Source organism: Colwellia demingiae (genome assembly GCF_007954275.1).
Taxonomy (GTDB): Bacteria; Pseudomonadota; Gammaproteobacteria; order Enterobacterales; family Alteromonadaceae; genus Colwellia; species Colwellia demingiae.
Map to the genome: position 1 here is coordinate 1 of NZ_VOLT01000001.1, position 461,373 is coordinate 461,373.

The 461,373-nt window shown below is 37.0% G+C and carries 390 protein-coding genes, 6 tRNA genes, 4 pseudogenes and 1 riboswitch (1 of these 401 only partly in view); of the genes and pseudogenes, 169 read left to right on the forward strand and 231 right to left on the reverse strand.

Annotated features, from left to right (window positions below; all coding sequences use genetic code 11):
- Positions 1 to 493 precede the first annotated feature (493 nt).
- Genes ESZ36_RS00005 through ESZ36_RS00020 form a run of 4 tightly spaced genes read right to left on the reverse strand, consistent with a single transcriptional unit; the run spans position 494 to position 4,904 of the window.
- Complete coding sequence (locus ESZ36_RS00005; RefSeq protein WP_146781781.1) at positions 494 to 1,765, reverse strand: sensor histidine kinase; 1,272 nt, start codon at positions 1,763 to 1,765, stop codon at positions 494 to 496.
- A complete protein-coding gene (locus ESZ36_RS00010) occupies positions 1,762 to 2,436 on the reverse strand; it encodes a response regulator transcription factor (protein WP_146781784.1) in 675 nt (224 codons plus the stop codon). The genes ESZ36_RS00005 and ESZ36_RS00010 overlap by 4 nt, the downstream gene beginning before the upstream one ends.
- A gap of 37 nt (positions 2,437 to 2,473) precedes the next feature.
- Positions 2,474 to 3,913 carry an ArnT family glycosyltransferase gene (locus ESZ36_RS00015; RefSeq protein ID WP_146781787.1) on the reverse strand — a complete coding sequence of 480 codons (1,440 nt, stop codon included), beginning with the start codon at positions 3,911 to 3,913 and terminating at the stop codon, positions 2,474 to 2,476.
- On the reverse strand, positions 3,906 to 4,904 hold the full coding sequence (locus ESZ36_RS00020; RefSeq protein ID WP_146781790.1) for a glycosyltransferase family 2 protein: 999 nt from the start codon (positions 4,902 to 4,904) through the stop codon (positions 3,906 to 3,908). The genes ESZ36_RS00015 and ESZ36_RS00020 overlap by 8 nt, the downstream gene beginning before the upstream one ends.
- Positions 4,905 to 5,050: 146 nt before the next feature.
- Here ESZ36_RS00020 and ESZ36_RS00025 point away from each other — a divergent pair, with 146 nt between their 5' ends.
- The gene (locus ESZ36_RS00025; protein WP_146781793.1) at positions 5,051 to 5,425 is read left to right on the forward strand and encodes a GtrA family protein; all 375 of its coding nucleotides are present in this window, start codon (positions 5,051 to 5,053) and stop codon (positions 5,423 to 5,425) included.
- 127 nt (positions 5,426 to 5,552) lie between these two features.
- Complete coding sequence (locus ESZ36_RS00030) at positions 5,553 to 6,629, forward strand: cytochrome-c peroxidase (RefSeq protein WP_170235741.1); 1,077 nt, start codon at positions 5,553 to 5,555, stop codon at positions 6,627 to 6,629.
- 86 nt (positions 6,630 to 6,715) lie between these two features.
- On the opposite strand, the gene ESZ36_RS22635 is transcribed toward ESZ36_RS00030, so the two are convergent.
- From ESZ36_RS22635 to ESZ36_RS00045, 4 genes are all read right to left on the reverse strand, one after another.
- Positions 6,716 to 7,114 (reverse strand): c-type cytochrome, encoded by a 399-nt coding sequence (locus ESZ36_RS22635; RefSeq protein WP_211357737.1) that lies wholly within the window; start codon positions 7,112 to 7,114, stop codon positions 6,716 to 6,718.
- Entirely contained in the window at positions 7,111 to 7,698 is a 588-nt protein-coding gene (locus ESZ36_RS22640; protein ID WP_211357738.1) for a c-type cytochrome, read from the reverse strand. The genes ESZ36_RS22635 and ESZ36_RS22640 overlap by 4 nt, the downstream gene beginning before the upstream one ends.
- 110 nt (positions 7,699 to 7,808) lie before the next feature.
- Positions 7,809 to 8,204 (reverse strand): hypothetical protein, encoded by a 396-nt coding sequence (locus ESZ36_RS00040; protein WP_146781799.1) that lies wholly within the window; start codon positions 8,202 to 8,204, stop codon positions 7,809 to 7,811.
- A gap of 79 nt (positions 8,205 to 8,283) precedes the next feature.
- Positions 8,284 to 8,766, reverse strand: coding sequence for a GlcG/HbpS family heme-binding protein (locus ESZ36_RS00045; RefSeq protein WP_146781802.1), 483 nt, complete (start codon positions 8,764 to 8,766; stop codon positions 8,284 to 8,286).
- 76 nt (positions 8,767 to 8,842) lie between these two features.
- On the opposite strand from ESZ36_RS00045, the gene ESZ36_RS00050 reads away from it, so the two are divergent.
- Positions 8,843 to 9,484, forward strand: coding sequence for a Crp/Fnr family transcriptional regulator (locus tag ESZ36_RS00050; protein ID WP_211357739.1), 642 nt, complete (start codon positions 8,843 to 8,845; stop codon positions 9,482 to 9,484).
- A 121-nt stretch (positions 9,485 to 9,605) separates the two neighbouring features.
- On the opposite strand, the gene ESZ36_RS00055 is transcribed toward ESZ36_RS00050, so the two are convergent.
- Both ESZ36_RS00055 and ESZ36_RS00060 read right to left on the reverse strand, forming a co-directional pair.
- Positions 9,606 to 11,660 carry a TonB-dependent receptor domain-containing protein gene (locus ESZ36_RS00055; RefSeq protein ID WP_146781808.1) on the reverse strand — a complete coding sequence of 685 codons (2,055 nt, stop codon included), beginning with the start codon at positions 11,658 to 11,660 and terminating at the stop codon, positions 9,606 to 9,608.
- 190 nt (positions 11,661 to 11,850) lie between these two features.
- Complete coding sequence (locus tag ESZ36_RS00060; protein WP_146781811.1) at positions 11,851 to 12,654, reverse strand: DUF4198 domain-containing protein; 804 nt, start codon at positions 12,652 to 12,654, stop codon at positions 11,851 to 11,853.
- A gap of 189 nt (positions 12,655 to 12,843) precedes the next feature.
- On the opposite strand from ESZ36_RS00060, the gene ESZ36_RS00065 reads away from it, so the two are divergent.
- A complete protein-coding gene (locus ESZ36_RS00065; RefSeq protein ID WP_146781814.1) occupies positions 12,844 to 13,020 on the forward strand; it encodes a DUF2798 domain-containing protein in 177 nt (58 codons plus the stop codon).
- A 4-nt stretch (positions 13,021 to 13,024) separates the two neighbouring features.
- Here the strand turns inward: ESZ36_RS00065 and ESZ36_RS00070 are convergent, their stop codons facing one another.
- Together ESZ36_RS00070 and ESZ36_RS00075 are read right to left on the reverse strand one after the other, a co-directional pair.
- Positions 13,025 to 13,510 (reverse strand): DUF2271 domain-containing protein, encoded by a 486-nt coding sequence (locus ESZ36_RS00070; RefSeq protein WP_146781817.1) that lies wholly within the window; start codon positions 13,508 to 13,510, stop codon positions 13,025 to 13,027.
- A gap of 4 nt (positions 13,511 to 13,514) precedes the next feature.
- Positions 13,515 to 14,099 (reverse strand): PepSY-associated TM helix domain-containing protein, encoded by a 585-nt coding sequence (locus ESZ36_RS00075; protein ID WP_146781820.1) that lies wholly within the window; start codon positions 14,097 to 14,099, stop codon positions 13,515 to 13,517.
- 124 nt (positions 14,100 to 14,223) lie between these two features.
- Here ESZ36_RS00075 and ESZ36_RS00080 point away from each other — a divergent pair, with 124 nt between their 5' ends.
- From ESZ36_RS00080 to ESZ36_RS00110, 7 genes are all read left to right on the forward strand, one after another.
- Positions 14,224 to 14,895: a response regulator transcription factor gene (locus ESZ36_RS00080; protein WP_146781823.1), complete on the forward strand. Its 672-nt coding sequence runs from the start codon at positions 14,224 to 14,226 to the stop codon at positions 14,893 to 14,895.
- A 133-nt stretch (positions 14,896 to 15,028) separates the two neighbouring features.
- Entirely contained in the window at positions 15,029 to 15,643 is a 615-nt protein-coding gene (locus tag ESZ36_RS00085) for a MotA/TolQ/ExbB proton channel family protein (protein ID WP_146781826.1), read from the forward strand.
- Positions 15,644 to 15,649: 6 nt separating this feature from the next.
- The gene (locus tag ESZ36_RS00090) at positions 15,650 to 16,060 is read left to right on the forward strand and encodes an ExbD/TolR family protein (RefSeq protein ID WP_146781829.1); all 411 of its coding nucleotides are present in this window, start codon (positions 15,650 to 15,652) and stop codon (positions 16,058 to 16,060) included.
- The gene (locus ESZ36_RS00095; RefSeq protein ID WP_146781832.1) at positions 16,047 to 16,463 is read left to right on the forward strand and encodes a biopolymer transporter ExbD; all 417 of its coding nucleotides are present in this window, start codon (positions 16,047 to 16,049) and stop codon (positions 16,461 to 16,463) included. The genes ESZ36_RS00090 and ESZ36_RS00095 overlap by 14 nt, the downstream gene beginning before the upstream one ends.
- Positions 16,460 to 17,242 carry an energy transducer TonB gene (locus ESZ36_RS00100; RefSeq protein WP_146781835.1) on the forward strand — a complete coding sequence of 261 codons (783 nt, stop codon included), beginning with the start codon at positions 16,460 to 16,462 and terminating at the stop codon, positions 17,240 to 17,242. The genes ESZ36_RS00095 and ESZ36_RS00100 overlap by 4 nt, the downstream gene beginning before the upstream one ends.
- Before the next feature lie 159 nt (positions 17,243 to 17,401).
- The gene (locus ESZ36_RS00105) at positions 17,402 to 18,520 is read left to right on the forward strand and encodes an efflux RND transporter periplasmic adaptor subunit (RefSeq protein ID WP_146781838.1); all 1,119 of its coding nucleotides are present in this window, start codon (positions 17,402 to 17,404) and stop codon (positions 18,518 to 18,520) included.
- Positions 18,520 to 21,666: an efflux RND transporter permease subunit gene (locus ESZ36_RS00110; protein WP_146781841.1), complete on the forward strand. Its 3,147-nt coding sequence runs from the start codon at positions 18,520 to 18,522 to the stop codon at positions 21,664 to 21,666. Before ESZ36_RS00105 ends, ESZ36_RS00110 begins: the two co-directional genes overlap by 1 nt.
- Positions 21,667 to 22,062: 396 nt before the next feature.
- Here ESZ36_RS00110 and ESZ36_RS00115 read toward each other — a convergent pair whose 3' ends face one another.
- A complete protein-coding gene (locus ESZ36_RS00115; protein WP_146781844.1) occupies positions 22,063 to 22,581 on the reverse strand; it encodes a hypothetical protein in 519 nt (172 codons plus the stop codon).
- A 137-nt stretch (positions 22,582 to 22,718) separates the two neighbouring features.
- Here ESZ36_RS00115 and ESZ36_RS00120 point away from each other — a divergent pair, with 137 nt between their 5' ends.
- Positions 22,719 to 24,161 carry a multicopper oxidase family protein gene (locus ESZ36_RS00120; RefSeq protein ID WP_146781847.1) on the forward strand — a complete coding sequence of 481 codons (1,443 nt, stop codon included), beginning with the start codon at positions 22,719 to 22,721 and terminating at the stop codon, positions 24,159 to 24,161.
- 138 nt (positions 24,162 to 24,299) lie between these two features.
- Here ESZ36_RS00120 and ESZ36_RS00125 read toward each other — a convergent pair whose 3' ends face one another.
- The gene (locus ESZ36_RS00125; protein WP_146781850.1) at positions 24,300 to 25,592 is read right to left on the reverse strand and encodes a sensor histidine kinase; all 1,293 of its coding nucleotides are present in this window, start codon (positions 25,590 to 25,592) and stop codon (positions 24,300 to 24,302) included.
- A gap of 2 nt (positions 25,593 to 25,594) precedes the next feature.
- The gene (locus ESZ36_RS00130) at positions 25,595 to 26,266 is read right to left on the reverse strand and encodes a response regulator transcription factor (protein WP_146781853.1); all 672 of its coding nucleotides are present in this window, start codon (positions 26,264 to 26,266) and stop codon (positions 25,595 to 25,597) included.
- 175 nt (positions 26,267 to 26,441) lie between these two features.
- On the opposite strand from ESZ36_RS00130, the gene ESZ36_RS00135 reads away from it, so the two are divergent.
- The 5 genes from ESZ36_RS00135 (at position 26,442) to ESZ36_RS00155 (ending at position 32,876) form a co-directional block, all read left to right on the forward strand.
- Positions 26,442 to 28,085 (forward strand): phosphoethanolamine transferase, encoded by a 1,644-nt coding sequence (locus tag ESZ36_RS00135; protein WP_146781855.1) that lies wholly within the window; start codon positions 26,442 to 26,444, stop codon positions 28,083 to 28,085.
- 2 nt (positions 28,086 to 28,087) lie between these two features.
- Positions 28,088 to 28,807 carry a phosphatase PAP2 family protein gene (locus ESZ36_RS00140; protein WP_146781858.1) on the forward strand — a complete coding sequence of 240 codons (720 nt, stop codon included), beginning with the start codon at positions 28,088 to 28,090 and terminating at the stop codon, positions 28,805 to 28,807.
- A gap of 16 nt (positions 28,808 to 28,823) precedes the next feature.
- The gene (locus tag ESZ36_RS00145; RefSeq protein ID WP_146781861.1) at positions 28,824 to 29,189 is read left to right on the forward strand and encodes a diacylglycerol kinase; all 366 of its coding nucleotides are present in this window, start codon (positions 28,824 to 28,826) and stop codon (positions 29,187 to 29,189) included.
- A gap of 39 nt (positions 29,190 to 29,228) precedes the next feature.
- The gene (locus ESZ36_RS00150; protein WP_146781864.1) at positions 29,229 to 31,184 is read left to right on the forward strand and encodes an LTA synthase family protein; all 1,956 of its coding nucleotides are present in this window, start codon (positions 29,229 to 29,231) and stop codon (positions 31,182 to 31,184) included.
- Between the two features lie 774 nt (positions 31,185 to 31,958).
- On the forward strand, positions 31,959 to 32,876 hold the full coding sequence (locus tag ESZ36_RS00155) for a TolB family protein (protein WP_146781867.1): 918 nt from the start codon (positions 31,959 to 31,961) through the stop codon (positions 32,874 to 32,876).
- A 377-nt stretch (positions 32,877 to 33,253) separates the two neighbouring features.
- On the opposite strand, the gene ESZ36_RS00160 is transcribed toward ESZ36_RS00155, so the two are convergent.
- Complete coding sequence (locus tag ESZ36_RS00160) at positions 33,254 to 34,036, reverse strand: type 1 glutamine amidotransferase domain-containing protein (RefSeq protein WP_146781870.1); 783 nt, start codon at positions 34,034 to 34,036, stop codon at positions 33,254 to 33,256.
- Between the two features lie 290 nt (positions 34,037 to 34,326).
- Here ESZ36_RS00160 and ESZ36_RS00165 point away from each other — a divergent pair, with 290 nt between their 5' ends.
- The 4 genes from ESZ36_RS00165 (at position 34,327) to ESZ36_RS00180 (ending at position 41,144) form a co-directional block, all read left to right on the forward strand.
- Entirely contained in the window at positions 34,327 to 36,465 is a 2,139-nt protein-coding gene (locus ESZ36_RS00165) for a winged helix-turn-helix domain-containing protein (RefSeq protein WP_146781873.1), read from the forward strand.
- A 187-nt stretch (positions 36,466 to 36,652) separates the two neighbouring features.
- Positions 36,653 to 37,918 carry an efflux RND transporter periplasmic adaptor subunit gene (locus ESZ36_RS00170; RefSeq protein WP_146781876.1) on the forward strand — a complete coding sequence of 422 codons (1,266 nt, stop codon included), beginning with the start codon at positions 36,653 to 36,655 and terminating at the stop codon, positions 37,916 to 37,918.
- A gap of 102 nt (positions 37,919 to 38,020) precedes the next feature.
- On the forward strand, positions 38,021 to 38,737 hold the full coding sequence (locus tag ESZ36_RS00175) for an ABC transporter ATP-binding protein (RefSeq protein WP_146781879.1): 717 nt from the start codon (positions 38,021 to 38,023) through the stop codon (positions 38,735 to 38,737).
- Positions 38,730 to 41,144: an ABC transporter permease gene (locus ESZ36_RS00180; RefSeq protein WP_146781882.1), complete on the forward strand. Its 2,415-nt coding sequence runs from the start codon at positions 38,730 to 38,732 to the stop codon at positions 41,142 to 41,144. Before ESZ36_RS00175 ends, ESZ36_RS00180 begins: the two co-directional genes overlap by 8 nt.
- A gap of 343 nt (positions 41,145 to 41,487) precedes the next feature.
- Here the strand turns inward: ESZ36_RS00180 and ESZ36_RS00185 are convergent.
- Positions 41,488 to 41,578 (reverse strand) — tRNA-Ser (locus tag ESZ36_RS00185).
- Positions 41,579 to 41,680: 102 nt separating this feature from the next.
- A tRNA-Ser gene (locus ESZ36_RS00190) sits at positions 41,681 to 41,771 on the reverse strand.
- 185 nt (positions 41,772 to 41,956) lie between these two features.
- On the opposite strand from ESZ36_RS00190, the gene ESZ36_RS00195 reads away from it, so the two are divergent.
- The 6 genes from ESZ36_RS00195 to ESZ36_RS00220 all read left to right on the forward strand — a co-directional run bounded on the left by ESZ36_RS00195 (position 41,957) and on the right by ESZ36_RS00220 (position 45,133).
- Complete coding sequence (locus ESZ36_RS00195) at positions 41,957 to 42,571, forward strand: DNA-3-methyladenine glycosylase I (RefSeq protein WP_146781885.1); 615 nt, start codon at positions 41,957 to 41,959, stop codon at positions 42,569 to 42,571.
- A 357-nt stretch (positions 42,572 to 42,928) separates the two neighbouring features.
- A complete protein-coding gene (locus ESZ36_RS00200) occupies positions 42,929 to 43,597 on the forward strand; it encodes a Bax inhibitor-1/YccA family protein (RefSeq protein ID WP_211357740.1) in 669 nt (222 codons plus the stop codon).
- Between the two features lie 132 nt (positions 43,598 to 43,729).
- Positions 43,730 to 44,098, forward strand: coding sequence for a sulfurtransferase complex subunit TusD (tusD, locus tag ESZ36_RS00205; RefSeq protein WP_146781888.1), 369 nt, complete (start codon positions 43,730 to 43,732; stop codon positions 44,096 to 44,098).
- Entirely contained in the window at positions 44,098 to 44,496 is a 399-nt protein-coding gene (tusC, locus tag ESZ36_RS00210; RefSeq protein WP_146781891.1) for a sulfurtransferase complex subunit TusC, read from the forward strand. The genes tusD and tusC overlap by 1 nt, the downstream gene beginning before the upstream one ends.
- Positions 44,497 to 44,507: 11 nt before the next feature.
- Complete coding sequence (gene tusB, locus ESZ36_RS00215) at positions 44,508 to 44,804, forward strand: sulfurtransferase complex subunit TusB (protein WP_146781894.1); 297 nt, start codon at positions 44,508 to 44,510, stop codon at positions 44,802 to 44,804.
- Positions 44,795 to 45,133, forward strand: coding sequence for a TusE/DsrC/DsvC family sulfur relay protein (locus ESZ36_RS00220; RefSeq protein ID WP_146781897.1), 339 nt, complete (start codon positions 44,795 to 44,797; stop codon positions 45,131 to 45,133). Before tusB ends, ESZ36_RS00220 begins: the two co-directional genes overlap by 10 nt.
- Before the next feature lie 49 nt (positions 45,134 to 45,182).
- Here ESZ36_RS00220 and ESZ36_RS00225 read toward each other — a convergent pair whose 3' ends face one another.
- On the reverse strand, positions 45,183 to 45,380 hold the full coding sequence (locus ESZ36_RS00225; protein WP_146781900.1) for a hypothetical protein: 198 nt from the start codon (positions 45,378 to 45,380) through the stop codon (positions 45,183 to 45,185).
- A 162-nt stretch (positions 45,381 to 45,542) separates the two neighbouring features.
- Complete coding sequence (locus ESZ36_RS00230; RefSeq protein WP_011043158.1) at positions 45,543 to 46,994, reverse strand: glyceraldehyde-3-phosphate dehydrogenase; 1,452 nt, start codon at positions 46,992 to 46,994, stop codon at positions 45,543 to 45,545.
- 153 nt (positions 46,995 to 47,147) lie between these two features.
- Between ESZ36_RS00230 and ESZ36_RS00235 the strand changes: the two genes are divergently transcribed.
- Positions 47,148 to 47,987 carry a DUF2989 domain-containing protein gene (locus ESZ36_RS00235; protein ID WP_246128933.1) on the forward strand — a complete coding sequence of 280 codons (840 nt, stop codon included), beginning with the start codon at positions 47,148 to 47,150 and terminating at the stop codon, positions 47,985 to 47,987.
- Between the two features lie 69 nt (positions 47,988 to 48,056).
- On the opposite strand, the gene msrB is transcribed toward ESZ36_RS00235, so the two are convergent.
- Both msrB and gndA read right to left on the reverse strand, forming a co-directional pair.
- Entirely contained in the window at positions 48,057 to 48,434 is a 378-nt protein-coding gene (gene msrB / locus ESZ36_RS00240; protein ID WP_146781903.1) for a peptide-methionine (R)-S-oxide reductase MsrB, read from the reverse strand.
- A gap of 11 nt (positions 48,435 to 48,445) precedes the next feature.
- On the reverse strand, positions 48,446 to 49,978 hold the full coding sequence (gndA, locus tag ESZ36_RS00245) for an NADP-dependent phosphogluconate dehydrogenase (RefSeq protein ID WP_146781906.1): 1,533 nt from the start codon (positions 49,976 to 49,978) through the stop codon (positions 48,446 to 48,448).
- 255 nt (positions 49,979 to 50,233) lie between these two features.
- On the opposite strand from gndA, the gene gap reads away from it, so the two are divergent.
- Complete coding sequence (gene gap / locus ESZ36_RS00250; RefSeq protein WP_146781909.1) at positions 50,234 to 51,238, forward strand: type I glyceraldehyde-3-phosphate dehydrogenase; 1,005 nt, start codon at positions 50,234 to 50,236, stop codon at positions 51,236 to 51,238.
- An 88-nt stretch (positions 51,239 to 51,326) separates the two neighbouring features.
- Here gap and pyrF read toward each other — a convergent pair whose 3' ends face one another.
- From pyrF to gyrA, 9 genes are all read right to left on the reverse strand, one after another.
- Positions 51,327 to 52,022 (reverse strand): orotidine-5'-phosphate decarboxylase, encoded by a 696-nt coding sequence (gene pyrF, locus ESZ36_RS00255; RefSeq protein ID WP_146781912.1) that lies wholly within the window; start codon positions 52,020 to 52,022, stop codon positions 51,327 to 51,329.
- Positions 52,023 to 52,271: 249 nt separating this feature from the next.
- Complete coding sequence (lapB, locus tag ESZ36_RS00260; protein ID WP_146781914.1) at positions 52,272 to 53,441, reverse strand: lipopolysaccharide assembly protein LapB; 1,170 nt, start codon at positions 53,439 to 53,441, stop codon at positions 52,272 to 52,274.
- 49 nt (positions 53,442 to 53,490) lie between these two features.
- Positions 53,491 to 53,742 carry a lipopolysaccharide assembly protein LapA domain-containing protein gene (locus ESZ36_RS00265; RefSeq protein WP_146781917.1) on the reverse strand — a complete coding sequence of 84 codons (252 nt, stop codon included), beginning with the start codon at positions 53,740 to 53,742 and terminating at the stop codon, positions 53,491 to 53,493.
- Between the two features lie 81 nt (positions 53,743 to 53,823).
- Positions 53,824 to 54,111: an integration host factor subunit beta gene (gene ihfB, locus ESZ36_RS00270; RefSeq protein ID WP_011043150.1), complete on the reverse strand. Its 288-nt coding sequence runs from the start codon at positions 54,109 to 54,111 to the stop codon at positions 53,824 to 53,826.
- Between the two features lie 192 nt (positions 54,112 to 54,303).
- Complete coding sequence (gene rpsA / locus ESZ36_RS00275) at positions 54,304 to 55,965, reverse strand: 30S ribosomal protein S1 (RefSeq protein ID WP_146781920.1); 1,662 nt, start codon at positions 55,963 to 55,965, stop codon at positions 54,304 to 54,306.
- 151 nt (positions 55,966 to 56,116) lie between these two features.
- Positions 56,117 to 56,797: a (d)CMP kinase gene (gene cmk, locus ESZ36_RS00280; protein WP_146781923.1), complete on the reverse strand. Its 681-nt coding sequence runs from the start codon at positions 56,795 to 56,797 to the stop codon at positions 56,117 to 56,119.
- Between the two features lie 115 nt (positions 56,798 to 56,912).
- Positions 56,913 to 58,193 (reverse strand): 3-phosphoshikimate 1-carboxyvinyltransferase, encoded by a 1,281-nt coding sequence (aroA, locus tag ESZ36_RS00285; RefSeq protein WP_146781926.1) that lies wholly within the window; start codon positions 58,191 to 58,193, stop codon positions 56,913 to 56,915.
- 1 nt (position 58,194) lies between these two features.
- Entirely contained in the window at positions 58,195 to 59,280 is a 1,086-nt protein-coding gene (serC, locus tag ESZ36_RS00290; protein WP_146781929.1) for a 3-phosphoserine/phosphohydroxythreonine transaminase, read from the reverse strand.
- A 98-nt stretch (positions 59,281 to 59,378) separates the two neighbouring features.
- Complete coding sequence (gene gyrA, locus ESZ36_RS00295) at positions 59,379 to 62,093, reverse strand: DNA topoisomerase (ATP-hydrolyzing) subunit A (protein ID WP_146781932.1); 2,715 nt, start codon at positions 62,091 to 62,093, stop codon at positions 59,379 to 59,381.
- A 312-nt stretch (positions 62,094 to 62,405) separates the two neighbouring features.
- Between gyrA and ubiG the strand changes: the two genes are divergently transcribed.
- The 8 genes from ubiG (at position 62,406) to ESZ36_RS00335 (ending at position 74,198) form a co-directional block, all read left to right on the forward strand.
- Positions 62,406 to 63,146 carry a bifunctional 2-polyprenyl-6-hydroxyphenol methylase/3-demethylubiquinol 3-O-methyltransferase UbiG gene (ubiG, locus tag ESZ36_RS00300; protein ID WP_146781934.1) on the forward strand — a complete coding sequence of 247 codons (741 nt, stop codon included), beginning with the start codon at positions 62,406 to 62,408 and terminating at the stop codon, positions 63,144 to 63,146.
- A gap of 555 nt (positions 63,147 to 63,701) precedes the next feature.
- Positions 63,702 to 65,972, forward strand: coding sequence for a class 1a ribonucleoside-diphosphate reductase subunit alpha (gene nrdA / locus ESZ36_RS00305; protein WP_146781937.1), 2,271 nt, complete (start codon positions 63,702 to 63,704; stop codon positions 65,970 to 65,972).
- Positions 65,973 to 66,113: 141 nt separating this feature from the next.
- Positions 66,114 to 67,337: a site-specific integrase gene (locus ESZ36_RS00310; protein ID WP_146781939.1), complete on the forward strand. Its 1,224-nt coding sequence runs from the start codon at positions 66,114 to 66,116 to the stop codon at positions 67,335 to 67,337.
- Between the two features lies 1 nt (position 67,338).
- Positions 67,339 to 68,970, forward strand: a complete 1,632-nt coding sequence (locus ESZ36_RS00315) for a tyrosine-type recombinase/integrase (protein WP_146781942.1) — start codon at positions 67,339 to 67,341, stop codon at positions 68,968 to 68,970.
- The gene (locus ESZ36_RS00320) at positions 68,963 to 71,167 is read left to right on the forward strand and encodes a hypothetical protein (RefSeq protein WP_146781945.1); all 2,205 of its coding nucleotides are present in this window, start codon (positions 68,963 to 68,965) and stop codon (positions 71,165 to 71,167) included. The genes ESZ36_RS00315 and ESZ36_RS00320 overlap by 8 nt, the downstream gene beginning before the upstream one ends.
- On the forward strand, positions 71,168 to 71,563 hold the full coding sequence (locus tag ESZ36_RS00325) for a hypothetical protein (protein WP_101343888.1): 396 nt from the start codon (positions 71,168 to 71,170) through the stop codon (positions 71,561 to 71,563).
- 2 nt (positions 71,564 to 71,565) lie between these two features.
- On the forward strand, positions 71,566 to 72,009 hold the full coding sequence (locus tag ESZ36_RS00330) for a hypothetical protein (RefSeq protein WP_146781948.1): 444 nt from the start codon (positions 71,566 to 71,568) through the stop codon (positions 72,007 to 72,009).
- Positions 72,009 to 74,198 carry an AAA family ATPase gene (locus ESZ36_RS00335; protein WP_146781950.1) on the forward strand — a complete coding sequence of 730 codons (2,190 nt, stop codon included), beginning with the start codon at positions 72,009 to 72,011 and terminating at the stop codon, positions 74,196 to 74,198. The genes ESZ36_RS00330 and ESZ36_RS00335 overlap by 1 nt, the downstream gene beginning before the upstream one ends.
- 32 nt (positions 74,199 to 74,230) lie before the next feature.
- Here the strand turns inward: ESZ36_RS00335 and ESZ36_RS00340 are convergent, their stop codons facing one another.
- From ESZ36_RS00340 to ESZ36_RS00385, 10 genes are all read right to left on the reverse strand, one after another.
- Positions 74,231 to 75,013: a hypothetical protein gene (locus ESZ36_RS00340; RefSeq protein WP_146781953.1), complete on the reverse strand. Its 783-nt coding sequence runs from the start codon at positions 75,011 to 75,013 to the stop codon at positions 74,231 to 74,233.
- 391 nt (positions 75,014 to 75,404) lie between these two features.
- Entirely contained in the window at positions 75,405 to 75,716 is a 312-nt protein-coding gene (locus ESZ36_RS00345) for a hypothetical protein (protein WP_146781956.1), read from the reverse strand.
- Between the two features lie 36 nt (positions 75,717 to 75,752).
- Entirely contained in the window at positions 75,753 to 76,880 is a 1,128-nt protein-coding gene (locus ESZ36_RS00350) for a hypothetical protein (RefSeq protein WP_146781959.1), read from the reverse strand.
- Positions 76,880 to 81,730, reverse strand: coding sequence for an AAA domain-containing protein (locus tag ESZ36_RS00355; RefSeq protein WP_146781962.1), 4,851 nt, complete (start codon positions 81,728 to 81,730; stop codon positions 76,880 to 76,882). The genes ESZ36_RS00350 and ESZ36_RS00355 overlap by 1 nt, the downstream gene beginning before the upstream one ends.
- A gap of 78 nt (positions 81,731 to 81,808) precedes the next feature.
- Positions 81,809 to 85,021 (reverse strand): type I restriction endonuclease subunit R, encoded by a 3,213-nt coding sequence (locus tag ESZ36_RS00360; protein WP_146781964.1) that lies wholly within the window; start codon positions 85,019 to 85,021, stop codon positions 81,809 to 81,811.
- Between the two features lie 16 nt (positions 85,022 to 85,037).
- Positions 85,038 to 86,351: a restriction endonuclease subunit S gene (locus ESZ36_RS00365; protein WP_146781967.1), complete on the reverse strand. Its 1,314-nt coding sequence runs from the start codon at positions 86,349 to 86,351 to the stop codon at positions 85,038 to 85,040.
- Complete coding sequence (locus ESZ36_RS00370; protein WP_146781969.1) at positions 86,348 to 88,354, reverse strand: type I restriction-modification system subunit M; 2,007 nt, start codon at positions 88,352 to 88,354, stop codon at positions 86,348 to 86,350. The genes ESZ36_RS00365 and ESZ36_RS00370 overlap by 4 nt, the downstream gene beginning before the upstream one ends.
- Before the next feature lie 46 nt (positions 88,355 to 88,400).
- On the reverse strand, positions 88,401 to 90,128 hold the full coding sequence (locus tag ESZ36_RS00375; RefSeq protein ID WP_146781972.1) for an ATP-binding protein: 1,728 nt from the start codon (positions 90,126 to 90,128) through the stop codon (positions 88,401 to 88,403).
- 13 nt (positions 90,129 to 90,141) lie between these two features.
- Positions 90,142 to 91,398, reverse strand: coding sequence for an SIR2 family protein (locus ESZ36_RS00380; RefSeq protein ID WP_146781974.1), 1,257 nt, complete (start codon positions 91,396 to 91,398; stop codon positions 90,142 to 90,144).
- Positions 91,399 to 91,427: 29 nt separating this feature from the next.
- A complete protein-coding gene (locus ESZ36_RS00385; RefSeq protein WP_146781977.1) occupies positions 91,428 to 91,664 on the reverse strand; it encodes a helix-turn-helix domain-containing protein in 237 nt (78 codons plus the stop codon).
- Positions 91,665 to 91,791: 127 nt separating this feature from the next.
- Between ESZ36_RS00385 and ESZ36_RS00390 the strand changes: the two genes are divergently transcribed.
- The 4 genes from ESZ36_RS00390 to yfaE all read left to right on the forward strand — a co-directional run bounded on the left by ESZ36_RS00390 (position 91,792) and on the right by yfaE (position 95,831).
- Positions 91,792 to 92,316, forward strand: a complete 525-nt coding sequence (locus tag ESZ36_RS00390; protein ID WP_146781980.1) for a hypothetical protein — start codon at positions 91,792 to 91,794, stop codon at positions 92,314 to 92,316.
- A gap of 3 nt (positions 92,317 to 92,319) precedes the next feature.
- Entirely contained in the window at positions 92,320 to 93,810 is a 1,491-nt protein-coding gene (locus tag ESZ36_RS00395) for a DEAD/DEAH box helicase (RefSeq protein ID WP_146781983.1), read from the forward strand.
- Positions 93,811 to 94,350: 540 nt separating this feature from the next.
- Positions 94,351 to 95,481 (forward strand): class Ia ribonucleoside-diphosphate reductase subunit beta, encoded by a 1,131-nt coding sequence (nrdB, locus tag ESZ36_RS00400; RefSeq protein WP_146781985.1) that lies wholly within the window; start codon positions 94,351 to 94,353, stop codon positions 95,479 to 95,481.
- 92 nt (positions 95,482 to 95,573) lie between these two features.
- On the forward strand, positions 95,574 to 95,831 hold the full coding sequence (gene yfaE / locus ESZ36_RS00405) for a class I ribonucleotide reductase maintenance protein YfaE (protein ID WP_146781988.1): 258 nt from the start codon (positions 95,574 to 95,576) through the stop codon (positions 95,829 to 95,831).
- Between the two features lie 549 nt (positions 95,832 to 96,380).
- Here yfaE and ESZ36_RS00410 read toward each other — a convergent pair.
- From ESZ36_RS00410 to ESZ36_RS00435, 6 genes are all read right to left on the reverse strand, one after another.
- On the reverse strand, positions 96,381 to 96,581 hold the full coding sequence (locus ESZ36_RS00410) for a DnrP protein (protein ID WP_146781991.1): 201 nt from the start codon (positions 96,579 to 96,581) through the stop codon (positions 96,381 to 96,383).
- Between the two features lie 195 nt (positions 96,582 to 96,776).
- Complete coding sequence (locus tag ESZ36_RS00415) at positions 96,777 to 98,471, reverse strand: nitric oxide reductase activation protein NorD (RefSeq protein ID WP_211357741.1); 1,695 nt, start codon at positions 98,469 to 98,471, stop codon at positions 96,777 to 96,779.
- Between the two features lie 351 nt (positions 98,472 to 98,822).
- Entirely contained in the window at positions 98,823 to 99,236 is a 414-nt protein-coding gene (locus ESZ36_RS00420) for a hypothetical protein (protein ID WP_146781994.1), read from the reverse strand.
- Positions 99,237 to 99,370: 134 nt separating this feature from the next.
- On the reverse strand, positions 99,371 to 99,640 hold the full coding sequence (locus tag ESZ36_RS00425) for a cytochrome C oxidase subunit IV family protein (protein ID WP_170235745.1): 270 nt from the start codon (positions 99,638 to 99,640) through the stop codon (positions 99,371 to 99,373).
- Positions 99,641 to 99,693: 53 nt separating this feature from the next.
- A complete protein-coding gene (locus tag ESZ36_RS00430; RefSeq protein WP_246128934.1) occupies positions 99,694 to 100,278 on the reverse strand; it encodes a cytochrome c oxidase subunit 3 family protein in 585 nt (194 codons plus the stop codon).
- Positions 100,279 to 100,293: 15 nt separating this feature from the next.
- Entirely contained in the window at positions 100,294 to 101,076 is a 783-nt protein-coding gene (locus tag ESZ36_RS00435; protein ID WP_146782000.1) for a CbbQ/NirQ/NorQ/GpvN family protein, read from the reverse strand.
- A 240-nt stretch (positions 101,077 to 101,316) separates the two neighbouring features.
- Here ESZ36_RS00435 and ESZ36_RS00440 point away from each other — a divergent pair, with 240 nt between their 5' ends.
- From ESZ36_RS00440 to ESZ36_RS00450, 3 genes are all read left to right on the forward strand, one after another.
- Complete coding sequence (locus ESZ36_RS00440; RefSeq protein WP_146782003.1) at positions 101,317 to 101,904, forward strand: septation protein A; 588 nt, start codon at positions 101,317 to 101,319, stop codon at positions 101,902 to 101,904.
- 53 nt (positions 101,905 to 101,957) lie between these two features.
- Complete coding sequence (locus tag ESZ36_RS00445; RefSeq protein WP_146782006.1) at positions 101,958 to 102,260, forward strand: YciI family protein; 303 nt, start codon at positions 101,958 to 101,960, stop codon at positions 102,258 to 102,260.
- Positions 102,261 to 102,370: 110 nt separating this feature from the next.
- Positions 102,371 to 102,802: a lysozyme inhibitor LprI family protein gene (locus ESZ36_RS00450; RefSeq protein ID WP_146782009.1), complete on the forward strand. Its 432-nt coding sequence runs from the start codon at positions 102,371 to 102,373 to the stop codon at positions 102,800 to 102,802.
- Between the two features lie 43 nt (positions 102,803 to 102,845).
- Here ESZ36_RS00450 and ESZ36_RS00455 read toward each other — a convergent pair whose 3' ends face one another.
- The 3 genes from ESZ36_RS00455 to ESZ36_RS00465 form a co-directional block, all read right to left on the reverse strand.
- Entirely contained in the window at positions 102,846 to 103,910 is a 1,065-nt protein-coding gene (locus tag ESZ36_RS00455) for an AI-2E family transporter (RefSeq protein WP_146782013.1), read from the reverse strand.
- Between the two features lie 176 nt (positions 103,911 to 104,086).
- Positions 104,087 to 106,600, reverse strand: coding sequence for an ABC transporter permease (locus tag ESZ36_RS00460; RefSeq protein WP_146782016.1), 2,514 nt, complete (start codon positions 106,598 to 106,600; stop codon positions 104,087 to 104,089).
- Positions 106,590 to 107,303 carry an ABC transporter ATP-binding protein gene (locus ESZ36_RS00465; protein WP_146782019.1) on the reverse strand — a complete coding sequence of 238 codons (714 nt, stop codon included), beginning with the start codon at positions 107,301 to 107,303 and terminating at the stop codon, positions 106,590 to 106,592. The genes ESZ36_RS00460 and ESZ36_RS00465 overlap by 11 nt, the downstream gene beginning before the upstream one ends.
- Between ESZ36_RS00465 and ESZ36_RS00470 the strand changes: the two genes are divergently transcribed.
- Both ESZ36_RS00470 and ESZ36_RS00475 read left to right on the forward strand, forming a co-directional pair.
- Positions 107,302 to 107,922, forward strand: a complete 621-nt coding sequence (locus tag ESZ36_RS00470; RefSeq protein WP_146782022.1) for an arylesterase — start codon at positions 107,302 to 107,304, stop codon at positions 107,920 to 107,922. The genes ESZ36_RS00465 and ESZ36_RS00470 overlap by 2 nt on opposite strands.
- Positions 107,923 to 108,399: 477 nt before the next feature.
- The gene (locus ESZ36_RS00475) at positions 108,400 to 109,974 is read left to right on the forward strand and encodes a cation:proton antiporter family protein (RefSeq protein WP_146782024.1); all 1,575 of its coding nucleotides are present in this window, start codon (positions 108,400 to 108,402) and stop codon (positions 109,972 to 109,974) included.
- Between the two features lie 436 nt (positions 109,975 to 110,410).
- On the opposite strand, the gene ESZ36_RS00480 is transcribed toward ESZ36_RS00475, so the two are convergent.
- The 13 genes from ESZ36_RS00480 to yceD form a co-directional block, all read right to left on the reverse strand.
- Positions 110,411 to 111,178 carry a TatD family hydrolase gene (locus ESZ36_RS00480; RefSeq protein WP_146782027.1) on the reverse strand — a complete coding sequence of 256 codons (768 nt, stop codon included), beginning with the start codon at positions 111,176 to 111,178 and terminating at the stop codon, positions 110,411 to 110,413.
- A gap of 78 nt (positions 111,179 to 111,256) precedes the next feature.
- Positions 111,257 to 111,583 (reverse strand): PilZ domain-containing protein, encoded by a 327-nt coding sequence (locus ESZ36_RS00485; RefSeq protein WP_011043118.1) that lies wholly within the window; start codon positions 111,581 to 111,583, stop codon positions 111,257 to 111,259.
- 9 nt (positions 111,584 to 111,592) lie between these two features.
- The gene (locus ESZ36_RS00490) at positions 111,593 to 112,594 is read right to left on the reverse strand and encodes a DNA polymerase III subunit delta' (protein WP_146782030.1); all 1,002 of its coding nucleotides are present in this window, start codon (positions 112,592 to 112,594) and stop codon (positions 111,593 to 111,595) included.
- Positions 112,595 to 112,603: 9 nt separating this feature from the next.
- Positions 112,604 to 113,242 carry a dTMP kinase gene (gene tmk, locus ESZ36_RS00495; protein WP_146782032.1) on the reverse strand — a complete coding sequence of 213 codons (639 nt, stop codon included), beginning with the start codon at positions 113,240 to 113,242 and terminating at the stop codon, positions 112,604 to 112,606.
- Positions 113,243 to 113,318: 76 nt separating this feature from the next.
- Positions 113,319 to 114,332 carry an endolytic transglycosylase MltG gene (gene mltG, locus ESZ36_RS00500; protein ID WP_146782035.1) on the reverse strand — a complete coding sequence of 338 codons (1,014 nt, stop codon included), beginning with the start codon at positions 114,330 to 114,332 and terminating at the stop codon, positions 113,319 to 113,321.
- A gap of 45 nt (positions 114,333 to 114,377) precedes the next feature.
- A complete protein-coding gene (gene pabC, locus ESZ36_RS00505) occupies positions 114,378 to 115,184 on the reverse strand; it encodes an aminodeoxychorismate lyase (RefSeq protein WP_146782038.1) in 807 nt (268 codons plus the stop codon).
- Positions 115,185 to 115,338: 154 nt separating this feature from the next.
- Positions 115,339 to 116,577, reverse strand: coding sequence for a beta-ketoacyl-ACP synthase II (gene fabF / locus ESZ36_RS00510; RefSeq protein WP_146782041.1), 1,239 nt, complete (start codon positions 116,575 to 116,577; stop codon positions 115,339 to 115,341).
- A 157-nt stretch (positions 116,578 to 116,734) separates the two neighbouring features.
- Entirely contained in the window at positions 116,735 to 116,968 is a 234-nt protein-coding gene (gene acpP, locus ESZ36_RS00515; RefSeq protein WP_011043112.1) for an acyl carrier protein, read from the reverse strand.
- A 160-nt stretch (positions 116,969 to 117,128) separates the two neighbouring features.
- Complete coding sequence (gene fabG, locus ESZ36_RS00520) at positions 117,129 to 117,875, reverse strand: 3-oxoacyl-ACP reductase FabG (RefSeq protein WP_146782046.1); 747 nt, start codon at positions 117,873 to 117,875, stop codon at positions 117,129 to 117,131.
- Between the two features lie 304 nt (positions 117,876 to 118,179).
- Positions 118,180 to 119,124, reverse strand: a complete 945-nt coding sequence (fabD, locus tag ESZ36_RS00525) for an ACP S-malonyltransferase (protein ID WP_146782049.1) — start codon at positions 119,122 to 119,124, stop codon at positions 118,180 to 118,182.
- 303 nt (positions 119,125 to 119,427) lie between these two features.
- Complete coding sequence (gene plsX / locus ESZ36_RS00530) at positions 119,428 to 120,477, reverse strand: phosphate acyltransferase PlsX (protein ID WP_146782053.1); 1,050 nt, start codon at positions 120,475 to 120,477, stop codon at positions 119,428 to 119,430.
- Between the two features lie 26 nt (positions 120,478 to 120,503).
- Complete coding sequence (rpmF, locus tag ESZ36_RS00535; protein ID WP_011043108.1) at positions 120,504 to 120,674, reverse strand: 50S ribosomal protein L32; 171 nt, start codon at positions 120,672 to 120,674, stop codon at positions 120,504 to 120,506.
- A gap of 48 nt (positions 120,675 to 120,722) precedes the next feature.
- Positions 120,723 to 121,235: a 23S rRNA accumulation protein YceD gene (yceD, locus tag ESZ36_RS00540; protein WP_146782056.1), complete on the reverse strand. Its 513-nt coding sequence runs from the start codon at positions 121,233 to 121,235 to the stop codon at positions 120,723 to 120,725.
- Positions 121,236 to 121,703: 468 nt separating this feature from the next.
- On the opposite strand from yceD, the gene ESZ36_RS00545 reads away from it, so the two are divergent.
- A complete protein-coding gene (locus tag ESZ36_RS00545; RefSeq protein ID WP_146782059.1) occupies positions 121,704 to 122,306 on the forward strand; it encodes a Maf family protein in 603 nt (200 codons plus the stop codon).
- 60 nt (positions 122,307 to 122,366) lie between these two features.
- On the opposite strand, the gene ESZ36_RS00550 is transcribed toward ESZ36_RS00545, so the two are convergent.
- The gene (locus tag ESZ36_RS00550; RefSeq protein WP_146782062.1) at positions 122,367 to 123,032 is read right to left on the reverse strand and encodes an HAD-IA family hydrolase; all 666 of its coding nucleotides are present in this window, start codon (positions 123,030 to 123,032) and stop codon (positions 122,367 to 122,369) included.
- A 5-nt stretch (positions 123,033 to 123,037) separates the two neighbouring features.
- Positions 123,038 to 124,120, reverse strand: a complete 1,083-nt coding sequence (gene rluC, locus ESZ36_RS00555) for a 23S rRNA pseudouridine(955/2504/2580) synthase RluC (protein WP_246128936.1) — start codon at positions 124,118 to 124,120, stop codon at positions 123,038 to 123,040.
- A 694-nt stretch (positions 124,121 to 124,814) separates the two neighbouring features.
- Here rluC and rne point away from each other — a divergent pair.
- The 3 genes from rne (at position 124,815) to ESZ36_RS00570 (ending at position 129,721) form a co-directional block, all read left to right on the forward strand.
- Entirely contained in the window at positions 124,815 to 127,877 is a 3,063-nt protein-coding gene (rne, locus tag ESZ36_RS00560; protein WP_146782065.1) for a ribonuclease E, read from the forward strand.
- 369 nt (positions 127,878 to 128,246) lie between these two features.
- Positions 128,247 to 128,678, forward strand: a complete 432-nt coding sequence (locus ESZ36_RS00565) for a DUF4339 domain-containing protein (RefSeq protein WP_146782068.1) — start codon at positions 128,247 to 128,249, stop codon at positions 128,676 to 128,678.
- Between the two features lie 83 nt (positions 128,679 to 128,761).
- Positions 128,762 to 129,721, forward strand: a complete 960-nt coding sequence (locus ESZ36_RS00570; protein WP_146782071.1) for a DUF4339 domain-containing protein — start codon at positions 128,762 to 128,764, stop codon at positions 129,719 to 129,721.
- 122 nt (positions 129,722 to 129,843) lie between these two features.
- Here the strand turns inward: ESZ36_RS00570 and ESZ36_RS00575 are convergent, their stop codons facing one another.
- The 4 genes from ESZ36_RS00575 to zwf form a co-directional block, all read right to left on the reverse strand.
- Complete coding sequence (locus ESZ36_RS00575) at positions 129,844 to 130,491, reverse strand: bifunctional 4-hydroxy-2-oxoglutarate aldolase/2-dehydro-3-deoxy-phosphogluconate aldolase (RefSeq protein WP_146782074.1); 648 nt, start codon at positions 130,489 to 130,491, stop codon at positions 129,844 to 129,846.
- Between the two features lie 123 nt (positions 130,492 to 130,614).
- Positions 130,615 to 132,429 (reverse strand): phosphogluconate dehydratase, encoded by a 1,815-nt coding sequence (gene edd, locus ESZ36_RS00580; protein WP_146782077.1) that lies wholly within the window; start codon positions 132,427 to 132,429, stop codon positions 130,615 to 130,617.
- A 62-nt stretch (positions 132,430 to 132,491) separates the two neighbouring features.
- Positions 132,492 to 133,187, reverse strand: coding sequence for a 6-phosphogluconolactonase (gene pgl / locus ESZ36_RS00585; protein ID WP_146782080.1), 696 nt, complete (start codon positions 133,185 to 133,187; stop codon positions 132,492 to 132,494).
- Between the two features lie 2 nt (positions 133,188 to 133,189).
- On the reverse strand, positions 133,190 to 134,659 hold the full coding sequence (gene zwf / locus ESZ36_RS00590; protein ID WP_146782083.1) for a glucose-6-phosphate dehydrogenase: 1,470 nt from the start codon (positions 134,657 to 134,659) through the stop codon (positions 133,190 to 133,192).
- A 609-nt stretch (positions 134,660 to 135,268) separates the two neighbouring features.
- On the opposite strand from zwf, the gene ESZ36_RS00595 reads away from it, so the two are divergent.
- Together ESZ36_RS00595 and pyk are read left to right on the forward strand one after the other, a co-directional pair.
- On the forward strand, positions 135,269 to 136,117 hold the full coding sequence (locus ESZ36_RS00595; RefSeq protein WP_011043094.1) for a MurR/RpiR family transcriptional regulator: 849 nt from the start codon (positions 135,269 to 135,271) through the stop codon (positions 136,115 to 136,117).
- 95 nt (positions 136,118 to 136,212) lie between these two features.
- Complete coding sequence (gene pyk / locus ESZ36_RS00600; protein WP_146782086.1) at positions 136,213 to 137,664, forward strand: pyruvate kinase; 1,452 nt, start codon at positions 136,213 to 136,215, stop codon at positions 137,662 to 137,664.
- A 104-nt stretch (positions 137,665 to 137,768) separates the two neighbouring features.
- On the opposite strand, the gene ESZ36_RS00605 is transcribed toward pyk, so the two are convergent.
- The 3 genes from ESZ36_RS00605 to ESZ36_RS00615 form a co-directional block, all read right to left on the reverse strand.
- The gene (locus ESZ36_RS00605) at positions 137,769 to 138,611 is read right to left on the reverse strand and encodes a LytR/AlgR family response regulator transcription factor (protein ID WP_146782089.1); all 843 of its coding nucleotides are present in this window, start codon (positions 138,609 to 138,611) and stop codon (positions 137,769 to 137,771) included.
- Between the two features lie 65 nt (positions 138,612 to 138,676).
- Positions 138,677 to 139,753, reverse strand: a complete 1,077-nt coding sequence (locus ESZ36_RS00610) for a sensor histidine kinase (protein WP_146782092.1) — start codon at positions 139,751 to 139,753, stop codon at positions 138,677 to 138,679.
- Positions 139,754 to 139,867: 114 nt separating this feature from the next.
- A complete protein-coding gene (locus tag ESZ36_RS00615) occupies positions 139,868 to 140,218 on the reverse strand; it encodes an HIT domain-containing protein (protein ID WP_146782095.1) in 351 nt (116 codons plus the stop codon).
- A 442-nt stretch (positions 140,219 to 140,660) separates the two neighbouring features.
- Here ESZ36_RS00615 and ESZ36_RS00620 point away from each other — a divergent pair, with 442 nt between their 5' ends.
- Positions 140,661 to 141,728 carry a M14 family metallopeptidase gene (locus ESZ36_RS00620; protein ID WP_146782098.1) on the forward strand — a complete coding sequence of 356 codons (1,068 nt, stop codon included), beginning with the start codon at positions 140,661 to 140,663 and terminating at the stop codon, positions 141,726 to 141,728.
- Positions 141,729 to 141,854: 126 nt separating this feature from the next.
- Here ESZ36_RS00620 and ESZ36_RS00625 read toward each other — a convergent pair whose 3' ends face one another.
- Positions 141,855 to 143,036, reverse strand: a complete 1,182-nt coding sequence (locus ESZ36_RS00625) for a cystathionine beta-lyase (protein ID WP_146782101.1) — start codon at positions 143,034 to 143,036, stop codon at positions 141,855 to 141,857.
- A gap of 190 nt (positions 143,037 to 143,226) precedes the next feature.
- Positions 143,227 to 145,683 (reverse strand): DNA polymerase II, encoded by a 2,457-nt coding sequence (locus tag ESZ36_RS00630; RefSeq protein ID WP_146783232.1) that lies wholly within the window; start codon positions 145,681 to 145,683, stop codon positions 143,227 to 143,229.
- Between the two features lie 90 nt (positions 145,684 to 145,773).
- Here ESZ36_RS00630 and dinG point away from each other — a divergent pair, with 90 nt between their 5' ends.
- Positions 145,774 to 147,912 carry an ATP-dependent DNA helicase DinG gene (gene dinG / locus ESZ36_RS00635; protein WP_146782104.1) on the forward strand — a complete coding sequence of 713 codons (2,139 nt, stop codon included), beginning with the start codon at positions 145,774 to 145,776 and terminating at the stop codon, positions 147,910 to 147,912.
- Positions 147,913 to 148,008: 96 nt separating this feature from the next.
- On the opposite strand, the gene ESZ36_RS00640 is transcribed toward dinG, so the two are convergent.
- Positions 148,009 to 149,067 carry a tetratricopeptide repeat protein gene (locus ESZ36_RS00640; RefSeq protein WP_146782107.1) on the reverse strand — a complete coding sequence of 353 codons (1,059 nt, stop codon included), beginning with the start codon at positions 149,065 to 149,067 and terminating at the stop codon, positions 148,009 to 148,011.
- A 405-nt stretch (positions 149,068 to 149,472) separates the two neighbouring features.
- On the opposite strand from ESZ36_RS00640, the gene ESZ36_RS00645 reads away from it, so the two are divergent.
- The 4 genes from ESZ36_RS00645 (at position 149,473) to ESZ36_RS22700 (ending at position 151,694) form a co-directional block, all read left to right on the forward strand.
- The gene (locus ESZ36_RS00645) at positions 149,473 to 149,832 is read left to right on the forward strand and encodes a hypothetical protein (protein WP_146782110.1); all 360 of its coding nucleotides are present in this window, start codon (positions 149,473 to 149,475) and stop codon (positions 149,830 to 149,832) included.
- 135 nt (positions 149,833 to 149,967) lie between these two features.
- Positions 149,968 to 150,450 carry a DUF2947 domain-containing protein gene (locus tag ESZ36_RS00650; protein WP_146782113.1) on the forward strand — a complete coding sequence of 161 codons (483 nt, stop codon included), beginning with the start codon at positions 149,968 to 149,970 and terminating at the stop codon, positions 150,448 to 150,450.
- A gap of 44 nt (positions 150,451 to 150,494) precedes the next feature.
- The gene (gene rlmF, locus ESZ36_RS00655; RefSeq protein WP_146782116.1) at positions 150,495 to 151,400 is read left to right on the forward strand and encodes a 23S rRNA (adenine(1618)-N(6))-methyltransferase RlmF; all 906 of its coding nucleotides are present in this window, start codon (positions 150,495 to 150,497) and stop codon (positions 151,398 to 151,400) included.
- Between the two features lie 81 nt (positions 151,401 to 151,481).
- Entirely contained in the window at positions 151,482 to 151,694 is a 213-nt protein-coding gene (locus tag ESZ36_RS22700; protein ID WP_146782119.1) for a hypothetical protein, read from the forward strand.
- 15 nt (positions 151,695 to 151,709) lie between these two features.
- Here ESZ36_RS22700 and ESZ36_RS00665 read toward each other — a convergent pair whose 3' ends face one another.
- Complete coding sequence (locus ESZ36_RS00665; RefSeq protein WP_146782122.1) at positions 151,710 to 152,507, reverse strand: class II glutamine amidotransferase; 798 nt, start codon at positions 152,505 to 152,507, stop codon at positions 151,710 to 151,712.
- Between the two features lie 168 nt (positions 152,508 to 152,675).
- Here ESZ36_RS00665 and fadE point away from each other — a divergent pair, with 168 nt between their 5' ends.
- Both fadE and ESZ36_RS00675 read left to right on the forward strand, forming a co-directional pair.
- Entirely contained in the window at positions 152,676 to 155,105 is a 2,430-nt protein-coding gene (fadE, locus tag ESZ36_RS00670; RefSeq protein ID WP_146782125.1) for an acyl-CoA dehydrogenase FadE, read from the forward strand.
- Between the two features lie 171 nt (positions 155,106 to 155,276).
- Positions 155,277 to 155,963 (forward strand): TetR/AcrR family transcriptional regulator, encoded by a 687-nt coding sequence (locus tag ESZ36_RS00675; RefSeq protein ID WP_146782128.1) that lies wholly within the window; start codon positions 155,277 to 155,279, stop codon positions 155,961 to 155,963.
- Between the two features lie 64 nt (positions 155,964 to 156,027).
- Here ESZ36_RS00675 and ESZ36_RS00680 read toward each other — a convergent pair whose 3' ends face one another.
- The 9 genes from ESZ36_RS00680 to ESZ36_RS00720 all read right to left on the reverse strand — a co-directional run bounded on the left by ESZ36_RS00680 (position 156,028) and on the right by ESZ36_RS00720 (position 162,534).
- Positions 156,028 to 157,848 (reverse strand): acyl-CoA dehydrogenase C-terminal domain-containing protein, encoded by a 1,821-nt coding sequence (locus tag ESZ36_RS00680; protein ID WP_146782130.1) that lies wholly within the window; start codon positions 157,846 to 157,848, stop codon positions 156,028 to 156,030.
- Positions 157,849 to 158,391: 543 nt separating this feature from the next.
- Positions 158,392 to 158,468: transfer RNA gene (locus ESZ36_RS00685), tRNA-Asp, on the reverse strand.
- A gap of 116 nt (positions 158,469 to 158,584) precedes the next feature.
- A tRNA-Asp gene (locus ESZ36_RS00690) sits at positions 158,585 to 158,661 on the reverse strand.
- A 66-nt stretch (positions 158,662 to 158,727) separates the two neighbouring features.
- A tRNA-Asp gene (locus tag ESZ36_RS00695) sits at positions 158,728 to 158,804 on the reverse strand.
- A 66-nt stretch (positions 158,805 to 158,870) separates the two neighbouring features.
- Positions 158,871 to 158,947 (reverse strand) — tRNA-Asp (locus ESZ36_RS00700).
- 181 nt (positions 158,948 to 159,128) lie between these two features.
- On the reverse strand, positions 159,129 to 160,496 hold the full coding sequence (locus ESZ36_RS00705) for a TIGR03503 family protein (protein ID WP_146782133.1): 1,368 nt from the start codon (positions 160,494 to 160,496) through the stop codon (positions 159,129 to 159,131).
- A complete protein-coding gene (gene dnaQ, locus ESZ36_RS00710) occupies positions 160,487 to 161,257 on the reverse strand; it encodes a DNA polymerase III subunit epsilon (protein ID WP_146782136.1) in 771 nt (256 codons plus the stop codon). The genes ESZ36_RS00705 and dnaQ overlap by 10 nt, the downstream gene beginning before the upstream one ends.
- 61 nt (positions 161,258 to 161,318) lie before the next feature.
- Positions 161,319 to 161,822: a DUF2919 family protein gene (locus ESZ36_RS00715; RefSeq protein ID WP_146782139.1), complete on the reverse strand. Its 504-nt coding sequence runs from the start codon at positions 161,820 to 161,822 to the stop codon at positions 161,319 to 161,321.
- Positions 161,800 to 162,534, reverse strand: coding sequence for a DUF599 domain-containing protein (locus ESZ36_RS00720; protein ID WP_146782142.1), 735 nt, complete (start codon positions 162,532 to 162,534; stop codon positions 161,800 to 161,802). The genes ESZ36_RS00715 and ESZ36_RS00720 overlap by 23 nt, the downstream gene beginning before the upstream one ends.
- 320 nt (positions 162,535 to 162,854) lie before the next feature.
- Between ESZ36_RS00720 and ESZ36_RS00725 the strand changes: the two genes are divergently transcribed.
- From ESZ36_RS00725 to ESZ36_RS00740, 4 genes are all read left to right on the forward strand, one after another.
- Positions 162,855 to 163,271, forward strand: a complete 417-nt coding sequence (locus ESZ36_RS00725) for an META domain-containing protein (protein ID WP_146782145.1) — start codon at positions 162,855 to 162,857, stop codon at positions 163,269 to 163,271.
- A gap of 150 nt (positions 163,272 to 163,421) precedes the next feature.
- Positions 163,422 to 164,402, forward strand: coding sequence for a cysteine synthase A (gene cysK, locus ESZ36_RS00730; RefSeq protein ID WP_146782148.1), 981 nt, complete (start codon positions 163,422 to 163,424; stop codon positions 164,400 to 164,402).
- Positions 164,403 to 164,811: 409 nt separating this feature from the next.
- Positions 164,812 to 165,258 carry a hypothetical protein gene (locus ESZ36_RS00735; RefSeq protein WP_146782151.1) on the forward strand — a complete coding sequence of 149 codons (447 nt, stop codon included), beginning with the start codon at positions 164,812 to 164,814 and terminating at the stop codon, positions 165,256 to 165,258.
- Between the two features lie 195 nt (positions 165,259 to 165,453).
- Complete coding sequence (locus ESZ36_RS00740; RefSeq protein WP_146782153.1) at positions 165,454 to 165,663, forward strand: DUF1653 domain-containing protein; 210 nt, start codon at positions 165,454 to 165,456, stop codon at positions 165,661 to 165,663.
- A gap of 47 nt (positions 165,664 to 165,710) precedes the next feature.
- Here ESZ36_RS00740 and ESZ36_RS00745 read toward each other — a convergent pair whose 3' ends face one another.
- Positions 165,711 to 165,980, reverse strand: a complete 270-nt coding sequence (locus ESZ36_RS00745) for an acylphosphatase (RefSeq protein WP_146782156.1) — start codon at positions 165,978 to 165,980, stop codon at positions 165,711 to 165,713.
- A gap of 150 nt (positions 165,981 to 166,130) precedes the next feature.
- On the opposite strand from ESZ36_RS00745, the gene ESZ36_RS00750 reads away from it, so the two are divergent.
- Positions 166,131 to 167,321, forward strand: coding sequence for a class I SAM-dependent methyltransferase (locus tag ESZ36_RS00750; protein WP_146782159.1), 1,191 nt, complete (start codon positions 166,131 to 166,133; stop codon positions 167,319 to 167,321).
- A 125-nt stretch (positions 167,322 to 167,446) separates the two neighbouring features.
- Here the strand turns inward: ESZ36_RS00750 and ESZ36_RS00755 are convergent, their stop codons facing one another.
- The 3 genes from ESZ36_RS00755 to ESZ36_RS00765 all read right to left on the reverse strand — a co-directional run bounded on the left by ESZ36_RS00755 (position 167,447) and on the right by ESZ36_RS00765 (position 172,647).
- The gene (locus ESZ36_RS00755) at positions 167,447 to 167,746 is read right to left on the reverse strand and encodes a PilZ domain-containing protein (protein WP_146782162.1); all 300 of its coding nucleotides are present in this window, start codon (positions 167,744 to 167,746) and stop codon (positions 167,447 to 167,449) included.
- Positions 167,747 to 167,923: 177 nt separating this feature from the next.
- Complete coding sequence (gene hrpA / locus ESZ36_RS00760; RefSeq protein WP_146782165.1) at positions 167,924 to 172,051, reverse strand: ATP-dependent RNA helicase HrpA; 4,128 nt, start codon at positions 172,049 to 172,051, stop codon at positions 167,924 to 167,926.
- Between the two features lie 161 nt (positions 172,052 to 172,212).
- Positions 172,213 to 172,647: a CBS domain-containing protein gene (locus tag ESZ36_RS00765; protein WP_146782168.1), complete on the reverse strand. Its 435-nt coding sequence runs from the start codon at positions 172,645 to 172,647 to the stop codon at positions 172,213 to 172,215.
- Positions 172,648 to 172,861: 214 nt separating this feature from the next.
- Here ESZ36_RS00765 and ESZ36_RS00770 point away from each other — a divergent pair, with 214 nt between their 5' ends.
- The gene (locus tag ESZ36_RS00770; protein WP_146782171.1) at positions 172,862 to 173,170 is read left to right on the forward strand and encodes a hypothetical protein; all 309 of its coding nucleotides are present in this window, start codon (positions 172,862 to 172,864) and stop codon (positions 173,168 to 173,170) included.
- A 149-nt stretch (positions 173,171 to 173,319) separates the two neighbouring features.
- Here the strand turns inward: ESZ36_RS00770 and ESZ36_RS00775 are convergent, their stop codons facing one another.
- The 4 genes from ESZ36_RS00775 to ESZ36_RS00790 form a co-directional block, all read right to left on the reverse strand.
- Positions 173,320 to 174,036 carry a DUF2189 domain-containing protein gene (locus ESZ36_RS00775; protein ID WP_146782173.1) on the reverse strand — a complete coding sequence of 239 codons (717 nt, stop codon included), beginning with the start codon at positions 174,034 to 174,036 and terminating at the stop codon, positions 173,320 to 173,322.
- Between the two features lie 156 nt (positions 174,037 to 174,192).
- Positions 174,193 to 175,086: a DMT family transporter gene (locus ESZ36_RS00780; protein WP_211357742.1), complete on the reverse strand. Its 894-nt coding sequence runs from the start codon at positions 175,084 to 175,086 to the stop codon at positions 174,193 to 174,195.
- 218 nt (positions 175,087 to 175,304) lie between these two features.
- Entirely contained in the window at positions 175,305 to 175,490 is a 186-nt protein-coding gene (locus tag ESZ36_RS00785) for a hypothetical protein (protein ID WP_146782176.1), read from the reverse strand.
- 374 nt (positions 175,491 to 175,864) lie between these two features.
- A complete protein-coding gene (locus ESZ36_RS00790; RefSeq protein ID WP_146782178.1) occupies positions 175,865 to 177,868 on the reverse strand; it encodes a collagenase in 2,004 nt (667 codons plus the stop codon).
- Between the two features lie 309 nt (positions 177,869 to 178,177).
- On the opposite strand from ESZ36_RS00790, the gene trxC reads away from it, so the two are divergent.
- The 3 genes from trxC to ESZ36_RS00805 all read left to right on the forward strand — a co-directional run bounded on the left by trxC (position 178,178) and on the right by ESZ36_RS00805 (position 180,801).
- The gene (gene trxC, locus ESZ36_RS00795) at positions 178,178 to 178,615 is read left to right on the forward strand and encodes a thioredoxin TrxC (protein WP_146782181.1); all 438 of its coding nucleotides are present in this window, start codon (positions 178,178 to 178,180) and stop codon (positions 178,613 to 178,615) included.
- Positions 178,616 to 178,751: 136 nt separating this feature from the next.
- A complete protein-coding gene (locus tag ESZ36_RS00800; RefSeq protein ID WP_146782182.1) occupies positions 178,752 to 180,029 on the forward strand; it encodes a hypothetical protein in 1,278 nt (425 codons plus the stop codon).
- A 271-nt stretch (positions 180,030 to 180,300) separates the two neighbouring features.
- On the forward strand, positions 180,301 to 180,801 hold the full coding sequence (locus tag ESZ36_RS00805; RefSeq protein WP_146782185.1) for a M13 family metallopeptidase: 501 nt from the start codon (positions 180,301 to 180,303) through the stop codon (positions 180,799 to 180,801).
- Between the two features lie 171 nt (positions 180,802 to 180,972).
- On the opposite strand, the gene ESZ36_RS22705 is transcribed toward ESZ36_RS00805, so the two are convergent.
- Positions 180,973 to 181,338, reverse strand: a complete 366-nt coding sequence (locus tag ESZ36_RS22705; RefSeq protein ID WP_246128938.1) for a type 2 periplasmic-binding domain-containing protein — start codon at positions 181,336 to 181,338, stop codon at positions 180,973 to 180,975.
- 33 nt (positions 181,339 to 181,371) lie between these two features.
- On the reverse strand, positions 181,372 to 181,797 hold the full coding sequence (locus ESZ36_RS22710) for a hypothetical protein (protein ID WP_246128939.1): 426 nt from the start codon (positions 181,795 to 181,797) through the stop codon (positions 181,372 to 181,374).
- A 159-nt stretch (positions 181,798 to 181,956) separates the two neighbouring features.
- Between ESZ36_RS22710 and ESZ36_RS22460 the strand changes: the two genes are divergently transcribed.
- Positions 181,957 to 182,127, forward strand: coding sequence for a hypothetical protein (locus ESZ36_RS22460; protein WP_170235747.1), 171 nt, complete (start codon positions 181,957 to 181,959; stop codon positions 182,125 to 182,127).
- A 13-nt stretch (positions 182,128 to 182,140) separates the two neighbouring features.
- Here the strand turns inward: ESZ36_RS22460 and ESZ36_RS00815 are convergent, their stop codons facing one another.
- Positions 182,141 to 183,040, reverse strand: a complete 900-nt coding sequence (locus ESZ36_RS00815; protein ID WP_146782188.1) for a CPBP family intramembrane glutamic endopeptidase — start codon at positions 183,038 to 183,040, stop codon at positions 182,141 to 182,143.
- Positions 183,041 to 183,166: 126 nt separating this feature from the next.
- On the opposite strand from ESZ36_RS00815, the gene ESZ36_RS00820 reads away from it, so the two are divergent.
- Together ESZ36_RS00820 and ESZ36_RS00825 are read left to right on the forward strand one after the other, a co-directional pair.
- Positions 183,167 to 183,397, forward strand: a complete 231-nt coding sequence (locus ESZ36_RS00820) for a hypothetical protein (protein ID WP_146782190.1) — start codon at positions 183,167 to 183,169, stop codon at positions 183,395 to 183,397.
- A gap of 1,131 nt (positions 183,398 to 184,528) precedes the next feature.
- Positions 184,529 to 185,167 (forward strand): DUF2971 domain-containing protein, encoded by a 639-nt coding sequence (locus ESZ36_RS00825; protein WP_170235748.1) that lies wholly within the window; start codon positions 184,529 to 184,531, stop codon positions 185,165 to 185,167.
- A gap of 56 nt (positions 185,168 to 185,223) precedes the next feature.
- Here the strand turns inward: ESZ36_RS00825 and sucD are convergent, their stop codons facing one another.
- The 8 genes from sucD to sdhC form a co-directional block, all read right to left on the reverse strand.
- Entirely contained in the window at positions 185,224 to 186,096 is an 873-nt protein-coding gene (gene sucD, locus ESZ36_RS00830) for a succinate--CoA ligase subunit alpha (RefSeq protein WP_146782196.1), read from the reverse strand.
- Positions 186,096 to 187,262: an ADP-forming succinate--CoA ligase subunit beta gene (sucC, locus tag ESZ36_RS00835; RefSeq protein ID WP_146782199.1), complete on the reverse strand. Its 1,167-nt coding sequence runs from the start codon at positions 187,260 to 187,262 to the stop codon at positions 186,096 to 186,098. Before sucC ends, sucD begins: the two co-directional genes overlap by 1 nt.
- A 188-nt stretch (positions 187,263 to 187,450) precedes the next feature.
- Positions 187,451 to 188,923, reverse strand: coding sequence for a 2-oxoglutarate dehydrogenase complex dihydrolipoyllysine-residue succinyltransferase (odhB, locus tag ESZ36_RS00840; protein ID WP_146782201.1), 1,473 nt, complete (start codon positions 188,921 to 188,923; stop codon positions 187,451 to 187,453).
- Between the two features lie 58 nt (positions 188,924 to 188,981).
- Positions 188,982 to 191,786 carry a 2-oxoglutarate dehydrogenase E1 component gene (locus ESZ36_RS00845; protein WP_146782205.1) on the reverse strand — a complete coding sequence of 935 codons (2,805 nt, stop codon included), beginning with the start codon at positions 191,784 to 191,786 and terminating at the stop codon, positions 188,982 to 188,984.
- Positions 191,787 to 192,107: 321 nt separating this feature from the next.
- Positions 192,108 to 192,815, reverse strand: a complete 708-nt coding sequence (locus ESZ36_RS00850) for a succinate dehydrogenase iron-sulfur subunit (RefSeq protein ID WP_146782208.1) — start codon at positions 192,813 to 192,815, stop codon at positions 192,108 to 192,110.
- An 11-nt stretch (positions 192,816 to 192,826) separates the two neighbouring features.
- Positions 192,827 to 194,593 (reverse strand): succinate dehydrogenase flavoprotein subunit, encoded by a 1,767-nt coding sequence (gene sdhA / locus ESZ36_RS00855; protein ID WP_146782211.1) that lies wholly within the window; start codon positions 194,591 to 194,593, stop codon positions 192,827 to 192,829.
- The gene (sdhD, locus tag ESZ36_RS00860; RefSeq protein ID WP_146782214.1) at positions 194,594 to 194,941 is read right to left on the reverse strand and encodes a succinate dehydrogenase, hydrophobic membrane anchor protein; all 348 of its coding nucleotides are present in this window, start codon (positions 194,939 to 194,941) and stop codon (positions 194,594 to 194,596) included.
- A complete protein-coding gene (gene sdhC, locus ESZ36_RS00865; RefSeq protein WP_146782217.1) occupies positions 194,935 to 195,309 on the reverse strand; it encodes a succinate dehydrogenase, cytochrome b556 subunit in 375 nt (124 codons plus the stop codon). The genes sdhD and sdhC overlap by 7 nt, the downstream gene beginning before the upstream one ends.
- Positions 195,310 to 195,881: 572 nt before the next feature.
- Here sdhC and ESZ36_RS00870 point away from each other — a divergent pair.
- A complete protein-coding gene (locus ESZ36_RS00870) occupies positions 195,882 to 197,168 on the forward strand; it encodes a citrate synthase (RefSeq protein WP_146782220.1) in 1,287 nt (428 codons plus the stop codon).
- 275 nt (positions 197,169 to 197,443) lie between these two features.
- Complete coding sequence (gene tcdA, locus ESZ36_RS00875; RefSeq protein ID WP_146782223.1) at positions 197,444 to 198,262, forward strand: tRNA cyclic N6-threonylcarbamoyladenosine(37) synthase TcdA; 819 nt, start codon at positions 197,444 to 197,446, stop codon at positions 198,260 to 198,262.
- 91 nt (positions 198,263 to 198,353) lie between these two features.
- Here tcdA and ESZ36_RS00880 read toward each other — a convergent pair whose 3' ends face one another.
- Positions 198,354 to 200,060 carry a SufS family cysteine desulfurase gene (locus ESZ36_RS00880; RefSeq protein WP_146782226.1) on the reverse strand — a complete coding sequence of 569 codons (1,707 nt, stop codon included), beginning with the start codon at positions 200,058 to 200,060 and terminating at the stop codon, positions 198,354 to 198,356.
- Between the two features lie 210 nt (positions 200,061 to 200,270).
- Between ESZ36_RS00880 and ESZ36_RS00885 the strand changes: the two genes are divergently transcribed.
- A complete protein-coding gene (locus ESZ36_RS00885) occupies positions 200,271 to 200,645 on the forward strand; it encodes a hypothetical protein (protein WP_146782229.1) in 375 nt (124 codons plus the stop codon).
- Positions 200,646 to 200,670: 25 nt separating this feature from the next.
- Here the strand turns inward: ESZ36_RS00885 and ESZ36_RS00890 are convergent, their stop codons facing one another.
- From ESZ36_RS00890 to rimP, 9 genes are all read right to left on the reverse strand, one after another.
- A complete protein-coding gene (locus ESZ36_RS00890) occupies positions 200,671 to 202,245 on the reverse strand; it encodes an SEL1-like repeat protein (protein ID WP_146782232.1) in 1,575 nt (524 codons plus the stop codon).
- A gap of 92 nt (positions 202,246 to 202,337) precedes the next feature.
- Positions 202,338 to 203,255 (reverse strand): lipoprotein NlpI, encoded by a 918-nt coding sequence (nlpI, locus tag ESZ36_RS00895; RefSeq protein ID WP_146782235.1) that lies wholly within the window; start codon positions 203,253 to 203,255, stop codon positions 202,338 to 202,340.
- 126 nt (positions 203,256 to 203,381) lie between these two features.
- Positions 203,382 to 205,499 carry a polyribonucleotide nucleotidyltransferase gene (gene pnp / locus ESZ36_RS00900; protein WP_011043026.1) on the reverse strand — a complete coding sequence of 706 codons (2,118 nt, stop codon included), beginning with the start codon at positions 205,497 to 205,499 and terminating at the stop codon, positions 203,382 to 203,384.
- 381 nt (positions 205,500 to 205,880) lie between these two features.
- Complete coding sequence (gene rpsO, locus ESZ36_RS00905) at positions 205,881 to 206,150, reverse strand: 30S ribosomal protein S15 (protein WP_011043025.1); 270 nt, start codon at positions 206,148 to 206,150, stop codon at positions 205,881 to 205,883.
- A gap of 243 nt (positions 206,151 to 206,393) precedes the next feature.
- Positions 206,394 to 207,350 carry a tRNA pseudouridine(55) synthase TruB gene (truB, locus tag ESZ36_RS00910; RefSeq protein WP_146782239.1) on the reverse strand — a complete coding sequence of 319 codons (957 nt, stop codon included), beginning with the start codon at positions 207,348 to 207,350 and terminating at the stop codon, positions 206,394 to 206,396.
- A gap of 3 nt (positions 207,351 to 207,353) precedes the next feature.
- Positions 207,354 to 207,782 carry a 30S ribosome-binding factor RbfA gene (rbfA, locus tag ESZ36_RS00915; protein WP_146782242.1) on the reverse strand — a complete coding sequence of 143 codons (429 nt, stop codon included), beginning with the start codon at positions 207,780 to 207,782 and terminating at the stop codon, positions 207,354 to 207,356.
- A gap of 208 nt (positions 207,783 to 207,990) precedes the next feature.
- Entirely contained in the window at positions 207,991 to 210,660 is a 2,670-nt protein-coding gene (gene infB / locus ESZ36_RS00920; protein WP_146782245.1) for a translation initiation factor IF-2, read from the reverse strand.
- Between the two features lie 21 nt (positions 210,661 to 210,681).
- A complete protein-coding gene (gene nusA, locus ESZ36_RS00925) occupies positions 210,682 to 212,175 on the reverse strand; it encodes a transcription termination factor NusA (protein ID WP_146782249.1) in 1,494 nt (497 codons plus the stop codon).
- A 48-nt stretch (positions 212,176 to 212,223) separates the two neighbouring features.
- Positions 212,224 to 212,679 (reverse strand): ribosome maturation factor RimP, encoded by a 456-nt coding sequence (gene rimP, locus ESZ36_RS00930; protein WP_146782252.1) that lies wholly within the window; start codon positions 212,677 to 212,679, stop codon positions 212,224 to 212,226.
- Positions 212,680 to 213,246: 567 nt separating this feature from the next.
- On the opposite strand from rimP, the gene ESZ36_RS00935 reads away from it, so the two are divergent.
- The 8 genes from ESZ36_RS00935 to nth all read left to right on the forward strand — a co-directional run bounded on the left by ESZ36_RS00935 (position 213,247) and on the right by nth (position 222,361).
- Positions 213,247 to 215,151: an EAL domain-containing protein gene (locus ESZ36_RS00935; RefSeq protein ID WP_146782255.1), complete on the forward strand. Its 1,905-nt coding sequence runs from the start codon at positions 213,247 to 213,249 to the stop codon at positions 215,149 to 215,151.
- A gap of 201 nt (positions 215,152 to 215,352) precedes the next feature.
- On the forward strand, positions 215,353 to 215,934 hold the full coding sequence (gene rsxA, locus ESZ36_RS00940) for an electron transport complex subunit RsxA (protein ID WP_011043018.1): 582 nt from the start codon (positions 215,353 to 215,355) through the stop codon (positions 215,932 to 215,934).
- Between the two features lies 1 nt (position 215,935).
- Positions 215,936 to 216,505, forward strand: a complete 570-nt coding sequence (gene rsxB / locus ESZ36_RS00945; RefSeq protein ID WP_146782258.1) for an electron transport complex subunit RsxB — start codon at positions 215,936 to 215,938, stop codon at positions 216,503 to 216,505.
- A gap of 6 nt (positions 216,506 to 216,511) precedes the next feature.
- Positions 216,512 to 218,863 (forward strand): electron transport complex subunit RsxC, encoded by a 2,352-nt coding sequence (gene rsxC / locus ESZ36_RS00950; RefSeq protein ID WP_146782261.1) that lies wholly within the window; start codon positions 216,512 to 216,514, stop codon positions 218,861 to 218,863.
- Between the two features lie 71 nt (positions 218,864 to 218,934).
- A complete protein-coding gene (gene rsxD / locus ESZ36_RS00955) occupies positions 218,935 to 219,996 on the forward strand; it encodes an electron transport complex subunit RsxD (protein WP_146782263.1) in 1,062 nt (353 codons plus the stop codon).
- Positions 219,996 to 220,820, forward strand: a complete 825-nt coding sequence (gene rsxG, locus ESZ36_RS00960; RefSeq protein ID WP_211357743.1) for an electron transport complex subunit RsxG — start codon at positions 219,996 to 219,998, stop codon at positions 220,818 to 220,820. The genes rsxD and rsxG overlap by 1 nt, the downstream gene beginning before the upstream one ends.
- The gene (locus tag ESZ36_RS00965) at positions 220,810 to 221,601 is read left to right on the forward strand and encodes an electron transport complex subunit E (protein WP_246128940.1); all 792 of its coding nucleotides are present in this window, start codon (positions 220,810 to 220,812) and stop codon (positions 221,599 to 221,601) included. Before rsxG ends, ESZ36_RS00965 begins: the two co-directional genes overlap by 11 nt.
- Before the next feature lie 97 nt (positions 221,602 to 221,698).
- Entirely contained in the window at positions 221,699 to 222,361 is a 663-nt protein-coding gene (gene nth, locus ESZ36_RS00970) for an endonuclease III (protein ID WP_011043012.1), read from the forward strand.
- A gap of 127 nt (positions 222,362 to 222,488) precedes the next feature.
- On the opposite strand, the gene ESZ36_RS00975 is transcribed toward nth, so the two are convergent.
- Positions 222,489 to 222,920 (reverse strand): hypothetical protein, encoded by a 432-nt coding sequence (locus ESZ36_RS00975; protein ID WP_146782266.1) that lies wholly within the window; start codon positions 222,918 to 222,920, stop codon positions 222,489 to 222,491.
- Between the two features lie 352 nt (positions 222,921 to 223,272).
- Between ESZ36_RS00975 and ESZ36_RS00980 the strand changes: the two genes are divergently transcribed.
- Entirely contained in the window at positions 223,273 to 223,692 is a 420-nt protein-coding gene (locus ESZ36_RS00980; protein ID WP_146782269.1) for a VOC family protein, read from the forward strand.
- Between the two features lie 120 nt (positions 223,693 to 223,812).
- Here ESZ36_RS00980 and ESZ36_RS00985 read toward each other — a convergent pair whose 3' ends face one another.
- Positions 223,813 to 224,934, reverse strand: a complete 1,122-nt coding sequence (locus ESZ36_RS00985) for a pyridoxal-phosphate-dependent aminotransferase family protein (RefSeq protein ID WP_146782271.1) — start codon at positions 224,932 to 224,934, stop codon at positions 223,813 to 223,815.
- Positions 224,935 to 225,167: 233 nt separating this feature from the next.
- On the opposite strand from ESZ36_RS00985, the gene ESZ36_RS00990 reads away from it, so the two are divergent.
- Together ESZ36_RS00990 and ESZ36_RS00995 are read left to right on the forward strand one after the other, a co-directional pair.
- Positions 225,168 to 225,701 (forward strand): YaeQ family protein, encoded by a 534-nt coding sequence (locus ESZ36_RS00990; RefSeq protein WP_146782274.1) that lies wholly within the window; start codon positions 225,168 to 225,170, stop codon positions 225,699 to 225,701.
- A gap of 13 nt (positions 225,702 to 225,714) precedes the next feature.
- Complete coding sequence (locus tag ESZ36_RS00995; protein ID WP_146782277.1) at positions 225,715 to 227,232, forward strand: M28 family peptidase; 1,518 nt, start codon at positions 225,715 to 225,717, stop codon at positions 227,230 to 227,232.
- A 54-nt stretch (positions 227,233 to 227,286) separates the two neighbouring features.
- Here the strand turns inward: ESZ36_RS00995 and ESZ36_RS01000 are convergent, their stop codons facing one another.
- A complete protein-coding gene (locus ESZ36_RS01000) occupies positions 227,287 to 227,754 on the reverse strand; it encodes a GNAT family N-acetyltransferase (RefSeq protein WP_146782280.1) in 468 nt (155 codons plus the stop codon).
- Between the two features lie 171 nt (positions 227,755 to 227,925).
- Here ESZ36_RS01000 and ESZ36_RS01005 point away from each other — a divergent pair, with 171 nt between their 5' ends.
- From ESZ36_RS01005 to ESZ36_RS01075, 16 genes are all read left to right on the forward strand, one after another.
- The gene (locus ESZ36_RS01005; protein WP_146782284.1) at positions 227,926 to 229,779 is read left to right on the forward strand and encodes a DUF885 domain-containing protein; all 1,854 of its coding nucleotides are present in this window, start codon (positions 227,926 to 227,928) and stop codon (positions 229,777 to 229,779) included.
- Between the two features lie 247 nt (positions 229,780 to 230,026).
- Positions 230,027 to 230,452, forward strand: coding sequence for a GNAT family N-acetyltransferase (locus ESZ36_RS01010; protein WP_146782286.1), 426 nt, complete (start codon positions 230,027 to 230,029; stop codon positions 230,450 to 230,452).
- A gap of 184 nt (positions 230,453 to 230,636) precedes the next feature.
- Complete coding sequence (locus ESZ36_RS01015; protein WP_146782289.1) at positions 230,637 to 230,843, forward strand: hypothetical protein; 207 nt, start codon at positions 230,637 to 230,639, stop codon at positions 230,841 to 230,843.
- A gap of 93 nt (positions 230,844 to 230,936) precedes the next feature.
- Positions 230,937 to 231,392, forward strand: coding sequence for a GNAT family N-acetyltransferase (locus ESZ36_RS01020; protein ID WP_146782292.1), 456 nt, complete (start codon positions 230,937 to 230,939; stop codon positions 231,390 to 231,392).
- 1,219 nt (positions 231,393 to 232,611) lie between these two features.
- Positions 232,612 to 232,758: a hypothetical protein gene (locus ESZ36_RS22465; RefSeq protein ID WP_170235749.1), complete on the forward strand. Its 147-nt coding sequence runs from the start codon at positions 232,612 to 232,614 to the stop codon at positions 232,756 to 232,758.
- Between the two features lie 97 nt (positions 232,759 to 232,855).
- Positions 232,856 to 233,386 (forward strand): lipocalin family protein, encoded by a 531-nt coding sequence (locus ESZ36_RS01030; RefSeq protein WP_281285017.1) that lies wholly within the window; start codon positions 232,856 to 232,858, stop codon positions 233,384 to 233,386.
- Between the two features lie 125 nt (positions 233,387 to 233,511).
- Complete coding sequence (locus ESZ36_RS01035) at positions 233,512 to 233,745, forward strand: CDGSH iron-sulfur domain-containing protein (protein WP_146782300.1); 234 nt, start codon at positions 233,512 to 233,514, stop codon at positions 233,743 to 233,745.
- Between the two features lie 115 nt (positions 233,746 to 233,860).
- Positions 233,861 to 234,175: a DUF4144 domain-containing protein gene (locus ESZ36_RS01040; protein WP_146782303.1), complete on the forward strand. Its 315-nt coding sequence runs from the start codon at positions 233,861 to 233,863 to the stop codon at positions 234,173 to 234,175.
- A 145-nt stretch (positions 234,176 to 234,320) separates the two neighbouring features.
- Positions 234,321 to 234,896: a class I SAM-dependent methyltransferase gene (locus tag ESZ36_RS01045; RefSeq protein WP_146782306.1), complete on the forward strand. Its 576-nt coding sequence runs from the start codon at positions 234,321 to 234,323 to the stop codon at positions 234,894 to 234,896.
- Positions 234,897 to 234,998: 102 nt separating this feature from the next.
- Positions 234,999 to 235,352 carry a YkgJ family cysteine cluster protein gene (locus ESZ36_RS01050; RefSeq protein ID WP_146782309.1) on the forward strand — a complete coding sequence of 118 codons (354 nt, stop codon included), beginning with the start codon at positions 234,999 to 235,001 and terminating at the stop codon, positions 235,350 to 235,352.
- Positions 235,353 to 235,445: 93 nt separating this feature from the next.
- Positions 235,446 to 235,769: a DUF4287 domain-containing protein gene (locus ESZ36_RS22715; protein ID WP_246128941.1), complete on the forward strand. Its 324-nt coding sequence runs from the start codon at positions 235,446 to 235,448 to the stop codon at positions 235,767 to 235,769.
- Positions 235,766 to 235,987 carry a DUF5655 domain-containing protein gene (locus ESZ36_RS22720; RefSeq protein ID WP_246128942.1) on the forward strand — a complete coding sequence of 74 codons (222 nt, stop codon included), beginning with the start codon at positions 235,766 to 235,768 and terminating at the stop codon, positions 235,985 to 235,987. Before ESZ36_RS22715 ends, ESZ36_RS22720 begins: the two co-directional genes overlap by 4 nt.
- 257 nt (positions 235,988 to 236,244) lie before the next feature.
- Complete coding sequence (locus tag ESZ36_RS01060) at positions 236,245 to 236,772, forward strand: hypothetical protein (RefSeq protein ID WP_146782312.1); 528 nt, start codon at positions 236,245 to 236,247, stop codon at positions 236,770 to 236,772.
- 228 nt (positions 236,773 to 237,000) lie between these two features.
- Positions 237,001 to 237,276 (forward strand): hypothetical protein, encoded by a 276-nt coding sequence (locus ESZ36_RS01065; RefSeq protein WP_146782315.1) that lies wholly within the window; start codon positions 237,001 to 237,003, stop codon positions 237,274 to 237,276.
- Positions 237,277 to 237,431: 155 nt separating this feature from the next.
- Positions 237,432 to 238,034 carry a flavin reductase family protein gene (locus ESZ36_RS01070; protein ID WP_146782318.1) on the forward strand — a complete coding sequence of 201 codons (603 nt, stop codon included), beginning with the start codon at positions 237,432 to 237,434 and terminating at the stop codon, positions 238,032 to 238,034.
- Between the two features lie 210 nt (positions 238,035 to 238,244).
- The gene (locus ESZ36_RS01075) at positions 238,245 to 239,114 is read left to right on the forward strand and encodes an MYG1 family protein (RefSeq protein WP_146782321.1); all 870 of its coding nucleotides are present in this window, start codon (positions 238,245 to 238,247) and stop codon (positions 239,112 to 239,114) included.
- Between the two features lie 238 nt (positions 239,115 to 239,352).
- On the opposite strand, the pseudogene ESZ36_RS01080 reads toward ESZ36_RS01075, so the two are convergent.
- A pseudogene (locus ESZ36_RS01080) lies at positions 239,353 to 239,760 on the reverse strand (tetratricopeptide repeat protein); the annotation flags it as partial.
- A 158-nt stretch (positions 239,761 to 239,918) separates the two neighbouring features.
- Between ESZ36_RS01080 and ESZ36_RS22725 the strand changes: the two are divergent.
- From ESZ36_RS22725 to ESZ36_RS01095, 3 genes are all read left to right on the forward strand, one after another.
- On the forward strand, positions 239,919 to 240,131 hold the full coding sequence (locus tag ESZ36_RS22725) for a GDCCVxC domain-containing (seleno)protein (RefSeq protein ID WP_146782327.1): 213 nt from the start codon (positions 239,919 to 239,921) through the stop codon (positions 240,129 to 240,131).
- A 117-nt stretch (positions 240,132 to 240,248) separates the two neighbouring features.
- The gene (locus tag ESZ36_RS01090; RefSeq protein ID WP_146782329.1) at positions 240,249 to 240,533 is read left to right on the forward strand and encodes a hypothetical protein; all 285 of its coding nucleotides are present in this window, start codon (positions 240,249 to 240,251) and stop codon (positions 240,531 to 240,533) included.
- A gap of 53 nt (positions 240,534 to 240,586) precedes the next feature.
- The gene (locus ESZ36_RS01095) at positions 240,587 to 240,925 is read left to right on the forward strand and encodes a hypothetical protein (RefSeq protein WP_146782332.1); all 339 of its coding nucleotides are present in this window, start codon (positions 240,587 to 240,589) and stop codon (positions 240,923 to 240,925) included.
- A gap of 38 nt (positions 240,926 to 240,963) precedes the next feature.
- Here ESZ36_RS01095 and ESZ36_RS01100 read toward each other — a convergent pair whose 3' ends face one another.
- A complete protein-coding gene (locus tag ESZ36_RS01100; RefSeq protein WP_146782335.1) occupies positions 240,964 to 241,644 on the reverse strand; it encodes a hypothetical protein in 681 nt (226 codons plus the stop codon).
- Between the two features lie 282 nt (positions 241,645 to 241,926).
- On the opposite strand from ESZ36_RS01100, the gene ESZ36_RS01105 reads away from it, so the two are divergent.
- Positions 241,927 to 242,679 (forward strand): SDR family oxidoreductase, encoded by a 753-nt coding sequence (locus ESZ36_RS01105; RefSeq protein WP_146782338.1) that lies wholly within the window; start codon positions 241,927 to 241,929, stop codon positions 242,677 to 242,679.
- 75 nt (positions 242,680 to 242,754) lie between these two features.
- Here the strand turns inward: ESZ36_RS01105 and ESZ36_RS01110 are convergent, their stop codons facing one another.
- The 9 genes from ESZ36_RS01110 to ESZ36_RS01150 form a co-directional block, all read right to left on the reverse strand.
- Positions 242,755 to 243,156 (reverse strand): thioesterase family protein, encoded by a 402-nt coding sequence (locus ESZ36_RS01110; protein ID WP_146782341.1) that lies wholly within the window; start codon positions 243,154 to 243,156, stop codon positions 242,755 to 242,757.
- A 66-nt stretch (positions 243,157 to 243,222) separates the two neighbouring features.
- Positions 243,223 to 244,365, reverse strand: a complete 1,143-nt coding sequence (gene oleD, locus ESZ36_RS01115) for a 2-alkyl-3-oxoalkanoate reductase (RefSeq protein ID WP_146782343.1) — start codon at positions 244,363 to 244,365, stop codon at positions 243,223 to 243,225.
- 25 nt (positions 244,366 to 244,390) lie between these two features.
- Positions 244,391 to 246,163, reverse strand: a complete 1,773-nt coding sequence (oleC, locus tag ESZ36_RS01120) for an olefin beta-lactone synthetase (protein ID WP_146782346.1) — start codon at positions 246,161 to 246,163, stop codon at positions 244,391 to 244,393.
- Between the two features lie 57 nt (positions 246,164 to 246,220).
- On the reverse strand, positions 246,221 to 247,135 hold the full coding sequence (locus tag ESZ36_RS01125; RefSeq protein WP_211357744.1) for an alpha/beta fold hydrolase: 915 nt from the start codon (positions 247,133 to 247,135) through the stop codon (positions 246,221 to 246,223).
- A gap of 2 nt (positions 247,136 to 247,137) precedes the next feature.
- Complete coding sequence (locus ESZ36_RS01130) at positions 247,138 to 248,187, reverse strand: 3-oxoacyl-ACP synthase III (RefSeq protein WP_146782348.1); 1,050 nt, start codon at positions 248,185 to 248,187, stop codon at positions 247,138 to 247,140.
- A gap of 388 nt (positions 248,188 to 248,575) precedes the next feature.
- Positions 248,576 to 252,562 (reverse strand): choice-of-anchor U domain-containing protein, encoded by a 3,987-nt coding sequence (locus ESZ36_RS01135; protein ID WP_146782351.1) that lies wholly within the window; start codon positions 252,560 to 252,562, stop codon positions 248,576 to 248,578.
- A 184-nt stretch (positions 252,563 to 252,746) separates the two neighbouring features.
- Positions 252,747 to 253,352 carry a hypothetical protein gene (locus tag ESZ36_RS01140; RefSeq protein ID WP_146782354.1) on the reverse strand — a complete coding sequence of 202 codons (606 nt, stop codon included), beginning with the start codon at positions 253,350 to 253,352 and terminating at the stop codon, positions 252,747 to 252,749.
- Between the two features lie 305 nt (positions 253,353 to 253,657).
- Positions 253,658 to 255,418: a gamma-glutamyltransferase gene (gene ggt / locus ESZ36_RS01145; protein WP_146782357.1), complete on the reverse strand. Its 1,761-nt coding sequence runs from the start codon at positions 255,416 to 255,418 to the stop codon at positions 253,658 to 253,660.
- On the reverse strand, positions 255,418 to 256,149 hold the full coding sequence (locus ESZ36_RS01150) for a tRNA-uridine aminocarboxypropyltransferase (RefSeq protein WP_146782360.1): 732 nt from the start codon (positions 256,147 to 256,149) through the stop codon (positions 255,418 to 255,420). Before ESZ36_RS01150 ends, ggt begins: the two co-directional genes overlap by 1 nt.
- A 379-nt stretch (positions 256,150 to 256,528) precedes the next feature.
- Between ESZ36_RS01150 and rrtA the strand changes: the two genes are divergently transcribed.
- A complete protein-coding gene (gene rrtA, locus ESZ36_RS01155) occupies positions 256,529 to 257,149 on the forward strand; it encodes a rhombosortase (RefSeq protein ID WP_146782363.1) in 621 nt (206 codons plus the stop codon).
- An 83-nt stretch (positions 257,150 to 257,232) separates the two neighbouring features.
- Here rrtA and galE read toward each other — a convergent pair whose 3' ends face one another.
- From galE to ESZ36_RS01195, 8 genes are all read right to left on the reverse strand, one after another.
- Positions 257,233 to 258,255 (reverse strand): UDP-glucose 4-epimerase GalE, encoded by a 1,023-nt coding sequence (galE, locus tag ESZ36_RS01160; RefSeq protein ID WP_146782366.1) that lies wholly within the window; start codon positions 258,253 to 258,255, stop codon positions 257,233 to 257,235.
- Positions 258,256 to 258,419: 164 nt separating this feature from the next.
- The gene (locus ESZ36_RS01165; protein ID WP_146782369.1) at positions 258,420 to 259,418 is read right to left on the reverse strand and encodes a DHH family phosphoesterase; all 999 of its coding nucleotides are present in this window, start codon (positions 259,416 to 259,418) and stop codon (positions 258,420 to 258,422) included.
- A 68-nt stretch (positions 259,419 to 259,486) separates the two neighbouring features.
- Positions 259,487 to 260,131 (reverse strand): adenylyl-sulfate kinase, encoded by a 645-nt coding sequence (gene cysC / locus ESZ36_RS01170; RefSeq protein ID WP_146782372.1) that lies wholly within the window; start codon positions 260,129 to 260,131, stop codon positions 259,487 to 259,489.
- Between the two features lie 93 nt (positions 260,132 to 260,224).
- On the reverse strand, positions 260,225 to 261,952 hold the full coding sequence (locus ESZ36_RS01175) for an SLC13 family permease (RefSeq protein WP_146782374.1): 1,728 nt from the start codon (positions 261,950 to 261,952) through the stop codon (positions 260,225 to 260,227).
- A gap of 158 nt (positions 261,953 to 262,110) precedes the next feature.
- Positions 262,111 to 263,511 (reverse strand): sulfate adenylyltransferase subunit CysN, encoded by a 1,401-nt coding sequence (gene cysN, locus ESZ36_RS01180; protein ID WP_146782377.1) that lies wholly within the window; start codon positions 263,509 to 263,511, stop codon positions 262,111 to 262,113.
- 56 nt (positions 263,512 to 263,567) lie between these two features.
- Entirely contained in the window at positions 263,568 to 264,467 is a 900-nt protein-coding gene (cysD, locus tag ESZ36_RS01185; RefSeq protein WP_146782380.1) for a sulfate adenylyltransferase subunit CysD, read from the reverse strand.
- A gap of 233 nt (positions 264,468 to 264,700) precedes the next feature.
- Positions 264,701 to 265,039: a ComEA family DNA-binding protein gene (locus tag ESZ36_RS01190; protein ID WP_146782383.1), complete on the reverse strand. Its 339-nt coding sequence runs from the start codon at positions 265,037 to 265,039 to the stop codon at positions 264,701 to 264,703.
- A gap of 203 nt (positions 265,040 to 265,242) precedes the next feature.
- A complete protein-coding gene (locus ESZ36_RS01195) occupies positions 265,243 to 265,767 on the reverse strand; it encodes a TlpA family protein disulfide reductase (protein WP_146782386.1) in 525 nt (174 codons plus the stop codon).
- 492 nt (positions 265,768 to 266,259) lie between these two features.
- Here ESZ36_RS01195 and mfd point away from each other — a divergent pair, with 492 nt between their 5' ends.
- The 3 genes from mfd (at position 266,260) to ESZ36_RS01210 (ending at position 272,116) form a co-directional block, all read left to right on the forward strand.
- Entirely contained in the window at positions 266,260 to 269,880 is a 3,621-nt protein-coding gene (mfd, locus tag ESZ36_RS01200; RefSeq protein WP_146782389.1) for a transcription-repair coupling factor, read from the forward strand.
- 193 nt (positions 269,881 to 270,073) lie between these two features.
- Positions 270,074 to 271,753 (forward strand): CsiV family protein, encoded by a 1,680-nt coding sequence (locus tag ESZ36_RS01205; RefSeq protein WP_146782392.1) that lies wholly within the window; start codon positions 270,074 to 270,076, stop codon positions 271,751 to 271,753.
- A 75-nt stretch (positions 271,754 to 271,828) separates the two neighbouring features.
- Positions 271,829 to 272,116, forward strand: a complete 288-nt coding sequence (locus ESZ36_RS01210; RefSeq protein WP_146782395.1) for a DUF1244 domain-containing protein — start codon at positions 271,829 to 271,831, stop codon at positions 272,114 to 272,116.
- A gap of 409 nt (positions 272,117 to 272,525) precedes the next feature.
- On the opposite strand, the gene ESZ36_RS01215 is transcribed toward ESZ36_RS01210, so the two are convergent.
- Positions 272,526 to 273,245, reverse strand: coding sequence for a Crp/Fnr family transcriptional regulator (locus ESZ36_RS01215; RefSeq protein WP_146782399.1), 720 nt, complete (start codon positions 273,243 to 273,245; stop codon positions 272,526 to 272,528).
- A 390-nt stretch (positions 273,246 to 273,635) separates the two neighbouring features.
- Between ESZ36_RS01215 and ESZ36_RS01220 the strand changes: the two genes are divergently transcribed.
- The 5 genes from ESZ36_RS01220 (at position 273,636) to ESZ36_RS22470 (ending at position 276,987) form a co-directional block, all read left to right on the forward strand.
- Positions 273,636 to 274,397 carry a hypothetical protein gene (locus ESZ36_RS01220; RefSeq protein ID WP_146782402.1) on the forward strand — a complete coding sequence of 254 codons (762 nt, stop codon included), beginning with the start codon at positions 273,636 to 273,638 and terminating at the stop codon, positions 274,395 to 274,397.
- Between the two features lie 193 nt (positions 274,398 to 274,590).
- Positions 274,591 to 275,214 carry a hypothetical protein gene (locus tag ESZ36_RS01225; RefSeq protein WP_146782404.1) on the forward strand — a complete coding sequence of 208 codons (624 nt, stop codon included), beginning with the start codon at positions 274,591 to 274,593 and terminating at the stop codon, positions 275,212 to 275,214.
- Between the two features lie 243 nt (positions 275,215 to 275,457).
- Positions 275,458 to 276,087, forward strand: a complete 630-nt coding sequence (locus ESZ36_RS01230; protein ID WP_146782407.1) for a hypothetical protein — start codon at positions 275,458 to 275,460, stop codon at positions 276,085 to 276,087.
- A 138-nt stretch (positions 276,088 to 276,225) separates the two neighbouring features.
- On the forward strand, positions 276,226 to 276,591 hold the full coding sequence (locus ESZ36_RS01235) for a hypothetical protein (protein ID WP_146782410.1): 366 nt from the start codon (positions 276,226 to 276,228) through the stop codon (positions 276,589 to 276,591).
- A 252-nt stretch (positions 276,592 to 276,843) separates the two neighbouring features.
- Positions 276,844 to 276,987, forward strand: a complete 144-nt coding sequence (locus tag ESZ36_RS22470; protein WP_170235750.1) for a hypothetical protein — start codon at positions 276,844 to 276,846, stop codon at positions 276,985 to 276,987.
- A gap of 272 nt (positions 276,988 to 277,259) precedes the next feature.
- Here the strand turns inward: ESZ36_RS22470 and ESZ36_RS01240 are convergent, their stop codons facing one another.
- Complete coding sequence (locus ESZ36_RS01240; RefSeq protein WP_146782413.1) at positions 277,260 to 278,198, reverse strand: sensor domain-containing diguanylate cyclase; 939 nt, start codon at positions 278,196 to 278,198, stop codon at positions 277,260 to 277,262.
- Positions 278,199 to 278,752: 554 nt separating this feature from the next.
- On the reverse strand, positions 278,753 to 279,484 hold the full coding sequence (locus ESZ36_RS01245; RefSeq protein ID WP_146782415.1) for a pseudouridine synthase: 732 nt from the start codon (positions 279,482 to 279,484) through the stop codon (positions 278,753 to 278,755).
- Between the two features lie 192 nt (positions 279,485 to 279,676).
- On the opposite strand from ESZ36_RS01245, the gene ESZ36_RS01250 reads away from it, so the two are divergent.
- Entirely contained in the window at positions 279,677 to 282,868 is a 3,192-nt protein-coding gene (locus tag ESZ36_RS01250; RefSeq protein WP_342779705.1) for an HD domain-containing phosphohydrolase, read from the forward strand.
- A 299-nt stretch (positions 282,869 to 283,167) separates the two neighbouring features.
- Here the strand turns inward: ESZ36_RS01250 and ESZ36_RS22730 are convergent, their stop codons facing one another.
- The 5 genes and pseudogenes from ESZ36_RS22730 to ubiU form a co-directional block, all read right to left on the reverse strand.
- Entirely contained in the window at positions 283,168 to 284,061 is an 894-nt protein-coding gene (locus ESZ36_RS22730) for an insulinase family protein (RefSeq protein WP_342779709.1), read from the reverse strand.
- A pseudogene (locus ESZ36_RS22735) lies at positions 284,035 to 286,074 on the reverse strand (insulinase family protein); the annotation flags it as partial. The pseudogene ESZ36_RS22735 and the gene ESZ36_RS22730, both read right to left, overlap by 27 nt.
- A gap of 686 nt (positions 286,075 to 286,760) precedes the next feature.
- Entirely contained in the window at positions 286,761 to 287,912 is a 1,152-nt protein-coding gene (locus tag ESZ36_RS01260) for a ribosomal protein uL16 3-hydroxylase (RefSeq protein WP_146782421.1), read from the reverse strand.
- Positions 287,913 to 287,952: 40 nt separating this feature from the next.
- Positions 287,953 to 288,834: a U32 family peptidase gene (locus tag ESZ36_RS01265; RefSeq protein ID WP_146782424.1), complete on the reverse strand. Its 882-nt coding sequence runs from the start codon at positions 288,832 to 288,834 to the stop codon at positions 287,953 to 287,955.
- 224 nt (positions 288,835 to 289,058) lie between these two features.
- Entirely contained in the window at positions 289,059 to 290,054 is a 996-nt protein-coding gene (gene ubiU / locus ESZ36_RS01270; RefSeq protein WP_146782427.1) for a ubiquinone anaerobic biosynthesis protein UbiU, read from the reverse strand.
- A 172-nt stretch (positions 290,055 to 290,226) separates the two neighbouring features.
- Between ubiU and ubiT the strand changes: the two genes are divergently transcribed.
- The 3 genes from ubiT (at position 290,227) to ESZ36_RS23240 (ending at position 296,339) form a co-directional block, all read left to right on the forward strand.
- Entirely contained in the window at positions 290,227 to 290,823 is a 597-nt protein-coding gene (gene ubiT, locus ESZ36_RS01275) for a ubiquinone anaerobic biosynthesis accessory factor UbiT (RefSeq protein WP_246128943.1), read from the forward strand.
- 404 nt (positions 290,824 to 291,227) lie between these two features.
- Complete coding sequence (locus ESZ36_RS01280) at positions 291,228 to 292,394, forward strand: serine/threonine-protein kinase (RefSeq protein ID WP_146782430.1); 1,167 nt, start codon at positions 291,228 to 291,230, stop codon at positions 292,392 to 292,394.
- Between the two features lie 33 nt (positions 292,395 to 292,427).
- On the forward strand, positions 292,428 to 296,339 hold the full coding sequence (locus ESZ36_RS23240) for a diguanylate cyclase domain-containing protein (protein ID WP_146782433.1): 3,912 nt from the start codon (positions 292,428 to 292,430) through the stop codon (positions 296,337 to 296,339).
- Positions 296,340 to 296,519: 180 nt separating this feature from the next.
- Here the strand turns inward: ESZ36_RS23240 and kdsB are convergent, their stop codons facing one another.
- The 5 genes from kdsB to ESZ36_RS01310 form a co-directional block, all read right to left on the reverse strand.
- On the reverse strand, positions 296,520 to 297,374 hold the full coding sequence (gene kdsB, locus ESZ36_RS01290; protein ID WP_146782435.1) for a 3-deoxy-manno-octulosonate cytidylyltransferase: 855 nt from the start codon (positions 297,372 to 297,374) through the stop codon (positions 296,520 to 296,522).
- Between the two features lie 2 nt (positions 297,375 to 297,376).
- Positions 297,377 to 297,574, reverse strand: a complete 198-nt coding sequence (locus tag ESZ36_RS01295) for a Trm112 family protein (protein ID WP_146782438.1) — start codon at positions 297,572 to 297,574, stop codon at positions 297,377 to 297,379.
- Positions 297,575 to 297,662: 88 nt separating this feature from the next.
- Positions 297,663 to 298,709, reverse strand: a complete 1,047-nt coding sequence (lpxK, locus tag ESZ36_RS01300) for a tetraacyldisaccharide 4'-kinase (protein ID WP_146782441.1) — start codon at positions 298,707 to 298,709, stop codon at positions 297,663 to 297,665.
- Between the two features lie 12 nt (positions 298,710 to 298,721).
- The gene (msbA, locus tag ESZ36_RS01305) at positions 298,722 to 300,530 is read right to left on the reverse strand and encodes a lipid A export permease/ATP-binding protein MsbA (RefSeq protein WP_211357745.1); all 1,809 of its coding nucleotides are present in this window, start codon (positions 300,528 to 300,530) and stop codon (positions 298,722 to 298,724) included.
- 212 nt (positions 300,531 to 300,742) lie between these two features.
- Positions 300,743 to 303,337, reverse strand: coding sequence for a DNA internalization-related competence protein ComEC/Rec2 (locus ESZ36_RS01310; protein ID WP_146782444.1), 2,595 nt, complete (start codon positions 303,335 to 303,337; stop codon positions 300,743 to 300,745).
- 163 nt (positions 303,338 to 303,500) lie between these two features.
- Here ESZ36_RS01310 and ESZ36_RS01315 point away from each other — a divergent pair, with 163 nt between their 5' ends.
- Positions 303,501 to 304,010, forward strand: coding sequence for a DUF2062 domain-containing protein (locus ESZ36_RS01315; RefSeq protein ID WP_146782447.1), 510 nt, complete (start codon positions 303,501 to 303,503; stop codon positions 304,008 to 304,010).
- Positions 304,011 to 304,081: 71 nt separating this feature from the next.
- Here the strand turns inward: ESZ36_RS01315 and ESZ36_RS01320 are convergent, their stop codons facing one another.
- The 10 genes from ESZ36_RS01320 to ESZ36_RS01365 all read right to left on the reverse strand — a co-directional run bounded on the left by ESZ36_RS01320 (position 304,082) and on the right by ESZ36_RS01365 (position 319,337).
- Entirely contained in the window at positions 304,082 to 305,425 is a 1,344-nt protein-coding gene (locus ESZ36_RS01320; protein WP_146782450.1) for a sensor histidine kinase, read from the reverse strand.
- A gap of 68 nt (positions 305,426 to 305,493) precedes the next feature.
- Positions 305,494 to 306,891 carry a sigma-54-dependent transcriptional regulator gene (locus ESZ36_RS01325; protein WP_146782453.1) on the reverse strand — a complete coding sequence of 466 codons (1,398 nt, stop codon included), beginning with the start codon at positions 306,889 to 306,891 and terminating at the stop codon, positions 305,494 to 305,496.
- A gap of 117 nt (positions 306,892 to 307,008) precedes the next feature.
- Positions 307,009 to 309,438 (reverse strand): ABC transporter permease, encoded by a 2,430-nt coding sequence (locus ESZ36_RS01330; RefSeq protein WP_170235751.1) that lies wholly within the window; start codon positions 309,436 to 309,438, stop codon positions 307,009 to 307,011.
- Between the two features lie 11 nt (positions 309,439 to 309,449).
- On the reverse strand, positions 309,450 to 310,175 hold the full coding sequence (locus ESZ36_RS01335; RefSeq protein WP_146782459.1) for an ABC transporter ATP-binding protein: 726 nt from the start codon (positions 310,173 to 310,175) through the stop codon (positions 309,450 to 309,452).
- 159 nt (positions 310,176 to 310,334) lie between these two features.
- Positions 310,335 to 311,591 carry an efflux RND transporter periplasmic adaptor subunit gene (locus ESZ36_RS01340; RefSeq protein ID WP_146782462.1) on the reverse strand — a complete coding sequence of 419 codons (1,257 nt, stop codon included), beginning with the start codon at positions 311,589 to 311,591 and terminating at the stop codon, positions 310,335 to 310,337.
- A 303-nt stretch (positions 311,592 to 311,894) separates the two neighbouring features.
- A complete protein-coding gene (ruvB, locus tag ESZ36_RS01345) occupies positions 311,895 to 312,908 on the reverse strand; it encodes a Holliday junction branch migration DNA helicase RuvB (protein WP_011042937.1) in 1,014 nt (337 codons plus the stop codon).
- Between the two features lie 36 nt (positions 312,909 to 312,944).
- Entirely contained in the window at positions 312,945 to 313,580 is a 636-nt protein-coding gene (ruvA, locus tag ESZ36_RS01350; protein ID WP_146782468.1) for a Holliday junction branch migration protein RuvA, read from the reverse strand.
- 238 nt (positions 313,581 to 313,818) lie between these two features.
- A complete protein-coding gene (ruvC, locus tag ESZ36_RS01355) occupies positions 313,819 to 314,346 on the reverse strand; it encodes a crossover junction endodeoxyribonuclease RuvC (RefSeq protein WP_146782471.1) in 528 nt (175 codons plus the stop codon).
- A gap of 167 nt (positions 314,347 to 314,513) precedes the next feature.
- Positions 314,514 to 316,307: an aspartate--tRNA ligase gene (gene aspS, locus ESZ36_RS01360; protein ID WP_146782473.1), complete on the reverse strand. Its 1,794-nt coding sequence runs from the start codon at positions 316,305 to 316,307 to the stop codon at positions 314,514 to 314,516.
- A gap of 150 nt (positions 316,308 to 316,457) precedes the next feature.
- Positions 316,458 to 319,337: a transporter substrate-binding domain-containing protein gene (locus tag ESZ36_RS01365; protein ID WP_146782475.1), complete on the reverse strand. Its 2,880-nt coding sequence runs from the start codon at positions 319,335 to 319,337 to the stop codon at positions 316,458 to 316,460.
- 112 nt (positions 319,338 to 319,449) lie between these two features.
- Here ESZ36_RS01365 and cmoA point away from each other — a divergent pair, with 112 nt between their 5' ends.
- The 4 genes from cmoA to ESZ36_RS01385 all read left to right on the forward strand — a co-directional run bounded on the left by cmoA (position 319,450) and on the right by ESZ36_RS01385 (position 323,929).
- Entirely contained in the window at positions 319,450 to 320,184 is a 735-nt protein-coding gene (cmoA, locus tag ESZ36_RS01370) for a carboxy-S-adenosyl-L-methionine synthase CmoA (RefSeq protein WP_146782478.1), read from the forward strand.
- A gap of 119 nt (positions 320,185 to 320,303) precedes the next feature.
- A complete protein-coding gene (cmoB, locus tag ESZ36_RS01375; protein ID WP_146782481.1) occupies positions 320,304 to 321,272 on the forward strand; it encodes a tRNA 5-methoxyuridine(34)/uridine 5-oxyacetic acid(34) synthase CmoB in 969 nt (322 codons plus the stop codon).
- 127 nt (positions 321,273 to 321,399) lie between these two features.
- A complete protein-coding gene (locus tag ESZ36_RS01380) occupies positions 321,400 to 322,773 on the forward strand; it encodes an anti-phage deoxyguanosine triphosphatase (protein ID WP_146782484.1) in 1,374 nt (457 codons plus the stop codon).
- Positions 322,774 to 322,816: 43 nt separating this feature from the next.
- Positions 322,817 to 323,929, forward strand: a complete 1,113-nt coding sequence (locus ESZ36_RS01385) for a patatin-like phospholipase family protein (protein ID WP_146782487.1) — start codon at positions 322,817 to 322,819, stop codon at positions 323,927 to 323,929.
- Between the two features lie 99 nt (positions 323,930 to 324,028).
- On the opposite strand, the gene pgi is transcribed toward ESZ36_RS01385, so the two are convergent.
- The 37 genes from pgi to ESZ36_RS01570 all read right to left on the reverse strand — a co-directional run bounded on the left by pgi (position 324,029) and on the right by ESZ36_RS01570 (position 363,366).
- A complete protein-coding gene (gene pgi / locus ESZ36_RS01390) occupies positions 324,029 to 325,684 on the reverse strand; it encodes a glucose-6-phosphate isomerase (RefSeq protein WP_146782490.1) in 1,656 nt (551 codons plus the stop codon).
- A 364-nt stretch (positions 325,685 to 326,048) separates the two neighbouring features.
- Entirely contained in the window at positions 326,049 to 326,954 is a 906-nt protein-coding gene (gene galU, locus ESZ36_RS01395; protein ID WP_211357746.1) for a UTP--glucose-1-phosphate uridylyltransferase GalU, read from the reverse strand.
- Positions 326,955 to 326,976: 22 nt separating this feature from the next.
- Positions 326,977 to 328,872, reverse strand: a complete 1,896-nt coding sequence (locus tag ESZ36_RS01400) for a nucleoside-diphosphate sugar epimerase/dehydratase (RefSeq protein WP_146782495.1) — start codon at positions 328,870 to 328,872, stop codon at positions 326,977 to 326,979.
- A gap of 133 nt (positions 328,873 to 329,005) precedes the next feature.
- A complete protein-coding gene (locus tag ESZ36_RS01405) occupies positions 329,006 to 329,566 on the reverse strand; it encodes a sugar transferase (RefSeq protein WP_170235752.1) in 561 nt (186 codons plus the stop codon).
- Positions 329,567 to 329,578: 12 nt separating this feature from the next.
- Positions 329,579 to 330,490, reverse strand: a complete 912-nt coding sequence (locus tag ESZ36_RS01410; protein WP_146782498.1) for an NAD-dependent epimerase/dehydratase family protein — start codon at positions 330,488 to 330,490, stop codon at positions 329,579 to 329,581.
- Positions 330,487 to 331,254: a glycosyltransferase family 2 protein gene (locus ESZ36_RS01415; protein ID WP_146782501.1), complete on the reverse strand. Its 768-nt coding sequence runs from the start codon at positions 331,252 to 331,254 to the stop codon at positions 330,487 to 330,489. The genes ESZ36_RS01410 and ESZ36_RS01415 overlap by 4 nt, the downstream gene beginning before the upstream one ends.
- Positions 331,255 to 331,288: 34 nt before the next feature.
- Positions 331,289 to 332,152 (reverse strand): dTDP-4-dehydrorhamnose reductase, encoded by an 864-nt coding sequence (rfbD, locus tag ESZ36_RS01420; RefSeq protein WP_146782504.1) that lies wholly within the window; start codon positions 332,150 to 332,152, stop codon positions 331,289 to 331,291.
- Between the two features lie 14 nt (positions 332,153 to 332,166).
- A complete protein-coding gene (gene rfbC / locus ESZ36_RS01425) occupies positions 332,167 to 332,715 on the reverse strand; it encodes a dTDP-4-dehydrorhamnose 3,5-epimerase (RefSeq protein ID WP_146782507.1) in 549 nt (182 codons plus the stop codon).
- Positions 332,715 to 333,596, reverse strand: a complete 882-nt coding sequence (gene rfbA / locus ESZ36_RS01430) for a glucose-1-phosphate thymidylyltransferase RfbA (RefSeq protein ID WP_146782509.1) — start codon at positions 333,594 to 333,596, stop codon at positions 332,715 to 332,717. The genes rfbC and rfbA overlap by 1 nt, the downstream gene beginning before the upstream one ends.
- 2 nt (positions 333,597 to 333,598) lie before the next feature.
- Positions 333,599 to 334,678 carry a dTDP-glucose 4,6-dehydratase gene (gene rfbB / locus ESZ36_RS01435; protein WP_211357752.1) on the reverse strand — a complete coding sequence of 360 codons (1,080 nt, stop codon included), beginning with the start codon at positions 334,676 to 334,678 and terminating at the stop codon, positions 333,599 to 333,601.
- A 276-nt stretch (positions 334,679 to 334,954) separates the two neighbouring features.
- Positions 334,955 to 335,683, reverse strand: a complete 729-nt coding sequence (locus tag ESZ36_RS01440; RefSeq protein ID WP_146782515.1) for a glycosyltransferase family 2 protein — start codon at positions 335,681 to 335,683, stop codon at positions 334,955 to 334,957.
- On the reverse strand, positions 335,673 to 336,935 hold the full coding sequence (locus ESZ36_RS01445) for a hypothetical protein (protein WP_146782518.1): 1,263 nt from the start codon (positions 336,933 to 336,935) through the stop codon (positions 335,673 to 335,675). Before ESZ36_RS01445 ends, ESZ36_RS01440 begins: the two co-directional genes overlap by 11 nt.
- Positions 336,922 to 338,091 (reverse strand): glycosyltransferase, encoded by a 1,170-nt coding sequence (locus ESZ36_RS01450; protein WP_170235753.1) that lies wholly within the window; start codon positions 338,089 to 338,091, stop codon positions 336,922 to 336,924. The genes ESZ36_RS01445 and ESZ36_RS01450 overlap by 14 nt, the downstream gene beginning before the upstream one ends.
- A complete protein-coding gene (locus ESZ36_RS01455) occupies positions 338,084 to 339,010 on the reverse strand; it encodes an NAD-dependent epimerase/dehydratase family protein (protein ID WP_146782523.1) in 927 nt (308 codons plus the stop codon). Before ESZ36_RS01455 ends, ESZ36_RS01450 begins: the two co-directional genes overlap by 8 nt.
- Entirely contained in the window at positions 339,007 to 339,717 is a 711-nt protein-coding gene (locus ESZ36_RS01460) for an acyltransferase (RefSeq protein WP_211357747.1), read from the reverse strand. The genes ESZ36_RS01455 and ESZ36_RS01460 overlap by 4 nt, the downstream gene beginning before the upstream one ends.
- Before the next feature lie 23 nt (positions 339,718 to 339,740).
- Complete coding sequence (locus ESZ36_RS01465) at positions 339,741 to 341,102, reverse strand: hypothetical protein (RefSeq protein WP_146782528.1); 1,362 nt, start codon at positions 341,100 to 341,102, stop codon at positions 339,741 to 339,743.
- Between the two features lie 66 nt (positions 341,103 to 341,168).
- The gene (locus tag ESZ36_RS01470; RefSeq protein WP_146782532.1) at positions 341,169 to 342,497 is read right to left on the reverse strand and encodes a lipopolysaccharide biosynthesis protein; all 1,329 of its coding nucleotides are present in this window, start codon (positions 342,495 to 342,497) and stop codon (positions 341,169 to 341,171) included.
- Positions 342,498 to 342,747: 250 nt separating this feature from the next.
- A complete protein-coding gene (locus tag ESZ36_RS01475; protein ID WP_146782535.1) occupies positions 342,748 to 343,302 on the reverse strand; it encodes an acyltransferase in 555 nt (184 codons plus the stop codon).
- Positions 343,299 to 344,072, reverse strand: coding sequence for an oxidoreductase (locus tag ESZ36_RS01480; protein ID WP_246128944.1), 774 nt, complete (start codon positions 344,070 to 344,072; stop codon positions 343,299 to 343,301). Before ESZ36_RS01480 ends, ESZ36_RS01475 begins: the two co-directional genes overlap by 4 nt.
- The gene (locus tag ESZ36_RS01485; protein WP_146782538.1) at positions 344,069 to 344,758 is read right to left on the reverse strand and encodes an acylneuraminate cytidylyltransferase family protein; all 690 of its coding nucleotides are present in this window, start codon (positions 344,756 to 344,758) and stop codon (positions 344,069 to 344,071) included. The genes ESZ36_RS01480 and ESZ36_RS01485 overlap by 4 nt, the downstream gene beginning before the upstream one ends.
- On the reverse strand, positions 344,755 to 345,738 hold the full coding sequence (locus ESZ36_RS01490) for a Gfo/Idh/MocA family protein (RefSeq protein ID WP_146782541.1): 984 nt from the start codon (positions 345,736 to 345,738) through the stop codon (positions 344,755 to 344,757). The genes ESZ36_RS01485 and ESZ36_RS01490 overlap by 4 nt, the downstream gene beginning before the upstream one ends.
- On the reverse strand, positions 345,735 to 346,790 hold the full coding sequence (locus ESZ36_RS01495; protein ID WP_146782543.1) for a nucleotidyltransferase family protein: 1,056 nt from the start codon (positions 346,788 to 346,790) through the stop codon (positions 345,735 to 345,737). The genes ESZ36_RS01490 and ESZ36_RS01495 overlap by 4 nt, the downstream gene beginning before the upstream one ends.
- A 1-nt stretch (position 346,791) precedes the next feature.
- Positions 346,792 to 347,433 (reverse strand): acetyltransferase, encoded by a 642-nt coding sequence (locus ESZ36_RS01500; protein WP_146782546.1) that lies wholly within the window; start codon positions 347,431 to 347,433, stop codon positions 346,792 to 346,794.
- On the reverse strand, positions 347,426 to 348,502 hold the full coding sequence (gene neuB / locus ESZ36_RS01505; protein ID WP_146782549.1) for an N-acetylneuraminate synthase: 1,077 nt from the start codon (positions 348,500 to 348,502) through the stop codon (positions 347,426 to 347,428). The genes ESZ36_RS01500 and neuB overlap by 8 nt, the downstream gene beginning before the upstream one ends.
- Before the next feature lie 2 nt (positions 348,503 to 348,504).
- The gene (locus ESZ36_RS01510) at positions 348,505 to 349,173 is read right to left on the reverse strand and encodes a PIG-L deacetylase family protein (protein ID WP_146782552.1); all 669 of its coding nucleotides are present in this window, start codon (positions 349,171 to 349,173) and stop codon (positions 348,505 to 348,507) included.
- Positions 349,170 to 350,063: a formyltransferase family protein gene (locus ESZ36_RS01515; protein WP_146782555.1), complete on the reverse strand. Its 894-nt coding sequence runs from the start codon at positions 350,061 to 350,063 to the stop codon at positions 349,170 to 349,172. The genes ESZ36_RS01510 and ESZ36_RS01515 overlap by 4 nt, the downstream gene beginning before the upstream one ends.
- Before the next feature lies 1 nt (position 350,064).
- Positions 350,065 to 351,225, reverse strand: coding sequence for a UDP-N-acetylglucosamine 2-epimerase (neuC, locus tag ESZ36_RS01520; RefSeq protein ID WP_146782558.1), 1,161 nt, complete (start codon positions 351,223 to 351,225; stop codon positions 350,065 to 350,067).
- Positions 351,218 to 352,378, reverse strand: coding sequence for a LegC family aminotransferase (locus tag ESZ36_RS01525; protein WP_146782561.1), 1,161 nt, complete (start codon positions 352,376 to 352,378; stop codon positions 351,218 to 351,220). Before ESZ36_RS01525 ends, neuC begins: the two co-directional genes overlap by 8 nt.
- A gap of 19 nt (positions 352,379 to 352,397) precedes the next feature.
- Positions 352,398 to 353,588, reverse strand: coding sequence for a UDP-N-acetylglucosamine 4,6-dehydratase (locus tag ESZ36_RS01530; protein ID WP_146782564.1), 1,191 nt, complete (start codon positions 353,586 to 353,588; stop codon positions 352,398 to 352,400).
- A 110-nt stretch (positions 353,589 to 353,698) separates the two neighbouring features.
- Positions 353,699 to 354,670, reverse strand: a complete 972-nt coding sequence (gene fcl / locus ESZ36_RS01535) for a GDP-L-fucose synthase (RefSeq protein WP_146782567.1) — start codon at positions 354,668 to 354,670, stop codon at positions 353,699 to 353,701.
- Positions 354,671 to 354,813: 143 nt separating this feature from the next.
- Positions 354,814 to 355,941: a GDP-mannose 4,6-dehydratase gene (gmd, locus tag ESZ36_RS01540; protein WP_146782570.1), complete on the reverse strand. Its 1,128-nt coding sequence runs from the start codon at positions 355,939 to 355,941 to the stop codon at positions 354,814 to 354,816.
- 63 nt (positions 355,942 to 356,004) lie between these two features.
- Entirely contained in the window at positions 356,005 to 356,478 is a 474-nt protein-coding gene (locus tag ESZ36_RS01545; protein ID WP_146782573.1) for a GDP-mannose mannosyl hydrolase, read from the reverse strand.
- Positions 356,479 to 356,502: 24 nt separating this feature from the next.
- On the reverse strand, positions 356,503 to 357,927 hold the full coding sequence (locus ESZ36_RS01550) for a mannose-1-phosphate guanylyltransferase/mannose-6-phosphate isomerase (RefSeq protein ID WP_146782575.1): 1,425 nt from the start codon (positions 357,925 to 357,927) through the stop codon (positions 356,503 to 356,505).
- A 313-nt stretch (positions 357,928 to 358,240) separates the two neighbouring features.
- Positions 358,241 to 359,203, reverse strand: coding sequence for a Wzz/FepE/Etk N-terminal domain-containing protein (locus ESZ36_RS01555; RefSeq protein WP_146783258.1), 963 nt, complete (start codon positions 359,201 to 359,203; stop codon positions 358,241 to 358,243).
- 399 nt (positions 359,204 to 359,602) lie between these two features.
- Entirely contained in the window at positions 359,603 to 360,187 is a 585-nt protein-coding gene (locus ESZ36_RS01560; RefSeq protein ID WP_146782578.1) for a DUF6942 family protein, read from the reverse strand.
- Between the two features lie 9 nt (positions 360,188 to 360,196).
- On the reverse strand, positions 360,197 to 362,425 hold the full coding sequence (locus ESZ36_RS01565; RefSeq protein WP_146782581.1) for a tetratricopeptide repeat protein: 2,229 nt from the start codon (positions 362,423 to 362,425) through the stop codon (positions 360,197 to 360,199).
- A gap of 32 nt (positions 362,426 to 362,457) precedes the next feature.
- Positions 362,458 to 363,366: a DUF4097 family beta strand repeat-containing protein gene (locus ESZ36_RS01570; RefSeq protein ID WP_146782584.1), complete on the reverse strand. Its 909-nt coding sequence runs from the start codon at positions 363,364 to 363,366 to the stop codon at positions 362,458 to 362,460.
- A 253-nt stretch (positions 363,367 to 363,619) separates the two neighbouring features.
- On the opposite strand from ESZ36_RS01570, the gene sbcB reads away from it, so the two are divergent.
- The gene (sbcB, locus tag ESZ36_RS01575) at positions 363,620 to 365,062 is read left to right on the forward strand and encodes an exodeoxyribonuclease I (protein WP_146782587.1); all 1,443 of its coding nucleotides are present in this window, start codon (positions 363,620 to 363,622) and stop codon (positions 365,060 to 365,062) included.
- Positions 365,063 to 365,192: 130 nt separating this feature from the next.
- On the opposite strand, the gene ESZ36_RS01580 is transcribed toward sbcB, so the two are convergent.
- The 3 genes from ESZ36_RS01580 to ESZ36_RS01590 form a co-directional block, all read right to left on the reverse strand.
- Entirely contained in the window at positions 365,193 to 366,554 is a 1,362-nt protein-coding gene (locus ESZ36_RS01580) for a sigma-54-dependent transcriptional regulator (protein WP_146782590.1), read from the reverse strand.
- Between the two features lie 175 nt (positions 366,555 to 366,729).
- Positions 366,730 to 368,565 (reverse strand): ATP-binding protein, encoded by a 1,836-nt coding sequence (locus ESZ36_RS01585; RefSeq protein WP_146782593.1) that lies wholly within the window; start codon positions 368,563 to 368,565, stop codon positions 366,730 to 366,732.
- A 170-nt stretch (positions 368,566 to 368,735) separates the two neighbouring features.
- Positions 368,736 to 369,779 (reverse strand): porin, encoded by a 1,044-nt coding sequence (locus tag ESZ36_RS01590; RefSeq protein WP_146782596.1) that lies wholly within the window; start codon positions 369,777 to 369,779, stop codon positions 368,736 to 368,738.
- Positions 369,780 to 370,300: 521 nt separating this feature from the next.
- Here ESZ36_RS01590 and ESZ36_RS01595 point away from each other — a divergent pair.
- Positions 370,301 to 371,752 (forward strand): SLC13 family permease, encoded by a 1,452-nt coding sequence (locus tag ESZ36_RS01595; protein ID WP_146782597.1) that lies wholly within the window; start codon positions 370,301 to 370,303, stop codon positions 371,750 to 371,752.
- A 283-nt stretch (positions 371,753 to 372,035) separates the two neighbouring features.
- On the opposite strand, the gene ESZ36_RS01600 is transcribed toward ESZ36_RS01595, so the two are convergent.
- A complete protein-coding gene (locus ESZ36_RS01600) occupies positions 372,036 to 372,839 on the reverse strand; it encodes a hypothetical protein (RefSeq protein ID WP_146782600.1) in 804 nt (267 codons plus the stop codon).
- A gap of 100 nt (positions 372,840 to 372,939) precedes the next feature.
- Positions 372,940 to 373,803, reverse strand: coding sequence for an NAD(P)-dependent oxidoreductase (locus ESZ36_RS01605; protein WP_146782603.1), 864 nt, complete (start codon positions 373,801 to 373,803; stop codon positions 372,940 to 372,942).
- A 209-nt stretch (positions 373,804 to 374,012) separates the two neighbouring features.
- Here ESZ36_RS01605 and ESZ36_RS01610 point away from each other — a divergent pair, with 209 nt between their 5' ends.
- Together ESZ36_RS01610 and ESZ36_RS01615 are read left to right on the forward strand one after the other, a co-directional pair.
- Positions 374,013 to 374,495 carry a glutathione peroxidase gene (locus tag ESZ36_RS01610; protein WP_146782606.1) on the forward strand — a complete coding sequence of 161 codons (483 nt, stop codon included), beginning with the start codon at positions 374,013 to 374,015 and terminating at the stop codon, positions 374,493 to 374,495.
- 3 nt (positions 374,496 to 374,498) lie between these two features.
- The gene (locus tag ESZ36_RS01615) at positions 374,499 to 374,930 is read left to right on the forward strand and encodes a MarR family winged helix-turn-helix transcriptional regulator (RefSeq protein ID WP_146782609.1); all 432 of its coding nucleotides are present in this window, start codon (positions 374,499 to 374,501) and stop codon (positions 374,928 to 374,930) included.
- 137 nt (positions 374,931 to 375,067) lie between these two features.
- Here ESZ36_RS01615 and lysC read toward each other — a convergent pair whose 3' ends face one another.
- Positions 375,068 to 376,438, reverse strand: a complete 1,371-nt coding sequence (lysC, locus tag ESZ36_RS01620; RefSeq protein ID WP_146782612.1) for a lysine-sensitive aspartokinase 3 — start codon at positions 376,436 to 376,438, stop codon at positions 375,068 to 375,070.
- Positions 376,439 to 376,587: 149 nt separating this feature from the next.
- Positions 376,588 to 376,808: riboswitch (Lysine riboswitch) on the reverse strand.
- Positions 376,809 to 377,166: 358 nt separating this feature from the next.
- Here lysC and ESZ36_RS01625 point away from each other — a divergent pair.
- Both ESZ36_RS01625 and ESZ36_RS01630 read left to right on the forward strand, forming a co-directional pair.
- Positions 377,167 to 378,774, forward strand: a complete 1,608-nt coding sequence (locus tag ESZ36_RS01625; protein ID WP_146782616.1) for a BCCT family transporter — start codon at positions 377,167 to 377,169, stop codon at positions 378,772 to 378,774.
- A 106-nt stretch (positions 378,775 to 378,880) separates the two neighbouring features.
- The gene (locus ESZ36_RS01630) at positions 378,881 to 379,645 is read left to right on the forward strand and encodes an ElyC/SanA/YdcF family protein (protein WP_146782619.1); all 765 of its coding nucleotides are present in this window, start codon (positions 378,881 to 378,883) and stop codon (positions 379,643 to 379,645) included.
- Positions 379,646 to 379,729: 84 nt separating this feature from the next.
- On the opposite strand, the gene ESZ36_RS01635 is transcribed toward ESZ36_RS01630, so the two are convergent.
- Positions 379,730 to 380,488: a Nif3-like dinuclear metal center hexameric protein gene (locus ESZ36_RS01635; RefSeq protein ID WP_146782622.1), complete on the reverse strand. Its 759-nt coding sequence runs from the start codon at positions 380,486 to 380,488 to the stop codon at positions 379,730 to 379,732.
- Positions 380,489 to 380,571: 83 nt separating this feature from the next.
- Entirely contained in the window at positions 380,572 to 381,345 is a 774-nt protein-coding gene (locus ESZ36_RS01640; protein ID WP_146782625.1) for a class I SAM-dependent methyltransferase, read from the reverse strand.
- Positions 381,346 to 381,423: 78 nt separating this feature from the next.
- On the opposite strand from ESZ36_RS01640, the gene gloB reads away from it, so the two are divergent.
- Positions 381,424 to 382,221, forward strand: a complete 798-nt coding sequence (gloB, locus tag ESZ36_RS01645) for a hydroxyacylglutathione hydrolase (RefSeq protein WP_146782628.1) — start codon at positions 381,424 to 381,426, stop codon at positions 382,219 to 382,221.
- Between the two features lie 248 nt (positions 382,222 to 382,469).
- On the forward strand, positions 382,470 to 384,128 hold the full coding sequence (locus ESZ36_RS01650) for a lytic transglycosylase (protein ID WP_146782631.1): 1,659 nt from the start codon (positions 382,470 to 382,472) through the stop codon (positions 384,126 to 384,128).
- Between the two features lie 112 nt (positions 384,129 to 384,240).
- Here the strand turns inward: ESZ36_RS01650 and ESZ36_RS01655 are convergent, their stop codons facing one another.
- The gene (locus ESZ36_RS01655) at positions 384,241 to 384,738 is read right to left on the reverse strand and encodes a hypothetical protein (protein ID WP_146782634.1); all 498 of its coding nucleotides are present in this window, start codon (positions 384,736 to 384,738) and stop codon (positions 384,241 to 384,243) included.
- Positions 384,739 to 384,990: 252 nt separating this feature from the next.
- Here ESZ36_RS01655 and ESZ36_RS01660 point away from each other — a divergent pair, with 252 nt between their 5' ends.
- The 11 genes from ESZ36_RS01660 to uspE all read left to right on the forward strand — a co-directional run bounded on the left by ESZ36_RS01660 (position 384,991) and on the right by uspE (position 395,671).
- Entirely contained in the window at positions 384,991 to 385,776 is a 786-nt protein-coding gene (locus tag ESZ36_RS01660; RefSeq protein ID WP_146782636.1) for a Crp/Fnr family transcriptional regulator, read from the forward strand.
- A gap of 432 nt (positions 385,777 to 386,208) precedes the next feature.
- Positions 386,209 to 387,633 carry a cytochrome-c oxidase, cbb3-type subunit I gene (gene ccoN / locus ESZ36_RS01665; RefSeq protein WP_146782638.1) on the forward strand — a complete coding sequence of 475 codons (1,425 nt, stop codon included), beginning with the start codon at positions 386,209 to 386,211 and terminating at the stop codon, positions 387,631 to 387,633.
- 10 nt (positions 387,634 to 387,643) lie between these two features.
- Positions 387,644 to 388,288, forward strand: a complete 645-nt coding sequence (gene ccoO, locus ESZ36_RS01670; RefSeq protein WP_146782641.1) for a cytochrome-c oxidase, cbb3-type subunit II — start codon at positions 387,644 to 387,646, stop codon at positions 388,286 to 388,288.
- 10 nt (positions 388,289 to 388,298) lie between these two features.
- Positions 388,299 to 388,505, forward strand: a complete 207-nt coding sequence (locus ESZ36_RS01675; protein ID WP_011042817.1) for a cbb3-type cytochrome oxidase subunit 3 — start codon at positions 388,299 to 388,301, stop codon at positions 388,503 to 388,505.
- Positions 388,498 to 389,469, forward strand: a complete 972-nt coding sequence (ccoP, locus tag ESZ36_RS01680; RefSeq protein ID WP_146782644.1) for a cytochrome-c oxidase, cbb3-type subunit III — start codon at positions 388,498 to 388,500, stop codon at positions 389,467 to 389,469. Before ESZ36_RS01675 ends, ccoP begins: the two co-directional genes overlap by 8 nt.
- A gap of 208 nt (positions 389,470 to 389,677) precedes the next feature.
- Positions 389,678 to 390,172, forward strand: coding sequence for a FixH family protein (locus ESZ36_RS01685; protein ID WP_146782647.1), 495 nt, complete (start codon positions 389,678 to 389,680; stop codon positions 390,170 to 390,172).
- Positions 390,173 to 390,264: 92 nt separating this feature from the next.
- The gene (locus ESZ36_RS01690; RefSeq protein ID WP_146782651.1) at positions 390,265 to 392,769 is read left to right on the forward strand and encodes a heavy metal translocating P-type ATPase; all 2,505 of its coding nucleotides are present in this window, start codon (positions 390,265 to 390,267) and stop codon (positions 392,767 to 392,769) included.
- Positions 392,770 to 392,850: 81 nt separating this feature from the next.
- Positions 392,851 to 393,057: a cbb3-type cytochrome oxidase assembly protein CcoS gene (gene ccoS, locus ESZ36_RS01695; RefSeq protein WP_146782654.1), complete on the forward strand. Its 207-nt coding sequence runs from the start codon at positions 392,851 to 392,853 to the stop codon at positions 393,055 to 393,057.
- Complete coding sequence (locus tag ESZ36_RS01700) at positions 393,054 to 393,803, forward strand: sulfite exporter TauE/SafE family protein (RefSeq protein ID WP_146782657.1); 750 nt, start codon at positions 393,054 to 393,056, stop codon at positions 393,801 to 393,803. Before ccoS ends, ESZ36_RS01700 begins: the two co-directional genes overlap by 4 nt.
- A gap of 54 nt (positions 393,804 to 393,857) precedes the next feature.
- Entirely contained in the window at positions 393,858 to 394,577 is a 720-nt protein-coding gene (gene fnr, locus ESZ36_RS01705) for a fumarate/nitrate reduction transcriptional regulator Fnr (protein ID WP_146782658.1), read from the forward strand.
- 143 nt (positions 394,578 to 394,720) lie between these two features.
- Entirely contained in the window at positions 394,721 to 395,671 is a 951-nt protein-coding gene (gene uspE, locus ESZ36_RS01710; RefSeq protein ID WP_146782661.1) for a universal stress protein UspE, read from the forward strand.
- A 59-nt stretch (positions 395,672 to 395,730) separates the two neighbouring features.
- On the opposite strand, the gene ESZ36_RS01715 is transcribed toward uspE, so the two are convergent.
- From ESZ36_RS01715 to ESZ36_RS01730, 4 genes are all read right to left on the reverse strand, one after another.
- On the reverse strand, positions 395,731 to 396,726 hold the full coding sequence (locus ESZ36_RS01715) for a 5-oxoprolinase subunit C family protein (protein ID WP_146782664.1): 996 nt from the start codon (positions 396,724 to 396,726) through the stop codon (positions 395,731 to 395,733).
- A gap of 11 nt (positions 396,727 to 396,737) precedes the next feature.
- Positions 396,738 to 397,478 (reverse strand): 5-oxoprolinase subunit PxpB, encoded by a 741-nt coding sequence (pxpB, locus tag ESZ36_RS01720; RefSeq protein ID WP_146782667.1) that lies wholly within the window; start codon positions 397,476 to 397,478, stop codon positions 396,738 to 396,740.
- The gene (locus ESZ36_RS01725; protein WP_146782670.1) at positions 397,478 to 398,203 is read right to left on the reverse strand and encodes a 5-oxoprolinase subunit PxpA; all 726 of its coding nucleotides are present in this window, start codon (positions 398,201 to 398,203) and stop codon (positions 397,478 to 397,480) included. Before ESZ36_RS01725 ends, pxpB begins: the two co-directional genes overlap by 1 nt.
- A gap of 195 nt (positions 398,204 to 398,398) precedes the next feature.
- Positions 398,399 to 399,241 carry an isopenicillin N synthase family dioxygenase gene (locus tag ESZ36_RS01730; RefSeq protein WP_146782673.1) on the reverse strand — a complete coding sequence of 281 codons (843 nt, stop codon included), beginning with the start codon at positions 399,239 to 399,241 and terminating at the stop codon, positions 398,399 to 398,401.
- A 185-nt stretch (positions 399,242 to 399,426) separates the two neighbouring features.
- Between ESZ36_RS01730 and ESZ36_RS01735 the strand changes: the two genes are divergently transcribed.
- The 5 genes and pseudogenes from ESZ36_RS01735 to deoD all read left to right on the forward strand — a co-directional run bounded on the left by ESZ36_RS01735 (position 399,427) and on the right by deoD (position 403,886).
- Positions 399,427 to 400,419, forward strand: coding sequence for a hypothetical protein (locus tag ESZ36_RS01735; protein ID WP_246128946.1), 993 nt, complete (start codon positions 399,427 to 399,429; stop codon positions 400,417 to 400,419).
- 171 nt (positions 400,420 to 400,590) lie between these two features.
- Positions 400,591 to 401,496, forward strand: coding sequence for an endonuclease/exonuclease/phosphatase family protein (locus ESZ36_RS01740; protein WP_146782676.1), 906 nt, complete (start codon positions 400,591 to 400,593; stop codon positions 401,494 to 401,496).
- An 80-nt stretch (positions 401,497 to 401,576) separates the two neighbouring features.
- Positions 401,577 to 401,795, forward strand: a pseudogene (locus tag ESZ36_RS22745) (hypothetical protein).
- 83 nt (positions 401,796 to 401,878) lie between these two features.
- Positions 401,879 to 402,883 carry an adenosine deaminase gene (gene add, locus ESZ36_RS01750; protein ID WP_146782679.1) on the forward strand — a complete coding sequence of 335 codons (1,005 nt, stop codon included), beginning with the start codon at positions 401,879 to 401,881 and terminating at the stop codon, positions 402,881 to 402,883.
- 298 nt (positions 402,884 to 403,181) lie between these two features.
- Positions 403,182 to 403,886: a purine-nucleoside phosphorylase gene (gene deoD / locus ESZ36_RS01755; RefSeq protein WP_146782682.1), complete on the forward strand. Its 705-nt coding sequence runs from the start codon at positions 403,182 to 403,184 to the stop codon at positions 403,884 to 403,886.
- Positions 403,887 to 403,997: 111 nt separating this feature from the next.
- On the opposite strand, the gene ESZ36_RS01760 is transcribed toward deoD, so the two are convergent.
- Together ESZ36_RS01760 and ESZ36_RS01765 are read right to left on the reverse strand one after the other, a co-directional pair.
- Entirely contained in the window at positions 403,998 to 406,283 is a 2,286-nt protein-coding gene (locus tag ESZ36_RS01760; RefSeq protein ID WP_146782685.1) for a TonB-dependent receptor, read from the reverse strand.
- A gap of 160 nt (positions 406,284 to 406,443) precedes the next feature.
- Positions 406,444 to 407,658, reverse strand: a complete 1,215-nt coding sequence (locus ESZ36_RS01765) for a phosphopentomutase (protein ID WP_146782688.1) — start codon at positions 407,656 to 407,658, stop codon at positions 406,444 to 406,446.
- A 235-nt stretch (positions 407,659 to 407,893) separates the two neighbouring features.
- Here ESZ36_RS01765 and udk point away from each other — a divergent pair, with 235 nt between their 5' ends.
- The 4 genes and pseudogenes from udk (at position 407,894) to ESZ36_RS01785 (ending at position 411,337) form a co-directional block, all read left to right on the forward strand.
- Positions 407,894 to 408,544: a uridine kinase gene (gene udk, locus ESZ36_RS01770; RefSeq protein ID WP_146782690.1), complete on the forward strand. Its 651-nt coding sequence runs from the start codon at positions 407,894 to 407,896 to the stop codon at positions 408,542 to 408,544.
- Positions 408,545 to 408,570: 26 nt separating this feature from the next.
- A pseudogene (locus ESZ36_RS01775) lies at positions 408,571 to 409,815 on the forward strand (NupC/NupG family nucleoside CNT transporter).
- A gap of 133 nt (positions 409,816 to 409,948) precedes the next feature.
- Complete coding sequence (gene deoC / locus ESZ36_RS01780) at positions 409,949 to 410,722, forward strand: deoxyribose-phosphate aldolase (protein WP_146782693.1); 774 nt, start codon at positions 409,949 to 409,951, stop codon at positions 410,720 to 410,722.
- Positions 410,723 to 410,758: 36 nt separating this feature from the next.
- On the forward strand, positions 410,759 to 411,337 hold the full coding sequence (locus ESZ36_RS01785; RefSeq protein WP_146782696.1) for a thymidine kinase: 579 nt from the start codon (positions 410,759 to 410,761) through the stop codon (positions 411,335 to 411,337).
- 62 nt (positions 411,338 to 411,399) lie between these two features.
- On the opposite strand, the gene deoA is transcribed toward ESZ36_RS01785, so the two are convergent.
- The 3 genes from deoA to ESZ36_RS01800 form a co-directional block, all read right to left on the reverse strand.
- A complete protein-coding gene (gene deoA, locus ESZ36_RS01790) occupies positions 411,400 to 412,716 on the reverse strand; it encodes a thymidine phosphorylase (RefSeq protein ID WP_146782699.1) in 1,317 nt (438 codons plus the stop codon).
- 11 nt (positions 412,717 to 412,727) lie between these two features.
- Positions 412,728 to 413,147 (reverse strand): cytidine deaminase, encoded by a 420-nt coding sequence (locus tag ESZ36_RS01795; RefSeq protein ID WP_146782702.1) that lies wholly within the window; start codon positions 413,145 to 413,147, stop codon positions 412,728 to 412,730.
- A 199-nt stretch (positions 413,148 to 413,346) separates the two neighbouring features.
- Complete coding sequence (locus ESZ36_RS01800) at positions 413,347 to 416,526, reverse strand: TonB-dependent receptor (RefSeq protein WP_146782703.1); 3,180 nt, start codon at positions 416,524 to 416,526, stop codon at positions 413,347 to 413,349.
- Positions 416,527 to 417,235: 709 nt separating this feature from the next.
- Here ESZ36_RS01800 and ESZ36_RS01805 point away from each other — a divergent pair.
- The 3 genes from ESZ36_RS01805 to ESZ36_RS01815 are packed head-to-tail and all read left to right on the forward strand — an operon-like array spanning position 417,236 to position 420,574.
- Positions 417,236 to 417,868 (forward strand): TetR/AcrR family transcriptional regulator, encoded by a 633-nt coding sequence (locus ESZ36_RS01805; RefSeq protein ID WP_146782706.1) that lies wholly within the window; start codon positions 417,236 to 417,238, stop codon positions 417,866 to 417,868.
- Between the two features lie 27 nt (positions 417,869 to 417,895).
- Entirely contained in the window at positions 417,896 to 419,080 is a 1,185-nt protein-coding gene (locus ESZ36_RS01810) for an endonuclease/exonuclease/phosphatase family protein (RefSeq protein ID WP_146782709.1), read from the forward strand.
- A gap of 54 nt (positions 419,081 to 419,134) precedes the next feature.
- Entirely contained in the window at positions 419,135 to 420,574 is a 1,440-nt protein-coding gene (locus ESZ36_RS01815; protein ID WP_146782712.1) for an alkaline phosphatase, read from the forward strand.
- A gap of 145 nt (positions 420,575 to 420,719) precedes the next feature.
- On the opposite strand, the gene ESZ36_RS01820 is transcribed toward ESZ36_RS01815, so the two are convergent.
- Positions 420,720 to 421,892 (reverse strand): efflux RND transporter periplasmic adaptor subunit, encoded by a 1,173-nt coding sequence (locus tag ESZ36_RS01820; RefSeq protein ID WP_146782715.1) that lies wholly within the window; start codon positions 421,890 to 421,892, stop codon positions 420,720 to 420,722.
- A gap of 29 nt (positions 421,893 to 421,921) precedes the next feature.
- A complete protein-coding gene (locus ESZ36_RS01825; protein ID WP_146782718.1) occupies positions 421,922 to 425,038 on the reverse strand; it encodes an efflux RND transporter permease subunit in 3,117 nt (1,038 codons plus the stop codon).
- Between the two features lie 337 nt (positions 425,039 to 425,375).
- On the opposite strand from ESZ36_RS01825, the gene ESZ36_RS01830 reads away from it, so the two are divergent.
- A complete protein-coding gene (locus tag ESZ36_RS01830; RefSeq protein WP_246128947.1) occupies positions 425,376 to 426,401 on the forward strand; it encodes a phospholipase A in 1,026 nt (341 codons plus the stop codon).
- 112 nt (positions 426,402 to 426,513) lie between these two features.
- Here ESZ36_RS01830 and ESZ36_RS01835 read toward each other — a convergent pair whose 3' ends face one another.
- The 4 genes from ESZ36_RS01835 to ESZ36_RS01850 form a co-directional block, all read right to left on the reverse strand.
- A complete protein-coding gene (locus ESZ36_RS01835; RefSeq protein ID WP_146782724.1) occupies positions 426,514 to 429,630 on the reverse strand; it encodes an efflux RND transporter permease subunit in 3,117 nt (1,038 codons plus the stop codon).
- A gap of 10 nt (positions 429,631 to 429,640) precedes the next feature.
- Positions 429,641 to 430,657, reverse strand: a complete 1,017-nt coding sequence (locus ESZ36_RS01840) for an efflux RND transporter periplasmic adaptor subunit (RefSeq protein ID WP_146782727.1) — start codon at positions 430,655 to 430,657, stop codon at positions 429,641 to 429,643.
- 10 nt (positions 430,658 to 430,667) lie between these two features.
- Entirely contained in the window at positions 430,668 to 432,041 is a 1,374-nt protein-coding gene (locus tag ESZ36_RS01845) for a TolC family protein (RefSeq protein WP_246128948.1), read from the reverse strand.
- Positions 432,042 to 432,387: 346 nt separating this feature from the next.
- A complete protein-coding gene (locus ESZ36_RS01850) occupies positions 432,388 to 432,999 on the reverse strand; it encodes a cation efflux transmembrane domain-containing protein (protein ID WP_146782730.1) in 612 nt (203 codons plus the stop codon).
- A gap of 77 nt (positions 433,000 to 433,076) precedes the next feature.
- Between ESZ36_RS01850 and ESZ36_RS01855 the strand changes: the two genes are divergently transcribed.
- Positions 433,077 to 433,463 (forward strand): Cd(II)/Pb(II)-responsive transcriptional regulator, encoded by a 387-nt coding sequence (locus tag ESZ36_RS01855; protein WP_146782733.1) that lies wholly within the window; start codon positions 433,077 to 433,079, stop codon positions 433,461 to 433,463.
- Positions 433,464 to 433,706: 243 nt separating this feature from the next.
- Here ESZ36_RS01855 and trpB read toward each other — a convergent pair whose 3' ends face one another.
- Positions 433,707 to 434,909 carry a tryptophan synthase subunit beta gene (gene trpB / locus ESZ36_RS01860; RefSeq protein WP_146782736.1) on the reverse strand — a complete coding sequence of 401 codons (1,203 nt, stop codon included), beginning with the start codon at positions 434,907 to 434,909 and terminating at the stop codon, positions 433,707 to 433,709.
- A gap of 401 nt (positions 434,910 to 435,310) precedes the next feature.
- Here trpB and ESZ36_RS01865 point away from each other — a divergent pair, with 401 nt between their 5' ends.
- From ESZ36_RS01865 to ESZ36_RS01885, 5 genes are all read left to right on the forward strand, one after another.
- Positions 435,311 to 436,048: a DUF1538 domain-containing protein gene (locus tag ESZ36_RS01865; RefSeq protein WP_011042777.1), complete on the forward strand. Its 738-nt coding sequence runs from the start codon at positions 435,311 to 435,313 to the stop codon at positions 436,046 to 436,048.
- On the forward strand, positions 436,048 to 436,884 hold the full coding sequence (locus ESZ36_RS01870; RefSeq protein ID WP_011042776.1) for a DUF1538 domain-containing protein: 837 nt from the start codon (positions 436,048 to 436,050) through the stop codon (positions 436,882 to 436,884). Before ESZ36_RS01865 ends, ESZ36_RS01870 begins: the two co-directional genes overlap by 1 nt.
- A 35-nt stretch (positions 436,885 to 436,919) precedes the next feature.
- Positions 436,920 to 437,270, forward strand: a complete 351-nt coding sequence (locus ESZ36_RS01875) for a P-II family nitrogen regulator (RefSeq protein WP_011042775.1) — start codon at positions 436,920 to 436,922, stop codon at positions 437,268 to 437,270.
- Positions 437,267 to 437,662: a CBS domain-containing protein gene (locus ESZ36_RS01880; RefSeq protein ID WP_146782739.1), complete on the forward strand. Its 396-nt coding sequence runs from the start codon at positions 437,267 to 437,269 to the stop codon at positions 437,660 to 437,662. Before ESZ36_RS01875 ends, ESZ36_RS01880 begins: the two co-directional genes overlap by 4 nt.
- Before the next feature lie 419 nt (positions 437,663 to 438,081).
- Complete coding sequence (locus ESZ36_RS01885; RefSeq protein WP_246128949.1) at positions 438,082 to 440,124, forward strand: sensor domain-containing protein; 2,043 nt, start codon at positions 438,082 to 438,084, stop codon at positions 440,122 to 440,124.
- Between the two features lie 92 nt (positions 440,125 to 440,216).
- Here the strand turns inward: ESZ36_RS01885 and ESZ36_RS01890 are convergent, their stop codons facing one another.
- Together ESZ36_RS01890 and ESZ36_RS01895 are read right to left on the reverse strand one after the other, a co-directional pair.
- Entirely contained in the window at positions 440,217 to 440,672 is a 456-nt protein-coding gene (locus ESZ36_RS01890) for a CoA-binding protein (protein WP_146782741.1), read from the reverse strand.
- Position 440,673: 1 nt separating this feature from the next.
- Positions 440,674 to 441,486, reverse strand: coding sequence for an enoyl-CoA hydratase (locus tag ESZ36_RS01895; protein WP_146782744.1), 813 nt, complete (start codon positions 441,484 to 441,486; stop codon positions 440,674 to 440,676).
- Between the two features lie 481 nt (positions 441,487 to 441,967).
- Here ESZ36_RS01895 and ESZ36_RS01900 point away from each other — a divergent pair, with 481 nt between their 5' ends.
- Positions 441,968 to 443,218 carry a hypothetical protein gene (locus ESZ36_RS01900; protein WP_146782747.1) on the forward strand — a complete coding sequence of 417 codons (1,251 nt, stop codon included), beginning with the start codon at positions 441,968 to 441,970 and terminating at the stop codon, positions 443,216 to 443,218.
- Between the two features lie 346 nt (positions 443,219 to 443,564).
- On the opposite strand, the gene ESZ36_RS01905 is transcribed toward ESZ36_RS01900, so the two are convergent.
- The 3 genes from ESZ36_RS01905 to ESZ36_RS01915 are packed head-to-tail and all read right to left on the reverse strand — an operon-like array spanning position 443,565 to position 447,555.
- Positions 443,565 to 445,535 (reverse strand): LTA synthase family protein, encoded by a 1,971-nt coding sequence (locus ESZ36_RS01905; protein ID WP_146782749.1) that lies wholly within the window; start codon positions 445,533 to 445,535, stop codon positions 443,565 to 443,567.
- Positions 445,526 to 445,897: a diacylglycerol kinase gene (locus ESZ36_RS01910; protein ID WP_146782751.1), complete on the reverse strand. Its 372-nt coding sequence runs from the start codon at positions 445,895 to 445,897 to the stop codon at positions 445,526 to 445,528. Before ESZ36_RS01910 ends, ESZ36_RS01905 begins: the two co-directional genes overlap by 10 nt.
- Complete coding sequence (locus ESZ36_RS01915) at positions 445,894 to 447,555, reverse strand: phosphoethanolamine transferase (RefSeq protein ID WP_146782754.1); 1,662 nt, start codon at positions 447,553 to 447,555, stop codon at positions 445,894 to 445,896. The genes ESZ36_RS01910 and ESZ36_RS01915 overlap by 4 nt, the downstream gene beginning before the upstream one ends.
- Positions 447,556 to 447,777: 222 nt before the next feature.
- Here ESZ36_RS01915 and ESZ36_RS01920 point away from each other — a divergent pair, with 222 nt between their 5' ends.
- Together ESZ36_RS01920 and ESZ36_RS01925 are read left to right on the forward strand one after the other, a co-directional pair.
- On the forward strand, positions 447,778 to 448,455 hold the full coding sequence (locus tag ESZ36_RS01920; RefSeq protein ID WP_146782757.1) for a response regulator transcription factor: 678 nt from the start codon (positions 447,778 to 447,780) through the stop codon (positions 448,453 to 448,455).
- The gene (locus tag ESZ36_RS01925; RefSeq protein ID WP_146782759.1) at positions 448,448 to 449,809 is read left to right on the forward strand and encodes a sensor histidine kinase; all 1,362 of its coding nucleotides are present in this window, start codon (positions 448,448 to 448,450) and stop codon (positions 449,807 to 449,809) included. The genes ESZ36_RS01920 and ESZ36_RS01925 overlap by 8 nt, the downstream gene beginning before the upstream one ends.
- A gap of 200 nt (positions 449,810 to 450,009) precedes the next feature.
- Here ESZ36_RS01925 and ESZ36_RS01930 read toward each other — a convergent pair whose 3' ends face one another.
- Positions 450,010 to 450,501: a helix-turn-helix transcriptional regulator gene (locus ESZ36_RS01930; RefSeq protein WP_146782762.1), complete on the reverse strand. Its 492-nt coding sequence runs from the start codon at positions 450,499 to 450,501 to the stop codon at positions 450,010 to 450,012.
- A gap of 160 nt (positions 450,502 to 450,661) precedes the next feature.
- On the opposite strand from ESZ36_RS01930, the gene ESZ36_RS01935 reads away from it, so the two are divergent.
- The 4 genes from ESZ36_RS01935 to ESZ36_RS01950 are packed head-to-tail and all read left to right on the forward strand — an operon-like array spanning position 450,662 to position 455,856.
- Positions 450,662 to 451,738, forward strand: a complete 1,077-nt coding sequence (locus ESZ36_RS01935) for a hypothetical protein (protein WP_146782765.1) — start codon at positions 450,662 to 450,664, stop codon at positions 451,736 to 451,738.
- Positions 451,739 to 454,813, forward strand: a complete 3,075-nt coding sequence (locus tag ESZ36_RS01940) for an efflux RND transporter permease subunit (RefSeq protein ID WP_146782768.1) — start codon at positions 451,739 to 451,741, stop codon at positions 454,811 to 454,813. It begins immediately after the preceding gene.
- On the forward strand, positions 454,806 to 455,108 hold the full coding sequence (locus ESZ36_RS01945; RefSeq protein ID WP_146782771.1) for a DUF3240 family protein: 303 nt from the start codon (positions 454,806 to 454,808) through the stop codon (positions 455,106 to 455,108). Before ESZ36_RS01940 ends, ESZ36_RS01945 begins: the two co-directional genes overlap by 8 nt.
- Positions 455,109 to 455,136: 28 nt before the next feature.
- Positions 455,137 to 455,856 carry a cytochrome b/b6 domain-containing protein gene (locus tag ESZ36_RS01950; protein ID WP_146782774.1) on the forward strand — a complete coding sequence of 240 codons (720 nt, stop codon included), beginning with the start codon at positions 455,137 to 455,139 and terminating at the stop codon, positions 455,854 to 455,856.
- An 89-nt stretch (positions 455,857 to 455,945) separates the two neighbouring features.
- Here ESZ36_RS01950 and ESZ36_RS01955 read toward each other — a convergent pair whose 3' ends face one another.
- The 4 genes from ESZ36_RS01955 to ESZ36_RS01970 all read right to left on the reverse strand — a co-directional run.
- Positions 455,946 to 457,139 carry a GGDEF/EAL domain-containing response regulator gene (locus ESZ36_RS01955; RefSeq protein WP_170235754.1) on the reverse strand — a complete coding sequence of 398 codons (1,194 nt, stop codon included), beginning with the start codon at positions 457,137 to 457,139 and terminating at the stop codon, positions 455,946 to 455,948.
- On the reverse strand, positions 457,129 to 459,828 hold the full coding sequence (locus ESZ36_RS01960) for a PAS domain S-box protein (RefSeq protein ID WP_146782780.1): 2,700 nt from the start codon (positions 459,826 to 459,828) through the stop codon (positions 457,129 to 457,131). The genes ESZ36_RS01955 and ESZ36_RS01960 overlap by 11 nt, the downstream gene beginning before the upstream one ends.
- A 21-nt stretch (positions 459,829 to 459,849) precedes the next feature.
- Positions 459,850 to 461,181: a PAS domain-containing protein gene (locus tag ESZ36_RS01965; RefSeq protein WP_146782783.1), complete on the reverse strand. Its 1,332-nt coding sequence runs from the start codon at positions 461,179 to 461,181 to the stop codon at positions 459,850 to 459,852.
- A gap of 85 nt (positions 461,182 to 461,266) precedes the next feature.
- Positions 461,267 to 461,373: the 3' portion of a response regulator gene (locus tag ESZ36_RS01970; RefSeq protein ID WP_146782786.1), read on the reverse strand. Its footprint extends 466 nt past the window's final position; only the last 107 of its 573 coding nucleotides appear in the window; its start codon lies off the right edge, out of view; the stop codon is at positions 461,267 to 461,269.

Consider the following 461,373-nt stretch of genomic DNA (forward strand, 5'->3'; position numbering starts at 1 on the left):
TGCTTTGGCGCTTTTGAGGACAATCTAGCGCGGATCTCATCGTGGAGCTGGGCCTAATATATTGGGTAACCAACAAAGACTCCGAATACATTAGCGCAAACCAACTACGTTATCGATATTATTACTTGCAATATTGAGGCGGACCATACATTCCGCCCCCAATAGAGTTACAAACTACAAATTTATGACCAAAATCATTTAGGCACTTCGCAGTAACAAAATGATAAAAACTTTCAGTGGTGACTACAACCTACTCATACTTTCATATAAGTTTAATGCTTCGAAGTAATCTAAGGCCATGGTATCAGTATACAAATGAGTAAATATTTCCAACAAATTTAGTAACATGTCCATGTACTACTAAATCAAATAAATCACGGTTAATTACTATGACTAGTTCCATATCATTATCCGAATTCACAATATCGTGACCTTCGATACGTAGTTTAGTAAGAATACGTTATTAATATAATAAGTTAGTTCGAATAACCGCTTAGTCGATGTTATGTAAAGCATCATATTTTTTATGAAAAATGACAGATGCTGTGCAACCATCACCTTCATTATTTTTGATACTGAATTCCCAGTGATATTTTTCACAAATATCCCGAACAATATTTAAGCCAATACCAAAACCTTCATAACCACGAGGTTGCGAATCAAGACCAACACCATTGTCAATAACATCTATTCTTTGTGGAGAGATAAATAAATCAACCTGTCCTTCAACACTACAATTAATGGCATTTTTTAATAAATTGTTAATGACTGCCGCAAATAATAAAGGCTGAACGTTAAGACTAAAGTCACTTTGTAGATGTTGATTAAAATTAACTTGGTTAGCTTGTATGGTTGATTCAAGGTCTTTTATTATTTCTTTAATATATACATCTGAAATATCAACATTGGTGGTCGCGGCATCTTCATTTCTCGCAAGTAACAAAAAGGTATGAACTAACTGTTCCATTTCAATGACAGCATTATCAATTCTGTTAGATTGCTTTTGGACTTTTTCATCTTTTAATCGTCTTAAGATACTTATGCCACCACGAATGACCGTCATAGGAGTACGTAGTTCATGGCTGACATAACGAGTAAAAGCTTGTTCTCTCATAAACGTATCTCTGATCCTACTACGATAACTATTGATACTCGTTAACATCTGCACTAACTCTTGTGATAACTCTCCATCAACAGATAATGGCGTATACTCTTCATTATCACTACTTTCTAATTTATCAGCCAAGCTTGAAAATGGCATACTAATACGCTTAGCCATTTTTATAATAAAGAGTGCTGCAATAATATAAATGAATAATCCAAATCCAAATATCGCAGTTTGAAAAATGGCGAATTCTGTATCGCCCCATTCAATCGCATCTATATCTTCCAACGCGTAAACAATAGTTAGACCTTTTTCTGTCATAGCTTGCATTGCAAACACACTATATTCATGATCATCTTCAAAATGAAAGATGATACTTCCCTGCCAGGTTTCATTGATTCTTCGCTTTATCGAAGAGGGTAAAATATCATATTGATCATATATTTTTAACATAGGGTCAATTTGGATTTCGCCCTTTAAACCTTGGCTAAATAACTTAAAGTGGTAGGGTGAAATTAATGCTAAGCGGCGTTCACTACTTTTATTTTCAGTGTATAGAATTGCGTTATTAAAAATTGCACCATAAAAAACTAACAATACCATAGCTCCCAATAAGTAAACTCGGATAATTTTACTACTCATTGGTTTAGCATTGTTCATTGTCCTACCACCAAGCGGTAACCTAATTTAGGTACTGTCTCTATAATATTTTCTTTAAAAGGCTTATCTACCTTATGGCGAAGCTGATAAACATGTTTGCGTAATATATCTTGGTCAGGTAAATCATCAGACCATAACAGCTCCTCTATCTCTTGACGCGAGACAACGTTAGGTGATTTTTTAACTAAGAGGCTTAATATTTTAAAGCAAATTGGTGTTAATTTTATTTCTTGCTTCCCACGCCACACTTGATGAGTGTTTATGTCTAGAGTAATAGGGCCACAAGTCAATTGAGTAATAAAACCTGAACCAGAATGTCGACGAGTAACACTGTGGATACGTGCCTCTAATAACTCCAAATTAAAAGGCTTTACGATATAATCATCTGCTCCGTGTCTGAGCCCTATTAACATATCACTATTAGTATCTCGTGCTGTCAGCATTATAATAGGGGTGTTATTTCCCTCGGCTCTAAGCTGCTTACAAAGGCTAATACCATCAAGCCCTGGCAACATAATATCGAGAATAATACAGTCAAACTTTTGTGACTGTGCTAACGATAATCCTAAATTTCCCGTAGCAGCATAATCTAGCTCAAAGTCTGATTCTTCAAAATAATCAAAAATCACTTCAGCAACACTTTGACAATCTTCTACCAATAAAATTTTCAAAAGATGATCCTTAATTGTACTAATTACATTGATTACGTTATTTGCACTTAAACAACAAACGATTTTTTGTTTGATTAGTTACCACACAAACTGGCGTTAAAGCACTTTGTAAGAGCTCAAAGTCACGTAAACTTATCGCAATAAAAAACGATTCGTCTGAGTTTAATAACATCTTTAGTTTGTCTTTATGTTCAAGCAATTGAGCTTGTCCTTTGGAATAAAATTGTGCGCTAAAAGGTCTTTTATTCCAATAATACAGTGGCGTATATTGCGAGAAAGTTCGATTAATGCCAAGTAATTCAGATTCACTCTTCTTATTAACTATCCCCAAACTTAATATCATAATAACTAACGCTATGATCGCTAATGAAATGAGAGCTAAATAGTTACTGCATTTTGTTAATCTACAGTTTAAAGCAACAAGTACTGCTAGCGCGCTAAAACCGGGCAATACATAAATAGGTAAAACATTGCCAGCTAAGGTAAATAGTAATAATGGCGATATTATCCAACATATTAGGTATTTATTAATTCCCAACGCTTTAAATTTATTTTGAGGTAAAGCAATTCCACGATACTTATTAACAATTAAGCCTATAACGACAAAGGACCATGGGCTAGCGCAAGCAAGCCAATACAGCCAAATAATGCCTCTTGGCTTAACATGGGCTGTGCCGTATAAGTCACCTTGCCATCCTGAAACAAGAAACCGCTGAATATGCTCTCCCAGTATGAAATATTCTAAAAACCCTGGCGTACGTATCTCAGCCCAAATATACCAAGGTAAGGTTAGCACCAAAAATACCAGCATACCGGTAAGCCAAGGTAACCGTTTTATTGCAACTTTAAAGCAACCTTGCCAGACGCTCCAAATAACTAGTGCTATGCCAATCAGTGCAACTGCAACGGGGCCTTTAATGAGCATACCCAATGCCAAAGCGACAAAAAACAAATGCCCAGATACCACTTTATCTTCTTGGCTATAGCATTGCCAATAACAAACCATGGCCAGAGTGTATGACATTAACAGAGCACTATCTGTCATGACCATACCTATAGCAATGATAAAACCAAGGCTTGAAGTAAGTACTAATAGAGAAAAAATTGCACTATTTTTGTTGGTAAGTGATTTAGTAAAACGAAAAACAAAGTAACAGGTTAGTAAACCACAAACGAAATGTGGTAAACGTGCACTGAACTCACTAACACCAAACCAAGAAAAACTTAAAGCACTTATCCATGTTTGAAATGGCGGTTTCCCCCAAAAAGGAACATTATAATCAAATTGAGGAGTCACCCAATTATTGGTTTCATACATTATCCGAGCCATTTCACCATAACGTGCTTCTGTTGTGTCATAAAGCGGAAATAGGCCTAATGAGATAAACCTAATGACTATTAATGATAAAATTATTGTTGCAGCCCAAAATACTAATGACGAAATTATATTACTATCACGGATATTTGAATCAACCATGTTTTTCTACCATCGAATGAGCTATGTCATTCTTTTCTTTATCCATAATTAAATAGATTGGACGAGCCTTAGCTTCAGCATAAATCCTCCCTATATACTCTCCTAAAATACCAATTGCTAATAATTGTACTCCGCCTAAAAATAACTGTATCAACATCATAGAGGGGTAACCAGCGACGACTTCACCATAAGCCAACGTTTTTATCAAAATCCAAAATCCATAACAAAAAGCAGAAGCTGAAATTAACGCACCAGCCCAAGTCGCTATTCTTAATGGCTTAACACTAAATGCGGTTATACCTGACAATCCTAATTTAACCAATTGTAAAAATGACCATTTAGTTTCTCCAGCTACTCGTTCCGGGCGTTCAAAACTTATAGTGGTTTGTTTATATCCTGGCCAAGAAAGAATGCCTTTCATGTATCGGCTTCGTTCAGACAACTGCTTGATATCTTCAATAACTCTTCGGCTGAGTAATCTAAAATCTCCAACATCTTTTTGTAGTGGCACCTCAGATAAATGGTCAAGTAGTCGGTAATAAACGTGTGCTGTCCAACATTTAAATCTAGACTCACCAAGTCGTGCACTACGTTTCATATTCACTACATCAAAGCCTTGGCGCCATGCTACCAACATTTTAGGGATCAGCTCCGGCGGATCTTGTAAATCAGCATCCAATAAAATGATGGCTTGCCCTTTCGCATTATCTATCCCCGCAGTCATCGCAGCTTCTTTGCCAAAATTTCGACTCAAATTTATACACTCAATATTTGCATAATGACTATTTAAGTTAAGCATGACATCCCAGCTATCGTCAGAACTACCATCGTTAACATAAACAATTTCAAAGCTGTGATCAGAGAGTGTACTCAGTGTTTTTTCAAGTTGATGATGAAATATTGGTAACATTTCTTGCTCATTATAAACAGGCACTATGATACTTAGCGTTATTTCATTTTTAATTGGTGATTCATTATTTACAAGCTGCATTTGTAACTCCAAATATTTATTCTGGAGTTACTTTAAACCAAGTAAGGTCTAAAAAAAGTCACCACTTTTCTGTGATCATAGTGACACTTTTTAGACCTTACTCGCGATAAGCTGATCTTTTATTGAAAGTCATTGATGTGGAAGTTATGCAGCAGTTCAAAAGGTTTTGTATTATCGGTGGCCTAGGCTTTATTGTTGATAGTCTATTTTTTGTATTTTTAAGTTATATATCTGACAATATAATGCTAGCCCGATTGTTATCATTTTGGGTGGCCGCTAGTTCCACTTGGCTTGGTAATAGAATTTATACCTATAGTCATCAACAGTTTACTCGTGTTATCCCACAATGGTGCAAGCATATGTTTGTCGCTCATTTATCGGGCAGTATAAATCTACTACTATTTTGGTTCATGAAAGATATAACGGCTATTCCTATTGCTTTTTGTTTGGGTATTTTGGCTGGGTTATTTAGTAATTATTTTTTTTCTAATCGTTTAGTTTTTATAAAGACCTCTAATTAATGCTCTCACGGGCAGATCATGAAACATTTCAGCGACATATTACATGTCAGACTCGCCGGAAATGTCACCTCTTATTGACTTTATTTAAGGGTCAATTCATTTTAAATAAACTATGCGGATGTTATATATGAAACTGTTGAAAATTAGCTTAGTCACATTAAGTTGTGCCTTTTTAATGAGCTGCGAAAACCCTGAGGGTATAGAAAATGATATTCAAATTAGAGACTATTCTAATATTTTTAGCCCTTTACCATCAAAATCAGTTTACCCCAATAATAATCCTTACAATGACACAAAAGAACAGTTAGGCGAGTTTCTCTTTTGGGACCCTATCCTATCCGGCGATCAAAATACCTCATGTGCTTCATGTCATCACCCAGATTTAGGCTGGGCTGACGGAAGATCATTCTCTATAGGCTCTGATGGTATTGGTTTAGGACCCGCAAGATATGGCTTCGAAATAACCGCGATCCATAGTCCCACTATAATGAATGTTGCTTTTACCGGCACCGCTAATAATGAAACGAGTAGTGATTTTGTTTCAGGCGGATATTTTTGGGACTTAAGAGAAAATACCTTGGAAGATCAAGCTTTAGGACCCATTAAAAATCCTGTTGAAATGCTTGGCTATAACATTAGTGCACAAGAAATTATGGCAAAAATTGTCGCTCGACTGCAAGGCATTCCTAAATATGTGGAATTATTCGAACAGGCATTTGCTGTAAGTAACGCTATTAACAGTGCAAACATAGTCAAAGCATTAGCAACATTTGAAAGAAAGATTACTTCGCCAAACACGCGCTTCGATCGATTTCTTTCTGGAGAGCAAACATTATTCTCTCAACAAGAAATAATAGGACTCAATACATTTATTGATGGCGGCTGCACTCGATGTCATATGGGACCTATGCTTTCTGATAATCTTTTACACGTTGGAGAGGCCATTATAGGTGAGGATGTGGTTCGTACTCCGACATTAAGAAATATATCTTACACTGCCCCTTATATGCATGATGGATCTCGCGCTAGATTGATTGACGCAATAGCTGATTATGAAAATAGAGGTGATATTGAAGTTAACATTGGTGATGATGATTTCAGAGAAATAGAAGCCTTTCTGAAAACACTTAATACTGATGATTTTTATCGGGGAATACCTGATACTGTCCCAAGTGGTTTAACCGTTGGCGGCGATATTCACTGAAAGAGTTAAAATAAACGGCAGTGGTTTACATATTTTATAGCCACTCCCGCTTATTGGATTTCACTTTTTATATTTTTTACCAAATATTAATTCACGGGTAAAGACGTTAAATAAGCAGAAATATCAACAATATCTTCATCTGTTAAGTCATTTACAACACCTTGCATCATAATGGTTTGACTACCCTTTCTGCTTTTCCCTTTAAAACCATGTAATTGACGTACTGTATAACTAGCAAAATTACCTATTATCGCTGGGGCAATGGTACTACCGCTTAACTCCGTACCGTGGCAGCTAGCACAAGGAATAGTTTTACCATTACCTGTACTGACTAATTCCTTACCTCGCGCTAAACTACCTATCGGTGCATAACTAATAAAAGTGCTATTTGGATTACGTTTTTTAACTTCAATTAAGTTATTAGGGATCTCAATAATACGATAACCAATAGCTTCTGTTGTAGGAGGCTCTGCAAAAAGTCTCATACGAGTATCATACGAGTATCATCAATATAAGTTTTGAGAACTTGAGACGTTTCAATAACCGTAGTGACATTCCTAGGCGTTAAATTGGAAAACCAATCACTAATTTCTTCTATTTCTGAATTAGTTAGCTCTTTAGCCATTCGGTTCATATGACCTGAATAATCTAATCTAGAGCCATCAGCAAACGCATACATTTGAGCTTGAATATATTGGCTATCAAGACCAGCAAGCGTCGCTGATTCGGGATGTCCTGAGCCTGACGTTAAATGACAAGAAGCACACGCCCAAACTTTGGGTGCTTTACCATATTGTACAATAGCAGGCATTTTTTCATGCTGGTTTGGAAACCAATCTGGCGCACTAAATTTATCGTCTATTTGTTGCTGTGAGTAGCGCTTAGTACTTGCTATGACCTCAAATAACATAGGGTTGCTACTATAGATTTTATCAGTTGAGTCTATTGCAACGCCACGCTCAGGAGTAGACCATAAAGGTGCTCCTGAAATTTGATTATCGGCACTCGAAGAGAAAGTTATAATGCTTGTAAGCACTATCAATAAGAACTGCTTATGTGATTTATTCATTACGATTTACCTATTACTTAAGTTATTCTGAGAGAATAACTTAAGTAATGTAATCAAAATGTCTAATTAATCGTTACAGTTTTAATCTTCTTGTAGTGATATAAAATGTCTCACTTTTTATGAGCTAACAATTTGCTATTTAGCCATTTAAAGGCCTCTACTTCCGTTTCGAAAAAAGCGGTCTGAACATTTGTAAATTTATCATAGGTTTGTTCTAACAATATATTTTGTAAGCTATTCGAACAAATTACTGCTTCAAATTTCTCATTATTTTTATCAGCCCAAGCATTCACCTTATCAATCTCGGGCCAAATATCTGGTGTTCCTAATTCCCAAGACAATAAGTTTACCAAACAGGCCCATGGAGAATCATTAATTGTATTAGCTAATTCCTTATACTCTCGACAACACCTAACAGCTGTCTCAAAATTCCAAGCACCATCAGGGCGCATTATCAAAACCTGCCCAATAACTTCAAATTCAAATGAACCATGCTCTAAAAACATTACAGACTCTCATAATAGACACCCTCATCATGCTAAGTATAACCCATATTGAATATCACGAAGGTATCTATCCAGAGTACTAGTTAAAGACTTTGCTAATCGCTTTTTTACCACAATTTTCTTCTATAATAGGATTTGGAGCGCCAGATAGGCCAATAGCACCCACTAATTCGCCATTGTGCATTAAAGGTAAGCCTCCCGTTAACAACAAGATATCATCTTCCATTTTTCCAAGTTGACTAAAGCCAGGTGATTCTGGTGCTCGACTTAGTTGAGAAGTAGGTATCTTTAATGTTGCAGAAGTATAGGCCTTTCTAAAACTAGTGTGGATAGAGTTAGTACCCGTTTTTTCACCGCGGTAAAAGTAAATGAGTCTACCTTGATCATTAACTACCGACACTGATACCGGTATATTAATTTCGTTGCACTCGGCAATAGCTGCCTTAGCAATAGACTCTGCAATTGCGGTAGGAAGAAAATATTTCTTCGGTAACTCAGCTGCATTTACCGAAGTGATACTTAGAGCCATTAAAGTTAAGGTTAAAAAATTTTTCTTATTCATGTTTATCTCCTAATTATTTAGAGAACCATTTATACTTGTTTTCATGTCTCCAACTCTACAATCAGGATTACTTTTAGTGATAAATATTTCAGCTGAACATTGGTTTTACCAGTTGAGTCAATCATCTCAAGACAAAATCACCGCATTAACACTGACTAAATCGTACAGTCTTGGACAATACATTCACCATGCAAGTGATACCGCTAAGCATCTCTACTTCATAAACAAAGGAGTGGTAAGGATCAGTAAAGTCAGTGAAAAAGGTAAAGAATTAATTCTTAAAGATTTACAAGAAAATGAATGGTTTGGCTTTATTGGTTGCTTTGGTCTCGGTATTAGACCAAACGACGCTGTTGCGCTTGAAGACACTCAGCTCAGCCAGATATCGCTAAGCGAGTTTATAACATTAGCCAATACTGAGCCCGACCTGTGGCCAGCTGTAATCAAACAAATGGCTCATTATGTTGAGCATTATTACTCGACCATTGAAGGAATAGTCTTCGATACCTTGTTCGATAGAACTAAAGCAATGCTTTGCCAGTTATGTTCATGGCAAGATAGTTCAACCTTAGTAATCAGCCATAAAGATCTCGCTTCATTACTGGGTGTAACTAAAGAAGCAGTAGGCTTACAACTCAATAGCCTTCAATCGCAGGGATTGATCTTATTAGGCTATAAAAATATTAAAGTACTTCAACCTCTTCTCGAACCCCTTTAATATCTCAATTTTAAATTATTCTACTTTCAGTAAAAAGAACAAAGCACAAAAAATAATTTTATATACCGCTATTCAATAATATTCGAACAGCGGTATATATCTACTATTTTATGTTACCAATTTAAAATGCATAACTTATGTTTACGTTAACACTACGACCTTCTTCATAAAACTCGATTGGATTTTTAGGATCGCCATTTCTTTCAAAGTCCATCCGTTGTGCGTAACCACGATCAAAAAGGTTGGTAATTGATAAATTAACTTTTAAACCTTGTACATTTTTAGGTTCATAAGTAGAAAATATATCCATAGTAAACCAGCTTCCAACACCTTCAGAGGGAATATCTTCAATCTCACCACCTTCAATAACTTGCTGTGTCGGTGTTTTATCATGAATAAAAGCAAATGTTGCACTCGTACCAAAAACGAGTTCATCATTAACACTATAGTTACTAATAAGATTAATTTTGTCGGATGGCATATCAGTTAAATACCAGCCCGTATTCTTATCGATTCCCCTAGTTTTCCCGTAACTGGCAGACAAATCCCAATCCCCTAAGCGATAATTTGTACTCACTTCAAAGCCTTTTAATTGTGCTTCGCCAATATTTACCCGCTCACCGTCTGGCCACTCCGCACTATAGATATCGGTGATAAAGTCTTTAATATCATTTTGAAATATATTCACTCGACTAACCCAAGAGTCTCCTTGTGAAAAAATACCTTGGTAGTCAAAAACCACACCTAATTCTTTGTTATCGGCTCGCTCAGACTTTAGCTCTGGATTAGGTTTAAAACCTCTGCCAGAAGTAAACAATGAACCATTACTAGGCGCATTCAAGGCTTCAGCATAAGACGCAAAAAATTTGATTTCATCATTGAAGTTATAAATCATATTAAGTGACTTAGAGGTGCGAGTTTCTGTACGACCCTCTCTTAATAAGGGTTCGCCATCTAAGCCGATAGCATTTGATGACTCAACGTAAAATGAATCATAACGAACACCTGGAATAACCTCAAAAGAGTCACCTACAGGTAATTGCATATTAATCCAACCAGCAAGTTTATATGATTTACTCGATGCTTCACTACCGGCACTTTCATCTTCGATGATTTCACCCGTGTCAGCGTCAGTTTTAATAATAGCGCCAGTATGGGTAGTGAAATGGCCTGAAGTACCATAATGTAATAAACCAAAATCCATTAATGAATTATTAGCTATATTATAGCCCCAACTTTCATCTTGAATATCTTGGATACCTTCAGTATTGCCTCGTTCTTCTTCCCATGTGAATGAATCAACAAAGTTAAGATACGCTGACGCTTGCAAATCGACTAAATCATTATCACTGGCTGCATCACTCCATACCAATGAACTACCGACATATTTAGTATCGCGATAACCAACATCATTTCTTACTTGAAAAGTACGGCTATCATCATGATTTAGAGTAAAAACCAAGCGTTGGTCAGCATTGAATTGGTTACCTATTTTAATTAGGCCCGAGGTTTGATCACCTCGAGTTCTTTCATTAATACCACCACCACCAATCTCATAACCATCGCGTTCACTTGTTTGACCTGCGACTAAATAGTCAAGTGTATCTGTCTTTCCATATAACGATAAACCATAATCTTGCTGAGCATTGTTACTGCGGTAACCTAAGTCAACTTTAGCACCAAAGCTTTCATCCACGGCTAATAAGTCAAGGGCGGATAAGGTTTCAATGGTTATCTTACCTGCTGCAGCGCCTGACGTTGGGCCGGCAGTTACTTTAATATTTTTAACAAAGTTGGGATTTAATTGCCAGCTTCCCTTTTTACTCGCATAGTTACTTTGATAAATACCATCGATAGATATATAAGCGTGGGATTGAGGTAAACCTCGAATTGATATGTTTTCACTGCCCGTTGACGGCCCGCCTAAAATATCAACATTCGGTAAAATTTGTATTGCCGCTGGGATATTTTTACTACCAATATTTTTAATTGTTGCCTCACTAACCGTTGAAATTGCTTGAGGGGCTCTAACCGAGTCTTGTTCATCTACGTCGGCATCACTGGCGATAACGGTTATGCTATCGAGTAAATATTTATCTTCATCTGTTACTGCTGCTATAGCTATTTGACTACTCAAGGCCAAGCAAATAGCCACAGAAATTTTGGATGTGTTCATTATGTTTACATTCCTACATTACAAATAAGAATCATTATGATTTAGATCCTGTAACTCAAATGTCACAACGGCGCTTCTCGAGCGTGAATAACTGGGATAACTGGGATAACTGGGATAACTGGGATAATGCTAGAGGGGTCAATGAGGAGTGCAACGGTTGCACTCCTCATTTTATTACACTAAATGTTCTTTATTGAGTAATCTCAAAAGTTAAAAATTTTTCAATCGATCTAAAATCAGCTTTCGTGTTATTTTTTAGAGGTAAACCATATTCAACGCCCAATAAATAACGTCCTGGGTGTTTTGGGTTAAACGTTACCAGGCCTTTGTCTTTTAACGTTATGTCAACTTCAACTTTATCACTGTCCTGATAATAAAATTCATTCAAGCTTTTCAGTGCAACTTCCGCTTCGGGTATAGGCTTACCGTTAAAAGTCAGTTTAAAGCGTAAAGGTTTACCCACTCTTAATTTATTCGGATGCTGCATTAACACTATTTGCAAACCTTGCTGATTCGTTTGCTTCACATCACTAAAACCATTATAGCTAATGTACGTTTCTGTAGTAATTTGCTTTTCCACCGTTTTTTCAGGCTTAGAGCCCTTAGGTAACGTATGATACTCTGTTTTTGGCATGCGAATTTTATGCTTTTTACCTTCCTCATCAAAATAAAAAGAAAGAAAAACTTGCGTCATAGGACTTTCAAAATGATACGTGCCCGCTTCATTAAACTCTACTTCAAATACTTCTTTTACCTTGCCTGAATAATCAGCCGTAATTTTTTTAGATTGTCCATCCGGCGCTGTCATATTAAGCTGTTTTATTTCATGGTTCGCTTCAGCAACATACGCTTGAGCAGAACGAGATACATCTAAAGCAAATATCTTTTGTTCATCATTATTTATTTCATGAGTATCTGCTTTTATCCAAATATCATGTGCTTGTATTGAAAGGCAGGTAGATAACAAAGTACTTGCTAGTATAAATTTTTTCATTCGAGTATTTCCTTTAATTGATAACTACTCTCATTATTACGTAATGATTATCACTGAATTGTCACGTAGAGATGACAACTTTTAGACGCCTTACATTGTAGACTAGCGAAGTTAATTAACTAAAATAAGGATAACAATGCGCTATCAACTGAAATATAAGCTGTTAAGTTCAATCTTAATGTCTTTTTTATGGCGACAGTGATGAGTGGCTGTATCATGGCGACCCAGTACAATATAAGAGACATCATATTTTTATCTGCTTGGCGAGATGCTTTTTTCTTTGCCTGGCCAATTGCATTTCCCACTGCCTTCTTTATACAACCGCTGGTACAACGTTTAGTCAATAAACTATTACCTAAGAAGTAACTTGCTACTCATTAACAATCAATTGAGCGCACAGTTTGACTATTTCAACTTTCCCTTCAACACATTCTTTATTTGTTGAAAGTGGAAAGTATACCAACTCCCTATTACCATTTTCACGCACCACCTCGAGTGATATATCTTGCCAAAGACTTTCGATTTCAAAGCTATAGTTAAATTGCTTCTTTTTACTTGTTGCACTGGTAACAGCGTCACTTTCATTTCTATTTTCTCGCGCAATATTACGCCAGAACTTTTTTAAATCCCTTAACCATTTAACTTTTTCTCTCAAGACAACCAGTGCTTTATATTCTTTATTCTCATTAGTTAACCAAAGAGAAAAATAAGGATTCTGATGTTTTGTTTGAAAAGGTGTTAATTCAATTTGGACAACTAATTTGTGTGTTAGTAAGTTTGCTGCTTTGGCTGAGGGTTGACTTATAAAGAGTATTCCACACAATATGGTTATGTAAAACTTCGATGTTATTTTCAATTTGTTACTCCATTAGTAATATAAAAGTAGCTAAGCTCAGCGATAGAAACAAAAGGTAATTTCGACGTTGTTTGGCATCTCTAAGACCTAACCAAACGCCTGTAAGAGCGATAAAAATGAAGACAATGGCAGTAATGTCTGAAACAAGTTTCCACAGATCACTAGTATACCGTCCTTGGTGCAACTCATTGAGTTGACTCACTAAACCAAAATCTATCCTGTCAATAAATAACTGCTGATCTTCAATGTATAACTCAAGCCTTTTCCCTGGGCTTGGTAAAGATAATTCTTTCTGTGATAGTAATTGCTCAAGTTCTTTAACAGTCAAAGAGATATTAACTTCGCGTAAGAGTAATTTAATACTTGGTGCTTCTACGCCCTGAATTACATACTGGTTAGTACTCTGTTTTGGTGTTGCTTCAAGCGTCATCCTATGATTCAAGCTGATCCCTGTTAATGAAAAAAACAATAACAAAGTACAACAAATTAAGGAGCAATAAATATGCAGCTTCCGAAGGTGTTTGTTCTTTACTTTCATAAAATATGACTTATAAAAAAGACTAATAAATAAAAGAGTGGAATATAACATTAACAACTTCACCCAAAGATCAATGCTATTGAATTATTATGCTTAGACATTTTGTAGACAATAAACCGAGTAAAATAACAAACCACAAATACGATTGATAATAATTCACATTACGGTTAAAGCTATGATCTTACTAATTGAACAAAACGTGCAGTATGCAGAAACTATGGGGGATTTTTTAACTAAACATGACATTGAACTTGATTATGCATTCAATGGCATCTCTGCTTTAGCATTAGCGTCAATAAATAGCTATGAAGTCATTGTCATTAACTATGACATTCATAAGCTAGATTCTCTGACCTTGTGCCATCGACTCAGGAATGAACTTTTTATTAGTACACCCATTATTTTTTTAGGTGAAAAAGATAATACCCAACACAAAATAGCGGCTTTTAATGCCGGTGCCGATGATTTTATAAACAAACCGTTATCATTTGAAGAGCTACATTGTCGTATTAAAGCATTAACACTACGTGGGCCACGAAGAGACATTGGTAAACAAACAGTAGCAAAACTTAAAATTGACTATAACTTGAGAACAGTAACTTGCGATGAAACCACGGTGAAACTTCACTTTCTACAAATGAATATTCTAAAAGTGTTAGTGCAACATTATCCAAATATCGTTTCACGTCAAATGCTTGAACAAGAAATATGGGGTGAAGAATCACCCGCAAGCTCTCCCCTAAGAACACATATTTATCGCTTACGCATGGCAATGGAAAAACCTTTCCAACAACCTATTATCGATACCGTTTATGGTCAAGGATATCACCTAGCTCACCCCTTTTAATCACAATGATTAATTCGCGTAGCTGCAATACAACCTTTTAGTTTACTTTAAGCAACACAATTAAAATTGTCCTACAGCGAATACCTGTCGGGCATCAAACTCACCAACAATAATAAATATTTCAGGAAATAAAATGATTCCTCAGTGGATAGTTCAAGGCGGATGGTGTTTATGGGTTTTAATCGCACTTTCTATTATTTCAGTGTCGATTGCCAGTTATAAATTGGCACAATTTATCTGGTTTGGTGTCGCCAATAGTCGCCATTACGCATTATGGTTAGAAAAGTTTAGTGCTGATTTACTTGTAGAAAGTTATAGCGAAAAAAACAGTGACGGATATTTACTTAACGAGATTACAAATCATGCACTTAAGCAGTCAAAGTATCATAATAACAAAGATGATTTTGAAGGAGTGATGGAGCAATACGCGACCAATAAAATAGAGCATATGCGTAGTGGATTAAAAACCCTTGAAGTGATCAGCATGACTGCGCCATTATTAGGTCTTTTAGGTACCGTTTTAGGCATGATAAATGCCTTTGACCAATTAAAAAATTCAGGCATGCAAGTTGATCCAAGTGTATTGTCTGCGGGAATTTCTCAAGCATTATTAACTACAGCTGCGGGGCTTATTGTCGCCTTACCTGCTCTTTCACTTTGGCACCTTTTTGAACGTATGCTAGCAAAAGCGCAACGTCAAATAGAGACCGTTTTAACTGATATATCGATCAGAACTCAATGGCTGTAATTCAGAATGAAACTGTCCGAAGAGCCTAAAAAATCACCGATAGTAAGTTTAACGCCACTGATTGATGTAGTGTTTATTTTATTGATTTTCTTTATGTTAGTCAGCCAATTCATGCAACTACAAAAGCAAAGTTTACCGTTAGCTGCTACAGAAGAAATTTCCGTCACTGATACTGACAGTATCAGTATTCGTATCAAAAAAAATGACACATCCAATGCTATTAGTTATCGCGTTAATAATATAGAAATGAGCCGGTCACAAGTAGACGCGTATTTGCAAGAAAATAAGGTAACTGAGGTTTTATTAATGCCCGAAGCCAATATAAGCTTACAAACCTTTATCACGGTCAAAGAAAGCTTATCAACATTAGGCATAAACAAAATTAACAGTGAATTTATTGGCTATGAAATTAACTAAAAAAACAACCGCTACACCGGTAATAGAGCCCATGCTGCCATTAATCAATATTATCTTTTTATTATTGATATTTTTTATGGTCTCTGCGCACATTGCAACGCCCATTACCGGTATTTCAATACCTAACCAGTCCAAAGAAAATGCTTTAGAGCAGAACAACAACTCACAAGACAAATGGCTTTTTGTCAGCAAAGACGGTGCGTTAAGTTACCAGAAAAAAACCATAGTTTTTTCCTCCTTAGCAATCAAGTTTCATAATAGGAAAGCGTTATCATTACTCGCTGATAGCGAGATAACGACAGGCATGTTAGAGAAAATTGCAAATGAGCTAAGTAAGGTTGGTGTTCTACACATCAAATTAGTAACGCAACTATCACTTCCAACAAAAGAGGGTAAGTCATGAACTGGCAAGCAAAGCCTATAGCGACATTGATAACTGGATTAATTGCTACGCTTTATTTCAACGTGATTTTCTGCGAAGAAGTCGATAGAGGTGGAAGGAATAACCATAAAACCTTGCAGGTAGTTGATATGAATCTAACGTTTTCCAGCACGCCAGTAAACAAAAGTACAGAAAGAATCCCGCAAAACGTGCCAGCCGAACTGGTGAGTAAACCGCCAGAGCCAATTAAAAAATCCCCTGTGGCCAAAATTAAAAAACCAGTGAAACGCTTAGTGTCTGTACCAGTAAAAAAAACTATTCCTATTCCTATTCCTGTAAAAAAGGTCGAGGTAGCACTGACTAAGAACAACAACACAAAATCTAATGATGATTATATTGAAAAGAATAACAAAGCTACAGCGATTGAAAAGAGTAACGAGTTATCACAGTCTGCTGCTACCGTTAACAATACCCAGAGTGTTGAAAGCTTTCAAAGATCGGGTGTTCAATCAGCTATGCAGGCGTACATGGCGCAAGTGCGTGATTATATTACCAAACAAAAACGATACCCTAAAGAAGCTAAAATCAGAAGGCACCAAGGCAGTGTGGCCATCAGCTTTATAATTGATGCCGAAGGCCGGGTATCAGAATCCAAAATAGTTAAGTCTTGTAAGAGTCGTTATATCAATAAAAGCGTTAAGGTATTACTTTCAAAACTCAGATTTAAGGTAGCACCTGAGACAATTAGACATCAATTCCCTAAAACGGTGTTATTAGAAGTGAACTATCAATTTAGCTAATAGTATTAATACTTATTTAGAATATTAATTCCCCATCCTAATTCATGTCGTTATCGAATTATACTGATCGGTTAGTGACATAAATTAGACCTCAGCAGCATTATAATATTTTATTACTTTAATCCTACTATCCACCACCACAATACACTGGATCACCGCATGAATAATTTCAATTTCAAGCTAAAAACAGCAATAGTCGCCTTAGTCACACTTATTAGCTCTGCCACCATTTTAGCTACGGCTCCTGTCCAAGAGTTATCTGCACAAACAGAAAAAGTATTATCGGTGAGTGTTATAGATGTATCGCCACAAGAATTTACACCCAGCTATCAAGCCTTTGGGATAATTGAATCCCCTCACCTTTTATTATTGACTGCTCAAGTTGAAGGAGAAATAAAGTATGTTAATAAAGCATTTATTGAGGGTGGCCAACTTGTAGAAGGCGATATAATTTATCAAATAGATGACAGTGATTATCAGCACAAGTTAAACCAACGTACAAGTGATTTGAAAATAGCACAAGCGAACTTACAACTTGAACTCGGAGAGCAAAAAGTTGCAGAAAGAGAGTATCAACAAATTATTGATGATTTCAGCAGCGAAAACATTGTTCTACAAAAAGCGCTGATGTTACGTCAACCACAATTAGAGACAGCAAAAGCGAATGTTACTATCGCACAAAGTAATGTCAATCTTGCTAAAAAAAACCTGCAAAGATGTACCGTTGTCAGTAATAGTGACTTCACCGTATTAACGAAAGTAATTTATCAAGGAAGTTATGTTAACAAAGGCGACAGTTTGGGAGAGTTAGCACAACTTTCACAACTACGTGTCTCACTCGCGGTACCTAGTAATGTTGCAACACTACTAACAATTAACCAACAAGTTAATATTTCAAGTGATAGTCATAAAAATTATCCTGCATTAATCACACAATTGTCGTCAAAATTACACGATAGTAGTCAATTACAGCAAGTTTATTTGAGTATTAGCAACCCAAGAAAATCGTTCATATTGGGCGAGTTCATTGCCGCAGAATTAACGTTAATACCACAAAAAAACACCATTAAACTTCCACTGAGCTCGATTGATGATGATATTTTCTGGATTGTAGATCAAAACAAAAAATTATCGGCAAGAGATGCTAAAATTATTTGGCAAAACGAAGGCTATGCCATCGTTAATAATAATATTGTCGAAGGTGAATCTGTCGTTACTAGTGCAATAACAGGTGCAAAGGAAGGCATGATCGCTAATATTGTTTCGGGAGTTTTGTAATGACTCAAAAGAACGTAAGATCAAATAATAGTATGCTATCAGTACCTTCCATTTGGATGATTAATAACCCTATTGCCTCCAGTTTATTAACCTTTGCAATTATTATTCTGGGATTATTGTCGTTTGACAGCATCAACCAAGAAAGTAGCCCTTCTTTTCAAATTGATGAAATATTAATAGCAGCAAGTTACCCCGGAGCTACGCCCAAAGATATTGAGCAAGGTATCATTTTAAGCATTGAACATCAGTTAAGAGACAATCCTAATATTGATCGAATAAATGCCAATGCCTATGAAGGCTCTGCTGAAATCACCTTGGCGTTAATTGAAGGCGTTAACCCTGACACGGTATTGTCTCAAGTAAAAAATAGTATCGACGGTATTAATAGCTTTCCCGTTGAAATGGAAAATCCAACCGTTACTTTTGTCGAAGAACTGGACAGTATTGTTGAAATTGGACTCCATGGAAATTTATCTGAATTACAGCTCTATCGTGAAGCAACTCAGCTAAAACAGAACATGCTAGACGCACTTAATTTAGCAAAGATTGATATCCAAGGGGCACGTTCCCCGGAGGTAGTAATTGAACTGAATCAAGAAAAATTACGCCAATATCAGCTCACATTAGCGCAAGTGTTAGCCAAAGTGAAAGCCTCAGTGACTGATGTACCTGCGGGAAGCATTAATACTCAAGGTGGTGAGATTTTAATTCGAACCTTGGGTCGAAAAGAGTTATTTGAGCAGTTTTCAGAGATAACGATTATTAATGACAACAGTGGCAACAGAGTTACACTCGCTGAAATTGCAACGATTAGTGATAGTTTTCAAGGGCAAAAAAGGCCGTTCAACGTTAACGCTGAAGCAGCATTAGAGTTAAAGGTTTATCAAAACAAAAGTAGTAAACCGATAGATATAAGCAGTGATATTCAGGACTTTATCACTGAATACCAATCAAAAATTCCACAGGGCTTAACCTTAACCATTCTGCAAGATGCGTCGAAACCTTTTAGCCAACGTATTAACTTATTAACCAGTAACGGACTTATTGGTATGCTATTGGTCATCTTCGTCCTATCACTTTTTCTTGATTTAAGATTAGCTTTTTGGGTCAGTATGGGCATCCCTATTTCGATTGTTGGCACTTTAGGCCTTATGCCCATCCTTGGTATTCCTATCAACATGATAACGCTCTTTGCTTTTGTTATTACCTTAGGAATTCTGGTAGATGATGCTGTCATTGTTGCCGAAAACATCTACCTGAAAGTACAGCAAGGTATCACTATGGATGTTGCCCTTAAAGAAGGGGTAAAAGAAATGACATTACCTGTGGTATTTTCTGTGGCAACCAATATTATTGCATTTATTCCATTGCTTTATGTGCCCGGCGAACTGGGTGTTATGTATAAACCTATGACTTTACTAATTTTTGCTATTTTTATTGTCTCTCTTATTGAAGCATTATTGATTCTCCCCCTACATTTAAGACATATTGATAAGCCGATGCGCTTTCATGCTATATCTAACGTTCAAGGGTATTGTTTCAAACGCTTTGATACCTTTAAAAATAAGGTTTATGCTCGTTGGCTACGCGCCAGTTGTAATAACCCTGTTACGGTAATCATCATCTTTATATCGCTCGCTACTTTAGTATTTTCATGGGTTTATAGTGGACGAGTAGACTCAAGTTTTGTACCTAAAATTGAATCTACTCGTATAGATGCCGAAGTTGAATTCCCCACGGGCGCGCCGTTAAAAGATAAAATTGCCATTATTAATTATATAGAACGTGCTGGAATAAAATCTATTGAAAGCCTTAATGGGCAAGACGATTATACTTTTCGTATGCAAGATATCGGCTCTAATAGTGGTTCATCTACCTTTATGATTGTCCCTGATGATCAAAGATCTTTCACCGCAAAGGATTTTGTTGATCGATGGCGAACCAATATTGGTGATGTCCCTGGAGTGAAATCTATTTTCTTTGACTATCAAGTAGGTCCAGGTGGAGGTAAAGAGCTTGTGATCGAGTTAGGTCACAAAAATGCTGAAATATTAGCCTTAGCTGCTAATGAATTAATGAGGGGACTCAATAGAATATCAGGGGTTACTGACATTGATAGCGCGCTTATGGATGGCAAACTCCAATATAACCTTACGCCAACACCTTTGGGGGAAAACCTTGGCTTTACCAGTGATAATTTAGGAGAGTTAATTCGGTTGCGCTTTTTTGGCGGAGAAGCTATTCGTCAAATCGTTGCCGGTGATGAAATAAAAGTAAGGGTGATGATGCAAAGAAGTCAGCAGTATTATGCTAATCAACTCAGTCAATTAATCATCACTGCGCCTAACGGGGATATGGTTGAATTAGGACAAGTTGCTAATATTACCACGACTAAGGCTGCCACAAGTATTAACCGTGTTGATGGTATTCAACTGGTAGAAGTTACCGCCAGTATATTACGCCAAGTAGCCAGTGCTTCCTTAATACTCAATACCGTCGAAGACGACTTATTAACAAAGTTAAGCGCTAAGTATCCTGAACTTGATGTAGAACTTGGTGGTGAGGCGCGAATTGAGTCGAAAGTTAATTCAGGAATAATAGAAGGAATAGGCCTAGCATTTGCTCTTATTTTCGCCATGTTAGCGATAATTTTTAGAAATTATCTTGATGCCTTTCTAGTGCTACTTATTATTCCCTTTTGCTTAGCCGCCGCCATATTAGGGCATATTGTTATGGGTTATTCGTTTAGTGTAATGAGCTTATTTGGCATGATTGCGCTATCGGGTTTAGTCATTAATGGTTCATTTGTTTTGCTACTTAAAGTTAAAACCTTGATAAAGGACGGTATGGATTATAAAAATGCGGTAATAGAAGCATCATTGAATCGGTTCAGACCTGTCGTATTAACGGCAGTAACAACAGCCGCAGGTTTATTTCCTATGCTATTTGAAACGTCAACACAGGCGCTATATTTAGTACCTATGGTAATTAGTTTAAGTTTTGGGTCAGTATTTTCTATTGCCACTATTTTATTATTAAGCCCGGCAATGTTTACTTTGTCAGAGCAATTAAAAGCGCAAGAGGTGAATGATAAATTACTAACAAGTTTAAATATGCCTAAGTCAGTATTATTAGGTGAGAAATAGCTAAGTCTATCTATAGCAATTAATATTAGACTCTAACGCCTCGCATCATATCGATCTGTATAATTATTACCTTTATGGGGCTCCATCGATTTTGAGCATAGATAATTCCAAATTATGATTACACTCCTAACTCGCTTTGTGCCCCACAGTGAGATAGAAACTAACCATCACTTTCCGCATTGAAGACCTATTTTATAGGTCAAAATCACATAGCTTAATGATCACTTTGATACGATAGCGGACGTTCCCCACAGATGAGTATATGGGACTTTTGATGATGGCTTTTTGCCAGTCTGAGTGTGAACAAAGCCACCAAAGCGCTCATTCATTGTTAAACTGGTAAAGATCTCATTGCAGAAGGAAATCAATCAAAATGACGAGTTAGTTTTAATAAAATTATTTTTTGTCGTTAACTCTCAACCTAAACAATGGCTGATTATTCACAAAGCTAACCCCCTCAGCTGCATGACATGACAAACAAGCTACAGTTGCTTTATCAAAGCCCTTCCATGCGATGCTTTTATCCTTACTCATAATATTATCAAATACTTCTTTCCATGTTTGATTAAGTAAAAAAAGGTCTGCACTTTTCCGTCTAGCGGGTCGTTTCATAAGACCATTATCAATAGTTTTTTTAATTTTCTTCCATTGATATGCCGCAAAATCATAATTTTCGTCTTGTAATGCTTGGTAAAGACTTTCATATCTTTGGCCAACTTCCAGCATAGGTTGATCAAACCCTCTAAGGTACGTTTCTAACTTGTTAATCCTTTTTGTTTTATCTCCTTCATCTAAAAGCCAGTGCTTTGAATACTTGACTTTTTCTTGGCTATTAACTTCAGCTTCCTTTGCTATTGAGCTGCCCATAATCAGTGTTGTGCATACTGCTACGAGAACAATTTTATATTCCATCATTATTTCTATTATTTCCATTATCAATTTAAAGACATCTGATTTTACTATGTTATGTGTCTCAAAAATGTGACACACTTTTTTATTACACTTACACATTTATTATCTAGACTCAGTTTATTCCAAACTAGGATTTTTAAGTGATTAGTAGAAGAAATTTTGTTAAAAACGTCTCGTTGGGTTCTCTATCTTTAATTGTTTTAGGGTGTGGTGGAAAAAATAAAGGTAAAACTTCAATAGGTGCCAATCCCCCAATACCAAAAAACTTAACTACAAATAACAAGCTGTTTGTACCTCCTTTAATCGATACAAGAAATACAACCACTGATATCTGGATCAGGAATAGTGAAGCAAATATTCTTGACTCTACACTGACTAATACATATAGCTATAATACGGCAGTAGATTCTCTTGGGTTATTAGGGCCGACTCTATTGATGGAACGAAATATGACATCGTCTTTAAATTTTATTAATGAATTAGGTGTCGAAACTACCGCTCATCAACATGGCTTACATGTTTCGGGTATGAATGATGGTGGCCCTCAATCGAGGATATTGCCTGGAAAATCGAGAACTAATGTATTAGAAATAGATCAGCCCGCAGGGACTCACTGGTATCACCCTCACCCTCATGGAAATACAGGTGAACAAGTCATTAAAGGCTTGGCGGGACTAATCATTATACAAGATCCCGAAGAAATCAATTCATTACCTAATCTACCCCGAAGTTATGGAGTGAACGATTTCCCTATTATTATTCAAGACAAGTCTTTTAATACTGATGGTTCAATTCAGTACGACGCGCAAAAATCTTATGGTAAAAGAGGCTACCTTGGTGACAGCATCTTAGTAAACGGTCAAATTCAACCTGATGTATCTGTTCCTTTAGGGTGGATTCGGCTTCGTATTCTTAACGGCTCTAACGCTAGGTTTTATGAGCGTGGGGATAGTTTGTCTTTTAGCAATCAACAACAATTTTATGTTATAGCTAGTGATGGCGGCTTACTTAGTGAACCTGTTTCAACAACCTCTTTACCTATAGGCCCTGGAGAGCGATATGAAATTATGCTAAATATGAACCAAAATCAACAGCTAGATTTAATGGTAGGAAATAGAAACATTTTATCACTGGTTGCAGATTTAAATACTTATGATAACTCGCAAGCTCTATTACCAACTGTCCTCGCGAATGTTCCAAAAGCACTTAATCAAAAAAATAATGTAACTCGAACGTTTAAATTAAGCGAAAATATGACAATTAACGGCAAAAAAATGAATATGCAAGTTATTGACGAGCAAGTACCTCTGGGTATTACTGAGGTCTGGCGAATTTTCGGAAAAGGAGCTAGACATACATTTCATGTTCATGGATGCTCTTTCTTAGTCATTAACCGTGATAATTCAGAAGTTCCATTATGGGAAAAAGGTTGGAAAGACACCATTATTATTAGTGGTAAGCGTCCAGTAGAAATTCTGGTTAAAATAAATAAAACAGCTGATAGAACAGCTCCATTTATGTACCACTGTCATATGCTTGAACATGAGGATATGGGTATGATGGGACAATTTACTGTCGCGTAATAATGTCAAAAATATTCACAAGAACACTAACAATATTCAACTTATTGTTAGTGTTCTTGTGAAAATACAGTCAATTCAATCAACCGTATTGAAAAGTATATTTGTTCTACTTCTTCCTGCTGATTTTCAATTATTTAATCAGCCAAACTCAACTTTGGCTGTACATCCGTTTTGCAAATTGTTATCTAAAGTAAATGTCCACCCATATCTATGACAGATATCTTTAACCAACAATAAGCCTAAACCATAGCCATCTGCAGATTCTCTTATATTTTCACCATTAATTCCCTTGCCCGTATCTAAAACCTCAATATAAGTAGGCATTACGTTAATAACAATTTCCCCGTATTGGGTATAAGCAAAGGCGTTCTTAATAATATTTCCAAGCAATATATGAAAGGCAAATTCGGGCATAAGAATTGTTATGCTACCTTGAATATTCACTCGCCAACTTACTTCTTTATTACTGATTAAATACTCATGACTTAACACAATATTAGTTATTTCTTCTTTATCAATTAAACGAGCGGTTGACTCAATAGTCGTTTTAGATTTAGTTAAACTAAGCAATGTTTCCACAAACTCGGCCATTTCTTTAATTGCTTTTTTTAATCGCTCTCGTTGTCTAGAAACCACTTTTGTATCGGAAGTGGTTTCAAGTATATTAATTGCTCCTGTCATCACCATTAGCGGAGATCGGAGCTCATGGCTAGCGTAACGATTAAAAGAACGCTCCCTTTCCATCGATGCTTTTATTCGTTCTTGATACTCATTAAATGTGTTAATAAGCTTTGCTAGTTCGATTGTTGAGACTTCTTCAGTAATAGGAATAGGTGACAAATTATCAGAAGAACTAGTAGAAAGCGTCTTAACTAAATGGGAGATAGGATTGGTTAATTTTGTCGATATTTTAAATACAGCAAATAATGTTAGAGTTAACAAGGAGATTGATATTATTATTTGTTTAGTATGTAAGGAAAATAGCTGCTTTTCACTTAATTCGAATAAACTATTACCGACTAAAAAATAAACATCTACTTTTCCGTCCAATGTATCAAGTTTACTTTTACTGACAAAATAAGCTTGATGGTCACTTGCTGATCTTATTTCTATTACTTCATCAAATGGAATCTCTTCAAACTTCGGAAAACCCAGAGGTAACATTTCAGAAGTAAAGTATAAAACAATGTTTTCATCAAGGATTGTGCTACCTCTAGGTTGCAAATCAAGGCTTGTCATCCCTTTAATTGATTTATCTGACAGATAGTCGCTGGTATAGCTTTCAATTTTGTCTAATCGATTAGTAGTGTAAAGATGCTCTAAATCACCGGTAGTAAATTCATAAACTGAAAAGTGAATGGTAACAAGCGCAATCGCGATTAATGAAAAATAAAAGATAGTGATAAATTTTGCAGGGTATAATTTTTTCAATTTTATTCACTCTTAAGTTGATACCCAACTTTAGGCAAGGTTTTGATATAAGTGTTTTTAAATGGCTTATCGATTAATGCTCTTAGCCGATACACATGATTTCTTAATAAATCTTCATCTGGCGAATCATTTCCCCAAATCTCTCTAATCACTTCGTCTCGCGTTACAACATCAGGTGCTTTAAGCATTAATAGCTTTAATAAAATAAATTGCGCATTATTAAGCTGAAAAGTACATTCACCACGAGTTGCCGTATGGGTTTTAATATCTAAGCTTAAGCCTTCAAAAGATAATGTTCTACAACCCAGTGTTCCCATATTACGTTGATAGATAGCTTTAATTCTAGCTTCTAGTATATGTAGATCAAATGGCTTAATTAAATAGTCATCGGCACCACTATCAAAACCATTCAATATGTCCTCTTTTTCATCTCTTGCTGTGAGCATAAGTATTGGAGTATCAATACCTTGGCTTCTTAGCTTTTTACAAACAGTTAAGCCATCTATTCCTGGGAGCATAATATCTAAAATAATGAAGTCATATTGATTATTATTGGCTAAGTCTAACCCCATTTCACCATTGCTTGCGTAATCAAGATCGTATCCTTTAATTTCAAAATATTCGAATATAACTTTCGATATTTCAATATGGTCCTCAATTAATAGTAATTTCATATAACACCTAAATAAATCAATTCGCAATAAACACTTATTTATCATTGACTAGCGTTTATCGTTATTTCAGTCATATTATAGCCAGATAAATGTCACATAAATGTCACATACATTTTAGCGACTTACGGGACTATAAAATCGATACCAGTTTTAGTAATAATGGTATTCGAATTAAATGACAACCCTGCCAACAATCAAACTTAAATTTCACTTTTTGGTGATTTTTATAACATTATTTATTTTCTTTCTAGGGAATTCAAGTTTCCTAGAACAAGTAAGTTTTGTTTATCCTGTAAATGACAATTTAGGCTTTTTAATCGCATTATCTATAGTCGCTATTTTTGTTATTGTTATTTTAGCCACGCTACTTTCTCTGATTATGCCAACCAAAGTAGCGCTTGCTATTTTACTTTTTGTTTCAGCAAGTGCTGGTTATTTTGTTGATAGCTTTGGCGTTATTATTGATGATGTCATGGTCCAAAGCCTATTTGAAACAAACACAGATGAAGCGTTCGATTTATTTTCTGTGACTATGTTTATTAGAATATTTCTATGCTTCTTATTGCCTTCTTTATTTTTATATTTTATCGAGCTGCCACAGCAACCTTTAAAAGCCACTATTATTCAAAAGTCTAAGTTATTGTTCTTTTCAATGGTTTGCATTTCCTTAATGTTGGCAACCTTCAGCAGTCATTTCACTACATTTTTTAGAGAGCATAAACCACTACGGTATTATCTTAACCCTATTTATCCTGTGTACTCATTTGGTTTTTTTATAAACTCTCACTTTAAAAGTGAAGATTTATCCGAACTAACAACTTATGACTTTACCAAAAAGACCACCAATAGAATAAAAGACAAATTAGTGATTGTTGTGGTAGGTGAAACTGTCAGGGCAACCAACTTTCAATTAAACCAATATCAACGCGCAACAACCCCTTTGCTTAGTAAACGTGATGATATTATCAATTATAGTAATTACTCGTCATGCGGAACTTCAACCGCGATTTCAGTACCTTGTATGTTTTCTTTTGATGGTAAAGACAACTTTGATGTCAGTGAAGCCAAAAATAAAGAAAATGCTTTAGATATTTTAGCGAAGGCTAATGTAAATGTTTTGTGGCGTGATAATAACTCTAGTTCAAAAGGTGTAGCTGACAGAGTCAACTATCAAGATTTTAAATCAAATAAAGCTAATACAGTTTGCGATATTGAATGCCGTGACATTGGCATGCTGGCCGGTTTAGATACTTATCTTGCAGAAAATACGGGTGACACCGTAATTGTTTTACACCAAATGGGTAATCATGGGCCCGCCTATTACAAGCGTTACCCAAAACAATTTGAAGTTTTCCAGCCTGCTTGTCAAACCAATGAATTATCACAATGTAGTCAACAAGAAATTATAAATGCCTACGATAATGCTATCGTTTATACCGATTTTTTCCTCAATGAAACAATCAAGTTTTTAGAAAAGAATAATCCTACTTACGATACAACTATGCTGTATGTCAGTGATCATGGTGAATCCTTAGGTGAAAATGGCGTTTATTTACACGGGTTACCTTATTTTATTGCGCCAAAAAATCAAACCCATGTTCCCATGGTTGCTTGGTTTGGCGTTGATTCAAGTCTCAGTAGAGATATGAGTAATGATTTTAGTCAGCAAGCGTTAACTCATGATTCTCTGTCTTACTCATTAATCGATCTTTTTGATATATCTCTAGCAAATAGCAGCTCACCTTACCCTCTTTTATTTCCTAAAAAAGAAACACTACTAGCAAGTGAGTCCACTAGCCATAGCACTGAAGTCGAATAGTGATGAATAATATTAATTTAACTAAGCACATTTTACTGAGTGTTATTTATTTGGTTTTAGTTTTTAGTTTATTTGAACTAACTAACCTAGATATTACGATACAAGATTACTTTTACGATAACGTTAAAGACGTTTGGTTATGGTCAAAAAAAGAGCATGTATTAAAGCTATTTCTCTATGATGCACCAAAAATTGCTCTGGCATTTTTTGCACTAGGTATCATTATTTCACTACTGTTTTTTCGTAAACGGAATCTAGTTACCCGGCATAAAAAGGGTCTTGTTATTGTTTTATTATCTTTAATTATCGTGCCTTCTGTTATTGGATTTTTAAAAGCGACAACAAATTCTGCTTGTCCCGTTGCGCTAGACAATTATGGAGGAGAGATCCCCTATATCAAAGTTTTAGCTTCATACCCCCCAAACAAGACTCCATCAAAGAACCAAAAATGTTTTCCCGCTGGGCATGCCAGTGGAGGCTTTGCTTTGCTGTCTTTGTTTTTTATTTTTACTACAAAAAAAAATCAAAAAGTTGCCATTGTTTTTGCAACTTCTATAGGAGGATTAATGGGGAGCTACAAAATGATAATTGGCGATCACTTTATTAGCCATACGTTAATTACAATGGGGTTGGCATGGCTATTAATCTGCACTGTAGCCGCGTTAGTTCAACAATTCATTACTTTTTCAATTATCAATTCAAACAATCAATTCGAACAATAAATAACAGAGATTTATTATGAACTATCAAGGTAAAGCAACGGGGCTAAAGCGGGTATATTTGGCAACAGGTCACTCACTCAGAGCGTTTAAGTGGTTAATAAAAAACGAAGCCGCATTTAAGCAGGAAACTGTACTGTCAGTTGTGCTTTTTATTTTTACATTTTTTCTTAATATTAGCTTAACCGAGCAAATAACCTTATGGCTAGCCTTAATACTGGTGTTATTTGCCGAAGTTGTTAATACGGCAATTGAAGCCGTTGTGGACAGAGTCGGCCTTGAACATCACCCACTATCAGGCCTTGCAAAAGATTTAGGCTCTCTTGCCGTAATGCTTAGTCTGATTGCTGCAATACTCATTTGGCTAAAAGCCCTCGTTTTATAAACGCGAACACATTCCCTAATTTAATCCAGAGAGATAAATATGAAAGCTATCAAGCTATTCAGGCCTTTTGCTGCCTACACTTTATCAGTATTGTTTTTTTTAGCAGCTTGGCGCTGCCTGTTAATGCTATGGCAACAAGAGATAATAACAAATATTGGCGACTTCTTGGCAGTCTTGATAAACGGTATAAGAATTGATATATCTTCTTTAGCTTATCTACTGGCTATCCCTTTATTATTACATTGCGTAGTGGCGACAAACGTAAAAATTAATAAATACTGGTTCATCTTTTTAAAAGCTTACTTTTTATTAATTTTCGTATTATTTGCTTTTTTTGAATTTGCCACCGTAGAATTTATTGTTCAATACAGTACTAGGCCTAATAGGCTATTTATAGAATACCTTAGTTTTCCAAAAGAAGTATTTGGCATGCTTTTAGAAGGGCACCTTTTTGCCATGATATTTACCTTAGTAGGTGTTCTAGTATCTACAATTATTTACTTAAAAATTCAAAAAGTGATATTTGCTAAAATATTACCTATTGTTGAACTCAAATTACATGCAAAGCTACTTACTTCGATTGCTATAATTATGCTAACTATTCTTGCGGCTAGAGGTACCGTCGGACATAGACCTATTAACCCTTCCTTAGTCTACTTCTCAAATGATCCACTTATTAATTCATTAACTCTTAATTCAATGTACAGTGTTGCCTTTGCTTTAAAGCAGTTTGGAGATGAAAAAAATGCGGCAAAAATGTATGGAAACATGTCGGAAGAAAACATTTTTAGGCTTGTCAAAAAATCAACCTTGATAGCTGATAATAATATTTCAACTATTCAAATACCTACGCTAGTAAAACGCGCTCCTTACTTCAAAGGTAAACCTAAAAATTTAGTTATCGTGTTAGAAGAGAGTCTTGGAGCAAAACATGTAGGTGCTCTTGGGGGGCAGCGTCTAACGCCAAATCTTGATAAATTAATTAACGAAGGTTGGGCATTCAATCAAATGTATGCAACAGGTACTCGATCAGTTAGAGGCATTGAAGCTGTCATTACTGGATTTACGCCTACGCCATCGAGATCTGTAGTCAAGCTCGATAAGTCTCAACGTAATTTCTACACCATTGCACAAACGTTAAAGAATAATGGTTATGCAACGCAATTTATTTACGGTGGTGAAAGTCATTTTGATAACATGAAAAGTTTTTTTCTAGGCAATGGTTTTACCGATATAGTTGATTTTGATGACATTGATAGTCCTGAGTTTGTCGGTTCTTGGGGCGCCAGTGATGGTGATCTCTTTTCCCATTCTATAAAGGAACTTAATACACTTGATAAAAAGGACTCACCATTTTTTAGTTTAATCTTTACTTCGAGTAATCATACCCCTTTTGAAATACCAGCAAATAAAATTCCGATTATTGAAGATGAAAGTGGCCGAGAAAAGGCAATACGCTATGCTGATTTTACCTTAGGTAAATTTATCAATGAAGCTAAGCAGCAGCCATTCTGGGAGGATACGGTATTTCTGATTGTTGCAGATCATGATAGTCGAACCATTGGGCATGATTTAGTGCCATTGAATGCATTTCATATTCCTGCTGTCATATTGAATAGTTCTTTTCCTAACAAAAGAGACAATAGAGTTGTGAGTCAAATCGATTTACCCGTTACCATGTTATCTTTATTGGGGATAAAGGATGCAACACCAATGTTAGGAAGAGATTTGAGTAATGAGTACTCAAATGAGCGTATCATGATGCAATACCACGAGAATTTCGCTTACGTGGAAGATAAAAAAGTAACAATCCTACAACCCAATAAGAAAGCTACGTACTGGTCGTGGGATATTATATCTAAGACGCTATCCCCGACAAAATCACTGCCTGAATTAGGTGAAAAAGCGTTGGCCCATGCACTTTTTGGTTCTATCGCCTACGATAGAAGGCTTTATACTGTTCCACCTAGCAAAATAGAAAGAGAGGAAAATTAAATGTAATATGAAAAACTATTATCAATTAAAGAGTACAAAGAACTATAGCGTTCTATTTTAATATGTTTAACACTTCATGTAGGCTTCTTTGACGGATCAGGTTCCGATAACTAAGCAAAGGCTAAGATCCACTCTCGTATCAAAGTGATCGTTAGAACGGATGAATTTAAACAACAAATAAAGACTATGTTGTGGCAAAGGTTAGCGTTCTTAGATGGAAGATCACTGGCGGCTATGAGCTTACAGTAGCTCCTCAAACATGTATTTATTTTTGGTTGAAACCGCCCCTGATATGTTTATTATTTTACAAAAGCTAATGTCGGCTATTGGCTAGGAGCCGAAGTATTAATTTAGCCTCTCGAAGCTTCCGCTTAAAGGATTAACTTGTCATAAAATCTATCTCACTTTGTGCCCCTTTCCGCCTTAGAAAGCTAACTCGCTTTTGCCACAAATGAGACCTAATTGAGACGTGAACTTATCTTAATTAATAGTCCGCTTTACCACCAAAGCGGTCATTGAAGTTTTTATTATTAATGGCAGTTGCTCCGACATTACTGTCATTCGTTCTAACTCGTTTTTGGACCAAGGTGAATTAGCAATGACCATTTTTTAGTACCAATAACAAGCTCACAAGTTATTCAACTTGAATTCTGCCACTTTGGTCTTGTTTGTACTACGACTATGTTGACCTTAATCATGTGGACGTAATATTAATAGGTATTATTAGAGCGCAGAAGTTAAGCATTCTGCTAAATATGAAATAAGGACAATAATATGAAATATATTGGTGTTTCAATTACTCTGCTGTTTTCTATTCTAGCTTGCAGTAGCAATAGTTATAGTTATAGTCAGGATCAGTTTCCCATCCCAGATGGTCCCTATCTCGGTCAAACGCCACCCGGCTCAACACCTGAGATTTTTGCACCTGGTATTGTTAATAGAGAAAAATCTACCGATCTTGAGGGCATGTTCGGATTAGACATGAATACCTTTTACTTCGTTAGAGAAGGTGAAGAATATGGCGGCGTAGTTAAAGTTGGAGCATTTAAAGGAGATAAAGTTTCCTATGGGCTGGCAGTCATTGAATATAAAAATAATAAATGGCAGCAGTCTGTTGTCGCGAAGGCTGCGAGCGAACCATCTATCTCTCCCGATGGAAATACCATTTTGTTCAAAAATGGATATATAGAACGCACAAACGACGGTTGGTCAGAGATGAAAAGTCTTGGTGAACCTTTCGCAAGTATCGGCATTATGCGGTCTGCTATTTCCTCGAATGGAACCATTTATTTTGATACCTATACCAAAGAGTTGGATACGCCTCTGCGCTTTTCACGTTTGGTTGACGGCAAATATGAGACGCCGAAATCACTGGGCCCTCAGTTTGGCATAGGCAGATATAATGCTCACCCCTACATTGCGCCAGATGAAAGCTATATTGTTTTTGATAGCGTAAGAGACGCCGGACAGGGTTCATCTGATCTCTACATCAGCTTTCGGAAGGCTGATGGCGCATGGGGTCCTGCCATCAATTTGGGAGACAAGATAAATACCGATGCCTCTGAAAAAAATCCAAGTGTATCACCCGATGGCAAGTTTATTTTCTTTGATCGTCGGACAAAACGCGGAAACACAGATGTGACTATCTATTGGGTGGATGCTCAGATTATTGAGACACTCCGACCCAAATAGCAAACCATATAACAAGCTACTTCAGCGGAGCAAGACTCGCTACGCCCCATTGCCCGCTGAATAGAGCGTTATCGATACAAAATATAATATAACCGGTCCAATTAGCAGTAAAAGCAAATGTCTCCTTCGTTAAGGTTCAATAACTGAATGTAAACGGCAGCTTTGATCCTTGAAGCGGACGTTAGGATTACCTTATGACTTCTTCTCGCTATTAGCAGGCATTGATGTGTTATTTAAAGAGCCAACTTTTTATTGCAAAAGCTACCATCAATCTTATGTCAGCTATCGGCAAGGATAGCTGACATAAGAATATGGACTTTTTGGCGCTTTTGCTCCCTTTACGAGAGAGAATTAACCGTCACCTTAGATAATGAGTTTTAAATTTTAAACTCTGGATGTTTTTCTTTGGGAATTAAGTGCAGGATTAATGCCTTGGTCATAAGTACGGCCGAAGCAGGGTTTTGACCTGTGATCAACCTTCCGTCAACAATCACATGTTCCTTACCTTTAGTTGCTGATGTATAAATACCGCCAAGCGAAACAATTTTATCTTCCAATAAAAAAGGATAGTTATTCCTAGCCCAACGTCCTTCTTCAATGTTAGCTTTTGCCGTTAATTTTCGCCCTAAAATGAGCCGAGTACCATTAGATAGTTTGACATTAATCAGTGCGGCGGGGCCATGACAATCTGCTGAAACAATACCGCCATTTTCATATACTTCTCTAGTCACCCTTTGTGCTTCTTGATTTTCAACTAAATCAAACATAGGTCCTGCACCGCCAGCAAAGTATATCGCTCTATACTGCTCTGATATTACCTGCTTTAGCTCAATTGAATGTTCAAGTTTTGCCCGCAGCGAAGATTGCTTAAACCAACTGCGGTCTTTGCCAGATAGACGAGTACTACCACTGGCAATTCCCTGACCTCCTTTAGGACTAGCAATATCAATTTCAAACCCGGTTTGTTCCAATAATTTATACGGCTCAACAACTTCAGGCAACCAAAAGCCATGCTGATCACTGGAAATTATGATTAGCACTTTATCCTTTTTCTCTTTGTCATTTATCTCTATAGCATTTGCAGTCGTGGCAAAAGTAAAAAATAACCAAAGTGAAATGATCATTGTTAATATCGATTTACATTGCGTTAGTGCGTTCATAATTAATCCCTGTGTATAGTCATTGATTGTTTTTCTGATAACAAAGGTACTGGCAATTAGGATATAAAAAATGAACAAGAACGGATTAGTTAGGATTTATTAAGGAAAAACTTGTGACTTAATCGTGACTTTATATAAAAATCAAATAGTTAGGGTGTAAATACATCTTAAAAAAAACTGACTTTTTTTGAAGGTTTTCATTAATTATTTTGATTAAATACTTTATGATAATGTTAGTTAAAATATAACAACTACCAACCAATAAATTTACCGTATTAATAGGATGTACTTTGCGTTATCTCGAATTTGATCACATTACGATAGATACTCAGAATCAATTACTGATCCGTGATGGTGAAAGTATTATCCTTGCACCTAAAGTGTATGACTTATTGATCTTCTTTTGTAAAAATCCAGCAAGAATAATAACTAAAGATGAGTTGATGGATGAAGTTTGGACAGGTACATTGGTGACCGAAAATGCCATTAGTCGTACTCTAGTTAAAGTAAGAAAAGCATTAGGGGACGATCCTAAAAGCCCGCAATTTATCATTACTGTGCCGCGTAAAGGCTATAGAATGGTTACTGAATTTAATGCTAATGATAAATGCCAATACAATGATCAAAATACGACTGAGCAAACAAGTATAAACAAAGAAAACAATAATACGGTAACACCGTCTTTCTCTTCACTTAATAGCACTAAAAACAAACAAAAAAAAACGTTAATCACCTTGTTTTCGCTCTCTTGCGCATTATTAATAGTGACAGTTTCCTTTTATTTTTCAACTCAACAGAATATCGAAATAATTACCACTAAGCAGCTAAAACCACTAACGAGAGAGATAGCTGACGAACAACATCCAAATATATCTCCAGACTTAAGTCAACTTGCCTATACCAAAGTAGTGAGTGGTAAACCAAGTTATATTAATATTGAAAATTTGTCTGATCATTCCAAAATGAGTGTCAGTCACCCTAGAGCAAAGTTATCTCGTCCGGTATGGTCGCCAACGGAGAGTAAAATTGCCTTTTTATATCAGCATAAACAGGTTTGTATTATTTTTTTAGCTGATCAAAAAGAAATTAAAAACAAAGATAACTGGCAACAAATTACAGAGTGTAGCGGTGAAAGTTGGCCTCATTTAGTTTTTTCACCTGATGGGCAATATTTATACTTTAATGACCGACAATCAAAAGCTAATGGTTATCAAATTTTTCGTGTCGATTTGCTCAATAAACAAAAAGACATTATTAATCAGCCAATCACCAGTGGTCAGGGAAATTACGCTTTCGATATTTCTCCTGATGGTAAACGCTTAGTCATGTTAAATAGTGAGTTCACTGCTCAAACTCGTATTTATACGCTAGATATCGCCCAAGCTAAATTGCAACTAACAGCAAAATTACCTTACTTGATGGGCGCTGTCGTTTGGCATCATGATAATATGACACTGGTGCACCCTTCTCCACACCCAGCCTATGAGTTATGGCAAAGTAATTTGGCTGGAGAAAAATTAGCAGTGGTTGTCAGTAATACCTCACGGGTTAAACAACTTTCACGCATTAACAACAAGCAAGATTTTACGTTTGTGTCTTATTTAATAAACCGAGACATTCACTTTAAAGACATAAATAAAGACAACCAGCCGATGAATCTAGATAACTCTTCGGTAATGGATTATCTGCCCGCGCTTGCCAATAATAGTGGTCAATATGCTTTTGTTTCCAAACGTTCAACAACAGCAGAAGTATATTTAGCACAATTACCTACAGAGAATAATAATGTCGCAACGAGTAAACAGCTCACCTTTTTTAATACCCCGGTGAGACTCTATCAGTTGTTATTTTCACCTGATGACAGTCAACTTATGGTTTTAGCTGACAATCAAATTGTTATTGTTGATATAGATAAAGGCGAGGTAAATAATCTGGCTTTAGGCAATAGAGCTATCAGTGGCATCAGTTGGCTGGATCAGCATACATTATTATTCTCGACTATTCGTAACGGCGATTGGCAATTAATGCAATACAATATCGCAACTAAAATACTAACCGCCATGCCAAATGGTTATCAGGGAGGTCTATATGATCAAAAAAATCAACGCTTTTACTTTTTAGCCGATGAAAGCAATGAAGTGATGATATTGGATGACTTAATACAAGCCCCTCAATCAACAGGGTTAATTTGTGAGCCAGGCTTTATAAACCGCCAGCTGAATTTAACATTAACACCTAATGGCTTAGTCTGTTTATCTGATGTTAACAATAATATACAAGAACTTAAGTACTATTCTTTTGCAGATAAATCTATCTCTCCATGGCAAAAGTTACCAACATTGTTTGATTATCAAATAAATAACAAGGGTGTTATTTTCACTCAGTTAAAACAATCTGTGGCTGATATTATGCAAACAAAAAGTCATTAACGAGTAATAACCACCAAATACTCACCTACAATTCATAACATAAATCATTGTTTATATTAACATAAAGTTGTGACCATTTAGATGGTCACAACTTATTCCAAACTAATCACTTCTTTTTCCCGCTTTGTTCCTTTCTTCAATAGCTATTTGCTTAACACTGGCACCACATTGTTAAGCAGGAGTCATTATGGACAAGCCCATCAGCAACAAAATAAAAAAAAACAACTACCGTCACTATTTATTGTTTGCGTTAACTATTTGTATAGCGGCCGTTGTACTTACCATTGCCAAATCAAGTATTGATACGGGAAAAACGTATAACGTTGAGAAACAAAACTTAGTTGTAGATACCGTAAAACAATCAACTTTTACTGAATTTTTACCTTTGCGTGGTTTAGTACAACCTAAAGAAACAATATTTATAGACACTATTGATGGGGGGCGTGTTGAAGAAGTTTTTGTCCAAGAAGGAGCATTGGTTGAACAAGGTCAAGCCATTCTCAAATTAAGTAATACCAATTTACAATTGAATGTTCTAGCACGAGAAGCTGAAGTGTCAGAGCAAATTAATAATATGCGCAATACACGTTTAGCATTAGAACAGAATCAATTGTCACTTAAGAGAGATGTAATTGAGCTCGATTTTTCAGTACTACGTTTACAAAAAGATTTTAATCGCCATAAAACCTTAATTGAACAAAATATAATTTCACAACAAGCTTTTGAACAAGTAGAAGATGAATTAGCTTTTCAAATTAAATATCGAGAAATAGTTAAAGAAAGCCAAGAAAAAGAAGCCATATTACAAAGCCAACAATTAGCCCAACTTGAACAAAGTATTAAAACACTACAAAGCAATCTCGCTATTTCTTGCTCCAGTTTAGATAAGTTAATTATTCGAGCCCCCAGAGCTGGGCAGTTAACATTTTTAGATGCCAGAGTCGGTGAGTCAAAACGTGATGGCGAAAGGTTAGGTCAAGTGGATTTAATTGACCAATTTAAAGTCAGTGCACAAGTAGATGAATTTTATGTCAGCCGCGTTGCCAAAGGACAAATTGCGTCTTTTGAATCAGCCCAACAAAGTTATCAGCTAATTGTTAGTAAAGTATATCCCGGTATCAATAACGGCACCTTTAAAGTTGATTTCAAATTACAAAGCCAACAAGTTGCTCAAACGTTGCGCCTTGGTCAAAGTTTACAAATGAAGTTTAATTTGTCATCAAGTGAGTCAAAACTGCTACTCGCCAATGGGGGATTTATACAGAGTAGTGCCGGAAGTTGGGCATTTGTAGTTGACCCCTCTGGTGCTACCGCCAGTAAGCGCAATATTCGTTTAGGTCGAAAAAACCCACAAAGTATTGAAGTTCTTTCTGGTTTGCTAGCCGGTGATCGCGTGATCACTTCTTCCTACGCCAGCTTTGCTGATGCACAACAACTCAATCTCAGTAACTAAGCACGAATAAAAAAAATAAATAACGAATTTTCAAATCAAATAACGATGGTCGTTCGACAAAAATCGGTCGAAAACAATAAACAGATACCCAAAGGAATTATTATGATCAAATTAAACAATATCAGCCGCTCATTTATCGGCGATGAAGTAGAAACTGTCGCTATTGACGACATGAGCTTGACCATAAAAAAAGGCGAGTTCTTGTCAATATTAGGGCCGTCGGGCTGCGGTAAGTCAACATTACTTAATGTACTTGGTATGTTAGACCATATCGACCAAGGGCAGTTTACGTTTTTGAAAAACAATATAGGCCAATCAACTGAAAGCCAGCGCGCACAATTAAGAAAACAACATATCGGTTTTATTTTCCAGAGTTTTAATTTAATTGATGAATTAACCGTTGAGCAAAACATAGAATTACCACTTTATTATCACAAAGTGGCAAAGGCCGAACGAAAACGTTTAGTTGATGAAATATTACATCGTGTTGATATTGCTCATCGTCGTAACCATTTGCCCGCGAAATTATCAGGCGGACAGCAACAACGTGTTGCTATTGCGCGCGCTATTGTTACTCAACCAGACCTGATTTTGGCCGATGAACCAACAGGGAATTTAGACTCAAAAAACTCGATACAGGTGATGGAGTTACTCCAGCAACTAAACCAAGAAGGTTCAACCATTGTTATGGTGACTCATGCTCCTGAACATGTTGATTATGGTACTCGTGTGATTGAGTTGCTCGATGGAAATATTTGTAAGGACAAACAAATAACGTCTGAAATTAAGCTAACTACTGTGGAGGTGACGTGTGCTTAAATTATTATTAATTGTTGCGTGGCGCAACTTCAGCCGCGATAAAATAACCAGTGCTATTCAATTAATTGGATTGGTTATTGGTATTGCCTGTTTTATCTTAATCCAACAATATGTTAACCAACAAAAAAGTTATAACCAGCAATTTACAGACGCTGAGTCTATTTATCGCATTAACTTACAACGTGATGATAATAGACCACAAGCTTATACCACATTGGCACTAGCTGAAGCGCTTGATAGTAATTTTAAACAAGTGGACTCAGTCACTCGAGTAGCACGTAATAATATTTCTGTTAAGCATCAACAAAATGTTTTTTCGGAGCGTGCCCTCTATGTCGATAGTAATTATTTTAATTTTTTCGACTTTGAATTGATCGAAGGTGATATTAATACAGCACTTGATGCACCAGATAGTCTAGTGTTACACGAAGCGTTAGCCATTAAGTATTTCGCGCGTAGTAGCGGTGTTATTGGTAGACGGTTAACCATTAATGGGAAAGAACATCAAATCACTGCTGTAGTGAAAAAAACCACTACCGCCAGCACTATGCCTACCACGCTATTGATACCAATGAAAAATTACTATGAACTATTACCTGCTGTCGATTGGGCTGAACGTTGGAATTATGCAGCGACAGTAACCTTTGCTAAGATAACAGATGAGACAGATATACAAACAGTCGCTAGCGATGTAAGTCGTTATTACGATAGCCGGACAATAGGTCTATCATCTTATAAAAACCGTCGGATCACTTTCGAGCCTTTACGCGAGCTTTACCTAAATAGCAACGTTAGTTATAGCCTAGTACCACCCGGCAGTGCCGCCATGGTGAATGTGTTCAGTATTATTTCATACATGATTTTAGTACTTGCTTGTGTCAACTTTACTAACTTATCAACAGCCGCCGCCATGCGCCGAGGAAAAGACGTTGGTGTACGTAAAGCATTAGGTGCGAGTAAAGGGCAATTAATAACGCAATACTTAGTTGAGGCAGTGTTATTAACAGCAATAGCTACACTACTTTCCTTAGTCGTTATAACGTTATGTTTACCTGCATTTAATCAACTGATGAACGTCGAATTAAGTCTGACATACTCAATGCTTTTTATCACAAAAATAAGCGGGCTAACACTTTTTGTTGGTGTGGTATCAGGGAGTTACCCAGCATTTTTCTTAAGTAACTTATCTCCTGCCCATGTATTAAAAGGTTTAGTGACAACATCAAAGTCAGGTGTACTCTTACGCCAATCCCTGATCATTATACAATTTGCGATTGCCGCATTTTTAGTAGTCACTAGTCTGGCTGTAAATTGGCAAATGCAGTTTATTAAAGACATGCCACAAGGTTTTGAAAGAGAAAATGTACTAATCGTTAGTTATGGTGAAAAAATCTATCCTGCTTTTAAGAACCAAGTCGAACGTCATCCTGATGTTATTTCAGCTTCGATGTCGCACACAGTGCCAACAAAATCAACGCGTACTTCAAACACAGTAAGACGACTTGACGATATGACGACGGAGATTTGGACAGGTAACAATCCTATTCATTATGATTTCTTTTCAACCTTTGGCATTACGATTTTAGCTGGGCGTGATTTCTCTACTGCTTATGTAAATGATACTTATCAAGAAAATAAAGATGACTGGCAAAGTTCAACAGGGAAATTGATCATTAATCAAACCTTAGCCACGACACTCGGTTGGAGCCCCGAAGAAGCAGTGGGAAAAATGTTGACCTTAGGTGGCGGCAACGAAGGATTACATAATCATCAAATTATCGCGGTGGTAGAAGATACCCATTATGTTAATGCTAAAAATGTTGTACCACCGATGACCTATATATTATCTGCTAAGCCAGAGCAACGCCCTTTGCGTTGGGTCTCTATTCGCTTAAAAGCAGGTGCCAGTTTAGAAACAGTCAAAGACCTTGAACAAATATGGTTGAGCTTAGATGGTAAATTAGCCTTTAAATATAACTGGTTGTCAGACTTATTTTCATCCTCATATCGCAATGAAAACCAGCAAACAAATTTATTAAATATCTTTACGTTAATTGCAATTACTGTAACTGCTATTGGCTTATTTGGCTTGGCTGCTTTTAATACCCAACGACGTATTAAAGAAATTGCAATACGAAAAATACTCGGTGCAAGCACTGCCCAGCTATGCTTTATGTTAGTAAACCAATTTTCAAGTTTAGTATTACTAGCCAACCTCATTGCATTACCTTTGGCTTACTTACTGATACAAGATTGGTTAAATGGTTTTATCTATCGTATTACTATGCCTTACAGCGCCTTTTTACTTAGCGCGTTATTTTGTTTAGTTATTGCCTATATCACTGTAATGGCAGTCGCATTTAAAGCAGCAACAGCCAAACCCGTTGATGCACTTACCTGCGAATAGTCACCATTTTCAGTCTTGAGCTAAAGTTTTTGATATTCTCAAAGGCTTTAGCTGAAACCTATATCCCTAAAAAGCATGGTATTCAAATGATTAATGTAAAAAAATCTAACATAATAAAAAATATAGTACATTGTCTCAGTCAATCCTGCTGGACTGATTTGAAAATTTTTAAATATAAAAAAGCCGTTTAATATCAACGATTTTATTCATTTTTAATGTGGCGGTGAAATAGAGGTGTGAACTCTTTTAGAATATTTGCGTTACAAACCCATCCTATTTCTCAATCATCAAATTACAGACGAAAAAAAACCGCGACTAGTTAAAGTTGCGGTTTTTTAGAATGTGGCGGTGAGATAGAGATTTGAACTCTAGAAGGGCTACAAACCCTTGCCGGTTTTCAAGACCGGTGCTTTCGACCACTCAGCCATCTCACCTGAAGTTGTACAAGTATACAGGAGCTAAAAACACTCCTTTTTGCTTTTAATATTTAAAAAGCAAAAAACCGCTAATCTTTCAATTAGCAGTTTTTCTTAATGTGGCGGTGAGATAGAGATTTGAACTCTAGAAGGGCTACAAACCCTTGCCGGTTTTCAAGACCGGTGCTTTCGACCACTCAGCCATCTCACCTGAAGTTAACAAATAAGCATTAAAAACAATGCTTGCTTGAGAACGAGGCGAATACTAAAGTCTCTCTAATAAGTTGTAAAGCACTATTTTAGCTTTTATGCTTGTTTTTAGTTTGTTTGCTAGAAAAACAGCCAGCTTGCTTTGTTTTTCAGCAATTTATAAAAGTTAGAAGAAGGAATAACACGATGTCAGAAAAAAACGCCTGCCGTTGCCCCTGGTTAGACACAACAAAGTTAGATTATGTTCAATACCACGATGAAGAATGGGGTATTCCAGTATACGATGACAAAAAGATGTTTGAATCACTTGTATTGGAATCAGCGCAGGCTGGTTTAAGCTGGTACACCATCCTAAAGAAGCGTGAGGGTTATCGTAAGTTGTTTGCAGACTTTGAGGTCACCAAAGTAGCAAAGTTCACTGATGATGATGTAGAGCGCTTAATGCAAGATGCTTCAATAGTTCGTTACAGACGTAAGATAGAAGCAGCGATTAATAACGCGAAGAGATTTATTGAAATACAGAATGAATTCGGTAGCTTCACTAAATTTATATGGTCATACGTAGATAATGAAACTATTGTAAATAGCTTTAATACCATTGAAGATTATGTTGCTACCTCACCTATTAGTGATGCGTTAGCTAAAGACTTAAAAAAACGTGGCTTTAAGTTTTTAGGTTCAACGACACTGTATTCACATTTACAAGCGACAGGTTTAATCAACGATCATTCGAACAATTGCTTTAGAAAGAACGCAGTTAATGTACATGTAAAACCCGTAATAGGCAGCATACTTGACTAATAATCAGGCTGATTACTGCACAAAATAGAGTAATAAATTATAAACGTTGCCAAGTAGTAGAGTTAAAGTGGCGTTAATGTTGATAATTTTATTACTCGTGCCGCGCGTTTTTAGTACTCTACATGGTCAAAAGGAAAAACTATATTAAATGCTTGTTACAAAAGATAACAAATAATTGCCCCTTTTAAACCAAGCTAAACGTAGTATTTTAAAAATCTCCATGCCATAATATGTCATAAGGAACTAAGTTAGCGTAAGTCAGTTATGTATGAAAAGTAAGAAAAACTTGAACTTATCTAAAATGACCTTATCTTAGTTTATAACAAGTAAATAGAATTACATTCTTAAGGAAGTTTTATGCAATCTAATATGAGTTTTCAAACGGCGAGTAAAAGTTCGGCGATAGAAATTAATAAAGTATTGAAAAATACTTATATGTTGTTATCAATGACACTTGCGTTTAGTGCCGTAACAGCTGGCGTTTCAATGGCAATGAACCTATCACACGGTGTTGCACTTGTTATGATGTTAGTCGCGTTCGGTTTAATGTTTGTTGTGAACAAAAAAGCTGATTCTGCTAGTGGTGTTTATTGGATTTTTGCTTTTACCGGTTTAATGGGCGCATCATTGGGTCCTATGCTTAGCGCATACGCTGCAATGGATGGTGGCCCTGCGATGATTATGCAAGCGCTTGGCGGTACTGCATTAATATTTTTCGCACTGTCAGGTTATGCGCTTACGAGTAAAAAAGACTTCTCATTTATGGGTGGCTTTTTAATGGTTGGTTTGATTGTTGTTGTTGTTGCAAGTCTTGCTAACATCTTCTTTCAAATCCCTGCTCTTTCATTAGCGGTAAGTGCTGCGGTTATCATGATTATGTCTGGTTTAATCTTGTATGATACAAGCCGTATAATTAATGGTGGCGAACGTAACTACATTCGTGCCACAGTTTCTTTGTACTTAAACATATACAATATTTTTGTACATTTATTATCGTTACTTGGTGTATTCGGCGGCGATGATTAGTAAATATTAAAAATTTACGCTAAAAAACATTATATTCATTTATAATGTTTTATAATAAAAGCCTCGCGATTGCGGGGCTTTTTTTTACCCTTTTATAGCCCTTTATTATCTTTTTTATAGTTTGGATGTGTTGTGAAAACTCTTGCTGTAGTAGTAACTACTCCCCCATATAGCCCTTTAACAGTAACAGCATTATCGTATGTTGAGACAGCCTTAGTCGCTGGCATAAATGTTATTGGTGTATTCTTTTATCAAGATGGTGCAATGCATGCGAATGAAAATATTAGTATTGCCAGTGATGAATATCAGGCAATAGCGCACTGGCAACGATTACAGCAACAGTATCAGTTACCTTTACATATTTGTATTACTGCTGCTGAAAAACGCGGTATAGCCTGTGATTCGATAGATAACGAACAAATAAACCAAGCATTTACCGTATCGGGCTTAGGTGAATTGGTAGAGTTAACAACAAAAGCAACACGCTTGGTGCAGTTTTAATGATCTCATCAGATACACAAATAGAAGATAATTTATCCCAACAGAATGGTCTAGCAATCATAAACAGCAAAGCCCCTTTTAGCAGTGACTACGGAAAAGATGCCCTAGATGTTGCATTAATATTTGGCTCGTTTGAGCAAAAAGTGTCGCTATTTTTTCAAGGTGATGGTGTTTATCAATTAATTGCTGATCAAGATGCCACTTTAGTGTCCATTAAAGACTATTTAAAAACATTTTCAGCGTTTGAGTTCTACGATATTGAAGACATCTATGTTTGCCAACAGTCGTTAGTGAATAGGCAGCTTGACGAGGCATTTCATATTAATGATGTGCAAGTATTAGCGAGTGTTGAGTTTGGTAAAGCACTTAATAGCCACCAACATGTACTTAGGTTTTAAGGATAGTTACTATGAGCACTTTACATTTAGTAAGGAAATCAGCTTTTACCACCAATGACTTCGCACAATGCTTAAGTGTGTTAGACCAACAAGACTCTATCGTGTTGATGGATGATGGTTGTTATAACCTTAAGCACCCTTTGATGGATAGTTTAATCAAGCGAGCGAATAGTACGATTTCAATTAATGTTATTTCTAATCATGCACAGGCTAGAGCTATTGAAACGCTAGCAGTGGTGAAACAAATCAAAATGAATGACGTAGTTGAGCTTACCTTTACCCATCAGAAAGTGATCACATGGCAATAACATTAACTTTTGAAAACACTATAATCCCGACAGATAAACAAGGTTATTTACTTGATCACCTACTGTGGCAGAAAGAATTAGCACTGGTTATGGCTGAAAATGATGAGTTTGAACTAACAGAGGCACATTGGGAGGTCATAAAATTTGTTAGGCAGTTTTACTTAACTTATAATACTTCGCCGGCTATCCGTGCGTTGACTAAGGCGATGAAGGCCGAATTTGGTGAAGCTAAGGCAAGCAGTCGTTATTTATATAAGTTATTTCCAGAAGGCCCCGCGAAACAAGCAACTAAGTACGCCGGTTTACCAAAGCCTGCTCGCTGTATCTAAACGTTAACTAAATACCTCACAAGTAAGGGTATATCTATAACCATTACTTTTACACTTTAATATTAACCTGGAAGCCACTGTTACCTGTTGGTGCTGGTAAATTGGTAGGGTTGGCTGATTGAATAAGCAGTAATGCCATTTGCCCTTCTAATTCTTGCTGACTTTTAGCTACCGCTGCGCTTAGAAATTCTGCACCAGACGTAGCTTTCGATGCTACAGAACTATTTTGACCTAAACTAACTGACATAAACTCTACTCTTCGTGTGATACCAATTTCAATATAGTTCTATCGGCAAAATGATTAATAACTTAAGCCTGTAAACCCTTAATATGGTTGTTAACCAAAAAAAAGCGCATATTACTAAGTAATATGCGCTTTTTAAATTCGCTTAGTTAAATTAAGCGAACTTTATTTTAACGGTAAGCTAGGAACTGTAATTCCAGCCATTTCAAGCATAACTTGAACAACTTGACAGCTATAACCAAACTCATTGTCATACCAAACGTATAATACAGCGCGATCACCATCAACAATTGTTGCTTGTGAATCAACAACACCTGCGTAACGTGAACCTACTAAATCAGTAGAAACAATTTCAGTTGAAGCAGTGTAATCAATTTGATTTTGCAAAGGAGAATTTAATGAGATATTACGTAAATAGTCATTCAATGTTTCTTTATCAGTCGATTTTTTCAAATTCAAGTTCATGATAGCCATTGAAACATTTGGCGTTGGAACACGAATAGCGTTACCCGTTAATAAGCCTTTAAGCTCAGGTAATGCTTTAGCAACTGCTTTTGCAGCACCTGTAGTACTGATAACCATATTCAATGGAGCACTACGTCCGCGACGAGGTGCTGGATGATAGTTATCAATTAAGTTTTGATCATTAGTGTATGAGTGAATAGTTTCAACATGACCATTGCGAATACCGTATTCATCATTAAGCGCTTTTAATACCGGCGTAATCGCATTGGTAGTACAGCTAGCTGCAGAGATAATTTTATCAGTGGCTAAAATCATGTCTTGGTTAACACCATAAACGATATTTTTGATATCGCCTTTAGCAGGAGCAGTTAATAATACTTTAGCAACACCTTTTGATTGTAAATGCTGACCTAAACCATCTTCGTCAGTCCAGATACCTGTGTTATCAACAACTAATGCATCCTTAATACCATGCTCAGTGTAATCTACTTCAGCAGGTGATTTTGCATAGATAACCTTAATAAAAGCACCGTTAGCTTTAATTACGTTATTTTCTTTGTCGATAGAAATGCTGCCGTTAAAAGCACCGTGAACTGAATCACGACGTAATAAACTTGCGCGCTTCTCTAGGTCATCACCGCCTTTGCTTGGGCGTAAAACGATAGCACGAAGATTTAATTTAGCATTTGGTCCAGCACGTTCTATTAATAAACGCGCTAAAAGACGACCGATTCTACCAAAGCCGTAAAGTACTACGTCTTGGCTTTTTTTATCTGAGTTTTCGCGGCTCTCTGCTGATAATTCTTTATCTAAATATTGTTCAATAGAAAGATCATTGGCTTGGCCAAGGTATAAATAGTTATAAGCTAACTTACCTACATCGATGCGTGCAGGGGCTAAATCCATTTTGTTAATTGCTTCTACAAAAGGGTAACTTTCACGTAAACGCAATTTATTTTCTTCATGTAAAGCAACAGACTTATGCGCTTTAATGATATCAATAGAAGATGAATTTAATAATGGGCGACCATAAACTAAAATTTCAATGCCTTTGTTGCGAAAAAGCTGTCCAATAATTGGTTGCATATTTTCAGCGAACGTTTGACGTTCTTGCCAGCTTGCTTGATACTTTTCCTCAAGATGAGAAGTCATTACTTAAACCTTTTATTTCAGTCAATTGAACATTAGGCTATTATCTCAGAGTACTAAAAGTGATAATAACTAGTGGAGAGTAGATTTACAGGCGTATTGTAATTCAGTATGAAATATTTCTCTATAGTCTACAAAAAACTTTTTGGTATTTTTATGATTAATTTTCGAAAAATAAAGCAACTAAAATCCTCTTATGGCATGAAGTGTGGAACAGCTTTCTTAGCGCTATTTCTAACTGGTTGTGGAGATAATGTTAACTTAGCGCAACTTTGCCAAGATAATGAAGAGATATGTAATGAATTTGGTCAAGATAGTTGGTGTAAAAGCCAACGGATAGATGTGGCATTAAATCGAATAAAAGTTAAAGATGACAACCTTGATACCGCTAAATATAAGTTACTTATTGCGTATGAAGGTTACATCAAATGCATGTCACTGGCTTCACAGATCCAACACATAAAATTAAAAGAGAAAACAACTCTTAGAAAAAACAATTTATTAAAAGCTAAAGCCAATTTATCGCTGTTGTCTGAGCAAAGTGCAGACTCTAAACACCCTCACCTACTCTATTATTATTGGTCAAGGGAGTCTAACGAATTGGCTTTAGAAGAGTTTCTACAATTAGAAGGCTCGGCTATTCTTGAAAATTCAACCGCACAGTATCATTTAGCAACATATTATATAAAACGTAATACGAAAAAAACATTGGGGTTATTATACCGAGCGTTAGAGCTTCACCAACCAGGCACTTATATCTCTCCTGAAGTATTACAAACATTGGCAACAATCTTCACGCAGAAAAAACAATATAAGCAGGCGTATATTTGGTTACGCATGTATCAGCTTTTATTAGATAAACCAGATGACATGATCGAGACGAGTTTGAATAGCTATCAACAAGCAAAAATATTAGATGCTGATTTTCTTGATAAAGTAGCGAGCACTACCTTAGCTAAAATTGAAGCAGGAAAATTCACAAGCCCGAGTTACTAACTCTTATAAAAACAGGATAAGAAAGGTAAAGAATAAGCACTGGTACTTATTCTTTACTCATATAAAGGGCTATTCTGAATAGAACTTCAAGCTAAGTGAATTAACACAATAACGTTTACCTGTCGGTTTTGGTCCATCATCAAAGACATGTCCAAGGTGAGACTGACAGTTATCACACTGGATCTCGACACGTTGCATACTGTGTGACTCATCTGACTTATAAGCGACTTTAGTTTCAATTGCAGCAAAAAAACTAGGCCAGCCACATCCAGCATCAAATTTACTATCGCTACTAAACAAGGGCTGTTCACAGCAGGCACAATGATATATGCCCTGTTGCCAGTGATCGTTATAAATGCCACTAAAGGGTTGTTCTGTAGCCGCTAAACGACATACTTTATAAGCGGCATCAGTTAGCTTATCTTTATATTGATCATTATTGTTCATGGTCTTTACCTTTAACCATCAACTAAGATGGTTTCTTTGCCCTTTGTTGACCACTGAACATGATATTTTTTGCCAGCGGTTTTATCTATACGTTCAAAAGTGTGAGCACCAAAAAAATCTCGTTGGCCTTGTAATAGATTAGCAGGTAATGTTTCACTACGCATGGAATCATAATAAGCAAGTGATGAAGACAATGCTCCTATAGGTACGCCTTGCATTGTTGCATGACAAATAGCCTTGCGCCAATTTAGCTGACGATTATTAAGTTCCTTAACAAAATAGTCATCTAACAATAAGTTATCTAAATTTTCATTACGCGCATATGCATTCGTTATCGACTGTAAGAATGCGGCTCTTATGATGCAACCAGCACGCCAAATTTTAGCAATACTAGCAAAATCTAACACCCAACCATGTTCTTTAGCCGCAAGTTTCATTAACTGGAAACCTTGTGCGTAAGCACAAATTTTAGCGCAGTACATTGCATCATGTAATTGTTCAATAACTTGTTGCTGCTCAGCTGCAGATAAAGGTGCTTGCTGAGGACCGTCCAATAACGAAGAGGCTTGAGTTCTCAATTCTTTAAATGAAGAAATAGAACGTGCATATACCGCTTGAGCAATAGTTGGAGCTGGGCAGCCCACTTCTAAACTGCTCATAGCAGTCCAAAGACCGGTACCTTTTTGCCCTGCTTTATCTAAAATCAACTCAACAAGTGGCGTATTGGTATCAGTGGACTTGTGGCGTAATACTTCAACGGATATTTCCATCAAATAACTGTCTAATGGACCTTCATTCCACTCGGCAAAAATATCCGCAATTTCATCACATGTTAAATTCAGCCCTGATTTTAATACATGATAGGCTTCACAGATAATTTGCATGTCAGCATATTCAATACCGTTATGGACCATCTTGACATAATGACCCGCTCCCGCTGGTCCAATATAAGCAGCACAAGGCTCACCTTCAGTGATAACTTGTCCTGGCTTAGTACGGTCTATCGGTTTACCTGTTTTAGTATCAACTTTAGCAGCAATAGCTTCCCAAATAGGTTTAACGCGAGCCCACGCATAAGGAGATCCACTTGGCATTAATGATGGCCCAAAACGAGCGCCAACTTCGCCCCCTGATACTGCAGAAGAAAACAATAAGAAGTTACTCTTGTACTTCTTTTCTCTAGCAACCGTATCGGTCCAAAGGCTGTTACCTGTATCAATGATAATATCATCAGGTTGAATGCCTGCACCAATAAGGTTTTCACATACTTGATCAACCGGTGCTCCTGCAGGAACACTTAACACAATGAGGTGTGGAGCTTTAAGTTGAGACAATAATTCAGTATAAGACGAACATCCATAAACACGTGGAGTACTAGTTACATTTTCAGCTTCATCTTGAGCAATGACCCCTTGAACTTTTTCATCACTTAAATCGAATGCCGCAATATTAAAGCCATTATCAGCTAAATTAAGCACCAGGTTTTTACCCATAACGCCTAGGCCAATAAAGCCAATGTCACACAACACTTTATCTTGTGTCATAAATGTTTATCCTATATCAAATAAGGTCAATAGCTTCATTTAATCAGCTATTCTTCAAAATTTTTCGCATTCTACCATCTATTTTCAAAAGTATTGTACAAAATGAATAAATAATTAAGTTCAATAAGGGTATTTTCGTAATTTAGTCAAAATATTACCATATAAATGAAAATAGCCGTCATAAACACCATCTTTTTCTTGTATTAATCTCAAAATGGTGTAATTTTACTACATAATGAATTTGAGAGGTTATCCATGAAAATTAAAGTTGGTATAAATGGTTTTGGCCGTATTGGTCGTTTTGTATTCAGAGCTGCTGTAGAGCGAAATGATATTGAAGTTGTTGGTATCAACGATTTAATGGACATTGAATACATGGCGTATATGTTGAAGTATGATTCAACACATGGCCGTTTTAAAGGTACTGTTGATGTTGTTGACGGAAAATTAATTGTTAACGGTAATCATGTACGTGTCACTGCAGAACGTAACCCTGAAAATTTGAAATGGAATGATATCGACGTAGATGTTGTTGTTGAAGCTACGGGACTATTCCTAACTGATGAGACTGCACGTAAACACATTACTGCTGGTGCTAAGCAAGTTGTTTTAAGTGCACCCTCAAAAGATGATACCCCTATGTTTGTTTGTGGTGTTAACTTAAATGAATATAAAGGCCAAGAAATAGTTTCTAATGCTTCATGTACTACAAACTGTTTAGCACCTATTGCTAAAGTCTTAAATGATAATTGGGGCATCCAAGATGGCTTAATGACCACTGTACATGCGACAACAGCCACTCAGAAAACAGTTGATAGCCCATCAACTAAAGATTGGCGCGGTGGTCGTGGTGCAGGACAGAACATTATACCTTCAACTACTGGTGCTGCTAAAGCGGTAGGTAAAGTCATTCCAGCGTTAAATGGTAAACTAACTGGCATGGCATTTCGAGTTCCAACGCCTGATGTCTCTGTAGTTGATTTAACCGTTAATTTGATTAAACCTGCAACTTACGCTGAAATTTGTCAAGCGATGAGCGCTGCCGCTGAAGGCGAGTTAAAAGGTATTTTAGGGTACACTGAAGATGCTGTTGTTTCTAATGACTTCATTGGTGAAACCTGCACTTCAGTATTTGATGCTAAGGCAGGCATTGCGTTAACTGATACTTTCGTTAAAGTTGTTTCTTGGTACGATAATGAAATTGGTTATTCAAACAAGGTGTTAGATCTTGTTGCTTTCATCAGCCAATATGAAAAATAAATAATACTTGTCTAATAAGTTAGATAAACAAAAAAGCTAGGTCAGTGACCTAGCTTTTTTTTATGCGTTATAGTAAATAATCTACTATCTAGCGAATTGTGCTATTAATTTGTTGCAATACTAGTTGAGGATCAACAGCTTTTGTAATTGGACGTCCGATCACCAAATAATCTACGCCAACATCAATTGCCTGTTTTGGCGTCATGATTCTTTGTTGATCATCTTGTGCTGAGCCAGCAGGTCTAATGCCTGGAGTAATCAGTTTAAATTCTTTACCCAAGTCAGCCTTTAATTGTTCTGCTTCCCAAGCTGAACAGACAACGCCATCTAAGCCACTTTGCTTAGTTAAGTTAGCTAAAAAATTAACTTGCTCTGCCGGTGTTTTATTAATACCTAAGCCATAAAGATCTTCTTGTCCCATACTTGTTAGCACGGTTACGGCTATTAACAATGGAGCATCATTTCCATAATTATCTAATGCCTGTTTCGCTTTAGTCATCATCTGACTGCCACCACTAGCATGCACGTTTACCATCCAAACACCCAAATCAGCAGCAGCAGTAACCGCTTTTGCAACTGTATTAGGAATGTCATGAAATTTTAGATCAAGAAAAACGTCAAAACCTTTGCCGGTAAGCTGCTTAACAAATTCAGGACCGAAATAGGTAAACATTTCTTTGCCGACTTTTAAGCGAGCATCAGCAGGCTGAATTTTATCAACAAAAGATAAGGCATCTTGTTTTTTATCAAAGTCTAAAGCGACTACTACTTTTGGATCGTTCATGGTTTTTCCTGTATTTAAAACAATAGATTCCCGACAACTCTTTACATGGAAAATTCAGGAATGACAATAAGTTAATTCCCGCTCTCAATGTCGAGAATAATAATAAGTTTGCTATTGGTAGCTATTAAAACTAATAATGATTCGTTTCAACGTTGTAAAGTGCAAGAGCAAAGAGAAAGCACGGAGCTGACGAATGTCAGTGAGTACCTTCGATGAAGCTATTGGGTTTTACAACAAAGAAAGGGATTATTATTCCCCTTCTAGGCCACGAATGGGTTTGAGCTGTTCCCATTCATGACACGATGGACAAGACCAGTAATGAATTTGACTATTAAAACCACAGCTACGGCAATCATACCTGTGCTTAACTTTCAAATATTCGCCAATTAATTCTTTAATTAAGTCTAAACTATCATCATTGACATCGACTTGAACTTGATTGATTTGCATATTAACGAAGTGTTCAAAGCCACGAATAGTCGGTCTACGCTTTAGTGCTGACAAAATAAAATCTAATGCTTTTTTCTTACCGTGTTTATTTTCTACATGGCTAAGATAACAAATTAAGGCACTAGAGCTAGCTGTCTCGTCATAAACCTTTTTAATAAAGGCATAGAATTCATCCAGTGCATCTAATCGAGTATAACAAGCTAACATCTGATCAATGACATCAGGAAAGAACTCATTATCTTGATGATAGATAGCTTGGTAGCACTTAGCAGCTAACTCACATTGTTCGTGGTTTTCATAAATCTTTGCCATCAACCAATTAGCACGGCATGAATTGGGATCAAGTAGCAGCGCTTGCTCTAATAATTCGATCACCTCAATAAATTGATCTTTTTCAAAGGCAGTTGTCGCTAATTCACAATAAAAATTAGCTAGTGTATGTAATGAACGTTTATCGTTATATTTAACAATTAATTTTTGTCTATCTATGCCGTGCTGCCAATCTTTAGTGGATTGAAATATTTTTAATAAATAGGTTAAAGATTTTAGACCGTAGTCCTTTGACTTTAATAATTTAATAAACATAGTTTCAGCACGGTCATATAAACCTGCGCTTAGGAAGTCTTTTCCTAACTCAAAGACCGCTTGCTGCTTATCTTTAGTAGGCAAGTGATTAAGTCTAACAAGATGTTCATGAACTTTTAATGCACGGTCTAATTCGCCACGTTTACGGAATAAATTGGCCATAGCGAAATGGGCTTCAACACTATCGTCTTCAACTTTTAAAGCATCAAGGAGTGAATCGATAGCTTTATCTTGTTGATTAGATAATAAATAATTCAACCCTGTAGAGTATTTTATCGATAAATCTTGTTTTGCAATTTGTTGGTTTTGTTTGATGCTATTACGGCCCATAAACCAGCCATAGGCCATGGCAACAGGTAATAATAAAAAGAGTAATTCAATCATTAGCGCTCTTGAGACAAGTTATAAAGAGGATTAGGAAAAATAGTATTATCTACTTTTCCTGGGATTTATTTTTCGCAAGTGCCTTTTTACTTTTTCGTACTATACGCCAAAGGATAGTAACAAGCAGGCCTAATGCAAAACCTAATCCGGTAAATAAACTTACGGCGGCAGCTACAGTTATTTCTGTACGCGCAACCAAATAGTTTAATGTGAGTAATTGATCGTTTTGGCTACCGAAAATAAACGCTACGGCAAGTAAAACTAAAATAAAAAAGAGTGTTATATATAATCGCACTTTCATCAGCCTTATCAAATTCTGCCCAAAAAAAACGGCATGGTTAACATGCCGTTTATTATCTAATTTTTTAGTTAGCTTTGCAATTTATGCTACAGAAAGATTAACTCTTTCGCGTAACTCCTTGCCTGGTTTAAAGTGAGGAACGTATTTACCGCTTAACTCAACCGATTCACCAGTTTTTGGATTTCTGCCAACTCGTGGAGCGCGATAATGCAATGAAAAACTACCAAAACCTCGAATTTCAATACGCTCTCCTTTTGACAAGGATTGCGCCATCAATTCTAAAATTTCTTTTATAGATTTTTCCACTTCTTTAGCGGATAAATGACTTAATTTATCGGCTAATTTTTCAATAAGTTCTGACTTAGTCATTCTGACCTCTCAGTATTTACCTAGCACCGCGCAATTATTACTAACTAGTATAAAATTATAGTAAAAATTGGCTCCGCCAATGGCGTTAAAAATAAGAAAAGAGTATCACCACGATAGTGATAAATACTCTTTTCACCTGCTGTATTAATTACAGCACCATTGCAAAGTAAAACTATTTCCGGTTAAGGAAAATTAGTTTTTAGCGTTTTTAAACGCTGCAGCCATAGCACTTAAACCAGTTTCTTCTACTTGGTTTAGGTTATCCATTGCTTCACGTTCATCAGCTTGATCTTTTGCTTTGATAGATAGACTAATAGTACGGTTCTTACGATCCACACCCATAAATCTAGCTTCAACGTCGTCACCAACTTTTAATACTGTAGATGCATCTTCGATACGTTCTACAGAGATGTCGCTAACACGAAGGTAACCTTCAACACTTTCAGCTAACAAGATAGTTGCGCCTTTAGCATCAACTTCAGTTACCTTACCGTTAACAATAGCACCTTTTTTCTTATCTGCAAGATACATATTGAACGGGTCGTCTTCAGCTTGTTTAACGCCTAACGAGATACGCTCACGTTCTGGGTCAACTTGAAGAACGATAGCGTCGATTTCATCGCCTTTCTTATAATCACGAACAGCTTCTTCACCGCCAGCCCATGAAATATCAGATAAGTGAACTAAACCATCAATGCCGCCGTCAAGACCGATAAAGATACCAAAGTCAGTGATTGACTTGATTTTACCAGATACTTTGTCGCCTTTGTTGAAGTTTTTAGCAAACTCTTCCCAAGGGTTAGCAATACACTGTTTAAGACCTAAAGAAATACGACGACGTTCTTCGTCAATTTCTAATACTAGAACTTCAACTGTGTCACCTAAGTTAACAACTTTAGATGGGTGGATGTTTTTGTTAGTCCAATCCATTTCAGAAACGTGAACTAAACCTTCAACGCCTTCTTGGATTTCAACGAAACAACCGTAGTCAGTTAAGTTAGTTACGCGACCAGAAAGTTTAGAACCTTCTGGGTAACGGTTAGCAATTGCTACCCATGGATCTTCGCCTAACTGCTTCATACCTAGAGATACACGAGTGCGCTCACGGTCGAATTTCAATACTTTAACTTGTATTTCATCGCCAACATTTACGATTTCACTTGGGTGCTTAACGCGTTTCCAAGCCATATCTGTGATATGTAGTAAACCATCAATGCCGCCTAAGTCAACAAATGCGCCGTAGTCAGTAAGGTTCTTAACGATACCTTTAACTTCTTGGCCTTCTGCTAATGACTCAAGTAATTCATCACGTTCTGCACTGCCTTCAGCTTCGATTACAGCACGACGTGAAACAACTACGTTATTACGCTTTTGATCAAGCTTAATAACTTTAAATTCTAGAGGCTTGCCTTCAAGGTGAGCAGTGTCACGTACTGGACGAACATCTACTAATGAACCTGGTAAGAAAGCACGGATATCGCTAACTTCAACAGTGAAACCACCTTTAACTTTACCGTTAATAACACCGATAACAGTTTCTTTTTCTTCGTATGCTTTTTCAAGCACTTGCCATGCTTCGTGACGTTTTGCTTTTTCACGAGATAGAATAGTTTCACCGAAACCATCATCTGTTGCATCTAAGGCTACGTCGATCTCATCGCCAACAACTACTTCAACTTCACCAGCAGCGTTTTTAAATTGATCAATTGAGATAACACTCTCAGATTTTAAGCCAGCATCAACAATTACATTGTCTTTGTTAACGGCTACGATTGTTCCGCGGATGATTGAACCCGGACGTGTTTCGATTTCTTTTAAACTTTCTTCAAAAAGTTGCGCAAAATTTTCAGTCATAACTTGTTATAAACTCAGCTATTAATCCATTCAACGTCATTGTTTCATGGGGTGGTTAAGTATGCCCAGTGCATCCATACAGTAGGCTTTCTATTAAAAGTTCTTTAATGCTAGCAGATATTAATGATTTAGCTAGCTTAAAACTGGTTGTTTACGTTAACTTGCCATTGGCAAACATAAGGATTTTATTGACTACTTCTGTAATAGAAATATCCGTAGAATCAATAGTTAACGCTCCTTCTGCCGGGATAAGTGGAGCTACCTTGCGGTTTTGATCTCGCTCATCTCGTTGACGTATGTCGTCCAAAAGGCGCACGATGTTAACATCAATCCCTTTTTCTTTCAACTGATTAAATCTTCGTTCAGCCCGTTCTTCCGCGCTAGCAGTTAAAAATATCTTCACTGGTGCTTTCGGAAAAACAACGGTTCCCATGTCGCGACCATCTGCAATTAAGCCAGGGCTAACGCTAAAAGCACGTTGTCTTCGCAATAGTGCTTCTCTAACACGTGGAAATGCTGCTACTTTCGATGCTAATCCGCCAACTTCTTCAGTACGAATAATTTCAGTAACATTTTCACCTTCTAAAATAACTTTAGCTTCACCTTGACTATTAATTTCAAATTGAACATCTAAATGAGCAGCCATAGGGATAAGAGGCTCTTCGTCATCTAATGCAAGTTGGTGATGCTGAATAGCAACTGCTAAGACGCGATAAATAGCCCCACTGTCAAGAAGGTGCCAACCTAATTGATCCGCAACTATCCTTGCAACGGTTCCTTTGCCAGCCCCACTTGGGCCGTCAATGGTTATAACTGGAGTGCTTTCCTGCATACTTTTTTTCTCCTAACATCAAAATCGGCGCAATTATACGGGATTTATAGAGTAATACCAATCGGACTAATTTAATTGATATAATATCGCGTAAAAATGTTTGTCTCTAACTTTATTAACAAGAAACTTGTGCTAGCTTGTCAAAATAGTCAGGAAATGTTTTAGCCGTACACTTAGGATCATTAATAGTAACGGGTGTATCACTCAAAGCAACAAGAGAGAAACACATAGCGACTCTATGATCGTTATAGGTATCAATCTCTGCATGTTTCAGTGATTTTGGTGGAGTAATTGAAATATAGTCTTTGCCTTCAACAACCTCAGCTCCAACCTTTCTTAGTTCCGTAGCCATTGCATTTAATCGGTCTGTTTCTTTTACTCGCCAGTTATATATATTTCTAATGGTCGTTGTACCTGTCGCAAATAGTGCTGTGGTAGCAATAGTCATTGCCGCATCAGGAATATGATTCATATCCATATCTACTGCGGTCAATGGCTTACCTATAACGGTGATTGATTCATCCTTCCAATGAACTTCTGCGCCCATTTTTTCAAGAACATCGGCAAAATGCTTATCTCCCTGAACACTGAGTTTACCGACACCATGAACAGTGACTGTTCCACCTTTAATAGCACCTGCAGCTAAGAAATATGAAGCAGAAGATGCATCACCTTCCACCATATATTTATCTAGCGCTTGATATGCCTGATTACCGTTAACGCTGAAAGACTTATAGTCATTATTTTGAACACTAACACCAAACCGAGACATAATATCAAGCGTAATATCAATATAAGGTTTAGAAACTAATTCACCAACAATTTCTATTCTAGTATTGGTTTCTAATAAAGGTGCAATCATCAAGATTGCAGTTAAAAATTGGCTGGATATAGAACCATCGATGGTCACTGTATTGCCCGTTAATGCTTTACCTTTAATTCTTACCGGTGGATAATCTTTATTTTCCAAATATTCTATATCGGCATCAAGCTGGGTTAAAGCATCAACTAAGTGACCAATCGGCCGCTCTTTCATTCTTTCTTCACCCGTTAAGATAAACTCACCTTCACTTGCCGCTAGTGCAGCACACAATGGGCGCATCGCCGTACCTGCGTTACCTAAGTACAGCTCCAACGGCTCTTTAGTATTGAAAAAACCACTATTTCCAATAACAGTACACTCAGTACCACAATCGCTTAACGTATATTCAATACCAAGGCTTTTTAACGCATTTAGCATATGGTTGATGTCATCACTCACTAATAAATTAGTGATTTTTGTAACACCATTAGCTAACGCCGCAATTAACAAGGCACGGTTAGATAAACTTTTAGAACCAGGTAAAAATATTTCTCCATTAATTTTACCTATTGGCTTTAATGTTAACTGTTCCACTTTATCTATTCCTCTTTTCAAACTTTTGCATAAAGTCTACGAGCGCTTGTACACCTTCAATAGGCATTGCATTATAAATACTTGCGCGCATACCACCAACAATTCGATGGCCCTTAAGCGCTGTTAAACCAGCAGCCTCAGACTCACTCAAAAACTTTTCATTTAAAGTTTCATCTTTTAACCAAAAAGGAATATTCATCTTGCTACGATATTTTGTATCAATAGTATTTTGATAGAAGTCACTATCATCAATAGCTTGATACAATAACGCCGCTTTAGCTTGATTAATTTTAGCAATAGCTTTTACGCCACCTAGCTCTTTAAGCCACTGGAATACTAAACCCGCAAGATACCAAGCATACGTTGGAGGAGTATTATACATTGAGTCATTATCTGCAGCCAATTTGTAATTCATAATACAGGGTGTGGCTATTTGAGCATGACCCAGTAAGTCTTCACGAACAATAACAATGGTTAAGCCTGATGGGCCGATATTTTTTTGAGCACCAGCATAGATTAAGCCAAATTTACTGACGTCGACTTCATGGGATAAAATAGTTGATGACATATCAGCAACTAAAGGCACACCATTAGTTTCTGGTATTTCATTAATTTCGATACCGTTAACGGTTTCATTAGGGCAATAATGAACATAAGCCGCGTTGGGACTTATTGGCCATTCTGTTGGGTTAAGGACACTAATATTGCCATTATCTTCTTTGGTGATGTTAATAACATTAATATCACCAAAGTTTTTTGCTTCGGCTGCTGCTGCTTTAGACCATGAGCCATCAACAATGTAATCAGCAGTTTGTCCTGTGGGTAATAAATTCAATGGAACAGCAGAAAACTGTCCACGTCCTCCACCATGACAAAACAACACTTTATAATTATCAGGAATTGACATTAGCTCACGTAAATCAGCTTCTGCTTTTTCAGCCATTGCAATGTAAATACCACTACGATGGCTTAATTCCATCACAGAGCTACCCGTATCTTGCCAATTAATAAACTCTTGTTGTGCTTTTGCCATTACAGGTGTCGGCAACATCGCTGGACCAGCACAAAAATTAAAAACTTCTGACATTATCATTCCTACTAACTGCTATTTGAAATATTATTTCGTTAAAAAAACACATTAAAAAAGGCGGTTATTAGCCGCCCTTTTAAATGTTACTGCAACAATTACTCTTGATTGTCGTCTTGTGTGCTATCAGCTTCATCCTGTTGAGCACTATGCTCTGGATTGGGCTCCACACTTTTTTCAATGACTTCATCACCTTCAGCAACTTCTTCAAGCTCTGCTGGCTCTTCAATTTCATCAATACGTTGTAGTGCTACCACATGTTCATCATCAGCAGTACGTATCAAACGTACACCTTGAGTATTACGACCAATAACGCTCACTTCATTGACGCGAGTACGGACTAAAGTACCACTGTCAGTAATTAGCATTATCTCATCAAGATCTTCTACTTGAACCGCACCAACAACTTTACCATTACGTTCACTCACTTTAATAGAAACAACACCTTTCGTTGCTCTACTCTTAGCTGGATATTCTGCTAAGTCAGTACGTTTACCAAAACCATTTTCAGTAATGGTTAAGATAGGGCCATCATTTTTAGGGATAATGAGAGAAACAACTTTTTGATCACCTTCAAGCTTGATACCACGAACACCAGTACCGGTACGACCGATTGGTTTTAACGCCCATCGTTGTTCACCCGTTTCTGGATCAAGTTTTATTTCACCTGTTTCACTATCACGCACTTTTTCGTTAAAGCGGACAACTTTACCAGCATCAGAGAACAACATAATATCGTTAGTACCATCAGTAATATCAACACCGATTAAGGTATCATCATCACGAAGGTTTAACGCAATAATACCGTTAGCACGTTGATTAGAGTAGGCATCCAAACGGGTTTTCTTCACCGTTCCAGAAGCCGTTGCCATAACGATATATTTATCATCGGCATAATCACGCACTGGTAAGATAGCGGTAATTCGTTCATCACTCTCTAATGGCAAGATGTTTACAATAGGTCTACCTCTTGCTGTACGACTTGCTAGTGGTAATTGGAAAACTTTCAACCAATATAATTTACCGCGATCTGAGAAACATAAAATAGTGTCATGTGTATTAGCCACGAGTAAACGTTCAATGAAATCTTCTTCTTTCATCTTAGTCGCTGCTTTACCTTTACCACCACGACGCTGAGCTTCGTAATCACTTAAGACTTGATATTTAACATAGCCTTCATGCGATAGTGTCACTACAACATCTTCTTCAGTGATTAAGTCTTCTAAAGACAAATCATGTGAAGCATTAGTAATTTCAGTTCTACGTTCATCACCAAACTCATCACGAATAGCAACAAGTTCTTCACAAATCACTTCCATTAAACGAGCTGGCGTAGCCAAAATATGCATTAATTCTGCAATAAGGTCTAATAACGCTTTGTACTCGCTTAGAATTTTATCGTGTTCCATACCAGAGAGTTTGTATAACTGTAGGTCGACGATTGCTTTTGCTTGCTCGGCGGTTAGGTAATATAAACCGTCACGAATACCATATTCAGGTTCTAACCACTCAGGACGTGCTGCATCATTACCTGCTTCGCTGAGCATGTTTGCAACATTACCAAGTTCCCAACCTTGAGAAATAAGCTTTTCTTCAGATTCTTTTCTGTTGTTAGAATTTTTAATCATTTCGATGATTGGGTCTATATTTGCTAATGCAATTGATAAACCTTCTAAGATATGAGCACGATCACGCGCTTTTCTTAATTCGAAAATAGTACGACGAGTAACAACTTCACGGCGATGTAAAACAAACGCTTCTAACATCTCTTTAATATTAAATATTTTAGGTTGGCCATTGGTTAATGCCACCATATTTAAACCAAAAGAGACCTGCATTTGCGTCAGTTTGTATAAGTTATTTAAAACAACTTCACCCACTTCACCGCGCTTGATTTCAATAACCATACGCATGCCATCTTTATCAGACTCATCACGTAAAGCAGAAATACCTTCAAGACGTTTATCTTTAACAAGCTCAGCCATTTTTTCAATTAAGCGTGCTTTGTTTACTTGATAAGGTAGTTCATGAACAATTATGGTTTCTTTACCCGTGGTTTCATGTACATCAATACTTGCACGTGCACGAATTTTTATTTTACCGCGACCCGTTCGGTACGCTTCTTCGATACCTGCACGACCACTAATAATACCTGCCGTTGGAAAGTCAGGTCCAGGGATGTGTTCTAAAATTTCTTCAAACGTTAATTCACTGTTATCAATAAGCGCTAAACAGGCATTGATTACTTCAGTTAAATTATGCGGAGGAATATTGGTTGCCATACCAACAGCAATACCTGAGGTGCCGTTAACTAATAAGTTAGGTACGCGGGTTGGCATAACCGCTGGTATATGTTCTGTACCATCATAGTTAGGTACAAAATCAACGGTTTCTTTATCTAAATCGGCAAGAATAGAATGTGCAATTTTAGACATTCTAATTTCGGTATAACGCATTGCTGCTGCGCTATCGCCATCAACAGAACCAAAGTTACCTTGTCCATCGACAAGCATGTAACGTAAGGAGAATGGCTGTGCCATACGAACTATTGTATCGTAAACTGCAGTATCACCATGAGGGTGATACTTACCTATTACATCACCAACCACACGGGCTGATTTCTTATAGGCTTTGTTCCAATCATTACCTAATACATCCATGGCGAATAACACCCGGCGATGTACAGGTTTTAAGCCATCACGAACGTCAGGCAATGCACGCCCAACTATTACACTCATGGCATAATCTAAATAGGAGGTTTTTAGTTCATCTTCAATATTAACTGGAACTATTTGTTTGGCCAGATCGGACATAAATCGATGGTATCCCTTAACTAATTCTTTTGCTTAACAATACTAGCAATATAGCGAGGCTAATTTTTAGTAGTAAATAAACGGTATTTTAAAGATTTTATTGTTATCTAATAGACACTAATAATAGTAATCAACGCAGCATACTAGCATAAAAATTGTTGATGCCATACAGCTTTATTTAAAGGTTTTTTTAGGGGTAATAATCAGCTTAAAAAAGCATCTAAAAAGCCTAGATTTGATCTATCCCCTTTGCTTAAAAATGACTTTCGTTTAGAATCGAATTATTGAAAGTCAATTTAAAGTAGTGAATGTATGTCAAGCCAACCCCTTAACGTAAATGAAGATGAAATCGCAAAGTTCGAACAAGTTGCTAGCCAATGGTGGGATTTAACTGGTGACTTTAAACCTTTACATCAAATTAACCCATTAAGAGTACAATTTATAAGTCAGCATATTGCTCTTCAAAGCGAAGGCATTCATCCGAAGAATGGCTTTTATGATATGCAAATTATTGATGTTGGTTGTGGCGGCGGTATCTTATCAGAATCACTCGCAAAACTTGGTGCCAACGTAACGGGCATTGATATGGGCACCGAACCACTAAATGTTGCAAAATTACATGCGTTAGAAACTGGCGTATCCATTAATTATCAAAAGATTACTGCCGAAGAAAAAGCACTGCAAAATCCAGGCACTTTTGATGTAGTTACTTGTATGGAAATGCTAGAACATGTTCCTGATCCAGCATCAGTGATTCAAGCATGCTCTACTTTAGTTAAGCCTGGAGGCTTGATATTCTTTTCAACCCTCAATAAAAGTATTAAATCTTATCTACTAGCAATACTTGCAGCAGAGAAACTTCTCAAAATAGTACCTGATGGTACACATGACCATGATAAGTTTATTAGACCTTCTCAACTTATTGGTTGGGCAGAAGAACACGGATTAAAGTGTATAGATGCCAGTGGTATCCATTACAATCCGATCACAGGAAATCATAAGCTCAATGATTCACTCGATGTTAATTATATATTGTGTTGCCGCAAGCTTTAAAAATAACTAACCCTAGTTGTTTATAAAGTTCAAAACTTGGTAAATTCGATGGTTCAGGTACGTGCAGAATAATTGTTGTATAAACAATCAAGTTGTTTAAACATTAATCTGTGCTTACCTTGATTCTTTAACATACTGTAAAATAACGAATTTAATTTGGTTATACTAATTCACTATAGCGTACTTAAATATTGAACAAAAATAATTTATAAAAATAATTTCCCTTAAAAAAAGTAAAATAATCGTTGCTTTTAGTAAATTCCAAAATCAAATTGTCTTACTAGGTTAGTCATCACTAACCCTGAAATTACGGCAAAAATAATCACAAAGATCAACTCTTTTTATCACTTGCAAAACAGGTCAAACCTCACTATCTTGTGTCTAGAATTATAAAAAACCCTAGATATTGTGCATTTGATGCTCAGTGGTTATTTTTAATACTACGTATTTTAGTTATTTATTTCTAATACGTATGTGGGATTTTTTATTAGGGACGTTTTAGATCCTTTTATTAGGAATAAGAAACAATAACAATAATCGCTTTGCAGGTATTTCATGAATAACAACCTTTCTGTAACTAAACGAAATGGTAAAAAAGAAACCATTGATTTAGAAAAAATTCACCGTGTAATTGCTTGGGCTGCTGAAGGCTTAGAACAAGTATCAGTGTCTCAAGTTGAATTAAAATCTCACATTCAGTTTTATGACGGTATCAAAACTGAAGATATTCATGAAACAATTATTAAGGCCGCTGCTGATTTGATATCTGAGGAAACTCCAGATTATCAATACCTAGCAGCCCGCTTAGCCGTATTTCATTTACGTAAAAAAGCCTATGGTCAATTTGAGCCACCAGCGCTTTATGATCATGTGGTAAAATTAGTTGAAGCAGGTAAATATGATCAACACCTGTTAGCAGATTATACTAAAGATGACTTCGAACACATGGCCAGTTTTATGGATCATAGCCGTGATCTAAACTTCAGTTATGCTGCTATGAAACAGCTTGAAGGCAAGTATTTAGTACAAAACCGCGTGACGGGTGAAATTTACGAAAGTGCTCAGTTTCTCTATATTTTAGTGGCGGCGTGTTTATTTGCTAAATACCCTGCCGATACTCGCTTAACTTATGTAGAAGATTTTTACCACGCTATTTCTCGTTTTAAAATATCGTTACCAACACCTATTATGGCTGGTGTTCGTACACCAACACGTCAATTTTCATCTTGTGTATTGATTGAGTGTGGCGATAGTTTAGATTCAATTAATGCTACTTCAAGCGCTATCGTAAAGTATGTATCTCAACGTGCTGGTATTGGTGTAAATGCAGGTCGTATTCGTGCCTTGGGTAGTACTATAAGAAATGGTGAAGCATTTCACACTGGATGTATTCCATTCTTCAAACATTTCCAAACCGCTGTAAAAAGTTGTTCACAAGGTGGCGTTCGTGGCGGTGCTGCTACATTATTTTATCCACTGTGGCATCTTGAAGTAGAAAGCTTACTGGTACTTAAAAATAACCGTGGTGTTGAAGAAAACCGTGTCCGTCATTTAGATTATGGCGTGCAATTTAATAAGCTGATGTACCAACGCTTAATTAAAGGCGGCTCTATTACTTTGTTTAGTCCTAGTGATGTTCCTGGATTATATGATGCTTTCTTTGAAGACCAAGAAAAATTTGAACGTTTGTATGAGCAGTATGAAAACGACGACTCTATTCGTAAAAAGCGTATAAAAGCCATTGAGTTATTTACCTTGTTTGCTCAAGAACGTGCAAGTACCGGTCGTATATATTTACAAAATGTTGACCACTGTAATACGCATAGTCCATTTGAACCGACTAAAGCTGCTATTCGTCAGAGTAACTTGTGTTTAGAAATAGCGTTACCGACTAAACCAATGAATGACATTAATGATGAAAACGGCGAAATTGCCCTTTGTACCTTATCTGCGTTTAACTTAGGTGCTATTGATTCTTTAGATGAAATAGAAGGACTAGCTGATTTAGCCGTTCGCGCTTTAGATTGCTTATTAGATTATCAAGATTACCCTATTGCGGCAGCACAAAGTGCAAGTATGGCGCGTAGAACTCTAGGTATTGGTGTTATTAACTATGCCTATTATCTTGCTAAAAATGGTCTTTACTACTCAAACGGTAGTGCAAATAACTTAACGCATCGTACCTTTGAAGCTATTCAATTTTACTTATTAAAAGCGACTAACCAATTAGCAAAAGAGCAAGGTGCCTGTCCTAAGTTTGATGAAACTCGCTTATCACAAGGGATTTTACCGATTGATACTTATAAAAAAGCTATCGATGATATCACTGGTGAGCCGCTTCACCTCGATTGGGAAAGCTTACGAGAAAGTATTAAAAAATACGGCGTAAGAAACTCGACAGTATCTGCTTTAATGCCATCAGAAACATCGTCACAAATATCTAACGCAACTAATGGTATTGAGCCACCTCGTGGTTTAATAAGCATTAAAGCCAGTAAAGATGGTGTTTTAAAGCAAGTTGTTCCTGAATATGAAAAGCTTAAAGGCAATTATGAGTTACTCTGGAATATTCCAGACAACCAAGGCTATTTAGAATTGGTTGGCATAATGCAAAAGTTTGTCGACCAAGCAATATCTGCAAATACTAATTATGACCCGAGTAAATTTGAAGGTGGTAAAGTACCCGTTAAACAAATCTTAAAAGATATACTAACGGCCTATAAACTAGGCGTTAAAACACTTTATTACCATAACACCCGTGATGGTGCGAGTGATGATATTGAAGTTGAAGACGATAGTTGTGCTGGCGGAGCTTGTAAAATATAGTTCCTGAGTTATCCATAATGTCTCATTTTTGTGGATAACTTAAAAAAGTTCATATATTTAAGTTAGTTAAAGTATGTGCTTGACACATCCTTTTTTTGTACTATCTTTAAGATATCTTCCTTGTGTTATTTTTGTTTCATTATGAGATATATTGTAAAGAGCATACCTCACCCCCAATATAATAATCAGCTAATACCAATATTAGTAGATAGTGAACAATTTGACTTACCTTTACCATCCGCTGCGTTGTGGGGTTGGCATCTATGGTTATCTTCAAAATACAATACTTGTAAAGCGCGCTTAGAAGACTTAAGTGTTTTCTATGAATACGTAGATAGGCATTATCCATTATTTCTTGATGATGCTGCACAACTTAAATTCTTGGGTCAAAGACAATTAACTGACCTTATATCTACTCTTTTATTAAACTTTAAATACGACTTTGAAGATGCTGTGAAAGTAAAACCCAGCACTTTTAATCGCCGAATAGATTCTATAACCTCCTTTTTACGCTTTAACTATACTCGCTACATAGAGCGATTAAATGACATTGATAAGATTAATGCTTACAACAAACAATTAGTAAGAGTTCTTAAACTAATAAAGAAAAAGAAATTCAGCAAGGCTGAAGTAGAAAATGCAACAAGATATACCCAGCCTATTGATGAGGATCAAATCAACCTTATTAAAGATATAATACGTCCATCTGATGAATCTATTGTTAATGAAATAAATCCGTTTCGACCAGGACTACAAGTCAGAAATGCTTGCATTATCCTGTTACTTTTTGAACTAGGTTGTAGAAAATCTGAGTTAGTATTAATTAGAAATATCGACAAACAATTAAAATTAACAACCAACGCCACCATTGTCATTGAACACAATGATGATGCCCCAAGTCGTAATCGAAAAGACGGCGCATCACATAAAACCCTGAACCGAGAGCTTCCCATCAGTGCAGGTTTAAAAGATCTATTAATTATTTACATTGAAGAATATCGCCCTACTCTGAAAAAGCCTCAAAGTTTTTTAGTTTCTGATTACTTATTTCTCAGTGAGAAGGATGGTGGTGCATTAACCACTTCTGGTGTGGACTATATTTTGGACTCCCTATATAAAAAAGTTCCTGAATTAAAGGATGCTATCGCCTCCCATCAATTAAGGGTTACTCGTGGGATCATCATAAGAGAAGCTGTAGATAGTGAATATGAGAATAGTAACTCCCCAATAATAAAGTCTGGTGATATGCAAGATACACTAACAACTTGGGGGGGGTGGTCTAGCACTAGTCCTATGCCAAAACGATACACTAATAGCCATATACAGAAGAAGATTCGTGATTATTTAGCAGGAAAGGAGAAGTAAAATGGCGCATGCTCATACAGTTTACCTACCTGAAGATAGAGTTGATTATTATCAATACATGTACGATGAGGTATTAAGGTTAAACGGCGACTATGAGAATATTCCTTATGCAATTGAAACATTTCATGGACAAAATATAACTATTAGACAAAGCAACGGTAAATTAATTAAATCTATTCGTATAGTTAATTTGGCAAAGGATATTGTTAGTTATCCTTTTAGCGATAACTATAGTGATTATCCATATCTCAATTTTTTAGCAATAATGTGCATTATCGACAAAGCTATTGAGCAAAGTCCAGCCAGTGTAAATCATTTAACCATTGGCCTGAAAGCCCTATCAGAAATATACCTAAGTAAAAAAGCTTTAGAAAATGAAGTTCTTTTTAAAACTGAGTTTAATAACCAGTTATCATCACTAGTTCTAAAGTATTCAGACACCCAAAGCATATATTTATCTTTGAGGATGTTAGCTAACTATCTGATTGAAAATTATTATTGGGGGTTCAACGAACAACTAATTTTTAAGTTAGATGAAATAAAAATCCCCGCTCTTGGTAATAAGGCTAATGTTTCATTACTTGATCATGAAAATGGCCCATTTACTCGTTCAGAAATTTCTGAAATATGTCATTTAATACAAAATAAAAACATTTCTATTTTTGAGCGTTGCTTAGTAAAACTTGCAAAACAATATGGATTACGCCCATTACAATTAGCTTTAATTAGAGAGTCAGATATATGGTTTGATACAAAAAAGCTAGCTTGGTACATAAATATAGCGAGGGTAAAAGGAAGGGTTTCTCAATTAAGACGTAATGAAAATAACTTTGTACTTCGAGAGCTACCACTTGAAATAGCGCAAGATTTAAATGTTTTAATCGAATCAGACAAATCAAAATACTTTTATCGAAACGATGGAGAAGAACTTCCAAGACCTTTATTTAAAAGTAAAACAATTAATGACGAGCTATTAAAACATAAAAAACTAGCTGATTATGCTTGGCACATTGATTCATCTAGGGTTTATCAATCCTTTAGAAGTTTGGGGATCAAACTAAGAATAAAATCAAAACATATAAATAACGATGATGGTAGTCCTGCTATCCTAAAAATGAATTGTTATCGGTTCAGGTATACTCTTGGTACTAGAATGGTCATGGACGGCAAGACACTTGAAGAAGTTGCCATTGCCCTTGATCACAGTACAACAGCTTCTGTGAAGCATTACTTTAAATACAATCGTGACGTTATAGACTTTATAGATGACACCTTTGACTCTTCTATAACATTGAAAAATTCTGTTCAACGTTGGCAAGGTTTTTTGATTGACGAAGCCGATGATTCGATTGACGGTTCAGTGATAAAACTTACAGATATCATATCACTTGGAAAGTGTCTTAAAAAATCTCTTTGTGATATGCACCCCACTGTTAGTTGTTACGGTTGTTCTAGGTTTCGACCTTATAAAAAAGCAAACCATAAAGGCCAACTTATTTTTATAACTGAGCAAAGAGAGTTTTTAAAAAATAATTCTACAGGCCCTGTAAAGCACCAATTGGATGAAGCATATCAAGGTGCGTTAGAAATAGTCGAAGCTCAACGAATTATCGAGGCTTCAAACAATGACTAAAATAATTGATATTTCAGAAACTAAGACATCTCTAAAACTAATACAGCTTAGCAAACGCATAAAAAGCATCACTGATGATGAAAAAAATTCGTTCAACTCATTAAAAATCAAAGGGGATATTTTGGGTGATTGGAGTCACTACTATTGGGAGTGTAATGGTAGGCGAATATATTTTACTAAACCTTTCGATGTAGATGAAAATGTAGTGACAAGTAAAACACATGAGAATAAAAGAGTTATCATCCCAGATCTATTTTCTGATTTATTAAAAGTATATTGTATTCGTTCATTGAAAAAGGGAACATCTGCTAAAGCAACATCAACAAAAGTAGGAGCAATAGCCTGGTTTTTCCACCATCTAAATTTTAAATTAGAAAATATCCCTAAAGCAAATCAAGATAAACTTGATTCATTTATACCACTGATGCAAGAGTTTTTTGTTAAGCGTGGCCCATATGAACGAGTAAGAATTACCCGTTCATTTATAAAGAAGTTATTAATACCAACCAAACTCGTAAGCTCATTTGATCCTAAAATTAATATGGTAAACCCTGCTGTTTCGCAAACTGATGTCACAACTGATGAATACAAGGACAGAAGTGATAGCAAGTATTTAGAAGATATTGATAAGTATGTTGGGATTGTCAAACGTAAGTTTAACAAAGATATTGAGTTAATTAAGGCTAATAAAAATCCAATATATGGAGAACCAAAACCAGGTTACGACGAGTTGCGATTATTAGCGACTCCTTTCTTTCTCGCGTTTGGGCTAAGAGTTGGGGAATTGTGCCGTTTACCTGAAAATGCCTTAGGGTATGATGAAGTAAATGAAAAATATTTTTTACGGGTATTAACAGAAAAAGGTGAACTAGCTGCTGCTCGTCCATGCCCTAGAATTTGGCAAGACGTCATAAAAGCATCTTTTGAACGAATTTTAGAGTTAACAAAACCGTCAAGAGCAAGATCTGTTGAAATAGAGAAAAATTCAGAATTAGCTCTAGCTAAACTTTTAAGTTTTAATGAACGCTCTCAGGAAATAGCTAAAGCAATTACTTCAGCAGGTTTTTCTCCAAACGATTATTTTCTTAGAAGTGAGATAAATCAAAAGCCCGCACCATCAGATACCACATTACCTTGGTCTACTTTACGCCATAAAGACTTCGATTATGCCGCTAAAGGCAAAATTTCAGTAAAAAATACAAAAGATAGAGCAAAAATATATACCGTAATTTATTCAAAGAAAATGGTAATTCAAGCATTAATTAGTCGATGGAATAAGTCTCATAGCATCGTATTTAAAGAAAACATTACTGAAAACGGCGTATTAAAGACGAAGGTAAAATCCAAAAGCTATCAATATAATTTACCTTTTAGTAAACACCTATTTTGTGCATTTGAAGCTACATTTAGCGGTCAATATGTTGGGCAAGGTCTACTCCCTAGACCTATGACTCCTAGAAACATTTCACGTTGGTTTTGTAGCGACAGTTCAAGAAGTAAAACCGTTTTTGAACGTTACGATGTAAAAGATGAAGATGGTAAGTTTATTTCCATTGCTTCGCATCAATTTAGGCATTGGCTCACAACCGCTTTAAAAAGATCAGGTAAAAATGAAATGATGATCGATCAGTTCATGGCACGACAGCCAGGGCAATCAAGACAATACGATCATAGGACAGCTAAAGAACGGGCTGAAGTATTAAGAAGAAAATATTTAAGTGATCCTCCCCCTGATGATGCATTAGGGGCCAGAATAAAAAGAATGAGAGATAACAACGTTTCACTCGATGAAATTGAAAGTGCAGTGATTCATAGCCTATCAGTATTACATTTCACACCTTGGGGAACATGCAAACGCGATTTGGACATTAATCCTTGTGAGAAAGGTATGATGTGTTTAAGAGGTGAAAATGGTGAAGGATGCCAACATTTCGGTATTGATACTGATGATCACGAAGCTTTGATTAACATACAAAACACAAAAATATTATACGAAAACCAACTGAGTGCTCTTTTACCAAATTATAAAGAGTTAATGAGTACGCTAAATAGACAAGAGCCTTTAGATCAACATATTCAATATTGTATTGATACTATTAATGGTTGTGAAAAAGCCATTTCATCATATAACAAAGCTAAAAAGAACCAGAAAGGTCAAATAGACATAGTTCAAGTATTTGTACCGGAGAAAGATTAAATGGCTAAAGATGATTGGACGAATAAGGCTCTTTTATCCTTACAGTTTTTTAGAGATAATCCCGAATATAAATCTGAATTTGGGCATAAATACTTCATGGATAATCTAGATTTGGGTAGAGCAACATTAAATCGAAATAAAACATATTTAAAAGAGTTCCAAGAAGTTAAGAAATTCTTAAAAAACTACAAATCCACCAACCCAATATATGGCCCAGCGAAGACAACAGGCGAAAAGACTCAATTAGAAACACAAGCTGAAAAAATAAAACGGTTAGAGCTAGAAAAATCTGAACTTCAGTTACGTCTTAATGATTGCTACCAAATGTTAGAAGATCATGGCATTGACCCCCAATTTATATACCCTAACAAATTAATGAAGCATAGACAGGCTTAGTCATGAGTAATCCTCAATCAATAATAAACTTTAACAAGTTCATTGAATGGAAGCAGCAACGGGATGAGCTGTGTGACTGGGAAGACTATGTATTATCAAATAGATTAGGTTTAAATAAGAAAATGGTTGCCAGAGAATGTGAATTTGATCGAAAGAGAATTACCGGAAATGGAAAGATATATGAAGTTTGGAAACAAATCGAAGAAGAACTTCTCCAAAAAGGAATATTAGAAGAAGATAATAAAACCCCATCTCAAAAACTTAATAATGCCAATACTATAACTAAACAAGCTATTGAGAATCGCCGTTCTAAAGCTCAGCAAGAAAAAAACGCAACCCTTGAACAAGAGCTTTATGACATAAAATCAGAGCTAATAGATGCTAATAAAAAGCTTGAAAAGCTGAAGATGTTAGAAGAATATATGATGAGAACAGGTAAGCTATAATGCCAATATTCGAAGGTGAAATACAGGTCAGAAAAATAAGAAAACGGGGGGGGGCAGGAGGAATTATTTTTTCGTCGATTACTCTGGAGCCTACACCTAGACGATTTGTTATAAAGGCGAGTTATAAAGTCACTCGCTCACCAAAGCTTTTCAAAGAATTTCATATTTGGAAAGTGAAAGGAGAAATTTCACAACAAGTCATAGAATGGAAAGATGGCACAAAGCATACTGAGCAAGTGATCATTCCAGAGACGCTTGATTTCGTTAAAGCAGCACACGAAAACCTTAAGAAACTGTTATCAGAGTCCCCGTCATTTAAAGGCATAAGTGAAATTAAGGCAGAAAAGTTAATCTCATTTTTTGGTGATGAACTGATCAGCATAGCTTTGAACGGTAACATTGAACGATTATTACCTATCGTAGGTGAAAATGTTGCAAAACGATTAATCATCGGCCTTCAAGAATATGAAGAATTAGCAACTCTTCAACTACTAGATAAACTCGGTGTACCTCCAAGAATTGGTGATTCCATTCTAAAAATATGGGGAATTGATGCATACCAACAAATTACTAAAAATCCTTATTTTCTAACAGCATTTGAAGCAGACTTAAATCTTATTGATGCTTTTGCTTTGGATCGTCTTAAAAGAAAACCGACAGATCCTGATAGGTTAGCAGCATATGCAAAGTCTATATTATTTAATGCATTCAAAGGCGGAAATACTTGTATTAACACTTCAAAATGGCGATACCAATTAAAGAGGCTTTTAGGTAACGCTGAACAAACAGAAAAAGCAATACAGCACTCAATTGCACAAGGCGAAGTCGTTATATTAAATGATATGGTTCAAGTAAAAAGTATGAATATCATTGAATCCGGTATAGTTGATTTTACAAACCAACTAATAAATCGTACCTACCCGAAACCAACGCAACAAAAATCACAATATTATATTAAAAAATATGAATCGATTGCTGGTTTTCCTCTTACATATGAACAGAAGAATGCAGTAAAACTTTGCCTTGCGCATGGATTAACAATATTAACAGGAGGAGCTGGCTGTGGAAAAACAACAGTATTAGAAGCTATTTGTTTTACACTTGAAAACCTAAAACTAACATCTCAAATTATATTGATGGCCTTAGCAGGAAAAGCAGCTCAGCGCATAACCGAAACTACGGGCAGAGATGCGATGACAATCGCTGGGTTCTTGCATAATGTAAACGTTGATAACTTACCTGATGATGTTGTAATTATTATAGATGAAGCATCTATGGTTGATGTTCTTTCTCTTTATCAAGTTCTAAGAAAGCTCCCTAAGAAAGGACGCTTGATATTAACAGGTGATCAAGAACAACTTCCGCCAGTTGGCATAGGTTTGACCTTACACACACTAGTTAACCTAAGTATTCCACATTCGCATCTAAGTGAAAATAAACGCCAGTCAGAAAGCTCAGGAATTCCCTTAATTTCCACAGAAATGCGACTATGGAGCGAACAATCAAGCTCAATTGCCTTTTCAAATTATAAAGACAAAGGTATTGGTGTAAGCTTTATAGATTCAAACAAAACCGATTTACAAACAAATGTTCTCAAAACTTACCAAGAATTAGGCGGCGACGGCAGCGATAATGAAGTTTTAATCCTATCCCCTGTTCGACATGCTAATGGTGGGACACAAAATTTAAATGCTTTAATTCACGACAACTTTATAAGGGGTAAGAGGTTAACCTTTGAGCATGAAGAATTTGGGTGGGTAAACCACAGTCTATTAGGAAGAGCAGTTCGCACTGGCGAATTAGTTTTGTATAAGCGAAATGATTACCAAAGAGATCTTAGAAATGGCTCCATTGGTAAAGTAATTGATAAGGATGAATTTAGTGACGGAATTATTGTTAATTTTTCTGGCAATATCGTTACTCTTACTTCTTCTGACTTAAATGACCTTGAACATGCTTATGCAATGACAGTCCACAAAGCCCAAGGAAGTCAATTTACAAGGGTCATTGTGGTGGTGAGAGAAGGCCGAAACCTAGACCGACACCTTCTCTATACGGCAGTAACCAGAGCCATAGAACAAGTCGTATTTATAGGCGATAAAGCAGATTTTTATAACGCTCTTTCACGATCTAATTCTTTAAAGCGCTTAACATTATTAAAATATTTATTTAAATCCAAAACTGATTAATTTATTAGTAATTACCTAATCAACACGTTATGTCATGTCTTAACTAAAAAGGCGGCCTTTAGAGCTGCTAATGCGGTAAATATCAATGTAAGAAAAGAAAGCATTGGTATATTAGTATTAATAAAATTATTTACAATGTTGGTAAATGAACCTCGCTGCTCCACATTAATCAATTTATTCAAGTTGAGTTTAACGTCAGGAATTTCTTTACCAGCTTCATCGATATAGTAGCTAGTAAAAATAACATTTATGTTCAGCATTCCTATTCTTTCTGGCCGTATTGTCCAAGTCCAATAGTTTATTGTTTTGTCTTTTAAAAGTTGAGTTTCTTCTTGTTTAGAGATTTTAAAATCTATTCCGTTTAACGTTGCTTTTACTTTTCGAGATAAATTTTTAACCTTTTTGCCTTCTTGACTTGAATTAATAGCTGCTTTTTCAAAAGCGTTAAACTCACTATCACTTAATACGAAATTTACTATCTGCGTCTCGTCAATAAACATACTTTTCTGAAAACCTAAATAAGTCCACTTTTCAGACCATATTAAAGAAATATCAGAATTTGAACTGGCATTAAGTTCTTCCGCTACAATCGGAAAAATTGCGTACTTATATACATTAGTAATAGGCTTAAAAATACTTGAACTGATCTGCCGCATAACTTGTACATTATCGTTCTGTAAATATACTTTTTCTGCATAGTCTTCAAAAGACAACTTATTACTGACAGGATATATAAGGAACACTACCGTTAGCACATGTAAACCTAAGAAAATATATAAAAATTTAAACCTTGCCATTGATGCGACTTTTAGCATTAGATACCTTATTATATTATTTGTTTTTATCAATAGATAAAAATCTATTGCATATGAGTTAAGCAATTATTTAACACTAACTCTTCCCGCATAGTGCTCGATATACTTTTCAAACAATTGTAGATTAACGTCACACCTATCTAGAGTATAAAAGAACTCAAAAATGACTGTGCATATTCATGCATCCCATAAATTTTACTGATAATACCTAAATATTCATAATAAAAATGATGGCTTAAATAACTAGAAATATAAGGTGAAATACCTTCTACTCTAATGACTCCATTATAAACAGGAGCTAATTGTCAAAATTTTGTGCTACCTTGTTCAAAATATATTAGTAAAGTATCATCCGATTACTTGAATATTAAGATGAATGTCAAACTGCCTACTACTTTGTTCTTTTTTTATCCATTCCTGAATCTTGCATCAAAATTGGACTAAGGTACTTATTCAAAATTTTATCTTTATCTTCAGTATGTTGTTTCTCAAAATAATGATTAAATTGTCCGTCTTGTGCTGCCCAACTTAATGCAGAGTCCGTGACATAAGAAACCATTTTTGGATCAAAACTAATATAACCAACAGGTAAAGAAAGGTTTCGGCTATCAGTTAGTTTATCATGATAAAGACAAGCAACCATGACATTGGGAATAAGTAACATCTCTGTGTTGTCACCGCCAAAACTTGCTTTACAATCCACAATTCCAGCATTTACTTGTCCGTAAACTTTATCTAATTAAAATGCTTCCGGCCTACTTTGGCAATTCATAACTAGAACAGTTTTAGAGGTGGATTTACGCTTATCAAATAGGCTTGTAATACTATCAATTAAATTTTCAAAGTTTGAAGTTCTTGCCCATGATTTTGAATTAGAGTTAGTAAACCAAATGAGTCCTGAGCTTGAAGGTTTACTTTCATATGCTTCTTTAAGCCTTTCCATGATGGCATCAGAGTTGAATTTAGTATAGAAATTACCTACTAATACTTGTGTTTCTGGACTTTGATGAATTGAGCTTGTTGCAAAGTGACTAATAAAAGCATTAACACCTAGTTGCTCATCTTGATCATTCCAATATTTCTGCAAAAAAGGATCTTTGGTAATATCTAAATATTCACAAAAGGATTTGGAATTATTGAGAGCTTGAGTATTCTGCTCTATAGAGTTATCCATTGTTGTAAACAGTTTTTTTTCTTCATCCCAGTCATCAATATCTGATGACTCATAACGCATCTTAATTTCTGTAGGCGAGCTTGAATCAATGTAATAGCTTACTTCTATTGGAATTAAACTATCATACTTACTAGAAACGTGATTTATTTTATAAAGTTCTTGCCGCTCAGAGTATATATCTTCGCCCTTAACCACTTCCCTGTAATGTTGAAAATCACTATCAAAGGCACCTTGAGCTTTTTCATTCAATAGTTTATAACTATCATCTGGTAAAGCCATGCTAACACCAAGAACATTTTGCCCTGTTCTTTTTAATGTATTAGGTAACACCTTGAATTCCTGAAGGTCAAAATTTACAGTTTCAGCTTTATCTACTACTTCAAAAAAACGAGGCAACATTCGTCCCTCAACAGCAACAAATTTTTCAGATGCATAATGAGTTAAAGATATATTTTCTTCGTCCCATTCAATAAGGCGTTCTTCTAACAAGTCATCAATCACTGCGCTAATTTCAGCATTACTAAAACCAAAATAATTCTGGATAGTTTCAACTGAACATCCCCCTAAGGAATATACTAGCCTTACAATAAATTCTTTTACCACCGGAAGCTGACGCTTTTGACTGACAGCATAATCTATAAGAAAAGCCCTTGTTGGCAAACTGAAACAAATTTTGTTTATTTGTATTTCCATTACAACTTCTCCACGCTAACAGCATCAATTACACAACAATCATCATTATCTTCCGATGTTATATAACTATATACTCGACCAAAAGCAGACTCTTGATTTTGTCTACTCCACATTCTGTTGTCACCAACAACATATAGTCTTTCTTTCGCTCTGGATAAAGCAACATTAGCCCTATTTTCTGAAGATACATGCCCTTGTGAGAAATGCTTATTACTTCTGACCAACGAAACAATCACGATTGAGTTTTCTTTACCTTGATAACTATCAACTGTATCAACTTTTATAATTCTTTTTTCAAGTAAAGTTCTAGCCCAGGCTAAAGTATTTATTTTCTTAATCAGGAGCCGACTCTGCTCACCATACATACATATAATTCCTATGGTTGGTTCTTCAGACTCCTTAAAGATTTGAGAGTTATTATCTGCTTTCATCAATTGCGACAATAAAGAAATTACTACATCCGCCTCACCCGAATTTATAGCGCTATGTGTGTTTGCCCCCTTCCAATTAGGCCTTGACTCTTCCGCATTTTTTCCCTTACTGCTAGTATCTAACCAGGTTACAGTTTTACCTAATGATGCAGGAAGATCAGCATACTCAGGTTCTGGCTCACCTCTGCCTGTTTCTAACGCGTTATCATAAAAACAGTGAGATACTAAGTCACCAATAGTTGGTGCCATTCGATATTGCATCATCAGGGACTGTCCGACTACTTGACCATAATCAGACAGAAAAGCACGCTCAAAATCACTTCGCTTAAACTCATCACTAGAAATAGAAGGTAAAATCCTCTTAGCAGCTTTAATATGCTCATCATCAAATAACGGTGGTAACTGTTTATGGTCACCTACGAGTAATATTTTTCTGCCAACTTGCATTGCAATAGCTAATTCACTAGCTGGAGATCTGGCTGCTTCATCGATAACAACTAAATCATAAATGTTTTCCTGAATGCCGTATTGATACCTTCCGATTCCAACACATGTACCACAAACTAGCGTTCTAGTTTTAGCTAAAAAGTTCTGAAATTGGGCTTTGCTAGATGCCATAACACTTAGCCATTCATTTGATATGAATATAATATTTTTGAGCTTATCAATAAGTTCGGGGGAGTAAACTTCAAAATTCAGAGAAAGCTTCCCATACAATTTGTCCCTAATATCGCATAAAGCAACACCTTCGAAATCCATTTGGATATCAATAGTTCTATTGATAAAAGAACTTAGTTGATCTTTTATCTTATTTACCCTTTGATTAAACTCCATATTTTCTAATAATTCAGAGTCTTTCGATTGAGAGATAAGACGATCAATTTTCTGTCCAAAAGACAGCTCATAATCAGTCACAATTTCAACAAACTCATGTTCTAAGCCAAGGTTATCAACTAAAGCACAAATTCGTTCTTTATATTCAGCTCTAAATTTATCCCTATAATGCTCTTGTAAAGATTTTTCACCAACATCATCCAAATTCATAGATAAGTTTCTTTGATCACCAAGTCTGACAATATCGATTGATTTATCAACTTTACCAAATAAACTGCGAACTTTTTCGGCAGCATTATTAACAGCCTCATGTGATTGGCTAACTAATAAAACCCTTTTAGCACCTTTTGATATGGTGTAATGGATAAATGAACCTATAAATGCAGTTTTTCCTGTACCTGGTGGGCCTTGTAATAAGGTAACAGGGCCATAGCGATATATATCTTTAAACGCCTTTCTTTGAAGTTCATTTAACTCAAATAAAATTTCCTTGTCTGCACCATATTCCGTGTATTCTTCCAACTCTTCATCTGAAGGTTCCATTTTTGAAACTGTTGGCTCAATAGATAATCCTGGTGAAAAATAATCGGTAATATTCGAAATTACGCCCCTGCCCATGACAAGGTTTGATACAGCCTTTTCCCGCTTAGCTAAAGAAGCAGCTGATAAACTTCCTTCCAAAACAATACTATCGCCAACACGCGGGGTGTTTCTCCCTTTAGGTCTATATAAGATGGTATCAGAGCCAAAATCCTCAATCCTACCAATCTCTCTTAACTCTCCTCTTAACTCAGTTTTCAGAGCAACATTTTCTTTGCTTAGATCAAAATCAAGTTTATTATTTTCACTTGTGTAGTTGAAAGTAAATCGACCTGTTTCAGTTCTTTTAGGCTCAGTTGTTACTTGAATTTTAGGGTTACTTTCATGCTCAGTTTCAACTAGCACTTTCCAAATTTCGCTAGCGGAACCTATCTTAGGTTTATCTGGTTTAGCTAGAGTTAGAATACTACGGGATGTTTCATTTTTAATTAATGGTACATTTTCTGATCTCTTGGTTAACTCATGAAAAACTGGGCTTTCTAGAACTGCATTTAGTAGCTTTATATTATTATCGTATGAAGAGTTAGCTAGCGATATATCCCCTTTAATTTCAATATCAGAATCCCTTTTATTCCACATAAATTGATCATGTCTAATTTCCTTTATATACGCAGTTACAACAAATTTATTTTCTGGATTGACCAACAAATCTACTTGATTTTTAGTTCCTGATAAAATTATTCTTACTAAATCTTTATTCTTCCCTGCATTAAGTTTAATTAGCACATAAAACACACCATCATCAGATACAAAATTTGAGGTAATTGAAGAGAAGTTCTTATGGTTTATTTCAAATTTTTCAATTTCTTTAGGAGGAGGAGGATTCAGGATAGCATCATATTCATCATGAAGTTTCTCAACATCTGCTACTGATATTTCAGGTTGTTCCATTAATAATTTAGTGTGGTTAATAAGGTGAATCAGACCAAATTTATTCGCCAGTTCATTAACAAGTTTAATGGTTGCAAACCTATCAATTGCATTTATAGAGATGTTTTCAAAATTATCCGGAACATATGATGGTGTGTATCTTGACTCGGATGTATGATTATATTCAACAATGTCAATAAAAGTAACTTCTGAATCATTAATGATAATGTTGCCTGGCTGTATATCACCATGAAATAAATGAGCACTGTGAAGCTTTAATAACGACTTTAAAAGGCTTTTACCTATTATTGTACCCATCCCTTTTTCGGCATCAGTTAAAAATGTATCCCACGTTATTCCATTAGCCCACTCGAAGACAAAGTACACATTTTGCATCTGTGCATTAAAGCCAAATTCTGATATTTCTTGAATACAGCTTAAGTTCGCAGTTGAAATAATTTGTACACGATGTAAAAATGCTAATAGTTGATGGTTAATACCACCGCCCTTATTTGTATCCGATACACCGAACCATGCCTTCACTCCCAGCTTTTCGTCTGGCGTTTTTAACAAATGACAAGTTCCATTAACTTGTTCAGGAATAGCACCAAAATCAGCATATATATTTTTCGTTGACAAGAATGGTGAGATACTTTCTAAAGCACCGTTATTTGAAGGCTTGTCACCTTTTAAAAGACGATTAAACTCTGTTAAAGACTCTCTAAGGTCTTGAAATCTCTGACCTGATTCTAACTCTAACCCTTTATCAAACCATGTCTGAAGTAATTCACTTAACTTATTATTTTTAATAGGCGACCAAGAATATATTCCATCCTGTTTATTGGGCCAACAGCCAAATGCAATATAGTGACTCGCAGCCGTTGCAAGATATACATCCCTCGTAAAAGCTGTGCCGTCACTGTCATCAAATAAATCTTCAGGTGTAACAACTCGACCATGTTGCAAAATTGAACGAACATTAGAAACAGTCTTATTCTGAGGATCAGGGTAAGAAGCAGTTAAGAAGTTTGACAAGACGACTTTACTTGGCAAAGACAACCAGATGCTGTGCGAGCCAATATCTCTATGTGCGACATCTATATCATGTAGTCTTGCAAGTTGGCTGATTAATGCCTGAATTAAATCAAGTCTACTGTCATCTGATAACTTGGATTTGTTTTTTCTTATGAATTGTTCAAGCCTTTCTTTTCTACTAGGCCATTCATATAGCTCAACAAAATCTGAACTCAAATCCGTTGGAAGGTGTAAGAGAGATAAATGTAAATCCTTCAAATCGTCTTCTTGCGTATCAATATATCCCAGAACACTAGATTCACGATGCGCTATTAGTGCTCTTTGTTCCGGTGTTCTAGCACTTTCAACAATGCATGGGGCTGTAAAATCCCAACGTCTCATTAAGGCTTTGTAATTATGATTATTAGCTCTTTCACTTTGAAACTCAGCATAAAGATGATCTTTATGCTGAAATAAGGCCGTACTTTTCTGAATATAGTTATTTACTGAGAATGTTTTCGCTTTAAAATCTGCACTATTATTGGAAAAAATTCTATCCCAAATCGTTATATTCTTATTTGGAAAGTCTTCTTTTCGTTTAAATGATTTTTTCTTGCCAAAACATTTAACATAATGATTTACATCACCAATTTTTTTAAACTCATCAAGAGTAAAGACATACTCCCTTTCATCTGAAGGTAAGTTTGAATTGTCGGCACTGCCGCATAAAACAACACAAAAATCGACCCAAGGTCTAAATTTTCCTTTGAGTTTTTGATCTAATTTGCTGGAAAGTATCTGAGCTGCTCTTCTAGCTTGCTTTACACCATCTCTTCTAGTTTCTTGATGTCCATCACTGTACTCCTGAACCCAACCACGATTATCAGAATAAAGTTTACCTGTATAATTCTTTAACTCGACTACGATAATTCTGTCATCTGTAATTAGAATTATGTCAGCTTCAAATTCATTGCTCTGACGTCCAATCATCTCTAAGGAGGAGTAACCTTTCCAATTGTTTGGCAGGTGTTCTTCTAAGACATCATTTGCTTTTCTTTCATATCCATTGATACCCAACGGGTCTAGGCAAACTATTTGCATTCCATTACTCCGAAATTTTTAAAATATTTAACTTACTCTTTGTAAAATAAAATTTGTGTAAAGCTTTGTTATTAAATGCTAAAAACCACCATAGGTGCTCATACCCGCACCTTGATAGTTACTATAAACATGTTGGTAAATAACCAGTTCCATATCAGCTAACTCATCATCAGGATATGGTGCTTGAGGTAAATATTGAAGGCTATCACCGATAATTGTTTTAACTTGTGATTTAACCTGCGTACTTTCACGCCATCGGTCAACTTTTAGCTTTTCTTCTTTTAAAATCTCTAAAGTTTTCTGGGCAACCTTTTTAACTTCGGCTTCTTCTTTCTTAGAGAGCGTTGACTTTTTAAGTAGATCAAAGATGGCTAACGACTCTTCATTTAACCCTTCACGAGCGGCTCTTTCTACTTCAGGGGTAATCACGTTAGCCCAATAGTCTTTAACATCATCAAATGCCTTTTGAACAGCTTGTAAGTCCTTTCCTGCATTATATTCTTCGATGATTTGCTTATATTTATCATAAAACTCTAAACGAATAGGATTCTGCTGAATCATCTTTTGTAATTGCTGTTCTATGGCTTCTTGCAAATTAAAAACTATAGCATTTTTTTGAGTTGATTTAGCAAACGCGGCTTGTAACTTGTCAAAGTCTAATGTACTTAAATCAACATAATCGTCATCAGACTTTGTTGTTGTTTTAGTGCTAACACTCATACTCACTTCTTGTTGAAGTTTACGCATAATGTCTGAAATATCTGCTGACTTGGTATTTTGGTTTAATTGAGTATAAATCGCTTCAATAGCGTTAAATTCTTTTGTGTAAGGCTTGATCCAATCTGAAGGATATTGTGCCAAGTATTTTCTGAAAACATCCCTTGCCGCGACTTCAAATTGAGTACGTGTTGTTTCATTCAAACACACTGCATTTGCTGCTTTATTTAACTGTCCCAATTTTTCCATTGCTGTTGGTGCATTAACCAATTCATCTAAATTAAAATCGACTTCAGATAAAAACTCTTTAACCGCTACAATGGCTAAAACAAGTTCAGCTTCTAACTCTTCTAATTTTCCCGCAGGATTACCACTCCCTCCACCTTTACCACCTGGTTTAGACTTTCCACCTTCACCGTATACTGAGTAGGCTTTTTCTAATTGTTTATAAACATTACCGTAATCAACAATTAATCCATTTTCTTTTTCATCATCATAAACACGGTTGGCACGAGCAATTGTTTGCATAAGCGTGTGGCCTTGAATCGGTTTATCAAGATATACCGTTGATACACACTGTGCATCAAAACCCGTAATCCACATTGCACATACAAAGGCTAAACGAAATGGGTTATCTTCATCTTTGAATTCTTTTTCGAGATCTCGTTCAACAACTTTCTTGCGATGAGTTTCAATATCTAAGCCAAGCTTTTTAAATTTCTTAACTTCATTTTGCTCACTGCTCACTACCACACATACTTCAGTATTTTTTACTCGGTCATAGTGTTTTTGTATAGTAAGTGCTTGTTGTTCATCTTCTGCGTCCATTAAACGCTGTTTTAGCTCTTTTAAATACTCAGGCCAGTATGACATTACCAAATCGTACATACGCACGGCTGTGGGCTTATCAAGCGCCACAAACATTGCTTTACCTTGATAGCCCCTATCATTAAAGTGCCAGACTAAATCTTTAGCTATTTTATCTAACCGATCATCAGAAGTTAGAATGGGGTAATCTCTAGCGAACTCTCGTTTCAGCTTTGCTATTTGGTCTTGATCGAGATCTTCGTTATTGATGATATCGGCCATCCGCTGATCCAAATCAGGGTTTTCTATATCTAGCTTTTCACCCCTATTGAAATATCTAAGCGGTAGCGTCGCACCATCAGCTATTGCCATTTTAAAATCATAAACAGAAACATACTCACCAAATATATTTTTGGTCAGTTCTACCTCTTCAGCAATGAGTGGCGTACCTGTAAACCCTAAGAATGAAGCATTAGGAATTGCTTTGAAACGCATGTTGCGAGCAAATTTACCACCTTGAGTTCTATGCGCTTCATCAGAAATAACAATAATATTTTTTCTATCTGATAATTCTGGATATTCGGTTTCTTTTTTAGGATCAATTGAAAATTTATGGATAAGTGAAAATACATATCGATGATTTTCCGCCATTAATTCCCGTAAATGATCACGGCTTTTAGCTCTTATGCCACGCTTAGGCAGTTGTTCAGGTATGGCTCCACAGCCAGAAAATGTATCGTATAATTGATTTTCCAATTCAGTACGATCAACAACAATTAAAAAAGTATAACTTCCACCAAATTTACGGAGTATTTTTTGAGTCAAAAACACCATTGAATATGACTTACCAGAGCCTTGCGTATGCCAAAAAACACCTAATTTACCTTTTAAATCTTCAATGTTTCTTGTTTGATCAACAACCTTATTTACACCAATAAACTGATGGTTTTTTGCCATAAGTTTAATAACATCATCACCTTCACCATCAAATAACAAAAAATTTTCAAATAAATCCAGTAAACGTGTTTTATCACATGTACCTCGAAGGATAGTATCTAGGCTAACAACACCTTCATCATTTTCTTCGATGCGCTTCCATTCTAGGAAGAACTTATACTTACTCGTTACAGTACCTACACAGGCGTCTGTACCATTACTTAAAATAATAAATGCATTACAATGCAAAACTTCAGATATAGTATCTTTATAATCGCTGAGATTATCGTCATAAGCATGTCGCAGGTCTTGATGATGTGCTTTAAGCTCAAAGAACACGAGAGGTATTCCGTTAACAAAACCAACAATATCAGGACGGCGATTATACAATTTACCAACTACTTCGAGTTGCCTAACTGCTAAAAACTCATTTTTAGTTGGTTCATTAAAATTAAAGACTTTTAAACGTTTTTTTTGCAATATGCCTTTATCATCTTGATAACTAACTTGTACACCTTTAGTCAGTAGCTGATGCTTGATTTTGTTAATAGCCCCTAAACTTTTATCAGCGATAACTTGAATAATTTCTGTTATACCGCTTTGATAGGCAAGCTCAGGTAAGTTGGGATTTAATTTTTTCAATGCTAGTGTGAGATCACGAACTAAAACAACTTCCGATTTATTAGCACGACCAAGTAAACCATCACTTCTATCGCCTTTTACGGAAAATGATTCTTTGTGCCAAGCTGTTACTACTTTCCAACCTAAGTCTTCAAGCACTTCTTGTGCAGCATTTTCTACTAAACCATCTTCAGAATACTCATAACTCATATCAGCAATGTCCTTATTAATTATTTTTCTGTAACCTTTCTAACAAATTTACAGGTAATTCAACTTGTTCGATATCAATCATTCCTGTCATTAGTCGAGGAAGTAAAATATTACGAGACTCATTCAAAAGTTGAATTTGTTTAAGAAGATTATTTATATTTTCAAAAATTGGTCGAGCATATTCATCAAACTTTTGAATCAAACCATTTTCTCTCGACGGTAACTTTGGCTTAAAAGATAAGATCTTTGAAGGTGAAGTATGCTTTACTGTTGCGCCAGAAGAAGAGCCAACAACAAAACCTCTATAAGACTGGTCTTGAAAAAGCATATAATAGAAATACTTAGGAAAAAAATTTTTGTCAACGGGTAACACCTTCCCAAGTCGTTGATTGTGTAGAAACGTTTTACTACTTTCAGGAACCAACAGAGGATAACCAAGCGTGTCTGCTTCTTTACTCAAATCAGTCATGGTTACTAACAAATCATGTAATTTCAAAATATACTCTTTGGGATTTTCTGCGGTCTCATCATAATATTTAACCTTATTAAGCTTTAGACCCCCACCAATTTTGAAATTACCTGGCGTTAATAATACTTTAGATGTTTCCTCTTCTCTAAAAAATTCACCTTTGTACGCATATCCATGTTTTATAGTTACTACGTCATTTAGATTCCAAATATCCCAACCTTTTGGCAATTTTGTTTCAGAATCAATAGGTGTATTTTTGTAATCTGGAAATTTACAGCGAACAAACCATTCTTCGTATGTAATTTTAGCTGTCTCTTCAAGTAGTTTTATACGCTTTTGATTATTTTCTATTAAGTCATCATAAGCTGATAAAATATTGCCAATCTTGAGCTGTACATCAATTGGAGGACACGGGATTTTTAAATTTTCGGCATCATCAACCTTTATATGAGGAACTGTTGCTCCAAAAGCAATACCATGCACATAGCCTTGAATCGCATCGCTTTGTAAAATATAAGCGAGGTACTTCCAATCAAGTAACGCAGGGTCTGGTCTATAATGAAATAGTCTTTGGCCTAGAAATACATTTTTATCATTAGATGTAAAGCGGCCAACATTACCTACTGGTGCTTCTCTTGAAAATATAACATCTCCATATTCTGGCTTTGATCGGCGAGTCCACTTTATAAAGGTTTCTTCTTCAACATACCTAACGGTATTCAAATCTATAAAACCGCCACCTACATTGGTTGTTCTGATCATTTTGTAAGGGGTTACATAATCCACAACAGGTGCTGTTTTATTGACACAATCAATTGCTAAAATACAAAGCTCTGATATTGGTTTTGATTCCCAAATCATAGTTTTACACCCTGTATAAAATTCATTAAATCATTGGCAGAATGATTTAATGAATTTAATTCTTTATTGATTTCAGAAATTCTAAATTTATAATCAAACTCTTCATCAATTTGTATTTTGTAGCCCACATAACGTCCAGGCGTTAAACTAAAGTCATTTTCTTTCACTTCATCTTTGTTAACTATCTTGCAGAATCCCTCAATGTCCTGATATTCATTTTCAGGGAAATTCTCCAACATAAACTGCCAATCTTTTACTTGCTGTTTATAGTTTGATAATGACTCTTTTAACACTTGTCGATGTTCTTTAATAATGATCACTAATGAGCGTAAAAGCTTTCCATGCTCATCAAGTTGTTTTTTCTTAGCTTTATTTTTATCCGTATTTTTATTATCCAGCGCAGATAGCTCTTTTTTATCTTGCTCTAAAGCAGTTTGATATTCTTCAAGATGAAGGGTTAGTTTTTCTACTGGGTTTTCAAATACATGTATCAGGGTTTTACACTCGTCAAACTCAGGCTCACTTGGTACTTTAGAAAAAATAGCAAGCTCATCGACTACGTCAGTAAAATCTAACGATACGGATTTGTGCTCATCTAATATTTCTTGGCATTGTTGACGAAGTAAATTTACTTCCCTAGAAATTTCAGTTGCTAGTTCTATTGCATTTTTCTGGTGTTTTTCGTTACCATCGGCAATAGCCCTACTATCTCCACGGTATGATTCCATAACTGTACTAAAGTTCTGCAATTGACCTAGTGAAAAATCATTAATGGTATTGGTAACTACTCGGAAAGTATTTCGAGCATCAATCATTAATATTTTATCTTTATTTACTCTAGGTTTACCTTTATCTAAAAACCAAACATGACATGGTAATGAGCGGGTATAAAAGAAGTTATTACCAACAGAAACGATGCAATCGACATCGCCTGTTTCAACCAGTTTTTCACGAATATTTTTTTCCGTACTTCCAGCGTCAGTAGCTGAGCTTGTCATAACAAAGCCAGCCCGCCCATTTTTATTTAAATAGCTGTGAAAATATTGAATCCACAAATAGTTACCATTATCTGCATTTGGAATACCTACATCTTTAAACAAACGTACATCATTTTTAACGTAGTCTTTTTTCTTATCAACTTTTTTTACGTTAAATGGCGGGTTAGCCATTACAAAGTCACATTTACCTACCAGGTTGTGCGGATCAGAATAAAAACTATTATCCTCAATAATCTTCCCTTCAATACCATGTATTGCAAGGTTCATTTTAGCTAAACGGGTGTTATTAGATTTAAGCTCGGTTCCGTAACAAGTAATGGCTTCATTAATTGATTTAACCGATTTATTTTCTTCTAGAAAATGACCTGTTTGTACGAACATACCCGCTGATCCACAAGCAGGATCGTGAATAATGCCGTGATCTGGTTTTATCAGGTTAACAATAAGTTGTACTAACGACGGTGGAGTGAAGAATTCGCCGCCTTCTTGAGCACCCGCGCCATCCATAGAGAACTTCATTAAGAAAAACTCATAGATCCTCCCAAAAACATCGCCCGTTAGATTTTTAACCGAGTCCTTGTTAAAAACACGTATAAGTTCGGATAAAAGATCTGTATCCATTTCTTGATAATTCTTAGGTAAAACGCCTTGTAAGTCTGGATACTCATTTTCTATTAAACGCATTGCTTCATTAATAGCTTCATCAATGGCTTCACCCTCAGGTAAATCAGCTAAATAATCATATTGCGACTTCTCAGGTAACATCATTGCACCTTGAGCTAAAAAGTCATCTTTAGTTGCTGATCTTTTACCACGAGGCCCCTCAGGAATACTTGCTTCGACTGCGCCTTTTGCTTGATCATATCTATTTTGTGCATAACGAAGAAGAATTAAACCTAATACAGGATCTTTATATTCAGCAGCGGTAAGTTTTGAATTAGCACGTAAGGTATTTGCGCTATCCCATAAATCGGTTTCTAGTTGTTTGATTTCTTGCTGATTCATTTATTTCAACTTCTTTAGTTTGGTATCCGTAAACGGATTGAATTATTTATTGCCAACTTGAGGAAAAATCTGCACTTTTTGATGTTGGCTCATTCTTTGGTTTTTTCATTTTTACGGTCATTGGAAATGGAAAATCAACACCTAATAATAGTGCTTCTCCTTGACCTAATACAGGTAAAAATGAAGCTGAGCGTTGGTCTATTGCACCAACGGCTTTTTTAACAATTTCTTGGTCAAATTGATTCGTCAACCTATGAACGATAAGCGTACCAATTTGGCTCAGAACATCTTCAGGTATGTCGCGTGGCCTTTGTGTGGCAATTACAGTGTTCAAGCCGTACTTTCGCCCTTCTTTAGCTATATTACCAAAAGCATCAAGTTCAAATCGACTAGTATCTTCACCGACTTTCTTATTAAGAAATTGATGTGCTTCATCAATGAATACTAATAAGGGTTCTTTATGGTTGATTATACCTTTTCTTGCGACTGATAAGAGTTTTCTACCAATAGCATTGACTAATATTTCACGAGAATTTGCTTCAAAGGGCACTTCAGATAAATCTAAGCGAATTATTTTTTGATTATTTTGAGGTGAACAAAAACTATCAATCAAGTCTGGAATGGTTAAAAGCTTAGGATCTGCGTCTATCATCCATTTTAAATTAGGATTATCGGCATAAGCTTTGATTCTAGAAATAAGGTTGAGGCAATGACCTACATCGACTTCCGTTTTTCCACCCCAGATTGTAGGGTCTGGCATTCTATTACTATAACCCGTAGGATAAACACATTCGTGAATAATTTGATCCGCTAATCGTGAAAACCCCCAATTAATTGGTTTGTTCTGAGCATTTATACTTTGTGCAATTAATTCGTATGGGGCTTTGATTTTTTCCGCTTTACATATTAAATAATCACTTGTTATATTAAGTCCTTGTGGTGGTGCTTGCCAACATTGAGTGACAACTTTTTGACTTAAAATTGCAGCTTCTAATTTAGGTGATTGACTTTGTGCTGACGGTCTTAAAAAAGCACGGATATCAGAATCAGTAAATTGCCAATGTGGAAAAGTTACCTTATTTTGAGCTGTTGCGCTTGGATGCTCACCAACGTAATAACTTAAGCAAGGTAGAGAGCTATATTCTCCCGTTGGATCTATGATGATCGCTTTACCACCTGCCTCTTGCACCTGTTCGATAATATTCATCATCGAAAAACTTTTACCACCGCCTGTTGCGCCAAGGATAGCGCAATGTCGGGAAAAAAGTTTTTCCGGTGTAACATGAATCGTTACTGAATCATCATGAGGTAAATTAGCTAAAGGAAGATGAATTTGATTAGCCAAATCTTCTTGTTTACCCTCTGCAAGTAATGACACTAAATATGGATGTGCAGAATAGAGCTGACTACCTAAACGAGGATGTTGTTTTATACCTTTGTAATTTCGACCATTAGAAGGGTTTAAGCTTACTAAGATTTGAACTAATCCAATAGGATGATTTTCAGTTGGCTTATCTGCCAATCCATCAACGCTGAGACGTTCACCCCCTTCAATCCAAACTTTAACTAGACGACCTAAAACAGCTGTTTCACCAACGTCTATAAACACAAACTCATTAACTTCGCCTGCGGCAATTCTGTTACCAAATGACCAACTCGGCTCTCCAGATCCTGCTTTAGATAAGTTAACGATTATTTCAGTCGCTGAAACATTAATAACACTACCTATTCTTCTAGTAGAATCGTAAGGTGAAAACCATTCTTGAAATTCCATTTAAATTAGCACCTTATTTAACATTTGCGGCGAGCTTTTCAAATAATTTAAATAAATCATCTTCAGGGCTTTTTGTTCTTCGATCTGGTAATAAACTTGAAAACTGTTCAAAGGTTGAATCTAAAATCGCTATTCTGCCATCCCCATGATCTATTGCTGACATCAGCAGCTGCCTAATATCACTATTAAAAGAACCACTTTCATTAAAGGGGTCTTTAGTCGCGACCATCAACATAAACTCTGGATTAGTTCTTAATGCCATCGTTAATGCATTATTGATATGTTTATCATTAAAACCAAAACCTAAACAAAGCACACCTGTTCTAGGTTTTTTAACTGCATCTAAAAATGATGCCATCATATCTAGATATGGTGAATCGTAGGAGGTTTGATATTTGCTGCTACTAGGATAAATAAAAACAGGATCACCATTTTTACTATCCGCAGATGTTTTTCGAATCCGACCATTTATTTTACGCCAATCAACAGAACCATGCATTTTATATAATTGAAATACATTAGGAAGGTATGCCCCTTCGCTATTTAATGATTGCCCTCTATTCACTATGTCATAGTTAAACCACATAGGATTGAAATAAGAAGGGCTTGAATATTCAAAACCATCTATTACAACAAACCCTGTATTTGAAGCGGCATGTTCAAATGCTAAATCATAATTTGTAGTGAAAAGTTTTAACCTTTGTTGTTGGGCGCTTCTTCTGCCAACAGCACGAATAAATTTATCGTGACTTACCCACTCTGAATGACCTTGAATAAGATCAGTAAAGTTAGTTTTATCGAGTATTATTTGTTTAGCTTGTTCTAAAAATTTAGTTACTTGAGCCGTTCTTGTATCAGATAAATTTCCTACAGCGAGAGCTGAATCACATAGAGATAATAAAAGCTCAATGTCAGGCTTAGCCTTGCCATCAGCTTCTTTTAATAATTGCAGTGTATGATAATTCGTAGCATTAAGCGTTAATTCAAAGAGTTTTGAGTCAGCTAATCGGCAATATTCCCACAAGTGCCACATACTAGGCGCTATTGGTGGAACTACATTGGGCTTATTAAATGTTAAAGATGTACCTGAACCCGCTAATATCACTAAATTATCGATATCTAGAATTTTATTAATAAATCGAAAGAACGACTTTAGTCCATCGTTTTCCTCTTCATTATCTAAATCAATCTCAAGAGGCTCTCGAATACCAGAAACATTATCCTTTTTTATATCCGAAGAAATAAATTTAATCTTAGACTGGGTGCTCATTTTCATCCTTAAATTCTAAACAATTTCAGTTAATCATTATTACCGTGGCTCAAATCCATTTCTGGCAGTAATTCCTGTACTGTGCAGTTCATCACAACTGTCATTTTATATAATTTGATTATCGTAATATTAACAGTGCCATTTTCGACCCTACTTAGGTAACTTTGATCAATATCTGCCGAGAAAGCCAAATCAGCTTGACTCATATCTTTTTGCACCCTCATTACTTTAATGTTTTTACCTATAATTTTCGCAAAATCATCCATTTACAAGTCTCTGGGATAAAAGAGTTAATATCCCACATTGCTTTGACTTTCACGATTGCATATAATCCACATTTTATGCTTATATGCATAATTATGGGCATTTTACTATATTAGTTGGGATTTATGCATGGAAACTATCAAATTAAATAAGACATTCATCAAAATCATATCTATGCCTAATATTAACCACTTTTCAGCCGTTGAAATTAGAACTGCATATATTGCAGTAACTAAAGATGAAAAGTTAGTTCCTGCTGAAGTACGCCGCTTCATATATGAAGAGCTATTAAAGTTAGAAAGAAGGGGTTGGATAGAAAAAGTGACATCAATAAAAAGAAAAGTAACACGTTATTCTAAAACTGAGAGCTTTAATTTTTTAGAAAGTAATGAGTTAGATTTTGTGAAATCAAAAATAATACAAGTGCCAACTAACTCAATAAAAAAAGAGTTTTGTTTTAAGGTAAATCAATATAAAAAACAGTTAATTGAAGGGCTTGGCTCTGTTGAAGAGTGTCTCAGATTACGAGGTATATACCCTGAACTATACACTGTTTTAAAAAGAAAACATGACATTTTAAAAGAACAAAACCACATGTTAATAGGCAAAATAAAGATTTTAGATGATCTAATCAACCAACATAAAGAGACATAATTAATGAAATTAAGAAATTGGCAGTCTGCCTGCATTGATGCAGCAATTTCAAAATATAAAAATATAAAAAAACACTTTTTGGCTCTTGCGACACCAGGAGCTGGTAAGACAGTTATGGCATCAGTGCTTGCTAAAAAATTATATGACCTGGGTGAGATTGACTTGGTACTTTGCTTTTCACCATCATCAATAGTCTCATGCGACTTTAGTGATACTTTGAGTGAACAATTTGATATGCACTTTGATGGCACGATTGGAGCAATTGGAAACTCTTATACATACCAAATACTTGATAAGTTAGATGAAAAAGTCTGGCGATTATTTGATAAATACCGAGTATTCGTTATTTTTGATGAGATTCACCATTGCGCTGGTTCTAATGCCAAAGACTCTAACGTATGGGGTGAAGCAATAATTAACAAAATTAAAGATTTTGCGACATACACTATAGCGTTAACAGGTACTCCGTGGCGCTCTGATGCATTGCCAATCGTGCTTGCTGAATACTGTGATATATCAGGTGAAATTCAATGTGACTATAGTTATGGTCTTAAGGAAGCTATTAAAGACAATGTTTGTCGCGTACCTCAAGTTATTGCTTTAGACAATGATCAAATAACTGTAATTGAGGGCAACAAAACCAAACACTTCAACAGCTTTTTAGATCTTTTATCAAAATCGATAATCCCTTACTCTCAGATCGTCACCAATAAAATGGTGATTAAACAGCTCTTGAATAATGCTATTGCCAAACTCGATGAGATACGTCAAGTAAACAAAAATGCAGGGGGATTAATTGTAGCCTCCTCTATTTCACATGCTTGGGAGATACAATTGATTTTAAAGAAAATGATAGGCGAGACAGCACTCGTTGTAACAAGTAACGAAGATGACTCCAATAGTATGATTAAAAACTTCCGCTACAATTCAAACAAGTGGATTATTAGTGTGGGTATGATATCTGAAGGGACTAACATTCCACGACTGCAAGTGTGCTGTTATTTATCAAATGTAAAAACGGAAATGTACTACAGACAAGTATTAGGTCGTATTTTAAGAGTCACTAGATCTCAAAATCAAACTGCCACTTTATTCATGCCCGCAGAGCCTAAGCTGGTCGAATACGCCTATCGTTTATCGCAAGACATACCAGAAGGACTAACAGCAGTAAAGTTTGCACAAATTAATGAAGAAGTAACCGTTGATGACATTGACATAGTTGAAACAGAAGAAGTGGATATTCTAAGTGAACCGGAAGAACACCTCATTGATAAACCAATAATTGACGTTAATGATACTGATAATGACACCATTGATACTATAGAGGATATTGAACCTTTAGATATTCACGCCCCTGTTGAATCACATAACAGCATGATGGGGATCTTTGGCCAATTCTCTCATAAAGAGCTTGAAATTGATGGTTTTGAGAATTTACTCATATCAGATCAATCACTAGCCAAACTCAATCAATACAATACAGAAGCGTTTTAACATGACAAATGGCACAGAAGCTCCTTATTCACTAACCTGGGGTTACCCAAAAAAGAGAAAGATTAGGCCCTAGATGTAAAACGGATCAAGTTGATCTATGTTCTGAGAATGTAGGAATTTTTGAACTTATTTTAATTGATAGCCATTCAAATTCCAAAAAAATTATAGATATTCTTGTCCAAATCCACCTCAAATGTGTTAACTTATCGTCTAAATGAATGTTTCATCTAACAGTGCTTAATTAACAGGCAAAACACTACATATAGTGCTTTTTCTTATTTAACAACACTATTTTTGGTGATACAATTCGCCAATGAAACAATATAATCAAACAATGTGGATAGTAAAATGAGAAATAATAATACAGCACTGGCTTCCAACCGACCCACCCACCCAGTGAGACATATTTTCTCAGCACATAATAAAATTTAATAATTTTACTTAACCCTCCTAAATCTCAAACTTAATATATCAATATAAAGCCTAGCAATGTTCTAGGCTTTTGCTACTACAGCAGTGTAGTCCCAAAGGAATAAAAACATGACGTATACCACGTTTAATCAAGTACCTAATAACGCTCTTTTAGAGCCAATGTTTTTAGGTAATAGCGTTAACGTTTCTCGCTATGATCAACAACGTTATATTGCTTTTGAAAAATTAATAGAAAAACAATTATCGTTTTTTTGGCGTCCAGAAGAAGTTGATGTATCTAAAGATAGAGCTGATTGGCAGAGCCTAACTGATTCTGAAAAACATATTTTTATTTCTAACTTAAAATATCAAACACTATTAGACTCAATGGCTGCACGCTCTGTTAATGCCGTATTACTTCCTTTAGTCTCTTTACCCGAAGTAGAAACATGGGTAGAAACATGGGCCTTTAGTGAAACTATTCATTCTCGTTCTTACACGCATATTTTACGTAATTTATTTACGGACCCCGGTGAAATATTCGATGATATCATCGTTAATCCTGCCATTTTAAAACGTGCTACTAGTATCGCTAAGTTTTTTGACGATGTAATTCTTACTACGCAATTATTACAATCTCAGGGCGAAGGTACTTATGAGGTAGAAGGTAAAACAGTAGAAGTTAGTACAAGAAAACTTAAAGAACGTTTATATCTTGCTGTTTGCTCTGTTAATGCACTAGAGGCAATCCGTTTTTACGTGAGTTTTGCTTGTTCATTTGCTTTTGCAGAACGTGAGCTACTTGAAGGCAATGCCAAGATTATAAAGTTAATTGCGCGCGATGAAGCACTTCATTTAACCGGCACTCAACATATTCTTAATAATTGGAGATCAGGTAAAGATGACCCTGAAATGAAGATTATTAGTGAAGAACTTCGTGATGAAGGATTACAAATTTTCTTAGATGTTGTTGAGCAAGAAAAAGAATGGGCTCAATATTTATTTAAAGATGGCTCAATGATCGGGCTTAATGCCGAAATTTTAAATCAATATATTGAGTATATTTCTAATCAACGTTTAACCGCTATCGGTTTTGATGCCCCTTATGACATTAAAAGCAATCCGTTACCTTGGATGAATTCTTACCTTGTTAGCGATAACGTGCAAGTAGCTCCACAAGAAACTGAGATATCAAGCTACCTAGTTGGTCAGGTTGATTCATCCGTAGATGTAGATGATTTTGATGGCTTTGACTTGTAATACAAGCAGATGATATTTGCCTTAGTTAACGCTACTTAATAACTATGAAAGTAATACATGCGCCCCAAAATTTGAAAAATGCTATTAAACTGATGCCAAAAATTAACGTTCAGGGAAAAGTTGTTCATTATGAAAATAATGAACAGACTTTACTCGATTGTTTAGAGTCGGCTAATGTAGAAGTACATTATCATTGTCGTGATGGGTTTTGTGGTGCATGTCGAGTAACTTTGCTAGAAGGAGAAATTAACTACCCTTTAGGTGAGCCTTTAGCTTATGTCGGAGACAATGAAATTTTACCCTGCTGCTGTGTACCTGTAACTGATATTACCCTGTTAATAGACGAATAGTACCAACCCCATACGAATACTTTCATCACTCGCTGCTTAGCCCTGATGATAACTACAAAAAAAGTCGCTAATACCATTCGACTTATTGCCATAAACCTTGATTTCCACTTAATTTCTTTATCTTGAGTAATAATGTAGGTAACAACAGCGAGGATGAATTACATACCAATTGCATCAATCTGCACTAAATCACTCTGGTCGATAGTGATTACATCTTCATCATCTATAAGTGAAATAATTTGAGCTGGGTACTCGTCAATTTGAGCAATAGTTAAGTCACTGAGGAATTGATCATTTTACAAAATATTCCTATTTATTATTTTACCTTGTGAGCTATAACATATGACGAATTTAAATGAATGCAAGAAACACAATATTAAGTTTATCTAAATTTACTGCATTGAAAAACATAGTTAGATTAATTAAATATAGCAGTGAAAAGGTTGTTTTTTTTGCAAAAAAAAAAAGCGTAAGAAAATAATTTCACTTACACTTTTTAAGAAGTCATCGAGTGGACTTTTTTAACACTACAGCCGGAAGATAAAGATTTTAGCGTGGTAGATAAAAGACCATCACTAAGCAAAATAACGCTATAAGCCAGAAAGCTTTAAAAAAAAATCTTACCCCTATATTTCTATCATTTGGGTGTTTATCGGGCAATTCCATACCACAATGCTGACATTGATTGTTTTCGCCTTCACAGGTATTTTCAGTTTGACAAAACAAACACGTTTTAGTTGTTTGGCTCATACTAGTTCCCTTTTATTATTCATTTGTGAGCAGCTACTGTGAAGTCAACTGATGATACAATTGCGGTAAACGTAATGGTAATTGAGCTGGTCTTAATATTTGAGTAAAACCATCATTGCCAAATAAATAGGGTAGGTATTCTTGTGCATCAACATCAATTGTTATGCAAAAAGGTTTGATACCTAGTCGTTTTGCTTAATTAATTGCCTGATGAGTATCTTCAATGCCAAAGCGTCCTTCATAGTGGTCGATATCATTGGGTTTACCATCGGTTAAAATTAGCAAAAGTTTGTCTGCCGTTTTTTGTTCACTAATAACCTTGGTCGCTTGACGAATTGCTGCGCCCATTCTTGTGTAAAACCCAGGCGTAATCGCTTGTATGCGTCCTCTTACATGGTCACTATATTTTTCGTTAAAGTTTTTCAACATAGTAAAACGAATATTGCTTCGTTTTACCGAAGAAAAGCCGTACATAGCAAAATTATCACCAACCGACTGTAATGCTTCACCAAACAGTAATAGGCTGTCTTGCACTACGTCAATAACACGATTGTCATTATCTAAATGAGAATCCGTCGACATTGATAAATCAGCTAATAATAAACAAGACAAATCACGATTATTACCTCTATATGATTTAAACAACCCTTTTTCCGCTGTTGCTGCCGTTTTACTCTCAACATGAAAATCGAGCCAAGCATTTAAATCAAGCTCTTCACCTTGAGGTTGAGCTTTTAGCCAATATTTAACACTGCGTAACTGTTCAAATTGTGCTTGAATCATTCTTGCGGTTTTTTGCAATTTCACCGGTAGTTTTGTTGGCGTGGCATCACGAGGTAACATAGGTTGTAATAAACAACGATCTTCTTGCAATGTTTGCGTTTTATAATTCCATTCCGGTAATTTTATCCCCTCACCTAGCGGAATATCATCTTGCGACGCCGAAGGTAAGTCTAAATCTATTTTTATTTGACCACTTTTTTGATGTTCTTGTTTCTTGGTTAAGGTGATTTTGTCTAAATCATCAATGGTGCTTTGATAATCTTCTTCATCTTCATCACTGTCATCTTTACCACGATCCATTTTTGAAAACTCGCTCCAAGAGAACAAACTTTCAAGACGAAAGATCATCATACCACCGCGACTATCATCAGAATCTACACGTTCAGCTTTTTTCCTTGAACTCTGTGCTTTTTTAACTGATTTTTTCTCGTCATCTTGATCTTCGTTATCATCTGATAGCTCATCTTCATCAATATCTGCCATCAGTACATCATCACTGCTAGCAGAAGGATAAAGCCATAAATATACCGCTTGTGGAGCAAAATTTACCACAGGGAATTCGTTAACGGAACCAGGGGTTAGGATGGCATCCCTGATTGACTGCTCCATCGTTCTTTCTATTGCAGGCATTTGATCCAGCGGTAGACGCATATCAACAAATGCTTTGGCTAAACGTCGGTATCGGTTATGTAGCGCAGGGAATTTTTCTAATACGGTGACCACTAAAGCTTGATTGTCTTTAGCCCAGTGACGAAAACTACCGCTATGATGGGCCGCTAGAACAGCTAACCAAATATAAAGATCATAATTAAGTGCTTTGTCATTAAATACAGCCAATGATTCAGGTAAGCGTAAGCTTTCTTCATCTTGCCAGGCAAGACTTACGAGTTGGTTATCACCCGATATTTTTTGCAGAAAACTTTTACGAGTTAAATACTCTCGCCCTGTTGCCGCTTCAACACGTTTAACAACATCACCACCTAGCGCTCGAAAAACCATCGCGACTGATTTACTTACTTGATCAAAATTTACTCGTGCATCGTCAAATTCAGGATTTGCTTTACGAGTAATATATTTATGCCAAAGTCCACCAACCCACTCTTCCATAACCGTAATACATTCATTTAAATAAATAGTAGTTATATTGTATCAATAAAATGACCCTTTGCCGTGATGTGGGTCAACAGAAGTTACTTTGCTTTATCAAAATTTAAAATGGGGTCAGTAAAAAGTAGCAGATCTTTCCCGCTATAAGGTGTTTTTACTTGCGTAGAGCCAAGCAATGTATGGCTAAACTCTATTTGTGTATTTCAATATGCTCTTGTACGTAACAAAAAAATACGATTTAAATCTTATGATTTTGTCATTTCCTGCTTCGACTCTATGATAAATAATAAGATTAAATAGTTAAATAGTTAAATAGTTAAATAACCTTTAGGGGTAAACGAAGAAAGGGAATTAAAAAAGAGGTGTTTTTCTCGCCATTGCTCGAGAAAGATTTAACATGCCGATCAAAATAAACCCAGCATGCAAAGTCACAAAATAAATTAATCCAACCATGATCGACATTTGTAGTTGCGAGGTACAATAAATAACCACTAACGGCACTACAGCAAGTAAAATACCCGCTAAAATAGAAAGTTGTATAGTTCTTATGAGGTGAATTTTTCCGATACCTAGATTTCGTATTCTTATTTTATCATCAACTTGGCCTTCTACACTTTCGTGGTAGACTTTTTTTTGCTGATATTGACGATAATAGTAAAGTAAGACTAAAAAACATATGCCGGGTAATAACAGTAAATTTGCTAGGTATAAAGATTGACAGATTACCGCGAAGTTTCCACTTGGGTTAGGACTTCGATTAATCATACTCCCATCCTTGATATAATGATCGAGTGAAAGTAAATACGCTAACAACCTTACACTACTCATCGCCGCGATTGAAATGCTTTACTTTCTTTTAAATAGGCGAACAAAATTTAACCTAGAAAGTTCAATGGACCCTAAGTTAAATAGATGACAGAAATAATTAAAGGTAACAGCGTAATATAGCTTAAAAATAGTAAACGCCAAAACTTAGGAGCGTTTTTAAGTTCCATAAATATATCAACAATTTGTTGACCTTTTATGACGACAATAACTAACGCTGCAATTGTATAAAAGCTTTTATGATCAACAAATTCAGGTAAATAAATGGCAATAACACTCAAAGCAATAAGTAAAAGCCAACTCTTTGTTGCCGCCGCCATATTAACGGTTTTATTATTTTTCACTACATTACCCTTACGCATAATTTAAGTTGTGTAAAATTAATAATCAGATTCGACTAAATAACATATATCAACGGAAATAAAATAATCCACAATAAATCTACCATATGCCAATAACTAGTACCGGCTTCAAAGCCAGAAATCTCGTTATTCTGATACTTACCATGCCAAGCGCTGTATGCAATGAAAGCTAGGATTACCATTCCCAATAAAACATGCATTAAATGAAAAGCAGTTATTAAAAAGTATAAGGTGAAGAAAGTATTCGTTTCAATTGTTATACCTTGTTCAAATAATGAAAGGTATTCCCAAATTTTGACCGAAATATAAATGATAGCAAAAGCTTTAGCTGTTAATAATAAAAGCACAGCTTGTTTAGCTTGCGCTTTATGTATTTTAGTCAATGCGATAGCAACAAAAAAACTACTTGTGATTAACGCTATGGTATTAATTAAACCTGCCGTTTGATGTAACTGAGCTTTACCTTGGCTAAACATTTCTGCGTTTAGCTGTTCACTTACCGAAAAACCAATAAAAAAAATGGCAAACACAGTTAGCTCTGCCAAAATGAAAAACCACATGGCTAAATCACCAGGCAGTTTTTTATCTGGGAGTTCAATCGCTATTGATGGATTGGTCATATAATTTCTAGATAACTAATCGAAGTAAATTCTAGCAACATCCATCAAAGCTTGCACCGTTTGAGGGTCATCCGTTAATGGCTCAGCCAAACAGCAGCGACAAACATCTAACGGGTTCATACCTGAGCTCATCATTCTGGCAGCATAAATTAGCAAGCGTGTTGAAGCGACTTCATCTAAATCATTTTGTTCTAATCGGCGTAATGCACCAGCTAGCTCAACTAATTTAAAAGCTAGGTGAGGTTCAGCGCCAGCTTCTTTTATCAGTATTTGCTGTTCAAGCTCTGCACTAGGGTATTCAAAACGTAGCGCAACAAAACGCTGTCTAGTACTGGCTTTCATGCCTTTTAATAAATTTTGATAGCCTGGGTTATAAGAAACCACCAACATAAAGCCTGGAGCAGCTTCAAGCAGCTCTCCTGTGCGTTCTAAAGGTAATATCCGGCGGTCATCAGCTAAAGGATGTAAAACGACAGTAGTATCTTTACGTGCTTCAACGACTTCATCTAAATAACAAATGCCGCCTTCACGTACGGCACGTGTTAATGGACCATCTTGCCAATACGTACCATTTGGACCAATTAAATGTCGACCGACTAAATCTGCTGCGGTGAGATCGTCATGACAAGCCACTGTGTATAATGGTTTATTAAGTTTTTCGGCCATATGGGCAACAAAACGTGTTTTACCACAGCCTGTTGGGCCCTTGATTAATACAGGAAGTTGGTGTTCAAAAGCATAGTTAAACAATGACACTTCATTGCTTTGTTCTTGATAAAATAATTTGTCAGTTGCCATGGGAGACGATTATCTGTGGTTATTAAACTTGATGCTAAAGTACCCTGCTATTGACCAAAGTACAATTACCCAAAGCCGCTTCGTTGATAAAGATCAATGACAATGGCAAAAAATAATCATTATCGTTATGCAATAAGCAAATATAAGCTTGGCTATTAAACTCGCATTCGTTAAAATCACGTTATTCGTAGGCGATTATTTTTAATATCGCTCTAAGTTCATCCTTAATTTCGGTACTATATGAAGCTGTTTATTGAATATTTTCCCCTTCTGCTTTTTTTTATTATTAATTCAATCGCAGGGATTTACTGGGCTACTGGAAGTTTGATTGTTGCCGCTTTCGTGCAAATTTTTTACTATAAAATCAAAAAAGAAAAAATCCCCGCTAAACAGTGGATAATTTTTGGTTTGATTGTTGTTTTTGGCGGCCTAACAATATATTTGCAAAACGATGCTTTTCTTAAGTGGAAGGTGACCATTATTAATGCTTTTTTCGCTGGTGCATTATTAGTGAGTAATACCTTTTTCAACAAAAATATTATTAAAGAATTTTTAGCTGAGTCGTTATCACTACCAGAAAACATTTGGTCTAGACTAAACCTCGCTTGGGCTTTGTTCTTCCTATTTTGCTCGGGATTAAATTATTATATAGCCTTTAATTACGATCTTGATACCTGGGTAAACTTTAAAGTGTTTGGCTTAACCAGCTTAATGTTTCTTTTCTCTATCACTTCTATTTTGTTTCTATACAAGTATTTAGAAGTAGAAGAGGAAGAGGTAAATGATACAGATATCGTTAATAATGAGAACCCTAATAAATCTACTTAACAGCTCTGTTTAAAATGAGCTAACTCAACCTATTGTTTAAAGGAATACATTCCATGTTTTATGTTATATACAGTGAAGATGTTGAAAACTCACTCAGCTTACGCCTATCTGTTCGCGATAAGCATATTGCGCGTTTAAAAGACTTACAAGCTCAAGGGAAGTTGTTAATAGCCGGCCCATGCCCTGCTATTGATAGTGAAGATCCTGGTGAAGCTGGATTTACTGGTTCATTAATTGTTGCAGAATTTGATAGCTTAACTGCCGCACAAACATGGGCAGATGAAGATCCTTATATCAGTGCCGGTGTTTATAAAAAAGTAACGGTTAAACCTTATAAAAAAGTATTACCTGCTTAACAAATAGAATAAACAGTTAAACTTAGCCCTACTGTTTGCTAGTTCACTTACAAGAGAATTAGCACTTTAGCGTAATTAAACTCATATCAACTAGAGCTTATAACCGAAAAATGATCCGTAATAAAATACTTTTAGCATCAGCACTTTTATGTCCTTTATTGATGATTTTCCCTGTTCACGCGGCAAAAAACATTAAAGAGTGTCAGCAACAAAATGCTGAAAAAATATCCTCGGCTCCAATGTCTAGGTGTTTAGATGGTGTGATATCCCTTGTAGATCGAGAGTTACAAACTTGGGTGAATTTACATACCTTTAATTTAGAAGAAAAAGCCTTAGTAAATGGACGTTACTCTGCCTTAAAAATGTTTAAGCGTTCGCAAAGTAACTTTATTACTTATAGGGAAAATGATTGTCGTTGGCAATATCTAGCTGTGTCCCCCGAAAGAGGTGCGGACTTGGTCTATAAAACGTGTTATGTGCAATCAAGTCAGGGCAGAATCACCGAACTCAGTAAAATTATAACGACTAACCCCATTCCTTAGTAGGTTAGCCGAGTAACGCCTTATTCAAGCTATTAATCAGCTATCAATCAAGTAAAGCTTGCTCGGTTTTATCAACCAGTTCAACTTCATCACTTAGCATTACAGCCATCCAGCGACCTTCTGGTGAGCTTTCTAACCCTATCTTTAATATCATGGTCAGTGGCACACTTAACAGCATACCTACAGTACCAAGCAACCATCCCCAAAAGATTAGAGATAAAAAAACAACTAAAGTAGATAGCCCTAAACCTTTACCTAGATATCTAGGCTCAATAATATTACCCATCACCATATTTATTAAAACAAAGCCTAAACCGATAGCACCAGCCTCACCTATGCTTAATTGTAATATAGCGAGCGTCATTGGCGGAACTGCAGCAATAATAGAGCCGATATTTGGAATGTAATTAAGTAGAAAAGCTAACACTCCCCAAAGTAAGAAGAAGTCTAAACCAAAGATCCATAACATCAGTGACACAATACAACCCGTGGCAATACTAACTAGTTTTTTAATGGCAATATATTGATTTACCGAAGATAAAAACCGTTCAATTTGCTTTAAACGCATTTGAGGATCATCTAATGCTAAATGTAATTTATGTGGAATCGTCGATGATTCAAACAACATAAAAACAACAGTTAAAATAATCAAAAACAAGTTTGTCATCACAGAGCCAAAACTTGATAACATATCAGCCGCTAACCCCATCGCTGCAGCAGGATCAAAATATTCAGTCACTATCGATGAAGAAAGTTGGATGTCATGACTATTAAGGAAACTTGTTAACCAAGTAAATTGTTCTTTGAGCTGTACTCGGTACTGAGGTATCTGCTGTGAAAGTTCATTTAAAGAGCTGCCTACTAATCCCGTTAAAAACACAGCCATAGTAACAAAGACAACGATAACAAAGATGATAGAAACAGCCTTTGGTATTTTATACTCACTGGCTTTATTGATTAATGGGTTACAGATGATTGCGATAAATACTGATAGTAAAAACGGTACTAAAATATTAGCCGCGGTTTTAATACCCGCAAAAATGATAAAAATAGCGGCAACTGTTACAAATGCTTTTGCAATAGAGCTATGATTTGAACTTGAAACCATGAAAATTATTCCTTAACTTTTTATCGTTTCAATATACCTTATATAAGTAAATTACACTAATTTACTTATGCTTAAGTCCAAGTAATCAATTAGTTATGTACTCACTTTAAATCGAATATATTATTAGATTGCCGTTAGTGCCCTCAGCAATCAGTTGAGAGCACTTATCACTTAGGTTAAGCAATTTTTCTTAATAGGCCTTGGGTGTTTTGTCTCATAGTGCTGGCCACCATAAAATAACCAATAGCAGATACAAAAATAGCTCCACTTAATGGTCCTAACAGCCAAATATAAGGGTGCATTCGACCTTCAACACTAAACAGTTGTTGTTGAATTACCAGTAAAGCCACATCACTTACTATTGCTGCAACTAGGCCAGAAATTGCCCCCAATAGCATAAATTCATAAAGCGTTGCTAGTTTAATCAGTCGACCTTTAGCCCCTAGCGTTCGTAATATCACCACTTCTTCCATACGCTCAGCCAAACTTGCTTGCACCTGTGAAATAAGCACTAAAGCTCCGCTTATCAACACAATTGATAAAACAAAGCCAATAGCTAAGGAGACTTGTGCAATAATCGATTGGGCTTGCTCTATTTGAGACTTGATATCAATCATACTTATCGTTGGGTAACGTTGTAATAAATGACTAATATCCTTGGTGTGTTTATCTTGTAATTTCGCGGCACTGAAATAGGTTACCGGTATCTTACCAGCCATATTGGGGCTTAAAATCATAACAAAATTAGGTTTTAATGTTCCCCAGTCAACACTCCTAAAACTAGTAACCTTAGCTTCTATTGGTTGTTCATTAACTAAAAGTGTTATGGTATCGCCCAGCTTTAAACCAAGTGTTTCTCGCCAACCGTCAAAAACGGACACTTCAATTTCATCGCCACCCGTACCTCCATCAGTGAACCATCGTCCTTCCGTTATTTCATTACCTTCAGGTAAAGACTCTAACCAGGTTAAGTTAGGCTCTCTGTTGACCCCTTCTTTGGCATCTTCATCTTTTTCTTCACCTTCCTGTTTTGAGACGCTTCGAGCAAACTCTTCACCATTAACCGCATCAACTCGTCCGCTAAAAACAGGATAAAACGCTTCATGAGCAATATTATTATCTGTAAAAAATTGCGTAATCGGATCGACTTCTTGCTCGCTAATATTAATAATAAACATATTAGGTGCATTAGGTGGAACTTGCATTTGCCAGTCTGTAATAATGTCATTTTTTAAAACAACTAAAAATAGCATTAACTTAATTGCTAACGCGAAACTGATCAGTTGAATCGCATTAGCATTAGCTCTTTTTTGTAATGTAGCTATCGCTAACGACCAACTAGAACCAGGTCTAAGCCCTAAACTGCGGCCAGCAGCAAATAATAATCGAGATATACCATATAAAACAGCAATCACTAATAAAGTCGATGCGAATAAAATTAAGGTAGTAACGATCTCACCACTAAATAACCACATTAAAACAAAAATGGTCAAAAAGGAGAGGACAAGATGAAGTCGGCTCAGTGCAATCGTATCACCCAAATTGCGACGTAAGACACGCAGAGGAGGAATATCAAATAAATCTAATAAGGGTTTAAGGGAAAACATTAACGCACAAATTAGCCCAATAAAGCCAGATAATAACCAAGGACGCATGCCTGCTTGTGGTAACTCAGTGCCCATAAAATTTGCTAAATAATCAGCACCAATAGTTTGCAGAATAAAGCCTATCAGTAAACCTGCGATAATAGAAAAGCCGGTCACTAAACTAAGGTGCAAAAGAAAGATATTACGAATAACTCTACGACTACCGCCAAGCGTTTTCATCATTGCGACGGGATCATATTGTCGTTCACAATAACGTTTCGCTGAAACTGCCATAGCAACTGCCGCTAACATAATGCCAAATAAACCAGCGAGTAATAAAAATCGCTCTGCTCGGTCTAAATTATTACCCAAGGGGGATTGTCTATCTTTAATCCCTTCCCAGTTTTGATTACTTTTAAGTTGTGGCTTAAGCCAAGCGTAATAACCGCTAAGCTGTTGTTCATTTCCCGAGAAAAGTAGACGATGAAATACCCTGCTGCCCGCTTGAACAGCTTTAGTGACAGGGATATCTTCATAGCTTAAAAGTACGCGTTTATTACCAGATAAAGAGAAAAAGGGCGCGTCAGGTTCTTTCACTAATACTTTACTAACGTTAAAAACTCCAGCACCTAATTCAACGTTATCGCCGACCTTGACATTAAGCGTATAAAATAAACCTTCGCTAAGCCAAATTGAGCCTGCCTTGGGACCAGTAGCAACTTCATATGCTTGGCTGGTTAAGCTATCCTTAATAGTAAGCTTACCTTTGAGAGGGTAAGTGTTAGTTCCTGCTTTCACTGAGCCTAGTACCAATTCATCATTAGCAAACAGCATAGAATCAAAATAGAGCACCTTAGCTGTTTTAAGCCCAAGTTCGTTTGCTTTTGTTAATAGTTGTGGATCAAAAGCGTGATTGCTAGACAAACGACGATCCGCGGCAATAAAGTCACTACTTTTTTGGGCGATATTTAAACCAATTCGTTCTGTAATTGCAGACAGACTAAAGACAGTAAGTACTGCCAGCGCTATCGCTGCAAAGATGATAGTTAATTCACCACGCCTAAACTCTCGCGAAAATAACTTAAAAGCCAATTTAACCCACATTGACAGCTGCTCCTTCACTAATTTTTTCCAGTTGTCCGCCTTCAATATGTATAATGCGCTGGCATTGCTTCGCTAACTGTTCGTCATGAGTAACGAGTACTAGCGTAGTACCGTTTTGCTTATTTAAATCAAATAATAATTTTTCAATCAGATGACCATTTTTACTATCGAGGTTCGCAGAGGGCTCATCTGCAAAAAGTATTTTAGGTGAACCAATGAAAGCTCTCGCAATTGCAACTCTCTGCTGCTCTCCTCCTGATAATTGTGAAGGGTAATGCTCAAGCCGATGTGAAAGCCCTACTTTTTCCAGTAACTCAATTGCTTGGGCCTTAGCATCATGATCGCCAGCGAGCTCTGCTGGCAACATCACATTTTCAAGTGCGGTTAAACTTTGAACCAACATAAATGATTGGAAAACAAAACCAATTTTTTCTGCCCTTACCTGAGCACGCGCTTCTTCATCAAGTGTACTTAAGGCTTCGCCATCGAGATGCACATCACCTTGGCTGGCAACATCTAATCCAGCTAATAAACTTAATAACGTAGATTTACCTGAGCCTGAAGCACCAACAATAGCAACTGACTCTCCCGACTTGACAGAAAAGTTTATATCGCTAAGGATAGTAAGGCTTCCTTCAAGTGTACTAACACGCTTAGTAAGCCCTGACACTTGTATAACATTTAACTGAGAAAGTACTGACATGACTCGTTGTTTCCTAAAATCTATTATTATTTTAATTTTGACAAACCTATCATTTACCAGCTTGGCAAATGATAAAATTTTACTTATTGGTGACAGCTTAAGCGCTGGCTATGGACTTGAGCAAGCACAAGCATGGGTTCATTTGTTACAAAATAAATATAGAGAAGATAATAAACCTGTCACCATCATAAATACAGCTATCAGTGGTCAAACTACGGATAATGCCTTATTGAAAATTGATGCTTGGCTTAACGCACACCAGCCTAGCCATGTGTTAATTGAATTGGGTGGCAATGATGGTATCAGAGGTTTTCCAGTGAAGTTACTGCAGAAACATTTAACTGAGCTAGTGACCAAAAGCCAACAATATGGCGCGAAAGTCGCTTTAATGGAAATTCAAATTCCCCCTAATTTAGGCCCAAGATACCGTAAAATGTTTACTGATAGCTATACCAAAGTGACCGAACAAACGGGAGCCCATCTTATGGCTTACTTTATGACAGATGTTGCCGTTGATTCTTCGCTAATGCTCAATGATAACTTACACCCCAATGCAAAAGCACAACCTATCATCCGTGATTTTATGTATAGCGAAATTGATAAGTGGTTACAAAAGTAATATATACCCGTTACCATTCAAAGTGCATGATTTCAGAGCGAGTTAAAAGTGCTTTAGGCAAGGCATTTATTTTAAACAATGGTTACTCCCTTGTTCAAATGAATAACGCCGCATAAATCACTTTTAGCCCTATCGAAGAAGCGCTTGAGCAACATCACTGCATCGTTGCACCTTTTTGTAAGGGAATAACCATTACTACAAAGGTGCGCCTTGTATTGAAATTGCTCATGCCCTCTGAAACATGCATCTTGATTGGTAACGGGTATCGGTTAAATCGCCAAGAATAGTTAAATCAAGCTAGTCTAACAGGTTGTTTTTAGGGTAAACTTATCTTCAACACGGAGAGTCCTTTCTAAGGTATTCACCGGTAAAAATAACAGCTGCTTGATTTATAGTTATCAAAATATATACCTGCATAATTTTCAAAATACCCAAAACATTTCTGTTTAGTAAATCAACGTAAACTAGAGCAATACTATGGACTTTATCTGGATACTTTTCGCTTTCATTTGCGGCTTGGCGGCAAAAACAATCTCACTGCCCCCCTCTATCGGTTTCCTTGCCGCGGGATTTATCCTAAACATTGCTGGTTATCAAGCTGATGAAAGCTTAAGTGTATTAAGTGACTTAGGTATTACCATCATGTTGTTTACCATAGGTTTAAAACTTAACGTAAAAAACCTATTCAAAACAGAAGTGTGGTTGGGTTGCTCCTTACATACTCTACTTTGGATTGTTGTCACCATAACCTTTGTTAAATTACTCGCTTTAATATCGGTGAGTTACTTCAGTGATTTAGACATAATGACTGCTGCATTGATCGCTTTTGCCTTGAGTTTTAGTAGTACTGTTTGTGTAATAAAATTGTTAGAAGAAAATGGAGAAATGCGTACTCGCCATGGCAAGTTAGCTATCAGTATTCTGGTTATTCAAGACATCATTGCTGTTGCTTTTTTAGTTTTTGCGACAGGTAAAATACCGTCAGTTTGGGCATTTTCGTTACTCGGTTTATTTTTAATTAAACCCTTAATTAATAGGGTTATTAATCATGTTGGCCATGGTGAACTAATTACATTAATGGGTTTCTTTCTCGCTCTAGGTAGTTATGAATTATTTGAATTGGTCAATATTAAAGGTGACTTAGGAGCATTGCTTGTTGGTATGTTCTTAGCTTCTCATCTTAAAGCGACTGAAATTAATAAAGCATTAATGAATTTTAAAGATATATTTTTAATTGGCTTCTTTCTTTCTATTGGTTTTACTGCGATTCCTACATTGGAAATGTTAGGTTTAGCGACACTATTAATGTTATTGGTCCCTATTAAATTTGTGATGTTCTACGGTATTTTTACCCTATTAAAAGTACGCTGTCGAACTGCGTTCTTAAGCGCGCTATCTTTGAGTAACTTTAGTGAATTTGGTTTAATTGTGGGGGCGTTAAGCGTGTCTTCTGGATGGCTAAGTAATGATTGGCTGGTGATCCTTGCATTAAGCATGGCTATATCCTTTATTTTAACAAATATCATTTATCGGTTCGCCCATACGCTTTTTACCAAACATAGAGGATTTTTATCGCGTTTTGAACGACAAACCAAACTCGAAGAAGACAATTTTTGTCAACCTTGCCAGCGCCCTATCGTGATAATCGGTATGGGCCGTGTTGGAATGGGGGCTTATCAAGCAATAAATAGTCATGGTACTAGCCCTGCATGGGGCTTAGATGCTGATAAAGAAAAAATAACGTGGTTAAATAGTAAAGGGATGGAAGCCTATTACGGTGATGCAGAAGATATCTACTTTTGGGAAAGTATCGATCTATCACAGCTTGAACTTGTGTTACTCGCGTTACCTTCAGTACAAGATATTATCAACATTACTAAGCAGTTAAGGGCAGCAAATTATAAAGGAAAAATTGCCGCTGTAGCACGCTACGATGATGAACGTAAACAACTAGAAGCATTTGGTATTGATAAAGTCTTTAACTTTTATACTGAGGCCGGGGTAGGTTTTGCTGAGGAAAGCCTAGCTTTATTACCTAAAAACATGCCATAAACAGGAAAATATCATAGCCATTTACGTGATTAAATCAGCTAGTTCAAAATAAGTACACAGCCAATGCAATATTGGTAATTCTCATTGTCATCACCATGAGAATTACCAGCATAAAAGAAATATAAACCACGCAACAAACAAGCTAAGCAATTGTATTAAAAGCTGAATATAAATAAACAAAAAAACATTAGCAATTTAAAAAACTTACACTAAACTTAATTACACAAGCTTGGCATGACGTAATGTTTTTGTTGCTAAGATGTAAGTTAATTGTGTTACAACCTAGTTTATTTTTGTTTTTATCTTAATGACCAGATAATGGTTCATTAGCGCACGGCTCAAACCCCTGAGCCAATCTTTGAGCCCAAACGATTGTTTGGGCTTTTTTTTATTCAATTTATTAATATTTATTTAGATTTACTTAAAAAAGAGCGATTTATAACTTAAAAAGACGGTTAAAATTATCACTTGAGAGCTTAGCTATCTCTTCAACCGATTGACCTCGGATACTTGCTAAGTGCTTGGCAACTTCTACGACATAAGCGGGTTGATTTTCTTTACCACGATGAGGAATAGGTGCAAGATATGGTGCATCAGTTTCAATTAAAAATTTATCATCAGGTACTAAAGCTGCTACTTCTCTTAATGCAGTGGCATTTTTAAAGGTAACGATACCTGAGAAGGAGATATAAAAGCCTAATGCAATCGCCTGTTCAGCCATCTCCCAGCTTTCTGTAAAACAATGCAGTATACCGCCTACCTGATCTGCCCCTTCACTACGAAGTAATGCTAAAGTATCTTGCTGTGCCTCACGAGTATGAATGATCATTGGTTTATTTAATTGTTTGGCTACGTGAATATGCTTTTTAAATGAATCAAGCTGTAGAGCTTTTGTCTCAGGAGCATAGTGATAATCTAATCCCGTTTCACCAATCGCTATAACACGCTCATCTTGGCTTAATGCTAATAGTTGCTCAGGTATAATTTCATCTTTTTGATTTAAAGGATGAGCACCACAAGTAAGAAAAACATTGTCATAATGAGCTGTTTTGGCTGCCATTTCAGGAAAGTCAGCTAATGTAACGCTCACGCATAGTAGTTTAGTTACCTTAGCCGCTTTCGCCGCCTCAATAACATTATCCAAATTATTATCATGTAGAGATAAGTTAAGTCGATCTAAATGACAATGAGAATCTATAAACAACGAGGAGCTCCTGTGCTTTTAAAATAGTTTTTTAATAATGAACGTTTGTCACTTACTAAGTTGTGACAAGAAGCCAAACTACATAGTTAGTGTTGGCTCTGAAGAATTTAAATGTCGAGCAATTATTTGCTCAATTTGATGACGAACTTTTTCCGGATCTTTAACAAAAGTAATACCAACACCAGGAGGTGTACCATTTTGTGCGCCAACGGGAGTCAGCCAACAAACTTCACCTTGAACGATAGACTCTTCTAACGCATCTGGCAGTAATATATGCAATTCAACTTCATCGCCTAAATCATATTGACGGGGTGTACGTACAAAAATGCCACCTTCATTAAGGAAAGGCATAAAACCAAGATATAAATCACGGTCTGAATAAAACTCTACGTTTAATGGAACCAAGTTGGTCTCCTATATCGATGGTCTAACGATATCATTTATCGTCATAAGTAACTGTTCACCGACGAATTGTCGATTAGCTTGTAGATAAGACTTTATCAGTTTATTACTAGTGATGATAGCTTGATATATTTGATTAAGCACTTGCACTGAAATTTTCTGTTTAACAAGCAATAAGGTCTGATCCGTTGCATTAGCAAGGTAATATTCTCTCATTAGATTACAGGTTATTTTTTCTAACCAACGTAAACTGTGCTTATTATCAACAATCTGACTCAGTAACTTATCTTCACTTTGGCCATGTAATAAATAATCTAATAAATATTGATTAAAAACCTGAAACTCTTGATAAACAATTTTATCGGTTAATTCAGGTAAATGAGATAAATTAATGTAAGCTGTATCATTAGCTTTTTTAGACAAAGTAGAACTACTTGATAGTTGAGTATCATCAAAGTTCGAGACATTGAGTTGCGCCAACAAGGCCTCACCTATCATAGGCCTAATAGCATATACAGCACACCGACTTACAATTGTCGGTAATAAGCTATCAAGATCGTCTGCGATTAAAACAATATAACTATTTGCACTTGGCTCCTCTAATGTTTTCAATAATGCATTAGCGGCAGCAATCGTCATTACCTGAGCTTGTGGAATTAATATTGTTTTCACCTTGCCTAGGTGAGCTGTTTTTTCTAGAAATGCATTACCACGACGAATGTCGTCAACTCCTAAGGTTTTATTCTCGGTATTCAACAATAAGTGGTCCGGGTAGGTATCACTTTTCCTAAGCAGGCAAGCTTTACATTGACCACAGGCTTCGCTAATGGTCTCAGACTCAAGAGCTTTAGTTGTTGATAACGGATTTTGACATATCAACAACTCAATTAACCACTTTGCCAATGCCCCCTGACCAGCACCTTCTATACCCTGAATGATAATGGCATGTGCTAAGGTATTTTGTTGATATTGTCGGCTTAATTGCACTTGCTTTTCGCGGGAAATTTGTAGCATATTCGTTTTCTAACCCTTATCCGTTTTAGCAATAAACCCAATAACAGCTTTCTCTACGTCTTGATGCACTTGTAACATTGTTTGTGCTGCATCAACGGTAATAATGGAATCATCTTGTTCGGCGAGCTCTCGATACTTATTATGAACACGAATAAAAAATTCCATCTTTTCTAATTCAATTCGATCAAGGTCACCCCGAGCTTTAGCACGAGATAAACCAATATGCGGGTCTATGTCTAAATAAAGGGTAATATCAGGACGAAAGCCTTTTAAAGTGATATCACTGATGGTATTCATTATAGTTTCGTCAAATCCTCGACCTCCCCCTTGATAAGCGCGCGAGCTCAAATCATGACGATCGCCTATTACCCACTTTCCTGCGGCTAAAGCAGGTAGTATTTTGTTGGCAAGTAATTGACTTCGACTGGCATACATAAGTAGTAACTCTGTTTCCACAGTAAGTTTTTCTTGATGATCTACCGATTTAACCATATCACGTAAGGATTCAGCTAAAGGTGTGCCACCGGGCTCTCTGGTATTAATATACTCAATACCATGTTTATTTAGCGTACTTTCAATGACAGTTATAGCCGATGATTTACCAGCACCTTCCATGCCTTCAATGACAATAAATTTTCCTGTAGACATAGCTGAGCTTTTACCTTTTGACAGTTGTATCGTTAAATGTAATCAATTATATAGTTTATATTATTCAGTCATATATTTACTTTGATTTATTTTTCCTTTGCGCTTTTAAGTAACGCTTAACAGCAAAGTTATGTTCAGCTAGCGTTTTACTAAAAACATGTTTGCCATCACCGCCGCTAACAAAGTAATAATAATCACTCTTTACTGGGTTTAGTGTAGCTTGTAGAGCTGACAAACCAGCCATTGCGATAGGCGTTGGCGGTAAACCATTAATTTTATAGGTATTGTAAGCCGTTTTTTCTCGTAGATGTGCACGGGTTATATCTCCAGCATAACGCTCACCTAAACCATAAATAACCGTTGGATCGGTTTGTAAACGCATTTTTTTTCGTAAGCGATTAACGAAAACCGATGATATTGTTGGCTGTTCGGCAATATAACTTGTTTCCTTTTCTATGATCGAGGCCATAATCAATGCTTGGTAAGGTGTTTTGTAAGGTAAGTTTTCTGCTCTGCTCTGCCATAACTCATTCAATTGTGCCTGCATATTTACGTAAGCACGTTTCAATAGTGTTATATCTTTAGTATCTGCTGTAAATGCATAAGTATCAGGAAATAACCACCCTTCAGGGTTTACTGAGTCAATACCCAGTTTTATCGCTATTTCATTAATCGATTTATCTTCAATCGTTTGTTTAATATAAGGATGACCTGCGAGTATAATTAATGCGTCTTTAAAAAGCGTACCTTCGATAAAGGTGACAGAGAATTGGTGCTCTTTACCATCAACAAGCTGAACTAATAGTTGCGCTAAGGTTGAACCTTTGGTTATCAGGTAGGTACCCGCTTTAATATTTGCTTTTTGTGGAAATAGGCGACCATAATTTCTCAGCCAAAAACGGGTTGGTATCCATTTTTTATCCGCTAATTTTTTGGCAAAGGAGCTAACAGAGCTGCCAGGCATTACTTTTAGATAAGTATTTTTTTCGATTGCTATAGGGGTATGTAAGGCCTGTTCAAATTGATAACTTAAGGTAGCTATCGTACCAAGTAATGCCAAAATAATAATAATAATAAGTTTTTTGAGCACGCTTTGTCCTTAATTAGTTTACTAGAAAAACGACAAAAAAATCGTTTAAATAAATCCTTTCATTTGTCTTTGAAGCTTCAATACAAGATCAACAGCAAGTAGACGATTATTGTACGTTTTTACCGGCATTATGCCCATCAAAGAATTTGAGATAAACATAGCTTGTGCGTATTTAAGATCTTCAAATGAGGTTTGGCGTACTTTTATTTGACTGTTATTGGCTATAATCACTTGTCTAATAATACCATCCACTCCTGATGTTGATATTTCAGGGGTGCATAACTGTTCATTGCGCCAATAAAATAAATTTGAACTAGTAGCCTCAATAACATCACCTTGGCAATTAGTAACAATAAGATCGTCCTCACTACGCTCATCAAGCTCAGTTCTTAATAATACTTGCTCAAGTCTATTGAGATGTTTAATCCCGCCAAGCATTGAGCTAGTTCCAATCTGAGACTTACTATCTCCTACATTAATTCCTTGTCGAGCTAGCGTTTCATAGTGACTTGGAAAATCAGATATCATGATGATTATGTTTGCAGCATGATCACTTAGTCCAACTCTAGAGTAACCTCTGCCACCACTGCCTGCAGTTATCATTACTTTTAGTACCGCTAGCGAATAACCTTTGACCACCGATACTAATTGTTCTTTCAAACTTATGTTTGATGGTAGCAGCAGTTTTAATTGCTGACAGCCATGAGTTAATCGCTCAATATGCTTTTCTAATAATACCACTTCGCCATTAACGACTTTAGCCGTGGTAAATATCCCATCACCGTAAGCTAGTCCCCTATCGGTTACCGCTATATCTGTTTGTTGTTGACCATTTACCGAGCAATATTTCATTGAGTGTCGCTACATTAGTAATAATATAAAATTTATTGACATAAAAAAGCCTGAAGACTTCCTCTGCATAGAGGTTAGTATTCAGGCTTACTCATTACTTTTCAAGTGGTTTACATTAATTGCGGATAACTAATCAAAAGTAAACTAGAACAAACTAAATCTTCTTAAAGATTAATGAGCCGTTTGTACCACCAAAACCAAATGAATTACAAAGTACATATTCAAGGTCAACATCACGTGCTGCACCAGCAATATAATCTAGATCACAACCTTCATCAGGGTTATCTAAATTTATCGTCGGAGGAACTTGGCTATTTACTAATGCTTGAATACTAAAAATAGCTTCAATAGCTCCTGCAGCACCTAACAAATGTCCCGTCATAGACTTGGTAGAGCCCATCATTACATTCTTTGCACCAGCACCAAATACAGTCTTAACCGCATTAGTTTCTGCCATATCACCCGCTTGTGTAGAAGTACCATGGGCATTGATGTAACCAATTCTGCTAATATCAACTTTCGCGTCATTAATAGCATTTTGCATAGCACGCGCTGCGCCATCGCCATTTTCAGGTGGTGAAGTCATATGATAAGCATCACCGCTCATACCAAAGCCAACAAGCTCAGCATAAATTTTTGCACCACGGGCTTTTGCATGTTCATATTCTTCAACAACGATAACACCAGCACCATCACCAAGAACAAAACCATCGCGATCTTTGTCCCAAGGACGAGATGCCGCTTCAGGGTCATCATTTCGACGAGATAAAGCGCGAGCAGCACCAAATCCGCCCATACCCAGTGTTGTGGAAGCTTTTTCAGCACCACCGGCAACAACAGCGTCGGCATCACCGTAAGCAATCATACGGGCAGCATGGCCAATGTTATGCACGCCACTAGTACACGCAGTAGTAATCGCAATATTAGGACCTTGCAGACCAAACATAATTGATAAGTGACCCGCAATCATATTGATAATTGTTGAAGGCACAAAAAATGGCGATAACTTACGTGGATTACCTTCAGCTTTGATTAGCTTGTTATGATTTTGTTCAATTAAACCTAAACCGCCAATGCCAGAGCCAATAGCAACACCAATACGGGGTGCATTTTGCTCAGTAACTTCAAGACCTGAGTCTTTAAAAGCTTGTACGCCCGCAGCAATACCATATTGAATAAAAAGATCCATTTTTTTGGCTTCTTTTCGTTCCATATAATTTTGGGCATCAAAGTTTTTTACTAAGCCAGCAAATTTAGTGGGATAATCTGTGGTATCAAAATGATCAATATTACCTATACCACTTTTACCAAGTAGCAGGTTTTGCCATGTTTCTTCTGCGGTGTTGGCTAATGGGCTAAGCATGCCAATGCCAGTAACTACTACACGTCTCATAACAGAGCGGCCTCCGAAAAATTAAATGTATTACTCAATGATAGTCTTTTATTGAATAATATCGTCATCTTATAGATAAAAAAAAAGCGGTCACTTACAATTAAGTATACCGCTTTTATTATTTGACTAAGCTCGATAACATCGAACTTATTAACAATTACTGGTTAGCAGTAACGTAATCGATTGCTGCTTGAACTGTTGTAATTTTTTCAGCTTCTTCGTCAGGAATTTCAGTATCAAATTCTTCTTCTAACGCCATAACTAATTCAACAGTGTCTAATGAGTCAGCACCTAAGTCATCAACAAATGATGAATCAATTTTTACTTCTGCTTCACTAACACCTAACTGTTCAACTGTGATTTTTTTTACGCGTTCTTCGATATTACTCATTTTATTTCCTTTACTGAAAGTGCATTTTTTCAAATTGCGTGTAGTGTATTCGTCAACAGCTTGCCATGCAAGCAACTAATTCACTTTTTTAAGCTGGTCTAACCTGTTGAAGTATTGAAAAATATGATTAAAAAACAATGTAAGCCTTAAAAATCAAGGCTTACACCATATACATACCACCATTAACGTGGATTGTTTCACCCGTAACATAAGCTGCAGCATCTGATGCTAGAAACGCGACAGTACTAGCAATTTCTTCTGGCTTACCTAAACGATTAGCAGGAACTTGTGAAAAAATCCCTTCTTTTTGTTCATCGGTTAGCGTTTGTGTCATATCTGTATCTATAAAGCCTGGTGAAACTGTATTTACCGTAATACCACGAGAAGCGACTTCACGTGCTAAGGCTTTAGTGAAACCTAATAAACCCGCTTTAGCTGTTGCATAGTTAACTTGACCAGCATTACCCATTGTACCTACAACAGAGCCAATATTGATGATACGGCCTGTACGCTTCTTCATCATAGGACGAATGGCAGCTTTACTTACTTTGAAAACAGACGTTAAGTTAGTTTCAATAATGTCTGACCACTCATCATCTTTCATACGCATAAATAAATTATCACGGGTGATACCAGCGTTATTTACTAGAATATCAATGGAACCATGTGCTTCTTTAATAGCTACAAACATTTCAGCGATAGATTCATCACTTGTTACGTTTAGTACCAAACCCATACCACTACCGTTATCAGCAGTTAAATACTCAGTTATGTTATTGGCACCATTTTCTGATGTCGCGGTACCAATTACCGTTGCACCAAGTGACTGTAATTGTGTAGCTATTGCTTTACCAATACCACGACTTGCGCCAGTAACTAAAGCGACTTTACCTTCTAAAGAAAACATATTTTTACCTGCTCTTTTTATTTTATAACGTTACCTTGTTCAATAAGGTAACGAATCATTTATATTAAATTATTTTATACCCGTTCCGCTTGAAGTTGCATGATTCAGCTGGAATTAGAAACGCCTTTAGGCAAGGTATTGATTGAAGAGAATAGTTATTCTATTGTCGAAATCAATAACGCAGCATAAAGCATTTCTAAACCAGCCCCTTGGGGAAGTCTGAGCGACTCAGACTTCCTGAAACGAGCATATTCAAGTGGTTCGGGTATATCTTGCTAGAATATAATCGTTTACTTAACAACGGTTATATTTCACCAGTAACTAAATCTTTTGCTTGCTGTAACGAATCCGTTGTATTAAAACTAACACTGCGTAGTGATTTATTTATACGCTTATTCAAGCCTTGTAATACTTTACCAGGGCCTACTTCAACCACTTTCTCTATACCGTCATTTGCTAGCAGAGTAATAGTTTCACTCCAACGTACAGGCGAATATAATTGCTTAACTAGTGCAGCTTTTATTGCTTCTCCTGAGACCTCTTCAGCGACATCCACATTATTTACTACGGCAATCTTCGGCTGGTTAAAAGTGATACACTCTAGCTCTATAGCCAATTTAGTTGCTGCATCGCTCATTAAAGCACAATGCGATGGCACGCTAACAGGTAACGGTAAAACACGTTTTGCCCCTGCAGCTTTACAAAGCACTCCAGCACGCTCAACAGCTTCTTTATGGCCAGCAATAACAACCTGACCGGGAGAATTAAAATTAACTGCTGAAACAACTTGTGTATCCTTTGCTTCATTACAGGCATTAATAATATCTTCATCAGCTAAGCCAATAACAGCTGCCATGGCTCCAACGCCTTCAGGAACACAGGCTTGCATGAACTGACCACGTTTTTCAACTAATACTACCGCGTCACTTAGGGAGAACACTCCTGCACACACTAGCGCTGAATATTCACCTAAACTGTGGCCAGCCATAATATCGGGGGTTACTGTCGACTCTGCTTGCCAAACACGCCATAAGGCAACACTCGCCGTTAACAATGCTGGTTGAGTAAAATTAGTTTGATTAAGTTTTTCTGCTGGACCTTGGCTAACTAATTGCCATAAATCATAACCTAAAGCTTTAGAAGCTTCTTCAAAGGTTGCTTGTACGATACTGTTTTCTGCAAAGTCACTGAGCATGGCAACAGTTTGTGAGCCCTGTCCTGGAAAAATGAATGCTAATTTATTTTGCATATTGATACTCTATTTAAATTTTTTGTTAATAAATAACCTGAACGCTACTTAATAAAGATTTCTTTAGCAGCTACTTTACTGACTTCTTCGTTAAATTTACTTGCAATAAGCGAGCTATTGACACGTAAATTTGCCTTGAATTAAGAAAAATATCAAGCTAACGATATTAAAGCAACTTAAGCATTATAATTCAATACATTAACTATCTATTAAAGTGAGTTCAGGTTAAACACGTTGATTTTAGTATTATTAATTGAGGAAAAGTTATTATAGTAAAAATATTTTTCACTAGATAAAGCATGGTTAACGACAAGTAAAACCGTGTTCTAATGAGGTTTTAATTTTCTCAGGAACTTGCCTTTCAACTTCTTTTACGGCTTCTTCAATTGCAGATAAAAAAGCGCTTGAATTAGCATTACCATGACTTTTAACCACTATACCGCGTAATCCTATCAAACTTGCGCCATTGTACTGGTCGGGGTTCATGGTTTTAAACAGTTTTTTGAAGCTTGGTTTAAGTAATGAGCCAAATAATTTAGCCACTAAACTCGCGCTAAAAGCGGTTTTAGATTTTTGATAAACTAACCGTGCAACACCTTCACAGGTTTTTAATGCGACATTACCAACAAAACCATCACAGACAATAACATCGGCTTTATTGGAAAAAATATCGCTACCTTCAATAAAACCAACATAATTAATATCTTTATTTTCCGTCAATTCAAGTGCTGCGAGTTTTATATGATCGCTGCCTTTAATTGCTTCCTCACCCATATTAAGTAAAGCAACTCGTGGTTTATTAATACCATCCACTTGTTCGGCCATTACTGAACCCATCACACCAAATTGGTATAATACATGGGAATCACAAAATACATTGGCGCCCAAATCAAGCATAAAAACATGTTTATCTTTATCATGGGTAGGTAATGATGAAATAAGTGCTGGGCGCTCTACTCCCGGTATGTTTTTTAACACAAAATGTGCCATAGAAAATAATGCCCCGGTGTTGCCGGCACTTACACAAGCTTGTGCACGACCTTCATGAACCAGATCAAGTGCTTTACGCATTGATGAGTCTTTTTTGGTCCTGAGTGCGACAATTGGCTTATCCGACATTAAAACAACTTGAGAGGTCGGAAAAATACTTAACTGTTTATGAGTAGTTAAATTTTCTTGGGTGATTTTAAAACGAGCAAGGATTTCTGTAATGATGATTTCATCACCACAAAGAATGAGGTGCAAATTTGGCTGATGATTTATAGCCTTGATTGCTGAAGAAATTGTTATAAGGGGGCCTTGGTCGCCCCCCATAACATCTAACGCGATGGTTAGATCAGTATTTAAGCTCAAACGAGGTAAGCCTAAAATATAATCGCTTAAACAGCGATTACTTTAACGCCTTTGTAAAAACCATCAGCAGTTATATGGTGACGACGATGCGTTTCACCTGACACTGGATCTACTGATAAGTTTTCCGGTGTTACTGCATCATGTGAACGGCGCATGCCACGTCTTGAACGAGACTTTTTGCTTTTTTGTACTGCCATGAGTTACTCCTAAATCGGTTATTAGTTAAATAGCTGTATGCTTATTAACTACTTGAATTGTTTTAATACATCAAATGGATTTGGCTTCTCAAGCTCTTCTGGCAACTCACCCCAAACTGAATCAGCATCAGCTGAACAATCTTGAATGTTGTGCCGTGGAATTAATGGGATCATGAGCATTAACTCTTCTTCCACTAATTCGCGTAAGTTTACTTCACCATTTTCATCTAATTCTACTACGTCATAATATGACGGGATTTTTTCAGCTGCTTCCTCATTTTTGGCAGGACTAAAAGTAAACTCTACTTCAAGTGACTGATCAAAAGTTTCGTTACACCGCTGACAAGTTAATGCAACTAATGCCGATCCCGTACCTGACATTACTGTCAAACCACGTTCATCCACATCAAACTTAACACTTACTTGAACATGCTCGCTTCTGCTTTCGCATTCTGCAAGCAGTCTCGTCATATCCGCTAATTTAAATACACCTTTGCACACGAGTCTACGTTGCGCGCTACGGGATGGACTAATTGTTATTGGAAGTTTAAGATTCTGCATAAGGCGCGCATATTATAGTCCCTACAGGCAAGTGTCAAAAGAAAATTGCACTATTTTGTTTAAAAGCTCAAGATAGACTCAATATTAACAATAATTGTATAATAATTGTTTGTTTCGACAACAATTGCTATTTAAATGAACAATGCCGCAATTTATACTAAACAGATTAATTTATTGTTCGACTTAGCACTTGGGTAACGAGCTTAGAATAAGCAACAAACGTAAGCATAGTTATTACTTCATTCATTTTGTGATGCTATCAGTTTACTACTGAGCTTTAATAAGGAGATATTACTTAAGTAAACATAAAAGGCTTATATGCTGCGCTATTAATATTGAATAGAATACTATAACTTTTCTCTTCAACCAATACCTTCCTCTAAGTCTTTTAAGTCTCACTAAGTATTCAATAAATTAGTTCGATTAGTCTTAAACTATTTAGTAAAAGAATTTATTTAAAGGATAAATATGAAAACCTTAGTACTTGGCTCTACTTCTCCATTTCGGAAAACTATTTTAGAAAAACTCCAACTACCTTTTTACTGTGCAAAACCTAATATTGATGAAACTGAAAAAAAAGATGAATCTCCCCAAGCTTTAGTTGAACGCCTCGCCATAGAAAAGGCAAAAGCGGTTAGTTCAGAATACCCAAACGCTTTAATTATAGGATCAGATCAAGTAGCAGTATGCGAAGAAGAGATTTTAGGTAAGCCTCATAATTTTGACAATGCTGTTGTTCAGTTAAGTAAGTTTAGTGGCAAAAGTATTACTTTCTATACAGGTCTATGTGTTTATGACAGTGAAAAGGATAAAACCATTGCTTTAGTTGAACCTTTTACCGTGCATTTCAATCAACTGAGCCAAAAAGATATAGCGAATTATCTTAATGCTGAACAGCCTTATAATTGTGCTGGAAGTTTTAAAAGTGAAGGCTTAGGTATTTGCTTATTTAGCAAACTTGAAGGTGATGATCCAAATACCTTAATAGGGTTACCTTTGATCAAGCTCGTGGAGCTATTAAAGCAACATGGTATTGATGTACTAGCTGAGCAAGGAAAACTGGCTTTTTGATAGAGTCAAAGAGGTAAGTAACATAAAGTGCTACTTACCTCTTTTATAAATGCTAAAGCACTATCCGTGTTCTACTACTGGTAATAATAATTGTTGTAACTCGATAAGGGAGTCAACAATGGCTACTGGCTGATAACCGTTTAATATCTCACGGTCATGCACGCCTAAGGTAATACCTATTCTATCAATACCCGCCGCTTGAGCCATTTGCATATCATGATTAGTGTCTCCAATCATAACCGCTTGCCCTGGTTCAACGCTCAGCTCTGCTAATAAGCTCAATAGCATCTGTGGGTCTGGTTTAGAAAGAGCCTCATCTGCACAGCGTGACGCATGAAAAAAATGTTCCGTTTGGGTAGCCGAAAAGACACGTTGTAAACCTTCACGACCTTTACCTGTTGCTACCGCTAATAACCTATTATTATCGTTAAGTGCTTTTAATAACGAAAGAGCATCTTCAAATAATGGTGCGGGAGTATCATCACCTTCAACATATTGAAATTTATATTGCTCAATCAATGCTGTCGTTTGGCTTTGAGAGGCCCCAGGGAATAAGATATCAAGTGCTTTAGGTAAACTTAGACCAATGATATCTTTTACACACTTAGCTGTAGGTATACTTAACTGACAATGATCGGCCGCTGCTTGCATTGAAGAGACGATACGAGCAATTGAATCCATCAAAGTACCGTCCCAATCAAAGATAACTAATTTGTACATCGTCATATGGATTACTCTTTAACTAACTTAGATAATAATTTCTCTAAGCTAGCTTCAAGTGGGGCTTCAATCTTTAATCGCTGCTCCGTATTTGGATGAGTAAATTCAATACTAGCTGCATGCAAGAAAAGGCGTTTCAAACCTTTACTTTTCATTTGCTCATCAAACTCCTCATGTCCATATTTTGCATCCATAGCAATGGAGTGACCACTCGTTTGACAGTGAACACGTATTTGATGTGTCCTTCCTGTTACAGGAAACGCTCTCACTAACGTTGCACCACGATAGCGTTCCAACACTCTAAAACGTGTTTCAGACTCTTTACCTAGTTGATTATCAACAACAACAACTCGTTCGCCTGATTTCAAATCATTCTTCTTTAGTGCATCAGTAACTCGAGTTAACTTGGTCGGCCAATGACCTTTCACTAACGCATGATAAAATTTTTGTACATTTTTATCACGAAACTGTTCATGCAAATGGCGCAAGGTTGAACGTTTTTTAGCAACCATTAAGCAACCAGAGGTATCTCTGTCTAATCTATGGACGAGTTCTAACATTCTCGCTTCTGGTCTTAACGCACGCAGTGCTTCAATCAATCCAAAACTTAAACCGCTACCACCATGCACAGCCATACCTGATGGTTTATTGATAACAATTAATCGCTCATCTTCAAAAAGAATTTGTTTTTCTAGATTAGCAACGATGTGTAATCCCGTTGATACTGCATCCTTTTCTTCTGAAACTCTAATGGGAGCAATACGTACTTCATCATCAATTGTTAATTTATAGACAGGTTTTATCCGCTTTTTATTAACTCTTATCTCGCCTTTACGCATTAAACGATAAAGGTGACTTTTAGGAACTCCTTTAAGTGTTCTTAATAAAAAATTATCAATACGCTGCCCTGCATCCTCACTATCTATGGTTATAAAACGCACTTTTGGCTTTTCAGGCTCAGGAGCGACTTTCTCTTGAATGGGCTTTTCAGGCGTAATTTTTTTTTGCTGGATCTTTTTTACAGCTGAGTGATGTTTTGTGTTTAATTTAATTTTAGGCACGTGATTGGCTTTTTGAGTCTTAGTTTCTTTCATGGCTGCAGTTTAACACACTTTATTTAGCTAATAATGCAATTAACTCCCTTTTTTGTTGGCTAAACACCAAGGATAGTGGGATAATAAAAGGGTTATTAGTTGATATTTAACGCTAACAGCGTATTAAGCAGCCATATGAAAGAATCATACAAGGCTAATCAACGTAACAATTTTAACCTTAGAAGCTTTAAAGAGAGACGTAAGAGGCAAACTGCGGCCACATCCATATGCGAAACTTCCTTTTGATAACTGCACCTATGACGCGTTAACAAAATAGAAAAAAGACATATTGATAGTACGGCCTATTGCATTAATTGACACAGTAAATTATCACCTTTTTGATAATTTACCCGTTGTAGATTGTCAACGAAGCATAAACAGTTTTAACACTTTGATTTTAATTTGTTATTAGCCCAGCACCATAAAGCAATTATTATAAAATAATACCGGAGCAAATGCGCTGGTATTTTGCACAGCACACAAGCTGAGCACATAAAGAAATATATTAGCACTGCCTATCTAAATAAAAGGCGGTGATATAAAAAACAATCAGAATTTATAACAGCTTAACCTGGTTTTATGACAGGTTAACCCTGACAACCGTGAGGTTGACAAATTGCTGTTACCAGAAAAACAGATTGCTTTGTGTCCTAAGCAAATGGTGTGTTGTGACTAAAAATGAGTCCGACAAACTATGAAACGTATGTTAATTAACGCTACCCAATCAGAAGAATTGCGCGTAGCACTAGTAGATGGCCAAAAACTTTACGATTTAGATATTGAAAGTCCAGGTCACGAACAAAAAAAATCTAATATCTATAAAGCTAAAATCACACGTATTGAGCCTTCTCTAGAAGCTGCTTTTGTTGATTATGGTGCCGATCGCCATGGTTTCTTACCAATGAAAGAAATCGCACGTGAATATTTCCCTAAAGGCTATACATTCCAAGGCCGTCCTAATATTAAGGAAGTATTACACGAAGGCCAAGAGGTTATCGTTCAGATAGATAAAGAAGAACGTGGCCAAAAAGGCGCAGCCTTAACGACCTTTATTAGTCTTGCTGGAAGTTATTTAGTATTAATGCCAAACAACCCTCGTGCTGGTGGTATTTCACGTCGTATTGAAGGTGATGAACGCACTGAGTTGAAAACTTCGTTGAGTAAACTAGATTTACCTAAAGGCATGGGCTTAATTGTCAGAACTGCTGGTGTAGGTAAAGATTACGAAGAATTAAAATGGGATCTAAGTGTCCTTTTACATCACTGGCAAGCAATTAGTGATGCTGGAAAAAGTCGCCCTGCTCCTTTCTTGATACATCAAGAGACAAATCTAATATTACGTGCTATTCGTGACTATTTACGTCGTGATATTGGTGAAGTATTAATTGATCGTCCTAAAACGTTTGAAAGTGTTAAAAAGCACATTGAAGTCGTTCGTCCTGACTTCTTAAATAAGATTAAGCTTTATACTAGTGATGTTCCTTTATTTACGCATTACCAAATTGAAACTCAAATAGAAACAGCATTTCAACGTGAAGTACGTTTGCCTTCTGGCGGCTCAATAGTTATTGACCCTACTGAAGCCATGACTTCTATTGATATTAACTCAGCGCGTGCAACTAAAGGTAGTGATATTGAAGAAACTGCTTTTAATACCAATTTAGAAGCTGCTGAAGAAATTGCTCGTCAACTACGTTTACGTGATTTAGGTGGCTTAGTTGTCATTGATTTTATCGATATGACACCTGTTCGTCATCAACGTGAAGTAGAAAACAGAATGCGTGATTCAGTTCACCAAGATAGAGCCCGTATTCAACTTGGTAAAATATCTCGTTTTGGTTTACTAGAGATGTCTCGCCAACGTTTACGCCCTTCAATTGGTGAAACAAGCCAAGGTGTATGTCCTCGTTGTAGTGGTACTGGCCATGTTCGTGGTGTTGAATCTTTAGCGCTATCTATATTACGTTTAATGGAAGAAGAAGCCATAAAGGACAATACGTTGCATGTACAAGCGCAAGTTCCTGTACCGGTTGCAACTTACTTATTAAATGAAAAACGCCGTTCAGTTATGCATGTTGAAAAACATCATAATGTGAGAGTTTTAATCATTCCTAATCCACATATGGATACTCCGCAGTACGAAGTACTACGTGTTAAGAATGATGAAACTGTCGTAGAAGCAAGTTATGAATTACCGGTAAAACAAGCTGAAATTGAAGAAGCTAAAATGCCTAAGTTTGATAAAGTTGCTGCTAAACGTGATGAACCTTTGATTCAAGGAATGACTTCACCAACACGTGCTCCTAAACCTGATGAAATACCAGTAATAACTGAAAAGACTACTGTATCAAAACAAACGAAACCTAATGGATTCTTTGCTTGGTTAAAGAGCCTTTTTGTTGCTGAAGAAGTGGTAGAGGAAGTTAAAGAAACAAGTACTAGCCAACAGCCTAAAAAGCCACAAGAAAGACGCGGAAACCAGCAAGCTAAACGTCGCAACAATCGTGGTAATAACCGTAACCGCAACGATCGTAATGGCGAAGAAGCTACTAACCGTCCGATTCAAAAAGAAAATGAATCAATAGATACCCGTCCAAGTCGCGATGAAGAAGTAAATAAACCTAAGAGACAGCCTCGTAAAAACAACAATGTTGATAAAGAAAAAGTTGTTAAAGAAGAGAAAAATACTGAGCGTCGTCAACGTAGAAACAATCGCAAAAAAATACGTATAACACCGGTAGAGACAGTAATAAAGACTACTGAAACATTGGCAGCCGTTGATACTACTGATGTTAATGTTACTAGTAATGAGCAGGTCAACACTCCTGTTGTAGAAGTTGTTGCGGCTAACGATGATAAACCACGTAACAGACGTTCTCCAAGACACTTAAGAGCAAATGGCCAACGTCGTCGTCGTAATAATGCTGAAAATGATTCTGAAGCGACACAACAAGACCAAGCATTGACTGCTGAAAATAAAACTACCGATGAATCAGTAGAGGCACGTTATCCTGCAACTGCTGTTACTGAAGAGTCTGTCAATGAACAACAAGAAGTAGCGGTTACTTCAACTGAAGAATTTGCTAAAGATGTAGTGGTTGAAAAAGTTGCAACTGCACCTGTTGAAGCTAAACCAGTTGAGACAGTTGTTGATGTGCCATTAAGTGACACAAAAGAGCTTGATATAGCTAAAACTGAAGAAGAAACTTCCACAGTAAATATTGCTGAGCAAGTGACTGAAGTTCAGCAAGAGTTGCCGTTAGAGCAAAAGGAAGACGTTGTTGTAACGACAGAAGAATCTCTTGAAGTAAAAGTGGATGTCGCCGCTTCAGTTGAAACTGTAGTAACAAGTCCAACAATTGAAACTGTTGAAACTGTTGAAACTGTTGAAACTGTTGAGCAAGTAACAGTGAATGATACTGCGCCGGTTGCTAAAAATATTGAAGCTGCTGACACTGTCATTGCAACGGAAGAAGATAAAATTGTTGCTCCTGTTAAGTCTGCTAAGAAAGCTGCTCCTGCAGCCAAGAAAGCTGCTCCTAAAGATAAAAAGTTAGCAAGACAAGTTAAAAAAGCTAACCGTCTATCTGGTCATGCAAAAGCACCAATGACCAAAACAGAAACAATCACCACTATTAAAGATATACCAACAAACTTTATGGCTGACAATGAACGACATGTTCATCAGTCATCAGGTAGAACGGCTATTATTGCTGATGTGGTAAACCGTAGTAGTGCGCAGGCAACTAAGCCATAGAAAAAAACGTACGTCAAACTTAGAAGCCAGTTATAAATATTATAACTGGCTTTTTTTTGTCTAAATTTTACGTTACTTGATAACGATTGTTGTTTGAGGTCAGGTTATTCAATTCATGTGAAAATCATATTAATTATCTTTGAAATCATAGCTTTATAACAGCGCATCTCCATTAAAAATTATTTACCTAATGATCAGGAAACGCGATACAAGGCTATAACTTATCATTAACAAAATAGCTTGACTGTTGCCTTAGGCTGGCGTTAAATGGTGGGTAGTTGAAAACTCGCTGTTAATAAATAAGATAGGTCGTTATCGTTACTTAATTTAATAGTGGCGTAATAGATTTCAAAGAGAGTAATAATTATTATGAAAAAATGGTTTTTTTCAGACAATGGTAAAGTAACAGGTCCTTTAGAGTTAAAAGAATCAAATGAATTAGTTTCAAAGAATCCTGACTTATATGCTTGGCATCCTTCATATACCCATTGGGTTCCAGTCAGTTGCATTGATGAGTTTGAAGTATCAATTACTCCCCCACCTCCTCCAATAGAGATCCCAAAACATCTAATTGATGGTTTAATTGGTGAAGAAAAAGAATTAATAACTACATTAGATCGTATTGATAAAACGATTAAAATCACTTCAGACTCTTTATATGAAATTGATGCCGAGTTAGATAATTATGGCAAAATTGCTCATAATTTAACGGAAGAAGTTAGAGCCGTGGTTAAAACAATTGAAGAGCAATATGCGGCATTACAGAAAAATCTAGCTAACGTAATTAAAACTGAATATTAATCACTACTCGTTGGTTACTTACCCGCTAAGTGGTTCATCATGTTAATTATATAAACTAAAGTTCACAGATAAGAGTATTTACGATGAAAAAATGGTTTTTTTCAAATAATGGCGAAGTAACTGCCCCATTAGACTTAGACGCGGCAAAAGATTATTTAGCGAGTAACCCAAATGTTTATGGCTGGCACCCTTCATTTACTCAATGGAAACCCGTCAATTGTATTAGTGAATTTGCCGATGTACTACCAGCTACAGTCCAGGCTCCCTTAATTCCAAAAGAAATTTCTGATAAATTTATAGCTAAAAAGCAACGCTTATTATCAAAATTGGCTTCAATTGACGATAGCATCAATCATAGTCAGTCATCTCTAGGTAAATTTGAAAAACAAATTGAAAGCTATAAAACCTTAACACAAAACTTAAATGATAATGTTAAGGATGCTATTGATAACATTGAGAAAAAACATAAAAGCTTAAATCGTAAGTTATCGCAAGTTAAAGATGCTGTTCATATTGCCGGTAAAGAAATGACTGAAGTTGTCGATGACTTTGATCAAAGAATGAGCTCTAATGACATCTTTATGCCTTCTTGTAAGCCTAGTGTACTAGTCATGCAAGACATCATCAGCACTAGTGAAAGTGAAGAAGCACAAATTAGTAAAGCTAAACTGGCTCAAGAAAAACTGGCAACACCGCATAAGCGTGTAGAAACAGAAGAAGCCAAAGATGAAAAATCAATTGAAAGTGAAAAGGCTATTCCTAAAGCAGATAAAAAAATAGCACCACCTGACGTTGATATACAATATGGCAATCGAATGACAGTCGACGTTGAACTTGGTAATAGAATGGCAAATGACAGTATTAACAGCATGAAAAACATGATGAAATCTGTCTTCAAAGGTGACCATAAAGTAGAGAAAGCCAAGAAACCTGAAAAAGTAGAAGTCAAAACAGTGGAAGTCAAAACAGTGGAAGTCAATAAAAGCAACGATCAACCATTATCAATGGCTGATCGTTTAAAAATGGCGCAAAACAACCACTAAAAACATAACTCTCATCTTTATAGGTAGTTCTTTAGTTACCAAAACAAAAAGGCCAGTCATTATTTTAATGACTGGCCTTTTTTATGCTTATTAACGAGCAATAAGTTACATTTTCAAATGATCTATTTTACATGCGCTAATGCTTGGTTAGCTAATTTGGTGATTTCAGACCAATTTTTGTTTTCAACAATGCTATTTGAAACTAACCATGAACCACCACAACAAACAACATTAGGTAGGGCTAAATAATCACGAACGTTATTTAAGTTTATGCCTCCTGTCGGACAAAAACGAATGTCAGGGAAAGGTCCACCAATTGATTTAATAGCATTAACGCCACCCGAAGCTTCGGCAGGGAAAAACTTCAAATGGTCATAACCATAATCTGCTCCGTCCATAAGCTCAGAAATAGAAGATATACCTGGAATTAACGCGATATTACCTTCATTACCCGCTTGTAATAAATCTTTTGTTAAACCTGGGCTGATAGCAAATTTAGCTCCCGCATCATAAGACTGTTGTAACTGCTGACGATTGGTAACTGTACCTGAGCCAACAATGGCTTCTGGTAACTCTTTTGCAATGGCACTGATCACATCGAGTGCTGCCGATGTACGTAAAGTAACTTCTAATACTTTAATACCCGCGGTCAATAGTGCTTCTGCAATCGGTAACGCTTCTTCAACGTTATTGATTACTAATACAGGAACAATAGGCCCCATGTTGAAAAGGTCCTTTGGCATAATTTGCCAATTTTTTGATACTGTCATAATTCCTCTTTATCTTCTTGGTGATACTTAACCTAAAGGGTAAATAGCCGCTGAATTCTTTATCTTATTAATTATAATAAGGAGTCAAGATGCGACTCCTTATTCGTTATCTGTTCTTATTGATTATGAGTCGAATAACGAACACGCACCTGTTTCAGCTGAACTCAAGTTACGACGCATAAAGCCAAATAGTTCACGGCCCATGCCTTCATGATGGCCATTTACTTGAAACTGAGCGACTTCACGAGCAGCTAATTCATTTTCATCAACTACTAGAGTAAGTTCACCCGTTTCGCCATCTAAGTTGATCATATCGCCACTTTTAACTTTAGCAATTAACCCACCATCAAGAGCTTCCGGGCATAAATGAATGGCTGCAGGCACCTTGCCTGAAGCGCCAGACATGCGTCCGTCAGTAACTAATGCGACTTTAAAGCCTTTATCTTGAAGTACGCCTAACAATGGCGTTAATTTGTGTAATTCAGGCATACCACGAGCTTTAGGGCCTTGGAATCTTACTACGGCAACAAAGTCTTTTTCTAGTTCCCCTGCATCAAATGCAGTTTGTAATTCATGTTGGTCCTCAAAAACAACAGCAGGTGCTTTAATTACAAAACTACCTTCTCGAAGTGACGACGTTTTAATAACAGAAACACCCAAATTCCCCTTCATCACACGTAAACCGCCATGAATACTGAATGGCTTAGCAACGGTAGCGATAATTTCATCATCAAGTGATTTCTCAACACAGTCGACCCACTTAAGTTCACCGTTCTCTAATACTGGGTTTTTAGTGTATCGAGTTAAACCACGGCCACAAATAGTTTCCACATCTTCGTAAACTAGTCCACCTTCAATAAGCTCACGGAACAATAACGCCATACCGCCTGCTTCTTGGAATTGGTTAATGTCTGCATGCCCATTAGGGTATATGCGTGTTAATAGTGGAACCTCTTCAGAAAGGTCATTAAAATCTTGGAAGTTAATAATAATGCCGGCCGCTTTGGCAAAAGCAATAATATGCATTGTTAGGTTAGTTGAACCGCCTGTCGCAAGTAACGCAACAATAGCATTAACAACCGAGCGTTCATCGACCATTTTGCCAATTGGCATATAGTTACCAGACTGCTGTGTTAAACGAGTAGCTTGACTGGCAGCTGCCTTTGTTAGTTCTTCGCGAAGTTGTGTATTTGGTGCAATAAATGAGGCACCAGGTAAATGTAAACCCATCACTTCAACCACTAACTGGTTGGAGTTTGCTGTGCCAAAGAAAGTACAAGTACCCGCAGAGTGATATGACGCTGACTCTGCTTCAAGCAATGCATCTTCATCTACTTCTCCCTCAGCATATTGTTGACGAACGCGTGCTTTTTCTTTATTTGGAAGGCCTGAAGGCATTGGGCCTGCAGGAATAAATACTGTTGGTAAGTGACCAAAAGTCATACTTGCAATTAATAAACCTGGGACAATTTTATCACAGATACCAAGCATTAATGCGCCATCAAACATGTTATGGGATAGGCCAATCGATGTTGACATCGCAATGACATCACGGCTCATCAGGCTTAAATCCATGCCTGGTTGACCTTGAGTTACACCATCACACATGGCAGGTACACCTGCAGCAACTTGTGCAACGCCACCGGCATCTTTAACTGCCGCTTTAATGATATCAGGATATGCTTGATAAGGTTGATGTGCACTGAGCATATCGTTGTAAGAGGTGACAATAGCGATATCTGAATGTTGTATGCCACGTAAAGACGTTTTATCTTCTTTACCACAAGCAGCAAAACCGTGGGCTAAGTTGCCACATGATAAGCCTGCACGATGAACAGTGTCTGATTTCGCGGCATCAATTTTTGCTAAATATTCAGCACGCGTTTTTGCACTACGTTTTATGATTCTGTCGGTAATATCTACTATTTGCTGTTTCATTTACTCTCTCAACTTATATACTTTTAATTTTATCTAATACTTAAACTTATTTGACAAGTGAGTTATGGTGCCCAAAAAATTTGAGTGTTTAAGTTAGGGTGTTGTAAAAATGCTCGAATAGGCATTTCAAACGGATCATCACCATTTAATGCTTGTGTTAATACCGTCTTCTTTCCTTCTCCACATGAGTGAAGAAAAATGTTCTTGCTAGTAATTAAACTGGCAAAAGTAAAACTGATACGCTGGTTTGGTGCTGTTTTAGGTTGAACCTTCATAAGCACAGCATCATTTTTCTTATCAAGACCAGAAGCAATTTCATCACTACATGGGAATAGCGAAGCCGTATGTCCGTCTTCTCCCATTCCTAGGATTAATACATCAAGCGGTAATAATGTTTTCCTTGCTGCCATGTTTAAGTCCGCAAGGGTTTCATCTGTTAACTCATCACCTTGCTTAAGGTGAAAAAACTTAGCCTTTTGTGCTTTGTTTTGAAGTAAATTTTCATGTACTAAACGGGTGTTGCTTGCCTCACTACCGATTGGAACCCAGCGTTCATCTGCCAAGGTAATAGTAACCTTTGACCAATCAATATCACTTTGCGATAGCACACTAAAGAAACCTTTAGGCGTTGAACCACCTGATACGGCAATACTTGCTTTACCATTTTCTATAATCGCTTTAGCTAAAATATCACTGACCACTTTTGCTAGTTCATTATCTAAATCGTTACGTGCGGTAAATTCCGTTAATTTATGCATAGTTACTCTACCCACTGGCGATCATCACGCGCAATTAAAGATATAGAGGAAACTGGTCCCCACGAACCTGCAGCATAAGGTTTAGGTGCTTCATTTGTTGTCTTCCAAGCTTCAATAATACTATCAGCCCATATCCAAGCAGCTTCAACTTCATCTCGACTCACAAATAATGATTGATTGCCATTTAACACTTCTAACATTAAGCGTTCATAAGCATCAACAACACGCTCATCGTTATAGGTATCAGAAAAACTTAAATCTAATTTATTTTCTTGAATACGCATCTGTGAAGCAATACCTGGTATTTTATTCATCATTTGTAACTCAACCCCTTCATCAGGTTGCAAACGGATAGTTAGTTTATTAGCGGGTAAATCGCTGTGGCTATCTTTAAAAATATTATGTGGCTGCTGCTTAAAGTGCACGACTATTTCACTATGCTTCTTCGGCATACGTTTGCCAGTACGAAGATAAAATGGTACGCCTTTCCAGCGCCAGTTATCTATCTCTGCTTTTATCGCAACAAATGTTTCGGTATTACTATTAGCGTTAGCACCTTCTTCATTTAAATATCCGGGTACTGAAACACCATTTAAGAAACCATCGCTATATTGTCCACGAATAACTTTATCTTTAATATTTTCTCTGTTGATTGCTTTTAATGCTTTAACGACTTTCAGCTTTTCTGCACGAACACTCTCAGCGCTTAAATCCGCGGGTGGCTCCATCGCCAAAAGAGATAATATTTGCAATAGGTGATTTTGTACCATATCGCGCAATTGTCCTGCTTCGTCATAAAAGCCCCAACGTCCTTCAATACCAACACTCTCTGCTACCGTTATTTGCACATGGTCAATGCTGTTACGATCCCAGTTATTAGTAAATAGCGAGTTGGCAAAGCGTAATACTAATAGGTTTAATACCGTTTCCTTACCTAAGTAATGATCTATGCGATAAGTTTGGTTTTCTATGAAGTATTCAGACACTTGATTATTGATTTCAATAGAAGATTCAAGTGAGTGACCAATAGGTTTCTCCATCACAACACGATCAGCATCGGTAATTAAGTTAGCGTGATCTAAACCTTTACAGATATCGCCATATAGAGCAGGAGGCGTTGAAAAATAGTAAACACGTGTATCGTTCCCATCTGCTAGTGCATCACTTAAGTTATTAAATGAATTGATCTCTTTAAAATCTAGTTCTTGATAAACCAATCGATTGATAAAACGTGCAAGCACCTCTTCATCTATTGTCTCTTTAACAAAAGTAGTTAAATTTTCTAAAACAATATTTTTAAATTCTTCAATATTATGCTTTGGTCTTGCCGCACCAACAATACGACTATCTTTATTGATTAAGCCACACACTTCTAATTGATATAATGCGGGTAGTAGCTTGCGGCGAGATAAGTCACCTAAAGCGCCAAAAATGACGATTTCACTTGCTGATTGACAATCTAAATTACTCATAGAGTTTCTCTTATATAAAATTTATTGCTTTAATTTTGCTCATACTCGTTACCAATCAATATAAATGTTTCAGAGTACTTGAACTATTTCGCGCCACGGTGCTGTAATGAAATAATGGTTACTTCATTATAAGTCATAGCAGCAGTGAAGTGATTTTAATTCCTACTGAAATTCAGCACTTTGAATGATAACGGGTAAATGTCTTTACTCATCCGTCAAACACATGAGCTATCAGTTAAAAATAGTTGTAACTAAACTACATATAACCCTAATTTAGCGCTTGTTTAGACGACAGTAAAGAACTTTTTGTAATTTTACTACATAAATTAATCTTGTATTCAGTTTTAACCATCAAAGAGTTTTCTATGGATTATATACTGCAAAGTACCTATGACTGTACTGAACATAGTATTGTTGAGTGCTAAATGTTTACATAATCTGCCAATTTTTTATTATTCCAACTCTACATTATGAAATAAAATTTCATTTTTTCTGTTCCTTAAGCAGAAAATAAATTACAGTATAGTCAAAATAGCCTATTATTTGACGCAAGCTATCATTGAAATATCGTTATAACTTTAGATAAAGAAGATCTAGGATCAGGCCATAATGAATATATTAGAAAAGATCACTAACGAACTAGACATGCTCAGTAAATCTGAGCGCAAAGTAGCAGAAGTTATTTTAGCGTCACCAAATACCGTTATTCACTCAAGTATTGCGGCACTTGCCAAGCAAGCCAATATTAGTGAGCCAACCGTTAACCGTTTTTGCCGTCGATTAGACACCAAGGGTTACCCGGACTTTAAATTACATTTAGCACAAAGCTTAGCCAATGGTACGCCTTATGTTAATCGCCATGTAGATGAAAATGATACTGCCGATGAATATACCTCCAAGATATTTGAATCGACTATGGCCAGTCTTGAATTAGCACGTAAAAGTTTAGATGCTAATGATATAAATCGCTCTGTCGATGTATTAACCCAAGCCAATAAAATCTCATTTTTTGGTTTAGGGGCTTCTGCCATTGTGGCCCATGATGCTCAAAATAAGTTTTTTCGCTTCAATGTCCCTGTTGTTTATTTTGATGACATATTAATGCAACGTATGAGTGCTATAAATAGTCGCCAAGGGGATGTAGTTGTCGTTATCTCACATACTGGACGTACAAAGTCACTTGTTGAAGTTGCTAGTTTAGCGAAAGAAAACGATGCCACTGTAATAGGGATTACCACCACTGATACTCCACTAGCTAAAGAATGTAGCATAGTGCTTTCGGTTGATGTGAGTGAAGATACTGATTTATATATGCCAATGTCGTCACGCATTGCACAATTAGCTTTAATTGATGTTTTAGCGACAGGCTTCACTCTACGTCGCGGTAGCAAATTTAGAGACAACCTGAAAAAAGTAAAAGATAGTTTAAGGAGTTCACGCTTCGAGAGAAAAGATTAATGATTAGTCGCTAATGTTTGAAACTGTATTTCAATCATTATTAACACTAGCGATAAACCTATTTAGAACGTAATTTAAAATATAAGAGGATTAAAATGCCTAGAAGAACAAAAATTGTTGCTACCTTAGGTCCTGCAACTGACGATCGTGAAATTTTAAAAAGTGTATTAGCTGCAGGTGTAAACGTAGTTAGACTCAATTTCTCTCATGGTATTCCACAAGATCATATAGATAGAGCCGACAATGTCAGAGCAATAGCAAAAGAGCTTGGTATTTATGTTGGTATATTAGGTGACTTGCAAGGCCCTAAGATTCGTGTTTCTACTTTTAAAAATGGTCCAATTAAATTAGCCATTGGTGATAAGTTTGAATTAGATGCAACCTTAGAAAAAGGTGAAGGCTGTCAAGAAAAAGTAGGCATTGATTATAAAAAATTAGTACAAGATGTTAACACTGGAGACATCTTATTACTTGACGATGGCCGTGTACAATTAAAAGTATTATCTACGTCTGATAATTCAGTATTCACTGAAGTTACTGTTGGTGGCCCGTTATCAAATAACAAAGGTATTAACCGTCAAGGTGGTGGTTTAACTGCACCAGCTTTAACAGCGAAAGATAAAGAAGACATTAAATTAGCAGCGAAAATCAATGTTGATTTTTTAGCGGTTTCATTTCCTCGTGATGCAGCAGACATGCGTGAAGCACGTTTACTCGCGCAAGAAGCTGGCTGTGATGCTCGATTAGTTTCTAAAATTGAACGCGCTGAAGCGGTTAATGATGACAAAATTCTTGATGGTATTATCCTGGCTTCAGATGTTGTTATGGTAGCCCGTGGTGATTTAGGCGTTGAAATTGGTGATGCTGCATTGGTTGGTAAGCAAAAGCATATTATCACTCGCTCTCGTCAATTAAATCGTGTTGTTATCACTGCAACACAGATGATGGAAACCATGATTGAACAACCTATGCCAACACGTGCAGAAGTTATGGATGTTGCAAACGCTGTATTAGATGGCACGGATGCAGTAATGTTATCAGCGGAAACTGCCGCGGGTAAGTATCCTGTTGAAACAGTGACAGCAATGGCTAATGTTTGTGTCGGTGCAGAGCAGCATCGTTCCGTTAATATTTCAAACCATAGAATGGAACTTACTTTTAGTGAAGTGTCAGAAACAATTGCACTATCCGCTATGTACGCTGCAAACCATTTAGAGGGTGTTAAAGCGATTATATCTTTAACCGAATCAGGTCAAACAAGTAAGTTAATGTCACGTATCACTTCCGGTTTACCTATCTTCTCATTATCTCGCCATCCAAAAACATTAAATAAAACCGCAATATACCGTGGTGTTTACCCAATTGAATTTGATTCAACTCACGTAAACAATGACAACTTATCTGATGAGATGTTAAAAGTGGTAAGTGGTAAAATTGATTTAGCTGTAGGTGATAAACTGATTTTAACCCATGGTGATATGATGGAAACCGTTGGCGCTTCAAATACTTTGAAAATTTTAACTATTGCTAAAAGACACCTTAAGTAATCTCAATTTTATTTAAGAAATGCCCTGAGAGTTAACGTTAAAAAGGCCATATGTTATTCACATATGGCCTTTTTTATTAGCTTAGACTCTTTATGAGTGAAACTTTAGCTATTGACTGCTTGTTTAACTTTATCCTTATAACTACGACTCACTTTTAACTCTTTACCATTTTTCAATACTAAAAAGTACTCGCCATTTACTTGGCTACAAAATTTATCAATGATATTTTTGTTAACTATGGTCGATCTATGATTACGAATAAATTGCTTAGGGTCTAAACAGGCTTCCAATTCTTTCATAGTTTTTCTAAGAATATAGGTGTTTTCTTGTCTGGTATTTTGCTTAGTTTCTAAGGCATGCACACACATATAATCGCCTGCAGCATCAATCCAAAGAATATCTTTTACAGAGACACGATTCACTTCGCCAGCATCTTTAATCGCTAAGACATCTGAATAGCTAGATAGCGTTAATTCTTGATCATTGTCTAATTCGGTTAAAATTTTCTGATAATCATTACCGGTAACGTCACTAACTAATCGAACCAGTTTCGATTTATGTGCCGTATCTGCACTGCTTTTAAAGTAGTGTTGTATTTTACCAATAGTTTGCTCAAGCCTTTCTTCATCTGCTGGTTTTAATAAGTAATCCAGCGCGTGTACTTCAAAAGCTTTTAAAGCGTATTGATCAAAGGCTGTAACAAAAACAACGACAGGCATAGCTAAACCTTGCTCGATAATACTTTCTATTACCTGAAAGCCATTAAGTCCTGGCATTTGAATATCAAGAAACATTAGGTCAACTTGGTAAGCTCGTATCGCCTCTAATGCTTCTCTACCGTTACAGCACTGTTCAATAACATTAATATCATCATGCGCTCGTAAACGTATCGCTAAACCTTTACGAGCCAGCGGTTCATCATCAACGATAATGGTTGATAGTGACATAAAAAATCCCTAATTAATTGGTTCTCATAAATGGTAACGGTACGCTCAGATCAGGAAACAGAATTTTAGCTTAGCTGAAATGGCATACGTAGATTTACTTTAACACCAGTCGGCTGGTTATTGGAAACAACTAAGGAAAATTTTTCATTATACAACGCTTGTAAACGTTCGCGCGTATTAACTAAACCGACACCACTTTCACGATGTAAGTTTCCATTAATAATATCTGCACCGGGGCCATTATCGGCAACTTCTATCAACAAATCATCGGCAAAACGATTAACGGAAATAGTAATTCTACCGCCCTGCTCTTGTACTGCAATCGCATGTTTAATCGCATTTTCAGCTAAGGGTTGCAAAATCATGCTGGGGACTAGGGCTTGCTGACAATTATCATTTATTTGAAAATCAAGTTGTAACCTATCTTCAAAACGGACTTGTTCGATAGCAAGGTACAACTGTAACGCTTGTATTTCAGATTCCAAAGTTACTTTCTTCATCGGGTCTTTATCAAGAGAATACCGTAAAAACTCACTAAGCTTAGTTACCATGGTATTTGCCGTTTTATTTTCTTCTATCAAAATAAGCGTTGAAATAGCATTGAGGGTATTAAATAAAAAGTGCGGGTTAAGTTGATAGCGCAACATTTTTAGTTGCGCTTGATGAGCAACCGCATTTGCTTTTAAAACATTTTGTTTTTCTATCTGTAACATTTGATAGTATTTACTACCAAAATATAGACCACTCCAACTTAAAATAATATAAAAAGACCCTAAGCTATTTTGAGTGTACATAAACCAAGATTCTGGCTCATAACCATGCTTATATATTTCCCAGTAATTGATGTTTTTAACTATTTGCCACAATACACCAGTAAAATAAGAGGAAAGAATGACGACTAAAGCAATCTTAATCGGGGGAAAGTTCCACGCTTTTCGATAAATATAACGCAGCGGTACAGTAAACAACCAACCGGCATAAGCATTCAGAAAGATAATTACCACGAAGATATCGCGCGAGTCATGTTGCAATGAGCCAAGATAATGCACAAAAGCAAACCCAAACCAGCCCGCGGTGTGGGCTAGCCAAAACAAACGACTTCTATTTTCTAGCAATTCTTTCCAATTCACAAAAATAACCATTTAATTAATGCTATAACTAAGTATGCGCTAATAATTAAATGATTTCATTGTCTTTGACCTTAGTAATCTAGCGGCTTATCGCATACTTACTGTATAAAACTACCAAAATTTTCTTTACAAAGACAACATAGCACCTAAAGGCTGGCCCCCTAATAAATGCATATGGATATGGTAAACTTCTTGCCCACCATCATTGTTACAATTGATAATTAAGCGATAGCCCTTTTCATCAATCCCCTCTTCTTTGGCAAGCTTTTTGGCGACAGTAATCATACGGCCTAAGGTTAATTCATCTTCACTAGTGACATCATTAATAGTAGCAATGTGTTTATTGGGAACTATTAATATATGACTATCAACACGGGGGGCAACATCTCGAAAGGCAGTTACAAGTTCATCTTGGTATAACAATGGTGTTGGTATTTCTTGACGAATAATTTTAGAAAAAATAGTTTCTTCACTCATAGTAGTATCTCTATATAGGTTTTTTTTAATATATACCCAAGCCACTTGAAGATGCGAGTTTCAGGACGCTTGAGCAATTCATGATCAAGGCGCCTCATTTTATTAAGGGTTATTCCCTTAAAAAAGGAGATAACGAAGAACATGGTTTGCTCAGACGTCCCCGCAGGGCTGGTTTAGAAACGCTTTATGCTGCGTTATTGATTTCTACAATAGAATAACTATTCTCTTCAATCAATGCCTTGCCTAAAGGCGTTTCTAATTACAGCTGAAATCTGCATCTTCAGGTAGCTTGGGTATACAAGTAGTTTACCTCCAAATAAATATAAATCACCTCTTTACTACAATTTATTGACCTCAATCAACATGGTAGTTGCTGCAAGTGTGACATCCTTACCACTCATAAAGGATATGCACATCAAACAAAAATTACTTAGGCAGCATCATGGATATAGATTTTAGCGAAATCAACTACTTAAAAGATCCGACATGGCAAGATTTACATGCTGATTATGAACAATTTCTGCTATCAATGACAGGTCCAACGGTTATTGATGTATCAGGGAAGGATCAAACAAAATGTCGAGTATTTACTACGTTACTACACGGTAATGAGCCTTCTGGCATAATTGCTATGCATCGCTACTTAACGGAAATATTACCGGAAGATAAACCTACAACGAATTTACGTTTTATTATCTGTTCGGTTGAAGCCGCCGCGAGTAAACCATTATTTAGCCAACGCTTTATCAATGGGGGCATCGACATTAATCGCTGTTTTGGTAAAGATTGTTCATTTGAATGTCAAGATGTTGGGCAAACAGGCTATTGTCAGCGAGCAGCATTGATTGAACAAGCGATCAGAGAGGTTACCCCTGAAATGGTGATCGATCTTCACAATTCTTCAAGCTCAGGTCCTACTTTTGCAGTTAGCTCAGTCGTAACTACTGAAACATTGTCATTAGCATCACTTTTTTGTCAAACCTTAATTTTATCTGATTTGAACATTGGCTCAATAATGGAGCAAAATTTTGATTGCCCTTTTATCACTATTGAATGCGGCGGTTGCCAAGATGAGCAAGCTCATGAAATTGCCTTTTCAGGAATTAGCCAAGTTGCCCAATGTGATAATATTGGTTATATCCATCAAGAAAAACCGGTAGAAGTCATTTATCGACCACTTAGATTGCAATTAAAGCAAGAAATTAAACTCTCTTATGCTCAACATGATGAAGGTTATAGTGGGGTTACACTGAAAGACAATATCGAATGTTTCAACTTTGGCAGTGCTCATCAAGATGACATGATAGGCTGGATTGACGGTAATGGTCTTGATAACCTACAGCTTATTGATAAAAGTGGAAAAGACGTCCTTGACCAATACTTTTATGCTAGAGAAAATCAATTAGTTTGCCTTCATAATCTGCGTTTGTTTAAGGCGACAACCAATAAAAATACTGCGATAAATGACTGCTTATTTTATGTTGTGAAGCTATCTTCTGCTGATATATAACATATTCACCGATGCAGCTATAGCTATGATTGAAATGGGTGACTTAGTTAAATTATTGCACATTACTTCGAAATGTAATGTGCAATTTAACTAGCTAAGCAGTTTGCCAAAACTGCGAGTTATACGTTATGAATTGGCAAGTACTTTATTAAAACGCTCCAATCCTTTCATTAAATCTTCAATTAAATCATCTACATCTTCCAAACCGATATGAAGTCTAATTAACGGAAACTCACAATCAAACGTTGTAGCACTTCGAATAGCGTTTACATTAGTGATACCTAAAATTAAACTTTCGAAGCCTCCCCATGAGTAACCCATTTTAAAATGATGTAAACCATCTAAAAATGCAGTTAATGCTTCTTTATTACCGCAGTTAAGTACAAAAGAAAATAATCCATTAGAGCCTTCAAAATCACGTTTGAAAAATTCATGACCTGGACAAGACTCAAACGCAGGGTGTAATATTTTGGCGACTTCTGGACGTTCTTGTAACCATTGAGCGACCTTAGTTGCACTTTGTTGATGCTGCTTTAATCTTATTCCAAGAGTACGAATGCCTCGAAGCGCTAGGTATAAATCATCAGGAGACGTACATTGTCCCATCAAATAACTGTAATCTCTCAGTTGAGGCCAATATTTTTCTACTGCTGTTGCTGTGCCTAACATCACATCAGAATGACCGACAATATATTTAGTTGCTGCTTGTATACTTACATCAACACCATAATCAAACGGTTTGAAGTTAATGCCTGCGCCCCAAGTATTATCAAGCATAACGATACAATCATGCTTATGTGCCACGGCGCTAATAGCAGGAACATCTTGTACTTCCATGGTAATAGAACCTGGTGACTCTAAGAAAATTAGACAGGTATTATCTTGAATCAATGCTTCAATATCAGCACCAACCATAGGATCATAATAGGTAGTACTAACACCCATTTTAGCTAATATCTTATCGCAATAGTCACGCGTAGGCTCATAAGCACTATCCACCATTAAAATATGGTCGCCTTGCTTAACGAAAGCTAAAATAGCATTAGTAATAGCTGCAGTACCTGAAGGATATAATGCACAACCCGCTCCGCCTTCTAATTCAGTCATGGCATCGCTAAAAGCGAAAGAAGTCGTAGTGCCTCGACGACCATAAACCATGGTTTGATTATGTCGGTTGGCCACAGCATTATTCATTTCTGCAACCGTATTAAATACCACGGTAGATGCGCGAGTTACCGAAGGATTAACTACACCATTAGTCCATTTAGCACTACGCCCAGCATTTACTATTTTAGTATCTTGTTTCATATTCACTTCCATTAAAGGGTTTTAGCTTTAGCGGCATGAATGTTACTTTCAGCTATCTAGCCATCTAAAACTTTATAATGTATTTATAACCTGAATCAACGCAACTGGCTAGGTATTGTTAGATAAATTTTGAAAATAAACACTACCTTCGTAATTAATATGAATTACAAAGTTATCGTTTAGTGACTATTTAAAAGAGTCCCATCTGATCGCCAGCAATCGATTCAAAATCTTTACCAATAAAAGGTAATATATCATCCGCTATCGGTTTGAGTTGCTTCTCTACATAAAAATCATAATCAAGCACGCTGGTATTAAATTCTAATGGTTGAACCCCATCAAGGGTAATAACATATCGAATTAAACTGCGGTGTTTATATGTTGGCTTATCGCCAAGCTCTTTAAGCTTTTGATTGGCCAATAATGCTGCTTTGATGTGAGGCGGGGTATTTACATAATCACTTAGTTTTCGTCTGATTTTTTTCTTATATATTAGCTTATCATCATGAAGCCCTTGCTTTAATTCATCAACTATCTTTTTAATGTAACCCTCAATAGGTTTATCATTAAATATCAGCCGGTATAACTCTTGCTGAAAATCTTTACTTAAGTCAGTCCAGTCACTGCGTACAGTTTCCAAGCCCTTAAATACAAGTTCACCATCAGAAACACCTGCATAGCGTTTTTTAGTCCCAATACTATTTTGATCTTTTACCGTATGAAGTCCACGTATGGTTGGCATCAAAAATTTAGTGAAATGCGTTTCAAATTCGATATCTAATTGACTTTCAATGTTAAAATCGCGCTTTAGTCGATTTTGCCACTTATCATTTATATATGACCGTAACTCTGCACCTAATTGCTTTGCCTGGGTTTTAGTTTTATCGGCACCTATTGAAACAAAAATAGAATCGGTATCGCCATAAATGACTTGATACCCTAGCTTTTCAATCCAAACACTGGTTTTCTTTAATATTTCATGACTTCTTTTTGTTATTGACCCTGATAACCTAGGATCTAAAAAACGGCAGCCTGTTGAACCTAAAACACCATAAAAGCTACTCATAATTATTTTGATAGCTTGGGATAAGGCGGCATTCTTTTGCAGTTTTGCTTTATCTCTTTCTAACCAAAGAGATTCGATAATATCAGGTAAAAAATGCGCAGTTCGGGAGAAGTAAGCACCATCAAAGCCACTAATGACATGATCAAAACAATCTTCGCTTAATTTTTTGGATTTATCATGAACTAACTTTTGCTCACTTACCGCTTTAAGCCCTTCAATGAGTCCCATAGGATCTATTTTAAAAGTACGAATAATACTCGGATACAGTGATTTAAAATCAAGTACCAGTACATTTTTATATAAGCCCGGTTTAGAGTCCATGACATATCCACCGGGAGACACTAAGCCAGATTCACCATCGCCCATATTGGGCGCTATATAACCGCTTCGGTGTAATTTAGGTAAATAAAGGTTAGTAAAGGCTGCAACAGAGCCACCTACTCTATCAATGGATAAGCCAGTAAGTTGCGCTCTTAATTTAGCAAAATCAAGTAACTGAGTTTTTTCAAAAATAAGCCACACTAGACGACAGTCTTCAAGGTTATATGCAGCTAATGCAGATTTGTTATGATTAAAATTATCTGTAATTTCCTGTACACGATTTTCTACATCCGCCACCTTCTTTCCTAAACCAAGTAAAGTATGGGCGACATTATCTAATGAGAAGCGAGAAAAGTTGTAAGTAGCGGTTTTTAATAAATCGATACCATCAAGAACCACACGCCCCGCTATTTCGATAAAGTTCTGATCGGTATTGTTGGCATTTTTTCGCCAGAAAGGGCATGTACTATCGCGGCCTATTGAAAAGGGAATACCATGAAGGTCACATCGTTTTTGTAAAAGCATGAAATCAAAATTAATGACATTCCAACCAATAAGTATATCGGCATCGAATAGGTTAATTTCTCGAATAAATTGCTGTAATAGCTGCTTTTCATCCGTTTGCCAATGAATATAATTTTCAGTATTTAGCTGGGGTTCGCCAATCATTAACACTCGTTTAAATGTTTTCTGGTTATTATTTGCATACAAACCAATAGAGTACAATTCACCTTGCATAGAGCACTCTATATCGATAGAAAGCATAGTTAAATTATGTTGTTGCTTTACTGCTGCTCCCTTACATTTAGCTTGTTTGGTGATCTGGTAGCTTCCGCACAACTGATGATTACCCAGATAATCAATGTCTGCAGTAATATGGCGCTCCATTAAAAAACGATCATCAGGACGAATATCATCTTCATAACATTTGATATTTCGAGACTTTAAAGCATCTCTAGCACGATAGAAGCTTCGCATACTGGTAAAATACAAGGCAGCAACATCTCGTTGAGTGAAGGTTTTTAACGATAACACTTGATGCTTTTCAAGCGATATCCTTTGGTTTACTAAGATTGATTTAGCCGTATCTAGTTGCTCTAACTCTACAAAGAATACCGCTAATTCATTAGTTACTTCTAACTTAACGGGTCCTGCATCAGTCTTCAGCCATAAGGTTATTGCTAACCCAGTGCGTTTATCTTGCACTTGTCGGGTCAATAAAAAACCATTCTGTATGCCTGCTGTTTTAAAATTTGTCATTTTATGGTTAAATTTTTCGTGCGACACGACCAAACCTGTTAATATATACAGCAGTGTAACCGATCTCCTGTTTTTTGGAAACTAACAACAATGTTATCTGATAAGTTAAAACAAGCAATTCGTCAGGCATATAAAGCCATAGGCGAGAATTTAACGCATTTCAATCCCCGTAGGCAGCAAACGTTACTTATCGCTGAAATTGCGAAGACCTTAGCAGGTGAATACAGCAAAGACAGAAAAATAATAACCATTGAAGCCGGCACCGGAACAGGTAAATCACTGGCTTATTGTCTTGGAGCCATTCCTCTTGCGCTTTCTCGTGATAAAAAGGTCTGTATTTCAACGGCTACTGTCGCACTGCAAGAGCAATTAGTTGATAAAGATTTACCGTTTCTCAAAAAATATGCCGGACTTAATTTTGACTTTACCTTAGCAAAAGGTAGACAGCGTTATGTCTGTCGTCAAAAATTAACGCAAGCTGTTACAACAGGCTCTGGTAATGAACCTGCACAAGCTGGATTTACCTTTGCCGAAAAGCCAGATGCTAAAGATATTAGAACCCTCAATAAAATGCATAAAGCATTACTCGATGGAAGCTGGCTGGGCGATATAGATTCTTGGGAAACACACTTACCTCAGCATATTTGGCATCAAGTTCAAAGTGATAAGCATAGCTGTTTAAAAAACTTATCTGAACATACCCACTGCCCATTTCACAAAGCACGTGAAACCATGGACCAAGCTCATGTATTAGTAGTAAATCATAGTTTGTTGTTAGCCGATTTAGAGCTCGGTGGCGGTAAAATACTCTCAGCACCTGAGGATACTTTTTATATTATTGACGAAGCACACCATCTACCTAAAGTAACTCGTGATTTTTCAAGTGCTAGTATCACCTTAAAGGGTTCAATTGAATGGTTAACTAAGCTCAGAGATACCGGCGACAAAATGGCTAAGTTGATTAAATCAAAAAACGCTATTTCTCCCGCATTAAAGTTGGGTGATGATTGCCAAGATTTATTAGTGGAAATGAAAAAAGTGCTTAATTTCATTGAAGCTAATGCGAATGTATATTTTTTGGAAAATGAATCATCTTCACAAAGTAGTAACTTTGCTAAAAATTCAAAAAATGATGAGCAAGTCTACCGTTTTGAAAATGGCATCATTCCTCAAACGTTAAAAAACTGGGCTGAAGATTTACAAAGCCTGAGTAAAAAATCGTTATCACATTTAAATAAACTTTATAACGGACTTATTGAAGCGGTAAAGGATGGCGATACACAAATGTATGTCGCTGAGCCATTGCTTGCAGAAGCTGGATTCATGCTTCAGCGTTTAGAAAATCTTCAAGCACTTTGGTTTATGTATGCCAAATCAGATAGTGATAAAGGTGCGCCCATGGCGCGTTGGTTGGAAAAAACCACCCTCAAACGTCAAGATTATTTATTAAGTGCATCGCCCATTGAAGTTGGTTTTACGCTAGAGAATATGTTGTGGAGTCAGTGTGAAGGCGCTGTACTTTGCTCTGCTACATTACGTGCATTAAACTCCTTTGATCACTTCCGTTTTCAAGTAGGTTTAAAAAATAATGATGGTAGTCAATATCAACAAGTCGACTCCCCTTTTGATTATCAAAATAATTCACAACTCGTGATAGCAAAGATGGATAATGAAGCAAGTGCTCCTGACTTTACGGATGAAGTGATTACAAAGTTGCCAAAGTATCTCAAGCAAGGTAGTGCAAGTTTAGTACTCTTTTCTTCTTATTGGCAAATGAATAAGGTTGCAGAGGCATTAAGAGAAGAACATAAACTTGAAATCATGGTTCAAGGCGAATTATCGCGCCAACAAATAATATCGTTACATAAAAAACGATGTGATGACAACAAAGAAAGTATTATTTTTGGCACTCAAAGTTTCTCTGAGGGACTCGATTTACCTGGAGATTACCTTAATAATTTAATCATTACCAAATTACCTTTTTCGGTGCCTACGTCCCCTGTTGAGCAAGCACAAGCAGAATATGTCACTGCCAAGGGAGGTAATCCATTTATGACATTATCGGTACCAGACACATCAAAAAAATTGGTACAAGCATGTGGAAGGTTATTACGAAATGAAAAGGATGAAGGGGTTATTACCTTGTTGGATAAACGCGTAGTGACTAAGCGTTATGGAAAACAGTTACTCGATTCACTTCCCCCCTTTAGCAGAGTATTTGAAAAGTAGCTGAGTTGAAGTTAAGTTGAAGCTAAGTTTTTATACTTCGGACATAAAAAAGGCTTAAAATAAATGTTAAGCCTTTAATCAATACTAAAAGTATTGTTACGTTTTAACTTCAGCTTCTTCTAATGCTTTTTCAAATGCTTTTGTCGTGGCTCGTACGTCGACTTGCTTGGTAAATTCAATATTTACCCCTGTTTGTACAAGTTCTTGGTAAAAGTCTTTAACTACACAACTTCTAACTTGCTGACAAACAATCGCATACTTCAATATTGCTGGTTCATAAGCTTGTAGAGCACCTTTCTTAAACCATTCCAGTGACTTCTGTAGATTTTTTTCTACGGCAATACCGTTAAGGTACATTTGAGCAAGGCTCACTTGTCCTTGAGCAAAGCCTAATTCAGCAGATTTTTGAAATTTTTCTAAGGCCAGTGTCGCTTTATTGCCATCTTTAGCAAACTTTAAATACTCCAAACCAGCAAAGTTTTCTTTTTTACCCGGAATAAAGACAGAGCTAGATTTAAAGTGAGAGTCAGGAACAACAACATTACCATCAAGCATATTGCCTACAGGTCTACGGGCTAAAACAATTGCACCTGATCCAACTAACGCTTGTAATTCAGCCTTAGTATAATTATGACGTTTCTCTTGGAAAAATTTTTCAAACCTTAGCTGCGCATATCGAATAGCTTCATTTAGTTCATGTTCTTGAAGATAAAAATAACTACTAAAGTTAATTGTTACCACATTCCCAGTAATATCTGTAACTTTCGCCATACGGAATTTTTCGGTTGGCCGAAGATTATCTTTAATGACACGGAAATCAACATAATAAAGATCATTTAGCTGTGGTTCAGCGACCATTGCATTCGTTTGTTCACTTAATTTGAGGTCTTTATAAAAAATGCTACCTGCTACTGCTGCAGCAGCCAAAATAACAAAAATAATGATTTTGACTCTGTGCACAATCAACCAAGGATCGGGGTCCTTGGTATCGACTGTGTAATGGTAATAGGGTTCTTCTTGTTTATCTGCGACGATAGGAGAATTCACACTCGCTAATGCTTCTTCAGATCCCGCGAGTGATATAGTTTTTTGACCAACTTTTTCTTCGGGCAGATGTTCATCTTCATCATCCTGGCGAATGGCAGCTTGTGGCATTACTGATCCTTTTTATTCTTATTTTTATTATTATTTTTAAAAATTACCATTTGAACAAAAATTAAACAAGCGTTAATTTTATGTTACTAGGATTTAACATATCTCTTTTTTACGTAGATTTTATGCACCAATGAGCTAAGAACCCCAATAGTAATAACTTTCATTCAAATCGTAACTAACTAATTTTGTTTTAAATAATCATTAGACAAAATATTATTTATTTTAACAATTCGAGTATACATGTTTTCATTAAAATTAAAACGACCGTTTGATTATTGGCCGTGAATTCATATTTAACAGCTAAAACTCTGTGTCATTATTTTATAAAATTATGGTTAGTATGTATTAGCTTAACTTATCAGGATAAGATACGACTTACTTCGATAGTCTTATTTGCGATTAAACATGAAACAAACCACCAAAGTTATCTTATTATCATTATTAGTTTTCCCTGGAATTGGCCATTTAGTTTTAAAGAAATATGCTATAGCGATTGGTTTTATTGCTAGTTTTGCATACTTGTTGTTGGGCTTAGTTAAAGATATACATGATAAAACTCAGCAAGTGATAGAAAGTATGATTCGAGGAGAAATACCCATGCAAGTTTCAGCCATTCGCCAAGCCTTAATTGATCATGGCGCTTTAGATAATCCTAATTTGACGACGATTGGTTATATACTATTAATCATCTGGGTACTCGCAGCGTTCGATGCCTATAGAATTTCAAATAACAGCAGTAATAATATTACTGAACAGTCATCATAAATAAGAAATAAACTGATTAATTAACTCCCTTTTATCCCTCATAACGCTTTATCCTTTGCTGTCACGTTATGTATCGCTTTTTTATTTGGCTATTGCTGGGTATAATTAAGCTGTTTCCTTTTTAGAGCAATATTAATGAATTACCTACCGCTAGATAGTTTAAAAAATGCCTGGATTTTCAAGCATAAAAGTTTACCCATTGCAGAAAATGATTTAGCTAAAATAAAACCTATGAGTATTGAACGAGCAAATATTTTATGGGACACCTTTATTTCTCGTCAGGTAGATCATCCTGATTTTTTCAAAAAAGGTGATTGGCCTTCAGATAAAAATAATTGGTTAGAACAAGGAAAGTGGGAAGGTATTTGGGACAGTAATGATCAGGCACTTCCACAGCTAATAGAAAGCCATTTAGACTGGGATCAAAATACAGTTGTTTACTACTGTAGCTCTCGAGATAACGTTATTGAAACAAGCTGGCTTACATTCCAACGATGCTGGAAAAACTTTTTGTTTATGGATGATGGCCCTATATTATTAGGTAAGAAACGCCAACAAGCAGTGCAATTTACCAGTAATGGTTTTTTTAAAGTTGGCCAAAAGCCAAATAGTAATTAAACAAGCTGCTATTTAAATAATCCTTTCACTACAACGGTTCTACTTTGCATAAAAATAATCGCCACAAACAGGGGTATAATTTTACGGCTTTAGTTAAAGCTCACCCTGATTTATTACAATTTATTATAAAAAATCAATATAATAATCAAGATACAATCGACTTTGCTAATCCCCTGGCAGTAAAATCGCTTAACTTGTCTTTATTAAAAAGCGAGTACCATGTGAAATTTTGGGACATACCGGATGGTTATCTATGCCCCGCTATTCCCGGAAGAGTCGATTATATACACCATCTTCACGATTTGTTAGTTGTAACACCCAAGGCGTTACTACCTGATAAAACACGTATCAACGTGTTAGATATAGGTACTGGGGCAAGTTGTATTTACCCTATTTTAGGTCAAAGAGAATATGACTGGCACTTTGTCGCCTCAGATGTGGATCCTATTTCAATTAAAGTAGCAAAACACATCATTTCATCTGATAAATCATTAGATAGAAATATTAACTGTCGACTACAGCCTAACAGTAATCATATATTCAACGGCATAATAGCTGAAAATGAGTTTTATCATTTAACCGTATGTAATCCTCCCTTTCATAGTTCTTTGGCTGAAGCCAGTAAAGGTACGACGCGAAAGCTAAAGAATTTAAATAAAGGTATTAATTCTTCAAAAAATCAGGAAAAAACACTCAATTTTGGTGGGCAAAAAGCTGAACTTTGGTGTCCTGGCGGAGAGCTAACTTTCATTGGAAAAATGATTAAAGAGAGCAAAACTTTTCAAAAACAAGTACTTTGGTTTACCTGTTTGGTCTCGAAGAAAGATCATTTGTCCAAGCTTAAACTTAGCTTAAAGAAGTCTGATGCTAAGCAAATTAAGGTCATTGATATGGCTCAAGGGCAGAAGATAAGCCGTTTTATCGCTTGGAGCTTTTATGACATTAATTAAAAGAATGCTAAACATTAGGGTCTGTTGATCTTTCGCGGTTAAATTTTGTTCGAGATAAAAGCGTCTTAATCGCGGCGAGTAGTGTGTAGCCTAGTCATTCTAAGCAAATTCTACTCAACAAAGAGTAAGACGCTTTTAGCCGAATCCTTCAGACAGCGTTTGTTGGACATTTTTACGTCGTTATTGCCTTTTTATGTGGAACAACCACATTACAAAGGCTCTGCCTTGTATAAATACCCAACAAATCACTGCAAAAACAATCTCGAAAGATCAACAGACCCTATATTTGCGTAGCATTCTTTTTATTCGTTAAGCTTTTTCTTGGCAAATAATATCACCAGCAACCAGTTTTCCTAAACAAAATAATTGCCATTGTCCTGCTGACATCTTGTGCCAAGTTTCATTATCCGTCAGTGGTTTGGTCGCAATCACAGTAACAACATCATTGCTGGTGGTTTCTTTTTGAAAATCGACTGCCATTTCAGCATCAATAAGACTTGCTTGACCAAAAGGTGCTCTGCGAGTAAGCCAATGTAAGTTATTTGAGCAATATGCGAATAAATATTCTCCATCAGTGATAATGATATTCGCAACGCCGAGCTTATCTATTTTTGCCGCCAGTGAAGCAATAAAATCAAACAGTAGTTTAGCATCAACTTGTTTGGCGCCAAACTCAAGGTGCAATTGGTCAAGTATCCAACAAAAAGCATGTTCGCTATCGGTTGTACCAATAGGTAAATGAAATTCAATGGGCAGCTTTTTCTCAAAGTCTTTTAATTGACCATTATGTGCATAAGTCCAGTTTCTTCCCCACATTTGTCTGACAAATGGATGAGTATTTTCAAGACAAACCTTACCTGAATTAGCTTGTCGAATATGACAAATCACCGCTTCACTTTTCATCGGGTATTTAGTAACAAGCTCGGCAATTGGAGATTGCGCACTTGGCTTAGGGTCTTTAAAGCTACGACAGCCCTTACCTTCATAAAACGTTACACCCCAGCCATCTCTGTGAGGCCCAGTATTTCCACCACGTTGCATTAAACCACTAAAGCTGAAACAGATATCAGTTGGTACATTGGCACTCATCGCTAACAATTCACACATTTTTTAACCTCTTAAAACAACCAAGCACTTATAAAGTAGAATGTGCTTGGCTAAACCTACAATTTATTCTATAAATAGAGTATATCATTGACTAAAAATTATTTTAAATTCAAATACTTTTTCTCTCATTTCTCTTCACATAAAAACATACACTAAAAGGAAATCCTTGTGGATATTATTATTTGGTTATTTGCCGCACTATCTCTAACTTGGTTTATGAGCTATACGAGGGCATCATTATCAAGTTTTACCTTATGTTTTGCCGCTCTAATGGCGTTAGGGTCTTTATTTAACATCATTGGCATAGTTTCTTGGTTACTTTTTGCTGTCATAGCCTTGCCGATAAATATTGATACTATTCGTCAGCAGTTTATTAGTATGCCTTTATTGGCTATTTTTAAAAAAATAATGCCGAAAATGTCTTCAACAGAACAAGAAGCTATCGATGCTGGTACCACTTGGTTCGATGCTGATTTATTTCGTGGTGATCCTGACTGGCAGAAACTTCACAATTACCCTCGTCCTAGATTAAGTTCTCAAGAAAAAGCATTCTTAGATGGACCTGTCGAACAAGTTTGTGCCATGGTTAATGATTGGCATATTACGCATGAAATAGCTGATCTTCCACCAGAAATATGGCAATTTTTAAAAGAAAACAAATTTTTTGCCATGATCATTAAAAAGCAATATGGAGGATTAGAATTTTCAGCTTATGCCCAATCTCGAGTATTACAAAAACTAACTGGCGTAAGCTCTGTTTTAGCCAGTACCGTTGGTGTGCCAAATTCATTAGGTCCTGGTGAATTATTACAAGAATATGGTACCAAAGAACAACAGGATTATTACTTACCTCGCCTAGCCAAAGGTGAAGAAATACCTTGTTTTGCGCTAACAAGTCCAGAGGCAGGATCCGACGCAGGATCTATCCCTGATTATGGTGTTATATGTCATGGACAATTTAAGGGTGAAGATGTATTAGGGATGAAACTGACATGGGATAAACGTTACATCACCCTTGCCCCTATTGCTACTGTGTTAGGATTAGCCTTTAAATTACAAGACCCCGATAATCTTCTCTCTGAGCAAGAAGACTTAGGTATTACTTGTGCTCTTATTCCAACAGATTTATCCGGTATTACCATTGGCCGCAGGCATTTTCCCCTAAACATTCCTTTTCAAAATGGCCCCACGCAGGGTAATGACGTTTTTGTACCGTTAGATTTTATTATTGGTGGTCCTGATATGGCCGGCCAAGGTTGGCGGATGTTAGTAGAGTGTTTATCTGTTGGACGCGCGATCACATTACCTTCAAATAGCACTGGTGGTGTCAAAACTGCAGCATTAGCTACAGGTGCATATAGCCGTATAAGACGCCAATTTAAGATGCCAATAGGTAAAATGGAGGGTATCGAAGAGCCACTTGCCCGTATCGGTGCTAATGCCTATTTAATGGACGCTGTCACAACTATGTCTACAGGTGCAATCGACTTGGGGGAAAAACCTTCTGTCATATCAGCCATCGCTAAATACCATCTCACCGAAAAAATGCGCTCTTCGATTATTGATGCGATGGATATTCATGGTGGGAAAGGCATCTGCATGGGACCGAATAATTATCTAGCGCGTGGTTACCAAGGTGCGCCTATTGCCGTGACAGTTGAAGGTGCCAATATTCTTACCCGCAGTATGATAATTTATGGCCAAGGCGCCATCCGTTGCCATCCGTACGTATTAGCAGAGTTAGAAGCAGCAAATAATAGCGATAATGAACAAGCGCTCAATGATTTTGACCATGCCCTTTTTGGTCATATAGGTTTTAGCATCAGTAATATGAGCCGTAGTTTATGGTGCTCAATTACTGGTTCACGTTTCTTAGGCAGTCCATATGATGATGAGACTCGACGATATTATCAATTACTCACGCGCTTTAGTGCCAACCTAGCCATGCTTTCAGATATTTCTATGTTATCACTTGGTGCAGATTTAAAACGTAAAGAGCGAATTTCAGCAAGGTTAGGCGATGTGCTAAGTCAGCTGTACTTAGCCAGCGCGACCTTGAAGCGTTATAATGATGAAGGTAGAAATACTACTGATTTTCCGCTAGTACAATGGGCCGTTGAGGATTGCCTTTACAATATTCAACATGCTATTGATGAATTGATTAGTAATTTTCCTAACAAAATTGTAGGAAAAGTATTACGCGTGATCATCTTCCCTCTAGGAACTTGGTTAAAAAAACCTAACGATGAAACATCACATAAAGTAGCACAATTATTACAAACCCCTTGTGCTACCCGTACTCGTTTAGGACAAGGACAGTACTTAACTCGCGATGGCAATAATATTTTTGGTAAATTAGAACAAGTACTTGAAGACATCATTAATTGCGAGCCAATTTATGAAAAAATTTGTTTGAAATTAAATCAAAAACTACCTTTTTATCATCTCGATATAGTAGCAGAACTAGGTCTTAGTAATAATATCATTTCAAAAGCAGAGGCTGAGTTATTAACCACTGCCGAGGTTGGTCGTCAGTGGGTGATTGCCGTTGATGATTTTGATAATAAGGATATGACGGCATCCTCAAGTAGTGCATAGCTTTATCACTGTAGAGAGCCCTTACAATTAATTAGGTGACATTCTTGCCTTTACACTAATTAACTTATTTAGTGCTAAAGGCAAATAAATTCATTTTCATTATCATTATCATCATTAGTTAATAAGATGTTACGATTAGGTTAACAGTATAATAATGAAATAGAGTACAAGATGCCCGTAGTAGACATAAACACCCAAAAACTGGCTGAAAATGAATTACCAATAAAACGCTTTTCCAAAGGCGAAATAACCCGTGAGAAGATCCTTATCGCGGCAATTGAAGTTTTAGCGCTCAATGGCATTAAAGGTACTACCCATCGTGCCATTGCCAGCCACGCTGACTTACAATTATCATTAACGACCTATTATTTTAAAGATATTCAAGAGCTTATTCATCACGCTTTTAGGTTAAACTCCGAACGTATTTTATCCCGTACAGATACTTTCTTAGAAGCTGCATTTATAGTGCTCACCGACATAGAAAAAAGTGAGTTAAGAAAAACGATAGTGAAAGAAAAATTGTGCTTAAAATTAAGTAAAATGGCCTGTGAACATTTAATCGAAAATATTAAACATCAAGCTATTTCATTGGCTGTAGAGCAATTGATGCTGACCGAGATTCAAGTAACGCCGGTATTACGTGTACTTGTTCATGAGCATGAATCAGTACAACTATTACCTTACGAGCAACTATGCCAATTCTTCAACAAAATTAACCCTCAGCTTGATGCTAAAATAATGTATACCGTATTCTCTCAACTTCAATATGGTCAGCTCACAAAGCAAATAAGTATAGATAGTGAGTTAATTGAACAAACAACACGCAGAATTATTGCTTGGGTTATGTCGGTAAAATAAAAACAAAAATGCACGGTTAAAACCGTGCATTTTTTATATTAACGCTTACTAGTTTTCTTTAATATTAAAGAAAAGACATTAGCTCTTGATCCAGTTGCATTAAGCTTTTTGGATCAGCCATCATAGTTTTTGCTAAAGATTTTGTTCTAGGTAACATACGTTCAAAATAAAACTCAGCTGTTTTAATTTTCGCACGATAGAAGTCACGATTTTCGACATCCCCAGCTAATTTTTCATAGGCAGATTGTGCCATTTGTGCCCAAAAATAAGCCATAACGACATAACCAGAGTACATTAGGAAGTCCACAGAAGCTGAGCCAACAACATCTCTATCCGACTTAGCTTTAAGACCTAGACGTACTGAGTACTGTTGCCAATTAGCAATAGACTTACTTAACGGCCAAATAAAGCGATTCATTTGACGTTTATGCGGATTATTCGAAATTAAACTATTATTTTTACAAAAACCGAGTACTTCTTTAGAGAATTCATTTAAAGACTTACCACGCGTCATTAATATCTTTCGGCCTAATAAATCTAGTGCTTGTATTCCGGTAGTACCTTCATAAAGTGTAGAGATTCTTACATCTCGCACTATTTGCTCCATGCCCCATTCTTTTATGTAACCATGACCACCAAATATTTGTAAACCATGATTAGCACTTTCAGAGCCAAGTTCAGTTAGAAAAGCTTTTAATATCGGTGTTATAAAACCTAAACGATCATCTGCAGCTTGACGCTCTTCTTCTGTTTTTGCCATAGATATATCATCAACGATTTTGGCGGTGTAATAAATCATCGCCCTACCGCCTTCTGAAATCGCTTTCTGTGTCATCAGCATTTTACGTACATCTGGATGAACAATAATTGGATCCGCAACTTTTTCAGGATGTTTTTTACCCGTTAAAGAACGCATAGATAAACGCTCTTTCGCATAAATCAATGAGTTTTGGAAAGCAAGTTCTGATGAACAAACACCTTGTAACGCTGTACCAAGACGTGCGGTATTCATAAAGGTGAACATACATTCTAAACCTTTATTTTCAGGGCCTATAAGCTCACCTACGGCATTGTCAAAATTAAGCACCGCTGTTGCAGACGCTTTAATACCCATTTTGTCTTCTATTGAACCACAGACAACATTGTTTCTATCACCTAACGTACCGTCTTGACTAGCTTTTACCTTCGGTACAATAAATAATGAAATACCACGAGTACCCTTGGGTGCATCAGGTAATCTTGCGAGTACAATATGGATAATATTATCTGTTAAGTCATGCTCACCCGCAGAAATAAATATTTTCGTTCCGGTGATATTATAAGTACCGTCGCCGTTTGGCTCTGCCTTCGTGGTAACCTGCCCCAAATCAGTACCACATTGAGGTTCAGTTAAACACATTGTACCAGTCCAAGTACCCTCAATTAAGCGCGTTAAATACAGCTCTTTTTGCTTTTCGTTTCCGTGGGTATCAATGGTATTCATTGCACCATGACTTAAGCCTGGGTACATTGCCCAAGACCAGTTGGCTGTACCTGTCATTTCTGATTGAACCAGTCCTAATGAAGGTGGTAACCCTTGGCCGCCATGTTCTAAGGGATGTGATAATGCAGACCAACCACCGTCAACATATTGTTGATAAGCTTCTTTAAAGCCTTTTGGTGTTATTACTTTGCCATTATCAAACGTACATCCCTCTTTATCACCACTTTGGTATAAAGGCAGTAGTTCATTTTCACAGAATTTTGCACACTCTTGTAGAATTGCATCAACTAAATCAGGAGTGGCTTCTTCAAATTCTTCATGTTTTTTATAATGATCGTAATAATTGAAAACATCTTCAATCAAAAATTTAATATCGGCTATCGGTGCTTTATAACTTAGCATTGTTTACTCCACAACTTTAATGTTCTACTTATAATTATATAAGTAGATTAAAGCACTGGTCATACCACTAATTCAAGCGTTTTTTGTGTTTTTATTTAAGTCGTTGAATATATTAAAAATAAATAAATATCATTAGTGTTTTTTAATAGATTAAAGATACTTTATTACTGTAGATCATAAGTAAATGGCCATTAATTCAAGAGTTTTAGTTTAATGGGAGTTGTTTGATCAGATCGCAATATACTTATTTTTTAACTTTAAGAGAAAGTAAAAAATTAAGTTAGTTAATTAAACTCACAGAATTCGACAAGAATCAGCTTTGAAATACGAGGCGATTGATAAAGAGAAAGGTGGCATTAGATATGACAGTAGAGTATTCAGTAAAACAGAGTGTGGCTTAGTTTCAATTTTATATAGCTAAAAGGTTTTAAGGTTTTAAATAAAATAATTTTAAGGGAAATAAATAGAGAGGTTATATCAAGTGGATTGATAAAGTATTGAAGATAATATTTAAGATGAAATATTCATATATTTGAACAAAGTTGGCGGAGTGGACGGGACTCGAACCCGCGACCCCCGGCGTGACAGGCCGGTATTCTAACCAACTGAACTACCACTCCGCGATCTTTGTTTACAAGTCATATTAACTGAACGTCGTTCAATAATTATAACCTTTTACTACGTAAATTTTAGCAGGACTTACAACCTGCATCAACTATGATGATTTTAACAAAATTGGCGGAGTGGACGGGACTCGAACCCGCGACCCCCGGCGTGACAGGCCGGTATTCTAACCAACTGAACTACCACTCCGCTGTATTTCGTTTTGAGTTTTTATCGAAGCTCTCTTCGCATCAACTATGATGATTTTAACAAAATTGGCGGAGTGGACGGGACTCGAACCCGCGACCCCCGGCGTGACAGGCCGGTATTCTAACCAACTGAACTACCACTCCGCTGTATTTCATTTTGAGTTTTTAACGAAGCTCTCTTCGCATCAATTATGATGATTTTAACAAAATTGGCGGAGTGGACGGGACTCGAACCCGCGACCCCCGGCGTGACAGGCCGGTATTCTAACCAACTGAACTACCACTCCACGATCTTTTGTCTACATCAACAACATGTCGTTGAATGCGGCGAGATAATACGGTTATGACGCGGCGCAGTCAACCACTTTTTTAATATAAATCACTGCTTGAACATTTGACGAGCAATACGATGAAAATCCAAGCTTATTTTCATCGTTTTGCTCAATATATTTGCATATAGTTATAAATTTATTTACTTTTTGTTTTTTTGCGCCGTAAAGTAAAAAACAAAACAACAGCAATTAGGATAATGACACTATTACCAGCGGCGATAATTATAATAGTTTCTTTATCTTCTGCATCTTGTGCTTGTTGTTGTACCAACATAGCCTCTTCGCGTTCTTGTTCTGCTTTAACACGTAATTCATCGGCAGTTTCATTTATTGTAACTGTTCCATCAGCATTCACGTCACCAGCGGTATTAAGCAGGTAATTATTTTCTTCTACATTAAAACTGAATTCTGGTACTACTAGACGAAACTCTCGTCCTGAAATGGTTTTACCAAAGGCACTGACATTTACTCGATATATACCAGGCTCTGTATTAGTAATAGTGGTAGTTCTACTTTCCCCACTTTCTTCCATAATAGAAAAAGGTTTAGTTTGCCTGTCTGGAAAGGTCAACTTGCCTTGGAACACAAGACTGTTAGGGTCTACATGACTAGGATCTATAGCTAAGAGCAATTGATGAGGTTTGTCCGGGTCTTCAGATTTAACAACACTGAGTTCAACCGGTATCTTATGTAATAAGATTGGTGTCTGTCTCAGTTCACGCGTTGTCATCGGCAGTTTTACCAAGTAAACGGGCTGCCACTCTCCTGGGGCAAAATCTAGGATAAATTCCCCCGTAAAGGTATTGTCGTTGGCATATTCGTCTAAGCCATGACCATCATCACGAAAAGAAGTGACTTTAATAGCATCAGCGCCAAAATTTTCGTGATTTGAATTATTGGTGCTGTAAAAGTTAACATCTAGTTTGACAACATTTTTAAAATATGGACTTTCTATCGCATCATTGCCATTGAACAGTTTACCTTCAACTTTTAGTGTCTCACCCGAAAATGCTATATCAGGTAAAGGCTCGACTGCAATTTTTACATCTGAGATTACTAATATCTGACTATTAGGTAAAATATCTCCTACTGCTTGCCAAGGACCCGGCATAGGCTTTTTAATCTTAATCATGTCAAAAGTACTGTCATCAAACCATTGTACTTTTTCATGATCAAATTGATTAACCCTGATTTTACTACCATCAGGTCTGATGAGAATAATGGGAGTACTGCCGCTTTTACGATAAAATATTAACGTTATTTCTTCTAAATCTGCATCAAGACGAAAACGGTTATCAAAATACGGTATTTGATTAGTTATATTATCTTTTTGATAATATTCAACGGTAGTTTTATTAAGCTTATTATTTTCAGTCTTACTTTCTACATCACTATTAACAAATGCCCAAGCATTAAATGCAGTAATAAACGTCAACATAAAAACAATCAGCTTTGATGCTTTAATTAATGGTAAGTTAAAACAATGATGCTTATTTATTTCCAAAGTGGGTCCCCTCCTTTTTTACCGATTACAGCTACTCGCTCTGTATGTGCTTCTAATTCATCGGCCGAAGCAGCAATAATCTTTAATTTATTCCTAGCCGAGGATACTCTTCTAATTGCATTAGCATCTGCATTACCGCCCTCACCAGCCGACAAATTGAAACTTGATTGCTTACGCGTCATTTCAATATAGACATATGCCAATAATTGCGCATCTATCAAGGCCCCGTGATAGGTACGGTCTACTAACTTGTCTACTCGGTAAAATCTCGCTAAGTAATCTAAAGTTTTTGGAGAGCCCAATTCATCTTTTGATACTTTCAAGGTATCGGTAATGGTACAGATATCTTCTGTCATAGGGACTTTATCTTGGCTTCGTCCCATTGAATTAAACAAAGAAAACTCATGGTCCATAAAACCAACATCAAACTTGGAATTATGTATAACCAGATCTGCACCACGAATGAAATCAATGAACTCATGAACAACTTGAGAAAAAATAGGCTTGTCATTAAGAAATTCATTAGTTAAACCATGAATATTAATAACTTCTTGATCCATTACAAATACTTGACCACGTTGATCAAGTGGTTTGATATAGGCGTGATAGGTTCGTCCAGTTAGTTGACGATTTATCATTTCGACACAGCCAATCTCTACAATTCGATGCCCTTCTCTGGGATTGATACCTGTAGTTTCTGTATCTAAAATGATTAATCTTTTGTCTTTCTCTGAATTTTGAGTATCGGTTATATTATTCACTGACGAGCCTTTTCTGTAATATTAGTCACGATTAAATTTTTATTTGATGAGCTATTGAGTATCATTTTTCAGGTAACATTTGAGGAAATTCGACCAAGTTAATCTGCATACGTTTACTGGTAAAACATAACCCAATTAATATAAATACAATAAGTCCTTGGTAAACTAACCATACCATTGAAGTTAATTGCCAGTAGAAAAAACCAATGAGGTTAATGCTCAAATCAAAAATGAGTGCCATCACCAACATTGCTCGACAATAAGGCCAAATTACTTTTACCCAATTAGGCGCATTTGGTCGACGTAAACTGATAATAACAACAACACATAAACCAATAATGCCTGATACTAAGCTAAGAAAAAACAAGCTTGTTTCAGGGTATATCCATTGCATGGTTGACACTCTATCTTTCATATTTGTTACAGACATAAGCCACACTAGATAACCACGTAAGACAAATAGCAATACCAAATAAAAACGCTTTGATAACTTTAAGCAATCATATTTATCAAAGTCTTCAATGGAATACTCTTGATATTTTTTAGGCACTTGGTGTTTTCTCATTTTTTAACTGACGTTCTTGATGTAACAAACTCTGAGCGGCAGTGATAGCTTTAACGGCTTTAGAATTAAACTCCCGAGTATATAAAGTATAAACAACCCATAAGCTCATAAATATCAGTAAAAATGGATGGAAAAACCAACACATAGCAGCTAATGCAAAGTAATAAGACCTTAATCCGTAATTATAAGAGTGAGCCGCTTGGTCTTGAACAATGGCCATTTGTTTTGCATAAGCGGTTAAATTCTCATTTTTACCCGAAAGATCAAAAGGCGTGGCACCTATCATTACATTCAAAAATCCGTATTGGCGCATCGACCAGGTAAATTGGAAAAAAGAGAGTACAAAAATAAAGGCTAATAAGCTGAGTTTTAGTTGTATTGCTAAGTGATTTACCTCTGCCGCAAAAGGTAATGAAGAAATAACTATCTCTAACGTTCCCACTTTGGCAAACAAAGTAAAAATACCGGCAAGGATTAACAAGGTGCTAGAAGCAAAAAAAGCAATATTACGTTCTAAGTTGGCTAATAAAGCTGCTTCTGAGACCCTCACTTCACGTGAGATAACCTCATACATCCAATGGATTCTATGCTGATGTAATGAGCGTGCAATACAATCCGTTGTTTTCGCTTTTCTTCGTGCAAATACGGTATAGCCATACCAAGTGACAATAAAAACAGATAAAGCTAAAATATCGATTAGAGAGAAAGGCAAAGTCTATTCCTTAATAGGTAGCGGGGATAACAAAAAATAAGATTATACGCCAACAATTTTTATTGACCAACAACTTCATTTGATTCGTAAAATGTATTTTTTAATACTCTTAGCCTCTCAGCTCAGAATAATTCATCTCAGTGCATAACTAACTACTCACTTGAGTTTTATATGTAATTGAATAACACTGGCACTATACCCGTTCTACTTGAATATGCTCGTTTCAGGAAGTCTCAGCGATTCATAATCAAGTGGAGCGGGGATATAATAATCTACGCGTTTTGATATTTTAAGAATCATAGCGCAATACAGGAATTTCTATGAAATATATCAAACGACTAGTACTACTAGTCGCTATATCAACAACACTAACTGCTTGTAATAGTTCTTCTGCTCTGCCATCTCCAGAGAAATTACCTGGGAGCTGGGTTGTTAGTTCGATTCAAGGTAAACCGGTTATTACCAACAGTAAGGCTCAATTAGTATTTACTGAAGATAATAAACTAACAGGCTCTGCATCATGTAATGGTATTTCAACCAGCTATAGCTCACAAAATAACACGTTGAAAATTGCCCCAATAGCAACCACTCGAAAGATGTGTTCACCTTCTTTAATGACTCAAGAAGCTATTTTGTTACAGTCGCTTAGTAAAGTGAAACGCTTTCAACTCCATAATGGGGAGTTATCATTGTTCGACCAGCAAGGTTCGTTACAATTAAAAGCAAAAAGAACCTAGCACTAATGCTGCCTTTGTGTAATATCAGAAAATGAGCTTTCTATACCTTTTTGCTATATAGCAATATAAGTTATAACAAAATATCACTTCTTTTTTCATAACAACTAGCTACCATTAAGCTATTAAAGTAACTAATTCACAGGAATCATTATGTCTAAAATCTTCGAAGACAACACTACTGCTATAGGTAATACACCTTTAGTTAAATTAAACCGCGTGATTGATGCTGAAAATGGCGTTAATGTTTATGCCAAAATTGAAGCAAGAAATCCAAGCTTCAGCGTTAAGTGTCGTATCGGCGCTAGCATGGTTTGGGATGCTGAAGAAAAAGGGTTATTAAGCCCTGGAAAAGAAATTGTAGAACCAACAAGTGGTAATACAGGTATCGCATTAGCATTTGTTGCTGCAGCACGTGGCTACGGCATCACCTTGACTATGCCTAGCACTATGAGCTTAGAGCGTCGTAAATTATTATCTGCTTTAGGCGCTAAGGTTGAACTTACCGATGGTGCTAAAGGCATGGGCGGTGCTATTGCTAAAGCGCAAGAGCTTAAAGATTCAGATCCAGAAAAATATGTATTATTAGGGCAATTTGATAACCCTGCCAACCCAAAAATTCATGAAGAAACTACTGGCCCAGAAATCTGGAATGATACCGATGGTAATGTTGATATTTTTGTTGCCGGTGTTGGAACGGGTGGTACTCTTACCGGTACAAGTCGCTACCTCAAGTTAACCAAAGGTAAAGCAGTTACAACAGTAGCAGTGGAACCTACAGACTCTCCAGTGATTACTCAAGCACTTGCTGGTGAAGAATTAACACCTGGCCCTCATAAAATTCAAGGTATAGGTGCTGGTTTTATTCCTGGCAATTTAGATCTTGATATGGTCGATGCAGTTGAACTGGTTTCAAATGAAGATGCTTTTGCTATGGCGCACCGTTTGATGAAAGAAGAAGGTATTCTTGCTGGTATCTCATCTGGAGCAGCTGTTGTTGCAGCAAAACGCCTTGCGGAACGTCCTGAAAACAAAGGTAAAAATATCGTAGTGATTTTACCAAGTTCAGCTGAACGTTACTTATCAAGTGCACTTTTTACTGAAACCTTTAGCGATAAAGAACTTGTTCAGTAACATACCAATTGAAGTAATGAATAGATCATTCAGCGAGAATTAAAAGGTTTAGATGCAAGGCTTTGATTGAAGATAATGGTTATTGCCTTATCAAAATCAATAACGCTTCATATAAACCTTTAAACTCGCCCTTGGGAGCTTGTCAGGAAAGTGATACGTCACAAATTTTTTTGATATAGAACGACTATATACGCACAAATTTTGCTTGTTCTAACTTCCCTGACACAGCTCTGAATTGACTCATTCATTATTTCATTTGGTATTACTGACATAAATTTATACTTCTATTTTATAAAAGGCACCTAGGTGCCTTTTATTTTTTAGAAATTAGCGCTAATATTTAGCTTCACTTTAACAAAGTAATTACGCTATTATTGAATAATAACCCCACCTTTTTTGACTTACTTGCATGCCTTATTTAAAAAACAGTCTTTTAGCACTGTTATTATGTTCTATCACTTTATTAACAGCGTGCGGTGAAGATAATTCGAAGAAAATAACCACGGTTGATAATCCAGAGCTAGTTGCTATAGCCTTCTTTGACGCCCTTTATAATGAAAAGAACGTTGAAAAAGCGGCCTCTGTTTGTAATCCTCAATTAGCACGTCTTATTCTTCATTACCGTTCGCCTGGAGCAGTAGCTCGTCACTTATTTAATATGTCCTACGACAAAGTTGAAATAAAGCCAGACAGTGCCGGAGTTAAAGTACGTGAGCAATTCAAAGGCAGTGCGAATATCACCATCTATTTTGATGGCTATTACCAAAACAATCGTATGAAGGACGTTAAACGCTTGGCTATTATCCAGCGTGACGGTAAGTGGTTTATTGATAAAGTATTAAAAGACCCCTTTTAAACTTCTCCATTCTAACTAATACCATTCCAGTTAATTACATGATCTAAAATTGCGTAGGGAAAATTGATGTGAACAAGATGTTTGATTGAGCAATAGCTGGCTATTGGGATTGAAAACAACGCAGTTATCGTCAGTTTTAACCAGCAAGATTGATCAAATAGTTATGCGGACTGGTATAACTAATAAGATAAATTAATGTTAAAAATAGGCACTTACCAACACTTTAAAGGTAGTTACTACCAAGTACTTCATATTGCTAGACATAGCGAAACTGAAGAATATATGGTGGTATATCACCCTGCAGATAATAAAGAAGATATTTGGCTACGTCCTTTAGCCATGTTCGATGAGATTATCGAACAAGAGGGTAAAACACTAAAACGCTTTAGCTTTGTAAAGCCATAACGCGTTAGTCTTTGTATATAAAAAGATAAAAACCTTGAGTAATAGCTTTAGCCTATAGAGAAAAAATGATGCTCTTGCCAAGGTACTTTCTCGTGTTGAATCTCTGTTACCTGTGCTTGTTCTGGTCCGTGGGCCAACCACAGCAGCATTTTTTCAATATTATCTTCTTCACCACACAGTAATACTTCAACATCACCATCGGCTAGATTACGCGCATAACCACTTAAACAATATTCAATAGCTTGTTGCTGAGACGAGGCTCTAAAGTAAACCCCTTGTACCCTACCTGAAATATGCGCAATATAGCTAACATTCATACATGTTTCTCTTCTTAAATTAGTATTATTATCAGTAAAGTTTGCACCTAAGCCTGTCATTGACTAAAATCGGCACAAATTTCTCTTTCACAGAATAAATGATATTGTTTTTTACGACGTTATTTATTCATTAAAAGTAAGTATAGACCTATGTCAGCAAGAATTTCTTTAAATGTTGGTCGTGAAAAATCTTTATTACGTAAACACCCATGGATTTTTTCGAAAGCAGTGAACAAAATCAAAGGTAACCCTATGCTTGGGGATACTGTTGATGTATTCGATAGTAAAGGTAATTGGTTAGCTAAAGGTGCTTATTCACCTGAATCTCAAATAAGAATTAGAGTGTGGAGCTTTGACGAGCATGAAGAAATTGATCGTGATTTTTTCTTTGCTAAATTACAAAGTGCTCAAGCAAGACGTGATTGGTTTATTGAGCAGGGAAAATTAACTGGCTATCGCTTAATCGCGGGTGAATCAGATGGTTTACCGGGCGTTACTATTGATATATATGATAATTTTGTCGTATGTCAGTTACTTAGCGCCGGCGCAGATTTCCATCGATATACCATTGTTAACTGCTTAACCGAGCTTTACCCGGGTTGTCATATTTATGAGCGTTCTGATGTTGATGTACGTAAAAAAGAAGGTTTAGAGCCGGTAACGGGTTGGTTAACCGAGCCGCAAGACTCAACTGAATGTATCATTGAAGAACACGGGATCAAAATCCATGTTGATATCGCAACGGGTCATAAAACAGGATTTTACTTAGACCAACGTGACTCGAGACTTGCTGCAGGTAAATTTGCCAAAGACAAAACAGTTTTAAATTGTTTTTCTTATACCAGTACATTCGCATTACACTGTGCGGCAAATAATGCCAAAGAAGTGATTAATGTAGATGTATCACAAGATGCTCTTGATATGGGTGAACGTAACCTTGCTTTAAACGGCCTATCGGATGCTAATGTATCTTTCGTTAAAGAAGATGTCTTTAAATTATTGCGAAGATACCGTGAAGAAAAACGCACCTTTGATATGATCATTCTTGACCCACCTAAATTTGTTGAGTCAAAAGCGCAATTAACCGGAGCCTGTCGAGGTTATAAAGACATCAACATGATAGCTATGCAGTTATTAAACCCTGGTGGTTTATTATTGACATTTTCTTGCTCTGGGTTGATGGAAGCAAGTTTATTTCAAAAAGTTGTTGCTGATGCCGCTTTAGATGCAAAAAGAAAAGCTTACTTCGTTGAACGTTTACAACAAGCTGCAGATCACCCTATTTCTTCTAATTATCCTGAAGGGTATTATTTGAAAGGTTTAGTTTGCCAAGTAGAATAATTAAGCTGAATTATGCCAATAGGGTTAAGGGCTTTATCTGACAGAAAATAAAATCCTAAAATCATATGCCAAACACTAAAAAGCCAGAATTGAATCTGGCTTTTTTTATATATAAAAACTTTATGCTAATCTATTTCTTCAATGGTTATACCAATGAGATAGCAATTCTTACTCTCTTCTTCAATACGAACTACTCGGCCACGAATATCAAGCGCTTGTATTTGACTGCTGGCAGAATCAACTCTCACTTTTACATGGGTCGATATTGCTAATGGATGTTCAATTTCAAACGCCATTCCTGTCGCACTTAAATCTCGACAAGTCGCAGATAGTTGACTATTTACTTCGTCATCTATCACAGTAACAACAACCTCACTATTCAACATCATGCGGTAAAAATCGCGCTTATCATCAAAATCTTTCATGAGCTCTCCCAAGCAGACTATTTTTAACTCTTTTATTTATACTGAGCAATGGCTGACCTGTCAACTAGCAGTCAAAAAGAAGTAATAACTTGCTCAAATTAATCACCTGACTAATAAGCTGAATGTTAGCTTTATTAGTCATCTAAAATCTAACTCCTTACCTCAGTATACGCTCAGTTAAGAAAAACCTTTTAAATAATTTAAAATACGCTTAACCGATATTGGCGCTGAGGTACCTAGGTTTTGTGCGAACAATGAAATCCTTAGCTCTTCAATCAACCATCGTGTAGCGAGTAACTCATTATCTACTGGTTTATCTTTTCGTTGCTTACTCATAATCACTTGGTACAACTCGTTAACTTTAGACACCTCAATAAGCTTTAACCTATCTTGGTTAGGATCACTTGGTAGTTTTTCTAAACGGCGTAACATGCCTTGTAAATACCGAATAATATCATCAAGCTTACTTAAGCCTGAGTAGGTTACAAATCCTTTGAACACTAACTGCTCGCATTGTTGCTTAATATCACCATGAGATTGGATAACATTTAAAGGCACACTACCTTTCATTTTTTTAGTGACTTCATGACGTAACGTTAACGCACGCTCAACTTTAATGGCTGCCGCTAACACACAATCAGCTATTTCAGCCCTAACATAATCACAACACTGCGCAAATTGCTTTTCTTCTCGGGGAAGTAGCCCATCATTTTGATGTTGAGAAAATTGTTGAACTAAAGACAAACAAGCGCCTTGAATACAATCTTGTAATAGCTCATTGATTGAACCAAAAGGATTAAAATACAAACCTAATTTGTCTTTATTCGGCAGTTTTTCCTGCAAATATTTTAATGGTGTTGGGATATTCAATAAAATAAGTCGGCTAATCCCTTTCAACATAGCTTCTTGGGCATGTTGCTCTTGCTCAAAAAGCTCAATAGCAACACTGTTTTTATGATCGACTAATGCAGGGAATGCCTTAATAGTTATATTGGCAACTTTCTTTTCATAACCTTTAGGAAGTTTACCAAAATTCCACTGAGTTAAATCAGCTTGCTCAATACCTTTTTCTGCTACCTGCTTAATTGATGCTTTTACTTTACCTTGCAGTTCAGCTTTAAGTTCGTTGAGGTCTCTGCCTTGCTTTATTAACTTGCCTTTGTCATCTACAACTTGAAAATTCATAGTTAAGTGAATTGGTAAAGTAATATCTTGCCAAGCACCTTCGGGTAACCGTACCCCTGTCATTCGTAATAATTGCTTTGCTAGCGCATCTTGTAAATGTCCCTGCTCTGCAGGCATAGCCGCTAAACAAGCTTGCGCATAGTTAGGTGCTGGAACAAAGTTACGCCTTAATGTTTTAGGCAAGGCTTTAATTAATGCAATAGCAAGCTCATCTCGTAATGCAGGAATTAGCCAATCAAAACCAACCTCTTGCACTTGATTTAATAAGGCAATAGGCAATATAACGCTAATACCATCATCAATATCACCAGGACTGAAATGATATGTCAGCGGTAAGGTAATACTATCTTGTTGCCAAAAATCAGGGTACTCAATAGCACTTAATTCATCCGAAGATTCATTCAACAAAAAGGCTTTACTAAAATCTAATAACTGCTCATTCTCTCGCTTCGCTTTTTTCCACCAAGCGAGAAAGCTACGTTGACAGTTAACCGTCTCAGGAAGTTTATCACTATAAAAATCAACTAAGTGCTGTTCATCGATTAAAAAATCTCTACGACGCGCTTTTTGCTCAAGCTCTTCAATGCTTTCTACCAATTGCTGGTTTTTGCTTAAAAATTTCTCTTTAATTAGGCAATCACCATTGACCAGTGCTTCGCGAATAAATATTTCTCGGCAAGTGACAGGTTCAATATTATTAAAATTGATCTTACGTTTACTGACAATACTGAGACCGTATAAAGTTACTTGCTCAAAGGCCATTACAGCACCTTGTTTTTTCTCCCAATGCGGTTCGCTGTAATTTCGCTTAACCAAATGCTGTGCAAGCGGTTCAAGCCACAAAGGGTCAATCTTGGCATTCATACGAGCAAACAATCGACTAGTTTCTACTAGCTCAGCAGACATTAACCATTTGGGTGATTTTTTAGTTAACGCTGAGCCTGGGAAGATAAAGAACTTCATGCCCCGCGCTCCCTTATATTCACGGTTTTCATCCTGTTGACCGATGTGACTAAGCAAACCTGACAACAATGCTTGATGCACGGGAATTAGCGCGGAATCTTGCTCGTTTTCTTTTTCCTTATCTACTGCTGAGCCTGCTTCTTGACCTTGCTGAGCACTTGGCATAGAAAACTGATAATCAATCGACGTTAACGGTATTTGCTGTTCTTTTAACGTCAGCTTCAATTGACTGAAGATATCTTGCCATTCACGTAAACGGACATAAGAAAGAAACTCGCGCTGACATAGCTTCCTGAATTGATTTTGCGTTAAGTCTTTTTTCTGATTGTTAATATACTGCCAAAGGTTAAGTAAGCTTATGAAGTCAGAGGACTTATTTTTAAATCGATTATGCTTTTCATCACTAAGTTGTTGTTTCTCATGTGGCCTTTCACGTGGATCTTGAATACTTAAGGCGCTAACAATAATCAGTATTTGTTCAATGCAACCAAACTCTATAGCAGAGATGACCATTTTGGCTAAACGCGGGTCTATAGGGAACTTTGCTAATAGACGTCCTGATTTCGTCAACTGTGTTGCCGTTGACGAAGTTTTACCTTTAGCGTCTTTATCAGGGTTGTCTAAGCTTTCAACGGCTGCTATTTCTTCCAACAAACGAACACCATCGGTGATATTTCGATTATCAGGTGCTTCAACAAACGGGAAATTAGCAATATCACCTAAATCCAGCGCATGCATTTGCAAAATAACAGTGGCTAAATTAGTACGTAAAATTTCAGGATCTGTAAATTCAGCACGACTTTTATAATCATCCTCAGAATATAAACGAATACAGATACCTTCTGAAACACGCCCACAACGACCAGAGCGTTGATTAGCGCTTGCTTGCGAAACAGCTTCAATAGGTAAACGCTGTACTTTGGTTCGATAACTGTAACGTGAAATACGTGCCGTACCCGGGTCAATTACATACTTGATACCAGGTACTGTTAAACTCGTTTCAGCAACGTTGGTTGCCAATACAATATTTCGCCCACTATGGGGTTTAAATATTTGATTCTGCTCACTAACCGTTAAACGAGCATACAGAGGTAAAATATTAGTATGTCGTAAATTAGCTTTGACTAGCGCAGCAGCAGTATCGCGTATTTCCCGTTCACCATTGAGGAAAACCAGAATGTCACCATTACCACAATCACTTAGTTCATCAACCGCCGACAAAATACCACTGATAATATCAACCTCTTGCGGTGATTGGTCGTCATCATCATTCACTGCACGATCGTTTAAAGGTCGATAGCGCATTTCAACAGGGAATGTTCTACCTGATACTTCAATAATAGGTGCTGGCTCACCATTTTTACTAGAAAAGTGTTTCGCAAAACGTTGTGGGTCAATTGTCGCTGAGGTAATAATTAACTTAAGATCAGGTCGTTTTACCAGTATTTGCTTTAAATAGCCCAAAATAAAATCGATATTTAAACTACGCTCATGGGCTTCATCGATAATAATTGTATCGTATTTAAGTAGTAACCTATCCCTTTGCATTTCCGCCAGCAAAATACCGTCAGTCATCAATTTGATATAACTATGCTCGCTGACTTGGTCATTAAAACGAACCTTATAGCCAACTTGCTCACCTAACTTGGTGCCTAATTCTTCTGCAATACGATTAGCTACTGTTCTAGCGGCAATACGTCTAGGTTGAGTATGACCAATCAGACCATCCACACCACGACCAAGTTCAAGACAAATTTTGGGGATTTGTGTGGTTTTTCCTGACCCTGTCTCACCTGCAATGATAACCACTTGATTAGCATCAATAGCCGCTGAAATCTGCGCAGCATTCTCTGAAATAGGTAAACCTTCAGGATAAGTTATCTTGGGTAAGCTTCTAATTTTTTGCTGTTTATCTTGAATTGATTTGAGAATATTTTGCTGTAATGGCTCAACCAGCTTAATTTGCTTTTCTGATAATGACAGCATCGCCAATTCAGTCGGTGATTTTTGTCCAACCTCTTTAGTAATCGTTTTTTTAAGGTTTATTAACCTTTTTCTAAAGCGTACCGCATCGCTTTTTTTTGCTTGCGGCAATAATTCAAAAAGTTTTTGTAAATGGGAAAATGAAGTAATAGCAGACTCAATCAAAACAGACAAAACAAACTCGGATAGAAAATCAAAAGAAATATTTTAACAGTAATACACTATAAATGGCAGCGAGTAACGCATTATAAATAGCCCGTTAAATACACAAAAGGAGCTTCACAGCTCCTTTAAAAAATAATATAACGGTTGATACATCCGTTAAGCACTATTTATTACACCGATGCATGTTCCTTCTCAATAGAGGTCCTTGCCTTACCGTGTTTATAACAAGCTTGTAAAACTTCATTACGAGAGATAGTACCGAGTAGATTACCATCGTCATCAATCACAGGGTAAACTTTAGGTTTATCCTTTCGCATGGTTTGCCCTAGCTCAATAATACTGTCATAAGGTTTCACTGAAAGTATATTTTTGCTCATAATATCTTTAATAATTGCAACGTTTTCATTGAAATAGATGGTTTCTAACATTTTCTCTAAAACATCCCCTTCTGAAATAAAGCCAAGTACCTTATAGTTTTGATCAACTACTGGTCCGCCAATTTGCTTCGTTTTTAAGAAGCGTAATGTGGCCTCTTCTACAGACATAGTCTCGGTAAAAGTTACTGGGTAGTGATTCATATATTCTTTTATTTTTAATGATTCCATTTTAACCCTTAACTAAATCTTTATTTAGTTTTTCATTGTTATAAAAACCTCGGTTGCACTATTAATAACTGTAGATAAGCCTTTGCAAAAAAACCAATTTTTGCTTCTCTTTATTAAAACTATATTAAGATATTGTTTAAATTTTAATAGTAGACTTAAGGACCTTATTGAACAACAATCATCCAACGATAAGAATTATCACAAGGAATTCAATATGCCAAGCAACTTATTTCGGCCTTTTATACTAGTCATTGTCGTCTACAGCATAGGCACGACTGCCTTTGCCCATAAAGGTGAACAAGTAAAATTAGATCAAGCTTGCGAAGACGCAAGACAAATTGCGCTCGAGCCTAGAAGAAAAGAAATTTATCAGGAATGTGTTCAAAAATTTAAAAAAGATGAAACTGTTTGTTTGAGTGAAGCAAAGGCATATAACGGTAACAGAATAAATGGCGCACCACTGTTTTATGAGTTACCTGCTTGTGAGAAAGCCTTCGATTTTAGAAATAAAAACGAAAAATAACAGCCATTTACCTAGGTGAGAAAATCTGTATTTAAACAATACAAGATGAATCCGTTATATCCACTAAATGACCCTTTTATCATCTGGGTCATTTCTGCATAACATGGCTATTTGTTTTTTCCTGCCAGTTAACCTAATTCTTGTGGTGTTTATTTTGATACTGACGACAGTATGTATTTTTTATTTAACTGAATAAAAACCCAAACTAAACTGCTGGGGAACAATACTAAGAAAAGATACTTTGCATATAACAAAGTTAACAGCACTGAGCTAGCAATTATCAAGGCATATAAACACATCAAGCCTTTATGCGCTTTAGCAAAGGCGAAAGAAGCAACAAAATCCCCGACTACGCCACGATTGTCTAAGCGAGCAATCAAACAGGGTAGTACTCCGACAATCATAGACAACAGCGAAAATAGCCAGGCAAGCACAAAGTTAAAAGCATAAAATTCAAAAGTCATATCCCCCCGCGCTTGTGTTTGTATATCGAAGACTTTCGAAAGGAATGAATTTTGATCTACATATAAACTATACAGAGCAATGGCATCAGTCATCCAAATAAGAAAACATAAAAACTGTACCACGCACACTAAGCCGATATTTGCGAACAATGTTCTAAAGTGAAAGGTATCACTTTTACCCTCTTTATTTAGTAATAGTGGATGTAAAACAAGGCTCACTAAAGGAATGAATAAAATAAAACCTGCACAAAAAGATATGTACATGGTAGTAAGTTCATACGTGCCGAGGTAAAACTGAATAATTTGCGAGATAAAAAAGATCACTAAACTTGCGAAAAACACCAAACCGTAACTGATGATTTTTTCACCTGATAAACGCGATACGCTCGAAGACTCTGACACAATATCCACCAATAACTCATATAATTAATATAATTTAATTATGATATTAGCCTAACTAACAACTCTAGATATTGATGTAAAATAAGACAAAAGCAATCCTGCTCTTTTTCTTTCATTATGAAGAGCTTAAAAAGCCTATTTAGGTGAAAGGTTGCACTAAGTATTATGCTTTACCTTAATACTTTTCGCTGTTAAATCTCGCACGCCAACGAGGTTACCAATTAACATTAAAGCACCACCGATAAGTAAAGGAAGCTCAAACGCTTCGTTATAAAAAAATACGCCTACCATCGCAATTAGAGGTAATCTGAAAAAATCGAGGGTAATAATGGTAGTTATTTCAGCATATTTCATTGCGTTTGCTAAACAATAATGTGCCGACAACGCACTCAACCCAATTACAGTAAGCCAAAGCCATTGTTCACCTTGTGGCCAAACCCAATTTGATAAAGATAAAAATAATCCAATAGGTAATTGAACAAGACACATAAATAGTAAAATGGTTAACGGAGATTCAGTTTTTGCCAAGGACTTTGTTGTCGTATGCGAAATGGCAAAGCAAATAGCTGAGCCCAAAACAATAATCGATGCATAATCAATTAAAGCGTATCCCGGCCGGACTATGGCAAGTACACCTAAGGTACCCAGAAATATCGCTATCAACTTATTCATTGTGACTTTTTCATCGAGAAAAAAGCTAGCAATTAACAGGGTCCATATTGGCACAGTAAACTCTAAGGCAAAAACTTCCGCCAGCGGAAGTAAGCCGATACCAAAAAACCAACCATATTGAGCAATAAAGTGAAAACCATTGCGGAACAAATGAAGTTTAAACACATTAACTCGTGGCTGTCTTGTTAGTGACTTTAGCTGCTTATCTTTAAGAATTCGAGACCGAATAAAGTAAACAACCGAGAGAAATACCAAGCCAATAGCACTGCGAATACATAATGATTGAGCAATAGTTAACTCGCCACTTAATTCACGTGCACCAATAGCAAGAATGCAAAATGAAGCCAGTGCACCTGACATCCATAAAAAGAGCGCCATAATAATTAAACTCTACTCTTTAAAAAGTGATTAATCGGTAAGTTGTAATCGACAAACTAACGTAATAAATAAAGAGAGCTGCGCTTATTTATTACTTTAGTTAGAGATTGTCAGAGAGTAAATAACTCAACGTTTACAACTAAAATAGAGTTTAATCATAGTGGAACTATTAAAAATACCAAGCCTTTTTTTGCTGTAACAATCAATTTTAGTGCTATTTAGTTATACCCCAATTCATAAATAGGGTTGTCATCATGCTCGTATAAATCATCAGTATTTTGTCTGGTTCGTTCATTAACCTGCTCATCATCTTTATTAGTTTGATTAGCACCTTGTTGGTAAACATTCAGCATTTCTGCTGACATGATCATTCGTCTATTACTCATATTGCAATTGTTTAACATATAACTACCCTCACTTAATAAATGGCTCCGCAGCTTTGCGTTGCTAATAAGGTACATTGCATCAAGGATGCCAAAATTTTTTATAAATTTAGCATTGATTTTTATATGTTTTATTTAAAATATATAAATTTGATAATTACATTATCATTTTGCAACACAGGTTTCGCAAGTTAGGAGTTAAATCATGCAATTAACTTAAGCGTTATGAGAAGTAGTAGTGATGTCGTCATTGTCTGATTATCCTCACCAGTAATTTACCCAATGGAATGAAAAACGCTATACCTAATGTTCACACTAAGCAAAATTGAGTATAACGTTAAGTTTTTAGATATAGACGTTCTTCTTAATGGGTACTCTAATAAGTCAGCAATACTTTATTTAGTGACAATATTTTTTTTAGCCAATGTTTCATCTAACGATTTTAAAGCATTTTCATGCCAATACTGCCAGTGCATGTGTAACTTATCTTCCGTTAAATGCTTTGGCTGTAAGTAATCTTTATAAGTATAACGATAGAATTGACGTGGTTTATGTGGATTATTTTCTTGTTCTTTCGCCACATAGTTAGCATTATGTTCGACTAACCATTGACTGAACTCTACTGCATACTTTTTACCTGAGTCGTCTACTAATTTTTTATAGCCATCAAAGAAGTCAGTTTTTAAATAGTGCGCCATCTTCCTATATTCATCTTGATGTTTTTCATTCATAAAACGCACAGCTAAATAACCCCAACGATATACTCTGTCGGTACCGTCTTTATATTCGGTATTAAAAATTTCCGTTAAACTCGGCCAATCTTTTGGAATAGTTTCATTGAGCAACCTGAAGGTTCTTGGATTATTATCTTCCTTAGCAACATATTCAGCGAGTCCTTCAGACCACCACACCATATGACTTGGAAAATGATTAAAGGTATCGTATTTAACAAAGCGACCATCTAAATAATGAACAAACTCATGATTTAAGTTCCAAACAGCAAATTCAGGTCGTACCCAGAAATGTTCAAATGAATAAAAAGTCGCAATATTGTCAGGATCTTGTGTCGTTCCCTCAATGTACATGCCACCATTATCGGTATTAATATCAAAAATTAACTGGCCGAATTTATTATACTCTGCGTGATTATCAAAAATAACAACCCGTAATTTATCATTAAAATCATTGGCAACCGGCTGGTTATTGGTCGCTAAAATTTCATGGAAATTACTTTCTTGAGCGATTAACTGCTGACAAGAATCACTTAACTGTGCTGCAGACATGGCTTGGGTTAAAATATAAATCCTACTTGAGCACACATGGTTAATAGGCAATGCTTGTTCAATTGAAGGGGAAATACAACGTTCTGCTAGCGTACCCTCTTCACATTCAGACTTCCCACGAAAAGTATTGACGACATAAGGCACACTAAAAAGTGTCTTATTTTGCTCTACTGACATTGAGCTATTATTGGTTAACGCCTCCCAAACACTGTTATCCAGGGCATCCATATCACCTTCAACCTTGAGGGTTAATTTATCATCATCTAAACGTTTTTGATCCTCAACTGAATGCTCATAATATTCATTCCAGTATTCTTTCGAATATAAATTATAATACTGTGCCAATGCCCAAAGAGCGTGTTGCTTTGGCCAGTTGCTACCGACTAACGTATTATTTTTAGCGGTGATAAATTGAATTAATGCCTGTTGAAGTTCACCTTCGCCATGTACGCCTTTCATGAATTGAGCTGTATTCTTTCTTCGGGCTTCATAGGGTAAAATAGCACCAGCACGTAATACTTCCCACAGTGCGTAATCTATCGCTTTGTCTTTCTTAGGTATCACTGCTGTTGTGTTAGAAAGATCAGCGGAAGCATAAAGGTTAATTAACTGGCTTAACGGCTTAACCTGCTCCACGATAAATGGTTGTAAAGGTGCTAAGAAATATAAACGATACAAAGCGACAGCATAATTTTCATGCAAGCGTGCCGTAGTAGAGTTCACTTCAAAAAAACCAGGCATATTGTATAAATTTACTAATGCGGTATTAACAGATATTGCGGTTTGCTCAGGCCAATCCTTATCTGTACCAAAACTACTGTAAATTCTAAGATAAAAAGTAAGCTTCTTTAATTTATCATTAGTTAAGTCACCTTTTAACGCTTCCATTGATATTCCATCTGCAACAGCTTTTAGTAGTCCTTGTTGATAATGATCAAAATCTTGGCTCCATAACTGATCTATATCAGTCGCTAACAATTGAGTTACCATTGGGCTAACTGTGGGCACTGAGACAGGTAGGTTAGATTCAACAGCATCAGCATCCACCTTCAGACTACAAGCCGTAATAACTGAACAGATGGCAAGTGCCGTAAGTGACATTGATAATTTATTCATAGCGTTTTCTTTATTGTTATATTATAAATGCATTATTGCATACAATATACCGACATACATTAGGTAATTAATTAAATAGGGAATATTAGCTTCAACGTAATAGATACACTGATATGACAAAACTAAGATAATTATTAACTGTTAAAAGCTAATCAGGTAACATTAACTCACTTTAAAATATATATACCCGTATTACTTCAAAAGACAGGATTCAGCTGGAATTGGCAACGCCTTGGACATCAATAGCTCTGGCATCCTTAAACTCGTATTTTGAAATATCATGGGTATAGTTTCACTTGTTGGAAGTTTATGAATATTGTTTGTGCAAACTGCTTTACCACCAACTGCATCCCCGATGATAAAGATTATAACAAAGGCAAATGTGGTAAATGCCAACAAGGGGTCTACTCTCCTAAGCCGACAGAATTAACGGGTAATACTTTTTACCCCTTTATAGAACGAAATGAATTACCTGTGATTGTTGATTTTTGGGCCAGCTGGTGTGGACCCTGTCAAAACATGGCACCTGTTTACAGTAAAGTAGCGCAATCATCACCCTCTTTACTGTTTGCCAAAGTAAATACCGAGCAAGTTCAACAGATTTCTGCTGATGCGAATATTCGTAGCTTACCTACCTTAGTCTTTTTTCATCAGGGTGAAGAAGTTGATCGCATTTCAGGTGGCTTAAGTGAAATGCAAATGAAGCAGTGGATTGTTCAGTGTTTGCACAAGACGGGTAACTCTTGATAATAGACTTCGTATATGAAATAGGCTATCCACTGAAATTTTGATGTGGATGGTTGGTTTACAAAGCAGTAATTGATAACTATCAGTTTAAATATCTTGTGAAATTATATAAGCTTAGTAAAAAAAGGAGCGAATAATGACACTGGCAAATTATACTTATCTCGGCACCGCTGATGACCTAGTACAACGCTACCCTTGGCAAATTGAAATGAATTTAGAAAATTTCAATAATATGCTGATGCGTAAAGCGCTATTAGGTGAAAAAGTGCTAATAAATGATGGGTATTTACTCAATCTACCTGCCGCTAGACATGCATTATTAAACCCTGATTCCTCACCCTTAAAAGCGCTCATCGAGTCTAACTTCGTTCGTATTTTATCGCGAAACAATGACCTTATAGCGATGCCAGAAAGCATGGCTAAACAAGGTGTCAGTAGCTTTTCTCAGCTCAAAAAGAATAATGAATGGTCTGATTTAGAATCTATGCTGAGGAAGTGGCAACCTAAGCTTCATCGAACAGAAAACTTCATTGCTTGGCCCAAAAAACATATTAGCCATGGCTTTGATACCATTATGATGCGCTTACATGAAAAATCACCAGAGCAACTCGGCTTAACCCATAGCTCAAACGATGATTTATTGCGTGTCTTTGACAACTATATTTTACAAAATCAACACGATAAAGAAGCAACCCGTACACGTTGGGAGAATGCAGTATTAAAGGCAGTAGCAAACACTAAGGATGATAAACAAAAAATACAAGAACTCATCGGGCTATCTTGTGAAGGTTATCATTATAATTTTGGTATTTGTTTAAGTAACTTTAGTGCCCTTGATAGAGCAAATATTATAGTTGAAACCCGTTACAGTCATGCTTTTGATGAATTCATGGAAATTAACATTGCCCCGCAAGAATCTTTAACAGAAATGCCTGTGTTAAATATTCCAAAAAATTTACCATTAAACAAACCAGAATTGTGGAAACAAATTGTCGATCCATTCAGTGACATTGCCGATTTACAGAATACTTATAAACAAAGCATGTCACTATACAGCGTAGGGCAAACATCGAAAGAAGCATTAGATGAAGCCACTAAAGCATATTCGCTCGCATTATCAACTCTTTTTGGCCAAAGTGCAGATGTCGGCTCAAAAACAAAACGCGTATTGGGTCTTGGTTTTTTTGGTGCAGGAGCTTTAGTTTCACTGCCTGTAGCAGCATTACTTTGGTTCTCAGAAACAGAATTAATTCCCGCAATGATGAAACGTTTCCAAGTGCGAGATAAAAAATTCTTTAATGAAAATAAAGGTAAAATTCCCATAGTAAATATGCAAAATAAAACCATGATAACCTCTGTCGCTTTAAACAAAGAAAAATCATTAGCCTTATCCAAAGAGATCCCATCATTTTAAATGAGAAATACTGTTTTGCCACAGTAATAACCTTCGAGACAACCCTTAGGCAATAACTTGCCGTTTAAATGACAAAGGTGTTCGGCTTTGTCATTTTACACTCCTGTATAGTCCTTAGATTCTGATGGTTTTATATATTACGTCCTGACACTTCTCAGTTATGCGAGGCTTCACCTTAGTTACCTAAGCTTTACAACTGTGGCACAAAGTGTGCAATTGGAGTGGTATAACACTCTAAGAGTGCATGACAATTAAAGTAAGGACGCTCTTTATGATGATCAACAGCAATTACGCTCAACAAGTAGCGCAAGCGAAGTCTAATAATACCTCGATAGTCAATTTTGATAACTCCATTCCCGCAGTTCAACCTATCCCCGGTGAAAAAGATACCGTGACTTTCTCTGATAAAGCCTTAGCCATGATGAACGGTGATGAGATTAAAGAAAACGCCCTCACTTACGTAAGACCCGAAACGGCAAGATCACTTTTATCTAAAAGCGAAGCAGCAAACACAGCTGAAGTTGGCGATGCCAAAGAAGATGTTGTCGTTGATAATCGTTTTAGTGAGATAATGCAAAATATATTAGATAAACGATTAGGTATAGACCGAGAAAGACTTGAAGAGCTTGAAGCGCTGATGGAAGAAATTGCCAACAATGAAAATATGAGCCCAGAAGAAAAAGAATTAGCGTTAGAAAAACTGGCTGAAATGCGAGAAAAAATAATTGAAGAAGGCAGAGAGATACAAGAAGTCGTTAAGCAAACAGAATAAAGTGTTCATCTTTGAAATCACACCCATTATCGATAACTGATAACTGATAACTGATAACTAATAAGATACATTTCGGGTTATTGCAGCAAAGCATGCTGCACCAAAAGGCAATTACCGCTCTACTATACTTTCTACTCTCATCAGGCATTTATCTATTCATTAGAGAAAAATTTACTGATTTTCTTGAATAACACGTTTTTCAGCTAATAAGATGAGAGCAGCTAACTGACCATTATTTTTCATCCGTTGAATTTCATTATCAACAAGCGGAACCAAGTTTTTATTATTTTTATGGATATAATGGTACAAAGATAACTGCGCTAATGGCTTGTCCATGGTTATAACATTTCTTAAACCAAGTCTTTCAAGCGCAATATTTCCATCAAGGGTATTCGTTAACACCACATCTACTTTTCCACTGAGCAATAACTTAAACATATCGTCAGTTGAACTCATTTCATAAGTTCTAGTAAGCCCTTGAGTAATATTATTGGTATGTTTAACGCCACGAATTTTGGTTAAACGGTACTTAGCCAAATCTTGCTTTTTCAGGATTAATATTTCAGATTTTTACAAGACAAATGGCATCGTTTCCAAGTAATAATAAGGGGTAGGCACTCTGATGGTATTAGGGTTCTCGTCACCATAAGTCCAAATACGCATGATCTCACCATCTTTCATACCTGTATTAGCAACATACTGCGCGCGTTTACCCGGTAAAGGACTGATAGTAATGTTAATGCCAATATTTTCATAAACTTGAGTGAGCACAATGCGCCCTACTTCTTGCTCTATCAATAATTCAATAGAAGCAAAATCATAGTGTTTACCTGAAGAAGATTTGAGGGGATTATCTTTAGATTTTGTTGCTGATTGAATAGCTGATGTGTCTTGGGACTGAACACTTGAATATACCGCATGATCTACTGATAAGGCGAACGACATATTATTGTAACTGCTGAGAAGCAAACAACAAAGGTATAACAATAATCTCACTTACTCTCCAACGCCTCTACACCACCATAAATTAATATAACATTATTAATTTTACTTGCTTCTGTTTTCGCTATAGCTATTTCATCTAAGTAACACCACAGAAATATTAATTGGGTAAACACGGTCTTATAAGCAGGGCTATTGTATAAATGGAGAACTATGATGGAAAAGAAAGCGTTCAAGCTATTACCTTGTATCTTTTGTACCATTGGCTATAACTGCTATATAGCAGGTCATAATGTTACCGCTAAGGGTTATCAGTCATTGGTGAAACTACAAAATAAAAAACCAATAACTGAAGAAGCTAAAACCTCATCCAGTAAAGCTTAGTTACTGCCTTAAGTTAAACCTTAAGTAAAGGATAAGTAAATAAAGCTAAGTGAACCATATTAAAACAAAAATGCAGTAAAATTGCATACCAAATCTTACCTGTATTTAGATAAACCAAGCCATACAAGAACCCAGCCAAGGTAGCAACGATCACAAAATTATAGCCACCTGAAAAATGTGCAATACCAAATAATAAGCTTGTCAGTATAAGCCCTGCTAAAGGGTTTATTAGGCTTGTTAATTTTTGCTGAATGAACCCTCTAAAAAACACTTCCTCAATAATGCACGTTAATAACAAATTATTTAACGCGAACAACCACCACCAGCTTGGCAACTGGGGATCATATTTAATTAATGATAATAAAATGGCAAGGCTAAATAGTAGAATAAAAACTAGCATTACTAGAGCACTTAACCGCAAGCTATTCTGCGCTTTAAAAAGAGTGATAGGTTTTTTACTTATTAAGAGTGCTGGATACAACACCAAAAGAGCAAATAGAATCATCGGTTTATCAAAGTTTAGGTACAGTGTAAAAGGCATACTATTAATGCTTTTTTCCACATTGCTTAATACTTGTAAATTATTAAAACCTGGCAATAAATGCGCAGCTAATGCAATACAGCTAATAATAACTAATGCCGTAATGACCGTTTTAATTCTTCGATTCCATAACTTATTTGAGGCATTGCTTGAGGGCTTAGTAGATATCTTATTCGCATAATAAGACATTGCTAATAAAAGCGTAATAACACCAAGACCAACCAAATCTATCGCGTTATAAAACAGTCCGCTAATTAAAGTACAGACTAAGCCAAGTGTCCATAACTTAGGTTTTACAAAAGCAGTCATCAAGGTAATCACTAAGAATAACCAAGGGGTTACCGATGGGAAAAGGTCTTGTGTGAGCGACATAGGATAGTTAATTAGGGTAATTTTAGGTCAAGTTAACATAATGTTAGATGAGGTTGAATGTTTTAAATTAGAATAGATAGAGTCTACAGCGACTGTTTGTACTTAATTTTTCTGCTTGACGTCGCGGTGGCGACAACACAGAAAGGGGAACGACCGCTCCGCTCCCCTTTCCAATCCCCAGAGCGCCCACTCAGCAGAACATTAAATAACAAACTAGCGCAAACCACGATACCTGCCAATTTATCGTCCATGAACAACGGCAGCTCTCGACGTCCTGTCTCGGGTCGAGGCTTGCCATTGCTAGTTGGTCATTTCATTGCTGAGATAGGACTGGAGTGTTTGGCATCGTTAGGTTAGTTAACCACTCTCAGCCTCGTGGTGCCTTAGTCGAAGTTCCAGACCTTAGTTCACTGGATTCCCGATTAGAAACTTCGGGAATGACGACTTTAAATACCAGTGGCATAACAACACAATCACCTCCCCTATCTACAAGCACCAAGTCTGCTTGAATCAAGTGCCGTAATGAAAGGCCATATTCACGTATGTTCATCATGGATGATGAACAAAGCGATGTAGGGCATGATGGTACAGGACGTACCTTATTAGACAATGCAGGACGCATATTGTCCTGATGCCCGTTCTGCGCTCCTATCGAATAAAGAGCCTCGACAACACTTGAGTGAATGTAAGATTACGTTTGGATCGCAGCGTCGGTAATTACCAAAGGGAGCTTGGAGTTTACTCTACTGCTTGGCGTCGCAGTGGCGACAACACAGAAAGGGGAACGACCGCTCCGCTCCCCTTTCCAATCCCCAGAGCGCCCACTCAGCAGAACATTAAATAACAAACTAGCGCAAACCACGATACCTGCCAATTTATCGTCCATGAACAACGGCAGCTCTCGACATCCATGTCTCGGGTCGAGCCTTGCTATTGCTAGTTGGTCATTTCATTGCTGAGATGGTTTGGTTAACATTCAAAAATAAAAAATAAACACTATATTTTCCTAACCAATCAACACACTCCAAGTCTGCGTTAACAAACGCTGAAATGAACGAAAGTGTTCACGTATGTTCATCATGGATGATGAACAAAGCGATGTAGGGCATGGATGCCCGTTCAGCGCTGTTACGTCGAAGGTATTGCCTTGAATGTAGGTTCAAACTTGATTAGCAGCGCCGGGGGATTCCAAAGGGGGTTCGGCGTTTAGCCCCCTTTGGGTGTCGTCGCCACCGCGACAATAGCTTTGACTAGCAATGAAATTAGCTCTAACCTGTAAACCAAATTTTAGAATGCAAGAATACAATGTTAAACATTCCGAAAGATAAATACTTGTGCAAGTTCGCAACACTGAACAAAAATATCATCAACTCTATATATGAAAATAATTTGTGGCACGCTAGAGTCGATACCCTGAATGATCCGTTCGAGTTCTATTTTAATTTTATAAAAGAACTCCCTAACTCGACGGATGATTTGTGCAAATTAATGAATGATTCAAACTATTGGGTCAAGCCTCACTTAATAGTTCAGGAACGAGAAGCAGCTATACAATTATTAGCTTTATCCAAAGAGAATGAATTACGTTCTGGGATAATAAATAAATTAATAGAGCATGAGAAGTTATTAAAAAGACAAATGCAAACTTTATGCGTATGTAGTCTATCTGAAGCATATGATGAACCATTGATGTGGTCACACTACAGTGATGGAATGAGAGGAGTTTGCTTAATGTTTGATAAAGATGAACTCAAAAGGAGTTCATTAGAATTTGAAAAGGTTGAATATGGAAATACTCCTCCTAAAATAGATTTTTTTGACCGATATATAAAGCACAAAAATAACGAAGAAATGGAGTTAGGAAAATTTTTACTCACTAAACACACTGGCTGGACTTATGAAAAAGAATTCAGGTCAGTATCTTTCAAAGTAAATGACAATATAGATCAACTGGGTTTTTTAAAGAAACTCAAGAAAAATTCGTTAAAAGCAATAATAATGGGCTCTAAAATTTCTCAAGTCGATAAAACATTACTTATAACATTATCTGAAAAATTTGGGTTCGAGCTTTATATTGCGAAAGCTAATACTGAAGATTATAGTGTTGATATAAAAGAATTTAAATAAAAAAAACCCGCTAGATAGCGGGTTTTTATTAAGAATTACAAGTTGTAAGCGTTAACCTACCAACCTGTTTTCTCTTTAAGTGCTACACCGATGTCAGCTAAAGAACGAACAGTTTTAACACCGGCCGCTTCTAATGCTGCAAATTTCTCATCAGCTGTACCTTTACCACCGGCGATAATCGCGCCAGCGTGACCCATACGCTTACCTTCTGGTGCAGTAACACCAGCAATGTAAGATACTACAGGTTTAGTAACGTTAGCTTTGATATATTCCGCAGCTTCTTCTTCAGCAGTACCACCAATTTCACCAATCATTACGATTGCTTCAGTTTGAGGATCGTTTTGGAACATTTCCAATACGTCGATGAAGTTAGTACCTGGGATAGGGTCGCCACCAATACCTACACAAGTAGATTGGCCAAAACCAGCATCAGTAGTTTGTTTAACGGCTTCGTACGTAAGCGTACCAGAACGTGAAACAATACCAACTTTACCTGGTAAATGGATGTGACCAGGCATGATACCAATCTTAGTTTCGCCAGGAGTAATAACACCTGGACAGTTAGGACCGATCATACGAACGCCAGATTGAACAAGCTTAGCTTTAACGTCAACCATATCTAAAGTTGGGATACCTTCAGTAATAGTTACGATAAGCTCGATGCCAGCATCGATAGCTTCTAAAATAGCATCTTTACAGAATGGAGCTGGAACGTAGATAACTGTTGCTGTTGCGCCAGTTGCTTCTACAGCATCACGTACTGTGTTAAATACTGGTAAACCAAGGTGCGTTTGACCGCCTTTACCTGGGCTTACGCCACCAACCATTTGTGTACCGTAATCAATAGCTTGCTCTGAGTGGAAAGTACCTTGACCACCAGTGAAACCTTGACAGATAACTTTAGTATCTTTATTAATTAATACAGACATTATTTGCCCTCCGCAGCTGCTACAACTTTAGTTGCTGCATCAGTTAATGATTCAGCAGCAATGATGTCTAAGCCAGAGTTTTTAAGAACTTCACGACCTAATTCAGCATTAGTACCTTCTAAACGTACAACAACTGGTACTTTAACGCCTACTTCTTTAACCGCGCCAATAATACCTTCAGCAATCATGTCACAACGAACGATGCCACCAAAGATGTTAACTAAAACAGCTTTAACGTTTTCGTCTGAAAGGATGATTTTGAATGCTTCAGAAACACGTTCTTTGTTTGCTCCGCCGCCAACATCAAGGAAGTTAGCAGGCTTGCCGCCGTGTAAATTAACGATATCCATAGTACCCATTGCTAGGCCTGCACCGTTAACCATACAACCTACAGTACCATCAAGAGCTACATAGTTAAGCTCCCATTGTGCTGCATGTGCTTCACGTTCATCTTCTTGAGATGGATCGTGGAAAGCACGCATTTTAGGTTGACGGTAAATAGCATTACCATCGATACCAATTTTACCGTCTAAACAATGAAGGTTACCTTCGTCAGTAATAACTAACGGGTTGATTTCTAATAAGGCGAAATCACAATCTTCAAACATTTTAGCAAGACCCATAAAGATCTTAACAAACTGCTTCATTTGCGTAGGGTTTAAATCAAGTTTAAAACCTAATTCACGTGCTTGGTAAGGTTGAGCGCCAACTAATGGATCAATCTCAGCTTGGTGAATTAATTCAGGAGTTTCTTCAGCGATCTTTTCAATGTCAACACCGCCTTCAGTAGATGCCATGAAAACGATTCTTTGAGAAGCTCTATCAACAACAGCACCAAGGTATAATTCGTTAGCGATGTCAGTACAGCTTTCAACTAAAATTTTAGCTACTGGCTGTCCGTTTGCATCTGTTTGGTAAGTAACTAAGTTCTTACCTAACCAGTGTTGAGCAAACTCTTTGATTTCATCTTTTGATTTAACTAGCTTAACACCGCCAGCCTTACCACGTCCGCCTGCGTGTACTTGAGTTTTAACAACCCACATATCGCCGCCAATTTTATCAGCCGCTTCGGCAGCTTCTTGAGGTGTATCGCAAGCGAAACCTTCAGAAACTGGTAAACCGTATTCAGCGAACAATTGTTTCGCTTGGTATTCATGCAAATTCATGGTGTTTTATCCATTTATCTGTAAATGAAGACTGTTTTTTACCCTTACCTTTCCTTTTTAAAAAGGTAAAACTAAGTAACAGCCTGTGAAAGTTCATCGATTATAGTACAAAAGCTCTAGTGACGGTAGCCAAAAGAGCTAATACTATAGTCTACTAACTATATTATTTTGTACGGGTAGATATACACTTATACGTCTAAAAGAAGACGAGTTGGATCTTCTAACAATTCTTTGATTGTTACTAAGAAACCAACAGATTCTTTACCGTCTATTAAGCGGTGATCATAAGATAATGCTAAATACATCATAGGTAAAATTTCTACTTTACCGTCAACTGCCATAGGGCGGTCTTGTATCTTATGCATACCTAAAATCGCTGCTTGAGGTAAGTTAAGAATAGGTGTTGATAATAGTGAACCAAATACACCACCGTTTGTGATAGTGAAGTTACCACCAGTCATATCAGCCATTGACAATTTACCGTCACGACCTTTAATTGCTAACTCACGAATTCCATTTTCAATGCCAGCCATGCTTAATTGATCAGAATCGCGTAATACTGGTGTAACTAAACCACGTGGCGTAGATACAGCGATAGAGATATCAAAGAAGTTATGATAAACAATGTCATCACCATCAATAGAAGCGTTAACACCAGGGAAACGTTTTAATGCTTCAGTAACGGCTTTCACGTAAAAAGACATAAAACCAAGACGTGTGTCATGAGTTTTTTCGAACAAGTCTTTATATTGCTTACGTAAATCCATAATTGGCTTCATGTTAACTTCGTTAAACGTAGTTAGCATAGCCGTAGAATTTTTCGCTTCTAATAAACGTGTTGCAATCGTTTTACGTAAACGTGTCATTGGAACACGTTTCTGTGTACGTTCGCCTAAATCTTGCACTGGTGCTGCTACAGGAGCAGCTGCCTTTGGTGCAGCGGCAGGTTTATTAGCAGCAGCTTCAACATCTTCTTTTGAAATGCGACCACCTTTACCTGTGCCAACAACATTAGCTGCCGTTAAGCCTTTTTCAGTCATCAAGCGACGTACTGAAGGACTAGCAAGATCATCTGAGCTTACTGCATCTTCAATCGGTGCAGCTGTTGCAGCAGAGCCTGCAGTAGCGCCCGCATTAAGTTCGCCAATTTTTTGAGCGCCTAAGACGGTATCGCCTTCAACATGGATAATCTTACCAATTACACCATTATCTTGAGCAACAACTTCTAGTACTACTTTATCGGTTTCAATATCAACTAAGTTTTGATCAACTGATACGGTATCGCCTTCAGCTACATGCCATGTAGCAACGGTTGCGTCTGCAACTGATTCAGGTAAAACAGGTACTACGATGTCGATTACTTTAACACCAGCTGTTGCTGCTGGAGCGCTTGCTGCTGCAACAGGTGCAGGAGCAGCTGCGCTGCCTTCTGAAAAGCTACCAATTACTTGGTCGCCTAGTACAGTAGCGCCGTCAGCTTGGCTAATATCGGTCATAACACCGTCGCAAGTTGCTGGAACTTCTAATACTACTTTGTCCGTTTCAATATCTACAAGTACTTGATCACGAGTAAATTTTTCACCAACTTGTACATGCCAAGTTGCTACTGTTGCATCAGCAACTGATTCAGGTAATACCGGAACTTTGATTTCGGTTGTCATTTTTTTAATCCTTTCAAACTTTCTTTGCGCTCACTATTTGAGTAAGCGCACCAAAGAGTTAATCTATTGTTAATGCTTGAGTAACAAGCGCTTGCTGTTCTTTAACATGAACTGACATATAGCCAACAGCTGGAGCTGCAGAAGCCTTACGCCCGGCATAAGTCAAAGTAGTATTTTCAGGGATAGCTGCTCTAAAGTTATGCTGCGAACAATACCAAGCACCTTGGTTTTGCGGCTCTTCCTGACACCAAACAAATTGCTTCACATGCTGGTATTCTTTTAATACAGCTTGTAGCTCTTGTTCAGGGAACGGATAAAGTTGCTCAATACGAACAATAGCAATATTATTTAGCTCATTTTTACGACGTTGTTCAAGTAGTTCGTAATAAACCTTACCACTACAGAAAACAACACGTTCAACAGCTTTTGCATCAAGCTCATCAACTTCACCAATAACACTGTGGAATATACCCGTAGACATTTCTTCTAATGAAGAAACAGCTAATGGATGACGTAACAGTGATTTAGGTGACATAACGACAAGTGGACGACGCATAGGACGAACAACTTGACGACGCAGCATATTAAATACTTGCGCTGGTGTTGATGGCACACATACTTGCATATTGTGATCGGCACAAAGTTGTAAGAAACGTTCTAAACGGGCTGATGAATGTTCTGGACCCTGACCTTCATAGCCATGTGGTAACAACATAGTTAAGCCACATAAACGGCCCCACTTCTGCTCACCTGAACTAATGAATTGATCAAATACCACTTGTGCACAGTTAGCAAAATCACCAAATTGTGCTTCCCAAATGGTTAAACCTGCAGGCTCAGCCGTTGTATAACCATATTCAAAGGCTAATACAGAAACTTCAGATAACACTGAGTCATGTACATCAAATGGGCCTTGGCCTTCTCTGATATTTTGCAGTGGTAAATAGGTACTACCGTCTTCTTGATTATGCAACACGGCATGGCGATGGAAGAAAGTACCACGACCAGAATCTTGACCTGTAATACGTACACGATCACCGCGATCAACAATCGATGCATAAGCTAAGTTTTCAGCCATACCCCAATCAAGTAATTTCTCACCTGTTGCCATTTTCATGCGATCATCGTAAATCTTTTTAACACGAGAATGCACTGGATGATTTTCTGGGTAGGTTGATAACTTAAGTGCTAATTCTTTTAGCTTCTCAAGCGAAATTTCTTTGTCGTAGTCGTCATCCCATTCATGACCTAAGTATGGAGTCCAATCAACTGAATGCTCAGTCATTGGGCGCCATTGATCAACCGTACATTGACCTTCATCAAGTAACTTACGGTAGTAGGCTGTTAATTCATCAATTTTGGCATTAGTTAAACTACCTTCAGCAGCTAATTTATCTGCGTATAATTGACGTGGTGTAGGATGTTTTTTAACAATTTTGTACATAAGTGGCTGCGTAGCACTTGGCTCATCAGCTTCATTATGTCCATGACGTCGGTAACAAACTAAATCGATAACAACGTCACGTTTAAATTCATTACGGTAATCAAGTGCAATCTGCGTTGCTAAGATAACTGCTTCAGGATCATCACCATTTACATGGATAATTGGGGCCTGAACCATTTTAGCAATTTCAGTACAGTACTCACCTGAGCGAGTATCTTCGGCAACTGATGTGGTAAAACCTACTTGGTTGTTTACTACAATACGTACAGTGCCACCTACTTTAAAGGCGCGCGCTTGTGACATATTGAAGGTTTCTTGTACAACACCTTGGCCTGCAATCGCAGAATCACCATGAATGGTAATAGGTAGTACTAAATCACCTTGATCACAGTCGCGTCTATCTAAGCGAGCGCGTACTGAACCAATAACAACCGGGTTAACGATTTCTAGATGTGACGGGTTAAATGCCAGCGCTAAATGAACGGTACCACCTGGGGTAACGAAATCTGAAGAATACCCTTGATGATATTTAACATCACCTGAACTAAGTATTTCATCATGCTTACCGGCGAACTCATCAAATAATTTCGACGGGTTTTTACCCATAACATTAACAAGTACGTTTAGACGTCCGCGATGAGCCATACCCATAACCACTTCTTTAGTACCAGCAGCGCCAGCACGAGTGATTAATTCTTTAAGCATTGGGACAAGTGAATCACCACCCTCCAGAGAGAAACGTTTTGCTCCTGGAAACTTAGCTCCAAGGTATTTCTCTAAGCCGTCAGCAGCGATTAAGCCCTGAAGGAGTTTAGTTTTTTCATCAACAGAAAGTGCCGCTTTAGACTGAACGGACTCAAGACGTTGTTGTAACCAACGTTTTTCATCGGTTGCTGTCATGTGCATATATTCAGCACCAATAGAACCACAATACGTGTTTCTTAATGCTTTATATAAGTCACCTAACTTCATGGTGTCTTGGCCGATGGCAAAAGAGCCAACGTTATATTCTTTATCGAAGTCGTTTTCAGATAAATCGTGATGTGAAAGCTGCAAGTCACGTACTTTGTCACGTTGCCATAAACCCAATGGGTCTAAATTAGCATTTTGATGACCGCGGAATCGAAACGCGTTAATAAGCTGTAAAACTTTGACTTGTTTAGCATCATTGCCACTAGAAACAACTACTTGTTTATTGGCTTGTTTTGCTAGGGCTTTGAATTCTTCACGGATGGCAGAGTGGCGGTATTCAACCTCACTACCTTCGACTTTCGGGAGTTGACTAAAGACATCTTGCCATTCTGCAGATACAGAGGCGGAGTTATCTAAGTATGATTCGTACAATTCTTCAATATAAACGATGTTGCCACCGTTTAAGTGGGAAGACTCTAGCCAAGCCTTCATTACACCTTCTGGCATTGCCGTGTTCCTTTGCTTGTCTGTAGCAAAAAAAAATACGTAATAACTGTTTTATGTGTTTTGTTAAACTTATTATTGAAGTATTTATTTATAGAATAAATCAACACTTTTGCAGTAAAGAAAACAAACTACTTATAAAAATTATTACAATGTTTAAAATTATTATAAAAATACAGAGTGTTCATCTACTGAGACGCTTTTATAAGAAACTATTAAAGTGCTCAACAAAGAAACTACTCTGCTTATTCTGTCACAAAAACCAATTAAATAAACCTAGACTAAAGCAGTAGTTAAATTCTGTTTAGCTAGGTTTGGTATTTATTAAACCGCTCGGTTTAATAACATTGATTTGATATGACCAATCGCTTTTGTTGGGTTTAATCCTTTTGGACAAACATCAACACAGTTCATGATGCCATGACAACGGAATACGCTGTATGCATCTTGTAAACCATCTAAACGTTCTTCGGTTGCAGTATCACGGCTATCGATTAAGAATCGATACGCATGTAATAGACCTGCTGGGCCGATGAACTTATCAGGGTTCCACCAAAAAGATGGACAAGATGTTGAACAACATGCACATAAAATACACTCATAAAGACCGTCTAATTTATCACGCTCTTCAATTGTTTGTATATTTTCACGCGCAGCTGGTTGTGCATCATTAATTAGGTATGGCTTAATTTTTTCATATTGCTGATAAAATTGAGTCATATCAATAATCAAATCACGTACTACCGGTAAACCCGGTAATGGACGTAAAATAATCTTATCGGCTTTCAATTCTGATAAAGGCGTAATACAAGCTAAGCCATTTTTACCATTCATGTTCAAACCATCAGATCCACAAACACCTTCACGACATGAACGACGGAAAGATAAACTTGAATCATTTTCTTTTAAAAGAATAAGTGCATCAAGTACCATTAAGTCAGAACCTTCTGGAACTTCTAACTCATAGTCTTTCATGTATGGCGCATTATCAACGTCAGGGTTATAACGGTAAATCGAAAATAACTGTTTCATTACAATGCTCCTTAATATACACGTGCTTTCGGAGGGAAAGCTTCGCGGTGAACGGGTTTCATATTAACATCACGTTTAGTCATTTCTTCAGTCTCTGGTGTGTAGACTGAGTGACATAACCAATTTACATCATCACGTTCAGTGAAATCTTGACGGGCATGAGCACCACGAGATTCTGTACGGAAGTTTGCTGCTTTTGCAGAACAAAAAGCTGTTTCCATCAAGTTATCTAATTCTAAACACTCAATACGTTGCGTGTTAAATTCTGATGACTTGTCATCTAAACGAGCATTTTTTAAACGTTCACGTATTTCAGTTAGCTCTTTCATGCCTTGCGCCATGGCTTCGCCTTCACGGAATACTGAGAAGTTCATTTGCATACACATCTGTAAATCTTTACGGATTTGCACAGGGTCTTCACCTTTAGTAGATGATTCCCAACGATTAGTACGCGCTAGTGCTGCTTCTAGATCAGATTCAGATGCTTCTGTAGCATTTTGTGTTTCGTTTAAGTAAGTACCTAAGAAGTTACCTGCTGCACGACCAAATACCACTAAATCAAGTAGTGAGTTACCACCTAAGCGGTTTGCACCATGTACTGATACACAAGCAATTTCACCAACAGCGAATAAACCTTCAACTATAGTTTCTTTGCCATCACTGCCAATGTTAAGGGCTTGACCATTAACATTACAAGGTACACCACCCATTTGGTAGTGACATGTAGGTATAACTGGAATAGGCTCTTCAGCTGGATCAACATGTGCAAAAGTTTTAGATAAATCACAAACACCAGGTAAACGTTTATATAACGTTTCACGGCCAAGATGATCAAGCTTCAACTTAATATGTGGACCCCAAGGACCGTCACAACCACGACCTTCACGAATCTCTGTCATCATTGAACGAGCAACAACATCACGACCAGCTAAATCTTTAGCATTTGGTGCATAACGCTCCATGAAGCGTTCGCCGTCTTTATTTAGAAGGTAACCACCTTCTCCACGACAACCTTCAGTAACAAGTACACCAGCACCAGCTATACCAGTTGGGTGGAATTGCCACATTTCCATGTCTTGCATTTGGATGCCAGCACGAAGAGACATACCAACACCATCACCGGTGTTGATGTGAGCATTAGTTGTAGAAGCAAAGATTCGACCAGCGCCACCAGTAGCAAGTACGGTAGCACGTGCTTTAAAGTAAACAACTTCGCCAGTTTCAATGCAGATTGCAGTTGTACCAACTACAGCACCATCACTGTTCTTAACTAAATCTAATGCATACCATTCTGAGTAAACATTCGTTTTGTTTTTAACGTTTTGTTGGTATAAACAATGAAGTAGTGCATGACCTGTACGGTCAGCTGCGGCAGCAGTACGAGCGGCTTGTTCGCCACCAAAGTTTTTAGACTGGCCACCAAATGGACGTTGGTAAATTTTACCTTCTTCCGTACGAGAAAACGGTAAACCCATTTTCTCTAATTCAATAATAGACTCTGGGCCTGTTTTACACATATATTCGATGGCGTCTTGGTCACCGATATAATCGCTACCTTTAACGGTATCGTACATGTGTTGTTCCCAGTGATCTTCATGGGCATTACCTAAAGCTACGGTAATACCACCTTGAGCCGATACAGTATGAGATCGAGTTGGAAATACTTTAGAAATCAAGGCACAAGATTTGCCTGATTCTGAAATTGCTAATGCAGCGCGCATACCTGCACCGCCTGCGCCAATAACAATGGCGTCAAATTCACGAATTGGAACGCTCACTTATACACCCCACACAGTTAAAGAGCCAAACATTAAGTAGGCTAATAAAGTAACAGAAAAAATAAATTGTAATGCACCGCGTAAGAACGCAGGTTTTACATAATCAGAAAGAACTTGCCATACGCCAATTTTAGCGTGAACAAGTAATGCTAATAACGCCATTACTGTTGCTACTTTAACACTCATACAAGCAAAGAAACCTTGCCATACATCATAAGTAACACTAGGTGTTACTATGAAGAAACCTGCGAGAAGTAAAGTATATAGTACAAGAATAATTGCACTAGCTCTTAAAAGAATAAAATCATGCACGCCATTTCGGCCTGCTGATGTGACGACGTTTACCATAACCAAACTCCTATAACTGCTGATACTGCTAACCAAACAACCATGATTAATTTGGCAGTGGCATTACCTGAAGCGAGTTCTTCAAAATGGCCTAGATCCATTAGCAAGTGTCGAACACCGGCTAAAACATGAAAGGTCAAGGCAGAAAGACAGCCAAAAATAATGAATTTAAAGAAAAAGCCATCAAGGTAACCTTGAATTTGAGCAAATCCTTCAGCAGAAGAAAGAGAGGTAGAAAGGGTAAACAATAAAATACCAATAGCAAAAACCATAATCACACCAGATACACGGTGTAAAATAGAAGCATTAGCTGCTGGATGCATTTTTATCGTAGTTAAATCTAGGTTTACAGGACGTTGTTTTTTCACAATTGTTGCCTAAAGAGCTCGAAAGCCTTCAACTTTTATTATTGTTACTCATGAACTGCCTTTACTTAGCTGACTTAAAATCTTAATTAAAACTTAAAAATCAATATAAACAAAAGCAATTCCCGAAAGTGAACGGTAACTTTTACAACTTTACAAACTCATGTACCAATTCGGACATAAGTCTAACTAACTTCATTATGCGATTCTAGTGAGATTTTGTAATATTATTCAATTTTACAAAAGCAAATACAAAAGCAAAAAAAGCAGGTAACTTCATAAAAAGTTACAGAACGCAGCGATTATATAGTCGATAACATTGAATTACAATTTTACCGTATCCTAAGTTACATATAGGGCGTTTTTTGAACAGTAATTTTCGCTGCATTAAACTTTAGTATAATTACTCTTACATTTTAAATTCATTTCAGGGTAGAATGTCGGCAGTTTAAAAAACCCAGAAAAGTCACAAAAACTGACGATTTATTCACTTCGCTTTTTAATCTTTGTATTAAGCAACTTAGTAGAATGTCAGTAAATGTACATAAATTATAATTGATAGGGGAAAAAACATTATGGCTGAATCAAAAGCCACGCTGAGTATTGATGGCAAAGAAATTGGTGAATTTCCAGTTTTAAAAGGTACCGCTGGTACTGACGTAATTGATATTAGAACTTTAGGTAGCCATGGCTATTTCACCTACGACCCGGGCTTTTTAGCAACGGGTTCTTGTGAATCATCTATTACCTACATTGATGGCGGCAAAGGTGTTCTACAACATCGCGGTTACCCTATTGATAGCTTAGCTAAGCAAGCTGATTACCTTGAAGTTTGTTATATATTATTGAATGGCGATGCGCCAACTCAATCAGAGTATGAAGAATTTCAGTCAATCATTACCACACATACTATGGTGCATGAGAAGTTAGTTCATTTCTTCCATGGTTTCTTACCTGATGCACATCCAATGGCTATGCTTTGTGGTGTTGTTGGTGCTATGTCTTCTTTCTATCACAGTGACTTAGATATCACTGACCCAGCACAGCGTAAACGTAGTGCTCATAGATTGATTGCTAAAATGCCTACTATCGCTGCAATGGCTTATAAATATAGTGTTGGTCAACCATTTGTTTACCCACGCAATGAGCTTTCTTACGCTGAAAACTTCCTTCACATGATGTTCTCAGTACCTGCTGAAGAATATATAGTAAGCCCTACCGTAGCTAACGCTATGGACAGAATATTTACTTTGCATGCTGATCATGAACAAAATGCTTCAACGTCTACTGTTCGTTTAGCCGGTTCTTCTGGTGCTAACCCATATGCTTGTATAGCAGCTGGTGTTGCCTCTTTATGGGGTCCTGCACACGGCGGCGCTAATGAAGCATGTCTTACTATGCTTGAAGAAATTGGTAGCTTAGAAAACGTTGCTGAATATGTAGCTAAAGCGAAAGATAAAGATGACCCATTCCGTTTAATGGGCTTTGGTCATCGTGTTTATAAAAACTTCGATCCTCGTGCAACAGTAATGCGTGAAACTTGTCATGAAGTATTAAATGAGCTTGGTATCAGCGATCCTTTACTTGATGTTGCTATGGCATTAGAAAAAGTTGCGCTTGAAGACCCATACTTTATTGAAAAGAAACTTTACCCGAATGTTGATTTTTACTCAGGTATTATCTTAAAAGCCATTGGTATTCCTTCAAGCATGTTTACCGTGATTTTTGCTATGTCTAGAACTGTTGGTTGGATTGCTCACTGGGATGAAATGTTGTCTCAGCCTGGTCAGAAGATCGGTCGTCCTCGCCAGAAATACACGGGTGAAATTAACCGTGAATTCGTACCATTAAATAAAAGATAATGATTTAATGCTTATTTAAGCATCAATGAATTAATATAAAAGGCAGCTTACGCTGCCTTTTTTGTGCTTTTTTATCGTAAAAAATAGCTAAACCTCATAACGCCTACCTATAGTTGTTATTCACATAAAAAATACCTTGTGCGCTTTTAAACACCATGATCACGATAGATTATCGCTCAAGCTTTGATCCAGAATTGTATTTAACTCACAGGAACTAGACGTTATAATAACGGCTTTCCCTTCTCAATTACTCAACAAGACTCTTAAAATTCATTATGTCTGACTATTCTTTACGTTTTGGTGGCATTAGCCGTTTATATGGCGAACATGGCGCGAATATTTTAAAACAAGCAAATTTTTGTGTTATTGGCATCGGTGGTGTTGGCTCTTGGGTAGCTGAAGCCCTAGCCCGCAATGGCATAGGTAAAATAACCCTGATTGATTTAGATGATATTTGCACCACGAATATAAATCGTCAAATACATGCGTTAACCGATACGGTTGGCATGAGTAAAGTTGATGTTATGGCTGAGCGCATCAAACAAATTAACCCTGAGTGCCAAGTTAATATCGTTGAAGACTTTGTAACGGTAGAAAATCTCTCAAGTTTAATTACCAAAGATTTTGATTATGTCATTGATGCCATTGACTCTGTAGACATCAAAACGCGCCTTATTGCTTATTGCAGAGGCAGTAAATTACCTATTATTACCATTGGTGGTGCCGGTGGACAGGTGGATCCAAGCAAAATTGAAATCACAGACTTGAGCAAAACTTATCAAGACCCGTTACTTGCTAAAGTAAAAAATCAGCTACGTCGAGAATTTAACTTTCCACGTGCTGATCTTAAAACAGCAGGTAAACGAAAGTTCTCAATCGATGCCGTATATTCAATAGAGCAGCTTCGTTATCCTGTTGATGGTAAACAAGGTGAGGTTTGTTTGGCTAAACCTGATAAGAGAAATGGCGAGCAAGGTGCAACACGGTTAGATTGTCAAAGTGGTTTTGGTGCAACAACGCATGTCACGGCAACATTTGCATTTTTTGCCGTTGGTAGAGCCATTGACAAACTATTAATAAAACATCAAAAATAATGTTAACAATAGCCTGACTCCTTGGTCTATGGTGATGTATTAAAATTAAATGGATTCACTTTTTATCAAGAGAATCCAAGTTAACTACCTATCATTTTGCCATTATTTTAATTTGTTCAACAATAGCTAATACACCATTACCGCGTGAAGGGCTTAAGTGTTGCATTAAACCTAATTTTTCAAAGTAATCATTAATGTCAAATTGGTGTATTTGTTGCGCTGTTTGATTATTAAAAGCAGCGAGTACAATCACTAATAAGCCACGAATTATTTTTGCATCACTATCTGCAGTGAACGAATATAAGCCTTGAACACTGTGCTCAGCTTTAATCCAGGCAAGACTTTCACAACCAGATATCAGCGTATTTTCATCGCGTAATGCTTTATCTAAACGTGGCAGTTTTTTTCCTAGCAACATAATTTCTCTATGTCGGCTGTCCCAGCCTTTTGTTCTTGAAAATAGAGTAATAATATCGACCATCTCTTTCGCAGATAATTCTAGTAATACCTCTTCTTTCACCTGTTTATTTGTTTGTTCAATAGTTCCTTCCAATAAAATGTTTTTTAAACAATCTATGAAATAATCAATTTCTGCAACGGTATTGTAGGCAGCCAGAGAGACTCTTAAGCAACCATCAATCTTTAAATGAGTCATTAATGGCATTGCACAATGATGGCCTGAGCGAATAGCAATACCATGAGTATCGAGAGACATGGCAATATCATGATTGTGGTGCCCTGTTAAGGTAAAAGCGATAACGCCAATATCAGGGGATCCCCCAACTATAAATTTAACTTGCGCTATATTAGCTAACGCTTGATAACAATAGTTAACGAGTTTTTTTTCAAATAAACCATAGCTATTACTAACATCAGTTAAAAGAGGACTAAGGAAATTAATGCTCTCAGCAAAAGCAATGACACCCGCAATATTTGGAGTGCCTGCCTCAAACTTAAAGGGCAAGGAGTTAAATGTTGTTGCTTGTGTAAAACTCACTGTTTTAATCATTTCCCCTCCCCCTTGATAAGGAGGCATACTTTCTAGGTGCTTCTTTTTTCCATAAAGTACACCAATACCTGTTGGGCCATACATTTTATGCGCTGAAAAAACATAAAAATCACAATCGAGTGACTGTACGTTTACAGAAAAATGGGCCACAGCCTGAGTACCATCTATCACACTAATTGCACCAACAGCTTTTGCTTTAGCTATCACTTGCTCAATCGGATTTATTCGCCCCAAAACATTAGAGATATGGGCGCAAGCTACATATTTTGTTTTATCACTAATGATATTCTCTATTTCATCAATATCGATATAGCCATGTTCCGTGATAGGTATTACTTTAATTACTGCACCGGTTTGTTCTGCAACAATTTGCCAAGGTACAATGTTTGCGTGATGTTCACTAACACAAAGAACTATTTCATCTCCTGGTAATAAGGTATTTCTAGCTAAACTTTGTACAACAATATTTATGCTTTCAGTTGCGCCTTTGGTCCAGATAATTTCTTTAACGCTTTTAGCTCCGATGAATCCTTGTACCAAACTACGCGCTTTTTCAAAAGCAAACGTTGCTTTACTACTTAACTGGTGGGAAGCTCTGTGTACATTCGCATTAAAATTTCGGTAATAATCTTGCTGACAATCGATAACTTGTCGTGGTTTTTGTGTGGTCGCTGCATTATCGAAGTAAATTAAAGACGGCATGAAATCATCTTTTTCAATCAATGATTGATCATGACTTTCTATCAGTGGAAATTGTTGACGAAATAAGTTAGGTGAAAAAATGTTCATAAAAGGCTCATGCTAAGCGTGATGCAGCTTAAAAGTAAGTTAATAAATACACATTTATTATAACTCAATTTCCCTTAGGAATTTAAGCAGTTAGTTTAGGAGAAATTATTTTCTCTGGTTTAGATAAGGAAAATAAACCTGTACTGTGCTGGGTAAAGGGTTGGATTTGGACTATAACTAATAGGGTGTCCTCTATGAAGGGTTTCTATAATGAGTTTTTTTACCTATTTTTATCAACTCAAAGCCAGCCTCAATAAATTTTTCAATTCAAATAAAACTATAACGCCCAAGCAAGAAAAGACCAAATACGATCAAGAAATGAATGCTAATTTAAAATATAACCTTAAAAAAAAATGTAGAAGAGCAGCTCAAGAAATTCGATATACAGAAAATTTTACGCATTGGCCAATAACTGAAGCTAAACATAAAAAAGAAGCGATAAAACACTCTTTGATCTATTTAGATGTTACCCGTAAAAAAAGACCCGCTTTTACACAGAAAAATCATACCGAAAGTAAAGTAATCAATGTTATGGATAAGGGAAATCTGGCTAACAAAGTTGTGGTAATAAAGAAGCTCCCATAGTGTAGAGCTCTCTTGATAGCATTCCTTAAAACGCTCCCTCCAATATATATTTTTTTCTAACCGGATCTTCTTCCCATTTTACCGCTTGGTCGATCCAATACTTTACATTAGCAAGTTGACCTTGATTGTATAAAGCCAATGCGATGTTGTAATGAAAGCTTGGCATCAAATAATCGTATGGTTTTATGTTGAGTAAAGTAAGGTATTCTTCAGGAAAATCATTCTCAAAATATCGTAATTGCGTATGTCGATTTAACGGCTTAAAAGAATTGTAAGCTAACTCGATATTACTTGATGTGAAATTAGCGATTGAGTTGTCGATTGAAACAGATTTTTGACAACTTTCTGAAAGATAAATGCCTATTTCATTTTTATATTCTGTCGGTGTACCCAAACGCCAATACTGTTTTGTATTTGAACCCGTTCTCACTTCTTGCATAATAGGAGTGCTAGCGTTAATACTATGAGCCCATGGTATATTCATCAATATACTTGCCCTTAATTCTTTCTGTTCTCCATGATAAAACTTATTTAACACCGTTATATTATGCGCAAAAGTTTTTTTCTGTATTCCTTGGCATTTAGCGTGACCTTTAATTAACGGGTATTCATCAACAAATCCGAGCAGGTGACTTACTTCATGGCTAAATACATCAGTATTATCATTAACATCAAAATATAAAATACCTAAATGTACGTTAGCACCTCCTTCTTTTAACATTAATCCTACATGCCGAGTATTAATTTCTTTAGCAACACTCTCCCAACGCAATTCATTACAAGAGATAGCTTGTTGAGCTTGGGCCGTACAATCAAGGTTTTTGATACTAATATATCGAGGTATCGGGAGACATATATATTTTGCTAATTTTTGCTGTTGTTTAAAGCGATTAATCAGCTTTTCAAGATGCTTTAAATGACTTAGATTTGTGGCAAAAAGTTGTAAACTGGTAATGCAAGTTGCCGAATTTTTGAGGTTCATATCAGTTTTATTTTTAGCCATTCTTGCTAATACTTTACTGTTACCTGTTACTGAGTACTTATCTATATCAGTTAATAAACGGTTAGTTTGAGCATTACCATATAACTTAATCGAATCAGATTTTAATAACGATTTAACCCGCGTAATATCACCCAATTCAATAGCCATAGTAATACGCAATAAAATCACGGCGACAATTAACTCATTATTAATCAATACATCAGGTAAGGCCCTTAATGTCATTTGTGCTTTAACAACCTGCCCTTGTTGATAATATAACTGTGCTAGGTTGAAAATGGCTTGTTTTGAGCCTAAACGAATGCCTTGTTCAAACCACATAATAGCTTTATTAATCGACATAGTATTTGATTCTTGCTTTGCTGCTTGTTGATACCAACTGCCAAGATTCAATGCTGCTTTTGTTTCGTTTTTTGCTAACTTTCGATTAAGAGTGAGCCACTGAGTACTGCCTAGTTCAGTTTTACGTTCTGCAATTTTTAGCGCGGTAATATGATTATGTTTAAGTGCGTAAGTTAATTGGCCTACTCGATAATTATTATTGGTCAATTGCTCAGTTAAATACGGGGACAAAAAAAATGAGCTTGATGACAAAGACATCGTCAAGCTCATTACTAATATCAAAAGGAAAACTTTACTAATATGCATTTAGATCGCTAAATAATTTCGCCTGACTAGATCAGGCTTAATAGTTAAGGCTGAGTTTTTGCGACTTTTTTAGTACGCATTAAATCTAGTTCAAGCTTTGCATATCTATGTTCAACAAATTCGTAAACATTGGTACTTAATGCAAGCTTAAAGTAATTAGCTGCACTTCCACGATATCCTAAGGTTTGGTTATATTTACCTAAATAAAAATATGCTTCACATAAACGCTCAGTCAGCTCTTTATTTGATTTTATATCTTTTGTTAAATTTTTAACAAAATCTCCTTGTGAAATTTCGCCGAGATACAGGTAAACAACCTGTTTAGCCCAAGTACGTTCATCAACTAATTCTGCTCGTTGTTTCAACGAGTATTTTGCCGCAAGTGGATCAACCTCATACTCAGTTAAATACAACCACAATAAACGGTATGGATCATCTTGCTGCTTTTGATGAAAGGCTTTAAAGTCAATACTGGCAAGTTCTGGTCTAGAACCATAATAAAGTGCTATACCTCTATTAAGATACGCATACTCATGATCAGGCGCTAAATCTAATGCCGAATCAAATTTTTCATAGGCTTGAGCAAACTCTTGCAATTGCGTGTAATGAATACCTAAAAAATTATAAGCGTCAATTAAGTCAGGTTTTAATTGCAATGCATGAGAAAAGTCAAATCTCGCTAATGACCGTAAGCCAACACTATCGTATAAAACACCACGGTCATAAAATAATTGTGCTCTTTGAACGTCAGATATTTTCGCTCTATTTATCACTTCAGTTAAACGTGCAATTGCTATTTCACTCTTATAGTTAATCGAGAGTGGTTCGGCAATTACAATATTATTCATTATTGATGAAGAAATATTATTGTTATTCTCTCCCTGACTTGAAGCACAACCTTGTGTTAACAGCGTACTACTTAAGAGTAAAATTAGAATAATTGATTTGATAAAAGAATGCACAAAAATGCCTTATAAATAAATAACTAACAACTGGAATCATTTCATTATAAACAAAAAAGGAGCCATGTGGCTCCTTTTTACTTAATGAAATGTAAAAGTTTTTTACTAAACTATTACTTTACATAATTACTCAGCGGCTGGTGTTGCTTCTGCAGCTGGTTTTTCCATAGCTTCTTTGATACTTAAACGTACACGGCCTTGACGGTCAACTTCAAGTACTTTAACTTTCACTTCTTGACCTTCAGTTAATACTTCACTCACGTTATTAACGCGCTCTTCAGAGATTTGTGAAATATGTACTAAACCATCTTTACCTGGAAGAACATTAACAAATGCACCGAAATCAACGATACGAACAACTTTACCAGTGTAAAGTGTACCTACTTCAATTTCAGCAGTTAATGCTTTAATGCGGTTGATTGCATCTTCAGCTTGCTCACCAGAAGTTGCAGCAATTTTAACTGTGCCGTCATCTTCGATTTCAATAGTAGTACCCGTTTCTTCAGTAAGTTGACGAATAGTTGCGCCGCCTTTACCAATGATGTCACGAATCTTATCTTGGCTAACTTTCATTGTATGAATGCGAGGAGCGAATTCAGAGATATCATCTCTGTGTCCACCAATAGCTTCATCCATTACAGATAAAATGTGAGTACGTGCAGCTTTTGCTTGGTTTAAAGCAATCTGCATGATTTCTTGAGTAATGCCTTCAATTTTAATGTCCATTTGAAGTGCAGTAATACCACCAGTGGTACCCGCTACTTTAAAGTCCATATCACCTAAGTGATCTTCATCACCTAAGATGTCAGAAAGAACAACGAATTTTTCGCCTTCTTTAACAAGACCCATTGCGATACCAGCAACAGAAGCTTTAATTGGAACACCAGCATCCATAAGTGCTAATGAAGTACCACATACTGAAGCCATTGAAGATGAACCATTTGATTCAGTGATTTCAGAAACAACACGTACTGCGTACGGGAATTCTTCAAGTGAAGGCATAACTGCCAACATACCACGTTTCGCTAAACGGCCATGGCCAATTTCACGACGCTTCGGGCTACCAACAAATCCAGTTTCACCTACACAATAAGGAGGGAAGTTGTAATGAAGCATGAATGGGTCAGTCTTATCACCCATTAACGTATCAAGACGTTGTGCATCACGTTGAGTACCAAGCGTAGCTGTAACTAATGCTTGAGTTTCACCACGTGTAAATACTGCAGAACCATGAGTTCTTGGTAATACACCTGTCATCACGTCTAAAGCACGAATTGATTCAGGATCACGACCATCGATACGAGGGTTGCCATCAGTAATACGGCCACGTACTACAGTTTTTTCTAAATCATGGAACAAATCTTTAGCTTCTTGAACGTCAACATCAGCATTTTCTGCTAATAACGCTTCAAGTACTGAGCTACGGATTTCTTTAATTTTTTCGTAACGAACAGCTTTTTCAGTAATTTGGTATGCTTCGTTAACTTGTGCTTCACTAAGTTCAGCAATTTTAGCTAATAATTCAGCATTTTTAACAGGAGCAACCCAATCCCATGAAGGAGTGTTAACTTCTGCTTTAAATTCTTTAATTGCTGAAACAGCTACTTGCATTTGCTCATGGCCATATACAACAGCACCAAGCATTACTTCTTCAGACAATACGTCAGCTTCAGATTCAACCATTAATACCGCTGAATCAGTACCTGATACAACTAGGTCTAATTGACTTGTTGGTAATTCAGATTGAAGCGGGTTAAGGATGTATTGACCGTCAGTATAACCAACGCGCGCTGCGCCAACAGGACCACTAAATGGAAGACCTGAAATAGCTAATGCAGCAGAAGTACCAATTAAAGAAATAATATCAGGTGCGATTTCAGGGTTAACTGAAACAACAGTGATAATAACTTGTACTTCGTTAGTGAAACCTTCTGGGAATAATGGACGAATTGGACGGTCAATTAGACGTGCAATAAGTGTTTCTTCTTCTGAAGGACGACCTTCACGTTTAAAGAAACTTCCAGGGATTTTACCAGCAGCGTAAGCACGCTCTTGGTAGTTTACTGTTAGTGGGAAAAAATCTTGTCCTGGTTTCGCTTCTTTTTTACCTACAACTGAAACAAGTACACACGTATCGTCCATGCTTGCCATAACTGCTGCTGATGCTTGACGTGCAATTGCACCAGTCTCAAGTGTTACAGTATGTTTACCTAGTTGAAATTTTTTAGTAATTGGATTTAACATCTAATTAATTTCCTTAAATTTGTCTTTATTAATAATATTTACCAATCTGTACAATTATTTATTCACTGAGTATTTTGGTCAACGCTACGAATAGCATGCCTAACTAAGTGGAACAAAAAATTATACAGTTTGGATTGGTTTGTGTTTGAAAAGATATACATACCACTTTTAATGTTTATAAAAATCAGTACATGTAAATTTTCACGGTCATTATACTAACTGAGCGTATGAATGCTAGCTTCAAAGGGCAATTATTACTTTAAAGCACAAATTTATGCACCCTTTTAGAAACTAATGGTAAAAGTGTAAACGACAGAAAACAAAAAAGGAGCCAATTGGCTCCTTTTAGTCGTTTAATTTACAGTCGTTAGCAAGTTGCTATTAACGACGTAGACCTAATTTACCGATTAACGCGCCGTAACGGTCAACGTTTTTACCTTTTAAGTAATCAAGTAATTTACGACGTTGTGCAACCATGCGTAATAAACCACGACGTGAATGGTGATCATGGATGTGCGCTTTAAAGTGACCTTGTAAGTGGTTGATTTGTGTAGTTAACAAAGCAACTTGAACTTCTGGAGAACCAGTATCACCTTCTGATTGAGCATATTCTGCAACGATTGCAGCTTTTTCTGTAGCATTTAAAGACATTATAAAATCCTTAGTGTGTTAACCCTACCCTCAATATTAATTGAGTTAAGAGTGATTAAAATACGCATCAAGCCAAACACTAATTTAGCCTTGATGACGAAAGAGCGCGTATTCTAGCAGCCAATAACTAAAAAGCAAGTGATTAGTTCAATCCTGAGCTTTATTAATTCACCTGCCCCATAATAACCGTTCCAACTGAATTCTGGATTTTCAGTTACGATGGCGATATAACAATCTAACTCGCTAGTACTGTTCTAAAACAACGATACGTTTAGGTGCAACTAAACCATCATCATTGATAAAACCTACGCCAATAAATTCAGCGTCAGCATCATTTTCATCTTCGCCAAGGTACACTTGAACACTGCCCGCTTCAGGCTGGTTATAAGCTTGTACTGGGTTACCATGACGTAAGAAATTGGCAGACATGTCATCAACATACACACAATGCATACCATCTACTGCGCTATTCATAGGTAACAATAATGGGTCAAGAACATCCGAAGGTGTAATTTCATCTGCAATAGCTTGTTCAAGTAAGGCTTCAAGCTCAGGTAATGTTATCATTTTTTCTATCGGATAATTACCAACAGCAGAACGTCTAAGGTGAGCCACATGAGCACCACAACCTAATAATTCCCCTAAATCATCAACGATAGTTCGGATATAAGTCCCTTTGGAAACATGAATATTTAGTTCAACTTCATCATGTTCAAAACGTAATAATTCAAGGTTAAATACCGTGATATCACGTGCTTCGCGCGGTACTTCAATACCTTCTCTAGCATATTTATATAAAGGCTGTCCTTGATGTTTTAGCGCAGAATACATAGACGGAACTTGTTTGGTTGTACCACGAAAGCTTTCTAAAGCTTCCGCTAGCTGTTCACTTGAAACATCAACCGCTTTTTCACTGACAACTTCACCACCAGCATCACTTGTCGTAGTACGAACACCTAGTTTGGCTGTAACTTGATACGTTTTATCTGTATCAAGTAGGTACTGTGAGAACTTAGTTCCCTCACCTAGACAAATTGGTAACATACCCGTTGCTAATGGATCTAATGCACCCGTATGACCTGCTTTCTGAGCAAAGTAAATTCGCTTAACTGTTTGCAAAGCATGGTTTGATGACAGTCCATGGGGCTTATCTAATAACAAAACACCATTGACCTGACGGCCTTTTCTACGTTTTGCCATTACTTATTCGCCTTTCTCACTATCATCACTTGGTTCATCGTCAACCTGTGCATCGTCAACTTGTGTATCATTGTTCTTATCACTAGCGACAGCTTGGTCTACTAAGGCGCTCATGCGAACCCCTTCACTCATTGAGCTATCATAAACAAAGCGTAAATGCGGCATAATGCGAGCACGTAAACGTTTACCTAGCAATGAACGGATATAACCTTCAGCTTCTGCTAATACCTCTAACGAGGCTTTAATTTCATCTTGATTATCATTAAAAAAAGTTACAAAAATCTTAGCGTAAGCTAAGTCACGAGTGACTTCGACAGCAGATACTGTCGTCATGCTTAGGCGAGGATCTTTAATTTCGCGCATTAAAATAGTCGCGATTTCTTTTTGGATTTGCTGACCAACTCGGTCAGTACGGGCATATTCTCTAGCCATCGTATACTCCTATGAAACTGTTATTAATAAATGACAGCTTCCTATATTTATAAATTATCAACACAAAAGGGGCATAAGCCCCTTTTAAAGATATTTAACTATTAGTTCGAAGCTAGTTGGTTCAAATATAAGGCGGAAGCACGGAGTTGACGCATGTCAATGAGTATTTCCAACGCAATAATTGAGCCTACTAGCAATGAGATACTAGTTACAATGAACGTTTTATTTCGATTGTTTCAAATACTTCGATCTGATCACCAACACGTACATCATTGTAGTTCTTAACACCGATACCACATTCAACACCGTTACGAACTTCTTGAACGTCATCTTTAAAGCGACGTAATGATTCAAGTTCACCTTCGTAAATAACAACGTTTTCACGTAATACGCGAATTGGTGCACTACGCTTGATAATACCTTCAGTAACCATACAACCAGCAATAGCACCGATTTTTGGAGACTTAAACACATCACGAACTTGAGCTAGACCAATGATTTCTTGCTTGAATTCTGGTGCTAACATGCCACTCATGGCTTGTTTAACTTCTTCAATTAAAGCGTAGATAACACTGTAATAACGTAAATCGATGTTTTCTGCTTCAATGACTTTACGAGCAGAAACGTCTGCACGAACATTGAAACCAACTACGATGGCATTAGAAGCAGCCGCTAGCGTTGCATCAGTTTCAGTGATAGCACCTACACCTGAACCAATGATTTTAACTTTAACTTCATCAGTTGATAACTTAAGTAGTGAATCACTGATTGCTTCAAGTGAACCTTGAACATCTGACTTAATAACAACATTTACTTCTGAAATATCGCCTTCTGCCATACTAGCAAACATATTTTCAAGTTTAGCTTTTTGTTGACGAGCAAGCTTCACATCGCGGAATTTACCTTGACGGAATAAAGCAACTTCACGTGCTTTCTTTTCATCTTTTACAACAGTCGCTTCATCACCTGAGATTGGAACACCACTTAATCCAATAATTTCAACTGGGATAGATGGACCCGCTGATTGGATAGTTTTGCCATTTTCATCACGCATGGCACGTACACGGCCATATTCTAAACCACAAAGTACAATGTCACCTTGCTTTAAAGTACCTTCTTGTACTAGTACTGTAGCTACTGGGCCACGGCCTTTATCTAATTTAGACTCAACCACAACACCACTTGCCATTTTATCGACAACAGCTGTTAGTTCTAATACTTCAGATTGTAACAATATAGAATCAAGAAGCTCTTCAATACCTAAACCAGTTTTAGCGGATACATGACAGAATTGAACTTCACCGCCCCACTCTTCTGAAAGTACATCGTGTTGTGACAATTCACTTTTAACACGCTCTGGATCAACACCTTCTTTATCCATTTTGTTAACAGCAATGATAATAGGCACATCAGAGGCTTTAGCATGTTGAATTGCTTCAATCGTCTGTGGCATAACACCATCATCACCAGCAACAACAATAACTACAATATCTGTTGCTTTTGCTCCACGAGAGCGCATAGCAGTAAAGGCAGCATGACCAGGAGTATCTAAGAAAGTGATCATACCATGACCCGTTTCTACGTGATAAGCACCAATATGCTGAGTAATACCACCCGCTTCGCCGTCAGCTACTTTCGCTTCACGAATGTGATCAAGTAGTGATGTTTTACCATGATCAACGTGACCCATAATAGTAACAACTGGCGCACGAGTAATCTCTTCACCAGAATCATTACGATCAGCAAGTACCGCTTCTTCTAAAGCATTTTCTTTAACAAGTACAACTTCAAAACCCATATCTTCAGCAACAAGTGCTGCGGTCTCTTGGTCAATTACTTGGTTAATGGTTGCCATAGCACCCAATTTAAACATAGCTTTAACAACTTCAGCGCCTTTCTTAGACATTTTATTTGCAAGTTCTGCAACAGAAATTGTTTCACCGATACGAATGTCTTGTAATTTAGTTTCAACTGGCTTAGTAAAACCATGTTTTAAACTTTGTGGTGAAGACAAGGTTTTACCTTTACCACGGCCACTATTACGACCACGAGCATTACGATCTGGTGCTTTTTTCTTCTTACGTCGACGGCCACTTTCATCAGCAGAGTCACTTTTATCTTCAGCTTCTTGTGCATAAACAGAAGACGTTAAATGTACAACTTCTTTTTCTTTCGCTTTACGTTCAGCTTCTTGTTCTTTCCAACGGCCTTCATTTTCTTCAGCAAGTTTTTTAGCTGCTGCAGCCGCTTCTGCCGCTTCGGCTTCAATTTTTGCCGCCGCTTCTTTTTCTTGTGCTAAACGAAGTTTTTTCGCTTCTTCTGTCTCAGCTACCTTTTCTGGTGCTTGTTCAACATTTTTAGCTTTTTCTACAGCGGCATTTTTTGCCTTAGCTGCTGCTTCAATTTTAGCTTCAGCTTTACGCTCGGCTTCAACTTCAGCTTTAGCTGCTGCTACGCCTTTTTCATTTTCAGCTTCTTTAGCTGCCGCTTCAGCTTTCGCTTTAGCATCTGCTTCGGCTAAAATTGCCGCTTCAGCTTCAGCTTTCGCTGCTTCTTCAGCTAATTTTTCATCTTCAACTTCACTACGCTTCACGTAAGTACGTTTTTTGCGAACTTCAACATTAACCGACTTAGCTTTACTTCCGTGACCCATGGTCAGAGTAGATTTAGTTTTACGGTTTAAAGTGAGTTTGTTCGGTTTTGCTTCCGACTCATCACCATGTTGTTTTTTAAGGTGTCCTAATAAGGCTTCTTTTTCATCTTGCGAAATAGCATCGGTAGCCGATTTATTCACGCCTGAGTCAGCTAATTGAGTGACTAAGCGATCCACCGGTGTTCCGATTTCTTTGGCAAGTTCTGCTACAGTTATATCTGCCATCTATATTATTCTCCGGTGTTATTATTCTTCGTTAAACCAACAAATGTTACGCGCAGCCATGATTAGCTCACCCGCTTTGGTTTCATCTAATTCTTCAATATCGCTAATTTCATCGATACCCTGTTCAGCTAACTCTTCAAGTGTGCGAACACCTCGGCTAGCTAAAACAAATGCTAAATGACGCTCTAAACCGTCAAGGTCAAGTAAATCTTGAGCTGGCTCAGACCCTTCTAAAGTTTCTTCGCTAGCTAGCGCTTGTGTAGTTAATGCTTCTTTAGCACGTTCACGAAGCGCTTCAATGATTTCTTCATCAAGACCATCAATATCTAGCATTTCAGCTGTTGGTACATAGGCAATCTCTTCTAATGAAGTGAAACCTTCTTCTGCTAGTAATGTGGCAAAATCTTCATCAAGATCTAACTTATCAATAAACAAGTTTAATACTTTATCGTTTTCTGCCTGATGTTTTTCTTTCATGTCAGCAACAGTCATTACATTTAGTTCCCAACCCGTTAATTGGCTTGCTAAACGAATGTTTTGACCACTACGGCCAATCGCCATAGCTAAATTAGCTTCTTCAACGGCAATATCCATAGTGCCTTTGTCTTCATCAACAATAATTGAAGCAACTTCAGCAGGTGACATAGCGTTAATTACATATTGAGCAACGTTGTCATCATATAATACGATATCAACACGCTCTCCACCTAACTCGCCAGAAACGGCTTGTACACGTGAACCACGCATACCAACACAAGCACCAACAGGGTCAATACGTTTGTCATTACTTTTAACGGCAATTTTAGCGCGAGAACCAGGGTCGCGAGCGGCACCCTTAATTTCTAGCATTTCTTCGCCAATTTCTGGCACTTCAACACGGAAAAGCTCAATTAACATTTCAGGCTTAGTACGGCTTAAAAATAATTGTGCACCACGTGCTTCTGGTTTAATTTCATACAATAAACCACGTACACGATCACCTGGACGAAATGTTTCGCGTGGTAACATGTCATCACGGTAAATAACGGCTTCAGCGTTATTACCTAAATCGACGATGACACTCTCACGGCTAGCTTTTTTAACAACACCAGTAACAATCTCGCCTAAGTGTTCTTGATAAGCTTCAGTCACTAAAGCACGTTCAGCTTCACGTATCTTTTGAACGATAACTTGTTTAGCTGTTTGCGTGGTTACACGGTCAAATTTTACTGACTCAATTTGATCTTCCGAATAATCGCCTACATTTAATTCAGGAGCATCGTATTGCGCTGCTGCTAAACCAATTTCAGCGTATGGATTTTCCATCGGTTCGCCATCTTCAATGATCAACCAACGACGAAAAGTCTCAAACTCGCCACTTATACGGTCAATGCTGACACGTACAATGATGTCCCCTTCGTATTTTTTCTTGGTAGCAGTTTCTAAAGCAGTTTCCATTGCTTCAAAAATGCTTTCTCGTGGTAATGCTTTTTCATTAGAAACCGCATCAACAACCAGTAATATTTCCTTACTCATGCTACTTAGCCTTTAATTTATGTTAACTGTTTTTAATCTATTCAAGGTTTAAAACTTTGCGACAAGATTCGCTTTATCTACATTGCTGATAGCAAGTTCATAATCGATGCTATCAACTTCTACTATTAAGGTATCGTTTTCAATGGCAACTAATGGCCCTTTGAACTTTCGACGTCCGTTTAAAGGCATCGAAATTTTTACATTAATAGTTTCACCAATGACTTCTTGAAAATGTGCTAATTCAAATAATGGGCGATCAACACCTGGTGATGAAACTTCTAAGCTATATTCACTGCTAATAGGGTCTTCTACATCTAATACTGCACCAACTTGACGGCTTACTTCCGCACAATCGTCAACATTAATGCCATTTTCATGGTCAATAAACAAACGTAAAACTGAGTTGTTGCCTGCACTGATGTACTCAATGCCATGCAAAGTTTTGCCAGTTTCTTCAACTGCAGGTCTTAATAAGTCAGTTAGTTTTTGCTCAAATTTAGCCAAGCGTTTTCTCCTGTTACTCTACCCTCATGATAAATGCATAAGCAGTACAGTATAAATTTTAGATATAAAAAAAGGGCACATAGCCCAGCGAGATTTTTACTGTATTTGTCTTTAATTACGTGATTTAGACGCGTAAAAAAACAAAAAAACCCCAAATCAGGGGCTTATTTCACTGTTTTCCCCCTAGATTAAACAAAAAATCAGTTTAATCTGGTTATTAATAGCTAAGCTACCAATAATATTAATAAGAATATAAACAACATAAAACATGTTAGTTTATTCAGTGGCATCTTATTAAGCTCTATTGCGGCAAATTATATAATGGCTCGCCAGCAAGCGCAAGAGGGATTAAGCATTATCCACTAGAAAAGTAGTTTATTGTGCAATATCTGTCTTATCAATATCGAGGAAATATTTGCTAAAATTAATTTATATTTTACAATATGTTAGTATTGCCCTTATAATGCAGCTATTAATATAACTATCATTTTATATAAAAAATAGCACTGATATATACAGTATGTCTATTCCCCTTGATAGATTTCTAACGGAGCATTTAATCTCATTATGTATAAGTTTTCTAAGTTATTTATCAAAAATATATTGTTTGCATTAGTTTTCATAATCGCTTTAGGCGCTATTGCACTCTTCTTGCTTTCCACTTATGTAAATCAGCAAACGCTATCACAACAAAAAACCATTCAAACTATTAGTCAACAATTTGTTGACTATGATGTTTCTGTGCAAGAGTTGTCCACTAAGTTATCAACTGTCTTAAATGCCAGCGACGATTACCAAACCTTAATTATTAAACGTGACTCTCTAATACTCGTTGATTATCAAAATGATTATATTCACCCTCTTGATTCATTTTTAGCACAACGAAAAACAGTTTCGGTAAGTGAGCTTAATTTACAAGTTCAGTACCAATTAGATTTTATCGGAATAATTATTTTTTTAACGCAATTGTTTATAGGTGTTACTGCGCTATCCATTTTATTTGTTTTTATTTCAGCAAGATTAAATTATAAATTACAACTGTCTATTTTCAGTATTATTAGCAAGCAAATTAGTAATGAACTAGCACAAATTAATAATTCAGATTTCATTACTAAGGAACAGGATAATCAACAACTACTAGAGATACCTGCTTTAGAAGAAGGTATTGCTGAAATCAAGTCGATGATGACAGAGCAATTTAAGAATACGACCAGTCTGGAAATAGAAGCTCATGTGGATAGTTTAACTGGCATTGAGAATCGAAATCGATTTGTCCAATTTTATGAGAATGAAATTGTAAATGACAGCCCAGTTAATTTTGGTGTTCTTCTAATTACTCGCTGCTCTGAGTTGCAGACCATTAATCAAGTCCACGGTTATAACTCAGGTGATAATTACATTGTAAAAGTTGCTGAGATAATAAAAACGGCTTTAATCTCAAGACCTACTGGAAAAATCTTCCGTTTAAACAGTTCTGATTTTGCCACTATATTGCCTAACGTGAAATTAAAGATGGCTGAAGACTATGCGAGTGAATTAACAATTAAGTTTAATGACTACCAACAAGTTAATGAATTAGATTCTGTAGCCTTCACTGGTTTAGTCTATTTTGATAAATCAAAGCCATTAGGTGAATTATTAGCGCTAGCTGATACCGGTGTAAGTGTTGCTCAAACGCAAAAAGTAAATTCATGGTATTCGCAAAAAGATATTGATATTTTAAATGATACTAGCGCAAACTTTGGCAATCAAAACTGGCGACAAGAGATAGATAGCGTCTTAAGTGCTGGCCGCATTAGTTTATTATTACAACCAATCCAACCAAGTGGTCGTAATACTCGCGTTTACGGAGAAATATTAGCGCGTTTCCTTAATGCTAATAATGACATGTTACCTACGGCAACATTCATTGCTATGGCAGAGAAACTAGACAAAATAACCGATGTAGACCGACTTATCATCGATACGGCCATTAAAGAAATAACCAGCAAAAATATGCTAGACAGTAGCTATGGTATCAATATTAGTCCTCGGAGTATTAACAATGAGCACTTTATGATTTGGCTAGAGCGTAAGTTACTGCGCGAACCAAGCGCAGCCTCTCGATTAGTGTTTGAAATATCAGAATTAGGTCTTCAACAGAACATTAAAACCGCTAAACGCTTAGTTGACATGTTACATCGTGTTGGCTCAAGAGTTACTGTAGAGCGATTTGGTGTAGGCTTAACTTCATTTAAGTTCTTCAGAGATCTAACACCTGACTACATTAAAATGGACAGTTCTTACACTCGTGATATTGACGATGATAAGAACAATCAATATTTCTTACGCTTAATGGTAGATTTAGCTCATAGACTTGGCATTAGCGTATTAGCTGAAAGTGTCGAAAGCCAAGAAGAGAAGCACACGTTAGAAAAACTCTTTATTGATGGTTGTCAGGGCTATTATGTTGGAAAACCTGCTCAATTATAGTTAGTCTTGCCCCTTTGTATTTCATGAAGCCGAATGTATCATAAGCATTCGGCTTTTTTACAGAAGTAACATTTGTTATTTCAAAGCAAAGAAAATGAATAAAAGCGTAATACCCTTACTGCCGGTGTGTTGTTAAATAAACTAAAAACACGGATAATAGCGGCATAATTATCGTAAATAACCTAATGACCTTTAAAGTAAATGACTGATTATCTGTTACTTCTCGTTGGCACTGTACTTGTAAACAACTTTGTTTTAGTACAATTTCTTGGCTTATGCCCTTTCATGGGGGTCTCGTCACGTACTGAAACCGCTATAGGCATGTCATTCGCCACTGTTTTCGTAATGACTTTAGCCTCTCTGCTGAGTTACTTAGTTACCACATACCTGCTTGTACCACTAAATCTTGAATACCTAACCACCATGAGTTTTATATTGGTGATTGCAGTCGTTGTACAATTTACTGAAATGGTTGTTCACAAAACCAGTGCTAGCCTTTATCGTTTATTGGGTATTTTCTTACCGTTGATCACCACCAACTGTGCAGTACTAGGTGTAGCCTTACTTAATTTACGATTACAGCATGGCTTTTTTGAATCGATTATTTATGGCTTTGGAGCCGCGCTAGGTTTCTCCTTGGTATTAATTATGTTTTCTGCCATGCGTGAAAAGTTAGCCAATGCCGATGTACCTGCACCTTTTAAGGGGACTGCTATTGCGATGATAACCGCTGGTTTAATGTCATTAGCTTTCCTTGGATTTACCGGTTTGGTGAAAATTTAACATGAACATCCTTCTTGCCATCCTTGTTTTAGGCAGTATTGCTGCCGTTTTTGGTGCCCTATTAGGTTTTGCCTCCGTACGTTTTAAAGTCGATGCAGATCCCATAGTTGACCAGCTTGATGCACTACTTCCTCAAACACAATGTGGCCAATGCGGCTACCCAGGTTGTAAGCCTTACGCTCAAGCCGTTGCCGATGGAGAGGCGATTAATAAATGTGCCCCCGGTGGTGAAGATACTATCAAGAAAATAGCAGATTTAATGGGCGTTGAAGTTCAACCTATTGATGATAGTCATGTTAGCGGTGATGCTCCAAAAAGTAACCGCCCTAAGGTTGCTTTTGTTATTGAAGAAGACTGTATCGGCTGTACTAAGTGCATACAGGCTTGTCCTGTTGATGCCATTATTGGTGCAGCAAAGCAAATGCATACCATTATCATAGATGAGTGTACCGGTTGCGACTTATGTGTTGCTCCCTGCCCAGTAGATTGTATTGAAATGCGTGAATTGCCAGATACTATTCATAATTGGCAATGGGATTTAACCAGTATTCCAGTAAAGCAACTGGATTAGGAGAATATGGTGGAATCAGTAATAGAGCGTATCACGCGTGGACATTTTTGGGACTTTCATGGCGGCATTCATCCCCCTGAACAAAAATTTCTAACTTCAAACAAACCGATCAAGCAGCTTGCTTTACCAAAACAGTTAATTATTCCACTGCAGCAGCATATCGGCCGAGAAGGTGATTTACTCGTTAGCATCGGTGAACACGTATTAAAAGGGCAAGCCCTAACGCTAAGTACTAATCCTATGGTAGTGCCAATTCACGCACCTACTAGTGGAACGATCAGTGCTATTAAAATGTCGGTAATCGCCCACCCATCTGGCTTAAGTCAATTATGTGTTTTTCTCGATGTAGATGGCGAAGACACTTGGCGTAAAAGAGACGTTTGTACGGATTTAGCACAGCTATCTAACCATGAAATAATTAAAAAAATTGCTGATGCTGGTATTGCTGGCATGGGCGGTGCAGGTTTTCCTACCCATATAAAAGTAAGCAGCAAGCCCGATATTAAATTTCTTATCATTAACGGCGCAGAATGTGAGCCCTACATCACCGCTGATGACTTATTAATGATGGAACAAAGTAATGCCATTGTAGATGGCATAAAAATCATTGATAGACTGTTGACCCCTGCCGTTATTTTAATTGGCATAGAAGCCAACAAACCCAAGGCTATTAAAGCACTACAACAGGCCACCGCTGCTATAGAAAAAATCAAAGTTTGCATCGTGCCTACTAAGTATCCTACGGGTGGTGAAAAGCAGCTGGTTCAAATTTTAACTGGTCAAGAAGTCACTTCAGGTCGATTACCCATACATGATGGCATTGTGATGCAAAACATTGCCACTTGTTTTGCTATTAATGAAGCGGTTAGACATGACACTCCCCTTATACGTCGTGTTGTTACTGTGACTGGACAAGCATTAAATAAACCACAAAATGTTTGGGCATTACTTGGTACGCCAATTAATTTCTTGCTTGAACAATGTAGTGTGGAAAATATTAAGAATGAAAAGCAGACTGTGATCATGGGCGGTCCTATGATGGGCTTTAGTGTATCTAGTGAACTTGTTCCTATTGTTAAAACCAGTAACTGTATTTTAGTACCCAGTAAAAAAGAAATGCCGAGTGCTTTTGAAAAAGAAAGTAAAGAGGTTGAATGTATTCGTTGTGGTCAATGTAGCGATGTATGTCCTAGCCAATTACTTCCGCAAGAGTTGCAATGGAGCGCAAAAGCTAAAGATTATTCACAATTAGAAAAACTTAATTTACGTGATTGTATCGATTGTGGTGCCTGCGCCTATGTTTGTCCAAGTCAAATTCCGCTGGTGCATTACTACCGTATTGCTAAAGCTGAAATACGTGAACAGCAACAACTAGACTTAAAAGCAGAAAAAGCTAAAATTCGTTTTGAAGCACGTAAATTACGCTTAGAAAAAGAAAAAGTAGCTCGACAAGAAAAACATCAAAAAGCCGCGGCTGCACGTAAAGCCGCTATGAATAAAGCAACACCAGAAGCTACAGGGGCTAAATCTGCAGTTGCAGCAGCACTAGCGCGTGTAAAAGCTAAGAAAGCTTCAAAAGGTCAAAGCCAAGTAAACACATCAGACTCTCAAAATGATTTGCCTACAGATACCGCTGTTGATCAAAAATCTCAAGTCGCAACCGCTATTGCCAGAGCCAAAGCAAAGAAAAAGCTTAAAGAAGAAGCCGTTCAGAAACCGTCAACTAGTGATGGTATTGTAGATAATGCAATAGAAGAAAAGTCTGCTTCAACTCAGCAAGCGAGCACTGATGATAAAAAAGAAAAAATAGCTGCCGCCATCGCTAAGGCTAAAGCAAAAAAACTCAGTAAATCTGCCGAGGCTCCTGACTTAGAAAAAGACTCCGATGATACTTCACCCAAAAAGACAGTCAGTTCGGATGATAAAAAAGCTAAAATAGCTGCTGCAATTGCTAAGGCTAAGGCAAAAAAACTCAGTAAATCTGCTGAGGTTCCAGGCTTAGAAAAAGATTCCGAAGATAGTTTACCTGAACAGACAGTAAGTTCGGATGACAAAAAAGCAAAAATAGCTGCCGCCATTGCTAAGGCAAAAAATAAAGCGCTAGCAAAAGCTAACGAAGGAAAAGTAGAAGTTAACGAAACAAGTCTTCTTACTTCTACGAACAACGCAACAGAAATAGATAGTAAGCCCTTGCAGCCAGAAAAAATGGTACAAAATAATATTGCTGAAAGTGAAAACAAACCTGTCGCAGCAACCGATAAAAAAGCAAAAATTGCCGCTGCCATTGCTAAAGCTAAAGCAAAGAAAAAACTTAAAGAAGCCAACACAGTTGAAGAAAATGACCGAGATGGTGTATAAGTTATGAGTCAATATAAAAACACTCAAATAGAAATCTATCAGCGAAACAACCCGACGAGTCGACATAATTAATGGCATTTTGGATAGCAAGTTCACCACATAACCATAACCACACGAAAACACCTAACTTAATGCGTTTGGTGATATACGCGACGCTACCTGGCGTTTTGGCCCAATGGTACTTTTTTGGTTGGGGAAATTTAATTCACATTGGCTTAGCCATGACAACAGCAATTATTTGTGAATTTACCGTATTGTCGCTACGTAAAAAGCCTATTTCTCATGAATTATTTGATGGTAGTGCATTCTTAACTGCTTTATTACTCGGTATATGTTTACCGGCATTAGCCCCTTGGTGGATCACTGTTATTGGAACAATGTTTGCCATTGTCATAGTTAAACAACTGTACGGAGGACTAGGTCATAATCCATTTAACCCTGCCATGGCTGGGTATGTTATGTTGTTAGTGTCTTTTCCTTTGCAAATGACACTCTGGCAACCACCACTAACATTGGTGGCTGTGGATCTAAACTTTAGCAATACATTAACAACAATTTTAACAGGCTTTACCGTTGAAGGTTATTCAGTAGAACAAGTACGCACAAGTATTGACGGTATCACGATGGCAACACCGCTTGATACGCTAAAAACTAACACAGGTTTAGGTTTAACCGTACTTGAAAGCATTAAAAGTCCCGTCTTTGGTGAAAACCTTGCTTTAGGTTGGGAGTGGGTCAATGCTGGATTTTTATTAGGTGGACTGTTTCTCATTTCAAGAAAAGCCATTGCTTGGCAGACCCCTGTAAGCTTTTTATTAAGCTTATTTATCTGCTCTTTTATCGGTTATAGCATCAGCCCAGACAGTAGCGCTTCAACTATGTTTCACTGGTTTTCAGGTGCGACTATGCTAGGTGCATTTTTTATTCTGACAGACCCTGTTACCGGTGCTACCAGTAATAAAGGTCGTATCGTTGTAGGTTTACTTGCCGGCTTATTGGTTTATTTAATCCGCACTTCAGGTGGTTACCCTGATGGTGTGGCTTTTGCTATTTTACTTTGCAATATGTCTGCTCCCTTGATTGATCAATACACTCGCCCTCGCACTTACGGTCACCAGAAGGGAGATAAGTAATGTCTGATAACACTGATTCGTCACAAGGAAAATCCAAGCCTGAAGGCTCTGAAAATAATGTACATAGTGAAAAAAATGATGCCATTGACGGTAATAATAGCGATAAAGCTAACAAAGATAATACGCTAAAGTCACCACTGACTATTGCCATATCTAAAAACACCAAAATTCTTGCACTCTTTGCTATTGCCTGTACTTTGGCGGTTAGTTTAGTGAGTGAACTAACTAAAGATCGAATTAAAGTTCAGGAACAACAACAGCTATTAAGAACATTGCATAGCATTATTGAACCCAGTCGTTATGACAACGACATCGCCAATGATTGTATTATGATGAGTGCGCCTGAACTGGGTTCAAATAAAGTTAAAACGGCCTATATTGCGAGAAAAGCGGGAGAAGTCGTTGCCGTTGCTATAACCAGTACTGCGCCACAAGGCTATAATGGTAATATTGATTTTATTATGGCTATTAACAATGACGGCTCTGTAAGTGGTGTTAGAGTACTCAAGCACCAAGAAACCCCCGGTTTAGGTGACAAGATAGAAATTAGAAAAAGTGATTGGATAAAAAGCTTTACCGGAAAACGAATACTTTCAGAAAATGATAGACGCTGGGCAGTTAGTAAAGATAGCGGCATGTTCGATCAATTTACTGGTGCGACCATTACGCCGCGCGCGGTAGTAAAAGGCGTTAAAAGCACGCTAAATTACTTTAATCAACACAAAGGCAGTTTAATACCTCGTCCAAATGCCTGTGGCGAAGCCTTATCAACATCAACAACTAAATCGATATCACCAATTAGCGAGGCTGCTAATGAGCAATGAAATAGCACCACCAAATAGTAATGAAGCTGATATTACTGACAACATTGATGAGCAAGAAGCTGCTGCAGTACTCAAAGCTGAACTGAAGGCAGAGTATAAAGAGTTAGCCATACAAGGTTTATGGAAGAACAACCCTGGCTTAGTACAACTGCTTGGTTTGTGTCCTTTACTCGCCGTAACATCAACCGTAACGAATGCCTTAGGCCTTGGCCTTGCAACGATGTTAGTACTCATCTGCTCTAACATTACCGTATCAGCAATCCGTCATTGGGTACCCAAAGAAATTCGTATACCTATTTTTGTTTTGATTATTGCTGCCTTTGTAACTTGCGTACAATTACTAATGAATGCCTTTACTTACGGTATTTATCAATCATTAGGGATTTTCCTGCCGTTAATCGTGACTAACTGCGCCATTATTGGTCGAGCTGAAGCCTATGCTTCTAAAAATCCCATCAAACAATCAGCCTTTGATGGGCTAATGATGGGCTCAGGCTTTGCCATTATCTTAATTTTACTCGGTGTAATAAGAGAGATCCTTGGGCAAGGAACACTTTTTGATGGTGCCAATTTATTACTTGGCGATTGGGCTAGTGTCCTTCGAATTGAAGTAATGCAACTCGATAGTCAATTTTTATTAGCTATTTTGCCGCCCGGTGCATTTATCGCTATGGGTATTTTAATTGCACTTAAAAATGCTATCGATAGCCATATAAAATCCAAAAAAGTAGTGGATACTGAACAAGTAATAGAAAGAGTCCGCGTAAATTTTGACTCTTAACCATAAGTATTCTTAAAGATAAAACCTAGGTGTGGCCAAGCAGATGACGCTTTATACGTAGAGCTTTACACATAACCTAGAATAAAAGAGTCGAGTCATGAATAAAGAAAAACGCATAGAAATGTTAACCCGGCTTCGTGACGAGAATCCAGAGCCAACCACAGAACTAAACTTTTCTAGCCCGTTTGAATTGCTCATTGCCGTGCTACTCTCGGCTCAATCAACTGATGTAGGGGTGAATAAAGCGACTGCCAAACTTTACCCTGTTGCCAATACGCCTCAAGCAATTTTAGATCTTGGTCTCGATGGCTTAAAAAGCTATATAAAGACTATTGGTTTATTTAATACCAAGGCACAAAACACCATTAAAACGTGTCAAATGTTAGTCGATTTACATGGTGGTGAAGTTCCGGAAAATAGAGCCGCGCTAGAAGCACTTCCAGGCGTTGGACGTAAAACAGCTAATGTGGTTTTGAACACCGCTTTTGGCTGGCTAAAAGATAATGAAGGTAACTATTTTTTAGCGGTAGATACTCATATATATAGGCTTGCTAACCGAACTAAATATGCCCCAGGTAAAACAGTGGATCAGGTTGAAGCAAATATCATAAAATTAACACCGAAAAAAACAGAGTTTATGTTTAACTTACACCATTGGTTCATATTGCATGGACGTTACACCTGCACAGCAAAAAAACCGAAGTGTGGCTCTTGTATCATTGAAGATTTATGTGAGTTTAAAGATAAAGTCGGTGATTAATTTTACCTATTGGTTGCGTTAAGACCTAACAACTAAAACTCAATAAAAAAGCGCCAACTCATGTGATAAGATTGGCGCGGTAACTCTCTTTAGATAATTTTTATTCAGTCTATTTTATATAGACCATTTAGATTACAGGTATCATTTCTCTCCCCACTTTTGAGCCCCATAAAACTCTAATATTTTCTCTATCTTCATCACTGTCTTCTTGAGCTTCCTTATTTTTAAAGACTGCATCAACGACAGCTTCCCATTCTGCTTCTTTTCTATCAAAGGTTGCCCAGTTTGGGTATTCCGTTAATAGCATTAAATTCCAATCATCGGGGTTGTTACGATTGAAGCTGATTGCTTTGTATGATGTTATCCAGCCCTTCTTCTTGAATTCTTCATAAATCGGGTAATAACCACTGTTAAGGTTTTTTAAGTAATCTTCAAGTTTACCGTCATTAACTTTTATATAGGATACTTCCCAGACAGTCCCCAGAGTATAAGGTTTGTCTTCGGCATAAACGTTAAAGCTAATCATCACAATAATAATTGTTAAAAATATACTTTTCATTTTTATTTCCTCAAATTAAATTTCAAAAAGAAAACAAGGAAAACATACAACCCAAGACTTAATTTCTTTCATAAGGGATTAATTATTGTACAAGAGTACTGATTACGCAAAAAAGTAATCGCTTATTTAATGTTAAAGACAGATAAACGTGAATAAGCTCACTAGGTTGACGTAAACAATTCAAAAGCTTAAGGTCTGTTAAAAGCTCAATGTGGCGTTTGTATTACTGAAAATTTTTTTGTTTTACGCACAAACTATGCAAATTATATGCATAGATAAACTTCAGCCTGATCGCAACGTGGTGCTACCTATTTTATTTCCCCTAACCATAAACAAAGAAAAAGAGAGCCTTATGAAGTTTTTACATACTATGGTACGTGTACGTGATCTAGACCAATCACTTGATTTTTATATAAATAAACTTGGCCTAATTGAAACAAAACGTATTGAAGTACCTGCAGGTAAATTTACATTGGTTTATTTAGCTACCGAGATTGGCGGACCTGAAGTTGAGCTGACTTACAACTGGGGTTCTACTGAAGATTATACTGCGGGGCGTAGCTTCGGTCATTTAGCGTTCGAGGTTGATAACATTTATCAAACGTGTCAAAAATTACAAGACGGCGGCATAACAATTAACAGACCGCCTCGTTGTGGTCATATGGCTTTTGTTAACTCACCAGATGGTATCTCGATAGAGTTATTACAAAAAGATGGTTCCTTAGAGCCACAAGAGCCGTGGTTAAGTATGGAAAATAGCGGTAGTTGGTAAAATTAGCTCACAATAAATCGCTAATGAATAACTCATAGAAAAGAAAGCCCTGTACCGATAAATATCAGTACAGGGCTTTTTCTATTTAGCTATTACAACTCAGCTGTTTTACTTTTGCAGTTATTGCTTTAACGCTTCTTTTAACGCTGCTAAGCATAATGTAACATTTTCATTTCGTGCAGCATAACCCATTAGGCCTATACGCCATGCTTTACCTGCAAAAGCACCTAAACCTGCGCCAATCTCTAAGTTATATTCATTAAGTAAAAATTGTCTTACTTTAGCGTCATCGATACCTTCTGGGATATATACGGCATTTAGCTGTGGTAATCGCTCATCTGCTGGCACTATAAAGTCTAGACCTAACTCAGCTAACCCTGTACTTAATTTATCATGCATGGTTTTATGTCGAGCCCAGCTGTTTTCTAGACCTTCATTTTTTAGCATAACTAACGATTCATGTAATGCATATAAAGAATTAACAGGAGCAGTATGATGGTAACTACGTTTACCTTCTCCCGACCAATACCCCATAACAAGCGATTGATCAAGAAACCAACTTTGTACCGGAATACCACGATTTTGAATCACCTCAGCAGCTTTATCACTAAAACTTACGGGTGATAAACCAGGTACACAAGATAAACATTTTTGACTGCCTGAATACACTGCATCAATTTGCCACTCATCAACACGCAGCTCAACACCACCTAAGGACGTTACGGCATCAACAATAGTTAAACAATCATGATTTTTGGCGATAGCACACAATGTTTTGGCATCGGATAATGCCCCTGTAGATGTTTCAGCATGAACAAACGCAACAAAATTTGCTTGTGGGTTTTCTTTAAGTGATGCTTCTAATGCTTGCGGGTCAACTGCTCTGCCCCATTCACCTTCAACAACAACTAACTTAGCACCAATACGATTAACATTTTCAATCATACGCATACCAAATACACCATTAACACAAACAACAACAGTATCATCAGGGGTAATTAAATTAACAAAACAAGCTTCCATACCTGCAGAGCCAGGAGCCGATACAGCCATAGTAAACTTGTTTGTAGTTTGAAAGGCATATTGAAGTAACTCTTTTACTTCATCCATCATGGCAACAAAACAAGGGTCAAGATGCCCAATGGTAGGTCTTGCTAAGGCAGATAAAACACGCGGGCTAACATCTGACGGACCCGGTCCCATCAAAGTGCGCTGTGGCGGAAAAAAAGATTGAATTGTCATGTGAGCCTCTTAAAGAATAAAGATAAATGAGTAGATTTATTTCTGTGACTTTATCATGCTTTAAATCTCACCATAAGTAGAATTAATTAACATTATCCTAGTTATTCATTTGATAAATACTGCCTATTTTACAATCATCGTAAACCCAAACGGATTACTTTATCTTGGCAAGCTTTTGCAAGTTAGCCCCATACTGTTATGATACCGCCATTATTTATCACCTCAAAGCACACATGGCCCTTAAAGCAACTATATACAAAGCCAATATCGAACTCGCCGATATGGATCGTAATTATTACGACAGCTTGCAACTTACCCTTGCTCAACACCCTTCAGAAACACCACAACGATTAATGGTGCGTCTAATTGCTTATGTCCTCAATGCCCACGAAGATTTGCAATTTGGTAAAGGCGTTAGTGATGAAACCGAGGCAGCCCTTTGGCAAATAAATTACAGCGGTGAAATCAACCTATGGATTGAACTTGGTCAGCTAGATGAAAAGCGTCTTAAAAAAGCTTGTAACCAAGCAAAAGCGGTAAAACTGTATTGTTATGGCAGTAGCGTAAATACCTGGTGGTCTCAAGCTGAGCAAAACCTGAATAAATTTGAGCGTTTAACCATAGAGCAGTTCGAGACAAGTACTTGCGAAGCATTAGTAAAACTTCTCAGCCGTAATATGGAATTTCAATGCAGCATCCAAGATGGTCAATTGTGGTTAACTTCAGGTGAAGAAACCCTATTGATTGAAACAAAAAAACTCAAGTAAGAGACTACCCTTTATGACATTAAAAACAACTAAAAATATGACTGACAAACGTTTAAAGCCAGTAGCCTTAGCTGCTTCTCTAACACTGCTGTCACTAGCCAGTTTATCATTAACCGGTTGTAGCAATATGCATTTAGGGTTTGATGAAAAGGCGAAGGAAAACGTCCCTGTTACTGTAGATGACACTATTACTTTAGAGCAAATTACCCAAGATGTTAGTTACTTAGCTAGTGACGATCTTCAAGGGAGAAATAACTTTACGCCTAATATCCGCCAAGCCGCCGACTTTATTGCTAAACGGTTTAACGAAGTAGGTCTTACGCCAGCACCAAGCGATCTAAATTTCAAACAACAATATTTGGTGCAGAGAATCACGCCAAATACGCTTACGGTTGAAATTAATGGTCAAGCCTTTGATAGCGAATCATTATCGATGGCTACAACAGCGACAGATTTTGAATGGAATAGTACTGTTGAAAAAAATGATTCGTCTGTCACTACTCAAACATTAAGCAATCAAGCAATAAAAAATCTCCCCGTAAATATTGTCATGGTTGGTGAAGACGACAACATGCGAAAATCGCTGAGTGAGTTAAATAATCAAGGCGGTCAGCATTTAGTATTACTTCATCCAAAACATGAAGAGAGCTTTAAACGCTATCAAAGTTACTTTGCTCGTGGTTTAACTAAGCTCGTTAATGAAAGCGCCACTGAGCAAGGTGGTGTTATCGTTATTGCGTTAACTGATATTAGTAAAGTGATACAATTTAACGTCAAAGGCAATGCCAAGGTTACCAGTACTTCTTTAAGTAATGTAGTCGGTATTTTACCAGGTAAAAGCAAAGCTAACGAAATTGTACTTTACTCAGCTCATTATGATCACTTAGGTATTAAACCTAGCATTGATGAAGCACCTAATAGTAATGCACAACAAAGTAGTGATATTTTTAATGGTGCCGATGATGATGCTTCTGGCGTGTCTGCCATTATCAATTTAGCAAACCACTTTGCTAAAATGGACAATAACGAAAGAACGTTAATGTTTGCCGCGTTTAGCGCCGAAGAGATCGGTGGTTTTGGCTCAAAACACTTTTCTACTCACGTAGAACCAACAACAATAGCTGCCATGATTAACATTGAAATGGTCGGTAAACCTGCTGTATTTGGTGATGGCACTGTTTGGATGACAGGTATGGATCGCTCAAACCTAGGTGAACAGCTAAACCAAGCGTTAGCGCCACAAAACCTGAAAGTTTATGCTGATCCTTACCCTAAGCAAAACTTATTCTATCGTTCAGATAATGCAACATTAGCTAGGTTAGGAGTCCCTGCTCATAGCTTTAGTAGCACGCAGCTTGATAAAGACCAACATTATCATCAAGTCACAGATGATATTAATAGCTTGAACTTACCCTCAATGTTACAAGTGATTAAAATGCTGGCAATAGCAACAACGCCATTGGTTGATGGTTCTATTACGCCATCACGTATTGACCCGAACAAAGTAAAACGCAGCGGACTTATTTATTAGATAAAGTACTGACTAAATTCGATGATAATGATTGTCGCCCTAGGTTATATCTAGTTAAGCGGCAATTACTTCTAATGGGCAACGTAATTGAAATTCTAACCGGGTTTTCTTCTCAACTTGAAAACCATGACGCAAGTACAAACCCCGATCCGGATTTTTCAATAAAACATTTAGGGTGATCGGTAAGCACAATTGTAACGCACGTTTTTTCACCACCGTAAGTACCTTACTTCCAATGCCCTTGCCCTGATACTTAGGCATAATTTGTATCTGTCTAATATGCAAACTTTTACCCGTATTATTAAGTGATAACACGCCCATTTTAACCAGCCCGATAGGTTTACGGTCTGCTAAAATAATATGGCTTTCATAAAAGTGTTCTTTTATTCGAACCAAATGTTGCTCGTCTGTCATACGAATACCCGCCGCTAGCAAATGTTGGGTCATCGTTTTTCTACGTAACTCCAACAAAAAATCTATATCTTCATGCTTAACTTTTCTAAAGCCAACGGTAAATTTCATTTACGGGGTTTCCATGTACATAATGTTACCGCTAAGTTTACTTCTTTTGTACGGTGGGCAACACCTGTTGGTCGTAATTTTATAGCATTCTGTCGAGCTTTCATTGAATTAGCAACATGCATTAAGGCACACTGAAGAAAATGCATAACATATAAGTGAAATGAGAATAGAATGACATTTAAAAAATCCCTGTTAGTTGTCGCTGTCGCCGCAGCTTTACTCAGTGCTTGTTCAGAAGAAAAAGCTTTACCTCAAAATAACGAACAAACAACTGCCCCTGTTAAGGTAACCACAGTTAAAGCAACATCAGCCTCAGAACAGGCCAATGCGTTATTTGACACTATTTTCAAAGAAGGGGTTAACCGTGATCCCGTTAGACAAACCTATTTAGGTATTAAAACAGATTACGATAAATGGAATGATCTTTCAGAATCAAACGCAGCAAATGAGTTAGCAATCGCTAAAGAAAACCTTGTACGAATTCAAGCTATTGACGCTACTACGCTTGATGTACAAACTAAAATAAGCCTTAACTTATTCATTCAAAACCTAGAAAATCATATCGCAGATTATAAATGGCGCTTTCATAGTTACCCTGTTAATCAAATGCATGGCACCCATTCACAAATACCTGCTTTTTTAATTAACCAGCACTCAATCAGTAACGTTAAAGAAGCACAAGATTATATTGCTCGTGTTCGCGGTGCTCAAAAATTACTAGAACAACTTGTTGAACAGCTTAAATTGCGTGAAGCAAAAGGAATCATTGCCCCTAAATTTGTCTTCCCACATGTTATTAGAGACTCAAAAAATATTCTTGTTGGTGCCCCGTTTGATGACAAACCTAACAGTACAATTTTTGCCGACTTCACTCGAAAAATTAATGAACTAAGTATTAGTGATGACGAGAAAAAAACTCTAATTACTGACATAAAAGTAGCACTAATTGATAACTTAAAACCAGGTTACGAACAATTAATCACTTACTTAGCAACGCTTGAGAAAAAAGCAGACACCCGTGATGGTGCTTGGAAGTTCCCTGACGGTGAAGCCTTTTACAATAATGCTTTAAAACGCACCACCACAACTGATTTAACCTCAGAGCAAATTCATAACCTTGGTTTAAGTGAAGTATCACGTATTCATAATGAAATGCGTGTGATTATGAAACAAGTTGGCTTTGACGGCAGCCTTAACGAGTTTTTCGATTTCATGCGTAACGACCAGCAGTTTTACTATCCTGCTACTGACGAAGGAAAACAGCGTTATTTAGCAGAAGCGGTAGCACTTATTGATGATATGCAAAGCCGCTTAGACACCTTGTTTTTAACCAAACCAAAAGCAAAACTAAAAGTTAAAGCGGTTGAAGGTTTTAGAGAAAAATCTGCGGGTAAAGCATTTTATGAGCGCCCTGCTCCAGACGGCTCACGCCCGGGTATTTATTACGCCAACCTTTATGACATGGAAGCTATGCCTAGTTATCAAATGGCTGCGCTAGCCTACCACGAAGGTATTCCGGGTCATCACATGCAGTTAGCTATCAAGCAAGAACTAACTGGCATTCCAATGTTCCGTAAATTTGGTGGCTATACCGCTCATACTGAAGGTTGGGGTCTTTATAGTGAAATGATCCCTAAAGAAATTGGTTTATACCAAGACCCTTATTCTGACTTTGGCCGTTTAGCTATGGAATTATGGCGTGCATGTCGTTTAGTGGTTGATACTGGTATTCACACTAAACAATGGACGCGTGAACAAGGCATAGAGTACTACGCGACTAATACGCCTAATGCCTTATCTGATGCCGTAAAAATGGTAGAACGTCACGTAGTTATGCCATCACAAGCGACAGCTTACAAAATTGGTATGAATAAAATCATTGAATTACGTGAAAATGCTAGAGTTCAATTAGGTGATAAGTTTGATATCCGTGAGTTTCATGACGTAGTATTAAAGAACGGTCCAGTACCGCTTAACGTCTTAACTGACCTAGTTAACGACTACATAAAAACTAAGAAAGCTTAGCGAATAAGAGCGTTAAACGCTTGCATAAAAATTAAAAATCCGCACTTCATCAGTACTTTGTAGTGCGGATTTTTATTATCAAAGAGTCTATTGCAGTTTTCCAAGCGGTTTTTCTGCACGCTAAACAACCTAACAAGAAAATAAACAAGGACACGTAACAGTTGGCTGTTTTGTTCTTCGCACATTTTAGCCAACCATTACTTAGCCTATTATTTGGGCGTTATAACTCTCTTGGATGTCGAAACATATGAATCTTGTAGTAACTACTTCACCTACTGAGGAAGATCTTAAAGCATTAAGTGTCGGTATTGGCTCTTTTAATAAAGATTACCTACCTGATGAAGTTGGCTTTGAAAAAGACACCAGATTTGCTGTCATTGCTAAAGACGAAAATGGAAAAGTCTTAGGAGGCATTAGAGCAAATGCATTCTGGAACTACTGCACTATTGAGTTGCTCTGGTTATCTAAAGAAATTAGAGGCTTAGGGCTTGGTAGCAATTTAATGGAAGCAGCTGAAAAATTTGCTAAAGATAAAGGGTTTGGCTACATGCGTACTGAAACTCTTAGCTTCCAAGCAAAACCTTTTTATGAAAAGCTAGGTTACAAGGTATTTGGTGAGTTACCTGATTATCCAAAAGGCCATACTACATATTGTTTAGTTAAAGAGTTATAACAAGCCAATTCAGACGAGGCACTTAACAGTTAGCTGTTTTCGTTCCTCAACATTTTATCAAACTAAATCCCCCTCATTAACGAGGGAGCTAAGTTTTCATCAACGTTCATTTTTGTTGAACTTTATGAGTAATAAATCACTCTATTACTGATAAATATTAGCATCAAACATTTTAGGTAATTCTATGAATAAATTTATTGTTTCCCTCTTGTTTGCAATCTTACTAACAGCTTGCAGTAACAAAGAATTATACCAAGTAGGTCAAGACTACCAAAAAAGTGAGTGTGTCAATAAAGCTCAAACTGAAGAGCAACATGTAGAATGTACCAATACTAAGAGTAAGTCTTACGAAGAGTATGAAAAAGAGCGCAAAACGGTTATTAAAAAATAACTGTTAGCTGTTGCGTCGATCATTTTAGTCAACAATATTATTGCCCTAAATGAGGGCTTACCGAGTAATGTAAATTTTTAGGATAGGCGTAGTATGATCAATCAACTTGATAATTTGAATGAAGAAGTAGCAAACCAAATTTTCACTGTATTTCAAAATTCTTACAAAATTGAAGCTCAACTTATAGGTACTCTCGATTTTCCTCCTCTATCGAGAAGTGCTAAAGATATAGAAAATTCAAAAACATTATTTTATGGCTTTAGTGAGAATGAATGTCTCGCTGCAGTTATAGAGATTGTTATAGAAAATCAGCATTTAGAAATTAATAGTTTCACTGTTGACCCTAATTATTTTAGGAAAGGTATCGCAGATAAATTAATAACCTATGTTCTAGAGAAATTCGATTTTTCAGAGGCAATTGTAGAAACAGCTGTTGTAAATACTCCAGCAATCAATTTATACAAGAAACATGGCTTTGTTGAATTCAAAAGGTGGACTCCATCTCATGGCATTGAAAAACTTGCAATGTCGGTGGAATCAGCGCTATAACAATCAATTCAGGCGGGACAAAATACAGCTTGCTGTTTTCGCCTAGCTCAATACTTTGACAACAATTATGTGCCCTTTAGTGGGCGTTATATGAAATGGAGTTTATATGAAAATTTTCGGTTTGTTTCTCGCTTTATTTATATCGGCCTGTACTTATTCTCCTGTAGGTAGCGGCGTTAATAGCCAAGACTGCTCTCAGGTTCAAAGAGAATGTATACGAGGCGTGTATAGTGAATGATTCCAAAAAAATGGTGATTTAGCTTGTACTTGTTCTGGTACTTAATTTTCATATGACAAGATAATAAAACGGGACTGCCAGCTCTTACTAGGACGTTAGTTTTATAATAAAACAATCGTTCAACGTTACACAAAGGAATTATTATCGGTGAGTTCCCTAAAAAAGGATGATTATTATAGAATATTAATACTTTCTATTAAGAATACTCTTTATTTTATAGTGCCATTAACGGTGTTAATGTTTTTTATTGAAATTGGATTTGAACTTAATGAAGGCGGTTCTATAACGTTATTTTTTACGCCAGAATTCATTATTAATTTTATATTCCATGAGTTAATACTCAGTTTATATTTTGTTCTATTTCTATTAACTTTTGCAATCCGTTTAATATTACTTAAGACTAGAAAATAGAAACATAACAAATAATTCAGCCCATTGTTATTTAACCAGTTATCAAGGCATTAACAGTATGGCAAGTATCTGTCGTTAAATTTATGGATAAACTAATGAATCTTAGCTTTAAAAATACCATCGTAACCCTAGGTTTATTCTTTATATTTATAGGCATTGTCTTTCTAACTGTAGAAAACACGTTTTATCAATACCTTGACGAAAATCTTGTTCTTCATGAAAGTTTATTTTTGCCACTGGGTGTTTTAACAATAATTATAGGTACATTATTACTTGTTTATTCAGTCCTTAAAAAAACATTCAAGTCATTGAATAAAAGAAGTTAATTCACATAACCAACAGTTCAACACAACAATAAATTGTTGGCTACATTCTATTTCACTACACAGTTTTACTCACTCTATTATTTACCTCTTAGTAAAATGTTATTTGCCTTAAGTGCTCTGTGCACGCCTTATTGTTCCTATTCTGAAGCAGTTACGGGTACTGTTGATGCAATGAGTAGCGCATTCTGCTGGGAAATACCGTATTCTAAGGCTTAAGTCTTGAAGTTAAGTTAGGAGAATACTAGTGGCTAAGCAAAATTACTCTTTCGAAAAACGCCAGAAAGAAATAGCTAAAAAGAAAAAGAAAGAAGAGAAACGCTTGAAGAAAGCAGGTGTGGACAATGAACAACCGCAGGAATCTCAGCCTACTGAGGGTGCCGACAGCGAATAACATGTTGTTCAACCGAGATAGAATACAGTTGGCTGCTTTAGATCCGTTTAATATCTAGCCAACTGTTATCACTACCTTAAATGGGCGTTACATATCCATGGAGCTTCGATTGTATAGAGCACTAATAATTATAGGCGTTTTTCTTCTTAGTAGCTGCTTAGGCATGCCTAAATTGGTCAAGCCAGTATCAGACTTTGAATTAAATAATTATTTGGGTAAATGGTATGAAATCGCTCGGCTTGACCATTCTTTTGAAAGAGGATTGAGTCAAGTTACCGCTGAATATAGCACAAAGAATGATGGTGGTGTTTCAGTTCTCAACCGTGGATTTTCCGCCTCGGATAATGAGTGGCAAGAAGCCGAAGGAAAGGCTTATTTTATCAATGAAAACACCGAGGGATATTTAAAAGTATCATTTTTTGGGCCATTTTACGGCTCTTATGTTATTTTTGAGTTAGATCATGAACACTATCAATATGCTTTTATTTCAGGACCAAACTCTGATTATCTCTGGCTTTTATCAAGAACGCCTACTGTTGAAGCTGAGGTGCTTGAAAAATTTATCACTATGTCAAAAGAACGTGGTTTTAAAGTAGAAGATATAATCTACGTAGAGCAGGACGACTAGTTAACAAGGCAATTTAGTTGGATTCGTAGCAAATTTCTCGGCTCCACTTTGTTTCACCATTTTATCAAACAATTAAATACCGCATACTGCGGCGTTATGTTTACATTAAATTATGGAGAATTATCATGACTAAACCAGTACGAGCATCTAATACCCCCTTTGCAATAGAAGTTGAAGAAGGTAAAAAATATTCTTGGTGTTCTTGTGGTAAGAGTGAGAAACAACCATTTTGTGATGGTTCTCATAAAGGCTCTGAATTCTCGCCGGTAAGATTTACCGCAACAGAGTCAACAAAATTATTTTTTTGTGGTTGTAAGCTCACGGCATCACAACCATTGTGTGATGGTAGTCATAAATAAACCTTACAAAAGATAAGTAAAAATACGTAGCTGTTGGTTACTTTCCACTTAGTTTACATTGTAGCCAACTATTATAAGCCCTCTCTTGGGCATTATATTTATCGAGGGAATTCTTATGATTTCGTGGCCATGCACACTAAAGTTAGATGGCGATGACGAGTTGATTTACTTGGGTTCTGAGCAAGATTTTATTTCTGAATGCCGTGAATTACTCCTGTGTGATAACGACTATGTTATTGACTCTGTTGGCAATAGCTATTTAATCGAGTCAACTTCAGGGAAGCTATCGCTAATCAAAACAAAGCGGATATTAGTTGCAAACGAAGTGACGAGTTTAATACGCGCTCATGAGTTTAAAAAGGCTAGTCTTTGCCTCACTAAAATTCACTTTCTAACTGTCTCTGATGCTATTGAGTCATTGACCTATTGATAGTAAAAATAACGAACCACTTACGTAACGACAAACTAATAAACTAGCACAAAATACTGTTGGCTTTTTCCTTCGTCACTTACTCTAGCCAATTAAACTTTGTCCATAAGCTAGATCGCTAAGCTTTATAAGTACAGGAGGCTTCATGAATTTTTATGATGACCCAGTAAATGTCAAAAAGTACATTAAAATGTGCAACGGTTATGATGGAACTAATATCTATAAGCTTCTGAGCAAGTCATTGCCAGTTGGCTCGACATTACTTGAGTTAGGCTCAGGTGGTGGGTTGGATATTGAGTATTTAAAGAGAGTTTATTCAATTACGGGATCTGATTTATCAGAAGCCTTCTTGAACGTTTGTAAAGAAAAACATCCTGAAGTCCCTTTTATAAAGCTCAATGCGAAAAATCTTGAATTGAGTGAACTATATGATTGTATTTATTCAAATAAAGTACTTCACCATTTCACTAAAGAAGAATTAAAAGAGTCTCTTTTACAACAAACAAAGTTTTTATCTTCTAGAGGTCTTATAGCCCATTCATTCTGGCTGGGTGACGAAGATGAAGAAATGAATGGTTTGTTATTTACTTACTATAATCGAGCCGAACTAATCAGTATTATTTCAGAATCATACGACATACTCTCTACGCTGAGTTATCAAGAATTTAAAGAAGATGATTCACTGTTTGTAGTAGCGAGAATAAAAGAAGTCAAAGAGTAACAGATTCATAACAACCACATTAAATTTAAAGGCATTGTCAGCTTCTATTAGATTAGATATAGAACTATAATTGTCAGGAACTGCACAAAGAATCAGGTATTCATGAACAATAATAAAGAGATAGTCGACAGTCTGCGTGAGCGTATTCCGACATTTAAATGTACACCCGGCTGTCACGATTGTTGCGGACCAGTAACAACGTCTTCAGAAGAAATGTCTCGCCTGCCGGTGAAAACTGACGCTGAGCATGAGGCCGCATTAGACCAATATAATTGCGTACATTTGGGTCCTAATGGTTGTAAAGTTTATGACGAACGTCCGTTGATCTGCCGCGTATTTGGCACAACACCGAATATGCCCTGCCCCAATGGTTGTCGACCAGAAGAAATGATTGACTCTAAAATTGAGCGTCATATCCATCACTACATCAAGAATACACGACAAGTATTAGTGTAAGTAATCAATAAGGTGTTTTAACTTAAGTAAGCACGTCATAGTCCAGAAAGCTCATTAAACGGGCATTTTATTTTGAATCAAAAGGTGGAGAAGATGGATAAAGCACTTCAAACAATGATTAATAATATGCCTGAGAAAACAGGAAAGAAGTTAGAAGAGTGGCTTAAAATCTTGCATAAAGAAAACCTAGAAAAACATTCAATGGCTGTGAGTTTTTTGAAAACTGAATACGGATTAACGCATGGATTTGCCAACACAATAGTCACTTTATCAAAAGAAAAAAATGAATCTTCTGAAGACTTGGTGGTAAATCAATATATTGGTAAAGAGTCACTTACACCAATTTATAACCTGCTGATTTCTACCATCGTAAAACTTGGTAGCGATGTTATAATTACGCCAAAAAAGGCAGTGTGAGTTTAATTAGAAAAAAACAATTTGCCTTAATAAAACCTGCAACCAAAACAAGAATAGATTTAGGCTTAAAACTAAAAGATGTTGAAGTCCAAGGCCGCCTTGAGAATTCAGGTCCTTTTGGAACTATGTGCACTCATAGAATACAACTAAAAAACATTGCTGATATTGATGTTGAAGTCATTAAATGGCTTTCGATGGCGTATGGTAAATCTGTATAGTTAACACATGATAAATGGTTAAATAAACATAGATACAGTTGACTGTTATCGCTTCTATACAATATTTAAGCCGACTGGATTTACCCGCCACATTTATCTGCTTGAATAGTCGGTATACATATCAGTGCACTGGGTAAATAAAGCCTCCACTTAACTTCTCGAAAAAACTTTTCATCATGATGTCGGTGTTCCAAGAGGAATATGCGAAATATGCGTGAGACTTATTTAATTAAAATATAAAACTTTTAGGAATATTAATGAACATTGAAAAATCATTAGCCCTCATACCTGAACTCAAAGACCAAGTAGATCTGTTCAAAGCAACATTCACCCAAGAAAATCACCTCTCAGAAGAGAATAGAAAAATAGTCGCATGGGCAACAGCTATTGCTAGCCAATCTAAAGAAGTAACAAATTTTATTAAATCTGAAGTTGGTGAGTTGTCCGATTCAGATAAAAAGATTGTTCTTAGCGCGAGTAGCAGAATGGCGGTAACAAACCCTTACTTCATGAGTAGAAATGCTCATCCATTGAAAGCTGGGGGAACTCTAGATTCACTAATGATGAGACCATTTCAAGATCTTAATATTGAAAACTCACAAGGTTACCATTATGCCTGTATCGCGATATCACTAATCAATAATGGCTTTGTATGCTTCAACAGTCATATAAGTAGCCTTAAAACAGATTCACAAAAGGATGCTGCAATTGATCAAGCTATGAGACTGGTGGCTTCTATTTGTGCAATAAAACAAATGCTATTTAATGAACACATTTTTCAATAACCAACAGCAGCTTATTTCACATATACCCGTTACCAATCAAAGTGCAGAATTTCAGTGGGAATTAAAACCACTTTAGGCAAGGTAAATAATTTAAGCATAGTCATTCTATGGTTTGATTATTTAACGCCGTATAAAGTGATTTTAAACCCATCAAAGAAGCGCTTCACATTTTAGCTCACTATTACTTAGCCCCTTATTTGGGCATTATACAAATCAGGAACTTTAGTTATGGAATCCATTTTAGCCTTTTTAATCTTGTTTTATTTGGTTGCTTTTGCTTATGACAAAACAATTGATAATGAGATCAAAGGTAATCAAGAATTAGCGAATAAGTTAACCGAGTTTAAATACTTTCATTCATTTCAATCACGTCCAAAAGCCCTATCTTGCGTGTTGAGTTTCAAATTTTTTGGTATCTCAACTGCGTTAAATATTGTTGGTAGTGTCTTTTCATTAATGATGTATTTCGGTTTAGTTGTTGGACTATATTTACTGGTTCAATAGAGCTCAACAGTCAGTGTCAACTGCCCAAAATAGACAATCAATACCTTGCCTAAAACCGGTTCTAATGTAAGCTGAATTCTGCATTTTAGGTAACCTAGGTGTATATAGTTTTGTATGGCTTTTATATGACTTTTAAACGAAAAAACGGGTAATCGATGAACTTTGATATTTCAGAACTAGGCGTTCAAGAAAAGTACCGTCTTTTAAATGGCGGTGTAACCCCAAGACCTATTGCTTGGATTAGTACGCGTTCAAAAGACGGGATTGACAACCTTGCACCTTATTCCTTTTTTACTGTGGCAAGCTGTAATCCTCCTGTACTTATTTATACACAGGTGACTCAGCGAAGCGGCATTGATAAAGACACTTTGCAAAACTTAAAAGAAACCGGCGAATGTGTGGTTAACATTGTTAATTCTCATTTATTGGAAAAAATGAACACCACCAGTGCCAGCATCGCCATTGATAAAAGTGAGTTTGACCTAGCACAGGTTAGGCAAAGCAATAGCTGTAATGTCATTCCTTTTTCGGTTGCTGAATCACCCATTCGATACGAATGTACCTTAAGAGAAGTCATTTCTGTTGGTGATTTACCCGCAGGGGGCACTATTGTACTTTTAGATGTAAAGTCTGTGTATGTAAGAGATGATCTCTACACTGATGAAGGCATTAACCAAGAGTTAATTGACTCAGTGGGTAAAATGGGTGGCGATGGTTACAGCCCTACTTCACACTATGTAACGCTAAATCGACCTTAGTAAAAATAATCAGCCCATGTATTGGCGTTTTCTTTGATAGTTTAGTTATTAAAAATCATCTGTTTTTGTTAGCTGTCTTCGTATAGAATTCGCCCTATAATTTTTACTTAGTAAAATTCTCCAAATCAGAGAAGTCTCAAACGGGGAAGTTCAAACAGTAAAAGTAAACGAACGCCCCTTCTTATCCCTTTCTAAAATGATAATAAACAAATGAATGATAAAGTAATAGCAACTCACAATGGTAATTTTCATGCAGATGATGTTTTCAGTATCGCTGCACTTAAGAATATTTTCCCTTCTTTTAAGCTCATACGTACGCGTGATTTAGAGGTTATTGGTAAGGCAGATATTGTGATAGATGTAGGTGGTGAATATGATGCCGAAACAGGCCGTTTTGATCACCATCAACGTGGCGGTGCTGGAGAGCGCGAAAATGGTATTCCTTATTCCTCATTTGGTTTAATTTGGCAGAAATATGGCCTAGAAATATGCCAAGGTAACCAAGAAGTAGCTAATAGTGTTGATGCTGGTCTAGTATCAACGATTGATGCTATCGATTGTGGTCATGTCGAAGGTGTTTCACAAGGTATCAGCCTTAGCCAAACTATTTCAATGTTTAACCCAACGTGGCAAGAAGATAGCCACTTTGATACTTGTTTTGATGAAGCCGTTGAATTTGCATCACGCGTATTAACACGATTCATAGCCTCTGCTAGCGGCGGTATCAATGCGAAAGATATTGTGGCTAAAGCCATCGATAATGCAGAAGATTCAAGAGTAATTGTGTTAGAAAAGTATACTCCTTGGAAAAGAACAGTTCATGCCTTATCTGAAGAAGCTTTATATATGGTTTACCCATCACCTTCTGGCCAATGGAGAATTCAAACCGTACCTGTTGAACCTGGTTCATTCGAAGACAGAAAACCGCTACCTAAACAATGGGCTGGTTTATCTGATGATGCGCTTAAAGAAGTTACTGGCATTGATGATGCTATGTTTTGCCATAATGGTTTATTTATTGCGGGTGCAGAATCATTTGAAAGCACTATGAAAATGGCATCTATTGCACTTCAAGAATAATGAAAGTGACAAAGATATTAACCAATAATTAATTGACTTAGTGGTTAATATTTTTGGCATTGATTATAGCTCTACTTCAATTTAGGTAGAGCTTAATCAACCTTAAAACAAATCAACAAAACGGAGTAGTTTATTACAAGTCTTTCCATTCTTTCAATTTTTTTGGCACTTCTTTTACTTCTGCGACTTCTGGCACTTCTGGCACTTCAACAATCTCTGCTACTTCTGTTACGACACCTAACTCTTCTAATAAATCACTGATTTCAGCTTTTAAATCTTTATCCGCAATTTTGTTACTATTAATTTTAGCATTTTTTAGATGTTCAATAGCGCTCGCTTTATCACCTAATTCTATTTGCAATGACGCAATTGAAAAAGCGATTGATGAAAGAAAATCTTTAGAATTAATCGCTTCAGCTTTAACTAACGCTTTGTCATAAATCGAAATGGCTAATTCAAGATCATCAGTAAAATCAGCAAGTGTTTCCCACTGTACCGGATGATCTTTATCGCTACTTTCATTATCTTCACATACTTTCTTTAATTCAGCGTAACATTCATCGAAGCGAATTTGGTTTTTTCTATGAACCGCTTGCATTAAGTCTTTAGCTAACGAGTGCACGTGCTTGTATATTTTTGTATTCATGATTTACCTTACTTTATATTTTTCATAAAAATCTTACGGTGATTATAATGCTTTTCGTAAAACTAATCAGGCTGTTTGATCAAAATATTGAATCACAACGTAAACTCAGTTAGTGTCATTGAAATAAACATAATAAAATCTACTGATAGAGACCTTGTATGAGCAATATAATTCTAGAGTCAGTTATTACTTGTCCTGAATGTGGTTTTAATAAAAAAGAGGTTATGCTTACAAATGCGTGTCAGTATTTTTATAAATGCACCTCATGTCACGTTATTATTAAACCCCTAGCCGGAGATTGTTGTGTTTATTGCTCATTTGGAACCGTAAAATGCCCTCCCATTCAAGAAAAAAGGGCGTGTTGTAACTAATTCATATAAAGTACCAGTAAACAGATACAAAACAGTTGGCTATCTTCATTTATCATGTCTTTTAGCTGCCATTATTTAACCTCTTATTGAGGTATTATATTTTTCAGAGAACCAATTATGAATTTAGATAAATCGACAAAACGTATAGCAAAGAGAGTTAAAAAGGGATTTCAGGGTTATCCACAAATTTCACTCGCTTATTTTGGTGAATCGGTGAACTGCGCAACCCAAGTTGTTGTAGGCTTTATCCAAGAAGAAGGCGCAGCTGCTCAGGAACAAACATTTTCCAGTAAAGACGATGCGAGAAAAGACGAAACGATTCAAACGACCTTATTAAAAATTATCGAGCGAGCAGATGCAAAAACAGTGGTAGAAGTTGCTGGTGTTGCGCTTATTAAATAATGATAGCTAAGTAGAATATAAGAGGCTTTATGGTCGGGAGCAGAGAAAGTTAGATGAGAAATTTACTTAAAGTCATTCAGTACGACATGTTAGATTTTATTGAAGGTGATGATGAAAACGAGACTGATTATACCGCAAAGGATGTGACGCTTTGTATAACAAGTCTGCTAGAGTTCATGTCATCTATGGAGTCTGAAGTACAGACAGTAGAAAGTGCAAAAGGACATATTGAAAAGGTAGTTTTGTCTCTGAATTCGTTAAATCACCAATGTGGTGATTGTTTGATAGAAACAGAGCAACGTGAAGATATCTGTCAGTTCATTCAAAAGGTAATATCTGCTGCAAATGTCGAGTTTGCTGGTGATGTCACAGAAGAATGGAGAGAATGGTAACGGGTATAACCTTGGCAGAATTGCGCATTACTTTTTAGTTAATCGCATTCACTACGAATTTTCGCTACAGGGCTCACCCTCGCCCAATGAAATAAATACATAATAATGATTTTTGTTGTACCGCTAACTGTAGCCAAAACGATTAACGGCCAACCTTGAGCAAGGCCCATTGTCATTGCAAAAGCAATTGTAGACATATCCATCATTAAAATGAATTGGCTCATACGAATATCAATAGCCCCTGTTTTGCCAGAGCTAATAATAAGTTTTATTTGGTGAGTGTATCCTTGAGCAAGTAACAAGGTAATGATCATAATAAGAATTGTCGACACTTGTTTACTGTGATCAGCAAAGCTCTCATTAAAAGCTAGACCTATTATTCCTAATGTAAAACACACACTCACCAATACTAGGCTCGTAACCGAGGCCGTAGATTTTCTGTCTTTCCACATTTCAACCAATATCAACATCACCAAAACCGAAGCAATCAGCCTTGGCCAAACAATATAATGATTAAATATATCAATACTATAGCCATACACAAAGAATGAAAAATAAGCCAAAAAACTCATGGTGAATTGGTTTTGTGATAATACATCAGTCACCTTTTCCTTACCGTTTGCTTTTCTTAACCACAGTTTACGTAGCTGTAAATAGACACCGTATAAGCTGACAAAAATAAACAGCGTATTTATCGCACCAAAAAAGTTATACCACATTTCAATCTCCAAAAAACCACATTGTCGACAATAATACAGGTTAAATTCTAAATATCAATACCAAAATGGAATCAGCTCGATAATTGTCGACAATATGACGTTATTGAAATATGATTGAAGAAGTTAATTAAAGATAGTCATGTTTGAGGGATTATTAACAAGTAGGCATGATGGTTTGACCAAGTCACGGCTTAACACCGTTAATAAAATGCTAACTTGGTTACCCCTAAATAAATCACACATATGGCACAATAGTATTAGTCAATTCTAAAAGGATAGATAATGAGTAAAGCAAAAGTAGCAATAATTACTGGCGCTGGGCGAGGCATTGGCGCGGCAACCGCAAAGCTATTTGCCCATAACGGCTATGCGGTTTGTATTAACTACAAATCAGATGAAAAATCGGCTAATGATTTAGCTAAGCTTATCACCGCTGATGGTGGTCAATGTATTACCGTCCAAGCCGATGTATCGCGTGAAAGTGATGTAGTGCGCTTATTTTCTACCGTAGATAAAGCATTGGGCACAGTAACTGTATTGGTCAATAATGCAGGCATTTTGAAAAAACAGTCACGATTAGAAGATATGACAGCTGAGCGTATTAATTCAATACTAACTAATAATGTCACTAGCTATTTTTTGTGTTGTCGTGAAGCAGTTAAACGCATGTCGACTCGCCACAGCGGTTTAGGTGGTGTTATTGTCAATGTGTCTTCTGGTGCTGCCCGCTCAGGCTCGCCCAATGAGTACATCGATTATGCTGCATCAAAAGGTGCAATAGACACCTTAACCAAAGGTTTGTCGCTAGAGGTTGCTGCAGAAGGCATTAGAGTTAACTGTGTTCGCCCAGGACTAATCTATACCGATATGCACGCCGACGGCGGAGAGCCTGAACGTATAGAAAGGTTAAAGAGTATTATTCCATTACAAAGAGGCGGACAACCCGAAGAGGTTGCCGAGGCTATTTATTGGTTGGCAAGCGAGAAGTCATCTTTTTCCACCGGTAATTATTTAGACTTAGCGGGTGGTTTATAAATTTTATTTAGCCAGCCTTTCCTTGCAACTCACGATGACATTATCATAAAATAAATCATGAAATAAACCCAGCACCTATCCTATAGATAGAGGAGCAAGTATTTCGTCAGGAATGGGTTGCAAGCGTTTCTGCTTATCTAAGCAAACCATTTCAATATCACCAATAACAGCTGGTTTACTCGCATTGGGACGCCATAGTTCTTGTCGCCATAAGGTCTTATACTTACCCTCAAATTGGTAACTGGTACGAACATCGCAAATTTCAGCAAATTCGACACCATCTTGAAAAGTTAAGTTGGCTTTATATACGGCAAAACCTAGCCCTTTTTCTTGCCATAATGTTGCCAATTTATCACTGTCAATCACGTGTTCACGCGCACGTTCAAAATATTTGAGGAAATTGGGGTGATATACGACACCAGAATGGTCGGTATCTTCATAATATATTTGTACTGGATGATGGTAAATTTTACTCATTTAAATTCCATATATTTTGATCAAAAGTGGCTCAAAAATAACTACCGACTCACTAACTACTAACTACTAACTACTAACTACTAATGATAGTTTAAGTTGCTTCATGCCTTCTTCTATTGATATGAGCGGTGTGTAGCCTAAATCTTTTTTGGCAGCGCTTATATCAAAATAATGACTAGTAGAAAGTTGTCTTGCAACAAACCGCGTCATTATTGGCTCTTTTTTTATATTCAATATTTTATAAAAACACTCTAACGTCGTACCAACAGCATAAGCAACAGCGCTGGGTACTCTTTTTGTCACCGGTGGTAAATCAACACAATGAAGAATGTTATTAAGCATGGTGGCCATAGTGATTGGCTGATCGTTGCTAATAAAATACGCCTTACCTATACAAGTCGCTTTGGGTTTGTTCAATGCTACTGCAGCTAATATATGCGCATAAGCGGCATTATCAACAAAGATGGTATCGACCAGTTTATCTTCTTTTCCAACAAGTTTTAGCTTACCTGCTCGGGCACGTTCTAATACTCGAGGTACAAGATGGGGATCGTTTGGCCCCCAAATTAAGTGCGGACGGAGCGCCACGGTTTTTAAAGTCTTCTCTTTCAAACCATGTGAGGCAGATAACACTAGTTGCTCAGCTAACGCTTTAGACTCACCATAAAAATTTAAAAAATTATCAGCATAAGGTTGCGATTCATCAATACCAGCCTCATCAACGCCAGCAAAAGTGACACTCGGTGTACTGGTATAAACCAAGCGAGTAATGGCAAGTTCTTGACAGGCTTGAATAATATTCTTGGCACCTTGCACATTCGGTTTAAAGTAATCATCTTTACTACCCCAAACGCCTGCTTTGGCTGCTACATGAAATACTAGATCGCATGATTTCATTGTCTCTTTAAGGCGAACAAAATCTGTTATATCGCCTTGCACCATATTAACGCCCATTTGGGTCAGTTCAGGATAACTTCCTCGGGCAAAACCCGTCACTTTAATATCAGCTAAACGCAGTAATCGACAAATAGCTTTCCCCAAAAAACCGCCAGCTCCTGTAACAAACACATGGTTAGTTTGTGCTGCTAGCTCGCTTAGTGGTTGTTGAACTGCCTCGGTAAAATTGGCTATAACATCGATGTTGTTATGGCTATTACTTTTGGCTTTGGAATGAGCTGGAATAGCGCTTTTTTGCGAATGTTCAATCATGGTTGAGCTCTATTTATACGCTAAATTAGTCAAGTTCATCTTGTGCCCATACGGCAAGCTTTTCACGAAATATCTTAGCGTTATGACGTATATCCACAGGGAAGTTTTCATGGATTAAAAAGTGTGAAATCACGGATGTTTGTTTATGAGCAAGTGCAGATACTTTTAACGCTGAGAAGAGGATTGCCTCATCAAAATCTTTATTGTTTTTAGCTTCATCCGTTAATTCAACACAAAGTAACGGTACACTTCTACGGTTAATTTTAACACCTACTAAAGCAGTGCGTTTTACTAAATTATGGGTATTAAATATTCGCTCACAAGGGATAGAAAATAAAACCTTCTTATCGGTTTCAACCCGATGCGCTTTACGTCCACACATCCATAGAGCACCAAATTCATCAAGATAGCCCAAGTCGCCCATACGATGACGAACTACCTGACCAGTAGAATCAGCACAGTTAGAATGAGCATCATTAGAACCAGCATCAAGAATTTTCGCCTGTGCAGTTGCCGATTCGCGATTATAATATTGTTGGCTAACCATATCGCCTTTAACGACGATTTCACCAATGGTGTTCGCAAGCAAGGCTAAATCGTCATGCCATGTTTCAATCACATTGTCGTTAATGTCAATAATACTGATATCTACGCCATTTACAGGAGTACCTACACAAATACCACCGCCATTGTCAGTTATGTGACTCGTTGCAAGTAAATCTGCGCTGGCTATTTTAGTCAGCGGTAGCGATTCGGTAGCGCCATATGACGTTAGCACAGGTACATTGTCGCTAAGTAGTTGGGTAAATCGCTCTATAGAGGTCAGGGTTGCAGGTGCGCCCGCAGAAATCACTCTTTTTAAACTCTTTAACTTAACAACGGGTTTATTAGTTCCGGCTTGCCCTAATACTTCTATCAGCGCTGGATTGGCAAATAAGTTTGTGCATTGATATTTTTCAATGGCCGCAAAGATAAAAGCAGGATTGGCTTTAATCGGTTTACTGGCATCCATATCAGGAACAATTGAGGCCATGCCTAGTGCAGGACCAAATAATGAAAATAATGGGAACGTTGCTAAATCACGTTCGCCTGGCTTAATGGCATAATCATCTTTTAGTGCGGTAATTTGTGCTTCGAACATTTTATGGCTGTAGACCACACCTTTAGGTGTACCGGTACTACCACTGGTAAATAGAATTGCAGACATAGCATCATCGCTAAGTTTCACCATGTCAAAAGAGCTACTTTCTTTTGGTAAAGCAGTATTTTGTATCGGGTAGCGAGTTAATAACTTGGTTAAACTCATACCACCAATAAGGGAAGAGAATACATTTGCGCCAGCGCCAGAACCAGCTGGTGTAACCGTTAAGAGTTTTTTAACGCTAGCTTTCCCCCAGCCAAATAATATTCTAGCTATATGGGCTTTAGGGATACCAATAAAAGCATCAGGAGCAGATTCAACAAAACATTGTTTAAGGTTTTTAATGCCCATGCCTGGGTCAACTAAAATAGGGATAATACCTGCTTTAAATAACGCAAACGTTAAGGAGAAAAAATCAATACTTGGGGTGACCATTAACACCGCTTTCATGCCTGACTTTAGGCCATAAGCATTTAACGCATAGGCAATTTCATCACTACGTTGGTGTAAAGAAACAAAATCAATTTCTTGATAATTAAGTTTGCCTCGTTGGCTTTTTTGTACCGCAACAGCTAACGCGTTGGGCGTTGCTATTGCTGCATGTGCGAGATGGCGACATAAATTAGCTTGATTGGACTTATCCATGGTCTCTGTCATTAACACTTTACCTATTAAATAAGTCCTACTAAATGGTACCAATCGGACTAATTTATTCTACGCTAATTTGGCTTCGCTTGTTTTTAAGAAGTCATCTATTAAGGGAACGACTTCATCACTAGCATCTTCTAGAATATAATGACCACAATCATCAAAAGCATGAACTTGTGCATCAGGAAAACGTTGTTGCCATTCATCTAAAAAGTGTTTATCAAAAACGAAGTCTTTTAAGCCCCAACAAACTAATACCGGTAGCTTTTTAAACTGCGCTAAACTGCCCGCAATATCTGAGACTAATTGATAGTTTCTATCCGCTGGTTTTAACGGAATATCCTGAATAAAGCGCAAGGTTGAAATACGATTTGTCCAAGAATTAAAAGGTGCTACATAAGCTTCGCGTACTTCTTTAGACATTGCTTTTCGCTTTACACCAATATATGAAGCAACACTTGAAAAAGCATTGAAGCCTCTCACTAGTGCAGTTCCTACAAAAGTATTACGGCCTAACCATAAAGCAGGTGGTAGCTTTTTAGCTTTAGGTAAATGAAAAGCGCCAGTGTTTAAAATAACCAGACGTTTGATACGTTCAGGATAGCGCGCAGCATAACCCATACCAATCATTCCGCCCCAATCATGTACCACTAGCGTAATATTTTCTTTTACGTCTAAATGTTCAAGTAATGCTTCTAGGTCATCTATACGATTCGCTAGGGTGTAATCATAACCGTCATCATCGGGTTTATCAGACAAACCACAGCCAATATGATCTGGCACTATACATTGGTGATTCTTACTTAATTGGCTAACTAAATTACGGTAATAAAAAGACCAACTTGGATTGCCATGAACCATTACAACTGGAGAGCCCTGCCCTTCATTAACATAATGATATTGATGACCATTACGATTGATAAAATTGCGGGTAAAGGGAAATAGTTTTGTTAACTTCTTTTCTAACATACTTTCTAACATAACTACCACTTAAGCCCCAACATCATACAATTTAAACCACTGCCTATCCCTAAAAAGCTAACATTATCGCCTTTTTGTAAGAAGCCTTGATCATGAGCCATCGCTGCCGTTACCGGCAAAGAAACTGTACCCATATTGCCAAGTAGCTTAAACGTTGGAAATTCTTTTTCAGGGTTAATGCATAAGGCGGTTAGCACTTTCTTTTGATTCGCGGCGCCCACTTGATGGCAAATAACTTTATCAACGTTTTCTTCAACCCATTGACGTTGTTCTAAAAAATGTTCCCAGGTATCTTTCGCTAACGAGACACCCTCTTTAAGTAAACTTACAGCGTCAGTACGCATAAATTCACGGAACAATTGTGGACCGACTTCTTTTAAGCCCCATTGACACAGATTATTATGCTCGGGTGCCGATAAGTGACTGGCTCCTAATAATTGATGATTACGGTCAGTATCTAGATTTAAACTACCATCGGTAAGTAACACTGCAACAGCACCTGAACCACCCGTTAGGGTCGCTAAAGAGCGAGCATAATTTTGCATTGTAGGATCGGCAAGCATGTCATCAATAGTTACATCAACAATATGACGTGCTGATTCACACGAAACAACAAGACCCGCTTTAATTTGTCCAAGTTCAATACGATTCGCAATATCTAAAATACCTGATAGCACGCCTAAACAGGCATTACTGATATCGTAAATTGCCGTATCTTTTAACACGCCAAGCTTAGCGGCTATACGACAGGCAGTAGCCGGCTCGTGCTGATCACGACATACACCGGTGTAAACAACTGCGCCTATATCAGCCGCAGCAATACCGGTTTCGTTCATTGCTTTTTGAGCCGCAACAATAGCGCCATCTGAAAGAATATGATCTGTTGGCCACCAACGGCGTTCCTCGATCCCAGTTAACGCAGTGAGTTGCCCCATTGGAATACGAAACTTTTGATATAACGGGGTCAAACGAGATTCAAGCTCTGCACTGGTTACCACTTCAGGGGCCAGTTCATACGCTAAGCTATTAATAAAGACGCGGGAATATTTCATTTATGTGACTGTTGCTTATTATGTCTAGGTTATCTGTAGCAATACAATTTTAAATCCATCGATGTATTGAGGAAACATGCGAACTAAGTAACCAATGTTAATTATTTATGACTCTGGGTCGCCATTTGAGCAAGAATATGCCAAGGATTCAACCAAAAACATGATTTATCGATGATCTACGCGAAATTAGGGTAAATTAATTGAAGTTATCGTAAGTTAACCATAATTAGGCTATGTCATGATAATAAATTAACTAGGCACTCATAATAAGAGCCTATCCCCGTTACCAATCAAGATGCATGTTTCAGAGTGCACTTTGAATGGCAACGGGTATAAATAATTCAAGATAAACATTGCTGCTTAGTTCACGTTTTAGCTTTCTTTTTAGCTACTCTTTAGCTAAGTATTTTGGTCGCTGTAATCTCGATATAAATAATGAAAATAAAGCGAACAAAGTAAAGAAGGCGAAACTACCACTGCTTGATTTTTCAGGGGTAACTTCAAGTGAAATAGTATTGTTGTCAACCACGGCTATGCCGCCAGGATCATCAATCACACCATTGGCAATGCCATCTGCATCATTTGCGCCACCATCTTCAATGAATAATTTTAAACAAGTATCTCCAACATTAAGGCCTGCTTGATAAAGCTCACTATGTGGTGGCGGACAAACACCATTAACAGCCTTACTGGTGGCAATTACGTTATTACTGTCTTCAGCAAAATCTGCCCATTGCTGTTCAGCGTTTACCTTACGATAGACAGAGTATTCAACGATAGCAGCTGATAGGGGCAAAATAATGGCAACTGAGCGACCAAAAGGGGCTATGTTATGTATTTCAAAATCAAAATAGCCCATTGTATTCGTTAAACTATCTTGTTCAACTAAACCTGTAGCCAAAATTTCTTGTTGCGAAAGCTCTATACCATCAGAGCTTTGCAGCAGCGCAAACTTACCCAGTTTTAATTGCAAGCCTGGCTCAGTTTCCGCTAACTTCACTAATGCCGCATTAATATGTAATGGCTGTAAGTATGGAATTGTTGAATTATCCATGTAAGCGGGCAATCCGTCTGAGTCTGCATCGCTAAAGCCTTCAACCAAATCACTAATGCCGTCTCTATCACTATCTAAACCACGTAATGTTCGTTGAGTCGCCAATAAAGCTAGGTAAACCTGCTTAGTTTGTGACAGCTCTTCTGTACCGCTATTGGTGGTATTACCGCTATCAGTGACTGTGACGCTAAGATTAATAAGGCTTTTATTCTCTTCAGGTAGATTCAAACCATCGACGGGGAAGACAAGTTGTAATTTATCCGTTGAAAGTACAGCACTTAAGTAGTCAGGAATTTGCCAATCAATTTGATGGGTATCTTGAACATTAGAGTCTTTAATCCTTAAAACAACTGTCACTTCACCGTCATTGATAGCAATGCTAGGCACTTGTATACCTTTTTGCCAGATTGCTAGGTCGATATTTGGCGCAACATTATCTTCTGTAATCGTAATGATATGTTTCGCATGAACGCCAGCATTTACACCTTGTTCAAGACTAACAATCAGCTGCTCATCACCTTCTAGTTGAAAATCACTATTAATATTAATATCGATAAAGCCTGCAGTACCCTGCGCTATTACGATCTTGTTATCTGCAATATTGTAATCCGCATTATCGACACCACCTGTGATTGTTAGTGGCAAGGTCACTGGATAAGCAGGCGCTTCACCAGATAACACCACTTCTACTCGGGCAACGCCACCTTCAGCAACAATTTGTGCCGATGCAAAGTTCACTAACGGATGAATGTTTAATACTTGTGATACGTTGGCAATATTACCGGCGTTATCTACTGCTCGCCATAATATTGGGATCAAACCAGAGCTAACATTTTTAGCACCTGTTTCAAAACCTAATGCCGTTAAACCACAGCAGTTTCTGCCATCGAGACCATCACGTACTGTAATATTGGTTAAGTCGATTAACCGCTGTAAATCTAATAAAGTAAACGTATGATTGGCATTTATATGCACAGCTTGTGGCGGCGTAATAATTGGCGCGTAATCATCCCGCAATGGGTGACTGCCCGCTAAAGCTTCGGCTACGTTGGTAACACCATCAAAGTCGGTATCTAAAAGTCCATCATCACCATTAAGTGGGTCAAAGTTATGCAATAGTTCAAATGCATCACTCATACCATCACCGTCATCATCTAAATCCGCGTTATTACCAATTAAATCGCCGTCAGTGTCAAACTGTTCACTAGCATCTAGTGGCAGCTGGTCTTGAAAGTCTGATACACCATCATTATCATCATCACTGTCAAAAACATTACCTAAACCATCACCATCAGTATCAAACGCTTCAACTGGGTTATTAGGAAATGCATCGTCTATATCTCTGATGCCATCATTATCATCATCACTATCGCTATTATCTCCTAAGCCATCATTATCTGCATCAAGCCATTCTGTTGCATCCAGAGGGAATAAATCGATACTATCGAGACGACCATCGCCATCATCATCGGTATCGGCATTATTACCTGTGCCATCTCGGTCAGTATCAAACCATTCTAGCGGATCATCATCGAAAGCATCTATCGCATCAGAAAAACCATCATTATCATCATCACTGTCCGCATTATCGCCAACGCCATCACCATCGTTATCGTATTGTTCGTTGGCATTTAGCGGATAAATATCATTGCCATCTAAAACGCCATCACCATCATCGTCTGTATCAGCATTATTGCCCGTTAAATCGCTATCCGTATCAAGCCATTCAGCAGGGTTAAGAGGGAATGCATCGACACTATCAGGGTAACCATCGCCAGCTAGTGTGACATTATGAGTATCATCATCAGAGTCGCTATTGTTACCTATACCGTCACCATCTGAATCAACTGATTCTAGTGAATCAAATGGGAAATCATCTAGCCCATCAAGTACACCATCATTATCATCATCTAGATCAGCATTGTTTCCCGTACCGTCACCATCAGTATCTCGCGTTTCCAGTAAATCTAATGGTGAAGAATCTAAAAGATCATTAATGCCATCATCATCATCATCAGCATCGGTATTATTTCCCAAGCCGTCGCCATCAGTATCTAACCATTCTGCAGGATCAAGTGGAAAGGCATCTGTGGCATCAGGTATACCGTCACCAATAAGTGTAACGTTATGGGTATCATCATCTGTATCAGCATTATTGCCGATGCCATCACCGTCAGTATCTATATACTCACCAGCATCAAAATCAAAGTCATCATTAGCATTAGTAATACCATCGCCGTCTATATCGGCATCGCTGTTATCACCTAAACCATCACCATCTAAATCAAATTTCTCAGTCGAGTCTAAAGGAAAAGCATCTGTAGCATCTAGCTCACCATCACCATCAGCATCAGTGTCAGGTCCATCACAAGTCCCGTCATTATCGGTATCTAAACGCTCAAGAGGATCTAATGGACATTTATCAGTACCATCTTGTACACCATCACCATCATCGTCATCATCGGCATTATTACCTATACCATCATTGTCCGTATCTAATGTTTCTAATGGATCAAGTGGCATATCATCATCAACATCAAGAACACCATCATTATCATCATCGGTATCGGCATTATTACCTATCATATCCCCATCGGTGTCATACCATTCACTATTGTCATAACGGAAAATATCAAGGGTATTTACAATGCCATCACCATCAATATCTGGATCTTGTGCATTACCAATACCATCTGCATCCAAATCAGCATTGACATTAAAATCTAAAGGAAAAGCATCACTGCCGTCATTGACACCATCCCCATCATCATCTATATCAGCATTATTACCAATGCCATCAAGATCGGTATCGATAGTTTCAAGGGGGTCAAGTGGGAATTGGTCATAAACATCAAGAACACCGTCAGCATCATCATCACTATCGGCATTATTACCTACACCATCATTGTCAGAATCTAAGCTTTCTTGACTGTTAAGCGGGAATACATCAAGTAAATCAGGCGTACCATCATTATCATCATCAGTATCAGTATTGTTACCTATAGTGTCATTATCGGTATCAAGCCATTCACTGGGATCTTTAGGCAGGGGGTCATATATATTGAGAGCTAAGTCGCCATCATCGTTATTATCATCGCCACCATATAAACCATTGAGTAGGCCATCGCCATCAATATCGGGATCACTGTTATTACCTTGGCCATCGAGATCAGTGTCAATCCATTCAAGTGGATCGCTAGGGAATAAATCAACAGCATCGTCATAGCCATCAAGATCAGTATCTACGGCAAAAGCACTGGTACTAATGACCAGTGTAAGTATGCTTAAGAATTTAAAGCTACGTATTTTATACTTCAACACACGTTTCTCCACGGAGAGTATTATCTGGAATTGAAACCAGATATTTATGTCAAATAACTTTAGCAAAGCTATAAGGCATAAAGGGATAGAATAAGTTTAACTGCAACAATCCGTTTACAGGTTTTCTTTATAACGGCCAATGTACATCTAACTTGAATAATTAAAGTGTTACTAACTCGTAACGTTAGTAGCCAACTTGACGACCAAAGCGATAATTAAAGCCGATAAATACGGTGCTGATACTGCCAAAATCAGAATAGCTAGGATAGTGTTTGAAACCTATATGCATAGCAGAGTTTTTGGTGAAGCTTTTTTGTAAAGAAATAGACATAACAGGATTAATATCACCTTGCTCTGCAAAGTAAACATCATCTAAATTAAGGCTCGGATCAGGAATTAGTTTATTTTCACTGAGGTTAATAGATGCGCCCAATTGAAATTCAAGCATAAGGCTACTGATAAATTTATCATAAGATTTAGGGTAATAACGATAAGCTAAAGATAAGTCTATTGTTTGGAGAGTAAAATCGAAACCTGCTTTATCCCACACTTCACTTGTTTCATCCAAGTCGCTAATCGCTACATTTTCAAGGCGATTATAACTAACCTGCCAATTAAACGCTTTTTGATTAAAGAACTCATCACCTATTGAAAGGCTATAACCAAAGCTTTTATCTTGATCAACTTTATGCAGTTGTACTGAGCTTTCTAATGCATGACTTTGACTTGTCAAAATAACAATAAAAAGACATAACACTTGAGCAATATACGGAAGTTTTTTCGAGGTCACTATTTTACACTCCTGCCAACATTTTGTCGGTTTTAAGGAACTACTGATAAATAGAGTTAAGCAATTATCACACCAAATTAATTCAGACTTATTTAATAACTACAGTGGCAACGACGTTATCTAGTGATTGGGAGTAAAGGTAAGAAGGTTTGGATTGGGACTAGTACAGATAATGGCGATAAATTGACGGATAAGCTTTCATTTATTAGAACCAGTTTGCTTTATCTAGACAAACAAGCCTGACTATACCTGTTCCACTTCAAGATCCCTGCTCAGGATTTTGAAGTGGAACGGCTATAAATGACTTAACGCCCTAGCACTAATCCTTCTCTGCGTGGATCAGCACCGCCAACAAGGCCATCTTTAATAACTTCAATCGCATGTAAGCCACTATTCAACGCTCGAACGCTAACTTTATGCCCTCTAGCTTCAAGCGCAGGTTTGAGTTTAACAACATCGGTATCTAGCTCTAAGGTAGTAACATAGTTTCGATTAGTTACTTTAGGCAAGTTAATAGCCTGTTGCACATTAAGTTGCCAATCTAAAACACCTATAATTGTTTGCGCAACATAATTAATAATACGACTACCACCGGGTGCACCAACAATCAAACGTAATGAATTATCTTCATTAAATACCATCATGGGTGCCATAGAGCTGCGTGGTCTCTTCAACGGCTCTACTCGATTAGCTACCCATTTTCCATCACGCTTTGGCGTCAGTGAAAAATCAGTTAACTGATTATTTAAAATAAAACCCTGCACCATTAACGCTGAGCCAAAACCATTTTCAATACTACTGGTCATTGATATGGCATTACCTTGTTTATCAACAACCACCAAATGGGTGGTTGATGGTCTTTCAATAGCGTTATCATTGCCTAACACTAAACTATCTTGAGGATTGCCTGCCATTGCCTGCCCCATATCTCTTTTTTCATTAATTAAAGTGGCACGTTTAGCGATGTAATCTTCGGCTAATAAACCTTTAACGGGTACGCTGACAAAATCGCTATCGGCAATGTATTTATTTCTATCAGCGAAGGCTAATCGTGAGCTCTGTGTTAACAGGTGTATCGCATGTAAAGAATTTGGTGGGTATTGAGCAAGTTCAAATGATTGTAGTTGAGCTAAAATCTGAATAACGCTGATACCACCCGAGCTTGGCGGTGCCATGCCACACACTTTATATTGATGGTAAGGCCCGCAAACAGAAGCTCGCTCTATCGCCTGATATTTTTTCATATCATCGAGACTTAACAACCCCGGTGAAATGGCTGAATTTTGCACCTTTTCAACTATTTTTTTTGCTATCCAACCTTGATAGAAAACGTCTACTCCTTCGTTAGCAATACTACGAAATGCTTTAGCAAGCTTAGGGTTTTTTAAGGTATCTCCTGCTTTTATACCGATACCATTTGGTGAAAAATAATTTTTAATCTCGGGTAAAATATGAATGCCTGGATTGAAATTCATACCCAGTAACTTTTCTAAACGCGGCGATACAATAAAGCCGTTTTCAGCTAACTCAATCGCAGGCTGAAATAACACTTTCCATGGCAATACACCAAATTGTTCATGCGCTTTATTAAGCGCGGCAAGTAATCCTGGTACACCAACAGATTTACCACCCACAACGGCATCAGACCAGCTAAGTGGCTTGCCATTTCCATCTAAAAACAACTCACTTGTCGCATTTTGTGGCGCAGTTTCTCTACCATCAAAAGTAGTTAGCTTTTGATCTTTATTATGCCAATGTAGCATAAAAGTACCACCACCAAGACCCGAGGATTGCGGTTCAACTAAGCTAAGTACGAGTTGAGCTGCAATAGCAGCATCAACAGCACTACCGCCTTTATCAAGCATTGCTAATCCTGCTTTACTTGCATAGGGATTGGCAGCAACCACCATATATTGCTTAGCAAAAACGGCTTTTTTTTGATTAAAGCCAGTTGCGGCTTCGGGTTCACGGATTTCACGTTTAGCCAGCGCTGTTTGACTTATTAAAAGGTGAGTGACAATAAATGCGAGTGTAGAAAGTCGTAATAAAAATGAATGATGAATCATTAAGTTTCCTTAAGGGATTTGTTCGCAGGTCTAAAAGATAATTGGAACTGGTTAAATTGTTGAAATTTTTCAAGTAGCGGCTGGTATTTTCCCGCATGTTCAGGCGTAATCGGCACAGAATCATTACCCTGCTCTGCTGAGTCATAAATTTGTTCTGTACTCTGTTCCAAAAGGGCTAAAGCATAACAGCTTGCTTCTAAACTAGATAAGGCATTTTTTTTCGCTACTTTTCTAATAAGATATTGCCCCGTATTCGCTAGATAATCAGGTAGGCATACTTGCGGTAATTGTTGAAGTTTTGTTGATAGCATAAACATGCGGTAAGCTTTTTTCCACGTACCATCAAGAATAAGTAAACAAAGAGGTTTGGCTTCAGTATTAGTATTGGATTTAGCATGGGTCTCTATATTTTCATTACTTTGATCATGATTAGTCAATTTCATTACTAAGTTTTGATCAAGAGTTTGTGCTTGCTCACCAGGATAAAGTAAAACGAGCTGATACTGCTCCATCATTTGTAAGAAAGAAGCTTCCTCATCAAAACTCTCACCAACGATAACTTGGCAAGATTGTAATGATTTTGCTAATAACGCAACTGTCCCTTTTGTTTGTGATACTTCACTAGGATGCTGTAGTACCACAAGATGAATATCATTCTCGATATCTGCAATAAAAGTACAAATACAAGCTTTTGGGGGCCGTTGACAACAAGGGCAAAGTGTTCGAGACATAGAGTAGTAAAATAAAGCGCAATTAATTAGGCAGTCATTGTATACTTTATCACTCTTTTATAAATCACTAACTGATAACTTTTAACTATTTATACCCGTTACCATTCAGAGTGCAGGTTTTCAGTGGGAATTTAAATAGCTTTAGGCAAGAAGAATAATTTAAGCATAGTCATTCTATGCTTTGATGATTTGACGCCGTATAAAGTCATTTTAAACCCATCGAAGAAGCGCTTGAGCAACATCACTTCATCGTTGCTGTGAGTTATAAGGAAATAACCATTACTTCATCACAGTGCCTTGAATTGAAATTGCTCAAGCACTCTGAAACCTGCATCTTGATTGATAACGGGTATACATTCAATAACTAACAATTAAGCGCATGACACTAACATTTAAAAACCTTCCACTGAAAAAACAACACAGCATGGTCGTTACAATCGTCGCTATGCTCGCTATTCTCGCCTATTTTTTCAATGATGCTATAAGTGGGCTTTTCGTTTATCAATACCAATTAATTAGCCAAGGTGAATTATGGCGTACTTTCACCGGACATTTTTTTCACACCAACGGAATTCATTTATTATTAAATTTAGCTGCATTAGCTCTTCTGTGGGCTTTACATGGCCATTTTTATAATTTTAAAAGCTACAGTTTACTCTTTATCACATCAGCTTTAATTTGCAGTGCCGGACTGTATTTTTTCTCTCCTGAAATTCGTCAATATGTTGGACTTTCAGGTGTTTTACACGGAATTTTCGTTTTTGGCGCCATCATGGACATTCGACATAAAGATAAAACTGGCTACTTATTATTTGTCGGAGTATGGCTAAAAATAGCACATGAACAATTTTACGGAGCAAGCGAGCAAGTATCGACATTAATTAATGCTAATGTAGCGATCGATGCGCATTTATGGGGAGCTGTGGGTGGATTACTCTTTAGCTGTTGTTATGTGGTGGTAACTAAAGAGAAAGTTTTATCAAATAATAATGAACATTAAAAAACGAAAAAAAGACCAAAAGTATAAACCCTTAGTCTTTTTTTACTTTTTATATCAGTCAGTACTTTAACTTTGATTAGTATTTAAAAACCATTCGGGTTTTCAGACTGCCAACGCCAAGTATCTTGGATCATGGCAGTTAAATCGAGCTTAGCTTGCCAATCTAATAGTTCATTCGCTAAAGATGCATCAGCGTACACAGTAGCTAAATCCCCAGCTCTGCGTGGCACTACTTGATAAGGGATATCTTGTTTACTAATGTCTTTAAAGGTATTAACTATCTCTAATACAGATGTACCGTTACCAGTACCTAAGTTAATTGCCTGACAACCTTTAACGATGCCCTTAGCATGACCTAGACTTTCTAACGCTTTTACATGGCCTTGTGCTAAGTCAACCACATGAATATAGTCACGTACACCGGTGCCATCTTGCGTATCATAATCATCGCCAAAAACTTGTAACTGCGCTAAACGCCCTACTGCCACCTGCGCTACGTAAGGCAATAAATTATTAGGAATACCGTTAGGGTTTTCACCGATCAACCCAGATTGGTGTGCGCCAATAGGATTAAAGTAGCGTAAACAAGCAATAGACCAAGAGGCATCACTTTTGGCTAAATCAAATAGAACATGTTCAACCATCAGCTTGGTTTGACCATAAGGGTTAGTTGCTGAAGTAGCCATGGTTTCGTTTAATGGTGAAACGTTATTCCCATAAACAGTGGCTGAAGAGCTAAAAACTAAATTCTTTACCTGATGTTTTTCCATGACTCGCAATAACGTAATCGTACCTGAAACATTATTTTGATAATACGCTAATGGAATTTCAGTAGACTCACCAACCGCTTTTAGTCCAGCAAAGTGAATTACCGCTTCTATCTTATGCTGATTAAACACTTGGTCTAAGGCATCTGCATCACAAACATCCGCTTTAATAAAGGTAACGGTTTTATTGGTGATTTTTTCAATACGTTCAAGTACTTTAGTTGACGAGTTCGATAAATTATCAACTATAACAATTTCTTGCTCATTGGTACTTTGTAGTAACTCAACAACAGTATGACTACCAATATAGCCTGTACCGCCTGTGATTAATAAACTCATTGCATCCCTACTCTTTTCTTTAACTGACTGAAATAGCTCGTTGAATTAATTTGTTGAAATAAAGTAAAACAGTTCAACTTGATACTAACTATTTTAGCGCTTAGTTTTTGACTTTGATACTAATTTCTATTTTTGATGGTAGGTTCTAACGTTACAATTTTTTTCTAATGTCGATAATAGCTTTCAACCTGCTTTATAAATTCAACTAATCTACCCTTGGGCAAAGCATTAACGCCTGCTGCAGCTGCTCTGCCACCGCCTGTTGGAAACTGAGCACAGATATCACCAGCACCCTGTTTATTATTTAACGGTGCCCGTAAACTTAAGGTATAACTTTGCTCATTTTGAATTTTATTTTTCGATTGAAGATCAACTTCAATTGGATTTAGCGTAATCACAATGTGGGCTTTATCTGGTGCTTGATTGGCTAGGTCATTACCAAAAACACCGCTGACTCGACGAGACCACGCTGCATCTTCAAGCACTATCGTTTTGACAATGTCATTATCACTCAAAACATCTGCGGTGCGCGCTTTAGCCATATCAGCTAAATAAGCAGCTTTGAGTTGACTAAAAATAGAGTTTTCTTGATTAATTAATACGAAAGGGTCGGGATACTCAAGTAATGACTGGTATAGCGCTGCGGGATGAAAGTGTAAGTCACTTAACTCCTGCCCATAACCATTATAATTAATATAAGTACCTAACTCATTGAGTTGATCTTTCTGCCGTTCTGATAAACCAACTTTCTGCGCTAAATCGCTAGCACTGGCATGCATATTATCGCCAAAAGCTGCGGCAATGGCCCAATAGCTATATTGACCTTTTAACAAATCATTAACTAACAAACTGGTACAAGTATTTGCATCAGTATTAAGTAATGTCGTTAGTTTATTTGATTTGGGAATATCACCCGTTCTATGGTGATCAACATAAAACACATCAACTTGATTATTGATTAGTGCTTGAAGCGCTTGATTATTCTTTTCTAAAGAGATGTCTAACACAGTTACCGCTGTTGCTTTATTTACATCAACTTGTTTTAGCAGGCCAATATCACGCTTAACGCCCGTAATTAACAACGAATCTTTAGGCGTGGCTAAGCGTAACTGGAGTAAAGCAATAATGCCGTCTGCATCGCCATTAAACACATCATAATGCATGATAAAATATCCCTGACTTTTTCAGTTTATAATATTTAATTGAAAGGTAACTGATAGTTAACTAATTATTAGCCTAGCGTCGCTTCACTAATAAAGCCTTGCGATATTAAGTAACCAACAATTTGCTCTGCACATTGCTCAACAGATTGCTCTGCCGTTTTTACGTGAATTTGCGGCAACGTTGGTACATCGTACGTTGAATCGATACCGGTAAAGTCTTTTATCTCACCTGCTCTCGCTTTTTTGTATAACCCTTTAGGATCGCGCTGTTCACACACACTGATAGGGGTATCAATAAAGACTTCAATAAACTCTCCTTCTTCAAGCTTAGCTTTGGCTAATGCTCTATCACTAGCAAAAGGAGAAATAAACGCGGTTGAAACAATTAGGCCTGCATCAAGGAATAATTTAGCCACTTCTGAAATACGACGAATGTTTTCAATACGCGCTTCATCACTAAAACCTAAATCTCCATTCAGACCGTGACGAACATTATCACCATCAAGTAAATAGCTGTGACAACCCAATTTAAACAACAACGAATCCACGGCATTAGCTACGGTAGATTTACCTGAGCCACTTAAACCGGTATACCAAAGCAGTGCTGGTTTTTGCTGTTTTAAATTAGCACGTTGTTCTTTGCTGATTTGTTGATTATGCCACACGGTATTTTCTGTTTTCATACTGGCTGTTTTCTCATTGGCTGTTGTCATGCTAAGTAAGCTCTATATTGGGATGTAATCAAGGTCACTAATTAGATTGCATTAAATTAAGCAATATAATTAACGACTAAGTTAACAGGAAAATTAAAACGGATAAACAATGGGAATAACCAAAATTACCGTTGCGCTATAAATCAGTGAAATAGGTAAACCAAAACTGACAAAATCCTTTAATTGGTAATTACCCGCGTTATACACCATAACATTGGTTTGATAACCATAAGGGCTGATAAAGCTACCACTTGCAGCAAAAGCTACCGCCATTACAAAGGGCGTTGGGTCTACGCCAAGGCCGAGGGCAATATTGTAAGCAATAGGAAAGGCTAATGCTGCTGCAGCGCTATTGGTAATCAACTCAGTCATTATCAGCGTTAAAAGAAAGATACTAACAAAAGCGATATAGATACTTTGACCGTGTAAAAATCCTTCAATATTTTGCGCCAACATAACGGCAATGCCGGTATTTTCAATGGCTGAAGCTAACGTTAATGCACCTAATACAATCATCCAAATTTCTAAGGGAAAACGGCGCTTTATTTCATTCACTGAGAGTGAGTCACTGAAAATTAAAAAAGCTAGGTAGATAAATAAGCAGCTAAGTAAAGGCAGTGGCGTAAAAACTGACACTAAAATACTGGTAATAAAACCCCATACCGTGGTGTAATCACGCCAACCATTGAGCATATTCTCAGCCTGATGGCCTGATAATATGAAAAAGTTTTTTGACAAATTAGGTCTAGTGGCAAAATCTTGCCCTACCGCTAACACCAAAAAGTCTCCTGGTTGTAGTACGATATCGCCTAATTTCCCTGATAATGCTCCACCCTCTCGGCGAACAGCAACAACAGCTGCATCAAAACGCGCACGAAAGCCGGCTTTTTTTAAGGTTTTTCCTGCGATGGTTGAATCAGCTTTTACTAGTACTTCAGTTAAATTATCACGTAATAAGTCATCTTGCTCTGCATACAAATTCAAACCATCAAACTGCTGTAATGTCAGTACTTTTGATATATCTCCACTAAAAATGAGCTTATCTTGTGCTTGGAGGCATTCTTCAGGGCAGACAGGTGAAATTAATCGTCCCTGACGTACTATTTCAACGAGAAATAAAGAATTTAAATTTCTCAGGCCATTTTCTTCAATACTTTTACCAATTAAAGCAGATGCTGTTGCTACTTCGGCTTCGAGCAAATACTCATTGGTCGCTAAATCATCATCAACTAAGTTAGGTAAAGTTCGGCTGCGCACTAAGATAACAAATAAACATAAAACAAAAGCCGATAGACCAATTAAGGTAAAATCAAAAAAACCAAAACCTTGATGACCTTGTTTAATCAATAAGCTGTTTACAATAAGATTGGTAGAGGTGCCCACTAACGTTAGCGTTCCCCCTAAGATAGCGGCAAACGACAAGGGTAATAAAAGCTTACCAGGATTAATGAGTTTATTTTTTTTCACGGTATTGATGAGCGTTGCTACCACCGCAGTGTTGCTCATAAGCGCTGAAGCCAAAGCAGTACCGAGTAATAATCGTAAGGTCGACTTTACTTTTGAGCCGTTAAAAACACCGGCTGATAAGCGTCTTAAAATACTGGTTCGTTCAAATGCAAAAGAACACAAGACTAACAAAACCAGGGTGACAAGACCTGGGTTAACGGCATTCGTTAAAATGTCATCAACGCTGACAAACGACAGTGCCAAACACAACAAGACCGTCACAGAGAAAACCCGCTCTGGTACATGGCTGTATTTAACTAAGCTGATAAAAGTGGCAACAAACACACTTATCATCAACCACTGTTCTATTGCCATTTAGTTTCCTTATTCTCAAAAAAAGACGCCACAAACACTATTACCAAAAGGTATAAAGAGTTTATGGCGGTATTTGTGCTGTAAAAGGTAGCGCGACATTATATCGCGCTAAATTGATACTATTACTCAGTACTTTATTAAGTATTTTACTTAATACGCTACTTCGTAATGTCGCGAGCACCCCAGTGTGGGAACTGCTTGCGAACTAATGCATTCAACTCTAATTCAAACGCTGAGTACTCATGTGTTTTCTCATCGATAGCATGATTTATCATGCCCGCACCAACGGTAACATTACTTAATCTGTCGATGATAATGAAAGCGCCCGTGCCTTGATTATCTTCATAAGCGTCAAAATGTAAGGTTTCGCCAGCAACAAAGTTAACGATACCGATATCGTTAACCGCTAGCTGTGAGCTAGGTAAACTTTCCATGGTGTTAACGTCATACTTGCTAACAATGCTTTGCGCATGACCTGTGGTCATTTTGCTACCGTGTTTGATAAAGTACTCACGACCCGGCTCAAGTTCATTCTCATGCATCCATACTACGGTTGCACTGAACTCTTTGGCTGATACAGGTAAACAGCCTTTTTTAACAATAATTTCGCCGCGACTGATATCAATTTCATCTTCAAGGGTTAGCGTTACCGCCATACCTTTATCAGCACGTTCTAAATTACCATCATAAGTGACGATTTCTTTTACCACACTTTCTTTGCCTGATGGCAACGCAACAATGGTATCGCCAACGAGTACATGACCTGAAGCAATAGTGCCGGCAAAACCACGGAAATCGAGATTAGGTCGGTTAACATATTGCACTTGGAAACGCAGTTGGGTGAATTCTTCTTGTTTCTTCACGTCAATAGTATTAAGCAGCTTCATTAACGTAGCCCCTGGATACCAAGGCATGTTTACGCTTTCGTCTACCACGTTATCGCCATTAAGCGCTGACAGAGGTACAAAACGCACATCACTAAACGTTAACGATTCGGCAAATTCACGGTATTCTTTTTTGATTTCTTGGTAGCGCTCTTGCGAGTAATCAACCAAATCCATTTTGTTTACCGCAACAACAATGTTCTTAATACCTAATAACGAACAAATAAACGAGTGACGACGCGTTTGTGTTTGCACGCCATAACGCGCATCAATCAGGATAATTGCAATATCACAGGTTGAAGCACCAGTAGCCATGTTACGGGTATATTGTTCATGGCCTGGAGTGTCGGCGATAATAAACTTACGCTTATCGGTTGAGAAGTAACGATAAGCAACATCAATAGTGATGCCTTGCTCACGTTCAGACTGTAAACCATCAACAAGCAGTGCTAAATCGATTGCTTCACCTGTTGTACCTGATTTTTTGGAATCTTTTTCAATCGCAGCAAGCTGATCTTCAAAAATCATTTTTGAGTCATGCAATAAACGACCAATTAAGGTACTTTTGCCATCATCTACGCTACCGCACGTTAAAAAACGTACTAGTTCTTTGTTTTCATGTTGCTTTAAATAAGCTTGAATATCGTCTTCAATTAACTCTGACTGGTGACTCATAAGGTTTTCCTTGCAAAAATTTTCATCAATAAAATGCTATAAAGTAAAGTTGGGGCTTAGAAGTAGCCTTCCATCTTTTTCTTTTCCATCGAACCAGCGCTATCGTGATCTATCACGCGCCCTTGACGTTCAGAGGTTTTCGTTAATAGCATTTCTTGAATAATTTCAGGTAAGGTATTCGCCGTTGACTCAACCGCGCCCGTTAATGGATAACAGCCTAAGGTTCTAAAGCGTACACTCTTCATTTGTATTTCTTCATCGTCACCAATGGGCATACGATCATCATCAACCATGATCAACGTTCCATCACGCTCAACAACAGGACGTTTTTCAGCTAAATAAAGCGGCACAATTGGAATACTTTCTAAGTAGATGTACTGCCAAATATCAAGTTCAGTCCAGTTTGATAAAGGGAAAACACGAATGCTTTCGCCTTTATTTACTTTACCGTTATAGATATTCCACAATTCTGGACGTTGACTTTTTGGATCCCAACGATGGTTTTCATCACGGAATGAATAAACACGCTCTTTCGCACGTGATTTTTCTTCATCACGACGTGCGCCACCAAAAGCAGCATCAAAACCGTATTTGTTTAACGCTTGTTTTAAGCCTTGAGTTTTCATCACATCAGTATGCGTAGCACTACCGTGAGTAAATGGACCAATGCCCATTTCAATGCCTTCTGGATTTTTATGTACTAGCAACTCAAAATCGTAGTCTTTAGCCATTTGATCACGAAAAGCAATCATCTCTTTAAATTTCCAATCCGTATCAACATGCAATAACGGAAAAGGTATTTTACCTGGAGCGAAGGCTTTGCGAGCTAAATGTAGTAATACAGCCGAGTCTTTGCCGACAGAATACAACATCACGGGATTATCAAATTCAGCCGCTACCTCACGAAAAATATGGATAGATTCAGCTTCAAGTGTTTTTAAATGGGTTAAATTCATTGCTAATACAAACTTTATGAAAAATTAATAAGCTTATAATGCCATAAATAGATATATTTTCCATATAAGAAACGTATTCGATATAACCAAAAGTAATATAGAGCCCTAAAGCTAATATAATTATTGTGATATTACCGCTACATTTTATGAAAGATTATACTAAAAAATGCAAAATTAAAAAAAAGTCAGCATAACGCTGACTTTTAAATAATGGATCTGAGCTTATACCAAGCCTAAATACTTAACCTCGCCTTATTTTCACTAACAATCTTTTCACCAATACCACTAACATTAGTTAGCTCATTGACCGATTTGAAGGCACCAACTTGTTGGCGATAAACAATAATGGCTTGAGCTTTAGTATGCCCGACGCCCTTTAATGTGACCAACTGTTCAAATGTTGATTTATTCAAGTTAACAACTTGCTGTTTTACTGATTGCGCACTTTGTCCTTGTGCAGCCTGAGTAACATTGGTCTCTTTAGCAAGACCGAATGAAGAGTTAACAAGTAAAATAATGCCTAAAGTTAAGGCTGAAAGGGTTTTGTTGAGGTGTTTTGGCTGAATATTCATCTTTAATTCCTTGTAAAGTTATCCATTAAAAAAGCAACTGAATAGCGTCTAATAAAAAACCTAGTAGCAACTGAACAGTCATTACTAGGTTTAGATCGATAACTCGCTTTTGTCAAAATACACTTTAAACATTCAAATTATTATTGGCTGGTTCGTTACAAGCTAATAATGATTATCTTATGCTAAGTTATTGTTAGACTATTTTATTTCCAAACGATCTTAGCCAGTTGCTGCTCACCTTCGGCCAAGTTCATTTTGATAATTTTATTATTTTCACCAATGGTGATCAAACGAGGAATACCACCCGAAGCAAAGCGTCTATATATACTACGGTCATTATCAACCGCTAATGCGACCTTAATACCACGCTTATCACGCCAAGCCGTAACCGTCTCAATATCTTCTTCTCGAGCAATAGCAATGACTTCAATATCTTCCATTTCGAGTAAAGGTGAACTATTTAACGCTTTAAGTAAACGATTAGAATCATGACACCAAGTGGCAAACAAAATAACCAATTTACGTTTTCCTAATTGCTGTAAATCCAGTTCTTCACCGTCAATAGTGGTAATAGTTTCAATGGGTAATAAGTCGCCCGAATTCACATATTCATCATGCACTATAGCTTGCGATTGGTTCAATGGCATAGCCTGACAAGCAGACAAAACAATCGTTAAACTAACGATAAAAAATAAACGTTTTAATTTACTCTCAGTGGTTTTAACCATGAAAAATATCCCTAAATAAATTGAATTTTGTTAACAAACCTGAACTTGGTTTAATACTTTAACTATCCAATAAACAGAGTTCAGGTTAACTACCTAGTATTTAACCCTAAATTCAACTATTTTCCAACAAACAAAACAAAAATACGTATCTACTAGCGCTTTGCTCATAGCTTAATTAGAATAGCTGTCATTATTATTATTGTCTGTCATACCAATCAGATTAAATAAGTGATCACTTAGCGAGAATTAAAAGGCTTAGAGGCAAGGCATTGATTGAAGAGAATGGTTATTCCCTTGTCAAGATCGATAACGCCGCATGTAAGCCTTTTTAAACTCGCCCTTCGGGAGCTCATTAGCAAACTGATAACATCACAAAATGAATAAAATATAGAATGACTATGTTTAACCCATTTTATTTGTTCTAAGCTCGCTAATGTAGCTCTAAGTTGGTCAGTTAATTAATACGACTGGTATCATTAGTGTAAGGAAATCATGAGCAAAGCAAGCAGCCTGTTAACGCCGGTATTGGCCAAGCGCCGTGGCAAAAATCCCGATAAGAAGAGTTGGCATAATTTACATGGCAGCAGCAGCAGTTTTGCCCTTTATCAAGCAGCGAAAACAGCGAAAACGCCTATATTATTGATCACCAGTAATACTCCCCAGGCACTTAAAATTGAGCAAGAGTTACTCAGTTTAGCTAAGAGTGATAGCCAAAATAAGGCTAATATCTGCTTGTTTCCTGATTGGGAAACATTACCGTACGATAATTTTTCACCTCACCAAGATATTATCTCTCAGCGCCTTGCTACCTTGTACCAATTATCACGTATGGACTCTGGCATTATTATTGTGCCGGTAACCACCCTAGTACAAAAGCTTGCTCCTAAACAATACATTGAAGCAAACAGCTTAATAATAAAACAAGGTGATAAGAGAGATTTACATCAAATGCGACAAGCCTTAGAAGCAAGTGGCTATCGTAATGTTGATCAAGTATTAGAACATGGAGAGTTTTCTGCTCGAGGCGCTATTTTAGATCTTTTCCCTATGGGAAGTAATAAGCCATTTCGTTTAGATTTCTTTGATGATGAAATTGATGAAATTAGACTCTTTGATACTGAGAGTCAGCGTTCAAAAGAGAAGATTGAGGAAATTAATTTACTGCCCGCGCACGAATTTCCCATAGATGAAGCAGGTATCAACTTATTTCGTAGTCAATTTCGTGAACAATTTCAGGGCAATATTCATAAAGAGTCTGTTTATCACCAAGTCAGTAATGGTATTTTACCGCCTGGTATCGAGTATTACCTGCCCCTGTTTTTTGATAACAAACAGGACAGTGAAAAAGAAGGTGTAATACTTAGCAATACTCTTTGTGATTATTTAACTGATAATACTCTGGTCGTTATTAGCGGTGATATTGAACACTCTTTAACGCAATACTGGCTTGATATAGAGTATCGTTATGAAAATAGACGTTACGACCCTACTCGGCCTTTATTACCGCCAGAACAGCTATTTTTAACCGCTGATACGCTTTATGGCGCGTTAAAGCCGTTTGATCGTATCACCATTGCCAAGCAAACCTCAACAGAGCAGAGCCAAACGCAAAGTGATATCAATCAAACTGGTGAAGATGTTCTTATCACAGAGAATATTGATGAAAGTGTAGAGGTAAAAAGCAAAAGCAGTGAAATATGTTTTGATGTTAAACCGCTACCTGATTTAACCATCAACCATAAATTGAAGCAGCCGTTCGAATTAATCAATAAATTCATCCTCAGCAAAGAAACCCCCAACAAAGTACTTTTTATCGCGCAAAGCCAAGGTCGCCGAGAAAGTGTGCTTGAGTTGCTCGAACGTGACAACATTAAACCTGCTCAGTTTGATAACATCGATGACTTTATCAATGCAACGGATACCATTGGTATTACCGTAAATAGCTTAACTCAAGGATTTGCTTTTCAAGCGAAAGGTAATAGCCAGAAAAATGCGATTGCACTGGTTACTGAAGCCGAGTTATTGGGTGATCATGTATCTCAAGCCAGACGACGTACCAAAGCGCAAGATTTACAAGCTGATGCCTTATTTAAAAACCTTGCTGAGTTAACCATTGGCCAACCAGTTGTTCACATAGAACATGGTATTGGACGATATTTAGGTCTGCAAACGATTGAAAATGGCGGCATAGTTACCGAATTCCTAGTGCTTAGTTATGCGAACGAAGCCAAACTTTATGTACCAGTAAGCTCTTTACACTTAATAGGTCGATATTCTGGCGCTGATAGTGATCATGCCCCTCTGCATAAATTAGGCAATGATACCTGGAGTAAAGCGAAGCAAAAAGCAGCAGAAAAAGTTCGTGACGTTGCCGCCGAATTACTCGATATTTACGCAAAACGTGCCAGTAATCATGGTTATAGTTTCAAACGTGATAAACAAGACTACCAAGCATTTAGTGACAGTTTTGGCTTTGAAGAAACCTTCGACCAAAAACAAGCAATTAATGCCGTAGTAAGCGACATGTTATCACCTAAAACCATGGACAGACTTGTTTGTGGTGATGTTGGTTTTGGTAAAACTGAAGTCGCTATGCGTGCTGCTTTTGTGGCGGTAAATGATGGCAAACAAGTCGCAATACTTGTCCCCACAACATTACTGGCTCAACAACATTATGAAAACTTTAGAGATAGATTTGCCAACTGGCCGGTAGTCACTGAAGTATTATCACGATTTAAAACACCTAAAGAACAAAAAGAAGTCATCGCTAGAGTTGAATCTGGCCAAGTTGATATCCTCATCGGCACCCATAAGTTACTGCAAAACAGCATAAAATATAAAGACTTAGGCTTGCTTGTTGTTGATGAAGAACACCGGTTTGGTGTTAAACAAAAAGAAAAAATCAAACAACTACGCAGTAACGTTGATATTTTAACGCTAACGGCAACCCCTATTCCACGTACCTTAAATATGGCCATGGGCGGTATGCGTGATTTATCTATTATTGCCACTCCGCCTGCAAAACGCTTAGCGGTAAAAACCTTTGTTCGCGAACACGATGAAGCCTTGATCAGAGAAGCTATTTTACGTGAAACCTTACGTGGTGGTCAGGTCTATTACTTACATAACCATGTAGATACTATTGATAAAACAGCCGCAGACATTCAAAAATTAGTACCTGAGGCGCGTGTCGTTACCGCCCATGGACAAATGCGTGAGCGTGAGCTTGAACGCATCATGAGTGATTTTTATCATCAACGATTTAATGTCATTGTTTGTACTACGATCATTGAAACGGGTATCGATGTACCCAGTGCCAATACGATCATAATGGACAGAGCAGACCATCTTGGTTTGGCACAATTACACCAACTGCGTGGCCGAGTAGGTCGTTCGCATCATCAAGCTTATGCTTATCTATTAACGCCACATGAAAAACGTATCACTAAAGATGCTAAAAAACGATTAGAAGCTATCGCCTCATTGGAAGATTTAGGCGCAGGTTTTACTTTAGCGACCCACGATCTGGAAATTCGTGGCGCGGGTGAGTTATTAGGTGAAGACCAAAGTGGCTCAATGTGCCAAGTTGGCTTTAGTTTGTATATGGAAATGCTCGATCAAGCTGTTGCAGCACTAAAAGAAGGTAAACAACTATCATTAGACCAAGTAATGTCTACGCAGACTGAGATAGAGTTACGTGTACCGGCGCTGCTACCTGATGATTACATTTTTGACGTTAGCTTACGCTTAAGTTTATATAAACGTATTGCCAGCTGTAAAAACAAAAATGAGTTAGATGATATTCAAGTTGAGCTCATTGACCGTTTTGGTTTACTACCTCAACCAAGTAAAAACTTAGTTCAAATTGCTAAGCTACGTCTTAAAGCACAGACTATTGGTATTTCACGAATTGAGGCAAGTGCTACTGGCGGCTCCATTGAATTTAGTAATGACACTAGCGTTGACCCTATGCTAATTATTGGCTTAATTCAAAAAAATCCAGCAGTGTATAGCATGGCTGGAGCGAGTAAGTTGAAGTTTGTAAAAGCCAACGATGATACTCAAAAACGCTTTACCTTAATTTCTAATATCTTAAATGACTTAGCAAAATAATGACCTATATTCTCGTTACCAAACAAGATGCATGTTTTTAGCGTGCTTTGAGTGGTAACGGGTATAATGGTAAACTTGAGCAAGTAACGTTTTCGCTAAACTTACTTTGCTCAAGCCTCTAAACAGTTTTAATGTAAAAATAAAATTGAGTTAGCTCAACTGATATACTTTTGTCTTAACATACGGATTTTTAATGAAATACCATTCAATTCTTACCCCTGCATTAACCTCATTATGCTTATTAACAAGTTGTATTGCTTTGGCAACCGACAGCGCTAATGTCTCAGCAGTTGAGGAAGCTCGTTGGTTTGAAATTGAAGTTATTATTTTTAAGCAAATTACAAATAACTCAAAAAATACCGAGCAATTTTCCCCTAGTGATCTAGCGGCTAAAAAAAGAAAAGCTATTGACTTATTAGCACCTTATTTACAACCGGATATAGCCTCATTAAAAAAATTACTGCCAATTTGTGAGCAGCAACAAACAAAATTACCGTATGACATAACCATTAAGCCATACAACCTTTGGCCTGAGAGTACTGATACTGAAGAAGCAGCTCTTCTATCAGAAAGCAAAAGCGGTCAAAAGATCAATAAGGCTCAACTTGATGATAATGAAGATGTAAAGTCTTCAGCCAAGATGTCTGTAACTGTTCTTCCAGAAGTTATCAATGAAACAACTGAAGCTATAGCCGAACATAATATAACGGAGCAAGGCGAGCAACCACAATATGTCGCGGTTGATGTACCGGTTTATAACCAATATCCGATTAATCGCCAAATGCCGTTATGTGTGATCCCTGATGAATTTTTCCAACAGCACTTAACTTCAGAGCAACTTGAAAGCTTTAATATCGATGGCTTCCCCATAGATAAACTAACAAACACAATCAATGGGCTTGAACAATGGCGCGATGATGACAATGGTGAAATTACCTGGGCAAGCGATACTCCTTACTTAATTGGTCAAGATTCTCTGCGTTTGAAATCTATTGCTAACCGCATCAAACGATCACGTAATTACGCACCGTTATTGCATCTAGGCTGGCGACAAATTGGTGAAAGTAAAAGAAAATCAAAAGCCATGAAGCTTTATGCTGGTGAACATTTAGATTTGCGCTACCAACAAGCAATGGCTAAACAAGAATCTGAGCAACAGGCACTTGAGATACAAGTTATTTTAGAACAAAGAAAACAAGCTGAAGAGCTGATTCGTAGTCAAATTAATTTAGTTGGCAATGAAACTGCACAAGTAACTACAAACGCAACATCTACCATTACACCTGATAGTGTTACAAACAATGCTATAGAGAGTTCTGAATCGTTCAATGAGTTGTCAATAGCAGAAGAATTACGCCAGCAAGCAAAACAGCAACAGCTTGATACTATATTTCAACAACTGTCGTTAGTGGACAATCAAAAAAGTAACTCTAGCAGCACAAATGTAGATAACACCAATGAATCCGTTAATAACGAAGAGAATATCAAAAGTATTGTTGCTGAGCTGTCATCTGATATAACGGTAAAAAATGGACCATTAAGTGCAAATAGCGCAACAGAAAATCAAGAACAAACCACACCACCGTTACAACCTTGGTCAATAGATGGGCTTTTTAAGGTGCACTTAGATCATTATCTGTATATCGATACCGAATTAAATATTATTGACTCATCTAATAACTCATCGACACTAACTGCGAAACAGAATAAAACATCAAATCGAAATAAAGTAATTTCCTTTAAACAAGATCGCCGAGTGATCACCGGAGAGATTCATTATTTTGACCATCCACACATCGGCATGGTAGTACAAATTAGACGTTTTGATCCGACAAAACCTGCTGATGAAGCGGTTAGCCAGTCGAAAAAATAAAGTAACAATACTTACTCTGAAAAATACAAAACTCGAACTTATTATCAACAAAAAATCACTGTAAAGGTTAATAAAATGGATAAAGAAATAGAAATTCAAGCAGCAGTATTTCGTCGTTTACTAGCACACTTGGACTCACGTAAAGACGTACAAAATATTGAGTTAATGAATTTAGCTGGTTTTTGCCGCAATTGTTTTAGTAAATGGACAGTGAGTGAAGCCGAAAAGTTAGGTGTAGACGTTGATATAGATACTGCGCGTGAGCAGGTATACGGTATGCCTTACAGTGAATGGAAAGAAAAACATCAATTGCCAGCAACAGATGAACAGATGGCTAAATTTAACGAGCTAAATAAAAAGTAGACATTTTGTTTAGCATGAAATGAGTAACTTTATGTGTATTAGCTCAGACTAGAGCTAACTATTATAAATATTAGGTTTACATTATATCTGGCAGGCAGTTTTAAGATCTAAACTGCCGTTGGTATTTCACCTCTTAACGCTAACTAATGCCACCAAAGAAGACACAAGACCTTAATGCCAAAAGGGTTGCTAACAATCTTAAAGCGGACGCTAGCTCAAGAATTACCTTGTGACTTATTCTTTCTGAATTTTCAGAGCGTAAATGAAGAGTCGTTATGATTCGTGTATCTATATTTACACACCTCGCCCAGCTGAACTTACGTGCACTCCTGCGACATCAGCTATAAAGGTGAAGCAACACCAAATTAGTTGAACATTTCACGTAGAGGATAAATTGTAAATAATAAATCTAGACATCCAAAAGCAGTATTCTAGGATCTCGAATACTCAAATCTACCTCATTTAATAAATAACCTAAGCCTTTTAGGTTTAGCAAGTTAATGCAGTTTCGTTCCAAAGAAATATAGTGCATTAATTGTAAATTGATCAAAACTTCATTAACCCGCTGTCTGGATATGCCTATCATTTCACTTAACGCCTGCTGTGATATGAATAAATTAGTATTTGCAGCACTGTTTCTCAATTGATGTACAGCTAGCTCTAATAATAAATAGACAATTTTTACTTCCTTTTTTTCAGAACTGAGTAGTTGTGACTGTAACCATTTAGGTTTCGACTCGTATGAAATATAATAAAGCCAACGGAATGTTTCCATATCTTCATGGATTAAGTGTTGGAGCTTCTCATTATCAAAAGTAATAATATCGATTGTTCCCACCAATGAGAATTTGAAAGAGAGGATACTGTCTTTCTGTGACTGATAATCACCAAACCAATCTCCAGGGCCAAACACCATACTGTTTATTGTCTTTAAACTGGGTGTCTGCATCGTTACAACCGCTGTCCCCTTAATAATATAGCTAACACCTGATGATGATAATTTTTGAAGACTAACATGGTCTGTTGGAACAATTATTTTATGTTGAGCAATAGTTGCCAATTTACCTTTGAATTCATCTGATAATGAACTAGCCCAACGAATGCCATCAATATATTTTTTTTCAATCACTTAATTAACCTTTCAAACTAAAAATAAATGTAAAAATTTCAAAATGTTAATGCTCTAATTTTGAATTTACTAAGTTTATCAAAATAATATACCGCTGTGTCCTATAGCGGACATATTAATAAGATCACACTCTTTATAATTGCGTCTAATAAATAAGGGACTGGCACTAATATATTACTGATATATCATCAAGTAACGAACGTTAGTCAACGAAGATTTTAACCTGTTCTTATTCTCATCAGCCCGCGATTATATAACTGGAAGCCGGAGGTGGTAGTTCTGCACGTCCGGCTCTATGTGGTGATGGCTCAGTAATGGATCGCTCTACCACGATTTTTTTAAATCAAAATTCAGGTTTAACATATAGGATTTTAATTATTAGGATGAATTATGTACCACAATAAAAAAGATACGTATTCTATGAATGCCTTAATGTTCATAGTTCACGTGATGGAATCAATAGTTAAAGATACTTATCCTGACAGCTTACAAGTATGGCCAACGTTACGTAGCTATGACGGCACTGCACATTTAACCGATGAACATGTGATTTTAGTCATTAGAGATAAAATCCAAGGAGATCCTTGTGTAGGGTTAAGTATTGACAAAGTTAGCTTTCATGATCTGCCGACTTTTAGTTTAACAACTACTAATTGTGAAATTTATTGTAATTATTTGATAAAAAAGTTTCAACTTACGAATCGAGATTTCGCAGTTGTAATACCTCTTTCTCATAGTGATAGCTGGAAGCAAGATTATGCTGGACTGCCTAAAGGAATTCTAGAACACCTTCATTGGCAATTAGCAATATTTGCAAATAGATATAATTTATCAATACCGGAGAAAAAAATTGTGAACAACGTAGTTACTACTGGAGATAACAACAAGGTGCTTGTCAACTCAATTGATAATTCGATTAATATCAAAACTGATTCTTTCCCAGAAGTTTTTCAAGAATTAAGAGCGGTTTTAGATAATGTAAAAGATATTAGTGAACGTGAGGCAATTACTCAGTCTATTGTAGAAATGGAAGAATCCGTTAAAACAGAAGGATTTGCAGAAAAATACAATAATTTTATAAGTGTTGCTGCATCTCATTTAACTATTTTCGCTTCTATGCTGCCAGCGTTATCCCAACTATTGGTGCCATAAAAAATGAAATAAGGGACTGGCACTTATATATTACTGATATAACAAATAAAGTAGCGAGCGTTAGTCAATGAAGATATTTTTCCTGTTCTTTTTTAATACTAAATCCTAATTAACCCTAAAGGGCTAACACGTAAAGTACGGCCTTTTTTTTAGTATTTACCTATGTTTTTAGTTCGCAACTAAAAGAGGTTGTATGCCAGATTTAACAGTTGAAGAGTTTTCATTAAAAGAAGCAATCACGTCCTTACGGGTTTTAGAGTCACGAATTGAGAAGTTTTCGATATCGGCATTTTTATTCTTTTCTTTAGCTTCACTCGTAGCCTTAACCAATAATAGCATTGAGATAAACGGGCTAAATATTCAGTCTTCAATGGCTCTGGTTATCATGTTTGTAATTGGCGTTTTTTGTTTCGTATGTAGAACTCTTAGTCTTTTAGGTACACAAGTTTACATTGAAAAAGTAAAAGAGTTGCATATTGCAGTATACCCAAAAGATAAAGGAAAGCATCTTAGTAGTCTTTGGAGCTTCAGCCCATTATCTACATTAGCCTTATTTACTGTTATTAAAGCTACTGGTTGTGCAGGACATATTTTAAAGCCAATTATAGCTATTGGTTTTTTATCGCCTGTAGTTTTTTCATTATTTAAAATACTACAGGCTGGATATTTTAACAGTTTAGTTAAACTGGAACCAATCGCTGTTGTTTTTTTCCTATCATGTCTCTTATTAATGGCCTCCTATTTACTTGAAGGGTACATTGTAAAAGGCGATTTTTCAGTTAGAACCAAAAAAGCGTTAGATTCGATGGTGTGGTAAAAGTTAGCTTACAAGTACTTCAAACGGAAAAATACAGTTAACTGTATAATTTATAAAGTTTAAATTTTATAATCAAAAACTATGCAGTACTGAGTAATTTATTGAAGAAATAGCCTGATATACGCCTCAATATTTACGTAGAAACGCGTTTTTAACGCAAATAAATCGAAAATTTAATGGCTGTTTTTCATCAATGATAAATTCTACAGCCTCGTTATACACAATAGAGGCAGACTTCGTAGTATGAAATGGTTCCATAAAATAGATCAAAAAAAATTTAGTGTAATATTAGTTATTTTATTGTTTTTATTTTTAGCAATTGGTTTTTTCGGAGACAAAAATAGTTACTTTGTCGGAAACTTAACCCCTGAGATAACAGGCGTCTGTCTCGAACTTCTTGTTATATTATGGATTTTTGATCGATGGCAAGAGAAGAGTAAGAAAAAAAAATTAATCTCACTAGAGCGAAGACTTCGTGAGTATTTGATTTTCTTTTTGAAACATAACTTTAAAACCCTCCCAAAAGAGTTACGAGTTGGTCGTTTTTTTGGTATTGATCACGATAAGAATATGGAAGAGTTAGACACACTTCGTGAGTATATCAGCAATAATAAACTTTCAAAGAAAGAAATATTGTCGATTCAAGAGCATTGCGTTCGAGAGGCAAGTACTTTAGATAACCTTTTACCAGTTGCCTCAGAATTGACGAATGAACATTTTAAAGCTTGGTGTCGGATAGTTTATTTCGTAAATTGTATTGCAAAGCAAAAAGAACCAATAAGTAAATCGACGCTTGATATTATTCAAAATATTAAGAAATTTGATACAGCTTCGTATAACAGAGAGTTGTATGTTGGTTCAAACAGCGCATAAAAAAACCTAAACCAGACAGTGACACTGTCGAATTTTTCGCAAAATATACGTAAAAACTGCTCCAGTACACCGCTGGTTAGATTGGCGTTAGTGGGCAAGTCTTCCTGATATACCATCAAACTTTACAAGGAGTTTAAAATGAACTTAGATGCACTAAAAGAAATAAATACGAATAACCCTGAGATATTAGAACAATCAGCAAGAGACAATAATGCAAATGAAAGTACCGTAACAGGTATAGCCTTATTTGCAGCAAACAACGGTTACGATAGCTTAACTCCCCCACAAAAATATCATTTTGATAATTGTATTAGACCCCTAATCGAAGATGTTCAATGCTCTGGTTATAATCATGAATGTGAAGAGGTTCCACGTGAGTGCCCAGCCACTTTAGATGATCAAGATCTTGTTGAGTATTATCAGAATGATGGTAAATACTGTGAAAGTTGCGAAGGTCAAGCATCATCAGATGCCCATTCTAAAGAATCATTTATGCGTGATTAAAAGCTCACTATAAGTTTCTTAAACAGGCACAAACAGCTAGCTGAGATCGTTCCTCGATATTATAGCCAGCTGTTTTAGGCGCTTAGCAAAGCGATATGCTTCTTCGCACCTCATAAATAGGTGTTCACTAATTTTTTCGTCCCAGAATTTAGGTTGCTGGAATTCAATTACCCACGAACAGAGGAATAATCTTAACAGGTAATCACAGCTTGTACTGAGTGGCTATGCTAGCTCTCGGAACAAGGAATATATATGTTAGAAATATACTTGATACTGAAATTAGCGGTTACTATTGACCCAATTACAGTGTTTGAAGCCGTAACTTCAATGGTTACGCTAGTAGGCAACGGTGCTTTCGCTTACTACTGGATTAATAAAATTAACAAGGAAGCTTAATTTTTTAATTAAAGTGGAACAATAATCCCGCTTACACTTTGAAATCCAGTTAATTCTGGTACTTAAAAAATAAATATTAAATTAGTAGTGTCTTATCCTCCATTAATGCGAGTTTGGCACTCACCAAATAACATTGAAACATAAGAAAATCAACAAGGACACGTTACAGATAATTGGACTCCCCCCCCTAAAGAGTGAGGTAATATAAAAGCTACCACACAAATATATTATAAAGAGTCCTATTACTTAATTCGCAGTGACTTGCACAAAACCTATTCAATACAGACTTTATTACGTCCACTTGTCTTTGCCGTATACAGCGCAATATCTGCTCGTTTGGTCACGTTCTCAAATGAAGTGTCATTTACTGTAATCTCACTAACACCAATACTTACCGTTACGGTAATACTTTTTTCATCGTGAAGTATATTGCACTGCTGAGTTGCTACTCTAATTCTTTCAGCAACAACCATCGCTTTTTGGGTCGTGGTATTGGGTAATAATACAATAAACTCTTCACCGCCATATCTAGCCAGTAAATCAATATCTCGTATGGAGTCTTTAAATACATCAGTTAGCGCTATTAATAATTTATCACCACCATCATGACCGAAGTTATCGTTTACCGCTTTGAAAAAGTCTATATCTAGCATTAGTATGCAAAAAGGGAGTTTATCTCGAAGATAAAGTAAAAAAGAGCGTTGAATCACTTCTGTAAAGTAACGTCTATTATATGAACCTGTTAATCCGTCTTTTTCTGCTAGATTTTTAAGTTCTAATTCAAGTAACTTCTGCTCTGTAATATTTATTGCTATCCATAAAACTACCCTAACATCATCTCTTCTTTGTTTTAGTGGGAATACTCTGCCTTGATACCACTGATTTTTAATACCTAATATATTACCTTCATTGGCAATCTCGAAGTCAACACATGTCAAACTATCATCATTAATCGTTTTATTTATGGTATCCATGAAAGTGCTGAACAGATGACTAGGCAATAGCGTCGATAAGTTATTACCCTCTAATTTATCCTTAAAAGGATAAAGAAAAGGATATATTTCATTAGCATTCCCGCCAAGCTGTTTTATAACAAAGCCAGTTTGATCAATAACAAAAATAGGATCAGGAAGCGCATTAAAAAAAAGCGTCAGAACCTCTTCAAATTCATTTGCATCTAATTCGCTTGATGACTTGGTTTTAGATTTCATTATTACCCTTATGACTGAAAATGTTATCTACTTTTCGTGTGTAACCGATGTTAAAAAACGTATTGATTCAATTATATATTTAATAATTGTTAGGTTAAAGGGATCGCTAGATTGAAATGTATTTACGTTAAAATATATCGAAGTCTCGCTAGCTACTCAGTATTAATTTTGGCTAAAGATGAAACAAAGCTTAGTGTAGTGGGCAGGTCAGATTAGCCTCTACCTTAGTAGCTATTGCAACAAAAGTTCGTAATTAAAATAACACATCAATGACTGATTTTTAATGAGAAGAAGTTATAAGGTAATCATAAATGCTTAAGTCCGCTTTATTAGTAGAGGCCGACGTTAGCATAACAGTCCCTAGTGTCTGCAATTCGCACTTTTGAAGTCATGCCAATGCAAATACGTGAACGACCGCAATGTGCCTTTTTCGACTGTCAGTTCGAGTTTGAGCCACTACACTTTATGATGCGATCTGCTGTAATATATACTCTTCGTCACCTCAAGATGCAGGACTCAGTGTCTTGAAGTATCATAGCTATAAAACCCAAAGACTATGAAAACTGAGCGATTTCATCTTCAGTTAAGTCACGCCATTCTCCTGGTGCTAAATCACCCAAGGTTATGTCTCCTATCTGTTCTCTGTGTAAACCCACTACCCTATTACCTACCGCTGCAAACATACGTTTAACTTGATGATATTTACCTTCGGTAATAGTAAGTAGTACTTCACTTCGATAAGAAGCTTCATCAACCAAGTTCTCTTTTTCTACCCGCGTTAATATTGCAGGTCGAGTAAGCGAGTCTTCACCTTGAAGCTGAAGTCCACTGTCAAACCTAGCAACTAAAGCTGATAACTTATCATCATCAATTTCACTGCGTAGCCATACACGGTATGTTTTTTGGCACTGCTTTTTCGGCGAAATAACGTTATGCGACCAGCGACCATCATCGGTGATCAATACCAAACCAGTGGTATCAGCATCTAATCGGCCCGCGATGTGTAAATCGAAAGCTTTATCTACCTCAAGAGAATGTAATACTGACGGGTAGACTTCATCAACATTTGAACAAATGGTGTCTACTACCTTATGTAAAATATAATAGCGAGAGCCACGTGCACTAAGTTGTTGACCATCGATAGTAATAATATTGTTTTCATGTACTTGCATTGCCGCATTTTTAGCAACTTCATTATTAACACGTACCTCACCACTTTTAAGCACTTTTTTAGCTTCGGTTCGGGTGAGTTCAGTACTTTTACAAATAAATTTATCTAAGCGCATATTGGCAAGCAAGGCCTTACTATCAATGAAAATAAGCCGCTATTATCCGCATTGCTTATCAACAAGCAATAACTAATCTCATTTAGTTGTAAAAATGAAAAAAATAAATAACTATTATTAACTATAAAAAAAAATTGATTATAAGTTAAGCTGTTATTATTAAATATAATTTTGTTGTAGGGACATAGCATCTTGAAATTTATACCAAAGCTAGCACAGCACACTATTCGATTTACCGTGGTGAGTATTTTCATTTTAGCTACGGTTGTTACTGCCGTTATTGCTATCAGTTTGCAATATCACTTCAGCAAAAATATGGCGACAGAATCCGCTAGCCAACTATTTTCATTATCGAGTCAAAAAACACAAGAGCATTTACAATCACTTGATCAAAGAGCTAAAAATATTACTCGCATGTTTGCTAAATTTGGAGACCTTGTTGAAGGTAATAAGGTAAGTAATTCTGTCGGGCCTGTTTTTTCAGAAGTGCTAAAGTCTAGTAGTGACTTTTATGCAGTATATATAGGTTTTGGAAATGGTGATCTCTATGAATTAATCAATTTAGACGCTAGTCCACTAATTCGTGCACAAGTCGATGCTTCAGTTTCCGACCGCTGGCTTATCATTGAAGTTAATGGCGAAGCAAGTAATAGGAAACGAGTCTTTAGTTATCTTAATGAAGACTTTACTGTACGAATAGCCCGTGAAGAATACAGTGATTATGACGCGAGTGTTCGGCTATGGTATTTAAACGCTAAAATGGGAGAGGTGTATAAAACTGCCCCCTATATGTTCCAAAATTTGCAAGCCCCGGGGCAAACCTATTCAGCTAAAATCCCTGGCTCTGATGCTGTCCTTGCAGTAGATATTGCATTATCTTCTGTTGATCAATATTTAACGAATCAAGGAGCTGCACAGCACGGTAATAGAGATAAAGAAGTCTATTTATTTCAAAAGTCAGGGGAGATAATTTCAAGTAACCAAGGCAATATAACTAAGACTGCTGATATAAAAGTCAATAAAATAGCACTGTCCGATAAACAGAAGCAACTGATTGCAAACACCCCCCCGCTAAAAGTATCTAATGAGACTGATTGGGCCCCTATGGATTTTTCAGTCTCAGGGCAACCAAGAGGTTATAGCATTGAAATGCTTTCTTTAGTTTCTCAGATGACTGGCTTAACATTTGAATATACCAATGGTTTTACTTGGCTTGAGTTAGTTAAAGAGTTTGAAAGCAAGAGCCTTGATCTACTTCAACCGGTATTCAAAACAGAAGAAAACAATCAAAGAGGAATCTTTTCTAAAACATTTATCAACTTACCATTTACAATTATAACCCAGAAAAATGTAGATAAAATAAGCAAATTAAGCCAGTTACAGGGGAAAGATTTAGCAATTACTCAAGGTTGGTCAAACACAAAGACCCTTAAACAACATTTTCCCACAATTAATATTATTGAATACCCTTCAAGTAAAGCTATGTTAACAGCTGTGGCACAAGGGGAGGTTTTTGCCGGCTTTGATAACGAAGTTATTTTTCGTTACACTCAACAGCAGTTTTTTATTAAAAACATTCAATATCACTCCGATATAAACTTTTATCCAGCAGATTTAAAAAACTCATTACATTTCATGCTGCATGAGTCACAAACCGAGTTAATGGCCATTATTAATCTAGCTATAGATAATATTTCGGAAAAACAAAAAAATTCACTTAAAGCTAAATGGTTTACTCAAAATAAAAAAAACACCAAACAAGGAGTAGTCCCCTATGTGGAGTTAATTGCGTTAGCTGATAATGCCCCGCTTCATGGGAAACTCGTACCATTAGTGATAAATGATATCGAGAGTTTTATCTACTTAACACCTATTAATCTCAGCGAAACAGAGTTTTTAGCCATAATAGTACCGCGTGAAACTATTTGGGCCCCCAGTGCTGCAAAGGTAAAGTTGTCAATTATCATCACAACAATTTGTTTATTGCTCGTGCTGCCGGTGAGCTGGATTTTTTCCAGCCCAATAGTGAAGCCTATTAAGTTACTTGCCTTAGAAAATGAGAAAATTAAAAACCGAAAGTATGAGGAAGTCGATTTAGTTAAAAGTAATATTAAAGAAATTGATGACCTTGCCTCTTCATTAGTTGAAATGTCTGTTGCGATTAAAGACCATGAGCTAAAGCAGCAAGAGTTGATGGACTCTTTTATACAGCTTATCGCACAAACTATCGATGATAAATCGGCTTATACTGGCGGTCACTGCAATAGAGTGCCTGAATTAGGCTTAATGTTAGTGAATGAAGTTGTTAAAGATAATAGTACCTTTAAAGATTTCTCATTCAAGTCCAATGATGAATACCGTGAATTTAAAATTTCTGCCTGGTTACACGATTGCGGGAAAATTATTACTCCTGAACATATCGTTGATAAAGGCAGTAAACTTGAAAGCATCTATAACCGTATTCACGAAGTAAGAATGCGCTTTGAAGTGTTATGGCGAGATGCTGAAGTGAATTATTATCAGGCTTTAATAGAAAAACCTGAACAACAAAAAAAATTAGGTCAATTACTCACAGAGCAACAGCGACAATTAACACAAGACTTTGCTTTTGTAGCCAATGCTAATGTCGGTGGTGAGTTTATGGCTGAAGATAAAGTTGAGCAATTACATCTCATTGCTCAGCAAACTTGGCAACGTCACTTTGACGATACCTTAGGTTTATCTCCAGTAGAAGAGTTACATTTAGCTAAACAAAACGAACAGCAAGGTGACCAACAACAAACGGATGTGCAATCAAAAATTCTTCCTGTAACTGAACAGTTATTAACAGACAAAGCAGAACATATTATTAAACGAGATAATCCTGTCGATTTCGATGAAAAACTTGCTATAAAGATGTCTGCTCCTGAACATCAGGCTAATTTGGGTGAGTTATATAACTTATCTGTTTCTCGTGGCACATTAACAGCAGAAGACCGATATATTATCAATGAGCACATTATAGGTACGATCAAAATGTTAGAGCAACTGCCCTTTCCTCCTGAGCTTGCTAATGTTCCTCGATTTGCTTCAACACACCATGAAACACTTATTGGCACGGGTTATCCAAGACAGTTAACTGCTGAGGAATTAACTGTCCCTGAACGAGTATTAGTGATTGCTGATATTTTTGAAGCTTTAACTGCGGCTGATAGGCCCTATAAAAAAGCAAAGCCCTTAAGTGTATCAATTAATATTTTGCATAAATTCGCCCTTGATCAACATATCGATATTGATTTATTCGAGCTATTTTTAACTTCTGGTATTTATTTAACCTATGCCAATAAATACATGAGAAGCGAACAAATTGACGAGGTTGATATCACTAAATATCTGCGAGTATAAGTAGTAAGTAAGGATGTCACCTGAAAGTAGACTAACAACCTTTAAGTTTAGGTTTTAGGTTTGAGGTTTGAGGTTTGCAAAGTAAATTTCGATTTGCGTAGATTGGCTACAACACCAAGTGATAACATGCCTTGTTTAATAATATCAGGGCATACAATCCCTATTACGGCTGTGGAGCTCAGTTACACAATTAAAAAACTTGTTATAATACGGTCGATAGCTGCAAAAAAGGCTTCTGAATTAATTCAGAAGCCTTTGATCAATTAAAGAAACTACATCACTTTATTATTCAATAATAGTTATCTAACAACCTTACTAAGTTCATTAGTAAAACACTGCTCAGTGCGACAAATACTCTTATCGTTCAAGGCTTGTTTGTAATCTTCATCACCTTGATGGGCAGTACCAAAACTTCGCACAATAATAGGTTGAGTTGTTTCTATTATTGAAGAGAAAAACGCTTTCATATCGCTATGAGTTAACTTTTCAACTTCAGCAATAATTTTTTCTTTACTATTAAAATCAAACATCTTTTCATTAATTTCTGACCAGTAATGGCGTGTTCGCTCATTTAAGTTCTTATCTTTGGCCTGTAAATCTTTAATCAGCCCTTGCTTATATTCATCAAATTTTTCAGCGGTCATCTCATTTAATGTCACTTTGAAATTAGTCATGAATTGATCGATACGGCGTTTTAATTCAACCGGCCCTGCTTTGGGCGATTGAACTAAAAATGACAATCCAGGTAGGTTTTCTAACTTAGTATTTCGTCCACTCACAATATAACCAAGTTGCTGATCGGTACGGATAGATTTAAAGAAAGGAGCGTTTATCATACTACCCAACAAGCCATATTTCGCGCGATTGGTGAATGAGTCATTATTACTAATATAGCTTTCAACGATGGTTGAATCGTTATGGTCTACCACTATTTCTTGAACTAATGCATGACTCATGTTGTTTATCTTAACAACTTTATTAGCACGTTCTTTAGCTACAGAGTTGGTCATATTAAGTGCATGAAGCGTTTTGCCCAATTGAACCGACTCTGCTTTGAGCATATTACCGTGTACCAATACTTCGACTTCAATCTCCTTATGGAAATCGTTAATATATTGCGCTAACTGTGCTGGAGTTACCGTAGAAAGTGCACTAGCTAATGCTTTAGCTGAATAGACTTTAGTACGCTGCATTTGACTTAACGCTGAACGTGCTTGGCTATATGGGCGATCAAACTTAGCATTGTTCCATTTACGTACTAAGCGCTCTTTGTGTAAATTAAAAGCCGCTTCATCGATATCCAAATGTCGAATGCGTTTATTAATCGTACTTAATAGCATGGCTTGCTTTTCATCATAACCATTTACGCCAAAGCCCATTCATGCACTAGTAGACCAAACGTTATAGTATAATTCAGCTTCTTTAGCGGGATAACCAAATTCATTTAAGCTGTCTTGTAATAACGCACTATAAAGATAGTTTTTAGCGCGAGATAGAGCACTTTTTCCTGCTTGGTCAGAGTAAATTTGTACATTAACAGATGCTTTAGGCACTCTAAATTCAGTGTCTTGCTTGTGCCATAATGTAAAGCCTGACTTTTCAAAAACGATGACTGGCTTGTTCGCATCAGACTCAACTTTTTTCATTGTTAGGTTAGTAGCAATAAATGGGTTAGGTGCTGGCAACGAAAAGGCATCAATGCTTTTAGGTGATTGATAACGACTCATCTCTTCTGCATTGATTTTACTCATTGCATAAGGCGTGTTGTATTCAGGTTGCACTTGATCCGTTGTTAACCCTTTAGCAACTAACACTAATCTCATATTTTCAGGTGTTATCTGCGCCAAGTATTCTGTAATTAATTGGTGAGAATAGTCATTATACAAATAACCTTCATTTAAAATATTTTTTGGTGAAAAATACTGTAACTGTCTTGAAAGGTTGCTAGCGGTATCTGCTGCACCCTGTTTCTCTACAAAATCAAAACTATTTTTTGAGATAGCCGCTTGTTCTTTAAAGTACTGTTGGTTGTATTTCTCATTTGATAACAATTGTAAATAAGAAAATACTGCTTCAGTGACTTGTTGATAATCAGCTAAACCTTTAGGTGTCAGTGTAATTCTTACAGTAAAACGCTCAAAATCATCTGGACCATAAGCGCTAGTACCTAAAGATTCTATTAACCCTTGGTTTTTAAGGTGGCTATATAAGCTGCCTTTGCCTTCTTGACCTAATAAAGACGAGATAATAGTAAGTGGCTTTTCTTCAAAATACTGAGTTGACTTGGTAACAGGAAATGCCAACGTTAACTTTCTTATATCTTTCATCGGCTCTATATTGATTTTTACGCCTAACTGCTCAGGTAAATAAGGCTCAACTTTTGCTGGTGTAGATTTTGAACCATTATTTGGAATGGCTGTAAATTTTTCACGTGCCCATTTCTCTAATGTGTCTAGGTCTTCACGACCTACCAATGAAAGTGACATACGGCTAGCCGTATAGTTTTCTTTATAAAGCGCTTTTAAGTCATCAATAAGTGCATCATTTTCGCGATCCGCTAATGTATCTAAATTACCTACCGAAAATTGACTCGATGGATGTTCAGGGTTTCGAGTATCTTTTAATACTTCTCTAATACGGCGAGCATCATCTTTAATTTTCATGCTGTATTCAGAGTGAACCGCATTTTTTTCACGGTCAACGTATTGCGTATCTAAACTAGGTGAGATAAAAAATTGTGCAAAACGATCCGTTGCTTCTTCTAAAGAATCTTGATTTACTTGGAAAAAATAATTTGTGTGCTCTTGACCTGTTCCCGCATTTGACCAACCGCCATTCGCTTTTAAATATTCATTGTATTCACCCACATTCGGGTATTTATCGGTACCTAAAAACAACATATGTTCTAAGAAATGAGCAAGACCTTCGCGATCTTTAGGATCAGCCATATGGCCGATATGTACATCCATTGAAGCAGCAGATTTATCAGCGCTACTATCAGAAACAAGTATCACTTTTAAGCCATTATCAAGCTCAACATAACGGTATTGGCGTTGATCATTTTGACTTTTAACTACCGTTTCTTGATTCGCTAATACCGATTGAGTGTTAGCAGTAGACTCAGTAGTGTTGCAACCACTAAGAGTACTAACGCCTAAGGCTGCGGCAACTAGGGCTGCGATTAAAGTATAATTGTTATTTCTCATTATTATCCTTGTGCTAATGACTTTGTAGCCACTAATATCCAATTGTTTGTAGTAATATACACGCTAAAATAGTGTTAGTGAATGTATAAAGCACGCAATATGTAACATTAAATTCACTAAAAAATCACCTTAAATTAACCTTTTGCTTTTTTCTTGTAAAAAGGATATTCAAAGGATCAACTTTCCCCGCTAGGCACTTTTTGGGACATTCATTTTGAGCTTGAGTTTGGCATCTTGATTCGAAAGACGTGCAGAATGGATTTTTATGTTATAGCGAGAATCAAAGGCATAAGTATGGCGTTTTTCTAGTTAGCGCTGAGGTGGGATCAGATTAGTTAAAACTGAAGATTAAATTTTATCCGTTATCGATAGTTGACAAAGGCTCGTCGCAACTCGATATCAGTTCAAATCATGCCTGTCACTTTTGGGGAGGTATCACTACCGGTTTAGTCTAGAAGCGCTTTGTGCTGCGTTATTGTTCTACAATAACGCAGCACGGCTGTAGTTTATTAGAGTATGCTGGTGCATATTTTACTGAATAGCTATTATCTTTAATCAATTCCTTGCCTGAAGACGTTTCTTAATCCCAGCTGAACCCGCATATTGAAGTAACATAGGTACAACATAATCAGGTAACTGCTATTTTTGAAGGGCAAGCTCAGCTTAATTGACTAAAGCCAAGTTACCTATTCTGCTTCAGCTAAATACCAATAACCTTGGTTCAACAACTCTGTCGCTAACTCAACAAAAGCTGCATTATGACTCCAGTCACTAAGATCATCAGGTAACAACATCACTTTGTCACAAAGTAGTTTAACACCATTAGCAATTTCAGCTGAGAAAGCCAATTCACTTCCATTGATGTAACACAAACCCTGTTCAACAGTATCTTCAAAGTAAAAAGCACGTAAGCCGCCTAATCGTTTAATAGCATGGCTATTGAGGAGATTGCTCACTTCTGAAAGTTCAAACGGCTCATCTGGTATTAAAATATCGAGTTCGTGTTTCGCCGCAGTTAAAAACTGGCCAGTGAATTTTTTAAAGCTTGTTTCATCATCAAGTAAATTTTGAACTTGCGACTTAATACTCGCATAATCGTTATTACTCACTTCACCACTGTTGCTAACAACCTGTCTGTTAGGATCTTCAAGTAATTGAGCACCTTGTTCGCTATCAATTAAATGATCGGCAAAAGCGCTTAATAAACTTACCGCGGAGTTGGCTCTAAAACCAATAGAGAAACTCATCGACGTTTCAAGGGTAATACCTTCATGTGGAAAGCCTGGTGGAATATAAACGATGTCTCCGGCTTCAAGCTCTTCATCAATAATGGCATCAAAAGGCTCTACGTGTAATAAAGCTTCATGGGCAGCAAATTGTACATGCTCTCCACGCGATCCTACGCGCCAGCGACGTTTACCTGAGCCTTGGCAAATAAATACATCATAGTTATCAATATGGGGGCCTACACTGCCACCTGGTGTCGCAAAACTAGCCATTAAATCATCTAAACGCCAGTGCGGGATAAAACGAAATGCTTCAATCATTTCTGCCGCTTCTTCAGAGAAGTTATCAAGGGCTTGAACCACTAAAGACCAGTTCTCATTACCTAAATGTTCATAGCTTTCAAATGGACCAAAAGCAGCTTGCCATTGCCCATCTTTTTTATGAACCAAACGAGACTCTATTTGCTCTTCCATCGCAAGGCCAGCGACTTCATCAGCAGCAATAGGGTCAACAAAGTTTTTAAACCCTCCACGTATTACTACAGGTTTCTTTTGCCAGTATTCGTCTAAGAATTCTTGCTGAGTCATTTGGTTCAAGTTTAAGGTATACATAGTGCTCTCATTTAATTTATTTCAATTAGTACAATTGGTATTAAGCCACGGACATGCCTGCAATTTTATGCCAAAAGCCATTACATTCGCTGATACCATCGAGCTCTTTCCTCGTTGGGTTAACGAGTTGTTCTCTAAAGTTGTCAAGTTGGGTAAAAGCAGCGGTACTATCTGCACTAATTCGGGCAATATCCACCCCCATTGCATCAAGGGCTGGCATTTCATTGATGAGATTATACTGGTAACCCGACAAAGTTTGAATACCATTGAGCACAAATACTCGTTCTCCTTCGCGACTATTCATTCGACGACCTTCTGGGTACTTAATACAACAGTACTCACAATCATCTTTTGCTTTATCTTCTGAGCGTGCAGTAAAGCAACGGGCAGAATAGGCTAGCGGTAGGTATCCCCACGAAAAAACTTCACATTCGAACTGCTGACGAATACCTGCTTCAGTCGCTTGATCTAATAATATTTTTAACCAATCACCACTGAGTTCAACTGGCATCAACCAACGCGTCATTCCCTGTTTTAACAAAACTTTGAGGGTTGATAAGTTATAACAATTAATCGCAGGGCCAGCGACAAAAGGCATTTTCAGCTCATGCATAATTTGCACTGCGCTTAAATCGTTGGCTTCTACCAGAAATTCACCATTATCACACAAGCGCTTTAACACTTGTATTTCAGCAGGAGATTCGAGTAAGGTCATCGTAGAAACAACCACTTGTTTCTTGGTGTCTTTGGCAACGTCTTGCGCTAAGCCTAGCCAATCTTTAGCGCGAAGTTCACGTCTTTTTGAACAAACCGTTTCGCCCAAATAAATAATATCAGCACTCGATTCTTTCGCTTGTTGGTAGAAGTCTACCACCTCGTTTTTCGGCCAAAAGAATAGACTAGGTCCTAAAGAGAATTTCATGATTTTTCCTAAATTTTATTGCTATCGCTAATTTTATAGTTATTCAACGTTAAGCTGTATGCTTCAATTCAAAGGACAAAGCACGGAGTTGACGTTAGTCATTGCTCTTTACATGCAATACTTCGCCTTACAGGTCATACTTCGGGTGTTTAAATATTTCCCGAAGAATGTGTGAGTACTTATGACAAATAAATTGGACAATACAGCGACAGAATAAGTGACGATTACTGCCACTTTCGGTGATATGCACCTAACGTGGTTTGTGAGCCTTCAGATAAATTGGCTAAGGTATTCATCCAAGCACCTTCAACGGCAAAATTTTCTGGATTCTGCTGATATCTGTCTAATGCCATTCGCCAAGTTTTAGCCACTTGTTCAACATAAGCAGGGCTACGTTGTCTGCCTTCAATTTTTACCGATACTATCCCCATAGCAATTAAGTCAGGGATAAGCTCTAAAGTATTAAGGCTGGTAGGCTCTTCTAGGGCATGATAAACATTATTATCAACTTCAAAACGACCTTTACATAGTGTCGGATAACCCGCATTTTCATCTTCTTGGTAACGATCGATAAGTACACCATTTAAGCGAGACTCTAAGCCTTTATCTGTTTCTTGCCATCGAACATATTTCGCCGGTGAGCACGCGCCTACCGTATTAGGAGACTCTCCCGTCATATAAGAAGATAAGTAACAGCGCCCTTCTGCCATTATGCATAAGCTACCAAAAGCAAAGACTTCTAAAGGTACAGGACTACTTTTAGCTAACTGTCTAACTTGTTGTACAGACAAAACTCGTGGCAGTACTACTCGCTGAACATCAAAGTTATTTTTAAAGAATTTGATCGCTTCCAGATTCGTTGTTGAGGCTTGTACTGACACATGACGCTCAACATCAGGATATTTTGTAGCGGCGTAATCTAACACACCTAAATCTGCGATAATTAAAGCATCTGTACCTATAGCAACAGCGTTATCAACGGCCTTTTGCCAACGTTCTTCACCACCAGCATGCGCAAAGGTATTAATGGCTACATGCAGTTTTTTACCCCGTTGATGCACGTAATCTGCAGCTTTAGCCAACTTACCATCATTAAAGTTAAGACCTGCAAAGTGGCGGGCATTGGTATCATCTTTTAAACCGATATAAACCGCATCGGCGCCATTATCTATAGCTGTTTTTAGTGCGGGTAAATTTCCAGCAGGACAAAGTAACTCCACATCAACTCCAAATAGTCATTGTTATTAGAAATAAAAATTTTCAGCAGTGTATGTTGTTCATCATTCTTATTTATTGATGTGTATTAAAGAAAACTTGATCTGCAATATTAATTTATTTTTAAGCCTTGCTAGAATGTTCGCCAATCAATAAGCAGCATCAGAGTAAATATAAGTGCTAAAAGTCCCTACGGTATTACCCCTTACACAATCGATAACGGCAAGTCTAATTCCCTCTTTATCGCTAGTTGAAAAAAAAATACCGTTACGATTAAAGGAAAAGTTAATCAAGGTAATGCCAAAAATTTTACAGCCTAGTTTACGCTTTGTGCCTTTTAGTGCGCAAAGGTCTCTACTCATTCCAGCACTACATTCTATTTTTAGTGAGGCAATTACAGACGGTGACTTTGAGTTTTTACAAGGTAAATGGCTAAAGATTTCTATCATCGATTTACAACTCAATTGGTGGTTAAGCTTTGATCAAGACCAATTAATCATGGCATCGCCCAAAGATAATATTGCTGAAGATGTAAGTTTTAGTGCTAACGGTGATGACTTGGTGCTCATTGCAGGTCGCAAACAAGATCCTGATACCTTATTTTTCCAACGTCGATTGAAAATTGAAGGCGATACTGAATTAGGGTTAGAAGTAAAAAACTTAATTGATGCCATTGATATTGAGCAATTACCGAGTTCTATTCATGATTTAGTAGACTTTAGTGCCAGCTTTTTACAAAATACCCATGATGAACTTGCTTTAGTACAGGGTTAAAAAACACCTATAAAAATAGCCGAACCACTCTAAATTAATCACTTGCTTTAACCAAGTAACATACGCTCACTTGTCAACTTCACTGACAAAGTGGCTGGGTGATTATTACTCTGCGCGATAACCTACTCCGACATACCTGCTAATCAACACTTAGCTTCCTTAGCACTATTGGAAGCCACGGACGCCTTTTTATTTCCGTATTGGTCATTGAAACAGCTTTTTATTATTTTAAACGGATATTTGATAGAATAGAAACTATAGTTTACAGTAACTTTTCGTAATAACTCGTCAGGGTTATCATCGCTATAGAATAAAAAACACAGTGCTAGCATTAATTCGTAAGGGATATATCGGATTGAATTATTAGGCTGTGTAAATGCTGTAATTAAAGGTTAGTAGTCTTAATGAATTTATCCCAATGTGAAATAAAGAACATCCTCTATTCTTACGAAGATACTGTGGTTGCACGTGTTATCCCTAACAATGATGAGTTTGCTAATACAACCTCTGAAAAGCCAACCGTTATAATTAAATACCAAAATACCGATTACCCTTCAACAGAATTAGACTCTCGTTGGAAAAATGAATACAGAATTTTACGTGCTATTGACTCAAAATGGGTGATTAAAGCACACGCTTTAAAGCGACATAAGAACAGTCACATATTGGTACTAGAAGATTTTTCATCAACTACGTTAAGTGATCTCATAACGACGAACGAACTAACTTTTAGTCAACGTTTACATATAGCTTGCCAGTTAATCTCCGCCTTAGCTGATGTGCATCGTTTACAATTAATCCATAGAGATATTAACCCAAGTAATATTTTAATAGACCCTGCGACACTGCAATTAAAATTGTGTGATTTTGCTTTAGCCACACGACTTAGTCATAAACAAATAAAATTACTTAATTATGACCTGTGGGGGAGATTTGAATATATTTCACCTGAACAAACAGGGCGTACTAGTATCAAGGTAGATTATCGCAGTGATTTTTATTCGCTAGGCGTCACTCTATATGAACTTTTCAGCGGGCGATTACCCTTTACTTCACAAAATGCGATGACCTTATTACACTCCCACATTGCTCGTACGCCCGAGTCTTTAGCCGATATAAAACAAGGTATTCCAGCGGTAGTTTCAGCGATTGTCACGAAACTCATGGATAAATCGCCAGAGAACCGTTACCAGAGTACTTATGGCCTACAAGCTGATTTAGATAAATGCTTCGAGCAATGGAACAAGAACAACACTATTGAAAATTTCATTTTAGCCGAATCTGATGTATCTCTTCATTTCAATGTATCGAATAAACTTTATGGCCGAGAAAGTGAACTTGCTACTATTTTAGAAGCATATCAACGTGCCTGCACAGGGCATACCGAGTTAGCTATGGTTAGCGGCTATTCTGGTGTGGGTAAATCAGCATTAGTGCATGAATTGCAAAAAAACATTATTGCCACTGATGGGTTATTTATCACAGGTAAATGTGATCAATACAACCGTGGGCAGCCTTTTTTAGTCTTAATTGAAGCGCTACAACAGTTACTACAACATCTGTTAAGTTAAAGTAGTGAAAAACTCAGCCAATGGCGAACTAAGTTGCAAGTAGCCCTTGGTAACAATGCTGCCATTATCACTGAATTATTACCCGATTTAGCCTTAATCATTGGCGCTCCCCCCGCATTAACCTTATTACCACCTGCTGAAGCTGAGATGCGTCTGAATATGGTGTTTATTGATTTTGTGAGTGTGCTGTATTCTAAAGAGCAACCTCTGGTTATATTTCTTGACGACTTGCAGTGGGTTGATATGCCGACATTGACTCTATTACAACAGCAAGTTAACGATAGTAATAAAAATGGTTTATATGTTATTGGTGCCTATCGCGATAACGAAGTGGATGAAGCACATCCCCTTGCGATTGCCTTACAGAAGATAGAACAGGCAAACGCATTAACAAAAATACATCTTCTCCCGCTAAAGCTAAGCCACGTTCAAGAATTACTGTGTAATACACTACAGTGCGATTTTGATGATGTATTGACTTTGGCTGAGTTATGCTTGAAAAAAACACAGGGGAATCCCTTTTTCCTCAACCAATTTTTATTGGCACTTTATCAAAAAGACACCATTAATTATAACCATATAAAAGGGTTGTGGCAGTGGCGTATTGAAGAAATAAACCAACATTCAATGACCGATAATGTTGTTGATTTAATGATTGAGAAATTTACACTACTTAATAGTGAAACACAGTTACTTTCGTCTATAGCTGCACACCTTGGGCATAGTTTTAGCCTCCGCCAATTATCATCGGCATGCAAATACGACACGATAACAACCGCAAAAACCTTATGGCCACTACTCGAGGCAGGTTTCATATTGCCGCAAGATGAGTACTATCAATTTATCGATGATGAAGCGAGCTTAAACCAATCAAGCTATTACTTTTTACACGATAAAGTTCAACAAGCCGCTTACCAATTAACGCCTGAAGCAGGTCGCGAACAATTGTTGCTGCATATAGGAATAAATTGGCTAGAAAACATAACAGAAGAAGAGTTAGAACTTAACCTTTTTACACTTCTACGTGTGCTTAATGGCGCCATCAATATCATAGAAAATAATGATGAATTAAAACAGATCGTCACCTTAAATTTGAGAGCTGGATTAAAAAGCAAAGATGCCGCAACTTATAATGCCGCGGCCAATTATCTACGAATGGCTAAAGAACATTTAACGGTTGATGCATGGGAAGATGATCCACAGCAAACCTTAGCCGTATATAAAGGGCTAATAGAAACAGAGTTTTTAGCAGGAAACATTGATACCGCAAGAGTTTTATACCTTAAGAGTGTTGATAATGCTCCTACAAATAAAGGAAAAGTAGCCCTGATTTTATTTCAAGCAGAGCAATTTCAATCACGAGGCAGTTTTCCTGATGCCATTGAAATATTAATGGGTGGCCTAGCCCTTTTAAATGTTGATTTCCCAGCAAACGAAAATGAAGCCGAACAACAAGTAGTTGCAACTTTTACCACGACGCAAGAGTTACGTAATCAATATACTGACGAGCAATTATTAGCCGCAGAAAAGATGACTGATGAGCATTGTTTACTGAGAATGGAAATACATAATGCTTTAGCTTCCGCTTTTTACTTATCTGGCTGCGCCCGTTCATACGCGACTAACGCCTGTAATATGGTGCATTTAACCTTAGAATATGGCCAATGTGAACTTAGCTCAATTGGTTATGCTGCTTATGCCACAGCAATGTCTATGATGGGTGAAAAATACCCCGCTTGTTACCAAATGAGTAAACTGGCAAAAAGTGTTTCAGACTTATGGGAAAGTAAATATCACCGCTCCACTATTTATCAATATTTTGCTTCAAGCTACCAACATTGGTGTGAACCTATCGAAAACAGCTATGTTTTTCAAGAACAGATTATAGCTTGGGGAGAAGAAGGTACTAATCTTATTTTCGCTGGTTATGGTGTTTTATTTAAAGCCTGTAACAAATTCATTAAAGGCGTACAGTTAGAAGAATTACAACAAGACATTGAACATGGCTTAGCTTTTTTAAATAAAAAACAACAACCAGCCACTGTAAATTTTGTTTTATTAGGTGCTTATCAATCGTTATTAGCCTTACAAGGTAAAACACTTACCCCACAATCATTGAACATAGAAGCATTAAACACAGAAACGTTTAACGTTGGACAATATTTTAATGATGATTTCCATACCCCATCCATGGATATGGCTTTTTATACCTTTGCAACTATCCGATATGCTTACCTTATGAATAACAAAGCATTACAAGCGCAATGTATTAAAAATATTGATATTGTCTGCATGTTTTTACCTGACACTCCTGAAATGACAGAGAGCTTGTTTTATTTGGCATTAATTTTACTGGATGACAGTATTACTGATAAGAATATTACTGATAAGAATTCCAAAGATAATCTAAGCATAGAAAACCTGATGAAAGCACAAGAAATTTGTGACCAGTTTCAAACATGGTCGCTTCATAGTTCCGAAAACTATTCACATAAATATTTATTAATTGCCGCAGAGATAGCGCGAGTAAAAAAACAAGATACTCTAGCGACACAATTGTACGCTAAAGCACTTGATGCGGTTGAAATAGCCAATTTCAGTCATTGTGAAGCACTGATTAATGAACGTTACGCAAAATATTGGGCTGATGTAGGACAAAAACGTATCGCCGCAAATTTTATTAAAGATGCGCATTATCTTTATGCTCACTGGGGGGCTTCAGCAAAATGTACTCAGTTAGAAGAACAGTGGCCGCAACAACGTTTCAATATAATCAGCGGTACTGTTCCATTTGGCGGCAGTTTACAAAGTTCAATACCAAACATAGTCACTGATCAAACTCAATCTATTGATTTACATTCACTGCTAAAAGCCAATCAGCTTTTATCTGAAGAAATTTATGTCAATTCATTATTAGAAAAGATGATGATAGTACTGATGGAAAATGCAGGCGCTCAACATGGTGCAATTATAATTAATGAAGAAGAACAATTGATAGTGGAGATAGTCGGTTCTATCAATGATTTTTCTGCCTGTATTGACAGCCAATTACATAACATCAACCTTGACAATGTTGATGCGGCAGAACAACCTTTATTACCTGATACCTTAATTCGTTATACGCAACAAACTATGAAAACGTTGCTCATAGATAACCCTAGTGAAGATCCTCGTTTTATTAATAATAGTTACTTACGGATAAATAATCCTAAATCGGTCTTATGTCTACCTATTACAGCCCAAGGTCGATTGATCGCTATCGTCTATTTGGAAAACAATCTCACAGAACACGCCTTTACTAAAAAGCATAAAGATACGGTTGAACTTATTTCAGCACAAGCGGCTGTTTCTTTAATTAACGCACGACATTATGAAACACTAGAAAAGAAAGTCGCGCAGCGTACAGAAGAATTACATTTATTAGCGATTAAAGACGGTCTTACCGGTATTTTTAATCGCCGTGAGTTTGATACCACCTTAGACAAAGAATGGAGTCGTGCTTCTAGAGAATTGGGCTCATTAACATTGATGATGATAGATATAGATCACTTTAAAGACTATAACGATAATTACGGACACCCTGAAGGCGATTCATGTATAAAGTTAATTGCTCAAGCATTGAGTTCTGTAGTCGCACGTAAAAATGACTTTGTCGCTCGTTATGGGGGTGAAGAGTTTGCCATTCTAATGACAACGTCAAATAAAAGTTCGATTGAACTTCTTGCACAACATTGTTTGAACAGGATTAGGGATTTAGCTATTCCACATCAATTTTCAGACACTGCTGAACATGTCACCATTAGCATAGGTATTGCGACGGTAAATGTATTACCTAAAGCTCATCCTGCTACATTAATAAAACAAGCAGATTCAGCTTTGTATCAATCAAAAGAAAAGGGTCGTGATCAATATACCTTTTCTTCCAAGCTATCAACGCTCGTTTAACTTTCTAGACAGAGTAAGATACTAGCGATATCAATGGTATGGTGGGTTGCTTTGATTTTATAGTCGTCATTGTTTTACTAGGCAACCTATATGATTTTTATGATAAAAGCATATAGGTTGGGGCCGCTTAATGGCCTAACAGAGATATTACATAGCCTACCTATTAAAAGACAAAGCAGGTTAAGCTAAACTAGCTGCATACGCTCTTGCTTTGGCTAAGTCTTCTGGTGTATCAACCCCCTCAACTGGTACATGGCTATTTGCTACAGCGACGTGAATTCTCTCACCTTGATATAAAACTCTTAGCTGCTCTAGCGCTTCAACTTGTTCTAACTCACTCGTTGGCCAATTGACATAATCTTTAATAAAGCCAGCACGATAAGCATAAATGCCGACATGTCTTAAGTAAAAATCACCTATCGCGCGAATGTTTTCTTCAGTATTAGCATCAGCAGTTAAAAAACGCTCTCTATCGTAAGGAATAGTTGCTCTGGAGAAATATAAAGCATAACCATCTTTATCAAGTATGACTTTAACCGCATTAGGATTAAAGGCTTCATCTACAGAATCAATGTTAATAGCCAAGGTCGACATGCGTGCTACACGACTATTTTGTTGCTGGTTAGCTAGGTTATTAGCTACTTGTGCAATATTCTCTGGCGGGATAAAAGGTTCATCACCTTGCACATTAACAATGATTTCATCATCACTAAATTGGTATTGCTCCATGACCTCTGCAAGACGTTCAGTGCCTGATTGATGATCAGCGCGAGTTTTACACACTTCAGCGCCAAAACTACTAACCACGGCAGCCACTTCATCATTATCTGTCGCAACAATCACTTGGCGAGCACCACTCAATTGCGCTTTTTCAACAACCCATTGGATCATAGGTTTACCATTAATATCGGCTAATACCTTTCCGGGCAAACGTGATGATTGATATCTAGCAGGTATAACAACAACAAAGCTAGTATCGCCAGTGCCCTTGTTAATTGTTGGCTTGCTCAATACTGAAGGTTCACTAACAGCCATGATTAGCTATCCTGCTCAGTAGACTGGTTAGCATTAATTTCACGCGCTTCATTTTCGAGTAATACGGGTATGTCTTTTTCTATGCTATAAGCTAAACGATCAAAGTGACAAATAAGCTCTTGGGCTGCTTTATCATAATCTAACTTACCTTTACATACTGGGCAGGCAAGGATTTCCATTAATTTTGTATCAAAAGCCATGTTAACTTCTCTCTGGTTAATATTTTAATAGATGAGCAATATTCTCATTTACTGAATGTACTAGTGAATGTATTGCCGCTTATATTGTTTAATGTATAGCTGATTGAATTGCTATTTGAGTTTTATCGATTATTAACTGTCTGTCTTCGTCACTAAAAACGGCATAAACAGGTAAATACCACCAGTTTTCTTTACAAAAACCATGACACTTAACGGCATCTTTTTCAGTCATTAATAAGGGTATATTATCATCAAATTCTTTAAAGTCATCAAGGACAAAAGCATGATGATCAACAAAACTTTGCTGATTAATTACCTTAAGTTGGTGCTCTTTTAGCGTATCGAAAAATCGCTGTGGTGCGCCAATGCCTGCAATTGCATTCACCGAGTCATTTAATTTAATAAAATCCGTTAAATTAATGCGTTCGCCGGTAAATAAGTTACACAACTCTGTTGCTGCCAATGTCATGTGCATACACGGATAAGGTTTTTTCTGGTAGTCCTGCGCGTTTTTACCATTATAACCTGTACCATTAAAGATAACTAAGTCACTTTTAGGTAAACGCCACTGCCCTTCTCGCAATGGGCCCGCAGGTAATAACAAACCATTACCAAATAAACGTTTGCCATCGACAACCACTAGTTCTAAATCACGGGCTAAACGATAATGCTGTAAACCATCATCACTGATAATGATGTCGCAACCTTGAGCAATAAGTAACTCTGCGCTAGCGATGCGATCACTACCAACAGCAATAGGAACCTGACAACGTTGCTGAATAAGTATAGGCTCATCACCGGCTTCTAATGAAGTAGAGTTTTCATTAAGCAAATAGGGATAGTGAGGCGCTTTACCGCCATAACCTCGCGAGATTACACCTGGCGTTAAACCGAGTAAACGAGTCAGTTCAACCAAATATAAAACTATCGGGGTTTTACCATTGCCGCCGACACCTATGTTACCAACAACAATAACAGGCTTACTTAATTGACATGATTTTGATAAACCAATGTTAAAACTGAGACGTCTTAATGTACTAATCAGCCAGAATAACGCTGATAAAGGCAGTAACATTGGTACTAACAGCCATTTAGCCGGATGATGATTAAACCAAACTTTCTCAATTAAGCGCATATCACCTCTTCCCTATTCAAATTGGAAACTATGCAACTGGGCATAAGCACCTTGTTTGGCAAGTAAACTTTGATGGTTACCTTGCTCCACAATTTTACCTTGGTCCATAACTATTATTTTATCTGCATTCTCAATAGTCGATAATCGATGGGCAATAACAATTGAAGTACGATTTTGCTGTAATGTTTGTAGCGCATCTTGAATATGACGTTCCGATTCTGTATCTAACGCACTGGTTGCTTCATCTAAAATTAAGAATGGCGTATCGCACAATAAAGCTCGCGCAATAGCTACACGCTGACGTTGACCACCTGAAAGTAAAGCCCCATTTTCACCAATATTGGTTTCAAGCCCTTGCTCCATATGCTCAGCAAATTCCATAACATGCGCACTTTTTGCCGCGGCGATGATTTCAGCTTCAGTCGCTTCAGGTTTACCATAGGCGATATTATTGGCTAAAGTATCATTAAATAATACAACCTGTTGAGATACATAAGAAAACTGTTTACGTAAATCTTTTAACTGAAATTTTTCAATATTAGTATCATCGATTAATATCTCACCACGTGTGGCATCATAAAAGCGTAATAATAATGAACTTGCCGTTGATTTACCGCTGCCTGAACGTCCAACTAACGCCATAGTTTCGCCTGGCGCTAAGTCAAAAGTAAGATCACGTAGCGCTAGCTTAGTTTCTTGCTCTTTATCACTTGCTGCCATGGTATCGGTATTTGTATAAGAAAAATCAACATGCTTGAAAGACAAAGTCCCTGAGGCTCTATCAAGTTTTTTGTCACCATTATCTTTTTCTTTTTCATGATCGAGTATCGAAAATATACTGACACAAGCCGCCATGCCTTGTTGAAACTCACTATTGACATTAGTTAGCATTTTCAGAGGTCTAAGTAACATAGTCATATAAGTGATAATACTGACAAAAGTACCTGGGGATATGTTATCGCGTAAACTATCTGAAGTGATGGCATAGAAAACAAAGGCTAAAGCAAACGAGGCTATTACTTGAATAATGGGTACACTGGCAGATTTTGTTGCCCGCATTTTCATGCGCTGTTGGCGGTTATGTTTATTTATTTTGGCAAAACGTGAGAACTCTCGTTGTTGACCACCAAAAGTTAACACCACTTTGTGGCCATTAAAGGTTTGTTCTGCCGCTGTGGTAACTTCACCCATTGCACCTTGAATATTTTTACTCACTTTTCTAAAGCGCTTTGATACCACACTGACAATCACTGCAATAATAGGGGTTATCAATAAAAAGATTAATGATAACTGCCAACTGTAATAAAACATCAAGCCAAGTAAGCCAATAATAAAGGCGCTTTGTTGCACTATGACTAGAATAGATTTACTCACCGAATTTAAAACTTGCTCGGTATCAAAGGTTATTTTTGAAATCAATGAGCCGGTAGATGTTTGATCATGAAAAGCAACGGGCATTGACATAATATGTTCAAAGAGCTTTTGTCTTAAGTCCGCGACGACATTATTACCTACCCAAGCTAGGCAATAATTAGCGATAAAGTGAGCTATACCGCGAACAGTAAAGGCCACAACAATAAACAATGGCGCCCATTTCATAAAGTTAGCATTCGCCCCAGCGAGCCCTTCATCAACAAGCGGTTTTAATTGTGATAAAAAATATACATCGATGGCTGCATAACCAAGCATACCAATGATTGCGGCGACAAAACCGAGTTTATAAGGTTTGGCGTAGCTAACCAATCGTTTAAAATTTTGCCATGTAGTTGCATTGGCTGAGTCAGAAGAAGGTAAGGCGCTTGTTTTTGAAGATGATGCCATTAGTTAAGATTACTCAAGTATTTTAATTGCCTAAAGGAAACGTTGATAAAACATTAACAATACTTACGTTAATTATAGTTGCTTTTATCATGCTTACATTATCGAAATAGTATTTTACCGTGAATTAGCGATACAACCAACAAAAACTATAACTATACCCGTTACCATTCAAAGTGTTGTTTTTCAGTCGGAATTAAAATGGCTTTACGTTTTTAATGGCTAAACCAAAATGGCCGTAAATCATTGACATAATTTTGAGTAGTGATGCCCTTTTCATCAACTGTTATGATGATTTGCCCCAGCTCTGCACTATTTAACAATTCAATTTTACTATCATGGTAACGCTGACTAACAATTGGGACTGGCATATGCCAACGATTTAAGTAACCTGCACTAACTAACGCAATTTTAGGCGATAGTTGACTAAGAAACGGCTGACTTGATGATGTTTTAGAGCCGTGGTGAGGTACTTGTAAAATATCAACACTAAGCTGCGGATAAATTTTTAGTAACTTCTGTTCTACTTTCGAGGAAATATCCCCGGTTAAAAGCAGTGTAGTTCCCTGTTGATCACTAATTAAGATGACACAAGAATCATCATTTTTTTGCTTGCCCCTATTAATACTTTCATCTGAAGAATCCCAAGCTAAAGGCCATAAAATGTCAAACCTCAATCCTTGCCAAGAAAAGCTATTATTTGGCTGACAATCCGTAAGTCGCATACTGCTAGGGTTTAAGTTCTCAGTAGTTGATAAATCATTAAGTAATAAGGCCTTAGTTGGATTATAGAGTGTTTTATCATTACTGATTATTTCATCAATCGATATATTCTCTATCAGGGTATCAAGGCCACCAACATGGTCATTATCACTGTGACTTAATATCACTTTATCGAGCTTCTCAATGGCTGAATATTGTAGAAATGGCAGTATCACCGCATCACTCATAGTAAAACCACTGGGGTAAGCTGCACCGGTATCATATAGAATGGCCTGGTTATCTCGTTTAAGTAATACCGAAGTTCCCTGACCAACATCAAAAAAAATTATTTCCCATGAGGTAAAGCCAAACGCTGCTTGGAAATCAATATCATCCTTTGGAGTTTTTTCTTTTTTTGACCAAAAGTTGGTATTTACAGAGGACATACTTGGATAATAAAAATTAAACAAACTCACACTAAGAACTAAAGCTAGCAGAACAAAAGTGACTTGCTTGACCCCCCTACTAGTCCAGAGAAACGGCGAAAGATAAAGCATTATAAAAGCAACATTACCCACTACCAGAACAATCAATTGTTGAGTTAATGAAAGTGAAATAATTGCATAAGGGAGCTCACTAAGTAAATCAAGGTAATACCACAACCAGGTTAACGACTGCAGTGATAACATCATAAACCATTGCGCTAATGACTCATTTATTGGCATCAAGACCACTGACATGAGCGCTGTAGGTATGCTAAAAACACTCATCCAAGGCACAGCAATGATATTTGCCAATAAACTAACTAGTGATACCTTTTGGAAAAATAATGCAGTAATCGGCATTAACATCACGGTAAGTGCTACTTGAATAATAAATAGCGCTTTGAAGAAACGCCAAAAATAACCGCCCTTATTCATCCATGACTTAAATCGCCATAGTGATACAAAAATAATAGCCACAGCATAAAGAGATAACCAAAAGCTAGCGGTTAATAAACTAAAAGGGCTGATAATCAACAAAATAAAAATCGTCATGAGAATTAAACGTTTAGCTGATATTTTTATGCCAACTACGCGACTAATCCAGTACAAGTTTAACATCACCAAAGCAAGCTTTGTTGGAAGAGAGAAACCTGCTAAATAAGCATATGCAGTTGCGAGTAACAAACTCACAGCAATAGCAATATAACGGCTGTTGATACGCTGCCAGCCAGGGTTTCTCAACGGGATATATTGAACAAACAACATCACAATAAAAAATGCACTACCGGCAAGCAAGCCTACATGTAAACCCGAAATAGCAATAAGGTGACTAGTACCTGTCACTTGTAGTGTCTGCCAAAGGTCGGTATTAAGTGAACTACGCTCCCCAAAGGCTAATGCCAATAAAATGGGGGTAAGCTTATGATTTGGGGTAAGGCTTTGATAGTGCTCAAATAGCGTTTGCCTCATAGTGATATCTGCTATTAGCAATTTATTCGCTTTTAAGCTTTTTAAGTATTCCGCTTCTTGATAATTTGAATCTTTCTTCTTTCTCGGATTAACCACATATCCTGTTGCGACAATGTTATGTGCTTTGAGCCAACTTAAATAATTAAACGTGCCTATATTTGCTAATCCATGGGCTGGTTTTACTTTAACGTTAAGAGAAAGTCTTTGACCTTGAGCAAGGTCAATAGTCGACTTTTGCCAACTTAGCCTAAGAGTCATTGGGCTTTCAAGTAGCTGTTGATTTATCTTATTAACGAGAAAATTAAAGCGTTTAGTGGAATTAGCTTTCTGTTGAACAGCGCTTTCCTTTATATGTTCGCTCAACATGTTCGGTGGCTTAACTTGGATACTAAGTACCTCACCTTCAATAAAAAATGGTTGTTTATTTTCCATTAGTTCAATAAGAGGGGGCGGTAACAGGTTATGATAGAGGTAAGCTTGGGCTAAGATCCATAAAGCACCAAACCATAATCCGGAGCTATAACGTAGTTTTTTATGGGAATAAAAGCCAATAGCGAGACAAAGAAGTAAAAATAGCTGAAAAAGCGCTGGCACTTCCTGCAAAAATAGGGACAATATAGCACCAAGAAAAAATGTCAGTAACCACCAATCCATAGTGATATAAATCCTTTTATGTTTAGTGGTTAAATTATCGAGCTAACGCCTTACTGACATTACCGATTGCTTTACTTAGCAACATATATATTACGTAAATATATATGTTGCTAAGTAAATTATTTACCACATTAACTTTTAGCTAAGGGACCTATAGAAGTATATGCCCAAAAAAACCATCAAACGTATGATGCCAGATCATCAAACGATAAAAGAAAACAAATATCTGAAAATTTTTGGCAATTTACTCCACAATGCCAATCTTTGGCACTTAAATCGTCACTCTGTCGCTAAAGCCTTTGCTGTTGGTTTATTTTTTGCTTTTATTCCAGTGCCATTTCAAATGGTTTTATCGGCTGGTATTGCCATTATAGTACATGCAAACCTACCGCTCTCCATTGCATTGGTGTGGATAACAAATCCGTTGACTATGCCTTTTATATTTTATGCCTGTTATTTGGTAGGTGTCTGGGTATTATCGGTACCTGAGCAAGAGTTTGCCTTTCAAGCAAACTGGCAATGGGTATTAGATAGCTTATCAACCATAGGCCCTGCCTTTTTAGTTGGCTGCGGTGTTCTTGCTGTTATTGCTTCAATATTAGGTTATTTCATAATACATTCGTTTTGGCGTTACCAAACAATTAAAGCATGGAAAAGTCGTCCGCACCGTTAAGTCTTTCGATGAATTTACCGAACAGCCAAAATAAAGCGTTAATAATAATAAAAAAGACATTAAGAGAAGTATCACAGGGTTAATTCTATGGTTGCTATGCAACCACTGACACCTAACCTATTTGTTAAACTTATCTTGCCGCCATGTGCTTCAATAATTTGTCGGCATAAGACTAAACCTATGCCTGAGCCTTTACTTTTTGTGCTATAAAAAGGCACAAACAAGTTCTCTAGATTGCTTACACCTGTGCCGTCATCCACTAATGACAAACTAAATACCTTTCCATTAACTTGCCCGCTAATTACAACCTTACCTTCTTCGCCAGCACTTTTTACCGCTTCTACCGCATTTTTAACCAAGTTAATAAGCACTTGTTCAAATTGCACTGCATCAATAACTAAAGTGATGTCGTCTATTTTTTGTACTTCAATGCATTCATCCGGGTATAAGGCTACCGTCTTATTAACTAATTCAAGTACCGAACAGGGCTGTTTTTTTGGCTCAGGTAAACTGGCTATTTGCTTATAACTATTAACAAACTCAGTTAAGCTATTACTGCGTTGTGAAATGATAGATAAGCCTTCAACCAGATAGTCTTTATGGTTTTCAAGTTTTTCTTGTCGGGCAAGTAAACGCCTTAAGCTTTGGCTTATTGAAGCGATAGGAGATAAAGAGTTGTTTATTTCATGACTAATAACCCGCACTAACGCTTGCCATGCATTTCGCTCTTCACTACGAAGCATAGTGCTAACATCAGTAATAAATACTAACTTTTGTGGTTTGCCATTTTCGCGATATTCTTCAAGGTGAACATTAAACTTACCTTGCTGATTAGCAAAAGAAAGCGACATTACTTGGCTATTACCACTGTTCATTGCAGCGATTTGACTAAATTGTGAGAATGATTCAATTAAGTCAAATTCTTGCTGCTCAGCAGGTATTTGCAATAATTTTTTTGCGGCGGGGTTAGTCAAGACCAATTCATTATTCTCATTTAAAGCGAGAATAGCGACATCAATATGGTTAATTACAGTAGTTAGTAACAATTGACTTTCTGTCGTCTCAATTCTTTGCTTATTAAGGCGTAAACTAAGGCTATTTATCGAATCAACTAATTCATTTAATGCTTCATCACCATCACTAATACGGGCTCTCAGACTATAATCGCCTTGTACCATAGCATCGAGTAAATTACTTAAACTTCGAAATTGATAAGCTGACTTTTGGTGAAGTTTACTGTGACTATAAACAATCACTAAACCACTAATAAGCACAGTTAATAAAATCAAATATAGCGATATATTCGCATATATCATCACCCCAATTAGCAAGAAAAATAGCGGCAAAGAGGTAAATAAAAATAGCTGAGTTAGCTGTACTTCAAATGATTTCTTATTTTGTTGATTCTGTTTCATATTGTCTTTGTTACACTCGACTACTTTGCCTGCTACTGACTATTTCATTACCTTTTATAGCAGCTGATTTAAATTTTATCTAATCGTCGATAAAGAGCACTACGGCTTAAGCCCAGTGACTTAGCTGCTTTAAGTACATTACCATCAAAGTGCTTCAATCTTTGATCAATTATGGTTAATTCTAAATCAGCTAAACTATCTAGGGTCTGCTTTTCTATAAACTCTCCCTGCTTAACATCTACCTTAGCGGTATCAGTTTGCGTAGCATTAACTGATAAACCTAAGTCATTTACATTGATAAAAACACCTTGGCATAATATCTGTGCTCGTTCGAGCACATGGTTTAACTCTCTGATATTCCCTGGCCAATCATAACTAACTAAGGCATTTTTCGCCTGTTCATCTAAAACCAACTTATTTCTGCCGTACTTATTTGCCCATTGAGTTAAGAAAGCATCAGCAAGCAAAACAATATCTTCCTTTCGGTGTCTTAATGCTGGAATTTCAATGGCAATAGTATTAATACGATATAATAAATCTTTACGAAACTCTCCCGCTGCTACCATTTGATTCAAGTTAGCGTTAGTCGCACAAATTAAACGCACATCGACCGACTGGGTTTTACTCGCACCCACTTTCTCAAATTGCTGATCTTCTAAAACACGTAATAATTTAGCTTGTTGTGAATAGGGAGTGTTGGCTATCTCATCTAAAAACAAACTGCCACAATCGGCCAATTCAAAACGACCAATGCGTGTCGATTTAGCGTCAGTAAACGCCCCTTTTACGTGGCCAAACATCTCACTTTCAAATAAGGTTTCACTCACTGCGCCCATGTTGACCGAAATCTGGTTTGCGTCTTTTCGATTTGACTGTTGATGGATATAACGGGCAAACATACTTTTGCCAGTACCATTTTCCCCTGTCAGCAAAATACAGGCATCACTTTGTGCTACTTGCTCTATCAAAGCTAAAGCTTTTTGCATAACAGGTGACTGACTTATGATGTCACCTTTAAATTCACTATCAAGGCGTTGCTGCAATAGTTGGTTTTGTTGAGTGAGCCTTTGCGAGTTCTTTTCGCTACTCGCTAATTTCAGTTGATTATTGATAATACTGATAAGACGTTCAATATCCCAAGGCTTTTGAACAAAGTCATTTGCACCATTTTGCATAGTACTTACTGCTACCTCAACTGTTGCCCAGCCAGTCATAACCACTATAGGTAAGTCGTCTTCAAGTTTTCTAATGTCCGCAATGAGTGTCAGTCCCTCTTCCCCAGAGGTGGTATCAAGAGAGTAATTTAAGTCCATTAATACCAAATCAAATTGCGTTTTTTTAATCGCAGCTAAAGCTGAGCTTGGTGTTTGACAAAGGTTCACGCCATAACCTTCCGGTACCAGTAAAATCTTTAAGGCTGACAGTATATCGAGGTCGTCATCGACTAATAGAATGTTTTTATTCATCGTTTCTTTCTTTTAAATTCCATGGTCTTACATAAATAAAAACACTAAAAAAAATATAATTAAGCAGTTAATATATACTATTAGCTGCTTAATTTTCAAAGTAGGTATTATCTACCATTATTCATAGTGTAATGCTTGGCTTGGCTCTAACCTTAACGCATTTTTTGTTGGTAAGTAAGTCGCTACCAGCACAGTAGCAACCACTATGCTCACCATAATAATGACTATTAATACTAGTGACGAATATGAAGTACCAAACATTTGCGCCATAGCAAAGCCCATAAAACCACCGGCTAAAATACCGGGTATACCACCCCAAAGTAATAATTTCACACCAGCAAAGACAAACTCTCTGCTGATTCTTTGCTCATCAGCACCTAACGCACGTTTAATGCCTATTTCCTGCGTTCGTTGGCTTATCATATTTGCCATAACACCATAAATACCACTTGCTGCTAGCACCACACCTGCGATAGCAAATATTGCCGTTAAGCTACTAATAAAAACTACCGGCGCTGTAATTCTATCGTTACTTGCTTGATAAGTTTCAATGCGGTATGAAGCTAGTTCACTATCAATACCTTGTAAAGTCTTACGCAAATGCTGTACAGCAAGGCTTCCTTTTGAACTTAATTGCATTGCAATAGTAAGCTGATTTCGTGGTGCTTGAGTTAACGGTCTATAGATTGCAGGCATACTTGCTGCATCACCGTCTCTGTTACCTTGAATCGTATGCTCAACTATGCCGACAATAGTCACCCATTCAATGTTGTCTTGCGCTGTCTTCGCTAAACGAAACCTTTTCCCCAAAGCACCCTGCTCTGGAAAATGGCGCTTGGCAAAGCTTTCTGAAACCAAAGCTGTCGCTTTAGCCAAACCATCATCACTATTGTTAAAATAACGCCCTTGGCGTAATTCAACGCCCAGCTTTGCCAAAGAGCCTGGCATAGTGGCAATATCATTAGCACTCGGATAACTATTGTTACTATCCTTGCTATATTCTTTACCTTCTATAATGACTTTCGAGATTGAACTATAGTGCCCTGGTAACGACGTTGCTAACATTACTGCTTCAATTGAAGCACTGTTTTCTAAACGTGATTGCAACGTTTTGGCAAAGTGTGCCTTTTTAGCATCCGTATCATAATTCGCTGCAGGTAATAAAACACTTGCCACTAAACTATTTTCGGTATCAGCCCCCATATCACTATTGGTTTGCTCATAAGCAGATTGCACCATAACGGCAGAAGATATTAATACCGTCATAGAAATAAATATTTCACTAATAACCAGAAAACGATTCAGGCGACCTGCCTTCTTCCCTTGTGCGCCTCGAGTACCATCGCGTAGTACGGCATTAAAGTCACCCCCTGTACTTCTCCAAGCAGGCAAAAATCCGGTGACAAAAATAGTGCTAATAAGGATGGTTAAAAACAGTGTTACCGTATAAGTATCAATGCCAAAGTCCCACCAAAATGCTAATGGGTCTGCAAAGAAAGTAGCTACAATTGGCTCTGTAATCTCCAAGCCCCAGGCCATAACTAAAAAACCTATCATTCCGCCAAGCGTGCAAATTATGGTACTTTCCCATAACATCTGACTAATTAATCGTGACCTAGGTGCGCCTAACGCGACTCTAATTGCTGTTTCTTTCCCACGTTCTAATGCGCGCGATAATAATAAATTTCCAACATTTATCGACGCCAACAGCAAAATTAACAAGGCAACAGTATGCATAGTATAAATGACCGGAGCACCATCAGCGCCACCAACACCCGGAATTGATGTGACATGAGCACTAATACCAGTATTTGTTTGTGGGTGTTGATTCTCAATTCGTTTCATAACAACGCTTAGTTCACGATTTACCTCAGCCATAGTCACGCCATCTTCTAAGTGTGCTAAACCATGTAAAGTTGTGCTATTTTCTCGGACTAATTGTTTAGGATCAATTTGTAAAGGCAACCATATCTGGGCATTTCGAGGGAACAAATATCCTTGTGGCATCACACCTACCACGTTGTGTTTTTCACCATTAATGCGCATGTTTTGTTTGAGTACATCATTTTCGCCACTGAACTGGTTTTGCCAAAGCTCATAACCAATAACAACAACCTTTTCAGAGCCAGCTTTTTCATCTTCAGCCCTAAATTCTCGTCCTAAAATAGGCTTTGTTCGAGTCAGTTGAAATATATTCGCTTGTGCCATTATCGCCGGAAATCTTATCGCCCCTTCAGTTGCTGAAACAACAACATTAGCGTTGTTATAACCACCGTACTCTTTTAAACCCTTTACGCTACTTTTGATTTCAGCATAATCTAAGGCATTAATTCTATAAGCATCTTCTTTGCCATTTATAGAGCCACTGACCATGACGAGAGAGGCCCCATCTTGAAAGTTTAAGTCTTTAAACAAAATAGTGTGAAAAAACGAGAACATATAAACACTCAAACCTATGCCTGTTGCCATTACTAAAGTAGTAAGCGCAGTAAAGCCAGGCTTTTTTGATAACAACCTGATCGCATATTTAAAATCTTGCCATATCATAATCATTCTCCCTAAGCTGCTACAGTGTCACTTGATTTATTTTCTTTGGTTAATGAGTTATCACTAATCACCTGTCCATCTAAAATATCAATATTACGAGAAGCTCGCTGCGCTGAGCGAGGATCATGTGTAACCATACATATAGTGGCACCTTCTGCATGTAATAAGTCTAAAAGCTCCATTACTGCTTCAGCATTTTTCGAATCTAAATTTCCGGTAGGTTCATCAGCAAGAATAATTGAAGGTTTCCCAACGATGGCACGTGCTACCGCGATACGTTGCTGTTGGCCACCAGAAAGTTGCGAAGGAAAATGCTTAGATCTGTGTGACATATTCACTTTTTCTAATGCTTCCTTAACCATTGCCTTACGCTGGTCTTTGCTTAGATCTTTACGATAAGTAAGTGGCAATTCAACATTCTCTTCAACATCAAGGTCACTGATCAAATTGAAAGATTGAAATATAAAGCCAATTTCCATATTACGAATTCGGGCACGCTCTTTTTTAGATATATTAGAAACATCATGTTCAGCCAATTGGTACAAACCTTCAGTACTAGCATCTAATAAGCCTAATAACGAAAGCAAAGTAGATTTTCCACAACCAGAAGGTCCTGAAATTGAGACATACTCACCTTTATTAATAGTTAACGTTATGTCTGCTAACGCATGGGTTTCTACTTCATCGGTAAAAAATACTTTTTGAATGTTTTCTAATTTAATTAATGTATCACTCATAATCTGTCCTTATGATCTGTTATTTATCATATATACCCGCTCCACTTGAAGATGCTCGTTTCAGGAAGTCTGAGCGATTCATAATCAAGGCACATTTTTTTATTAAGGGTTATTCCCTTAAAAAGAAAAGTGTTCGGTAAGTGTTTTTATAGCTTAGTATTAGTTAATTCTAACTTTTTGATATTTTTGCCAACTACTTGAATCTGAAATGATCACTCTGTCTCCAACAGCTAACCCTTCAATGACTTGTATTTGGTTTATAGAGCCTTTACCTAATTTAACCTGTGTACGCTGTGCTAAGTTGCCATCTTGATTTAACTTGTAAATGGTTGTGTTTGATTGTCTTTGCGAAAAGATAGGACGACTCACATACAAGGTATCGGCAATATCGGTGATCATGATTTCACCATCGACACTCAAATCGGGTCTTGCGTCACTGGGTAATGCTTCTGTGAAGGTTACATCTACTTGTACATTGCCATTAACAACGGCGGGGTCTACGCGAGCAACAATGCCACTTACTGTGTTATTACGTGTATCAATAGTGACTAGCTGGCCGATACGGACTTCGCCAATTAATAGCTCTGCAACTTGTAATTCGGCAATAAGTGAGTCTTGTTGAGCAAGTTTAGCTAAATTGCTGCCCATATTTACGCGCTGCCCTGGTTCAACAGAGACATCTTGAACAACACTATCTAGACTGGCATAAATCATCAGGTCTTTAACCTGTTGTTCAGCTCGCTCAAGTGTTTTGCGCATTTTATTGATACGTGAATTATGGGCATTGTCTTGAACAACAATATTCTCGGTCATGCTAACCAGCACTTCTTCTTGAATTTTCCAGCGTTGATTAAACTGTTGGGTTTCTAACTTAGTTTTTTCATAATCAATTTTTGAAACCGCGCCGGTTTTATTGTTAAATAACTCGCGTTGGGCATCGAGCTTTAACTTACTACTCTGATAGTTTAGCTTGGCATCAAGCATGCGTGCTTTTTGAAAAAGTAATCCCGACTTTTGCTCAGCCTGACTCGCTTTGCTTTCTGCAATAATAGCTTCAAGCTCCCACTTAGTTTCTTCCTGCAATTGTTTTAATCTTGGATTACTAAGCTCAATAATTAGTTCTCCTTTTTTCACCGATTTCCCTGGTTTTACAACAACACGTTCAACATGGCCATCAACACTTGCTGCTAACCATTTAATTTTATCTGGCACCAGTAAACCAGCACCTCGAACTGAAATAGAGAACGGTCCCTGCTTAACTTCGCCATATACCAAGGTATCATTATCAATAACGTAGTCTGCTTGTAGCAAAAAGGCACTATAGTTTAAGGCTATAGCGAGAATGGCTATGACTAGAGCCAACGGCCACACTCTTTTTAGTAAGGTTTTCTTTTGTTTTTTAACGGCAATATCCAAGGGTAATTCTCCAACAAATCTTCTTACTAAGACTTATTGCAGTCTCTATACCACAATTAATAACCACTTGATAAATATCACTTAAAGTTACATTTTGAAAGGTTTCATACAAACTAATGTTCCATGAATGGGAAAATACAGTTTTTTTGCTTTCCCATTCATGGGAAAGTTCTTCTTATTAAGGGGAGTTTGTTAATGATAAAGCGGTTACGGAGTTTTGAAGGGGAGTCGAAGTAGTCTCCGCCAGCATAGACACTGACGGATAAACTAACAACTTATAAGGAAGAGCAAAAACTATGGGGCTTAGTCTTTAGTTTGATCTTTAGTGATACCAAAATGTTGGTAAGCTCTATCTGTTGCTATTCTGCCACGCGGAGTACGTTGCAAAAAGCCTTGTTGAATTAAAAAAGGCTCTATTACATCTTCTATAGTTTCTCGTTCTTCACCAATGGCTGCAGCAACATTATCCAAGCCAACAGGTCCACCCATAAATTTATCAATAATGGCATGTAATAGCTTTCTGTCCATAATATCAAAGCCTTCACTATCAACTTCTAACATGTCTAACGCAGCAGCGGCAGTTTGTTGATTAACCACCCCGTGCGATTTTATATCGGCATAATCACGTACTCGGCGTAATAAACGATTAGCAATACGTGGCGTGCCGCGAGAGCGGCGTGCAACTTCAAATGCCCCCTCCTCATCTATTGTTAAGTTCAAAAAATGTGCCGATCGGCTGACAATAGTTGATAAGTCTGCAACATTATAAAACTCTAACCGTTGAACAATACCAAATCGGTCACGTAAGGGTGACGTTAATGCACCTGCTCGTGTGGTAGCGCCAATAAGTGTAAATGGGGGTAAGTCTAACTTGATTGAACGCGCTGCGGGTCCTTCTCCAATCATAATATCTAATTGATAATCTTCCATCGCAGGATAAAGTATTTCTTCTACCACAGCACTTAAACGATGTATCTCATCAATAAAAAGAATATCGTTTTCTTCTAAATTAGTTAGCAGCGCCGCTAAATCGCCGGCTTTCTCTAATACCGGCCCTGAAGTAGTGCGAATATTAACGCCCATTTCATTGGCAACAATATTAGCTAAAGTGGTTTTACCAAGACCTGGAGGGCCAAAAATGAGTAAGTGATCTAAAGGTTCGCCACGATTTTTTGCGGCTGGAATAAATATTTCCATTTGCGCTTTAACATGCTGCTGCCCCGTATAATCTTGTAGCATTTTAGGACGAATAGCACGATCTACCCTTTCATCTTCTACTGAAGCAATTGGTTCAATTAAGCGATCTGCTTCTATCATAGGTTACCTAAGTTCAAAATGTGATTAATCCGTTGGCTATATCATTGATTTTAATGCATCGCGAATAATGTTTTCGCTAGACATACCGCGATTATATACGGATTTAACCGCTTTATCTGCCTGTACTTGTTTATAGCCAAGTGAAAGTAAAGCATTAATAGCATCGCCTTTATTATCATTAACAAAAGTAGTTTCTTGGCTCAATTCAGCAGAGAGTTGTTCTGGTATCACGCCATCATCACTAACTAAGTGTATTTGTTGTGCTTGCCAATCTTTCAAACGGTCACGCATTTCAATAAGCAAACGCTCTGCTGTCTTTTTACCAACACCCGGGATTTTTACAATAGCGCTAATATCATCGTGACGAACACAACTAACAAATTGATCAGCAGACATGTTTGATAAAATAGCTAACGCTAATTTAGGACCTACACCATTAACTTTAATTAATAACCGGAATAACTTACGTTCTACTTTATTGGCGAAGCCATAAAGCAATTGAGCATCTTCACGTACAACAAAGTGAGTATAAATAGTTGCCTGCTGTTCAAGCTCAGGTAAGGCATAAATACTCGTCATTGGCATGGTGACTTCATAGCCCACGCCAGCACATTCAATTAATATTTCAGGAGAGTTTTTTTCAACAAGCGTGCCACGTAAACGACCAATCACAACAAGTACCAAAGGCTATTATTAATGAATCAGATACTACCACTATATATTTATACAGTAAAGTGACCTAGTTGAATTTTGCTGACGTTGCCTAAGATTTAAAACGAAATAACTCACTACGAAGAACACAGAGGCTAGCTTCACAGACAAAAAACGACTGAAAACTACTCTTTCTGGATTCCCGATCAGAAACTTCGGGAATGACGGCTATGCTGATGGGGATTTATAAAAAAGCGGGTTAGCGTAAACGCCCTCTAACGATTTTAGTGGCTTGACCGGCTAAGATGGCAATACTGGTATGGCTATGACCATGACATAGCGCTACCGCTAAAGCATCGGCAGCATCAGCCTGAGGAGTGCCTGGTAATTTTAAAATACTTTTTACCATATGTTGTACTTGGCTTTTATCTGCTGCGCCAGTGCCTACAACCGCTTGCTTAATTTGTCTTGCTGAATACTCTGCTATGGTTAACCCTGAATTAGTTGCCGCAACAATAGCTGCACCTCGTGCTTGGCCAAGTTTCAAAGCCCCCCCAGGATTCACTCCCATGAAAACTTGCTCAATGGCAAACATATCCGGCTTAAATTGAATAATTAACTCAGAGACGCCAGCAAAAATAGTTTGCAAGCGTGATGCAAAATCGTCCCCTTGGCTCATCGCTTTAATACAGCCACTACCAAGGTAGGTAAAGCGTTGCTTTTCTTGCTTGATAACGCCGTAACCCGTAAAGCGTGAACCGGGATCAATGCCTAATATTATTGTCAACAGCTCGCCTCTTGATTGATACTTTAACTTTGATGGTATGTTACGTTATATTAATGCCATAAAAAATGCAGCTAAAACATACGTTATAGCTGCATTAACATTACTAATATAGTAGTAATCACAATACGCAGTAGTTACCATTTATCTATTAATAAATGGCTAACTAATTATGCTTGTTCTTCGTCTTTCTTTTCTACAGCCAGTGTTGCTATACCTAACTCTTTAAGCTGTTCAGGGTTAGCTTTACCAGGCGCGTTGGTTAGTGGACAAGCCGCTGTATTGGTTTTCGGGAAAGCCATTACATCACGGATTGAACTAGCACCGGTCATTAACATCACTAATCGATCAAGACCAAACGCTAAACCAGCATGTGGCGGCGCACCATATTGTAGCGCTTCTAGTAAGAAACCAAATTTCTCTTCTGCTTCTTCATCACTAATACCTAAAATTCTAAATACTGCTGTTTGCATATCTTGATTGTGAATACGTACAGAGCCACCACCAAGTTCACAACCATTTAAGACCATGTCGTAAGCATCTGATAAAGCGCCAACAGGGTTTGCTTCTAGCTGCTCAGCAGTTAAATTAGTTGGTGCTGTAAATGGGTGGTGAATAGCATGCATATGGCCATCTACTTCTTCAAACATTGGGAAATCAACTACCCAAAGAGGTTTCCACTCACCTTGAAGTAAATCAAGTTCTTCACCTAATTTAAGACGAAGTGCACCTAAAGATTCAGTAACAACATTATATTTGTCTGCACCAAAGAAAATGATATCGCCTGTTTTCGCATTAGTACGTTTTAATAAAGCGATGGCTTCGTCACTTGATAAGAATTTTAAGATTGGTGACTGTAAACCTTCAACTCCTGTTGAAAGCGCAGCGTCAATATCATTAACTTTTAACCAAGGCATGCCTTTTGCGCCGTAAATGCCAACGAATTTTGTTAATTCATCAAGGCCCTTACGTGAGAACTTAGCTGCGCCTTGAGGTAGACAAATGACTGCAACACGACCATTTTCATCGTTAGCAGGTCCTGAGAATACTTTAAATTCAACATTTTTTAAAATATCATCAACATCAATTAGCTCGAGTGGATTACGTAAGTCTGGCTTATCACTACCAAAACGTGTCATTGCCTCAGAATAAGGCATACGCGGGAACTCACCTAAGTCAACATTCAACATTGTTTGGAATAATTCACGGATCATTTTTTCCGTTACTTCCATAACCTGATCACTACTCATGAACGAGGTCTCAATATCTATTTGTGTGAATTCAGGTTGTCTATCGGCACGTAAATCTTCATCACGGAAACATTTAACTATTTGATAGTAACGTTCCATACCTGACATCATTAGCAATTGCTTAAACAATTGTGGTGATTGTGGCAAAGCAAAAAACTGACCTTTATGCGTACGACTTGGTACTAAATAGTCACGAGCACCTTCAGGAGTCGCCGCAGTTAGAATGGGTGTTTCAATATCTAAAAAGCCTTGAGACTCTAATGAGCTGCGTACTGCAGAAGTTACTTTAGCGCGAAAACGTAAACGTTCAGTCATTTCAACACGTCGTAAGTCTAAATAACGGTATTTAAGGCGAAGTTCTTCAGAGTTGACTTGGTTAGAGTCTAATGGCAAAGGCGCTGACTTATTGAGAATGGTAAGATCTAGACCAAGTACTTCAATACCACCCGTTTTCATGCCTTTATTTACTTGGCCTTCAGGACGAGCGCGAACTTTACCTCTAATTTGTACACAAAATTCATTACGTAAGGTGTTGGCTTTTTTAATCACCTCAGGTAAATCAGGATCATAAACAACTTGAACAAGACCTTCACGGTCACGTAAATCTAAAAAGATCACGGCGCCTAAATCACGACGTTTGTTAACCCAACCACATAAAGTTATTTCTTGTCCAATGTGAGATTCGTTCACCTCACCACAATAAAGACTACGCATGTATTTTTGCCTTATACCAATTCTATTAAACTTATTAACAAACGCTACTTTACGTTTGTTACGATAATTTTGGGCATATTATAAAGCAAAGATTGTTAATGTCACCCTAGAACAAGCGGATGGTTAAATTAAAGGGCTGAACGGAAAGGATTAGTTAAAAATATAATGATTTTTACCGGCTGCTTTTACCTTATACATCATGGTATCAGCAATTTTAAGCAGATCGGTGTCGTTATCACCATCATCTGGGTACATAGCTATACCAATACTACAGCCGATAAAGGCATTGGTTTTGGATAGTTCAAACTCTTTTTGCATCATCCTTAATACTTTTTCGGCTACATAGGCAGCTTCATTAGGACTATTTAAACCGGTAAGTAACAAAACAAACTCATCGCCGCCAAAGCGTACTACCGTATCTGAACTTCTCACACACCCCTGCAGACGTAGCGCAACTTGTTGCAATAATTCATCGCCTACCCCATGCCCATGAGTATCGTTGATATTTTTAAAACCATCTAAATCAATAAATAATACGGCCATTTTAAGCGATTGTCGTTGATGAAACGCTATCGCAGTACTTAATCTATCCTTTAACAAGACTCGGTTAGCAAGCCCCGTTAATTCATCATGAGTTGCCATATGTTTCATGATTTTTTCGAGTTGCTCACGGTGTTTTATTTCAACTTGTAACCGTCTATTCCACATGACAATAACGCCGAGTACCAATAAAATAATGACACCAATTTGTGCTCCAACCTGTAACACCACATTTTTATCAAGCCCTGTATTTATTGCGAGGGAAAACCAATTATCGTAAATAGCTTGTTTCTCTTTTTCAGTTATCGATAAAAGGCCCTTATTAATTATTCCCCTCAATAGCGGCAACTGCTTATTTATTCCAAAATGACTTTTCTCTAAGCTGACATCTTCCATCATAGATATCATCAAAGTGACAATATTTTCCTGCTTTAATAATTGTGTGGCCGAGGCCATAGTCGTGATGAAACCATCAACACGTTCCTGCTGAAGCGCAACGAGTGCTTGCTCTCGGTTATCCACTAATTTAAAAGTGATTAAGGGATGTTTTTTCCTTAGTTTGGCAATTAAATAATAGCCTTTGACGATAGCGACTTGTTTACCATAAAAATCTTCAAGCTTGGATTTTCTACCATAATATTGAGGATGTACCATTACCCATGGCATTTGCCAATAACTCTCTGTGAATATCAGCAGCTTTTCACGCTCTGCTGTTGGCGTAATACTGCCAAGCATATCTATTTTATTATCTAATAATGCTTTGTATAACTGTTGCCAACTATCAAAAGGCATGTAATTAAACTCAATACCGGTGCTATCGCTAATTAGATGGGTGATATCGCGATTAATACCTGAAAATTTACCTTGCTCGTCAATAAACTCAATCGGCGATAAGTTCTTAATAATACCTAAGTTAATTTTCCCATGGGATGCTAAGAAGGCTTTATCGGCTTCGCTTAACATAATTTTTTGTGCTTGTTGTTTATAATAGTGTTCGCCCGTATTACCGTTCAACCATCTATCTTCAATTCTAATAAGGCTATTAATATCTAACTCGTTAAAACCTCTATTAACGATCTCCACTAGTTTATTATTTTTATGATGGATAACAGGCGATAGTTTTAAGGTGAGAACAGGACTATCTAAGCGATAAAAAAGTGCTTGCAAGTTATTTTGCACTAACCTTGCACTAATTAAATCAACTAATCCCACAATGCCTGATATTTCATCTCGTTCTGCGGCATTTAACATCGTAGTCAAACTACTAAAATAGCGAACTTTCAACTGTGGGTACTTTGCTAACAATTGGTCTTTAAAAGTAGAATCTTGCCAAATACCAATGACACCGTCACTGAGCTGTTGGTTAAATTGATCCAATGAAGAAATTCGCCTACCCTCAATGTCTTTAACTCTTTTATTTAGATAAAATTGTACATTAGAGGTGTATATTGGATTGGCAAAAGATATATCTTCTGATGTGTTTACATGATCAGGGTAAGCCAAGAGTATATCTGCTTTTTGCTCTGTTATAAGATCTAACCCTTCAGTCATATCACGAGGAACAAACTCAACATTAATGCCTACTTTTTTAGACCATAAGCGCCAGACATCAATCAATAATCCTTGCGGTTCACCTGAAGGACTAACGCCCATATAAGGAGGGTAATGTGATGAAAATGCGACCAATAAACTGTCTTTTTGTTTAGTTAAACCTAACCATTTTCGCTCAATGGCTGCTCGCTCTTCCCTTGTTATTTGTTCAAAACCTTGTTCAATTAAATTAAGTAGCGAATTATTCCCCTTCGCCACTGCTACTCCATAATTACCTTGCTGATAGCGTAAAACTTTATGAGGTGGAAAACGCTGTCTTAAAGTATCGTAATCAGGAAAATTATCAGCGAGCTTTTCTAAACCAGTAAACACTAAAATTTCGTTATTTAATGCCCCTCTGTACAGATCATGCCGATTATCATAAGTTTTCAATGCAAAATCAGGGTGATATTTTTGCAAGTTCTCAATATGAGCTGAGCCTTTCACGACACCAATGCTGTACGGTTTTAAATCAGCTAGGCTGTTAACATTACTGAGTTGTTGATTTACATATAGATGGGTATAAATAGAAAACAGGGGTTGGGAAAACTGTAGCGTTTCTCGTCTCGAATCAATAATTGATAAACCACCATGGATATCAACATTTCCTTTTGCTACTTTATTTAGTGTTTCTAGCCAAGGTAGCACAATAAACTGTATTTCAACTTGTTGTTTTTTTGCCCATAAACGCCACATATCTGCCATCAAACCAATAGCAATACCTTTTTCATCAATAGAGTGATACGGGAAAGAAGTTTCATTAATAGCAATTGTTAATGGTTGCTTAACTTTAGTGACGACCTTCGCAACTGCCTTTTCTGCAAACACTGTTTGGCTGAAAATAGCTAAAAACAAAGTAATTAAAAGAATGTAACTGGTCTGTTTATAAAAAAAATTCAAAAAAACACCCTATAAATATAGCGTTGCTAATAAGATCGGTTAAAATAAGCCATTATATACCCGCTAGCAATCAAGTTACTAACTTAACATAAAAGTGAATAGAACAAAGAAAATGCATGATTCTGATACCGATTTAATTTACTCACAAGCGCATAACCAAGTAAAAAACTTTACCTTTGATGCGCAAGTCGTTGAAGTTTTTCCCGACATGATATCTCGTTCTGTGCCGGGCTATAAAACTATTATCGACACTATAGGCCGTCTTAGCCAACGCTTCGCCCAAGAAGATAGCAATATCTATGATCTAGGTTGCTCTCTAGGTGCTGCAACGCTTGCCATGCGCAAAGGAATTACCGCTAACAATTGTAAAATTATTGGTGTGGATAATTCTATCGATATGGTAAAGCGCTGTAAAATGCATGTAGATGCATTTAAAGGAAATACACCCGTGACGATTATTGAAGGTAACATTCAAGATATCGACATAGAAAATGCTTCCATGGTAGTGCTAAATTTCACTTTGCAGTTTATCGAAAAATCACAGCGCCAAGCATTACTGAGTAAGATAGCGCAAGGTCTAAAGCCCGGAGGTTTACTGGTTTTGTCTGAAAAAATATCCAGCGATGATAACGTTATTGACGATGTATTAATTAACTTACATCATAATTTTAAACGTGATAATGGCTACAGTGAATTGGAAGTTGCTCAAAAGCGTAGCGCATTGGAAAAAGTCATGTTGACAGATTCTCTTGATGTACATAAACAGCGCTTAACACAAGCTGGTTTTCAACATGTTTCATTATGGTTTCAGTGTTTTAATTTCACCTCTCTGATTGCAATAAAGTAAAACTATCAAAAAATGTATTTATGCATATACCTTTAAATTGCGTGTGATTAAGTCATTACACTCAATTAAAAGTTAGCAAAATATAAAGTACGCCCTTTAAAACGACAAATTAGAATCCTATGAAACAGTTCAACGAATTTTACCAAAAAATTGCTACCAATCGTTTAGGCCATTGGCTAAACACCCTACCTGCACAATTGAGCCATTGGCACGAAAATGAACTACATGGTGAATTCAAGCATTGGCAGAAAACCCTTGATGCATTACCCATAGTGGATTCTAATTCAGCGATTGATATAACGAATACCGTTAAAGTTGGCGAATTAGGTGATTTAGATCAGGGACAATTTAAACGCCTTGAAAATTTAATGAAAAAGTTTAAACCTTGGCGTAAAGGTCCCTATCATATTCATGGTTTACACATTGATACTGAGTGGCGGAGTGACTTTAAATGGGATCGTTTAGCTGAGCATATTAGTGATTTATCAGGTAAGTATGTTTTAGATATTGGTTGCGGAAGCGGTTATCACTTATGGCGAATGCGCGGTGCAGGGGCAAAATTTGTTGTTGGTATTGACCCAACTCAGCTTTTTTTAATGCAGTTTAATGCAATAAAACACTTTATAGATGATAGCCCAGTGCATTTACTACCTTTAGGTGTTGAACAACTACCTGAGCTAAAAGCATTTGATACAGTCTTTGCTATGGGTGTGCTTTATCACCGTAGATCGCCAATTGATTTTCTTTATCAATTAAAAGCACAGCTAGTTAAAGGCGGTGAATTGGTGTTAGAAACACTCATTGTCGATGGCGATGAAAATACAGTACTAGTGCCTGGTGAACGTTATGCAAAAATGCGCAATGTTTGGTTTTTACCCAGTGAAAAAGCCATGTGTGCTTGGTTAGAACGATGTGGATTTAGCAATGTTCGCGTGGTAAATACTGATATTACGGCATTAGACGAACAACGAAAAACCGAGTGGATTGATACTGAGTCGCTGCAAGATTTTCTTGACCCAAATGATAACAGTAAAACCATTGAGGGTTACCCTGCCCCAAAACGCGCCATATTTATTGCTAATGCCTGACAACTCATACCTAACTACCAATGGCTAACTAATTGGTGTAACTTATAAAACTAGTGCTAGTACAAAAACTAGCAGTAGTACTAAAGCGAAGGTAAGCCCAAGCAGTTAAATTAAAATAAGGAAGGCTATGAGTGATGTTTGGTTAGTAAGACGACTTAAAAAGGTGACTAAACGGCAACAAGATCACCGTGACCCTTTCCAGCGAGATCGAGCTAGAATTATGCATTCTGCTTCTTTTCGTCGTTTGCAATCTAAAACCCAAGTGATGGGTAGCGGACAAAGTGACTTTTACCGTACTCGCTTAACGCATTCATTAGAAGCAGCACAAATTGGTTCAGGTATTACCGCACAACTACGCTACAAATTCCCCGACTTATGTGACGCTCTTTTTCCTACTAGCGATAGCTTAATAGAAACCATTTGCTTAGCCCACGATATCGGTCATCCGCCTTTCGGCCATGGTGGTGAAATAGCACTTAACTATATGATGCGAGATCATGGTGGCTTTGAGGGAAACGGCCAAACATTGCGCATTGTGGCGCGCTTAGAAACATTTAGTGAACACTTTGGTATGAATTTAACCAGAAGGACATTACTTGGCTTAATGAAGTACCCACAATTAATAGAAACGCTTAGCAAAGAGTCAAAACCAGCCAGTGTCGGTAACTTTCGACAACTTAAAGCCGACGAGTGGCATCCAGCCAAAGGCTTATATAGAGACGATCAAGATATTATTGACTGGGTACTTGAACCATTATCGAAAAGTGACCGTACCTTGTTTCAGAGTATGAATTATCAAAATATAGGCAGCCAAAACTTACGATTGCAAGACAAAAACACACACCATAAAACCCGTTTCAAATCACTCGACTGCTCTATCATGGAGCTAGCTGATGATATTGCCTATGGCATTCATGACCTCGAAGATGCCATAGTAACGAAAGTGGTTAACCGTGATGATTTTGACCGAGAAGTAATAAAGAAGTTACAACAAATAGACGATGCTTGGTTGCAAGAATACAGTATGACCTTAACAAACAAACTATTTAGTGATCACCATCATTTGCAAAAAGACGCTATTGGCGGCTTAGTTAACTACTTAATTACTGCGATTAAATTAACTGATTTAAATGAGCAAGATGATATAGATTTTGAAGAGCCACTGCTCCGTTATAATGCAACCTTATCTGCATCTACAGCAGAAGCACTAAAAATATTTAAAGATTTCGTTTACTTTTATGTCATTAAATTGACCAGCCTTCAGCGTTTGGAATATAGAGGTCAACAAATAGTGATGGAGCTTTTTGAAGCATTATCATCCGATCCTAACCGTTTACTACCCAGTAATAGCGCTAAACGCTGGCAACAAGCAATAGATAACAAAACAAACTCTCAACGAATAATAGCCGATTATATTGCTGGTATGACAGATGATTACGCCACAAGACTTTATCAATCACTGTTTAATGCCCATGGCGCGTCAGATTACCAATTAAATTAAGTAAGACTTACTAATAATATAAACACATGAGATTAATGCAGTAATGCTAGAGATATACGCTGGAAAAAATGCCTTAAAGACAATTCAAGAACAAGGTTTTAAACAAGAGCTATTTACTAACTTTCTTGGCGCGAGCGGTGGGCCAAAATGGTTCATCTTATTTGGTTTGGATAAATACCTCTTTGGGAATTTTTTCAAAAATAGAAGTACAGAACTAAATTTAATCGGTTCAAGTGCTGGTGCCTTTCGCGCAGCAGCATTATCACAAAATGATCCAGTACAAGCTATTGAACGCTTAGCTTATACCTATGCAAATACAGTTTACTCAAGAAAACCGAGTCCACAAGAGATATCCAACCAAGCTGTTTTTATTGTTGACCAGCTATTTGCTGAAAATGGCGCTCGAGAGATCATTAACAATAATATCTTCAAGGCACATTTTCTAGTCGCTAAATGTAATGGCTTAACCTCTTTTGATAATAAGATTATGCAAGGCGCTGGCTTAATTAATAGTATGTTGTTAAATAAAATAGATAGAAGGCTACTCGGCAAGCAATATCAACGCTATATTTTTCAACACCCAAACAGTAATTTGGTCATAAACGACCCCTACAATTTCAGCAATTTTTACGAACCTCTAACCCCTAATAATATAAAAAGTGCCTTACTCGCTTCAGGTTCAATTCCTATGGTGATGTCAGGTATCAAGGATATTGAGGGTGCAAAAAGTGGTACCTACCGAGATGGCGGTATAATTGATTATCATTTTGATTTTTCATTAGGCAACAACAGATCTGATAAACAAAGCACCAGTGAATACACTCTAGAAAATAGTACTATTGCAATAAAGCACGAACTCACCCTTTATCCACACTTTAGCTCCGAGCCGAAAGCAGGATGGTTTGATAAAAACTCAAGCAGAAAAGTATTAGCCAGTAGTTATGACGACACGGTTTTATTAGCGCCCTCAGAGAAATTTATACAATCACTGCCTTATGGGAAAATCCCCGATAGAACAGACTTTACCAAGCTTGATGCACCAACAAGGATTAAATATTGGTTAAAAGTATTAAAGGAAACAGATAAATTAGCCGAATGTTTTAATGAGTTTGTGATCAAGCAGGATATAACGAAGATAAAGGCATTTCAGCCGTAGTTTCAACGCCGTCGTCATTCCAAAAAGTAATCAATCATTCCCGAAGTATCTGATCGGTAATCCTTGATATTTTCCCCGAAGATTACCACCTTGTTTGTATTACACCGAAGGAGTAACCTTTGAGCGGTCTCTAAATCTGGCAATTAGACTCTGACTAGAAGCAGAGAGTAAATCATCTTCAGCACCATCTATTGCAGATAAGATTCTGGCTCCCAACTGCTTCCCTAATTCAACGCCCCATTGGTCAAAGGAATTGACTTGCCATAAAACTCCTTGAACAAATATTTTATGTTCATATAGCGCTAACAAAGATCCGATGGTCTCAGGAGTTAATGAGTCCATAACTAGCGTATTACTTGGAGTATTACCTTTCATGGTTTTATGAGGAGCAATCAGTGATATTTCATCGGCAGATAAATCACTCATCTCTAGCTCGATTTTTACTTGTTGTAATGTTTTTCCCTGCATTAATGCTTCACTTTGCGCAAAACAATTGGCTACAAGCACTTTATGATTTTCGGTATATTGGCTTCGACCTTTTAAGGCAACAATAAAGTCTGTTGGAATGATGTCATCACTTTGATGCATTAACTGCATGAAAGCATGCTGCCCGTTAGTGCCCTCTTGACCAAATACAACAGGAGCGGTTAACCAAGACAGTTTATCTCCTGATTTTGATACAGACTTACCATTACTTTCCATGTCGGTTTGTTGTAAATAGCCAGGTAAAGCTCTTAACGAATGAGCATAAGGTAAAATGGCTAAAGTCGGGTACTCAAGTGCATTTCGATTCCAAATACCAAGCAATGCCATAATAACCGGCATATTGTGTTTAAAATCAGTCGATTTAAAGTGCATATCCATCTCATATGCACCTTGTTTTAACTTGTTAAAATTATCATTACCTATAGCAAGAGCAAGAGGCAGGCCTACTGTTGACCAAAGTGAAAAGCGTCCTCCGACCCAATCCCACATCGGCAAAATATGCTTTACATTAATTCCAAATTCTTTTGCTGCTTCAATATTACTACTCACTGCAAACCAATGTTTTTCAATAATCGCAGCTACATTATTGAGCTTTGGCTCTTCTACAGACGCACAAGATAACATCCACTGCTTCACGGCTTTTGCATTAAGCATGGTTTCTTGTGTGGTAAAGGTTTTCGAAATCACGACAACGAGTGTTGTTTCTGAGTTTAGTTTCTTAAGCTTTTCTTCAAGTGCCCCACCATCAACATTAGCAATAAAATGAACAGCTAGACGCAAGTCACGGTAATGTTCTAAAGCTGATAAGCTTACTTTCACACCGTAATATGAGCCGCCAATACCAATGGCTAAAACATCGGTAAAGCGCTTACCAGTATGACCAGTTAGAATACCGTTTTGTACATTATTAACTACATTAGCCATTTGTTGTTCAGCTGCTTCGACCTCATTAGCAAGTGTTTCACCAAGTATCTGTTGTTTAACTACCTGAGGTGCTCTTAATACTGTATGTAAGACTGACCGTTCTTCAGTATTATTTATCTTCACTCCACTAAATTGTTTTGTTATCTCTTCTGATAAACTTACCCCTTGAGCTATTTCTATCAGCTGTTCAAGTTCAACATCGGTAATATTTTGCTTTGAATAGTCGAGGTGTAAATGAGGTGTAGATATAGAAAAATCATCAACTCGTTCTTTTTGATCAAACAATGAAACAATTGAACGCATTTTAGCGCTATGGGCTAATGAGGTTAACTTCTGAATATTCATAAATTACTAATTTTATTGCGCAATCTAGATCTGAGGAACTAGAGGATGCTCTGTTATCATTTTAATAAAAGGGACCCTCACCGTATTTACTTCAGCTTGTTTTATTCAGCTAATAAAAGGTGTCAGTCAATCAATTTAGTTATTTAGAGGGAATATTGTTAATTTCTGTAGTGAAGAATCTGTTCATGAAGCGATTTTTTATCTTCTTACATAGTGTGTTTACATTCCCTGTTTACGAAGCTCCAGTTTCCTTTAGTAACGTCATTCCCGAATTTTCTGTGTCCTCTGTGGTGATGTGTCACTATCACTGAGCACTTTCTTACGAGTCAAGATTACTAAAAAGCAAACTCTTTAACACTTCTGTTTAACCTTTCACTATTTCTTGTAAATATGCTTTAAATTCATCAGCTAATTCAGGATGACGTAAACCATACTCAACATTCGCCTTCATATAACCTAGCTTAGAACCACAATCATGTGATTTACCTGTCATATGGAACGCTTCTACCGTTTCTTTTTCCATAAGCATAGCAATAGCATCTGTTAACTGAATTTCATCACCAGCACCCGGTGGTGTTAACTTCAATAAATCCCAAATTTTTTCAGACAAAACATAACGACCAACAACCGCTAAATTTGAAGGAGCTTCATCAACCGGAGGTTTTTCTACAATAGCAGTCATCGCTTTAGACGCACCAGGGGCTAAATCATATCCAGCACAATCCACCACACCATAACTACTCACTTTATCCATAGGTACAGGTTCAACCATTATCTGGCTATAACCACCTACTTCCTGATAACGAGTTAACATTGCAGCTAGATTTTCAGTTTTTAAATCAGCGGTAGAATCATCTAAAATAACATCAGGAAGGACAACAACAAAAGGTTCATTACCAATTATTGGGCGTGCTTTTAGCACAGCATGTCCCAAGCCCTTAGCTTCTCCTTGACGTACATGCAATATAGTTACATCTTTAGGGCAAATCGCTTGAATTTCATCAAGTAACTGACGCTTTACACGATTCTCCAAGGTAGTTTCTAATTCAAAAGATTTATCAAAATGGTTTTCAATAGCATTTTTTGATGAGTGAGTAACTAAAACAATTTCTTTAATACCTGCCGCAACACATTCATTAACGATGTATTGAATCATCGGTTTATCAACAATAGGAAGCATCTCTTTTGGGATTGCTTTAGTTGCTGGTAGCATGCGAGTGCCCAAGCCTGCGACGGGGATTACAGCTTTCGTTATTTTGTTATTAAACATATTCAACCTAAAATTATTAATATTATGCTTTTGCTTTTGCTTGCCAAACTAGGTCACAAATACCATCTTTGGGAACAAAGCCGGTAGGAGCTTCTAACAGTAACCTGCGAATTGTTTCGTGTGAAAAATTGTGGCAGGCATCATCAAGTCGAATAAGTAATTTTTCTAGAGCTTCCCATGTCAACATAGTCTCGTGCGCTGACATAATCCGTCGATGATCAGTTTGAGTTACATCATCTCCTATCAATAATTCTTCAAACAACTTTTCACCTGGCCTCAGACCCGTGTACTCAATTTCTATATCACCATCAGGGTTATGCTTATCCTTAACATTCATTCCGCTTAGATGTATCATCTTAACTGCAAGATCAGAAATCTTAACAGGATCACCCATATCTAACACAAATACATCACCACCAGTTCCCATAGCTCCTGCCTGAATAACTAACTGAGCAGCTTCCGGTATTGTCATAAAATAACGAATAATATCAGGATGAGTTACGGTAATAGGTCCACCACATTTTATTTGATCTCTGAATAAAGGTACAACAGAGCCTGACGAGCCTAAAACATTACCAAAACGCACCATACAATAACGTGTATTAGATTCTTTCCGAGCTAACGCTTGTAAAATTAACTCCGCCATTCGTTTAGTTGTACCCATGACATTGGTTGGGCGTACAGCCTTATCCGTTGATATAAGCACAAATGTTTCAACGTTGGCCTCCATAGCAGCTTCAGCCGCATAAAGAGTCCCGAAAACATTATTACGCACCCCTTCAACCACATTGTGTTCAACGACTGGGACATGTTTATAAGCTGCGGCGTGATAAACAGTTTGCACATTAAAAGTACGCATAACAGTCATCATTCTATTTTTTCTCTGCACTGAACCAAGTAAAGGTACAACCTGACAGTCATAACCTAATTCATCAGCTTGCTTTTGCAGTTCTCCATTAATTTGGTATAAAGCAAATTCTGATAGTTCAAATAAGATCAATTTTATTGGTTTTTGTTTTAATATTTGACGGCAAAGTTCTGAACCAATAGATCCACCAGCTCCTGTAACCATAACGACTTTTTCGCAGATATTAGCTTTTAATAGAGACTGATCAGGTTTAACTGGGTCACGTCCAAGTAAGTCCTCAATAGAAACTTCACGTAGTTCATCAATTTTAGCCTTACCACTAACTAAGTCAGCAGAGCCCGGTATAGAAAGGATTTCAACAGGCAGTGCTTCAATTTTACTTAACACTCGAGCAATTCGCTTTTTATTCTCTCTTGGCATTGCAAGTAAAAGACGCGAAACAGAGGAGTTTTCAATCAAACGAGAAAGATCATTACGGCTATAAACAGTAATCCCTTGGATAATTCGTTTATGAATTCTAACGTCATCATCAATAAACGCAACTGGGTAGTATTCATCTCCATGTAACAAAGATTGTGCAAGTTGTCTCCCCGCAGAGCCTGCACCATAGATGATAACTTTTTCTTTATGCTTATTTTTTACTGGTGAGGATGCTATTAATGTTCGCATCAAAAAACGGCTACCTCCGACTAAAACCAATAAAAAAGCCGAAAATATTACAGGGACAGTACGAGGTAAATCAATATTTAAAAAGAAAGATAAAAAAACTAAAGCCACTGTAGTAAAGCATACTGACAAAGCAATACTGACAGCGGCTTTACCATTTATATATCGTAGAACAGCCCTGTATAGCCCAAGTTTAACATTAGCAATTAAGGCAACAGGCAGCAGAAAAGCAAGAAGTATCCATGAAGGGGAATGAAACAAAATAGCTATTGTATCTAAACGAACAAGCATTGCAGCCCAAAAAGCAATACTAACGAACATAAGATCGGAGAAAAGAGAAATAGCACGCTTCACAGGTCTGGATGCTTGAAATAAAAAATTCATATAAATATATTGCTTACTTTCCGATGAGATATCTAATCATTTTTTTAATTATTAGATATAAGTATCAGGCATTATACACAAGCATATCTATTTATGACATTTTAAAGGTTATTTTAATTGGAATTAATCAAGTTTAACTTATGCGGTCACCAGACCCACTTCCTGTGGCAGTTTGAATAATATATTTGAAATAACTTTTAAGAGTAAGTGTTTCAATCATTTTTTGATCAGTTTCAGCCAGTAATTTAGGAGTAGACATATCTATAGTATTTACTTGAGCAAGGCCTGTTATACCCGGTAATACATTATAAATACCACGACTATCACGCTCTGTAATCAACTCTTCTTGATTAAATAAATTTGGGCGAGGGCCGACAAAACTCATTTCCCCTTTTAATACATTGATTAACTGTGGTAATTCATCAATTTTTGTTTTACGTAAAAAACCACCTAATTTAGTTATAGAGGCTGTACTTGCAAGATGACTAGCAACTGATTTTGTATCAACCGACATTGTTCGAAATTTAATAAGGTTAAATGGATTTTTATTTTTACCTACACGTTGCTGAATAAATATTGGCAGACCAGTATCAAAATAGCCGATAATAGTAACCATTAGTAAAATTGGAAAGGTGATTATTAGGCCAAAAAAAGCCATTAAAAAATCAAGTGTACGAATAAGAATGAGATTCATAAATATTTAATTCTATCTAGTTAAACGACTAAGCGTGTCAGCCATAGTAAAAGGAGGTGTCCAATCAAGTAAAACTTTAGCTTTATTTGGATTAACTTGTAAATCACCAATTAATTGATCCATTTGAGCCTGCCTACCAGTAATTTTTCCTATCAGGTTAAATATGAAATTTGGTACAGGAAATTGTAATAAAGGAGTATTTAAACCTTTAGCAATTTCATTGGTAAATTCTTTTATAGATATATCACCACCATCTGAAATGCAAAAAATTTCATTTGTAGCATTTGGATGTTCGATACAGACAGATATAAAATCAGCTAGATTATCTACTGAAATAAAATTACGCTTATTATCACATAAAGCAAAAGGCAACATAGGGACTTTACTTACTAAATTAACAAGTTTATCGAAATTTCCAGGGGCGCCTTTTCCATAAACTAAGACAGGACGAATAATAATAACTTCAAGATCTGTTTCTGCTGCTATTTTCAACAGTGCTCTTTCAGCATCAAGCTTCGACTGGGCATATTCCGAGTGTGGCGATACATTAGAATGTTCATCATATGGTCGAGCATTAGTAGTACCGTTACCTAATACACCGATTGAACTAATAAAAACAAAGCGCTTCACACCCGCGTTAACTGCCTGTTGAGCAAGATTAATGGTCCCTTTAACATTGACTTCATTAATATAGTCTGGATCATTTGATTTATTGTGAGCTACAGCAGCAAGATGGACTATTGCGTTTACATCTTGTAAACACTGCCCCCAATTACTATTACTGTTGATATTAACGCTAAATGAATTACTAACAGACTCAGTAATATCTTGTTTTCCGTGCCTTATAACCGAGTGCTTATGTTCGAGTTGTTGAGTGAGAATACTTCCAATAAAACCACTTGAGCCAGTGACTAATACCTTCATGATGGAGCCTTAACAAACCAACGTGTAGAAAGAGTTAATAACTTATAGGGAAGCTTTAGCATAACAAATAATATATTTGAATAAATACCATTTTCTTTACAAGCCCTAACAATCTCAAAATTTTGATGTATCCGCCACAACAATCCACTAGAGCTTATCCCTCCCTCTCGCATTTTTACAGAGATTATAGGTAATCTAATTGATTTAACTCCTTTACTAATAAACCTTGTTAACAGTTCGAAATCGGCAGCGACTCGATAATTCGTTTTATACCCTCCAAATATGTCATAACAACTTTTACGAACATAAAATGTAGGATGCGGTAACATTAGTCCAAATTTAATCATTCTTTTACTAAAAATTTTAGAGCTATATAATCGTGTTGGTTTATTTAAATCATGTTCAGATACATAAATAAGGTCAGAGTAAACAGCATCTACATTATCTCCGTCAAAGCCGGCAACAATTTGTTCTATTACAGATTTGTCTGCTAACACATCATCTGAATTTAAAATTCCAACAATATCTCCTGTCGCTAAAGACAGACCTTTGTTCATTGCATCATAGAGGCCATTATCTTTTGCACTTATATGGATACTTACAGTATCACTATATTCACAGACTATGTTATTCGTCCTATCTTTAGATAAACCATCAATTACAATATGTTCGATATTAGTATACGTTTGTGACTTAATGGACTCCAACGTGTCTCTAATTGTTTTTTCTGAATTATAACAAACTGTTATTATTGAAACTTTCATTTTTTAATCACTATCAAATTATGTTCATATACATCTAGACTAAGTTATCCATCATACTAGATAACTGCTTACGCCAATGCGTTGTCCTTAAGTCAGAAACTTCTTCTGCACTGGCTTTGTTAATCACTGAATAAGCAGGTCGTCTAGCTGGAGTCGGGTATTCCGATGTAGGAATTGGGTAAATAGGAATAGCTTCTTTCAATAAACCTTTTTCAATCCCTAGCTCTTGAATAGCAATGGCAAAATCATACCAAGATGCAATACCGCCATCAGTCCAATTATAGATACCTTTCACTTCAGGTTTATCTGCAATAATCCACAACCATTGGGCTAAACCTTTGGCCCATGTAGGCGTACCTACTTGATCATAAATAATGCTTAGCTTTGGTTTTTCTTGCATTAAACGCAACATACTCCTCACAAAATTATTCCCATTTACAGAATAAACCCAGGCAGTACGTACAATAACGCTGGCTTCAGGTAATATTTGTTGAAGAGCGACTTCTCCAGACAATTTTGAAGCGCCATACACATTAATAGGGTTTGGAGTTGAATACGACTCATAAGGAGAAGTACTTGAACCATCAAAAACGAAATCTGTAGACACATGCAAAATACGAGCATTAATACTTTTACAAGCATTGGCCAAATACTTTATTCCAAGTTCATTTACCGCATACGCTGCGTCTACATTTTTTTCAGCCTCATCTACTGCGGTATAAGCAGCTGCATTAATAACTAAGTCAGGTTTATTACTAGTAATAAATTCCGAGACTAATGATTCATTAGTTATATCTAACTCACTACTATTAACACTAATTATATGATAACCCTGAGGTACCAACAGTTCTAATTCTGAAGCTAGCTGCCCTCCTTTCCCTGTTATAACTACTTTCATATTACTTCTGCTTATTAATCAAATTTAGGGGCATCTTGAAAAGAGAAACCAGTGGCATCTTTATCAGATAATTGTGGAGGTTCACCTTCAACTAAGGGCCATTCAATAGCAAGTTCGATATCATTCCATCGTACCGAAGCCTCTGACGCAGGATGATAATAATCAGTACATTTATAAACAAACTCAGCAGAATCGGTCATCACATAGAAACCATGAGCAAAGCCTTCTGGCACCCATAATTGTCGTTTATTTTCAGCTGAAAGTATGACACCTACAGCCTTGCCAAAAGTAGGAGATGATTGTCTCATATCTACCGCAACATCATAAACAGCACCAGAAGTAACTCGTACTAATTTACCTTGCGTTTGTGTTTGTTGATAATGCAAACCACGTAAAATACCTTTAGTAGATTTACTATGGTTGTCTTGCACAAATGGCTTAGCACCTGTTTTTTCCATAAATTCATCAGCACGAAAAGTTTCCATAAAAAAACCACGTTCGTCACCAAATACATTCACCTCAACAATTTTTACATCTTCTATCTCAGTATCGATGAATTTCATTAAATCATTCCGTTAGCAATGTTAAATAAATACTGCCCGTAACCGGTTTTTTTTAGTTTTTCAGCTTGCACAAGCAATTCATCTTTATTTAACCAGCCTTGTATGTAAGCGATCTCTTCTAAACATGCCACTTTAAAACCTTGCCTATGCTCAACAGTTTGCACAAATTGACTGGCCTCCAATAGAGAGTCGTGCGTACCGGTATCAAGCCAAGCAAAACCTCTGCCTAACATTTCTACATTTAAATCACCACGTTCTAAATAGGCAATATTAACATCAGTGATCTCTAACTCACCACGGTGTGACGGTATAATTGATTTTGCAATATCAACAACGTCATTATCGTAAAAATATAAACCTGTCACTGCATAGTTTGATTTTGGTTGTTCTGGCTTTTCTTCAATACTTAATGCTTTACCACTTTTATCAAATTCAACAACACCAAATCGCTCAGGATCAGTTACATGATATCCAAACACAGAAGCACCTGTTTCCACTTTCGCAGCAGCAAGTAACTTGTCTGAAAAGTGTTGCCCATAGAAAATATTATCTCCTAAGACTAATGCGACATTATCATCACCAATGAACTCTTCACCAAGTATAAAAGCCTGTGCTAATCCATCTGGACTTGGTTGTTCTTTATAACTAATATCAATACCAAACTGATGACCATTTCCAAGCATGCGCTCAAAATTGGGTAAATCTTCGGGTGTAGAGATGATTAAGATATCTTTAATTCCTGCTAGCATCAAAACTGAGAGCGGGTAAAAAATCATCGGTTTATCGTAAATAGGCAATAACTGCTTTGAAGTACCTAACGTTATAGGATGTAAACGACTACCCGACCCCCCTGCTAAAATAATACCTTTATAGTTAGCCATGTTTATTTATCTCCAATACGTTCAAGTTGATAGTCACCGCTTAATACACGCTTCCACCAGTTTTCGTTATTTAAATACCACTCAACTGTTTTACGAATACCTGTTTCAAAACTTTCTTCTGGTAACCAACCGAGCTCTTTGTCAATTTTCGAGGCATCAATGGCATAACGAATATCATGACCAGGACGGTCATTAACAAACGTTATTAGCTCATTGTAATTAACCAGAGAAGATTGGCTAAAAGCAGAGTTATCTGAAATAGGTTTTAATTCATCAAGAATGGCGCATAGTGTTTCAACCACTTCAATATTCTGTTTCTCGTTGTGACCGCCAATGTTATATGTTTCCCCAACAATACCTTCTGTTACAACCTTATAAAGTGCGCGAGCATGGTCTTCAACATATAACCAGTCTCTAACCTGACTACCATCTCCATATATTGGTAATGGTTTTGCATCTAAAGCATTTAAAATAACATGTGGAATAAGTTTTTCTGGAAAATGGTAAGGTCCATAGTTATTTGAACAATTAGTTACAATAACAGGTAAGCCATATGTTCGGTTCCACGCCCTGACAAGGTGATCACTTGATGCTTTAGAAGCAGAGTACGGTGAACTAGGATCATAAGATGTTTCCTCTGTAAACAAGTCATCAGTACCATCCAAATCACCGTAAACCTCATCTGTACTAATATGATGAAAACGAAAAGCCTCCTTTTTACCTTGAGGTAAAGTAGACCAATAGTTACGAGTGGCTTCTAATAAAGTAAATGTACCAATTATATTAGTTTGCATAAAATCAGCTGGACCATCAATAGAACGGTCAACATGTGACTCTGCAGCTAAATGCATCACAACTTCAGGCTGGTATTTTTTAAAAACCTCAGCCATTTTTTGAGCATCACAGATATCACCCTGTACAAAATGGTATCGCTCATTATTTGAGACAGATGCAATAGATTCGACATTACCAGCATAAGTAAGCTTATCTAGATTGACAACTGAATCATCTGTATTTTCTATAACATGACGCACAACTGCACTGCCAATAAATCCGGCCCCGCCGGTGATTAAAATCATGATTACTCCGAGAAATAGTACCCATCAAAATGAATACCTAAAATTTTATTGAAGGTGAATATATGCACTTATTTAATATGATTAAATAAGTGCATATTAGTTAAGACTTTTAAAGAAAATCTAGTCCAAGAGTAAGATTATGAACCGTTCTAGATCACAAAACTAGACCTGATAGAATTTTTAAGGAAAATAGAAGTTGAAACTTGTGATTATTCACTTTTAACCCAGCTAAGATAGAGCCATCTTGTCCTGTGATACTTATGCATTTTTTCATAAAACTCATCCTTTCCATTTAATAAAAGAAAGACGCAATATAGGCTTAATAAGATTAAGCCTATAAATAAATTTAGTGCCAAACGTAGTGGTTGATTTCTCTCCTGTAGGTGAAGCGTTATTTCCGTGCCTCCTGTACTTGAGCAGTTTAGTATTGATGAATGACGTATTATAAAATGACTCGGCTACTAGGCCTAACCACCAATCGTGCATTGGAATTGTATTTGGAAAAGGTAACGCCAACTCTAAAATTTCACGACGAAAAGCCATGCAACAACCTAAATAGGAGTTTTTTATTAAGTTTTTGACAACCCCCTTTTTAGAACCATTATTGGCGAAAAATGAATCATAAATAACTAACTCATCTTTACCAATAACAAGGCAATCACTTACAACCAGGTGATTTTTTAATAGAGCAGACTTCATTGTTGTTACCTTACCATCAATCCAAATATCATCTTGGTCGGATAAAAAAACGAAATCTCCTATAGAATGATTAATCGCATTTTCAAAATTTTTAATTAGACCTTCTTTAGGCCCTTGAAAAAACTTAATACGTTGATCGTTAGCCTGAAAAGAATTAATCAACTCTATTGTCCCATCGTCAGAACCATCATCAGAAATAATAACTTCATCGTGCGCCGATAATTGATAAAGAATAGACTCTAACTGTTCATTTAAATAATCAATACCATTGTAAGTTGCAATACAAACACTGACAGATTTACTTTTCATAATAATTTTTCCTACTAAATTTATTATCTCTCCTCAAAAAATACAATGAGATAACATGCATCAAAACACATTGAACACTGAATAAAAAAGGATTACCTATTGATGGGAATATAAAACACATTAACCCGAGACTTGTTAATATATACTTTTTTTCAATCACGTTTGCCTTATATTCCTTAAATATTTTTATCATCGTATAAGCATAAGAAAAAAATAACAACAAAGACATTACGCCAAATTTATGAATCATATTAATGTATGTTAATTCAAAACCGTACGGCTTTTCAGGGTTTCTACTAGCATTTTTAACCGTAGCACCAAGCCCTTTTCCCCATACATCTATATCTTCTAACAGAGAATACAACTGAGCATACCGTGCAATATTCGATTCGTCATCTTTAGCAAACATTGAGCTAATTATATTTATATAACCTGTCGATAATAAAATGACTAAAACTAGAGTGAGTAAAGTAAATAGTATTATTGTTTTCTTAACGTTAACTTTACCAGAGCTTGCACTGCTAAATATAAAGATATATAGTAATAAAATCATCCCTGCTAAAACATATCCTTTTGAAGCTGGAAGAAAAATAACAACATAAGTAGCCAGAAAAACAAATAGTAAATGATGACTTTTTAATAATTTTAATTTTTCAGCATATTTCAAACTTGGTATTAAGCTATAACTTAATGCCAAAACAAATAATGGAAAAACCATCATTTGGCTTGCTGCAAGCATTCTAATTTGACCGGTACTTGAGCCACCTTTAAAGTAACCAAAAAAAACAGCTATTAATAAATTTTCTCCATAGTATATAAACACATTAAATACATACAATAAAATGGATAATATTATATTTTGGAATAGTATAAATATGGAGATATAAATAACGATTACATACAACGACTCTTTTCTTATTTTGGAAATCAACAACAAGTAGTAGAAAAAATAACCTACCATACCGGCAAAATTTGCTACGATGTAACTCAACTTATTACCCAATGCTAATCCGAGTAATACACCATATAACCAAACAAGTAGAAATATAGCAGGAAAAAAATCCCAATAACTAAAATATACTCGTTTTATTTTTGGAAAAGACTTGTTGAAAATAAAGAAAGTTAAAACTAATATATAGGAAGAAATCAAAACCCCATATTGTTGAACTGCTCCCCTTCCAAATGCGAGTATTATTATCAAAGTAAAAAAAATAACCGCATGCTTTTTACATAAAGATTTATTTGACAACATCTTTGATCAAATCTAGGTAATTCACACCAAACTGCTTTGTTCTTTCAGTTAGTAACGTTTTAGCTTCGCTCTCAAGTTTATGGTTTGGACCTGGTTTTTTACTTTTTATAATACTCTCAATTAAATCAGCTAATTCTACAGGATCTTCACGAGAAAAAAATAGTGAATCCATGGGGGCTTGTTCAAAGTGTACACCTAAGTCAGATATAATCATCCCCTTACCAATACTCTTAGCTTCTTCTACAGTTGAACTCCATCCTTCAAATAAAGATGGGTTTAATATTGCCAAGCAATATCTCATTAAATACTGTACATCGCTATAGGGTATTAAACCTAAGAATTTAATATTATCACTGAGTTCGTATTCAGCTATTTTATCAAAAATAGTTGATTTAAAATTAGGATCTCTAAAGTCATCTAATGATCCAGAACAAATCACCTGAACTTTAATTTCACGTCCTTTCAATATTCTTAATGCCCTAATAACTACTAAATGATTTTTATGTTTCCATAATTGATTAGGCAGGTAAAAAAACTCATCTTCAATATCGTATTTGGTCATCAATTTTGGACTATATTCTAAATCTAAAATGTCAGAGCTAGGTTGAGTAACAAACTGTAATACTTTTAACTTCTTGGAAGGTTTTCCATCAGTGAATTCAAGGTAATCCTTAGCACCATCGTGACTACTAACAACAACTCTATCGGCATAATTTATTATGCCTTTGTATAATCTCCCCCGACGATATCGCTCGAATAATGTGAACATATGCGGCAACCTGGTAAATTGAAAATCAGGAAGCCACTCAATTGTTTTTACGCTTAAATTACTGGAATAAAAATTCGAGTGTGATAACACATCAATTTCGTGCTCATGTAGGAATTTTTCCATACGTGATGTGCTACCAAATATCTTGAATGAAACTTTGTAAGTAAGCCACTCAACACTGTTTCTTTCACATAACCGGGTACGAATAACCTTAGAAAATACCTTATATCTGTCTAAAACAGTATCTTCGACATTTTCAGGAACAAATAGAATAAACTCGAACTCATTTTTTTCATCGGCCATTTTTGCAGCATAAATAAGATTATAAATATAATTCATGCCTCCAATATAATGAGGGTAATCAATCAAAAATCCAATTCTAGTCATTTTTTTGCTCCATAAACCAATCCACATACTCTGTCAGACCTTCTTGAAAACTGACACAAGGCATCCAACCAAGTGATTGCGATGTGGAAATATCAGCACAATAATGTTTAGGGTTACCTAAATCTACTTTGTTATTAAAGATAACACTTGGATTTTTATCCATTGCTGAGTTAACCATATGCACAACATCGTGAATAGTGACACCGTAACCGGTACCACAATTAACAACAACATGTTCTTTTTTACCTTTTAAAATACATTCAATAAGTTTTAATACATCTGAAATATGTACAAAATCCCTACTTTCTTCACCTGTACCAAAAAAGTCAACGATCCCTTTTTTGTCACTGTAAACTTTGCTACATGCATCCCAAAGTAATTGTTTTTGTAATCCAATACCATATATAGAAAATAATCTAATAATAGCAACACTTATACCAAACTGTTTTGAATAACTATCACATAATTCTTCAGCAATTTTTTTATGATAACCATAAGGCGATATTGGTATGCCTACATCAGTTTCACTTATTTTTGTACTTTGTGTTTGACCTTGTACCGAAGGACTCGATGGGTAAATAAGGTACGTGTTTTTATTAAATAGGCGAATATACTCGAGTAGTTCCAAAGTACCATCCACGGTTTTTTTAAAATCTTGGTATGGATGATTAACAGAAAAACCAACTGAGCCACTACCTGCACAATGTACAATAACGTCAAATTTTTCATTGATATTTCGTAATGCTTCAATTGATACATCGTCTTGAAACCAGTAATCAAGGTCAATCACCTTGCACTCTTGTTCACTTAACTGCCCATGACCAATGCCAAAAGTTTCATATCCTAACGTTTTAAAAAACTTAACAACGTTTGAACCAATGAAGCCTTTAGCCCCTGTCACTAATACTTTTTTCTTCACGAAAACAAATCTCCAAAACTTTTCCCTGATGGGAAAGGTGATATTTCACGCTCTTTAAATTGAGCAAGTTGTTCTTTGTATTCACTTTCTGAAATAAAATCTCTTAATTCAGAAAAGTCGGTTGTCCAAATGTTATTTGAGAAATCGAAGCGTTTTATCACTCGGGCCGGAGACCCTACGACGAGAGAGAATGGCGGAATGGTACGGGTAACTAGGCTGTTCGCTCCAATAATGCTCCCATGACCTATAGTAACATCACCAATGATCGTCACATTAGCACCCAGCCATACATTATCACCAATAATAATAGCATTACAGTCAGTCGTTCCAGTAAACATATAAGGTACCAGAGGATCTTCAAACTTATGATCACTACCTAAAAAACTACAATTAATCCCGCTCATAAAAAAATCACCAATAATAATTTCTTTTCCAGAACTAAAGAAATTACGTTTGCCTATATAACAATTATGACCCATTTCAATTCCGATTTCTGCATCAATTCTTTTATTAACATTAAACCAGGTGCCTTCGCTGACCACATTATTGTAACCAAATTGAATATGCTTAAGTCCAATATAATGAATTGATGGGTCAAAGTAGTTACTTTTATCTATAACATAAGAGGAGTATCTTTTTTTATAAGCAAAGTTGAAATTATTGTATATTTTTCTTAAAACTTTACTCTTTTTTAAAAAATTTTTCATTCTATTTATCTTATCCATGTCGGTTAATTACTACTGGAATGGGAGTCATTTAAAAAATCAATAAACTTTTGTTTATTAAACCCTTTAAAAAATACACCTTGATCTGTTTTTACAAAGGGTCGAGTAACATTATCAACAATATCTTTAGCTTCATCAATCACATATACATTAGGATTTATAAATATATCATCATGACTTTCAAAGTCTTGTTTAGCGTACAAAAATACTTTAACTCCTAATTGCAATGCTTCATAAACGACTGTTGACTGAATAGCAATCACGGCAGACGCCTCATTCAACAGTTCTGGGGTTGTTTTTTCGGTGCAAATTATTTCGACGTTAGGTAATCCTAAGAAAACTTGCTTTGCTTCTTCTCTTTCATGTCCCTTTTGCTGAGGATGAAGTTTAAATACCACTGGAATATCTGGAAGTTTAGTAGCTAATGATTTAATTAAAGGGATCAGATCGGGGGCAAAAGTTCCGTTACTTATTACTAGTAAGCTTTGACCACTTCTAGGTGTATCATTCATGTTCATATTTTTAAATAAACTATTTCCGATTGATATTTTATTTTTTACTGGATAGTTTATCGTATGCCAATGTTCTGAAAATGACAGAAATGTATCAGGTATAGTTAAATTTTTGTTATACACAACGCCCTCTGGATATGAGTAATACATGTGGTATCTATTTGTTTGCCCATGTTGCAGTTCAGCAGTTTTAATATCTAAATGCTTTGCTGAAGCTATTAATCCCTTTTCGCCCCCAGTAGCTAAGAAAAAAACAATTTCCGGCTTATAAAAGTGTAACAATTTATTATAATACAGTCGATCTGCATTATAGTTACCTAGTAGCTCATTAATTTTCTTATCAAAATCAAAATCAATTTTAAATTCATTCTTTAAAATTAAATTTATATCTGCGTTTAAAATATTTTTTTTTGCCGTCAACTTAAACAACTTCTTAAATATCAATAAAGCTGTATTATTGTATGAACATTCCTTTGTAGAACCTGTCTGCAATCCATCAACAACAAATGATTGTGACTTTATTATAGAGAGACAATCTTGTGATATAAGGTCAACAGAAAATCCATTTTCATCCACGCCTCTAGGATACGTGTAAAAAAAGTTACGCACCCTTCTATTTCTCATTTTCAAAAGGTATTTAATATCTTGGTATAACAAAGTAAAAACATTAAAACGGTTATTTTTTATCCTTGTTAATTTAGGGGCGGGTTTACGTACCGTTAAGTATAGGATTTGAATATAAACATCATACCTTACAATATCCCACCACTTAATACCCCCATTTGTATTGGATTCAAATAAATTATATTTTTTTTCTAATTTAAAAAATCTATCTAAGATTTCACTGTTTTTCATTAATACACCAATACTATTTTATAATTGCACTTTAATAACACTTATAACTAAATTTAAGTTAAAAGTCTAAACTACTGAATACGCTAATATGAGTAGCATTGAAATTAAGACCGGCAACACAACTCCTTTAAACGCCATCACCCTCTCAGGCTTTATAAATAGTCGTACATTTATATAATGGGCAATAAAAAATAATAAGAAAGTAGCCAATGTCGTCCACGACGCTATAGTATAACCATAAATGGGGATAAAAATATAATTCATAAGAATATTAAATACACCACATAACAAAGTAATAAGGGCTATTGTGGCAGTTTTTTTAGCATAAAAAGCATAACCGATATATAACACATATAAAAACTGAAACATAAAGCCAATAATGATTACAGGGATTATACTAATAGCTTCGCTATAAGCTTCAGGTGCAAGTATCTGAGAGATTTGAGGAGTAAACATCACTATAATTAATGCCAGAGCAGAAATGATAAAAGAAAACCTTATAGAGATAACGTCTATATTATCATAATTTTTATGTTTCAAACTTTCAAAAAAAATAGGGTTCCACGACTGGGTTAAACTTATGACAATCATCTGAAAAATCATACCAACTTTGTAAGCAAACGAATAAAAACCTGTTTCCTTCGCACCAACCATTTTATTAATCATGAGTTGGTCAAAAGTATTAATAATATGCGATGATAAAAGATGGAGAATTATTGGTCCACCTAATAAAAAAGAATACTTTATATGATTCCATGAAAAATCAAACCCCACAATATTCCTAACTAAATAAAGACTATAAAAAAAAAATATACAAGAAAATAATAACATAGAATAAACAGTACCGAGATACCTATGCTCATTAAGATAATAAGTTATGGTTATTGTGATTACTAAACTAAATATTCCTCTAAACATTGATATCCGAGTAAATAAAAAGCTTTGTTTAGTTACTTGTAAGTAGGCCTCCACTGTTGCATATGTTGCACTAGTAAAAGCTATAACAATTGCAAAAACAAGCATAGGTAAAGGTAAGTCTAATAATTCTGAAATTTCAATTTTATACGCATAAGTGGTTAGCGACAAAATAAAGCCTACTCCCCATAAATAGAGAAAGTTACTTCCTAAAAAGTCGCCGAAGTCATCGTTAGTTTCAAAGAAATATCTGCCTACTGTTGTTTGAGTACCTAAGCCATATATAATAGAAAGTGTAGTGACTATTGACAGAAAAACAGCTATTAAGCCAAATTCACTTGGTGTTAACAATCGAGTCATTACAGGTATACTTATAACTGATAAACCTCTAATAAACACACTAGCTGTTAAATAGTTTTTTCCGTGCCTAAAAAATTCACGAGTCCCACTATCAAGTTTCCCTTTTAATAGATTGAGCATATTCTTGAAACCTTTTGTGTGATACTGGTAAATTAGTTTACAGTTAGAAATTCTGTAAGAGTAGCGTAGAATTTAAATTGCTAGAGCTCTTGCACATATGAAATAGGATATTAGGATATTAGGATATTAGTTAAAATAGAAGCTCTGGGGCTGGTATCCAAACTTATTTACTTTAATATGGTTCACCGAAAACAAAGTGTAAAAAGAGCTGAAATTTATAAAACAACTTAATAGATCCATAATAAAAAAATCACTTTGAAAGGTTTTTTATTATTTTTGCTGGATTCCCTGCCACTACCACTCTGTCAGGGATATCTTTTGTTACAATGCTACCTGCAGCAACTACAGAGTTTTTACCGACAACTACACCAGGAAGTATTATTGCATTTGCACCAACCCAAGCACCTTCTTTTAAAGTAACACTCCTTGGAGCTGAATGCCCTTGGTCAATAAGGTTTAAATCTTTTCTGTCAAAACGATGATTGGAAACGTATATATGTACACCTGAGCCTATCATCACATCTTTTTCTATATAAACGCTACCAGCTTCGTTTGTTGATGGGTCGGCGAAAATCATTGTATTGGGACGTATAATAACATTTTCACCTATTGATATTTTCGAACAAGTTATAGCGTATGCCCCAGCTCTGAATTCAGAAGTATTAGAAAAAAATTTAAATTTTTCTTTACAAAGAGTAAACATTTTATTTTTGAAATATAAGCGCCAATGAGTAAAGGGCATATCTGGACCTAACCGATCACAAGATAAATCAAATTTCCATTTAATATAAATATCAAAATTCATAGAGAAAAACCGTCGTCAACAATAATATTTTGCCCCGTGACAAATTTTGATTGTTCAGAAAGAAGAAATAAGACTGAACCCAGTATATCTTCTACATTTAGCATACCTTGCCCATGAGTATAGCTTTTGTATGAGTTTAAAAACACTTCAGGTTGATCGTCAAAAATACCACCTGGGCTTACACTATTAACCCGGAACCGACTGTCATTGACATAAGCGACTGCATATTTATTTAGATGTAAAACAGCTGACTTTATAGCCGCGTATTCTACAGGCATAGTCATTGAGGTATTCTCATACACATCAAATCTTGGAGAAACTACGCCATAAACAGATGAAATATTCACTAACGAGAATGGACTTTTATTTCTCTTGAAATATGCTGCACATTGCTGAGTAAACAAGAATCCACTACCAAGATGTAAAGCTAAGTTTTCATTAAAATCATCTAGAGATACATCAAAGAAATGGGCTCCGTAAGCTTTGTTTCTGGGATACGTACTGTTTACCGCTCCTGAAATTCCTGTTTGCTTAGAAAAGAACTCCTTTACTGCTTCTTCACTAGTCAGGTCCAATTGTACCAATCTTAATACTGTGGTTGAAAGGTCTACATTTAGAGTTTCTAATTTTTCTCGCATCAAATCCAGATTTATATCTGCAGCAATAACTTGCGCACCTTGAGACAAGGCCTGTTTTACAAGTTTAGCGCCTAAAAGTCCCCCAGCGCCTGCAATTAATATTTTATCGTCATTTAGTACATACTGCATCATAGTTCAATCCTCAATATAGCTTCAGCCAACCGAAAGTCATAAATATCATCAATATCAACGGCGCGAGATTTAGGAACTTCAATACTGGTCACTTTTCCAGAAAACAGCCCATAATTATCCAATATAAATTGCGGTGTAGAGGCATAGACAACCGTTGTGATATCGAAAACTTCAGGAGAATCCTGTCGCCTAGTGACATCATTTTCAGGCTTATTGACTAGTTCAATCAATCCATTTTTAGTTTTAGCCACCATATTGAAATATGGACTACGGTTCGCAGGTGTCACTGAAATGCAGATATCAGCTCCGACATTTATACGCTGCTCAATTGCAGCTTCCACATCAACGATCCCTCTAAGTGGGCTCGTAGCTGGTAAACTAACAAAACCATCAAATTCTCCATATTCCACTTTCGCCCATTCAATAGCATGGCGCCAAGAAAGCCACTCAGGGCTAGTATCACTTGCTAATTCGGCCGGCCTTTCAATTAAGATTGCTCCTGACTTAACTGCCACTTTAGCTATTTCAGCATCATCAGTTGAGACAAATATTTTATCAATCGATGGCGATAATAATGCTGTATCGACAGAGTACTGTAATAAGGGTTTACCAGCTAAAGGTTTTATATTTTTACCTGGTAACCCCTTTGAGCCACCTCGAGCAAAAATGAATGCAAAATTTTTCATGTGATATCTCTATTACCATTGGCTTGCTGTTTGATCTCGTCAATTAAGGAAACCGTTTTTATGGCTTCACTAAACTTAATACAAGTATGTTTGTTTTTTCCAATCATTTGCACAAAATCTTCTATCATGGCCAAATACATTTGGTTCTTATCCCACTTTGGTTCACTATATAACACAGATGTTTTTGTCGCCGTAATCAACGTCAATTGATTTAGCATAAGATCCCATTCAATACGACCTTTACTACCAACAAAGCTACATTTCCTATGAGATTTACGTTGTAAAAAATCTAAATGAATCGTCGCTACAGCGCCTGATTCAGTCAATGCTGTAATATCAGCCATATCTTCAACATCTAGAGCCAATTCTTCTGAAGTTCTTAAAATTGAATGCTTTACATATAATGGCCCTAACAACCACTGGGCGTAATCTAATTCATGACTGAGTTCAAATAATGCTCCTCCACCGAGTCTATTTTGAGCAGAAACACTATCCAGAAAGTTTTTATTCGGACGCCAATCAGGAAGATATTGACCAATTTCAATATGCACATTGTAGAGGATACCAATCTTACACTTATCCAACAAAATCTTTAATTGCAGAGCTGAAGGTAAGTATCGTAAGCAATAGCCTATAGACACAGGTGTTTGATGTAGTTCAATTGCTCGGTTAATAGCTTTTGCATCTTCTACTGTTGTTGTCACTGGCTTTTCAATTAAAGTGGGAATACCAGCTTCAATGAAAGGAATTGAATGTTGAGCATGAAAAGGTGCAGGTGATGCCACAATCACTAATTCTACCTGTGCTTCAATGAGTTCTTCGATGCATGTAACAATACCATCAGAATCACTTATATTTTCATTCGGTATACGTCCACTTGCTGACATTACTAATAATGCAACATTTGGATACAAAAACTTCAAATTATGTCGGTGACGGGTAGCGATATTGCCTAAACCAATTACTGCAACTTTTTTCATTTCAAGTCAAATCCTAATGTATGAATATCAACTTGAGCACGATTAAAATCATCTATCCGGCCGATATCCAACCAATAATCATGAAATGGAAACATAAGAACTTTGTCTTCTAGATACCTTTCCAAAAGAGTTGGCATATCTACTACTTCATTATCATTAACTTCTTCTATAATTTTTCGACCAACAACATATATTCCGGCATTAACATGAAAACTCTGTATAGGTTTCTCCACCATACTTTTAATGTGATACCCATCACTTTCAATAACACCGAATGGTACTTGGTATTCATATTCACGAACACACATGGTTGCATCAGCATTATTTTCATTATGAAAAACAAGTAAAGCTTCTAAATCTACTTTGGTCAGTACATCTCCATTCATCATGATTATAGGGAGATCTACTAGATCTGCAGGCAGCAACCCTAAAGCACCACCCGTTCCAAGTGGTTTTTCTTCATGTACATAATTTATAGATATTCCCCACTTAGTACCATCTCCAAAATATTCTCTGATCATTTCGGGTAAATAATGAGTTGAAATGTAAAACTGATGAAATCCTGCCTTTATAAAACTTAATAGTACTGTTTCTAATATCGGCTTATCACCCACGTTCAATAGTGGTTTAGGACAATTATTCGTTAAAGGCTTTAACCTTGTTCCAAAACCACCTGCCATTAAAAATACAGGATTATCATGTTTTGTTTTTTGAGTTACATGATGAATTGTTTCTAAACCAACCACTATACCATCATCTAGTATAGGAATAGAATGAAGCTGCTTAGCGTTCATCAGATCTAATATTTGCTTTTTAGAAGTATCGATATTCACAACAGTTGGGGATGTAAACATAATTCCAGAAATTGGGTGAGATAAAGGCAGATCATTAATTAATGCTCTACGTATATCACCATCTGTTACTGTTCCTAATAGTCTATTATCAATATCAACAACCAGGGCAAGCTGGAGGGCTTCGTTATCAATAACTTTCAGAACATCTTGTATATTACTTGAAGGGGAAACTAGTATATTTTTCCAATTATGACTCATTTTACTTTCTAACCTTTATTGTAATACGTGCAGGAAAACAAATACAGTTTTCTTCTACATCTTTAGTGATTGTTGAGCCCGCACCAACAATAACATTTTCGTTAATATTGATTGACTGAATAACTGACGATCCCGTACCAAAATGAACATTTTTTTGAGAAGTCACTTGCCCGCTAATAGTAACCCCAGGTGCGATATGGTTATTACTTCCTATAGAACAATCATGTTCAACTATTGAACCTGTGTTTACTATACTATTGTAACCAACACTCGCCCCAGTTTGGATAATAGCGCCACGCATTACCTGAACACCTTCGTCTAGGGTAGCATACCTTGACACACCCGCGTCTTTAGAAACTAATGTTACAAAGCTATAACCTAATATTTTATAGTTAGTATAAAAGTCAGCTCTTAATGTATTTCCTGGCAATGAACCAATACCATTGACCAATTTTATCGTTGCTTTATCAAACTGCAAAATATCTTCGTCATTCTGATACCAACGATATTGTGAAAATAACATGTGGTTACTTGCAGGAGACGGAGAAACATAACCCATAATATTAATCTTATGCTCAATTAACATCTCCAAAAGAACAGACGCATGACCTCCTGAGCCAATTAATAAAACACTATCACTCATCAATTAAATCACCTACTTGATAGTCTTGCTTTGCTTCACTGCCAAGTAAATCCCAATAATGAATAGGGCTTTTCCCTAGACCTGGTCTTTTGATAGCGAGATTAGCTTTATTAAAAGCAGTCCCTTTTTTAATGATTTCATCAGCAACTAAACTTTTTCTTGCGATAGACTTATTCTTTATTTCTGATGGCATTGGTCCTTTAAGACCATCGCCGAGTGCTAATTCGATGTCACGTATTCCCTTGATCATTTCGGCTAACTGTTTTGGCTCTAATGATGCTTTGTGATCGGGACCTTGCATATTTTTATCTAAAGTAAAGTGCTTTTCAATAATTTGAGCACCGCGAGCTACAGCAGCTATAGGTATATTAATCCCTGCACTGTGATCAGAATAACCAATGGGTAATTTAAAAGCAGATGCTATGCTGTCCATAGCCCTAAGGTTAATGTCCGGCACTGGCGCTGGATATTCTGTTGTACAATGAAGAATAACAACTTTTTCCTTAAGCTTTTTCTGGCCAAGATCAGAGTAATATGCTCTTTCAAATTCTTCCGCACTCGGCTTAATAGCTCTATCAACCGTATAACCAAAAGCGATAATACCCAGTGCTGTTTCTATCTCTGCCAATGTAGCCATACCAGTCGAGACTATTAAATCACAGCCAGTTTGAGCATGTTCAAGTACTAACGGCGCATTAGTCAATTCACCTGATGGGATTTTAAGCCTTTTCAAACCCAGGTCATTTACCAAGAACTCAAGGCTTTCTGAATCAAAAGCTGTAGATAAAAATTCAATATCCAGTTCATTGCATTGAGCCAACAGTTTATGATGTGCTTCATAACTCAACTCCAAACGAGCAAGCATAGCTAGTTGAGTTTCTTTTTTACCAGTATTATTGATCTGGTACTCGCATTGTTCAGCCGTTGCCGTTACTAAATTTTTTGCTTTGAAAGTTTGAAACTTAACTACATCTGCACCTGAATTTTTAGCAGCTGTAACTAATTCAAAAGCTAAATCTTCTTGTCCATTATGGTTAACTCCAGCTTCAGCAATAATTAATACACTCATACTCAATTAATCTCCTTTATTAACATAAAAGCTTCAGCTGCTTCACAATTAGACTGAACGCCACGCAACTGAGCAAGTGCACTTAAGGCCTTTCTGCTTCTAGGGAATGGAAAATCCCCCATTTCTGATTCAAAGATCTCGAGAATGTCTAGTTTCTCCTCTAGGAAGTCAGATATATTATTAAATACATTTGGACGAAAACCTCCATCTTCAGGCTTCATACCAAAATCAGTTTCAGAAATAGTTTCATATACTAATACTCGTTTTACAAACGGATACCGAAAGGATTTTGTTGAAGACATCACTCCATCAAATACAATTTCATGATCACTATGAGCATCATTTCTATACACTGTATAAACAATTTCAGGCTCTATTTTCTTAATAACCTTAGAGATTTCGCTAACAATGTCGCCTATTGGGAGAGTCTCTAACGCTGCGGGTGGTAAATTCAGTTCATGTCGGTCAGAGAAACCATAGCGTGCATGTACTTGAGCTATTTCTTCCTTCCGTGTATTTATCTGGCTTTCAGTAAACCCTGATGCTTGACTCATCCCCGTCACTAAAAGCCAATGTACATCATCGCCTTCCGAGATGTGGCGTAAGATAGTGCCCCCACAACCGAGTGATTCGTCATCTGCATGTGGAGCTACAACTAAAATTTTAGTCATAAATAGTCACCTACTTTAAGTTTGTCTAATTTTACATCTAATAACCATACCGCTGAATGGCCTGCACATTTCACTAAAACACCGATGCAATCGATTGCAAGTATATAACCTGGTTCTATATTGTCAGGAAATATTTCACTACTAACTCTACTTTTCCAAACTTGCAAATAGTTTTCTTTATATTTAAATTCCGCACCTGGATATGGCGTAGTTAGCGCACGAATAAGATTATATATATTCTCTGCTGACATTCGCCAATCAATCAAGCCATCTTCACGGGAGCGCTTCCTCCAACTAGTTGCTTTAGAATTGTCTTGGGGCTTAAATTCTGCAGTTCCTTTAAGTAACTGTTCCGTAAAATAAACAATCTGTTGTTGCGCTGTAGATATTATCTTTTTATAGAGAGTATTGGCATCATCCGTGTAATCAATATCTATATCCACTTGGCTCAATATTGGGCCGGTATCGGCTCCTTTATCCATCTGAAAAAAAGTTGATGCGGTTTCTTTAAGACCTAAAGCTAATGTCCAGATAATGGGATGTCGCCCTCTATTTTTAGGCAATTTTGCGGGATGAAATCCGATTACACCTAACTTAGGCAATGTTAAAAAATCGTCATTTAATAAATAACTCCATCCGAAGCAAAATATTATATCCGGTTCATAAACTTTCATAAATTCGACACTTCGATCTTTATGTTGAACATCTTCAAAATGCACAGGTATATCGTATTCTTTGCAAATAGGAGCCAGTTCCACATAATCCGCATTAAAAGTTGATTCTTTTTTCGTTATAACTGCCACTAAATCAACACCGATAGATTTCATTCCTATAAGAGTGTTTAATGCCATTTGACTAGACTGAACACAGCCAATAAGTCCTATTTTCATTTTATAAACTCAAGTCGTAGAATTTCTTGTTAACAATTCCTTCAAGAGGGTAATTAATCACTTGATCAACTATACGTTCAGACGAGTTGCCAATCCCGTAAGGGTTTACTGCTGTTTCACATGACGTAGTAAAATCAGCAGAGACGGCTCTACCGATTGTATCTCTTATGGATTCTAAAGTTTCGTTACAATGAAGAACAGTCTCACCTGCAATCCGGCCTTTTTGACGATTGCCTATATTCACAGTTGGTACATTAAATGTCGGCGTTTCAATTAAGCCACTAGAAGAATTACCAATTACAGCATCACAATACTTCATAGCACTAAGGTAACGGAGTTGCCCAAGAGACCGAGTTAATAATACCCGTTCAGGATGAAGATTATGATATTCATCTAAAATTTCAATTAATTTACGCCCATGTGTATCGGCATTCGGGTATGTAATAATTAGTTGATGATTTGGGTAATCATCGAGTACTTTCAAAAGATTAACTAGTGATTCCGATGCACCATCGATTTCTAAAGTAACAGGATGATAAGTAACCATAAAGAATGGTTTTTCTAGTGCAAAATCAAGTGCGTCAGAGAGTTCTTCTCGCTTTAATAGCTGTAAATTAACAATGCTGTCAATTCCTGGTGCGCCAAAATTAAAGGTACGCTCTGGCTGCTCGCCAAGCTGTTGAATTCTGTTCTGGTAAGCTCCTGTCGCAGCAAAGTGCAAATGACTCATTTTAGTAATAGAATGACGAACGGCCTCATCAATAAGGCCTTCAGTTTTTTCTCCACCGTGAATATGAGCAACTGGAATACAGGCAACCATTGCAGCCTGTGCTACAGTCATTGATTCAAACCTATCTCCTAACAATACAATTAAATCAGGTTTATTACGGTCAAGAACCTCTGCTGAATTTATTAACGCAAGACCCATAGATTTGGTGATTCCCACAGGAGAATCGGAAGATAAAAGAAACTCCATACGTTCCGTAACTGGAAATCCATCTTTTTCAATTTGGTTGATGGTATAACCAAACTCTGGTGATAAGTGCATTCCACCCACATAGAGTTGTAATTCGACTTCTGTGGATTCGTGTAAACCTTTAATTACCCAATATAACAAGCCATATTCAGCACGGGTTCCAGTAAAAACGGCAATTTTACGCATTATTTTTTCCAATTTGAGTAGGAGAGCTAGGTATATTAATCACCCGAGCTTCAATAAATTCTGAATTTTCGAGAGAGCCTTTAAGTGCATTTTGAAACATTGGCAGCCTATGCATTAATTTCCATATTGGACGAGTCATAACACCATTTGCATTCGTTTCTTTAATAAAATTTTCACGGCTAACCACATCAGGACAAATTATCGCATTTAACCAGTAATTTGATTTGGCATATTCTGGCTCTTCAACAAATTCAAAGTCTGAATTTTGAAATAAATTCTTATATTGCAGTGCTAGGGCTCTTTTTTGCTTTAGAAAGGTAGGTAACACTTCCATTTGTGCACAACCTAGCGCAGCATTTAAATTAGGTAAACGGTAGTTAAAGCCCGGTTCATCATGAAAGAATTCGTAAGGATGCGGAACTTTGGCCGTAGTTGTTACATGTTTAGTATGCATACCTTCATCATAGCTTTTGCATAAAACCATGCCGCCGCCACCTGTGGTAATAACTTTATTACCATTAAAGCTGACTGCACTGAAAGAACCAAAAGTGCCTGTGTGCTGCCCTTTATAAAAAGATCCTAAACTTTCCGCTGCATCTTCCACTAAGGCAATATTCCATTTAGCACAAACAACCACTAGTTCATCAATTTCTACGGGGTGACCAAAAGTATGCATAGGTACTGCAGCACGAAAGACCTGTTGAGTAACTTTATGCTGGCTTAAACCATCGTTATTAATAAAAGCATTATCTTCGAGGTAACATTCTAACGCTTTAGGGCATAAACCTAGGCTGACTTTAGACACATCAACAAAGACAGGCTCTGCACCCATATGATATAAAGCATTACAGGTCGCGACAAAAGTTAATGCCTGAGTAATAACAAGGTCACCTGATTTCACACCTGCCATATACAACGCAGTATGCAAAGCAGCGGTGCCATTAACAGTTGCGATGGCTTTGGCTGTTCCCGTGTAGGCTTCAATTTGTTGCTCAAACTGGTCGACATATTTCCCAACGCTAGAAACAAATGTACTATCGAGGGTATTATTTACATACTCCTTTTCATTACCACCAAAAGTTGGTGCATGAAGTGGAATAAACTCTTTTGTTTGATAGAGCTCTTGAACAAAGTTAACTAATTTATTATGCATAGTATTTTCTTGAATCTTATTACATTTTACTATCTAGGTATTTGCCTGTTTCTTTATGCCCAAACTCAGGGAGCATTTTAAAAAACAGATCAACAATTTCATCTTTTGTCCAAGCTTTGTCTTGTTTAAGCCCAGTAATTGTTTGCTCAAATTCTTTAACCAACTGAGGATCAAATAAGGCCTCATTTTTAATTACGCCTAAATTTTCAAATCTTTCCATGTCGAGTGTTTCATTATCAGTAAAGAACTCTTCAAAATCTTTTTCTCCTGTTGTATCACTATCAGTGAACAAACAAGGCCACTTACCTGCTTGAGGTAATGTCTTGGCTAACTCTCTTGCTTCATCTTCAGTTTTACAAAGGTGCGGTTCATAGCCCATATTTTCAAGGTATTTTACCGCGATATCTGCGAAGGTTATTAAGTGTAATGACTCACTAAGTTTAGGGAAGAATATATCTCTATTATCTCCGAATATACATGACATCAAGCATAATTCTCCCGACTCTTGCGGCGTAACAAAATAACGTTTTATATCTCTAGGAGCAACGATAGGCTGGCGTTTTTGAATGCGTTGATTAAAACCGTGAAGTAACGAACCATCCGAAAAAGCAACATTTGCAAAGCGTGCCGTTGATATGGCAATATCCGCACTACGTCTCATCAAAAACATTTCCATAATACGCTTAGAAGCTCCCATCATATTAACCGGGTTGGCCGCTTTATCCGTGGAAACACAAAAGTACTTTTTACTTCCTTTCTCTGCTGCCTGCTTCATGGTCTTTTCAGTATTAAATACATTAACATCAATCATGCGCATTAAAGTGTAAGGATCTTTTTCACTGCGAACATGCTTTAAAGCAGAAAGGTTTAATACGTAATCATACTGACCATCGGCCTTGATGAAAGCATCGTATTCTATAGAGCCGATATCAAGCGCAAACGTCTGAAAATCACCGATAATGTAACCAAAGGAGCTACGAATATCACGTACTAATTCAACCATGTTGTTTTCACTTATATCGACAACATGTAGCTTTTTAGGGTTGCGTTTAAAAATTTCTTTTGCAACAGCTTGACCAATTGAACCCGCCCCACCTAAAACAAGAAAACTGGAACTAGAAACAATATCCATTAACTGTGAATCGTTCTTTGCAATATCACTCGTAAATAATTCTTTTTCACGACCTATTAAAGACAAAACTGAAGTCATTCTTTTCCCTTTCTAACACTCAAAATAGTAACTGAACATAATGTATAAATATCTATTAAAGCATTCAGTTTCTTTTAAAACACATAATGATGCAGAATATAAAACCTCTGCTATCCTCGAAATTTATTTTGATTCTTAAGGAACCACTGATAAGATAAAGTCAGCCCTGACTCTAAATTGACAGAAGACTCCCAGCCTAATGACTTTAAACGTTCAACATTCATCAGTTTACGCGGAGCTCCATCTGGTTTACTTATATCAAAATTAATTTGACCTTTAAAACCAACTACTTTTGCAACTGTTTCAACTAATTCATGGATTGTACAATCAACACCCGTTCCTACATTAATATGACTTAGCATAGGTTCTGTATTTTCATCATAAATTTCTTTATCTAATTCCATCACATGAATTGAAGCTGCGGCCATATCATCTACATATAAGAATTCTCGCATCGCCTTGCCACTACCCCAAGCAACAACCTCTTTATCGTTATTTAGTTTTGCCTCATGAAAACGACGAATTAATGCTGGAATAACATGACTATTTTCAGGGTGAAAATTATCGTGAGCACCATAAAGGTTTGTAGGCATAACACTACGGTAATCTCTACCATACTGGCGATTATAACTCTCACATAATTTGATGCCTGCAATTTTTGCAACCGCATAAGGTTCATTTGTTTCTTCTAAGGTACCAGTCAACAATGCATTTTCAGCCATAGGTTGCTCTGCTAACTTAGGATAAATACATGATGAGCCTAAAAACAATAACTGCTGAATATTCGCTAAATGAGCACTGTGAATAATATTACATTGGATCATTAAGTTTTCATAAATGAAATCTGCGGGATAAGTGCTATTAGCAACTATTCCCCCCACTTTAGCGGCAGCTAAATAGACTTGAGCGATGTTTTCTACTTTAAAAAATTCGAGGACCGCTTGCTGATTGGTTAAATCTAGTTCTTTGCGTGAACGAGTAATTATTTCAATATTCTCAACTTTACTTAGCTGGCGCACAATAGCAGATCCAACCATTCCATTATGGCCTGCAACAAAAATTCGCTTTTTTATTTCATTCATTATTTAACCTAAAATTACTAATAACAATATTACCACCGAGAACACAGAGACGCTCCTCGCTACACCGATAGAAGGTTTAAAGTAATAAAAAGAAAGTCTCTAATTAGTTACTTTCTTTGTTTACTTGGTTGTGTAATTTTGAATTAACTCTCAAGGGTTACCGCAAGGTTGTAACCGTGTTCTTTTAAAATTGCATGTTGCTTCGCTTTGTTAAGATCATTCTCAACCATTTCGGCACACATCTCTTCAACAGTAATCTGTGGAACCCAACCAAGCTTTTCTTTTGCTTTAGTAGGGTCACCTAATAGCGTTTCAACTTCTGCAGGGCGGAAATAGCGTGGATCAACTTTAACAATAACATCACCTACGCTTAATGCTGGTGCATTATCACCAGTGATAGCCGTTATAGTGGCAATTTCATTTAGACCTTCACCGCTAAACTCAAGCTCAATACCAGCTTCTTTAGCAGATAAAGTGACAAATTCACGTACAGAGATTTGCTTACCGGTTGCGATAACAAAATCATCAGCAATTTCTTGTTGCAACATCATCCACTGCATACGCACGTAATCTTTTGCATGACCCCAGTCACGTAGGGCGTCCATATTACCTAGAAATAAACATTTCTCTAACCCTTGTGAAATATTGGCGATTGCACGAGTAATTTTACGTGTTACGAAGGTTTCACCACGACGAGGAGACTCATGGTTAAATAAAATACCGTTACAAGCGTACATACCATATGATTCACGATAATTAACAACTATCCAATAGGCATACATTTTTGCCACAGCGTAAGGAGAACGAGGGTGAAAAGGCGTTGTTTCTTTTTGAGGTATTTCTTGTACTTCACCATATAACTCTGAAGTTGATGCCTGGTAGAACTTGGTTTTCTTTTCTAATCCTAAAAAACGAATAGCTTCAAGAAGGCGTAATGTACCCATAGCATCAACATCAGCTGTGTATTCTGGGCACTCAAAAGAAACGGCAACATGAGATTGTGCACCTAAATTGTATACTTCATCAGGTTGCACATCTTTGATAATACGCGTTAGATTTGAAGAATCGGTTAAATCACCATAATGTAGGAAAAACTTTTGGTCTTTTTCATGATTATCTTGATAAATATGATCAACACGTTCTGTGTTTAGCGATGAAGCACGGCGTTTTATACCGTGTACTTCATATCCTTTTTCTAACAATAATTCGGCAAGATATGAGCCATCTTGGCCTGTAACACCGGTAATTAACGCAACTTTATTCTTAGTCATATTTTTTCCTAAATATATTATCAATTTTTTAATAACAGATGCTATCAATTTGTTATTATTACTTCAAAGGCTAAAGGCTTCACCTGCTTTTTTGCCTTTTTGAAAGTACCACTTTGTATGTTTATGTACTGCATCATGGTTCAGTAACTCACTTTTGTTGAACCATTGGTATTCATTATGTTGCTCAGTCGGTAGTTTCATAACACTTTCGTTAAAAAAGAGTTCATATGCTAATACGATATAATGTGTAGTGAACTTATCTACAGTGACATTATCTTCATAAAAATGCTGATACACACCTAAAAACTTAGCCTCACGTTTGTCACTTGATAACTCTGCTTTTAATATACGACTAAATGCAATTTCTAAAGGTTCATCTTTTAAAACCCTACCACCAGGGACAAACCAATAATGTTGAGCTGGACGATTAGTTCGTTTACCTAATAAAATTTGTCCTTCACTATTCTTAACCACTAAATCTATTGAGATCAAAGGCGTTGATGCTATAACGGTTTTGAAAGTAGCTAATGGTAACATATCTATTGTTCTACTTCATTCATGCTATTTTCGTCCATACTTATCATCAAATCGAACGATATCATCTTCACCCAAGTATGAGCCTGTTTGTACTTCTATTAATTCTAACGGTAATACACCTGGATTCTCTAATGCGTGTATTTGACCTAATGGAATATGGGTCGATTCATTTTCAGACATTAAAAACGTTTTATCTCCATTAGTCACTTTGGCTGTACCTGAAACGACTATCCAATGCTCCGATCTATGATGGTGCATTTGAACTGACAGTTTTGCACCTGGTTTAACCGTTATACGCTTTACTTGATCTCTGGTTCCCAAGTCGAGTGAGTCATATTTACCCCATGGGCGATATACTTCACGTTGATGTTTATATTCATAGCGCTCTTCAGCCTTTAACGTATTAACAATTGATTTTACCTCTTGTACTTTATCTTTGTTAGCAACTAATATGGCATCTTTTGTTTCAACAATAACTAAGTTATCAACACCTACGGTTGTTACCAATCTGTTTTGAGAATTTATATAACAGTTAGTTGTTGACTGTGAAATAACGTCACCTTGTGAAACATTACCCTTTTCATCTTTTGGGCTTACTTCCCAAAGTGAAGAAAAGGAACCAACGTCACTCCATTCGGCATCCAATGGCACAACAACAGCATGTTCTGTATGCTCCATTACCGCATAATCGATAGAGTCTTCTGGACATTGTTCAAAAATATCAGCACTAATACGGGTAAAATCTAAATCATGAGTTTTAATATTAAAAGCATCTTCGCAGATTGATAATATTTCAGGTGAATATTTTTTTAGCTCTTCTATATAGCGAGAAGCTTTAAACATAAACATGCCGCTATTCCATAAATATTCGCCTGTTGCTAAATAGTCTTGAGCGGTTGCTAGGTTTGGCTTTTCTACAAAATTTGCTACAGTGTAACTTTCAGCATTTACCTGTTCAGTTTTTGAAGTAAGAAGACTACCTTGTTTTATGTAGCCGTAACCTGTTTCTGCGTGGGTAGGAACAATACCAAAAGTAACTAATTTACCTTGCTCTGCAAATATTGACGCCAAAGTAATAGATTGTTGAAAGGCCTGACCATTTTTAATGACATGATCTGCCGCAAGCACTAACAAAAGCGGGTCATCACCGTTATCTAATGCAGCAAGAGCTGCTAAGGTAATTGCTGGTGCGGTATTTTTCCCCATAGGCTCAAGAATAATACTGCTAGCTTTATTGTTGTTTTGACGTAATTGTTCCGCAACAATAAAACGATGTTCATTATTACAGATAATAATAGGATCTAAACAATTGCTATCTAAACGATTAATTGTTTCTTGTAATAAGGTATTTTCACTGATTAAGGGTAAAAATTGTTTTGGGTGAAGCGCACGTGACAGTGGCCATAATCGGCTCCCGCTGCCACCAGACATAATTACTGGTAATATCATTATTTTAATCTTTTAACCTATTAGTGACTAAATAATTAGTTACTGAAAATTTTAATTGAAAAATTATACTTGAGTTTATGCACTATTGCAGTAAAAAAACTCCTTTTATTCTTTTACTTTAAACAAGGCAGCGACGAGAGTATTACTATTTAGAATATCTATATATTTCACAGAGTACTCTGAGGCTAAGCTGTACAGATAAGTTAAAAATACTATGTAATTAGTCTAGTTATAAAGATAAGAATATTACCATGAACACAGACGTGATTAATGCTCATGGTGGAAGTCTTTTGGCTTTGAATTATCTCTTTATTTATTTCTTAGAAAAATATCGAATAAGTACGATTAATATCGATAACATGCCACCAAGCATAGTACCTAATACCACAATTAATGCGCGTTTTGGCCTATCTTTGGTATCTGGTACTTGTGCGGGATCTATGGTTTTAAGAACGTATTCTTTTTTAACCATAGTTAACATCATGTTTTTTGTTTGCTCTTCAATTAGCTGGTAAAACACTGTTTCCATTGTTGACACTTTAATATTAACTAGCTGCTCAGTTAAATAGTCTATAGAAGCTTTTGCCTCAATTTGATCTTGCTCAAGCATAAACTCATTTATATCTTGAATTAACCAGGTTAGCCATTGCTTAGCAAGGGTTGGTGAATAAAACGATGTTTCCATAGTGACCATTGAAGTTTTTTTATCCTCAGAAACAGTCACTAGCTGTAAAAACGCTTGATAAGCCTCCCATGAAGAAGGCTCTGGGATTTTAGGTGCTTTTACTTTTCGCAGCCATTTGTTATTTACTTTGTCATACATCTCTTCATTTAAAATTAACGTATCCGATGGCATATCCCAGTTTTTTGATGCCATTAATGGTACTAACAAATCATGTTTAGTAATAAAAGCTTCGATAAATGACCGTGACTTTAATATTTCTAGAGCCAGTGCTGTTTTATCAACACCTCCACCACCGCCAAGATTTATACCTGCCATGCTGGCCAAGCCGCCAAGCTGACCAGAAAGACCACCAGCCCCACCTTCACTTGATGCTGGGGATAGTATTGCTGAAGCTTTATAAATATCAGGTTTAGATAGCGCGAAGAAAACAGAAGTTACGGCAAATATCATACTGATGATAATGATGGTAAATTTACCTGCCCATAGAGCACGCCAAAGTTCAGCCAAGTCTATTTCATCATCTTGGTTTTGAGTATTTTGTAGGAGTAGTTGTTGCTGAAGTAATTGCTGTTGTAACAATTGTGCATTCATATCATTTGGCATTGCTTGAGAGTTTCCTATTGAGGTTTCTACTGACTTTGACACTTTTCACCATATCCGATTGGCATTTGTTGGGCGAATCTACTTAACGAACAACAATAAATTTCCCGCATTATACGAATATTAGTGGCAAAGTTAAAGTGGTCGTTTGTTATAAACCTTTAGGAATGAAAAACAGGGATCCCAGCTGAGGAATCACTGGAATGACGTTTTAAAATAAACAGACTTATTCACCTCAGAGTATGCAGAGGCGCTGCTCAATCACAGAGAAGACAAGGATAGTTTAGGTCTAAAATAATTTGGATTCCCGATTAGAGACGTTGGGAATGACGGCTATTTTGATTTATTTATCAATAACAGATAAAAAGCAATTGAATGAATTAGTCCGTCCTAAACTGATTTTAATTTTTGTAATAAACCTGCCAAACGTTCAATTTTTATATTACTCAGTTGACGATAATCAAAATATGGACAAACGATAAGTTTATTTTCGCTATCGATGGCAAACTCATCATCTAGCCAAATTAAATTAGCAACGAGTTTACCACTACTGATTAACGCTTTGGCGTGGCCTTTACCACAAATAATATGCACAATTTCTTTATCAGCGGCATGCTTATTGTTGGTTACTTTATTCGTTTTTTTATTAGGTACTTTATTAGTCACTAATTGTGGCACTGAGAATAACAAGGCTGTTTTACTTTGTGCTTGTAATAAGTATTTGTCACGATAATTTTGCCAAGTAGGCGCATATGTTGAAAAGTTATAAGATTTTTTATCTAGACAATAAAGTAACTTAGCGTATACATTAAATACTTTTCGCCAACCATTACCACATGCTTGATTAATCACGTTAATCTCACCTTCAACAAGTGTCGTAACTTCACCCAAACTTTGATATTCAAGCATGTTAGGTTTATTTGCTATATATACTGCAAAGTTGAAATTACTGTCTCCAAAACCGATATTAGTCATATGTTTCTATTAAAAAGTGTCACTGTCAGCAAGTAGAAAGGTGTTATCGCCCTTTGAGCGTGATCTCATAGTAGCTAATCGAGCTCTTATACCCCCCATCATTTGACCAAACTGCTCTTCTTTATTGATTTTCGCAAGAATAGGTTCTAAATCTGCTTGCCATACTCTTATCCAACCAGCGTCTATCGCCCCTTGAAGGTATTGATAAGTTTCACTGTCTTTATTTTGCAAAGCATTGATTAAGGCCATATTATAATAATAAGAAGGCTCGTTAGATTTTTTGCTTTTATCCTTGTCTAAAAATTGGATAAAACCATCAATAATAGTTTGTGCCTGTGCAAAGTCTTCAATTTGTAGATAAGCATAAGCTAAATGAATGGCGGATTGCCCTTCAGATAAGTGATAAAAAAAGTCCTGCTTCATTGAAGTTATACTGCGAAGTCGCTTAAAAGCAGTAATAGCCTGTGCATACTTCCCTTGATAAAAGGCAATTTCACCTTCAATATAATCATTCATAGCTGCCTTTTCGCCGGTGAACTTAATATCTTTCAATGAATTAAGCGCTTTGTTTACATCTCCCTGAGTAGCGTAAAATCGTGCTTTCATAAAATTAACATCATCTGCTGAGAATTGAGATTCTTGTTTGTTCGCATAATCAAACCATTTTTGTGTTTGTTCAATTTTCCCCATGTCCATATTAGCAATCAACAACCCCTTTATTGCCATTTTATTTACCGGGTCAACATCAAGTGCTCTTGCATACATACTAATTGATTCATCAAGTCTGCCACGTGTAGATAGAATATCCCCAACTAAGTTATAGGCTCCGGGATAATACGGATCATTACTAATAATTTGCGAAAATATATCCATCGCTTTTTTTTCAGAGCCCGTTTGGTAATACCCCCAAGCTACGTTATATGCAGCTACTGGAGATTTGGGGTCTAACAGGTACGCTTGTTCAAATAGCTTATGTGCCCCGCTGACATCACCACGGCTTTGTAACAATGAGCCGTACCACATATACGTCATCGCATAGTTAGGGTTAATATTTATTGCTTTTATAAATGATTGTTCAGCTTTTTCAGAATCACTCGCAGTTAATAACAATCCTTGAGTAGCGTGAGCAGCGGCCAAGTTGGGGTTCAATTTAAAAGCAGTATTAAGGGCTTTTTTCGCCGCACTATTGGCTTGTTTCTCAGGCAAATTTCCGTACAAGGCTAGTAAAATATTGGCATTAGCAATGCTGACAAATGCTCGAGCATAGTCTGAGTCAAATTTCACCGCATCCTTGAAATGCTGTAACGCTTTATTGATTGATGGCGCAGTACGATGCGCTAGCTCTTGTTGACCTTTACCAAAAGCAACCATGGCATCAACATTATTGGTTTCGGCAACAGATTCAAATGGGGTTGTTATTCCAAGTAGAGTTACTTTCATCTTATCAACTACTGCCCTGGCAATATCGTCTTGTATTTGAAAGATATCGCGGTACTCTCGATCATAAGTTTCTGACCAAAGGTGTTCACCTGTACTGACCTTAATCAACTGAGCTGTCACTCGGATCCTATTAGTGGTGTCGTTCTTTCGAATACTGCCCTCAAGGATTGTATCTACGCCTAATTCTCTACCTATTTCTACAATAGTTTTATTTGAAACACCTTTGTAAGCAAAAGAAGATGTTCTAGCAGCAACTTGTAAGTCGGGGATTTTAGCGAGTAAGTTTAATAACTCTTCCACCATACCATCAGCAAAAAACTCATCTTCAACATCATTGCTAAAGGGAATAAAAGGTAAAATAGCGATAGATTCTTTTTTTCCATTAGATAATACATTTTTAGCTATGGGCTGTTGTTCGCCAGCCTGTAAGACTGATTTTTGTGGCGTTTGCCCTTCTAACCATAGTTGACAGGCTAAAGTAACAACTACTGCCAATGCGAGTGTACCTGCAATAGACAACGTTGTTTGGATATTGACTTGTGGAGTACTTTCTTGCGTCCCTCCATCTTTAACTCTTACGATGCCTTTCGAGGTAAAATTATATAACCAAGAAAAAATCAACGAAACTGGAAATCCGACTAGAAAGACTTGTAATAATACCGTCATTACAGAGTCTGGTAGTCCTAATGCTGGCACAGCTAAATCGGCTATTTGGATTAATGGCCAAGCAGATACCGCATATATGGTGGCAACCTTAAATACTTGTCGATGTCTTAATTGAGCTAAGAAGTTATCCAATTATTTTCTCCCAGATCTCGTTAAGCACTAACTCACTCATTAATAATTTTTTCTATGGAAACTGAACCATTAACAGTATTCATACTTAGTCTTCCGGAGCCGTCACCAGAAATAAAGCTTAGTGTTTTCTTATTTAAATTGCCCTCAATGGGCAAGTCATCGGTAAGTTGGTTATTAATTTCTCCACCAAATTGACTAACCACTTCACACTCAGCATTTAGCTCATCGGTAACCTTGTACAAAATGTCTCCACTAACACTAGATAGCTCGAGTTGAGCCTTATTTTTAGCTTGACCACTAATTTGGGTATCACCTGATATATTTTTTATCGTTAATTTATCTGTACCACTAACATCTGCTTTGATATCGCCTGAGATAGATTTAAGGTATGCCTGCTCAAAATCACCTGAAAAATTAACCATACCGCTAACAGATTTTATTTTAGCAAAACCTGAAGACTCAATAAGTGTCACATTACCACTGACCACTGACAGCTTAATTTTACCATGAGATTTCTTCACCATTAAGTCGCCATTAATAGACTTCCCTTCAATATCGCTATTTAACTTGGAAAGAATGAAGGAAGTGTCAATGCCTTTGAAACGTAATTGTAATTGCTGTGGGATAAATATACTGAGTACACTAGAGTCGCCCCAATGCTGTTGCCCTTCGGTATCAACCTTGATAAAGGTTTTATTATTTTCAGTCTTAAATATCAACCGTTTAGTAGTGTCGTCTAGCTCGCCTTGAATCATAACCTTCGGTTTATCCCACCCTTGTATGTTGACAAGACCACGAGGAATATTGACATAAACTATACCTGTTGTTTCAACCGATAATGACTGATTAATTTTCTCCCCAGCCAAGCAAGCACCTGAAAGGGTAATACCTGTAAAGATAAGAATCAAAATAAAAGTAAACGTACTAAAAATTGTATTCAAAAAGTGAGGCCTCGTTGGATGCTAAGCGAACTTATCATTTGAAAACTATAAAAGAAGTATACATAATTTTTTAAAAATGATTATTCTTAAATCGTTAGCCGATGTTTCAAACTAGACTAATTCATGTGTTCTCATTAATAACAAGGCTATTTTTATCATTAACTAGCACAGGTTAACTGATTTATGTAACTCGATTTGTTAGTATTAATTATTGAAAATTAAAGTATAAAACAAAAGATAAAGTGGGAATAAGTTGAATTCAAACACACCAACAATTTTGTGGCACGATTATGAGACTTGGGGAATATCCCCAAAGGTAGATAAACCTTCTCAATTCGCCGGCATTCGTACTGATCTTGATTTAAATATCATTGGCGAGCCAGAAATGTTTTATTGCACGCCGCCCGTTGATTACTTGCCACATCCTGAAGCTTGCTTAGTAACGGGTATCACGCCACAAAAGGCGCAACGTGAAGGTTTGTCTGAGGCTGAATTTGCTGCTCGTATACATACTTTATTTACTCAGCCCAATACCTGTGTTGCTGGCTATAACAGTATTCGCTTTGATGATGAAGTTACTCGCTATCTGCTTTATCGTAACTTTTACGACCCTTATGCACGTGAATGGCAAAATGGAAATAGTCGCTGGGATATTATAGATATGGTTCGCGCTTGTTATGCACTTCGCCCTGAAGGCATTAATTGGCCAACCGTAGAGCGTGATGGTGAAGAAGTAGTCAGTTTCCGTTTAGAGTTGTTAACGGCTGCAAATGATATTAGCCATGAAGCAGCTCATGATGCGATGAGTGATGTTTATGCCACTATTGCTATGGCTAAGCTAATCAAAGAAAAGCAGCCTAAACTTTATGATTTTATTTTTAATTTAAAGAATAAAAACCAAGTTAAAGACTTAATCAATACTGCAGATATGACACCTATTGTGCATACCTCTAGTAAGGTGTCATCAGTTCATGGGTGTACAAGTTGGTTTGCACCCATAAGTTACCACCCAGTAAATAAAAATTCAGTAATCTGTGTCGATTTAGCACGTGACATATCACCTTTATTAACGCTTACCAGCGAAGAAATTAAAGCGCGTTTATATACCCGTTATGATGATTTGGCACCTGATGAGCTGCCAATACCGGTGAAACTTATTCATGTCAATAAATGTCCTGTTATAGCGCCAGCTAAAACGCTTTTACCTGAAAACGCAGAGCGCTTAGCAATACCACGTGATGTTTGCTTAGAGAATTTGGCCTTATTGAAAAAACATGCTGAGTTAAGAGATAAATTAAGCGATGTATTTGCCACGTCAGATTTTGATAATGATGACGTCGATGCTGAACAAGCGTTATATGGTGGTAATTTCTTTAGCCATAGCGATAAAGCTCAGATGGATATTCTACGCGGTTTATCACCCGAGCAATTAGCTAATCATCCATTTCAATTTCAAGATGAGCGTTTAAGCGTATTACTATTTCGCTATCGAGCAAGAAACTACCCGTACACGTTATCTACAGAAGAACAACAAAAATGGCAGCAGTATTGTCAGAACAAACTACAATATGGCGGCAAAGGTATTTTATCACTTGATGAGTTTATGATGAAGATTGAAAACCTTGCCCATGAACATGAAACTGATAAAGCAAAAATGTCGGTATTAAAAGCCTTGTATGAATTCCTGCAAGGATAACTCTCATTCAAAGTAACTATTACTTTTACTATTGATTATTCTGCTACGGCTTGAGCAGAATAATCAAAAGCTAATTTTAACTATGAAGCAAAACTATTAACTGAGCTATTAATTGAACTTTTAATTAAGGTTATTGATAGGTTGTACGCTCTAATTCATATTTTTTCATTTTATCGTATAGTGTTTTTCTAGCTAAATTTAGCTCTTCCATGGTGTCTTTAATACAACCCTCATTACTTGCCAACGCTTCCTCGATAAGAAATTTTTCAAAAAACTCAACCCGCTGAGTGAGCCCCATACTGCTAAGCATTGAATTGGTACTGGTGTTCTTTTTAAGATTAAACGCTGCCGCCTCACCCAATAAGATGTAACGCTCAGCCAAGTTACGCAATTCTCTTACATTACCAGGCCAGCCATGGCTTAATAGCTGAGCTTTATGTTCTTGTGATAATGGAATTAATTCTTTTTTATACCGCGCCGAAGCTATTCGAGCAAAGTGTAAAAAAAGCAAAGGCACATCTTCAATACGCTCTCTCAAGGGAGGAATATCTACTTTCACCAAGTTTAAACGGTAATATAGATCTTCACGAAACAAACCTTGCTCACATAACTCTAACAAATCTACCTTAGTAGCGGCAATCACTCTGACATCAAGATCTACACCTTCGTTAGCGCCTAAACGGACCACTTTCCGCTCTTCTAGTACTCTTAATAACTTAACTTGTAGGGCCATTGGCGTACTCTCTATTTCATCAAGAAATAAGGTACCACCGTTAGCATATTCAAATTTGCCAATGCGCTTTTTATCAGCACCTGTGTAAGCACCCTTCTCTGCTCCGAATAGCTCACTTTCGATAATATTTTCTGGGATAGCGCCACAGTTAAGCGCAACAAAATTACTATCTCTACGGATACTATGGTCGTGTAAATATCGGGCGACTAACTCTTTTCCTGTACCGGTTTCACCATCAATCATAATATCTGCGGGTGCATCCATCACTTGATTGAGTATATTGCGCATTTGTACTATGTTGGGTGAATTCCCTAAAATTCTGGGTCCAGGTAAACAATGTGTTTCTATTTCTTTTTTGAGTTGCCTATTTTCAAGCACTAGAGAGCGCTTATCTAACGCTCTTTTCACCGTATCAACTAAGTCATCATTATTAAATGGCTTTTCAATAAAGTCATAAGCACCATTACGCATTGCTTTTACTGCCATTGAAATATCACCAAAACCTGTCAGTAAAATAGTTGATATATCTTGATCGATATTCTTTACCTCTGCCATCAACTGATGGCCATCCATTTTAGGCATGTTAATATCACTGATAACCACGCCAGGCCAAGTATCACTGAGCTGATTAAGTAATTGATGTGCTTGTGAAAAGGTTTTCACTTCAAAGTTTCGTAATTCAAATGTTTGCTCAATAGCGCTTCGAATATGTTCTTCATCATCAATAACAAAGACGACACCCAATTTTTCCATTTCCATATTATTTTCCTTACGTTATACCAATCCGCATAACTACCTGATCAATCTTGCTGGTTAAAACTGACGATAACTGCGTTGTTTTCAATCCCAATAGCTAGCTATTGCTCAATCAACCGCCTTGTTCTCACCAATTTTCCCTGCGTAATTTTTAATCATTTAATTAAGCGGAATGGTATTACCTGTTTACAGGCAAGCTAATGGTAAAAATAGCGCCGCCATCGGGGTGATTATTTACGTTAAGTTGACCTTGCATTGACTCAATAATTCGGTGCGAGATAGATAAACCTAAACCTAAGCCAAAGTTTTCTTTCGTAGTGAAAAAGGCCTCAAAAACTCTGTCGATATTATCAACTAAAATACCGGGTCCATTGTCTCGTATTTCGATGATAACGTGTTCTTTAACGTCAGACACAGAAATCGTTATTTGTTTATATTCTTGCTCACTAAGCGCTTGTATTGCATTACTTAATAAATTAACCAACACTTGTTCAAAACGAATAGCATCACCATAAACATGTAAAGGATCTAAACAAGGTTTATTGGTAAATTCTACCTTAGCCGCTTTGGCTTGATGCTTTACAATACTCATCGCTGCCATAAGACTCATTTGAACATCAACGGTAGTAGCAATACCCGTGCTTTTTTTAGAGAAACTATTAAATTGACTGACAATATCACTTAGTCGATCCACTAAACCAATAATGAGTGACAGGTTGTTTTTTACTTTGTCTGTCATACTACGTTCTTGATAAGCTAGCGCATTTTCTGAGTAACTTCGTAAGGCCGTTAACGGTTGATTTATTTCATGGTTAATACTTGCTGACATACTGCCTATGAGCGCAAGTTTTTCAGATTGAATTAACTCATCCTGCATTTTATTCATTTGAGTTTGTGCTTGCTGGCGTTGCGCTATTTCCTCATGTAATTTGACATTACTTGCACTTAAATCAGCCGTACGCTCTTTAACTTTTTTTTCTAACAACTGTTGAGATTGCTTAAGTCTTCGCGCATTTTTAAGTCGTTCATTAGCAAATAACAATAAAAACATCATCAATAAATAACCACTAGCACTGAGAATGATTAATAAATTCTGCTGTTTTTTCATTGGCACTACAGAGCTCCATAAATGAACTTGCCAATTAGCCGTTTTCATCAGTTTATTCAGCGCAAAAACCTCTTCAGATCCTTTACTTGAAGTAACTTCCAATAATTCACTACCCAGATTGTTTGGAAGATAGTGATTTGAAATATCGACCACATTAAGTGAAGATACCTCTTTATCGGTATAACGTTTTTCTGCAATTAAATTAAGCTGCTTAGCCTCAGATAGAGTACCTATAGTTTTCAATCGCCATTCTGGTCTATCTGAAATAAAGACGACATCATCGGGCGCAACGATTAAGAAATTAAAGCTGTCATTTAATACCGTTTTTTTATACTGCTCTTCAATATCTGCAATACTTATTTTTAATGCAATGACACCCGCAATAACATCATCGATTATCACAGGATAAGCATAATAAAACCCTCGTTTACCACTACTTAACCCGACTGCATAGTAATGGGATAGTTTACCTTTTAACGCATCCTGAAAATAAGGTCTAAAAGTAAAATTCATACCAACAAATGACGTAGGTAATTGCCAATTACTCGCCCCAATAGTGATACCCTTTTGATCAATGAGGTAAATATCTGACGCCTGAGTCATCGTTCTGATATCTGATAATAATTGATTAAGTTTGGTTATTTTTGATTGATCGTTAGGTGAGATTAACGCTTGTGACAATAAGGGGTGTTTGGATAAAACTTTAGGGATTCGGTCAAAGCGACCAAGAATATTATCTATGTAACCCACTAGGTTAGATAACTGCTGACTCGATTGTTGATGCATCTGTTGATAGACATTGCTCATACCTATCATCTGAGTTACTTCAATAGTCAGTATTAAGCCAATCACTGCAATAGTGGCAACAATATAATTTTTACGTTCTGACTTTCCTTGAGAGACCAAAATTTTACCTTATCAATAAAACTAATAGCAGTTTTATTCATTTTATCAGTTATTAGCTATCAATGAACGCCTTGTTTACTGTTATGCAATCGCTATTTGATATGAAACAACACATCGTTCCATATCAAATATTGCATTTGGTCAGACTAAATTAGTTTATATTGGAATAATTAAAAATCAAATCTCACACCTACTTGTGCTTCAGACATGTCTTCTCCTGTTGAAGGTAAACGAGTCGTGTCATTATCTAACTGCTCAAATGATGCCCACATGCGAAACTTTTTAGAGAAGTAACGAATATATTCAACTTTAATAGAGCTAACATCGCCTTTAATTTCACAAGAGTTTACTGCATATCTCGCATGGACTTGGTTATTGCCTTGACGCCACTTCCCATATAAACCCACCGTTGAGCGATCTTCATCAACACAGGCGGTTACGCCGCCTACTTTACCAGACTCTTCTGCTGATACTAACCTAACGTTGCCAGAAGAGTTCCCCTTGTATAGGTCAAAATCTTCTTCAGCCAAATGATAAAAGGCTGACACGGTAAACGCTTTTGAAATATCATACCAAGCACGAAAACCATATAAGTTACCGGTGTTTTCACCTTGTTGGTCTGCTGCTAATGCTGCTTGGAGTTTTAAATTTTGGTTTTTATATTGCGCCGCTAATTGGTATTGATCAATCGAATCGCCATCTTGTTTCTCTGTTTGAATGGCTGCACCAAATTTCCAATTATTGTAAGTTTTTTGCCATTGCAGCATATCATCATCACGAATAGCACCTTGACGCAACGAATCTAATCCATCAGAAAAGTACGCACTGCGCACATATTGGTGCCATATAATGGTTTGAGAACCATAAGTCACGGTGCCAAAATTACCTTTAAGCCCAACATATATCTGACGCATTCCGGCTTTTTGGTTTTGATTGAAATTAACGCCATCATCGCCGCGTAAACCATACTCAACTTTACCTACACCTGTTAAACCATCAGCTAATTGAACTTCTGCCTTAACACCAACCCGACTTAAGTAATCTCTACCATTCGCCGCATCATCAGAAGTACCACTATCAACATAGTCAGCACCCAAACGAAGCGATCCATAGAATGAGCTCTCGACATCACTTGCATTAGCACTTGCACAGCTTAATAACAGTACGTTTAAAAAAATTAGTTTGCTTGTTTTATTCACTTGAACACGTTTCATGTATTTCCCCTTTATTTTAAGAAGTTATTATCTTTATAAATCGTCAACGATGATTACGTTAAGCCGACAGTTTGTTATCGCAATGTTCACGCCAATTTATGAGTAAAGCTGCAGATAAAAATAAACAACACGATAACAATTACTTACATTAATAATAAAAAATTCGTAGGAACATTGGTTGGGTGGGATATCACCCCCAAGGCCTACTGGTGTATGTAGAAATCCCCCCATTAGGGAAAAGTAAGGCATAAAAAACAAAGAATAAAGGCAAGCGATAAGCCACGATTACTTGTAATTAAAAGGGTCCTAGCATTAAACCCATTAAATAATTTACGGTAATTCTAATAGGCGGTTTTCCACTCATAGTCATTTTTTTATGGGTGGATATCAATACGTAACATAGGATAAAATAATGAGTTAAAAACATAATAACCTTTATTAACAATAAGATGAAAACATGGCAGTGTCTTTGCAAAACATAAATTAGAACTATTATAATAAACAACACTGTGAGGAAATTTATGACAGATATTCAAGACAAAGCAACGCCATTGCGTATGCTGGTATTAGGGCCAGCACTAATGCTGTTCACCTTATTAGTACCTTCTCCCTTTGAAGGTATGTCTGCAGATGCATGGCACACCCTAGGTTTAGCATTGTGGATGGCCACTTGGTGGATATCTGAAGCAACCCCTGTTTCAGTTACCGCATTTTTACCCTTAATAGTTGCGCCAATTGTTGGCATAGCTCCTATTAAGGTAACTACGTCGTCTTACGCACACCCTTTAATATTCCTATTTCTAGGTGGCTTTTTTATCTCCATTGCTATGGAACGATGGAACTTACATAAACGCATTGCCTTAAAAGCGATGTCGTTATGTAGCACTAAACCCAGCCACCAAATTGGCGGTTTAATGCTTGTTACCGCTTTCTTATCAATGTGGATGTCTAATACAGCAACTGCAGTAATGATGTTACCTATCGCTTTATCTATTATCGAGATGGTTAAACAGAAACAAAATGGTAGTACCCCTGAAAACTTTTCAAAACCCATGCTATTAGCTATTGCTTTCTCTGCAAGCATTGGTGGTTTAGCGACATTAATTGGTACTCCTCCTAATGCACTGATGGCGGCTTATTTAGCTGATAGTTACAACATTGAAATTGGCTTTGCACAATGGATGATTATCGGTGTACCGTTAAGTGCAGTATTGTTGGTGCTTTGCTGGTTTATTCTTACTAAGATTTGTTACCAAGTTAATAAAGGCGAAAGAGTTGATACCAACAGCATGTTCAAAGAGAAACTTCAGGAATTAGGGGAAATGAATAAAGGCGAAAAACTCGTTCTATTTTTCTTTGCCTTTGCTGCCATAAGTTGGATATTTAGACCGCTAATAGCCAAAATGACCGGGTTAGCTATATCAGATACTGGCATCGCCATGTTTGTTGCTTTATTATTATTTGTTGTACCTGTTGACCGTAAAAAAGATATCCGTATTTTAGCTTGGGAAGATACTAAGAAGTTACCTTGGGGTGTATTGTTACTTTTCGGTGGTGGTTTAGCTTTAGCTAGTTTGATTAAAAAATCGGGACTTGCAGGTTACATAGCAACTCAGCTTGAAGCAACGTCGAACATTCCTGTTATTGGTGCCGTTTTAGTGGTCACTATTACTATTTTATTCTTAACTGAAGTAACAAGTAATACCGCAACAGCAGCTAGTTTTTTACCTTTACTTGGACCAATAGCCGTAACGTTAACTGATGGACCTTTAATGTTAGTTATCCCTGCTGCATTAGCTGCTAGTTGTGCCTTTATGATGCCAGTGGCAACACCTCCAAATGCTATTGTATTTAGCTCCGGAGAATTACGTATTGCTGACATGGCTAGAGCAGGTTTCTGGCTTAATATCGCAGCTATATTTATGATAGTTTTATTGATGTTAACTACAGTGCCTATGGTATTTAACTTGTAAATAAAGTCATTTTCTCTCGATTTAAACACCAGGTTAATAGTCTGGTGTTTAAATTACGCGCTACCTTATAATCAGTCTCGACCAATCTCAATCAGAAAACACGCTAAACGATATGACTTATCACGTTACTAATATTCATACAAAACGCAATAACACTCCCCCTACCGTGCTCCCTTAGACTGCTTGCTTAGACTGCCCTCTTAAAGTACCTGATAAAATAATATCGCTATCAACTACCCAATAAAAATACCAATATCGGCGTAATTTTACACTTAATATTTTATTAAAAAGCACAGGAAACATGTGCGGCAACAGTCTGAGACGCAATTTGCCCTAGTAATGCCTGCTCAGGTTCAGTTCCGGGCAATTGTGAAATATAAGGTAATGTATCTGCTGTTTGACCACTAATGACTTGATACAGCACTAAAGCACTAAGTAAAGCACCTAACTCTGTTGCATGATTCCCGTCAACTTGGTAAAGATCTAACTCAGGCTCAATAGCTAAAATTTTATTCCAAGTCAATCCTATTGGAGCAATACAACTAGACTCTTCATCGGCAATATCAACATGTATACTGTGAACATAATCGGCCTCTTGAGGATTCCCTCGTTGCGGATGTTCAGGAAAGAGGATTGGCGTAGCTCCTTTCTTCTTCGCACGTTGAATCCATGTTCTTGTCGCTTCAGTTGAGTAGAGTACGGACTGGCTTTGAGAGTATTTCTGTCCTTGTAAAATAATATGAGACCATGGTCTTGCCTCAACTAAATCGATCAAACTTTCTTTATTGACGATTACATCTAGAAAAGCCCCTACGCGTGTATCAATACTTATCTCTTTTTCTTTGAGACCATTTTGAAAAATAATAGCCAATAACTTTTGTATTGACTGAACGTGGCTATTGCCAATAACGAGTATTTGATACGAGTCGAGTGATCTATTATCTGGAATTGCCAAGTTTTCAGACACAATAACAGACTCTGGTACTTTAGCATCGAGGTTCACCATTGCTTTTGGTGAACCTTCACTACCACTGCCGCAAGCAGAAAGCAGCAATAATAATGATAAGGTGAATAAATTTAATTTCATCTTTCCCTCGATAGAAAATTTATAAGAGATAATACCCAAGTCGCTTGAAAATTGGTACTTAAGCTAACTTGGGTATACAAATCAATTAGTTAGTTGAGTACTACTTCTTAAAGCGAGAAATAAGACTTGATGTATCCCAACGGCTCCCGCCATTCTCTTGTATCTCTTTATAATACCCATCAAGTTGCTTAGTTACCGTTAAATCAGCACCTAACTTTTCAGCTTCTTCAAAAGCGATTGCAAGATCTTTTCTTACCCAATCAACGGCAAAACCAAAGTCGAACTCACGTGCACACATCGTTTTACCACGATTATCCATTTGCCAAGAGCCTGCCGCGCCTTTGCCTATAGTATCAAGTAACTTGTCAGTATCTAATCCTGCTTTTTGGGCAAAGTTCAAACCTTCAGCCAAACCTTGTACTGTATTGACAAAACAAATCTGATTTACCATTTTAGCTAATTGTCCTGAGCCAACAGGCCCCATTATTTGACTAAAACGAGCGAATGCAGCCATAACAGGCTCTGCTTTAGCAAAAGTAGTTTCATCGCCGCCTACCATTACCGTCAGCACACCATTTATCGCACCTGCTTGGCCACCTGAAACGGGTGCATCTAAAAAGTGTTGACCATTTTTATCAGCAATTGCACCAAGCTCAACAGCAAGTTCTGCAGAAGCCGTGGTATGGTCGACAAAAATACTTCCTTTAGGCAGTCCCGCAAAAATCCCTTCGTCACCTAATGATACTTGTCTGACATCATCATCGTTACCGACACAGGCAAAAACAATGTCACAACCCTTTGCGGCTAGCGCAGGCGTTGTTGCAATATCGCCATCAAACTCTTTTTGCCAAGCTAAAGCTTTATCATTGTTACGGTTATATACACAAACTTGATGACCTGCTTTGGTCAAGTGTCCTGCCATTGGGTAACCCATAACGCCAAGACCAATAAATGCTACTTTCATATTCCAACCTTTTAAGTCGTTAAGTTATTCATTAATTTAATGCGATCAGTCTACTTCAGTTTTTTATTTTGCTCTAGCATCTTTTCAATACATCAATTTTACACTACAATCACTAAATTAGTTGTACACAACTAAATTGCAAGTAACTTAGTTGATGACAGTATAATCATCCTAGATAGCTTTACATTTACTTCAAAGGAAAAATTAAGATGAGTAATATTTATCAGTTTACCGTTCAGAATAATAAAGAAGAAACGATTGAATTAAATCAGTTTACCGATAAAGTATTACTTATTGTTAATACAGCGAGTAACTGTGGTTTCACTCCACAATATCAAGGTTTACAATCACTACATGATTCATTTCAAGCAAAAGGTTTTGAAGTATTGGCTTTTCCTTGTAATCAATTTAAGCAACAAGAAAGTGGCAACAATGAAGAAATACAACAGTTTTGCGATTTACACTTCAATATAAAATTTCCTTTGTTTGATAAAATTGACGTCAACGGAAGTGATGCTCACCCTCTTTTTAGTTTCTTAAAACAAGAAGCTCCTGGAATTCTTGGCTCTAAATCTATTAAATGGAATTTCACAAAGTTTTTAGTTAATCGTCAAGGTGAAGTCGTTAAACGTTATGCTCCCACAACAAAACCAGAAGCGATTACAGCCGATATAGAAAAGTTATTGGTATAATAGATGAGTGATAATTTACTACTAGAAAAACAGTTATGTTTTCGGCTTTATAGTTTGAACAAACTAATGTGTCGACTTTACGCGCCCGTTTTAAAAGAGCTAGCATTAACCTATCCACAATATCTGGCTATGCTCGTTCTATGGCAAAACACAGCAGGAATTTCGGTTAAAGACTTAGGTAATCAACTTGATTTGGATTCAGGCACACTTTCTCCTTTACTAAAGCGCATGGAATCACAAGGATTACTAACTCGAATTAGGCAATCTACAGATGAGCGGGTAGTTATCATCAAATTAACTAAAAAAGGAATTGGGTTACAACAAAGCGCGGAGCATATTCCAGGAGAAATGTTTGCAGTAACTGGCTTAACACCGGATAAGTTACAGCACTTAAATCAAGAGCTCGATCAGCTCATTGCTAATATCAGTGACTAATAGCTAAAACTCTCAGAAAAAAAAGAATGAAGCTTTTCTCATTCTTTTTTATAACAATGACTTTAACAGTGCTTTAGCCTTTAGGTAAAACGTATCAAGCACTGTGTCTTAAAACCTCTATATTAAGAGGACTAAGTTTAAGAAAACAAGGTGTTATGTAATTTCTCAACCACATAGTTTGCCTCATCTTCATTCACTAAAAAGCATAAGTTATTGGCACTAGCGCCATGACAAATTAAACGGATATTCACATCATTAATCGTTTCAAAGATGCTTTGGCCAATGCCTTTAGCACAAGTTAAACCATTACCTATAACAGCAACTAGCGATAACCCATGCTCAACACTTACTTCACATAGCTGCTCTAATTCTGCAACCACAGCATTAGTAATTAATGATTGCGTTGAACCACTTGGATTGTCGAAGGTTAAGGCAACACTAATTTCACTAGTGGTGATCAAATCAATGCTCAATTCATGTTTAGCTAGTACGCCAAAAACTTTAGCTAAGAAGCCACTAGCATGCAACATGGCTGGGCTTTTTACCGTCACCAAAGTTTGTTCACGTCTCAACGCAATTGAACGATAGGTTGGGTTAGACTCAACTTTTTGTTTGATTTGCGTGCCGCCCTTTTCTGGCTCTTTACTTGAGCCGACAAAAACAGGAATATTCTGGCGCATTGCAGGAATCAATGTCGCGGGGTGTAATATTTTTGCGCCAAAGGTGGCCATTTCGGCTGCTTCGCCAAAACTAATCTCTTTAATCGCACGCGCTTGATCAGTAATACGTGGGTCAGTGGTAAATATACCTACAACATCAGTCCAAATAGATAAATTATTGCCATTTAATGACTCAGCAAGTAACGCAGCTGAATAATCAGATCCGCCTCGACCTAGCGTCGTTGTGTGCCCTTGGCTATCTTGACCAATAAACCCCTGGGTGACAATTACTTTATCTCTCAGCTTAGGTGCCAGTAATTGAGTGCTTTGCTGACTTAATTGCTCAAGATCTACTACCGCTTTGCCATATAAGCTATTGGTTTTCATCACTTGCTGAACATTAAAATATTCACCCGGAATATCAACAGATTGTAAAACTTGAGCGAAAATACGCGAGCTGAATTGCTCACCAAAGGCAAGAATTGCATCCCCTGTCTTAGTCGAGTATTGTAATAATTGAGTTAATGCATGCTGAGTTAGTTCATCAAGTAAGTTATTTATTTCTTGATTAAGCTGTGCTTCAACATCGCTTGATAAATGCTGAGTTATATTGACTTGAATAGCACGGATATTTTCAACAATATCCTTTTGCTCGATTACAGATACATTTTTTTGACTTAAACGAACGAGAAGGTTTGTCACGCCTGAGCTAGCTGAAACAACCACTAAGCGATTACTGCTATCATTTTTAATAATATTGGCACAACGTAACATGGCTTGGTAATCGGCAACGCTAGTACCGCCAAACTTGGCTACAGTTAAAGATGATGTTGATTGAACTGAATTCACAAATTTCTCCCATAAAAAAACTAGTTATTTACTGCGCTCTTTGCTGAGTAAATTAACTATTGGAAGAGCATGACTGAGTAGTTAACGAGTGATGTATTTTGCATGTTATAAGGGGATATAATTTTAAACAGCAAATAAACGAAAATTTTTCAGCCAGAAGCTCTCCACCTATTATTTAATGCTTAATGATACCTAATTAGTTAGGTATCATTTAACAAATACGTCAGGTGACAGCCATAAGGATTCAACCTTAGTGACCGAGTATTTAAATCCACACTTATATACTCTCGGCGATAACTTCCCTCAAAAACGGTATTTGGAATGTGGTTCCTCTCGTTTTCTACCTAAGTTTCGCACCTCTTCTGGTACATTATACTTTAGAGTATTGACCCTAAACCACAATGCGAAATCATTAGACCCGATTTAACCTTACATTGCAACAGGCTATTAGTCAGTTTTTGCAAGTTTTTTGCCGTTATTATTCACTTTGTTAGGCACCTTTCTAGGTAATTCATTACATATTACTTATCTACTTAAGGTAAAAAAACTTGTTAAGTAGTTACTTTATAAAAGCATTGTCGAGAGCTAAGGTCATATTTTACTCACTTAGGTCTTTGGTTTATTTACTGAATAAACTCTGCAAAGGGGGAAATTATTAGGTAAACACTGTACAGTAACAATGTGTATACAAAGCCCTTTTTATTCAAAACTACTTACAGGAAGCAATAATGAGCAAAAACAAAGAAGATACAGATAAAGATAAGGAGCTTGTTGTTGAAAAGTCCGTTTACCGATCTGACCACGTGATTGGAGAGAATAACGTAGAAATAATGGGCATGGACTTACATAATCCTGTGTTCTTTTTCTCATCTACACTTATTGTTGTATTTGTTCTATTAACCCTACTATTCCCTGAATTAGCCAAACAATCATTCGATGCATCAAAAAGCTGGTCTATCGACCATTTTGACTGGCTATTCATTGTTAGCGGTAACCTTTTTGTCCTTTTTTGTTTAGCGTTGGTTGTTTCACCTTTTGGTAAAATCCGACTCGGTGGTACTGAAGCAAAACCAGACTTTAGCAAATTGTCTTGGTTTTCTATGCTATTTTCTGCCGGAATGGGCATAGGTTTAATGTTTTGGAGTGTTGCAGAGCCTGTTGGTTACTTCACTAATTGGTATGGAACGCCCCTAAATACGGTTGCCGGTACTCCCGAGGCAGCTAAAATGGCGATGGCGGCAACAATGTATCACTGGGGATTACACCCATGGGCCATCTATGCCGTTGTAGGTTTGTCTTTAGCTTTCTTCACTTTTAACTGCAACATGCCATTAACCATCCGCTCTTCTTTTTACCCATTATTAGGCGAACGCGTTTGGGGCTGGCCGGGCAATGTCATTGATATTACCGCGGTATTAGCTACTATTTTTGGTCTCGCTACCTCTTTAGGTTTTGGGGCACAACAAGCGGCTGGAGGTTTAAGCTTCCTATTCGATATACCCAATACCATAAACACTCAGATTGCCATTATATTTGGTGTTACCATGGTCGCCATATTCTCAGTGACTCGAGGCTTAGATGGCGGGGTTAAACTATTAAGTAATATCAATATGTCACTTGCGGTTGTATTAATGTTATTTGTTATTATTACGGGTTCTACTGTAGTGATTATTAATGGTGTTGGCACAACGTTACTTGCCTATGCCGAAAATATTATTCCGTTAAGTAACTGGATTGGTCGTGAAGACGAAACATTCTATCATGGATGGACTGTATTTTATTGGGCTTGGTGGGTTTCTTGGTCACCGTTTGTAGGTATGTTCATCGCAAGGATCTCTCGTGGTAGAACAGTACGTGAATTCATATTAGCAGTATTATTTGTTCCTACTTTACTTACATCAGTATGGATGGCGACCTTTGGCGGCATGGGTCTTGAGCAAGTACAAAATGGTGTAGGTCAATTAGCTCAAGGCATTGGTGATAGTTCGTTAGCACTATTTCAAATGTTAGAGAATTTGCCTTTAAGCAATGTTACTTCTTTCTTGGCGATTGTCTTGGTATTGATTTTCTTTGTCACCTCATCAGATTCAGGCTCTTTAGTCATAGATAGTATTACCGCTGGTGGTAAAGTAGATGTGCCGGTACCACAAAGAATATTCTGGGCAGCTATCGAAGGTGTTATTGCTGCTGCATTATTATTTGGTGGTGGCAAAGATGCACTGGGTGCTTTGCAAGCTGCAGCCATAACAGTAGGTTTACCTTTTACCGTACTATTAATTGTTATGTGTTTCGGTTTATTCTTGGGATTAAAAAGAGAGTATAAAAAACTAAGTTAAGACAACTTAGCTTTCTCCCAACAAAGTCTAATTTAGCTAAGCAGCCTAGTGCAATACTTGATATAGTAAATAGATATCAATGCTCTAGGTAACTTAGCTGAATCATATGGATTTATTTCTTCTTAAAAAGATCATCACTGTATTGATCATGCCCATCAATATAGTGCTGTTATTACTTATTTTTTCCCTCGTTGTTCATCGTACAAAGCCTAACCAAAGTATTAAGAGCCTATCAACTGCTATAGTCATTCTACTTATCAGCGCCTTCGCACCTTTTTCAGATACGGTTATGACCGCTATTGAAAATGATTACCCGCCTTATGTTAAAACAAACGTGTCTGTCGATTACATAGTGGTATTAGGTTGCGGCCATAATACCAACGCTGAGTTGCCAGTAACTAGCCAACTAAAAACTTGTTCGTTACAACGAATGGTTGAAGCCCTACGTATTTATCAACTACATCCAGAAGCCAGAATAATCACCTCAGGTTACGGCGAATATAATCCTGTATCTAATGCGGAAACGGTAAAGCAATCATTGGTACTTTTAGGCGTTCCGGCGCAAAAAATTATTACTGAAAATTTTCCAAAGGATACTGAAGAAGAAGCACAACTCATTGCGCCGCGGGTACAAGGTACCCAAGTGATACTGGTGACAAATGCTGACCATATGCCGCGTTCTATCAATTACTTCCAGGCAGAAGGAATATACCCTATTGCTGCACCAACCGGCTATTGGGTAAAGAATCCAGAAAGTAGTAAAAGCTGGGGGCATTACATACCTAATAGTAAGAAGTTAGAACAAACCACTATTGCTTGGTATGAGAGTTTAGGGCTGATAGTGCAATGGTTTAAATCACTCTTCAGCTGATTTTTATAGTTTAAATTACTTGAATCAATAAAGCAGATTCAAGTAATTAACGAACGTAATTTGTCTTCGCTTATACCTTAATTTTTAAACGGGGTTATCTATATCAACAAATATTACGTCGAGTCCATGCTTTTCTGCTAAATGCTCTCCTAAGGCTTTTATCCCATAACGCTCAGTAGCATGATGGCCAGCAGCAAAAAAGTGTATATCCATTTCATGGGCTATATGAGTCGTTTGTTCTGATACTTCTCCGGTTAAAAACGCATCTATGCCCTGCTCTGCAGCAAGTTCAATATAACCTTGACCGCCGCCAGAACACCAAGCGATAGTTTTTATTGGTTTATTGCTAGGTGCTGCGATATGTAAACATTCTCGCTCAAGCGTACTATTAATCAACTGGGTAAAACTTTCACCACTACAGGGCTGCTCAAAACCCCCTTTCATCGCAACACTTAATGGATTGCCAACTTCTAGTGGTTCTACATCGACAATATTAAATAACTTAGCTAACTGTGCGTTGTTACCCAGTGTAGGGTGAATATCTAAGGGTAAGTGATAAGCAAATAAATTAATGTCGTTTACCAATAGTGCCTTAATACGGTCATGCTTCATGCCACGAATAACGTAAGATTCATTTTTCCAAAAATAACCGTGATGTACCAGTATGGCATCAGCTTGCTCTGCTATTGCTTTATCAATTAAGGCTTTTGAAGCAGTGACTCCTGTCACTATTTTTTTTATCTCATCACATCCTTGTATTTGTAAGCCATTAGGGGTGAAGTCTTTTATTTGTTGTGGTTTTAACAATTCAGTTAAATAGCTTTCTAATTCATTACTATGCATGGTTGGGTTACTTTTTAATAATGTTGATAATAAAGGGGACGATATAGTTTTCAGGCAACAGACACTATCTTTCTAGTGGGAATTTATCTCTTTTGTTGCCCTTTTTTAGTGTCCATTAGCTCTCGATGTGTACTTAGACTAGGAACTTTTACGGGCCGGAACCCAGATCGAATCTGCCATTTTGGTTTAATTGGTGTTAATGGTAATACTCTTTTTTTCGCGACAATCACATAAACAGAACCTAAAGCAGGCAGGTAGTTTTTTGCCAACTTGTGCCATCTTTGTTCTAAGCTGTCAGTGCTGACCTTGCCCGTTAAGCTACTATGTAAACAACGTTGGTCAGCTAAAATTTCAAAACCCATTAAATGTAGCCAATCTTTGATTCTCATCGGCGAGAAGAAATGTTCATTCCAAGGTGTTTTGCTTCGTCTATACGGTAATAAACGATTTAACCCAACAAGGCTTAGTGGATTAAATCCGGTTAAAACTAAGTAACCATTAGGAATCAAAACTCTATTAGCTTCACGGACCACATGATGAGGATCAAGGGAAAACTCCAATGCATGACTTAACAAACAAACATCAACACTATGCTCTTGCAAAGGTAAATCATCAATATCTCCAACTACATTAGCTAAGCCATTCTTAATGCTAATACTTACTTGATGATTAATAGTGCAGTCAGGTATCTCAATTTCACTACTTAATGCACCAAGCTTAATTAAATGATAACCAAAAAACTTTTGCCACCAAGGAGCCAGCTCTTGCTCTATTGCCTTTTTAATTACCTCTCCATTAGGCAATGCCTGCCATGAGCTAGGGTAATGTGGCTGTCGAAAAGCTAACGCAGGTTTCATAGAGTCTTCTTTTAGGCGTATAATGATGTTAAGTATATTCTTATTCAAGTATATAACGAACTACAGGTAAAATCTCATATGACTAACTCTCACCAAATTGTTACTGCAATTAAAGCGTTTAATGATAATTACATTTGGGCTATATCTAGCGAAAACAAGGATAAAATTGCACTAGTCGATCCTGGTGATGCTGTAGTATGCATAGAGTACCTGCAGGAAAACAATTTGGCGTTATCTGCCATTTTGATCACCCACTATCACAAAGATCATGTTGGTGGTATTGAAAAACTCCTTGAGTATTCCAAAGATAAAGCTTGGCCTGTAACTGTTTACGGGCCAGCTACTGAAAATATTGCCCAACTCGATATCACACTTAAAGAAAACGATACCGTTGACTTAACGGATCTTAATTGTCAGTTTACTGTGCTCGACTTACCGGGTCATACCAAGGGTCATATTGCTTACTATAACGAAAAGATGGTTTTTTGTGGGGACACATTATTCTCAGGTGGTTGTGGTCGTTTGTTCGAAGGGACTCCTCAGCAAATGCATCACTCTCTGACTAAGCTTTCAAACTTAGCAGCGGATACGCTAATTTATTGTGCTCATGAATATACCCAAGCGAACTTAGCCTTTGCTTTAGCGGTAGAGCCTAATAATATTGACCTGCATAACTATGCAGAGCAAGTAAACGTAAAGCGTCAACAAAACCAAGCAACTATTCCAAGTAATATAGCGCTAGAACTGCAGATAAATCCTTTTCTACGTTGCCATGAACACTCTATTAAACTTGCTGCACAAACTTATAGTAAACAAACTCAAGGTAATGATAGTGAAGTTTTTTCAGCGATTAGGGCGTGGAAGGATAATTTTTAAACCTTCAATTAATAAGGCTTAGATGGGCATTATGATTTTTATAAGGGCCTCCAAATGGATATAAGTTGTTATAAAAGTAGTAGAAATTATCCTGAACAGACTGCCAAAGCTGATTATTCTCTTGTACCTATATCTTGCTTCTAAGCCGCTACATTATTGCTAACTAGCCAATAAATTAGTCCGATTGGTATTAAACATGCTAATCTGCTCAATTATTTTTAATTCCTGCTGATTTTAACTGGTTATTCATGAAGTATTTATTATTACCCGTTGTAGTTCTTTTAGCCGGCTGTCAAAGCCTATCCCAAAGTGATGGTAATGCCATTACTGACAATTCAGATTCGCAAGTTGAAACTGCTCATCCAGTTGAGATTAATCAAGCGTTATTAGCAGATGAAAGCATTGACGTTATCCATCCTGTTGCTGATGTTGACTTCTCTTTAAATAATACCTTAAAAGATCAAAAAGCTATTGATGAGAATAATATTTGGCCACGCATTCGTAGCCAATTAACGTTTGATATTCCAAATCAAAAACGTCTTGTCTCTCAGAGAAACTGGTATGTAAAGCACCCTAGTTACCTTAAACGTGTTGCTAAACGTGCCGAGCCTTTCCTCTATTACATTGTTCAAGAGTTAGAAAAGAATGACATGCCTATCGAGCTGGCTTTCTTACCTATTGTAGAAAGTGCTTTTGACCCCTTTGCTTATTCGCATGGTCGCGCTTCAGGTATGTGGCAATTCGTGCCGGGTACAGGCGAGCGCTTTGGTATGAAGCAGAACTGGTGGTATGACGGCAGACGTGATGTCGTTGCTTCAACCGAAGGCGCTATTCAATACCTAAAATATTTGCACAAGTTTTTCGATGGCGATTGGATGCTCGCATTAGCGGCATATAATTCTGGCGAAGGTCGCGTTAGAAAAGCCGTGAGAAAGAACAAACGTCTAGGTAAACCGACCGATTTTTGGTCGCTTGATTTACCAAAAGAAACACGTGCTTATGTGCCAAAACTATTAGCCTTGGCTGATATTGTAAAGCGCCCTGAAGACTTTAATTTATCACTTTATTCAATCGATAATAAAAGTGTCTTAAGCCAAGTAGATATTAAGTCACAGCTCGATTTAGCTAAAGCTGCAACATTAGCAGGCTTATCATTAGCTGAATTACAGCGTTTAAACCCTGGTTTCAACCGCTGGGCTACTGATCCTGACGGCCCTCACCGTTTATTATTGCCTTCTCATAGTGTGGCAAAGTTTGAGCTAGGCCTGAATAAGCTGAGTAAAAAAGATCGACTCGCTTGGCAGCGCTATAAAATTAAAAGCGGTGACAACTTAGGCCTTATTGCTAATAAATTTAATACGCGTGTTGATTTGATACAACAAGTGAATAACATTAAAGGTAATCAGATACGTGCTGGAAAACACTTACTTATTCCTGTCGCGGCTAAATCATTAGATAGTTATGTTTTCTCACAAGAACAACGTATTGCTAAAAAACAAAATAGACCACAAAAGGGTCGCAAGCTTGTTCACACCGTTAAATCTGGTGATAATTTATGGGACATTGGACGTAAATATAAAGTAAATAGCAAAAGTATTGCTAAATGGAATGGTTTTGCCCCAAGAGATACCTTAAAACTCGGTCAAAAATTAGTGATTTGGCAAAAAAGTAATACCAAATCAAATAAGTCGAACTATGCCAACAGTAAAACGGGTAATCGTGTCGAAAACGCCATAATGCGAAATATTACTTATAAAGTACTACGTGGAGACTCTTTCGCTCGCATAGCCGATAAGTTTAATGTTCGTATTAGTGATATTGAACGTTGGAATAATCTTGATAGAAAGAAGTACTTACAGCCAGGTCAGCGATTAAAGCTTTCTGTAGACGTAACTAATAATATTTAAGATCTAGTGCTTACTTTCATTTAGCTAGGTCTAGCAAGTTGAGACATTTAAAAAAAGCGAGCCTCGAGGCTCGCTTTTTTATTGTCTTTTTGCCTGCCGAGTAAAATAAACGTTATAAGCGCTGGCTGGTAAAGTCGACAAAAAATGTTTGAGTTTTATCTTTTAATTCTACCGTTATCCACAAACGCCACACCATTTGTTCTTCACTGCAATTTGCCAATAAGCTTTGTGCTAAATAAACATTATCTTTTTCAGTAGGCTCAAAAAATACCGGTACCTTACCCATAAACATATCTCTGCCCTCGAGATAAGCAGATACTTTAGTAATACTCTTTATAGGACTTTGCTGAGAAGTTGGTGTTAGCTCAATAAAAAATGGTAGCTCAGTTTTAACCTTGTCCAATAACTTATGCTGAGAAAATTTAACATTAAAGTTGGCAAACTCTGTATTGATTTCACATTGACTCTGACTATCAATACATTGTGCAACTAGGGCACTAGCAATATTTTCAGAGCTCTTTTCACTTACTGGTTTACAGCCACTAATGAATAATAAACAACCAACAAGAGGAAGCCACTTTAATACGTTATTAAACCTATTATTACACACTGAAAAACCTACCTTTTGCTGCAAAGTTGTTATTATCCACTAACGCCAGTAAACTAGCTACCCTAAGTCTTAGTTAACTAATATCATTAAAACGAACTAAATGAGCTTTATAAATAGTTTAAATATCTAATAACATTGTTGCGATCAATAGCCAGCTATTACTCAATTAAGCGCCTTGTTCTTGAAAATTTACTCACCTTAAAGTTTGAACCATCAGTTAATTTAATTGATATAACATACTCGTTGTAAGTAATGACCCTATCTAGTAAAACGACAAAGAAAAATGCTACACAGCATAAGCATCCACGATACGTTGACTGTGATAACTGCTCGATGCAAGCCATCTGTCAGCCGATTGGCTCTGATAATCAGGCTATTGATTTAACCAATAACTATCTAACTAGACGTGTTGAAGTTAGCACTGAACAAAGTTCATCACTGCCGCTAAATCAATCAACAGATGCTATATTATTTGAACAAGCTAAGCCACTAACCGCTATATTCGCAGTATGTTCAGGGACCTTCAAGTTATGTCAGAAAAATGATGAGGGCGTTGAAAGAATTGTTGGTTTTAGGTTTCCTGGTGAACTGATGGCTGAAGATGCTTTATTTTTAGAAACTTATAACTACAGTGCAGTTGCCTTAGGTGATAACTCAGTTTGTGAGGTTTTTGTAGACTCGCTTTCTGCCTGTTCCCAATTAGCACCAGAATTACAGCAAAACTTAATTCAGTTACTAACGAAACAAAGCTACGAACAGCAACGTAATGCTCAAGCGATAACGGGTAAAAAATCTGCTGATTGCTTATTGGCTGCATTTTTACTCAATATTTGCCAGCGTAATGCTAAACATTCAGGCAATGAAACAACAATAGAGTTAACTATCAGTCGTCAGGATATTGCCTGCTTCTTAGGTATGCGTCGTGAAACCTTAAGCCGATTATTGTCGAAATTCCAACATGAACAACTAATTAGCCTCAATGGAAAACAATTAACCTTATTATCCCTAAACCATTTAAAGCAGCTTTCAAATCAATAGAGTTCATAGAGAAAACAGCTAAATAATTCTGTTATTTAATTCTGTCAAAAAGTCTCTAAGTAAGGTGCCCTCTATCTCTGGTAATATTTATCAACGGAAAAAAAGTTAAAGTTGATAAATCATTGCTAACTCATTGAGTTACTTTTATCTTTTTATTGCTCAATTAATATCCACAAGCAATTTAAGGGCAATTCTCTTTTATTGATCTACATCAAATTTAAACGCGCATAGTTGTTGATTTATATCCTTGCCAAAGGGTAAAATTGCTGGGATTTAGACACATTTGCTTACACGGATGTGACATATATCACAGCTCATAGAGCAAACACACAGAGTTAGTATGAATTGTGTCCTATATCTAAGGCTTTTCATGTTTAGGTATTACAGCAAGAAATACTTTCTGATTAATAATAACACTGCGGAATCCTTAACATGACCACAAGTAATACGTCAGCAGTAGACTACAACTTCGATGTTGTACGTCAGTTTACTGTAATGACTGTAATCTGGGGAATCGTAGGTACACTAGTAGGTGTACTTATCGCGGCACAATTAATTTGGCCTGCGTTAAATTTTGATACACCTTGGTTAACCTACTCCCGTCTTCGTCCACTTCATACTAATGCTGTAATTTTTGCTTTTGGTACAAGTGCTTTATTTGCCACGTCTTATTACGTTGTGCAACGTACCTGTCAAACGCGTCTATTTGGCGGTAAATTAGCAGCCTTTACCTTTTGGGGCTGGCAAGCTGTTATCGTTGCAGCGGCTATCTCGTTACCTTTAGGTTATACCTCTACTAAAGAATACGCAGAGCTAGAATGGCCAATCGACATTCTTATTGCTGTTGTTTGGGTTTCGTACGCCATCGTCTTCTTTGGTACCTTAGTTAAACGTAAAACCTCGCATATTTACGTAGCTAACTGGTTCTTTGGTGGCTTTATCGTTACCGTTGCTGTGTTGCATATCGGTAACTCAATGGTTATACCTGTTTCGGCAATGAAATCATACTCACTATATTCTGGCGCTATAGATGCCATGATGCAGTGGTGGTATGGACATAATGCCGTTGGTTTCTTATTAACAGCTGGTTTCTTAGGTATGATGTATTACTTCGTACCAAAACAAGCTGAACGTCCTGTATATTCTTACCGTTTATCTATTGTTCATTTCTGGGCATTGATTTCTTTATACATTTGGGCTGGCCCTCATCACTTACATTACACTGCACTTCCTGATTGGGCTCAGTCAGTTGGTATGGTAATGTCTATCGTGTTATTCCTTCCTTCATGGGGTGGTATGATCAACGGTATCATGACGCTTTCTGGCGCATGGCATAAACTTCGTAGTGATCCTATTTTACGTTTCTTAATTGTTTCATTATCTTTCTACGGTATGTCTACCTTTGAAGGCCCTATGATGGCAATAAAATCAGTTAATGCTTTATCTCATTACACTGACTGGACTGTTGGTCACGTACATTCTGGTGCTCTAGGTTGGGTTGCTATGGTTTCAATTGGTGCAATGTACCACTTAATCCCAATCTTATTTAACCAAGGTCGTATGTATAGCATGCGTCTTATCAACATTCATTTCTGGTTACACACAGCAGGTATTGTTCTTTATATCGTAGCTATGTGGATTTCTGGTGTAATGCAAGGGTTAATGTGGAGAGCTGTAAATAGCGACGGTACATTAACATATAGCTTTGTTGAGAGTTTAACTGCTTCTTATCCATTCTATTTTATCCGCTTCATAGGTGGTGTATTAGTGGTAACTGGCTTCTTATTAATGGCTTACAACATGTTTAAAACAATTGGTGCTAAAGACAATAGTCTTAAGCCTCTTGAAGTAGCTTAAGGAGAGCCATATGAAAAATTCACATGAAAAAGTTGAAAAGAACGTTGGCTTATTCTTCCTCTTTACTGTCTTTGCGATCAGCATCGGTGGTTTAGTAGAAATTACGCCATTGTTCTTTCAAAAAGAATTAGCGACGCCAGTTGATAACTTAAAACCTTACACTGCCCTGCAAATGGAAGGTCGTGATATCTACATCCGTGAAGGTTGTAGTAACTGTCACAGTCAAATGATTCGTCCATTTCGTGCAGAAACAGAGCGTTACGGTCACTACAGTGTTGCGGGCGAAAGTGTTTGGGAACATCCATTTTTATGGGGTTCTAAGCGTACTGGTCCTGATCTAGCACGTGTTGGCGGTCGTTATAGTGATGATTGGCATATTGCCCATTTAACAGATCCTCGTTCAGTTGTGCCAGAGTCAAACATGCCTGCTTATAGCTGGTTGAACACTGATACACTTGATGGTGAGTTAACGGGTAGGAAGCTAGCAACATTTAACTTCTTAACACGTAACCGTAGTCATAAAGACGAAAACGGCAATGCAATTCCGCTTTATACTCAAGAAGAAATTGACGGCGCTAAAGATGCTGTAAAAGGTAAAACTGAAATGAGTGCCTTGATTGCCTATTTGCAATCACTTGGCCACGCATTGAAGTAAGCTGAGCATCATGGATTACGGAACACTTAGAGGGTTTTTTGCCCTCCTTATATTGGCGTTGTTTATTATCATCGTTGTATGGTCCTATTCAAAAAAGCGTAAAGACTCATTTGATGATGTCGCAAACTCTATTTTTGAAGAAGACAAATTAGATACAGCAGATAAAACGCGTCATCCCGATAAAGAAAGCAAACAGGAGACGAATAATAATGTCTAGCTTCTGGAATATATGGGTTTGGGTTCTTACCCTTGGCTCGTTAGTAGGGTGTTTTTTACTACTACGTATGTGCTTAAAGAACTTTGCAGGCGTTAAAGAAGGCGAATCAATGGGTCATACGTTTGACGGCATTGAAGAGTTAAACAATCCTTTACCAAAATGGTGGAGCACGTTTTTCTTATTAACTATCGTTTGGGCATTTGGTTATATCGCACTTTATGGTTTAGGTAACTGGACTGGTCTTTTAGGCTGGAAAAGCTCTAACCAAGGCATTTTAAACCTTGCGGAATCAAAAGCTAAAACATTAGAGTATTTAGATAAAGACTCTGGTGTATTAGTTCAATATGACCGTGAAGTTGCCGCTGCTGATGCTAAATTTGGCCCTATCTTTGAAGCTTACGCTGCGCGTAGCATTGAAGATTTGGCTACTGATGGCGAGGCATTAAAAGTGGGTCAGCGTTTGTTCATCCAAAACTGTTCACAATGTCATGGCTCTGATGCTCACGGTACTACTGGCTTCCCTAACCTAACTGATAAAGACTGGTTATATGGCGGCACACCTGCTGTGATTAAAGAGACGATTATGAATGGTCGTATTGCATCAGGCATGATGGCTTGGGAAGGCGCATTAGGCGGCGACCAAGGTGTTAAAGAAGTTGCAGCTTATGTTATTAGCTTAAGTGGTCGCTCAGTTGACCCTGAATTAGCGAAAGCGGGTAAAGCTAAATTTGCTTTATGTGCTGCTTGTCATGGTCCTGATGGACAAGGTAGCTTAGCATTAGGTATGCCTATGGGCGCGCCAAACTTAACCGATAATACTTGGTTATATGGCGGTTCAAAACGTGCAATTGAAGAGTCTATCCGTAATGGTCGTGCTGGTGTTATGCCACCATGGAAAGATATTCTTGGTGAAGAAAAAGTTCACCTAATTAGTGCTTATGTTTATAGTCTTTCTCAAGATTAATTAATCATAATACTACTATTGAGCGGCTTAGTTCAGTCTTTGTCATTCATGACAGATTGAGCTATCCCTCAACATGAATATAAAACCCTTGTTACACTTTGTAACCAAGGGTTTTTTTATGTCTTTTAAATAGTACAAAAGTAGATGCCAGTTGAGAATAAATGTATAATCCCACTCCATATTCTACTGTCAACGTAAGTACTTTTTTATGAAAGATTCTTGGTACCGTGAGCCTTGGGCTTGGTTAGTTTTTATTCTTCCTTTTACCGCTGTTGTAGCGGGTATTGCTACTTATATTATTGCTAATACTAACCCTGATACGTTAGTGGTTGGCGATTATTATAAAAAAGGAAAATCCATTAACCTAGAAGTAGGTAAAGTAAAAACAGCCCAGAAGTTGGGGATGCGTTTTGCCCTTCAATTAAAGGATAATGAGTTAATAATAAAACCAACGGGTATTGAAAAAGTTTTCCCCCTACTTAATGTCAGTTTTTTTCACCCTACACTTGAAGAAAAAGATTTTTATTTAGCATTAACTCCTGATGGCAATGGCTATTTCAGACACCGCTTTGATCAAGAGATTAGTGGTAAATGGAAACTTACCTTGACCTCTTTTAAAGACAACTGGAAAATACAAGATACTATTAACTTGCCACAAAGTGAATTTATCGATTTGATCCCTAACCCGATAAAAGCACAATAAGTTATACCGTTTAAATAAATTAGCAGCATTCTAATCACTATGGTGACATCCATAAATTTACCATAGTGACTCCCAGCCCTAAGAAAGTAACCATGACCAGCAAATGTTTTCATTGTAATGAAGCCGTTCCCCGTGGAATTAACCTGTCGGTTGAAATCAACCAAATTCAACAACCTATGTGCTGTATTGGTTGCCAAGCAGTAGCGCAGACTATCGTTGATAATGGCCTAACTCAATATTATTCGGTAAGAACAGAGCCTGCTCATAAAGGCCAATCCCTAATACCCGAACAATTACAAAAAAATAAATTACTTGATGAAGCGGTCTTACAGAGCGAATTCATTTATCAAGACAATGATTGCAAAGAAGCCATACTGACTATTGATGGCATCAGTTGCGCGGCTTGTGCATGGCTTATCGAAATGCAATTGGAGAAGCTGAAAGGTTTAATCAAGATAAACGTTAATGCGACTAGCCAAAGAGCAACGGTGAGATGGCAAGATGATGCGGTAAAACTCAGTGAGATATTGCAGGCTATTGAGCATATTGGTTATCAAGCACTGCCTTTTAAAGCCAACGAAGCAGAATTAAGAAATAAAAAGCAAAGCAAAGCCTTTATCAAACGTCTAGGTATCAGTGGCATCTTAATGATGCAAATCATGATGATAGCCTTTGGCCTTTACTTTGGTGCCTTCTCTGAAATGGCTGAGCACAATAAAGTATACCTTCGCTGGGTTAGTTTCATCTTAACAATCCCTATTATTTTTTATGGTGCCTTGCCCTTTTATACTGGCGCGATAAAAGCGATAAAAGCAAAACGTTTATCCATGGATGTTCCCGTCTCTATTGCCATCCTTTTAGCTTTCAGTGCAAGTGCTTGGGCAACAATTACTCAGCAAGGTGAGGTGTATTTTGAGTCTGTCTCCATGTTCACCTTTTTACTGCTCATTGGTAAGTTCTTAGAATTTAGAGCCCGATCACATGCAGCACAAGTCTCTGCCAACTTATTAAAATTAATGCCGATGACGGCAACTAAAGTCATTGTGACTAGCGATAGTATTGGCACAGAAGCACAAAGCGGTAATTTACAAGGTACTGACTCACAAACTCACGCAACCCAAACTAAAACGGCTCAAACTAAAGAAATATTGGTTGCCGCTAAACAACTCATCCTTGGGGATGTTGTTATCATTAAACCAGGTGAAGTGGTACCTGCTGATGGCGTCATCACTGCTGGGCTAAGCCAACTCAATGAAGCCATGCTATCCGGCGAACAATTACCGATTAATAAAATAGTCAATGATAATGTCTTTGCGGGTACTATCAATGGGGACGGTAATATTACCGTGCAAGTAAAACAAGCAACAAACCAATCATTTTTAAGCCAACTTATTCGCTTAAGTGAACAAGCTCAAGCGCACAAACCTAAAATAGCAAAATTATCAGATAAGATTGCCCAGTATTTTGTTGCCCTAATTTTATTAACTTCCATAGCTACGGCTATTTATTGGCATCAGCATATGCCAGAAGAAGCTTTTTGGATCACCCTCTCTGTCCTTGTAGCGACCTGCCCTTGTGCACTTTCATTAGCAACACCTACCGCCTTAACTTGTGCAACCACACATTTAAATAGAGCAGGTATAATGATCAAAGGTGGTCATGTTATGGAGACCATGCCGAAAATAAACTGTTTTGCTTTTGATAAAACAGGCACCTTAACCACGGGCGAATTTACCATAGACAGGGTTGAGTTAGTCGATAACGACTTACGCTACAACCAAGAGCAGATTCTTGCCATTGCCGCAGCGTTAGAGAGCCATTCAGAGCATCCAATTGCTAAGCCATTTGCCGAACATAGAGATTACAACTTAACTGCACAGCAAGTTAAAGTGCATTCTGGACAAGGTGTTACCGGTACCATTAATACTATTGATTATGCCATTGGTAAATACACTTGGTTAGCAGATAGTTTTTCTTTCGAACACGGCCAAGCACAAATGTTGAGTGGTGCTAGCTGTATATTAATGGCAAATAAACAAATTATTGCAGCATTTTATCTCATTGATAAGATTCGTGATGAGGCTTTTGAAGCGATATCTATCCTTAATAAGCAAAATAAAACGTTATTGTTATCTGGCGATAGTCAAATCGCTTGTGACAATATTACTCAAGCATTACCCATTGATACAGTATGGGGCGGCCTGAGTGCCCAAGATAAAATGCAGCAAATAAAACAAGCCCAAGTACAAGGTTATAAAGTAGCGATGACCGGTGACGGCGTCAATGACTCGCCAGTATTTGGCGCTGCCCATATTTCTATTGCAATGGGCTGTGGTGCAGATATCACTAAAAGTGGTGCAGATGTTATTTTGCTCAATAATAAACTGAGCAGCATCGATACTTTGATAAAAGTCGCTCACCGAACCCGTCGAATAATTTTACAAAATTACTTATGGGCTTTTGGTTATAATGCTATTGTATTACCGTTAGCTGTGGCTGGTTATATAACGCCTTACATGGCTGTTATTGGCATGTCAGCTAGCTCCATTTTAGTTATTACCAACTCATTACGTTTACTGAAGAAACAAGCTAAATAGTCAACTAAGCAATGAGTTAAAAGTACAGTGCTTCTCTACAGACAAACTTAACAAGCGAACCAACTTAGTCATGAGTAAAATATGAGTATTATTTATATCCTAATTCCTATAGCCATATTATTAACGGCTTTGGGCATTTACCTATTTTTCTGGGCAGTTAAAACTGAGCAATTTGAAGACCTAGAAAAGCAAGGCATGAGTATTCTTTTTGATGATGAACAACAAAACAAAGTCACCGAGGAAAAGGAAGAAATAGAAGAGTCTAAAAAAAGCTCAGATAACCAATGAGTTTAGATGTATTTTCCGCCTTTATCATCGGCTTACTTGGCTCTGGTCATTGCTTAGCCATGTGTGGTGGCATTACGACCCTATTGACTTCAGCTATTAATAAACCGTCAAGTTTACCAACTACTAAAGAAAGCCTGCAGGGCGACATTCCTGTCAACGTAACCTCAACACCGTCAAGTTGCTCGCCCCAAGCTTCCCGTTTGAATTTAGTCTTCTTATATCATGTTGGACGCATTGCTAGTTATTGTTTAATTGGCGCAATTGTAGGTTTCACCGGCTCTATCGCAGCTAAAAATGTAGGTTTACCCATTGCAGGGTTACGCCTAGTTGCGGCACTTTTTCTTATTCTATTGGGTCTTTATATAGGTCAGTGGCTTTTATGGTTAAATAAGATTGAATCCTTGGGCAAAGGTTTATGGCGCTATTTATCACCTCTAGCTAAACATGTCATCCCAGTAGATACCCCTAAAAAAGCATTGGGTTTAGGAGCTTTGTGGGGTTGGTTACCCTGTGGTTTGGTATATTCGACTCTGACTTGGGCGCTTGCCAGTGGAAGTAGTTTAACTGGCGCAACTATTATGTTTTTTTTCGGATTAGGTACTTTACCTGCCTTAATAGCATTATCCCTTGGAATCGATAGCATAAAAAACCTACTAGTCAATAAAGTCTTTCGAAAAATGATGGCTATTTCGCTTATTACCTACGGTATCTACAGTTTTGTTGTTGCATATCAAGTAATGTTCTAATAACATATACTTGTCTTAAAGTTAGCCTAAATAGCTACGTCACAGAGTAATATCATGCAAAATAAAAGTTGTCCTACGATACAACATATCAGCTGTCAAAACTGTAGCATTAGCGAGCTATGTTTGCCTTTCTCTTTAAATGATAAAGAACTTGATTCTCTTGACGATATTATTGACCGTAAACGGCCTATTCACAAAGGTGATAAAATTTTTCATGATGGCCAAGAAATGCATGCTTTATATGCAATTCGTTCAGGTACCTTTAAAACATTTACTGTTAATGAACAAGGCGAAGAGCAAATTACTGGTTTTCATTTAGCTGGTGACTTACTTGGTTTTGATGCTATTGCTGAAAGTCAACATCCTAGCTTTGCCCAAGCACTTGAAACATCAATGGTCTGTGAAATTCCTTATACAAACCTAGATGAGTTATCTAATACCATGCCTAAGCTTAAAAAGCAGGTATTACGATTAATGAGTCATGAAATTAAAACTGATCAAGAAATGTTAACTTTGCTAAATAGAAAAAATGCAGAGCAACGTGTTGCAACTTTCTTGGTGAGCTTAAGTGAGCGATACCATGCCCGTGGTTTATCATCAACAGAGTTTCGCTTAACTATGACTCGAAGTGATATTGGTAATTATATTGGCTTAACTGTTGAAACCATTAGTCGTTTATTAAATCGCTTCCACAAAAGTGGCTTAATTAAAGTAGATGGTAAATTAATTTCGATTATCGATATCGACAAACTTTGTGATACTGCTGCCCTATAGTTTTTCTGCCTTCCTGTTGTAGGTTTATTATCGCCCAAAGATAATGACCCTATAACAAAATAAACTTGATTTAAAACAAGCATTAATTCGTCAACTTTGCTATAAATAAACTAACGTTATTATTTAGTTTGCTAGAGGTTGCCATGGACATGTATCAAAATATCCTTGTTGTGATAGATCCAACAACAGATGAACAAAAAGCCCTTAAAAGAGTCATTGATCTCGCATCAAGAATTAATACTGCCGCTCCAGATCAGCAAATAAGTATCACTGCTTTTTTTAGTATTTTTGATTTTTCTTATGAAATGACCACTATCTTATCCAGTGGCGAGCGCGACACCATGCGCCAAATGGTTATTAAAGAAAAACAAAAATGGCTAGATGACATCATTTCTGTAAGTAATAGCCCAATAGCTATTACCAGCAAAGTTGTTTGGCATAATCGCCCTTTTGAAGCCATTATCAACCAAGTCATCGAGCATAAGTATGATTTAGTGGTTAAAGGCACCCACCAACATGATAAATTTAAATCAGTAGTATTCACGCCAACCGATTGGCACATTTTGAGAAAGTGCCCTTGTCCTGTATTACTTGTTAAAGAACATGAATGGCCTCAACAAGGCAATATTTTAGCCGCTGTTAATGTCGGTAGTGATGAAGCTGAGCACCTCTCTTTAAATGAAGCAATTACCAAGCAAGCAAAAAACATTGCGAAATTAATCACAGCTAATGTGCACTTAGTTAATTCTTTCCCTGGCACACCGGTAAATATTGCCATTGAAATCCCTGAGTTTGACGCTAGTGAATATAATAGTGCAATGCAGGCACATCATAAGGAAGCTATGAGCAAGCATGCTAATAGCTTTGATATCCCGTTAGGTAATACTTATGTTGAAGAGGGGTTACCAGAAGCAGTTATTGAACAAGCAGCCTTAAAGATTGATGCTGAATTAGTTATTTTAGGTACCATTGGTCGTACTGGTATTTCCGCAGCGCTTATTGGTAACACTGCTGAACATGTCATTGACCAATTAGACTGTGATGTATTAGCGTTAAAACCTGAAGGCTATATATCGCCACTTGATGTTCAGTAGCAATTAACTTTATTTACCTAACCAACGCCTAACCTCAACTCTCGTTGTAAAAGTTGAGGTTAGGAATAACTAATGAGCTTCGTTTGTGTTAATCGTCTCAAATTAAGATGAAACATATTATCAGCTTGTGACATAGAAATTGGCTCAAAGCGTACTTTATCACCTTGGCGTAACTGTGAAAGTTTAGCGCAATCTTGTGAGATAACGGCACCAATTTTAGGGTAGCCACCAATAGTCTGTCGATCATTAAGTAAAACTATTGGCTGACCATCTGCTGGTACTTGCACAGCACCATAACAAATTCCTTCCGATAAAATACCATCAACATCAGCCTTTATCGCACGACCTTGTAAACGATAACCCATCCGATCCCAATGTTTACTAATTTGATATTCACTTGAGAAAAGCAATCTTTTTTCTATATTTGAAAAGTGTGCTTGCTGATAACTTAACACCGTATGTAATAATACTTCATTAGCATACTGTGGTTGCTCATGTTCAGGTAACATAAGTTTTTTTAGTTTATTAGCCGATTTAGACACTGCTTGGCAAGGTAAGATATCATTATCGACTAGCTTATCGCCACGGATGCCACCTACCGACTCTCGACATACCGTCGCTGTGCTACCAAAACTTGGCTTTATATCAAAACCTCCAACTACCGCTAAATAACAACGAACGCCAAGCGGAGTAAACCCTAAACTTATAGTATCTCCTGCTTTAACCAGAAAGCTTCGCCATAGCGCTTTAGGTTGACCATTAATGGACAACGGCATAGGCGCACCTGTAACAGCGATAACACAATCAACTTGTGCTGTTAGCTCCAAGCCACCCAAACTAATCTCGATGGCCGTTGAATTTGGCTCATTACCACATAATTTATTCGCCCAATAAAAAGCAAGCGAGTCAGCCGGTCCGCCATTGGTTAACCCTAAATTAAAGGCACCATAACGGCCAGCATCTTGAATTAGACTTAATACGCCAGCATTGGTAACAACAAATCCTAGCTCGTGAGCATGCTCTTCACTGCAAGCAATGCTCGTTAGTTTGCTCATATAAATACCTCTTAACATTCCAGCTCGGTACAGGGTGATCTTCCACCTAATTCAATAAACTCTGCCTTATCGATGGCAACAAATTTCACCCTATCGCCTACTTCAACAGGCATCGTTGGCTCTGCTTGTGCGTTAAACATATCAAGAGGACATAGACCTATAATATTCCAACCACCAGGAGACTGCGCTGGATAAACGGCAGTTTGTCTATCGGCAATAGCTATGGCGCCTTTGGGAACTTTTAGCCGTGGCGTAGTTAATCTGGCCATGGCAATGCGCTCATCAACTGCACCTAAATAAGCAAAACCTGGAGCAAACCCTATGGCATACACTCGGTATTCCTGCGCTTGATGTAAGTAAATAACTTGCTCAATTGTCAATTTGGCGTGTTTCGCAATGCGCGGTAAATCCACTCCGGATTCGAGTGAATAATAAGCGGGCAACTCAATTAATCGACCCTGCTTGTTATTTACGCTGCCACATTGTTTCAAGACACTTTTTAGTTTATTGCGCAAATCGTGGTGATCTATTTCAAGTAAATTAAAGACCACTAAAATTGATGCATACGAAGAAATAAGATCAATAATTTCAGTTGAAAAGTGCTGACGGATAAGGTGATCCGCTTGCTGAACATTACTGCTGATATTTGGAGTAATAACTGACGACTCTTGTCCTTTATCTGAAAAGTAAAGCATCAAAGAATTTTCACCCGCAACTTCAAGGCGAATACCGTCGTTTATCAGCGTTGACATTAGCTCAACAGCGCTTTAATTTCACTAATAGCCTGTACACCTGCGATATTATCACCGTGAACACATAAACTATCTACGCTAAGCTTCAGCACTTTACCTGAGATGGTGGTTACTGTGCCTTGCTCTGATAATTGTTTAACCTGGGCAAGCATAGCTTCTTTATTTAACACCGCACCCGATTGACTACGTGCTAATAATCGGCCTTCATCGTCATAACAACGATCTGCAAACGCCTCACTATAAATAACGAGACCAAATTTATTTGCTTGATCCTTATACTTACCAATATCTGCCGTTGCTTGTAACATCAGCGCAAGTTTTCTGGGGTATTGAGTAAGCGCAGTTAAAATAGCTTCAAACACTTTAGGCTCTTTCATCATGTCGTTATAGAGTGCGCCGTGGGGTTTTACATAATCTAGCGATAACCCTTGGGCACTTGCCATACCGTCAAGTGCTGCCACTTGATAATGGATAAGCGCTATTATTTCTTCTGACGAACAAGCCATTGAACGACGTCCAAAGCCAACTAAGTCAGGATAACTAGGATGCGCACCAACACTTACTTGAAATTTTTTAGCTAATGCCAGCGTGTTTTGCATTACTAAAGGATCACCGGCATGAAAACCGCAGGCAATATTTGCCTGATCAATATGAGGCATGACCTCATTATCAAGTCCCATGGTCCAAGCACCAAAACTCTCACCTAAGTCGCAGTTTAATTTCATCTTAATTATTGCTCGCCATTGTCGTGTTTAATGAATTTTATAATCAATCGTACATGTTTTTATAAAATATTATATACCCAAAGTTAGTGGTTAAAATAGTAACTTATTTATCGCGTTATTTTCATAATAAAAAAGCCGACAAGTGGTTACACTTGTCGGCTTAATTTACCAATCTCAATAAGTTAAGTCATTAGGCTAAACTTTTACACCTAACTCACGTAAACGTTCGAGTAAATAACTGGCTTGAGTATGTTTATCCGATAAAATCACTTCACTACGTGGATGTAAAAACAAAGGCAATGAAATTCGAGACTTATCACTGCCCTTACCTGTTGGGTTGATAACTCGATGACTTGTTGATGGAAAATACCCACCTGATGTTTCTTGTAACATATCACCAATATTAATAATTAGATTACCGAAATCAGAAGGAACATCAATCCACTCACCATTTTGACGTTGAACTTGTAAACCAGGTTCGTTCGCTGCTGGCAATATAGTCAATAAATTAATATCTTCATGAGAAGCCGCTCTAACAGCGCCAGCTTCTTCATCACCCGTAAGCGGTGGGTAATGTAAGATGCGTAACAGTGTATTTGGCGTCTCTTTAATCATATGAGATAAAGCTTCAGAATACTTACCTGCAACGTCCGTCGGACTGTACTCTTCTACCCAGTCAAGTAACTCGGCTGCGAGCTGTGATGCTAAACGGTAATATTCAAGAATTTCATCATTTAGCTGCGCAGGAATACGTCCCCATGGGTAAACATGGAAATACTCTTTAATATCTTTTTTACTATGACCCTTTGCCGTTTCAGATATTTCAGATGAGAAATAGCCATCTTGCTTTGCAGGATCAAAAGCAAATGCATGTTTCTCTTCACTTAAGAAAAATTCCTGCCAGTTTTTATAAATTGATTCAACTAAACTTTGTTTTATTGGATGATTAACAAGCACAGCAAAACCAGTTTCATGTAAACTTTTAACAAATTTTTCTGCCGCGTCTTTTGCAGTGTAATCTACAACGAGTACTTGCATAATTTTACTTCTCTTTGTCAATAATACTGAGATTTTACTCTTTTCTCGATTTTGATCAACAGCAGGAAGATAAAACCTGACCATATGGTTCGTTTACTTGGTGATTACTAACTTGCATCAATTCCCATTCTTCGCTAGGTTAGCTTTTATCTCTTTGTTTTTCATTTTATTTAAAAAGGCTACTGATGACTTTCAGCATATATTCATGGAAAAAACGTTATTTACACATAGTGTTTTTATTGCTTTCAGCTACTAGCTCAACACTTTGGGCACAAACACTGGTTGTATTGGCCGATACGCCATATAGCGATAAAGAAAAACAAATGTTACAAGGGCCCAATGGCCTACTATATCGTCTTATCAATGAAACAAACCCTACTGTAGTTATGCATCTTGGGGATTTTAAAAGTGGTGGTAAGTCTTGTACTGACGACTTATTGAGAGAGCATAAAGCACTGTTAGCTCAAATCTATCCAGGTAAAATTATCTACACCCCTGGAGATAATGATTGGACTGACTGTGATCGTTCGACATTACTTTACAGTTTTAATGAATTAGAAAGGCTCGATTTTTTAATTAAATTGATGTTTAAGACCCCACCTCTATTAACTAACGATTTACCCTCAATAATGACGCAGCACTCACAAATAGAAAATAAACTATGGATTAATGACCGCTTAGCCATAAGTACTTTACATATAGTTGGAACCAGTAATGGTAGAGCTAATATTGATAAATCAAAACAAGATGATGCTATCAAAAAGGTTGATGCGCGAGACAAGATAAATCTTACTTGGTTAAAAAACATTGAAGATAAGGCAAAAGATTTTGATGCTTTAATTATCGGCTTTCAAGCTGATATTTATCAGCAGTCTGTAGTAGATAGTGGCTCTTGCGACAATTCATCCTTAACAGCTTGTGACGCTTTTTCTTTGTATCGCCAAGCCTTTAAAGATCTAGCCAAGCGGATCAATAAACCAATACTAATTAGCCATGGTGATACGGGAGAGTTCTGCTTTGAGAAATTAGACAGTAACTTATGGCATCTAAATGCGGCGGGTGACTTTCGATATCTTGATGCAACTAAAGTAACCTTTAATAAGAAATCACCTGATAGACCCTTTATTATAAACGGTCTGATTAATCCAGATTTACCCAATATTGGCTGTTCAAATTAATGAAAGTATTCGCGACAATACTTTTTTATTCACACAGGTTGTGCCCTAATATGAAAGTAGTGTAATGTTGTAAAACAAAATCTTGACCCAATGGTTAAGTAAAGTGATAACTATAAATTTAACTGATAGTTCATATTCAAACTAAACGTTGAACTTAAAAGAGAACTATTAATGAAAAACTTAATATTAACAACAATTGGACTGCTATTTATTCTATTCAGCAGTTTTATAGCTCAGGCCAATGAGATAAAAGTTGCCACATGGAACATCGCTTGGCTAGGCTCTCATGAGTACAATCAACGTACCGACGCCGATTACAAAAAATTAGCAAGGTATGCCAAACAATTGAATGCTGATGTTATCGCTTTACAAGAGGTTGAGAGTGAGTTTTGGGCTCGCAAAGTTTTTGGCAATGATTATGATTATTACTTTTCTACCAAAGACTGGGTTCAACGTGTGGGCGTGGCGATTAAAAAGTCTCAACATTTTACTGTTGAAGCTAAAGAATATAAAGCGTTAGATGTAGGTAAAGTTCGCCATGGCATGGATATCACGCTAACAAAAAATGGTAATACATTGCATTTGTTGGCCGTACATTTAAAATCTGGCTGTTTCACTTCGCCATTAGATAGTCGAAGTGTTAAGGCAATGCCGAGTACATCGGTTAAAGAAGAAAAACGTAAAGAGGCCTGTACCAAACTGAGTAAACAAATATCCCCGTTAGAGCAATGGATTGATTTGCATGCAAGCCAAGACGCTGCATATATCGTTCTAGGTGACTTTAATCGACGTTTTTCGCAAGATATTGCTTTAAAATACCCTGAAGATAAAGGTTTGTGGCAAGCATTAAATGATGAGGGACAAGAAGCGCTATGGACGCCAACCGCGACTGCCGAATCAGGGTGTTGGGGCGGTTATTATAAAGAATATATAGACCATATTATTTTTAGCCCTAAAGCCAAAGAAAATTATGTTGAAGCTTCCTTTGAACAACTTTTTTTTAAACCCAAATATACTAAAGAATTATCTCGAAACTTAAGCGACCATTGCCCTATATCAGTAAAGGTTAAGCTTTAACTTTTAGAACAGACTAGGGTCTGTTGATCTTTCGCGGTTAAATTTTGTTCGAGATAAAAGCGTTTTAATCGCGGCGAGTATTGTGTAGCCTAGTCACTCTAAGCAAATACTACTCAACAAAGAGTAAAACGCTTTTAGCCGAATCCTTCAGACAGTGTTTTTTGATCATTTTTACGGCGTTATCGCCTTTTTATGTGGAATAACCACATGACAAAGGCTCTACCTTGTATAAATATCCAAAAAATCGCTGCAAAAAAAATCTCGAAAGATCAACAGGCCCTAATGAAGTCTATAATTAATAAGAATGTAATGTGGGTAACCTTCAATATTCAATGGAGTAACTTTATCCACAAAATTTTCACTGCTAGGACAAACTTTTATCATGTTTAACAACCAACTTCCCCTCGTCGATTTACATCGTCATCTAGATGGAAATATACGCCCAAAAACTATTTGGCAGTTAGCACAACAAAATAATATCAAATTACCCACAGACAACTTTGAGGCGTTTATCCCTCATGTACAAATCACTGATAGTGAAGCTGACCTTCTTGCCTTTTTGAAAAAGCTTGATTGGGGTGTTGGTGTGCTGAAGTCTCTAGATGATGTTGTACGAATCGGTTTTGAGAATGTTGAAGATGCTCATAACGCTAATATTGATTATGCTGAATTAAGGTTTTCGCCCTATTACATCGCCATGGCGCACAACTTACCAATAGAAGGTGTGGTAGAAGCAATTATTGAAGGGGTAAATCAGGGTAGAGATAAGTTTACTACTAAAATTAATTTAATGGGTATTTTAAGTCGTACCTTTGGTGTTGAACACTGCCAAAGTGAACTCAATGCCCTGCTCGCTTATAAAGACGATTTAGTTGCGATAGACCTTGCTGGCGATGAATATAATTTTCCAGGCAGCCTTTTTGAAAGTCACTTCAAACAAGTAAACGATGCGGGACTCAATATTAGTGTCCATGCCGGTGAAGCCGCTGGACCTGAAAGTGTTTGGCATGCTATTAAAACACTAGGCGCAACACGCATTGGTCATGGTGTGGCTTGTGCTAGCGATCAAGCATTAATGGACTACATGCGAGAAAATCAAATAAGCATAGAGTCTTGTCTTACTTCTAACTACCAAACAGGAACGATTAAAGATTTGGCAGTACACCCAGTGAAAACATTTTTAGCAAACGGTCTTACCGTTTGCTTAAACACTGATGACCCTGCGGTTGAAAATATTGAGCTTGCTGGCGAATTTCAGCTGGCACGTGAAGTACTTGGATTGAATACAGATCAAATCAGCCAATTACAACGAAATGCTGTACAAATGAGTTTTTTATCTGAACTAGAAAAGAAAGCACTTCTCAATATTAAACAAAAATCACTATAGTAAGACTAGAATGAGATAGTCTACTTGAACGATACTTAAGTTAGCATTATTATTAACAGCGCATTGTGTATTAATAAGTACTCAATGCTCAGTACGTCAAAAAGTAGTAAAATAAATACAATACAAAGCACTTAATTAAGTGCTTTGTTAAATAAAATCGACATCACCATTATCAGTAAAAAATCCTTGATAGCAGCATGAATGATTCTGTTCTGGCTAGAAACTTACTGAGTTATACCAATCGGACCAATTTATTGATTCGCTTGGTATTATACTTAACCTTAAAAGGATAACTCTTATGCCAACACCACATATTGAAGCACAAGCCAGCGAATTTGCAGAAACAGTTTTAATGCCTGGCGATCCCCTTAGAGCAAAATTTATTGCCGATAACTTTCTAGACGATGCTAAATGCATCACTAAAGTACGTAATATGCTTGGTTACACTGGTACGTATAAAGGTAAACGTGTTTCTGTTATGGGTTCAGGTATGGGTGTACCAAGCATATCAATTTATGCTACTGAACTTTTTAAAGATTATGGCGTTGAAAAGATCATACGTATCGGCTCTTGTGGCGCAGTCAGAGATGACATAAAGATTCGTGACATTGTGATTGGTATGGCTGCGAGTACAGACTCAAACGTTAACAGACAACGCTTTCATAATGTAGATTTTGCTGCTTGTGCCGACTTCTCTTTATTAAAAAGTGTCGTAGATACCGCTGAAAAAATGGGTAAACCAGTACATGTAGGTAATATTTTTACTGCTGATTTATTTTATACGCCGCAACCTGAAATGTTTGCGACCATGGAAAAATATGGGATTTTAGCGGTAGAAATGGAAGCAGCCGGACTTTATGGTGTTGCTGCTGAATATGGTAAAAAAGCACTTACCGTATTAACCGTTAGTGATCATATTAAAACAGGTGAGAAAACCACTTCAGAAGAACGAGAAACTACGTTTAAAGATATGATGGAACTTACCCTAGAAAGCGTACTATAAGCTTTCAAATACAGTTATATTTAACATAATAAAAAGGGTTAGCACTTTGCTAACCCTTTTTTATTTCTTCGCGTGAATATAACTAAGTTTATCTAACTAAAAAAGTTACCATTAAAAGAAATTAGCTTTAAATTCTACCCCAAAGAAACGAGGTTCATTGGTGTAGCCTGTTAAGTTATTAAAATCAATTGCACCTGTAAGCTTTTCTTCATCAAGAATATTTCTCGAAAAAACAGCTACTTCATATTCTGCATCACCAGCGAACCATTCATAACCAACGCGTAAACCACCTTCCGTTATAGCATCACCCATAAATTCTTTAGATTCATATAAGAAGAAGCTGACTTCACTACGATAAGACCAATCGGTATAAATATATAGCTCACCATTACCAATTTCTTTGGTCCAACGAGCGCTTAAATTACCAATCCACTCAGGTGACTGTGGTAATGAATTACCATCAATAATAACTTGTCCATCACTATTAATAGGATCTGTAATTGTACAACCACCACCACATCCTGCAACAGAGATAGTATCATCCTGCAACTCGGTATGGTTGTAACTTAAGCTAGCACCAAAGACCAAGTCTTCAGTTGCCCAAATTTCTGAGTCAAGCTCAAAACCATAACCTACGGCTTTATCAGCATTTAATAAACTGGCAACGTTACCAGTACCACCAACCGCTGTCAGCTGTTGGTCATCAACAACATAATAAAATACTGAGCCATCAATACGCGCCGTATTCTCTAACATAGTTGATTTAAAGCCAGTTTCAATTGACGTTACTAACTCTGAATCAGCGGTAGTATGAGAGGCAGAAAATAGTAAACTACGACCTTGAATGCTTGGTGCACGATAACCTTTTGCTACACGGGCATAAAGGTTCGTTTCGTCTGTCATACGGTAATTAACACTAACATCACCGCTTACTTGTGAATCATCAACGGTAGCATTTTCACTAAATCCTGGAGCACCGAAAGGCGACTGAACTAACGTACCATCCCAAACACGTTCATCATCTGAATAACGAATACCTGCGGTTAAATTCAGTTTATCTGAAAGCTCAAAGTCCATCGAAGCAAAAACAGCCCAAGCCGTTGTTTCCATATTTTGAACAGCGATACCATTTTGATTACCACCACCCAATGTATCAAAGCTCAGGTTGTTTATAGTTAAATCTTCATTGAAATAGAAGAAACCTACTTGATAATCAAATTTTCCAAGATCGTTACTAGACAATCTAAGTTCTTGAGTTATTTGAGAGTGATCAGGCATTTTAGCACCTGTTTCTGAGGTGAAAGGAATAAAACCAGGCCCCATATTTGCTGGATCACAACCAGGAATAGCTGTGATCCCACAGCCGTAACCACCATCAATATCACCTACCGAGAACATTTCTGCAGATTCATAACCTGTTACAGAGGTTATTGTATGGCTGCCAAAGTCATAATCTAACTTTAAGCTGGATCCGTTCATTTCAATGGTTTGATTATTTCGTGAAGCCGCATCGTGATATACAACTTCGCGATCAAAATCATCGACTAAGTCATTAGTGCCTGGCTTAATTATATTCGCTCTAAAAACACGAGCATCGGCATCTGCATCTCTAAAATGATAATTAAACAAGGCTGAAAAATTATCACTTGGTTCCCATAAAAGCTGTATTCTTCCGGCTGTTTCTCCGTAACCACCCAGCTGATCATCTTGTTCAAAACCGGGCGCTTTATTGTCTATCCAATCATCTCTATCTTGCTGTAAAAAAGCAACACGAGCAGACAAGGTATCAGTTAAACCACCACCTACCGCTAAACGTAAATCTGTAGAGTTGTAGCTGCCATATGAAGCTGAAACCGTAGCGTCAAAATCTTGAGTCGGTTTTTTTGATTGAACCTTAATAATACCTGCAGTGGTATTACGTCCAAACAAAGTACCTTGAGGACCACGAAGCACCTCAACCCGTTCAAGATCGAACATAGGCATGCCTTTGGTTAAGGCATTTTCTAAAACAACATCATCATAAATTAATGATACGGGTTGTGATGCAAGTAAATCAAAGTCTGTGTTACCTAAGCCACGAATGTAGAAGCGTGGAAAAGTTCGTCCAAATGAAGATTCAATTAATAAGCTAGGTACTTTTGCAGATAAAGAACGTACATCCATGCCTGATGAGCCTAAAACTTCTAGTTTTTTACTTGTTAACGCTGAAACTGAAATAGGTACATCTTTAACATTCTCGGTTCTTTTACGTGCGGTTACTTCTATAACCTCAACGCCAACAACTTTTGCTCTTGTTGTTTCTTCTGCTGCTAGGGCACTAGTTGAAAAACCAGTAACACTCGCTATGATTGACGCTTGCACACAAAGTGACAATGCGCTTTTTTTAAATATTTTCATTTGTTTACTCCCAGGATTTTTTGTTTTTTATTATGTTTTATGCTTTTTTATCTTTTGTTTTTATTATGTTTTATAGTGTAGTAGAAGTTATACAGGTTATTAAATTAATTGTAGTAGGGCTTACCCTACTACTCACTGTACTTATTACTTTATTACTTTGTTACTTACGATATAGATCTGACAGAAAGCTTGTGCCGTAATCCATTGCTTCTACATTAAATAATTCAGCGACACTTTGTCCTAAATCAGCGAAAGTCTTACGGTTACCAAGGTTTACAGAGTCAATCTGATGATGATAAGCAATAATAGGTACATACTCCCGAGTATGCTCAGTTCCAGACCATGTTGGATCACAGCCATGATCAGCAGTTAAGAAGAGTACATCATCTGCAGACATCGCATGAAATAGCTCAGGAATACGAACATCAAGTGCTTCAAGCTCTCTGGCATATCCAATAGCATCACGTCGATGACCAAAGTCTTGATCAAAGTTCACTAAATTAGTGAAAATGAGTGAATTGTCTTGTGCTGTATTGATATGATCTAAGGTGGCATCAAAAAGTGCATTAAGCCCTGTCGCTTTTGTTTTTTCATCAATACCTTGATGAGCGAAAATATCAGCAATTTTACCAACACTGATAACCTTAGTCCCTGCCTGTGATATTTTATCAAGTACCGTAGGAGCTGGTGGTAACACCGAGTAATCTCTACGGTTACCTGTTCTAGAGAAATTATCGGCACTATCCCCTACAAAGGGTCTGGCAATAACACGTCCTATATTTAAATCACGAAGTAACTCTCGAACCGTTTCACAGTATTTATAGAGGTTATCTAAACCAAAATGTTCTTCATGCGCAGCTATTTGAAAAACACTATCGGCCGAGGTATAACAAATAGGTAAACCTGTTTTAATATGCTCTTGTCCTAAACGGGTAAGAATTTCAGTACCTGAAGCATGGCAATTACCTAACATGCCATCAAAGCCTGTTTCACGATTAATATCGTCAATTAAGGATGTGGGAAAGCTATTTTTTTTGTCGGTAAAATATCCCCAGTCAAAAAGTACAGGTACTCCTGCCATCTCCCAGTGACCACTAGGTGTATCTTTACCAGTACTTATTTCTTGTGCGAAACCATAAGCGCCTTTATTTGGTTCTTGACCCTGATAAGGAAATTTTTGCTCAGAAGCTTGTTCACAAGCCTTTATCAACCCCAGTGCCGATAAGTTGGGTAAGAAAATCTCTTTACCTGTTTCGTTATAATAGGCGCGAGCTAGGTTAGCAAACGTATTTGCGCCCACATCACCAAAATCAACTGCATCTGGAGAATAACCGATACCCAAGCTATCAATAACTATAATTATTGCACGAGCCATAATGTTTCCTTTTTACATTTAATCACAATGATTAAAATAATTTGTCAAAAACTATGACCAACTGGTCAAGTTGTGTTAATTTATCATCTTTACAATTAAGGGTAAATAGAGCTTTATCTAGTCGCTGATTATTTATCTAAACTATAGAGAATATCTTGCGCCTATTACTAACAAAGCTCAAGATAGTAAAAAACACTCTTAATTATTGATATTTGCTTTAACTACAGGCTGAACATTGAAACCAATTAAACCAACAATTATTGCTATCGCTGGCCCTTCGGCCTCAGGCAAGACACTTTTTGCCAAAACAATACATGATGAGCTTATTGAAGAGCTTGGTGAAAGTGGTATTTCTATTATTTATGAAGATGCTTATTATCGTGACCAATCGCATTTATCGATGCAAGAGCGTGAGCAAACAAACTATGATCATCCCAGTGCATTTGAGCACGAACTTTTATCCGAGCACTTAAATAAACTCACTAAAAACCAGACAATTAATAGCCCTGTTTATTGCTACAAAACTCATACGCGGCTCAATGAAAGTAAAATTTTTTCCCCCACTAAAATAATTCTAGTGGAAGGTATTTTACTATTATCTAACAAAGAATTAAGAGAGTGTTTTGACATTAAGGTCTACATGGATACACCCTTAGACATATGTCTCATTAGAAGAATTAAACGAGATTTAGTTGAACGTAACCGCAGTATTGAATCGGTCACTAACCAATATTTGGCAACGGTTAGGCCTATGTATTATCAATTTATTGAACCATCCAAAGCTTGGGCTGATATTGTTATTACCCGAGGCGGTAAAAATAGAATGGCAATTGAGGTGATCAAAGCAAAAATTCGACAACTTTCACAATTACCCCCACAACAATAACCAGAATAATAATATAAGAGGTATTCATGGAATTAGGTGCTTTAAGAGGTGTACTAGGAATTTTCGTTTTGTTAGGTATCGCCTACGCCTTATCAAGTGGAAAAAAATCAATAAATATTCGCACAGTCGGTTTAGCTTTTGCACTACAAGTTCTGCTTGGCGCTTTTGTTTTATATGTTCCCTTTGGTAAAGATGTTTTGCTGTCTATGACCAATGGCGTGCAAAATGTTATTGATAGTGCAAAAGTAGGTATTAACTTTCTTTTTGGTGGTTTAGGTACCGATGCCATGTTCGACAATGGTGTAGGATTTGTCTTTGCCATCAGAGTGTTGCCTAATATTATTTTCTTTTCATCTTTAATTGCTGTGCTTTATTACCTTGGCATAATGCAATGGGTGATTAGAATTATCGGCGGTGCATTACAAAAGCTTTTAAAAACAAGCAAACCTGAGTCACTTTCAGCTACGGCCAACATATTTGTTGGCCAAACAGAAGCCCCCCTTATTATTCGTCCCTACATTGCAAAAATGACCCAATCAGAGCTATTTGCCATCATGGTTGGTGGACTAGCATCCGTTGCAGGTTCAATTTTAGCGTGATACGCTGGCCTCGGTATTGAACTAAAATATCTCATTGCCGCTTCATTTATGGCCGCCCCAGGTGGCCTATTAATGGCTAAGATCATTTGTCCTGAAACTGAACACGATAAGATAGTTACCGAGTCAGTCGATTATGATGATGAAAATGAGAAACCAACAAATGTTATTGATGCCGCAGCTTCTGGTGCTGCATCTGGTCTTAAATTAGCGGTAAATGTCGGTGCAATGTTACTTGCCTTCATAGCGCTAATAGCACTGTTAAATTCCCTCATTGGCGGTATTTTTGGCTTATTCGGTTATGAAGACATCACCATTGAATTTTTCTTAGGTTACCTTTTTGCACCTTTTGCTTATGTTATTGGTGTTCCAGTACATGAAATGCTGCAAGCAGGTAGTTTTATTGGACAAAAAGTTGTCGTTAATGAATTCTTTGCCTATGTTAATTTTGTTGAAATCAAAGATACCTTAAGCCCCGCAACTCAAGCAATTGTCACTTTTGCGTTATGTGGTTTTGCAAATTTATCATCAATAGCCATTTTACTTGGTGGCATAGGTTCGATGGCGCCGAGTCGCAGACATGACATTGCAAGATTAGGCATGCGAGCCATGATGGCAGCAACTTTAGCCAATCTCATGAGCGCGGCAATTGCTGGTATATTTATTTCCTTATAGGAAGTATATATCCGCTTCACTTGAAGATGCATGATTCAGACGTCCTGAAACGAGCATCTTCAAGTGAAGCGGGTATAAATATCAACATTACACAAAAACGATACACGAGAATTTAACACAGGAACAATACATTATGTCTGATATTAAAGCAGTAGCCCAACGAGCACTGTCACTAATGGATTTAACTAGCCTTACCAACACAGAGACTGACCAAGACATTATTGATCTTTGTCATCAAGCTAAATCACCTGCCGGCGAAACGGCCGCTATTTGTATTTTCCCACGCTTTATTCCTTTGGCTAAAAAAGTACTAAAAGCGCAACAAACACCTCACATAAAAGTAGCAACCGTCACTAATTTCCCACAGGGTAATGACGATCTTGATATTGCACTGGCAGAAACAAAAGCGGCTGTCGCTTATGGTGCTGATGAAGTCGATTTAGTGTTTCCTTACCGTGCGTTAATACAAGGTAATGAGACTATCGGTTTTGATATGGTAAAAGTATGTAAACAAGCATGTAGCGGCAGTGCTAAGCTTAAAGTAATCATTGAAACGGGTGAACTTAAAACGGAAGCACTTATTCGCAAAGCTAGTGAAATTTCTATTAATGCCGGCGCTGATTTTATTAAAACCTCAACAGGTAAAGTAGCCGTTAATGCCACACCTGAAGCGGCTAAAATCATGTTAACAGTGATAAAAAATAAAAATACCGCTGTGGGTTTTAAACCTGCCGGAGGCGTTAGAAATGCCGCTGATGCTGCTATTTACCTTAACCTGGCAGATAGTATATTAGGTAATGAATGGGCTGAAGCTAACCACTTTCGCTTTGGTGCCAGCAGCTTACTGACTAGTTTGTTAGACACTTTAGGTCACCAAAGCACCGATCACAAAACAAGTAGCTATTAACAATAGTCATTAAACACAAGGCAGTAATTCAATCTCATGGCTCAGCTATATTTTTATTTCTCTTCAATGAATGCAGGTAAATCAACACATCTACTGCAATCATCTTATAACTATCAAGAGCGTAACTTAACTACCGCTATATATACCGCTAAAATTGATGATAGATTTGCACAAGGTAAGGTAGCGTCTCGCCTTGGTATAGACGCAGATGCCTTTCTATTTGACAGTAACAGTAATCTTTATATAGAAGTTCAGCAAAAGAACAACGCGAGCAAAATTGATTGTGTTTTGATTGATGAAGCTCAGTTTTTATCTACTGAACAGGTTAGGCAGCTCACTGATATTGTTGACTTGTTGCATATTCCTGTACTTGCCTATGGTATTCGTACCGACTTTTTAGGGCAAACCTTTTCAGGCAGTGCTGCTTTACTTGCTTGGGCTGATAAGTTAGTTGAATTGAAGACCATTTGTCACTGTGGCCGTAAAGCTAACTTTGTTGTAAGGCGCGATAAAAACGGTAATGTGGTTCAAGGTGGAGAGCAAGTAGAGGTTGGTGGTAATGAACGCTATGAACCCCTTTGTCGTGCTCACTTTAAACAACTTGTTTGGCAATAAAACAAGGGATTGTTAACCTTAGCAAACATTTGTTGCTTGCTAAGGTTGTTCATTGCTGTTGGTTAATATATTACAGGTGGCAGCTCAGGACTCTCTTCAGAGTAAGTAAGCGCATTATTAAATTGTTCGACGGCTCTATCTGCAGAGTTTTCATCTTTGGCATGAACCCGAGCAATCACTTCGCCACGATTCACTTGTACACCCAGGGGTAATATCCGATCAAAACCAACGCTGTGATCTACCTGCTGTGTGGGGGCGGTTCTCCCTCCACCTAAACCAACCACCGACATGCCAATAGCACGGGTATCCATTTGCGCAATATAGCCATGCTGTGATGCCCTCACCTCGGTAATAATATTCGCCTTCTTCATTGAGTCCCAAGGTTTTTCAACAAAATTTTTCGGTCCACCTAACGCTGACACCATACGATCAAATACTTCAGCTGCTAAGCCCGAACTTAACACGCGATTAATTTTTGCATGAGCATCTTTTTCATCGCTAGCCAGGTTTGTGTTAATAAGCATTGCACTGGCGAGTGCTTGTACAATTTGATGTAAGCGAGGCTCTCGTTGTTTACCGGTTAAGTATTTAACTGTTTCATACATTTCGATGGCATTACCTGCACTGGTACCTAACACCTGATTCATATCAGTAATAATAGCTTGTGTTTTAACGCCAGCCCCATTAGCAACACTGGTAATACTCTCTGCAAGTGCTTGAGCATCCGCTAAGTTATTCATCATTGCCCCGTTGCCGACTTTAACATCCATCACTAAGACATCAAGCCCAGCGGCAAGTTTTTTAGATAATATAGACGCTGTGATCAACGGGATTGACTCAACTGTTGCGGTAACATCTCGAATTGAATACAAACGTTTGTCGGCAGGCGCTAAGTTATCTGTTTGTGAAATAATAGCAACACCAACGTCTTTAACAATGCGCTTAAATTCATCGATGCTTGGCTCTACGTTAAAACCTGCAATACTTTCTAGTTTATCTGACGTCCCTCCTGTGTGACCTAAGCCACGACCAGAAATCATAGGAACATAACCGCCGCAAGCAGCAACGATAGCAGCTAACATAAAGCTAACTTTATCACCTACACCACCTGTGGAATGTTTATCAACAATAGGTCCATCAAAACCTTCCCAGCTCAATACATCACCTGAGTGCATCATCGCTTTAGTAAAGTTAACCCTTTCATCGGTAGTCATGCCATTTTGGAAAATAGCCATTGCCATAGCGCCTACTTGGCTATCTGAAAAGTTGCCGTCAACAAGGCCTGAAACAAAGCCATTTATCGCTTGTTCATCTAATATTTTACCATCACGTTTCAGTCGAATAATCTCTTGAGGGATGATTTTAGCGGTTACAGACATGAATTAAATCCTTATAAGTCTAATAAATCTTTTGGGGTGAATGCATCTGGTAATAATTGTTGTACCGTCCAGATTTTTTGGTCATTTTTGTGGTTTACTGCCACCACTAGCGCTGATTGCTCGAAAAATTCAGCAATCACTTGTCGACATGCACCACACGGAGGAGTCAGCTTGTCTTGCTCTGTGTAAATCATGATGAACTTAAACGTCTGTTTCCCCTGAACAACAGCATGACTAATACAGTTTCGTTCGGCGCAAATGGTCAAACCATAAGAGGCATTTTCAACATTACAGCCGTTAACGATATTACCATCCATAGTTAATGCTGATGCACCGACATGGAATTGGCTGTAAGGAGCATAAGCGCGTTGGTAAGCTTCTTTTGCAGCTGATAGTAGCTCATCAAAACGCTCTATTTTATTTTTATCCATCTTTAAACGCCTTTAGATAATTAACTGTATTTATTATATTAATATAGCATTGCTGACCACATGGTCAAGTTATATATAAGATAAAATACACTGGCATACTGCTAGCCAAAAAAAAAGCCATACTTTTCAGTATGGCTTTACTTTTAATTGACTAAATAGCGTTAACTAATGTCAACTAACACGCTTAAATATTAAGTCTTTAAAAGTCGTAACTTACCCCTACGCGCATTTCCCAAACGGAAGCATCTTTGTAGAAGTTTTGCTCTTCATTACCACTATTGAAGGCCTCATAAAGGTATTTACCATCATCTTGAACCGACATTTCAACCATGCGATTACCAACAAACTCACCTTGTTTCATCACACCCCAGTCATCATTTATCATGTTACCTACGTTTTTAATGATGAAGAATGCGTTGCCTCGGTGTCCTTCTATTAAGCCAGGGATTTCTTGGTTAATTTTAATATCAAAGCTTACATGCCAGTCCGCATTTTGTGCGTTTCGACCAGTAGTTTGACCACGAGCCAGTCCTTCAGCACTAACAAATGCGTCAAATGCTGCTTTGTCAAAATCCGGTCCATAAACAACATTCGCATCATCAACAGTTGGTATATAAACTAACTGACGGTCACCACTCCAGTTACTGTCACCAAAAGCACCATCTGAATCATCATATGTAAATGAATAAGCTTGTCCTTCACTTGCTTGACCAAATAAGCTAAAGCGTGTTTCAAGCCCTCCAATAAGCTCAACACCATAACTAATATTCATAGTAAAACGATGCGGTATCTCATAATTTGAGGTGGTAATTGGCGGGTTAAGTGCATCAGTTGTCGCTAAGTTTCCGTAGTTAGAGCCTGCAACCGCACTGGTCATTGGGTTAGCATCTTCAGACTTGGTATAAGAATAACCAAATGATGCATCTAAACCAAAATCAAAACTTTTACTTAACGCTAATGAAATAATCGTAGAACTACCATCACTCTTAGTATTCGTTAATACATATTCATTAGACACGTTTTTAACGCCATCAGGATGAGTTACTGAATTATATGTCGGACGGCCGTCAAAGGTTTTATCACCATATTCAAGATTGTAATCAAGAATTGTCGCTGAGTCTTGCTTACGGTTATGTAAGATATCTGCCGAAATTATATAGTCATTATCGGTTGTGTAAGTAGCACCTAAGGCATACTTCCATTCTGATGGGATTTCAAAATCAGGGTCAGTCGCATTAACAGAGCCATTACCACTGAGTTCATCTAAGGCGCCAATTTCATCATGCATCACTTGTGGCACACCAAAACCAGGACCTCTTGGGTCAACTGATGGTGTATTAAATAAATCTATCGTCGATCCATCATAATTCACACCAGAATTTGAGCAGGTATCCCATGGATTGATATTCATACATTCTTTAAGACCAATATTCACTAAACCATCGTTTGAATATGAGTTAGATAACCAAACATTAGGGTTACCGCCAGAATAAAGACCGAAACCACCTCTAACTTCTAAATTATCTTGAACCGCCCAGTTAAAACCTACGCGGGGTTGGATTAAGTCAATACCATCCATGTTTTTGTCATTTCTGATACCATAACGTTCTTCAAACTGAGCGTTATAGCGCGGGTTATCGCTACTGGTATAACGGTCATAACGTAAACCTACCGTTAATGTCATATCAATATCAGGTAAGGTGTATTCATCTTGAATATAGAAAGTATGCAAACCATAAGTGAATTCTTGGCTAGCATCACTTGGCACATTAGTACCAGCAGAGTTATTGTAGTAAACACGATCCGCTAAACCATTCTCATATTCATCTATAGAACCAAAACGATACTCACCTACAGTGTGTTGCATAAATAAATTAAATGCCGTTAAACTTTCATACTCATAACCAGCAGTAATGGTGTGTTCATCTAAATAGTAACTACCAGCAAGCTTAAATGTCGTGGTTTCCCAGTTCATTTCGTTCGATTGGCGAGAATCATCCGGACCTAAAAAGATAGTTGTACCATTGTGACGAATTTGCACTTCACCAAAACCGCTATCCGCATCTAAGGATTTTTGTCTATTCTCGAGTTCTGTGTGACCTACTCTTACTTCAGTAGAGAAATTGTCTGTCCAATCAGAGTTAAGTGAGCCTGCAAATGAATTTAATTCTGCACCTGACTCATAAAAATGATTATCTAACGTCATACCCCATTCATCAGATTGGTCTAATTTAAAACCATCATTGTAGTTGTAGACAAAACTAGCACGATGATCTTCATTAATGTTCCAATCTAATTTAACAAGTATTTTTTCATCATCAACCGCTTTACTTGCTGGAGTACCACCCGCGTTATAACCATATTTATCTATTGATATTTGGTTTACACGGTCAATATCCGCTTGTGTAACTTGAGGATCGCTACCACTCATTGGCGAATACTCAAATAATTGCACACCATCTAATTTTTCATAAGAGGTATATAAAAATAATGTATCTGCAATTAACGGTAAACCAACATTAAAACCATAGCGCTTATCATCATAATCACCGTTGTCTTGGTCTTCACCTTCAATGCTGTCACCTTTCAATGAATCATTGCTGTAATCGTAAAATACACTGCCGTGCACTTCATTTGTGCCTGATTTTGTTACTGCGTTAATGTTACAAGAAGTGAAACCACCATATTTTACGTCAAATGGGGCGAGTTCAACCGACACTTGATCAATTGAATCATAAGAGAAAGGAATACGTGTAGTCGGATAACCATTATCATTTAAACCAAAGCTATCATTCATACGAACGCCATCAACAGTTAAACTGTTAAACCTTGGGTTACCACCGCCACACTGAATAGCATCGCTGCGACTTTCATCAATGTAAATACGTGGGTCAATGCGTACAATATCTTTCAGATCACGATTGATTGATGGGGCATATTTTAAGTCATCAGAATTAAAATGAGCTGCTGGTCCGGTACCACCTGACTGCATACTGATAGAGCGACCAGTAACAACAATGGTTTCTAATGCGCTTTCTGAATTTAGCGCCACATTTAACGGGTATGTTTCACCTAAGGTTAAATAAATATCTTTTACTGTTGTATCCTCAAATTTATTTGAATCAACAACAACTCGGTAAGGTCCACCTACACGCAACCCTTTGGCAACGAAAAGGCCTGCTTCGTTAACAGTTGCCGTTTTAGTAGTACCAGACGGTACGTGAACAATAGTAATTATTGATCCAGCTGCAGGATTACCACTTGGCCCTGCAACCCGTCCTTTTATTGCAGAGGTGGTAACATTAGCCATAGCCGCCGTAGAGAGTCCAAGCGCAAGTATTAACGCGCCCGTAATGCGTGAGATACGATGAGTTTTCATCTGTTATTCCTAAGTTATGTTATAAAATAATTATTTTTCTTATGGAAACAAATGATAAAAAGTTAACCACTTGCTCTGTTTTTATTTCTATTGAAATTAGCAGACTTTTATGTCAGTTTCATTACAAATATTTACATATTGATAAGAATGTAAATATATAGAGATGTAAGACCAGTAACAAAAAAGCAACAAGTAAAATACAAACCCTTTAAAAACAATGGGTAGTATGTAAGTTCAGTGATAAAGTTGTGGAAGATAAAATTAATAAATTTTATATATAAAATATTGTTATGAAAAGAGGTAACTTTAATTACATTTGGTTATAAAAACTTTCCATACGGTCAGATAAATAAAAAATACAATCCAGATACAATAAAAACAATAACTTAAAATAAACGAAAAAAGCAGTTCACTTGATAAGATTTGAAGTAATAAAAAAATTGTATAAAAATATTTATGAAACATTAATTTTTAGCCATCTCATCATAAAAATGTAATCAAACAACGATATGATGTACTTTTTGAGTTTAATAAATTACATTCACAGTAAATATTGTTAATAAAAATAATATAAAGAATTTTATAAACAGACGAATAAATTAACTAATAGCAATTTAAGTAATGTGTGATCTATACCTAAACCAATACGATGCGTAAAAACTCGCATAAAAACAATCATAAAAATACTAACGAACACCGAGCCTAAAGAATGACTAGCGCTAATTTAATAAAAAAAACAGGTAATATTCGAGTAAAGAGTCAAGTTAAGATTCTTTCAGCGGCCAGAACAGAGTTTGTACTGCAAGGCTATAGGGGCGCAACAGTTCAATCTATTGCTGATAGGGCTGAGCTACCCAAAGCAAATGTACTCTATTATTTCAAAAACAAAGAGAATATTTATCATGCTGTACTCGAAAATACACTTCAAATGTGGGACGAAGGTATTGGAGATATTGAGCAAAATGAAGGACCTAAAGTTGCGATAGAAAAATTTATTGCCGCCAAGGTAAGAATGTCGTTTAAGCACCCTGAAGCATCAAAAATATATGCCATGGAAGTTATCCAAGGCGCGCAACACCTGAAAGATTATGCTCGTACATACCAACGCCAATGGGTAAGAGAAAAAGCTAAGTTATTTCAACAATGGATAGACAACGGTGAAATGGTTAATGTTGATCCCGTTCATCTTATTTTTCTTATTTGGTCTTCTACCCAGCATTACGCTGATTTTGACACCCAAATATTAACCATAATGAATCAAGCTGATTTCGAAGATAATGATGTTGAAAAAGTTATCGCGTTTTTATCAGACATTATTTTACGTGGTTGCGGCTTAATTTAACTAATTGACGTAAAGAAAAAACCTATTATGAAAAAATATTCAATCATTGCCTTACTTGCCTGGGTGTTCCCCACTATGACTATTGCACACGAAACGACATTAAAAATTGCGACCTTCAATGTTAGTATGGAGGCGTTAAACTACGTTGCCCATAAACGTGGTGAGCCAGTCCATGTTTCAACTAAAACACTTGCTGATGCGTTAGCGAGTGATCATCAACAAATAAAGAATATTGCCGAAATAATACAAAGAATTAATCCTGATATTATTCTGCTCAATGAATTTGATTACCTAAACGATAACAATCAAGCCTTAAAAGGTTTTATTAATAACTACTTAAATAAAAGTCAGCATGGCCAAAAGGCCATTGATTTCCCTTATTTTTATCAAGCTCCAGTGAACACTGGTGTAAATTCGGGTTTAGATTTAGATGGTAACGGTGTAAAGGGCAAGTTGCCTGGAGATGGTTATGGTTATGGTCATTTTCCTGGCCATTTTGGTATGGCACTGTTATCAAAGTACCCAATAGACTTTGATAATATTCGAAGCTTTCAACACTTTAAATGGCATGATATGCCTAATGCGCTCATGCCAATTGATCCCGTAACCAACACACCCTGGTATAGTCAAGCCACATGGCAAGCATTGAGATTATCATCAAAATCTCATTGGGATGTACCTGTTATGGTCAATGGTAAAACTATTCACATGCTTGCAAACCACCCTACTCCCCCTGTATTTGATGGTCCAGAAGATAGAAATGGCAAACGAAATCATGATGAAATACGTTTTTGGCATGATTATATTACCCCTGCGTTAGCTGGCTATATTTATGATGATAATGGACAAAAAGGCGGAATTAAAACCGATCAAACTTTTGTTATGTTGGGTGATTTCAATGCAACTACTGTTGATGGTAATGCTATTAAAGCCGGAATTTCTTCATTACTAAACAATACTAAAATTCAAGATGCTATGCCTCACAGTCAAGCTGGCAAATTACATAAACCTGATAATATTAATGCTAAATACCATACTTCGAATTGGGGTATGAGAGTCGATTATGTCTTGCCCTCAGTTAGCGGATTAGATATTAACAATTCTGGTATCTTTTGGCCTACAGAAACCGACGAAAACTACCGGTTAATAAAAGATAGAAAAGCTTCATCAGATCACCGTTTGGTCTGGCTTGAACTAACTACAAAGAATTGATCGGACTATATTTCACTATTAACCATTAAGAATTAACCACAAAGAACCAATACAATGAAAAAACTACTTTCCGCCGCTTTTGTCACTCTCGCATTGAGTGCTTGTACTACCACTGAACATTCTAGTGATGTTTCATCTGATAACTCAGTAGCTTCAAATTCATCTAACAGCCCTAAAAATATCATCATGATCGTTGGCGATGGTATGGGACCAGCTTATACCACGGCTTATCGTTATTTTAATGATGACCCGACAACAGTTGAAATTGAACAAAGTGTATTTGATAAACATTATGTCGGTTCAAGTAGTACCTACCCAGCAAAAGTATCTGGATACATCACAGACTCTGCTGCTGCTGCAACAGCGCTGGCTACAGGTGTAAAAACTTATAATGATGCAATATCTGTTGATACGAATAAAAATCCGCTTTTGACTGTTTTAGAATGGGCCAAACAGCAAGGTAAAAAAACAGGTGTCGTGGTTACTTCTCAGATAAATCATGCAACCCCTGCCTCTTATCTTTCTCATAATGAAAACAGGAATAACTATAATGCGATTGCTGATAGTTATATCGATGATGGCATAAAAGCCGATGTTTATTTTGGTGGTGGCTGGAAATACTTTATCCGAGAAGACCGAAATTTAGTCAACGAATTTAAAGCAGCGGGTTTTCAATATATAGATGATTATAAACAATTATCCACACTAGAGTTAAATAAACCGGTACTCGGTCTTTTTGGCGATAGCGGTTTACCTTGGGCCCTAGACGATAAAGAAACGCATCGTTTGTCGTTAATGACAAAGGCGGCCACAAAACAGCTTGAAAATCCCAACGGTTATTTTATGCTAGTTGAAGCCAGTCAAATTGATTGGGGTGGCCATGGACGAGATATTGGCGCGGCAATGGCAGAAATGGATGACCTTGCACAAACAATATCTTTTCTAGAAGAGTATGTTGCTAAAAACCCAGATACCTTAGTTGTCCTTACGGCAGACCACAGTACTGGTGGCCTCAGTATTGGAAGAAAAACAGCTAAATCTAACAAAGACATACACAGTAAATATTTATGGCAACCTGAGATACTAAGAACACTAACACTTTCTCCTGAACAGTTTGCCAAAAACTTTTCTAACAACAACCTTACTCTGCAACAAGTTAACGAGACATTAAATTTTGAGATATCTTCTGATGATATGTCTTTGTTATTAGAGTCTAAAAAAGAAGGTATTAAAATATTGGAAAGTTACCAACAGTTATCAAAAGAACAAAGACAAACAAAATGGGCGCCTAAAGTTGAAGGAGCGATTTTGATAGCAATTAAAAAAATTATAGACATAAAGACAAACACTGGCTGGGGTTCAATTAGTCATTCAGGTACACATACCGCAGTAGATGTACCTGTATATGCCTTTGGTAAGGGTAGTGAACAATTTATGGGGCAAATAGATAATACCGATATTGCCAAAAAGATATTTACTTTACTAGGTAAGTAGTAGGTAAAAAATAGTAATAAAAAAGCCGACAAGTGGCCACACGAGTCGGCTGAGCTCACAATAGAGAGCAAAACTAGTTAATACTTTTATATTTTATAACCATTGTCTCTCTGCTAATTTTACTGTTATCCCAAGGTTAATTTGTTTATAAATTAACCTTGGCAATTACCTCTTCCTTTTGATCATTCATGAATCTAACTTTCTCGCCACTTTGTAAGCGCTCTCCGCCACGAACGACCACACTATCATTTACCGATAAAGCGCCCGTTACTGAAACCCAATTCTTTACACCTTGACCCACAAGCACAGCAACCTTTTGTGCTTGTTGGTCGGCATCGATAGTTAACACGTAAGTTTCATTTTCTCGCAACATCAAGGCATCACGCGGTACTAAAATGGCTTCTATAGGCGCTTGTTTAGGTAAAGAGACAGTCACAGCGGTACCCGCTAACATCGCTATGCCATCAGCAGCCAGCCTAACATCAAAAGTACGTGAAGCTTGATCGCCCGCTTGGCTCCATGTACGTACAGGTAGTTCAAGCAAGGTTTTATTCCATTTGACCATCACTTTACTGCCTCGTTGTAAAAATGGTGCGATTGAAATTGGCGCAGCAATTTTAATATCAAGATTCTTAGTATCAATGAGTTGCACTAATGAGCGGCCAACAGAGATCAGTTCACCAACATGGGCAAAACGTTGGCTAATATTTCCTGTAAACGGTGCTCTAATCGTGGTTTTCTCTAAAGAAAGTAAGGTTTGCTCAACGGAGATATTCAGCGCAGCAACTTCGTTAATCGCAATGGTTAAATCTTTATTAACCCGTTCAAATTCACTTAACGCTGAATTGTTTTTTTCGCGTAACTTTAGAAAACGTGCTTTTTGTCCAGTGAGATAATCCACATCGGCTTGATGTTGTTTCACTTCCGCTCTTTGACCGGCTAATTGCAACTTCAAATGGCGATCATCAATTTGAGCTAATAATTGCCCTTTTTTAACTTGACTACCAACATCTTCAATCCACAACAACTGCCCCGTTTGCTCAGCAGATATTGGTGCATTTTTACGGCTGATAACATTGGCAGGCAACCAAATACTTGGTTTTACCTGTTCTTTTTTAACCGATTCGACACTGACTAAGTGCGCTGGCTTCTCTGGCGTTTCCGCCGCATTGGCTTTTTGGCAAAAATTAAGTAAACCAATGACTGAGATAAACGTAAAAGTTATGAGTGCTGAACTATACAAATTAACTGTACTCGACTTATTTATTGAAAGTGCCATTTTGGGTGGTACAACATTGGTTAGCATTAAATTATTCATGATGTGTTCCTTAATCTCTTGAGTTGTCATTACGCTTTAACTCGAGCGTTTGGTATTTGTTGTACTTCACTTTTATTACTGAGGTTTTTACTTCGACTTAAGAAAAAGTCGTGCTTAGAGAGCCTTAATAAACATGGCAGTAACACTATGGTAAATATTGTACTAAATGCTAAACCACCGACGATTACCGCTGCTAAACCGCGATATATAACACTACCAGCGCCAGGCATAAGTAACAGTGGTAACATGCCAAAAAAACTAGTCGCCGTACTCATAAAAATTGGTCGTAAACGTAAGGTTAACGCTTGCTCAATAGCTTGTGTGCGTTCAAGACCATCTTGTTGGCCTAAACGCGTTTGATGTACTAATAAAATAGCGTTATTAACCACTAACCCCAGTAAAATGATAAATCCAATCATGGTCAGTAAATCAAGTGGTTGAAAAACAGTGAGATTAAGAAGTTGCAGCGCTAAAATACCACCAACTGTGGCTAAAGGAATGGTAATAACGACCAGTAAACTATCCTTAATTGACTTGAATAAGGCAGCCATTAATAGAAACAGAATAACTAAAGCGAAAGCAAAATTTTCTGCCATAACACTAATCGCTTTATCTAGCTGGTCAGCACTACCTCCATATTGAATATTGCCATCATCTGGCATGATATTGCGCAACTTTGGCTCTACTTGTAACTTTAATGCCGATATTGTTTCTTCTAACGACCAACCTTTAGGCGGGTTAACATTCAAACTAATGGTACGTTGTCCATCAATACGCGTTAATCGGCTTGGTCCCACAGTACGTTGAATATCTACTAAGTTTGATAACGGTGTGACGCTACCATTTCCCGTGACGACAGGCACATCTCCCAAGTTATCGGGATCATCCCAGCCATCGGCACGTAAAATCATATTCAAACGTTTACTGCCATTAAAATACTCTCCAACATAAAGACCATCACCCAAGGTTCTCACCACGCGACCTACATCTCGACGGTTCCAGCCTTGCTCTAAAATATTACGATCGTTCGGACTTAAGTTAATCTCTGGCTCTGACATTGAAAGACCAGGATTGGCGTTAACATTAGCCCCTTCAATCGCTTCTTTTATCCAATCCATCCCTTGGCGAGCCACTTCTTGCAGTGCTTTGGTATCTTTAGATTGCAGATGTACCTGTACTTGTCTGCCACCACCAAAACCACCGAATAAGTTACCTTGTCTTGCAAACGCTCTCGTATCGGGTAGGTCAATTAATATTTCATTCTGAACAATTTCAAGTAGCTCATCAACTCGGTCTTGATCTTTTACCCTAACCCCTAAACTGCCACCAAAGGGCCCACCAAAAATATAATAGTTTTTCAATGCAGGCTCTTTAGTGCCATCCATATAAGGTTTTAATCGCTCGACAATTGGTTGGATAATTTCCTTCTCAATGGTTTTAACATTTGCACCGGGCGGAAATTGCAAGTTAGCATCAATAGCATCACGCTTCACTGGCGGTAAATAATCAAGTTTTGGTATGGCAATAATAGAGATGACAACCGGTAATATTAAAAGGGTTGCTGCGAGTGACAAGCGCTTAGTTCGACTACTGGTACTGTTCATCACAAAACGGGTAATTCTCTGCCACAGCTTTTTATTAGGATCGTTCACTTCTTGCTGTTTGAGAAAATATTTTGCTAGAACAGGTAGCAGCACTACCGCAACGATAAGTGACACCGACACAGCAATGGCAATAGTTAAGGCTAAATCACCAAAGAGTTGCCCTTCAATATCTTTTAAGAAAAACACCGGTAGGAATATAGCAACGGTTGTCGCTGTAGAAGCAAGTAAAGCGCCCCAAACCTGCCCTGCACCTTGCTCAGCGCTGTCATGTTCATCTAAGCCTTTATCACGCATCCGTAAAATATTTTCTAATACCACAATAGCGGCATCAAGCACCATGCCTACCGCAAAAGCTAAACCCGCTAATGAGATAACATTGAGCGACCGCCCTGTTATTTCCAAGACGATAAAAGTACTTAACAAGCTTACTGGGATAGCAGTAGCAATAATTAACGTAGCGCGAGCTCGACGAATAAAGAACCATAAAACCGATAACGATAAAACAATGCCGACAAACAGGTTACTGGTAACAAGATTAATGGCGCGATAAATAAAGACAGACGCATCAAAAGATTGCACCATCACTAATTTTTTATCCGCAAGTAACTCATTATTAAGTAATGTTACTTCTGTTTTAACGCGATTTAACGTTTCTAATACATTAGCGCCATTGGCTCTGTCTATGCGCATTGAAAATGCAGGATTACCATTTTGTACTGCCAGCCCTTGTCTATCGTTGCGGCGCACCTTAACAGTAGCAATATCACTTAAACGAATATTGCGACCACCACGTGACTCAAGCATTAATTGTGATAACTCATCAACACTGTATTTACCGCTATATCGCAAGGTATATTGACGTCTGCCAACATCAACAAAACCACCTGAAATGTCATCACTTGCAGATACTAACGCGATTAATTCTGGAATTTCGATACCATATTCTGCCGCTTTAATAGGATCGTAGCGGATTTGTAGCTCTTCTCTATTTTGCTCCATAAAGGTTTGCACGCCAGCAACCCCTTCAACCGCTTCAAGGCGTGGCCTAATCACATCATTAGTAAAGTCGATATATTGGTTAATATCTTGAGCATTGCCCGGTAATGCTTGTAAAAAGAAATAGGTTAGCGCGGGAGTATTCCCCCCAAAGCCACCTAACATTATTCGTGGCGGTCTTGCATCACGCGGCAAATTGGCCACACGTGTCATTCGACTTATCACTTCAATTAAGGTTTGCTCCATATTGGTGCCAACACCAAATGACAAATTAATGTAAGCACTGCCTCTATTGGCAAAAGCATTCATTGACTCTATACCAGGAATCCCCCGTAACACCTGCTCTTGGGGTTCAATAATTTCTGACTCTATTTCTTTAGGTGATGCCGAGCGCCAAAAAGTTTGTACGGCAATTTGTGGACGTTCAATATCAGGAAAAAGCTGAACGGGTAGTTTAAATAAACTGAGCATGCCGACTAGCAGAGTTAGGGCAACAACTACAGCAACGGCTGCTGGGCTAGTTAAGGCGCTCTTGGTGAGTTTCATTGCGATACCAACGTTGGGTTACATTATTTAACAATCAAGATACAAGCCCTCAGTAATAAAGAAAGTGCGGTTGCGGTTAATCGAGATAAATACACGACCAATGACCAAAGCGAAATGCTTTGAAATTACCTGACATAATTAGACATATTTAGGGAGAGTGTTGAGATAAGTAAGTAAAATGTTAATAGATTGTTGACTTACTGGGTCGCTCTTGTGAACTTACAATGTTGAAGCGCTATTGATTTGTAACACAATAAGCTATAATCGTCGCCAATTTCAGCTTAAACAATCGACTATTATGAGATCAGTATTTTTAATTGGGTTTTGCCTACTTTTATTGTCACTTTCATTGAGCACACGAGCTTTTACACCAGAAAGTGATAACGACAAAACCGTCGCTAAATCACAAGAAACAGCTTTTGAGCGCTGTTTATTTAAGACGATTAAAAGTGCTGATAAAAATGCCACCCTTGCGGAAATAGAAACACAATGCGAACAGCAGATAGCCCGTAGTATTCTCAAAGATGGCAGCGACCAAGAGATTGAATTAGGTGCCCTGTCCCACAGAATAATTAAAGAAAGAAGAACCGCAGCCGATCCTTATGTGCTTTCGCCTCATAAAATGAATTATATCTTACCTTTTTCCATTGTTGATGATATTAACCGTGAAGCCTATCAAGAATTTTCAACATGGGCTGATGATTTAAAAGATGTTGAAGCCAAGTTTCAAATAAGCCTTAAAATCCCCCTTCTGACTGGGCATTGGTTGAATGAGGGTGACCAATTGTTTTTTGGTTTCACCTTGAAATCATGGTGGCAAATCTACGCAGATGAAATTTCAAAACCTTTTCGAGAAACCAACTACCAGCCTGAATTTTTCTATGTTACGCCGTTTAATTACCACCCGTGGGGAGGGAATTCGGCATTAGTAACTGGCTTCGAACATCAATCAAATGGCCGTTCACAGTTACTCTCTAGAGGTTGGAATCGTGTTTATATTAATTATCTCTATGAAAAACGTAACTTCGCCCTATCTTTTCGTCCTTGGTATCGTATTCCTGAAGGTGAGAAGTCTTCTCCTTCAGATGGTCAAGGGGATGACAATCCCGATATTTTAGATTATATGGGTCACTTTGAATTAGGTATGGTGTACAAGCATAGTAAGAATTTTGAGTTCTCTTTCAAGGGCCGTGAAAATTTCGCTACGCACAATGGCTTTGTTGAAGTTGGCGCTACCTTTCCATTGTGGGGAAAATTAAAAGGCTACGCCCAATTTAGTAGTGGTTATGGCGAGAGTTTAATTGACTACAACATTAATCAAAAGCGCTTTGGTATTGGTATTGCGCTAACGAATCTTCTTTAAGCTAAACATCATTATATTAGTTAAATAAAGAGCAGTAAGCTGTTTTCAAACAGTTACTGCGCTATTAATTATTACTCTATTAACTATGCCCTTTTAGTTATTGCTCATTTAACTAGCTGCGTTTAAAGCTACCTTGGTGCGCGATGCGATAGAGTATTGGCAATACCAATAAAGTAAGCAAAGTAGATGAGATAATTCCGCCAATGACTACGGTGGCTAATGGTCGCTGTACTTCTGCACCAGTACCTATATTAAGCGCCATAGGAACAAAACCAAGTCCCGCGACTAAAGCAGTCATCAAAACAGGTCTTAATCTGATCATCGCGCCATCAATAATCCCAGAAATAAGTTCTCCTCGTTCTTTACATAAGTCACGAATAAAAGAGAGCATGACTAAACCATTGAGCACAGCGACACCAGAAAGCGCAATGAAACCGACACCTGCTGAAATAGACAAGGGCATCTCACGAAACCACAAAGCAAGAACACCACCAGTAAGCGCTAATGGAATACCTGTAAATATAATCAAAGCATCTTTTAGATTGCCAAATGCCATGATTAACAGCCCTAAAATCAATGCTAAGGTGAGCGGAACAACAATGGTTAAGCGTTTACTTGCCGATTCTAATTGCTCAAAAGCGCCGCCGTATTCCAGCCAATAACCAGCAGGTATCTCAACATTATCTTGGATTTGTTGCTTGGCATTTTTAACAAACGAGCCTAAATCAGTACCACGTACATTGGCGGTTACCACGATACGTCGTTTACCATTTTCTCGACTAATTTGATTAGGTGCAGGCGCTAGCTCCAATATAGCCACTTCAGACAATGGAACATAATTCCCATTAGGCAGAGCAATTGGCAACTCGCTTAACTGATTAACATTTTGTCTAACTTGCTCTGGCAGTCTTACCACGATATCAAAACGGCGGTCCCCCTCATAAATCACCCCTGATTTTTCACCACCAATGGCTGTAGATAAAGCATATTGTAGTTGTGAAACATTAAGACCATAACGCGCAAGTTCAACCCTTTTGGGGTGTATTGATAACATTGGCAATCCAGTTACCTGCTCAACTTGAATGTCACTAGCGCCATCAATTTGTTCTATAATTTCTCGAATGGCATTCGCTGATTTGAGTAACTGGTCTAGATCATCACCAATAACTTTGATGCCTAAATCTGCCCTCACACCAGAAATCAACTCATTAAAGCGCATTTCAATGGGCTGGGTTAGCTCAAAATTGTTACCTGGTTGTCCTGAAACTGACTCAACAATTTGTGCTGCCAATTCACCATGACTTAACCTCGGATCAGGCCATTGACTCCGTGGTATTAGCATCACATAGGTATCAGCAATATTAGGTGGCATCGGATCGTTCGCCACTTCAGGAGTACCAATCCTAGAGAATACATTTTTAACTTGAGGGAATTGCTGTATTTTTAATTCCAGTGCTTTTTGCATTTCAATTGACTGACTAAGACTCGTACCTGGAATACGGATAGCTTGCAGCAGTAAATCTTCTTCGTTAAGCTGCGGAATGAACTCAGAGCCAAGTGTGGTCGCTAACCAAATTGAAAAAGCAACCAAAGCAGCACACGCGAATAAAATTATCCAACGCAGCTTCATCGCACCAACCAGTAGTGGTTTGTACATAGACTTAGCAGCACTGATCACTGGGCTTTCTTTTTCACTGATTTTACCCGTCATAAATAGGGCAACAGCAGCAGGGACTAAGGTTAATGACAATACAAGCGCAGCTATCAATGCCATCACTACAGTCGCCGCCATAGGGTGGAACATCTTCCCTTCAACACCCGTTAAACTAAATAACGGAATATAAACAATGGTAATAATAAAGACGCCAAATAAGCTCGGTCTGATCACTTCATTCGTTGCCGAATAAACGACATGTAACCGATCTTTTCGAGAAAGAATACCCCCTTGGATTTTTTGAGCATCGCTTAATCGTCTAATGGAGTTTTCAACAATGATCACTGCACCATCAACAATTAAACCAAAATCAAGTGCACCAAGACTCATTAAGTTGGCTGAAACACCTGTTTTCACCATACCTGTGATAGTTGCTAACATCGCTAAGGGAATTACTGCAGCAGTAATTAATGCTGCTCGAACATTTCCGAGTAGCAAAAATAATACAACAATGACCAACAAAGCACCTTCAACTAAGTTTTTTTGTACTGTGTACATGGCTTTATCAACCAGCGTTGTTCGGTCGTATACTGACTCAACAATAACCCCTTCAGGTAATGACGATTTGATTTGCTCTAGTTTTTTAGCGACAGCTAAAGCAACCACGCGAGAGTTCTCACCCACCAACATCATGGCACTGCCGAGTACAATTTCTTTGCCAGCAGATGTTGCAGCGCCAGTACGTAGTGATTGACCAATAGCAACTTGGGCAATATCTGATATTTGCACTGGGGTATCATCAATGACTTTGACAATCACTTGTTCTATGTCGTTAATATTGGCGAGTTGGCCCGGCGATCTAACCGTAAGTTGCTGACCATTTTGCTCTATGTAACCGGCCCCACGATTGCTATTATTATTATTTAAAGCAACATTGATATCGTTAAAAGAGATTGAAAACTCGAGCATTTTTTCAGGTGATGGCGTGATATGGTATTGTTTGTCATAACCTCCTATCGTATTAATCTCAGTAACGCCAGGCACCAATGCTAGCTGGGGTTTAATAATCCAATATTGAATTTCACGCAAATCCGTTGAATCATACGGTAAACCGTCTGCTTTTAATGCTTGTGGTGATGCCACCACGCTATACATAAAGATTTCCCCCAGTCCCGTTGATATAGGCCCCATTTCAGGCTCTAGGCCCGCGGGAATTTTATTCTTAATGGTGTTTAACTTTTCGTTAATCAGATTACGGGCAAAATATAAGTCAGTGTCTTCACTGAAAACAACCGTGACCTGCGATAAACCATAACGTGAAATGGAACGCGTATAAGACAAATTTGGAATGCCAGTAAGCGCAGTTTCCACAGGAAAAGTAATGCGCTGTTCCGTTTCAAGTGGTGAGTAACCAGGCGCACGGGTATTAATTTGTACTTGAACATTAGTAATATCAGGCACTGCGTCAATGGGGAGCTTTTGATAACTCCAATAACCAAGACCAATAAGTGCTAATATCATGGTCATCATTAGCCAGCGACGCGCTATAGAGAAACGCAATATAGATTCAATCATGTTTATCTCCTTAGTGAGCGTGCGATGCGCCAGCTTTACCTAAATCGGCTTTTAGCAAATAGCTATTAATAAGCGCGTACTGTTCACCAGCTTTTAAACCTGAAATCACTTGACTAAATTGCCCATCAGTTTGACCAAGTTGTAGTTCTCGCGTTTCATAGCCGCCTTCATTTGTCACGAAGATGATATTTTTTCCTTCAATTTTTTGAAAGGCACGATTATCGACAACTAGGCTGACATCCACTTGGTGAGTTACTATGCTGCCCGTTAGCATTTGTCCTGGTGCCCATAAACCCGTGCTATTATCTAATGCCACCCTTGCGGTTATAAACGGCTGCTTATTATTGGCCATTAAATACATAATGTTTGATTTTGTTGTAGCAACTGTTGAAGAAATAGTGACTTGCTGACCTTTGCTAATGACTTGTCGTTGACTTGGAAAGATTTTGTATTCAACCCACAACTGCTTATAGTTTTCGACAGTTAGTAGCGGTTGTTGATTAGCTAATTCTCCGGGGTTAGCGTAACGTTTGGTTATCACACCTGAAATAGGTGCGGTAATGTTATAACGCGTTAAACTATCGCTTGATTCAACTTGAACAATGTTTTCACCCGCCGTAACAATATCGCCAACGTTAACGGTTAAATGAGTGATCATCCCAGGAAAACGTGCGCGCACCTGACTTATTGCACTTGAGTCAATCACCGTTCGACCATAGACAGTTATCATTTTTTTGATTTGACCTGCATTTGCCGTACTATTGATGATACCTGCTTTTTGCGCATTAGCTTTTGTAATTTCAATATGCCCTTCTTCTTCAGCATGTTCATCTTTTTGTTCGCTTTTGTGCTCATCTTTGTGCTCACTTTTATGACCATGGTCATCTGCTGCTATTGCATGGGGACTGATGGCTATGCTGCCTAACGCAGTTGCTAATAAAAATATAACACTAGGATTTACACTATTTTTAATCGCTTTTTTGTAACCAGTTACTTTGTGACTAGTTTCTCTTTGAAAAGTTGTCATGAAAAACACCTTAAAATGCTTTTTGATTGATGAAGTTGCTTGGTTGCGCATTACTGCTCTGTGAAGCAGATAATGGCTCAGCGATAAGTTGTTCTATTTGTGTGCCGTAGCGTAAAGCTGCTGCTGCAGATTCAATCATGGCGCGACGAGCAAAGAGCAATTCCTGCCTTGCACTTAAATAATCCAAATAACTATAACGGCCGCGTTGGTAGGCTATCTGAGTCTCATTTAACGCCTCTGTTAACGTAGGAACAATGCTATTCCTCAAGCTTTGTGCAGTAAAAATGGCCTGTTTCCTGTTCGCATAAGCTCGATATAACTGGTTATGTAACGCTAGCATTGTGGCTGCTCTTTTAACGATAACTTCGTCATGCGCGGCTTGTGCAGAACTAATAGCACCGGCATTTCGTTTTGAAGAAAACAACGGCATGCTAAACCCAGCAGTTAACGCCGTATCATTTAACACTTGGATTTGCTTAATACCCACCGACCACTTTATATCTGCATTGGACTCTGTGCGTGCTAATCTTAACTGAGCCTCTTTTAATCGTTCTTGAGTGGCATAAATTAAAATTTCAGGATTTTTCTTTACTTTCGCTAGTAACACTTCAAATTTAATATCCGTTGCAAACTGATATAAATTTCCCTCAACGCGAGTAAATGATGGCGTAGTTTCATTCCACATCATGGCGAGAGCAACTTTTGCGTAGTCCAGCTGTTGTTGCTCAGACGAGGTTGTAAGTCTGGCATTACCTACTGCGGCCTGTGCTCGTTTTATCTCTGCAGCTGGTGCAACACCAGCTCTCAAGCGCTTTTCAACTTCGGTTAACGTGTCCTCAGCCAGTAATGTTGCCTCTTTTGCTAATAACAAACGCTCTTGTGCAGCAATTATGTCAATATACCGACGAGTCACTTCACCTAGCACATTTAGTGCTTCAATTTCACGCATTGCCGCAATTTGTGAACTACGGCCACTAATAACACCAGCACGCGCTTTTCTTTTATCCCCCAGTTCTAAAATAGAAGAAAGCGACAATGTGAATTCTGTACTATTGAAAACTCCTATATCACCAGTGCCAGCAAAATTCTCCATTTCAAAACCAACCTCATAAGCGGGCTTTAAGCTTTGACTTTGCAACTGACCTTCAAGAGCCTTCTGGCGAAACTTAAATACCTTAAGTGAGGGATTATCTTTAAATGTTCGTTTGATCGCCGAAGAAAGTGTTAAGACCTTTTCTTCAGGCATCTTCATTTCATTTTTACTGTGCACCAAAGGACTAAATGCCCAACAAAAAAGAATAAATAATTGAAGATAAACAACCCTCGATGAAGATAACCAAGACATGTTTGAAGTCTTAGAAGGCACATTACTAAAATAATGCATCTGTATTTCCTATTTTTTGATAAATATATTGCAGGTATTTTGTAAAATACCTGCGGAGTTAAAAAAGTTTATAAAACATACGCTTTTGGAGGACGAAGTAATAAGTCATAAAACATATCGGTTCGAACGACTTGCTAATACCAATCTCACTAACTATGTGATCATTTCTACTTGTTAAAGTCACCAACTACGTCGTTATTTATTTATTTAATAATTAGAACAAATAGTTACTAAAATAAATGCCTTGTATTTGATGCTTTTTCCTACGTATAAAATAGATCACTTAATTAATGAAACTGGTGTAACGATAAAAAATTTAGCTGAAAATTCTTGGAAAATAAACTCATTAAGTACAACTTTTATCTTCTTTAATTGAAACTCTTGCTTCGCTAATAATAGCGATACTAGAATGAATGACGATACCTGCAATGACGCTACCTATTACCCAATCAGGCCATGCAGTATTGAATTGACCGACTAAAACGGCTGAGATTATTATGCCTATATTGGCCAACATGTCATTGCGTGAGCAAATCCAACTGGCTTTAAGGTTCACATCACCTTCCCTAAATTGGTATAACAATGCAAAACAAATCATATTAACAATTAAGGCCATTAAGCCAATAGAAAACATCAACTCAGATTGAGGCTCACTGCCAAGCCAGATGCGTCTAGCGACATCGAGTAACACAAGTAAACCAAGTGATAATTGCAAATACCCGTTTGCTAAGGCCGCACGGCCTTTATATAACAAACTTTTACCTATTGCATAAAGACTGAGTGAGTAAACGGCAGCATCGGCAAGCATATCTAAAGAATCGGCAAGTAAACCACTAGAATTTGCTAACCAACCCGCAATAAATTCTATAACAAACATACTAAAGTTAAGGATAAGTACAATCCAGAGTAGCTTTCTTTCACTAGAATTTTTTGCTTCTGCAGCACAACAACTTGACATAATAAGCTCATTTATTCTTGAATAAGGTATTTAATTGAGCCATGATAAACCTTACTGTTGGAGTAAGGTCAAGCGTTATGAAAATAAATCAACTATCTAAATTAACCAATGTGCTCAGTAAAACCATTCGATATTATGAGGACGTTGGTTTATTGCCTAAAGCATCTCGCAATAGCAATGGTTATCGAGAGTACAGTTCAATCGATGTCGATAACTTGATTTTTATTCGTCGATGTCGAGAGCTACAAATTCCTCTTGAGAAAATAAAAATATTGATACAAGTACAAACAGACACAACATCATCGTGCAGTGAAGTAGATCTGCTTATTGAGCAACAATTGGAGAATGTTCGTAAGACGATAAACGAGTTATCATTATTAGAGAAAACGCTACATACGTTAGCAAAATCTTGTTCAAATGATATTGTTGGGGAATGTGAAATATTGAAAAATTTAAAGCAATAAGTTTACTCATAGTCATTAATATACCCGTTACCAATCAAAGTGCAGGATTTCAGAGGGAATTAAAACTACTTTAGGCAAGGCAAATAATTTAAGCATAGTCATTCTATGGTTTGATTATTTAACGCGGTATAAACAGGCTATGGAAGTATTTTATCAGAGAGATGAATGGTGATTTTTTTAAATGAAAACAGGCAATAATGAAAATCATCACCTGTTGTTCTCTAGGAAATATTAGTTGTTTATTTACTCAGGTAAACCAAAAGTATCTACAACGTAATCGAGATCTTTATCTCCTCGACCACTTAAATTAACGAGTACCGATTTTTCTGGGAATTTCTGCGCAAGCTTCATAGCGTAAGCAACCGCATGGGCACTTTCTAAAGCAGGGATAATTCCTTCTAATCGACTTAATTCATAAAATGCATCAATACACTCTTTATCCGTAATACTGTCGTAGGTAACTTTATTTAAGTCCTTCAACATACTGTGCTCTGGACCTACGCCAGGGTAATCAAGACCACTTGCAATAGAATGCACTGGTGCTGGATCACCATTTTCATCTTGTAGGATATAACATTTAAAACCATGAATAAGACCAGGCTTACCAAGAGTCATCGTGGCAGCATGCTCTCCCATTTTAAAAGATTTCCCCGCAGGTTCTATACCAAACAATTGAGTCTCATCATCTTCTAAAAAGGATGAGAAAATTCCCATCGCGTTACTGCCACCACCAATACAAGCGACAACGCTATCAGGTAACTCACCTGTCATTTCGAAAAATTGCTCCCTCGCTTCAATGCCAATAACACGTTGAAAATCACGCACTATCATTGGGAATGGATGTGGACCCACAACAGAGCCTATACAATAAATGGTTGAAATTGGATCTTTAAGGTACGCTTCAAAAGCACTATCTACCGCTTCTTTTAAAGTTTTTAAGCCATGAGTTACGGGAATAACAGTTGCCCCTAACACTTTCATGCGTAGTACATTAGGGTACTCTTTTTTAATATCAACTTCGCCCATATGAATTTCGCACTCTAAGCCAAAATAAGCTGCTGCGGTAGCAAGTGCAACACCATGTTGTCCTGCGCCCGTTTCAGCAATTAGCTTCTTTTTACCTAAGTGTTTAGCAAGTAAGGCTTCGCCCATACAATGATTTAACTTATGTGCACCCGTATGGTTTAAATCTTCTCTTTTTAAATAAATTTGGCCGCCATATTTTTCTGATAAACGTTGGCAATGATAAACAGGAGTAGGACGACCTTGATAATATTTTCTAATATCACGAAGCTCTGAAATAAATTTATGGGACTTACTGATAGCAAAGTAAGCATCGTTAATTTTTTTCATCTCGTCTTCTAAATTTGGGGGAATAAATGCACCACCATATTCATTAAAAAATCCGTCTTTGTTCGGGTACTTTTTAAAATAATTTTCTTTCATTTTATTCCTTTATGATTATGGGAGAGTAAAAATAATAACCAGCGATAAAAAATACCGCAAGGATAAATCTGCCTATTATCCCAATCTAAATCAAATAAACGGGAAAGAATTCATTATACAAGAAAGGTAGGATAAGCCATTTAAAATTTACGAGAGTATTTTGATGAAATATAGGTTATCTCAACAGTTTTTCTTTCCACCCACCCCCTAAAAATTAGCTTCATAAGATGATGCAATTACAGTGTTTTAGCAAAATTGTAGCTGCATTAAATGAGTCGCTCACAGTAAAGCCCAAAAAACGCTTATATTTAATGTTAATTAAACAATTACCTTGTGTTGAATCAAAGTAATTGTTTTAATTAATTTTATAATATTAGGTAATCCCCATTAATTTATTATTTATGAATCATCAGTTTATCGTTTTTCTAAAAGCATTATTAGGTAGTTGTAAAGACTTGCTACCCATTATCCTCGTTATTGCATTTTTTCAATTTGCCGTGCTGCAACAACCCATGCCTAATATTGGCGATATATTAGTTGGCCTAGCATTAGTCGTCTTGGGTTTAACGTTCTTTATTTACGGTTTAGAAATGGGCTTATTCCCCATTGGTGAATCAATGGCGCAAGCATTCGCCAAAAAAGGCAGCATTAGCTGGTTACTGACTTTTGCCTTTTGTTTGGGATTTGGCACAACGGTGGCTGAGCCTTCCTTAATCGCTGTAGCAAAAGAAGCGGCAATTGTTGCTGCATCAGGAGGGATCATTGCTGATACGTTAGAATCACAACTTTCTTATGCCAATGGTTTACGTTTTACCGTTGCCTTTGCTGTTGGTTTTGCCATTGTTATTGGCGTATTACGCATAATTCGTGGATGGCCTATACAATATTTAATTCTGGGCGGCTATGTTGTTGTGGTATTGATGACATTAATTGCTCCTAGCTGGATTATTGGCATTGCATACGATTCTGGTGGCGTTACTACGTCAACGATTACCGTTCCCTTAGTAACAGCATTAGGTGTTGGTTTAGCCTCTGCAATAAAAGGTAGAAACCCGATGATTGACGGCTTTGGTTTGATTGCTTTTGCCTCATTAACACCAATGATTTTTGTGATGATTTACGGCATGGTGATCAGTTAATGGATTTATTATTTGAATTTTTGACCACCTTAAAAAATACCGTTATTGATGTTTTACCTATTCTGTCGATAATTTTAGGCTTTCAACTGTTGGTTATTCGCAAACCTATTCCGCACATCAAGCAAGTAGGCTTCGGTTTTATTTATGTACTTATTGGTTTAGCGCTGTTTTTGCTTGGTTTAGAAAAAGCCTTATTTCCGCTCGGAAAAATGATGGCAGAACAGCTAACCGCACCCGAATTTATTCATGCTGGCGAGCAAGTATTAACAAGCATTCATTGGACCGATTATAAGTGGGTTTATATTTTTGCCGCCGCTATTGGTTTTAGTACGACCATTGCAGAGCCCTCGCTTATTGCCGTAGCCCTTAAAGCCGAAGAAGTTTCCGGTGGTGCTATTAACGCAAATAGCCTGAGGATTTCAGTCGCTATTGGCGTTGCTTTTGGTATCGCTTTAGGGAGCTATCGCATCGTCGTTGGTCACCCTATTCATTACTATATTATTGCCGGTTATATTGTTGTGGTCATTCAAACTTTTTATTGTCCTAAACTTATAGTGCCATTGGCCTATGATTCTGGCGGAGTAACAACATCAACCGTAACCGTTCCTTTAGTTGCTGCTTTGGGTTTAGGTCTAGCCAGTACCATTCCTGGGCGTAGTCCTTTAATTGACGGCTTTGGTTTAATCGCTTTCGCGAGTTTATGTCCAATCATTGCGGTAATGGCTTATGCTCAGCTCACTGAAGCCAAAACACATCGGACGAATAAAAAATTAGAAAAAAGAAAAAGAATTAAAGAAGAAAAACGTAATTTAAACAGAAATAACGAGGCTCCTTAAAAGAGTCTAAGAAGACAAATAAAACAGGTGATCACATGCAATTCAAACTAATTGTTGCCTTTGTTGACGACGCTGTAACAGACGACGTTATGAAAGGCGCAAGAATGGCAGGCGCAACAGGCGCAACCATAATAAATAATGCCCGAGGCGAAGGTGTTAAACGCCAGCGCACTTTTTTTGGCATGCAACTTGAGACACAAAGAGATGTATTGCTTTTTGTTGTTGAACAGCACTTAGCAAGAAAAATTCTTGAACGAATTAGCAATATTGCTGGTTTTGATGAAGACCCAGGTAAAGGTATTGCTATTCAATTAAATGTCGAAGATGCAGTAGGAGTAGCTCATCAGGTGGAGCGCTTAAAAGGTAAAATTGAGGAAGAGCTATGACCCATAAGTTTGTACAAGTTAAAGATGTAATGACTACCAACAACTATCAATTTGCTGATGGTATGATGACTGTTGCTGAAGGTATTAAATTAGCCAAAGAGCACAACATTAGCGCGTTGATTATTAATAAACGTAATGAACAAGATGAATACGGATTAGTCATGCTTGCTGATATTGCCAAAGAAGTACTGGCAAAAGATCGTTCTCCAGATCGCGTGAACTTATATGAAATAATGACAAAACCATTGGTCAGTGTATTACCTGACATGGATGTAAGATATTGCGCTCGATTGTTTGAACGTTTAAGTATTCACCTTGCACCTGTTATTGAAAATAAAAACATTATTGGTATGGTTGATTATACCAATATGGTTTTTAGCCAAGTTGAATAACGTTAGCTAAGACAGATAGTTTCCACAGCATTGTTGCAGTAATGCAGAGGCTCAACAATGCTCAAACATCAATCTTATAGATAACTTAAATACAGTACTCTTAGCAATCAAAAACCTATATTTGATTGCTAATCTTTTCTATGTCGTTCAATTTTCATACCCATCATAAACAGTTTCACTTAGTTTTCAAATCCAAAACACCCAGTGATATTTCCTCGTGCTGAAAACAGTCGTTCTTGTATTTGTACACTTCCTCAATCGCGATCGTTTTTATAGAAAATTGGCGATAATAATTTAGCAGACGTTGCTCTTTTGTTGGCTTTTTATAGTTATGCGGTTGATCAAGGTCAACATGACAATGTGAAACTTAATTAATAATAATAAAGCTCATTATTGTTGTATCTAAGGGGAGAAATACTTTGGAATTTTCTGATGAGGAACTATTTGAACAAGGACCTGTTATTTTGTTTACCTGGCAACTTACGCCGGGTTGGCCTGTGGTAAAAATAACGAATAATGTTCATCAATTTGGCTATGAACCAGCGGAGTTCTTATCAAAAAAGCTAACATTTACTGACATTGTCCACCCTGAAGATTTAGATCGTATTGTCAAAGAAATGGTCGCTTTTTTAAAGAACGATATCGTTTATTTTGAACAGGACTATCGAATATTTACCAAAGGTGGTGATATTCGTTGGGTCTATGAAAAAACGATATTGAAAACAGAGGTTACAGGATTGCCAACTCTCGCTAAAGGTTATCTGCTTGATATAACTGAACGTAAACTAGCAGAGCAGCAGTTACGCGAATCCTCAGAAAAATACTACCAGTTGTTCGATAAAAACAAAGCGATTGAGTTACTGATAGATCCCAATACTCAAAAAATCATCAAAGCAAATGGTGCTGCTGAAATATTCTACGGCTATAACGAACAAGAATTCAATAACTTATCTATCAGCGATATCAATGTACTGTCAGTTGACAAAATAGAAGCGGAAATAGAACTAGCACTAACCGAAAAGCGTGACTATTTTAATTTTAGACATCAACTTAAAAACGGCGAAATAAGGGATGTTTGTGTCTATTCAGGCCCTATAATAATGGCTGACCGTAAGGTACTTTATTCAATTATCCATGATATTACCGATCAGCGTCAGGCCGAAAAAGCCCTTTTAGAAAGCGAACAAAAATTCCGCTCATTTATAGAAACAACCTCTGAAGGATTTTTAATTCTTACACCACAATTAGATATCAACTTTTCTAATACCGCTATTTGCCAACTAGCAGGTTATTCATTAACTGAAATGCAGGGAAAATCAGTATTAGTCTTCGTCACCTCTGAATCCCGTAAGCAATTACGTCAACAGTTGATTATGACTCGTTCTCACTCGCACCTAGCCGCCGAATTAACCCTAAGGCACAAAAATGGCCATCATGTATTTATTCGATACAAGGCGACAGTTATGGCCGATGGTAACGGTTTTTTTACTTATATTACTGATATTACCGAACGCAAGCTTAAAGAAGTAGAACTAAGAACATTAAACAGTGCAGTAAAACATAGCGCCAGCTCAATTATTATCACTGATAAAAACGGTATTATCGAATACGTTAATCCTCGGTTTTGCGTGGTAACTGGTTACAGTGAACAAGAAGTTATTGGTCAGACACCAAGCTTAATTAGTACCGCGAATACGCGAACAGAACTACATACCGAATTATGGAAAACAATTCTTGCCGGTGATGATTGGCATGGAGAAACCTATAACTGTACCAAAAACGGTGAATTTTATTGGTCGATGATGTCCATTTCACCCATTAGGAATGAGAATGGAGAAATAAGTCAGTTTGTTAGTGTTAGTCAGGATATAACTGAACATAAATCCAAGCATTTAAAAATGGAAGAATTAGCCCTCAGAGATCCCTTAACGGGTTTAGCTAATCGCCGTTTGTTTGATGATCGCCTTAACCAAGCTATTCAAATTATCAGTTATCAAAATCGAAGCGGTATTGGACTCGTTATGCTCGATCTTGATCATTTCAAAGATATTAATGATACCTATGGTCATGACGTAGGTGATTTAATATTAAAAGAAGTAGCACGGAAATTACTCTTGTGCACTCGTAAAGAGGATACCGTGTCTCGTTTTGGGGGAGATGAGTTTATAATACTGTTACAGGAAGTCAGTATACTATCTGATGCTCAGCGGGTGGCGGAAAATATTCTTCAGTCTTTATCAGAGCCTATTCATGTCGGTGAACATACTTTTTCAATCACCTGTAGTTTGGGGGTTTGTCTTGCACCTCAAGATGGCTGTATTGCAACTCAGCTGTTAAAAGCCGCAGACCTTGCGTTATATCAGGCAAAAATAGCTGGCCGTAATAATATACAATTTTACAACACTGCTATGCAGCAATTGAGTGAAAGCAATAAATACTCAGAACAAATAACTTTTCCCTAGTATCAGAGTTATTTGTTCAATGTTTTGAATTTACTATAACGTTGTCTTTATAAGGGATCTGGACATCGTTAACGTTTATTTGAGCTATGTAATCAATCTGTATTAAGCGCAAGCTTTAATCTAGGTATTTCTATTGCGGGGCAACGATTTACAATCATAGTAATACCGCTTTCTACCGCTAATAATTCAGCCTTTACCTCAGTTACCCCGAGTTGTGTCCATATCGTGTTAATATTGGCTTGCTTAGCCTCAACAACTATATCGTACAGGTACTTAGACTGACGAAACACGTCAATCATATCGATAGGTGAAGATATATCACCTAAACTACCATAAACCTTTTGATCCATGATTGTTGTTCCCGAAAGAAGTGGGTTGATAGGGAAAACTTGATAACCTTCATTCATTAAAAAAGCCATCACTTTATAACTATCGCGCTCTGGTTTTGAACTAGCACCGATCAAGGCAATCGTTTTGACCTGTTTTAACGTGTCAATAACCTTACGATCTTCAAGATCATACCTATCATGAATAAGCTCAATGCTCATATTAAAGTCCTTGCCATTGTGGTGCTCTTTTATCAAAAAAGGCACTGACACCTTCTTCACATTCATCAGATAACATGGCATGCAACATAGCATGACTTGCTGAAATATAGGCGTTTTCGATAGGCTCTTCAATTTGCTGATAGAAAGCAAGTTTGCCTGAATGAATACCAACCGCTGATTTTTGAGCTATTTTATTCGCTAACTTTTCAGTTTCATATTTTAAGTCTTCTATTTTAACAACCTTGTTTACCAATCCAAAACGCATAGCATCTTCTGCACTGAACATATCACCTGTTAATGCTATTTCCATCGCATGCTTACGATGCATGTTACGCCCTATACCTACTAGCGGAGTGGTGCAAAATGTACCTATATTTACGCCTGGTGCACAAAATTTAGCTTGATCTTGAGTAAGCGCTAAATCGCACATAGAAACCAGCTGACAGCCAGCCGCGCTTGCCGTCCCTTGTACACAAGCAATAATGGCTTTAGGAGACTTAACCAGTGACATCATCAGTTGTGTGCAGTCATCTAAAACAGCTTTGACTCGTTTAGCATTATCAGGCTCACAGTTTTCTTTTCTGCCTGACATTTCTTTTAAATCATGACCCGCTGAAAAAACACCACCTTCGCCCGTTATAACAATGACCCGAATATCATCATTCTCACTCGCTTCGCTTATATGCGCATATAAAGCCCTTAACATAGCTGAAGATAAAGGATTTCTTTCTTTCGGTCGATTCATAGATAACCAAAGAACATGATTATTTGTGTTGGCTAAAACATAAGGTTGATTTTCATTAGTTAGAGTCATGACATTCCTATTTATGATAATTATTCCATGTTGTTACTTAGCACTATATTTGAAGCTGTATTTAAAACTGTATTTAAAACTGTATTTAAAACTAAGCGTGATAATAATTCCTTACTAAACAACTATAAAGCAAGCTGAATCATGCATCTTCAAGTAAAAGGCTATAAACACATTACCACACCTACATCGCTTTCATTCAATGGAAAAATGAATATACCTACCACTACACTCTTTGCCATTAGCTGCTGGGTCATTAATAAAAACGCCCTCACCTACATCACTAATCTCAAAGAGGCAAATGTACGTAAGCATTTGTAAGCAAAATTAAATCCTTAATAATCAAAGTTATAATAGTACTTAAGGCTGATACATCTGTAGCCATACCTCGAAAGTTGGTTCCTGCTTACTTTGCCTTACAAATATCTCTCTAGCGCTAATATAAACTGTTTTTACTTATTTGAATTATTAAGGCTTTTATATAATGAACATTAAAAATATTTTTACTCTTACCCTGTTAGCCGGTGCACTTTCAGCTTGTGGTAGTGACTCTAAAACAGCTCCTGCCCCAACGGTAGCTCCAATTCCAGCACCGATTAAACCCACTACTCCTATTACACCCCCGACTGCGACAGTAAATGACTTAGGTATCTCAGCAATACCCGAGTCATTAAAAAGTATGTACACCGCGGCTTTAAAATTTGACCGTCATACCAAGGTAGATACACCTAATGGTGGCGCCATTAATATTCTTGCTCAAGATGGAATTACTGATTATCAAATTGTTCGTGCTCGAAATATATTACAACACTATTTAACTGATCTCCCTGCTTCTGTATATGGTGCAGATAAAAGCGCTGTTGCCAATAAAATAGCCGCTAGCGGCTCAGTACTGTTGTTATTAAATGGTGTAGATGATGGCACTAATGCCGCGTCAGAGCTTGATGGTCAACCATTATATTATGGTGAAATGCAAGTAGAGGGTGGTAACTGGTACATTAATCAAAATTACGAACATCGTGATGCATCTTTTGAAGAGATTTTACATTTTGTTCATGATAATGGCATAGGCGTAGACCAAAACCCGAGCTTTAACGGGGCTCTACCTGAGTACCAAGCAGATATTCGTGCTGCACAAATCACAGCCCTGTCAGGTAAACTTTGGGCATGGCCAGCAAGCCAAGCTAGTTGGATAACAGAACTGACTGCAGAAAATAGCTTATCGCAAGAATACTTAGCTTCTGTAATTGATACTTATTATGGCCTTTGGGGCGCATTTGATAGTCCATACGGTATGTGGGGCATGTACATTGCTAAAACCCGTGATGATCTAGCAACAAAAGATCCTGCAGGCTCAGCCATAATGGATAACAAATTTTTTCATCCCTACTTAACCTATAACGCACGTATTGATGGTAGTTTTGTTGGTGATTTTAGCTTGAGATTTAGCACTAGCTTGTCTTATACAAATCATTCTCAGTATTTAAAAGACGTCACTCTCACCGGAGAGAATGAAAGTAATGTTGTTGTTAACCAGCTTAATAATAACATTACTGGAAACTCAGTAGTCAATACAGTGATATTTTCAGGTCCCTCATCTGAGTATCAAATTACCCGTGATAATGATCAAGTAACGGTAAAAGACTTACAAGATAACCGCGACGGATTAAACACGCTAACAGATATTGAGAAAATGAGATTTACTGACACCACGATGGATGTACCTAGCGCTTAATAGCGAGAACAAATGCAATTCGTCTACCTTAGGTGATAATCAAGATAACCACTCAAGGTAGACGATTAATGGACTATCAGTTATTGAATTAAACAAATAATCCACCAAACATTTAAAAAGCTTAATAGCACACAATTAAATAAGTTAAATGCCACTCACTTAAATAGTTTGCCTATCGCGCAATTAAAACAATTGAGCGCCAACAATGTAAATAAACTAAATCAATCTCAAACAAACAAGTTAACTATAGTCTAATACCAAATCTAATAACTAATACCTAATCTACCAAGTTATTTACCGTGCAGTGGAGAATACCGTTAATTAACTTGGTATTTTCCCTCAAAACCTACTGATACCACTGTTTTTGATACGCTAGGCTACCAAACAAGACATGGGCTTTTGCTCGCTCTGACATGTCTGTACTAACAGTTGTTTCAATCAATTTCTTTTCAACATAGTTAAATGCCCTAGCTTTTTTATGAGGTTGTAACACTGTCACATCCTTGGATGTCATATAGGCAAAGTTTTTATCGTATTGCATCATCGCTCTTTGTTTAGAGATAGGTATGTATTGTGTTAAATCATGTCCTAACATTGGGGTCGAACCGCCAATACCTATAAGTGATAATAAAGTGGGTGCTAAGTCGATTTGGCTCACTAATCTATTGTCTGATTTTACCTCAATATCTTCACCAAAAATCACCCCTGGAATACGAAAGTGTTCTATCGGTACAAGACTTGCTCCTGCAACTCTTGAATCATGGTCAGCGACAACTAAAAAGACGGTATCTTGCCAATAAGATGATGACTTCGCTTTTTTAATAAATTGCCCCAAGGCAAAATCTGAATATTTTGCCGCATTATTTCGGGTATTCTTTTCTTTATCATAAGGAGATATTTTTCCATCGGGGTAGTCAAACGGTGAATGATTAGAACTTGTGAACACTAGACTAAAAAAAGGTTGGTTTTGCTTTTGTAATTGCTCAAATTCGATATGTGCTTGATCATATAAGTCCTCATCTGATGCGCCCCACGAACCTTCAAAGTCAACCTTTGCAAAGTTATCTAAATCAACAATATCACTGAAACCATTGCCTAAGAAAAAGCTTTTCATATTGTCAAAGTGACTTTCTCCACCATAAACAAATTGTGTGTGGTAACCACTTTGTTTTAGTAAACTTGCGATGGTAAAAAAGTTTCGTTGCGATTTATCTAGCTTAACCACAGATCTTGAAGGTGTTGGAGTAAAGCCAGTGATAACCGCTTCTATACCACGCACTGAACGTGTACCTGTTGCGTACAAATTGGTAAAATTCCACCCTTGCGACATTAGTTTGTCGAGATTTGGCGTTAGTGGTAATCCGCCAAGGTGACCTACATATCTAGCACCTAAGCTTTCTTGCAATAAAATAACTAAATTTTTAGGTTTTCCTGAATAACTTGCATGGCGTATGGCTCGTGTTGGAAAAGTATCATCACTAAAGTCTTTGATATCGCTTAAGGTATTTTGTCTAACCAATTCAATGATTTTATTTTGGTTCATTTTGCCATAATATTTTGAACTGGGATTTTCCAAGCTCATTTGTTTTATAGCAAACGCAGCAGAATAACTTGAGTTTAGCGTTAGGTCATTAAGTAGGTGATCGGTAGAAAAGGATACCATTGCAGGGTTTAAAGGACGGTGGCCCAGTGACGACCTAGCGCCTAATATAAGCGTAATGACTAAAACAATACTAATGCATACTTTATATTTAATCCGCGTATCTGCTTTAGCTATCCAGCTTAGTTTGAATAATTTAATTGTCGTTATTATTGTTAAACTCAGCATTGATAAACTGATAAAAATTTCAAGTTTGTATCCAGTCCATAACATTGAAAAAACTTCTTTAGGATAAATCAGATATTCAATTAACAGGCGGTTCGGTCTTAAGTCATATTCTAAAATAAATGTTGGCGTAATCACTTCCAAATAAACCAATAGAGCGATGGAACTGGTGTACCAAAACATTAAAAAATGCTGCAATAACGCCTGCCCTTTATTAATGTTATAACAAAGCAGAGTAACTAAAATCGGCGGTAAAAATAAATAGCATAACGAAGAAGTATCTATCCGAAGACCATTTATCATTATCGATAAAAAATCATGGATAGTACTAACTCTATCCGCTTGCCAAATAACAAACCCTAAGCGAAAAGCCGATAATATGACCAAGGCGACAAGAAAAAATATAACACTGACCCATAATGGCCCCAGTACTTTTTTAAAGTTTACTTTTGTTCTAGTACCGTTAAGTAAATGAGTTTGAGCTAAAAGCATAAAATGCCTCCCCAAACGACAACAGCAATAGTAAAACTAATAAAAACTGCAGTTGAACCTAAATCTTTTGCTAATCCCGATAGTTCATGAAGCTCTAATCCTACGCGGTCAACAACAGCCTCTATCGCGGTATTTAGTGTTTCGGTTAACAAAATAAGTAACAAAGAAGCGATTAAGAGCGTGCGCTCTAACGCATTAACATCAAGAAAAAAACTTACAATGGTTAACGTTATGGTTAATATAATTTCCTGTTTAAATGCCGCTTCATTTTTACTTAACCAGTAAAAACCTTTACACGTATTTTCAAAAGCTGAAATAATTCTGTTGATACCTGTTTTTTTATTGTTGTTGTCAAATTTCATTGAGATTTTCCTGGTTGGACTTGAGCAATTTGAATCGCTGAGTTTGTCGTTGAACGGGGGCATTTTGAAAAAATGTCTAAGCTTTTTTGGTAGGTCGAACTATTAATATCGAGTAAGCCAAGCATGCTGTGATAAATGTTGTCGTGGCTATAATTTCCGCTATCAGCTAACTGCGTTAAACATTCAGGATTATTGTTTTTCTGTTGTTTTTGCTGTGACATCCAAACCAACATTGGAATATGACGCTGTTCTTTTGGTGAAAAAGCATAAGGAAAACCATGTAAATAAGCTCCTGACTCGCCAAGAGACTCTCCATGATCTGATATATAAACCATTGATTTATTGATATTGTTTGGCAGGATTTTTAATTGTTCTATCACTTTCGATAAAACATAATCGGTATAAGCAATCGTATTGTCGTAGGTATTAATTAATTCTTCAGAGGAACAATTCTGGATATCACTTCGGCTGCAATCGGGGATAAATTTCTTATGCTGGTTTGGGTATCGTTTGAAATACGTAGGTCCATGAGACCCCATCATATGCAGCACAATAACTGTTTTGTTTTGACTTAAATTAGCTAGCTTGTGTTTTAATGGCGTTAATAAAACTTCATCTTGGCAATATTTATCATCACATAGCGAATTGTCTTGGTTAACATCCACTTTGATGGTTGGAATTCGGTTACAAACATCTTTGCAACCATTATTATCGACCCATAACACATCAACACCGGCAAGAGACATTACATCAAGCAGATTTTGTTGATGATCAGCTTTTCTTCTATTAAAATTTTCACGGCTCAATGAAGAAAACATGCACGGTACTGACACTGCCGTTGCGGTTCCACAGGAATACATATTTTTAAATGAAACGACTTGGTACGCTTGGGTATGACTATTGGTTGATTTTTCATAACCATTGGCTGAAAAGTTTTTAGCTCTCGCTGTTTCCCCTACCACTAAGACAATAACTTCTTTATCATTTGGACTAGCATCAATGGGCGATTTATCAAGAGATACAAAGGTGATTGGCTCATCAAAGTAATTGTATTTTATATATTTAAATCCACTAGAGACAAACTGGCTAGGGACGATGAATTTGTTTAAATGACGATTATTTCTGCCAACTGATGCGTAGTCTTGATAGTAGAAAAAGCCGATAGCACAAACCGTTATAATGGCCAATAAGAGCAATTTAAATCGCGATATAATTTCACTAAATAGCGGTTGGTAAGTCACCGGACATAGAGCAATAAGACATGCGGGAATAAGACCAAAAACAAAAAAATATAAAACAAGTTCAATATTAAAATAAGAAAATACTTCAGCACTATTGGTTTCAACCGAGTTCTGAATCATGCCGTAATCAAAAACGATGCCGTAATGTAGCGAACCATAAAAAACCAAAGAAGAGGCTAATATTAGTATTACCAGTACCGGTTTAACGAGGTACTTTACTGAGAAAACTGAAAATAAAATAACAAGTAAAGAACACAGTAAAATAGGAACAGTAAGCAGAAATAAAACGTTAAATTCTTCTAACGCTAATATCGCTTTAGTAAAGCTACTCAAAAATGGGTAGTTAAGAACAAAGGTAAAATAGACCCCTGTTGTGAGTAGTAGTTGATTTATATTCAGCTGAGGAATTTTTAACATTTTCTTTTCACCAATAACCTGTTTTGAGTTGTAGATGAAACGACAGTCCCTTAGTCAAAATGCACCTATTATTTGAAATGGAGATTAGCAATTTGAATCCATTTACAAAGTAAGCACGTGTAAGTCGAGCAGAGGGTTTGTAAGCACATGTAAGCATGGGTTTAACTTAGGGAACTTTTACGTTAAATTTGAATCGTGATTAGGATAAGAAGTGGAAGAGAAATGAAAAAAATCAATGTATTACTGATTGAAGATGATGCTGAGATCTCACGATTAACCGCAATGTACTTGGAGGTCGAAGGCTATAATGTTGAAGTGGTTGACGATGGCCTTTTAGCTTTAGACGCTATTAAAGATAAATGCCCAGATCTCATCGTGCTTGATTTAATGCTACCAGGGATGAATGGCTTCGAAATTTGTAAGCAAGCAAGAAAGTTTTATCATCAACCTATTTTAATTTTGACTGCTTGCGATGATGATGTCAGCGAAGTCAGTTTATTAAAAATGGGAGCAGATGATTATTTAGTGAAACCTTTGCGGCCTCATGTACTTGTAGCGAGAATAGAAGCACTTTTAAGACGAACCAATAACGTTGATGATGTTAAATTAAGTAATAACTTATCAATCATTGAGGATAGTAATCAAATAACATTCAAAGGTGAGTTATTGAACCTTACTGGTGCGGAATACGAAATGTTAAAAATGCTAATAAACAGTGAAGGTAAAGTTATTTCTCGTGATCAATGCTGCCAAGCATTAAGAGGAATAGACTATGACTTTAGTAATAGGTCTATCGACATGAGAATATCTGGTTTAAGAAAAAAACTAGATGATAACCAAATGCCCTATAAAATAATTCTGACCATCAGAAATCAAGGATATAAATTAATCAATGAGTAAATTGTCAATTTCTCTATTTTCACGGCTATATTTGAGTATTTTGTTAGTGATTTTTATCAGTGTTGCACTGACAAAGACTGTTGTGGAAATCTATTATGAAGAGGAAGAATTTAGCTTTTTTATAAGGGATGCCAACTATATATTTGAGCAAATAGATCTTAAAGCTAACAGTAATAAAGACCAAAGCCGCATTAAATTACCTTTTCCTTTTAATAGAGATTTCACAGCTAAATTTATCCCCAAAAAAACCAAAGACAGTGTTTGCACATCATGTCAGTTTATAAAATCTATTAAAAATACGCGTTATTATGAACTTGAAGAAGGTGAGCGCTTGGCGGAGTTTAGCTTACCTAAATCACAAAATAGCCTTATCATTTATGAAATGTTGGATAGTGAAAGAAGTGAAGTATATTTATCTGATGAGTCTTTTGTTGATGATGACGAGCACGATGAGACGCTATTTTTCTTCATTATACTCATCACATCGTTATTTCTAGGAGTGACTATTTATTGGCCTATCAAAAAATTACAAACTCAGATCAAAGCCCTAATTAACTCTCACTATCAATTCGGCTTGGGAAACATGAATATTAAGGCGGATACAAAAATTCAAAAACCCTTGAACGAACTAGCTTACAGCTTTAATGAGATGGCCCAGGCTATTGCTGCAAATGTTAAAGAACGTGATATATTTTCGCAGGCTATCCCTCATGAAGTGAGAACACCGTTAAGTCGTATCCAATTAGCATCCGGCTTAATACGCAAAAAAACAACGGATTCAGATATTTTGGAGTTAGTTGATGACGTCGACAATTATGTGGTCGATATAAATGAACTCATTAAACAAATAGTAGAATTCTCTCGAATAAATACCGACAAAGCAGAGGAGTCATTTGAACATTACCAATCAATTGAATTAAAAGCTTTTGTCGAGTCAAGACTCAATGTTTTAACAAACAAAGAGAGTAAAGAAATAATAGTAGAAATTGATGAGTTAATTGAAGTAACCACCATCCCTATTTATTTAAGGTTATTAATTGATAATTTTGTTAAAAATGCCTTTAACCACGCTCAAGAAAAAATTCAACTCACCGCTAGTATTTCCAATGGTGAAATAACCTTAATTGTCGAAGATGATGGCATTGGTATTAGTCCTGACGATAGAGAGACTATTTTTATCCCTTTTGCCCGGTTAGATAAAAGTAGGAGCAGAAAAACAGGGGGACTAGGATTAGGTCTATCAATAGCAAAAGCTGCGGCTATTAGAATGCAGGGCAATATTTCTGTATCTGAATCTACATTAGGCGGTGCGAAATTTTCATTCACTCAACGTTTAAAAAATAAGTCGTTGTAGTTTTGTCCAATTATGTACTTATTTATCGGCTTATTTAAAGAATAGTTAAATCCGTGATTATTCGATTCGCTTAATCGATTTAACTTTCCTTTAAGCCTTTTTATTTTCGCTGAACGGGATATAACTTAATAGACTTCTTACAAGCGTTATAGGTAATGAAACTTTATTAACAGTAAATTCTTGACCGATAGTTTATTTATCTACCCCATAAAGTCTTCTAAAAACCATGCAGCAAACTCATGTCGTCCTTCTACATTTGCTTTACTATAGATAACAGAGGCTTGTTGTCTAACCGTCTTTTCTTTGGTATTTCTAACACCACTTATTTCTTTAAAACTAAGTCCCTTCAGTAATAACATGGCAACTTCTTGCTCACTGGGCGTTAAGACCCATTGTTCAAACTGTGTATGAATAACATTGCTATATTCATGACGAGCACTTTTCATCTCTTGTGAGATATCTTTCAACTTATTATCTGAAAATGCTAACTCTTGTTTTAACTGAATAGTATTTAATGTTCGAAAACGAATATCCCTAATTAAAAACAGGGCACCAAAACCTGAAACGATGACAATGAGACTTTCGGAAACAATATGCCAATTTGGCACGCCTAACGATATATCGGTGATCACATCAAAAAAATTTAATATCATTATTATTATCAAAACCAACAGTATAACTTTATCCTTCATAAAACCTCTTTAAAATCAGACCATTGAGAAGTCAATGGACATATGTACCATACGCAAGAATAAGCATAAATTCATTAGGTTACGACCTATGCCCAATGACCTAGCATGTCAATTTAGTAATAATTACGCTACAAAATTTAATTACCACTGAACTTATTATATGCCGTTTTTACTGCTAAAAAAAACACCCAATGTTTTTACTCACAACTTTGTAATATTATGCCTGTTTTTTATTACGCTATGTCAGATACCATCAGTATTCGCGTTTGAGAAAAAAGAAACTATTGAGCTATCCGTTCTGGGTGATTTTGAGATTAGCTTTTCAACAATAGAGAAAGAGGCATTCATAGTCGGTCAAAATTTAATTGGAGAAGTAACCTACAAGCCTGGGGAAAACTATTCTGTTGTACTTCCGTTTGATGTTCAAAAAGTTACTTACCATATAAAAAATGGAAGCTATGTAGAGCAAGGTGAAACCATTGCTACGGTTGAAGGATATGATGTCCATCACTTCCTCGACGAGTTTGAGTCAGCTAAAATAATATTGGAAGCTTCAGAAAATCATTTTCAAACGAATAAAGCTTATTTTGAGAATAAAACCATAAAAAGCACCCAATGGATTGAAATTACCAAAAGTTACTTCGAAGCTAAATTAAATTTTGAACATTTCCAACATCAAATGTCTTTTTTACATATTGATAAAAATGAAAAGATTACGCTTATTAGTCCTAAAAATGGGATCGTAAAAATAGCTAATTTTCAGAATATAAAGTCAGAAGGAGATCTTGCTTTTGATGTTATAAATACTGACTCGGTGCAAGTAAAGATCACCACGCCACTCTCCTACGCTACCAACCTCTCCCATTTTATTATGTCATCCTCTTGTGAGCTTGAAATTAACAGCTTTGAAAGTATTGTCGATAAGTATCACCAAACAGTATGGGCTTCACCGAAGTCTGAACAATGTAAATTAACACTGGGTCAATCGGTAAAGCTTACCCCCATTCTCAACTTTGATGGTTATAAAGTCCCTAAATCATCAATTTTTGAGCTTAATGATAAAGACTATATTGCCATAAAATCTGAAAATACAGTGTCACTAATTTCTATCCTTATTGTTGGGGCAAACAATAAGGAATATTACGTTACCGCTAAACAAGATATCAGTAATAAGAAAGCACTTGTTAGCTCAGTAAGTATCCTTCAAGGAAAGTTACTTGAGTTAGGAGTTGAGTAGATGCTGAACTTCCTTATTAAATTTTCTCTCACCCAACGCTTATTTGTCTGCATATTTGTTGTACTTACCTTATTTGTCGGCGCTAAGTCTTGGTTAAGTATACCCATCGATGCTTTTCCAGAAATATCACCTACACAAGTTAAAATTGTACTTAAATTACCCGGAATGAATGCCTTAGAGATTGAGTCTCAAGTAACACGAGTAATTGAAACAGAGTTACTCGGTATACCATCACAAGAAATGCTTCGTTCCACAACTAAATATGCAATCACGGACATCACTATTGATTTTGAAGAAGGAACTGACATTTATTGGGCACGACAACAGGTAAATGAACGTTTGGCAAACATACTCCCTTCCCTACCTTCAAATATAAGTGGCGGTATGGCGCCAATGAGCACACCACTAAGTGAAGTGTTTATGTTTACCGTAGAGAACCCTACGCTATCGCTAACACAAAGAAGAGAGTTATTAGATTGGCATATTCGCCCACTATTACGAACAGTTTCAGGTGTCGCAGATGTAAATAGTTTGGGTGGGCATGTTAAAGCCTATGAAATAACACCTGATATATTGCTAATGCAACAATACAACATTTCTTTTAACGAGTTAGAAACCGCTATAACAGCCACAAACCAAAATGGAGGTGTTGGTCGTCTGGTAAAAGGTAATGATACCTTAATACTTAGAACTGAAGGTAAATTTGAAAATATTGATTCATTAAAAAATGCGGTTATAAAAACGACTAAAAACAAGGTCATTAAATTACACAATATAGCGACGATATCGATAGGTAGTTTAACCCGCTATGGTGCCGTTTCTAAGAATGGTGAAGAAGCGGTCCAAGGTTTAATCATTGCGTTAAAAAACAGTAATACCGCTAAGGTAGTTGATGATGTGAAAAATAAGCTGAAAACTATAGAGGCATCTTTACCTACAGGAACAAAGATCAACGTTTTCTATGACAGATCTAACCTGATCAATACGGCAATTAATACCATCACCAATGCATTAAGCCAAGCCGTTATATTGGTTATAGTATTACTGGCTATTTTTCTAGGTGATATACGCTCATCATTAGTTGTTGCACTTTCTTTACCAATGTCAGCATTAATGACCTTTATACTGATGAAAGAGTTTGATTTATCCGCTAATTTAATGAGCTTAGGCGGGCTAGTAATCGCTATAGGCATGTTAGTAGACTCTTCTGTTGTCATTGTTGAAAACATTGTAAATAGACTCTCAAGTAATCAACATTTACCTCGGTTACATGTCATCTATCGTGCTTGCAAAGAAGTCGCAACACCCGTATTTTCTGGCACAATTATTATAATTATAGTCTTCTCTCCTTTACTTATGCTCTCTGGTTTAGAAGGTAAATTATTTACCCCTGTCGCCCTTACGATTGTATTTGCCATGTTAAGCGCACTACTTCTATCTTTGACTATTATTCCAATATTAGCGTCATTATTATTAAAAAACGAACCTGTTAAACAACCAAAACTAGTCACTTTTTTGCAGCGTTTTTATTCAAAGACACTGCGTAAAACCATTAACAAGCCGCTAGCCATTGTCGTGTTATCAATAAGTACTTTCATTGTTAGCATTGTACTTTTTCAAGGGTTAGGTAAAAGCTTTATGCCTGTACTTGATGAGGGCGACATCATCGTTCAACTCGAAAAATCGCCTAGTATCTCTTTGGCTTCATCTGTTGATATAGATGAACAAATTGAGAAGGCGCTTTTAAAAAACACACCTGAAATAATTCAGATTGTAGCGCGTACAGGATCCGATGAGCTTGGCCTAGACCCAATGGGATTAAACGAGACCGATGTATTTATGGAGTTAGCACCAAAGTCGACATGGCGCTTTGACACTAAAACCGAGCTTATCGAGGATATTCGCAACACACTTGCCAACTATCCTGGCATGAACATAGGTTTCACTCAGCCAATTCAAATGCGCGTATCAGAAATGCTAACCGGTGGAACTGGCGATATTTCTATCAAAGTTTTTGGCAATGACATTGCCACATTAACTTCACTTGCTGAAGAAATTTCGGCTTTGGCAAATAAAATACCAGGCGCTTCAGATGTACAGATGGCCTTAATTGAAGGGGGGAAATACGTAAATATTAAACTGATTCCTGAAGTAGCAAGTCAGTTCGGTTTATCCACCCAAGCGTTAAGTCATTACTTGAAATATCAATTAGAAGGATTGCAAATTTCATCCTTACTTGATGGAAATCATGCTGTTCCTATCGTATTCAATAGCGCAAAAAATATAACGTCTACTGCTGATGAAATATCGTCCATTCATGCACTAAAACAAAAGCTAATTTTAATGCCTAATAACGTTTTACTTCCCCTTGAGCAAGTTGCCAATATCAGTATGAAAAATGGTCCACTATTAATTGAAAGGGAAAAAGGCAACCGATTTGCCTCGGTGAGTGCAAATGTTGTTAACAGAGACGTTGTTAGCTTTGTTGATGAATTAAACATGAAAATAAAAAATGAAATAGCGCTACCTAGCGGCTATACCTTAACCTTTGGAGGTGAGTTTGAAAGTCAGCAACGCGCGACTAAAAACCTGCTATTTCTAATACCCATAGCGCTTATTTTGATCTTTATAATATTGTTCACCACTTTTAATTCTCTTGCTAAATCGAGCCTGATTATTGCCAATATTCCGTTTGCCTTAATGGGCGGCGTTATTGCGCTCTATGTGAGTAACGAATACTTATCCGTACCTGCTTCCGTTGGTTTTATCGCATTACTCGGCATCGCGGTACTCAACGGGATAGTAATGATCAGTTATTTTGAACAAACCAAACAAGCTGCCGAAAGTTTGCATAACCGGATCATTGACGGTGCAAAGCGCCGACTTAGACCTGTTTTAATGACCGCAACCACAGCAATGTTTGGCTTGTTACCCTTAGTTTTTGCAACAGGTCCTGGCGCTGAAATTCAAAAACCATTAGCTATTGTTGTTATTGGCGGCTTAATAACATCAACAATTACCACCCTATATCTATTACCACTATTTTATTGCTGGTTGGAGAAACGAAATGCCTGAACAAGTAATATTTACCTTAAACGTACCTACGGGTTTAAAAGATGACGTCGTTGATAAATTAATCACCTTTTCGAATATTACCGGATTTAATTTAAAAAAAATAAATGGCTACAGTAAAGAACATAGTCAATTTGATATTGCTGAACAAGTTGAAGGATATAGAGCTTTTTATCAAATCGAGGTACTCATATTTTTAAAAGATATTAAACAACTTAAGGCAAGCCTCAATCCTATTTGCCAACCGGCTAAGTTAAGGTATTGGCTTACACCCGTTATAGAAAGTGCACATTTTTAACCCTGTAGAAAATAAAAGAGAGGTTGTTATGAATAGTAAAAGAGAACAGGTTTTCGTATGGAGTGGTAAAATTAGACTTTTTCATTGGATAAATGTTATCGCCATTTTATTACTCATTGTTATCGGTGTTGTCATATTGAATGGCAAACTTTTTGGCGTAAGCACTGACGGAAAAGTGCTATTAAAAACAATACATGTGATTGTTGGATATGTTTTTTCTGCAAACTTAATTTTCCGTTTAATCATTGCTTTTATCGGTAAAACGTATGAGAGGTGGGGCAAAATGCTACCATTTAACAAAGGTTTTATAGCGGAATTAATCGAGTTCAAACAACAAAAAAAACTAGCGTACAAGGGGCATAACCCAGCAGGTAAACTAATGGTGTTAGCGCTGTTATCATTAATGAGTGTTCAAATGGTTTCAGGTCTTGTCATCGCTGGTACTGATATTTATTACCCCCCTTTTGGTAACTATTTCACCCAGAGCATCGCTATTGATAAAGACAATTTAGCGGTGATAAAACCTTATTCAAAAGAAAATATCGATGAGGTATCTTATCAAGCAATGAGAGATTTTAGAAAACCCTTTATTACCGCGCATGTGTATTCTTTTTACTGTCTTTTATTTCTTATTCCATTGCATATTATCGGTGTCATCGTTGCTGAAAGACGCGAACGAAGCGCTATTGTATCTGCGATGTTCAATGGTTATAAATATCTCCCTAAAGATGAGATAGCTGATCACTAGACACGGCAGGTAAATACTGGCAATGCTCACTATAAAAATCGAATAATCAACGTAGTGGGCATATCAAACGAGTTATTAACCAATAAGAATTATCCTTTAAACTGCCATTTATCAAATTGATCCGCTGGCATAGGTTTGGCAATATAATATCCTTGCGCTATATCACAACCTTCTGCTAATAATAAATCCCATGTATCTTTATCTTCAACACCTTCGGCGACTACTTCCATATTAAGCTTATGCGCTAACATAATGCAGGTTTGAACAATGGCCTTACTTTCATTTTCTTTTTTCATATTAGCAACAAAGGACTGGTCAATTTTCAATTCAGTAAAAGGTATTTTATGTAACTGCGACAGTGAAGAATAACCCGTACCAAAATCATCAATCGACAGTTGAAAGCCCTTTAACCTAAGACGAGTTAGAATATCTAATGAAGTAACTTCAATGTCCATTAAGGTACTTTCGGTCAACTCTAAAACAATCAGAGAAGGATCAAGTTCGTACTGCTTAACAAGCATTTTTAGTTGTTCTGGCAGTTTCAAACTATTTATATTTTGTGCCGATATATTAATAGACAAGCGAATAGTTTTATCTACTTTTTGCCACTGTACACTTTGACTTATGGCTAATTGGATGACTACTTCAGTAAGTTGTTCTATTAAGCCTGTCTGCTCAGCAAGTGCAATAAATTTATCAGGAGGAATAATGCCAAATTCAGGGTGTAACCAGCGAATTAATGCTTCAGCGCCATGAACACTTTGCGTTTCCATATTAATTTGAGGTTGATAATATAAAACGAGTTGTTTGTTATCAATAGCATCACGTAAGTCTTGTTCCGTTGGAATGAAGTCAAACTTACCTTGACTTCCTTTATCATTATTGGAGCTAACAAGTTCTCTTTGTGCCTGCCTATTCGACAGAGAGGTCAAAAAGGACGTTAATACCTCTGTATTAATGGGTTTGGTAAAGGTCTTAGTGACATTTAAGCCACAACTTAGCGCTAACGTTTCAGCTGAGTGTAATACTCCGCTGTCATAACCACTGATTAACATTAAGCTTGCCGGACAATTTTGCTGGGCTAAGTGACGAATAACTTCTACTCCATCCATTTCAGGCATCATCAAATCTAATAATATAATGTCTTCGGGATATAGAGCTAAGGTCAAAAATTCACGTGGATGTTGAAATACTTCTACCAGATTAAAAATAGGCTCGATGATAGTTTTCAGTAAATTACAGGTTAACCTGTCATCATCAACAATAAAGACTCTATTGATCATTATCATCACCTTCAACATGTGCTTTTAAAACATTTCCCTCTAGTTCTCTGCTTTTTACAATATACTTATGTAATGGTTTATCCATTACTATAAAGTGGTCAATTAGCCATTCGCACATTTCTGTACATAACCACAATAGAATTTCTTTGTCTGAACAGGATTTAAGCTTTTGGGTCAGTTGTTTAACAATCATCTGGTGAACATCACAATGATTTTTAGTATAAGGATAATGACAACGTTTCATAGCCAATTCTTCTCTAGCAAAATGCTGCTGGGTATATTCAACTAACTCAGTGATAATTTCTTGTAACGGCTGGTGAAAGTCTTCTACGGTCAACAAGTCTTGACAACGATTAAGTAAGATACACATAAATTGATGATCAGTATCGAGTATTCCTCCGTCATCAATGCTCATTTCATCCGTCCATAGTAATCTTGTCACTTGCAAAATCTCAGCGCTTTTTTGAGTGTTTTCGTTACTATTCGTCTTAGTCTCCTGCTTATGATACTCAATAATATCGGCGTTTTGTTTGTCTAAACAATTTCTAACTCTACTCAGTAAAAAATTATTATCATAAGGTTTTTCAATGATAGCTTCGTCTAACTTTATTTTATTACCAACTTGATCACCTTGAAAACCGCTAGCCAATAATATTTTTAATGTAGGATACAGCTTTTGCGCTTTTTCAACCAAAAGATAGCCGTTCATTTTGGGCATAATAATGTCTGAAAATAGTAAGTCTATTGCGTTTTTCTCTAGAACATCTAACGCTTCGATACCATTCTCAGCGGTTAAAACACGATAACCTTTTTCCATTAATATCGTTTGAGCTAACGTACGCAATTGAGGTTCATCATCTACAACAAGAATGGTTTCATTACCAGCTACATTCAGGTTTTCGTTTATATTTTCGTCTATATTTTCTGTTTTGTTTTCTGTTTTAACTACGGGGAAATACAGTGAAAATCTCGTTCCTTCACCAAGCTCTGAATACACATTAATAGCGCCCAAGGATGATTTCATAAAACCATATACTTGAGATAACCCTAATCCTGAACCTTGCTCTCCTTTAGTTGAAAAAAACGGTTCGAAAATTTTATCTTGCACTGTTTGACTCATGCCTGAGCCATTATCTTCAATTGATAATTGAACATACTTGCCCTGATGAACATTAAAACTGCTGGCTTGCTCTTTTGATAATGTCACCTCACGCGTTGATAAGGTTAAAACGCCGCCTTCGGGCATTGCATGCATAGCATTAATAGCCATATTCAATAACACGTCTTCAAAAGAGTTTTGGTCTATATCAACCTGACTAATATCATCATTAAGGTTAAGTCTTAATTCTACCGATAGTAATGTCTTACGCAGCACATCTTTATTGTTTTTGACTATGTTATTTAGATTTGATTCTTGACTAGATTCAGGTGATTGACGAGAGAACGAGAGCAATTTACGGGTCAGTTTAGCACCTCGATTGCCCGCTTGATTAATTTGGTCAACAAAATCAAATAATGCCGGTTGTTCTTGTAGTTGGGATTTGAGAATATCACTATAGCCAAGAATAACACCCAGCACATTATTATAATCATGGGCAATACCACCGGTTAGTTGCCCAAGGGCTTCCATCTTTTGTGTTCTATTCAGTCGTTTCTCATGCTGTTTAATTTTAGATAAGTCATGACATACCCCAACAAAACGTTTTCGTTCATCCAGGTTTTCTGGCAGCTCTGCAATAGTTAAGAGTAAAGGAAATTCTATCTGATTTTTATTTATACCGACCAGCTCCCTGCCTTTACCTATTATTTTATTTTCACCCGTTTTTAAATGGTTATTTATATAATCATCATGTTGCGAAGCTACATTGTCTGGCATCAGCAAACTAACATTTTTGCCAATTAATTCTTCTGTGCTATAACCAAACATTAGCCCTGTTGCTCTATTACAACTTTGTATCAAACCCAAATCATTAATGGTAATAACGGCATCAAATATAGCATCAATAGTTTGTGTTAGTTCTTTTTGTTGCTCAGATATTTTAATAAGATTATCAATATTTTCTGTGACATCATGACCGACATATATGATACCTTCAATCTCACCATTGTCTTTCCTTAGAGGGAATTTAGAGGCATCAACCACTTTATTATCATCATAAAACGTTCGACAACTCGAAATAGGAATACTATTGCCGTTTAAGATCTCTTGTTCTTCTATTTTAAATTTGTTTATTTGTTCATTGGAAAAACCGAGTTGTTTATCAGTTTTTCCAATGAAAAACTCTACTGGCTGTTTTAAATAGTGGGCAAAAGCATTATTCGCTAAAATATATTGGTGGTCAGTATTCTTAGCATAAATCAAATCAGGTGTTGAATTAATAACGTTCTTTATTAATGTGTTCGATTGTTCTAATTCAATCTCAGCTTGTTTTTTATCAGTAATATCGATAATAATGCCTTGATACAAAGCAACACTTCCATCGTCACTTCGTTCAATCGTTGTTTTGTCATCGACCCAAAATAGCTGTCCTGAAGGAGAGAGCATACGATACTCTTGCGTAAAGTGTTCCACTCCTTTTTCAGTGAAAAAATCAACCTCTTTTATCACACGCGCTAAATCTTGCGGGTGCACCATATCTGCATAGTTAACTTTTCCTGTGAGTAAATCATTTGCCTGAAAACCTAACAAATCAATATTGCGTGATACATGCTATACTGACCAATGTTCATCTGGTCGGCAGCGAAATGCAATGACAGGACTGTTTTCAATCACAAACTGGTATTTCTCAAGATTATCTTGATAATGCTTTAATTGGGTAATATCACGCGAATTCACCATAATACCGTAAATATTGCCATCGTTTAGAAAATAAGGCGACAGTTCAATATCCATATAAAAGTCATGTGACGAAGGAAATTTGATCCACTTTTTTTTTCTAATAACTTCACCCGCTAAGCAACGTTTACAGTCCCTTTTCAGCTCTGACTCAAAATATTTTTTGCCAAAAACATCACTGACACTTTTACCAATAACCTGGTCAATGGTTAAATTAAGTCTTTCTACATAGGCTTGATTCACGACTAAATGGACAAAGTTATCATCAAGTAACGCTTGGCCGCCTAAAGATAAAGTCACCATAGCTTTATATTGATGTAGATTTTTATTATTTTTGTCTTGAAAACCCATCAATTTTTTAGTGACAAACATAGCCATGTAACCACACATGACAGCAATCAATGTCAGAACAAAAGCAGCATAAAAAGTAGAGTTATTAACCGGATTGACGGTAAAGATAACATGTTGAATTAGCCCTGTTATGAAAACACTTAACACAGTAAAAGGGGTAATAAATCGAATCAAACTAGTAGAGGGTGATATGTGGGTAAACATTTTCATTAAATAGTTGTTCTTATCATTTATTATTAGTACGCCAGCAATACTTAAAAAACCTAAACTGGTGGATAGCGCCATTGGTATAATGTCTTGTGTATTATAAAACAGGGGAGATTTATAAAGATAAGCCACCATCATTAACAATGAAATAAAGGAGATAACTGTGATACAAATATTTTTTATTCGAGTTTTTACTTGAGTGATGAAGTCACTACTTTCACTGTTGTTATCCTGATTCAAAAGTATCAGTAAAACACAACTAGTAAGAAAAAAACAAAACCCTGTTACAGGAGACATTCGAGCAAGAGGAATACCATTCAAGTTTCCAAAATTCGGAACCAGATAACTTTCAAAAGTCAGTTCAACACCAGTGAAATACTCAACAATCTCTAATACCCCAAAGAGTGCAACGAACAATAACGTTAGTCCGATAGACTTTTTATAGCGATAAAATGTCCGCGTATAGTTTACCCAAACGAACAAAACTAAAAAAGTGACTACAAATAAAGCAGATGTTGACGGATCCATTGGTATAAAACCTTCATCAATACTTAAAGCAGATTCAAATAAGGGAAAATATGCCCCTCCCCCAAGTAACGCTAGGCTAAAGAGACCTATAAACAGAATTAAATTTAATTTATTTTTCACCTGTATTCCTACTGTTTTTATAAAAAAAGTTTTTATTTGTTCTATGCAGTTTTCTTCACTATAAGCCTCTCAGCCTTAAACCCGATCAATTTAAGGCTAATTGTTTTAATAAAACAGCAACATTTATAGGTTTATTTAAACAAGTTTCTGCGCCAATTTCTTTTAGTTTTTCAACATCTTTTTGGCTAGTAT

Bases quoted from the DNA above. Each gene is read 5' to 3' on its own strand.
- ESZ36_RS00005 (WP_146781781.1), bottom strand. From the start codon at position 1,765: ATGAACAATGCTAAACCAATGAGTAGTAAAATTATCCGAGTTTACTTA.
- ESZ36_RS00015 (WP_146781787.1), bottom strand. From the start codon at position 3,913: ATGGTTGATTCAAATATCCGTGATAGTAATATAATTTCGTCATTAGTA.
- ESZ36_RS00020 (WP_146781790.1), bottom strand. From the start codon at position 4,904: ATGCAGCTTGTAAATAATGAATCACCAATTAAAAATGAAATAACGCTA.
- ESZ36_RS00025 (WP_146781793.1), top strand. From the start codon at position 5,051: ATGCAGCAGTTCAAAAGGTTTTGTATTATCGGTGGCCTAGGCTTTATT.
- ESZ36_RS00030 (WP_170235741.1), top strand. From the start codon at position 5,553: ATGAAACTGTTGAAAATTAGCTTAGTCACATTAAGTTGTGCCTTTTTA.
- ESZ36_RS22635 (WP_211357737.1), bottom strand. From the start codon at position 7,114: ATGAGACTTTTTGCAGAGCCTCCTACAACAGAAGCTATTGGTTATCGT.
- ESZ36_RS22640 (WP_211357738.1), bottom strand. From the start codon at position 7,698: ATGAATAAATCACATAAGCAGTTCTTATTGATAGTGCTTACAAGCATT.
- ESZ36_RS00040 (WP_146781799.1), bottom strand. From the start codon at position 8,204: ATGTTTTTAGAGCATGGTTCATTTGAATTTGAAGTTATTGGGCAGGTT.
- ESZ36_RS00045 (WP_146781802.1), bottom strand. From the start codon at position 8,766: ATGAATAAGAAAAATTTTTTAACCTTAACTTTAATGGCTCTAAGTATC.
- ESZ36_RS00055 (WP_146781808.1), bottom strand. From the start codon at position 11,660: ATGAACACATCCAAAATTTCTGTGGCTATTTGCTTGGCCTTGAGTAGT.
- ESZ36_RS00060 (WP_146781811.1), bottom strand. From the start codon at position 12,654: ATGAAAAAATTTATACTAGCAAGTACTTTGTTATCTACCTGCCTTTCA.
- ESZ36_RS00065 (WP_146781814.1), top strand. From the start codon at position 12,844: ATGGCGACAGTGATGAGTGGCTGTATCATGGCGACCCAGTACAATATA.
- ESZ36_RS00075 (WP_146781820.1), bottom strand. From the start codon at position 14,099: ATGTTATATTCCACTCTTTTATTTATTAGTCTTTTTTATAAGTCATAT.
- ESZ36_RS00080 (WP_146781823.1), top strand. From the start codon at position 14,224: ATGATCTTACTAATTGAACAAAACGTGCAGTATGCAGAAACTATGGGG.
- ESZ36_RS00085 (WP_146781826.1), top strand. From the start codon at position 15,029: ATGATTCCTCAGTGGATAGTTCAAGGCGGATGGTGTTTATGGGTTTTA.
- ESZ36_RS00090 (WP_146781829.1), top strand. From the start codon at position 15,650: ATGAAACTGTCCGAAGAGCCTAAAAAATCACCGATAGTAAGTTTAACG.
- ESZ36_RS00095 (WP_146781832.1), top strand. From the start codon at position 16,047: ATGAAATTAACTAAAAAAACAACCGCTACACCGGTAATAGAGCCCATG.
- ESZ36_RS00100 (WP_146781835.1), top strand. From the start codon at position 16,460: ATGAACTGGCAAGCAAAGCCTATAGCGACATTGATAACTGGATTAATT.
- ESZ36_RS00105 (WP_146781838.1), top strand. From the start codon at position 17,402: ATGAATAATTTCAATTTCAAGCTAAAAACAGCAATAGTCGCCTTAGTC.
- ESZ36_RS00110 (WP_146781841.1), top strand. From the start codon at position 18,520: ATGACTCAAAAGAACGTAAGATCAAATAATAGTATGCTATCAGTACCT.
- ESZ36_RS00115 (WP_146781844.1), bottom strand. From the start codon at position 22,581: ATGATGGAATATAAAATTGTTCTCGTAGCAGTATGCACAACACTGATT.
- ESZ36_RS00130 (WP_146781853.1), bottom strand. From the start codon at position 26,266: ATGAAATTACTATTAATTGAGGACCATATTGAAATATCGAAAGTTATA.
- ESZ36_RS00135 (WP_146781855.1), top strand. From the start codon at position 26,442: ATGACAACCCTGCCAACAATCAAACTTAAATTTCACTTTTTGGTGATT.
- ESZ36_RS00140 (WP_146781858.1), top strand. From the start codon at position 28,088: ATGAATAATATTAATTTAACTAAGCACATTTTACTGAGTGTTATTTAT.
- ESZ36_RS00145 (WP_146781861.1), top strand. From the start codon at position 28,824: ATGAACTATCAAGGTAAAGCAACGGGGCTAAAGCGGGTATATTTGGCA.
- ESZ36_RS00150 (WP_146781864.1), top strand. From the start codon at position 29,229: ATGAAAGCTATCAAGCTATTCAGGCCTTTTGCTGCCTACACTTTATCA.
- ESZ36_RS00155 (WP_146781867.1), top strand. From the start codon at position 31,959: ATGAAATATATTGGTGTTTCAATTACTCTGCTGTTTTCTATTCTAGCT.
- ESZ36_RS00160 (WP_146781870.1), bottom strand. From the start codon at position 34,036: ATGAACGCACTAACGCAATGTAAATCGATATTAACAATGATCATTTCA.
- ESZ36_RS00170 (WP_146781876.1), top strand. From the start codon at position 36,653: ATGGACAAGCCCATCAGCAACAAAATAAAAAAAAACAACTACCGTCAC.
- ESZ36_RS00175 (WP_146781879.1), top strand. From the start codon at position 38,021: ATGATCAAATTAAACAATATCAGCCGCTCATTTATCGGCGATGAAGTA.
- ESZ36_RS00195 (WP_146781885.1), top strand. From the start codon at position 41,957: ATGTCAGAAAAAAACGCCTGCCGTTGCCCCTGGTTAGACACAACAAAG.
- ESZ36_RS00200 (WP_211357740.1), top strand. From the start codon at position 42,929: ATGCAATCTAATATGAGTTTTCAAACGGCGAGTAAAAGTTCGGCGATA.
- tusC (WP_146781891.1), top strand. From the start codon at position 44,098: ATGATCTCATCAGATACACAAATAGAAGATAATTTATCCCAACAGAAT.
- tusB (WP_146781894.1), top strand. From the start codon at position 44,508: ATGAGCACTTTACATTTAGTAAGGAAATCAGCTTTTACCACCAATGAC.
- ESZ36_RS00220 (WP_146781897.1), top strand. From the start codon at position 44,795: ATGGCAATAACATTAACTTTTGAAAACACTATAATCCCGACAGATAAA.
- ESZ36_RS00225 (WP_146781900.1), bottom strand. From the start codon at position 45,380: ATGTCAGTTAGTTTAGGTCAAAATAGTTCTGTAGCATCGAAAGCTACG.
- ESZ36_RS00230 (WP_011043158.1), bottom strand. From the start codon at position 46,994: ATGACTTCTCATCTTGAGGAAAAGTATCAAGCAAGCTGGCAAGAACGT.
- ESZ36_RS00235 (WP_246128933.1), top strand. From the start codon at position 47,148: ATGATTAATTTTCGAAAAATAAAGCAACTAAAATCCTCTTATGGCATG.
- msrB (WP_146781903.1), bottom strand. From the start codon at position 48,434: ATGAACAATAATGATCAATATAAAGATAAGCTAACTGATGCCGCTTAT.
- gndA (WP_146781906.1), bottom strand. From the start codon at position 49,978: ATGACACAAGATAAAGTGTTGTGTGACATTGGCTTTATTGGCCTAGGC.
- gap (WP_146781909.1), top strand. From the start codon at position 50,234: ATGAAAATTAAAGTTGGTATAAATGGTTTTGGCCGTATTGGTCGTTTT.
- pyrF (WP_146781912.1), bottom strand. From the start codon at position 52,022: ATGAACGATCCAAAAGTAGTAGTCGCTTTAGACTTTGATAAAAAACAA.
- lapB (WP_146781914.1), bottom strand. From the start codon at position 53,441: ATGATTGAATTACTCTTTTTATTATTACCTGTTGCCATGGCCTATGGC.
- ESZ36_RS00265 (WP_146781917.1), bottom strand. From the start codon at position 53,742: ATGAAAGTGCGATTATATATAACACTCTTTTTTATTTTAGTTTTACTT.
- ihfB (WP_011043150.1), bottom strand. From the start codon at position 54,111: ATGACTAAGTCAGAACTTATTGAAAAATTAGCCGATAAATTAAGTCAT.
- rpsA (WP_146781920.1), bottom strand. From the start codon at position 55,965: ATGACTGAAAATTTTGCGCAACTTTTTGAAGAAAGTTTAAAAGAAATC.
- cmk (WP_146781923.1), bottom strand. From the start codon at position 56,797: ATGCAGGAAAGCACTCCAGTTATAACCATTGACGGCCCAAGTGGGGCT.
- serC (WP_146781929.1), bottom strand. From the start codon at position 59,280: ATGTCAGAAGTTTTTAATTTTTGTGCTGGTCCAGCGATGTTGCCGACA.
- gyrA (WP_146781932.1), bottom strand. From the start codon at position 62,093: ATGTCCGATCTGGCCAAACAAATAGTTCCAGTTAATATTGAAGATGAA.
- ubiG (WP_146781934.1), top strand. From the start codon at position 62,406: ATGTCAAGCCAACCCCTTAACGTAAATGAAGATGAAATCGCAAAGTTC.
- nrdA (WP_146781937.1), top strand. From the start codon at position 63,702: ATGAATAACAACCTTTCTGTAACTAAACGAAATGGTAAAAAAGAAACC.
- ESZ36_RS00310 (WP_146781939.1), top strand. From the start codon at position 66,114: ATGAGATATATTGTAAAGAGCATACCTCACCCCCAATATAATAATCAG.
- ESZ36_RS00315 (WP_146781942.1), top strand. From the start codon at position 67,339: ATGGCGCATGCTCATACAGTTTACCTACCTGAAGATAGAGTTGATTAT.
- ESZ36_RS00320 (WP_146781945.1), top strand. From the start codon at position 68,963: ATGACTAAAATAATTGATATTTCAGAAACTAAGACATCTCTAAAACTA.
- ESZ36_RS00325 (WP_101343888.1), top strand. From the start codon at position 71,168: ATGGCTAAAGATGATTGGACGAATAAGGCTCTTTTATCCTTACAGTTT.
- ESZ36_RS00330 (WP_146781948.1), top strand. From the start codon at position 71,566: ATGAGTAATCCTCAATCAATAATAAACTTTAACAAGTTCATTGAATGG.
- ESZ36_RS00335 (WP_146781950.1), top strand. From the start codon at position 72,009: ATGCCAATATTCGAAGGTGAAATACAGGTCAGAAAAATAAGAAAACGG.
- ESZ36_RS00340 (WP_146781953.1), bottom strand. From the start codon at position 75,013: ATGCTAAAAGTCGCATCAATGGCAAGGTTTAAATTTTTATATATTTTC.
- ESZ36_RS00350 (WP_146781959.1), bottom strand. From the start codon at position 76,880: ATGGAAATACAAATAAACAAAATTTGTTTCAGTTTGCCAACAAGGGCT.
- ESZ36_RS00355 (WP_146781962.1), bottom strand. From the start codon at position 81,730: ATGCAAATAGTTTGCCTAGACCCGTTGGGTATCAATGGATATGAAAGA.
- ESZ36_RS00360 (WP_146781964.1), bottom strand. From the start codon at position 85,021: ATGAGTTATGAGTATTCTGAAGATGGTTTAGTAGAAAATGCTGCACAA.
- ESZ36_RS00365 (WP_146781967.1), bottom strand. From the start codon at position 86,351: ATGATTTGGGAATCAAAACCAATATCAGAGCTTTGTATTTTAGCAATT.
- ESZ36_RS00370 (WP_146781969.1), bottom strand. From the start codon at position 88,354: ATGAATCAGCAAGAAATCAAACAACTAGAAACCGATTTATGGGATAGC.
- ESZ36_RS00375 (WP_146781972.1), bottom strand. From the start codon at position 90,128: ATGGAATTTCAAGAATGGTTTTCACCTTACGATTCTACTAGAAGAATA.
- ESZ36_RS00380 (WP_146781974.1), bottom strand. From the start codon at position 91,398: ATGAGCACCCAGTCTAAGATTAAATTTATTTCTTCGGATATAAAAAAG.
- ESZ36_RS00385 (WP_146781977.1), bottom strand. From the start codon at position 91,664: ATGGATGATTTTGCGAAAATTATAGGTAAAAACATTAAAGTAATGAGG.
- ESZ36_RS00390 (WP_146781980.1), top strand. From the start codon at position 91,792: ATGGAAACTATCAAATTAAATAAGACATTCATCAAAATCATATCTATG.
- ESZ36_RS00395 (WP_146781983.1), top strand. From the start codon at position 92,320: ATGAAATTAAGAAATTGGCAGTCTGCCTGCATTGATGCAGCAATTTCA.
- nrdB (WP_146781985.1), top strand. From the start codon at position 94,351: ATGACGTATACCACGTTTAATCAAGTACCTAATAACGCTCTTTTAGAG.
- yfaE (WP_146781988.1), top strand. From the start codon at position 95,574: ATGCCAAAAATTAACGTTCAGGGAAAAGTTGTTCATTATGAAAATAAT.
- ESZ36_RS00410 (WP_146781991.1), bottom strand. From the start codon at position 96,581: ATGAGCCAAACAACTAAAACGTGTTTGTTTTGTCAAACTGAAAATACC.
- ESZ36_RS00415 (WP_211357741.1), bottom strand. From the start codon at position 98,471: ATGGAAGAGTGGGTTGGTGGACTTTGGCATAAATATATTACTCGTAAA.
- ESZ36_RS00420 (WP_146781994.1), bottom strand. From the start codon at position 99,236: ATGATTAATCGAAGTCCTAACCCAAGTGGAAACTTCGCGGTAATCTGT.
- ESZ36_RS00430 (WP_246128934.1), bottom strand. From the start codon at position 100,278: ATGACCAATCCATCAATAGCGATTGAACTCCCAGATAAAAAACTGCCT.
- ESZ36_RS00435 (WP_146782000.1), bottom strand. From the start codon at position 101,076: ATGGCAACTGACAAATTATTTTATCAAGAACAAAGCAATGAAGTGTCA.
- ESZ36_RS00440 (WP_146782003.1), top strand. From the start codon at position 101,317: ATGAAGCTGTTTATTGAATATTTTCCCCTTCTGCTTTTTTTTATTATT.
- ESZ36_RS00445 (WP_146782006.1), top strand. From the start codon at position 101,958: ATGTTTTATGTTATATACAGTGAAGATGTTGAAAACTCACTCAGCTTA.
- ESZ36_RS00450 (WP_146782009.1), top strand. From the start codon at position 102,371: ATGATCCGTAATAAAATACTTTTAGCATCAGCACTTTTATGTCCTTTA.
- ESZ36_RS00455 (WP_146782013.1), bottom strand. From the start codon at position 103,910: ATGGTTTCAAGTTCAAATCATAGCTCTATTGCAAAAGCATTTGTAACA.
- ESZ36_RS00460 (WP_146782016.1), bottom strand. From the start codon at position 106,600: ATGTGGGTTAAATTGGCTTTTAAGTTATTTTCGCGAGAGTTTAGGCGT.
- ESZ36_RS00470 (WP_146782022.1), top strand. From the start codon at position 107,302: ATGACTCGTTGTTTCCTAAAATCTATTATTATTTTAATTTTGACAAAC.
- ESZ36_RS00465 (WP_146782019.1), bottom strand. From the start codon at position 107,303: ATGTCAGTACTTTCTCAGTTAAATGTTATACAAGTGTCAGGGCTTACT.
- ESZ36_RS00475 (WP_146782024.1), top strand. From the start codon at position 108,400: ATGGACTTTATCTGGATACTTTTCGCTTTCATTTGCGGCTTGGCGGCA.
- ESZ36_RS00490 (WP_146782030.1), bottom strand. From the start codon at position 112,594: ATGCTACAAATTTCCCGCGAAAAGCAAGTGCAATTAAGCCGACAATAT.
- tmk (WP_146782032.1), bottom strand. From the start codon at position 113,242: ATGTCTACAGGAAAATTTATTGTCATTGAAGGCATGGAAGGTGCTGGT.
- pabC (WP_146782038.1), bottom strand. From the start codon at position 115,184: ATGAAATATTGCTCGGTAAATGGTCAACAACAAACAGATATAGCGGTA.
- fabF (WP_146782041.1), bottom strand. From the start codon at position 116,577: ATGAGACGTGTAGTAGTTACTGGCATTGGCATGCTTAGCCCATTAGCC.
- acpP (WP_011043112.1), bottom strand. From the start codon at position 116,968: ATGAGTAATATCGAAGAACGCGTAAAAAAAATCACAGTTGAACAGTTA.
- fabG (WP_146782046.1), bottom strand. From the start codon at position 117,875: ATGTTTTCTTTAGAAGGTAAAGTCGCTTTAGTTACTGGCGCAAGTCGT.
- fabD (WP_146782049.1), bottom strand. From the start codon at position 119,124: ATGCAAAATAAATTAGCATTCATTTTTCCAGGACAGGGCTCACAAACT.
- rpmF (WP_011043108.1), bottom strand. From the start codon at position 120,674: ATGGCAGTACAAAAAAGCAAAAAGTCTCGTTCAAGACGTGGCATGCGC.
- yceD (WP_146782056.1), bottom strand. From the start codon at position 121,235: ATGCAGAATCTTAAACTTCCAATAACAATTAGTCCATCCCGTAGCGCG.
- ESZ36_RS00545 (WP_146782059.1), top strand. From the start codon at position 121,704: ATGAAAACCTTAGTACTTGGCTCTACTTCTCCATTTCGGAAAACTATT.
- ESZ36_RS00550 (WP_146782062.1), bottom strand. From the start codon at position 123,032: ATGACGATGTACAAATTAGTTATCTTTGATTGGGACGGTACTTTGATG.
- rluC (WP_246128936.1), bottom strand. From the start codon at position 124,120: ATGAAAGAAACTAAGACTCAAAAAGCCAATCACGTGCCTAAAATTAAA.
- rne (WP_146782065.1), top strand. From the start codon at position 124,815: ATGAAACGTATGTTAATTAACGCTACCCAATCAGAAGAATTGCGCGTA.
- ESZ36_RS00565 (WP_146782068.1), top strand. From the start codon at position 128,247: ATGAAAAAATGGTTTTTTTCAGACAATGGTAAAGTAACAGGTCCTTTA.
- ESZ36_RS00570 (WP_146782071.1), top strand. From the start codon at position 128,762: ATGAAAAAATGGTTTTTTTCAAATAATGGCGAAGTAACTGCCCCATTA.
- ESZ36_RS00575 (WP_146782074.1), bottom strand. From the start codon at position 130,491: ATGACAGTATCAAAAAATTGGCAAATTATGCCAAAGGACCTTTTCAAC.
- edd (WP_146782077.1), bottom strand. From the start codon at position 132,429: ATGAAACAGCAAATAGTAGATATTACCGACAGAATCATAAAACGTAGT.
- pgl (WP_146782080.1), bottom strand. From the start codon at position 133,187: ATGCATAAATTAACGGAATTTACCGCACGTAACGATTTAGATAATGAA.
- zwf (WP_146782083.1), bottom strand. From the start codon at position 134,659: ATGAGTAATTTAGATTGTCAATCAGCAAGTGAAATCGTCATTTTTGGC.
- ESZ36_RS00595 (WP_011043094.1), top strand. From the start codon at position 135,269: ATGAATATATTAGAAAAGATCACTAACGAACTAGACATGCTCAGTAAA.
- pyk (WP_146782086.1), top strand. From the start codon at position 136,213: ATGCCTAGAAGAACAAAAATTGTTGCTACCTTAGGTCCTGCAACTGAC.
- ESZ36_RS00605 (WP_146782089.1), bottom strand. From the start codon at position 138,611: ATGTCACTATCAACCATTATCGTTGATGATGAACCGCTGGCTCGTAAA.
- ESZ36_RS00610 (WP_146782092.1), bottom strand. From the start codon at position 139,753: ATGGTTATTTTTGTGAATTGGAAAGAATTGCTAGAAAATAGAAGTCGT.
- ESZ36_RS00615 (WP_146782095.1), bottom strand. From the start codon at position 140,218: ATGAGTGAAGAAACTATTTTTTCTAAAATTATTCGTCAAGAAATACCA.
- ESZ36_RS00620 (WP_146782098.1), top strand. From the start codon at position 140,661: ATGGATATAGATTTTAGCGAAATCAACTACTTAAAAGATCCGACATGG.
- ESZ36_RS00625 (WP_146782101.1), bottom strand. From the start codon at position 143,036: ATGAAACAAGATACTAAAATAGTAAATGCTGGGCGTAGTGCTAAATGG.
- ESZ36_RS00630 (WP_146783232.1), bottom strand. From the start codon at position 145,683: ATGACAAATTTTAAAACAGCAGGCATACAGAATGGTTTTTTATTGACC.
- dinG (WP_146782104.1), top strand. From the start codon at position 145,774: ATGTTATCTGATAAGTTAAAACAAGCAATTCGTCAGGCATATAAAGCC.
- ESZ36_RS00640 (WP_146782107.1), bottom strand. From the start codon at position 149,067: ATGCCACAAGCTGCCATTCGCCAGGATGATGAAGATGAACATCTGCCC.
- ESZ36_RS00645 (WP_146782110.1), top strand. From the start codon at position 149,473: ATGAAACAAACCACCAAAGTTATCTTATTATCATTATTAGTTTTCCCT.
- ESZ36_RS00650 (WP_146782113.1), top strand. From the start codon at position 149,968: ATGAATTACCTACCGCTAGATAGTTTAAAAAATGCCTGGATTTTCAAG.
- ESZ36_RS00665 (WP_146782122.1), bottom strand. From the start codon at position 152,507: ATGTGTGAATTGTTAGCGATGAGTGCCAATGTACCAACTGATATCTGT.
- ESZ36_RS00675 (WP_146782128.1), top strand. From the start codon at position 155,277: ATGCCCGTAGTAGACATAAACACCCAAAAACTGGCTGAAAATGAATTA.
- ESZ36_RS00680 (WP_146782130.1), bottom strand. From the start codon at position 157,848: ATGCTAAGTTATAAAGCACCGATAGCCGATATTAAATTTTTGATTGAA.
- ESZ36_RS00715 (WP_146782139.1), bottom strand. From the start codon at position 161,822: ATGAGAAAACACCAAGTGCCTAAAAAATATCAAGAGTATTCCATTGAA.
- ESZ36_RS00725 (WP_146782145.1), top strand. From the start codon at position 162,855: ATGAAATATATCAAACGACTAGTACTACTAGTCGCTATATCAACAACA.
- cysK (WP_146782148.1), top strand. From the start codon at position 163,422: ATGTCTAAAATCTTCGAAGACAACACTACTGCTATAGGTAATACACCT.
- ESZ36_RS00735 (WP_146782151.1), top strand. From the start codon at position 164,812: ATGCCTTATTTAAAAAACAGTCTTTTAGCACTGTTATTATGTTCTATC.
- ESZ36_RS00740 (WP_146782153.1), top strand. From the start codon at position 165,454: ATGTTAAAAATAGGCACTTACCAACACTTTAAAGGTAGTTACTACCAA.
- ESZ36_RS00745 (WP_146782156.1), bottom strand. From the start codon at position 165,980: ATGAATGTTAGCTATATTGCGCATATTTCAGGTAGGGTACAAGGGGTT.
- ESZ36_RS00750 (WP_146782159.1), top strand. From the start codon at position 166,131: ATGTCAGCAAGAATTTCTTTAAATGTTGGTCGTGAAAAATCTTTATTA.
- ESZ36_RS00755 (WP_146782162.1), bottom strand. From the start codon at position 167,746: ATGAAAGATTTTGATGATAAGCGCGATTTTTACCGCATGATGTTGAAT.
- ESZ36_RS00765 (WP_146782168.1), bottom strand. From the start codon at position 172,647: ATGGAATCATTAAAAATAAAAGAATATATGAATCACTACCCAGTAACT.
- ESZ36_RS00770 (WP_146782171.1), top strand. From the start codon at position 172,862: ATGCCAAGCAACTTATTTCGGCCTTTTATACTAGTCATTGTCGTCTAC.
- ESZ36_RS00780 (WP_211357742.1), bottom strand. From the start codon at position 175,086: ATGGCGCTCTTTTTATGGATGTCAGGTGCACTGGCTTCATTTTGCATT.
- ESZ36_RS00785 (WP_146782176.1), bottom strand. From the start codon at position 175,490: ATGTTAAACAATTGCAATATGAGTAATAGACGAATGATCATGTCAGCA.
- ESZ36_RS00790 (WP_146782178.1), bottom strand. From the start codon at position 177,868: ATGAATAAATTATCAATGTCACTTACGGCACTTGCCATCTGTTCAGTT.
- trxC (WP_146782181.1), top strand. From the start codon at position 178,178: ATGAATATTGTTTGTGCAAACTGCTTTACCACCAACTGCATCCCCGAT.
- ESZ36_RS00800 (WP_146782182.1), top strand. From the start codon at position 178,752: ATGACACTGGCAAATTATACTTATCTCGGCACCGCTGATGACCTAGTA.
- ESZ36_RS00805 (WP_146782185.1), top strand. From the start codon at position 180,301: ATGATGATCAACAGCAATTACGCTCAACAAGTAGCGCAAGCGAAGTCT.
- ESZ36_RS22460 (WP_170235747.1), top strand. From the start codon at position 181,957: ATGATGGAAAAGAAAGCGTTCAAGCTATTACCTTGTATCTTTTGTACC.
- ESZ36_RS00815 (WP_146782188.1), bottom strand. From the start codon at position 183,040: ATGTCGCTCACACAAGACCTTTTCCCATCGGTAACCCCTTGGTTATTC.
- ESZ36_RS00825 (WP_170235748.1), top strand. From the start codon at position 184,529: ATGAATGATTCAAACTATTGGGTCAAGCCTCACTTAATAGTTCAGGAA.
- sucD (WP_146782196.1), bottom strand. From the start codon at position 186,096: ATGTCTGTATTAATTAATAAAGATACTAAAGTTATCTGTCAAGGTTTC.
- sucC (WP_146782199.1), bottom strand. From the start codon at position 187,262: ATGAATTTGCATGAATACCAAGCGAAACAATTGTTCGCTGAATACGGT.
- odhB (WP_146782201.1), bottom strand. From the start codon at position 188,923: ATGACAACCGAAATCAAAGTTCCGGTATTACCTGAATCAGTTGCTGAT.
- ESZ36_RS00845 (WP_146782205.1), bottom strand. From the start codon at position 191,786: ATGCCAGAAGGTGTAATGAAGGCTTGGCTAGAGTCTTCCCACTTAAAC.
- ESZ36_RS00850 (WP_146782208.1), bottom strand. From the start codon at position 192,815: ATGAAACAGTTATTTTCGATTTACCGTTATAACCCTGACGTTGATAAT.
- sdhD (WP_146782214.1), bottom strand. From the start codon at position 194,941: ATGGTAAACGTCGTCACATCAGCAGGCCGAAATGGCGTGCATGATTTT.
- ESZ36_RS00870 (WP_146782220.1), top strand. From the start codon at position 195,882: ATGGCTGAATCAAAAGCCACGCTGAGTATTGATGGCAAAGAAATTGGT.
- tcdA (WP_146782223.1), top strand. From the start codon at position 197,444: ATGTCTGACTATTCTTTACGTTTTGGTGGCATTAGCCGTTTATATGGC.
- ESZ36_RS00880 (WP_146782226.1), bottom strand. From the start codon at position 200,060: ATGAACATTTTTTCACCTAACTTATTTCGTCAACAATTTCCACTGATA.
- ESZ36_RS00885 (WP_146782229.1), top strand. From the start codon at position 200,271: ATGAGTTTTTTTACCTATTTTTATCAACTCAAAGCCAGCCTCAATAAA.
- ESZ36_RS00890 (WP_146782232.1), bottom strand. From the start codon at position 202,245: ATGTCTTTGTCATCAAGCTCATTTTTTTTGTCCCCGTATTTAACTGAG.
- pnp (WP_011043026.1), bottom strand. From the start codon at position 205,499: ATGTTAAATCCAATTACTAAAAAATTTCAACTAGGTAAACATACTGTA.
- rpsO (WP_011043025.1), bottom strand. From the start codon at position 206,150: ATGTCTTTAAATGCTACAGAAAAAGCTGCAATCGTTGCAGAATATGCT.
- truB (WP_146782239.1), bottom strand. From the start codon at position 207,350: ATGGCAAAACGTAGAAAAGGCCGTCAGGTCAATGGTGTTTTGTTATTA.
- rbfA (WP_146782242.1), bottom strand. From the start codon at position 207,782: ATGGCTAGAGAATATGCCCGTACTGACCGAGTTGGTCAGCAAATCCAA.
- infB (WP_146782245.1), bottom strand. From the start codon at position 210,660: ATGGCAGATATAACTGTAGCAGAACTTGCCAAAGAAATCGGAACACCG.
- nusA (WP_146782249.1), bottom strand. From the start codon at position 212,175: ATGAGTAAGGAAATATTACTGGTTGTTGATGCGGTTTCTAATGAAAAA.
- ESZ36_RS00935 (WP_146782255.1), top strand. From the start codon at position 213,247: ATGTATAAGTTTTCTAAGTTATTTATCAAAAATATATTGTTTGCATTA.
- rsxA (WP_011043018.1), top strand. From the start codon at position 215,353: ATGACTGATTATCTGTTACTTCTCGTTGGCACTGTACTTGTAAACAAC.
- rsxB (WP_146782258.1), top strand. From the start codon at position 215,936: ATGAACATCCTTCTTGCCATCCTTGTTTTAGGCAGTATTGCTGCCGTT.
- rsxC (WP_146782261.1), top strand. From the start codon at position 216,512: ATGGTGGAATCAGTAATAGAGCGTATCACGCGTGGACATTTTTGGGAC.
- rsxD (WP_146782263.1), top strand. From the start codon at position 218,935: ATGGCATTTTGGATAGCAAGTTCACCACATAACCATAACCACACGAAA.
- rsxG (WP_211357743.1), top strand. From the start codon at position 219,996: ATGTCTGATAACACTGATTCGTCACAAGGAAAATCCAAGCCTGAAGGC.
- ESZ36_RS00965 (WP_246128940.1), top strand. From the start codon at position 220,810: ATGAGCAATGAAATAGCACCACCAAATAGTAATGAAGCTGATATTACT.
- nth (WP_011043012.1), top strand. From the start codon at position 221,699: ATGAATAAAGAAAAACGCATAGAAATGTTAACCCGGCTTCGTGACGAG.
- ESZ36_RS00975 (WP_146782266.1), bottom strand. From the start codon at position 222,920: ATGAAAAGTATATTTTTAACAATTATTATTGTGATGATTAGCTTTAAC.
- ESZ36_RS00980 (WP_146782269.1), top strand. From the start codon at position 223,273: ATGAAGTTTTTACATACTATGGTACGTGTACGTGATCTAGACCAATCA.
- ESZ36_RS00985 (WP_146782271.1), bottom strand. From the start codon at position 224,934: ATGACAATTCAATCTTTTTTTCCGCCACAGCGCACTTTGATGGGACCG.
- ESZ36_RS00990 (WP_146782274.1), top strand. From the start codon at position 225,168: ATGGCCCTTAAAGCAACTATATACAAAGCCAATATCGAACTCGCCGAT.
- ESZ36_RS00995 (WP_146782277.1), top strand. From the start codon at position 225,715: ATGACATTAAAAACAACTAAAAATATGACTGACAAACGTTTAAAGCCA.
- ESZ36_RS01000 (WP_146782280.1), bottom strand. From the start codon at position 227,754: ATGAAATTTACCGTTGGCTTTAGAAAAGTTAAGCATGAAGATATAGAT.
- ESZ36_RS01005 (WP_146782284.1), top strand. From the start codon at position 227,926: ATGACATTTAAAAAATCCCTGTTAGTTGTCGCTGTCGCCGCAGCTTTA.
- ESZ36_RS01010 (WP_146782286.1), top strand. From the start codon at position 230,027: ATGAATCTTGTAGTAACTACTTCACCTACTGAGGAAGATCTTAAAGCA.
- ESZ36_RS01015 (WP_146782289.1), top strand. From the start codon at position 230,637: ATGAATAAATTTATTGTTTCCCTCTTGTTTGCAATCTTACTAACAGCT.
- ESZ36_RS01020 (WP_146782292.1), top strand. From the start codon at position 230,937: ATGATCAATCAACTTGATAATTTGAATGAAGAAGTAGCAAACCAAATT.
- ESZ36_RS01030 (WP_281285017.1), top strand. From the start codon at position 232,856: ATGGAGCTTCGATTGTATAGAGCACTAATAATTATAGGCGTTTTTCTT.
- ESZ36_RS01035 (WP_146782300.1), top strand. From the start codon at position 233,512: ATGACTAAACCAGTACGAGCATCTAATACCCCCTTTGCAATAGAAGTT.
- ESZ36_RS01040 (WP_146782303.1), top strand. From the start codon at position 233,861: ATGATTTCGTGGCCATGCACACTAAAGTTAGATGGCGATGACGAGTTG.
- ESZ36_RS01045 (WP_146782306.1), top strand. From the start codon at position 234,321: ATGAATTTTTATGATGACCCAGTAAATGTCAAAAAGTACATTAAAATG.
- ESZ36_RS01050 (WP_146782309.1), top strand. From the start codon at position 234,999: ATGAACAATAATAAAGAGATAGTCGACAGTCTGCGTGAGCGTATTCCG.
- ESZ36_RS22715 (WP_246128941.1), top strand. From the start codon at position 235,446: ATGGATAAAGCACTTCAAACAATGATTAATAATATGCCTGAGAAAACA.
- ESZ36_RS01060 (WP_146782312.1), top strand. From the start codon at position 236,245: ATGAACATTGAAAAATCATTAGCCCTCATACCTGAACTCAAAGACCAA.
- ESZ36_RS01065 (WP_146782315.1), top strand. From the start codon at position 237,001: ATGGAATCCATTTTAGCCTTTTTAATCTTGTTTTATTTGGTTGCTTTT.
- ESZ36_RS01070 (WP_146782318.1), top strand. From the start codon at position 237,432: ATGAACTTTGATATTTCAGAACTAGGCGTTCAAGAAAAGTACCGTCTT.
- ESZ36_RS01075 (WP_146782321.1), top strand. From the start codon at position 238,245: ATGAATGATAAAGTAATAGCAACTCACAATGGTAATTTTCATGCAGAT.
- ESZ36_RS22725 (WP_146782327.1), top strand. From the start codon at position 239,919: ATGAGCAATATAATTCTAGAGTCAGTTATTACTTGTCCTGAATGTGGT.
- ESZ36_RS01090 (WP_146782329.1), top strand. From the start codon at position 240,249: ATGAATTTAGATAAATCGACAAAACGTATAGCAAAGAGAGTTAAAAAG.
- ESZ36_RS01095 (WP_146782332.1), top strand. From the start codon at position 240,587: ATGAGAAATTTACTTAAAGTCATTCAGTACGACATGTTAGATTTTATT.
- ESZ36_RS01100 (WP_146782335.1), bottom strand. From the start codon at position 241,644: ATGTGGTATAACTTTTTTGGTGCGATAAATACGCTGTTTATTTTTGTC.
- ESZ36_RS01105 (WP_146782338.1), top strand. From the start codon at position 241,927: ATGAGTAAAGCAAAAGTAGCAATAATTACTGGCGCTGGGCGAGGCATT.
- ESZ36_RS01110 (WP_146782341.1), bottom strand. From the start codon at position 243,156: ATGAGTAAAATTTACCATCATCCAGTACAAATATATTATGAAGATACC.
- oleD (WP_146782343.1), bottom strand. From the start codon at position 244,365: ATGATTGAACATTCGCAAAAAAGCGCTATTCCAGCTCATTCCAAAGCC.
- oleC (WP_146782346.1), bottom strand. From the start codon at position 246,163: ATGACAGAGACCATGGATAAGTCCAATCAAGCTAATTTATGTCGCCAT.
- ESZ36_RS01125 (WP_211357744.1), bottom strand. From the start codon at position 247,135: ATGTTAGAAAGTATGTTAGAAAAGAAGTTAACAAAACTATTTCCCTTT.
- ESZ36_RS01130 (WP_146782348.1), bottom strand. From the start codon at position 248,187: ATGAAATATTCCCGCGTCTTTATTAATAGCTTAGCGTATGAACTGGCC.
- ggt (WP_146782357.1), bottom strand. From the start codon at position 255,418: ATGATTCATCATTCATTTTTATTACGACTTTCTACACTCGCATTTATT.
- ESZ36_RS01150 (WP_146782360.1), bottom strand. From the start codon at position 256,149: ATGTCTCGAACACTTTGCCCTTGTTGTCAACGGCCCCCAAAAGCTTGT.
- rrtA (WP_146782363.1), top strand. From the start codon at position 256,529: ATGACACTAACATTTAAAAACCTTCCACTGAAAAAACAACACAGCATG.
- galE (WP_146782366.1), bottom strand. From the start codon at position 258,255: ATGAGTTTATTAATCACAGGCGGTACAGGCTATATTGGTAGTCATACT.
- ESZ36_RS01165 (WP_146782369.1), bottom strand. From the start codon at position 259,418: ATGCATTATGATGTGTTTAATGGCGATGCAGACGGCATTATTGCTTTA.
- cysC (WP_146782372.1), bottom strand. From the start codon at position 260,131: ATGACAACAGCCAATGAGAAAACAGCCAGTATGAAAACAGAAAATACC.
- ESZ36_RS01175 (WP_146782374.1), bottom strand. From the start codon at position 261,952: ATGGCAATAGAACAGTGGTTGATGATAAGTGTGTTTGTTGCCACTTTT.
- cysN (WP_146782377.1), bottom strand. From the start codon at position 263,511: ATGAGTCACCAGTCAGAGTTAATTGAAGACGATATTCAAGCTTATTTA.
- cysD (WP_146782380.1), bottom strand. From the start codon at position 264,467: ATGAATTTAACCCATTTAAAAACACTTGAAGCTGAATCTATCCATATT.
- ESZ36_RS01190 (WP_146782383.1), bottom strand. From the start codon at position 265,039: ATGAATATTCAGCCAAAACACCTCAACAAAACCCTTTCAGCCTTAACT.
- ESZ36_RS01195 (WP_146782386.1), bottom strand. From the start codon at position 265,767: ATGGTTAAAACCACTGAGAGTAAATTAAAACGTTTATTTTTTATCGTT.
- mfd (WP_146782389.1), top strand. From the start codon at position 266,260: ATGAGCAAAGCAAGCAGCCTGTTAACGCCGGTATTGGCCAAGCGCCGT.
- ESZ36_RS01205 (WP_146782392.1), top strand. From the start codon at position 270,074: ATGAAATACCATTCAATTCTTACCCCTGCATTAACCTCATTATGCTTA.
- ESZ36_RS01210 (WP_146782395.1), top strand. From the start codon at position 271,829: ATGGATAAAGAAATAGAAATTCAAGCAGCAGTATTTCGTCGTTTACTA.
- ESZ36_RS01220 (WP_146782402.1), top strand. From the start codon at position 273,636: ATGTACCACAATAAAAAAGATACGTATTCTATGAATGCCTTAATGTTC.
- ESZ36_RS01225 (WP_146782404.1), top strand. From the start codon at position 274,591: ATGCCAGATTTAACAGTTGAAGAGTTTTCATTAAAAGAAGCAATCACG.
- ESZ36_RS01230 (WP_146782407.1), top strand. From the start codon at position 275,458: ATGAAATGGTTCCATAAAATAGATCAAAAAAAATTTAGTGTAATATTA.
- ESZ36_RS01235 (WP_146782410.1), top strand. From the start codon at position 276,226: ATGAACTTAGATGCACTAAAAGAAATAAATACGAATAACCCTGAGATA.
- ESZ36_RS22470 (WP_170235750.1), top strand. From the start codon at position 276,844: ATGTTAGAAATATACTTGATACTGAAATTAGCGGTTACTATTGACCCA.
- ESZ36_RS01240 (WP_146782413.1), bottom strand. From the start codon at position 278,198: ATGAAATCTAAAACCAAGTCATCAAGCGAATTAGATGCAAATGAATTT.
- ESZ36_RS01245 (WP_146782415.1), bottom strand. From the start codon at position 279,484: ATGCGCTTAGATAAATTTATTTGTAAAAGTACTGAACTCACCCGAACC.
- ESZ36_RS22730 (WP_342779709.1), bottom strand. From the start codon at position 284,061: ATGCAGCGTACTAAAGTCTATTCAGCTAAAGCATTAGCTAGTGCACTT.
- ESZ36_RS01260 (WP_146782421.1), bottom strand. From the start codon at position 287,912: ATGTATACCTTAAACTTGAACCAAATGACTCAGCAAGAATTCTTAGAC.
- ESZ36_RS01265 (WP_146782424.1), bottom strand. From the start codon at position 288,834: ATGAAATTCTCTTTAGGACCTAGTCTATTCTTTTGGCCGAAAAACGAG.
- ESZ36_RS01280 (WP_146782430.1), top strand. From the start codon at position 291,228: ATGAATTTATCCCAATGTGAAATAAAGAACATCCTCTATTCTTACGAA.
- kdsB (WP_146782435.1), bottom strand. From the start codon at position 297,374: ATGGCTGTTAGTGAACCTTCAGTATTGAGCAAGCCAACAATTAACAAG.
- ESZ36_RS01295 (WP_146782438.1), bottom strand. From the start codon at position 297,574: ATGGCTTTTGATACAAAATTAATGGAAATCCTTGCCTGCCCAGTATGT.
- lpxK (WP_146782441.1), bottom strand. From the start codon at position 298,709: ATGCGCTTAATTGAGAAAGTTTGGTTTAATCATCATCCGGCTAAATGG.
- msbA (WP_211357745.1), bottom strand. From the start codon at position 300,530: ATGGCATCATCTTCAAAAACAAGCGCCTTACCTTCTTCTGACTCAGCC.
- ESZ36_RS01310 (WP_146782444.1), bottom strand. From the start codon at position 303,337: ATGGATTGGTGGTTACTGACATTTTTTCTTGGTGCTATATTGTCCCTA.
- ESZ36_RS01315 (WP_146782447.1), top strand. From the start codon at position 303,501: ATGCCCAAAAAAACCATCAAACGTATGATGCCAGATCATCAAACGATA.
- ESZ36_RS01320 (WP_146782450.1), bottom strand. From the start codon at position 305,425: ATGAAACAGAATCAACAAAATAAGAAATCATTTGAAGTACAGCTAACT.
- ESZ36_RS01325 (WP_146782453.1), bottom strand. From the start codon at position 306,891: ATGAATAAAAACATTCTATTAGTCGATGACGACCTCGATATACTGTCA.
- ESZ36_RS01330 (WP_170235751.1), bottom strand. From the start codon at position 309,438: ATGATATGGCAAGATTTTAAATATGCGATCAGGTTGTTATCAAAAAAG.
- ESZ36_RS01335 (WP_146782459.1), bottom strand. From the start codon at position 310,175: ATGAGTGATACATTAATTAAATTAGAAAACATTCAAAAAGTATTTTTT.
- ruvB (WP_011042937.1), bottom strand. From the start codon at position 312,908: ATGATAGAAGCAGATCGCTTAATTGAACCAATTGCTTCAGTAGAAGAT.
- aspS (WP_146782473.1), bottom strand. From the start codon at position 316,307: ATGCGTAGTCTTTATTGTGGTGAGGTGAACGAATCTCACATTGGACAA.
- cmoA (WP_146782478.1), top strand. From the start codon at position 319,450: ATGCATGATTCTGATACCGATTTAATTTACTCACAAGCGCATAACCAA.
- cmoB (WP_146782481.1), top strand. From the start codon at position 320,304: ATGAAACAGTTCAACGAATTTTACCAAAAAATTGCTACCAATCGTTTA.
- ESZ36_RS01380 (WP_146782484.1), top strand. From the start codon at position 321,400: ATGAGTGATGTTTGGTTAGTAAGACGACTTAAAAAGGTGACTAAACGG.
- ESZ36_RS01385 (WP_146782487.1), top strand. From the start codon at position 322,817: ATGCTAGAGATATACGCTGGAAAAAATGCCTTAAAGACAATTCAAGAA.
- pgi (WP_146782490.1), bottom strand. From the start codon at position 325,684: ATGAATATTCAGAAGTTAACCTCATTAGCCCATAGCGCTAAAATGCGT.
- galU (WP_211357746.1), bottom strand. From the start codon at position 326,954: ATGTTTAATAACAAAATAACGAAAGCTGTAATCCCCGTCGCAGGCTTG.
- ESZ36_RS01400 (WP_146782495.1), bottom strand. From the start codon at position 328,872: ATGAATTTTTTATTTCAAGCATCCAGACCTGTGAAGCGTGCTATTTCT.
- ESZ36_RS01405 (WP_170235752.1), bottom strand. From the start codon at position 329,566: ATGAATCTCATTCTTATTCGTACACTTGATTTTTTAATGGCTTTTTTT.
- ESZ36_RS01410 (WP_146782498.1), bottom strand. From the start codon at position 330,490: ATGAAGGTATTAGTCACTGGCTCAAGTGGTTTTATTGGAAGTATTCTC.
- ESZ36_RS01415 (WP_146782501.1), bottom strand. From the start codon at position 331,254: ATGAAAGTTTCAATAATAACAGTTTGTTATAATTCAGAAAAAACAATT.
- rfbD (WP_146782504.1), bottom strand. From the start codon at position 332,152: ATGAAAGTAGTTATAACAGGGAAAGGAGGGCAGCTAGCTTCAGAATTA.
- rfbC (WP_146782507.1), bottom strand. From the start codon at position 332,715: ATGAAATTCATCGATACTGAGATAGAAGATGTAAAAATTGTTGAGGTG.
- rfbA (WP_146782509.1), bottom strand. From the start codon at position 333,596: ATGGCTAACTATAAAGGTATTATTTTAGCAGGGGGGTCGGGTAGTCGT.
- ESZ36_RS01440 (WP_146782515.1), bottom strand. From the start codon at position 335,683: ATGAAAAGTAAATCTGTCAGTGTTTGTATTGCAACTTACAATGGTATT.
- ESZ36_RS01445 (WP_146782518.1), bottom strand. From the start codon at position 336,935: ATGTTGTCAAATAAATCTTTATGTAAAAAGCATGCGGTTATTTTTTTT.
- ESZ36_RS01450 (WP_170235753.1), bottom strand. From the start codon at position 338,091: ATGACTAGAATTGGATTTTTGATTGATTACCCTCATTATATTGGAGGC.
- ESZ36_RS01460 (WP_211357747.1), bottom strand. From the start codon at position 339,717: ATGAAAAATTTTTTAAAAAAGAGTAAAGTTTTAAGAAAAATATACAAT.
- ESZ36_RS01465 (WP_146782528.1), bottom strand. From the start codon at position 341,102: ATGAAAAACAGTGAAATCTTAGATAGATTTTTTAAATTAGAAAAAAAA.
- ESZ36_RS01470 (WP_146782532.1), bottom strand. From the start codon at position 342,497: ATGCTCAATCTATTAAAAGGGAAACTTGATAGTGGGACTCGTGAATTT.
- ESZ36_RS01475 (WP_146782535.1), bottom strand. From the start codon at position 343,302: ATGAATTTTGATATTTATATTAAATGGAAATTTGATTTATCTTGTGAT.
- ESZ36_RS01480 (WP_246128944.1), bottom strand. From the start codon at position 344,072: ATGATGCAGTATGTACTAAATGACGATAAAATATTAATTGCAGGCGCT.
- ESZ36_RS01485 (WP_146782538.1), bottom strand. From the start codon at position 344,758: ATGAAAAATTTTGCATTCATTTTTGCTCGAGGTGGCTCAAAGGGGTTA.
- ESZ36_RS01490 (WP_146782541.1), bottom strand. From the start codon at position 345,738: ATGAAAAAAGTTGCAGTAATTGGTTTAGGCAATATCGCTACCCGTCAC.
- ESZ36_RS01495 (WP_146782543.1), bottom strand. From the start codon at position 346,790: ATGAGTCATAATTGGAAAAATATACTAGTTTCCCCTTCAAGTAATATA.
- ESZ36_RS01500 (WP_146782546.1), bottom strand. From the start codon at position 347,433: ATGAGTGATAGTGTTTTATTAATTGGCTCAGGAGGTCATGCGTCTGTT.
- neuB (WP_146782549.1), bottom strand. From the start codon at position 348,502: ATGAGTGTATTAATTATTGCTGAAGCTGGAGTTAACCATAATGGACAA.
- ESZ36_RS01510 (WP_146782552.1), bottom strand. From the start codon at position 349,173: ATGACTAAAATTTTAGTTGTAGCTCCACATGCAGATGACGAATCACTC.
- ESZ36_RS01515 (WP_146782555.1), bottom strand. From the start codon at position 350,063: ATGAAAATAGGACTTATTGGCTGTGTTCAGTCTAGTCAAATGGCATTA.
- neuC (WP_146782558.1), bottom strand. From the start codon at position 351,225: ATGCGTAAAATTGCCGTTTTTACTGGAACCCGTGCTGAATATGGCTTG.
- ESZ36_RS01525 (WP_146782561.1), bottom strand. From the start codon at position 352,378: ATGCATAATAAATTAGTTAACTTTGTTCAAGAGCTCTATCAAACAAAA.
- ESZ36_RS01530 (WP_146782564.1), bottom strand. From the start codon at position 353,588: ATGACTTCAGTTTTGTCTTTAATAGGTCGTGAAAAAGAATTATTTACG.
- fcl (WP_146782567.1), bottom strand. From the start codon at position 354,670: ATGAATGAAATAAAAAAGCGAATTTTTGTTGCAGGCCATAATGGAATG.
- gmd (WP_146782570.1), bottom strand. From the start codon at position 355,941: ATGACTAAGAATAAAGTTGCGTTAATTACCGGTGTTACAGGCCAAGAT.
- ESZ36_RS01545 (WP_146782573.1), bottom strand. From the start codon at position 356,478: ATGTTACCATTAGCTACTTTCAAAACCGTTATAGCATCAACGCCTTTG.
- ESZ36_RS01550 (WP_146782575.1), bottom strand. From the start codon at position 357,927: ATGATATTACCAGTAATTATGTCTGGTGGCAGCGGGAGCCGATTATGG.
- ESZ36_RS01555 (WP_146783258.1), bottom strand. From the start codon at position 359,203: ATGAATGCACAATTGTTACAACAGCAATTACTTCAGCAACAACTACTC.
- ESZ36_RS01560 (WP_146782578.1), bottom strand. From the start codon at position 360,187: ATGACTAATATCGGTTTTGGAGACAGTAATTTCAACTTTGCAGTATAT.
- ESZ36_RS01580 (WP_146782590.1), bottom strand. From the start codon at position 366,554: ATGGAAATGGAAAAATTGGGTGTCGTCTTTGTTATTGATGATGAAGAA.
- ESZ36_RS01590 (WP_146782596.1), bottom strand. From the start codon at position 369,779: ATGAAACGTGTTCAAGTGAATAAAACAAGCAAACTAATTTTTTTAAAC.
- ESZ36_RS01595 (WP_146782597.1), top strand. From the start codon at position 370,301: ATGACAGATATTCAAGACAAAGCAACGCCATTGCGTATGCTGGTATTA.
- ESZ36_RS01600 (WP_146782600.1), bottom strand. From the start codon at position 372,839: ATGAAATTAAATTTATTCACCTTATCATTATTATTGCTGCTTTCTGCT.
- ESZ36_RS01605 (WP_146782603.1), bottom strand. From the start codon at position 373,803: ATGAAAGTAGCATTTATTGGTCTTGGCGTTATGGGTTACCCAATGGCA.
- ESZ36_RS01610 (WP_146782606.1), top strand. From the start codon at position 374,013: ATGAGTAATATTTATCAGTTTACCGTTCAGAATAATAAAGAAGAAACG.
- ESZ36_RS01615 (WP_146782609.1), top strand. From the start codon at position 374,499: ATGAGTGATAATTTACTACTAGAAAAACAGTTATGTTTTCGGCTTTAT.
- ESZ36_RS01625 (WP_146782616.1), top strand. From the start codon at position 377,167: ATGAGCAAAAACAAAGAAGATACAGATAAAGATAAGGAGCTTGTTGTT.
- ESZ36_RS01630 (WP_146782619.1), top strand. From the start codon at position 378,881: ATGGATTTATTTCTTCTTAAAAAGATCATCACTGTATTGATCATGCCC.
- ESZ36_RS01635 (WP_146782622.1), bottom strand. From the start codon at position 380,488: ATGCATAGTAATGAATTAGAAAGCTATTTAACTGAATTGTTAAAACCA.
- ESZ36_RS01640 (WP_146782625.1), bottom strand. From the start codon at position 381,345: ATGAAACCTGCGTTAGCTTTTCGACAGCCACATTACCCTAGCTCATGG.
- gloB (WP_146782628.1), top strand. From the start codon at position 381,424: ATGACTAACTCTCACCAAATTGTTACTGCAATTAAAGCGTTTAATGAT.
- ESZ36_RS01650 (WP_146782631.1), top strand. From the start codon at position 382,470: ATGAAGTATTTATTATTACCCGTTGTAGTTCTTTTAGCCGGCTGTCAA.
- ESZ36_RS01660 (WP_146782636.1), top strand. From the start codon at position 384,991: ATGACCCTATCTAGTAAAACGACAAAGAAAAATGCTACACAGCATAAG.
- ccoN (WP_146782638.1), top strand. From the start codon at position 386,209: ATGACCACAAGTAATACGTCAGCAGTAGACTACAACTTCGATGTTGTA.
- ccoO (WP_146782641.1), top strand. From the start codon at position 387,644: ATGAAAAATTCACATGAAAAAGTTGAAAAGAACGTTGGCTTATTCTTC.
- ESZ36_RS01675 (WP_011042817.1), top strand. From the start codon at position 388,299: ATGGATTACGGAACACTTAGAGGGTTTTTTGCCCTCCTTATATTGGCG.
- ccoP (WP_146782644.1), top strand. From the start codon at position 388,498: ATGTCTAGCTTCTGGAATATATGGGTTTGGGTTCTTACCCTTGGCTCG.
- ESZ36_RS01685 (WP_146782647.1), top strand. From the start codon at position 389,678: ATGAAAGATTCTTGGTACCGTGAGCCTTGGGCTTGGTTAGTTTTTATT.
- ESZ36_RS01690 (WP_146782651.1), top strand. From the start codon at position 390,265: ATGACCAGCAAATGTTTTCATTGTAATGAAGCCGTTCCCCGTGGAATT.
- ccoS (WP_146782654.1), top strand. From the start codon at position 392,851: ATGAGTATTATTTATATCCTAATTCCTATAGCCATATTATTAACGGCT.
- ESZ36_RS01700 (WP_146782657.1), top strand. From the start codon at position 393,054: ATGAGTTTAGATGTATTTTCCGCCTTTATCATCGGCTTACTTGGCTCT.
- fnr (WP_146782658.1), top strand. From the start codon at position 393,858: ATGCAAAATAAAAGTTGTCCTACGATACAACATATCAGCTGTCAAAAC.
- uspE (WP_146782661.1), top strand. From the start codon at position 394,721: ATGGACATGTATCAAAATATCCTTGTTGTGATAGATCCAACAACAGAT.
- ESZ36_RS01715 (WP_146782664.1), bottom strand. From the start codon at position 396,726: ATGAGCAAACTAACGAGCATTGCTTGCAGTGAAGAGCATGCTCACGAG.
- pxpB (WP_146782667.1), bottom strand. From the start codon at position 397,478: ATGTCAACGCTGATAAACGACGGTATTCGCCTTGAAGTTGCGGGTGAA.
- ESZ36_RS01725 (WP_146782670.1), bottom strand. From the start codon at position 398,203: ATGAAATTAAACTGCGACTTAGGTGAGAGTTTTGGTGCTTGGACCATG.
- ESZ36_RS01730 (WP_146782673.1), bottom strand. From the start codon at position 399,241: ATGCAAGTACTCGTTGTAGATTACACTGCAAAAGACGCGGCAGAAAAA.
- ESZ36_RS01735 (WP_246128946.1), top strand. From the start codon at position 399,427: ATGACTTTCAGCATATATTCATGGAAAAAACGTTATTTACACATAGTG.
- ESZ36_RS01740 (WP_146782676.1), top strand. From the start codon at position 400,591: ATGAAAAACTTAATATTAACAACAATTGGACTGCTATTTATTCTATTC.
- add (WP_146782679.1), top strand. From the start codon at position 401,879: ATGTTTAACAACCAACTTCCCCTCGTCGATTTACATCGTCATCTAGAT.
- deoD (WP_146782682.1), top strand. From the start codon at position 403,182: ATGCCAACACCACATATTGAAGCACAAGCCAGCGAATTTGCAGAAACA.
- ESZ36_RS01760 (WP_146782685.1), bottom strand. From the start codon at position 406,283: ATGAAAATATTTAAAAAAAGCGCATTGTCACTTTGTGTGCAAGCGTCA.
- ESZ36_RS01765 (WP_146782688.1), bottom strand. From the start codon at position 407,658: ATGGCTCGTGCAATAATTATAGTTATTGATAGCTTGGGTATCGGTTAT.
- deoC (WP_146782693.1), top strand. From the start codon at position 409,949: ATGTCTGATATTAAAGCAGTAGCCCAACGAGCACTGTCACTAATGGAT.
- ESZ36_RS01785 (WP_146782696.1), top strand. From the start codon at position 410,759: ATGGCTCAGCTATATTTTTATTTCTCTTCAATGAATGCAGGTAAATCA.
- deoA (WP_146782699.1), bottom strand. From the start codon at position 412,716: ATGTCTGTAACCGCTAAAATCATCCCTCAAGAGATTATTCGACTGAAA.
- ESZ36_RS01795 (WP_146782702.1), bottom strand. From the start codon at position 413,147: ATGGATAAAAATAAAATAGAGCGTTTTGATGAGCTACTATCAGCTGCA.
- ESZ36_RS01800 (WP_146782703.1), bottom strand. From the start codon at position 416,526: ATGAAAACTCATCGTATCTCACGCATTACGGGCGCGTTAATACTTGCG.
- ESZ36_RS01805 (WP_146782706.1), top strand. From the start codon at position 417,236: ATGACTAGCGCTAATTTAATAAAAAAAACAGGTAATATTCGAGTAAAG.
- ESZ36_RS01810 (WP_146782709.1), top strand. From the start codon at position 417,896: ATGAAAAAATATTCAATCATTGCCTTACTTGCCTGGGTGTTCCCCACT.
- ESZ36_RS01815 (WP_146782712.1), top strand. From the start codon at position 419,135: ATGAAAAAACTACTTTCCGCCGCTTTTGTCACTCTCGCATTGAGTGCT.
- ESZ36_RS01820 (WP_146782715.1), bottom strand. From the start codon at position 421,892: ATGAATAATTTAATGCTAACCAATGTTGTACCACCCAAAATGGCACTT.
- ESZ36_RS01825 (WP_146782718.1), bottom strand. From the start codon at position 425,038: ATGAAACTCACCAAGAGCGCCTTAACTAGCCCAGCAGCCGTTGCTGTA.
- ESZ36_RS01835 (WP_146782724.1), bottom strand. From the start codon at position 429,630: ATGATTGAATCTATATTGCGTTTCTCTATAGCGCGTCGCTGGCTAATG.
- ESZ36_RS01840 (WP_146782727.1), bottom strand. From the start codon at position 430,657: ATGACAACTTTTCAAAGAGAAACTAGTCACAAAGTAACTGGTTACAAA.
- ESZ36_RS01845 (WP_246128948.1), bottom strand. From the start codon at position 432,041: ATGCATTATTTTAGTAATGTGCCTTCTAAGACTTCAAACATGTCTTGG.
- ESZ36_RS01850 (WP_146782730.1), bottom strand. From the start codon at position 432,999: ATGTCAAGTTGTTGTGCTGCAGAAGCAAAAAATTCTAGTGAAAGAAAG.
- ESZ36_RS01855 (WP_146782733.1), top strand. From the start codon at position 433,077: ATGAAAATAAATCAACTATCTAAATTAACCAATGTGCTCAGTAAAACC.
- trpB (WP_146782736.1), bottom strand. From the start codon at position 434,909: ATGAAAGAAAATTATTTTAAAAAGTACCCGAACAAAGACGGATTTTTT.
- ESZ36_RS01865 (WP_011042777.1), top strand. From the start codon at position 435,311: ATGAATCATCAGTTTATCGTTTTTCTAAAAGCATTATTAGGTAGTTGT.
- ESZ36_RS01870 (WP_011042776.1), top strand. From the start codon at position 436,048: ATGGATTTATTATTTGAATTTTTGACCACCTTAAAAAATACCGTTATT.
- ESZ36_RS01875 (WP_011042775.1), top strand. From the start codon at position 436,920: ATGCAATTCAAACTAATTGTTGCCTTTGTTGACGACGCTGTAACAGAC.
- ESZ36_RS01880 (WP_146782739.1), top strand. From the start codon at position 437,267: ATGACCCATAAGTTTGTACAAGTTAAAGATGTAATGACTACCAACAAC.
- ESZ36_RS01890 (WP_146782741.1), bottom strand. From the start codon at position 440,672: ATGAGCATTGAGCTTATTCATGATAGGTATGATCTTGAAGATCGTAAG.
- ESZ36_RS01895 (WP_146782744.1), bottom strand. From the start codon at position 441,486: ATGACTCTAACTAATGAAAATCAACCTTATGTTTTAGCCAACACAAAT.
- ESZ36_RS01900 (WP_146782747.1), top strand. From the start codon at position 441,968: ATGAACATTAAAAATATTTTTACTCTTACCCTGTTAGCCGGTGCACTT.
- ESZ36_RS01905 (WP_146782749.1), bottom strand. From the start codon at position 445,535: ATGCTTTTAGCTCAAACTCATTTACTTAACGGTACTAGAACAAAAGTA.
- ESZ36_RS01910 (WP_146782751.1), bottom strand. From the start codon at position 445,897: ATGAAATTTGACAACAACAATAAAAAAACAGGTATCAACAGAATTATT.
- ESZ36_RS01915 (WP_146782754.1), bottom strand. From the start codon at position 447,555: ATGTTAAAAATTCCTCAGCTGAATATAAATCAACTACTACTCACAACA.
- ESZ36_RS01920 (WP_146782757.1), top strand. From the start codon at position 447,778: ATGAAAAAAATCAATGTATTACTGATTGAAGATGATGCTGAGATCTCA.
- ESZ36_RS01925 (WP_146782759.1), top strand. From the start codon at position 448,448: ATGAGTAAATTGTCAATTTCTCTATTTTCACGGCTATATTTGAGTATT.
- ESZ36_RS01930 (WP_146782762.1), bottom strand. From the start codon at position 450,501: ATGAAGGATAAAGTTATACTGTTGGTTTTGATAATAATAATGATATTA.
- ESZ36_RS01935 (WP_146782765.1), top strand. From the start codon at position 450,662: ATGCCGTTTTTACTGCTAAAAAAAACACCCAATGTTTTTACTCACAAC.
- ESZ36_RS01940 (WP_146782768.1), top strand. From the start codon at position 451,739: ATGCTGAACTTCCTTATTAAATTTTCTCTCACCCAACGCTTATTTGTC.
- ESZ36_RS01945 (WP_146782771.1), top strand. From the start codon at position 454,806: ATGCCTGAACAAGTAATATTTACCTTAAACGTACCTACGGGTTTAAAA.
- ESZ36_RS01950 (WP_146782774.1), top strand. From the start codon at position 455,137: ATGAATAGTAAAAGAGAACAGGTTTTCGTATGGAGTGGTAAAATTAGA.
- ESZ36_RS01955 (WP_170235754.1), bottom strand. From the start codon at position 457,139: ATGATCAATAGAGTCTTTATTGTTGATGATGACAGGTTAACCTGTAAT.